A 449,268-nucleotide genomic window follows, 5' to 3' on the forward strand; every position below is an offset into this window, starting at 1 on the left:
GCCAACCTTCAAGAAATCCTAGAGCGAAAGACTTCGTCGCCTGCAGCGCCGCCGCCCTCGTTCAGTGACGCGGCTTATACGGCTATCACCCGATAACAGTCAACAGCACCCAACAAAGTTTTTTGACATTTTTGTAACAGATTGATTTGGCTCGGAGATTCTCGCGATCTGTTTGATTGCCGCCGATCTCATTCTGCCCGGCTTTGATGCTGGAGCTCCCCAGCCCCGTTATTGCTTCGAAAATACCCGGTTTCCCGCTCGCCTTATATAGGAACGGGGCACCCCAATGCCGGAACGGCTTGCGCAACCCCCGGCGATCGCTAATTTCGCGGCAGTTTTCTTACAGGGACGCTCATCCGATAGCGGTGAGTGGATCGATCGACCGCAGGGGTAACGGACATAGTGTCTCTTCCAACATTGCCAGTCTCCGACGTCCTGCCTGCAATCGGCAGCGCGCTCGGCGAGTATCGCCGTGCCGTGCTTTCGGCGCCGCCCGGCGCCGGCAAGACGACACTGGTTCCGCTCTTCCTGCTGCAGCAGTCCTGGCGCGGCGACGGCAAGATCATTCTGCTTGAGCCGCGGCGGCTGGCGGCGCGCGCCGCGGCAGGCCGCATGGCATCGCTGCTCGGCGAACAGGTGGGACAGACCGTCGGCTATCGCATGCGTCTCGATAACCGGATCTCGGCAGCCACGCGCATCGAGGTGGTCACCGAAGGCGTCTTTGCCCGGATGATCCTCGACGATCCGGAACTATCCGGCGTTTCGGCCGTGATCTTCGACGAATTCCATGAGCGTTCGCTGGATGCCGATTTCGGGCTGGCGCTGGCGATCGACGTCCAGGGCGCGCTGCGCGAAGATCTGCGCATCCTGGTGATGTCGGCGACGCTCGATGTCGAGCGGGTCGCAGCTTTGCTCGGCAACCCACCTGTCATCGAAAGCATGGGGCGCAGTTTTCCTGTCGAGATCCGCTATCAGGACCGGCCGGGCGGCGAACGCATCGAGGACGCCGTCACCAAGGCAATCCTCGACTGCCACCTGAAAGAGGGCGGTTCGATCCTCGCCTTCCTTCCCGGGCAGGCCGAGATCCTGCGCACTGCGGAGCGGCTGACCGGCCGGTTTGGCGACGACACGCTGATTGCCCCGCTCTATGGCAATCTCAGCCAGAAGGAACAGGATGCCGCGATCCGCCCGGCGCCGCCAGGCAAACGAAAGATCGTGCTCGCTACGTCGATTGCCGAGACCTCGATCACCATCGACGGCGTACGCGTGGTTGTCGACAGCGGATTGCAGCGTCTGCCTGTTTTCGAGGCCTCGACCGGAATCACGCGGCTCGAGACGGTGCGGGTCTCCCGCGCGTCCGCCGACCAGCGGGCAGGCCGTGCGGGACGCACCGAGCTCGGCATCGCCATCCGCCTCTGGCATCAGGGCCAGACGGCGGCCCTGCCCGCCTTTACGCCGCCGCAAATCCTGTCGAGCGATCTCTCCGGACTGCTGCTCGATCTGGCGCATTGGGGCGTACAGGACCCTGCTACCCTCGCCTTTGCCGATCAGCCGCCGGCAACCACGCTTGCCGAGGCGCGGACACTGCTTGCCGATCTCGGCGCGCTCGGCAGCGATGGAGGCCTGATGGCACGCGGCCGGACGATACGCGAGCTCGCGCTGCCGCCGCGGCTGGCGGCGATGGTGGTTTCGGCGGGGGAGAACGGCGATGCCAAGGAAGCGGCCTTGCTTGCCGTGCTGATGACCGAACAGGGACTCGGCGGAACGAGCCTCGATCTCGAGGACCGGCTGCGGCGGTTCAAGACGGAAAAAGGCGAGCGGGCCGAATCGGCACGCAGGTTGGCCCAGCGGCTGGCTGCCGGTCTCGACAAGACATCATCGCCGACGCCGCCGACGGCCGGACAGCTGCTGCTGCATGCCTTCCCGGATCGGGTGGCGCTGCAGCGCGGCGCTCGCGGGCGGTATGTGATGGCGAATGGCCGCGGCGCGGAGCTTGCCGAAACCGAACGGCTGGCCGGCAGCCAGATGCTGGTGATTGCCGACCTGACGGGACGGGCTGCGCAGGCACGTATCCTTGCCGCCGCCGAGATCTCGCGAAGCGATGTCGAAGCCGAGCTTCCCGGCGCCATCAAGAGCGGCGAGCAGACCTATTTCGATCTGGCGAGCAAGCAGGTGCGGGCCCGGCGGGCAACGCGGCTCGGCGCCATCGTCTTCGACGAGACGCCCTTGCCGAGGCCCAGCGGCGAAGCAGTCGGCAGAGCGCTGGCCGACGGCGTGCGCCAGCTCGGACTTGGGCCGCTGCCTTTTTCCAAGGAAGCCGCCCAGCTTCGCGACCGGATCGGCTTCCTGCACCGGACGATCGGCGATCCGTGGCCCGACATGAGCGATGGGGCGCTGCTGGCGCGGCTCGACGACTGGTTCGTGCCGTTCCAGGGGGAGGCCCGCGGCATTGCCGAGATCTCCGCAGGCTCGTTGTCGAACGGCTTGATGGCACTTGTGCCGCACGCCCTGCAGCGCGATCTGGCGCGGCTGGCGCCGACGCATTTCGAGGCCCCGACCGGGCAGCGCCATCCAATCCAGTATGACGGCGAGGAGCCGTTGCTGACGATCCGGGTGCAGGAGCTTTTCGGCCTCCGGGAGCATCCGGCGATCAGCGGCGGCCGCCTGCCGCTGCTTCTCGAATTGACATCGCCGGCGCACCGGCCGATCCAGACGACACGCGACCTGCCGGGATTCTGGGCCGGATCGTGGAAGGACGTGCGCGCCGAGATGCGCGGGCGCTATCCGCGGCATCCCTGGCCCGAGCGGCCGGAAGAGGCAGCGCCGACGACACGCGTGAGGCCGCGTGGTACATAAGGACATGACGATGGTGGATGACGCCGAGAGCAAGACGCAGGAAGACAGGCATAGCAGCCGCAGACTCCGGCTGCAGACGATCGTGCGATTGCGCTGGCTTGCAGTCGCCGGTCAGGCGGTGACGGTGTTCATCGTCGCCTTCTGGCTGAAATTTCCTTTGCCGCTAATCGCCAGCTGCTCGCTGATTGCCGCGCTCGCCTGGGTGAACTTCTATCTGACCATTCGTTACCCGGCGACACATCGCCTGGAACCGCCGGCCGCCTTTGCGCTGCTCGGGCTCGATCTGCTGCAGCTTTCGGCGCTGCTTTTCATCACCGGCGGGCTTGCCAATCCGTTCGCCGCTCTGGTCTGTGTCCCCGTCATCATCTCCTTTGCCTCGCAGCCGATCCGCTACAGCACGGCGCTGATCGTCTTTGCGATGGTCTGCATCACCATTCTTGCCTTTTCGCCCTTCCCGCTTCCCTGGTTCGACGGCGTCGAGATCAACGTCCACAACGTCATGCAGTTCGGCGTCTGGTGCTCGATTGCCTCGACGATGGCCTTTGCGGCCTTCTACGCCTACCGCGTGTCGATGGAGGCAAGCCAGCTTGCCGATGCCCTTGCGGCAACCGAACTGGTGCTGCAGCGGGAGAAGCATCTCTCGCAGCTCGACGGTCTTGCCGCCGCCGCCGCCCATGAACTCGGCACGCCGCTGGCGACGATCAGCGTCGTTGCCAAGGAGATGGAACGCGAGCTGAAGGACGATGACCGGTTTCGTGAGGATGTGCAGCTTCTGCGCAGCCAGAGCGAACGGTGCCGCGATATCCTGAAACGGTTGACGAGCCTGTCTGCGGAAGGCGATGCGCATATGCGCCGGCTGCCGCTGTCGTCGATGGTTGAGGAGATCGTCGAGCCCTATCGCGAATCCGGTATCACGCTTGAGCTGATCGAGAAGAGCCCGCGCAAGGGCGAGCCGGTAACCGAGCGCAATGCCGGCATCATGTACGGTCTCGGAAACCTGATCGAGAATGCCGTCGACTATGCTCGCGAGAAAGTGACCATAACCGTCGAACACGACCATCGCCGTGTCCTGATCATCATCGAGGATGACGGCAACGGTTATGCACCCGACATCCTGACCCGGATCGGCGAACCCTACATGACCAGGCGGCAGAAGGAAGACACCGCAGGCGGCCTGGGGCTCGGGCTTTTCATTGCCAAGACGCTGCTTGAACGCTCTGGCGCGGCGCTGGTCTTCGAGAACCGCGATCCCGAAAGCGAGGGCGCCCGGATCCGTGTCGAATGGCCGCGCATGCTGATAGATGCCCATTCGACAAAATGACTTTATCGGCATAAAGACATGAGCAGTTGACGTATATCAGGGCGCGCAACCGCCGGGATTGAAGACCATGAACGAACAGACCAGCGAAATCCTTGCAATCTCCGAGCACGATATCGGTCCCGATGCGAGCCTGTTGATCGTCGATGACGACGGCCCGTTTCTGCGGCGTCTGGCGCGGGCTATGGAAACGCGGGGCTTTGCGGTCGAGACGGCCGAGTCCGTTGCGGAAGGTGTTGCGAAGTCGAAGGCGCATCCGCCGAAATATGCGGTGGTCGATCTTCGTCTCGGCGATGGAAACGGGCTCGACGTCATCGAAGCGATCCGCCAGCGCCGCGATGATACCCGCATCATCGTTTTGACCGGCTACGGTAATATCGCCACGGCAGTGACTGCGGTGAAGCTCGGCGCGGTCGACTATCTTGCAAAACCTGCCGACGCCGACGACGTGTTTGCGGCACTGACGCAGCGCCCGGGCGAAAAGGCCGAACTGCCGGAGAACCCGATGTCGGCCGACCGGGTGCGCTGGGAACATATCCAGCGCGTCTACGAGATGTGTGAGCGCAATGTTTCGGAAACGGCGCGGCGGCTCAACATGCACAGGCGGACGCTGCAGCGTATTCTCGCCAAGCGCGCGCCGAAGTAGGCGCGCCTAAAAACCGTCCTCAGATATCGTCGATGGCGAGCGGCTTGCCGTTCGCCCATTCAGCCATCATCAACCGCTGGGCGGCGGCGCGCGAGAAATTCAGCATCACCGACTTGCGGGTCGCCGGTGCCAGACGGTGTTCAGGCGCCTCGCGGATCATGTGCGCGCCGTAGCCGTCGGATAGAAACAGGCCGCACTCCTCCGGGAAGATGTCGAGCGGAACATCCTTGTGAGTGGCGAAGAAAAGGCGGTCGCAATGGGCGCGGTATTCCGGCCATTTGCGATCGACCCTGAAGTCCTCGATCGACGTCTTGATCTCGATGATCCAGATTTCGCCCTTCTCGGAAATGGTGATCAGGTCGGCCCGCCTGCCGCTTGCCAGCGGCAGTTCGGGAAGCAGCGCGTGACGCATGTCGTGAAGTAAAATCTGAGTCCCGCGGCGCACAAGCATAGCTCTGTCCGATTGCCGGCCATCTATTAACGGATTGTTATTGTAAACGCTCAAAATCGTCATGGATAACCGCCGGAAGAGGGTGCTTGTTGTTGCAAAAAAGCAATGCGCTTTTAATTTGCCGCTGCGGGTAACTTTTGTCGCGATGCAGCATCTTGCAAAGCCGAAGTTAATCGAAAATAAACCATAATCAAAGATGGTTCGGCGACCCCTCCCTGATTGCCCAAAAACTTAAGAGATATCCATGCGCATCCGCAATGCATTCCCTGTATTCGGCCTGATGGCAACACTTGCCCTCGCCGGTTGCTCTACCAGCTCCGAGAGCGCTTCCGTCGAAGATAAGGCCGCTGGCCCGACTGTCCAGACGGCGCAGATTTTCGACGACGCCTATGGCGTCAAGACGGATGCCGGATACTCACTGCCCGCCATCCCGATCCAGCGCGTGAAGCCGGAATTCCGCCGCCAGATCGTCAGCTACCAGAGCGACGAGCGCCCGGGCACGATCATCGTCAACACCCGCGAGCGGCACCTCTACTATATCCTGCCCGGCGGCAAGGCGATGCGCTACGGCATCGGCGTCGGCAAGGCAGGCTTTGCATGGGCAGGCACCGCCTACGTTGCCTGGAAGCAGGAATGGCCGAACTGGCACCCGCCGAAGGAAATGGCGGTCCGCCGTCCTGAGATCGCCAAGTATGTTGAAAACGGCATGGATCCGGGCCTGACCAATCCGCTCGGCGCCCGCGCCATGTATCTTTTCAACGAGCAGGGCCAGGACACGCTGTTCCGCCTGCACGGCACGCCGGAATGGGCTTCGATCGGCACCGCCGCTTCGTCGGGCTGCATCCGCCTGATGAACCAGGACGTAATCGACCTCTACAGCCGCGTCCGTCCGGGCCGCGCGACCTCGAAGGTCATCGTTATTCAGTAAGCGCTTTGCCTGATACGCTACAAGAAAAGGCCGCCGGAATTGCTTCCGGCGGCCTTTCTCGTTTTATTCTTTCAAGTCTCAGGCCGGTTGCGCGGCTTTCAGCTCCAGCCGGCGGCGATGGAGAACCGGCTCGGTGTAGCCGTTCGGCTGTTCTCGACCCTTGAGCACGAGATCGACGGCAGCCTGGAAGGCAATCGAGCGATCGAAATTGCCGGCCATCGGCTGGTAGGCGGCATCGCCGGCATTCTGCTGATCGACGACGGCGGCCATTCGCTTCATCGTCTCGACGATCTGCGCTTTGGTGACGACCTTGTGATACAGCCAGTTCGCCATGTGCTGGGCGGAGATGCGAAGCGTCGCACGGTCCTCCATCAGGCCCACGTTGTTGATGTCAGGGACTTTCGAGCAGCCGACGCCCTGGTCGACCCAGCGGACGACATAGCCGAGAATGCCCTGGGCGTTGTTGTCGAGTTCGCGCTGGATTTCCTCGGGCGTCCAGTTCGGCCGCGGCGCGACGGGCACCGAGAGAATATCCGACAGCTTTGCCCGAGCCCGGTCTTTCAGGCCGCGTTGAACGCCGGCAACATTGATCTTGTGATAATGCGTGGCATGCAGGGTTGCGGCTGTCGGCGATGGTACCCAGGCCGTATTGGCACCCGCTTTCGGATGAGCGATCTTCTGTTCCAGCATCGCCGCCATCAGGTCGGGCATCGCCCACATGCCCTTGCCGATCTGGGCATGGCCGGACAGGCCGCATTCGAGACCGATATCGACGTTCCAGTTCTCGTAGGCCGAGATCCAGGCCGCCTGCTTCATGTCCCCCTTGCGGATCATCGGGCCCGCTTCCATCGAGGTATGGATTTCGTCGCCGGTGCGATCGAGGAAACCGGTGTTGATGAAGACGACGCGCTCCCGCGCGGCGCGGATGCATTCCTTGAGATTGACCGTTGTGCGGCGCTCTTCATCCATGATGCCCATCTTGATGATATTCGTGGGCATGCCGAGCAGCTCTTCGACGCGCCCGAAGATTTCGACGGCGAAGGCGACTTCCTCGGGGCCGTGCATCTTCGGCTTGACGACATACATCGAACCCTCGCGCGAGTTCTTGCGGCGGCCGTTCGGGCCGACGTCGTAAAGCGCGATCAGACCCGTCACGACCGCGTCCATGATGCCCTCAGGCACTTCGTTGCCATCCCGGTCGTGAATCGCCGGATTGGTCATCAGGTGGCCGACATTGCGCACCAGCATCAGCGAGCGGCGGTGCAGCTCGAAGGTGGAGCCATCAGGCGCCGTGATCTCGCTATCCGGATTGAGCTTGCGGATGAAGGACGAACCGCCCTTCGAGACTTCCTCCTGCAGATCGCCCTTCATCAGGCCGAGCCAGTTCCTGTAGACGACCACCTTGTCTTCGGCATCGACGGCAGCGATCGAATCTTCGCAGTCCATGATGGCCGTGATCGCCGATTCCAGCCAGACATCCGAGATGCCAGCCGGATCGGTCTTGCCGATGGCCGTCGACGAGTCGATGACGATCTCGATGTGAATGCCGTTATTCTTGAGCAGGATGTGGGTGGGCGCTTCGGCAGAGCCCCGGTAGCCGGCGAAATGTGCGGCGTCCTTCAGCGGCAACGCTTCTCCATCGACGTCGGTGATCGCAAGCGTTGAACCCTCAACCTTCAGGCTGCCGACATCTTTCCAGGAGCCGCCTTCGAGCGGCACGGCACTGTCCAGGAAGTCGCGAACCCAGGCGATGACCTTTTCACCGCGCTTCGGATTGTAGCCCCTGCCCTTCTCCGCGCCGTCGGTCTCGGGAATTGCATCCGTGCCGTAGAGCGCATCGTAGAGCGAGCCCCAGCGGGCATTGGCGGCATTCAGTGCGTACCGGGCGTTCATGACCGGAACGACGAGCTGCGGACCAGCGATCGAGGAAATCTCGGCATCGACATTGCTGGTCGAGACGGTGAAATCCGAGCCTTCGGGCAGGAGATAGCCGATCTGCCGCAGAAAGGCCTCGTAGACTTCCATATCAACGGGCGCGCCATTCTTGCGGTACCAGCCGTCGATCTCGGCCTGCAGACTGTCGCGCTTTGCGAGTAGCTCGCGGTTCTTCGGCGCGAGATCGTGAACGATCTTCGAGAAGCCGGCGAAAAATGCTTCCGCGTCGAGGCCAAGACCAGGCAGCGCTTCCTTGACGAGAAAATCATGAAGGACGGGCTCGATCGACAGACCGTGCTTTTCAATGGTGCTCATACAATATTCCTCCGGCAGACGGAAAAGGGTGATGGTGCCACTTTGCGCCGCTTTCATTCATAGTCAATTGTTCAATAGTTAGAAAGATTTATGCCTGACCGGAAAGAGTGCGGGGCGTAACCCGCATCGGTAGGCCATTCTGCGGCTGCGTCGTCAGTTTCTGCACCGGCCACGGGTTGGTTTTCTCGGTGACATCAAAGCGGAAGCGCTTCATCAGCACCGCAAGTGCAATCACCGCTTCCTGCAACGCGAAGGTTGCGCCGATGCAGACGCGCGGTCCGGCTCCGAAGGGCAGGAACTGGAAGCGGCCGATCTTCCCGCGGTTTTCCGGCAGGAAGCGTTCGGGCATATAGGCCCGCGGTTTTTCCCAGTAGAGTTCGTGGCGGTGCAGCGTCCACGGCATGATCAGCACCGTCATGCCGGCATGGATATCGACCCGCTCTCCCTTGGCATCGGTCCAGCTGTCATCAGCGATGGCCGCGCGGTTGATAGAGGGCGCCGGCGGATAAAGACGGAGCGCCTCTTCGAAGGCCGCCCGGGTCACCGGCATCAGATCCAGCCATTCGACCGGCTCTGCACCGCTTGCGAGAATGCGGTCGATCTCTTCCTCCATCGCTTCGCGGATATGCGGGCTATTGGCGATGCAATAGAGCGTCCAGGCGAGCGCACGGGCCGTGGTTTCATGACCGGCGCCGATGAAGGTCAGGATATTGTCCTCGATCTCCTCGTTCGTCAGGCCATCAGGCCCCGCCTGTTCGAGCAGCAGCGTCAGGAAATCCTCAGGCACGGCGGCGCGGTCGGCACGCATCTGCTCGAGGCGCAGATCCATCGTCCGGTGAACCATGTTGCGGAACTGATCGAGAATCTTCTGGCCGCCGATCCGCGTGATGCGCGGCACCCAGGACGGCGCCCTCATCAGATCCATCGGATCGACGCGGCCCATGCGATGCAGCAGCGCATTGACGTCACCGGCGAAATTATCCGAGACCGAGGCGATCTCGCCTGAAAACAGCGTATCGGCGAGGATCGCGAAGGTGAGCTCGGTCATATCGGCGGCGATATCGAAATTGCCGCCCGCCTCGTATTTCTCCGCATAGAGCTCGGACTGCTGCAGCATCTGCCCGGCGAAGCCCTTCGCGTGCCGTGGGGTGAAAACCGGGGCAACGGCCTTGCGGGAACGCTTCCAGACAGGACCTTCGGCGGTCAGCAGACCATCGCGCAGGATTGGCCGCAGTACCAGCTGGCGAATATCCGACATCCGGTAATTCGAAGCATTGTCGACCAGCACATGCTTGATGAGGCCGGGATCGTTGACGATGATCGTGCTGTCACGGAAGAAGCGGGTCTTAATCCAAGGCAGCGTGTAGGACGGTTCGCCCCAGAGCTCCAACGGATTGCGCAGGATGGTGCGGATGATCTCCAGCCGTGACGGCGGCACGCTGCGCGGCACCGGTGCGGGTGGGACGAAGGGATCCGGACGCATGTCCATGATATTTCAGCCTTTCGTGGAAGATTTGGGCCTTCCCGGCAAGGCAGAAGGTTAGTTCAGTGCCTTCAGCTCGTCCAGCTTGTCGTTGATCAGCCAGCCGTAATAGTTCTCTTCCGGCCAAACTGTCGCACCGCCGTGGTTTTTGGCTGCGATCGCCGAAGCACGCTGGCGGGAGTTGCCGACATTGTAGAGAGTCGCCGTCAGGCCCGGATTGTCCGAGATATCCATGCCGGCGATCCGCTTGTAGTCGTCGATCGAGGTGCGGACGGAGGCGGCAACGAAGGCCAGAGAAATATCCGGCTGCATGATCGCCTTGTAGACGCCACTGGCATCCTTCTCGCTGAGCTTCGGATAGCCCGAGACGCGGGTGACGAGATCGGACAGCATCAGGGCGGTCAGCGGATTGATTTGCCCAAGGCCGAAAGTCTGCCCGGCATAGAAGGGCTGGAAGAAGACGGCGCTGAAGCGGTTGTCCGGAAATTTCTTGCCGCCGACCGTCTTGCCGCGGAAGTCGGTTTCCCAGACGTCCTCGCGGCAGCTCCAGAGCTGATAGGAATCGCTTTTGCCGTTGCATCCGGCAAATTCCGGGCGGCCGATGAAGGTATCGACATCCTCGCCGTCATAGGCAAAACGGAAGCTTTCGCCTGCGTAAGACGCTGCCTTGACGTAATAGGACTGCAGCCGGTCATAGGCATCGACATTGTAGGTATGCTCACCGACCAGCGCGCCGATGATATGGATCGGTTCGATACCATAGGCGGCGGCGGTCTTGCGGATCTTGCCCATCAACTCGTGATCGGTCGACAGAAGCTCATAGATCTTCTCGTACTTGCGATCGAAGGTCGTCTTGGTACCCTTGGTGCGGCGGACCGAAGCGCCAGGGACCGGCGGCTGCTCGACGTTGCGATTGCCGGGCGGCACGGTCTGCATGGCATAGGCCGGCGCCGAGGCGAAGGCCGTTACGGCGATCAGAAGGCATGTCAAAAGGCGTCGCACGATCCGCTATCCCGTCGAGTTTGTCGTCCTGTCTGCGAAGCGCGGTGACTGAACCAGAATCTTGTCCTAATAAAGCCGCGCCCGCAAAAGAAACCGGGCCCTTCACTAAAAAGTAAAAGGCCCGCTGTCGAGGGTTCGATCGTCAAAATCGCCTACGCGAAACGCAAAGCATTTCGCGCATTGGGAAATTTAAAGGATGAACCGGGAGAGATCGGTATTGTTGGCGAGATCGCCGACATGTTCCCGGACGTAATCCGCATCGATGGTCACGGCGCTGCCGCCACGATCCGGCGCGTTGAACGAGATTTCGTCCAGCACCCGCTCCATGACCGTCTGCAGGCGGCGGGCGCCGATATTCTCGACCGTCGAGTTCAGGTGAACCGCAACATCGGCAAGCGCGTCGATCGCGTCGCTGGTGAAGTCGAGGCTCAGTTCTTCCGTCTGCATCAGCGCCCGGTACTGGCGGATGAGGCTGGCCTCCGTCTCCGTCAGGATGCGGCGGAAATCCTCCTTGCTGAGCGGCCGGAGCTCGACACGGATCGGCAGGCGGCCCTGCAGTTCCGGCAGAAGATCCGAAGGCTTCGAGACGTGGAAGGCGCCCGACGCGATGAACAGGATATGGTCGGTCTTGACCGGACCATACTTGGTCGAAACCGTCGTTCCCTCAACGAGCGGCAACAGGTCGCGCTGAACACCTTCGCGAGACACGCCGGCACCCATGCCGCCATCGCGGGCAGCGATCTTGTCGATCTCGTCGAGGAAGACGATGCCATCGTTCTCGACGGAGCGAACCGCTTCGCGCTGGATGACTTCGTTGTCGATCAGCTTGTCGGATTCGTCGCGGATCAGATCGGTATAGGATGCCTTGACCGTCGTGCGGACCTTCTTGGTACGGCCGCCCATCGCCTTGCCGAACATATCGGACAGGTTCAGAACGCCGATATTGGCGCCCGGCATGCCGGGGATGTCAAAGCCGCCCATGCCCGAACCGGAATCGGCGACTTCGATATCGATTTCCTTGTCGTCGAGCTCGCCGGTGCGAAGCTTCTTGCGGAAGCTATCGCGTGTTGAAGGCGAGGCCGTTGCGCCGACCAGAGCATCGAGCACGCGCTCTTCGGCGCTCATATGCGCCTTGGCTTCGACTTCGGCGCGCTTCTTGTCGCGAATGAGCCCGATGCCGATCTCGACGAGGTCACGGATGATCTGTTCGACGTCGCGGCCGACATAGCCGACTTCGGTGAACTTGGTGGCTTCCACCTTGATGAAAGGCGCGCCGGCGAGCTTGGCAAGACGGCGGGAGATTTCCGTCTTGCCGACGCCTGTCGGCCCGATCATCAGGATATTCTTCGGCATTACTTCATCGCGCAGGCTCTCGTCGAGCTGCTGGCGGCGCCAGCGGTTGCGCAGCGCAATCGCCACGGCGCGCTTGGCGTCGTGCTGGCCGATGATGTGACGATCGAGTTCGGATACGATCTCGCGGGGGGAAAAGGTGGTCATGGCAAATCCGTTTCTTCGGGTGCGTCCAGCGCCATGAAATGGGCAGGACCATAGATGGATGTTCTTGTATCGACGTAGCGAAAGCCGGCTTTCTCGTAGGCCCGGATCGCCGCCTCGTTTTCCGGATGAGGATCGATGACGATCCTTGTAGTGCCCGCGGAGAAAAGCTCGCCGGCGATCTGCCGGATGATGGCGCTGCCGTGGCCCTTGCCGATCAGCTGGGGAATGCCGATCGAGATATCGAGACCGAGCGTGCCTTTCGGCTGGTCTTGATAAGGATGGCCGTCTTCAAGATGCGGATCGTAATGCTGGAGATAGGCGATCGGCTGTCCTTCCAGCTCAACGATCATTGGCCGCGTTTCAATGCTTTCCACGGCTTCGACGACATGCTCAGCATTCTGCTGCGGATCCCCGTCCCACCATTTCGCTACATGCGGCTCTGCGAACCACCGGCTCAGCACAGGGATGTCCCCGGCCTCGACATCGCGGAAATGATAGCGGGGTCCGTCCTCAGCCATCGGTGTCCAGCGTTTCGACGATGATGTTGTGGTTGGTATAGACGCAGATATCGGCGGCGATACCGAGCGCCTTGCGGGCAACCTCTTCGGCCGACTTATCGCTGTCGAGCATCGCAAGCGATGCAGCGAGCGCAAAATTGCCACCGGAGCCGATCGCCATCGTGCCATGCTCCGGCTCAAGAACGTCGCCATTGCCGGTGACGGCAAGGGTGACAGTCTTGTCGGCCACCAGCATCATGGCTTCGAGGTTGCGCAGATATTTGTCGGTGCGCCAGTCCTTGGCAAGCTCGACGGCCGCGCGCATCAGCTGGCCCGGATACTGTTCCAGCTTCTTCTCGAGGCGCTCAAGCAGCGTGAAGGCATCGGCAGTGGCGCCGGCGAAACCGGCGATCACTTCGCCGCCCTTGCCGATACGGCGAACCTTGCGGGCATTGCCCTTCATGACGGTCTGGCCGAGGCTCACTTGGCCATCGCCAGCCATGACCACCTTGCCGCCTTTTCGAACTGTAATAATCGTTGTCATAAAACATCCTTGCCCGGATGCCGGGCGCTTCTGGTCAGGCCGCTCACCGGCCCTGTTGAGACCTATGTAAGTGGGCTTCGGCCGATTGCAAATGGCGCCGTTTTTCTGCCGCCCCGCTTCTGGATATTTTAGGGAACGCCTGATATGGAACCCGCGTCATTCCCGATGGAGCAGCCATATGGCCGAGACAGCAGCAAGCCGCACGGGCGCCGTTTCCCGCAAGACCAACGAAACCTCGGTTTCGGTTTCGGTCAATCTCGACGGCACCGGCAAGTCGAAGATTTCGACGGGCGTCGGCTTCTTCGACCATATGCTCGACCAGCTGTCGCGACATTCGCTCATCGACATGGAGATCGAGACACAGGGCGATCTGCATGTCGACGACCATCACGCTGTCGAAGACACCGGGATCGCGATCGGCCAGGCAATTTCGAAAGCGCTCGGCGACCGCCGCGGCATTACCCGCTACGCCTCGATCGACCTTGCCATGGACGAGACGATGACAAAGGCCGCAGTCGATCTTTCCGGCCGCCCGTTCCTCGTCTGGAACGTTGCGTTCAGCGCGCCGAAGATCGGCACGTTCGATACGGAGCTGGTCCGCGAATTCTTCCAGGCGCTCGCGCAGAACGCCGGCATCACCTTGCATGTGCTCAACCATTATGGTGCCAACAACCACCATATTGCAGAGACCTGCTTCAAGGCCGTTGCCCGCGCGCTGCGTACGGCGACAGAGATCGATCCGAGACAGGCGGGCCGTGTTCCCTCGACGAAGGGCACGCTCGTCTGAGCCCCTTAAGGGAGCTTGACGACATTGACTTCCAGCTATCTGTTTCTCACCGCGCCTGACGGAGCCGATACCGGCCACGAGAAGACGCGCGTCATCCGCGACGGCTTCACGTTTCTTGGTTTCTTCTTCCCATGGCTGTGGCTGCTGGCTCATCGCCTCTGGCTGCATGCCGCCGCCGCTTTTCTCGCACAGGCTATCGGTGGCATTCTGATGGAGCGGCAGGGTCTGTGGCCGGCCGGCTTTGCGATCACGCTCGCAGCCAGCCTGATCGTTGCGCTCGAGGGGCAGAACTTTCGTATCCGCAGCCTCGCCGCCAAGGGCTGGAACGAGGATGCCATCGTTACGGCCGACTCCGTCGATGCGGCCGAAGAGATCTATTTTTCCGGTATCGAGACCATCGAGCAGGACAGCAGCGTGCCGGCACCGGAATGGGAGCGACATCGACGCTCCACCGGCCGCCACGGCAACGCTACGTCTCTTGGTCTCTTTGGTTTTGATGGAGGACGCTGATGCGCGTCGCAATTATCGACTACGGCTCGGGCAATCTGCGCTCGGCAACGAAAGCCTTTGAACGCGCATCGCGCGAGGCCGGTATCGACGCCCATATCGATTTGACGGACAAGGCGGAAGACGTTGCCGCTGCGGACCGGATCGTGCTCCCCGGCGTCGGCGCCTATGCCGATTGCCGCCGCGGTCTCGATGCCGTGCCTGGCATGGCCGAGGTGCTGATCGAGGCGGTCGAGAAGAAGGCAAAGCCCTTCCTCGGCATCTGCGTCGGAATGCAGCTGATGTCGTCGCGCGGTCTGGAAAAGACGGTCACCCAAGGCTTCGGCTGGATTCCCGGCGACGTCAAGGAAATGACGCCTGACGATGCCTCGCTGAAGATCCCGCAGATCGGCTGGAACACGCTCGATATCAGGTCTCCGCATCCGCTCTTCGACGGTATCCCCACCGGATCGGACGGGCTGCATGCCTATTTCGTGCATTCCTATCATCTGGCGGCAGAAAACGCGTCTGATGTCATCGCGACCACCGGGTATGGCGGTCCAATGACCGCCTTTGTCGGCCGCGACAACATGGTGGGCGCCCAGTTCCATCCGGAAAAGAGCCAGAAGCTCGGCCTCGCCCTGATCACCAATTTCCTGCGCTGGAAGCCGTAAGGCTCGCGCGAAGCAAGGACAGACATCATGATCCTCTTTCCCGCCATCGACCTGAAGGACGGCCAGTGCGTCCGTCTGAAGCTCGGCGATATGGACCAGGCGACGGTCTACAATCCCGACCCTGCCGCACAGGCCAAAGCTTTCGAAGACCAGGGTTTCGAATGGCTGCATGTCGTCGATCTCAACGGCGCCTTTGCCGGCGAGAGCGTCAACGGCGCGGCCGTCGATGCGATACTGAAAGCGACGAAGAACCCGGTGCAGCTCGGCGGCGGTATCCGCACGCTCGATCATATCGAAAGCTGGCTGTCGCGCGGTCTGGCGCGCGTCATTCTCGGCACGGTCGCGGTTCGCGATCCGGCGCTTGTCATCGAAGCCTGCAAGGCCTTTCCGGGCCGCGTTGCCGTGGGCATCGATGCCAAAGGCGGCAAGGTCGCCGTCGAGGGCTGGGCCGAGGCCTCGGAGCTCGGCATTATCGAGCTGGCGAAGAAATTCGAAGGTGCCGGTGTCGCGGCGATCATCTATACCGATATCGACCGTGACGGCATCCTTGCCGGCATCAACTGGGCCTCAACGCTGGAACTAGCTTCTGCCGTCTCCATCCCCGTCATTGCCTCGGGCGGCCTCGCCTCTATCGCCGATATCGAGCGGATGCTGTGGCCGGATGCCCGCAAGCTCGAAGGCGCGATTTCCGGCCGCGCGCTCTATGATGGCCGTATCGATCCGGCGGAAGCGCTTTCGCTGATCAACGCGGCCCGCGCCAAGGAGATCGCACAATGACGCTGAAAGCCCGTGTCATCCCCTGCCTCGACGTCAAGGACGGCCGTGTCGTCAAGGGCGTCAACTTCACCAATCTGATCGATGCCGGTGACCCCGTCGAGGCCGCGAAAGCCTATGACGCTGCCGGTGCCGACGAACTCTGCTTTCTGGACATCACCGCGTCATCGGACAATCGCGAGACGATCTTCGACGTCGTTTCGCGCACCGCCGAACAGTGCTTCATGCCGCTGACGGTCGGCGGCGGTGTTCGCACCATTGCCGATATCCGCAAGCTGCTGCTCTGCGGCGCCGACAAGGTCTCGATCAATTCGGCCGCCGTCAACAACCCTGATTTCGTCGCCGACGCTGCCGACAAGTTCGGCGACCAGTGCATTGTCGTCTCGATCGACGCCAAGCGCCGCCGCACGCAAGCCGTCGGGCAGGACAACCTCAGCGCCTGGGAGATCTATACCCATGGTGGCCGCAACGCGACCGGCATCGATGCCGTCGAGTTCGCGCAGAAGATGGTCGCCCGCGGCGCCGGTGAGCTGCTCGTGACCTCGATGGATCGCGACGGTACCAAGATCGGCTACGATCTGGAGCTGACGCGAGCGATTGCCGACAGCGTTCGCGTCCCCGTCATCGCCTCCGGCGGCGTCGGCAGCCTCGACGATCTTGTGGCGGGTGTGAAGGAAGGCCATGCGACGGCGGTGCTGGCCGCTTCGATCTTCCATTTCGGCACCTATTCCGTCGGCGAAGCGAAGCGCTATATGTCTTCAAACGGCATTGCGATGCGGCTCGACTGAGTGAAAGCGATAGAATGAGCGGATTTTCCCTTTCCGATCTGGAAAAGATCGTCGACGAGCGGTCGAAAGCATCTCCGGACGAATCCTGGACGGCCAAGCTTGTCCTGGCCGGGCAGCCGAAAGCAGCCAAGAAGCTTGGTGAAGAGGCAATCGAAGCCGTGATGGCGGCGGTGACTGATGACCGGGTTAACCTGACCTATGAGTCGGCCGATGTCCTCTATCACCTTTTGGTCGTATTGAAGATTGCAGGCATTCCGTTGCAGGATGTCATGGCCGAACTTGAGCGGCGGACCGCTCAGTCCGGCCTCAAGGAAAAGGCCAGCCGGCAGAGTTCATGAGTATCGTGTCGCAAATCATCGGAGCGCCCGAGGCGCTCGATCACTTCCAGGCGAATTCCTATTCGCCCTATCACTTCTTTTCCTCTGAGGAATGGTCGAAGTTCCGCGCCGATACGCCGCTGACACTGACCAGCGAGGAAGTCACGCGGCTGCGCTCGATGGGCGATCCGATCGACCTCGACGAAGTCAGGCGCATCTACCTCTCGCTGTCGCGCCTGCTGTCCTCGCATGTCGAGTCGTCGCAGTTGCTCTTCGAACAGCGCAACCGCTTCCTCAATCTTGAGGGCGTGGCCAAGACACCCTTCGTGATCGGCATTGCCGGATCGGTTGCCGTCGGCAAATCGACGACCGCGCGCGTCCTGAAAGAGCTGCTGCGCCGCTGGCCGTCGAGCCCGAAGGTCGACCTGATCACCACCGACGGCTTCCTGCATCCGAATGCCGTGCTGGAACGCGAAAACCTGATGCAGCGCAAGGGCTTTCCGGAAAGCTACGACACTGGAGCGATCCTGCGTTTTCTTTCGGCGATCAAGGCGGGACAGGCGGACGTCAAGGCGCCCATCTACTCGCACCTCGTCTATGACGTCATCCCGAACGAATACAAGATCATCGACCGGCCTGACATCCTGATCTTCGAGGGCATCAACGTGCTGCAGTCTCGGGATCTGCCGGCTGACGGCAAGATCGTGCCGATGGTTTCCGATTTCTTCGACTTCTCGATCTATATCGATGCCGAGGAGAAGCAGATCCATAACTGGTACGTGCACCGCTTCATGCGCCTGCGCGAAACCGCCTTCCGCGACCCGAATTCCTACTTCCACCGCTACGCCTCGATCAGCGAAAAGGAAGCGCTCGGCATCGCCGAGGGGCTCTGGGCCAACATCAACCTGAAGAACCTGCGCCAGAACATCCTGCCGACCCGCCCCCGCGCCGATCTGATCCTGCGCAAGGGACCAAACCACCTGATCGAACAGGTGGCTCTCAGGAAGCTTTAGCCGGATTCACGGCGTCACACGCCTTAACGTCAGATTGATCCGGCCGCCGCTTTTCAGCAGCGTCGAGGTGGCGGGATAGATGCGATCGACACCGTGGAAGCAGAGGCGGCCTTCGCCGCCGAGGACGATGACGTCGCCGCTTGCGAGCTTCAGCGATTGGGTACTGTTGGTTCGCGTGGTTCCGCCGATGCGAAAGAGGCAGGTGTTGCCAAGCGAGACGGAAACGACCGGCGCGCGGAGATCCTGCTCGTCCTTGTCCTGGTGCAGGCCCATCTTGGCGTCGTCGGCGTAGAAATTGATGAGGCAGGCCTGCGGCGGCAGGTGATAGCCGGAAACGTCGTTCCAGATCTGCATGAGTGCGTTCGGGATGGGCGGCCAGACCTCTCCAGTCAGCGGATGGACCGGTTGATAGCGATAGCCGCGCTCCTTGTCCGTCACCCACCCAAGCTCGCCGCAATTGCTCATACGCACCGACATCGGTTTGCCGGTGCCGGGCATGACGGGCGTGAACAGAGGCGCGGCGGAGACGATCTCGCGGATCGTCTCGATCATCGTCTCCTGACGCGGGCGATCGAGATAACTTGGAAAATGCCTGATGCCGCTGGAGATTTCGAGCATGTCAGTCTCCGGCCGGCCGGCCGCGCATCTTCTTGACCTCGGATCGTCCCGACTTTTCCTTCAAACGGCGCTCAACAGAGCCTTTGGTCGGGCGGGTCTTCTTTCGCGGCGGCGGCGGTGGTTTGGCGGCTTCGAGAACCAGCTCCTTGAGGCGCTCGCGGGCATCCTCGCGATTACGGTCCTGGCTGCGGAAGCGGCTTGCCTCGATCATCAAGACGCCGTCCTTCGACATGCGTCTTCCGGCGAGCTTGATTGCATTCGCCTTGACGCGCTCCGGCAGGGATGGCGAGCTCTCCAGGCTGAAGAACAGCTGGACTGCGGTCGAGACCTTGTTGACGTTTTGCCCGCCAGGGCCACCTGCCAGAACGAACTGTTCCGTCAGCTCCCATCCGGCGATGGTGATCCGGTCGTTGATATAGAGCGCGTCGCTGGCCATTCTCGACCTATCTCACATCATCCGGACTTTTGGAACACGCAAAGAAAAACCCGGCGGTCGCCCGCCGGGTTTCACGTGAATCATCAGCCGTTTAGATTATTCGGCAGCGATCTTCAGGCCCGGGGCCGCGTCGCGGACGCCACCATCGACATGGTCCTCGAACTTGGCGAAGTTGGCGATGAACATGCCAACCAGCTTTTCGGCCTGGCGGTCGTAGGCTGCAGCATCGGCCCAGGTCGAGCGCGGATCGAGGATACCGTTGTCGACACCATCGACCGACACCGGAACGGCAAAGCCGAAGTTCGCATCGGCGCGGAAATCGGCCCTGGCGAGTTCGCCCGAGAGAGCCGCAGCCAGCAAAGCGCGCGTCGCCTTGATCGGCATGCGCTTGCCGGTGCCGTAAGCGCCACCGGTCCAGCCGGTGTTGACGAGCCAGCATTCGACGCCGTGACGGCCGATCAGCTCCTTCAGCAGATTGCCGTATTCAGCCGGATGACGCGGCATGAAGGGGGCGCCGAAGCAGGTCGAGAAGGTTGCTTCCGGTTCGGTCACCCCCTTTTCGGTACCCGCGACCTTTGCGGTGTAGCCGGACAGGAAGTGATACATGGCCTGTTCAGGCGTCAGTCGGGCAATCGGCGGCATGACCCCGAAAGCATCTGCCGTCAGCATGATGATCGTCTTCGGATGCGCGGCAAGACCGGTCTTCGAGGCATTCGGAATGAAGTCCAACGGATAGGCGCAGCGGGTATTTTCCGTCAACGAGCCATCATCGAAATCCGGCTCGCGCTGTTCGTTCAGCACGACGTTTTCGAGAACCGTGCCGAAGCGCTGCGTCGTCGCGTAAATCTCTGGTTCGGCTTCTGCCGAGAGACGGATGGTCTTGGCGTAGCAGCCGCCTTCGAAGTTGAAGATGCCGTTTTCGCCCCAGCCATGCTCGTCATCGCCGATCAGCGTGCGGGCCGGATCGGCCGACAGTGTCGTCTTGCCGGTTCCCGACAGGCCGAAGAAAACCGCACTATCGCCATCCGGCCCGGCATTGGCCGAGCAGTGCATCGGCATGACGCCCTTGGCCGGAAGCAGGTAGTTGAGGACGGTGAAGACCGACTTCTTCATTTCACCGGCGTAGGACGTGCCGCCGATCAGCACGAGACCCTTGGTCAGGTCGCAGGCAATGACCGTTTCGCTACGGCAGCCATGGCGGTCCGGATCAGCCTTGAAGCTCGGCAGATCGATGATCGTTAGCTTCGGCACGAAGGTCTTAAGCGCTTCGAGCTCCGGGCGGATCAGCAGATTGCGGATGAACAGCGAGTGCCAGGCAAACTCGGTGACGACACGCGACGGCAGAGCATGACCGGCATCGGCACCGCCAATCAGGTCCTGCACGAAAAGCTCCCTGCCCTTTGCGTGAGCCAGCATGTCGGCATGCAGCACGGCGAAGTGCTCCGGCGACATCGGCTTGTTGTTGTCCCACCAGATCTGCGCTTCGGTATCGGCATCGCGGACGACAAACTTGTCGCGCGGCGAACGGCCGGTGTGCTGGCCGGTCAATGCGCGCAGCGCGCCCTGGGCGGTGAGTTCGGCTTCTCCACGGCGAATCGACTCTTCATAGAGGGAGGCGGCGGTAAAGTTATAGCGGACGCTTGCAGCGCCCTCCAAACCGATCGTCGCCAGCGCTACCGCCGGGTTATGAACTCCGAACGTTTCCATCGCTCTTCCCTTTGCTCAGGCATACAGCCGTTAAAACTGACGCGAACCTAAGGTGGGAAATTTTAAAAAGCAAGAGAGTGTAATTCGAAAAGTGTAATGATATCATATATTTAATCGATTTAAATAAGAATCGTTATTTTTAAATCGTTTGAACTGGATGGTTTGGTTCAGTATGTCGCACCACCTTTGATTGCAGCCGGAATATTCGAACAATCCGCCCCTTTATCTTTGCCACAATTTGTTCCACCTTTATCCTCCATAAGCGCATCCGGCTGGAGAGGCCGCCTGGGGACATCAAAAATTCCGGGAGATGCGCATAAATGACGGAGACGAACACCATGCCGACAATCGCGCTCGTTGACGACGACCGCAACATCCTGACGTCAGTGTCGATCGCACTGGAAGCCGAGGGATATAAGGTCGAGACATATACGGACGGCGCTTCGGCGCTCGATGGTCTCATCGCCCGTCCGCCGCAGCTCGCCATCTTCGACATCAAGATGCCGCGTATGGACGGGATGGAGCTTCTGCGCCGCCTGCGTCAGAAGTCCGACATGCCGGTCATCTTCCTGACGTCCAAGGATGAGGAGATCGATGAGCTCTTCGGCCTCAAGATGGGCGCCGACGATTTCATCACCAAGCCGTTCTCGCAGCGCCTGCTGGTCGAGCGCGTTCGCGCCGTGCTGCGCCGCGCCTCGAGCCGGGAAGCAGCCGCGGCCGCAGGCACAAGCGGTACCGCGCCGAAGCCCGGTGCAGCACAGCCCGCCCGCTCGCTGGAACGCGGACAACTGGTCATGGACCAGGAGCGCCACACCTGCACCTGGAAAGCCGAACCGGTGACGCTGACCGTGACCGAATTCCTGATCCTGCATTCGCTTGCGCAGCGCCCGGGCGTCGTCAAGAGCCGCGATGCGCTGATGGACGCGGCCTATGACGAGCAGGTCTATGTCGACGACCGCACCATCGACAGCCACATCAAGCGGCTGCGCAAGAAATTCAAGATGGTCGACAACGATTTTGATATGATTGAAACGCTCTACGGAGTGGGTTACCGCTTCCGCGAAGCAGCCTGACGCGTTACCGCGGGGCACATGAGTATTGTTGAGGGCTCGCTGGCCGGATCTCCGGCCGCGCCCTCCGAAAGGGCCTGTCGTTGGCACAGTTGGTGCAGGAAAGGGATCTGGACGATGCGGATGGCGTAACCGGCCGCCGCGTCCGGGGAAGGCGCTGGTCGCATCCCTTCACCATCATCCGCCGGATCTTCGGCAATGCCGTCTTTTCGAGCCTGACGCGCCGCATCCTGTTCTTCAATCTGGCGGCGCTGCTCGTCCTTGTCGGCGGCATTCTCTACCTCAACCAGTTCCGCGAAGGGCTGATTGACGCGCGTGTCGAAAGCTTGCTGACGCAGGGCGAAATCATTGCCGGTGCGGTCTCCGCTTCGGCATCGGTCGATACAAATTCGATCACCATCGATCCGCAGAAGCTGCTGGAACTACAAGCCGGCCAAAGCATCACCCCGGTTCCGAACGACGAGGATCTGGAATTTCCGATCGATCCGGAAAAGGTGGCGCCGGTTCTGCGCCGCCTGATCTCGCCGACCCGCACCCGCGCCCGCATCTTCGACGCCGATGCTAATCTGCTGCTCGATTCCCGCCATCTCTATTCCCGCGGCCAGGTGCTCCGTTTCGATCTTCCGCCAGTCGAGGAAGAGAAACAGACATGGGGCGAATGGTTCACGACCCTGTTCAACAAGGCGCTGCAGCCCGGCAATCTGCCGGTGTACAAGGAAGCGCCGGGTGGCGACGGCTCGATCTATCCTGAAGTGATGAATGCGCTGACCGGCGTGCGCGGCGCAGTGGTGCGCACCACCGAGAAGGGCGAGCTGATCGTCTCGGTCGCCGTACCGGTGCAACGTTTCCGCGCCGTTCTAGGCGTACTGCTGCTATCGACCCAGGCCGGCGATATCGACAACATCGTTCATGCCGAACGTCTGGCGATCATGCGTGTCTTCGGTGTCGCGACGCTGGTCAACGTGCTGCTGTCGCTCGTTCTGTCGTCAACGATCGCCAATCCGCTCCGCCGCCTGTCGGCGGCCGCGATCCGCGTCCGGCGCGGCGCCAAGGAGCGCGAGGAGATCCCCGACTTCTCGGCCCGCCAGGACGAAATCGGCAATCTTTCGATCGCGCTGCGCGAAATGACGACCGCGCTCTACGACCGCATCGATGCGATCGAGAGCTTTGCTGCCGATGTCAGCCACGAGTTGAAAAACCCGCTGACCTCTCTTCGAAGCGCGGTCGAGACGCTGCCGCTGGCGAAATCCGACGATTCCAAGAAGCGGCTGATGGATGTCATCCAGCATGACGTTCGCCGCCTTGATCGCCTGATTAGCGATATTTCCGACGCCTCGCGTCTCGACGCAGAACTGGCGCGCGTCGATGCCCGCTCTGTCGATCTGGAAAAGTTCCTGACCGATCTCGTCGATGTCTCCAGGCAGATCCGCAGCAAGAACAAGGATGTGCATATCGAGCTGGTGATCGAGCGGAAGCCTGGGGTGAAGACCCGCTTCGTCGTCAACGGCCACGACCTGCGCATCGGCCAGATCGTCACCAACCTGATCGAGAATGCCCGCTCCTTCGTTCCCCAGGAAGGCGGCCGGATCATCGTGCGGCTGGTGCGGACCCGTTCCCGTTGCCTCGTCTATATCGAAGACAACGGTCCGGGCATCCAGGCCGAAAACATCGATCGCATTTTCGAGCGCTTCTATACCGACCGGCCTGAGTCGGAAGGCTTCGGGCAGAATTCCGGTCTCGGCCTGTCGATCAGCCGCCAGATTGCCGAAGCCCATGGCGGCTCGCTGCGTGCCGAGAACATTATCGATGCGGAAAGTGCCGAGATTCTTGGCGCCCGCTTCATCCTCGCCCTGCCCGCGGCTGCCAATAGCTGATGAGCGCGCCGGTCAACGTTCACGCGACGGCGATCAAGATCAACGGCACCGGACTGCTGTTTTCGGGGCCATCCGGCTGGGGCAAGTCGATGCTGGCCTTCACCTGTCTGAACGAGGCGAAGCGGATCGGCCTCGACGCCGTCCTCGTTGCCGACGATCAGGTATTTCTCGAGAACCGGGACGGGCAGATCATCGCCCAGCGGCCGGATTCGATCGCCGGGCTGATCGAACTTCGAGGCACCGGCATCGTGGCGCTGGACAGCATTGCCGAGGCCGCCATGCATTTCGCCATCCTGCCCGGCAGCGCCTCCGGCGAAAATCGCCTGCCGCCGGAAAATGAGCAAATAGAGGTCGCCAGTGGCTTTCTGCTGCCGGTCATCCGGCTGCTTGGCGATACCCGGCTGCCGCTCGCGGTTCTGATGGCGAAAGCCCCGGAAATCGGTCGATAATGCCTCATAATCCGGCAGAATTGCCTGCGATCTCCGCATTTTTGTCTTGCACTTCGGCTTTTGATCGCCAAGATGTGCCCCCACCGGTGGACGCGATTGTTGCATTGCGATATTGGGGCCGCCGTTGATATGCCATTGGGAGCAGTTAAATCATGATCGGACTTGTGCTTGTCACTCATGGCAAGCTGGCTGAAGAGTTTCGTCATGCTGTCGAGCATGTCGTCGGTCCTCAGAAATTCATCGAGACGGTCTGCATCGGCCCCGAAGACGATATGGATCAGCGGCGGCAGGATATTCTTCAAGCTGTCGCCGGCGCCGATGATGGTCATGGTGTGGTGATCCTCACCGATATGTTCGGCGGTACGCCTTCCAACCTTGCCATCTCGGTGATGAGCAGCGGCCATACCGAAGTGATTGCCGGTATGAACCTGCCGATGCTGATCAAGCTCGCTGGCGTCAGAGGCGAGAACAACATGGAAAAGGCCTTGGCCGAAGCTTCGGAAGCCGGCCGGAAATACATCAACGTCGCGAGCCGCGTTCTCAGCGGAAAATAACGGGCCTTCATGACCACGACGCAGCTCTCCCGGGAACTCCTCATCATCAACAAGCGCGGTCTTCATGCACGCGCCTCGGCGAAATTCGTTCAGATGGTCGACACGTTCGACGCTGCGATCACCGTTTCCAAGGACGGCATGACCGTCGGCGGCACGTCGATCATGGGCCTGATGATGCTTGCCGCGAGTCCCGGCTCGACCGTGCTGGTCACCGCCAGCGGCAACCAGGCGATCGAAGCCCTCGATGCCCTGGATCAGCTGATCCAGAACAAGTTCGGCGAAGAGATCTGATCCGCGCCGTCATATAACCATATAAAGACTTCTTTATATCTTTATTGCCATGGTCCCTGAAGCCTGATAAACGGCTGGCATGGCCGTGCATAAGGCACGTGTTGGCGCTGCGCGATATTTGCGGCGCAGGTTTGATTTTGAGATGCTTTTCAGCTGGAGACCTCAATGAGCACTGAAAAAGATTATGTCGTCGCCGATATCGGTCTTGCAGATTTCGGTCGTAAGGAAATTACGATCGCCGAAACCGAAATGCCGGGCCTGATGTCCAGCCGCGAGGAATTCGGCCAGTCGAAGCCGCTGAAGGGCGCGCGCATCACCGGCTCGCTGCACATGACGATCCAGACCGCCGTTCTCATCGAGACGCTGACGGCGCTCGGCGCCGAAGTTCGCTGGGCCTCGTGCAACATCTTCTCGACGCAGGATCACGCTGCTGCTGCGATCGCCGCTGCCGGCATCCCGGTCTTCGCGATCAAGGGTGAATCCCTCGAAGACTACTGGACCTATACCGACAAGATTTTCCAGTGGGCCGATGGCGGCTTCTCCAACATGATTCTCGACGATGGCGGCGACGCGACCATGTACATCCTGCTCGGCGCGCGCGCCGAAGCCGGTGAAGACGTGCTGTCGAACCCGCATTCCGAGGAAGAAGAAATCCTCTTCGCACAGATCAAGAAGCGCCTCGCCGCATCGCCGGGCTGGTTCACCAAGCAGCGCGACGCGATCAAGGGCGTCACCGAGGAGACCACCACTGGCGTCAACCGCCTCTATCAGCTGCATGCCAAGGGCCTGCTGCCGTTCCCGGCAATCAACGTCAACGATAGCGTCACCAAGTCGAAGTTCGACAACAAGTACGGCTGCAAGGAATCGCTGGTCGACGGTATCCGCCGCGGCACCGACGTCATGATGGCCGGCAAGGTTGCCGTCGTCTGCGGTTACGGCGACGTCGGCAAGGGTTCTGCCGCCTCGCTCTCCGGCGCCGGCGCTCGCGTCAAGGTCACCGAAGCCGACCCGATCTGCGCCCTGCAGGCCGCCATGGATGGCTATGAAGTCGTTTTGCTCGAAGACGTCGTATCTTCGGCTGACATCTTCATCACCACGACCGGCAACAAGGATGTCATCCGCATCGACCATATGCGGGCGATGAAGGACATGGCGATCGTCGGCAACATCGGCCATTTCGACAACGAAATCGAAGTTGCGGCGCTGCGTAACCTCAAGTGGACCAACGTCAAGCCGCAGGTCGACCTGATCGAGTTCCCGAAGGGCAACCGCATCATCCTGCTGTCCGAGGGACGTTTGCTGAACCTCGGCAACGCCACCGGCCATCCGTCCTTCGTGATGTCGGCATCCTTCACCAACCAGACGCTGGCGCAGATCGAGCTTTTCACCAAGCCCGACCAGTATTCCAACCAGGTCTACATCCTGCCGAAGCACCTCGACGAGAAGGTCGCCCGCCTGCATCTCGGCAAGCTCGGCGTGAAGCTGACCCAGCTTTCGGAAGAGCAGGCTGCCTATATCGGCGTAAAGCCGCAGGGCCCGTTCAAGGCTGACCACTACAGATACTAATCGTATCGCCAGTATCCACAACATCTTGATGGGCGCCGCATTGACATTTGCGGCGCCCTTATTTTTTGCCTCCTACCTTCCCGCTGAATCCCATCCGAAGTATTGTTTTAGAACTCGATTCGTGGCCCGGACTCGTCCGTTTGCCCGAAAATGGGATGTCTTGTCGTGATGCGGCACATTAAAGGACGGAGACAGACCGGGAATGCCGGACGTAGAGAAAAGCCTGCCAGCACAGGTGGATGACGGCGCTCGGCCCGATATCCGCCAGGTAGCGGCAGCACAACACAATACACCTGCGGCGGCCGGGCGGGCCGTGAAGCAGGGAAAAAGCTCGCTGACGCAGCTGGCGAAGATTTGTGCCGGTGGCACGGCGATCGCAGCGCTTGCGCGGCCGGTTCTGGCTCAGGTCGAATCCGAGGCTGCGGCATCGGCACACCTGTTCACGTCATCTCAGGTCGTCGGCGTTTCCGTTGTCATCGGGGTCATCTCCGCCGCTCTGCTTTCCACCCTCTGGCTGGTGCGCCAGCGCGGCAACCTGGAAACCGAGAGCCGCGATATCCGCACCGCGCTTTCGGATGCGCAGCAGCGCATCTCGCAATATCAGGCACTGATTGCCGACAAGAACCGCCGCATCGTCGTCTGGGACGGCAGCGAGCGCCCCGAACTGCTGGGACAGCTGCCGGCCGAAACGGGCGCGCCGCAGGACAACGAATTCCTGGCATTCGGCCTGTGGCTGAAGCCCCGTTCGGCGTCCGAGCTTGACCATGCAATCGATCGTCTGCGTGAAGCAGGCCAGAGCTTCGATATGGTGGTCGAAACCAATCGCGATGAAATTCTCGAGGCGCAGGGCCGTGTATCCGGCGGCCGCGCCTTTGTTCGCTTCGTCGCGCTCAACAATCTGCGCGCCGAACTCGCCGAACTGAAGATCGAGCGCGAACGGCTGATGTCGTCGATCTCGGCCTTCCAGAGCCTGCTCGATGCCATCGACCTGCCGGCCTGGCAGCGCGACGTCGAAGGCCGCCTGACCTGGGTCAACCAGGCTTACGGCGATGCCGTCGAGGCGAAGTCGCCGCAGCAGGCAATCAACGAGAGCCGTGAATTCCTGACGACGATCGCCCGCGAGCGCATCCGCGCCACGGCAACGCCCGAATCGCCTTTTCACGACAAGATTTCGACCGTCGTCAGCGGCAACCGGACATTCTTCGACGTCGTCGATGTCAAGGTTCCCACCGGCTCGGCGGGCATCGCCATCGACGTCTCGGATGCCGAGGCGGTTCGTGCCGAGCTTGAGCGGACGCTGAAAAGCCACGCCGAGACCCTCGATCATCTGGCAACACCGGTTGCGATCTTCGACGGCGAGCAGCGGCTGCAATTCTATAATCAGGCCTTCGTGACCCTCTGGGAGCTCGATATCGCCTTCCTTGAGCGCAAGCCTGACAATGCCGAGCTTCTCGAGCGCCTGCGGGCGGCCAAGAAACTGCCGGATCAGCTGAACTGGAAGAGCTGGAAGGAAACAGCGCTTTCCGTCTACCAGGCTCTCGATACGAAATCCGACCTCTGGCATCTGCCGAACGGCCAGACGCTGCGCGTCTTCGCCACAGCGCATCCACAAGGTGGCGCTACCTGGGTATTCGAGAACCTCACCGAGCAGGTCGATCTCGAAACGCGCTACAACACGCTGGTGAAGGTTCAGGGCGAGACGATCGACCACCTTTCGGAAGGTGTTGCGGTGTTCGGGCCTGACGGACGAATCCGCCTGTCGAACCCTGCCTTCCGCGTGCTCTGGGGAATCACCGAGGCCGAAGCCAAGCCGGGCACCCATATCCGCGCCGTCGGCGAAGCTTGTGCTCCGTCTTATGACAAGCCGGATGGCTGGAAGACCTTTGCCGAGCTCATCACCAGCTTCGACGACGAACGCCGTTCGAGCCAGGGCACGCTGGAACTGTTCTCCGGCCTCGTGCTCGACTATGCAGTGATACCGCTGCCGAATGCACAGACGATGCTGACCTTCGTTAACATGACGGATTCGGTGCGCGCCGAGCGCGCCCTGACCGAGAAGAACGAAGCGCTGCGCAAGGCCGACGAGCTGAAGAACGATTTCGTTCAGCACGTCTCCTACGAGCTCCGTTCGCCGCTGACCAACATCATCGGTTTCACCGATCTGCTGCGCACGCCGGGCGTCGGTCCGCTGAACGATCGGCAGGCCGAGTATATCGACCATATCGCCACTTCCTCGTCTGTCCTGCTGACGCTGGTCAACGACATTCTCGACCTGGCAACCGTCGATGCAGGCATTATGCGGCTGAACTATTCCGAGATCGATCTCAGCGACCTGCTGGACGACGTCTCGATGCAGATCGCCGACCGACTGCAGGAAAGCGGCGTAACGCTTGAGATCACCTCGCCGTCGCAGCTCGGCACCATCGTTGCCGATTCGCAGCGCCTGAAGCAGATCCTGCTGAAATTGCTATCGAATGCCGCCAACTTTTCGCCCGAGGGTGCGGCGATTGCGCTCGAATGCCATCGCGAAGGCACCGATTTCGTATTTTCCGTCGCCGATCGCGGGCCGGGCATCTCGCAGGAGATGATCGCTACTGTCTTCGATCGCTTCGCCACCGGTGCAAAGAGCGGTAAGCGCGGCGGTGCCGGTCTCGGTCTCTCGATCGTCGACAGCTTCGTCAGCCTGCATAACGGCAAGGTAACGATCGACAGCAAGCCTGGCCGCGGCACCACGGTCGTTTGCCGGATTCCATCCGTCAACCTGCCGCGTGCCGTCGCAGCCGCCGAATGACGGCCGACGCTGGCGCGATCTCCCTGTTTCTGGAAGACGAGGCGGCAACCGGCCGTCTCGGCGAGGATCTGGCGCTTGCCGTTAAGCCGGGCGACTGCCTGACGCTGTCGGGTGATCTCGGCGCGGGAAAATCGTCTCTGGCCCGGGCGGTGATCCGCGCCATCGCCGACGATCCGGCGTTGGAAGTGCCAAGCCCGACATTCACGCTGGTCCAAGCCTATGATCTTAGAATTCCAGTTGCGCATTTCGACCTCTACCGGCTCGCCGATGGCTCCGAGCTTGAAGAACTTGGTTTCGATGAAGCGCTGCAATCGGGTATCTGCCTCGTCGAGTGGCCCGAGATGGCCGCGGACGAGATGCCTGGTGATCGGATTGAACTGACCCTGACGCACGAGGGTGCCGGGCGCCACCTGACCATCAAGGCACCGCCGAAGAAAGCCGAGCGTATCCAGCGCGTCCTGGCTATCCGGACATTTCTCGCCGGTCTCGGCTATGCCGGCGCCGGACGCCGCTTCCTGACGGGTGATGCATCGTTGCGCGCCTATGAGGCGGTCTATCCCGCGACAGGCGAGCGGAAGATCCTGATGGATTGGCCGCCGCTGCCGGAAGGACCCGCAGTCCTTGACGGCAAGCCCTACCCGAAGGTCGCCCATCTTGCAGAGAACGCCTATCCCTTTGTTGCCATCGCAGATACTCTGCGGCAGCGCGGCTTCGCGACGCCTGAAATCTACGGCGTCGACTACGACCAAGGCATATTGCTGATCGAGAATCTCGGAACCGAAGGTGTTCTGGACCCCGGCGGACGACCGATTGCCGAGCGCTACCGCGAAAGCGTTGCCTGCCTGGCGCATCTGCATGGCATGCAGATCCCGCAGGATATCGCCGTTACAAAGGATCATATTCACCACATCCCGGATTTCGACCGGACGGCGATGAAGATGGAAGTCCGCCTGGTGCTCGACTGGCATCTGCCGTGGAAGCGCGGCGGCCAGACGGCCTCGAATGCGGAGCGGGACACGTATCTTGCAATCTGGGACGACCTCATCGACCAGCTGGCCGATGCCGAAAAGAACCTGCTGCTGCGCGATTTCCATTCGCCGAACATCATCTGGCGCGGTGACCGGCAGGGGATCCAGAAAATCGGCCTGATCGATTTCCAGGACGCGATGATCGGCCCGACGTCCTATGATCTGGCATCGATCGCCCAGGATGCGCGCGTTACCATCAAGCCTTCGCTCTTCCAGGAGCTCATGGAAGACTATCTGTCGATCCGCCGGGCCCAAGGCGGCTTCGATGAAACGTCCTTCCTGAAGAGCTGGGCGATCATGTCTGCGCAGCGCAATTGCAAACTTGCCGGGCTCTGGGTCCGGCTGTTGCAGCGCGACGGCAAACCCGGCTATCTCAAGCATATGCCGCGTACACTGGCCTATCTTCAGGTCGCTCTTGAGCATGAAGCGCTCGCCCCCTTGCGCGAATGGTGCGCAAGGGCTGGAATAGGCATGAGCGAATCATAAGTTCCGGACCACGATGACAATCAAACAAGCCATGGTATTGGCGGCGGGTCTTGGCACCCGCATGCGCCCGATCACCGATACGATGCCGAAGCCGTTGGTGAAGATCGGCGGCAAGCCGATGATTGACTATACGCTGGACTCGTTGAAGCAGGCCGGCGTCGAACGCGCTGCCGTCAACGTCCACCATTTCGCCGACCAGATGGAAGCGCATTTGAAGTCGTATCACGGGCTCGATATCCTGATTTCCGACGAGCGCGGCGGCCTGCTGAACAATGGCGGTGGCATCGTCAAAGGCCTAACGCTGCTCGACCGGGAGACGATCTTCGTGATGAACGCCGATCTCTTCTGGATCGGTGAACAGCCGGGTGCGCCCAGCAATCTCGATCGATTAGCCGGATTCTTCGATGCCGGCAGCATGGACATGGCGATGCTTTGCGTGCGCATCGAGAACACGACCGGCCATAACGGCATCAATGATTTCAGCATGGCAGCGGATGGCCGCCTGACACGCTACCGGGACGACCAGTCGAACCCCGTCGTCTATGCCGGTGCCTTTGCGATGCGGCCCGAATTTCTCGACGATGCTCCGCGCGAGCCGTTCAACATCAACACCTATTTCGACAAGGCGATCGGCCGCGGCAGGCTTTACGGAATGATGATGGACGGGCACTGGCTGACCGTCGGCACGCCCGAAGCCGTCGATGAAGCAGAGGAAACGATCCGGCAATTCCGGACGTTTGCTTAAGCGATGAGCGAGCGTCATCAGCCGCGCATCCTGACGATCCCGGCAGGAGCGCCGTTTCTGAAAGTGCTCGCGCAGACGCTTTGCGACGGCCGGCTGACGCCGCTCTTCCGGCACGATCCGGACGATCCGCTATCACTCTCCAAAGTCACGATCTACCTACCGACCAGGCGCGCCGCCCGCGTGCTCCGATCCGAATTCGTCGATCTGCTCGGCGGCCGCTCGGCCATTCTGCCGGTCATCCGGCCGCTCGGTGAGACGGATGACGACAGCGGCTATTTCGAGGAGGCGCTGCCTGCGACCCTCGACCTTGCGCAGCCACTTTCCAACACTGCCCGCCTGCTGGAGCTTGCGAGGCTCATCCTTGCCTGGCGGAACAGGCTGCCGGATATCGTCCGCCGCATCCACGCCGAGTCGCCTCTCGCAGCCCCGGCAAGCCCGGCCGATGCGATCTGGCTGGCGCGCAATCTGGCCGAGCTGATCGATTCGATCGAGACCGAGGACCGCGAATGGGCGGAGCTTGCCAATCTCGACGCCTCCGATCATGCACTCTGGTGGCAGCTGACCGCCGAATTTCTGCAGATTGCCAGCGCTTTCTGGCCGGAACGGCTGGCCGAACTCGGGCGCTCGTCCCCTGCCCGGCACCGCAACGCAATTTTGCGGGCGGAAGCGAACCGTCTTGCAACGTCCCGGCCGGCGGGACCGATCATCATCGCCGGCTCGACGGGCTCCGTGCCTGCTACCGCCGATCTGATTGCCGCCGTTGCCAATCTTCCCGAGGGCGTCATCGTGCTGCCAGGCCTCGATCTGTCGATGCCGGACGAGCATTGGCGAATGGTAGCACCGGATCCGCAACCAGGACGAACGGCCAATCCTGCGAGCCGCAGCCACTCCCAATATGGTCTGTCGCATCTGCTGAAACGCCTGAAACTGACACGCAATGATGTCGCCCCGCTGATCGACGCGGAGCCTGACCTGCAACGGCGCGCTGAGATACTATCGCGGGCGCTTGCACCAGCAGAGGCGACAAGCGGCTGGGGCGAGTGGAAGAACGAGCTTCCCGCGGACGCGTTGGCGGCGGGCTTTGCCGACGTGGCGCTGATCGAGGCAGCCAACGAGCGGGAGGAGGCAACGGCAATCGCCATCGCCTTGCGCCTTGCCCTGGAAGAGCCGGGCCGCAACGGCGAAAGCCAGGCAGCGGTGATTACGCCCGATCGCAATCTCGCGCGCCGCGTCATGTCCGAACTCGCCCGGTTCGGCATTATCGCCGACGATTCGGCCGGTACGCCGCTTTCCGCCATGCCGCAGGGGACCTTCCTTCAGCTGGTTCTGGAAGCGACGCTGCGGCCCGGCGATCCGGTAGCACTGGTGGCGCTCCTCAAGCATCCGCTCACGCATTTCAGCCTTGAGAAGACCATTTTGACAAGCGCCGTCGAAGCCCTCGAGCTTCTCGCGCTGCGAGGCGGTGTTGCCGAGGTCGATATCAACACGCTGCCGGCCCTGCTAGAGCGTCAGCTTGCCGAACAGCAGGCCGATCGCTACGCGCCGAACTGGCGGAAGTCGCTGCCATCGGATGCGATCGATCGGGCCCGGAATCTGGCACAGCGGATCGCAGCTGCGACCGAGCCGCTGGCATCGGCAATGGTCAAGCGTGGACCTGACGGGCGCAGCCTGACAGTGAACCTGCAGCTCTCCGAATGGGCCTCAAGGACCGGCCGCGTGCTCGAGGCCGTGGCTCGCGATCACCGCGGCGACCTTGCCGGTCTCTGGAGCGGAGAAGCCGGCGATGCGCTTGCAGTACTGCTCGGCGAAGTGATCGACACCAACGGGCAGATCGAGGCCGACGGTCCGCAGTGGATCGACATCATGACGGCATTGTCGGCCGGACAGGCCGCCAAGCCGCGCGCGCTCAGCCATCCCCGGGTTTTCATCTTCGGTACGCTGGAAGCCCGTCTTCAGGCTGTCGACACGCTGGTGCTCGGCGGTCTGAACGAAGGTTCCTGGCCGGGGCAGACGGCCAACAACCCCTTCATTTCGCGGATGATGAAAACGGAGATTGGCCTCGAGCCGCCGGAGCGGCGTATCGGGCAGCTGGCCCACGATTTCGAGATGGCGAGCGGCACCCGGAAGCTGATCTATACGCGCGCACTCCGCCAGGGCTCGACGCCGACGGTTGCCTCGCGCTGGCTGCAGCGTCTACTGGCTTTGGGCGGCACCGCTTTCGAAGCCGCGCTGAAGGACCGTGGCGAAAAATTCGTGCACTGGGTCAATCTTCTCGATGACGGCAAGACCCAGGCGCCGGCGCAGCGCCCCTCGCCGGTTCCACCCTCCGAACTGCAGCCGAAATCCTATTCCTTCAGCGAAGTCGGCCGCCTCCGGCGCGATCCCTATGCGATCTATGCGCGGCGCATTCTGCGGCTCGACCCTGTCGAACCGTTTAACCGCGATCCCGGTGCCGCAGAACGCGGCACGCTCTATCACGCGATCATCGACCGCTTCGTGCGCGAAGGGCACATCGCCGGAACGCCTGACGGCGAAAGGGCGATGGAGGCTATCCTGAACGATCTTTTCGACAGCGAAGAACTGCCCGCCCATATCGACGCGGTCTGGCGGCCGCGCTTTCGCGAGGTGGCCCGCAGCTTCCTGACGTGGGAAGCCGAGCGGCGGCCGGGCATCCGCAAGACAGTGACCGAAGTTCGCGGCAGCGTCGAGCTGGAGACTATCAACATCCGGCTAACGGGAATCGCCGACCGGATCGATATCACCGGGCCGAAATCTGCCGATATCATCGACTACAAGACCGGCTACAACCCATCGCCTGCGCAAGCGCGCGCCTTGCTCGACCCGCAGCTGGCTCTCGAAGCTGCCGCGCTGAGCGCCGGTGCCTTCCGCGATGCCGGCAGCCTCATTCCGCAGGATCTGCTTTACGTCCGGCTTCGGCCTGGCAGCCGCTTCCGGGCCGATACCGTCAACAACGAAAATTCGACACGCAGCGACAAGGCGAAGTCGGCGCTCGATCTTGCCGAGGAGTCGATCGATCAGCTCGTCAAATTCGTCTCCCTGCTGCAATCCGGCGAGCGGGGCTTCACGTCGCGGCTTATCCCGGCACAACAGTTCGAGTTCGGCGGCGACTACGATCATCTGGCACGGGTCTCGGAATGGTCGACGGCAGAAGACGAGGAGGCCAGCGGCGATGAATGACATTACCGCTCTCCCCGATAGCGACGATCCGGGCGTCTGGATCGGCTGGACGACCATTCAGCAGGCGATCGCCTCCGATCCGTTACGCTCGGCATGGGTGTCGGCCAATGCCGGATCCGGGAAGACGCACGTCCTGACGCAACGCGTGATCCGGCTGCTTTTGGCCGGTGCCAGGCCTTCGGCGATCCTCTGCCTGACCTATACCAAAGCCGCGGCCTCCGAAATGTCGAACCGCGTCTTCGCGCGGCTTGCCGAATGGGCGGTTCTGCCGGATCAGGAATTGAGCAAACGCATCGCGCTGATCGAGGGAGAAACACCCGATCGCGTCAAGCTCGCCGAAGCACGGCGGCTCTTTGCCAAGGCGCTGGAGACGCCCGGCGGATTGAAGATCCAGACGATCCACGCCTTCTGCGAGGCGCTGCTGCATCAGTTTCCGCTGGAGGCAAATGTCGCTGGACACTTCTCGGTTCTCGACGATCGTGCAGCGGCGACCCTTCTTGCGGATGCGCGCCGCTCGCTGCTGACGGCGACGGGACCGGAAGACGATCAGACGCTTGCCGAAGCGTTCTCATACGTTCTCAACCTCGGCGACGAAAGCGGGCTGGAAGCGCTGCTCGAAGAGATCGTCGCCAATCGCAACGCCATCCGCCGCTTCACGCAGGCCGCCGAAGCGCATGGCGGCATTGCCGCGGCACTGCGCAAGAACCTGAAGCTTTCCGATACGGAGAGCGAAGCCAGCATCGCCGAGCAATACTGGCCGCTACCGGAGCTTTCCGGGCTGACGCTCGATCTCTACATGACGCTGGCGGCACAGAAAGGCGGCGCCAAGGCGCAGGAGGTTGCCTACGGTATTCGCCAAACGTCGAACGAGCGAAGCGCGGCGAAGCGGGCCGAAATTCTGGAGAAGATCTTCCTGAAGGTGGACGGGCAGCCGAAAACGGATTCGCAATTCACCGTGAAGGCGATGCTTGCCGATGCGCCAGAACTGACGGCGGCGATCGCAGCTGCCCGCGATCACGTCGTCGCCTGCCGGGACCGGCTGAAAATCATGCGGATGTATACGGCAACGCATGCGGCACTCGTGCTCGCCGAGCGCCTGAACCGCGACTATGAGTCCCTGAAAAAGCAGCGCAGCCACCTCGATTTCGAGGACCTGATCACGCGCACGGCCGATCTGCTGACGAAGAGCGGCATCGGCCCATGGATCCACTACAAGCTTGACCAGGGCATCGACCACATTCTCGTCGATGAGGCCCAGGATACCAGCCCGATCCAATGGAGCGTCATCCAGTCGCTGGCGGAGGATTTCTTCTCGGGCGAGAGTGCCCGGCCGGTGATCCGGACGCTATTTGCCGTCGGCGATGAGAAGCAGTCCATCTATTCTTTCCAAGGCGCGCGGCCGGAGCGCTTTTCGGAAGAAAGCAAACGGACGCAGCGAAAGGTGCAGGCCAGCGGCCAGCAATTCACGCCGGTGCGCCTGCCGCTGTCATTCCGTTCGACGTCCGACGTTCTCGCCGCCGTCGACCATGTCTTCACACCACCTGAAAATGCGCGTGGGCTGAGCGCCGAGGGCGAGCCGGTCATCCACCGGTCAAGCCGGATCGGCCATCCAGGCGCAGTCGATCTCTGGGCAATGGTAGCGCCCGAAGTCGCCGTCAAGGAAGAGGACTGGACGGCACCTTTCGATGCCACGCCCGAGAGCGCACCGCCGGCGATCCTCGCGCGACGCATGGCGCATACGATCGAGGCGCTGGTCGGACACGAAACGATCGTCGAGAAGGGCAAGGAACGGCTGATCGAGGCCGGCGATATTCTGGTGCTGGTTCGAAAGCGTGACAGTTTCGTCAACGCGCTGACGCGGGCGCTGAAACGGCGGAACAACATTCCGGTCGCCGGTGCCGACCGTCTGAAGCTGACGAGCCACATTGCCGTGCAGGATCTGCTGGCGCTAGGGCGCTTCCTGCTTCTGCCGCAGGACGATCTTTCGCTTGCAGCGGTGCTGAAAAGCCCGCTCTTCGATCTCACGGAAGACGATATCTTTGCGCTGGCGGCGCTCCGAAGCGAACATCTGAGCGTTTGGAGCCATCTGCAGCGCTTCGCCGCCGACGGCCACGAGCGCTTCGTGGCGGCGGCGAAACGGCTTGAGCTTTTCCTGGAGCAATCACGAACCCTGTCCGTGCATGATTTCTACGCCCGTGTGCTTGGCGTTCACGGTGGCCGCAGTCAGTTTCTGGCGCGGCTCGGCACCGAAGTCAGCGATATTCTTGACGAATTCCTGACCTTCACGCTCGATCATGAAAGCTCTGGCCTGCCCGGCCTGCAATCCTTCATCTCGACACTCGAACTCGAGGCCCCGGAGGTGAAGCGCGAGCAGGACAAAGGGCGAAACGAGGTGCGCATCATGACGGTGCATGCCTCGAAGGGCCTTGAGGCGCCGATCGTCTTCCTGGTAGATAGTGGCGGCAAGGCGTTTACCCATACGCATATGCCGAAACTGAGGTTGCTCGAGACAGCCAACGAGGATCCGATGCCGGTCTGGATACCGGTCAGCGATCTCGCCAATTCCCGTACGCAGGCCGACGCAGCCCGCATCCAGACGCTGGCCGAAGAGGAATACCGCCGACTGCTCTATGTGGCGATGACGCGCGCGGCCGACCGGCTGATCGTTTGCGGCTATCGCGGCGTGCGCGCCAATACCGATACGTGGCATGCGATGATTTCCACCGCGATGAGCGAAAGCCATCCGCAGGTGAACGCTGTCGAATTCGAAGGGCCGGACGGCAGCTGGCCAGGCGTGACCTGGCGGGTTCCGCAGGTGGAGCGCAGCTTCGAGCGGGCAGAACAGCTGGCGGAAAAGCGCGAAAAAGACGTCCTGCCAGCTGGTATACTCAAGCCTCTGCCACCGCAGAGAGCGCTGCCGCGACCCCTCAGCCCATCGGGCGCGGGCACCGTCATCGATGAGGAAGCCGACGACCTTCTGGTGACCTCGCCTTTGTTTAGCACCCCGGAGCGGTCCGACAGGTCGCTGGAAAAAGGCCGGCTGATCCACCGTATGCTGCAGATGCTGCCTGACATCCCGCCTCAGGAGCGCCAGCTTGCCGCCGAGCGCTATGCTGGGCGCGCGGCGCGCTTCTGGCCGGACGCGGAGCGGCGCCGGCTTGTCGATTCGGTTCTGAAACTATTGGGCGAAGACAGCCTGCAGCCGGTCTTTGCAGCCCATGCGCAGCCTGAAGTCTCGATCATGGGCACGCTGGACCTCGACGGAAAGCACTATGCCGTATCGGGCCGGGTCGACCGTCTCGCGGTACTGACAGACCGGGTCGTTATCCTCGATTACAAGACCAATCGTGTTCCGCCGGAGACCGAGGAGAGCGTTCCCTTTGCACATAAGGCGCAGCTCGCGATCTACCGGGAAATCCTGAAACCGCTTTATCCCGGCACGGAAATCGAGTGCGTGCTCGTTTATACTGAAAACGCGACGGTTCACCGCCTCACCAAGCGGACCCTTGAATTGGCGCTTGCGGCACTCAAGACAAAGTGAAATACCGGACATTGAAATTATGACACCGCACCATCACATGTGGTTCAACGATAATTCCCGTGAAGGAGCAGCCTATGGCTACCGTGAAAGTCGATATCAATAACTTCCAGTCGGAAGTTCTGGAATCTGCAGAACCTGTTGTTGTGGATTTTTGGGCTGAATGGTGCGGCCCGTGCAAGATGATTGCCCCGAGCCTCGAAGAAATCGCAACCGAACTGGCCGGCAAGGTCAAGGTTGCCAAGCTCAACATCGATGAAAACCCGGAACTGGCTGCTCAGTTCGGCGTTCGCTCGATCCCGACGCTTGCGATCTTCAAGGCTGGCGAAGTTGCCGACATCAAGGTTGGCGCCGCTCCGAAGACGGCTCTTTCGAGCTGGATTTCCAGCGCCGCCTAAGACGCTTTCGCATTCAACGAAAAAGCCCGGCTTCGACCGGGCTTTTTTCATTTTGGTGGCGTGCCGTTATCCGAGAGAACGTCGCCGACCAGATAGAGCGAGCCGCCCATCAGGATGCGTGGCGGCGGCTTGGCCGGATCGAGGATTTCCTTGATCGCATCGAGCGCGTCTCCGACGGTCGACATCGGCTCGGCCACCAAACCGGCGTCGTAGGCAGCATTGGCCAGAATGACCGGGTCGATCATCGCATCGCTTCCGCGGATCGGAACGCAGAAGACTTTCTCCGCCAGTCCGGCAAACGCCTTGAAATAACCGACGGGATCCTTCGTGTTGATCATGCCGGTGATCAGATAGAGCGGTCTTGGCAGCTTTTCCTCGAAATTCGCCATCGCCTCGGCGATCACCTCGCCGGCGCCGGGATTGTGTCCGCCATCGACCCAGATCTCCGCACCGGCAGGTGCGTGCGACATCAGCCGCCCCTCGGTCAGCCGCTGCAGACGCCCGGGCCATTCCACACCCTGAAGCGCCTTCTCCATCATCGCTTCGGTGACGACGAAACCGGCGGCCTTGACGGCGCGGATGGCAGCGGCGGCGTTGGCATATTGATGGCGGCCGGGAAGCCGCGGGAGCGGCAGATCGGCAAGGCCGAACTCATCCTGATAGACGAGACGGCCATATTCCTCGTGGGCCATGAAATCCTGGCCGTAAACGGCGGTCGGGCAATGCAGCCGCTCGGCCGTCGACATCAGCACTTCGAGCGCTGCGTCATAAGGCTGCTGACCAATGACGACAGGATGCTTCGCCTTCATGATGCCCGCCTTTTCGGCGGCGATCAGCTCGACCCGGTCACCGAGATAGGGCTGATGATCCAGGGAAATCGGCATGATGACCGAAACGGCCGGATCGGAGATGACATTCGTCGCGTCGAAGCGGCCGCCAAGGCCGACTTCGATAACAGCTGCGTCGGCAGGCTGTTCGGAAAAGAGCAGGAAGGTGACCGCCGTCAGGATTTCGAAAACGGTGATCTTCTGGCCGCCATTGGCTTCGGCAACGCGGCGTACGGCATCGGCGAAAGCCGCGTCTTCGACCAGCTCTCCGCGTCCGCCCTTGACGCCGATGCGGTAGCGCTCGTGCCAATTCACCAGATGAGGCGAAGTGTGGACATGAACGCTGTAGCCACCAGCTTCGAGGAGCGCCCGGCAGAAGGCAGTAACAGAACCCTTGCCGTTGGTTCCGGCGACATGAATTACCGGCGGCAGCTTGTCCTGCGGATTTCCGAGAACTTCCAGCAGGCGGGTGATCCGCTCCAGCGACAGATCGAAGCCCTTGGGATGCAATCCCAAGAGCTTGTCTATTTCCTGTGCTGCCTCGCTCACGACGGTCTGACCCCTGGGTATCATTCGGCCCTCCGCTCAGGCAGGTTCTGGATCGATCAGGCGCTCGCTGCCAGCGCGACCGCACTGCCGTTGGTAACGACGGTATTTGCCGGCTTCTTCGTCAGGATCTTTAGGACCCGCGCCAGCGTATCGGGGATATCGTGACGCTTGATCACCATGTCGACCATGCCGTGTTCCAGCAGATACTCCGACGTCTGGAAGCCTTCCGGCAACTTTTCGCGGATCGTCTGCTCGATGACGCGCTTGCCGGCAAAGCAGATTTCCGCGCCCGGCTCGGCCAGGTGAAGATCGCCGAGCATGGCATAGGAAGCGGTCACGCCGCCCGTGGTCGGGTTCGTCAGAACGACGATATAGGGCTGGCCTGCTTCCTTGAGCATGTCGACCGCGACAGTGGTGCGCGGCAGCTGCATCAGCGACAGAATGCCTTCCTGCATGCGGGCGCCGCCGGAAGCCGGGAACATCACCAGCGGGCACTTTTCCGCGATCGCACGCTCGAATGCCTTGACGATTGCCTCGCCGGCAGCGATGCCGAGCGAGCCGCCCATGAAGTTGAATTCGTGCACGACGGCCACGAGCTTCAGGCCGCGAACCTTGCCGACGCCGGCGACGATCGTGTCTTCCTGCTCAGTCTTCAGACGGCTATCGCGCAAACGGTCGGTGTATTTCTTGGAATCGCGGAACTTCAACGGGTCCTGAGCCACCTTCGGCTGCACCAACGCTTCGTATTCGCCATTATCGAACAGATCGAGCAGACGGGCCTTGGCCGGCATCTTCATGTGATAGCCGGAGGCCGGGATGACCCACTTGTTGTCTTCCAGATCCTTGTGGAAGACCATCTCGCCCGTTTCCGGGCACTTGATCCAGAGATTTTCAGGAACTTCGCGGCGGCCCAGCATGGAATTGATCCGCGGGCGTACGTAGTTGGTGATCCAGTTCAAGTCGAAAACTCCTGATTGACGACAGCCAATGTGGGGACACTATTCGGCAGCAACAAGGCGCGCCGAACGCGTTCCCGATGAAAGACCGCGGACCAGCGTGGCGACGGCCTGAACCGTATCAGCTGTCGCTTTTCCGTCCTTGGTCAAGCTTGTGGCCACCTGATTGACGATGGCAGTACCGACGACAACGCCGTCAGCCGAAGCGCCGATGACCTTTGCATGGTCGGCGGTCTTAACGCCGAAGCCAACGCAAACAGGCAGATCGGTGTGCTCCTTGATGCGCTTGACGGCACCCGAGACCAGCGACGTATCCGGCAAAGCCGAACCGGTGATGCCGTTCATCGAAACATAATAGACAAAGCCGGAGGTGTTCTTCAGAACGGCTGGCAGGCGCTTTTCATCGGTGGTCGGCGTTGCCAGGCGGATGAAGTTGATGCCCTTGCGGATCGCCGGGATGCACAGTTCGTCATCCATCTCCGGCGGCAGATCGACGACGATCAGACCGTCGATGCCGGATGCCAGCGCATCGTCGAGAAACTTTTCGACGCCGTAGATGTAGATCGGGTTGTAGTAGCCCATCATGACGATCGGCGTCGCATCATCGGACTTGCGGAAGTCCGCAGCCAGCTGCAGCGTCTTCTTGAGCGTCTGGCCGCCCTTCAGGGCGCGCTGACCGGCCAGCTGGATTGCCGGACCGTCGGCCATCGGATCCGAAAACGGCATGCCGAGCTCGATAATATCGGAACCAGCTTCCGGCAGCGCCTTCATGATGCCGAGCGACGTGTCGTAATCCGGGTCGCCGCCCATGAAATAGGTGACCAGCGCCGGGCGGCCCTCGGCCTTCAGATCGGCAAAGCGTTTGTCCATACGTGCGGTCATGACTTAAGCATCCATTCCGAGAATCTTGGCGACGGTGAAGATGTCCTTATCGCCGCGGCCGGAGAGGTTCATCAGGATGATCTCGTCCTTGCCCATCTTCGGCGCGCGCTTGATGACTTCGGCCAACGCATGCGACGGTTCCAGCGCCGGAATGATGCCCTCAAGGCGCGTCAGCGTCTGGAAGGCATCGAGCGCTTCGTGGTCCATGATCGGCACATATTCGACACGGCCGATGTCGTTCAGGTAGGAATGCTCCGGGCCGATGCCGGGATAATCGAGGCCGGCCGAAATCGAATGGCCTTCCTTGATCTGGCCGTCGCCATCCTGCAGCAGGTAGGTGCGGTTGCCGTGAAGAACGCCCGGCGAACCGGCGGTGATCGAGGCGCAATGCTCGTCACCCTGCAAACCCTTGCCGCCCGCTTCGACGCCGACGATCTTGACGCCTTCATCATCGAGGAACGGATGGAAGATGCCGATGGCGTTCGAGCCGCCACCGACGGCGGCAACGACGAGATCCGGCAGACGTCCCTCGGCTTCCAGCATCTGCTGCTTGGCTTCAGTGCCGATCACCGCCTGGAAATCCCGAACCATCTCCGGATAGGGATGTGGGCCGGCGGCGGTGCCGATCAGGTAATAGGTGTCGTCGACATTGGTGACCCAGTCGCGCAGCGCCTCGTTCATGGCGTCCTTCAGCGTGCCGTGTCCAGCCGTGACCGGCTTCACTTCGGCACCCAGGAGCTTCATGCGGAAAACGTTCGGCGCCTGGCGCTCGACATCGGTGGCGCCCATATAGACGACGCAGGGAAGGCCGAAACGGGCGGCAACGGTTGCCGAAGCAACGCCATGCTGGCCGGCACCGGTTTCAGCGATGATGCGGGTCTTGCCCATGCGCTTGGCGAGCAGGATCTGGCCGATGCAATTGTTGATCTTGTGGGAACCTGTGTGGTTCAGCTCTTCGCGCTTGAAGTAGATCTTCGCGCCGCCGAGCTCGGCCGTCAGCCGTTCCGCAAAATACAGCGGGCTCGGGCGGCCGATATAGTGGGCGCCGAGGTTTTTCAGTTCCGCCTGGAATTCCGGATCGTCCTTCGCCTTGTCCCACTCGGCCTGCAGGTCGAGAATGAGGGGCATCAGGGTCTCGGCGACAAAACGGCCGCCATAGATGCCAAAACGGCCGTCTTCGTCAGGGCCGGAACGGAAGGAATTCGGTTTAGGCGTCTCGTTCACTCTTAACTCCCTGAAGCGGTTTCAGGCTGATACGCCTTCTCGACCGCATCGAAAAATTCATCGATCATCGCGACGCTTTTCGCACCCGGTGCACTCTCGACACCGGAGGAAACGTCGATGCCTGGCGCTTTGGTGATGATCAGCGCGTCGGCAATGTTGTCCTTGTTCAGTCCACCGGAAAGCATGTAATCGACGCTGCCGTCAAGCCAGTCGAGCAGGCTCCAATCGAACGAAACCCCGTTTCCGCCGGGCAATTCGGAGCCTTTCGGCGGCTTCGCATCGAAGAGGAAGCGATCAGCGATACCGATATAGGCCTCGACCCGCTTCAGATCGTCGGAGGTGCGCACCGAGAAAGCCTTCATGACAGGAAGACCGTAAACGGCCTTTATGGTCAAAACGCGTTCCGGGCTTTCATCGCCATGAAGCTGAATGATATCGGGGCGCAAAAGTGCAACGATTTCATCGAGATCGTCGTTTGTTGGGTTAACCGTGACGGCCACGATCTTGGCCTTGCCGCGCACCGCGTCCGCCAGCCTTCCAGCGACGTCAGGCTCGATATAGCGCGGGCTTTTTTCGAAGAAGATGAAGCCGATATGGGTCGCGCCGCGCTTCAGCGCGCGATCGATCGTCTCGGCCGTCTTCAGACCACAGATTTTGATGTCCGGTTTCATGGCAGCGAAGTGACACGAAAAGGCAAAAGAGTCGAGCCAATTTGCGATGGAGGCTTAATTTCACGCGGTTTCCGCTCAGTCGAAACTGATGGCGTGAAGCAGGCTTCCGTGGCGCTTCAGCCAGCCCTTGGCCTCGTCCATATCGGGGCAGAGCTTCTCGCACAACGCCCAGAAGCGCGGGCCGTGGTTCATCTCCTTGAGATGGGCCACTTCATGGGCGGCGAGGTAGTCGATCACCGAAGGCGGCGCCATGACGATGCGCCAGGAAAAGCTTAGATTTCCCTCGGAAGAGCAGGATCCCCAGCGGCTGCGGGTATCCTTCATCGAGATTGACTTGATGGGCGCCTTGATCGACCTGGCGTGGAAATGCGCCAGGCGTTCGAGATCGGCGCGGGCTTCCTTCTTCAGGAAGGTGGCGACCCGCCGGCCGAGATGCTCCGGCATTCCGCTGACCCTGAGGATATGATCGCCATCGACGATGACCGCTTCCGTAAGGCCGCGCAGGCTGCCGGTAAGTCTGATGCGGTGGCGGATGCCGCGAAGCAGGATCTCGCCACCATCCTGAAGCCCGGTATCCTGTGAAAACTTGGCGAGCTTGGTCAGCAGCCAGCCCTGATGGCGGTCGAGGAAGGCGTTGACCTCGCGCTGGGCGAGCCCGCGCGGCACCGTCATCTTCAGCGCCCGGCCACCGGGTTCGATCCGCAGCGTGATCCGCGTGGCGCGATCATGCTGCTTGATCGTCAGCGGCATCAATCGGCCGGCGACATCAAGCGTCCGCGTCTCCGGCGGAGCAGGCTTTCGGACGGACGGGCGCCGCGGCTTGGAAAGAAGCGGAAACATGGTGCTTTTCTATACGATTCGGGCAATTCCAGACAAAGAAAAACCGGCATCGATGATGCCGGTTCGCTCGTTCTTCACCAAAGCCTTCAAGGCGTTTGGTATTCAGCGACCGGGCCGTTGTCGTCGCGCTTGGCGTTCTTGCGATCGCGCATGAAGCGGTCGAATTCGTCCTGGTCCTTGGCGCGGCGGAGCTCGCGCATGTAGTTGTCGAACTCTTCGCGCATCTCGTCGAGCTTGCGGCGCTCTTCCTCGATGCGGTCGATCTCGGCTTTCCGCCAGTCATCGAAGGCGACGTTGCCTGTCGAGGAATGCGGGCGGTGGCGGCCATTCGTCGAACGGCGGCAGCTGGCAAAGAAGCCATCGGCAGCGTTGTTGGCATCGCGCTTGAAGCCGCGAAGGCGTTCGCCGAAGATGATATAGGCAAGCATGGCCAGGCCGAGAGGCCAGAAGACCACGAAGCCCAGCACCATCAGGGCAATGGTAGCCGGAGTCCAATCCGGGCGAAGCAATGCTGACTGGTTCATCGTGCGGTATCCTCGCTTTCTGCACCCGGCAGAATACCGAATGCTGGAAATCGATGTGGTTACCGCTCCCCGGCCCTTCAAGACGATTGCCCGCGAAATCGGACAATGCCTTGAATGACAAGGATTAAATCAGCAATCGCTAACTAGCCCGATTTGCCGCCCTTGATCACGCGTTTGACGGCGGGTTTCGACGAGCGCGCATGCTCGCGTACGAAATTGACGATCCGCGGGGCGATCTCCTTGCGGAAACGCGAGCCGTTGAACACGCCGTAATGGCCGACATCCGGCTGCAGATAATGCATGCGCATGCTGTCTGGAATGTTCGTACAGATCGTCTGCGCGGCATGCGTCTGCCCGACGCCCGATATGTCGTCGTTTTCGCCTTCGACGGTGAGCAATGCGACGTTGCGGATCGCCTTGGGATCGACAAGCTTGCCGCGATGCACCAGTTCACCCTTCGGCAGCGCGTGCTTGATGAACACCTGATCGACGGTCTGCAGGTAGAATTCCGCCGTCAAATCCATGACCGCCAGATATTCGTCATAGAAATCACGGTGCTTTTCAGGCTCGCCGTCGTTCTTCACCAGATGCATGAAGAACTCCTTGTGCGCCACAAGGTGCCGGTCAAGGTTCATCGACATGAAGCCGGAGAGCTGCAGGAAGCCCGGATAGACGGGACGCATGAAACCCGGCTGCGGCCACGGAACATTCATGATCACGTTGTCGGCAAACCATTCCAGCGGCTTGTCTTTCGCAAGCTTGTTGACGGCCGTTGGGTTGATGCGCGTATCGATCGGGCCGCCCATCAGCGTCATCGACGCCGGAGAGAGCGGATCATTTGCTTCCTCCATGACGGCAGCGGCGGCAAGCACCGGTACCGAGGGCTGACAGACGGCAACGACATGCGTGTCGGGACCGAGGAAATGCAGCATCTCGATGACGTAGTCGACATAGTCGTCGAAATCGAACGTGCCGTCGGTCATAGGCACCATGCGGGCATCGATCCAATCAGTGATGTAAACATCAGCGCTTGGCAGAAGAGCTTCGACTGTGCCGCGCAGCAGCGTCGCATAGTGGCCGGACATCGGCGCGACGATCAGGATTCGCGGATCGCGATGATCGGCGGGCAGATTGCGCGAGAAGTGCAGCAGATTGCAGAACGGCCTCGACCAGACGATCTCTTCGCGGACTTTGACCTTCTTGCCATCGACAACGGTTTCGGGGAGGCCGAATTCCGGCTTGCCATAGCGGCGCGTGGTGCGCTCGAACATTTCGAGACTGGCAGCGATCGTGCGGCCGAACGGGGTCTGGGACCAGGGATTGAGCGGATTGGCATAGGCCATCCGCATCACATCGGCGGCAGCGCGAAACGGCGCCATTGCAGCGTGATTCAGTTCGTAGAGCTGATAAAACATGAGATGCGCCACCTTTCTTTACCGGAAAAGACGGCGCCTTGGGGGCTGGCACACATTTCTTTCCATTATCTCTGCTGGCACTTCAACGCAGATTAGCAGGCTTTTGTTGCATAGCAACATAGGTGTGCGCACCGCAAAAGAAATGCCGGGGCATCACATCCCCGGCATCATCATGCTCTTCAATCGTTAAGAGACCCGGTTCGGTCAGATATCGGCGACGAAAGTCTGCTTCTGGGTGCCGAGACCTTCGATGCCGAGCTCCACCACATCGCCGGGCTTGAGATAACGCGGCGGCTTCTGGCCCATGCCGACGCCGGGCGGCGTGCCCGTCGAAATCACATCGCCGGGATGCAGCGACATGAACTGGCTGAGATAGGAAACGAGAAAGGCGACACCATAGACCATGGTCTTCGACGAGCCGTCCTGCATCTTCTCGCCATTGACGGTCAGCCACATGCCGAGATTCTGCGGATCGGGAATCTCATCCTTGGTGACCAGCCAGGGGCCGATCGGGCCGAAGGTGTCGCAGGACTTGCCCTTGGTCCACTGGCCGGAGCGCTCGGTCTGGAAGGCCCGTTCGGAGACGTCGTCGGAAACGCAATAACCGGCAACATAATCAAGCGCTTCGGCTTCCGAGACGTATTTCGCGGTCTTGCCGATGACGACGCCGAGTTCGACTTCCCAATCGGTCTTTTCCGAGCCGCGCGGAATGACGACATTGTCATCAGGACCGATGATGGCGGAGGTCGCCTTCATGAAGATGATCGGCTCGGGAGGCACAGTGGCGCCGGTTTCGGCGGCATGGTCCGAGAAATTCAGGCCGATGCAGATGAACTTGCCGGTGCCGGCGACACAGGCGCCGATACGGCCCGGCGCAATTTCCGGCAGACTTTTCGGGTCGAGCGCCGCGATCTTCTTCAGCCCTTCGGGAGAAATCGCAGCACCACCAATATCGGAAACATGGGCGGAAAGATCCCGGATCTTGCCGTCTGCATCAAGAATCGCCGGCTTCTCGCTACCCGCTTGGCCTACACGCATCAGTTTCATGGGATGTCCTCCTCATCGAAAAGAATTCGCAAAGAGCTATGGACCAGTTGTCCAACCATGTCATTACGGGTTTTCCCCGAAGCGGTACGCGGCTTTAAAAAATCTCCGACAAATCTGGGCCTGCCGGCATAATCCCGGTCGGGTTGAGTTTCTCGATCGAATAATAGCCACGCTTGATGTGATCGATGTTGACAGTGGCAGCGATGCCCGGCCAATCCAGCATACGGCGGCAGAATGCCTTGAGATTGGGATAGTCTGCGACACGGCGCAGGTTGCACTTGAAGAGGCCGTGGTAAGCGGGATCGAAACGCACCAGGGTCACGAAGAGACGGATGTCGGCCTCGGTCGGATGATCGGCAAAGAGGAAGGCCCGTCCCTGCAATTGCGGCTCGACCCAATCGAGGCAGGCAAAGACATCGGCAAAAGCTTCGTCATAGGCGATTTGCGTCGTTGCAAACCCGGCGCGATAGACACCGTTGTTCAGCCGCAAATAGATATGCTCATTGAAGCTATCGATCTCCGAACGCTTGTTATCCGGATAAAGGTCGATCGCACTGTTCGCGAGATCGCCGAATCCGCTGTTGAGCATACGCAGAATATCAGCCGATTCGTTGTTGACGATCGTCTGCTGCTGCTTGTCCCAAAGTACAGGGACGGTTGCCCGGCCGGTGAAATCCGGGTCAACTTTCGTATAGATCTCATGCATATAGGTCGCGCTGTTGACGGTATCTCTGGTCGCTCCCGGATAGTCACCAAAACGCCAGCCCTGCTTCGAGAGCGCCGGCTCGACGATGGAAACACTGATGACGTCGTCGAGGCCCTTCAAAGTCCGTCCGATCAATGTGCGGGATGCCCAGGGGCAGATATAGGCGACATAGAGATGGTAGCGGCCGGCCTCGGCCTTGAAACCCGCCTCGCCTGTCGGACCTGCCGATCCATCCGGTGTGACCCAATTGCGGAAGCTGGATGTCTGGCGCACAAAGCCGCCTTTGGCATCTGTCGCCTGTACCGGCTGCCAATCCTCGGTCCATTTTCCATTCACCAGCATCACCGGCTCCTTCGTCATCGCGCGAAGCGAATAGATACCGCGTGTTCGCATGGCTGGGAGGCCCTGTTTTTGGAAACAGACTGTCATGCGATCGCGAAACCGGCGCTTGCCAAGTGAGGGGGCCGGGAAATATGACCATAGGCAGAATGGACCGGAGCCCCCCCATGACCACAAGCAATAGCCGCGAATCCCAATTTCCCATCGAAGCCATGTTTCTCGACCGCTGGTCGCCGCGCGCTTTCACCGGCGAAACCATCAGCGAAGAGCAGCTCCTTACGATCCTCGACGCCGCGCATTGGGCGCCCTCCTCTGCCAACCAGCAGCCCTGGCGCTTCATCTATGCGCTGAAGGGTTCCGAGCATTTCGAAACCGCGCTTGGATTGCTTGCTGAAGCCAACCAGGAATGGGCCAAGAACGCCTCAGCCCTGCTTTTCGTGGTTTCGCGCGGCTTCAGCGGTGATTTTTCAGAGGGCAAGAAAAGCTACACGCATTCCTTCGACGCCGGTGCCGCATGGGGCCATTTTGCCATGCAGGCACGCTTCTCCGGCTTCTATGCCCACGGCATGGGCGGCATCAAGCACGACGAGATCATGACGACGTTTGCTATCCCCGAAGGCTACCGCGTCGAAGCCGGCATCGCGCTTGGCCGCCTTGCGGACAAAAGCGTGCTTTCGGAGCGTAACCAGGCACGCGAGTTTCCAAGCCAGCGCAAGCCGCTGGCAGAAGTTGCCTTCAACGGCAAATTTGTCGCCAACTAAACCAAAACAAAAAAGGCCGCGCAGCTCTCGCTGCGCGGCCTTTTTCTTTGATATCAATTAGATATCGAGGTTTGCGACGCTGAGCGCATTTTCCTGGATGAACTCGCGGCGCGGCTCGACTTCATCGCCCATCAGACGGGCAAACAATCCATCGGCATCGGTCGCATCGTTGACCTTGACCTGCAGCAGCGAGCGGACGTTCGGATCGAGCGTCGTTTCCCAGAGCTGCTCGGCATTCATTTCCCCGAGACCCTTGTAGCGCTGCATCGTCAGCCCCTTGCGGCCGCTGGCGAAGATCGTCTCGAGAAGGGCGCGAGGCCCGGCAAGTTCGACTTCGCCGTCGCGGCGCGAAAGCTTTGGCGGGACGTCGTAGATTTCCTTGAGGCGCGCCGACAGCTGGTCGATAAGGCGGGCATCCTGCGAGCCGATCAGCGCCATGTCGAGAACGACAACTTCCTTGACGCCGCGGACCATGCGCTCGAGACGGAGACCGCCTTCGCTCGTCAGTCCGCCTTCCCAGCCGCGTTCGGTTTCTTCGGCGATGATATCGAGACGCCTGGCGACTTCGGCAGCCAGCCCTTCGGCACGGCTACGATCGCTGACGGCTTCGGCATTCAACGCGCCGGCGATCGCTGCCTGTTCGACAACCGCGCGATTATAGCGCGAATGAAGATTGTCGAGCAGCGTGCGCAGGCGCAAAGCGTCCTGAATGACTTCGCGCACGTCCTGGCCGACGCGGACCTCACCGCTTGCAAGCTTCAGCGCAGCGTCTTCGAGACCCTGGCCGATCAGGTAGTCTTCCAGTGCACTCTCGTTCTTGACGTACTGGACCGACTTGCCGCGCGCGACCTTATAGAGCGGCGGCTGGGCGATATAGAGATGGCCGCGCTCGATCAGCTCAGGCATCTGTCGGAAGAAGAAGGTGAGCAGCAATGTACGGATATGGGCGCCGTCGACGTCAGCGTCCGTCATGATGATGATCTTGTGGTAGCGCAGCTTTTCGACGTTGAACTCATCCTTGCCGATGCCGGTGCCGAGTGCGGTGATCAGCGTACCGATTTCCGCCGAGGATAGCATCTTGTCGAAACGTGCGCGCTCGACGTTCAGGATCTTGCCGCGCAGCGGCAGGATTGCCTGATTCTCGCGCGAACGTCCCTGTTTTGCCGAACCGCCTGCCGAATCACCCTCGACGAGGAAGACTTCGGATTTCGACGGATCACGCTCGGAGCAGTCAGCGAGTTTGCCGGGCAGCGATGCGATATCGAGCGCGCCCTTGCGGCGCGTCAGTTCGCGGGCCTTGCGGGCCGCTTCGCGGGCGGCAGCGGCTTCCACCACTTTGCCGACCAGGATTTTGGCGTCCGCGGGATGCTCTTCGAGCCAGGTGCTGAGCGCTTCGCTGACAAGGTTTTCGACGACAGGGCGGACTTCCGAGGAAACCAGCTTGTCTTTCGTCTGCGATGAGAATTTCGGATCGGGAACCTTCACCGACAGAACCGCCGTCAGGCCTTCGCGGCAGTCATCACCGGTCAGCGAGACCTTTTCCTTCTTGGTGATGCCCGAGCTATCGGCATAAGAGGTTATCTGGCGGGTCAGGGCAGCGCGGAAGCCGGCCATGTGGGTGCCGCCATCACGCTGCGGAATGTTGTTGGTAAAGCACAGCACGTTCTCGTGATAGCTATCGTTCCACCACATGGCGACTTCGACGGTAATCCCGTCCTTCTCGCTGCGAATGGCAACGGGCTTGTCGACCAGCGGCTTCTTGGCACGATCGAGATACGCGACGAATGCTTCGAGGCCGCCATCGTAAAGAAGCTCTTCCTGGCGAATATCGGAATGGCGCTTGTCGGTGAGCAGGATGCGAACGCCGGAGTTCAGGAAGGCGAGCTCCCGGAGACGGTGTTCCAGCGTGCCATAATCGAATTCCGTCATGGTGAAGGTCTCACCACTCGGCATGAAGCTGACTTCGGTACCGGTTTCGCTGGCATCGCCGATCACCTTCAGCGGCGCATCGGCAACGCCATGGGTGAAGCTCATTTCATGCAGCTTGCCCTGACGGCGGATGCGCAGCTTGAGCCAGACGGAGAGCGCATTGACGACCGAAACGCCGACGCCATGTAGGCCGCCCGAGACCTTGTAGGAATTCTGGTCGAATTTACCGCCGGCATGCAGCTGGGTCATGATCACTTCGGCTGCAGAGATACCCTCGCCGGTGTGAATGTCCGTCGGGATGCCGCGTCCATTGTCGGTAACGGTGACGGAGCCATCGGCATTGAGCGTCACGGTGACGATGTCGGCATGCCCGGCCAGCGCCTCGTCGATCGCGTTGTCGACGACTTCGTAGACCATGTGGTGAAGGCCGGAACCATCGTCGGTGTCGCCGATATACATGCCCGGGCGCTTGCGCACCGCATCGAGGCCCTTCAGGACCTTGATGGAATCTGCGCCATACTCGGTGCTAACGCCGTTTTCCGTCGCGGGTGTATCGGTCATACTGTCTTTGAATTTCCCTGTTGTAACGGCCTGGATGACCTTGCGAATCACCGGCGTTTCTCATTCCGGAATATAGGGTTTTTGCGCGCCAATCCCAATGCCGGAGCCCTGAAATCCGGCATTAAACAGGGGATTATGACGGTTTTCCGTCCGCTTTTCCGCCTTTTTCCAACACCGCGTTGAGCTCCACCAAGACGGGCGCGTCAAGGCTGCGGATCTGACCCGCCAAACGGTTTGCAAAGGCCGTGTATTCGGGCGGCAAACCTGACGTATCGATGACAACACGCGGGTCGGAAGAGCGCGCCAGGAGGAAGAGTTCTTCCGCTTCATCCCAGATGATGTTGAAATAGCCGGCGATCCGCTGCAGCAGGTCGAAGGTCGGCAGGCCGCGTTTTCCGTGCTCCAGCGCCGATAGATAGGCAGGCGACACATTCAGCGCTGCCGCCATCTGCTTCTGCGAAACGCCCTTGCGGGATCGCAGCTTGCGGACAGCCTCGCCGAAGGGCGTCGTCATGAGCGATCTCCCGCCCGGCGGGCGAGACGGATGTAGAGAGCGCCCTCGCCGCCATGATGCTGCGCCGCAGATTCGTAGGACGAGATCAGATAGCGGAACTCAGGCTTCGAGAACCACAACGGCACGGCGCGCTTCAGTGCGCCTTCGCTGCCGAGCGAGCTTCCCTTGCCGGTGATGACCAGCACATGCCGCATGCCGCGCTCATGGGCACGGATCAGAAAATCGAGAAGGATGACATGGGCTTCGCTTTGCACCAGTCCATGCAGGTCTATGCGGGCTTCCAGCGCCAGGCGTCCCTTGGCGATCTTACGCTTAACCGGGCGCTCGAGTGGATGGTGCTGACCGGAGGACGGCTTGGCGGCGGGTTGCTGGACCGGAGGCGTTACAGGCGCCGTCGTCATGCGCTGCTTTTCGGTCGCTTCGATTTCCGCCTCGGCGGCAGCCAGGAAGGCATCGAGTTCGGTCAGTTCGCCGGTCTTGCCCGCCATCGGGCGGGTGCTGCGTGCCACCCTGCCCCAAAGAATGCGCTCGTCGGTGCTGAGCTTGCGATCCCTAGCCATCAGAGGAAACGCCCCGCGGCTTCATTGGGTATCAGGATGGCGAAATCCGCATCATTTCTGACCGTTCCGGCCTGTTCACCGGCATCGTCTCCGGAGCCGGTGAAAATATCGCCGCGTGCGGGTCCAACGATCGCCGAGCCGGTATCGAGCGCCAGCATCAATCGCGCGAAGCCGCGTCCGCCATCCAGATGGGTAAGGCTTTCCGAGTGGACGAAGAACGGGAAGCCGAATGTGTGGATCAGGCGATCGACTGCGAGCGAACGGCCGGCAAGGAGCGGAACCTTGGCGGCGGCAATCGGGCCGCTCGTTGCCGCGGCTGGCTCTGCCTCGCGGAAGAAGATGTAGGATCTGTTATGCCAGAGAACCTCGTCAACCTGGTCCGGATGAGCGGCAAGCCATGCGCGGATCGCTTGCATGGAGATCTGGTTGCGATCGATCTCGCCCCGGTCGATGAGAAGCTTGCCGATCGCCGAAAATGGGTGTCCGGCTTTGGCGGCATAGGTGATGCGGCCCATCGTACCATCGGCATACCGCAAGCGAGCCGCACCCTGGACGTGGACGAAGAAGACATCGACCTTCGATTTCGCCCAGGCGATCTCCAGACCGCGCCCGGAGAGAATGCCCTGATCGACTGCCCGCCGGTCCGGATGAGCGCTGATCGAGCCCTTCGACGACAGGCCGAACGCGTAATAGGGATCAAGCCCGGCTGGCCTGTTCGTATCGTCGAGATCGATCAAATCATCGGGGCGCCGATAGAATGGAAAACGATAGACGTCATCCGGCTTGGCCGAAACGGCGATTTCCGGCTCGTAGAACGCCGTCACGAAGCCCGGCATCCCGTCACTCTTCCTGATCAGAAACGGGCGGGAGTTCTGTTCGAAGAAGCGGCGCGCCTGCATCGCGTTTGAAACGCCGGCATCCCGCGCCTTCTCAAGAAGCGGCATAAGGTCCTCGGCGGTCAGGCCTAGCGAACCGGTTCGGTAAGGCTTTACGCCGGAGATCTGCCGGCGACATGCTTCCATGACTTCAAAAAGGCTGGAAGGATCATCATCCTTCCAGCCCTTCAATTCATCGAAGCTGATGGGGTGCAGCGTGAAATCTGCCAGACCGTCACTCATGTTCCGATTCGGTTGCCACGAGTTTCCAGTTGGGGTCGCGCGAACGGGTGTCGCGGGCGAAGGTCCAGATGTCGTTGACTTCGGCAACATCCTCTGCGTTGCCATCGATCAGCTTTTCATCCTTGTCATAGGTGGCCGAAATCAGCTGGCTGGAGATCCGCAATGTCATTTGCGCTTCGCTGCCCTTGACTTCGGCATTGGTGATCTCGGCCTTGTCGATGCCGACAAAGGTCGATTTGACCTTTTCGCCCTTCGCTTCGCGATCGGCGATCGCCGCATCGAAGCCATCGTAGACTTCAGGGGACAGCAGGTTCTTGAGGGTTTTGCGATCACCGTCGGCAAAAGCCATGACGATCATCTCGTAGGCCATCTTGGCGCCATTCAGGAATTCCTTCGGCGTGAACGACGGATCGGCCTTGTTCATGGCGCGCAGCGCTTCGTTGAGCGGCGTGCCTGCCGGAGCGAAGGCATCGATGGCGGCAAAGCGATCTTCTTCCTCGCCATTGCCGTCGCGGCGCGGAAGGGTCACGACCTTTCCGGCATCGGCTGGCTCCTGGCCGGCTGCATCACGGGGCGTGTAGAGATCACGCGGCGGCTTTTCATTTCCGGTGCGACGGCCAAGAACACTGCGGAGCTGGAAAAAAATCAGCACTGCCGCTACCAGGAAAAATAACGTGATGAAGTCGTTTGAACTCATATTGTCCCGCGATTGCAGTTAACATCCCAAATTTCTACTCCCATATAGTCCGCATAGACAGATGATTCAAATAGGAGCCCGCGAGCTTGCGGGTTGAAAGCGATGCGATTGACGATGCTTCCCGGTTTCATGCTGCTTTTGCCCCTGGCGGAAATCGCGAGCTTCGTGATTGTCGGCAAGGCGATCGGTGTTCTGGCAACGCTTGGACTGGTGGTTCTTGGCGTGGTCGTCGGCATGTCGATGCTGCGCCGCCACGGCCTCGGCATCCTGCAGCGCATGTCCGCCGAAGGCCGGAACGGCGTTGCTCCGGGCCGCGAACTTTTGAAGCCTGCGATGCTTGTCATTGCCGGACTGCTTTTCGTCATCCCGGGCTTCATCTCCGATATCATCGCTCTTCTGATCTGCATTCCGGCTGTGCGCGATCTGGCCTGGAAATATGTCAGCCGCCGTTTCGTCGTCGTCGGCAGAACCAGTAGCTTTACCGCGTCAGCAGGATCGGGTGGTGATTTTCGTCCCCGCGGCCCTGCCGGAGGCAAGGTTGTCGATCTCGACGAGGACGATTTCAAGCGGCAACCCGACCCGAATTCTCCCTGGTCGGGCAAGCGGCTTGGCGACTGAACGCTGAATTTGCTCAGGGTTGTAAGCCTTTCCGCGAAATGGTAGATGGCGGCACCATCAAAATGCCCCTTCGAGGAAAATCCAATGGCTGATGAAAACAACGGCGCCGGTGCAGTAAGCCCGAGCCTCACCATTCTCGCTCAGTACACGAAGGATCTCTCCTTCGAAAACCCGGGCGCACCGCGTTCGCTGCAGGCTCGCGACACCGCGCCGGCTATCAATATCAGCGTCAACGTCAACGCCAACCCGCTGTCCGACACTGATTTCGACGTCGTTCTGTCGCTGAACGCGGAAGCCAAGGATGGTGACAAGACGGTATTCCACACCGAACTGGTCTATGGCGGCGTCTTCCGCATCGCGGGCTTCCCGCAGGAACACATGCTGCCGGTTCTCTTCATTGAGTGCCCGCGCATGCTCTTCCCGTTTGCCCGCCAGATCATTGCCGACGTGACACGCAACGGCGGCTTCCCGCCGCTGATGATCGACCCGATCGATTTCGCGCAGATGTTCGCCCAGCGCGTTGCCGAAGAGCAGACCCGCGCCAAGGTTCAGACGAACTGATCTGATTTGTGCTGATGAAATTCGAAATGCCCGGTCAGAAGCCGGGCATTTTTAGTTTGGGCGATCGTATTTCGACCAGATGCCCTTGGTCCCGAGCTTGGCGATCAGCGCGTCGTGCGACGCGGCCTCGGTCTCGCTCAGTCGGCTCTCCAGCGGGCGCGGCCTTTCCAGCACTGCCAGGACGACGTCATCTGTTTCATCGTCGGTGTTTTCGGATCCAGTCGCTGCCGCAACGCCGAGCCCCAGTGCCGTCTGCCGGCCGCCGATCATCTCGATATAGACTTCGGCCAGCAGTTCAGAGTCGAGCAAGGCGCCGTGCTTGGTGCGATGCGAGTTGTCGATACCATAACGACGGCAAAGAGCGTCGAGCGAATTCGGGCCCATCGGATGCTTGCGCCGCGCAAGCGAGAGGGTATCGATCACCCGTTCCGGCAGGATTGGCGGCCTGCCGATGCGGGCGAGCTCGGCGTTCACGAAACCCATATCGAAGGTGGCATTGTGAGCGATCCACTTCGCATCGCCGAAAAATTCGATGATCTCCTCGACGACGTCGGCAAAGCCCTTCTTGTCCTTGAGGAATTCGTCGGTGATGCCGTGAACGGCGAGCGCGTCCGGATGGACCTTCTGGTCACCGGGATTCATGTAGATATGGATCGTCCGGCCCGTCGGGAAATGATTGAAGAGCTCGATACCGCCGATTTCGATGATCCGGTCCAGGCGATTGTCGAGGCCGGTGGTTTCCGTATCGAAGATGATCTCACGCATTCCGGAACTCTCCTTTGGCGATCCTGCTTTGAAGATCGGCAATGATCTCGCTGACCCGCTGCTGCGCCATTTCGATGCCGTGACCGGTGTCGATCACATAATCGGCGCGCCGGCGCTTTTCGGCATCGGGCATCTGCCGCGAGAGAATCATCTTGAATTTGTCTTCCGTCATGCCCGGGCGCGCAAGCACCCTCGCCTTCTGAATCTGTGGATCGCAGCTGACGACAGCAATCACATCGGCGCGATTTTCCGCGCCGGTTTCGAACAGCAGGGGAATATCCAGCAATACGATGCTCTGACCCGCAGCTTGCTGATTGGCCAGAAATGCGGCTTCGCGCTGGCGCACGAGCGGATGAACGATCGCTTCCAGTGCCTTGAAGCCATCAGGGCGCAGAGCGAGTTGCCGGGCCAGTTCGGCGCGATCGACGGCGCCTTCCTTCGATGTTCCAGGAAATTCGGCTTCGACCGCGGCTACTGCCTCTCCGGCATACAGGTCGTGCACGACGGCATCAGCATCGTTGACGGGAATACCGGCGGCGGCAAAGAGCTTTGCCGTCGTCGATTTTCCCATTCCAATGGAGCCCGTCAGGCCGATCCGCAACATCAATGCTTTTCCATGTCGGCGACGATGAGCGTACGAAGGTCGGCGTCGACATCGGGCGTTCTGCCGAACCACTTTGCGAAACCCGGTACGGCCTGATGCAAGAGCATGCCGAGCCCATCGACCGTTGCGAAGCCCTGCTGTTCTGCCTGGATGAGCATCGGTGTCCGCAGCGGCACATAGACGATATCGGTCACGACTGCGCCTGAAGCGAGCGGCGAGAAGTCCATTTGAGGTGCTGCCTCACCATCCATGCCGAGCGACGTGGTGTTGATGAAAAGTCCGGCGCCGGACATCACTTCGTTTAGCGCCTCCGGCGCATGGGCTCGAACCTGGGCACCGAAGCGATCGGCCAACTCCTGCGCCCGGCTGAGCGTGCGATTGACGACGTGAATGTTCTTCAACCCGCGATCGCGCACCGCCTGGATGACAGCGCGGCTTGCGCCCCCGGCACCGAAGATGACGGCCGTGCCGGTTTGGTCCCAGCCCGGATGGCGTTCATCGAGATTGGCGGTGAAGCCGCGACCGTCTGTGTTGGTGGCGTGCAACTTGCCACCTTCGATCCAGAGGGTGTTCGACGCTCCCAACTCTTCGGAAAGCGCATCCGGACAGTCGGCAAGTTGATAGGCCAGTTCCTTATGCGGGATCGTGACATTGCCGCCGGTGAAACCGGAGCTTCCATCTTTCAAGCTGGCAATGAAGCCGGGGAAATCCGCCGGTGCTACTTCATGGGCGCGGTAGCTGCCCGGCAGACCGAGCGTCTTCAGCCAGTAGCCATGGATGAGGGGCGAGCGCGAATGCTTGACGGGGAAGCCGGTGACGAAAGCCTTGGGACCAAATGTTTCACGTGAATCATCCATCGATCGCCCCCAGTTCCCTCAGTTTGGCGAGCAGCGGCACCATGGGCAGGCCGATGATCGTGAAATAATCGCCGTCGATTTTCTCGAACAGCTGGATGCCCTCGCCTTCCAGCTGATAGGCGCCGACGCTCGACAGGGCCTTGGTTCCGACGCGCTGAAGATGCCGTTCGATAAATAGCGGCGACAACTGACGGACGGTCAAAGACGCATGCGCGACATGATCCCAAAGTGCAGTGCCGCCGCTGTAGAGAGCAATTGCGCTGTTGAGGCGATGGGTCTTGCCGCTGAGCGCCGCAAGATGGGCCGCGGCTTGTTTCATATCCGCTGGCTTGTGAAACACCCGGTCGCCAAGCGACATGGTCTGGTCGGAGCCGATCACCAGGGCATCCGGAAATCGCCTGCTTACGTCCTCCGCCTTGGCCCGCGCAAGCACGAGGGCCACCTCATCCGGAGAGGCGCCATTCTTCTCAAGTGGCGCTTCGATCGCCCGCTCGTCAATGCTGGCGGCGTGGGCGTCAAATGCCAGACCGGCGTTCAGCATCAACGTTCGGCGAAAGGGGCTGGAAGAAGCAAGGATCAGCGGCGATGTCATTGGTTCTCGCGATCGGTTCACTGGTGATGATGCGCTTAGCGCAGCTTTGGCCGCAGGGCAACGATCGCCGCTGCCGTCTCCTCGATCGAGCGGCGTGTCACGTCGATGATCGGCCAATTGTGTTTGGCGCAGAGCGAGCGGGCATATTTCAGCTCCTCCGAAATCGCCGCTCGGTCAATATATTCGCCGCGGTCGAAACCAGCAGTCGCTCCGAGCACACGGTTTTCCCGCACCTGGGAAATGCGATCGGTCGTCGCGATCAGACAGACGATGAGCGGCTTGGTCGCCGAGAAGATCGCCTCGGGCAGCGGCACGCCGTAGACAATGGGGATATTGGCAGTCTTGATCCCGCGATTGGCGAGATAGATGCTGGTTGGCGTTTTCGATGTCCGGCTGATGCCGACGATGACGACGTCGGCGTCATTATAATCATCCGGCATCTGGCCGTCGTCATGGTCCATGGTGAAGTTCAAGGCTTCGATACGCGCGAAATAGCCGGCGTTCATGACATGTTGCGCGCCAACCCGGCGGCGCGAGGGAGCGCCGAGATAGATCTGGAATGCCGCCATGACCGGCTCCAGCACATTCACAGAGGCAACACCCATCTCCGCGCATCGTTCGTCGATCAGGGTCGCAAGTTCGCGGTCGACAATTGTGTAAAGGACGATCCCGGGCTCGCCGTCGATTGCGTCAAGAACGGGCAGCAGCTGCCGACGGTTTCTGATCAGCGGATAAACATGCTCGATCGCCTGCGAGGACTTGAACTGCGCCGATGCCGCCCGGCCCGCCGAGATCAGAGTCTCTCCCGTTGAGTCAGATATCAGATGCAGATGGAAGAAGTTCGTCCGGTTCTCCACGTTATTTTCCGCCACCTGTTGAAAAGACTGGATGACCAAGAGCTACGGGAGCCGGAGGGTCCGAGGCAAGGGAAAACATGCCCAGTTTTCCACAATACGGATTCTCAGGAGACGGCTCAGGCCGGCTTGTGGACTTTGTGGACAGCTCTTCTCTGCCCATCTGATGCTCACAGCTTATCCACAGATTGGGCCAATCAGCGGGTCCTTAGAAGCAATTGGAATCCCTTCGTGATTCAAAACTTTCAACAGAAACTGGCGAAGCCGGGCAAATTTGTCCTGCGCCAGCGAGCGACACGCGACAAATCGTATCTTCAGTGGATGGATTTTAATCCTTGATAGTCACCGACTCTAAGAAATAGAAACCTTTTAAAATATCTTTGTTTTTTTATAGGGAAGAAGCGCTTGAGCGAAACGCGCCGGAAAATTCTGAGAGTTCTCGACGGTGAAACTCTCACCCCTCCGCCAGTCTGGCTTATGAGACAGGCAGGACGGTACCTGCCGGAATACAGACAAACGCGCCAGACCGCCGGAAGTTTCCTCGACCTCTGTTATTCTCCCCGGCATGCCGTCGAAGTGACGTTGCAGCCGATCCGGCGCTACGCCTTCGATGCCGCAATCCTGTTCTCGGATATTCTCGTCATTCCCGATGCTATGAAGCGCAACGTTCGCTTTACCGAGGGGCATGGACCGGAGATGGATCCGATCGACGAAGCTGGTATCGCCAATCTCAGCGATGAGGACATCGTTTCCTATTTGCAGCCGGTCATGGAGACCGTCAGACGCCTGCGCGCCGAGCTTCCCACCGAAACGACACTGCTCGGCTTCTGTGGAGCTCCCTGGACGGTTGCGACCTATATGATTGCCGGCAAGGGCACACCAGATCAGGCCCCTGCCCGGCTGTTCGCCTACAAGCATCCGAAAGCCTTCGAGCGTCTACTGATGCTGTTGGCCGACGTCTCGGCGGATTATCTGGTGGCGCAGATCGATGCTGGTGCCGATGCCGTTCAGATCTTCGACTCCTGGGCTGGTGTTCTCGGAGAGAAGGAATTCGCGGCCTACGCGATCCGTCCGGTCGCGCGGATGATTGCCTCGATCCGATCCCAGCGGCCAAAAGCCAAGATCATCGCATTTGCGAAGGGCGCCGGTTATCAGCTTAAGGATTACCGGCAAAAGACCGGCGCTGATGCGATCGGGCTCGACTGGTCGGTGCCGCTTGCCTTTGCCCAGGAGCTGCAGAAGGATGGTCCCGTCCAGGGTAATCTCGATCCGATGCGCGTCGTTGCCGGCGGCAAAGCTCTGGAGGAAGGGATCGATGAAATTCTCGATAAGCTCGGGAACGGGCCGCTGATCTTCAATCTCGGTCATGGCATCACGCCGCAGGCTGACCCCGAGAACGTGCGGCTGCTTGTCGAGCGCGTGCGCGGATCGCGAGGCTGAGGATGGAGAAGCAGACCGACGCCCGGCCAGGCGCCTATGCGCGGCGCCGCGCTCATTTCGCGTTGATCTTCTTTGCGCTTCTGGCAGTTGGGCTTTTCGCCTGGAACCCGGAGAACCTTTATCTCTGGATCAAGGCTCTTCACATCATCGCTGTGATTTCCTGGATGGCGGGACTGTTCTATATGCCCCGGCTTTTCATCTATCACACGGACGCGGAGCCGGGCTCCGCTCAGTCCGAGACCTTCAAGGTGATGGAGCGCCGGCTGCTGAAGATCATCATGAACCCGGCAATGATGCTGACCTGGATTTTCGGGCTCTATCTCGCGTGGTCGGTCTATGGTTTTCAGGGCGGCTGGCTGCATGCGAAGATCGGCCTCGTCGTTCTCTTGACGGGCGTGCACATGTTCTTCAGCCGGGCTGTCCGGGACTTCGCAGCCGACCGGAACAGGCGTTCGGCGCGCTACTGGCGGTTCATGAACGAGGCGCCGACGGCGCTGATGATCCTGATCGTTATCCTGGTGGTGGTGAAGCCTTTTTAGGGGCTGTGGCGGTCTCAGGTTAAATTTGCTTCATTTTAAGCAGCCCCCTTGCGGCGCCTTATCTTAGTCGCTATTTTCCGCGCATCTCATCTTCGTGGCATGTGTTTTGAGTTCAGTCGTCTGCGAGCCTTTCGCGAGACCGAATACGTCCCGACATAGCCTTCCCCCTTTGAAATATAGAGTAATGGTCACTTCATGGCTGAAATGAAGCTTCAGGAACTTAAGAGTAAATCCCCGACCGATCTTCTGGCCTTTGCCGAATCGCTCGAGGTCGAAAATGCAAGTACAATGCGCAAACAGGAATTGATGTTTGCGATCCTGAAGGTTCTTGCCAGCCAGGACGTTGAAATCATCGGCGAAGGCGTCGTCGAAGTTCTGCAGGACGGTTTTGGTTTCTTGCGTTCTGCAAACGCCAACTATTTGCCTGGTCCTGACGATATCTACATTTCCCCCTCGCAGATCCGCCGCTTCTCGCTGAAGACCGGCGATACCGTCGAGGGCCCGATCCGTGGACCGAAGGAAGGCGAGCGTTACTTCGCGCTGCTCAAGGTCAACACGATCAATTTCGACGACCCGGAAAAGATCCGTCACAAGGTTCACTTCGACAACCTGACGCCGCTTTATCCGAACGAGCGCTTCCGTATGGAGCTCGACATCCCGACGTCGAAGGATCTCTCTTCGCGCGTCATCGATCTTGTGGCTCCGCTCGGCAAGGGCCAGCGTGGTCTGATCGTCGCTCCGCCGCGCACCGGTAAGACGGTTCTGCTGCAGAACATCGCGCATTCGATCACCGCAAACCATCCTGAATGCTATCTGATTGTTCTCCTCATCGATGAACGTCCGGAAGAAGTGACGGATATGCAGCGCTCGGTGAAGGGCGAAGTCGTTTCCTCGACTTTCGACGAGCCGGCGGTCCGCCACGTCCAGGTTGCCGAAATGGTCATCGAGAAGGCCAAGCGCCTTGTCGAGCATGGCCGTGACGTCGTCATCCTGCTCGATTCGATCACCCGCCTCGGCCGCGCCTACAACACCGTCGTTCCGTCTTCGGGCAAGGTTCTGACCGGTGGTGTCGACGCCAACGCCCTGCAGCGCCCTAAACGTTTCTTCGGTGCTGCGCGCAATATCGAAGAAGGCGGATCGCTGACGATCATCGCGACCGCGCTGATCGACACCGGCAGCCGTATGGACGAAGTCATCTTCGAAGAATTCAAGGGTACCGGCAACTCGGAAATCGTGCTTGACCGCAAGGTCGCTGACAAGCGCATCTTCCCGGCGATGGATATCCTCAAGTCCGGCACGCGCAAGGAAGACCTGCTGGTGCCGCGCCAGGATCTGCAGAAGATCTTCGTTCTGCGCCGTATCCTTGCACCGATGGGAACCACCGATGCGATCGAATTCCTGATCGACAAGTTGAAGCAGACGAAGAACAATCCGGATTTCTTCGACTCGATGAATACATAGTCTTTAGCCGGATTCATCTAGCAAGCCGGTCGCGAATAGCGGCCGGCTTTGTCATTTGTAGAGAAAGAGGCGATTTGGGAAATGCCAGGAGAGACGATCTACGCGCTGTCGAGTGGCGGATTGCCGTCCGGTGTTGCGGTCATCCGCATCAGCGGCCCTGCCACATCCGCCATCCTTGAGGATCTGATCGGCAGTATCCCCGCTCCGAGATTAGCAAGTCTTCGAACGATTCGTGACCGGAACGGTCTACCGATCGATTCGGGCCTGATACTATTCTTCGCCTCCCCGGCCTCTTTCACCGGCGAAGACTGCGCTGAGCTTCAGGTTCACGGCGGCCGGGCCGTTGTGCAGCGTCTCCTATCAAGACTTGGCGAATTCCCGGCGACGCGCATGGCGGTCGAGGGAGAGTTCTCGCGCCGGGCTTTTGAGAATGGAAAGCTGGATCTCGTCGAAGTCGAGGGACTAGCCGATCTTATCGCGGCGGAGACCGAGATGCAGCGCCGTCTGGCCGTTGAGCACAGCTCCGGTCACCTGTCCACTCTATACGATTCGTGGGCGGAACGATTGACGCGGTGCCGTGCACTGATCGAAGCGGAGTTGGATTTTGCTGATGAGGATGATGTACCAGGGTCGGTCTCCGACCAGGTCTGGGCAGAAGTTGCCGTTCTCAGAGCTGCGGTTGAAACACATCTCTCGGATGCAGCAGCCGGTGAAATCATCCGGGATGGTTTTAAGGTCGTCATCGCCGGCGCGCCGAACGCCGGAAAATCGTCTTTGATGAATGCGCTGGCACAGCGCGATCTGGCAATCGTCACGGATGTCGCGGGCACGACGCGGGACGTGCTGCAAATCGATCTCGATATCGGCGGCTATCTTGTGAAGCTCTATGATACGGCGGGATTGAGAGAGACAGACGAGCTCGTCGAGCGTGAGGGCATTCGCCGCGCCGAGAACATGGTTGCCGAGGCCGATCTGGTGCTGTATCTGCATGACCTATCTGTTGGTGCCGCGGTTTCGACACCTGCTGATCCGCGCGTCTTGACCGTGGGGACGAAGGCAGACCTGGCGCCGGCTAGGAACGAGCTTGATCTTTCAATCTCCGCTCAGACCGGTGCCGGGCTTCACGAGCTTCGGTCGATGATTGGCCGCCGGATTGAAAAGATGGTCCGGCCAGATAGTTTCTCGTTGCCGAGCAGGCTCCGCCATAAGGATTCGCTGGCGGAATGTTTGTCGGCGATTGAGCGATCTCTTCGTATGGATGGCGCTGTTGATCTCGATTTGAGGGCTGAAGAGTTGCGGATCGCGGCAAATGCCCTTGGCCGCATCACCGGCCGCGTGGATGTGGAAAACCTGCTTGACGTGATCTTCTCCGAATTTTGTATTGGGAAATGATTCACGTGAAACACCGGACGGATGTTACTTGCGTGAGTTTCACGTGAAACGTCTGAAACAAACTTGGTTTGGCTCATGAAATACGATGTCATTATCATAGGCGGCGGTCATGCCGGAACAGAGGCGGCAAGCGCCGCTGCGCGTCTGGGTGCTAAGACGGCGCTCGTCACCCATCGGCGTGATACGATCGGGGTGATGTCCTGCAACCCCGCGATCGGCGGCCTTGGTAAGGGACACCTTGTTCGCGAGGTTGACGCGCTTGACGGGCTGATGGGCCGGGTCGCCGATGCAGCGGGTATCCAGTTCCGCATGCTCAATCGCAAGAAGGGTCCAGCCGTCCGCGGCCCCCGTACACAGGCTGATCGCAAGCTTTACCGCGAAGCGATGCTGCGGGAAATCGAAGCGATCGACAATCTCGATATCATCGAAGGCGACGCGTTCGATCTGACGACCGCGGGCGGATCCGTTACCGGTGTCATCATGAAAGATAGCCGAATTCTTTCATGCAGTGCGGTTGTTCTGACGACCGGAACTTTTCTTCGGGGATTGATCCATATTGGCGATACGAAGATTCCCGCCGGCCGCGTCGGCGAGGATCCGTCTATGGGCCTGTCAGGCACGCTTCAGCGTCTTGGCATTTCGCTTGGGCGTTTGAAGACCGGAACGCCAGCGCGTCTGGATAGCCGCACCATCGATTGGGCGAGTGTCGGCCGCCAGGGAGCCGATGACGAGTTGACGCCGTTCTCGTTCATGACCGACAAAATTACCAATACACAAGTCGATTGCGGCGTAACCCGTACGACCGAGGCGACGCATCGGATCATCAGTGAGAACATTGGCAAGTCTGCGATGTATTCCGGGCAGATCGAGGGTGTCGGCCCGCGCTACTGCCCGTCAATTGAAGATAAGATCGTCAAGTTTGGTGAACGCGACGGGCATCAGATTTTTCTCGAGCCTGAAGGCCTCGATAATCATACGGTTTATCCGAATGGGATTTCGACTTCTCTGCCCGCCGATATACAGGATCAGTTTATCCGTACGATCCCAGGTCTAGAGGCCGTGACGATCCTGCAGCCGGGTTATGCCATCGAGTATGACCACGTCGATCCTCGCGAGTTGACACCGTCTCTGGAAGTCAAGAAACTATCGGGGCTTTTCCTGGCGGGACAGATCAACGGTACGACGGGTTACGAGGAGGCCGCTGCCCAAGGGTTGGTGGCGGGGCTGAATGCTGCGCGCCTGGCTGGCGGCAGCGATCCGATCTACCTCAGCCGGACCAATTCCTACATTGGCGTGATGATTGATGATCTGACATCGCGCGGTGTTGCAGAGCCTTATCGCATGTTTACATCGCGAGCGGAGTACCGGCTGTCGCTGAGAGCGGACAATGCCGACGTCCGGTTGACGCCTCTGGGACAGGAAATTGGCTGCGTAGCGACGGCGCGATCAGTTCGCTTTGAGGCGTATAAGAGCGAGCTCGACGAAGCCCGGAGGCTGCTTCAGTCGTTGGAGACAACACCGAACGAGGCTCGCAAAGCCGGGCTGATGCTGAATCAGGATGGACAGCGCCGTACGGCCTATGAGCTGCTGTCCTATCCGGATCATGACACTGAGAAGCTCGCTTCGATCTGGCCGGAACTTCGGTCATTGTCCGCCAAGGTGGCCGAGGCGATGGATATCGAGGCGTCATACGCGGTGTATATGAAGCGGCAAGCCGTTGATATTGCGGACATAAAGCGTGACGAAGACCGAACGATACCGGCAGACTTCGACTATTCGGTGCTCTCAGGCCTGTCCAACGAGCTAAAGCAGAAACTGAAGCGCGCGCAGCCGTTCAACATCGCTCAGGCGGCGAGAGTCGATGGTATGACGCCGGCGGCGATATCGCTCTTGCTTGTCCACCTCCGGCGAGCCGACATGGCGCGCGCGATCTGATACACGCGGAAAGAGTCATCGAATGAACCTGAACGGTCAAAGTGTTTCACGTGAAACACAGTCTCGCCTTGAGCATTTTCTTCAGCTGTTCCAGAAGTGGGCAAAGACGATCAATCTCGTCGCACCATCGACTTTGGCCGATGCCTGGGATCGGCATATCGTCGATAGCGCTCAGATATTTCAGTTGAGTTCCGATGCGAAAGTCTGGGTGGATCTCGGAAGTGGCGGCGGCTTCCCTGGTATCATCACGGCCATCCTCCTCGCGGAACAGAAGGACGGCTGGGTGCATCTCGTGGAGAGTAATAACAAGAAGGCGTCATTCTTGCGGCTTGCGTTGCGGGAAACAGGTGCACGAGGTTCTGTCCATGCCGTGCGGATCGAAGATGTATACAGCGAGGTCGGAGATTGCGATGCCATTTCTGGTCGTGCGCTTGCGGATCTCGACAAGTTGCTGGAGTTCTCGCTGCCCTGGATGCGGAAGAATGAGAAATGCCGGGCTTTCTTCCATAAAGGCCGGGATTACCAGAGCGAGATTACGAAAGCGCATGGCCGATGGCAATTCGATCTGGTAGAACATACCAGTGTCGTCGAGCGGGATTCCATTATTCTTGAAATCTCCGAACTCCGGCACTTGGTTTAACGATTTTGGATCATCAAACGATGGCTGGCGAACGCAACCGGATTATTACCATTGCAAACCAAAAGGGTGGCGTCGGCAAGACGACGACGGCGATCAATCTCGCTACCGCCCTCGCCGCGATCGGTGAACGCGTCCTGATCGTCGATCTCGATCCCCAGGGAAATGCCAGCACCGGGCTTGGTATTGATCGGAAGAGCCGATTGGTCTCGTCCTATGATCTCCTTGTGGGCGAAGCCGGTGTTCGCGAAACGGCGCAGCAGACGGCAGTTCCGAACTTGTTCATTGTGCCATCGACCATGGATCTTCTTGGTATCGAGATGGAGATTGCACAGCAGTCGGATCGGGTCTTTAAGCTGAAGAAGGCTCTCGCATCCGAGGAAGCTTTTGATTTTTCATATATAATTCTTGATTGCCCGCCGTCGTTCAACCTGTTGACTATGAATGCGATGGCTGCGGCACATTCGGTGCTTGTGCCGCTTCAATGCGAATTCTTTGCGCTTGAAGGTCTCAGCCAGCTATTGGAAACTGTCGATCAGGTTCGCCGCACGGTCAATCCGCGGCTCGACATTCAGGGTATCGTCCTGACAATGTTTGATGCCCGAAACAATCTTGCGCAGCAGGTTGTCAACGACGTCCGGACGCATCTGGGCGATAAGGTATACCACACGTTGATTCCGAGGAATGTTCGCGTTTCTGAGGCGCCATCTTACGGAAAGCCGGCGATCCTCTATGATCTGAAATGTGCCGGCAGTCAGGCTTATCTGCAGCTCGCGTCGGAGGTCATCCAGCGCGAACGCCAACGCCTCGCGGCGTGAATTGTAAAGCGAGTATCAGACGATGAACGACGATGTCTCAAAGCGCCGTCTGGGGCGCGGTCTTGCAGCCCTTATCGGCGAAATGGATCAGCCGTTGCCCGTCGAGGGTGAAAAGCCGAATGTCAGCGCTGACCGGTTGATTCCAATCGAATTTGTCAGCCGCAACCCGCGCAACCCGCGTCGGTTTTTCGATGATAGCGAGCTTCATGACCTTGCGAGCTCGATTCGCCAGCACGGTATCGTCCAACCGATCGTAGTTCGCACATCCACCGAAGGCCGGTTTGAGATTATAGCCGGCGAAAGACGCTGGCGCGCCGCGCAGCTTGCCGGGCTGGTGGAAATCCCGGTGTTGGTGCGCGATGTTGACGATAAGACCGCGCTGGAAATTGCGATCGTTGAAAACGTTCAACGTTCCGATCTCAATGCGCTTGAAGAAGCGCTCGGCTATGAGCAGCTGATTGCCGAATACGGATATACACAGAATGATCTTGGCGAGATCATCGGCAAGAGCCGCAGCCATGTGGCAAACTCGTTGCGGCTGTTGAAGCTGCCGGATCCCGTTCGTGACCTTCTTGCCGCAGGCAGCCTGTCCGCCGGTCACGCCCGTGCACTTGTCTCGACATCAGATCCGGCTCTGCTGGCGAAGACGATCGTTGCCAAGGGCATGTCGGTGCGCGATGCCGAACGCCTGGCGCAAAACGATATCAAGGCGCAGTCGGAGCCGAAGAACACCGGCCCGCGACTTGACCAGAAGGATTCGGATACGATCGCTCTGGAGCGAACCCTCTCCGACACGCTCGGGCTTGATGTGACGATCAATCACAAGGCGTCCGGCGGCCAGATCAAGATTGCCTACAAGTCCCTCGAGCAACTGGAAGAAATATGCAGGCTGCTGGAGCGCCGTTGATCAGGCCCTTCGGCCTGATTGCAGTGTTGTAGACAGCAAGGTTTGAAGGGCAATACTGTCTTCCAGGCTTTGCCGTTTGCGTGTCTGCAGAATGGCGGCCTGCAAGCGGCCCGTCTCGCGCGCAATGGCGTCTGCCGACCAGGTCCGCAATGCTTGCTCGATAATCGGTTTGCGGCGGAAATGCAGGTGACGTCCTAGCGTTTGCATCACCTGGCCGGGCGGAAGCCGTTTCTCATCCATTTCCGCACGCATGGTGTCGAGCAGCTGAAACTGCTTCAGACATGCATGAATGACGAGAAAGATCGCGGTCTTTGATGCTGTGATCTTCTGCATGGCATGCAGGAAGGTCGATGTGTTTCCACTCAGGATCGCATCGACCGCATCATCGACGGAGACGGCACTGGCGTCCCCGATGATCTCGTTGACGTGATGCTCTTCCACCGTCTCCATACCGCGGCAATAGAGCGCCAGCTTGCGGACTTCGTTGCGCGAAGCGATACGATCTCCGCCAATAAGCTCAACGAGTGCCTGCCGGGCCGCCGTGGTCACGCGCAGGCCTTCTGCTGCGAGCTCGTTGTCGATCAGGGCGTTAAGGGCGCGCGCGTCGTCAGCGTAACAGGGTATCGTCGCAACACTGCGCGCAGTTTCGGCGATTTTGCGAAGCAATGCACCTTTCTTCAGGTCGCCGGCTTCGATGATGACGGAGGTTCCCTCCAGCGGTTTTTCGGAAAGCTGTTGGAGCGAATCGACAAGATATTTCTCGTTCGCTGCGCCGCGGATCCAGATCAGTTTCTGACCGCCGAAAAGACCGATAGATCCGGCCTCGTCGATCAGGCGGCCCGGATCCTTCTGCAGGTCGCCAATATCCAGTTTGATGAGCGAAAAGGGATCGTCGAGAGCGACACCCGTTTTGGCGGCGATCTGCGACGCACGCTCCGACACCAGGCCGCGATCGGGGCCGTAGATGACGAAAAGCCGGTAGATCGTGGCGGAGCGTTGAAGGAAACCTTCAAACTCGTGGGACTTGATCTCCGCCACTGCTCTCTCCTCAGCGGCCGAGTGCGGCGGCGATATCGAGACTTACGAATTCTGCGGCCTCACGCGCCGCACGGTTTTCTGCGTCGCGGACAGCACGCTGTTTTGCGAATTCCTGTCCGGGATAGTCAAGCAGGGCCGTGGCGTAACGGTTGCCGGCCTTGATGACCTGCGTGTCCTTGTTTGAACGGAGCGTGTAGTCGACGCTGACTGTGACGCGTCCTGCCTGTGACGTATCCGAAGACTTCACGAGCAGGGTGTCGGTGACGCTCGAACGAACGTGGATTTCGACTTCATACTCCGGATTCTCCGACTCGCCGGCGCCGCGACCGGCGATGAAGATCAGCCGGTTGCGCACTTCCTGTTCTACCCGCGATGTCGCCTCGGAAAAGCCGACCGACGAGAGTTTGCCTGCCACGCCCGATGATTCCGAGTAGAGCGGACGGACCTGGCAGGAGCCGAGCAAAGCTGCCGATGCAATGATGAGGCCGAGTGCGGCACGGCGGCCGAGTTTCGAAGCGAAATCAGACGACAATGTTCACAATCCTTTGTGGAACCACGATAATTTTCTTCGGCGCCTGGCCATTCAAGGCACTGATAACCGCATCGAGAGCCAGAACGGCTTCGGTTACGGCATTCTGATCCGCGTCGCGAGAAATTGTCAATTCGGCGCGCTTCTTGCCGTTGATCTGCACCGGCAAAATCACGTCGTTCTCGGTCGTCAGCGCTTCGTCATAGGCCGGCCACGCTGCCTGCGCCAACAGGCCAGTATTGCCGAGTGCCGCCCAGCATTCTTCTGCAAGATGTGGGGTCATCGGCGCAACCAGCTGCACGACGATCTGTGCGGCTTCGCGCACGGCCGATCGATACGCGGCGTCGCCTTCACCGGCGGCAACCTTGGTCAGTGGCGAGGCAATGGCATTCACCAGCTCGTAAATGCGGGCGACTGCCTTGTTGAACCACAGCTTGTCATAGTCATTCTGGACGGCTTTTAGCGTCTTGTGAGCAGCTTGCGAGATCGCCAGTGCTTCACCTTCCTTAGCCGGAGTCGCCGGGACGGCAGCAAGAATTTCAGCTGCCTCCGAAATCAGCCGCCACAGGCGCTGCGTGAAGCGGTGTGCACCTTCGACACCGGCCTCCGACCAGATCACGTCGCGCTCCGGCGGCGAATCCGACAGCACGAAGAAGCGTGCAGTGTCAGCGCCGTAGGACGCGATGATATCATCAGGATCGACGACGTTCTTCTTCGACTTGGACATCTTCTCGATAGAGCCAATCGATACCTCGTCTCCGCCTTCCAGCAGGAAAGCGCGGCGGGTACCATCGACTTCCTCGATCCGGATATCCGCGGGTGCCACCCAATCGCCATGAGAGCCGGTTCCGCGGCGATAGGTTTCATGCACGACCATGCCCTGCGTGAAGAGGCCCTTGAAGGGCTCCTTCACATCAACGTGGCCCGTCTCGCGCATGGCGCGGGTGAAGAAGCGCGAATAGAGCAGATGCAGGATCGCGTGCTCGATGCCGCCGATATATTGATCGACCGGCAGCCAGCGATTGGCCGCTGCGGGATCGGTCGGCTGCTTTTCCCACGGTGCAGTGAAGCGTGTGAAATACCAGCTGGAATCGACGAAGGTGTCCATCGTGTCCGTCTCGCGCCGTGCATCCTTGCCGCAATGCGGGCAGGCCACGTGGCGCCAGGTCGGATGCCGGTCGAGCGGGTTGCCGGGCTGGTCGAAGGTCACATCGGACGGCAGCTGAACCGGCAGATCCTTCTTCGGCACCGGCACGACGCCGCAGTCTTCGCAATGGATGACCGGGATCGGGCAGCCCCAGTAACGCTGGCGGGAGATCCCCCAGTCGCGGAGGCGGAAATTGACCTTTCGCTCGCCTTGCGCTGCGCCGCCGATCTGCGTCGAAGACAGCTTCTCCGCCACGATATCGAAGGCTTCGGTCGTGGACTTGCCGTCGAGGAAGCGGGAGTTAATCATCACGCCGTCGCCGTCATATGCGACATCGCCGACCGTGAAGCTGGAAGCGTCACCGTCCCTGGGCATGACGACGGGCACGACCGAGAGGCCGTACTTGCGCGCAAAATCGAGGTCGCGCTGATCGCCGGATGGGCAGCCAAAGATGGCGCCGGTGCCGTAGTCCATCAGCACGAAGTTTGCGACATACACAGGCAATTCCCAGGACGCATCCAGCGGATGCCGGACGCGTATTCCGGTGTCGATGCCCTTCTTTTCGGCAGTCTCCAGTGCCGCGAGAGACGTGCCGGCGCGGCGGCATTCCTCGCAGAAAGCGTCAATATCGGCATTCTTTGCTGCCGCTTCCTTCGCCAGCGGATGGTCAGCGGCAATCGCCAGAAAGGATGCGCCGAAGAGGGTATCAGGGCGCGTAGTATAAACAGTGACCTCGGATTCACCGGCCGGTGCGGTCTCGGGTACGATTTCCCAACGGATCGTCAGGCCTTCCGACCGGCCGATCCAGTTTTTCTGCATCAGACGGACCTTCTCCGGCCACTGATCCAGCGTATCGAGCGCATCCAGCAGGTCCTGGCTGAAGTCGGTGATCTTGAAGAACCATTGTGTCAGTTCGCGCTGCTCGACGAGCGCACCAGAGCGCCAGCCGCGGCCGTCGATGACCTGTTCGTTTGCCAGAACGGTATTATCGACCGGATCCCAATTGACCTTGGACTGCTTGCGGTAAACCAGACCCTTTTCGAGGAAGTCCACGAAGAGATGCTGCTGATGCTGATAGTATTCGACGTCGCAGGTCGCGAATTCGCGGCTCCAATCCAGCGACAGGCCCATGGCCTTCAGCTGCGCCTTCATCGAACCGATGTTCTGATAGGTCCAGGATGCAGGATGAACGCCACGTTCCATGGCGGCATTTTCGGCAGGCATGCCGAATGCGTCCCAGCCCATCGGGTGCAGAACGTTGTATCCACGGGCGCGCTTGTAGCGGGCAACCACGTCGCCCATGGCATAATTGCGAACGTGGCCCATGTGGATGCGGCCCGATGGATAGGGAAACATTTCGAGGACGTAGTATTTCTCGCGCGGATCGGCATTATCGGTCTCGAAGACCTTTGCCTCGTTCCATTTTTGCTGCCAGCGAGGCTCGGCGTCGCGCGGATTATAACGTTCGGTAGCCATAGTATTCAAATTTCCGGAAAATCAGGGGAAGTTGGTGGTGACCTTCACCACGAAACCACCGTAGCGTCAAGTTTTGAGGGTACAGCAAGTGTCCGGCAAAGCGCCGGAAAAGGTGTTTTCGGCCGGGTGGGTCTTGGCAATCACGCATGCCGCAGTTAGTGCATTGCCAGTATTCTCGCAGCATCATGTCGGAGATCGGCGATGGAACTTCAAGAGCGCCTGAACGAGGTGCGTTCGCGCATTGCGGAAGCAGCGAAGCAGTCGAAGCGTCCTGATGGTGCGGTGCAGCTCGTAGCCGTCTCGAAAACCTTCGACGCGGAGGCGATCCGGCCCGCGATTGCGGCCGGTCAACGGGTCTTCGGTGAAAACCGCGTGCAGGAAAGCCAAGGCAAATGGCCGGAGCTGAAGAGCGAAACGGCGGGGATCGAGCTCCACCTGATCGGTCCGTTGCAATCCAACAAGGCTGACGATGCCGTGGCGCTGTTCGATGTCATCGAGACTGTCGATCGGGAAAAGATCGCCCGCGCACTTGCCGATGCGATGAAGCGGCAGGGCAAGACGGTTCGCCTCTATGTCCAGGTCAATACCGGGCTTGAGCCGCAGAAAGCCGGGATCGCGCCTGATGACACCGCGGCTTTTGTCGATCTCTGCCGTGGCGAACTTGGGCTCGCCATTGAGGGGTTGATGTGCATTCCGCCGGCGGAAGAAAATCCGGGCCCGCATTTTGCCCTCCTCGCCAAGCTTGCAAAGAACTGCGGCCTTGAGAAGTTGTCGATGGGCATGTCCGGCGACTACGAGACGGCTGTCGCTTTCGGGGCGACCTGCGTTCGGGTCGGTTCGGCGATCTTCGGTACGCGATAGAACCGCCTTTCGTCGGGCTTCCTGTTCGTCTCTCCCTCCCCTAGATTGGCGTCATCGCTTGCATATCCTGGGGAGGAGCAGATGCAGAGCCTGTATCACCACGTCTACAGCGGCTGGAAAGACAGTCCTGAACGCTTCTGGCGGGATGCTGCCCAGGCGATCGACTGGCTCGTTGAGCCGAAGCAGATTTTCGCTCCAGAAGACGGGGTCTATGGCCGCTGGTTTGTGGGCGGTGAGACCAATACCTGCTTCAATTGCCTCGACAGGCACGTAGAGGCAGGCCGGGGCAACGAGACGGCCGTCATTTTCGACAGCGCGATGAACGGCGCCAGGGCGCGCTACACATATGATCAGGTGCTGGAAGAGGTACAGGCGATTGCCGCGACGCTGCGCGATCTCGGCATCGCCAAGGGTGATCGGGCGATCCTCTACATGCCGATGGTGCCGGAGGCGATCTTCTCGATGCTTGCCTGCGCCCGTCTCGGCGCCGTGCATTCGGTGGTCTTTGGCGGTTTTGCTGCAAACGAACTCGCATCCCGAATCGATGATTGCGGTGCCAAGCTGGTGATTACCGCGAGCTGCGGCCTTGAGCCGGGCCGAGTCGTCGCCTATAAACCGCTCGTCGATCAGGCTCTCGCGCTATCCAGGATCAAACCGGAGCATTGCCTGGTGCTGCAGCGGCCGGAGCTCAGGGCAGACGTGCTCTCCGGGCGCGACCTTGATTTCGAGGTGGCGGTCGGTCAACGCCGAGGCATTGCGGTTGAATGCACACCGGTGCTGGCAACTGATCCGCTGTACATTCTATATACATCGGGAACGACAGGACAGCCGAAGGGTGTTGTTCGCGACAATGGCGGCCACTTGGTCGCCTTGCACTGGTCGATGGTGAACATCTACGGGCTGAAGCCTGGTGAGGTGTTCTGGACGGCATCGGATATCGGCTGGGTCGTCGGGCACTCCTATATCGTCTATGCACCGCTGCTCTCAGGTGTCACGACTGTGATCTACGAGGGTAAACCCGTTGGCACGCCGGATGCGGGCGCTTTCTGGCGGGTCGTCTCAGATTACGATGTTCGCGTTCTCTTCACTGCCCCGACCGCTTTCCGGGCGATCCGCCGGGAAGACCCCGATGGCGATCTTGCCGGCCGCTATCCGAGATCGAAGTTCCGGGCGCTTTTCCTTGCCGGGGAGCGGGCCGATCCGGAAACTCTGAAATGGGCAGAGCTAACACTCGGTGTGCCGGTCATTGATCACTGGTGGCAAACCGAGACCGGATGGCCGATTGCGGCCAATCCCCTGGGGCTCGGCAAACTACCGGTGAAGCACGGGTCACCATCTGTGCCGATGCCTGGATATGATGTCCGCGTGCTTGATGACGCAGGGCATCCGGTTGCGGCGGGCACACTCGGCAACATTGCCATCAAGCTGCCACTGCCGCCGGGTTGCCTTCAAACGCTATGGCAGGCGGACTCGAGGTTTCGAGCTGCCTATCTCGAGGAGTTTCCGGGTCACTACAAGACGGCCGACGCCGGCTATATCGATGAGGACGGCTATCTGTTCATCATGGCCCGGACCGATGACATCATCAATTGCGCCGGGCATCGTCTGTCGACCGGGGCGATGGAAGAAATCTGCGCCAAGCATCCGGATGTCGCGGAATGCGCCGTCGTCGGCATTGCTGATTCGCTGAAAGGTCAGGTGCCCTGCGGGTTTCTTGTGCTGAAGAAAGGTGTGTTGCGCGAATCACCGGAGATCGAATCGGAAATCGTTAAGATGATTCGCGACGAAATCGGCCCGGTTGCTGCCTTCAAGACAGCGATTACTGTCGAAAGATTACCGAAAACGCGCTCCGGAAAGATTCTACGCGGTACGATGCAGAAGATCGCGGACGGCATACCGTGGAAAATGCCTGCAACAATTGACGATCCGGCCATTCTGGACGAGGTCGCAGAAGCCCTGCGGCGCAAGGGGTTAGGTTCCCCGATTATATAGAAAATTTCCTATTCGGTAACAATCATTGACGAGTTATGACCGTCGTTGACGAGTTGTTAACCATGTTCTCATTAGCTTCCACTCAACGGACACCTGATTGCAGGTGAAGCATGAAGCACCGCCCCAGCCGGCCATTGCCGGAATGCTCCTTCATTTTCAAGAGAAGTGGAAAAAGCGATGTCAAGCATCCTGACAAACACGGCTGCAATGTCAGCCCTTCAGACGCTGCGTAACGTAAACCAGAGTCTCCAGACCACTCAGGCGCATGTCTCCTCCGGTCTGCGTGTCGCCAAGGCCGCTGACAACGCGGCATACTGGTCGATTGCCACGACCATGAAATCCGATAACAAGGCTCTCTCGGCCGTTTCCGACGCGCTGGGTCTTGGCGCGGCAAAGGTCGACACGGCCTATTCCGCCATGGACAGCGCGATCGACGTCGTCAGCGAAATCAAGGCGAAGATCGTCGCCGCGACTGAAAAGGGCGTCGACAAATCGAAGATCCAGGAAGAAATCACCCAGTTGCAGGCGCAGCTGAAGAGCATCTCCGAATCTGCTTCCTTCTCGGGCGAGAACTGGGTTGCCGGCGACGGCACAAAGAGCGTCGTCTCGACCTTCGTTCGCGACGGCTCGAATGGCATTTCGGTCAAGATGACCGATTACGTTCTCGATAGCGGTTCGATGGGCAACGTGCTGTTCGGCACTTCCACCGGCGGCATCATCGATACTTCGACGGGCATTCTCGGCACGTCCAACGGCTCGGTCGGTTCGGTATACGCGATGGACATCAGCAAACTGTCTTCCGACGATATTGCGCTCGCACTGAACAATGTCGAGAACGCACTCAAGGCGATGACCAGCGCCGGCTCGCAGTTGGGCTCGATTTCGACGCGTATTCAGCTGCAGGAGAATTTCGTCTCAACGCTCAGCGACTCGATCGAATCGGGTGTCGGGCGACTTGTCGATGCGAACATGGAAGAGGAATCGTCGAAACTGACGGCGCTGCAAACGCAGCAGCAGCTCGCCATCCAGTCGCTGTCGATCGCCAACTCCGCTTCGCAGAACATCCTTTCGCTCTTCCGCAGCTAAGCCCGGAAAAGCGGCCAACAAAAAACCCGCCGGAGCGATCCGGCGGGTTTTTACATTTACGAGAAGCGGCGATCAGAAACGATCGTCTTCGTCCTCATCGTTTGTCGTGGACTTCAGCGACTTCAGCTTGGCGAAGACGGCATCGGCGTCGATTTCAGGTTCTTCTTCGCGCTCGAAGCTCGGCGTCAGACGCTCAGTTTCCTGTGCGGACTGCAAGGTCGCGCCAAGTTCAGCGGCGGTCGGCAGCGGACGGCCCTTCGATGCCTTTTCGACTTCCATGTCGAGGTCGATCTGGCTGCAGAGGCCGAGCGTGACCGGGTCCATCGGCGTCAAGTTCGCTGCATTCCAGTGGGTGCGTTCGCGGATCTGCTCGATCGTCGACTTGGTGGTGCCGACGAGGCGCGAAATCTGCGCGTCCTTCAGTTCCGGATGATTGCGAACCAGCCAGAGAATGGCGTTCGGGCGATCCTGGCGCTTGGAGACCGGCGTATAGCGCGGACCGCGACGCTTGGATTCCGGCACGCGAACCTTCGGCTCCGAAAGCTTCAGCTTGTGGTTCGGGTTAGCTTCGGCGCGCGCTATTTCGTCGCGGGAAAGCTGGCCGGTCGAGATCGGATCCAGGCCCTTGATGCCTTGTGCGGCTTCACCGTCGGCAATTGCCTTCACTTCCAGCGGGTGAAGCTTGCAGAACTGTGCGATCTGGTCGAAAGACAGCGCCGTGTTGTCAACCAGCCAGATGGCGGTCGCTTTCGGCATAAGCAGTTGTTGAGCCATGGATATAGTCCTTCTGTCGTCCGCGCCGGTGTCGCGGTCCGTGGATTGTCACCACAATTTCCGGGAAATATGGGCGGTATATAACCGGAGTGACACAGAATTGCAATTGATGTGGATTGAAATGACCTTTGTCTAATTGCCGGGCCGTTTTGACCTGCTATGAATGCCCTGAATTGAGTCCCGGGCGCCGCTTGAAGCGGCGAAACCGGTGCCCGTGTGAGGAGGAGTTTCCATGTCGGAAAAGATCTATCCGGTTAGCAAACCGGTGAAGAGCCATGCCCTGATCGACAAGGCGAAATACGAAAAGTGGTACGAAGAGAGTGTCGAGAACCCTGACAAATTCTGGGGCAAGCATGGCAAGCGGATCGACTGGTTCAAGCCTTATACCAAGGTCAAGAACACCTCATTCACAGGCAAGGTTTCGATCAAGTGGTTCGAAGACGGACAGACCAACGTCTCCTATAACTGTATCGACCGCCACCTGAAGACACATGGCAACCAGACTGCCATCATCTTCGAAGGCGACAATCCCTATGTCGACAAGAAGATCACCTATAACGAGCTCTACGAGCATGTCTGCCGTCTGGCGAATGTGCTGAAGAAGCACGGCGTCAAGAAGGGCGATCGCGTCACCATCTACATGCCGATGATCCCGGAAGCGGCTTACGCGATGCTCGCCTGTTCGCGCATCGGTGCCGTGCATTCGGTCGTCTTCGGCGGCTTCTCGCCGGAAGCGCTGGCCGGCCGCATCGTCGACTGCGAATCGACTTTCGTCATCACCTGTGACGAGGGCGTGCGTGGTGGAAAGCCGGTGCCGCTCAAGGAAAACACCGATACGGCGATCCATATCGCAGCCAAGCAGCACGTCATCGTCGACAAGGTTCTCGTCGTTCGCCGCACCGGCGGCAAGACCGGCTGGGCGCCGGGCCGTGACCTCTGGTACCACCAGGAAGTCGCGACCGTGAAGGCGGAATGCCCGCCGGTAAAGATGAAGGCGGAAGACCCGCTGTTCATCCTCTATACGTCGGGTTCGACGGGCAAGCCGAAGGGCGTGCTGCACACGACTGGCGGCTATCTCGTCTATGCGTCGATGACGCATGAATATGTCTTCGACTATCACCCGGGCGATATCTATTGGTGCACGGCCGATGTCGGATGGGTTACCGGCCACTCCTATATCGTCTACGGCCCGCTTGCGAACTGCGCGACGACGCTGATGTTCGAGGGCGTACCGAATTTCCCGGATCAGGGCCGTTTCTGGGAAGTCATCGACAAGCACAAGGTCAACATCTTCTACACGGCGCCGACGGCGATCCGTTCGCTGATGGGTGCCGGCGACGAGTTCGTGACGCGCTCCTCGCGCTCCTCGCTGCGCCTGCTTGGAACTGTCGGCGAACCGATCAATCCCGAAGCCTGGGAATGGTATTACAATGTGGTCGGCGACAAGCGTTGCCCCGTCATCGATACCTGGTGGCAGACGGAAACCGGCGGCCACATGATCACGCCGCTGCCGGGTGCGATCGACCTGAAGCCAGGCTCGGCAACGGTGCCGTTCTTCGGCGTCAAGCCGCAGCTGGTCGACAATGAAGGCAAGGTTCTCGAAGGTGCGGCTGATGGTAATCTCTGCATCACCGACAGCTGGCCGGGCCAGATGCGCACGGTCTATGGTGACCACGAGCGCTTCATCCAGACCTACTTCTCCACCTACAAGGGCAAGTATTTCACCGGTGACGGCTGCCGCCGAGATGAAGACGGGTACTACTGGATCACCGGCCGCGTCGACGACGTGTTGAACGTCTCCGGCCATCGCCTCGGAACGGCGGAGGTGGAATCGGCTCTGGTTTCCCATAATCTCGTTTCGGAAGCGGCGGTTGTCGGCTATCCGCATCCGATCAAGGGTCAGGGCATCTATTGCTACGTCACGCTGATGGCCGGCAATGAGGGTACCGATGAGCTGCGTCAGCAGCTGGTCAAGCATGTGCGTGCCGAGATCGGCCCGATCGCTTCGCCCGACAAGATCCAGTTTGCACCCGGCCTGCCGAAGACCCGTTCCGGCAAGATCATGCGCCGCATTCTGCGCAAGATCGCCGAAGACGAATTCGGCGCATTGGGAGATACGTCGACGCTGGCCGATCCAGCCGTCGTCGACGATCTCATCGCCAACCGGCAGAACAAGGCGAGCGCCTGACCCTTCAAAGCCGCCCCGATCATACGGGGCGGCTTTTTTAATCGTTGCTGGCGCAGTCAATACGCGGCTTATGCCCGCCATCGTAGCCAGTGGCCAAACCGGCCTCCATCATTTCGTGAGCCGGATTCCGCCCGTCCTCGAACAGCATATCAGCGACGATCCGGCCGAAATATTTATCGCCGCTGATATTGGTGAGCAGCACATGCGGTGAAACGGCTGCCATCGCATCCAGCGCAAGACGTGCTTCTTCCGCACCGCGCCGAACGGCCGGGCATTTCGACTTTATTTCCGGTGTGTCGATCCCGCGGATGCGAACATAAACCTCGACCCGCTGTTGCGGCCATGGCGTCGCTTCCACCAGTATCGTATCGCCGTCGATGACCCTGATGATCTCGGCCGCGACAGGACCGGCAACCTTTTCGCCGCCCGCGACTGAAGCCGGGATCAGGCATAGGCCAAAAATAATCGGGATCAGCTTCCTCATGCAAGGAATAAATTCCGATTTCCTGACGCAGTCAATAGGAATATTTACTTAGAAATCGATGGCGCGGCCGTTGATCTCGTAGTCGCCGAAGCGTGCAGGCTCGGCGCCGCCGCGGCCGCCGATTTCCGGCGGCAATTCCAGCGGTGCGGCATTGCGCCGGCGTTCCTCGGCTTCGGCAAGCGCCCGCTTGGCGGCAGGTGACAATACCTTGCGTGGCGCGGTGCTGTCCGCGGCTTGGCTTTCGGTATTGTCGTTGTCGGCTGACTGCATGGCGCTCTCCTGCCGGAAAACATTGAAAATGGCGGGCGAATAACCAAATCATAGTGCGCCGGGGCGCCGATTGGAACCCTCAATACCGGTCATAGGAGACGGAGACCTCGATGAACCTCGTTCGCACTGCCATGTTGCTTGCCTTCATGACGGCCCTGTTCATGTTTGTCGGATTTCTGATCGGCGGCCGTGGCGGCATGATGATCGCCTTCCTGCTCGCTGCCGGAATGAACTTCTTCTCCTATTGGAATTCGGGAAACATGGTGCTGTCGGCCTATCGTGCCCAGGAGGTCGATGAGCGGAATGCACCCGAATTCTACGGCATTGTTCGTGATCTGTCGCAAAGGGCCGGTCTGCCGATGCCGAAAGTCTATCTCTACGACAACCCGCAGCCGAATGCCTTCGCGACCGGACGCAATCCGCAGAATGCAGCCGTCGCGGCCTCGACCGGACTTCTTCAGGTTTTGTCGCCGGAAGAGGTCGCCGGCGTCATGGCGCATGAGCTTGCCCACGTCCAGAACCGCGACACGCTGACGATGACGATCACTGCGACGCTCGCCGGTGCGATCTCGATGCTGGGAAACTTTGCCTTCTTCTTCGGCGGCAATCGCGAGAACAACAACAATCCGCTCGGCTTCATCGGTGTTCTCGCCGCCATGATCGTTGCGCCGCTGGCGGCGATGCTGGTGCAGATGGCGATCAGCCGGACGCGCGAATATTCAGCGGACCGGCGTGGTGCGGAGATCTGCGGCAATCCGCTTTGGCTTGCTTCCGCTCTCGGCAAGATTGCCCGCGGTGCGGCGGAGGTTCCGAACTACGATGCCGAGCGCAATCCGGCGACCGCGCATATGTTCATCATCAATCCGCTCTCCGGCGAACGTATGGACAATCTGTTCTCGACCCATCCGAACACCGAGAACCGCATTGCGGCACTGCGGGAAATGGCGGCTGGCGGCATGAATATCTCGACGCCACCCGTGCGGACTGCTAATCCGTCGCGGAAATCGCGTTCGGTTCCGGATACCGGTGTTGGCCGCGGTGGTTCGCAACCGCCAAAAGGTCCGTGGTCTTGACTTCAAACGGCAAGAAGCCCTTCAAAAACAGCAGCAGCCATTCGGAACGTGCCCCCGCCAAGCCCGGCCTGCAGGCGCGGTCGGCCGCGGTCAAGATTCTGGCGGCCGTCGTCGACAAGAAGCTGCCGCTCGATGGCGCGCTTGACCATGAAAACGGCAACCCTGCCTACAAGGCGCTCGGTGAAAACGATCGCGCGCTGGTTCGTGCCATTCTCAACAGCGCGCTGAGGCACATGCCGCGGATCGATGCGGCCATCGCTTCGCTTCTCGATACACCGCTTCCGGAAGGCGCCCGGGCGCTGCATCACGTCCTTGCCGTCGGCGCGGCGCAGATCCTCTATCTCGACGTGCCCGACCATTCGGCGGTCGATCTCGCCGTCGAGCAGGCGAACGGTGATCCCCGCAACCGCCGCTTTGCCAAGCTGGTCAATGCCATTCTCCGCCGTATCGGCCGCGAGAAGGAGGAAATCCTCGCTTCCGTCGCCGATGTCCCGGCAATGCCCGACTGGTTCCTGGCGCGGCTCAAGAAGGCCTATGGCAAGGATGCGGCGCTGGCGATCTCGGAATCGCAGCTGGAACCTGCGGCAATCGATCTGACCGTCAAATCGGATGCTGCGGGCTGGGCGGCGCGGCTGAACGGCGCGGTGCTGCCAACGGGCGGCGTTCGTCTCGCGGCCTTCGATGGCAGCATTCCGTCTCTGGAAGGCTTCGAGGATGGTGAATGGTGGGTGCAGGACGCCGCCGCCAGCATCCCGGCAAAGCTGTTCGGTGATCTGACAGGCAAGCGCGTTGCCGATCTCTGCGCTGCTCCCGGCGGCAAAACGGCCCAGCTTATTCTCGCGGGCGGCAATGTGACAGCCATCGACCAATCGGAGAGCCGGCTGAAGCGTCTGCGCTCCAATCTCGCGCGTCTAGGGCTGCAGGCTGACACCCTTGCGACCGACTTGACCAAATTCCAGCCGGATGAGGGTTTCGACGCGATCCTGCTTGATGCGCCCTGCTCCTCGACCGGTACGACGCGTCGTCACCCCGATGTGCTTTGGACAAAGGGGGCCGAAGAGATCAGCAAGCTTGCCGGTGTTCAGGAGCGGTTGCTGCGCCACGCGCTGACGCTGTTGAAGCCCAATGGCGTCATCGTGTTTTCGAATTGCTCGCTCGACCCTGCCGAAGGCGAAGATGTCGTGGCGCGCGTTCTTGCCGATGTGCCCGGCGTTGCAAGGGTGCCGATCGATCCGGCGGCGTGGCCGGGTCTCGAACAAGCGATCAGTCCGGTTGGCGATTTCAGAACCACGCCGGTGATGCTGCCGATGTCCGATGATATCGCGTCCGGCCTCGACGGCTTCTACGCCGCGATGTTGCGACGTGTTGCCTGATTGCAAGACGGTCTCTTATATTTCATCCTTGTCACAAATTAATGCAGCCTTACCGGTGAAAGCTGCTCTCGTTCACCTATTCTTAATAACGAGGGTCAATAGAAAATAAATATGCAATCCGGCGGGCGTTTTTCGACTTTGTATGTTCGGGAGGCTTGGCGGCGCTTGTCGCGCCGTGCCGCCTTGGTGCGCCTGCGCCTCTTCCGCCATACGATCCAGGCGCCCGAGCGCCTGATTGTCGCGCCAACAGACTTGCGGGCGATCGATTCCCACGTCGCCGACGAGATCATGAACGGGCGGTTTCCGCTCGCGAGCCGCCTTCTCGAGACCAACGGCAAGTCTCCCTTCACCTTCACGCTGCCTTCACGCGCCTTCGCCAACCGGCTGCATGGTTTCGGATGGCTGCGCCACATGCGGGCCTACAAGAGCGAGCGCGCGTCGCTGATTGCCCGCTCGATTGTCGATAGCTGGCTCTCGCTGCATTCCGGCCGGATCGAAGGCGTTGCCTGGGAAATCGACGTGACGGCGCAGCGCGTCATCGCCTGGCTCTCGCATTCGCCTGTCGTCCTGCAGAATGCCGACCGCGGTTTTTATCGCCGGTTCATGCGTTCTCTGGCTTTTCAGGTGCGTTTCCTGCGGCGGATGGCGCCTTATGCGCCGGCGGGCGAGGTTCTGTTCCGGCTGCGGATCGCCCTCGCCATGGCGTCGATCGCCATGCCGACGCGGGCAGGCGCGCTGCGGAAGGCCGCACAGGCGCTCGATAACGAGTTCGATCTGCAAATCCTTCCTGACGGTGGCCACATATCGCGCAATCCGCGTGCCGGTCTTGAGCTGCTGCTGGACCTGCTCCCGCTCCGTCAGACCTATGTCAATCTTGGTCACGATCTGCCGCAGAAGCTGATTTCAGGCATCGATCGGATGTATCCGGCGCTTCGCTTCTTCCGGCACCAGGACGGCGATCTCGCGCTCTTCAATGGCGCGACATCTACGCTTGCCAACGAACTGATGTCGGTGCTGCGCTACGACGAGACGGCGGGCCAGCCGTTCAAGGCAATGCCGCATTCCCGGTATCAGCGGCTTGCTGCGGGAAAGATGGTCGTCATCGCCGATACCGGACCTCCACCAACCGGCGAGCTGTCGCGCACGGCGCATGCCGGATGTCTGTCCTTCGAAATGTCGTCGGGACGATATCGTTTCATTGTCAATTCCGGGTCTCCGAAGTTCGCAGGCCGCCGTTACGTGCAGATGGCGCGTACCACCGCAACGCATTCGACGGTGACGCTCAACGATACCTCCTCCAGCCGCTTCTCGACGTCGGAGTTTCTTGGCCACCGGATGACGGAAACCGTAAAGAACGTAACCGTCGAACGGGCGGAAACCGAGGACGGACGTGACGGGCTGAAGATGAGCCACGACGGCTATCTTCGTGGCTTCGGGGTTCTGCATGAGCGCGAAATCTCGATGAACGCCACAGGCGCGATCGTTACCGGCCGCGACCGCCTTGTGCTGCCTGACGGGCGCGTCAGCGACGATCCGTTGAAGGCCGCAGTCAGGTTTCATGTCCATCCGGCAATCAATCTGAAACAGAATGATCGCGAGTCCGTTCTGATGACCGCGCCGGATGGCGAAAGCTGGCTCTTCTCGTCGCCGGGCAATGAAGTGCTGATTTCGGAAGATATCTTCTTTGCCGACGCCTCGGGCATCTGCGGCTCCGACCAGATCGAAATCGATTTCGATTTTGCCGAAAAGCCCGAAATTCGCTGGTTTCTTTCCCGTAAGAGCTAGTCGGCATTTACGCGGCGGCAGCGCTCGTGCTAACGCGGCGCCATAATCCTATACGTCCCTCGCCGGATGTCTCCCGGACCCCGAACGGAGAAGGTTCATGGCCGTCATTTCCAAGAAAATCCCCGCCCCCGACAAGGTCAAAGCAAAGACCGCGCTTCTGTCTGTCTCCGACAAGACAGGGATCGTCGAACTCGCCAAGGCGCTGTCGGACAAGGGCGTCCGCCTGCTCTCGACCGGTGGTACGCACAAGGCAATTGCTGCCGCCGGCCTTGCCGTCACCGACGTTTCCGAGGCGACCGGCTTCCCTGAGATCATGGACGGCCGCGTCAAGACGCTCCATCCGACGGTTCATGGCGGCCTGCTTGCCATTCGCGACGATGCCGAGCATCAGGACGCGATGAAAAAGCACGGCATCGAAGGCATCGATATCGCCGTTATCAACCTATATCCGTTCGAGGAAGTCCGCGCTGCCGGCGGCGACTATCCGACGACGGTCGAGAATATTGACATTGGTGGCCCGGCGATGATCCGCGCTTCGGCAAAGAACCATGCCTATGTGACCATCCTCACCGATCCATCCGACTATGCCGAGCTGCTGCAGCAGCTTGCCGAGGATGCCGGGCAGACGAGCTATGCTTTCCGCCAGCGCATGGCCGCAAAGGCCTATGCCCGCACGGCCGCCTATGACGCGATGATCTCGAACTGGTTCGCCGAAGCTCTCTCGATCGATACGCCGCGCCATCGCGTGATCGGCGGCGTGCTGAAGGAAGAGATGCGCTACGGTGAAAACCCGCATCAGAAGGCCGCCTTCTACGTTACCGGCGAACAGCGCCCGGGCGTTTCGACGGCGGCGCTGATCCAGGGCAAGCAGCTCTCCTACAACAACATCAACGATACGGATGCCGCCTATGAGCTCGTTTCCGAGTTCCTGCCGGAGAAGTCTCCCGCCTGCGCCATCATCAAGCATGCCAATCCCTGCGGCGTCGCCACGGGGTCAAGCCTCGTCGAGGCCTACAGCCGGGCGCTTGCCTGCGATTCTGTCTCGGCCTTCGGCGGCATCATCGCGCTGAACCAGACGCTGGATGCCGCGACGGCGGAAGAGATCATCAAGCTCTTCACCGAAGTCATCATCGCGCCTGATGTGACCGAGGAAGCCAAGGCGATCGTCGCCCGCAAGCCGAACCTGCGCCTGCTTTCGGCCGGCGGACTGCCCGATCCGCGTGTTGCCGGGCTCACGGCAAAGACCGTTTCCGGCGGTCTTCTCGTCCAGAGCCGCGACAATGGCATGGTCGAGGATCTCGAGCTCAAGGTGGTCACCAAGCGCGCGCCGACGGCTCAGGAGCTTGAGGATATGAAGTTTGCCTTCAAGGTCGGCAAGCATGTGAAATCGAATGCCGTCGTCTATGCCAAGAACGGCCAGACCGCGGGTATCGGTGCCGGCCAGATGAGCCGCGTCGATTCCGCTCGTATCGCGGCGCTGAAGGCTGAAGAGGCCGCCAAGGCGCTCGGTCTTCCTGTTCCGATGACGCATGGCTCTGCAGTTGCCTCGGAGGCTTTCCTTCCCTTTGCAGACGGCCTGCTATCGATGATTGCGGCAGGTGCAACCGCGGTGATTCAGCCCGGCGGTTCTATGCGTGACCAGGAGGTCATCGACGCCGCAAACGAGCACAATGTCGCGATGGTGTTTACCGGGATGCGGCACTTCCGCCACTGAGACGGATAACTGAATTGAAAACCCCGGCCTTGCGCCGGGGTTTTTTCGTTCAGGTTTTCTGCTTGTCGGCAGGATATGGCGTGGCAAACAGAAGGATCAGGCCGCCCAGCAGGAAAATTATCAGCGTTGCCATGCCGAGCCGGGCGGAACCGCTAGAATAGGTCACGATCGAGAACAGCAGTGTTGCCATGAAGCTCGTCGCGCGCCCTGAGAGCGCGTAGATCCCGAAATAGCGGCCGGCCTCTTCCAGGCTGACGCTGCGGGCGAGATAGGATCGCGAAGAGGCCTGAACCGGGCCGAAGGCAAGACCGATCAGAAGGCCGTAGAGAATATAGGCCTTCTCGGCGGCGGTGCCGAAAAATCCGCCTGAGTCGGCGACCGGAAGCTCGATCACGCCGAAGAGCGTATAGCCCGGCCCGGTGGAAATGATGCCGATCGTGGCAAGCAGCAGCATCGTCAGGCTGATGACGATCGTCACTTTCGAGCCGATCCGCTGATCGACGCGCCCGGCTATGATGCAGCCGAAGATCGCGACGACGTTAAGGATGATGCCGTAAAGGCCGATCTCGATGGTGGCCCAACCGAACATGCCGGCGGCGAAGGTGCCGCCGAGGATCAGCAGACCATTGACGCCGTCCTGGTAGATCATCCGTGCGATCAGGAACTTCAGGATGCCCTTCCGGTGCTTGAGCTCGGCGATCGTGTTGCGGAGCTCGGCAAAGCCTGTTTTCACCGCACGTCCGAGCGGAACGCCCTTGGGCGCATCGGGCGTGAAAAGAAACATCGGAATGATGAAGATCAGATACCAGACGGCCGAGATCGGCCCGGTGATGCGGGCGTCTTCGCCAGTGTGGGCATCGAGGCCAAACAGCGGATCCATCCCCAGCAGGGTCTTGCCGGTCTCCAGGCTACCAGCCAGTAGAGCGACGACTGCGATCAGCACGATCATCCCGCCGAGATAGCCAAGGCCCCAGGCGGTGTTGGACAAGCGGCCGACCTCATCCTTGCTCACCAGCCGCGGCATCATCGAATCGTTGAAGACGATCGAGAATTCGGCGGCGATCGAGGCCAGAATCATGAAGATGATCGGATAGATGACGGGCGAGCCGGGAGCCGCAAACCAGAGGCCGAAGAGCGCGGTGATCTTGATGACCGCGAAGAATGCGATCCAGGGTTTGCGGGCGCCGGATTGGTCGGCGATCGAGCCCAGGATTGGCGACAGGACCGCGATAATCACCGAGGAGATCGTTGCCGTGTTGCTCCACATGGCTTGCGCATGGACCGGATCAGAGGTCAGCCGGGAGACAAAGTAAGGACCGAAGATGAATGTGGTGACGACTGTGAAGAACGGCTGGGCCGCCCAATCGAAAAACATCCAGCCCCAGATGCCCCTCCCCGGCGCCTTATGCGGCGCCGGAGTTCCGTCTCCCGTCCAGTCAATTCTGCTCACGCATCCGCTCCCATTGTCGCGGCGGACTGTGTCACCTCGTCCGGTCGCGCGCAAGATCGGTCAGAAGGCCCGCGGCGACGGTGATGCGGGCGAGATTCGGCTCGCCGCTATCGCTGAGACTGGAGAGTTCCTCGGTGATGCGATTGATCCTGATGCGATCGACCGCATGCCATGCCTGAACCGGCAGCTTTTCCTTGCCGTGATCCGAGAGTGCGGAGATGACGATGTCGCGACGGGCGCTGGCGATCTGGTCGATGCTGCGCGCAAGTGCCAGATTTTCATAGTGGTCCGAGGTGACGATGCGCCCGCCCGCAGCAAGGAGCCTGCCGATCCGGAAGGTCTGCGAGACGGCAAAGTAGCTTTCCGCAGCACGTGCTAGAGGCTCGCCGGTGCGTTCGGCAATCTGCATGATTTCAGGCACGAGCGCAAAGCCCGGCAGACCAGTAATGTCGGCTGCCAGTTTCTCCGGAAGACCTGCTTCCTGATACTCCGTCTGGCGCGCTTCGAACTCGACAGGAGCCTGTGCCGGGAAAGACGGCTTCAGTTTCTTGAGGGCGGCCTGCAGCCGGCTAACGGTTTCGGCGATATCGCCCTTGGCCATGCCCGTTTTCAGCATCAACCGCGTCAGGACCGTGAAGCTCTGGCTGATTTCGTCGTAGACGCGGTTCTGCGTCTGGCCGGAAATCTTGCCATCAAGCGCGTCCGTTTCGCTCCAGAGGCGGTTGAGGTCGAAACCGTCGCGGGCGATGATCGCAGCGCGGACGACTTCGGCCGCAGAAGCGGCTGTCGCATCGACCATGCTGACGGCAAAGGCTGGGCCGCCGCGATTGATCGCCTCGTTGGCGAGCACTGTGGCGACGATTTCACGCTTCAGCCGGTGGCGGGTGATGTCAGAGCCGTTGGTCTTCTGCATCTTTGCCGGGAAGTAGTTCGACAGCGTCGAGGCAAAATAGGGATCATCGGGCAGATCGCTTATGATCAGGGCGTCGAAGAGAACGATCTTGGCGTAGGATAGCAGAACGCCGATTTCCGGGCGGGTTAGCGGCTTGTTGGCCGCATAACGCTCGGCAAGCGTCGCGTCGTCAGGCAGCGTCTCCACCTTGCGGTTCAGCTGCTTTGCGGATTCGAGCACGGTCATGAAGCGCGCGAGCTCGAGGCCGTTGCCGGTTCCCTTGCGTTCAGTCAACGAGATCGCCAGCGACTGGAGATAGTTGTTGCGCAGAACGAGGCTTGCGACTTCATCGGTCATCGATGACAGCAGCTGGTCGCGCTTCGGGCGCGTTAGGCGGCCGTCATGCATGGCATTTGCCAGCGCGATCTTGATGTTGACCTCGACGTCCGAGGTGTTGACGCCGGCGGAATTGTCGATGGCGTCGGAATTGCTGCGGCCGCCCTTCATGCCATAGGCGATGCGGCCCTTCTGGGTTACGCCGAGATTGGCGCCCTCCCCGATGACCTTGGCGCGGACATCGTCGGCAATGATGCGGATCGGGTCGTTGGCGCGGTCGCCGACTTCCGTATCGGTTTCAGCCGCGGCCTTCACATAGGTGCCAATGCCACCGAACCACAGCAGATCGACCGGGCTCTTCAGGATGGCCGTCATGATCTCGAACGGTGTCGCGACCGTTTTGTCGATGCCGATTGCGGCGGCGGCCTCTGCGGTCAGCGTCACGGACTTCGCGGCGCGCGAAATGATCATCGCACCCTTGGAGAGCACCGACTTGTCGAAGTCCTGCCAGCTGGAGCGCGCGAGATTGAAGAGCCGCTGGCGTTCGGCCAGCGTCTTGTCCATATCCGGATCGGGATCGATGAAGATATCGCGATGGTCGAAGGCGGCGAGCAGGCGAATTTTCGGCGAGAGCAGCATGCCGTTGCCGAAGACGTCGCCGGACATGTCGCCGACGCCGGCGACGGTGAAGGGCGTTGTCTGGATGTCGATATCCATCTCGCGGAAGTGGCGCTTGACGGTCTCCCAGGCGCCGCGGGCGGTAATGCCCATCTTCTTGTGGTCGTAGCCTGCCGAACCGCCCGACGCAAAGGCGTCGTCGAGCCAGAAGCCGGCCTCCTGCGCCAGCGCGTTGGCGGTGTCGGAAAAGGTGGCTGTGCCCTTGTCGGCGGCGACGACGAAATAGGGATCGTCGCCGTCGATGCGCACCGTCTTGGCCGGCGGCACGATGTCGGCGCCCGAGATGTTGTCGGTGATCGACAGCAGCGTGCGGATATAGGTCTTGTAGGCTTCGCGCCCCGCGTTGAAGATCTCGTCGCGTGTGCCGCCTGCAGGCAGTTTCTTTGGATAGAAGCCGCCCTTGGCGCCGACGGGGACGATGACGGCGTTCTTGACCTGCTGGGCTTTCACCAGGCCAAGCACTTCGGTGCGGTAGTCTTCGGCACGGTCCGACCAGCGGAGACCGCCACGGGCGACCTTGCCGAAGCGCAAGTGGACGCCTTCGACCTCGACGCCGTAGACGAAGACTTCACGGAAGGGCAGCGGCTGCGGCAAGCCGTCGACGAGATGCGGATCGAGCTTGAACGCGAGCATCGCTTTCGGCGAGCCATCCTCGTTGCGCTGGAAATAGTTGGTGCGCAGCGTTGCATCGACGACATTGATATAGCGGCGCAGGATGCGGTCGTCGTCGAGGCTTGGGACATCGGCCAGCGATGCTTCGATCGACTGATGCAGATCGCCCAGCCTCTTGAGACGCGGCTTCTCGGCCAGCGCCGGGTCCATCGCCTCATGGAAGAGGCGGAAGGTGGCGGCGGCGATGTCCGGATATTTGTCGAGGGTCGCGGCAATGTAATCCTGCGAATAGGCGATGCCAGCCTGGCGCAGGTAGCGCGAATAGGCGCGCAGCACATTGGTTTCGCGGGCCGAAAGCCCGGCGGAAAGGATCAGCCGATTGAAGCTGTCATTGTCGATGGTGCCGTTGAAGGCGGCAACGAAAGCTTCTTCCAGCGCCGCGCCAAAGCGCGGGAGGTCGATCGCGTTGCCGCTGCGGGCTTCGAGCTCCATGTCGTGCAGGACGACGATGTTGATCGCGCCGTCGGCAGCCGGTACTTCGATGTCGAAGGTGCGCTCGCTGAGGACGTTGAAGCCGAGATTTTCAAGAAGCGGCACACGGCGGGACAGCGGCAGCTGTTCGCCGCAATGGAAGATCTTCAGCGACAGGATGCTGCCGCGCTCGTCGTCGTTGCGGTAGTAGAATTCGATGCGGATCGGCTCGCCGCCGGCGCATGCGGTGATATCGGCGAGGTCACCAGCCGCTTCGTCAGGCGTGAAAGCCTCCTGGAAGGCATTGCTGACGCCGATCTTGGGCGCCTTCGGTCCTGCCAGCATTTCGAAGCGGTTATCCCAGCGGGCGGTGATCGCCCGGATCGCCTCTTCCAGCTTCGCCTGCGGAATGCGCGGCGTCTTGCCGCCGGAGCGGCCGATGATGAAGTGGACGCGGGCGACGCCGCCTTCGGGGAAGGCCGGGTAATAGGCGGAGACGCGGCCGTCATAAATGGTCTTCAGATAGGTACCGATCTTCTCGCGGACGATCGAGTCATATTCCTCGCGCGGGACGTAGACGATGACGGAGACGAAACGGTCAAAATGGTCGATGCGCGGCAGAACGCGGACACGCGGCCGGTCTGCGAGGTCGTTGATCTGCTCGGCAAAACTCGACAGCAGCGTCGTATCGATCTGGAAGAGATCATCGCGCGGGTAGGATTCCAGTGTGTTGTCGAGCATGCGGCCGGAATGGCTCATCGGATCGAAGCCGAAATGCTCTTTCACCTTGGCGATCTTCGATCGCAGAAGCGGGATTTCCGACGCCCAGGATGTGTAGGCTGTCGATGTGAACAGGCCGACGATACGCAGTTCGCCGGTGACGTTGCCATTCTTGTCGAAGCGCTTGACGCCGACGTAATCCATATAGGCGCGGCGGTGGACGACCGATTTGACGTTGGCCTTGGTGACGATCAGAAATTCCGGGCCATCAAGGAAGGCCAGGATCTCGGGCGTGGTCGTCACCGCGTCCTTGCCGGTGCGCAGAACCAGAACGTCGGGATTGGAAAGAATGCCAAGGCCGGTACCCTTGTCGCGCTCCACCTTGGCGCCGGCGCCCTTGCCCGAATAGACGTATTCGCGCATGCCGAGGAAGGTGAAGTTCTCGTCGCGCAGCCATGTCAGAAAGGCGAGCGCTTCGTCGCGATCGGCTTTCTTGCGGCTGGCGCTATATTCCCGGAGCTCATCGATGGCGGTGTCGAGTTTCGAGAGCATCGGTTTCCAGTCGGAAACTGCCTGCTGCACCTGTTCGAGAACGGTTTTGATGCGCTTCTGCAGATCGGAGGACTGCGCCGGTGTCAGCGGCGACAGGTGGATCTGGATGTGGCTGACGCGCGAGGCCGGATCGCTTGGCTCGTCGGCGGAATAAAGCCCCGGCTCCTTGCCGTCTTCCAGCACCAGAATTGGATGCACCGCCATGTAGAGGTCGCGATAGGTGCTGGTGACCTCACCCATGACCGATTCATAGAGAAATGGCATGTTGTGATCGGTGACCGTCAGAATGGAGACCGGAACGCCTGACGGCTCGACGTCGGCTACTGTCTCGATGCTGACGCGGGGCGTCTTGCCGTTCCACGCCTTCAACTCGCGCGCCGAGTGGATGGCGGAGAGAGCGAGCATTTCGGGAGTATAGAGATCGAGATCATCCCCGCTGGCGCGACCGAACAGAATTTCGGGCTGCAAATGCTTGTCGCCGGTGGCGGCAGCAATCTTTTTTGCGCTCTCGATCTGTTTCTCGCGTTTCGGATTGTGTCTGGCAGCCATTTCAGATGTTCCCCGATCTGTTCGATTTGGTGCAAAATATCAGAAGATTTGCCGAAAATCTCTAAAAGAGGCCGCTTGATGGCAGCTTTCGTTCGTTCTGGCCCCTGTTTTTGTCAGAATTCGGAAGAATCTCCGCCTATTCGATTCGACTAATATTGTTTGCGGCCGACTTTGGACTGCTGCTTCGCGACCTTTCCACGCAGAGATGAACAATGGTTGACAGGCGTGGCGTAAAAAGTGGATCAACTGCGCATCAGGTTCAGGGCTATCACCATGCCAGAAAATACCACCGCCGGAACGGTCATCGTCATTTCAAGCCATGTCGTGCGTGGTTCGGTCGGCAACCGTGCCGCCGTCTTTGCGCTGGAGACGCTAGGACACCAGGTCTGGGCCCTGCCGACGGTCGTGCTTCCATGGCATCCCGGTCACGGGCGCTCGACGCGGCTGACATTTGCCGAGGCCGATTTCGATGCGGCGATCGACGACCTGACCAGGGCGCCCTGGATCGGCGAAGTGAAGGCAGTGCTGACAGGCTATTTCGGCAATGCCGCACAGGCCAAATCCGTCGCCCGGCTGATCGGCGCACTGCGCCAGGATAATCCCGATCTACTCTATGTCTGCGATCCGGTGATGGGCGATCTCGGCGGTCTCTATGTTCCGCAGGCGACAGCCGAAGCTATCCGCGATCACCTGATCCCGCTTGCATCTCTGGCAACACCGAACCGCTACGAGCTTGCCTGGATGGCCGGCGCGCCGCTCGATGACAACACGGCGGTGATGGAGGCAGCGCTATCGCTCGGTCCGTCGCGAATGCTGGTCACGTCGGCGGTGCCTATGATGACGGGTGGGACCGGCAATCTCTATCTCTCGGGCCGGCATGCGCTGCTGGCCGAGCACAGGCTCATCGATAATCCACCGAACGGGCTCGGCGATCTTCTTGCGGCTCTTTTCCTGTCGCGGCTGCTTTCCGGCATGGACGATGAAAAGGCGCTGCAACTGACAACGGCCAGCGTCTATGAAGTTCTGGCGCGGGCGGTCAAGCGCGGCAGCGACGAGTTGACGCTGGCGAGCGACGCATCGAGCCTCGCAACGCCGATGGCAATGGTGCAGATGCGCCATTTGCTGCATCCGGCACAGCGGCGCAAGAAATAGCAACGACTCATTTTGCACTGCAGCAGTTGATCTTCTGCGCACCAAGCGTTAATCGAAATCCTATGCAGCGTTTTCCTGGAACACTTCTGGACGGTTATCGCAACTTCATGAGCGGGCGCTACGCAGATGCGCGCGACCGATACAAGACTCTTGCGGAAAACGGCCAGAACCCGACGACACTCGTCATTGCCTGTTGCGACTCCCGTGCAGCACCGGAGTTGATCTTCGATGCCGGTCCGGGCGAGCTCTTCGTCATCCGCAACGTCGCCAATCTCGTTCCGCCTTATGAACCCGACGGGCATTTTCACGCCACATCCGCGGCGCTGGAATTCGCCGTGCAGGCTCTGAAGGTGACCGATATCGTTGTGATGGGGCATGGCCGTTGCGGGGGCATTCGAGCTGCCCTCGATCCAAGCGCTGAGCCGCTGTCTCCGGGTGACTTCATCGGCCGCTGGATGTCGCTGGTGAAGGACGCTGCCGAACAGATCGGCAGCAACGATATCATGACCCAGACCGAGCGGCAGACGGCGCTGGAGCGTGTATCGATCCGCAACTCGATCAACAATCTGCGAACTTTCCCCGAGGTCAAAGCCCTCGAGAAGGAAGGCAAGATTGCCTTGCACGGCGCCTGGTTCGATATCTCGACCGGCGAACTGTGGGTCATGGATGCGGAAAGCCGGGATTTTATCCGTCCGGAAGTATAGGCCTTAGCCTATAGGTTTATGAGTTCTTTAAGGAATCCCGTTAAGATTTCATCGACAGGCACCCTCAACCACCGGCTTACGGCGGCCTTCGATGAAATTTGAGACAACCAGCAAGATCATTCTGGCGGCAATCCTGCTGCCGTTCATGTTCATGATCGCCGAAGGCGTTCTGGTTGTCCGTTCGTCATTTCATCAATATCTGTCGCTTGAGAAGGACTACCGCTTCGCCGACGTGCTGGCGCGCGGCGGCACGATTGCGGCGACAGAAATTTTGGGGGAGATCGTCGCGACGCGACAGTATCTCGCTCATCCGGGCAGCGAAACCGCTGCAGCGATGCAGCAGAGCCGCCAGCAGCTCGACGGTGAACGTCAGAAGTTCAAAGGTAGTCTGCCGCCGGTCGACCAGCTTGACGGAAATCTGGGGGCTGAGCTTTCCGATCTCGCGCTGGCTTATAGCCGCATCGTCTCCATTCGCGCGGCGGTCGATCGCGGGCTCTATGCCGGGAGCGATCCCGTCTATGTCTATTGGCAGGCGGCGATGAAACAGCTCGATGTCGTCGATGCGCTTTCGCCGCTCATCCAGGATCCGGTGCTGCTCGGAAAGTCGAACGAGCTGATGGGCGTGCTGCTTACCTATTATGCCGAGCGGTTGATCACCTCACTCGGCACGCGCTACCTCAACGAACACAATTACAGCCTTCGCTCCAGCGACCTCTTCATGCAGGGCAGAACCATGCAGGCGGCGGGCATGGACCATATGGTGTTTCACAGTTCGTCGCCGCTGGTTGCGGCGATCATGGAATACCTGAAGAGCCCCGCGCAGGTTCGTGCCGATGCCGTGACCGACGCGATATTGACGCGGGAGGCGCGTCCGCATGCTGCCGTTCGCGACGAGTGGTCGCGCGCGCAGGCCGAACGCATCGATTTTCTCAAGGGAAAGATCGGCGAAGCCGCTGCGGATATCCACCGCACCGGAGAGGCGCTCGCCAAGCGTTCGCATCTTCACATGACGCTGGTTCTCGTTCTCTGCGGCGGTCTGCTCGTTCTTGCTGGTGTCGTTGCCACGCTGGCGACCAAGGGGTTGAGGATGATCTCGCGCCTGTCACGCGAGCGCGAGGCGCTGGTTGGCGAACTCAGAAGCGCTGCGCAGACGGATCTCTTGACCGGTCTCTACAATCGCCGCGGATTCGAGGCGGCTGCCGCAGCGCTCTTTGCCCAGGCGGAAAGCGGTTCGCGCTGGATCTCCGTCGTGCTTTTTGATCTCGATCACTTCAAGAAGATCAACGATATTCATGGTCATGATGCGGGTGACATCGTGCTTCGCCATGTCGCGGCAACGGCCAAGCAGCATTTTCGCAGCTTCGACCTGCTGGTCCGGCATGGCGGCGAGGAATTTCTGGCCTTGCTGCCCGATGCGTCGCCGGATGAGGCAGCAGAGATTGCCGAGGGCGTTCGCACAGCCATCGAGGCTGCGATGATCGATCTTCCCGGCGGCGAATGTCTTTCGGTGACCGCGAGCTTCGGCTGCGCCGGCCGGACGCTTGGCGGTGGCACGCACAATTTCGAAGATCTCGTCAAGCGCGCCGATATGGCGCTTTATGCCGCCAAGGCGTCCGGACGTAACCGTGTCGTCTCGGGTCCGCTGGTGCCGCAGGCCACAACGGTCAAAGCCGAGGCCAAATGAAAAAGGCGCCGCAAGCGGCGCCTTCAATTCAATTGCAAATGGGTGGCTTACTGGCCGCCGTCGATCTGCTGGCCGATATAGGCGATCGCCTGCTGGTAGACGGTTGCCGCGTTCCAGCCCTGGATAGCGACGAAATTCGGTTCGCCCGGCTGATAGCCGGCACCTGCGCGCCAGCCGTGACCCTTCAGGAAGTTTGCTGTCGATGCCAGCGCGTCAGCACGCGAGCCGACCATGTCGACACGGCCATCGCCATCGCCATCGGCACCGAAGCGGACGACATTGCGCGGCAGGAACTGCGTCTGGCCGATCTCGCCATGTGCGGCGCCGCGCGCCTGCGGGCTCAGATAGCCTTCAGAGACGAGCTGCAGGGCAGCATAGAGCTGGTCGGTGAAATAGTCCGAGCGGCGGCAGTCATAGGCCAGCGTCGAAACGGCTGACAGCGTGTGCTGCGTGCCCATATAGCTGCCGAAGCCGGTTTCCATGCCCCAGATCGCGATCAGCGGGCCGGCCGGCACGCCGTAGCGGCGTTCGATCGACGTGAAGAGAGCCTGGTTGGAGCGCTTCATGCCCTTGCCGCGGGAAATGATCGCCGCACCGCCGCGCTTCTGCATGAAGGCGTCGAAGGACAGCTTGAAGCTCTTCTGGCCACGGTCGGCAGCAATCGTCGGACGATTGTAGGCGACGTTGGCGAATGCACGGCTCAGAACCGACTGGCTGACGCCCTGTGCTGCAGCTTCCTGCTTGAATTGCTGCACCCAGGCATCGAAGCCGGCGCCATTATTGCCGCATTGCGCGGCGTTGGCCGCTACCGGAACTGCATGGAAAGCGCCCACCGCCGCGATGGCCGCCACCAAGAATTTTGTCATGCGCATGAGAAACCCCGATCTCGATCTGCAGTCGCTGGAATGCCGGGCAGAATGCCAGCCAAGGGTGATTTTGTCACGATCACCTTTTGGCGAGATTGGCCGCCTGCCGCACGATTGCCGCCTGGCTGGTTCAAAGAAAGCCCCGCAAGTCTGACGACATGCGAGGCTGATAGCAAGCTATGGTTAATATTCGGTATCAGGCGGCCTGCTTGCGCGGCTTGATGAGGCCACGATTGACGAGAAGCTCGGCAATCTGAATGGCGTTCAGCGCGGCACCCTTGCGCAGGTTGTCGGAAACGACCCACATGTTGAGACCGTTTTCGACCGTCGCATCTTCGCGGATACGCGAGATGAAGGTGGCGTCTTCACCGGCAGATTCGTAAGGCGTGATGTAGCCGCCGTTCTCATGCTTGTCGATGACGAGGCAGCCCGGTGCATCACGCAGGATGTCGCGGGCCTGATCGGCGGTGATCTCGTTTTCGAATTCGATGTTGACCGATTCCGAATGGCCGATGAAGACAGGCACGCGAACTGCGGTGCAGGTGACCTTGATCTTCGGGTCGAGCATCTTCTTGGTTTCGGCCAGAACCTTCCACTCTTCCTTCGTATAGCCGTCTTCCATGAAGCTATCGATATGTGGAATGACGTTGAAGGCGATGCGCTTGGTGAACTTCTTGTTCTCGATCGGATCGGCAACGAAGACGGCGCGCGTCTGGTTGAAGAGCTCGTCCATGCCATCCTTGCCGGCGCCGGAAACGGACTGGTAGGTGGAGACGACGACGCGCTTGATCTTGGCGAAATCATGCAGCGGCTTCAGCGCGACGACGAGCTGGGCGGTCGAGCAATTCGGATTGGCAATGATGTTGCGCTTGGTGAACTGGGTGATGGCGTCCGGGTTCACTTCCGGCACGATCAGCGGCACGTCCTGATCATAGCGCCAGGCCGAGGAATTATCGATGACGACGCAGCCCTGCTGGCCGATCTTCGGCGACCACTTCTTGGAGACTTCGCCGCCGGCAGACATCAGGCAGATGTCGGTGTCGGAGAAATCGTAGTTTTCGAGATTGAAGACCTTCAGCGTCTTGTCGCCGTAGGACACTTCCGTGCCCTGCGAACGCGAGGAGGCAAGTGCTACGACTTCGTCAGCCGGAAAGCCACGCTCGGAGAGGATGTTGAGCATTTCCCGGCCGACATTTCCGGTTGCTCCCGCGACTGCTACTTTGAAACCCATTTTCAGCTCTCTTTCTCTTCTCTCCTCTTGTCCGGTGAGGGGGGAAAGCGCGAAATCATCGCGGCTTCCTGTCCCCAGCCGAGCCGGGGAGAGAGCGGCAGGCCAGAGACGTCAGACGGTTTTCGTCGTCGTTTTGGCCTTGGTTTTGGAAGAAACCGGAACGGCAATATCCACCCCGGCACTCAGTGCCCGGTCATTGCGTGCAGCAATGGCGTGTTCGAAGCGAACCATGGATAATTCCTTTTCCGCCGTTGCTCATAAAACGTTTTCCACAGGAGTCAAGGTTTTTGCGACTGCCGGCGGCGGCTGGTGCCGGTGCGGCAGATTGTCATACCGGTGTCATCGACATGTCATCCCCCAAGGCTATCTCCGGCCCGTTGTTCATTTACTGCAACGAAAACGGGGGTTTTCCATGCGTATGATTTTTGCCGCCCTGGCGGCCACGACGATTCTTGCCGGTGCCGCGCAGGCGACCACGGTTTATCCGCTTGATCGCGCAACGATTCTTGCCGGTTCGCCATTTGACTTCAAGGTTGAGCTCAGCAAGCAGGTAAAGCCCGAGGACGTGAAGATCACGGTCAACGGTCAGGACTACAAGACGGCTCTCGGGGGCGAGGCCAAGTTTGTAGAGCTTGAAAAGGGTAAGGACGACAAGGCACTCGGTTCCGCCGTCATCCTGCGTGGCCTGACGATCGCCGCACCCGGCGACTACAAGGTCGAAGTCTCCGCCGGCGACGAGAAGAAGTCGGTTACATGGAATGTCTACGGCACCGGCGACGCGCCGAAGGCCAAGAACGTCATCTTCCTGATCGGCGACGGTCTTTCCGTTGCGCACCGCACCGCTGCCCGCATCATGTCTAAGGGCATGACCGAGGGTAAGGCGAACGGCCGCCTCAACATGGACGATGTGCCGCCGGCAGCTTTCATCGGCACATCGGCAACCAACGCTGTTGCCACCGACTCCGCCAATACCATGTCGGCTTACATGACGGGCCACAAGACAGCCGTCAACGCGATCGGCGTCTATGCAGACCGCACGCCCGACTCGCTCGACGACCCGCGCGTCGAGACGATTGCGGAAGCGATCCGCCGCCAGACCAAGAAGTCGATCGGCATTGTCGCGACCGCCGAAATCGAGGACGCCACACCGGCTGCGGTTGTCTCCCACACGCGCAATCGCAACGACAAGGCCGATATCGTCGGGATGCTTCTCGGCGTGAAGCCGGAAGTCGTCCTCGGCGGCGGTTCTGCCTACTTCCTCGGCAAGGACGTTCCGGGCTCCAAGCGCAAGGATGACAAGGACTACATCAAGCTCTTCCAGGACGCCGGCTACAAGCTTGCCATCGACAAGAACGAGCTTGCAGCCAACGCATCGGCTGAAGGCAACCTTCTCGGTCTCTTCCATACCGGCAACATGGACGTCACGCTCGATCGCGAATTTCTAAAAAAGGGCACTGTCGAGAAATTCCCGAACCAGCCGGGTCTCGTCGAGATGGCAGCGGTCGCGCTCGATCGCCTGTCCAAGAACCCCGACGGTTTCTTCCTGATGGTCGAGGGTTCGTCGATCGACAAGATGTCCCATCCGCTCGATTGGGACCGCGCCGTCGTCGACACCATCGAATTCGACAAGGTCGTCGGCCTTGCCCGCGAATTCCAGAAGGCCCATCCCGATACGCTGATCGTCGTCACCGGCGACCACACCCATGGCGTTTCGATCATCGGTACTGTCGATGACGAAAAGCCGGGCACGGAGATGCGCGAAAAGGTAGGCACCTATGCCGAAGCGGGCTTCCCGAATTATACCGACGACAACGGCGACGGCTATCCCGACAAGATCGATGTCACGCGCCGCCTCTTCCTCAGTGCCAATAACGGCCCCGACCATTACGAGACGTTCCGCCCGAAGCTCGACGGTCCGTTCGTTCCTGCCGTGCAGAACGAAAAGAAGGAATATGTCGCCAACGAACAGTACAAGGATGTTCCCGGTGCCGTGTTCGTTCAGGGCAACATTCCGAAGAGCAGCGACAGCGGCGTTCATGCCGTCGATGACGTCGTCCTGCAGTCGGATGGTCCGGGCTCCGAAGGCTTCCGCGGTTACATGGAGCAGAGCGATGTCTACAAGGTACTCGCCGACGCTTTTGCACTCGGTGTCAAACAGACCAACTGACGGAGCGCGGTGAACCGCCTCTTCCGCGTAATCTTCCCGGCCGCCGATCTGCGGCCGGGAACTTGCAAGGAGTTTGATATGCATAGGATCACACGCCGGAGCCTTTTCGGTATGATGATGGCATTGCCGGTGCTGATGTCTGCAAGATGTGTCGAAGCTGCCGACGCAACGCTCAGCTTCGATGAACTCTATGGGAAATTCGGCGTTCTCGGCCTCGAATTTTCCGAGAAGGTGAAGGCGCTCGCCGGCAGGCAAATCAGCATGCGCGGCTTCATGGCGCCGCCGTTGAAAGCGGAAGCGCAGTTTTTCGTGCTAACGGAAATTCCGATGTCGCTCTGCCCATTCTGCTCGTCTGATGCCGACTGGCCCGACAATATCGCCGTCGTCTATCTCGACGAGAAGCAGACCTTCGTGCAGCCTAGCCAGACGATCGAAGTGCGCGGCATTCTGGAATACGGCTCGTGGACCGATCCCGAAACCGGCTTCGTCAGCCTGCTGCGCCTGCGCCAGGCCGAATATTCGGCGGTCTGATGCTGGCGCTCGAGATCAGCAATCTGTCGGTCACGTTCAGCGGACTCAACGCACCGGCGCTTGAGATCGGCGCGCTCGCGCTGTCTGCCGGCAGCCGGGTTGCGGTGACCGGGGCTTCCGGCTCAGGCAAGAGCACCTTCGTCAACATCATTACCGGGTTGGAACGTGCGGCGCTCGGATCCGTCCGCTGGAACGGCGACGATATCTGCGCTTTGTCCGAGAGCCACCGCGACCGCTTCAGAGCGGGTAACATCGGACTCGTGATGCAGGATTTTCATCTGTTTCCAGGGCTTTCGGCCATCGAGAACATTCTATTGCCCGCCCGTCTGTCGCGTGTTGCCGATGCTCAGATGGTGCTGCGTGCGCATGAACTGCTGATGCGGACCGGCCTTTCACGGCCCAATCAGAACATCGAGACGATGTCGCGCGGCGAGATGCAGCGGGTGGCGATCGCACGTTCGCTTTTGCGCAAACCGGGCGTCATCGTCGCAGACGAGCCGACCGCCAGCCTTGATGCCGAAACCGGCCGCATCATCGGCGACCTGCTGCTTGATCTGGCGATTGCGGAAGGCAGCACGCTAATCGTCGTGTCGCATGATCCGCATCTGTCAGGCCGCATGGACCGCCGCCTGTTGCTGTCCTCGGGACGCATCGTTGAAGACGCCTTCAGCAACGAGGTGGCGGCATGATCCGGTTCATCGCCGCCGATCTTCGTCGCCTCTGGGCGGGCTCCCTCGTCGTGGTCCTGCTGGTTGCCCTGGCAACGGCACTCGGCGTTGCTGTCGTCCTGCAGGAGCGGGCGTTGCGGCTCGGCAGTGCGCGGGCGGCCGACAGGTTCGATCTCGTGATCGGCGCTGGCGGCAGCGAGACTCAGCTTGTGCTGTCATCCGTCTTCCTGCAGCCCTCGCCCTTGCCGCTGATGCCGGGCCGAATACTTTCCAAGCTGACTGCCGATCCGCGGGTCGCCTGGGTTTCGCCGATTGGCTTCGGCGATTCCTTTTCCGGCTATCCGATCGCCGGCACCAGCCTGGCCCTGCCTGACAATCTCTCCGGCGGGTTCAGCGAGGGGCGTGGCTTTGCCGCGGAGAACGAAGCCGTTGTCGGCGCAGCGGTCAGCTTGCCGCTCGAATTCGAGATCAAGCCGATGCATGGCTCTGTTGAGACCGGCGGTCATACCCATACTGAAATCGCCTATCGCGTGACAGGCCGCATGAAGCCGACCGGGACCGCCTGGGACCGGGCGATCCTGGTGCCGATCCAGGCTGTCTGGCATATCCATGGCCTTGAATCCGGTGATTCCGCCGCTGAGGACCACGATCACGCGGATGACCGTGCGCTTGATGATCGCTGGTCCGGCGACTTGCCTGGCCTGCCCGCCGTTCTCGTCAAGCCGAAGTCGATCGCAGATGCCTACAAGCTGCGGCAGGACTATCGCAGCGGCAACACGGTCGCGGTCTTTCCGGGCGAAGTGCTGACCAACCTCTACGCAACGCTTGGCGATGCGAAGCGTATTCTGGTCGCGGTGGCAGCCGGCGCACAGGGGCTGGTCGCCGCATCGCTGATCCTGGTGACCGTCATCCATATCGGCCAGCGCCGCCGCCAGATCGGAGCGCTCAGGGCGTTCGGCGCGCCGCGCCTGGCCATCTTCGGTATTGTCTGGGGTGAGTTCTTTGCGCTGATCGCCCTTGGCATCGCGGGCGGTTTTGCGCTGGGCTATTGCGCAGCGTCTCTGCTTTCCGGTTTCTTCAGCGCCAGCAGCGGTATTGTCATGCCGGTGGGCTTTGTCCGGGCCGACCTGATGCTGGCCGGGGTGCTGATTGCATTTGGCGCCGTTCTTGCTGCACTGCCTGCGATTCTGGCCTACCGGCAATCTCCGGCGGAAGCCCTCAGGGCGTGATAATGCAGGCTGCTACGCGAAGCTTTGCAAACACGTTAGACTAAAGTCATAATCCCAAAGCCGCTCTCTTTATCCGAATTCTTTTCTGCCACACTCTTCGCAGGTGAGCCGCGTCCAGGGGCATACTTTGAGGAGAGTTTGGGACGCGCCTTGCTGCTCATCATTCTGTGGAGGACAGACAATGGCAAATATCGCAAGCGCCGAGAGCGCAAAAGCCCGTCCGATGACTGGCGAGGAAAGGAAGGTCATCTTCGCCTCGTCGCTCGGTACGGTCTTCGAATGGTATGATTTCTATCTCTATGGTGCGCTCGCAACCTATATCGGCGCCACCTACTTCACCCAGTATCCCGAAGCCACGCGCAACATCTTCACGCTTCTTGCCTTCGCGGCAGGCTTCCTGGTCCGTCCGTTCGGCGCCTTGGTCTTCGGTCGCCTCGGCGATCTCGTCGGACGCAAATACACCTTCCTCGTCACGATCCTGATCATGGGTTTCTCGACCTTCCTCGTCGGTATCCTTCCGGGTGCGGCGACCATCGGCATCGCGGCTCCGATCATCCTGATCGTGCTTCGCCTGCTGCAGGGTCTGGCACTCGGCGGTGAATATGGCGGTGCTGCGACCTATGTCGCGGAACACGCGCCGAATGGCCGCCGCGGCTACTTCACATCCTGGATTCAGACGACGGCAACGCTCGGCCTTTTCCTGTCGCTGATCGTCATTATCGGTGTGCAGCAGATACTCGGTACGACGGCGTTCGCGGCCTGGGGCTGGCGCATTCCGTTCCTGGTTTCCATTCTGCTGCTCGGCGTTTCGGTCTGGATTCGTCTGAAGATGAACGAATCTCCGGCCTTTCAGAAGATGAAGGCGGAGGGCAAGGGTTCGAAGGCGCCGCTGACGGAAGCCTTCGGCACCTGGAAGAATGCCAAGATCGCTATCATCGCGCTGCTCGGCGCAACGATGGGGCAGGCTGTCGTCTGGTACGGCGGCCAGTTTTATTCGCTGTTCTTCCTGCAGAACGTTCTGAAGGTGGATCTGCAGTCAGCCAATATCATGGTGGCGATCGCGCTGATCCTAGCGACACCGTTCTTCGTCGTCTTCGGCTCGCTTTCAGACAAGATCGGCCGCAAGCCGATCATCATGGCGGGTCTGCTTATCGCCGCCATCACCTACCAGCCGCTGTTCAAGGCGATGACCTATATGGCCAATCCGGCCCTCTATGAGGCACAGGCCTCGATCCGCGCAACGGTGACCGCCGATCCGGCAGATTGCAAGTTCCAGTTCAACCCGACCGGTACGTCGAAGTTCACCAGCTCCTGCGACGTGGCAACGGCGTTCCTGACCAAGAACTCCGTGCCTTACGATGTCGTACCCGGCCCTGCCGGACAGCCGGCAACGGTCAAGATCAGCGATGCCACCATCACCAGCTTCGACGTCATCGCCGCTGGCGACAAGGCCAAGGGCATGACCGCAGCCTTCGAGAAGAGCACCAACATTGCGCTTCACGATGCCGGCTATCCGCTGAACCGCGGTGCCGCCAAGGTTCCGGATTCCAAGCTCGATGCCTTTATCGCGGCTAACCCGGAGCTCAACCTGAACGCCGAGACGATCCGCGCCGGCGAGAAGGAAACCATGCCTGCCGACAAGCTGGTCGCTGGCAAGCTGCTGACGGCTGAGGAAGCGAACGGCGTCACCGAGATGGCGGTCTATACGGTCGCTGGTGGTGGCACCTTCGCCATGGTGGCTGATCCGGCACGCGTCAACTGGATCGGTACGATCGCCGTACTCTTCGTTCTCGTGCTCTACGTAACGATGGTCTACGGCCCGATCGCAGCGCTTCTGGTCGAACTCTTTCCGACCCGTATCCGCTACACCGGCATGTCGCTGCCTTACCATATCGGCAACGGCTGGTTCGGCGGTCTGCTTCCGGCAACAGCCTTCGCGATGAGCGCGGCCGCCGGCGATATCTACTACGGTCTCTGGTATCCGATCGTCTTCGCAGGCATCACGCTGGTCATCGGCCTGCTGTTCCTGCCGGAAACCAAGAACCGCGATATCCACGCCGACTAAGATCGGATGGATTGAGATGATGGACCCGGCGCTCAAAAGGCGCCGGGTTTTTTATGCGCGGAGCAGCCGTTTCGGAGCGGGCCAGCCGTCAGCGAGCTTGAAGAGCACGCCGTAGTGCGAAAAGACGATGGCGATCATCAACGAGAACCAGCCACCCAGCGCCAGTCCGGCAATTACGTCGCTAGGATAGTGAGCGCTGACCATAACGCGGGTCATGCCGAGCCATAGGGCACAGGCGAGGAAAACGACGCGGTATCGGGGAAAGAGAAGCGATAGCGCGGCGAAGAAGGCGCCGATCGTCGTCGCATGTCCCGAAGGGAAGCTTTCGAAGGCTGCATGTCCGGAGAAGGGCAAAAAGGAAAAGATTCCGTAGTCGTCGAAATGCTGCGGCCGGGCGCGGCCGATCACCCGCTTGAGGATGTTGGCGAGGATGCCGGAGAGCGCGATGGAGATCAGCAGATAGGCGCCGATCCAGCACATCTGCAGCGCTTGAATGCGGGTGCGCAGCGATCTGACGACGCGAAGGGCTGCAAGGCCTTCGAAGAAGAGAAAGGCGCTGGTGATGATGATCCAGCCCGATGTGCCGAAATCGGTGAGGATACGGCCGAGGCGGCGCATGGCGGGCGGCACGTGCCCGGCACCAACCGGACCATCCAGCAGCAGCATGGAGAGCAGAACGGCATTGAAGGTGATGAACAGGCAGGTCTGCCAGCGCAGTTGCGGCATCCGGCAGGTGCTGCGCCGCCAGCGCCTGTCGAGCGAAGAAAGTATCGCCTGCATCCAATTCGATCCGTTCAAAAATCAATATCGAGAACGGTGCGACGGTAGCATCGGGTGGCGACAGTTTTTTTACGAAGGCGGTCAGATCAGACGGCTGAGCCGCGGTATCGGCCAGCCTTCACGGCCGACTGAGAAGACGAGGCCGAAACGGGCGAAAGCAATCGACAGGGCGAAGGCAAGCCATGCGCCGAGCGCCAATCCGGCGGCGACGTCGCTTGGATAGTGGACACCGATGATGACGCGCGTCGCGCCGAGCCAGAGGCCGATGCCGATGAACACCAGCCGGAAGCGCGGAAAGAGCAGCGCCAGAGACATGAATAGCGCGCCAATATTGGCCGAATGCCCGGACGGAAAGCTCTGGTGCAGAAAATCCCAGCTGAAGGGCGTGAAGCTGAAGATGCCTTCCTGCTCGTAAAGCAGCGGCCGGGCGCGGCCGATCAGGAATTTCAGCGGGTTGGCGATTGCGCTGGCCAGAATGACGGAAAGGCCGAGATAGGCGGCCATCTGGCCGAAATAGGCCATGCGGAATCGCCTGCGCACCTTCCAGAGGCGGCGGCGGACTACGTAGCTGGTAACCAGGATCGTCAGCAGACCGGCAAGAATCCAGGCGAGCCTGCCGATATCGGTGACGTCGCCTGCAAACGAGACGAGCGGCGGCGAAAGGCTCTTTACCGCTTGGCCCAGCGGCCGGTCGAAGACGAAGAAGGCGATGGCGACGGCATTGATGGCGAAGAGCGCGAAGGCCTTCCAGGGAACCCGCCGGTGGATCGTGCGCCGCGCTTCGTAGCGCTTCTTCAGATAGGCCCTGCAGCCTGGCTTCGGTCCGGCGGTGTCGCTCATTCTGTCCCTTCGTCGTTGGCACGGGGGAGATAGGGAGACGAGGCGCCAGCTTCAATGAAAAAACCCTCCGCGCGGCTGCGCGAAGGGCCTTGAAAAGCGTTTCACGTGAAATATCAGGCCGAGAGCGCCTTGAATTCCGCAAGGATTGCCGCGCCCATCTCGATGGTGCCGACCTGCTTGCAGCCGTCGGCCATGATGTCGCCGGTGCGGATGCCCTTGTCGAGAACGTTGGCGATCGCTTTTTCGAGGTTGTCGGCTTCAGTGACCATGTTGAAGGAGTAACGCAGGCACATGGCAAAGGAGGCGATCATGGCGATCGGGTTGGCGATGCCCTTGCCGGCAATGTCAGGGGCCGAGCCATGAACCGGCTCGTAAAGCGCCTTGCGCTTGCCGGTCTTGCCATCAGGCGCGCCGAGCGAAGCCGACGGCAGCATGCCGAGCGAACCGGTCAGCATGGCGGCAACGTCGGAGAGCATGTCGCCGAACAGGTTGTCGGTGACGATGACGTCGAACTGCTTCGGCGCGCGGACGAGCTGCATGCCGCCGGCATCGGCCAGCATATGGTCGAGCTGGACGTCCGAATATTTTTCCTTGTGCGTTGCCGTCACCACCTGGTTCCAGAGGACGCCAGACTTCATGACGTTGCGCTTTTCCATCGAGCAGACGCGGTTCTGGCGAGTGCGGGCCATTTCGAAGGCCACGCCGGCAATGCGTTCGATTTCGTAGGTGTCGTAGACCTGCGTATCGATGCCGCGCTTCTGGCCGTTGCCGAGATCGATGATCTCCTTCGGCTCACCGAAATAGACGCCGCCGGTCAGTTCGCGAATGATGAGGATATCGAGGCCTTCGACCAGCTCCGGCTTCAGCGAGGAAGCGGAAGCGAGTGCCGGGTAGCAGATCGCCGGGCGAAGGTTTGCGAAGAGTTCCAGATCCTTGCGCAGGCGCAGCAGGCCAGCTTCCGGACGAACTTCGTAGGGAACGGCATCCCATTTCGGGCCGCCGACGGCGCCGAAGAGGACGGCATCGGCGGCGAGCGCCTTCTGCATGTCGGCTTCCGAGATTGCCTGGCCATGTGCGTCATAGGCCGAGCCGCCGACGAGGCCTTCGTCGGTCACGAAACCTGATTTCATCTCCTCGTTCATGTAGGCGATGATCTTGCGGACTTCGCCCATGGCTTCAGGACCAATGCCGTCGCCCGGCAGCAGGAAAAGATTGCGCGCTGTCATGAAACCCTCCGAAGGAAAAACAAGCTGCGGCTTCTTAGACCCCGGAAATCGGCATTTCAAGCAAGGGAGAGGCCGAATCGGTACGGTTTGCCGCGGTACCGGCCGGCAGCGAAGTGTTGACCCCTGCTTGTCTCCGGGCCAAGAAGACCGTCAGGTTTCAAGAAATGGAATTCAGAATGTCCCCGTCCCCATTGCATCTCAACACCCCTCTCCTGCGTAGCGCCGCCGATTACAGCGCCAGCGGCAAGCCGCTATGGCTGAAGCTCGATGCCTTGCAGCCATCCGGAAGCTTCAAGATGCGCGGCGTCAGCAGGCTCTGCCAGCATGAGGTGGAGAATGGTGCGAAGGAAATCTTCTGCGCATCGGGCGGCAATGCCGGGATCGCGGCGGCCTTTGCCGGGCGGGCGCTCGGCGTGCCCGTGACCATTGTCGTGCCGGAGACGACATCCGCCGAAGTTCGGCAGTTGATCGAGGCGGCCGGGGCTTCCGTTCTGGTTCACGGCTCCGTCTTCGATGAGGCGAACGCCTATGCGATCAAACTCTCCGAAGCCCGGAATGCCGCCTATGTTCATCCCTTCGACCATCCGCTGCTCTGGGAAGGGCATGGAACGCTGATTGATGAGGTTGTTTCCTCAGGAAACCGCTTCGACTGCGTCGTCGTCAGCGTCGGCGGCGGTGGCCTGCTTGCCGGTATCGTTGCCGGGTTGAAGCGCAATGGTCTTGATAATGTGCCTGTGATTGCCGTCGAAACCGAAGGGGCTGCTTCCTTCCATGAGGCGCTGAAGGCGAAAGAGCGCATCACCCTGTCCGCCATCACCTCGATTGCCAATTCGCTAGGTGCGCGGCAGGTGGCGCAGCATGTCTTCGATCTGCCCAGCCATCATCCGATCGAAAGCGTGACGGTGACCGATGCGGAAGCCGTTGCTGCCTGCCTGAAATTTGCGGATGCGCACCGTATTCTCGTCGAGCCCGCCTGCGGGGCCGCACTTGCGGTCGCCGATGTGCATGCCGGTCTGCTGTCGCGCTTCGAAAATCCGCTGATCGAAGTCTGCGGCGGTATCGGCGTTTCGCTCGACAAGCTCAAGGTCTGGAAAGAGCGGTTTCTCTAATCAAAATGAAAAAAGCCGGGCGAGAGCCCGGCTTTTTTGTCCGTCGTTTCCGATGCCTCAGGCGGCCCAGGGGCGCGAAGCGCTGTTCTGCTTTTCGAAGCTGTCGATTGCCTTGCTCTTTTCCATGGTCAGGCCGATATCGTCGAGGCCGTTCAGCAGGCAGTGGCGCTTGAACGCGTCGAGATCGAACTTGATCGAGCCGCCATCCGGGCCGGTGATCTCGAGATTTTCTAGGTCAACGGTCAGAATAGCGTTGGAGCCGCGCGACGCGTCGTCCATCAGCTTGTCGAGATCTTCCTGGCTGACCTTGATCGGCAGGATGCCGTTCTTGAAGCAGTTGTTGTAGAAAATGTCGGCGAAGCTAGTGGAAATGACGCAGCGGATGCCGAAATCGAGCAGCGCCCAAGGGGCGTGTTCGCGCGAAGAGCCGCAGCCGAAATTGTCGCCGGCAACCAGGATCTTGGCGTCGCGGTAAGCAGCCTTGTTGAGCACGAAATCGGTATTTTCCGTGCCGTCTTCGTTGTAGCGGGCTTCGGCGAAGAGACCCTTGCCAAGGCCGGTGCGCTTGATGGTCTTCAGATAGTCCTTCGGGATGATCATGTCCGTGTCGATGTTGACGACGGGCAGGGGCGCGGCAACGCCGGTGAGCTTCACGAATTTATCCATGACCTAGGCTCCAAATTCAGCGGATGTACTTTCGTTGATCAGCATCTAGTCCAGTTTTTTGCCAAAATGAAGGAGAATCTTTCCAAAGTGGCGGCTGCGCGGCGTTTCGCGCAGCCTGCCGCATCGCATGGGCGGCTATTTCGATGCCTCGTTCAGACCCCAGATGACGCCGAAGGGATCGCGCAACTGGCCGTAGCGGTCGCCCCAGAACATCAGCTCGATCGGCATGATGACTTCGGCGCCGGCAGTGACCGCGCGGTTCCACCAGGCATCGATATCGTCAATGACAAGCTGGATGGCGAAGCCTTCATGACCTTTGAAGGGATGGCCATATTCGGGATAGGCATCCGACAGCATCAGCGAGCTGCCATTGATATAGAGATGCACATGCATCGTCCGGCCCTTTTCGTCGGCCGGAACGACATAGGCCTCTTCGGCGCCGAATGCCTTCTTGTAAAATTCCGCAGCCTTGAGAGCGCCATCCACAGTCAGATAGGGCAGCAGGCCATTCTTGACCGGCGGCATCTTGGCGGGTGCGTTTTCCGTCGTGCTCATTCTTTCCTCCGTCTCCTGATTTTGAAGGTCCGGCATCGTAGCCGTCCGTCTCAAGGACGTAGAGATCACACGCGCGCCGACAGCGCCCCGAAGAATTTTTCGTGAAGGCTTAAGCTGGCTCTGAAATCAGAGATCGATGATCGTGCCGCGGCCATCGTTCCAGATGCGCATTTCGCGCTGCTGGGTTTGGGCCTTGGCGCGCACCGGAGCCGGTTTCATCTTCAGCGACATTGCGCGGCCAACCATCAGTACGGTCAGGATGCCGCCGACGGCGAGCGTGACCGAGAAGGTGAACAGCGCCAGCGCCACGAATACGGTGACGCCTGCCAGCATGAGGAAGATGGAACGGATATTCTGCATAATTCTAGACCTCTCTTCGAAAGGAATGTGGTCCTTGATTTCCCTCCTTGCAAGGCAAGCATGGCTTTTTGTTGTCTTGTCAGCCTTCACAAAGCTTGGCACACATTCGTGATGAGCCCAAATTCCCCTGCCCGTTCCTTTACTCTGCGCCGTTCTGTGCTGAGCGTTCCCGCGATCAATGCCCGCGCGCTGGAGAAGACCCATGTGCTGGATTGCGATGCCGTGATCTTCGATCTGGAAGATTCGGTTGCACTGGAAAAGAAGGATGAGGCGCGGCAAAACCTGAAGGCTTTCTTTGCTGGCCCAGCGCTCGAAGGCAAAGAGAGGATCATCCGCATCAATGCTCTCTCTTCCGGCTTCGGCCCTGCCGATATGGAGCTGGTGCGCACGCTTGAGCCGGATGCGGTGCTTCTGCCGAAGGTCAGCGAGCCGCAGGATGTCATGGCGATCAGTGACATGCTTGGCGATGCCGACGCGCCTGATACGCTCCGGATCTGGGCGATGATCGAGACGCCGCGGGGTATCCTGAACAGCGCGGCGATCGCCGAATTCGGGCGCACCGCCGGCTCGAGGCTCGATTGCTTCGTCGTCGGCCTCAACGACCTGCGCAAGGAAACCGGCGTGCTGCCGCAGCCGGGGCGGACCTATCTGGTGCCGTGGCTGATGCAGGTGATCCTCGCGGTGCGGGCTTACGGCCTTGATGCGATCGATAGCGTTTTCAACGATTTCAAGGATACAGATGCCTTCGAGGCCGAATGCGCGCAAGCACGGGCCATGGGCTTCGACGGCAAGATGCTGATCCATCCGGCGCAGATCGATGCCGCCAACCGGCATTTTGCACCCGGCGAGGCGGCGATCCGCGAAGCCCGGGAGATCATTGCTGCCTTTGCCGATCCTGCGACCGATGGCCTCAACGTCATCAATTCAAACGGCCGGATGATCGAGCGCCTGCATCTTGTCCAGGCGGAAAGTCTGGTTCATAAATCCCGCCTCATTGCTGAACGGAAATCATGACATGAAGCTTTACCGCCTTCTGACCGGCCAGGACGATGCCGCCTTCTGCCACCGCGTCACCGATGCCCTCAACAAGGGCTGGTCGCTGCAGGGCTCTCCCTCGGTCACCTTCAACGCCGAGACCAAGCAGATCATCGCCGCCCAGGCGATCGTCAAGGACGTCGAAGGCAAGGACTACCACCCGGATATGAAGCTCTCCGAGCAGTAATACCTATCGGTCGGCTGCTTCTTCGGCGCTTTCTTCGATCCGCTCCATGTCGTCATCGCTGAGGCCGAAGTGGTGGCCGATTTCGTGGATGAGGACGTGGGTGATGATATCGCCGAGCGTCTCGTCGTTCTCGGCCCAGTAATCGAGGATCGGACGGCGGTAGAGGCGGATGCGGTTCGGCAGTTCGCCGGTTTCCATCGTGAACCGTTCCGAAATGCCCCGGCCCTCGAAAAGGCCGAGCAGATCGAAGGGCGTTTCCAGCGCCATATCCTCGAAAACGTCGTCATCAGGAAAATCTTCGATCTCGATCGTCAGATTGGCGGTCAGAGAACGAAATTCGTCCGGCAGGTGGCTGTAGGCCTCCATCGCCAGCGATTCAAATGAGCTGAGCGTCGGTGCATGGCGATCACGCCAATCCTCGCTCTGGTCTATGCGGGCCATCAAAAACCCCTTTCTTTGCCGCCCATATAGAACCTTTGCGAAGGATTTTCGAGTGTGGAATCAACGGCAGGAATAAATTCACATCAAATGGCTGTTGACTCTTTCTGACAGCTCTGGAATCCATAAGAACATAACAGGAACAATTCTGACTTGGAGCGAACGTCATGGCACAGACGGCCGTGACGCGCGAGCGGCTTTTTGCGCTCCGCGAAACCATTGCGAAGCTTGAGGGCAAACCGGTTCCGGCGCTTGCGGCAGCGGAGCAGGAAGCTGTGGCTGCTGGAGATGTGCCACGAAAGAAGGGGAAGGCACCACAATTTTCCTTCGGCGTTCCGCAGCTGGACGTGGCCCTCGAAGGCGGCTTGCCGCTCGATGCCTTGATTGAAATCCGCACCCGGATGTTTCGTGATGCGGGCGTTAGCAGCGGCTTTGCTCTGGCGCTCGCGGCAGCGCTGCAGCACAAGGCCGAGGAAAAAAATCCCGTTCTCTGGATCGCCGACAAGGTCGGATCGATCGAGGCCGGTATGCCCTATGCGGTGGGGCTCAAGGATTTCGGATTGCGGCCGGAGCTCTTTCTGCATGCAAGTCCGCGCAAGCTGGAGGATGCGCTCTGGCTTGCGGAGGCGGCTCTGGAAAGTGGCGCTTTCATCACGACGATCCTGGAAATTCGCGGCAATCCGAAATCCTTCGGCCTTGCCGAGAGCCGGCGCTTTCATCTCAGGGCAAAATCGGCTGGCCGCTCTCTCCTGCTGCTGCGGCAATCAGGGGAGGAAGAGGCAAGCAGTGCCCATGTCCGCTTTCTTGCCGAACCTGCGCCCGCGCGGGAACGGCCTCTGCCGGATGGTTCGATGCTGGGCGGCAGCATCGGCAATCCGGTTTTTCATCTCACCCTGGAGAAGAGCCGCAATCCGGCCCCCCTCTCCCTCTTCCTGGAGTGGAACCCCCATGACCGCCAGTTTCTCCCCGTCGAACAATCAGCCGTCACTCGCTTTCCAGGCGAGCTCGCAGCGCATTCTGGCGCTGCATTTTCCGCATCTCTCCACGGACAGGATCGCCCGCAAGAGATGGGGTCTCTCGTGGCGTTCGAAAGGGCATCCTGACGCGGCGCCGATCGTCTGCTCGGGCCGGTCCGACAATACGATGCGGCTGACGGCGCTTGATGAAAAGGCGGAAAAACTTGGTCTCAGGAAAGGGCTTGGCGTTGCCGAAGCCCGCGCCATTCATCCGGTCATCGACGTCATCGAGGAGGATGCTGCTGCCGACCGGCGCTTGCTGGATGCGATCGCCGACTGGTGCGACCGCTACACGCCGCTGGTCGCCCTCGACGGCAAGGACGGGCTGTTTCTCGATATTACCGGCTGCTCTCATCTTTTCGGCGGTGAAAGGGCGATGCTGAAGGATATCCTCTTGCGGCTCCATCAGATGGGCCTGGATGTGGGTGGTGCGATTTCCTCGTCGCCCGGGCTGTCCTGGGCCGTCAGCCGCTTTGGCGAAGGCGGGGTGATTGCAGAGGATGAGGCGGGTGCTGTTCTCGAACCTCTGCCGGTCACCGCGCTCCGCCTCGATGCGCCTGTCGTTGCAGCCCTTCAGAAACTCGGCCTCCGCTATATCGGCGATCTCATGCAGGCGCCACGCGCGCCGCTCACCCGCCGCTTCGGCGCACTTGTTCTTTTGCGGCTTGATCAGGCGCTGGGCCTGGATGAGGAGCCCGTTTCTCCCCGCCTGCCTGTTGCCAGCCTTTCGGCGGAGCGGCGGCTTGCCGAGGCGATCACGGCCGAAGAGGACATTCTCCTTCTTGCAGGTCAGGTTGCGCATGCGTTGCAGCCTTCGCTTGAGACGCAAGGCATCGGCGGACGGGTCTTCGAGCTGGTGTTGTTCCGGGTGGATGGCTGTGTCTTTCGAATTTCTGCCGGTACCTCCCGGCCGTTGCGTGATCCGCAGCGCATTGCCAGCCTGTTCTGCGAGCGGCTGACAGCAATTCACGATGATCTCGATGCCGGCTATGGTTTCGAGATCCTGCGGATCAATGTTCTCAGGCATGAAAACTTCCAAAACGAACAGGATGATTTCGAGGGAGAACGGCAGACGTCGATCTCACTTGCCGGGTTCGTGGACAAGGTTTCGGCCCGTCTTGGCGAGGAATGCCTGACCCGTTTCGAACAGCGTGAAAGTCATGTTCCGGAACGTGCGGTCTTTGCCGTTTCGGCGATCGAGACCTTGAACAAATCGCCTCAAGAGCTGGCTGTTCCGATGGCAAGGGGCGAAAGACCCGTTCGGCTGCTTGCCATGCCCGAACCGATGGAGGCCTTTGCTGCCGAAGTTCCAGATGGCGCTCCGGCGCATTTTCGCTGGCGGCGTATCCGGCATCGTATCCTGAAAAGCGAAGGTCCGGAGCGGATTGCCATGGAATGGTGGATCGATGGCGTGGATGCCAAGGAGCGTGACTATTTCAGCGTCGAGGACGAGCAAGGCTATCGCTTCTGGATCTATCGCGAAGGTCGTTACGGGCCGGATATGCCGCAATGGTTCATGCATGGAGTTTTCGCATGACACCGGCCTTTTTCGAAATCGGCGCGAGAACGAACTTCTCCTTCCTGGAAGGGGCTTCCAGGCCCGAGGAGATCGTCACTCAGGCGGCCATTCTCGGCCTTTCTGGCATCGGGATCGCTGACCGGAATTCAGTCGCTGGTGTCGTGCGCGCCTATGCCCAGACGAAGGTTTTCCGCGGCAAGTATGAACGGAAGCTGGCGGGCGAGCTGGAAAAGGATGAAAAGGCGGAGGATATTCTGCAGCCCGTTCCTTTCCAGCCGGGCGCTCGCCTGGTCTTTTGTGATCAGACGCCCGACATCCTGGCCTATCCCAAGAACCGGCAGGGCTGGGCGCATCTCTGCCGGCTTCTGAGCGCCGGAAACCTGAAGGACGGATCTGTCAAAGGGACGTGTCTGCTGGAGGAGGCGGATATGATGGAATGGGGCGACTGCATGATGCTGGCTGCCGTTCCTTCCCCCACCATTCTCAATGCCTCTGCCCGCAGGGATCAGTTTTCGGATTGCCTTGGACGCCTCAAGGAACGGTTTGGTGCAAACCTGTTTCTGGCCCTGACCCCTTCCTATAACGGCCATGATGCGCTGACATTTGCGACTTTCGCGAATGTGGCGGCGGAAAACCGTGTTCCGTTGATCGCGACCAATCAGCCTCTCTATCACGACAGAACCCGCAGACCCCTGTCCGATGTCGTGACGGCCATTCGCGAGCACGTGGCGATCCCCAAGGCTGGCTTTCTTCTGGCTCCGAACGCCGAGCGTTATCTCAAAGACAACAGGGAGATGTCTCGGCTCTTCAGAAACTATCCCGAAGCGATCGAGAATACCGGCAGGTTCTTTGCCGGGCTTGAATTTTCCTTGGACGAGATCAGCCATAACTATCCGGCAGAAAATGCGCCGGGGGAAACGGCATATGAGACGCTGGACCGACTGACGCGGGCAGGTGCGATCAAGCGGTATCATCCAGAAGCGGTGCCGGAAAAAATCCAGGACCAGATCGACTACGAGCTCGATCTGGTCAGACAGAAAGACTATGCGGCCTACTTTCTGACGGTTCACAGGATCGTTCATTACGCACGCTACCAGAGGAATATCCTCTGCCAGGGACGAGGCTCGGCGGCCAATTCGGTCATCTGCTATTGTCTGGAGATCACGGAAGTCGATCCTAAAAAAAGCACCCTGCTCTTCGACCGGTTCATTTCCATGGATCGTGACGAGCCACCGGATATCGATGTCGACTTCGAGCATGACAGGCGCGAAGAGGTCATCCAGTTCATCTACGAGGCCTATGGACGAAACCATGCCGGGTTGACGGCGGGGGTGACCACCTACCGGACGCGCTCGGCAGGGCGCGAAGTGGCGAAGGCTTTCGGGCTTTCGGAAGACGTGCAGTCGGCAATTGGTAGCCTGGTCTGGGGATGGTCGGACGATAGCCTCTCCGAGCGCGAGGCGAAGGCTGCCGGTCTCGACATGTTCGATCCGATGACCCGGAATGTGCTGCAATATGCCTCCGAGCTTCTGTCCTTTCCGCGGCACCTGACCCAGCATGTCGGCGGCTTCGTTATCACGCGTGACCGGCTCGACGAAATCGTGCCGATCATGAAAACGGCGATGCCCGGCCGCTACATGATCGAGTGGGACAAGGATGATCTGGATAATGTCCGGATACTGAAAGTGGACGTCCTGGCGCTCGGCATGCTGACATGCCTGCGCAAGGCTTTCACGCTTCTTGAGGATCACTATGAGGTCAGGAAGACCCTTGCCGATCTCGGCAACAGGGAACATGGCGATGAGGGCAGGCCCGTCTATGAGATGATGTGCCGGGCCGATACGCTCGGTGTCTTCCAGATCGAGAGCCGGGCGCAGATGAGCATGCTGCCACGACTGAAGCCGGATCGGTTCTATGATCTGGTCATCGAAGTGGCGATCGTCCGGCCGGGGCCGATCCAGGGCAATATGGTGCATCCCTATCTCAAGCGGCGCGAGCAGTTCAAAAGCGGTGTCAAGATCGAGTATCCAAGCCAGGAGCTGAAACCGGTGCTGGAGAGGACGCTCGGCGTTCCCCTGTTTCAGGAACAGGCGATGCAGATCGCCATCACCGCGGCGGGCTTCAAACCGGCTGAAGCCGACAAGCTGCGACGAGCCATGGCGACGTTCAAGCGCACAGGAACGATCGGGAACTTCGAAAGCCGGTTCATCGAGGGAATGGTTGCCAAGACTTATCCCAAGGAATTTGCAGAGCAGTGCTTCAACCAGATCAAGGGTTTTGGGGAGTACGRCTTCCCCGAAAGCCATGCGGCCTCCTTTGCCCTACTCGTTTACGCCTCCTCGTGGATGAAGGCTTACTATCCTGACGTCTTTTGCGCAGCGATGCTGAACTCGCAGCCGATGGGTTTCTATGCACCGGCGCAGCTGGTGCGCGATGCGCGAGAGCATGGTGTCGAGATCCGCGAAGCCGATATCAATCGCTCGGATTGGGATTGTCTCTTGGAGGCGGCGGTTTTTGATCGGCGCCGGATCGATTTTCGTCATGCCGCGATGCGCAGCGTCATTCGATCCAAGCGGGCCGTCCGCCTCGGATTCCGGCAGATAAAAGGCCTTTCTGAAGATTCGATGCGGCGACTGGTGGCGCAGCGTGGCGCAGGCTATCGTTCGATCCACGATCTCTGGCGGCGATCAGGCCTGAAGAAAACCGATATCGAGCGGCTTGCCGATGCCGATGCCTTCGGATCCATAGGGCTTTCGCGGCGTGAGGCGCTGTGGGCTGTTCGGGCTCTGGATGCGCAGAGCGCGGCGGAGAGGTTGCCGCTGTTCGAGCGTGCAGCTGAAGATGATCTTCAGATCGAACCGGAGACAAACCTGCCTGAAATGCTGCCTGGAGAGCAGGTCATCGAGGATTACCGCTATCTGTCCCTGTCGCTGAAGGCGCATCCCGTCTCGTTCCTGCGTGAGGAATTCAGCAAGGCTAGCATCTGGCGCAATGTCGACCTGCTGCAGGTCGAGAATGGCAGGCGGGTGACGATTGCCGGCCTCGTCCTTGTCCGTCAGCGTCCGGGCTCTGCCAAGGGCGTCGTCTTCATGACGCTGGAGGATGAGACAGGGGTGGCCAATGCCATCGTCTGGCCAGCGGTTTTCGAGAAGTATCGTGCCATCATCATGGGTGCGCGGCTGGTAAAAATCCGCGGGAAGCTTCAGAGCCAGAGCGGTGTGATCCATACCGTGGTCGAGCATATCGAGGACATGACGCCGGCTCTTGGTATTCTGCAGCAGGAAGCGCGGCGTTTTGGCGCCAGCGACCGCTCGGATGAAGCGTTACGGCCCACTGTCGATCAGCGGCAGAAGAAGATCATGACAAATCTCGAACGGGCGGTCTTGGAAAAACGGATGCTCGACCGGACGCGGGAGCCAGCCACCGGAGAAACTGCCAAAGTGATGCCGCGGGGCCGCAATTTCCATTGAAGCCGGAAAATCCTGCAAGAACAAATCGATATGCCGGAGCGCCGCCTTTTGCTCACGCCGATGTGACATTTTGGGTCTTCGACGACGGTTTATGGGTGTCGATTTTTTCTTGACAGCCACCATCTTCTTTAGCAGAAAACACGATAGTGAATGTCATGTTTGGAATGATGACGTGCTCGTCTGCAGCTGCAATTACATAACCGACAAAGAAATCCGGGAGGTTATCAACAGCCTTCTCGATGAGGACTGTTGGCAGCTTATCGTGCCTGCGAAAGTCTATCACGCCATGGAGAAACGCGGTCGTTGTTGCGGCTGTTTTCCAAACGTCGTGGATATCATCATCCAGACCACCGAGGACTATCACGCCCGTCGCCACTCGACGGAAGACGAAATATTTGATTTCATGTCCCGCCTGAAGAATTTCCATGAAGAAAACAGGAGAGCGGACATTGAAAGGCGACAAAAAAGTCATCGAGCGGCTTAACGAGGCACTGTTCCTCGAACTCGGTGCAGTCAACCAATATTGGGTTCACTACCGCCTTCTCGAAGATTGGGGCTACACCAAGCTTGCCAAGAAGGAACGGGCCGAATCCATCGAAGAGATGCATCACGCCGACCGTCTCGTCGCACGTATCATCTTTCTCGAAGGCCATCCCAACCTCCAGACACTGGCGCCGCTTCGCATCGGCCAGAATGTCAAGGAAGTGCTGGAAGCCGATCTTGCCGGCGAATACGACGCCCGCACGGCCTACAAGAAATCCCGCGACATCTGTCATGACGCCGGCGACTACGTCTCCATGAAGCTATTCGAAGAGCTGCTGATGGACGAGGAAGGTCATATCGATTTCCTCGAAACCCAGCTCGAACTGCTCGGAAAGATCGGCGAAGCCAAGTACGGCCAGCTGAACGCCGATTCCGCCAACGACGCGGAAGGTCACTGAGCCCCGAAACAGCCGCGAAAGCGGTGTCAGATACTGACAAGCCTCGCCAGTTTCTGGCGGGGTTTGCTACTTTTGGGCTAGGATACTCATATTCATAGGCTTTGACGGAGCCGTAACGGCTTTCCGAGATGCTGGCGCCTTCACGCTTCCATGCCGTTTCGATACTGGCGATGCACGCGGCATGGTGCGCCGCTGCCGGCAAAAGCGAAGCTTCCTGAGAAGTATTGCGCCGCCTGTGCGCTTTATTCCGCGGGTTTCAATCCTGCCAGATGCGTGAATTCCGCAACGACCTGTTCATAGACCTTACGCTTGAAGGTTACGATCAGATCCGGCAGCTCGGCCATCGGCTTCCATTCCCAGGCATCGAATTCCGGCTCATGGCCGCCCGGCGGCGGGTTGATGGCGATTTCGCTGTCGTCGCCTTCGAAGCGGAAGGCAAACCAGCGCTGGGTCTGGCCGCGAAACTTGCCCTTCAGGCCGATGCCGATCAGGTGCGGCGGCAGGTCGTAATTGATCCAATCCTTCGCCTCGCCGAGCAGGGAGACGGTTTTCATACCGGTCTCTTCATAGAGCTCGCGATAGGCAGCCTCCAGCGGATCCTCGCCCTTGTCGATGCCGCCCTGTGGCATCTGCCAGAGCTGCGCCGAGCCGTCATACTCGGAATTTCCGATTGGAATGCGCCGTCCGGCCCAAACCAGTCCCTCACGGTTGAGGATCATCACGCCCACGCAGGGGCGGTAGGGCAGGCCATCTGCGGTGATCGGCGCCTTGCTCATCAGGTTTCCTCACGGCTTCCTAGGGTCGTTTGCCAGCGCGGCGACACCGACGATCTCGATGCCGCGCATGGCGGCTTCTTCGCTCCACTTGGAGATGGCGTCAATGCTTTCGTCGAAGGCAGAGGCAACGCCGATCGCCTGACCGTTGCGCTTGGCGATGCGTTCCAGCTCGTCAAGCTTTTGCATGATCGCGTTGACATCGAGCTGGCCGTCAAGCTGAAGATCGGCAAACGCATAGGGAAGCTCGGTTCCCTTGGCGACGGCTTCGGTCTTCGATTGTGCCGAGGAACCGTCATCCAGGAACAGCAGGCCACGCTTGCCAATATCGCGCATCACAGGCTCCATCGCATCGGGATTGGAGAGGAAGCGGCCGCCCTGATAGTTCATGATGCCGGTGTAGTTGGTGATCTCGCCCATGGCGCGGTGCAGGTTTTCGACGTTTTTGGCGGGCGGTTTCGATGTCAGCAGCGTTTCCGGCCCCGGATCGTTTGCCGGGTAATCAAATGGTTCAAGCGGAACCTGCATGAGGATTTCGTGCCCGCCTCGCCGCGCGTCCTGCATCCAGCGCTGCAGGCTGTTGCCGCTGGCTGCAAAGGCGAAGGTGATTTCCTCGGGGAGTTCCTTGATAGCGCGCTGCGTGCCCGTCTGGCTGAGACCAAGGCCGCTGACGACAATGGCAATTCGAGTGCCGCGTGCGCCGGACCAGGGCCGCGCATATTGATCCATCGGCCTGCGGCCATCCGGGCCGATGATTGGCAGACGGCCGAAGGGCGAGTCTTCCAGAAGGCTGTCATTCGGCATGGCGGCCATACGCGGATCCTGACCGACCTGGGTCGCGTCGATCAGAGCAGGGCCGTCGCCGTCACGCGGGCGTGGGCTGTATTTGGTGACGACAGAGCCGTCACCCGTCACCATCTTCTCGACATTGGCGCCGGAATGCGGATCGGAACGCGTCATGCCGTTGGCGGTCGATTGATCCGGTGTCGCTGGTGTCGGGACCGCATCTGTGGCGGGTGAAGCCGCTTGCGTTTCGGGCGCCGGTTTCGGCTGTTGCAGGCCGTCATCGCGCATTGCCGTATAGAGGGAAAAGCCGCCGATGCCGATCAGGCAAAGGCTGGCGATGATCCGGCCGATCCGCAGGATACCTGGCCGCTTCGGGCCAGGTTTACGGTTCTGGCCGAGTGGTGCATGCAAATCCGTTCCCAATTTCCTCGCCCGCCCCAAAACCGGGAAACAGTCAGAATCATCAGGCCGGATGTTACTCCGGCCTGATGTTTTCTCAATTACTTTGCGGAAACCGCCTTGTCCGGGTTCGGCGGGAAGGCCGGATCGGTCTTCTTGCCGCGCAGCAGATCAAGTGCGTAGTTCAGCTGGACGTCGTCCTTCGGATCCGGCGGCACATAGGCGACCGAGCCCGAGCCTTCATCCGTCTCGCTCTGGCCCTTGATGTGGCCGCGCAGGCTGGATTCGCCCTCGGTCACCATCTTGCCCTTCAGATCATCAGGGAGCGGCTCTTCGACCTTGATATCAGGCGTGATGCCGGTGCCCTGGATCGAGCGGCCCGACGGCGTATAGTAGAGTGCCGTCGTCAGACGCAGCGCGCCGTTTTCGCCCAGCGGGATGATCGTCTGGACGGAACCCTTGCCGAAGGAGCGGGTGCCGAGGATGGTCGCGCGGCGCAGATCCTGCAAGGCGCCGGCTACGATTTCCGAAGCCGAGGCCGAACCGCCGTTGATCAGCACGACGACCGGCTTGCCATCCGTCAGATCGCCCGGGCCGGCATTGAAGCGGCGGGTTTCATCCGGATTGCGGCCGCGGGTAGACACCACCTCGCCGCGCTGCAGCAGGGCGTCCGATACCTTGATCGCCTGATCGAGCAGACCGCCCGGGTTAAGACGCAGGTCGAGGACATAACCCTTCAGCTTGTCGGCAGGAACGGTTTCCTTGATCTTGGTGATCGCCTTCTCGAGATCCGGATAGGTCTTCTCGGTGAAGGAGATGATGCGCAGATAGCCAACATCATCCTCGACGCGGGACTTCACGGCCTGGACGGCAACGACATCGCGAACGATCGTCAGTTCGATCGGCTTGTCGGCGCCCTTGCGGATCAGTGTCAGCTTGATCGGGGTGTTGATGGCGCCGCGCATCTTCTCGACGGCGTCCTCGAGCTTGAGGCCGCGAACGGACTGGCCATCGATCTCCGAAATATAGTCACCGGCGAGAACGCCGGCCTTGGCGGCAGGCGTATCGTCGATCGGCGTGATGACCTTGACGAGTTCGTCTTCCATCGTCACTTCGATGCCGAGGCCGCCGAACTCACCCTTCGTCTGGGTGCTCATATCCTCGGCGTCCTTGGCATTCATGTAGCTGGAATGCGGGTCGAGCGAGGAGAGCATGCCGTTGATGGCATTCTCGATCAGCTTGTCTTCAGCCGGCGGCGTCACGTATTGGGCGCGGACACGTTCGAAGACATCGCCGAATACCGAGAGCTCCTTGTAGGTAGAAGCACCGGCCGCCTCGGCAGGCACGCCGGCCGAATAAATGACGCTCATCGCGGTCGCACCCATCAATGCGCCGACCAGAACAAGAGAAGCCCTACGAATCATTGCGTGCCTTTCCAGTGTCTTTGGCGGTCCACCACGGCCGGGAATCGACCGGTTTACCGTCCTTTCGAAATTCAATGTAAAGCGTTGGCCGGTTTGTTTCCAGCGCCAATGCTGTCGCGCTTGCCACTCTTTTCGCGCCCATTGCCGCAAGCGGCTCACCGGCAAAAACGAACTTGCCCTGGCGGGTGCTGATCGTGTCCATGCCGGATAGAACGAGGTGGTATCCGTCGCCTGTATCGAGAATGATCATCTGGCCGTAACTGCGGAAAGCGCCGGCAAAAACCACCAGTCCGTCGGCAGGTGCGGTGACCACCGAGTCCGGATTGGTCGCCAGCGTCATGCCCATCGCCTCGTGGCCGGTGCCGTCGGCATCGCCGAACTGACGCAGAATATCGCCCGCCACGGGCAGCTCCAATTTCGCCTTCAATTCTCCAAACGGATATGCGGGCGCAATGCGGTTTTTATCGGGCACTCCGCTGTCCGCCAGAGCCTTCGCCTGGGCTCGCTGTTCATCGGTCAGGAGCTTGCGATTTTCCTCTTCGCGCCGTGCAGCTTCGGCGGCTTCGCGCACGGAAGAGATTTCCGATTCCATCGAGGCGACGAGGCCTTCCAGCGTCGTCGCCTTTCCTGCCAACTCCTCCGAGCGCTTCTTTTCGGCGTCGAGTTCGGCAGCGCTGCTGCGGCTGTGCTTGTCGTTTTCGGCGAGCAGGAGATCCATACGGCGCTCCTCCTCGATGCTGTTGGTCATCGTCGCCGTCAGACCGGCGCGCTCCTTGGCGCTTCCGGTCTGCAGAGCTGCGAGATTGTTGAGATCGGCCGCCAACCTATCGGTTTCCTTGCGCATTCCCGGCACGACAGCACCGAGCAGGATGGCGCTGCGAACCGAAGCGAGGGCGTCGTCGGGAGTGACCAGCAGCGCCGGTGGCGGGTTGCGGCCCATGCGCTGAAGGGCCGCCAGTACTTCCGCAAGCAGTCCGCGGCGGTCGTGCAGTGAGCGGCGGATGCCATCTTCCTTGACGCCCAGATCGGCGAGCTTCTTCTCGCTCTCGAGGATCTGCTTTTCCAGCGTCTTGCGGCGGGCGGCGGAGTCGATCAGTGCCTGACGGATGCTCGAACTGCTCTTGTCGAGATCGGCGATGCTCTTCTCTAGCTCGTTCACTTTATCTGACGAAAGATTGATCGTCTTCGACAGTGCATCGAGCTCTGCGCGCGTCTGATCGCGCTTCCTCGCCAGCTCGGCGGCGGGGTCAGGCGGTGGCGTGACGGCCTGCGGAGACGGTGCTGCGGCAGCGGGGGCGGCGTCCTGCACATTCTGGGCGGGGGCGTCCTGCGCTTGCGCCTCCATCCTCAAAGCGGAAGGTGGATTTGTCGCAGCAATGCCGGCCGCAAGCAGAGGCAAAATCAGGCTCGTTCGCTTGCGGGCGCTTCTTGTCATGCGTGTTCGGGGCAACTCTCAAAATCGCGCGGAGACTAAGCTGATTTGGCGGCTTTGACCAGAAAGATCGGCACGCCTGATAACACGGCTGCGTGACCCTTAGACGCGGTGATAGGGATGCCCGGAAAGAATGGTAACGGCGCGGTAGAGCTGCTCGGCGATCAGGGTGCGGACGATCTGGTGAGGCCATGTCATCTTGCCGAGGCAGAGCGTCATGTCGGCCCTGTCGTAGAGCGCCGGATCCAGCCCGTCGGCGCCGCCGATGGCGATGGTCAGATCGCGTTTGCCATTGTCGCGATAGGTGCCGAGGGCGTTGGCGAAAGCCTCGCTGTCGAGCGCCTTGCCGCGCTCGTCGAGCAGAATGAGGACGCCGCCTTCGGGAAGGGTCTTCAAAAGCATCCCCGCCTCCTCGCGCTTGCGCGTTTCGGCATTCGAGGCGCGGCTTTCGGCCACTTCGGCAACGCGGGAGAATTCGAGGCCGACCGCCGGGCCCGCCTTGGAAAAACGGTCGAAATAACGGGCCGCAAGATCCTTCTCAGGGCCGGATTTGAGCCGCCCCACGGCAAAAAGACCAATACGCATGTCACCCGCTCCTGTTCAGCATTCCGAAGAACGCAAAACCGGCCTGCTGGCCGGTGTCCAATGTTTCCGGCCTTGCTTGCATGCCGCGTATCAGGCGCCGGTGAAGGCGTGGCGCCTGTTAGTGCAGCGTTTCCTCGTCCAGGTCCGGAGCAGCCCACATCTTTTCGATGTTGTAGAACTCACGGATTTCGGGGCGGAAAACGTGCACGATGATATCGCCGGTGTCGATCAGGATCCAATCGCCTGCATCCTGGCCTTCGACACGCGCGGCACCGAAGCCGTCGTCCTTGAGGTCGGAGAGGAGATGGTCTGCGATCGCCATGACATGACGGGTCGATCGCCCTGAGACAACGACCATATGGTCGCCCAGCGCAGATTTCCCAGCAATGTCGATGGTGACGATATCTTCAGCTTTCGAGTCCTCGAGGCTCACGAGGACGGCTTGCAGGGCGCGGGCAGCGGCATCGGCGCCACGTTCCGGGCTCTTCGGGATAACGGCGAGCGTTCTTCCCTTGGCGTGTACTGTTGTCAGTGCTTTCCCTTTCCTGGAATAACAGACATGCACATCAACTGATTTGGGCGTTCCAAATCATAGTTAAGATAGGCATCAAACAATTAATCTTTCAAGACACGGCCGTGGTTTCATGGCGCGAAGACTTGTCTGCGCGATCAACAATTATGACAGGCCGGTATTTCCGGCGGCTGTGTACAGCGGCCAACGCCACGCGTAAAGTGCAGCGGTTCATTCGGAAAATACTGACTTCATGCCTGATCCTGCGAGACCCAATCTCATTCCAGTGCTGCGCATCAGCTTTCCGCACGAGGACCGGCTCGGGCGCGGCAAGATGGAGCTTCTGGAGCATATCCGTGAGACCGGCTCTATTTCGGCCGCCGGCCGGGCGATGGATATGTCCTACCGGCGCGCCTGGCTGCTGGTCAGCGACATGAACCGCATGTTCAAGCAGCCGGTGGTCGAATCGCAGCGCGGTGGGCAGAAGGGTGGCGGTGCTGCACTGACGCCGTTCGGGGAAGAGCTGCTTGCCCGTTTCCGCCGCATGGAGGAAACGGTTCGCGTAACGCTGGCGAGCGACCTTGCCTGGCTTGAGGGAAACCGCAGCCCCACCGATGGCGCCACGAAATGATCAGGGCTGCAGCGCAACCGTCTTGATCACGGCAAAAACAGACTTTCCGGGCGCCAGCGCGAGCTTCTCCACCGACAGTGCCGTGATGCGCGACAGGATGACATCGCCGCCGCAATCGACCTGAACCTCGACCGTGCCATCGTCGGCAGGCGCCAGTTCGCGGATGGTTCCGACAATGATGTTGAGGGCGCTCAAGCCCTCGGGCTTCGCAGTCGCCAGCATGACGTCGCGGGCCGGGATCAGGATGCGCACCCGCTTGCCCGGCTCGGCCGCGGCACTCGGTACCTGCAGCTCGCCTGTCTTCAGTGTCACCGTCGCCAGCTGGTGTTTCGGGTCGACGCTTGCGACCGTCCCCTCCAGAAGCGCGCCGGCCTCCCGCCGCCCTTCGCTTCCCGATGGCCGGCTCAGAATGTCGGCGGCGCTGCCGATTGCTTCCACCCTGCCGTCGCGCATGACGACGACCTGGTTCGCCAGGCGGGCGACCTCGGCGATCGAGTGGCTGACATAGACGATCGGGATCTGCGTCTCGTCGCGCAAACGCTCGAGGTAAGGCAGGATTTCGGCCTTGCGTGCTTCATCGAGCGCTGCCAGCGGCTCGTCCATCAGAAGCAGGCGCGGGGAAGACAGCAGTGCCCGGCCGATTGCCACACGCTGCCTCTCGCCGCCGGAGAGTTTTGCCGGTGCGCGAGTCAGCAGCGGCTCGATCCCCAGCATGTCGATGATGCGATCGAAATTATCCGCGCGCCCGGCTTTCGGCGCGAACCAGCGGCCATAGGTGAGGTTGCTGCGGACGCTCAGATGCGGGAAAAGCCGCGCCTCCTGAAAGACATAGCCGAAGCGGCGGCGGTGACGCGGAACGAAGATGCCCTTGGCAGTATCGGTCAACGGTTCGCCATCGAGAAGCACCCTGCCCTCTTCCGGGCGTGTCAGGCCGGCGATGATACGGATCATCGAGGTCTTGCCGGATCCGGAACGGCCGAAGAGCGCAGTCACGCCGTTCTCTGAGATGAAGGCGCCGTCGAGTCGGAAGGCGCCGAGGCGGTGGCGGGCGTCAACGGTCAGTGTCATGCCGGATCCACTTTCCGGCCGGCGAGATAGGCCATGTATTCGGATGCCAGTAGCGCCGCCATGGAGATGGCGACGGCTACCAGCGTCAGCCTGAAGGCGCCGGCATCGCCGCCCGGCACCTGCGTGAAGGTGTAGATCGCGGCGGACAGCGTTTGGGTTTCGCCGGGGATGTTCGAGACGAAGGTGATCGTGGCGCCGAACTCGCCCATGGCCTTTGCAAAAGACAAGATCATTCCCGCGATGATGCCAGGCAATGTCAGCGGTAGGGTAACAGTCAGGAATACCCAGAGCGGACTTGCGCCGAGAGTGCCTGCCGCTTCTTCGAGCTTGCGGTCGACCGCTTCGATGGAGAGGCGAATGCTGCGCACCATCAGCGGGAAGCCCATCACCGCGCAGGCCAGCGCAGCGCCCGTCCAGCGGAAGGAGAGGACGATGCCGAGATATTGGTCGAGCAGGCTGCCAATCGGCCCACGTCGGCCGAACAGGACGAGAAGGATGAAGCCTGTGACGACAGGGGGCAGGATGAGCGGAAGATGGATGATGCCGTTCAGAATCGACTTGCCGTAGAAGCGGCCGCGGGCGAGCAGCAGCGCTGCGCCGATGCCGAAAGGCAGGCTGGCGATCATCGCCACGATGGAGACGCGAAGGCTGAGCATGATCGCCGTCCATTCTTCCGCGCTCAGGCCAAGGGCATCCAAGATCCGTCTTCTCCAAAAATAGAAGGCTCGCAGAAATGCGAGCCTTCACGCTAAGCTGCAGAAAGAAATTCTGCAATCATTTCAGTTCGATCACTTCAGGATCGTGAAACCCTGCGCGGTGAAGAACGGTGCGGCCTTGTCGGATTTCAGGAAGTCGAGATAAGCGGCGGCATCGGCATTCTTGCTTTCGGCGAGCAGCGCCACCGGATAGATGATCGGTGGGTGGGAATCGGCCGGGAAGGTGCCGACGATCGCAACGCCCTTATCGGCGGCTGCGTCGGTCTGGTAGACGATGCCGTAAGGCACTTCACCGCGCGAAACGAGTGCCAGTGCGGCGCGAACACTCTCGGCGAAGGCGGCCTTCGGCTCAACCGACTTCCAGATGCCCAGCTTGTCGAGGGCGGCCTGGCCGTATTTGCCGGCCGGAACGGATTTCGGCTCGCCCATTGCCAGCTTGCCGTCGCCGATCAGGCCCGCAAGGTCGAAGCCCTGCTTGATATCGACAGGCTTCGCCTTGTCCTTGGCGGCGACCAGCACCAGACGGTTGCCGAGAAGGTTGGAGCGGGTGTCGTCCTTGATCAGCTTCTTGCCGGCGACATAATCCATCCAGTTCAGATCGGCGGAAATGAAGACGTCTGCCGGTGCGGCGTTTTCAATCTGCTTGGCAAGCGCGCCGCTGGCAGCATAGGAGACCACGGCTTCCTTGCCGCTTTCCTTGGCCCAGGCGGCGTTTGCGGCATCGAGGGCGTCCTTCAGGCTCGCAGCGGCGAAGACGGTCACCTTTTCGGCGGCCGCAGCCGGCTGCGGCAGGGTGCCGAGGCCGATAAAGCCGGCGGAAATAGCGGCCATAGCCAGTTTCATCCAATGACGGCGGTTCTGCATAAAATTCACTCCCCGGTTCGAAATATCGAAGCGAATATATCGATCTGCCTCGCCTTGGCTAGGGATATATTTTCACAAACATATTGATGCGTGGCCACATTTTCTGCCTAAGTATTGCCACAAATGAATCGATAAACTTGGGATTTATCGCGTATAAATTGCAGATATTCTTGCCTATCGTGCTGAAATTCCAAGTAGAATCCGAAATTCGCTACGTTAAGCTTGATAATCCTGCCTGATCTGCTGTTTACTTCGTGCCTATAGATGCGAAAAACGCTATGAAATCACAGGCGAAGAGGATCTGCAGGTTTGATGAACTCGGCGACACGGAAATTCATCTTCCACGATTTACAGACGATCGAAGGATATATCGATCCGCCCGACGCACTTGTGTTCCTCTCTCTATTGCAAAGACAAAACAGCGACAACCTTGACGGTGGCATAGCCGAGATCGGCGTCTTCTACGGACGCTCCTATTATCTGTTCCGGAAGATCTGCGGGCCGGATCAGAAACTGCTGGCGATCGATCTGTTCGACATCGGCCAGACCGGCGACGGCGCTTCGCCGCAATACGGGCGTTTCCTGGATAACGGACGGCGGCTTGGGCTTGCCGTTGACGAGGCGTTGGTCGTCACCGGCGACAGTACCCGGCTCTCGGCAAGCGAGATAAAGGACAAGATCGGAGAAGTCCGTTTCTTCAGCATCGATGGCGGCCACATGTTGCCGCATATCGTCGCCGATAGCCGGTTGGCGAAGGATAGCCTCGCGCCACACGGCATCATCGCCTTCGACGACACGTTCAATCCGGCCTGGCCGGAGGTTACTGTCGGCGTTGCCGATTTCCTGCGGGAAAACGGTGCGGAGTTCTCTGCTTTCTGCATGACCAAATACAAGACCTACGTCTGCCGCCGGGATCACCATCAGTTCTACTATGACACCATCGCCAATGCGGCGGATCTGACCGCCTTCGACCACACGGAGACGGAGTTTCTCGGATCCAAAGTTGCAAGGCTCCATAATCCAATCAGCAGGCGAATGGTCTACGAACTGATGATCAGGTCTGGAATGAGCGCCTTTTCCGAGCGGGTCTACCGATAGCCCGTTTGGATTGCCCGAAAAACGAGCAGGATCATCCGGAATGCTTAGCCTAGCCTTGCATACTGCGCATTGCTGCATTGCGATATACGATGTTCATTTTTCAATCGATTATGATAGAACTTAAGCATCGAAACGGCCACTCCTCCTCCCAAGGCCGTTCGATATGGATCGGCAACACTCCTCCTCCCAGTTGTCGATCAAGTTTATGAAGCCCGACGGATCCTCCCCCGTCGGGCTTTTCATTTCTGCTCTTCTCACAACTCGGATTATTCGGCGGCCTTGCGGATCGCGGTCGAACTCAGCGCCGAACGTGGCCCATGAATGAAGGTCCAGGCAGGCGCCGGTTTTTTCCAGAGCGCTCTTGCATCGTCTTCATCGACACGCGCGTAGTCGAAGGTCTTCGCCATCTTCGACGACAGGAAGGACAGCGTCGATCCCGGGCGGTCGATGACGGCGATCGGGAAGGTCTTTGCGATATCCTGCCATTTCTGCCACTTGTGGAATGTCTGCAGGCTGTCGGCACCCATGATCCAGACGAAGTGAACATGCGGATTGCGGGCTTTCACCTTCGCCAGCGTGTTGGCCGTATAGCTGATCCCCAGCGCCTGTTCGAAAGCCGTGACCTTGATATGCGGATCCGGCGCGATCGCTTCGCTGAGGGCGATGCGTTCGGCCAGCGGTGCCAGGTGATTGCGGCTCTTCAATGGATTGCCGGGCGTAACCATCCACCATAGCTGATCAAGCCCGAGACGGCGGATGGCGATCTCGGCCACCAGCGCATGGCCCTGGTGCGGCGGATCGAAGGACCCTCCGAAAAGACCGACGACCATGCCGCGCTCGGTGTGCGGCATGCGAAGATAGTGCCGGTCTAGTCCTTCTGGAATCACGTCAGGGCCGCGTCTGTCCGGTGCCGCGAACGCGGTATTTGAAGGAGGTCAGCTGTTCGACGCCGACAGGGCCGCGGGCATGCATCTTGCCGGTGGCGATGCCGATCTCCGCGCCCATGCCGAACTCGCCGCCATCGGCAAACTGGGTCGAGGCATTGTGCAGCAGGATGGCGGAATCGATCTCGGTGAAGAAGCGCTCGACGACATCAGAGTCTTCGGCAAGCACTGCCTCGGTGTGGTTCGAGGAGTATGTCTGGATGTGGTCGATCGCGCCCGATATGCCGTCGACGATGGCAACCGAGATCACCGCGTCGAGATATTCCGTCGACCAGTCCTCTTCCGTTGCCGGTTTGGTGCCGGGGATAGCATCGACCACTGCCGCGGAGCCGCGAATCTCGCATCCGGCGGCAGCCAGCGCTTCTAGCAACGGCTTCAGGTGGGTACCTGCCACCGCTTTATCGATCAGCAGGGTTTCCGCAGCGCCGCAGACGCCGGTACGGCGCATCTTGGCGTTGACGATGATGTCTTTTGCCATGGCGAGATGGGCGGATTTATCGACGTAGACGTGGCAAAGCCCTTCGAGATGGGCGAAAACCGGCACGCGGGCCTCGTTCTGGACGCGAGCGACAAGGCTCTTGCCGCCGCGCGGGACGATGACATCGATCGCGCCTTCCAGGCCGCGCAGCATGGCGCCGACGGCCGCCCGGTCGGTGACCGGTACGAGCTGGATGGCGTGTTCGGGCAGCCCGGCTTCCTTCAATCCCTCCACCAGGCAGGCATGGATTGCCTGCGAGGAACGGCGCGAATCTGAACCGCAACGCAAGATGACGGCGTTTCCGGCCTTCAGGCATAGCGCGCCGGCATCGGCGGTCACGTTCGGGCGGCTTTCGAAGATCACGCCGATGACGCCGAGCGGCGTGCGGGTGCGCTCGATCTTCAGGCCGTTCGGCCGGTCCCAGGCGGCGATGATTTCGCCGACAGGATCCTTGAGTGCGGCAATGGTGCGGATGCCTTCAGCCATCTCGGTGACGCGCTTGTCATTGAGCGTCAGCCGATCGACGAAGGAAGCCAGCAGGCTGCCGCCTTCGACATCCTTCAGGTCCTTGGCGTTCTCCGCCAGGATATGCGCCTTGTTCCGAAGGATCGCATCGGCCATGGCATTCAAGGCCTTGTTCTTGCTTTCGGTGGAGGCAAAGCCCAACGGTCGCGCTGCAGCCTTTGCCTTGCGGCCGATGTCGTTCATCAGCACGTCAATGTCAGGGCTCTGCGCAACCGTATCAAGCATAGCTTGCGTCCTTCTTCTGCCTTTCGGATTTCGAACTTATCTGCGCCGTCATCACCATGTCGTCGCGGTGGATCATGGCGGCGCGGCCGGGATAGCCGAGGATCTTCTCGATCTCGGCCGATTTGCGCCCGGCGATCTGGCGGGCCTCGTCGGCATCGTAGCTGACAAGGCCGCGGGCAATCTCGCGTCCGGAGGGGCCGATGATCGCCACGGTATCGCCGCGGCTGAAAATGCCGTTGATCTTGCGGACACCGGCAGGCAGCAGGCTCTTGCCGGCGCCAAGCGCGGTCATAGCGCCTTCATCGATATGCAATTCACCAGCCGGCTGCAGCTGCCCGGCGATCCAAGTTTTGCGGGCTGTGACGGGTGTCCCTGAAGGCGCGAACCACGAGGAGCGCGCGCCGCTTTCAATGGCGGATAGCGGGCTATCGGTCTTGCCCGATGCGATGATCATCGCGCAGCCCGAGGTCGTCGCGATCTTGCCGGCGTCGATCTTGGTGCGCATGCCGCCGCGCGACAGCTCGGAAGCCGCTCCGCCCGCCATGGCTTCGATCTCCGGGGTGATTTCGGCGATCGTCTCCAGGAATTTCGCCTCCGGATCGAGATGCGGTGGCGCCGTATAGAGACCATCGATGTCGGAGAGCAGGATCAGCAGGTCGGCCCCGGTCATGGTCGCGACGCGCGCGGCGAGCCGGTCGTTGTCGCCGTAGCGGATTTCGCTTGTGGCGACCGTGTCGTTTTCGTTGATGATCGGTACGGCGCCGATCTTCAGCAGCTGGTTGATCGTGGCGCGGGCATTCAGATAACGGCGGCGCTCTTCGGTATCGCCAAGCGTCAGCAGGATCTGCCCGGCGACGATCTCATCATGGGAGAGGCTTTCGGACCAGGCGCGAGCCAGCGCAATCTGGCCGACGGCTGCGGCTGCCTGGCTCTCTTCGAGCTTCAGGGCGCCGGAGGGAAGATCGAGAACCGAACGGCCAAGTGCGATAGCGCCCGATGAGACGACGAGAACGTCAGCGCCCTTTTTCTTCAGCGCCGCGATATCGGCGCACATGGCGTCCAGCCAAGCCTTCTTCAAACCCGTCTTGCGATCGACGAGCAGTGCCGAGCCGATCTTGATGACGATGCGGCGATGGCGATCCAGAGACTTACGCGTTGTCATCCGTTTCGCTTTCCTCATCGGAGGCCATATCGCGGTGACGAAGCTTCGGTGCCTTTGCGATCTTTTCAGCCGATCCGGCATTGGCCTCGGTAATGATTTCGCGCAGGGCGCGCAGCACCTCGGTCATGCCCTTGCCGGTCGCCGCCGAAATCTGGAACGGCGTGCGGCCGCAGGCCTTGGCGAGTTCCTTGGTCTTCTTCTTCAGCGTCTCGTCATCGAGCACGTCGATCTGCGACAGCGCGACGATCTCGACCTTCTCGCCAAGCTCCTGGCCATAGGCTTCGAGCTCATGGCGCACGGTCTTGTAAGCCTTGCCGACCTTCTCTTCCTGCGCGGAGACAAGATGCAAGAGAACGCGGGTGCGCTCGACATGGCCGAGGAAGCGGTCGCCGATGCCGACGCCCTCATGGGCGCCTTCGATCAGGCCCGGGATGTCGGCGAGGATGAATTCCTGTCCGTCGACCGTCGCGACGCCGAGGTTCGGGTGCAGCGTTGTGAAGGGATAATTGGCGATCTTCGGGCGTGCGCGGGTGACGGACGCCAGGAAGGTGGACTTGCCGGCGTTCGGCATTCCGACCAGACCGGCATCAGCAATCAGCTTCAGCCGCATCCAGATGGTCTTTTCCTCGCCTTCGAGGCCAGGATTGGCCCAATCGGGCGCCTGGTTGGTCGAAGACTTGAAATGCGCGTTGCCGAAGCCGCCATTGCCACCTGCCGCGATGCGGAAGCGCTGCCCCTCTTCGGTGAGGTCGCAGATCAGTGTCTCGCGGTCTTCCTCGAAGATCTGCGTTCCGACGGGTACCTTGAGCGTGACGTCGCTGCCGTTGGCGCCGGTGCGGTTGCGGCCCATGCCGTGGGTCCCGATCTGCGCCTTGAAATGCTGCTGGAAGCGGAAATCGATCAGCGTGTTCAATCCGTTGACCGCTTCGGCCCAGACATCGCCGCCGCGTCCGCCGTCGCCGCCATCCGGTCCACCGAATTCGATGAATTTCTCGCGACGGAACGACACGCTGCCGCCACCGCCGTCTCCGGACTTGATATAGACCTTTGCTTCGTCGAGAAATTTCATTTTACTTCCAGTACCGGTGGCTATTAACGCGCCTTATTCGCCGCTTTCGATATAGGCGGTTCATGCGGAGGTCAAAGAATATCGTGAAGTTTGCGAGCTATAACATACAGTACGGCTTCGGTCTTGATGGGATTTACGACCTTGGCCGCATTGCGGATAGTCTCGAAGGGGCTGACGTCATCGCGCTGCAGGAAGTGACCAGAGGCTCGGAATCGAACGATTTTGCCGACATGGTCGCCGATCTCGCGGCGCTGTTTCCCGACTATTTCTGGGTCTATGGCGCGCCCTTTGATCTGCATGTCGCGGCTGGTGAAAGCGGCTTTCCGCCCCGCGGCACGCGCTTCCAGTTCGGCAACATGATCCTGTCGCGCTTTCCAATCCTGTCCTCGCGCACGCATCTCCTGCCGCGCAGCCGCACGGTGTCGAAGCTCAATCTGCAGCGGGGGGCGACGGAGGCGCTGATCGACATTCCCAACCGGCCGCTGCGCGTCTATTCGGTGCATCTCGACCATGTTTCGGTCGATGAGCGCATTGCCCAGATCCGCCATCTCAACGACCGGATCAATGGTTTCCGCCTCGAAGGCGGTGCCGTCAGCGGTGCAGGCGAGCTCGATTTCGAGGAGCTGCCGCTGCCGGAGGATTACGTCGTCATGGGCGATTTCAACATGGTGCCGGAATCGCCTGAATATTGCGCGCTTGCCGGCGCAAAGGACGGATATTACGGGCGCGTTCCGCGTATAGGCACGCCTGTCGATGCGCTGGCGGCGCTCGATGGCTATCACCCCAAAGGCTACAGCTGGATGGATCCCAAGGATCACGGAAAGCGGATGCATCTCGATTACTGTTTCGTCAGCGGCGGGTTGGCAGGCAGCCTCAAGGCCGCCCATGTCGATACGGATTCGGTTGGTTCGGATCACTTCCCGGTCTGGGTCGAGATCGAGGTATAGAAAACGCCGCGGCATTCCTGCCGCGGGGTTTCAGTCTCAGTCAGGCGGCCTTGACGCTTTGAAGCGCGCCAGGCTGGAGGACGGTTTCGACATGCGACACCATGGTGTTGCGAGCGAAACTGTAGATCTCCGAGCACCCGCTCATGCGGAAGCCGAGCTTTTCCTGCAGCCGCAGCGAGGCGGGGTTATCGGCAAAGACGCCGGAGTGAACGGGCATCTCCGGCATCCGGCGCGAAAACCGCTCCAGCACGCCGGCGACCGCTTCGCTCATATAGCCGCGCCGCCAGTAGTAGCGGTTCAGCCAGTATCCAAGGTGCCAGCGCCCGTGGCGAAGCTCAACGGAGACCATGCCGATATGGGTATCGTCTCCGCTGGTGATCGCCAGATGCCAATCCTGCAGCCGCCCAGAGGTGACTGGAACCAGCCAATCCAGGGCGTCCTGCCGGTGGTAGGGTGCCGGCACGCGCGCCAGCATTCTTGTCACCGCGAAATCGCTCAGCGATCCGGCAATGGCATCGGCATCGCTCAGCCGGTGCGGGCGAAGCGAAAGCCTGGCGGTGCCGATGACGGGAACAGCGCCCGGTGTCATCGGCTGGACCTTTTGGCGGTCGAGAAGGGCTGCGCTCATGACAGTGCCCCCCAGCTTCTCAGCGACATCCAGGTCTTGCGGTCGAGCCTGTACCATTCGACCGGGACGTTGGATCCGAGCGCTAGCGACGCGGCAAGACCCGAGCCCTGGAACTGGAAGCCGCACTTCTGGATGACGCGGCGCGACGCGACGTTGGTCACCCGGCAACGGGCGTCGATCTGGTCGACGCTTTCGCGGGTACGGAACACCATATCGACTAGCGCGTGGCAGGCCTCCGTGGTGTAGCCCTGCCCCCAGAAGGGTTCGCCGAGCCAGTAACCGATCTCGACGGTGCGTCCATCGGCATGCGGTTCCACGCCGCAGCAGCCCATAAACGCGCCGTTTTCGGCTTTGGTAATCGCATAGACGCACTTGCCGATCTCGCCATTCGCCGTTCGACGTACAAAGTCGGCGGCATCATTGGCGGTATACGGGTGCGGCATGCGCGATACCATTGTGGCGACTTTGGCGTTGTTGGCGAGATGGGAAAGGGCGTCAATGTCTTCCACGTGAGGCGCGCGCATGACGAGCCTTTCCGATAACAAGACAGGGCAATCGGTCCTTAACCGCTCCGGCCTCAGCCGCTCCTTGGGAGACCTCTGGTCTTCCCGGGGTGACCTTGATTGGTCGACCCTGATCAGTTCGCCTTGCATGTTCAGTCCTCCTTATGGACAAAGAAAAAGGGGAGATGGCGCCCCATCTCCCCTGTTTTCTGGACTGAACCTGATACGCTCAGCCGGGTCGATGAGACGCCGGCTGTTTTAGAGCGCTACCGGCTTATTCCGCTGCTTCCGCTTTCGGCATTACAGATACGTACACGCGACCATTGGCCTTCGTTCGGTAGTCTACATTGCCGTTCGTAAGCGCAAAAATGGTGTGGTCCTTGCCGAGGCCGACATTGGCGCCCGGATGCCACTGCGTACCGCGCTGACGCACGATAATGTTGCCTGCGATGACGGCTTCGCCGCCGAACTTCTTCACGCCAAGGCGCTTGGACTGAGAGTCACGACCGTTGCGCGACGAACCGCCAGCTTTTTTGTGTGCCATTGGATTTCTCCTTTAAACCTTAGTTGCCCGAAACCGATTACTTGGCTGCCAGGATGTCCGTGATGCGGACAACCGTGTGATGCTGGCGATGACCGCGCGAGCGCTTCGAGTTCTGACGGCGGCGCTTCTTGAAGGCGATGACCTTCTTGCCACGGTTCTGCTCGACCACTTCGGCCTTGACGGATGCGCCCTTGACGAAGGGTGCGCCGATCGCTGCATCGGCGCCTTCGCCGATGACGAGTACTTCGGTGAATTCAATGGAGTCGCCAGCGGATGCTTCAAGCTTCTCGATGGTCAGCACGTCGTTTGCTGCCACACGGTACTGCTTACCGCCGGTCTTGATGACTGCGAACATTTTTTAATCCTTTCATGTTCGATCCAGCTCTCCCTGCAAACCGCAGGTGGCTGTCTTCTTATCAGTCTGTGTTAAGCAGGGATTTCGGGGCTGAACCCCAAATTCTGTCTGCCGGTGAAACCTCACGCGAGCGCGAGGCGGGCAAGGCACGGACTTTTCCACGCCTATTGCGGAGGCGGGATAGACGAGTGTCAAAAATCTGTCAAGGCAGAAGGATGAAAAAGCGTCGCAATTTCGTCTTGCCAGCCCGTGATTCTATCGCTAAGAGACAGCCCGCGCTTAACGGCGTCAACCAGACCGCGGAGAGGTGGCAGAGTGGTTGAATGTACCGCACTCGAAATGCGGCGTGCCTGCAAGGGCACCGTGGGTTCAAATCCCACCCTCTCCGCCATCATTTTTCTACATTCAGTTTTGGCCTTGCGGTCACACGCGTGAACTTACTGTTCGCTGCGACGAGGGCATTTTGCCTTGCAAGGCAGCATTCCAATTGCCTCTCCGGACGAACCCATCCCATCTCGTAATCTTCGAAATCCTGACGATCACTCGCTCAAGAATTGCAGACGGTTGCAAAAAATCGAGGGTGGAACTCGGGAGAATGGCTTCAGTATTTCCTAAGCAATAACCGGCATAGTGCTGCAAAAGAGGCCGGAACGCAGTGGAAACGAAACTAACCTGGACGAACAACGAACTGGAAGATCTGGTTCGGCAGCTCAATATTGCGCTCGAAGCCTCCGGCATCGGTATCTGGCAGCATAACCTGTTGAAAAACCAGACACGCTGGGACGAGCAGCTGCAGAGTATCTACGGCATCAACAAGGGTTTGCTCGACGTCGTCTGGCTCGAAAGCGTTCATCCCGACGATTGTAGCCGCGCCAGTGCATTGTTCGAGGAGGCGATCAGGAATAGGAGCGACTATGCTTCCGAATTTCGCATCATCCGCCCGAATGGTGCTGTGCGGCATATACGGTCGCGCGCAAAGTATTTCGTCGATGGCCAGGGAGAGCCGTGTTTCATAGGGGCGGAATGGGACGTCACTGAAGATGTTCTGCGCAACGAGCAGCTTGCGCGCGAGCGCGAGGCCGCCGACAGCAGCCGCGCCGATGCGCGCTACGCCGCCGATCACGACTATCTGACCGGGCTTTTGAACCGGCGGGCATTCGACGAGGCTTTTGCAGCTCTTGGGCGTGAGGCGGGCCGGATCGTATCCGTCTGTCATATCGATATCGATCGCTTCAAGGATATCAACGACCGTTTCGGCCATGCCGGCGGGGACCAGGTTCTTCGCCATGTCGGTTCGCTGCTGACGGCCTGTGTGGGAGACGGCGAGATCGCCGCCCGGCTTGGTGGCGACGAGTTCGTCATCGTCTCGCATCATCTTTCGCCAGGCAGGGATACCGGGATCGTCCGCGATCTGCGCCAGGCTCTGCGACGCCCGCTCGACATAGACGGCGAGCCCTTTGTCATCGAATGTTCGATCGGCCTGGCCAGCGCGCCCTCTGATCAGCTGGCATCGCTGCTCGCCTCCTCGGACCTCGCGCTCTATGAGGCCAAGCGGGGCGGCCGCAATCGCGATGAGCTTTTCTCGCCGTCGCTTGCCAACAAGATAAACGCTGAAAAGCAGCTGCTGCAGGAGTTGAAGACGGGTCTCCGGGCCGGCGAGGTTGTTCCTTACTATCAGGTCCAGGTCGATGCGCGCAGCTATGAGATCTGCGGCCTGGAAGCGCTCGCCCGCTGGGAAAGCGCCAAGGGTGTCAGAAGCCCGGCGGAGTTTCTGCCACTGGCGGCCGCTCACGGCCTGATGGAGGCAATCGACGATGCGATCCTGCAGCGCGCCCTGTTCGACATTAACCGCTGGTCGCTGGCGGACCTCGATGTGCCGCGGGTTTCCGTCAATCTGTCGGCAGAGCGTCTCGCCGATCCAAACCTGCCGGCCAAGGTCAAGCAGCTGCAGATCCCGCCGGGACGCATCAGTTTCGAGCTGATCGAAACGATCTTCTTCGATAGCCTGAGCGGCCAGGTGAAGCGCAATATCGATAAGATCCGGGAGTGCGGCATCGACATCGAGATCGACGATCTGGGCTCCGGCCACGCCTCGCTGCTCGGTCTGGTCGAACTGCGTCCCAACCGGGTGAAGATCGATCGCCAGCTGGTGCTTCCGGTTCTGGAAAACGAGACCCAGCGGCGGCTGATCGGCTCGCTGATCGATATCGCCCGGTCGCTCGATGTCGAGATCGTTGCCGAGGGTGTCGAGACGATCGCCCATGCAGAAGTGCTGGCGAAACTCGGTGCCGACATTCTGCAAGGCTATGCCTTCGGCAGGCCGCAGCCGGTTTCTGCCATCACATCGCTGCTGCAAAACGCTGCAATAACTCCGCGCCGGAAAGCGCTATAATCTCGGCTGTATTCGGATTGCCTTTCAACGCCGTGCGCGCCACCAATTTTCGCTCTGGAATCGCTCAGAGCGAGCTCGCTCCTCCGCTAAAATCCCAAAACGTTACCGCACGACGCGCCTGCGCAGAGCTTTGTTATGCGTGTTTTGCTGCCCTGCAGCATCGGTTTTGCAATTCCCCTTTTTCTCGCCGTTTATCTCCTCTAGGGTTCCCTCATCCGAGACGGCGATAGAGGTGGTGAATGGCAGGTGAAACTGTTCTGGTGGTCGGCGGCGCCGGCTATATCGGCTCGCATACGTGCCTGGATCTGGCCAATAAGGGCTACAAGCCCGTTGTCTTCGACAATTTCTCGAACGGGCATCGGGAGTTCGTCAAATGGGGGCCGGCCGAGGAGGGGGATATTCGCGACCGGGCCCGGCTGGATGAGGTGCTCGCCAAGCACAAACCTTCGGCGATCCTGCATTTTGCGGCACTGATCGAGGTGGGTGAATCGGTCAAAGATCCAGTCGCCTTCTATGAGAATAATGTAATCGGTACGCTGACGCTGCTGTCGGCCGCGCAGGCGGCAGGCATCAATGCCTTCGTGTTTTCCTCGACCTGCGCGACCTATGGCCTGCCACAGAGCGTGCCGCTGGATGAGACGCACCGGCAAGTGCCAATCAATCCCTACGGGCGCACCAAATATATTGTCGAGCAGGCCCTGGCGGATTATGACCAGTATAAGAGCCTGCGCTCCGTCATTCTGCGCTATTTCAATGCTGCGGGTGCCGATTTCGACGGTCGGATCGGAGAATGGCACGATCCGGAAACCCATGCGATCCCGTTGGCGATCGATGCGGCGCTCGGCCGCCGCCAGGGGTTCAAGGTGTTCGGCAGTGACTACGAGACCCGCGACGGCACCTGTGTACGCGATTACATCCATGTACTCGACCTTGCCGATGCCCATGTGCGGGCGGTCGAATATCTGCTGCGTGGCGGCGATTCCGTGGCGCTCAATCTCGGAACCGGGACCGGCACGACGGTGAAGGAGCTGCTCGGGGCGATCGAGGATGTCTCGAAACGGCCTTTCCCGGTCGAGTATATCGGCCGCCGCGAGGGCGATTCGCACACGCTGGTCGCCAATAACGACAAGGCGCGGGATGTGCTCGGATGGGTGCCGCAATATGATCTGTCCGAGATCATTCAGTCAGCCTGGCGCTGGCATTCCCGAACCAATCAGCACTGAGGCGTGCCTTGCCGAAACGTCAGAATATTCTGCTGATCACAGCTGACCAATGGCGCGGCGATTGCCTTTCGGCGGCCGGTCATTCTGTGGTCAGGACGCCGCACGTCGATGCGCTCGCCGCTCAGGGCGTTTTGTTTCGCAATCACTTTGCGGGAGCCGCGCCATGCTCGCCGGCGCGGGCGACACTCTATACCGGTCTCTACCAGATGAACCACCGGGTGTGCCGTAACGGCTCGCCGCTCGACCGGCGGTTCGACAATCTGGCGCTGGCGGCGCGGCGCGCGGGCTACGACCCGACGCTGTTCGGCTATACCGATACGGCTCCTGACCCGCGAGCGCTCGAGGCCGGCGATCCGCATCTGACCAGCTACGAAGGGCTGCTGCCGGGATTTACCGCGCGCCAGCTGCTGCCGGAGCATGAGAAGCAGTGGTTGTCCTGGCTGCGGTCGCGCGGCCATGCCGATGCCGTCAGCCGCGACATTCATATTCCAGTCGGCGCGGGGGCAGGGGATATTTCGGCCGCGGGCACGTCCTATTCGAAGGATGAGACCCAGACAGCGTTTTTAGCTGGCGAATTCATCCGCTGGCTGGGCGAGCAGGATAGTCCGTGGTTTGCGCATGTTTCCTTCCTCAGGCCGCATCCGCCCTTTTCGGTGCCGGAACCTTATGGCGCGATGTACAAGCCCGGGGAAGGGCCGGTCTTTTCGCGCGGACCGTCGGCGCAGGATGAGATGCAGGCGCATCCCTACCTCGACTACGCAATGCCGCGGGCCTCGAAAGGCAGTTTCATTTCCGGTGCCGAAGGTGCGGTGAATGACTGGGGTGCTCAGGATTTCGATGCCATCCGGGCGATCTATTACGGAATGATTTCAGAGGTCGATGCGCAGCTTGGACGTATCTTTCAATCTCTGAAAGACGCCGGAACGTGGGAGGATACCGTCATTGTCTTCACCTCCGATCATGCCGAGATGATGGGCGATCACTGGACGCTGGGGAAGGGTGGCTTCTTCGACGGCGGCTATCATATCCCGCTCGTCATCCGCGATCCGCGGGCGGCTGCAAAAGGCGTGTCGGTCGATCATTTCACCAGTGCGGCCGATATTTTCCCAACGTTGTGCGAGACACTCGGCGCGTCAGCGAAAAACGGCCTCGACGGCAGATCGCTTCGCCGATTTCTTGATGCGAAACCGGTCTCAGACTGGCGCGATGCGGCTTTCTGGGAGTTCGATTTCCGGGAGATCGCCAGCGGCGATGCGCAGGCGCATTTTGGCTTGTCGCCCAACCGGTGCAATCTTGCCGTGATCCGCGACGATCATTTCAAGTATGTGCATTTTGCCGCCCTGCCGCCACTGCTTTTCGATCTGAGGGCCGATCCGATGGAGCTTCGCAACCTTGCCGGCGATCCGGCTTACACGCAGGTGCAACTCGCCTATGCCGAGCGCCTGCTGTCGCTGCGGGCGAGCCATCTCGACCAGACGCTCGCCTATACCGAGCTCACGGAAAAAGGGCCGGTGTCCTACCGGCCCTGAGTGCCTCAGCCGAAGCTGCCGAGATAATCCATCTTGCCGACCGGGGCGCCCTGGTTGCGCAGGATGGCGTGCGCCATGGCAATGTGGAAATAGAAGTTCGGCAGTACGAAGGCAGCAAGATATTCTTGGCCGCTCAGCGTTATCGTCTTGCCGCCGAGGGAGCGCGTCACTTCGCTCTTCTCTGTGCCTTCCAGCATCTCGGGCGTGACTGTGGCGAGGTAGGCTTCCGCCTTTGCCAGGCGTTCGCGAAGGTCGGCAATCGTCGTTTCGTTGTCTTCGAATTTCGGCGCGTCCGTTGATGTCAGACGAGTGATGCCGAATTTGGCGCTATCCGTGGCGCGCTGAAACTGGCCTGAGAGCGGCATCATGTCCGGCGCCAGCCGCGCATTCACCAAGATACTGGAATCAATCCCTTTTTCCTTCGCGTAGGCTTCAGCCTTGTCGAGATAGGTGCTCAGCGTCTTCAGGCCGCGCTGAAAGATCGGAACGGTGAGCGTGTACATGGAAACGGACATGGAAATCTCCTGGAGCAAAGGGATCAGCTTGGTGCTGAGGCCGCATATCTAGGCGCGGCTGATGACGATTGCATCAGCACGTCTCATGCTGTCGCAGATTTTTCCGGCCAGCAGTTGCGTTCGGCATTGCTTTAAAAAGAGTTGACGTCGCCGCAGGAAAATGGAATGAATATTCCGTCAGGCAAATTTTACGGTTTGTTTGTTCCGTTTTGACGGAGCCGCCTCACGGGAGTGGCGGTCAACTGGAATTAAGGCTTTTGGGCTGGGCCCGAAGTTCCGGCGTGAGGAGGGTGCTGCCGGACACCGCTTTGTGGAGGAAATAAAATGAAAAAGTTTATCCTGGGCACTGCGATGGCGCTTGTCATGTCGACGGCCGCGCATGCGGAAACGGTCGGCGTTTCCATGGCCAAGTTCGACGACAACTTCCTGACCGTTCTGCGCAACGGCATGATCGATTACTCGAAGACGCTGAGCGGCGTGACGCTGCAGGTCGAAGACGCGCAGAACGACGTGTCGAAGCAGCAGAGCCAGATCCAGAATTTCATCGCCTCCAAGGTCGATGCGATCATCGTCAACCCCGTCGACACTGACGCAACGGCTGCGATGTCGAAGCTCGCCGCCGATGCCGGCATTCCGCTGGTTTACGTCAACCGCCAGCCCGTCAACGTCGACACGCTGCCTGACAATCAGGCATTCGTCGCGTCCAACGAACTGGAATCCGGCACGCTGGAAACCAAGGAAGTCTGCCGTCTCCTCGGTGGCAAGGGCAAGGCCGTGGTCATCATGGGCGAACTGTCGAACCAGGCTGCCCGCATGCGCACCCAGGACGTTCATGACGTCATCAAGACCGACGAATGCAAGGGCATTGAGATCGTGGAAGAGCAGACGGCAAACTGGGATCGTACCCAGGGCTCCGACCTGGTGACCAACTGGCTCTCCAGCGGCCTCGAGTTCAATGCCATCATCTCGAACAACGACGAAATGGCGATCGGCGCGATCCAGGCCCTCAAGGCTGCCGGCAAGGACATGAAGGACTATGTCGTTGGCGGTGTTGACGCCACGCAGGACGCGCTTGCCGCCATGCAGGCCGGCGATCTCGACGTGACCGTGTTCCAGGACGCGGCAGGTCAGGGCAAGGGCTCGCTCGATGCGGCTCTCAAGCTCGCCAAGGGCGAAAAGATCGACAAAAAGGTCTACATTCCCTTCCAGCTCGTCACCCCTGAAAACGTCAAGGACTTCGTCGCCAAGAACTAAGGCGCCGTGTCACGGATGCGGGCGTCATGCCCGCATCCAGTTCCTGCCGTATCCGGAGAGAAGAAGATGGCTATCAGCCCGTCCACCATGGCTGCCGTGCGCGCCAGCGGGGCCGTTCCGAATGCGGAATTCCTGCTGAGTGCCGAGGGCGTTCGCAAGGAATTTCCAGGTGTCGTCGCACTCGACGACGTTCAGTTCCGCTTGAAGCGCGGCTCGGTGCATGCGCTGATGGGCGAGAATGGCGCCGGAAAATCGACGCTTATGAAGATTCTTGCCGGCATCTATACGCCTGACAAGGGCGAGGTGCGTCTGAAGGGCGTTCACATCCAGCTGAAGTCGCCGCTCGATGCGCTGGAAAACGGCATCGCCATGATTCATCAGGAACTGAACCTGATGCCGTTCATGACGGTTGCTGAAAATATCTGGATTCGCCGCGAGCCGAAGAGCCGTTTCGGCTTCGTTGATCATGGCGAGATGTATCGCATGACCGAGGAGCTGTTTCAGCGGCTCAACATCGATATCGATCCGGATATCGAAGTGCGTCATCTCTCGGTTGCCAGCCGCCAGATGGTCGAGATCGCCAAGGCGGTTTCCTACAATTCAGACGTTCTGATCATGGACGAGCCCACCTCGGCACTGACCGAGCGTGAAGTCGCTCATCTGTTCGATATCATTCGCGCCTTGAGAGCCCAGGGCATCGGCATCGTCTACATCACCCACAAGATGAACGAGCTGTTTGCGATCGCCGACGAGTTTTCGGTGTTCCGGGACGGCAAGTATATCGGCACGCATGCGTCTACCGATGTGACGCGCGACGACATCATCAAGATGATGGTCGGCCGCGAGATTACCCAGATGTTTCCGAAGGAAGAGGTTCCGATCGGCGACGTCGTGCTGTCGGTCAAGGATCTGACGCTCAGCAACGTCTTTCGCGATGTCTCCTTCGATGTGCGCGCAGGCGAAATTCTAGGTGTGGCCGGTCTGGTCGGCTCCGGGCGTTCGAATGTCGCTGAAACGCTGTTCGGTGTGACGCCGGCCAGCGCCGGCACGATCGAGCTGTTCGGCAAGAAGGTTGACATCAACTCGCCCACCGTTGCCATCCAGAACCACATGGCTTTCCTCACTGAAGACCGGAAGGACACGGGCTGTCTTCTGATCCTCAACGTGCTCGAAAACATGCAGATCGCCGTGCTGCAGGACAAGTTCGTCAAGGGCGGCTTCGTGCAGGAGCGGGCACTGGAGAAGACCTGCGAAGACATGGCGCGCAGGCTCAGGGTCAAGACGCCCAATCTCGACGAGCGCGTCGAAAATCTCTCGGGCGGCAACCAGCAGAAAGTGCTGATTGGTCGCTGGCTGCTCACCAATCCGAAGATCCTGATCCTCGATGAACCCACGCGTGGCATCGACGTCGGCGCCAAGGCCGAGATCCACAGGCTGGTGACCGAGATGGCCAGAAACGGCGTCGCGGTGATCATGATTTCGTCGGAAATGCCGGAAGTGCTCGGCATGAGTGACCGCATCATGGTCATGCATGAAGGGCGGGTGACCGGTTTCCTCGATCGCGCCGAAGCAACACAGGTGAAGGTGATGGAGCTCGCCGCGCAGTAAACGCGCCACTCGATTGCCAAAGGGAGGTTTGAACATGAACACAGATGCAGCAGAAGGCCATGCGCCGCTCGCAGCCCGGGTCCGCCGCCGCCGGATACCGCCGGAACTCAGCATCTTCCTGGTGCTGATCGGCATCGCCCTCGTCTACGAGATTCTCGGCTGGATCTTCATCGGCCAGAGCTTCCTGATGAACCCGCAGCGCCTGACGATCATGATCCTGCAGGTCTCGGTGATCGGCATCATTTCGGTCGGGGTGACGCAGGTCATCATCACCGGCGGCATCGATCTATCCTCGGGTTCGGTCGTCGGCATGACGGCGATGATCGCGGCGAGCTTTGCCCAGGCCTCCACCTGGCCGCGTGCGCTCTATCCATCGCTGACCGACATGCCGTTCTTCGTGCCGATCGGTGTCGGCCTGCTGATCGGCCTTCTGGCCGGCTATATCAATGGCCAGCTGATCGCCAAGACCAAGATACCGCCCTTCATCGCCACGCTCGGCATGATGGTGTCGGCACGCGGCATCTCGAAGTGGTACACGAAGGGCCAGCCGGTCTCCGGCCTGACTGATCAGTTCAATTTCATCGGCACTGGTATCTGGCCTGTTATCGTCTTCCTCGTCGTCGCGCTGATCTTCCACATCGCGCTGCGCTATACCCGCTACGGCAAGTTCACCTATGCGATCGGCGCCAACATGCAGGCGGCACGCGTTTCGGGTATCAATATCGAAGCGCATCTGATCAAGGTCTATGCTATCGCGGGTCTGCTCGCCGGTCTCGCCGGCGTCGTGACCGCGGCCCGTGCGCAGACGGCGCAGGCTGGCATGGGCGTGATGTACGAACTCGATGCGATCGCTGCAGCTGTCATCGGCGGCACGTCGCTGACGGGCGGTGTCGGGCGCATCACCGGTACCGTGATCGGCACGGTCATTCTCGGCGTCATGACCTCAGGCTTCACCTTCCTCAGGGTGGATGCCTACTACCAGGAAATCGTCAAGGGCGTGATCATCGTTGCCGCCGTCGTCGTGGACGTCTACCGGCAGAAGAAACGCGCAAAGCACTGAAACATGAAAAAATGACGGGGCCGGATGGCCCCGTTTTCACGTTTGGCGTCTATTTCAGCGGCGCCGCAAATTTCTAAAAAAGGGGCTGGCCTATTTTTCCAGCCTTTCTATTGTTGTCACTTGATATTTGCCCGGAAGGGTAGAGCAGGAAGACAGATGCAGCTCGTATTCGATGGCCATAACGACGTTCTCCTCAGGCTTTGGACACATGAAAGAGACGGTAACGATCCGGTCGCCGAATTTCTGAACGGAACGACCCAGGGCCATATCGATGCGCCCCGCGCCCGCAAGGGCGGTCTGGCCGGCGGCCTCTGCGCCATCTACATCCCGTCCGGCGATCTCGTCTTTGCGGATCCCGATGAAAACGGTCACTACGAAACCCCGCTTTCCGCACCGCTCGACCGTCTCCCTTCGCTGGGGATCGCGACCGAGATGGCGGCGATTGCGCTGCGTCTCGACACCGCCGATGCCTGGCGCCTTTGCCGCAGCGTCAAGGATATCCGCGCGGCGATGGCGAGCGGGATCTTTGCCGCCGTCATGCACATTGAGGGCTGCGAGGCGATCGGGCCGGATCTTGCTGCGCTCGAAGTCTTTTATGCCGCCGGATTGCGCTCGCTCGGCCCCGTCTGGAGCCGCCACAATGTCTTCGGGCATGGCGTGCCTTTTGCTTTTCCGAAAAACCCGGATACGGCACCCGGTCTGACGGATGCCGGTTTCGAGTTGGTGCGCGAGTGCAACCGCCTCGGCATCATGATCGATCTGTCGCATATCACCGAGAAGGGCTTCTGGGATGTTGCCAAGACCAGCGATCAGCCGCTGGTGGCCACCCATTCCAATGCCCATGCATTGACGCCCGTTGCCCGCAACCTGACCGACAAGCAACTCGACGCCATCAGGGAGTGCAAGGGGCTCGTCGGTCTGAATTATGCGACGGCCATGCTGCGCTCGGATGGACGCTCCGATGGCGAGACGCCGCTTTCCGACATGATCCGGCATATCGACCATCTCGTCGAGCGCGTCGGCATCGATTGCGTTGCGCTCGGATCGGACTTCGACGGGGCGACGATTCCCGACGAAATCGGTGATGCTGCAGGCAACCAGAAGCTGATTGCCGCCCTTCGGGACAGTGGATATGGTGAGGACGATCTCAAGAAACTTGCCAGCGAGAACTGGCTGAGAATCCTGGCTTCGGCGTGGAGGGAGAAGGACGTCTGAGCCTGAGAACTGCTTTGTAATCAATCAAAAACAGGGGAACAGAACCAATGATGATTACCAAACTGAACCGCAGCTTCCGTGCCCTTTCTGCCGGTGCTGCTCTTTCGCTTCTCATGATGGCAGCGCCTGCCGCCTTTGCTGAAACGCCGAAGGATACGCTGGTCGAAGGCTTCGCCATCGACGACATCATCACCATGGATCCGGGCGAAGCGTTCGAGCTTTCCACCGCTGAAGTGACCAGCAACAGCTACAGCCTGCTGGTGCGCCTCGATATGGCCGACACCTCGAAGGTCAAGGGTGACCTTGCCGAAAGCTGGACCGTTTCCGATGATGGCCTGACCTATACGTTCAAGCTGAAGCCGGGCCTCAAGTTCGCCTCCGGCAACCCGATCACCGCAGAAGACGTCGCATGGTCTTTCGAGCGCGCCGTCAAGCTCGACAAGAGCCCGGCCTTCATTCTCACCCAGTTCGGCCTCACCGGCGACAACGTCACGGAAAAGGCGAAGGCCGCCGATCCGAATACCTTCGTCTTCACCGTCGACAAGGCCTATGCGCCGAGCTTCGTGCTGAACTGCCTGACGGCAACGGTTGCTTCCGTCGTCGACAAGAAGCTGGTGCTCGATCACGTCAAGCCCGTCACCGTCGATGCCGACCACAAGTATGACAACGACTTCGGCAACGATTGGCTGAAGACCGGCTATGCCGGTTCCGGCGCTTTCAAACTGCGCGAATGGCGCGCCAATGAAGTCGTCGTTCTCGAGCGCAACGACAATTATTACGGCGACAAGCCAAAGCTGAACCGCGTCATCTACCGCTACATGAAGGAAAGCTCGGCACAGCGCCTGGCGCTTGAGGCTGGTGACATCGATATCGCGCGTAACCTTGAGCCAGGCGATCTCGATGCCGTCGCGAAGAATGCCGATCTGGCGACGACAGACGCGCCGAAGAGCACGATCTATTACGTCAGCCTCAACCTGAAGAACGAGAACCTGAAAAAGCCTGAAGTGCAGCAGGCCTTCAAATATCTGGTCGATTACGATGCGATCAGCTCGACGCTCATCAAGGGCATCGGCGAAGTTCACCAAACCTTCCTGCCGAAGGGCCAGCTTGGCGCGCTTGACGAAAATCCGTTCAAGCTCGACGTCGCCAAGGCCAAGGAGCTGCTGGCAAAGGCAGGCCTGCCGGATGGCTTCTCCGTCACCATGGACGTGCGCAACACGCAGCCGGTCACCGGCATTGCCGAATCCATGCAGCAGACGCTTGGACAGGCCGGTATCAAGCTCGAAATCGTCCCGGGTGACGGCAAGCAGACGCTGACGAAATATCGCGCCCGCACGCACGATATCTATATCGGCCAGTGGGGCTCGGACTATTTCGATCCGAATTCGAATGCGGACACGTTCACCTCGAACCCTGACAATTCGGATGCCGGCACCAACAAGACGCTCGCCTGGCGCAACACGTTCGAGGCACCGGATCTCGACAAGGAAGCCAAGGCTGCGCTGCTTGAGCGTGACGGTGCCAAGCGTGCCGCCATGTACCAGGACATCCAGAAGAAGTACCTGGAAAACAGCCCCTTCGTCTTCATCTTCCAGCAGATCGAAGTGGCCGGCTACCGCAAGAGCCTGAAAGACTTCAAGCTCGGCCCAAGCTTCGACACCAACTATGTCGGTCCGATCGCCAAGGAATAATCCGGTAGGATTGGTTCATTGAGCATCGTTGAAACAAAGGTGGAGGCGCGGCCCGCGAAGGGCCGCGCACTTCCGCTCGCCAAAGCACTCGGGCGTTTTCTGATTGCCGCGGTCACGACCTATCTCGGCCTCTTGGCCGTCACCTTCTTCATCGGCCGCGTGGTGCCGATCGATCCGGTCCTTGCCATCCTCGGCGACCGGGCGCCGACCCATGTGGTCGAGCGTGTGCGCCGGGAAATGGGCTTCGACCTGCCGCTCTACGAGCAGTTCTATATCTATCTGAAGGGCATTCTCTCCGGGGATTTCGGCAATTCGGTTCTGACGACCAACCCTGTTATGACCGATATTCGCCGTGCATTTCCCGCGACCATCGAACTGGCAACCTGTGGCACGATCATCGGCGCGGTGATCGGCATTCCGCTCGGTGTGCTGGCTGCGGTGCGCCGCGGCAGTCTGGCCGACCAGGTGGTGCGCGTCATCGGGCTTATCGGCTATTCGGTCCCGATCTTCTGGCTGGCCTTGATCTCACTTGTCGTTTTCTATGCGAAGCTGCGCTGGGTGGCGTTCCCCGGCCGTATCGATATCGTCTACGAATATACCTTCACGCCGATAACCGGCTTCTATCTGCTCGACAGCGCCTGGCAGGGCCAATGGGACGTCTTCTACGACGTCTTCCGCCACATCATCCTGCCTGCCTCGCTGCTTGGCTATTTCTCGCTCGCCTATATCAGCCGCATGACCCGCAGCTTCATGCTAAACGAGCTCAGCCAAGAATATATCGTTGCGGCGCGCGCCAAGGGTCTCTCCGAAACGCGGGTGATCTGGGGCCATGCGCTCCGCAACGCCGGCGTTCCGCTGATCACCGTCATCGCGCTTTCCTATGCCGGGCTGCTTGAAGGTTCGGTGCTGACGGAGACGGTGTTCTCCTGGCCAGGCATCGGCCTCTACATCACCAACTCGCTGCAGAGCGCCGACATGAACGCCGTGCTCGGCGGCACGATCGTCATCGGCACCGTCTTCATCGGCATCAACCTCCTGTCCGATCTTCTCTACCGGACCCTCGATCCAAGGACGCGAAGCCGATGACGGTTCCGGTCAGCCAGACACCTCCGATGAGCCGCCGCGAATGGCTGCTTTCCGACCGGCCGCAATCACGCACGCAGGCGCGTCTCGGGCGCGCCTATGTCACTTGGCGGCAGTTCACCGCCAACAAGCTCGCCGTCGTCGGTCTGGTGATCATCATCGGGCTGCTGTTCGTCGCGGCCTTTGCCGATCTCCTGGCAACGCATTCGCCTGTCATCGGTGATCTCAAGAACGCGCGGCTGATGCCGCCGGGCACTGCCGGCTATCTTCTCGGCACCGACGATCAGGGCCGCGATATCTATTCGCGTCTGATCTATGGCTCGCGGCTCACGCTCTTCGTCGTCGTTCTCGTCGCCATCATCTCCGCGCCGATCGGGCTGATCGTCGGCACCGTCTCCGGCTATGCCGGCGGCTGGGTCGATGCGACCCTGATGCGGATCACCGATATCTTTCTGGCCTTTCCAAAGCTGGTGCTGGCACTTGCCTTCGTCGCGGCCTTGGGGCCGGGGATCCAGAACGCGGTCATCGCCATCGCCATCACCTCCTGGCCGCCCTACGCCCGTATCGCCCGCGCCGAGACGCTGACGGTGCGGCGGTCGGACTATATTTCTGCGGTGAAGCTGATGGGCGCCTCACCGATCAGGATCATCATCCGCCATGTCATGCCGCTCTGCATCTCGTCGCTGATCGTCCGGGTGACGCTCGATATGGCGGGCATCATCCTGACGGCGGCAGGTCTCGGCTTTCTCGGCCTCGGCGCCCAGCCGCCGCTGCCGGAATGGGGTGCGATGATCGCCTCGGGCCGCCGCTTCATTCTCGATCAATGGTGGGTGGCGGCCATGCCCGGCATTGCCATCCTGATCGTCAGCCTCGGCTTCAACCTGCTTGGCGACGGACTGCGCGATGCGCTCGATCCGAAGGAGAGCGGCCAATGACCGAGCTTCTCGACGTCAAGAACCTGCGCGTCAGCTATCCGACGCGCACAGGCGTGATCGAGGCGGTGCGTGGCGTGTCGTTCACGCTCGGCAAGGAACGCCTCGGTATCGTCGGTGAATCCGGCTCCGGCAAGTCTCAGACCGGCCGCGCCATCATGGGCCTCACCCCGAAGCACGCCGTCGTCAGCGCCGACAAACTCGACTTCAACGGCATCGATCTCCTGTCCGCCTCCGCCAAGCAGCGGCGTCTTCTGCGCGGCAAGCGGATCGCCATGGTGCTGCAAGATCCGAAATATTCGCTGGATCCGGTCATGTCGATCGGCCGGCAGATCTGCGAGACGCTGAAGACCCATGAAAAGGTCGGTCGGGCGGAGGCCAAGGAACGGGCGCTTGCCATGCTAGAGGCGGTGCAGATCCGCGATCCCAAGCGGGTCTTCGATCTCTATCCGCACGAAGTTTCCGGCGGCATGGGGCAGCGGGCGATGATCGCCATGATGCTGATCGCCGGGCCGGAGCTGTTGATTGCCGACGAGCCGACATCGGCGCTCGACGTGACCGTTCAGCTCGATGTGCTGAAGATCATGGACAAGCTCGTTTCCGAACGCGGCATGGGCCTGATCTTCGTATCGCACGATCTGCGCCTCGTCTCGTCCTTCTGTGACCGTGTCATCGTCATGTATGCGGGCAGGATTGTCGAGGAATTGAAGGCATCCGACCTGAAGAATGCCCAGCATCCCTATACACAGGGCCTGCTGAACTGCATGCCGGAGATTGGCCAGAGCCGTCATCCGCTGCCGGTTCTTGACCGCAAGCCGGAGTGGGCCGCATGAGCGCAGCACTCTCTGTCGAAAAACTCGGCGTCATCTACGACGATTTCCACGCCTTGAAGGATGTGAGCATCGAAGTCGGAACGGGCGAGTCCTTCGGGCTCGTTGGCGAGTCCGGGTCGGGGAAGTCGACGCTGCTGCGAGCCGTCGCGGGGCTTGCGCCCGTCAGCTCCGGCACGATCCGCATTCATGGCGAGGCGCTGCAGGGCGCCAAGCGCAGCAAGGCCTTCTATCGCAGCGTCCAGATGGTGTTTCAGGACCCCTATGGCTCGCTTCATCCCCGCCAGACGATTGACCGTCTGCTGCTCGAACCTCTGGCGATCCACGGCATCGGCGATGGTGAAACGCGTATTGCCCGCGCGCTTGACGAAGTCGGTCTCGGAAATGGTTTCCGTTTCCGCTATCCGCATCAGCTTTCCGGCGGCCAGCGCCAGCGCGTGGCGATTGCCCGCGCGCTGATCGTCGAGCCGTCGGTGCTGTTGCTCGATGAGCCGACCTCGGCACTCGATGCCTCCGTTCAGGCCGAAGTGCTGAACCTGCTGGAGCAAATCCGGCGCGATCGAAAGCTGACTTTCGTGATGGTCAGCCACGATCTCGGCGTCGTCACCCATATGTGCGAGCAGCTCGCGGTGATGCGCAATGGCGCGGTCGTCGAGCGCTTGAGCTCGGCTGAGCTTGCCCGCGCCGATGTCCAGGAAGAATACACCCGCAATCTGATGATCGCGAGCAAAGGCTTCGTCAAAAGTTGAAATGCAGGTTTTTCAAGTGCTTGAAAAGGCTGCTCCATGCGCGCGGTTAAGGTTAACGTAGCGTTAAAGACGACCATTCGACTAGACTATTGACAGGCCCGTTTCATCTGTCATGATCCCGTTAACGATTGTTAGTTTTCGTGATCATGGAGGTAAGGATGTTCTTTCTCGGTGGCATGACCATGGGATATCTCGAGCCGCCGGTGAAGGCCGAGCGGAGCGAGCAGCCAGTCGTTTCTATTCCTGCCGAAAAGGACCGCCGCTTCATCGATGTCTCCGCTGCCGCGCAGCGGGAGGAAAATGCGATCGAACGGTCGTTGATCTGGGCCTGGCGTACTCTCTGCTGAGCTTTCTTCCAGTGCCGGTTGGATTTTCTACCCGGTTGCCTCTGGAAGGAATTTTATCTCTACCTACCTGATAGAGAATATAAGAATAAAGGTGCAGGCACAAAGCCGCACCAAAGAGAACAGACGGAGGCAACACATGGCAGACCTGGGTATATCGCATACTCACGCGAACCATTATGGTTCCGTGCCGGCAAAGAAGCCGCTCTCCGTGCGCGGCAAGCTGCAGCTTGGCGTTCACGCCGTGCTGCTGACCGCAGCTTTCGCATTCGTCGCTGCGTTCGTATTCGGCCTGATCGGCTGATCTTCGCACCGGCGCTCTGCCGGTGCCATTCCTTCGGAACAATGTGCCATCCGCGGCATTCTCTGCTTACGCATTCAGCGTGCCGGGAATGGACGTAAAAGGCATAGTGTACCGGAACCCGGTCATTATCCTTCTCCTGCCGTTCCACGCTGTCTGGCGTTCCCAGTCAGGAGTTGAGGACGATGGCAAATACAGCCGTACTGAAACCGAAATCGCGTGACGTCTCGGTGAAAACCGGACTGACCGACAAATATTGCGCCGACATGGCAAAGAGCCTGTCGGCGATCTTGGCGAACACCTATCATCTGGTGATCAAGAGCCACATCTATCACTGGAATGTCGTCGGCCCGCTGTTCAAGCCGCTGCACGAGCTGACCGAAGAGCACTACAACACGCTTTTCAAGGCGACCGATATCATCGCCGAGCGTATTCGAGCCCTTGGTCACCTGGCGCCGGCCCGCGTCGGAGACGCTGCGAAATTCGCGCCTGATAATGGCGACTTCAGCCAGCTGACGGCCGAAGACATGGTGCGCGACCTGATCGCAGATCATGAGGCGGCCTGCAGGGCGATGCGCGAAGCCGGCACCGCTGCCGACGACAACAAGGATCTTGTCACCACCGACATGCTGACCGACCGCCTGACGTTTCACGAGAAGGCGCTCTGGATGCTGAAAGCCATCATTGCAAAGTAGGCGTGGGCGCTTTGCGCCTTACCGCCGCCGCGAGGGCGCATGCTATGTCCATGCGCCCTTTCTTTATAATTCATTGATATCGAAAGATTTTCTCAATCTCGCGGAACCATGGTCACAGATCTTCGTTTATATGTCAGCAAACAAGGAGATGGGCATGCTTTATTACGCTCTGGTATTTCTCGTCGTCGCCCTGATCGCCGGCCTTCTCGGTTTCGGTGGTATTGCCGGCGCGTCGGCCTCGATCGCTCAGGTTCTGTTCTTCCTGTTCCTGGTACTGTTCGTCGTCTCGCTTTTCATGCGTCTGATGCGGCGCTGACGGCGCTGAAAGCATCGTTGCGATGATGAAAATCCGGTGCCGGAGCGGCGCCGGATTTTTCATGTCTCCAGTGCCAATTCTTCGCTCTTGACTTGAATTATCCGCTTAGTGTCCAACTTTGAGGAAATGGCTTTGCGGGAGGGACAAGAAGCACTGCCATCATGGTCATAGCTGTGCGATAAAGCAGGGCTTAAACCGTTTCGCATCTAAAAATCGGCTGCCATAGTATCTTTGAGCAACAGTGCTCTGCCGTTCATGCGGCAGTCATATTTGCCGGTGCAAAAGGCTAGCCAAAATTACCATAACTTTGTTTGGATCCAGAACCGAACCCATGTCAATTTCCAATCCGTCTCCGACCCCGTCGCGCGATTCCGAAACGAAGCAGATCGATCATAACGACTCGATCCGTTCGACATACCTCTCCATCGAAGACATCAAGGCGATGGGCGAAATGGTCGCCCGCAGCGGGGCGGAATCGCTTCCCGCCTTTGCGCCTTTCGATTTCTTCGCGCGGCACAAGGAGAACGAAAAGGAGATCCTGCGCGTCTATCGCACGACCGCCGCAGATGTGGAATCGGGCGAGACAATTACGCCTGCCGCGGAGTGGCTGCTCGACAATCACTACATCGTCGAAGAGGCGATCCAGGAAGTCCGCCGCGACTTTCCGCGCCGCTTCTATCGCGAATTGCCAACCGTCAATGTTGGCGGCACGCAGATCCCGCGGACGCTGGTTCTCGCCTGGCTCTACGTGGCGCATACGCACAGCACCGTTTCGCAGGAAAGCCTGACGGCGCTCGTCGATGGCTTCCAGCAGACCGAGACGCTGAAGATTGGTGAGCTCTGGGCTGTTCCGTCGCTGGTCCGCTATGTGCTCGTTGAAAACCTGCGCCGCATTTCGAGCCGTGTCGAACGCAGCCGCCGGATGCGCCGCCGCGCCAACGAGGCCGCCGACGAGCTGGTGCGTCTGGCCGATCCGGCGAAGGCTGCCGAATATCTGAAGACGCTGGAAACGCTTGCCGAGGACAACACGTTCTCGACGCAGTTCCTCTACCGCATGCGCGATGGCTCGCAATCGTCGAGCCTGGCGATTGCCTGGCTCGACGACCGTCTCGCCTCGCTCGGGCGCGATACCGAAGAAGCGACGATGGCGGAACATAGCCGCCTGTCATCCGGCAACGTGACGATGGGCAACATCATCCGCAGTCTGCGCGAGATCGACGACACCGAATGGTCGGTCTGGGTCGAGCAGGTGAGCCATGTCGACCAGCTGCTCTGGGACAAGTCGGACTACGGCATTCTCGATTCCGGCTCGCGCAACAAATATCGCAAGCAGATCGAAAAGCTCGCCAAGCGTTCGCCGCTCAGCGAAATGGAAGTGGCGCAGCTGGCGCTGGATATGACCGAGGAAGCCAAGGCCTCCGATGAGCCGCAGCCGCACGAGCCGAATGTCGGCGGCTTCCTCGCGGGCATGCATCGCCCGAAGTTCGAGGCGCGCGCGAACTATCGCCCGACGCTCGTGCAGCATTTCGTTCGCACCGTCCGCAAGTTCAATTGGCTGTCGATCGCCGTACCCGTCGCTCTGTTGACGATCCTGGCGATGGTGATTGTCGGCAAGTTCATGGCGAATGCCGGCATGAGCCCTGCAGAGATCATCGTTCTCCTGATCATGTTCTCGCTGCCGGCTTCGGAAGGCGCGACGGGGCTCTTCAACACCGTGCTGTCATTCTTCGTGACGCCATCGCGTCTCGTTGGCTACGAGTTCAAGGAAGGCATTCCGGAGGACGCGCGCACGCTCGTTGTCGTGCCCTGCCTGATTTCCAACCGCGATAGCGTCGATGAGCTCGTTCGCAATCTCGAGGTTCACTATCTCGCGAACCCGCGCGGTGAGATCTACTATTCGCTGCTCAGCGACTGGCCGGACAGCCAGGTCGAGGAAACCGCCAACGATCTCGAAGTGCTGGATTATGCGCGCCGCGAGGTCGCAAACCTCTCGGCGCGCTACGCGTCCGATGGCAAGACCCGCTTCTATCTGCTTCACCGCCGCCGCCTCTATAATCCTTCTGAAGGCGCGTGGATGGGCTGGGAGCGCAAGCGCGGCAAGCTGCATGAGTTGAACATGCTGCTGCGCGGCGATGCCGACACCACGTATCTGCCGGGCGCCAACATCGTGCCGGAGAATGTCCAGTATGTGATGACGCTCGATGCCGACACGCGCCTGATGCGCGATGCGGTGACGAAGCTCGTCGGCAAGCTCTATCATCCGATCAACCGCCCGGTGCTCAACCCGAAGACCGGCCGCGTCGAAAGCGGCTATGGCGTTCTGCAGCCGCGCGTCACCCCGTCGCTGACGACCGGCAAGGATGCCTCGGTCTTCCAGCGCGTGTTCTCGATCAACCGCGGTCTCGACCCTTATGTCTTCACCGTCTCCGACGTCTATCAGGATCTGGCCGGCGAAGGCACGTTTACCGGCAAGGGCCTCTATCATGTCGATGCCTTCGAGGCGTCGCTGAAGGGTCGCATCGACGAGAACTCGGTTCTCAGCCATGACCTTCTCGAAGGCTCCATGGCGCGCTGTGCGCTCGTCACCGATCTGGAGCTCGTCGAAGACTTCCCGATCCGCTACGAAGTCGAAACCTCGCGCCAGCATCGCTGGGCGCGTGGCGACTGGCAGCTCCTGCCTTACATGTTCAATCCGAAATACGGCGTCACCGCGCTCGGCCGCTGGAAGATGTTCGACAACCTGCGCCGCTCGCTGACCCCGATCGCCTGGTTCTTCGCGTCCGTGCTCGGCTGGTATTTCATGGGTCCGCTCGGTGCGCTCGTCTGGCAGATCCTGCTGATCTTCTGCCTGTTCGTCGCCCCGACGCTGTCGCTGATCAACGGCATCATTCCGCGCACCAGCGATATCGTCGCCCGCGCCCATCTCTATACGGTCTGGTCGGATATCCGCGCGGCGAACGCCCAGGTGGCACTGCGGATCGTCTTCATCGCCGATACCGCCTGCATGATGGCCGATGCCATCGGCCGCTCGCTGTACCGTCTGTTCTTCAGCCACAAGCTGATGCTGCAATGGCGCACCGCCGCCAGCGTTCAGGCTGGCAAACAGGGAACGATTGCCTCCTATTACAAGGCCATGTGGCATGCGCCGGTGCTGGCGCTGCTTGCCCTCGCCTTCGCGGCGCTCTCGGGCGACAAGGCCTTCCTCGTCGGCATTCCCTTCGCCGTTCTTTGGATCCTTTCGCCACTCGTTGCCTATTATGTGAGCCAGTCGGCGGAAACCGAAGACCGGCTCGAAGTGGCGGAGTCCGACTCCACCGAACTGCGTAAGATCGCACGCCGCACCTGGCGTTATTTCGACACGTTCACGACGGCCGAGCAGAACCATCTGCCGCCTGACAACGTGCAGGAAACGCCGCACGTGATCGTGGCAACCCGGACGTCGCCGACCAATATCGGCGTCTATCTTCTCTCGGTCGTTTCCGGCCGTCAGTTCGGCTGGTTCTCCTTCGAGGAGACGATCGACCGGCTGGAAAAGACGATCGCCACCATCGACAAGATGGAGAAGTATCGTGGCCACCTGTTCAACTGGTATCATACCGATACGCTGCAGACGCTTGGCCCGCGCTATGTCTCGGCCGTCGATAGCGGCAACCTGGCTGGTCACCTGATCGCCGTTTCGTCGGCGTGCCGGAACTGGGCGGAAGCGCCGTCGGCGCATATGCAGGGCAATCTCGATGGCGTCGGCGATACTGCCGGCATTCTCGGCGAAGTGCTGGCCGACCTGCCTGACGATCGCAAGACCGTCCGCCCGCTACGCCGCCGCCTGGAAGAACGCATCATCGGCTTCCAGAACGCGCTGGCTGCCGTGAAGCGCGAGCATGAGTTCGCCTCGATCCGCGTTATCAACCTGGCGGTTCTCGCTCGCGACATCCAGAAGCTGGCTGCCAATCTCGACCATGAGGTCAAGTCGTCGCTCAGCGGCGAGCTGACCCGCTGGGCCGAGCAGCTGGTGAAGGTCTGCGAAGCGCATATTTCCGACAGCACCTACGATCTGTCGAATATCGATCCGCTGCGTCCGCGCCTGATTGCATTGCGCGACAAGGCGCGAGATCTCGCCTTCTCGATGGACTTCTCGTTCCTGTTCCGTCCGGAGCGCCGCCTGCTGTCGATCGGTTACCGAGTCGAAAGCGGCGAACTCGATCAGGCGTGCTACGACCTCCTGGCATCGGAATGCCGCCTGACCTCGCTGTTCGGTATCGCCAAGGGCGATCTGCCGACGGAGCACTGGTACCGCTTGGGACGTCAGGTCGTTCCGGTCGGCTCGCGGGGCGCGCTGGTCTCGTGGTCCGGCTCTATGTTCGAATATCTGATGCCGCCGCTCGTCATGCAGGAGCGCGGTGGCGGTATTCTCAACCAGACCAACAATCTCGTCATCGTCGAGCAGATGAACTACGGCCGGAAGCTCGGCATTCCGTGGGGCATCTCGGAAGCGGCCTTCAATGCCCGCGACCATAACATGAACTACCAGTACACCAACTTCGGTGTGCCGACGCTTGGCCTGAAGCGTGGCCTCGGCCACAACGCCGTCATTGCGCCTTATGCATCGATCCTGGCCAGCCAATACGATCCGAAGGCTGCGCTCGAAAACCTCGATCGCCTGCGTGCGCTCGGCGCACTTGGCAAATATGGCTATCATGACGCCGTCGACTTCACGCCGACCCGCGTGCCTGAGGGCAAGAAGTGTGCGGTGGTCTACAACTACTATGCCCACCACCATGGCATGTCGATCGCGGCAGTCGCCAACGTCGCCTTTAACGGTCACCTCCGCGAACTCTTCCACTCCGATCCGGTGATCGAAGCGGCCGAGCTGCTGCTGCAGGAAAAGGCGCCACGCGATATCCCCGTGATGAGCGGCAAGCACGAGTCCGACACGCCTGCCAGCATCCAGGACGATCTTCTGCGTCCGGAACTGCGCAAGATTGCCGATCCGCTGTCTCGCGACCGCGAACTCGTCTTCCTGTCGAACGGCCACTATTCGATGATGTTGACGGCAACCGGCGCCGGTTACGCCCGCTGGAACGGGCAGTCCGTCACCCGCTGGAAGCCCGACCCGACCGAAGACCGCTGGGGCAGCTTCATCTTCCTGCGCGATACTGTCACCAACGAATGGTGGTCGGCGACCGCGGAGCCGAAGAGTGTCGAAGGCGAAAAGGTCAACGTGCTCTTCGCCGATGAAAAGGCAGAGTTCACCAAGGTCGTCGGCGATCTGACCAGCGAAGTCGAATGCATCGTCGCAACCGAGCATGATGCCGACGGCCGCCGCCTGACGCTGCTCAACATGGGCTCGGAAGATCGCTTCATCGAAGTGACCTCCTATATGGAGCCCGTGCTCACCAGCGACGACACGGACAATGCCCATCCGGCCTTTGCCCGCATGTTCGTCAAGACCGACTTCGGCAAGCGTGGCGACGTGATCCGCGCCGAGCGCAACAAGCGCGATCCGAATGAAGCGAATATGAGCATCGCCCATCTGATCGTCGACAGCGCCGGTCCGCAGCGTCAGACCGAGTTCGAAACCGATCGCCGCAAGTTCCTCGGCCGCGGCCGCAGCCTTTCTGACGCTGCTGCCTTCGATCCGGGCGCGACGCTGTCGGGTACCGACGGCTTCACGCTCGATCCGATCCTGTCGCTGCGCCGCACGGTTCGAGTGCCTGCCGGCAAGAAGGTCAGCGTGATCTTCTGGACCATCGCCGCGCCAAGCCGCGACGAAGTGGACAAGGCCGTCGAGCGCTACCGCCACGCCGATGCTTTCCAGCACGAGCTGGTTCAGGCCTGGACGCGCACGCAGGTGCAGATGCGCCATGTCGGCGTGACCTCGCAGCAGGCCGCTGCCTTCCAGCATCTCGGCCGCTATCTGGTCTATCCCGACATGGATCTGCGCGCCGATGCCGCTGCTGTTCAGGCGGGCATGGCCTCGCAGTCGTCGCTCTGGCCGCTGGCGATCTCGGGCGACTTCCCGATCTTCATGCTTCGCATCAACGATGATCTGGATCTCGATATCGTGCGTGAAGCGCTGCTGACGCAGGAATATCTGCGCTCGCGCGGCGTCACTGCCGATCTGGTGATCATGAACGAGCGCGCCTCTTCCTATGCGCAGGACATGCAGCACGCTGTCGACCAGATGTGCGAAAACGTCCGCCGGATGGGCCAGGCCGATGGTCTACGCCAGCATATCTTTGCCGTCCGCAAGGATCTGATGGAGGAGACGACCTATCACGCGCTGCTGGCCGCTGCCCGCGTCACCTTCCACGCGAAGAATGGCAAGGTGATCGATCAGATCAATCGCGCCATTGCTCTGACCTCGCCTTCGAAGGAAGAGCAGGAAGAGATGCAGAAGGCGGCCGAACGCGCCAAGGCGGCAGCGCCGAAGCGCATCGCGCCTGTCATCAAGCCGCGTCCGGTTGCTGCTGACATCGAGGAGCAGGGCGATCTCGACTTCTGGAACGGCTTTGGTGGCTTTGCCCGCGACGGCCGCGAATATGTCGTCCGCCTTGCCGGCGGCACCGCAACGCCGCAGCCGTGGATCAACGTGATCTCGAACGACAAGTTCGGCTTCCATGTTTCCGCTGAAGGTGCCGGTTTCACCTGGTCGGTGAACTCGCGTGACTATCAGCTGACCAGCTGGTCGAACGATGCCGTGGTCAATCGCTCAGGCGAGGCGATCTATGTCGCCGACCTCGACAACAACGCCATCCTGACGCCCTATGCCGGTTTGTCGCAGCGCGCCGACGCGCGTTTCGAAACCCGCCATGGTCTCGGCTACTCGGTCTTCTCCAGCGAGCAGAACGATATCGCCATGGAGGTCACCCAGACCGTTCATCGCGAAAAGCCGGTGAAGATGCAGCGCGTGCGCCTGCGCAACAACGGCTCCGGCGCCCGCAAGCTCAGGCTTTATGGCTATGTCGAGTGGGTGCTTGGCAATAATCCGCAGCGTACCACACCCTTCATCCTGTCATCGGCAGATGAGGAGACGGGCGCTCTCTTCGCCGCCAACCAGTACAGCATCGATTTTTCGAAGCGCGTATCGTTCTTCGCGGCGAGCGAGAAACCATCGAGCTTCGCGACCAGCCGCCGCGAATTCATCGGCAAGGCGGGTACGATCCAGTCGCCGCAGGCGTTGAAGCCCTCCGTTCCGCTTTCGGGCGCGAAGGAACTCGACGGCGATCCGGCCGCGGTGCTCGCGATCGATATCACGCTTTCGCCCGGCGAAAGCCGCGACGTGACGTTCTTCCTCGGGGATACCGGCTCGAAGGACGAGGCGGCTGCTCTGGTCAAGGATATCCGTTCTGCAAGCATCGACGATGCCGTTCAGGCAAACCGCGATTTCTGGCAGGGCTTTACCGGCAAGGTGCAGATTTCCACGCCTGATCAGGGCATGAACAACCTGATCAACGCATGGCTGCCCTATCAGAGCCTCGGCTGCCGCATCATGGCGCGCTCGGCCTTCTATCAGGCGAGCGGTGCCTTCGGCTTCCGCGACCAGCTGCAGGATACTCTGGCCTTCGTGCTGCAGGATCCGTCGCTGGCGCGCAACCAGATCGTCAACGCCGCTTCGCGTCAGTTCCGCGAAGGCGACGTTCAGCATTGGTGGCTGCCGGGAACGGGTGCGGGCGTCCGTACGCTGATCTCCGACGACGTTGTCTGGCTTGCCTATGGCATCCATCACTATTGCAGCGTCACCGGCGACAAGTCCGTGCTCGACGAAGAGCTGCCGTTCCTCGAAGGGCCGGCGCTTCTCGAAGGACAGCACGACTCGTTCTACAAGCCGGAGATTTCAGAGGACAAGGCGAGCATCTACGAACATGCCGCTCTCGCCCTCGATCTGGCGATCAAGCGGACCGGCTCGAACGGCATGCCGCTGATCCTCGGTGGCGACTGGAACGATGGCATGAACCGCGTCGGCATCCATGGCCAGGGCACCAGTGTCTGGCTCGGCTGGTTCCTTGCCGGTGCACTTCGCTCGTTCACACCTTATGCGCAGGAGCGTGGCGACACGACTCGCGTCGAGCGCTGGACCAAGCACCTTGGCGAGCTGAAGGCGGCACTGGAGAGTGCAGGCTGGGACGGCGGCTACTATCGCCGCGGCACGTTCGACGACGGCAGCCTGCTGGGATCAAAGGAAAGCCTGGAATGCCAGATCGATTCGATCGCGCAGTCCTGGAGCGTGCTTTCGGGCGAAGGCGATCCCGAGCATGCGAAGACGGCGATGGATGCGGTGCTGAACCGCCTCGTCGATCGCGATACCCGGATCATCCGCCTGTTCACGCCGCCCTTCGCCACCTCGGCGAAGGACCCGGGCTATATCAAGGCCTATCCTCCGGGCGTTCGCGAGAACGGTGGCCAGTATACGCATGCGGCGACTTGGGTGGTCATGGCGCTTGCCGAGATGAACCGGGGCGACGATGCGTTCGCCTGCTTCGAACTGCTGAACCCGATCACCCATTCGCGGGACAAGGGATCGGCCGAGCATTATCGCGTCGAGCCCTACACGATTGCCGCCGACGTCTATGGCGAAGGCGCTCTCAAGGGCCGCGGCGGCTGGACCTGGTACACGGGATCGGCCGGCTGGCTCTATCGCGCCGCCGTCGAAGGCATCCTCGGAATCCGGCTGAAGGACGGGCGTCTATTTGTCCGTCCGGCGCTGCCGAGCACCTGGGATGGCTTCTCGGCGGAGGTCGAACATTCCGGTGTGAAATACCGTATTTCGGTCTCAAAATCGTCCCAACCCGGCGGCTACAGTGTTGTTATCAATGGCAACGACATCGCCAATCCCTCTGAGGGATATCCGGTCGGATAGCAGCATTTCCTAAGCTCACACTCCGGCGATTCGTTGCGGCCAAAAGGGAAACCTTTTGGCCGCAACCGCGTTTGCAAATCGGAACCAGGAGAGAATAATGGCGACTCCGCCGGAAAAAGCCATCGGCGCTGAGCGCGTTTCCCGATCTGCGGCCCGGCCGCAACGTGACACAAGACTAGACGTGTTGCGCGGGCTGGCGCTGATCACGATCTTCATCAACCACGTCCCCGGGCAGATTTTCGAATATGTGACGACGAAGAATTTCGGCTTCTCCGATGCAGCCGAGGCTTTCGTCCTGATCTCAGGTATCGCTGTCGGCCTGGCCTATGGATCGGGCTTCAAGTTCGGCCGCAGGCTGGAAATGGCGAAGAAGGCCGTGAAGCGTGCCTTCACGCTTTATCTTGCCCATATGATCACCACCTTCATGACGCTGGCGCTGTTCATTTGCGGCGCCTGGCTCTTCCACCGGCCTGGATTGCTGGTGGAAATCAATATTCTTGCCGTGCTGACAAATCTGAAAGAGGGCATTCCGGCGCTGCTGCTGCTCGGCCACCAGATTGGCTACAACAATATCCTGCCGATGTATGGCGCGCTGATGCTGATGGTGCCGATCATCCTGCTGCTGAATTCCTGGCACCCACTGCTGGCGCTCAGCCTATCGGGCGCTGTGTGGCTGATCGCCGGCATCTATCAGATCGCCCCGCACAACATGATCATTGCCGACTACTGGTTTCTGAACCCGCTGTCCTGGCAGTTCATCTTCACCATCGGCATCGTCGGGATGATGCACGTCAAGCGCGGCGGCTCGCTGCCGCAGCACCCGATCCTGTTCGTGCTGGCATCCGGCTATGTGGCCCTGTCCTTCGCCTGGGTTGTCGGTCACCTCTGGGATCTCGGCAATGCGCTGGCGGCACTGGGTCTCCCAAGCGTTCTGACCGGGTTCGACAAGACCTTCCTGTCGCTGCCGCGTCTGTTGCATGTGCTGGCCCTGACCTATCTCGTCATCAACATCCCGGCGCTGTCGCGCATGCTGCGCCGCCCGGCGGATCATCCGTTGACGATCCTTGGCCGGCATTCGCTGAACATCTTCGTTGCCGGTACGATCCTGGCGATGGCGGGTCAGGTCCTGCTCTATGTCACCAACCGCGATCAGTTTATCGGCCCGATGTTCGTGGTTGCCGGTATCGCCGCGCAGTTCGCCTATGCCTACCATCTGGAGCGCAAGCGTCTGGATGAGAAGGCTAAGCCGGCGATCGGACGCGGCGCCATGCCGGTTCCCGTGCGGATCAATGACGGGCGAAAGTAGCGGCGCCCTACAGGTTCGAAGGTATCAAGCCGGCGGCTCACGAGCCCGCCGGCTTATTTTATGTGCTGCAGGATGTTGACGAGCTTGCCCGCGGGATCGCGGACATAGAAGCGCCGGACGCCCCATGGCTCGTCGGCGGGGCCGTAGACGATCTCGAACTCTGCTTGCCGCATCGCCGAGAGAACGGCATCGACATCATCGACTTCCATGGAGATATCCGGAACAGGCGTGCCTGAGCCGCCCCCGCTGGCAATGCTGAGCTGAACCTGCATCGCGGTGGCGTTGCCATAGGTAATGATCCAGCCATGGTCCATCAGCACATCCAACCCAAGCACTTCACCATAGAAGCGCTGCGTCCGTGCCGGATCGGCTGCCGGCAGATTGGCAATGATGCGGCGTACGGCCATGATGGATCCTCCCTGGTTCTGAAGGGGCGATGCTAGAGCCTTCCAGTGGGAGATTAAAGCTCTCATCCTTGGCTGGTGATGTCCCACGATCCGCTGCTGCCGTCTGGCTCCGCCCCAATCAATCTGCCTCTAAGCTGCAGACACAGGCGTCGTTTAAGCGATGGGCCGCAGAAGTCCGGTGTTGAGAGTGCGAGCAGGTTCATGCTCGACTGGCCACATAAGAAAAAGGCCGGAGGGGCGAACCCTCCGGCCTGATATCCAAGTTCTGTGCGGCCGCTAGTTTATGCGGCTTCGGTCGCATGCGCCTTGCGGACTTCTTCGTCCGTCAGGATGCCGCTGGCGCGGAGCAGGGCGGCAAAGCGGCCGTTGCTCTGGCTCAGTTCATCGAAGCTGCCCTGCTCGACGATCCGGCCGTTGTCGAGGAAAAGCACCTTGTCGGCCTCGCGGACCGTCGACAGACGGTGGGCGATGATGAAGGTGGTGCGGTTCTGGCGCAGGTTGTCGATAGCAGCCTTCACGCGGTTTTCCGTTTCGACGTCGAGCGCGCTGGTCGCTTCGTCGAGCACTAGGATGGGCGCATCCTTCAGGATGGCGCGGGCGATCGCGATGCGCTGACGCTCACCACCGGAGAGACGGTTGCCGCGCTCGCCGACATGGGTGTCATACTGGTCTTCGCGCGTCTCGATGAAGTCGGCGGCGGCGGCGGCTTCTGCTGCCTGACGCATCTCTTCTTCGCTGGCGCCTTCGCGGCCAAGGCGGATGTTGTCGCTGATCGAGCGGTTCAGTAGACCGGCATCCTGGAAGACGGTCGCGATATAGCGGCGCAGCGACTTGCGGGTGACCTTGGTGATGTCCTGGCCGTCAACCAGGATCTCGCCGCTGTCAGGGTCATAGACGCGCTGCAGCAGGTTGACGAGCGTTGTCTTGCCGGCGCCGGTCGGGCCGACGATGGCGATCGTCTGGCCGGCCTTGGCCTTGAAGTTGACGCTGTGCAGGCCCTGCGAGGAATTGCCGAAGCCGAAGGAGACGTCGCGGAATTCGACTTCGCCCTTGACGTCCTTGATATCCACATTGCCGGCAGGCTCTTCGCGGTCACGGACGGAGTCTTCGAGGACATAGAAGTCTTCGAGCTTCGAGCGGGCCTCAAAGATCTGCGTTGCGAACTGGCGCATCTGGTCGAGGCGCGAGATCAGCAGGTTGGCAAAGCCGATAAAGGCAATGACGTCACCGATCTTCAGTTCGCCAGCCTGAACCAGCAGCGTACCGATGACCAGAATGATCATCATGGCGATGGTGGAAGCCATGCGGTTCAGCGCGCCGGCGATCGCCCACCAGTCGAGAACCGGATACTGCGCCTGCAGCAGACGGTCGGTGAAGCCCTTCAGGGCGCGGGTTTCAGCGTCGATACGGTTGTAGCTATGCAGGACCGAGACGTTGCTGATCGAGTCGCTGACATGCGAAAAAACGGTGTGGTAGTGGTTTTCGACCGAGGCCTGACCATCCTTGGTACGGCTCATGACGAGGCGGCCGATCAGCCAGTAGGCAACGCCGAGCACGACGAGCACCGCAGACAGGCGTAGGTCCATCATCATGGCGGTCGGAACCAAGAGCATGATGGCGACGGCAGTTGCCAGGTGATTGCGCATGAATTCGAGCCAGAGGCCGAACAGCGTCTCGCAGGCGCGCAGCAGCGTATGCAGCGCATTCGACGTGCCACGCTGGTGATGCCAGGAGAGCGGCATGGAGATGATCCGGCCGAAGGCTTCGGTCAGAAGCGTGGCGCGGCGGCCATGCGCCAGCCTGTCGGCCTCGCGGGCGACAAGCACGAAGGCGATGGTGTTGAAGACGGCAAAGCCTGCCCACATGAAGAGGATCGGCTTCACGTCACCCTTGCCGGAGATGGCATCGATGATACGGCCGAAGAGGATCGGTTCCGCGATGGTGATGGCAGCCAGAACAATGTTGGCAACGACCACCAGGGATACGCGGAGCTTGTATGCGCCAAGGTAGCGCAAGGCTCTTGCATAGACCTTGAATAGCGACACGGCAGTACCTCTTTTGTGCATCTGCAAAACGGGATGTTGCGACGCTACTAAAATCTACCTGAACCGGCGATTAACACCGTGTTCACCCGGGACTTTTCAGAAGGCGTCAAAAGCAGGGTGCGACGAGATGACATGGGCCGAAAGTTGTTCACCCGAGAACGGTTGTGACAATTTTCGCTTGCATTTGGAAGGCGGTACGTCGCACCTTAAACTCATACGGGTTAAATCATTGAACCGAAGACCGTTGGGATGCCGGCTGCGTTAGTGCCGGTCGACGGCCCTCAACCGCACGCCCTTTTCGGGCAGGGGGCATTTGTGAATATTCATTCGTTGATTCAATTGCTTGTCGTTCTAGAGGAATGCAAGAAGGTCGAGCGTGTCGTCGAGGAGCTGGAGAATGTCCTTCATTCCTACGGCTTCCAATATTATGTGCTTCTGCGCCATCCGAAACGCAGCGTCGATCCCTGGGGCACAGTGCTGGCCGGCGATTGGCCGGAGACCTGGACACAGGTCTATGCAACCAAGAAATATTTCCTCATCGACCCGACCATGCGTTATCTCGGCCAGACGCACCGGCCGTTCCGCTGGCGCGAAGGACTTGCTGCCTACCGGCGCGATCCGCATCAGCGCCGCATGGAGCAGATGATGGCCGACGCGGCACAGCATGGCCTGGGCGACGGCTACGTCTTCCCGGTTCACGGCCGTAGTGGTCTGCTGGGGAGCCTCAGCATCGGCGGCGTCCCGGTCGATCTGTCGCCGGTGGAGATGTCGCTGTTCTGCGGCGTGACCCACAAGGCGTTCTGGCGGCTGCTCGAATTGCGTGGCGACGCCGATGCACTCGATAGCCCGACTCTGATGGAGACACCGCTGACGCGCCGCGAGCTGGAGATCCTGCATTATCTCGCCGACGGCATGACCTCGATCGAAATCAGCAAGCTGCTCAGCATCTCCAACCACACCGTCGACTGGTACATGAACGGTATTCAGGACAAGCTGAAGGCGAAAAACCGCCAGCAGGCCGTCGCTCTGGCTTTTAGGTACGGCTTAATTACCTAATCACGGAGAAATTCTATTTCGTGGCGGCAAGGGAAATTGAACTTTCTGTAACAGCACGTTAAGAATTCTCTTCGCGGGTGCAGCATTGCCCGCGTGATCCGTGCTTTGAGGAGAGTGCATTGCCCATTTCCAAGATTCTTGTCGCCAACCGTTCCGAAATTGCCATTCGCGTGTTCCGCGCGGCCAATGAGCTCGGGATAAAAACGGTCGCGATATGGGCAGAGGAAGACAAACTCGCGCTGCACCGCTTCAAGGCCGACGAAAGCTATCAGGTCGGCCGCGGCCCGCACCTTGCCCGTGATCTCGGGCCGATCGAGAGCTATCTGTCGATCGACGAAGTGATCCGTGTTGCCAAGCTGTCCGGCGCCGATGCGATCCATCCAGGTTACGGCCTGCTGTCCGAGAGCCCCGAATTCGTCGATGCCTGTAACGCCGCCGGCATCATCTTCATCGGTCCGAAGCCGGATACGATGCGCCAGCTCGGCAACAAGGTGGCAGCCCGCAATCTCGCAATCTCCGTCGGTGTTCCCGTCGTTCCGGCAACCGAGCCGCTGCCAGACGACATGAAGGTTGTCGCCAAGATGGCCGAGGAAATCGGCTATCCCGTGATGCTCAAGGCTTCCTGGGGCGGTGGTGGTCGCGGCATGCGCGCCATTCGCGATCCGAGGGATCTTGCCCGCGAAGTGACGGAAGCCAAGCGCGAGGCAATGGCCGCCTTCGGCAAGGACGAGGTCTATCTCGAAAAGCTCGTCGAGCGCGCCCGCCATGTCGAAAGCCAGATTCTCGGCGATACCCATGGCAATGTCGTGCATCTCTTCGAACGCGACTGCTCCATCCAGCGCCGTAACCAGAAGGTCGTCGAGCGTGCGCCGGCGCCGTATCTCTCCGAAGCGCAACGCCAGGAACTGGCTGCCTATTCGCTGAAGATTGCCAAGGCCACCAACTATATCGGTGCCGGCACCGTCGAATATCTGATGGATGCCGATACCGGCAAATTCTACTTCATCGAGGTGAACCCGCGTATCCAGGTCGAGCACACGGTCACCGAAGTCGTCACCGGCATCGATATCGTCAAGGCGCAGATCCATATCCTCGATGGCTTCGCGATCGGCACGCCGGAGTCTGGTGTTCCGAAGCAGGAAGACATCAAGCTCAACGGCCACGCGCTGCAGTGCCGCATCACCACCGAGGATCCGGAGCATAACTTTATCCCGGATTACGGTCGCATCACCGCTTACCGCTCGGCATCGGGCTTCGGTATCCGCCTCGATGGCGGCACGTCCTATTCGGGTGCCATCATCACCCGCTTTTACGATCCGCTGCTGGTGAAAGTGACGGCCTGGGCGCCGAACCCTTCGGAAGCGATTTCCCGCATGGACCGTGCGCTGCGTGAATTCCGTATCCGCGGCGTCGCCACCAACCTGACCTTCCTCGAAGCGATCATCACGCATCCGAGCTTCAAGGATAATAGCTACACGACGCGCTTCATCGACTCGACCCCGGAGCTATTCCAGCAGGTCAAGCGTCAGGACCGCGCCACCAAGCTGCTCACCTATCTGGCCGATGTCACCGTCAACGGCCATCCGGAAGCCAAGGACCGGCCGAAGCCATCCGCAGACATTGCCGAGCCCGTCGTGCCCTACACGAATGGCGGCGCTATCCCTGATGGTACCAAGCAGCTGCTCGACAAGCTCGGGCCGAAGAAATTCGGCGAATGGATGCGCAACGAAAAGCGCGTGCTGATGACCGATACGACGATGCGCGACGGCCATCAGTCGCTGCTGGCGACCCGCATGCGCACCTACGACATCGCCCGTATCGCCGGCACCTATGCGCATGCGTTGCCGAACCTACTGTCGTTGGAATGCTGGGGTGGCGCGACCTTCGACGTCTCCATGCGCTTCCTGACTGAAGATCCCTGGGAGCGGCTTTCGCAGGTCCGCGAGGCAGCGCCGAACCTTTTGCTGCAGATGCTGCTGCGCGGCGCCAACGGCGTTGGCTACACCAACTACCCTGACAATGTCGTCAAATACTTCGTCCGCCAGGCGGCGAAGGGCGGCATCGATCTGTTCCGCGTGTTCGACTGCCTGAACTGGGTCGAGAACATGCGTGTCTCGATGGATGCCATTGCCGAAGAGAACAAGCTCTGCGAAGCGGCGATCTGCTATACGGGCGACATCCTCAATTCGGCGCGCCCGAAATATGATTTGAAGTACTACACCGATCTGGCCGTCGAGCTCGAAAAGGCCGGCGCGCATATCATCGCGCTGAAGGACATGGCTGGCCTCTTGAAGCCTGCCGCAGCCAAGGTGCTGTTCAAGGCGCTGCGCGAGGCGACCAGCCTGCCGATCCATTTCCACACGCATGATACGTCGGGCATTGCAGCCGCAACGGTTCTTGCGGCCGTCGATGCCGGTGTCGATGCTGTCGATGCGGCGATGGACGCGCTCTCGGGCAATACATCGCAGCCCTGCCTCGGTTCGATCGTCGAAGCGCTGCGTGGCTCCGAGCGCGATCCGGGCCTCGATCCCGAATGGATCCGCCGTATCTCCTTCTACTGGGAAGCGGTGCGTCACCAGTACGCGGCCTTCGAGAGCGATCTCAAGGGGCCGGCTTCGGAAGTCTATCTCCACGAGATGCCGGGTGGCCAGTTCACCAATCTCAAGGAACAGGCCCGCTCGCTCGGGCTTGAGACCCGCTGGCATCGCGTGGCGCAGGCCTATGCCGACGCCAACCAGATGTTCGGCGATATCGTCAAGGTGACGCCGTCCTCGAAGGTCGTCGGCGACATGGCACTGATGATGGTCTCGCAGGATTTGACGGTTGCTGATGTCGTCAGCCCGGACAAGGAAGTCTCCTTCCCGGAATCGGTTGTCTCGATGCTGAAGGGCGATCTCGGCCAGCCGCCGTCTGGTTGGCCTGAAGCGCTGCAGAAGAAGGCGCTGAAGGGCGACAAGCCGTATACGGTCCGCCCGGGCTCGCTGCTTGCAGAGGCCGATCTCGATGCCGAGCGCAAGACGATCGAGACCAAGCTCGAGCGCGAGGTCACCGATTTCGAGTTTGCCTCCTACCTGATGTATCCGAAGGTCTTCACCGATTTTGCGCTGGCGTCGGACACTTACGGCCCGGTTTCGGTTCTGCCGACACCTGCCTATTTCTACGGCCTTGGCGATGGCGAGGAGCTGTTTGCCGATATCGAGAAGGGCAAGACGCTCGTCGTCGTCAATCAGGCGATGAGCGGCACCGACAGCCAGGGCATGGTCACCGTGTTCTTCGAGCTCAACGGCCAGCCGCGCCGCATCAAGGTGCCGGATCGCGCCCATGGCGCATCGGGTGCTGCTGCCCGCCGCAAGGCGGAGCCGGGCAATGCCGCCCATGTCGGCGCGCCGATGCCGGGTGTCATCTCGCGCGTCTTCGTGTCGCCAGGTCAGGCGATCAATGCCGGCGATGTGCTGGTGTCGATCGAAGCGATGAAGATGGAAACGGCGATCCACGCCGAGAAGGACGGCACGATCGCCGAAGTTCTCGTCAAGGCCGGCGACCAGATCGATGCCAAGGACCTGCTGGTATCCTACTCTGCCTAAGTCTTACGGGAGGCGGGCCTGTCGCCCGCCTCCCGAGCTCGTCTTGTTGCAATAAACTATCGTGGCGACGCCGTCTTTGACGCCTTTGGGCTTGCCGGGTTTCAACCTTGGCCTAGTATCCAGACCTTTCCAATCATTTGCGGATCAGGAAAGGGTCACAATGAGCAAGCTCAAAATCGCCGTTATCGTTGGAAGCACGCGTATCGGGCGTTTTGCCGATCATCCTGCGAAGTGGATCTCCGCGATCGCCGCCGAGCGTCCGGAGCTGGATGTCGAGGTGCTCGATCTTCTCGATTATCCGATGGCATTCTTCGGTGAAGCATCTGCAAGCGAGGCCGAAAGCGAGACGGCCGAGCGCTGGAAAAAGAAGCTGCGTGAATTCGACGGCTACATCTTCACGGTCGCCGAGTACAATCATGCCCCGACGGCAGTGCTGAAAAACGCCATCGATCTTGGCGATTTCATCCAGAAACCGGTTGCCTTCGTCGGCTATGGCGGCGTCGGCGGTGCCCGTGCGGTCGAGCATCTGCGGCTGGTCTTCGTCGAAATGAGCGCCGCGTCGGTCAGGACCGGCGTCCACATCAGCTTCCCGGAATATCTTTCCGTCGCCAAGGATGGGAAGAGCCTGAACGACTATCCGCATCTTGCCGAGGCCGCCAAGAACCAGCTCGAGCAGCTGATCTGGTGGGGCAAGGCGCTGAAGGCTGCGCGCGCTGGCTAAGACCGGACCTTGCGCCGCCCGTGCCTAGATATCGTAGGTATGGGCGGCGTTGATTGTCGAGATGAAGCGCTTGGTGCGCTCGCGCTCGGGTGCGGTGAAGATTGCCTTGGCGCTGCCGGTTTCGACGACGCTACCCGCCTCCAGGAAGACGACATTGTTGGCGATCTTCGAGGCGAGACGCAGGTCATGCGTCGCCATCACCATCGTGGTTCCCTCGTTTGCAAGCTTACCGAGAACATCGACCACCTCGGCCGAGAGTTCCGGGTCGAGTGCCGAGGTCGGCTCGTCGCAGAGCAGCACGCGTGGCGACGGGGCGAGAGCGCGGGCAATTGCCACGCGCTGCTGCTGGCCGCCTGACAGCGTCGAGGGCCAGGCATCCGCCTTGTGGGCCATGCCGACCTTGGTCATCAGCTCCATGGCACGCTCGCGGGCCTTTTCTTTCGGCCATCTGAGAACGGTGACCAGTCCTTCCATGACGTTTTCGATCGCGGTCTGATGCGGGAAAAGCTGGAAATTCTGGAAAACCATACCGGTCTGGCGGCGGATCTTCTGGATCGATTGCCAGCCGGTGCGCTTGCCGGGCGCGAAATCCAGCGTCTCCTCGCCGATGCGGACGGAACCGGCCGTTGGAATTTCCAGCAGGTTGATGCAGCGCAGCAGCGTGCTCTTGCCACCACCCGAGGGGCCGACGAGCGCGGTGACGCTGCCTTCGGGAATGCGGATGCTGATATCCTTCAGGATGACGGCGTCGCCGAAGCGTTTTTCGATATTGGAGAGCTCGATCATGCGTTTGCCTCCAGCATGCCGCCATAGCGGGCAAAACGGCGCTCCAGCCGCACCTGCAGCGTCGAAAGGACGGAGCTGAGGACGAGGTAGATGAGAGCGGCTTCGATATAGAGGATCAGCGGCTCATAGGTCGTCGCCACGATGCGCTGCGCGGCCTGGAAGAGTTCCGGCACGGTGATGGCGGCGGCAAGCGAGGTGTCCTTGACCAGCGAAATGAACGTATTCGAGAGCGGCGGCACCGCGACACGGGCTGCCTGTGGGAGGACAGTGCGGGTCATCGCCTGGCGCCAGTTCATGCCGATGGAATATGCGGCTTCCCACTGACCCTTTGGCACCGATGAGATGACGGCACGGATGATCTCGGAGCTGTAGGCGCCGATATTGAGCGTGAAGCCGATCAGGGCAGCCGGGAAGGCGTCGAGCAGGATGCCGATGCTGGGCAGGCCGTAGAAGATGACGAAAAGCTGGACGAGCAGCGGCGTGCCTCTGATGATCCAGACATAGAAGCGGGCAATTGCCGCAAAGGGTGCCGGGCCGAACAGCCGGGCGACGGCCGTTGCCAATCCGAGGATCAGTCCGAAGGAGAATGAGAGCAGCGTAAGCGGGATGGTGAACTTGATGCCGCCCCACAAAAGGGTAGGCAGCGATTCCGCCATCAGTTGAAGCCAATGAGGCACGGGACGACCCTCTGAAAAAGATACGTCCGGCGAAATCGCCGGACGCTCTACACTCTATAGATTAAGTCGATGCGCGGGAAAACCGGCGCAACGGAGTTACTTGGAAACGTCCTGACCGAAATACTTGTCGGCGATCTTCTTGTAGGTCCCGTCGGCCTTGATGTCGACGAGAGCCTTGTTGATCGCTTCAAGCAGTTCCGGCTCGCCCTTGCGGATGATGATACCGGAATAATCGGCATTCTCCTGCTGGGCGACGATCTTCACCGGCGCATCAGGCTTGTGCTTCTTGAAGTCGAGGAAGGAGAGGCTGTCGTTGACGGTTGCGTCTGCACGCTTCGTCAGCACGAGCTGGATCGACTGGTCGAAACCATCGGTGCCGACGAGCTCGGCGCCCGACTGCTCGGCAAGCTTGCCGAAGTTGCTGGTCAGGGACTGAGCGGCCTTCTTGCCCTTCAGATCGGCGAAGGACTTGATGCTGTCGTCGTCGGTGCGGGCGATCAGAACGGCCTTCGAGGCAATGTAGGGCTCGGAGAAGTCGTACTTCTGCTTGCGCGCATCGGTGATGCCGACCTGGTTGATGACGGTGTCGTAACGCTTCGCGTCGATACCGGCGATCAGGCCGTCCCACTTGCCTTCGACGAACTCGGCCTTGACGCCGAGCTTGGCGGCGACGGCTTCGCCGATCTCGACGTCGAAGCCAACGAGCTTGTTGCTGTCATCGTGATAGGTGAAGGGCGCGTAGGTGCCTTCCGTGCCGATCTTGAGAACGCCCGCGGACTTGATGGCGGCGAGGTTTTCGCCAGCATGAGCAGCAAAGGCTGCGGCGGAGATCAGGGCTGCGGTGGCGATGGTCTTCAGGATTTTCATTTTTCTGTTCCGTAAAGGAGGAAATTCAATGCCGCATTGATCGCAGAAAACAAGGCGGTGCGAAGCGTAGAAAACTGCAAAGAAAATCGGCAACTGCGAATATTTTTCTCATTTGCCGCACTTTTAGCGCGGCTTGTTTCAGGGCGTCAATAAACGTGTGCCGATGACCCCATTGCATGCATGCGATTATATGTTTATGCACGTTTGTGTTTGTTTGTGCCTGTTCGTGTCGGGATCGAGGATGAATGTGAACGAAATGTTGCTGCGGGAGCGGCAAGGCATCATCTCGCTGAAGCTGCAGACGCATGGCCGCGTGCTGGCAGCGGAGCTTGCCGCCGAATTTGGCGTATCCGAAGATACTGTTCGCCGCGATCTTCGCGAGATGGCGGCGGCTGGACTTTGCGAGCGCGTCTATGGCGGCGCTTTGCCGATTTCGCCGGCGGGCGGCAGTCTGAAGCAGCGGATGAGCGTCGCCTTCGAGCGCAAGCAGTCGCTGGCACAAGCGGCAGTCTCGCAGATCAAGGCGGGATCGACCGTTTTCTTTGACGCTGGCAGCACCAATCTCGCGATCGCCAACGCCCTTCCTCAGGAGATGCTGCTGACGGCAGCCACCAATGCGCCGGCCATTGCCGCAGCGCTGCTCGACAAGACGGGTATCAACGTCATCCTTATCGGCGGGCTGATCGACCGGCAGGTCGGCGGCGCGCTCGGTGCCAAGGCGCTGCGCGACATGGAGCAATTGTCTCCGGATCTGTGCGTGCTCGGTGCTTGCGGCGTCGATCTGGAAGCCGGAGTCACGACCTTCGGCTTCGAGGACGCCGAGTTCAAGCGGTTCGCAGCCTCCAAGAGCCGCCAGGTTCTGGTTGCCGCGACATCGGAGAAATTCGGCACGGCAGCACCCCATAGCGTGCTGCCGGTGGCGCATTGCGAATGCCTCGTGGTCGAGCATGACGCCGATGAAACATTGCTCGCGGCCTATCGCGAGCGGGGGTGCCGCACGGTGCAGGCCGCGGCGGCGAATTGAATTGAAATGACCTGCCAAAGAGGCAGGCGGTGATGAATGAGACGGGACAATGGATAATCAACTACATGCGATGCCGGGCGTGCAGCGCGGATTCATGCCGAAGAGCCGGGTCGCGGTTTCGCTGCTGTTTCTGATGAACGGCTTTCTGGTCGGCTGCTGGGCACCGAAAATTCCGGAATTTGCCGAAAGGCTCGGCATCAGCAAATTCGAGCTCGGTCTGATGATCCTGGTCTTCGGCGTTGGCTCCCTGACGATGATGCCGATTGCCGGTGCGAAGATCGCAAAGCATGGCTCGCGCGTCGTCTCGCTGGCGACGGCCATCTGCCTGCTGCCGATCCTTCTGGCGCTGACCGTTGCGCCGAATGTCATCACCGGCAGCATTGCGCTCTTCCTCTTCGGCGGCTTCGTCGGCGCCATGGACGTTGCCATGAATGCCAATGCGGTAGTTGTCGAGAAGTCGATGCGCCGGGCGATCATGTCGTCCTGCCACGCTTTCTGGAGTCTTGGCGGGTTGATCGGTTCCGGGCTCGGCGGATTGCTGATTTCCAAGATCGGCGTGCTCGGTCACGCCGGGCTTGCGACGGTGCTTGCCGCCGCCTTTCTTGCCGTTGCATGGCCGATGATGCTTTCGGACCCGCCGCATCCGGACGAGAAGAAGGAAAAGACCCGCCTGCCGATGGTGCCGCTGCCATGGCTTCTCGGCTTGATGGCGCTGTTCTCCATGGTGCCGGAAGGCGCGGTGCTGGATTGGGGCGCACTGTATCTGCGCCAGGAAATGGGAGCATCCGTCGCTCTGTCGGGCTTCGGTTTCGCTGCCTTCTCGCTGACCATGGCGATCATGCGCTTTGCCGGCGATATGGTGCGCGACAGGTTCGGCGGCGTGATGACGCTGCGTGTCTGCACGCTGTTTGCGATCGTCGGCATGCTAATTGCCGCCCTTGCCCCGACTGCGGAGCTTGCGATCGTCGGCTTCGCCTTCTGCGGTATCGGCATTTCCAACATGGTGCCGATCGCCTTTTCGGCGGCCGGCAACGTGCCAGGCCTGAGACCCGGAATCGGCATCTCGGTGGTGACGACCATGGGCTATTCAGGGATGCTGGTTGCGCCTTCGGCAATCGGTTTCGTCGCCGAGCATATCGGCTTCTCGACGGTGTTCATGGCGCTGCCGGCCCTTCTGGTTGTCGTTCTGATCTTCTCGAGATTGGCGCGCTATGCCGACGGCGCCTCGGGTGGCGGCCATTAGGCCGCCAACAAAAGTGAAGCGCAGGGCGGTTGACAAGCAGGCAGGCATGATCCACCTGAAAGGCACGATTTTCAAAGGGTCCAAGAGCTCTATTCATGTCTTCAGCCACGGATTTTGATCCGAAACCGCGCCGCTCTTCCGTTGCCGTCGATGTCGGCGGAGTGATTGTCGGAGGCGGCGCGCCTGTTGTCGTGCAGTCGATGACCAATACCGATACGGCCGATATCGACGCGACGGTGGCGCAGGTCGCCGCGCTGTTCAAGGCCGGTTCGGAGATGGTCCGCATCACTGTCGACCGCGACGAAAGTGCCGCTGCCGTGCCGAAGATCCGCGAGCGCCTGCTGCGTCTTGGTATGGACGTGCCGCTGATCGGCGACTTTCATTATATCGGCCACAAGCTGCTTGCCGATCATCCCGCCTGTGCCGAGGCTCTCGCGAAATACCGCATCAACCCCGGCAATGTCGGCTTCAAGGACAAGAAGGACAAGCAGTTCGCCGAGATCATCGAGATGGCGATCCGCTACGACAAGCCGGTGCGCATCGGCGTCAACTGGGGTTCGCTCGATCAGGATCTGCTGACGGCGCTGATGGACCAGAATGCCGAGGCGGGCTCACCGCTTTCAGCACGCCAGGTGACCCGCGAGGCCATCGTCCAGTCGGCGCTGATCTCGGCCAATCTCGCCGAAGAGATCGGCCTGCCGCGCAACCGCATCATCCTGTCCGCCAAGGTCAGCCAGGTGCAGGATCTGATTGCCGTTTATTCGATGCTGTCGGAGCGCTCCGACCATGCCCTGCATCTAGGCCTCACGGAAGCCGGCATGGGCTCGAAGGGTATCGTCGCCTCCTCGGCGGCCATGGGCTATGTGCTGCAGCACGGTATCGGCGATACGATCCGTGTATCACTGACGCCGGAGCCGAACGGCGACCGGACGCGCGAAGTGCAGGTGGCGCAGGAACTCTTGCAGGTCATGGGCTTCCGGCAGTTCATTCCCGTGGTTGCCGCCTGCCCCGGCTGTGGCCGCACGACATCGACGGTTTTCCAGGAACTGGCGCAGAACATTCAGAACGACATCCGCAAGAACATGCCGGTCTGGCGTGAGAAATATCCGGGTGTCGAGGCGCTGAACGTTGCTGTCATGGGCTGTATCGTCAACGGCCCCGGCGAGAGCAAGCACGCCGATATCGGCATTTCTCTTCCGGGCACCGGCGAGACGCCTGCCGCACCCGTCTTCATTGACGGTGAGAAAGCGCTGACATTGCGCGGCCCGAATATCGCGGGCGATTTCGAGGCGCTGGTTGCCGACTATATCGAGAAGCGTTTCGGCCAGAAGACCGCGGCCGAGTAAGAAGCCAGCCGCTAGATGCGGCTGGTGAGGAGCTTCAGCCCGGCGAAGCAATAGAAGGCGGACATTGCGCCTTCAATCCAGCGGCGCAGGCTCTGGTAGACCTTCAGCGCATGCGGGGTCGAAAACAGCACCGCATATCCCATGAAGATTGCAAAGCCTGTCGTCAGGCAGATGGCGACGATGAGGACCGCGACCGAACCCGGTGCGCCCTGCGGCATGCCGAGCGCGATGATGGCGAGCCAGGCAAAGATCGCCTTCGGATTGGTGACGTGGATACCGTAACCCTTGAACAGAAGCGCCCGCGCCGATAGCGGCTTCACTTCCTGCGCTTGCTGAAGGTCATTTCCAGCACGCATCGCCTTGAAGGCCCTGTAGGCGAGGTAGAGCAGATAAAGCCCGCCGAAGACCTTCAAAATCTCCAGCGCGATCGCGTAAGTATGCAGCAGCGTCGCCAGCCCGAGGGCTGCCGCGCAGGCCCAGGTGAACGAGCCGCCGAAAATCCCCACGCCGATCGTCATCCCCGCCTTGCGCCCCTGCGTCATCGAGGTCGCGACGATCGCCAGGATGGCGGGGCCGGGGCTGATGACCGCTATCACGTAAGCGATATAGGCGGGCATGATGGACGGGAGATAGGATAGCGTGTCGTGCATGGGGCTGCTCTTCGGCGGGAAAGCGTGAACCTGTCAGAGTTTTCGTCTGCTGTCACGCCGTCTTGAGATCACTTTCATTCAGAGCCGCTTTCAGGATGGCCTTCGCCGTCCAGCGCAGGGTTTTCTCGGCCTCATCCTGCTCGAGCTCGCAGATATCCCGCATCACCACGACGGATTCGATGCCGGTGACCAGCGACAGGGCATGGATGAGCTTGTCGAACTGCTTCGAGGAAATGCGTGCCTGAAGCGGCGATAGTGCCTCCTTCAGCCACGGGATGCGCCGTCCGCCGCGGCGGACCTGCGATTGGCCGGTGACGGAATTGCCGAGCAGGGCCCGGAAGACACTCTCATTTCCGAGGATCATCCGGAAGATATCGGAGACCAGCTTGTCCGTTCGCGCTTCGGCTTCATTTACGCCAGCGCCTTGGGTGGCCGGTTCGATGCTGATGACATCAGCGACACCATCAAGCACCGCTTCGCGGATGATCTCGTCGGGCGTCGAGAAGTAGCGATAGGCGGTGGCGCGAGAAATTCCCGCCAGATCAGCAACATCGGCAACGGACGGGTGTCCCCCTCGCTCGACGATCTGCCGTGCGGCGCGCAGCAGTTCGCTGCGCGTACGGCGCTTCTGGTTCACACGCTCGAATCTTTTTTCTTGACTGTCCATTTTTACCTCATTATGAGACTAGTATCTCATTAAGAGTTGAGTGTATCACAAACGCCTGGGGGCACAAGTCAATGAATTCCATTCCGACAAAACCAGACCAATCGGCGGATACGCCGATGACCGTTCACTTCATCGGCAATATCCTGACCTTTCGCGCACGGTATGCCGATACGAAAGGCAGCTTCACCGTGATCGAAGTTCTTACCGCGCCGAATGCCGGCCCGCCGCCACACACGCAGACCGATCAGGAAGCGTTTCTCATTCTCGAGGGCAGCTATGAGATCATGGTCGGCAATGAGACGAAGATCTGCGGACCGGGTGAGTTCGTGCATGTCTCGCCGGGAACCATGCATGCCTTCCGCAACATTGACGACAAGCCGTCGAAGCTGCTGCTGATCAACTTTCCCGGTGATCTGCACGAAGAATTCTTCGTGGCTGTCGGCGAGCCGTTGCCGCCGGGAACGACGCAGTTTCCGCAAATGCTGCCGCCCAACATTCCGAAGATTGTCGAGACGGCCGCCCGCTTCGGCATCGATATCCCGCTCGCACCGGCAGCCTGAGGAAGGAGCGGATATGTTGATCGACAAGCTCCTGTCGTCGCCTGTCCTCGGCATACTCGCCCGTGTGCTGGTGACATTCGTCTTCTGGTCCAGCGGCCTTGCGAAGCTCTTCGACTTTGCCGGTGCCGTCGCCGAGATGGAAAAATATGGCGTGCTGCCGGCAGCGCCGATGGCTGCCCTGGTCATCATGGTTCAGCTCGGCGGTTCGGCGCTGGTGATTTCGGGCTGGAATGTCTGGCTGGGAGCCGGGGCGCTCGGCGTCTTCACGGCACTGACGATCCCGGTCGCGCATGCCTTCTGGACGATGACCGGTGAGGCCGCCTTCTTCGAGATGCTCTTTGCTATCGAGCATATCAGCGTCATCGGCGGGTTGATGGTTGTTGCCATCCTGCGGCGGCCGGTATCGGCTGAGGTAGGGCGCCTGGCAAACGCGTAGATATCGGCGCCGGACTGCCCGGCGCTCTCAATCAGCTCTTGCGGTTGGCAACGAAGCGCGCGGTGGCGGCAAGCGTCGCTGCTGTGTCGCCGTAGGGCTCGAGCAGCGCCGTCGCGTCCTGGACGTGGCGGCGCAATTCCGTTTCTGCCCATTCGATACCGTTGAGGGCAACGAGTGTGCCCTTGCCGCGGCCGGCATCCTTGCCAGTTGCCTTGCCCATGGTCTCGGCGTCCGAGGTGATGTCCAGCAGATCGTCGGCGAGCTGGAAGGCGAGGCCGATCTTTTCACCAAAAGCCCGGAGGCGCTTGCGCTCGTTGTCTGCGGCGCCAGCGACGATCGCGCCGGCCTCGCAGGCGAAGCGGATCAGGGCGCCGGTTTTCATAGCCTGCAATGTAATGATGCCATCGGCGGAGGGCGCCTGCTTTTCCGCTGCCAGATCAAGTGCCTGGCCGCCGGCCATGCCGCCGAGGCCAGAGCCGCGGGCGAGCGCCAGGATCAGTGCGGTCTTGCAGGCGTCGGAAAGCGCGGTCTCGGGCGCTGCGATGATGTCGAAAGCGTAGGTCAGGAGGCTGTCGCCGGCCAGAATGGCGGTCGCTTCGTCGAAGGCGATGTGCACCGTCGGCTTGCCCCGGCGCAGATCGTCGTCGTCCATGGCCGGGAGATCGTCGTGAACAAGCGAATAGCAATGAACGCATTCAAGTGCTGCGCCGACCCGCAGCGCAGTCTGTCTGTCGCCACCGAGCAGGAGAGCGCTTTCGATAACCAGGAACGGACGCAGCCGCTTGCCGCCGTTCAGCACGGCGTAATGCATGGCGGCGCGCAGGCTCTCCGGCCGGGCGATCTCGTCGGACAAGACGTCTTTCGAAAGCAGCGCTTCCAGCAGCGTTTCGATCTCTCTGGCGTTGCTTTTCAACCGTTCGGAAAATGGGTCTGGACTGGCGTTCATGGCCGCTGTTTGGCATGAGCAAAGCCCGCGGCGCAACGGAATTGTAGATGGAGAGATCAAGATTTCCGTTGTGCTCTGGCCTTGGCCTTTCTCAGACGGTATGGAGGACGCAGGGAACAGGTCTGGGCTAGACGTTGGATATAACGCCGGAGAGAGAGGAAAGCATCGCCATGCCGGCTCATCGGCGGATGTATGCATGGCTGCGCGGCCGCTCGCTGCCTGCCCGCATCGTGCTTGGCATCCTGGCTCTATGCGTCCTGCCTTATGCGCTGATCATCCTCTATCTCATTCCCTTCATTCATCCGGTCTCGACGCTGATGCTGCGCGATCTTGTGCTTTTGCGCGGCTACGATCGCCAATGGGTATCGCTGGACGATATCTCACCGGCGCTGGTGCAGTCGGTGATGATGTCCGAGGACGGGCAGTATTGCTTCCACGGCGGTGTCGATTGGGGTGAGATGCGAATGCTGATCGAGGATACGCTGGATGGCGCCTCGACGCGCGGCGGCAGCACGATCCCGATGCAGACGGCAAAGAACCTGTTTCTCTGGAACAGCCGCTCCTTTGTGCGCAAAGGTCTTGAGCTGCCCCTGGCCGTCGCCTCCGATTTTGTCTGGACCAAGCGGCGGTTGATGGAAATCTATCTGAATATCGCCGAATGGGGGCCGGGTATCTACGGCATCGAGGCGGCGGCGCGCTATCATTTCAAAGTTCCGGCGTCCAAGCTGTCACGCCGCCAGGCGGCGCTGCTGGCCGTCTCGCTGCCCAACCCGATCGACCGCAATGCCGGCAAGCCCGGCCGCGGCCTGAGGCGGCTTGCGGCGGTGATCGAGCGCCGCGCCCAGGGTGCCGGCGATTACATCAGATGCATTTATGATTGAGCTGCGAATAATTCATTGGTGAGCAGGGGCGGCGGCCGGTAGATAGAGCTGAAACAGCGCATGGATCGGCTCATGGACAAGCTCACGCTCTATATCGGCAACAAGAACTATTCCTCCTGGTCCTTCCGGCCGTGGATCGCCATGGAGGCAGCGGGCATTCCCTTCGAGGAAGTTCTCACTCCCTTCGACTTCGAGGCAGGCAACCCGCGCTTCAAGGAATTTTCGCCAACTGGTCGTGTTCCGGCGCTGCATCATGGTGACGTCCGCGTCTGGAATCGCTTTCGATCATCGAGTATGTTGCCGAACTCTATCCCGAAGCCGGGCTATGGCCGAAGGATCGTGCGAAGCGGGCCGCCGCCCGCTCCGTTTCGATGGAGATGCTCTCCGGGTTCCGGGCCATTCGGAATGCCTGCCCGATGAACATTCGCCGTCCGAAAGGCAAGATTGCGCTTGTCGATGGCGTGATGGCCGACGTCCTGCGTATCGAGACGATCTTTCGGGAGTTGCGGGAGCAGTCCGGTGGACCGTTCCTGTTCGGCAGCTTTTCGGCTGCCGATGCGATGTTTGCACCTGTCGTCAATCGCTTCGATGTCTATGACCTCGTGACATCCGGCGATACGCTGAGCTATATGGCGGCCGTCAAGGCGCATCCCGCCTGGCGGAAGTGGGAAGAGGCTGCGCGCGCCGAACCGTGGATCGTGCCGCACGATGAGGTTTGAACGGGAATCAAAGGATTCTCAAAAAATCTGTTTAGGGACTGGTCAAGGCCGTTTATCGCATGTATAAGCGCGCAAAATTTCCGAAATCGCGACATGTCGTTTCGGCCGCCAGTCTGGCCGGAAATGTGTTGCCCGTGAAGTGGAGTACGAGAAATGGCTGTACCGAAGAGAAAAACGAGCCCGTCCAAGCGCGGTATGCGCCGTTCTGCAGACGCACTGAAGGCTTCGACCTATGTTGAAGACAAGAACTCCGGCGAGCTGCGCCGTCCGCACCATATCGATCTGAAGACCGGTATGTATCGCGGTCGTCAGGTTCTGACGCCGAAGGAAAGCGCATAAGCTTTCCTGTTCCTGTTTCTGGTTTTCCAGATTGAAAGGCCGGCTTTTCAGCCGGTCTTTTTGCGTTTGCGCACCACGATATTCGCAATTGTCTTGAAGTGAGACGGCGATCTACGGCAGTATTCCCTGAATAGAGGGAGAACAGACCGAGATGCTTGGTGCAATGCCGCTGATGATCATTCCATTTATTCTTTACAACATGGCAATGCTCGGCCTGATGGGGAGCGGCGGTATTCCGGCGCTTCAGCACGACATCATCGTTTTGTCGATGATCTCAGGCGCGATCTGGAGCATGTCGCTCGGCGATCTCTTCATCGTCATCGCGCTTGTGGTGCTATTCTTCGAGATATTGAAGGCGACGCGTAACGGCTCCGGCAGCCTGATCAATCACATGCTGTCGATGCTCGTCTTCATCGCTTTCCTGGTCGAGTTTCTGCTCGTCCAGGATGCGGCGACCCAGGTGTTCTTCATCTTGATGACGATTGCGCTGATCGATGTGATCGGTGGTTTTGCCGTCTCGATCCGGACGGCGGGGCGAGACGTCTCGATCGGGCTTTAGAGCGTTTCCTCGAAACGCCCGGAGATCAGAGATTGTCCAGCTTGTTCTGAAGCGCCCTCAGCTGTTCCTTCAGCTCGTCGATGTCCTTGGCTTCAGCCTTCTTGGTCTCCTTGGCAGGAGGGGTCATGAAGGGCGAAAACATCTGCATCGCCTGCTGGAACATCTCGGTGTTGCGGCGCACCTGCTCCTCGACCATCTGCATCGGAAGTTGCAGGTTCTTGCCGATCGGCGTTTCGCCGAAGGCGCGGGTCACCTGCTCGCGCATCTGCGATTGCTGCTCGGTGAAGGCCTTCATGGAGTGTTCGAGAAAGCTCGGAACGACCATCTGCATCTGATCGCCATAATAGGTGATCAGCTGGCGAAGGAAGGAAATCGGCAGCAGCGTGTTGCCGGTCTTCGATTCCTGCTCGAAAATAATCTGGGTCAATACCGAGTGGGTGATGTCATCGCCGGACTTGGCATCCTGGACCGTAAAGTCCTCGCCCTTCTTCACCATCTCCGCCAGGTCTTCCAGCGTCACGTAGGTGCTGGTGCCTGTGTTATAGAGTCGGCGATTGGCGTATTTCTTGATGACTATCTGACCCTCATTCTTCGCCATATCAGTCTCCTGAACCCCGTCTGATGATGTGGAAATTCCTCCAATATCGAATGTAGACGCAAAAGAACGCCGGTGACAATCTCTTTGTGCGATGCGGCAACCCCTTTTATTCCCGTCATATTTCGCGTCTTCGTAAGTACGGGCTAAAATTGCCATATGACGGTCTTGGCGTTTGACTCGGGCTAAAAGCTTTGCCAGTTTCGACCTATATAAAGTGCTGAAACGCGAGGAGGCTTTCCATGAGCAACACGTCCATCGTCATCGCCAGCGCAGCCCGCACAGCGGTCGGCTCTTTCAATGGCGCCTTTGCCACAGTCCCTGCACACGAACTCGGAGCAACGGCCATCAAGGGTGCGCTGGAGCGCGCCGGCGTCGATGCCGCAGAGGTGGACGAGGTCATTCTCGGCCAGGTCCTGCAGGCTGGTGAGGGTCAGAACCCGGCGCGTCAGGCAGCGATGAAGGCGGGTGTTCCCAAGGAAGCAACGGCCTGGAGTGTCAATCAGCTGTGCGGTTCCGGATTGCGCGCTGTTGCGCTCGGCATGCAGCAGATCGCAACCGGGGATGCAAAGATCATTGTCGCCGGCGGCCAGGAATCGATGTCGATGGCGCCGCACGCTGCGCATCTTCGCGGTGGCACCAAGATGGGCGACATGAAGATGATCGATACGATGATCAAGGACGGCCTTACAGACGCCTTCTACGGTTATCACATGGGGATCACGGCGGAAAACATCGCCCGCCAGTGGCAGCTTTCGCGCGACGAGCAGGACCAGTTCGCTGTTTCCTCGCAGAACAAGGCGGAGGCCGCGCAGAAGGCCGGCCGCTTCAAGGATGAGATTGTTCCTTTCGTCATCCAGGGCCGCAAGGGTGACGTGACCGTTGATGCCGACGAGTATATCCGCCACGGCGCAACGATCGAAGCGATGACCAAGCTTCGCCCGGCTTTCGACAAGGACGGGACGGTAACTGCCGCCAATGCATCTGGTCTCAACGACGGCGCTGCTGCAGCGGTTCTGATGACTGAAGCTGAAGCTTCGCGCCGCGGTATCCAACCGCTCGTGCGCATCGTTTCCTGGGCAACCGCGGGTGTCGACCCGCAGGTCATGGGCACAGGCCCGATCCCGGCATCGCGCAAGGCGCTCGAGAAAGCAGGCTGGTCGGTCGGCGATCTCGATCTGGTGGAGGCCAACGAGGCCTTCGCGGCACAGGCCTGTGCCGTCAACCGTGATCTCGGCTGGGATCCGGCGATCGTCAACGTCAATGGTGGCGCAATTGCCATCGGCCATCCGATCGGTGCGTCCGGTGCCCGCGTTCTGAACACGCTGGTTTTCGAAATGAAGCGCCGCGGCGCGAAGAAGGGATTGGCAACACTCTGCATCGGCGGCGGCATGGGCGTCGCGATGTGCCTGGAAGCACTTTAAATAGCATGCGATCCATGCCTTAATGGCATTGATCGAAAGTGATAATAGGGGAGCGAAACATGAGCAGAGTGGCTTTGGTCACCGGTGGCACACGTGGCATCGGTGCAGCAATTTCGGTGGCGCTCAAGAACGCCGGTTACAAGGTGGCGGCGAACTACGCCGGCAACGACGAGAAGGCCAAGGCCTTTCATGACCTCACCGGTGTCCCGGTCTTCAAGTGGGATGTTTCCGACTATGCTGCTTGCGGCGAGGGCATCGCCAAGGTGGAGGCCGAGCTCGGCCCCATCGACGTGCTGATCAATAACGCCGGTATCACCCGCGACGCGATGTTTCACAAGATGACCCCGCAGCAGTGGCATGAGGTCGTCAACACCAACCTCACCGGCCTCTTTAACATGACCCATCAGGTCTGGGGCGGCATGCGTGACCGCAGCTTCGGCCGTATCGTCAATATCTCGTCGATCAATGGCCAGAAAGGCCAGATGGGGCAGGTCAACTATTCCGCCGCCAAGGCCGGCGATCTCGGCTTCACCAAGGCGCTGGCGCAGGAGGGTGCTGCGAAGAACATCACGGTCAACGCCGTCTGCCCCGGTTATATCGGCACGGAGATGGTTCTGGCGGTTCCTGAAAAGGTGCTGAACGAGCGGATCATTCCGCAGATCCCGGTTGGCCGTCTTGGCGAACCTGAAGAGATCGCGCGCTGTGTGGTGTTCCTGGCCTCGGATGACGCTGGGTTCATCACCGGCTCGACGCTCACGGCGAATGGCGGACAGTTTTTCGTCTAGAAGCGCCGAGGTTCCGGGAGTTCACTCACCGGGATCTAGCGCAAACGGTTGAAACAAAAACGGGCGCCAAGGCGCCCGTTTTCAAAAGATCAGTCTATTGTTAGCAGCGAACGCGGCGCGTTGAGCCGTTCGAGTAGGCAACGTAGCAACCGTAGCGGTCACGATAGACGCGCTGGCCCGAATAGCGGCCATTGCGCTGATCGACCGAGTTACCGACTGCAGCGCCAACCAGGCCGCCTGCAACGGCGCCGACGGCTGCGCCGCCCCAGCTGTTGGAAACCGCACCGCCAATAAGGGCGCCAGAGCCAGCGCCGATTGCGGTGCCCTGCTCAGTTGCCGTGCACGATGCAAGCGCACCCACGAGTGCTGCAACGAGAACAACCTTCTTCATCATGACTTACAACTCCCCAGTTACATGGCCTTTAGATGCGGCCCATCAGGACAAGGATAATGATAATGACGAGAACTAGCCCCAAACCGCCAGAAGGTCCATAGCCCCAAGCGCGGCTGTAACCCCAATTCGGCAGAGCGCCGATCAAAAGCAGAATAAGGATAATAAGAAGTATCGTACTGAGCATGTTTTCTGTCCTTCAACTCACCGCGAGTTACGAATGGACAATAAACACGGTAGCCGGGTTTTTGTTCCCGGCTAAACTTATGTGCGTGCAATTTCAGGATGGAGTTTTCTTGATGGTGCCGGAACTTATATTCTGCGGGACGGCATAAACGCGTCAGGCTCAAAAAGGTTCCGTTGTTCCGCAGAAAATTTTAACGAAACATCAAACTCAGGGCGGAAAGTGTTAATGGCGCCCGATTTTCAATGCTGATCCTGCAATCAAGGAGGCTGCATATAGCGCCCGTTCGCGCAGTTCATCAATATGCAGTGGCGAACAAAAGCGGAATTTGCGGCTGTCGGCGATTCGTCTGTGATTCGTTCCGGCTTTGACCCGAAGGTTAATTCTGTGGTTTTCGGGGTTTTCCGTCTTTGCGGTTGACGCTGGATGAAAAGAGGCCGTCCAAGACCGCCTGCTGCAAATTGCCGGATTCCGGTGATTCAGCATCTAGTGGGAAAAGCTGATTCAAAACCAATACTTAGCCGTGAACAAAAGCTGAATCACCGCGAGTCTGCGATTCGTCGCTGATTCGTTCTCAAGCTGTTCCGAATCTCAAAACAGAGGCTTAGCGCCGCTTGTTGAATCAAATTAGCAGCGCATTCGCATCATCCGGCTCTTGCGTTTGCCGGTTGCCCTGTCCATGTGTTGTCTGCTGACTTGACCCTGGGGCTCCCCGCCTCACTTGCATGGACCATGACACTGAATTCGCAGCCGATGATACTGAGTGGGCGCGGTGTGACCGCGGTGCTCGGGCCGACCAATACCGGCAAGACGCATTACGCCATCGAGCGCATGGTCGCGCATGGCACCGGCGTGATCGGTCTGCCGCTGCGCCTTCTGGCGCGCGAGGTCTATAGCCGGGTCGTCGAGAGGGTCGGTGTGCAGAACGTGGCATTGGTCACCGGCGAGGAAAAGATATCGCCGCCGCATGCGCGCTTCTCGGTCTGCACTGTCGAGGCGATGCCGCGCGAAACCAAGGCGGCCTTCGTCGCGATCGACGAAGTGCAGCTCGCTGGAGATCTTGAGCGCGGGCACATCTTCACCGATCGCATCCTGCATCTGCGCGGCCGCGACGAGACGCTGCTGCTCGGCGCCGGCACGATGCGCCCCATTCTCCAGCAGCTACTGCCCGGAATTACCGTCATCGAGAGGCCGAGACTGTCGCAGCTGCTCTATGCCGGGCAGAAGAAGATTACCCGGCTGCCGCAGCGCTCGGCGATCGTCGCCTTCTCGGCTGACGAAGTTTACGCGATCGCCGAACTGATCCGGCGCCAACGCGGTGGTGCGGCCGTTGTCCTTGGTGCGCTCAGCCCGCGGACGCGCAATGCCCAGGTGGCGCTCTATCAGGCGGGCGATGTCGAATATCTGGTCGCCACCGATGCGATCGGCATGGGGCTCAATCTCGACGTCGATCATGTCGCCTTCGCGCAAGACCGGAAATTCGACGGCTACCAGTTCCGCAATCTCAATCCCGCAGAACTTGGCCAGATCGCCGGGCGTGCCGGCCGCCATGTTCGCGATGGCACCTTCGGCGTCACCGGGCAGGTCGCGCCTTTTGGTGATGAACTGGTGCAGCGGATCGAGGCGCACGAGTTCGACAACGTCAAGGTTCTGCAGTGGCGGACCAAGGAATTCGACTTCGCCTCGATACAATCGCTGCGCGCAAGCCTGGAAAAGCCACCGAGCGTCCAGGGGCTGACGCGATCCCTGCCTTCGGTCGATCAGCAGGCGCTGGAACATCTTTCGCGCTATCCGGAAATTATTGATCTTGCGACCAAGCCGGAAAGGGTTGAAAAGCTATGGGAAGCTTGTGCGCTGCCCGATTACCGGCGCATCGCACCGGCCCAGCATGCCGATCTGATCTCGACCCTCTTTTCTGATCTCGTCCGCCGTGGCACGGTGAACGAAGATTTCCTCGCGGAGCAGGTGCATCGTGCGGACCGGACGGACGGTGAAATCGACACGCTTTCGGCGCGAATCGCGCAGATAAGAACCTGGACCTATGTGTCGAACCGGCCCGGTTGGCTTGCCGATCCGACACACTGGCAGGAAAAGACGCGGGAAATCGAAGATCGATTGTCCGATGCGTTACATGAAAGGTTGACGAAACGCTTTGTTGATCGCAGGACATCTGTGCTCATGAAGCGCCTGAGAGAGAATGCGATGCTGGAAGCTGAAATCAGTGTGAATGGTGATGTCTTCGTGGAGGGACATCATGTGGGTCAGTTGAGCGGTTTCCGCTTCACGCCCATCGGTGGAACGGATGGACCGGACGCCAAGGCCGTACAGGCTGCTTCACAAAAGGCGCTTGCTCTGGAATTCGAAGCGCGCGCTGCGCGCATGCATGCTGCCGGCAATGGCGATCTGGCGATCAGTGCCGATGGCCTTGTGCGCTGGCTCGGCGATCCCGTGGCGCGGCTTTCGGGCAGCGACCACATCATGCGGCCGCGGGTGATCCTGCTTGCTGACGAGCAGTTGACCGGAAATGCGCGCGATCATGTCGCCGCCCGCGTCGAGCGCTTCGTCAATCATCATATCAGCACGGTGCTTAAGCCGCTTGACGATCTGTCGCGCGCCGAAGACCTGCAGGGCCTGGCAAAGGGTCTGGCGTTCCAGCTCGTCGAGAATCTCGGCGTACTGTTCCGCCGCGACGTCGCCGACGACGTCAAGTCGCTGGATCAGGATGGCCGTGCCTCAATGCGCCGCTACGGCGTGCGGTTTGGCGCTTACCACATCTTCGTTCCGGCACTTCTGAAGCCGGCGCCCGCTGAATTGATCACGCTCCTCTGGGCGCTGAAGAACGACGGTCTCGACAAGCCTGGCTATGGTGACCTCATTCCGGTTCTGGCGGCTGGACGTACGTCTGTCGTCACCGATCCGAGCTTCGAGCGCACCTTCTACAAGCTTGCCGGTTTCCGTTTCCTTGGAAAACGGGCTGTTCGTATCGACATCCTCGAGCGGCTTGCCGATATCATCCGTCCGCTGCTGCAGTGGAAGCCGGGTCAGGCAAACCGTCCCGAGGGTGCCTATGACGGCCGCCGCTTTACGACGACGACCGCAATGCTCTCCATCCTCGGCGCGACGCTCGAGGACATGGAAGAGATCCTCAAGGGTCTCGGTTACCGTGCGGATGCCGTGAAGGCCGAAGAGGCTGCCGCCCATCTTGCCACGCAAGATGCGTCGGCTGCACCGGCCGCGAGCGAGGCACCAGCCGAAGAAGCATCCGACAAGGCCGATCACGACGATGCGGATGGTGCTGAGGAAGCACCTGCAGAAGCACCCGCTGCCGAGGCTGCGCCTGTTGCTGCCGAAGCGCCTGCTGAAGCTGCCGAAGTGACAGCCGAAAGCGGCGAACCGCAGGAGCCGAAGCCGGTTCTGCTGTGGCGCCTCGGCGGCCGCAACGACAACCAGCGCCCGGTGCGCAACCACGGCGAACGCCGCGGCGGCGAGCGCCAGCAGGGCAACCGTCGTCAGGGCGGCGCGACCGAAGGCGCTGAAGGCAACAACCGCGGCGAAGGCAATCGCGAAGGCCGCGATGGCAACCGCCAGCAGCGCGGCCGCGATGGCGGCAAGCCGCATCAGGGCCGTGGCGATCGCAACGAACAGCGTGGCGACCGTCAGGATCGTGGTGACCGGAAGGATCGCAACGACCGCAACAACAACCGTGGCGGCGCCCAGCCGCTGCGCTTCGAGGCCAAGCCGCCGCGCAAGGAGAAGCCGATCGATCCGGATTCGCCCTTCGCCAAGCTCGCTGCCTTGAAGGAGCAGATGAAGAAGTAATCGATGGGCGGGGAGACACAGCCAGCAAGCGGTTCGCGCCAGCGCATCGACAAGTGGCTGTTCTTCACGCGCATGGTGAAATCCCGCTCCCTGGCGCAAAGCCATGTGCAATCAGGGCACGTTCGCATCAATGGCGAACGTGCCATCCAGCCCAGCCAGACAGTCAAGGTGGGCGATCGCGTCGAGCTGCAACTCGATCGCCGGGACGTCGTCCTCCTTGTCAAACTGCCGGGCGAGCGGCGGGGGCCTTTCGAAGAGGCGCAGCGCCTTTACGAGAACATCACGCCGCCTGAAGATGAGACGAAACGTCTCACCGCCTACGAGCAGGCGATCCGCGGCGCGGGGGCAGGACGGCCGACAAAGAAAGAGCGGCGGGCAATCGACAGGCTCCAGTCGGGCGAGGATTAGAAAACTCTGTCTGCGCCGCCGGTTTTTGAAGATGGATAATCCTTGAAATCAGGCTGTAAAGCCGATACGTCACAATCAACTCGCCGGACTGCGTTCTTGCCTCCCAAGCCAGTCAACGCTGCTCCTCCGGCACAGGGAAAGACGCGACGTTCCAGGTTCGTCTCCCCGCTCGCGTGAAATCCTGGAGTTTTTCATGACCTATGTCGTGACCGACAATTGCATTCGCTGCAAATATACCGACTGCGTGGAAGTCTGCCCGGTCGACTGCTTTTATGAAGGCGAGAATTTCCTCGTCATCCATCCCGACGAATGCATAGACTGCGGCGTTTGCGAACCCGAATGTCCTGCCGAGGCGATCAAGCCGGATACCGAGCCGGGTCTCGACAAATGGCTCAAGATCAACGCTGAATATGCCAGCGTCTGGCCCAATATTACCGTCAAAAAGGACTCGATGCCCGAGGCCAAGGAAATGGACGGCGAGACCGGCAAATTCGAGAAGTACTTCTCCGAAAAGCCCGGTTCAGGCGACTGAAGCCAAGCCGCTGAAATCCGCCTGAAATCGGGTTCAGAAGGCGCTTAAACGTTTCAAGTGATGCTTCACTAATATGTGAGCCATGTGTTGCCCGCATGACTCACACGCACCAAATTATTGATTTCCTCATATTTTTGTGATAGGTTCTAGAGACTGACCCATTTGAGGCACGAGGCGTGCCCAAAACCATCACGAAAGCAAATTAAATCCGTACGCGGTTTCCGTGACATATCAACGAGTTGAGCTGTCCGATCGTTAATCGCGTGCACGAATTTCTTTGCTTATGTCTGGTGGGACCAGAGTGAAGTCACCCGACGGGAATTCTACCGTCTCATCCGGGCCTGACTGACCCGGCTCCGGCCGCCGCCGGAAGCGTAACAGGGAGTTTTTGATTAGTATGACGACCCAGCAGAAAAAACCTTCAGCAGCTCGCCACGGCTTCAAGACCGGTGAATCGATCGTGTACCCCGCTCATGGCGTCGGTACCATCACCGCTATCGAAGAGCAAGAAGTTGCCGGCATGAAGCTCGAACTTTTCGTTATCGATTTCGAAAAGGACAAGATGCGTCTGAAGGTTCCGGTCGCAAAGGCGATGAGCATCGGCATGCGCAAGCTGTCGGAAACCGACTTCGTTGAGCGCGCGCTCAAGGTTGTGCAGGGCAAGGCTCGTGTCAAGCGTACCATGTGGTCCCGCCGTGCGCAGGAATATGATGCCAAGATCAATTCCGGCGACCTGATTTCCATCGCAGAAGTCGTGCGCGATCTCTATCGTGCCGAAAACCAGCCGGAGCAGTCCTATTCCGAGCGTCAGCTTTATGAAGCTGCCCTCGACCGTATGGCTCGCGAAATCGCTGCCGTGAACAAGATGTCGGAAACGGAAGCCGTCCGTCTCGTCGAGACCAACCTCAACAAGGGTCCGAAGCGCGGCAAGGCAATCGAAGAAGACGACTCCCAGGACGAAGCCGCATAATAGCACTTTGTTTTTCCTTGCAAAAAACCCGGCCTTCGAGCCGGGTTTTTTATTGGAACTTTTTCCGCGCTGACGCGTTTAAATCTCGTAAGTGCGGACAAAAAACCGGTGGAGCCCACCGTTCGTCCGCTGGTTTGAACGCTGGACGAGGAGTGGGTCATGGCTTCCACATTTTGCCGGAACGGCAACTTGAAGAATCAGATCCTGCCTGACCGTCTGACCGGTACTTGTTGAAGAGATAGGGCCTCCTCCTGAAAAGTCCAGGAGAGAGGCCTTTTGCATTCGAGAGCTGAATTTGATCCGGGCGGCGACGTTCTGGAAACCAACCTTCGTTGTTTTTTGTTTGGGCGCGAGGCCTGATTTTAGGAGACCGATATGAGGAACATGTCTGCAGACCGGCGCATGATCAAAATTGCGATGGCGGCTCCCTATCTTGCCCGCGAGGAAGAGCATCAGCTGGCGATCCGCTGGAAGGACAATGACGACCGCGGCGCGCGCAACCAGATCGCCATGGCGCATATGCGTCTTGTCATCTCAATGGCCGGCAAGTTCCGCAATTTCGGCCTGCCGATGAGCGATCTCGTCCAGGAAGGGTATGTCGGTCTGCTTGAAGCTGCAGCGCGGTTCGAGCCCGAACGCGAAGTGCGGTTTTCGACCTATGCCAGCTGGTGGATCCGTGCCTCCATCCAGGATTATATCCTGCGAAACTGGTCGATCGTTCGCGGCGGCACAAGCTCGGCGCAGAAGGCGCTGTTCTTCAACCTTCGCCGGTTGCGCGCCAAGCTGGCGCGTGGCGACACCCAGCTGACCGTGCAGTCGATTCATCAGGAAATCGCTGCTGCGCTCGGCGTCAGCCTTGCGGACGTGCAGACGATGGATGCGCGGCTCTCGAGCAACGATGCGTCGTTGCAGGCGCCTTCGGTCTCCGGGGACGCCGACAGTGCCGAGAAGATGGATTTCCTCGTCAGCAACGAGCCGCTGCCGGACGAGCAGGTGACGAACATGATCGACGGCGAGCGCCGCCGCGTCTGGCTGGCCTCGGCGCTGACGCATCTCAACGAGCGCGAGATGAAGATCATCAGTGCACGGCGCCTGGCCGAAGACGGGGCGACTCTCGAAGAGCTCGGCGCCGATCTCGGAATTTCGAAGGAGCGGGTACGCCAGATCGAGAGCCGGGCGATGGAAAAGTTGCGCAGCGCGCTTGTCAGCGCCGATCCGCATATGGCCGCCTACGCCTGAAAGTAGTCTTTACTCCCAGAAGCACAGACTGGCCCGGTTCGCACCGGGCCTTTTTTATTCGGCGATGATTTTCACGCGGTCGCCGGGTGCAACGGACGCGCCCATCGGCAGGGCGTTGATCAGCTTGAAAAGGTCGAGCTTGCGATCGGTGCCCATCATCCGGGCCGCGAGCGTGGTAATGTTGTCGCCGGCACGTACCGTGACGACGCGGATGCGCAGCGGCTTCAGCGACGACATCTCGTCCGGCGTCATGCGGCGGAAGCTTGCTCTCAGCACGTCCGCCGTCTGCTGCAGCGCTGTGCTGCCCTTCGGTACGGCCGTCAGGAAACGGAAGATCTGCTGGTTGTTGCGGATGACGGTTACGTCGAAATCCCAGCGATCGGCGCTGGCGCGGGCGGTTGCGGCTTCCATGCCGTTGATTGTCGTCGGCTGGATCGTCGACGGGTCGAGGCCGGTCACCCAGCCGCTTGAGATGTAGTTCGTCAGGCTCTGGTTGTTGCTGTCGGCCACGCCGTCGAAGCGGATCGCGACATCGCCCGGGCCGGTCGCCATGACGGCTTCGACCTTGTTGTCGATGGTGAAATCGGGCGGTACGTCGAAGCGGATGCCGAGGCCGCCATGCAGGAAGGTCTGGCCGCGCACATAGCCCTCTTCCGGGCTGTCGCCGTAGAGCAGGCCGTCGATGCCATCGAGATAATAGTCACGGCCCTTATCGCCGACCTTGCCTTCCTGGCCGAAGGCGCGGGCGTGGTCACGCGCAAGCTCGATGCGCTGGGCCGAATTCGGGTGGCTCGACAGGAAGTCGAGGCTCTGGTCGGCGTCGGGATCGGCCGACATGAAGCGGCTGTAAGCGGCCATGCTGTCAAGGAAGCGTGCCGCCGAGTAGGGATCGTAGCCTGCCTCGCCCAGCATGCGCACGCCGATCACGTCGGCCTGCAGTTCCTGCTGGCGGGAGAAGGCGGCGAGACGCAGCTTGCCGCGGGCGAGCGCCTGCTTGCCGGCGATATCGCTCGACAGGACTTCGGCAACCACGCGACTGGCAATGACTTCCGCCTCTTCGCGCTTCTGGCGCTCGATGCCGTGGTTCGCGGTCACGTGGCCCATCTCATGCGATAGGACGGCAGCGACTTCGGAAGCGTCGTTGGCGAGCGCCAGCAGGCCGCGGGTCACATAGAGGTAGCCGCCCGGAAGCGCGAAGGCATTGATCGCCGGCGAATTCAGGATGGTGATGCGGTAGGACTGGCTCGGATTTTCGGAAACCGCCGTCAGGGCGCCGGCAATGCGGGCGACAAGCCGCTCGGTCTTGGCATCCTTGTATTCGCCGCCATAGCTGGCGACGATGCGCGGATGCTCCCGGGCACCCATCGCGGCGCGCGGGTCGTTCTTCTGGACCTCATCGACGATCTGCGGATTTGACGAGGGGGAAACCGTCGGCTGGTAGGACTGTTCGATGATTGACTGACAGCCGTTGAGAGCCATGGCAGCTGCCGTCAAAAGCAGCGCATGCCGTCCCCGTTGACGCAAAGCGGATAGCACGTTCCTGGAAGGCGCGGGTCTCGTCCACGTCGTCATGCTGTCCAGTCTGGCTCTCCGAATCATCTTGCTTTTCGGCCGGCTCGCCAAATGTTCGATCCGGCCACTTCCAACGGGGTTCAACAGGCGTCCATCCCGCTTCTCGCATTGCACAACGGGGGAACAGACGTCATTGCTGTAGCTGATTTCCGCATCGGTTGCATAGCGAGACTCTGCGTAATTATGGCGCCGTTGTAATTTAGCAAGCTTAGCGTGGTTAAGGAGTTCTTTCGCTCCGATGAAATTGTGGCGAAAGTGCCATCGCGGCGTGGATATTCGTCAGCCCTGCAGAAATTGCCGCAATGCGGGCGTGCTCTGATCAGCCAGATATTCGCTCAACGGCGCGGCGAGCGCAATCGCGCCATGGTCGATGAAAACGCCATATTGTGCAATGCGGCGAACCTCATCGGGGTCATGTGAAACGATGATGACGGTCGCTCCGGTCTCGCGCTGCATTGCCGTCAGAAGCTCCGCCATTCCGTTGCGCAGGCTGGGGTCGAGGGCGGCAAAGGGTTCGTCGAGAAGCAGGATCGGCCGCTTGCGGACGAGGGCGCGGGCAAAGGCGGCGCGCTGCCGTTCGCCGCCGGAAAGCGTTGCCGGAAGCCTTTTTTCGAAGCCAGTCAGGCCGACCTGAGCCAGCGCGGCCGAGATGCGGCTGCGGTCCGCCGGTGTGAGCTTCAGGGCCGGATTGATGCCCAGCCCGACATTGGTGAAGATATCGAGATGAGCGAAGAGATTGTTGTCCTGAAAGATAAGCGAGACGGGCCGCTCGGCCGGGTGACTGCCGGTAACATCATGTCCGGCGAGCAGAACGCGGCCGCTCTCCGGCGTCTCGAAACCCGCCAGCAGATTGAGGAAGGTCGATTTGCCGGCGCCCGATGGGCCTGTCACGGCAATGATCTGGCCGCGGGGCAGCGTGCAATCGAAATGGAAGGCGTGGCTGCCGAGCGTCAGGCGAACGTTCTGCATGGTGATATCAGCGGCCGTCATCGGCACCATGTCCTCGCACCTGGCCGGATGTTCCGGCGATCGTCAGCAATAGGCAAATGACGCCGAGGATCAGCGCAAGGCCATCGGCATCGTTGGTTCTGTAGCTTCCCATGCGGCTGTAGACCAGCCATGGAAGCGTGACAAAGCTATCGGATCCGAACATGGCGACAGCGCCGAGATCGCCGAGCGACAGCGCCATGGCGAAAGACAGGGCGGTCAGCAACGGCTTGCGCAGCCCCGGCCAGTCGATGAGCCGCAGCCGCGCCTGGCCGGTTATGCCGAGGCTTGCCGATAGGCGCGCGGTGCGCCGCTGATGGACGAGATAAGCCGGTTCGAGCACGCGCATGACGAAGGGCAGGGCCATCAGCATATTGATCAGGACCACAAGGACAGGCGCAAAAACAGAGGCGTCGCCGAATGGCCTGAGCGCCATGAACCAGCCGGTCGCAAGAACTACGGGAGGCGCCAGCAGCACCATTGACGAGGCTCCGCCTATCGCGGCGTAGAGGGCGCGGCTGCCGCGCTTGGAGCGCTTGTCTGCGCTGATGGTCTGGCGGGCGCGGATCAGGGCTGCTGACACGACAAGGGCCAATGTGGCGGCGGAAAGGGATATGCCGCAGCTCATCGCTGCGGCCTGCCAGAAGACCGGCTCGCCGACCAGCTTCGGGAGGTCGGCTCTCAGGCCGGCTACCAACACGGAGAGCAATGGCGAGATTAGAAAAGCCGTGGCGAGAGCGAGGAGCAGGCCATCTGACAGTTTTGCCATTGGCATTCTGCCATCGAAACGCATGGAGTGGCGTCCGGCGGTCAGCCCTTCATCACGGCTGGCGGGGAGAAACGACATGGCGCCGAGGATGAGGCCGGTCAGGGCAATCTGCAGCAAGGACAGAGCTACCGCTCGGCCCGGGTCGAAATCGAAACGCAGCGACTGGTAGATCGCCACCTCGATCGTCGTTGCCGCTGGTCCGCCGCCAAGCGTCAGTACCAGCGTGAAACTGGTGGCGCAGAGCATGAAGATCAGCCCAGAAATGCCGGGGATCAGGCCGCGGATCGCCGGCCATTCGATGAAGCGGAAAACGGCGCGCGGGCGCATGTCGAGATTGCTTGCCATCAGCCAGTATTCGGAGGGCAGTCTCTCCAGACCGGCGAGCATCAGTCGGCATGCCAAAGGCAGATTGAAGAAGACGTGGGCGAGCAAGATGCCGGTCAGTCCGTAGATGGTGACGGGTTCGGACAGGCCGAGCTTGAGCAATGCGGTATTGAGCACGCCCTGCCGTCCCCAAATGCCGATCAACCCAAGCGCGCCGATCAGAACGGGCAGTCCCATCGGCACGGCCATCAACCGGATGATCCAAATACGGCCAGGAAAGTTAGGTTGCCGGGCAAGTGCCCGCGCGACGGGCAGAGCCAGGATAACGGAGAGCAAGGTCGAAAGGACGGCTTGCAGCAGCGTGAAGCGAAGGACGCGGAGAATGTAGGAATCCGAGATGATGCCGGCGAACGCATTGCTGCCGCCGGAGGCAGCAAGCGAGATGGCGGCGATGCCGATGAAAAGCAGGATGGCGGCGATGCCGATTGCCCCTCCCACCAGCGCATTTCGCCGCTCCGCCGCCGTCTGCAGCATCAGTTCATGCTCATGGCTGCCAGCCACTCGTCGATCCACGCCTTGCGTTTTTTGGCGACTTCATCCGGGCTCATCAGGAAGGTCTTGGACGGATTGACCAGCTTGCCGAAGGCATCCGGCAGCGGCGTGGAGGTGGCCGCAACAGGCATCATCCAGTTGTTGGTCGGGATCGTGTCCTGGAAACCCGGTGTGACCATGAATTTCAGGAAGTCACGAGCAAGATCCTTGTCAGGAGCGTTCTTAAGCAGGCCGGCGACCTCGATCTGGATATAGTGACCTTCGGAGAAAGCGGCGGCCTGATAGCGATCGGTATTCTCGGCGACCATGTGATAGGCTGGTGAGGTCGTGTAGGACAGTACCATCGGCGCCTCGCCCTTGGTGAACAGGCCATAGGCTTCAGACCAGCCGGGCGTCACCGTCAGGATGCGGCTCTTGAGCTTCGTCCATGCTTCGGGCGCCTTGTCGCCATAGACGGACTTCACCCAGAGCAGCAGGCCAAGGCCGGGCGTCGAGGTGCGCGGATCCTCGATGACGATCTTTTGCGATGGGTCGCCATCGACCAGTTCCTGCATGCTTTTCGGCGGGTTCTTGATGGTCTGCGTGTCGTAGATGATGGCGAAGTGGCCGTAGTCATAGGGAACGAAGACATCGTCCTTGAAGTCGCCGGGCACCTTGAGAGCGCTGGTATCGACGCCGCTTACGTCGAACAGGCCGGTATCCTTGGCTTCGGTGATCAGGTTGGTATCGATGCCGAGCACGACGTCGGCCTTGGTCGAGGCGCCTTCGAGCTTGAGGCGGGAGAGAAGCGCCACGCCATCGGCGACGCTGACGAAATTGACCGTGCAGGCGCAGGTCTTCTCGAAGGCTTCCTTGACCTTGGGGCCGGGGCCCCATTCCGAGGTGAAGCTCTCGTAGGTGTAGACCGTCAGCGTCTTGTCCGCGGCCTGCGCCTGCGACAGAGTGACGGTTGCGGCAAGGAAAGCCGTGGCGAATGATGCGATCAATGGTTTGCGGCCGGGCATGGCGCGCCTCCTCCTAAAAAGTTGTGTCATGGGGAAAAGGGCGGTGCCTGGTGTCACGCGTCTAATCCCTCCGCCGGTGTTAGCCGGATCAGGTTCCGCGGGTTGGCTTGAAAGCCTCTCAGCCAGATATCCTTGCGGATACAGGGCACCCCGTTAGAGCGTTGGCAGATGTATAGCGATGAAGGCTTTATGACAAGGGCGCAGCGCGCCCTTGCTTTTACTCGGCGGCTTCGGCCGCCGCGGCCGCGTTCTTGGTCTCGCCGTGGCGCGGCAACTGGACCGGTTTCAGCGAAAGCGCTGCAATCAATCCAATCAAAGCAAAGGCGCAGGAGGTCATGAATAGCGGCGTGAAGGCGCTGGCATAGGCATCGGCGACAGCCTGGCGGCTGGCTTCCGGGAGGGCTGCCATCATCTTTGGCGTCAGCTGCTCGATATCGGCAACGCCCGGAATGGAGACGCCGACTTTTGCAAGCTGCGAGCCGATGATGGCGCCATAAATCGAGATGGCGATCGATGCGCCACCCATGCGTGACAACGTGACGGAGCCGGTGGCGGCGCCGACGTCACGCGCCGGAGCGGCGTTCTGGACGCCGATCACAGGCACCTGCTGCGACAGACCGATGCCGATGCCGTGCAGCATCATCAGCAAGCCTATAATCGGCAGCGGCGTACCGGCATGGACCTGCGTCAGGAGTGCAAAGGCCACAGCGCTGCAGGAGAGGCTGGCGATGGCGAAGGGCTTGTAGCGTCCGGTGCGCGAGATCATGCGCCCGGCAAAGAGCGAGCCGCAGACGAGGCCGCCGGTCAACATGACGAAGAGCAGGCCGGCATGCGAGGGCGACAGGCCCGTGGTCGTCTGCAGGAACAGCGCGAAGTAATTGGCCATGCCGATAGCGATGCCACCGCCGGTAATCGACATGATCAGGAAAAGCGGGAAGGTCGGGTTGCGGAACAGCGACAGCGGCACGATCGGTTCGGCGGCGCGGCGCTCGACGAAGACCCAGGCGATGGCGCAAAGCGCGCCGATACCGATGATCCCCAGGCTCTGCGGCGCCAGGATCGAGCCGAACAGTTCGCTGCCATCGGCCATCAGCACGATGCTCGTCGTCGTCATCGCCAGCAGAAGGGCGCCGGCATAGTCGATCTTCGGACGGCGGTGCGGTTTGCGGTAGGGTAGCATCAGCGCGAGGCCGATCAAGACAAGGAAACCGATCGGGACGTTGACGARGAAGATCGAGCGCCAGCCGAAGAGATCGCTCATCATGCCGCCGAGAACGGGGCCGATGGCGCTCGAGGCCATCAGCACCAGGCTGGAATAGCTCTGGTAGCGGGCTCGTTCGCGCGGCTCGAAGAGATCGGCATTGACGGCGAAGATCGATACCATGATGCCGCCGCCGCCCAGGCCCTGGAGCACGCGGGCGGCGATCAGCGTGTTCATCGAGACGGCGAGACCACAAACGGCGGAGCCGACGGTGAAGATCGCGATTGCGGTCATCATCACGTATTTGCGGCCGAAGAGGTCACCGAGCTTGCCATAGACGGGCATGACGGCGCTCAGCGACAGCAGATAGGCGGAGCCGATCCAGCCGAAGCGTTCGAGGTGGCCGAATTCGCCGACGATGGTCGGCAGCGCCGTCGAGACGATCTGATTGTCCAGCGTTGCCATGAACATCGCGGTCATCAGAAACAGGAAGAGAATAAGCCTGCGGCGGGGATCCGTCACGAGCGGCTGGGAGGCAAGCTGCATATCCATGAAGACAGTTCCAATCTTGATCGCCAATTTATGTGACAAAAGCATATAAATGTCAATGACACCAGAATGACGCAGGCATATTTCCTTCGCGCAAGCCTTCTGTTATGCTCGGCGCATGAACGAGAAACCCGCCCGCATTCACGAGCTTGATCCGCTGTCACTGGAGAACGAAAGCGTTTCCAGCATCGGCCAGAGCATGACACGCATGAAGCTGATGACCGGGCGCCGGCTGATCGGGCGTCTGGCAATCCAGAGCGTGGCGCCGGATCTCGAACTCTCGCACCTCGATGTTCTTGACGCCGTGCGCCGTGCGCAGCCGGCCGATGAAGTGACGGTCGGGATGATTGCAGAAATGCTGCGGATCGATCCGTCTCGCGCCAGCCGCGTGGTCGCCGACATGGTCAGCCGTAACATTCTTCGCCGTGAAGCATCGCAGGCCGATGCGCGGCGCATCGTCGTGGTGATGACACCGATCGGCCAGCGGTTGCTGTCGGAAATCCGGGCGCAGAAGCTGTCGTTGATCACCGAAATCCTCGACGGCTGGAGCGACACGGACGTCGATGCCTTCGCAGCACTCTATGAGCGCTTCATCGACGGTTATGAAAAAGCCTTCGAACGGCGCGATAAGGGCACTCCCGGTTAAGCCCCGCCCCTTTCCCTCGACCCCTGCTTTGCGCTATGGGCATTGCCCATGACCCAGACGACCTTCACGATCCTGCTCGGCGGCGAGCTGACGCCGACAGAGCGGCTGCGCAGTGCGATTGCCGGCAGCCGGTTCATCGCGGCCGATGGCGGCATGCGCCATGCGGCAGAGCTCGGCGTCGTGCCGGAGCTCTGGGTGGGCGATTTCGATTCCACCGCACCGGATCTCGAAGGTGCGTTTCCGGGTGTGCCGAAGCAGCCCTATCCCGCGGCCAAAGCCTCGACGGATGGTGAGATCGCCGTTTCGGAAGCGATAGCCCGCGGTGCGAAACGGCTGATCCTTGCCGGTGCGCTGGCGGGGGAACGGTCCGATCATGCGCTTCAGCATCTCCTTTATGCCGTCAGCCTCGCCGAACAGGGCATCGACCTGTTGCTCACTTCGGGGCTGGAGGAAGCGGTTCCGCTTCTTTCAGGTTCCATCGAGCTCGACCTGCCGAAGAACAGCCTGTTCTCGGTTCCCGGTTTCAGCGAATTGCGCGGTCTCTTCATCGAAAACGCGCGCTATCCGCTCTCGGATTTCCATTTGCCGTTCGGCTCGTCGCGTACCATTTCCAATGTGGCAGAAGGCAAGGTTCGGTTCACGCTCGGCAGTGGCCGCGCGATCGTCCTTGCCCGCCCCTATGACCTTTCCGGAGTCTGATCCTTGGCGCCTCCCATTCTCAAACTGGACGACATCTTTCTGAGCTTCGGCGGCGCGCCGTTGCTGGCGGGCGCAAGCCTGCAGGTGGAGCCCGGCGACAAGATCTGCCTCGTCGGCCGCAACGGTTCCGGCAAGTCGACGCTGCTGAAGATCGCTGCCGGCATCGCCGAAGCGCAATCCGGCGAGGTGTTCCGTCATCCCTCCTCGACGGTCCGGTATCTTGAGCAAGCGCCTGATTTCGGAAGTTTTGCAACGGTGCAGGCCTATGCCGAGGCCGGGCTTGGGCCGGGCGACGATCCCTATCGTGTCACCTATCTTCTGTCGCATCTCGGCCTCACCGGCGAGGAAGACCCGAAGAACCTTTCTGGCGGCGAAGCCCGCCGCGCAGCACTTGCCCGCGTCATGGCGCCGGAGCCGGATATCCTGCTGCTCGACGAGCCGACCAACCATCTCGACCTGCCGACCATCGAATGGCTGGAAGGCGAGCTGCAGAAGACGCGCAGCGCCCTCGTGCTGATTTCGCATGACCGACGCTTCCTCGAAAAGGTCTCGACGGCCACCGTTTGGCTCGATCGCGGCACGTCGCGGCGTCTGGATCGTGGCTTCGGGCATTTCGAAGTCTGGCGCGATCAGGTGCTGGAGGCCGAGGAGCTGGAACAGCACAAGCTCGGCAAGGCGATCGAGCGTGAAGAGCATTGGCTGCGCTATGGCGTTACCGCGCGCCGCAAGCGCAACATGCGCCGTCTCGGTGAGCTGCACACCATGCGCTCGCAATATCGCGGCCACAAGGGTCCGCAGGGCAGCGTCCAGGCGAGCGTTTCGGATGCGCAGGAATCCGGCAAGCTGGTGATCGAGGCAGACAAGATCACCAAGACATATGGCGAGCGGCCGATCGTCACGCCGTTTTCTATTCGCGTGCATCGCGGTGATTGCATCGGCCTCGTCGGCCCGAACGGCGCCGGCAAGACGACGCTGCTGAAGATACTGACTGGCCAGTTGGCGCCCGACAGCGGCACCGTGAAGCTCGGCACCAATCTAGAAATCGCAACGCTCGATCAGAAGCGCGAGGAACTCAACCTCGACGACACGCTGGCAAATTACCTGACCGATGGCCGCGGCGAAAACCTGCTCGTCAATGGCGAGCAGCGCCATGTGACCGGCTACATGAAGGAATTCCTGTTCCAGCCGGAGCAGGCGCGCACACCGATCAAGAACCTCTCCGGCGGCGAACGTGCCCGTCTCATGCTGGCCCGAATCCTGTCGCGGCCGACAAACCTGTTGATCCTCGACGAGCCAACCAACGACCTCGATATTGAAACGCTCGACCTGCTGCAGGAAATCGTCGCCGGCTTTCCCGGCACGGTCATTCTCGTCAGCCACGACCGTGACTTCCTCGACCGCACCGTGACCTCGACGATTGCGCCTGCCGTTCCGGATGCACCTGATGGCCGGTGGATCGAATATGCCGGCGGCTATTCCGACATGATGGCCCAGCGGAAAGGCGCTCTGGATGAGCGTCGCAGGGCGGAGAAGGCCGCCGAAAAGGTGAAGGCGGAGGCTTCGCCCTCTGCCGAGGCGCCGAAGGGTAAGGGCAAGCTTTCGTTCAAGCAGAAGTTCGCACTCGAGAACCTGCCGAAAGAAATGGCCAAGGCTGAGGCTGAGATCGCCAAGCGCGAAGCGAAGATGGCCGATCCGAACCTGTTCACCAAGGACCCGGCGACCTTCAACAGGCTTGCCGCGGAGATGGAAAAGCTGCGCGACAGCGTGACGAAGATGGAAGAGGAATGGCTTGAGCTGGAAATGCTGAGGGAGGAGATCGAAGGCTGAGTCTCACGTTTCCTTGATTCGCCGGTGTCCCGGTGCGGCTCTAGAGTCCGCTCCGGCAGCCGGGGGATATGCCTGCTATCGTGGCGACAAGGAATAGTCATATGTCTCGCAAGCTTTCTTCCGCATTTCTGACGGCGCTCGCCGCCGCAGCCATCAGCTTTTCAGCCGTTCAGTCCAGCCAGGCCGACGATACGCAGCGTGTCCGCATTCGCGGCATCGTCGAGAGCCTCAACGGCGATGTGCTGACCATCAAGACCCGCGACGGAACCGACCAGTCGATCGCCATGCAATCGGGCTTCCGGGTTGGTGGCATCCAGCGGGCGGCCGTCGATGACATCAAGCCGGGCGATTTCGTTGGCGTCGGCTCGATGCCGAAGGGCAGCGGGCCGAATGACGCGCTGCAAGTGATGATCTTCCCGGCATCGATGAAGGGTACCGGCGAGGGCAACCGCCCCTGGGACGCCAAGCCGAATACCGAGATGACCAATGCGACCGTCAGCACCGCCGTCAAGGCGGTCAACGGCAAGACGATCACGCTGACCTATCAGGGCAAGGAAAAGACCATCGCCATCCCTGATGGCACACAGGTCGTCACCATCGCTTCGGCGACCAAGGACGATCTGAAGCCAGGCGCCGCGGTGATCGTCAATGCCGAAAAGGCTGCCGATGGCAGCGTCTCCTCGAAACAGGTCTCGGTCGGTCTCAGCGGCGTTCAGCCGATGTAATTCGCTAGATAACCGGTGCCGCCGCGGGGCGGCCGGTGCCGGTTTTCGGCGGTGGCGGCGGTTCTTCGGTCTTGGAGGCTATCGCTTCCAGATGGAGGACCTTCGGCTTCAGAATCTCCATGTAGATTTCCGAACGGCCGATATAGATCATCGATGTTTCCGGCAGCGCCGTCAGAAGATTGGTCAGCGTCGACTGCCATTCCGGCTCCAAGCCTTCGAGCACTTCGTCGAACACCACCCAGCGCGGGCGAACCAGCAGAAGGCGGGCAAAGCCGATGGCCTTCTGTTCGTCGGCATCCAGAACCTTGTCCCAGCGCGCCCGCGTGTCGAGGCGGCTTATCAGTTGACGCAGCCCGGCTTTCTCCAGAGCTGCCTCGATATCCTCGTTCTTGTAGGAGCCGGCCGGTTCGGGGAAGGAGAGCGCCTCGCGCAGCGTGCCGCCGGGGATATAGGCGACCTGGGGGACGAACAGGATGTCGTCTGAGGGCGGCAGGCCCATCGTGCCGCTGCCGCAGGGCCAGAGGCCGGCCATCGCCTGGAAGAGAAGCTTCCGATTGACGTTGTGATCGCCGTTTATCATCACCTTCTCGCCGGCCTTCAACGTCACATCGGGCTCGTGCAGGCGGAAGCCGCCGCATTGATCGACCTCTTCGCCCAACTTGGCGGCGATGGTGACGTTCTTCATCACAAGCCTGTCCGCGGCGGTGTCTTCGTAGGCGATGACGTTCTTCGGATTGAGCGGTTCATCCATGTGCTCAAGCGCATGGCGGAAATCGGTGACGCGGTTCAGCGTCGCGCGCCATTCGGCGATCGGGCCGAAATTGGCGACATACCAGCGCAGCGCCGTATTGACCTGGTTGAAGGCGCCGACCGACATCATCAGCTCACCGAAGGTCAGGCCGCCGGAGAAATAGGCGGGCGCGGCGACGATGATCGGTATGACGATGACCAGCCAGCCGTAACCGGCCGAAACCCAGGTCAGGTTGGTATTGGCCATGGTCAGCCGCTTGAGCACGGCGAGAACCGTGCTGATATCGGTGTTGATGCGCTGGCGCTCGTTTTCCTCGCCTCTGGCGACGGTAATCGCCGGCATGTTCTCGTTGGCGTGCATCAGCGAGAAGCGGAGTTCGGCTTCCTTGGAGAAGCGCTCGGCGTTGATCGGCACCAGCTTTCTGCCGACGATCTGGCTGAGGATCGACGCCGACGCGGCATAGAAGACGGCGGCCCAGACCATGTAGCCGGGGATGGCGAAGGAATAGGTGCGGAAGTGGAAGACGAAGCCGCTCGACAGCTCCCAGAGCACGCCGATGAAGCTGACGAGCAGGATCGTCGACTGGATGAGGCCGAGAACGAGGCCGGTGGTGCTTTCGGCAAGGTTGCGGGCGTCCTCATGCAGGCGCTGGTCCGGATTGACGCCGATCAGCCCGCTCGAGGCCAGCCGCAGGGCCCGCTTGTGCTTCAGCCATTGATCGACGAGATCGCGGGTCAAGCCCTCGCGCATATAGAGCGCCGTCATCTGGTTCAGCCAGGCCTGGCCGACATTGAGAAGCAGCAGGGACCCGGCGATCAGGCCGAAAATCTGAAGCTGATGGAAGAACTCGCCGACATCGCGCCGTTGCAGCGAATCATAGAACGGCGCGTTCCAGCGGTTGAGAACGACCTGACCGTAGGCCGTCGCCAAGATGACGAACATAAGGATGGCGGCGAGAGACAGGATCTTGCCGCGCACTTTCGAAGCCCAGAAGGCTAAAAACATCAATTTGAGGCGATAGCCGAGGCTGAGATCGTATCCGACCCTATCTTGCCGCTGGCCGACAGCCCCGCCTTTGGCGTCGTCCGTCATCATGCATTCCTGTACAGCATCATCCCTGATTAACATGGTAGCGCGTGCTGTCCATCAACAGATTCTACCAGTCATTAATGCGTGAGTTACCTAGCTCAAAGTGCAGGTTGCGAATCACGATTGATTCGCGGCGCTGTCAGCGCTATCTAGAGGATCGTGGTGATTTGGCCGGCCGGCTTGCAGCCACGTTAAATAAGTCGCTAAAGGGCCGCGTGCGGACCGGTAGCGATTCTTTTTTCGCCACCGGTTTTTTTATTTGCCGGTTGTCCTGTTCGATCGAGTGAATGCAATGCCCATCAAGATTCCTGACACGCTGCCCGCTTTCGAAACCCTCGTTCAGGAGGGTGTGCGGGTGATGACTGAGACAGTGGCTATCCGCCAGGATATCCGCCCGCTTCAGATCGGGCTTCTCAATCTCATGCCGAACAAGATCAAGACCGAAGTGCAGATGGCGCGCCTTGTCGGCGCCTCGCCGCTGCAGGTCGAGTTGTCGCTGGTCAGGGTCGGCAACCACAAGGCCAAGAATACCTCGGAAGACCATCTGCTGGCCTTCTACCAGACCTGGGAAGAGGTGAAGCATCGCAAGTTCGACGGCTTCATCATCACCGGCGCGCCGATCGAGCTGATGCCCTTCGAAGACGTCAACTATTGGAGCGAGATGCAGGACATCTTCGAATGGACGAAGACCAACGTGCATTCGACGATGAATGTCTGCTGGGGTGCGATGGCGGCGATCTATCACTTCCACGGCGTTCCCAAGCATGAGCTGAAGGAGAAGGCATTCGGCGTTTACCGCCACAAGAACCTGAAGCCGTCCTCGGTCTATCTCAACGGTTTCTCGGATAATTTCGAGATTCCGGTGTCGCGCTGGACGGAAGTGCGTCGCGGCGACATCGAGAAGGCGCAGGGTCTCGAGATCCTGATGGAATCAAACGAGATGGGCGTCTGTCTGGTTCAGGAAGAGGCGAGCAAACGCCTCTACATCTTCAACCATGTCGAATACGATTCGACGTCGCTGTCGGACGAATATTTCCGCGACGTGAATGCTGGCGTGCCGATCAAGATGCCGCACAACTACTTCCCGCATAATGATCCGGCGCTGCCGCCGCAAAATCGCTGGCGCAGTCATGCACATCTGCTGTTCGGCAACTGGATCAATGAAATCTATCAGACGACGTCCTACGACCTCAACGAGATCGGCACGAAAATCTGACGGCTTATCAATCTGTTGATGCTATGCCGCTGCCTTTGCCGCAGCGGCATTTCTTTTTTGGCATTGGCAGTTGCGGTTCGCGGCAAATGGGGGCAGTTTCGCTGCCGGATGCGAACAGATTTCAGGACGATGGTATAATGGCGGAAGAGCTCAAGCGGGAAGTTTTCGGAACGACGAAAGACGGAGAAACCGTCTATCGCGTCGAGATCAAAGGCGGCGGTCTGACGGCGAAGATCATGAGCTGGGGCGCTGTCATCCAGGATCTCAGGCTCGACGGTCACGACGCCCCGCTGCTTCTCGGCTTCGACAATTTTGCCGATTATCCGTCCTACTCCTCTTATTTCGGTGCGACGCCCGGGCGCTGCGCCAATCGCATCGGCGGCGGCAAGTTCACGCTCGACGGCAAGGCCTATCAGCTGGAGCTCAACGAAAAGGGAGTCTCACATCTGCATGGTGGCAGCGATAACATTGCCAAGCGCAACTGGACGATCGTCGAGCATGCCGTGGATCGCGTTGTCCTGAAGATCGTCGATCCCGACGGCCGCGCCGGCTATCCGGGCAATTGCACGATCCAGGCCACCTATCGGGTTCACGGTAACGGCGAGTTCTCGATCGTCTATGAATCGACGTCCGACCAGCCGACACTTGCCAATGTCTGCCAGCACGCCTATTTCAATTTGGACGGCCGCGATGACGCGCTTGGCCACGATATCATGATCGCGGCCGATCACTATCTGCCGACCGACGAGCGGCAGATCCCGACCGGGGAACTGCGCCCAGTCGATGGCACGGCTTTCGATTTCCGCGAAATGGCGCCGATGAAGCGTTTTGAAGGTTCGGAACAGGCGCTCTACGATCATAATTTCTGCCTGTCGAAGGAGCGTGTCGCCAAGCGCTCCGTCGTGCTGGCCCGCAGCCTCAATTCCGGCGTGTCGATGGAAGTGCGCACGACCGAACCGGGCGTGCAGTTCTATGCCGGCTTCAAGCTGAATGTCGCCGTGCCAGGTCTCGATGGCCGCAAGTACGGACCGTTCGCCGGCTTCTGCCTGGAGACCCAGGTCTGGCCGGATGCGATCAATCACGAGGGCTTCCCGAATGCCGTTCTGCGGCCGGGCGAGGTTCTGCGGCAGGAAACGGATTACATCTTCACCAAGAACTGACGCGTTCGATTTGATCGCTGGTTTTGCGAACCCTCGTGATCCGTCACGAGGGTTTCTTTTTTGCGGCGTAGATTCAGCTTGAAGACTGGTTCTAAATAGGTTCTAATGTGCGCCTATGGATAGAACCAGTCTGATAGCAGAGCTGAATGCGCGCGGACTGCGCGACGAGGCCTCGACCGGACCGCTCTACAAGCGGCTGGCCCTGGCATTGACCGGTCTCGTCCAGGAAGGGTTGCTGAAGCCCGGCGCTGCGCTTCCCGGTGAGCGCGATCTTGCCGAGGCCCTGAAGCTTGGGCGTGTCACGGTGCGCACCGCCTATCGCGAGCTGATGTCTTCAGGCGCGCTTGAATCACGACACGGCAGCGGTACCTTCGTTTCGGCGCGTGTCGAGCGCATGGAGCAATCGCTCTGGCGGCTCTCGTCTTTCTCGGCCGACATGCGTTCGCGCGGCCGCTCTCCGGCGGCGAAAATCCTCTCCCGGCAAATCAATCAGCCATCGCCGGAAGAAAGCTTCCTGCTGGGGCTCAGCCAGGACGAGCCGGTGTTGCGGCTCGATCGTCTTCGTCTTGCCGATGGTTTGCCGCTGGCGATCGAGCGGGCCGTGGTTCCGGTCAAGTTCGTCGGCGAACAGGCGGGCGGCGAGGGTTCGCTCTATGACGCCCTGGCTGCCAACGGCCACAAGCCGGTGCGGGCGCTGCAGCGGCTGACGGCCGTGACGCTCGACCCATCCTCGGCCGCGATGCTGAACGTCAAGGCCGGTGCGCCGGCCCTGCTGATCGAGCGGATATCCCGCCTCGAAGACCAGCGCGTCGTTGAATATACCCGCTCGCACTATCGTGGCGATGCTTATGATTTCGTTGCAGAATTGAGAATTGGAGATGAAATATGAGTGAGAACCAGTCGCTGATGCTGCAGGAAGCCGGCCAGTCGCCGGAGGTCGTGGCGACCCTGCTCGAAAAGGAAAAGCCGGCCTTTGCCGAAATTGCCAAGCTTTTCTCCTCGGCTCGGCCGAGCGTAGTGACGACGGCGGCGCGCGGGTCTTCCGACCATGCCGCAACCTTCTTCAAGTATCTTTTCGAAATCACCTGCGGCGTTCCGGTGGCTTCCGTCGGTCCGTCGATCGCGTCAGTCTATGGCGCGCCGCTACATCTGAAGGGCGGCATTCACTTCACGGTTTCGCAGTCGGGCGCCAGCCCTGACATCGTTGCCCTGCAGGAAGCCGCGAAGAAGGGCGGGGCGACGACGATCGCCGTCGTCAACGTCACCGACAGCCCGCTCGGCAATCAGGCCGACATCGTGCTTGGCCTCAATGCCGGACCGGAAAAGAGCGTTGCCGCAACGAAATCCTTCATCGCTTCGGTTGCAGCGCTTGCCGGCGTAACGGCTGCGATCGGCGGCAAGACTGATCTACAGGCGGCGCTCCAGAAGCTTCCGGGCGCCCTGTCGGCCACATCGGGCATCGATACGGCCGCGGCAGAGGATGTGCTTTTCAACGCCAGCTCGCTTTATACGGCCGGCCGCGGCCCGGCCTTCGCGATTGCGCTCGAAGCCGCGCTCAAGGCAAAGGAAACGTCGGGCTTGCATGCCGAAGCCTTCTCACTGGCTGAATTGATGCATGGTCCGATGCGTCTGGTTCAGCCGGGTTTCCCGATTGTTGCCTTCGCGCCTGACGATGCGGCATACGCCAACAACGTTCAGGCGCTCGAACGCCTGCAGAAGCTTGGCGCGACGACGGTTCCCTTCTCGACGCAGCCGCTTTCCGGGGTCAACCTGCGTGTTCCCTCGACCGGCAACGGCCTTCTCGATCCGCTGGTTTCGCTGCTCGTCTACTACCGCCTCATCGAGTCGGTCACGCGCCGCAAGGGCTTCGATCCCGACAAGCCGGCAAACCTGCTCAAGGTTACGGAGACCGTCTGATGTCCCGCAAGATCTTCACCGGCGCCCGGATCTTCGACGGCGAGCGCTTTCACGACGAAAGGGCGCTGGTCGTTTCGAACGGACGCGTCGAGACCATCGCGGCACTCAACGATCTCCCCGAAGGCGAGACCGTGGTGCTTGACGGTGGCGTTCTCTCGGCCGGTTTCATCGACGCGCAGGTGAACGGCGGCGGCGGCCGGATGCTGAACGACGAGCCATCGCCGGACTCGATGTACATCATTGCCGACGGCCATCGCCGCTATGGCACGACAGCGCTGCTGCCGACCTTGATCACCGACACGGCTGACGCCACCAAGGCGGCGATCGAGGCCGCCAAGGAAGCGGTCAAGACCAATCGCGGCGTTGCCGGTCTGCATCTCGAAGGTCCGCATCTGGCACCAGCCCGCAAGGGCGCACATCTTGCATCGCTAATGCGTCCGGTCGAAGACGCAGACGTCAAGGCGTTCATTACAGCGCGCGAAGCGATCGGCACGCTGCTCATTACCATGGCGGCTGAACAGGTGAGCGTGAAGCAGGTGCGCGCGCTTGCCGAAGCCGGCGTGATCGTCAGCATCGGACATTCCGATTGCAGCAGCGAGCAGGCGGAAGAGCGTTTCGATGCCGGCGCCCGTGGCGTCACGCATCTCTTTAACGCGATGAGCCAGATGGGGCATCGCGCTCCGGGTCTCGTTGGCGCGGCGATCGATCACCCCTCGACCTGGTGCGGCGTGATTGCCGATGGCCACCATGTCGATCCGAAGGCACTGCGCACGGCGCTGCGTGCGAAGCGCGGCGAAGGAAAGCTGTTCCTCGTCAGCGATGCGATGTCGCTGGTCGGCTCCGACAAGAACAGCTTCACGCTGAATGGCCGCACCGTTCATCGCGAAAGCGGCAGTTTCTGCTCCAAGGTGGTTCTGGACGACGGCACGCTGGCGGGGTCCGATGTCGATATGGCTTCCAGCATCCGCTATTGCGTGACCTATCTCGACCTGACGCTGGCCGAGGCGTTGAGGATGGCGACGCTCTATCCGGCGCGCTTCCTTCGACTCGAGGGCTATGGCCGCTTGTCTCCCGGATATCGCGCCGACTTCGTGCACCTGACCGACAAGATCGAGGTCACCGCGGCCTGGATCGGCGGGGAGAGGAAGTAGCGATGACTGCGATCACCGATGCTTATTTCTCGAACCTGATCGAGCGGCTCGGCCAGCTGAAATCGGCTCTCGATGTTCCGATGCAGCAGGCCGCCGCGGCGATCCTCGAAGCGGCCCGCAGCGACAAGCGCGTCTATGTCTTCGGCACCGGCCATTCTCACATGCTGGCCGAAGAAGTGCATTACCGGGCGGGCGGCCTCGCCTTCACCGTTCCCGTACTTGTCGGTTCTGCGATGCTGCACGAGGGTGCGGTGATCAGTTCGGTCTATGAACGGACGGAAGGTCTCGTTCGTCCGGTGCTCGAGCGCTATGGCATGCAGCCGGGCGACGTCATCATCATCGCGTCCAATTCCGGCGTGAACGCCGCGCCGCTTGAAGCCGCCGATTATGGCCATGAGATCGGCGCCAAGGTAATCGCCATCACCTCGATCGAATATTCCAAGGCGATCGCCAACGGCCGCCGCAGGCTAGCCGAGGTTGCCGATATCGTCCTCGACAACGGACTTCCGCCGGGCGATGCCGTCATCGAGATCGAAGGGAGCGGGCTGAAGGTCGGGCCGGTCTCGACGGCAGTCGGGGCGACCGTGCTCAATGCGATCTTTGCCGAGGTGGCCTCGGAGCTCGCCAAGTCCGGCGATGCGCCCGTTTATCTCAGTGCCAACATGCCGGGTGCTGCAGCGGTGAACCAGCAGCTGGTCAAGCGATACCGGCCGCGCAATCCGCATCTCTGAAACGAAAAAGGCCGGCGGAGACGCCGGCCTTTTGCTTTGCCCCTGCGGACAATCAGTTCTTTGCGCGCTCGACGTAGGAGTTATCTTCCGTCGCGATGACAACGCGGATGCCGGCATCGATATGCGGCGGAACCAGTGTGCGGATGCCGTTCGAAAGGATTGCCGGCTTGTACGAGGACGATGCCGTCTGGCCCTTGACGACCGGTTCGGTCTCGGTGATTTCAAGCGTCACGTGGCGCGGCAGCTGGAGAGCCAGCGCAATGCCTTCGTGCATCGACAGGATGCAGGTCATCCCTTCCTGAAGATAGGCCTTCTGATCGCCCATCGTTTCGTTGTCGACGACGACCTGGTCGTAGCTTTCCGGGTTCATGAAGTGGAAGCCTTCGCCGTCCTCGTAAAGGAACTGGAAGTTGACGTCTTCGACGAATGCGCGCTCGACCTGCTCGGTCGTGCGCCAGCGCTCGGACACCTTCACGCCATCGACGATGCGGCGCATATCGACCTGGGTCACCGGCGTGCCCTTGCCAGGATGGAAGTTGTTGGCCGTAAGAACGACATACAGCTTGCCATCCACTTCGAGAACGTTGCCCTTGCGGACGGAGGAGGCGATGATCTTGACCATAAGACTTCCTTGTAACTCAGCCTTCGGCGTCGTAGAGGACTGTCGCAATAGCCCTGGAGACGCGATTAATTTTCCTTTGGGGCGGCAACTAACTTAAAATCCGGCGAAAAGCCAGCCCAGCGTTGGCCGTCACGGTGAAGAAAGCAGAGAATGAGCCTGACGAGCGCCAAAGCCTCGCCCTGGTGGACGCCCGACGTCCACGCGGATCGCCGCCCGTTCCTGATCGGGCGCAACGCGATCCAGGCCGCACTGCGTCTTTATTTCGCCGGCGAAGATTTTGTCGAGGTCGATACGGCCGCACTGCAGGTGTCACCGGGCAACGAGGCGCATCTGCATGCCTTCGCAACAGAAGCGCTGACGACGGATGGCCAGCCGGCGCTGTTCTATCTGCACACCTCGCCGGAGTTTGCCTGCAAGAAGCTCCTTTCGGCGGGTGAGCAGCGGATCGCCTGCTTCGCGCATGTCTATCGCAACCGTGAGCGCGGGCCGCTGCACCATCCCGAATTCACCATGCTGGAATGGTACCGGACGGGAGAAAGCTACGAGACGCTGATGATGGATTGCGTGCGGATCGCAGCACTCGCTGCCGAGACCGCCAAGGCATCCAAACTGACGTATCGCGGTGCCGAGGCCGATCCTTTTGCTGGGCCGGAGCGGATTTCCGTTGCGGAAGCCTTCGATCGTTATGCCGGGATCGATCTGCTCGGATCAGTCGCTGCCGATGGCTCGACCGATCGCGAGCATCTGGCGGCTGAACTGCGCCGCAACGGCCTGCGTGTCGCCGAAGACGATGGCTGGGCCGATCTCTTCAGCCGAGCGCTGGTCGAGAAGATCGAGCCGCATCTCGGTTTCGGCCGCATTACCATTCTCGACGAATATCCTGTTTCGGAAGCTGCTCTGGCGCGGCCGTCAGGCCGGGATCCACGGGTTGCCGAGCGCTTCGAGGTCTATGCCTGCGGCGTCGAGCTCGCCAATGGCTTCGGCGAGCTGACGAATGCTGCCGAACAGCGGCGCCGTTTCGAGATCGAGATGGCCGAGAAGGCACGCATATATGGCGAGCGCTATCCGCTGGACGAGGATTTTCTCGAGGCGTTGCAGATCATGCCGGAGGCGAGCGGCATCGCGCTCGGCTTTGACCGGCTGGTGATGCTGGCGACCGGTGCCTCGCGCATCGATCAGGTGTTGTGGGCGCCTGTGGCGGAGTATGGCCGATGAATATCGTCAGGCCGATCAAGAGCGTCGATGACTTGTCGAGCGCCGGTCTGATTGCCGAGGGCGACCGGCTGGCCCTCGAAGAGGTCGCGGCCCGCTATGCGATCGCGCTGACGCCCTCGGTTGCGGCGTTGATCGATCGTGCCGATCCTGATGATCCTATCGCGCGGCAGTTCGTGCCGACGGGCGACGAATTGCAGATTACCCCGGAAGAACGCGCCGATCCGATCGGCGATCTCCCGCATAGTCCGGTCGAAGGTATCGTGCATCGCTATCCGGATCGCCTGCTGTTGAAGGCCGTGCATGTCTGCCCGGTCTATTGCCGCTTCTGTTTCCGCCGCGAAATGGTCGGTCCTCAGGGCTTAGGCACGCTGGAGCCGGAGGCGATGAAGGCAGCCTTCGACTATATCCGCCAGCATGACGAAATATGGGAAGTCATTCTCACCGGCGGTGATCCGCTGATCCTGTCGCCGCGGCGGCTGGAAGACATCATGCGGGAGCTCTCGGCGATTGATCACGTCAAGATCGTCAGGTTTCATACCCGCGTGCCCGTGGTCGATCCGCGGAAGATCGATGTGGCGCTCATCGACGCCCTGAAGGCGAGCGGCAAGACCGTCTACATCGCGCTGCACGCCAATCATCCACGCGAGTTTACGGCCGAAGCGCGGGCGGCCTGCGCACGGATCGTCGACGCCGGTATCGTCATGATTAGCCAATCGGTGCTGCTGAAGGGCGTTAACAATGATGCGGACGTGCTTGCGTCGCTGATGAAGACGTTCGTCGAGAACCGCATCAAGCCCTATTACCTGCATCATCCGGACCTTGCGCCCGGCACCAGCCATTTCCGGCTATCGATCGAAGAAGGGCAGGCAATCGTCGCAGCCTTGCGGGGCCGCATATCCGGCCTCTGCCAGCCAGCCTATATTCTGGATATTCCGGGCGGCTACGGAAAGACCGTGATCGCCGAAAGCGGCGTTCGCAAAACCGCCGACGGTTGCTTCTCGGTCTCCGATTACAGGGGCGGCGAGCACGGCTATCCACCGGCCGGATAGAAGATTTCCGTTCCATTTCTGCACTGACAAGTCGTTCTAGCGGCTCCTTTATTACGCCAAGCCGCCGAGGCAAGTATTTGAGCAGAAACGGCGAAATTCAATCAGGGCGCGATACTCGATAAAACTTTAAGTGTGAATCTTGCTCATCTTTAACCAGACAAATTAGCGGAATATTGGGTTTTCCGGCCTAAAAGAGCGCTCATGATGAAGGCGATGAACGCCTGCTCTGGATCATGACAATCTTGGAGATGTTCGGATGAACAAGACAATCCGCGATATTATAGCCAAATTCGGCAAGCTTCCCGCGTCGATCGACCAGGTCGCCGACGACGCCGATCTCTACGCGGCGGGTCTGACATCCTTTGCATCGGTGCAGCTGATGCTGGCGATCGAAGAAGCGTTCGATATCGAATTCCCCGACAATCTTCTCAACCGCAAGTCCTTCGCCAGCATCTCGGCGATCGAAAAGACCGTCGATATGATCAAGGACAGCCGGAAGGTCGCCTGATGAACTTCCCGGTCAAGATCACGGAAGAGAGCTTTGCGGCACGGGCCGCGCGCGTCGCCGAGATTGCGGCTAAGCACGCCGACACCGTCGATGCCGAAGGCCGTTTCCCGCGGGAAGCTGCCGATGCAATGAAGGCCGAACGTCTGCTCGGCATTCAGATCCCCCGCCACCTCGGCGGCGAGGGCGCGACGACGACCGAAATCGCCGAACTCTGTTCCGTTCTTGGCCAGGCCTGCGCCGCAAGCGCCATGGTTTTCGCCATGCACCACATCAAGCTTTCGAGCCTTGTCGAGCATGGCGCTGACAGCGAGTGGCATGCGGGCTTTATGCGGCGTATCGCGGCCGAACAGCTGCTGATCGCTTCGGCGACGACCGAAGGCGGCATTGGTGGCAATCTGCGCAACAGCATCTGCGCCATCGAGATCACCGGCGATACTTGCCGTCTCGAAAAGGACGCGACTGTCATCTCCTACGGCTCACATGCCGATGCTATCCTGATCACGTCGCGCAGCGGGCCGGAGGCCGCGTCTTCGGATCAGGTGCTGACGGCTTTCCTCAAGGACCAGTACACGCTTGAGCGAACCCATGTATGGAATACGCTCGGCATGCGCGGCACCTGCTCCGACGGCTTCCTTTTCAAGGGCGAGGCGCCGGCGGCGCAGATCCTGCCGAAGCCCTTTGCCGAAATCGCAGCGCAGTCGATGCTTGCCTCCTCGCATCTCCTCTGGAGCGGCGTCTGGTATGGCATCGCGGTCGATGCCGTCTGCCGTGCGCAGGCGTTCGTTCGCGCTGCCGCACGCAAATCGCCCGGCGCTCCGCCGCCCGGTGCGCTACGCCTTGCCGAGGTTTCGAACCTTCTGCAGATGGTCAAGTCGAATGTCGTCGCGGGCCTGAAGGCCTATGAAGACGCAAAGGCCGATCCCGACAAGCTGTCGTCGATGGGCTTTGCCGTTGCCATGAACAACGTGAAGATCGCCTCGTCGGAAACGATCCTCGAGATCGTCAACCACGTCATGCTGATCTGCGGCATCATGGGCTACAAGAACGGCACGCCTTTCAGCGTCGGCCGGCACCTTCGCGATGCGCATTCCGCGCAGCTGATGATTTCCAATGACCGCATCCTCGGCAACACGTCGAGCATGCTTCTCGTCCACAAGCAGGACACTAGCCTACTGGGGTGACTCACATGGATATGCAGACCTCCTTTCTGGACCGGCTTTTCGAATCCGGCCTGCTGATCGATACCGGCGTGGACGGCCTCTACGGCCGCAGCGGCCAGTTCGAAGACGTAATCTCCGCTTTCGAGCGGCTGATCGACAGGTTCGGCGGCGCCGACGGTGCCGAAGCCATGCGCTTTCCGCCAGGCATGAACCGGGCGATCTTCGAGAAAAGCGGCTATATGAAGAGCTTCCCGCAGCTTGCGGGTACGGTGCACAGCTTCTGCGGCGCCGAGCTTGATCACATGAACCTGCTGCAATGCATGGAAGTCGGCGACGACTGGACCAAGGGCCAGGAAGCGACCGAGATTGTACTGACGCCGGCGGCCTGCTATCCGCTCTACCCGACGGTCGCCAAGCGCGGCAACCTGCCGGCAAAGGGCGGTCTTTACGATCTGCAGTCCTACTGCTTCCGCCATGAGCCTTCCAAGGATCCGGCACGCCAGCAGCTGTTTCGCATGCGCGAATATGTCTGCATGGGTACCGAGAGCCACGTGACGGATTTCCGCCAGCGCTGGATGGATCGCGGCGTCGAGATGATGAAGCTGGTTGGCCTCGATGTGGTCATCGACGTGGCGAACGATCCGTTTTTCGGCCGCGCCGGCAAGATGATGGTCAACAACCAGCGCGACCAGAACCTCAAGTTCGAGCTGTTGATCCCGATCACCTCGACCGCCAATCCGACCGCCTGCATGAGCTTCAACTACCATCAGGACTCGTTTGGCCTGAAGTGGGGTCTGAATCTCGAGGATGGCAGCGTGGCGCATACCGCCTGCGTCGGCTTCGGTCTGGAACGCATCGCGCTTGCGCTGTTCCACCATCACGGTCTTGACGTGAAGGAATGGCCTGAAAACGTTCGCAAGGCGCTCTGGGGCTGAGACGTCCGATGAAGGCTGTTTTCCCGGCTATCGCTCCGGATGGCTACGTCAGGCATGCGCTCCATTCCAGCGAGCGCATGTGGCCGGAAACCAATTGCTATATCGATCTCTGGATCGAGGTGCTGAACACGCTCGGCTTGCCGCCGGAAGCGATGCTCGGCTTTACCATGACGCAGGACTTCGAGGGCGACCAGTTCACCTTCTTCAAGGTGCCGCTGGAAGATCTGGAAACACTCTACGGCATTCGCGTCAGCGAACTGGCGATCTTCGATCGCGTCGAGCGTCATATCGAAACGCAGATCGGCCGCGGGCGGCTCTGCCTGATCGAGATGGATTCCTATTACATGCCCGACACCCAGGGCACTGCCTACCGCACCGAGCACGGCAAGACGACCGTGGCGATCAACCGGCTGGATTTCGATGCGAAGCGCGTCGAGTATTTCCACAATGCCGGGTTCTTCGCGCTGGATGGCGAGGATTTTGACGGTCTGTTTCAGCTGAATTCAGGCGCGGACGGGGCGTTGTTTCTGCCCTACACCGAATTCGCCAAGTTTCCGGCGATGCTTCCCGGCGATGCGGAGATGCGGGCGGCCTCCCAAGCGATCTTCAGAAAGCATTTCGCCCGCCGCCCGGCCCGCAATCCGATCCGCGCCTTTGCCTCGGTCTTCCCGCAGCAGGTCGAGGAAATTGCCGAGCGGCCCTTCGGCTTCTTCCACAAATATGCCTTCAACACGCTTCGCCAGTTCGGCGCCAATTTCGAGCTGGCGGCGGATCATCTCGCTTGGCTGTCGCCGGGCAAGTTTGCCAGCGCCGAGGCGGATGCGCGGCAGATTTCCGAGACGGCCAAATCCGTGCAGTTCCAATTGGCGCGGGCCGTGACCCGCAAGAAATTCGAGCCGCTGCAGACCGCGCTTGATCCGGCCGCCGATGCATGGGATTCCATCATGGCTTCGATTTCCGAGCGGCTGTGACACCGGAGGCTTGATCATGCGGGGCAGGTTGGCGAGCGTCGGCGCAGAAGAGGTCCTGCTTTCGGAAGGCTGGAACCTCGTTCTCACGGAACCCGATGCCTATGCCGTGCCGCATGATATCCCGCCGACGTCGCAGTTCATCGCCGCACCGGTGCCCGGCACCGCTGCCGAAGCGCTCGAGAGAGCCGGCCTGTTCGACAGGGAAAATCCGGAGCCTCTGAACACCCGGGATGCCTGGTATGTCTGCCGCCTGTTCGACACGGAACCGGGAGACTGGATTCTGCGGCTGGAGGGACTGGCAACGCTTTGCCACGTGTTCGTCAACGGCCAAGAGCTGCTGTTTTCGGAAAGCATGTTCACCGCTCACGAAATTCCGGTGACGCTTGCCGGCGGCGACGAGCTTGCGCTGTGTTTCCGGGCACTTGCGCCGAAGCTTACCGAGCCCGGGCCCCGCGCTCGCTGGCGCCCGCAGATGATCACGCCGCCGGGCCTCAAGAATGTCCGCACCACAGTGCTCGGCCATATGCCGGGCTGGTGCCCGGAGATCCATGCCATCGGACCGTGGCGGGCGATATCGCTGGTGCGCAGCGGCCCTGTTTCGATCGACAATGTCTCGATCCGCAGCGTTCTGGATGACGATGGCAGCGGGCGGGTCAGCGTTTCGCTTTATTCCGCTGCGGAGGATCCGATCCTTCAGCTGCGCTGCGGCGGGGAAGAGACGGCCTTTGAGAAGATCGGCGAGAACCACTACTCGGCCATCCTCAAGCTCGCCGATGTGAAGCCGTGGTGGCCGCACACGCACGGAACGCCTGAACTCTACGATCTGGCGCTGGTTTCCGACGATGTCGAGTACCCGCTCGGCAAGACCGGTTTCCGCACGATCACCCTCGATCGCGGGGCCGATGGCGATGGCTTCGGGCTTTGCGTCAACGGCGAGCGCGTCTTTTGCCGGGGTGCTGTCTGGACCACCGCCGATATCGTGCGGCTTCCCGGCGCGCGGGCCGATTACGAGCCGTTCCTGCGGCTGGCTGCTGAAGCCGGCATGAACATGATCCGCGTCGGCGGCACGATGGCTTATGAGACGCCCGATTTCTTTGCGATCTGCGATGAACTCGGCCTGCTCGTCTGGCAGGACTTCATGTTCGCCAATTTCGACTATCCGCGCAACGACAAGACATTCATCGGCCACGTCCATGCCGAAGTCGAAGGGTTCCTGCATGGGGTTCAGGCCGCGCCTTCGCTTGCGGTGCTCTGTGGTGGCAGCGAGGTTCATCAGCAGGCGGCAATGCTTGGGCTGCCGCGGGAGTTCTGGGGCGGTCCGGTGACCGACGAAGTAATCCCGGCGATCGCGTCGCGGCTGCGGCCGGATGTGCCCTACGTTCCGAATTCGCCCTATGGCGGGGCCATGCCGTTTTCGCCGAATGCAGGGGTCACGCACTACTACGGCGTTGGCGCCTATATGCGCCCGCTTGACGATGCGCGCCGGGCCGATGTGCGTTTCGCCGCCGAAAGCCTTGCCTTCGCGCATGTCCCGCAGCAGAGAACGTTGCAGCGGCATCTCGATGTGCCCTCCGTTCACAGCCCTCTCTGGAAGGCCCGGGTGCCGCGCGACCGCGGCGCGTCCTGGGATTTCGAGGATATCAGGGATCACTATCTCGGGCTGCTCTACGATATCGATCCGGCCAGGCTTCGCCGCGAAAATCCGGAACGCTATCTCGATCTTTCCCGTGCCGTCACGGGCGAAGTGCTGACCGAGACCTTTGCCGAATGGCGCCGCAGCGGATCACGTTGCAACGGCGCGTTGGTCTGGACGCTGCAGGATCTGCTGCCCGGACCGGGCTGGGGGGTGATCGATTCCACCGGCGAACCCAAGCCCGTCTGGCATGCAATGCGCCGGGCCTTCCGGCCGTTGCAGGTGGTGCTAACGGACGAAGGGACCAATGGTCTCGATGTGCATGTGGTCAACGAGACATCTACTGACCTTGCCGTGGAACTCGAGCTTATCTGCTTCCGCAACGGCAGGCAGCAGGCGGCGAGCGGCAGCCAGAGCCTGTCGATCGCAGCGCGGAGCAAGCAGAAGATCGCGGCGACCGAACTTTTCGGGGCCTTCTTCGATACCACCTACGCCTTCCGTTTCGGCCCGCCGTCGCATGACGTTACGGTGGCGCGGCTGCGCTCGGTGGAAGGTGACCTGCTGGCCGAGGCATTCCACTTTCCGCTTGGTCGGGCAAAGGCGTTTCACGATGCCGATATTGCCGTGACATTGGTGGATGACGGCGGCGCATGGGCACTCGATGTCTCCGCCAATTGCCTTGCCCAGTCGCTTCACATCGATGCTGCTGGGTACCGCCCAGCTGACGACTGGTTTCATTTGGCGCCGGGTATCCAGCGCCGTATCCGGCTGACGCCTGTTGGCACTGGAGCGGGAGAGCCTCAGGGCGAGGTGCTCTGCGTTGGCGGTATGCGCCGCTTTGCTTTCGGCGTGGGTGGTTGAAAAACAGATGCCTATCCGATCTCTCTACCGTGCCTTCCGCTCTCATGTCCTGCAGCGGCTGATCCCGAAATCCCGGGTGGCTTTCGATCCGGCACGGTCGATCGAAGTTGCCGGCTATCTGTCGATGATGGCCGGTGTAGGCGAGTCCGCGCGGCTTTGCGCCGACGCGCTGGCGGCGGGCGGCCGCCGGATTTCGTTGCGTGATGTCAGCACGCATGCCGATGAAGGCGCGTCCGTCGAATGGAAGGCTGCGGCAGTCAATGCCGCTCAACCGGGAACGCGCATCTGGCACCTCAATCCGCCAATGCTGCCGCGGGCGGTGCTCAGCACCGGACTGCGGGAATTCGCCCGCGCCTACAACATCGGTTATTGGGCCTGGGAGTTGGAGGCCGTGCCGCCGGAGTGGCGGAACGGCGCGCGCTATGTCAACGCGGTTTTTGTCCCCTCTGAGTTTACCCGCAAGGCGATTGCGCCGCTGACCAGCGCGCCTGTCGTCGTTGTGCCGCATCCGGTGACGGAGAAGCCGGCTGCCGACGGGATGAGGGCGAAGTTCGGCGTCGAGGACGATGCGTTTCTCGTCAGTTTCATCTTTAGCGCCGGATCGTCGATCAACCGCAAAAATCCGCAGGCTGTCATTGACGCCTTCAAGATCCTTCAGCAGCGGTGCCCCAAGGCTTTCCTGCTGATGAAGGGAAGCGGTGATCCAGCGAAGGATCCCGGCCTTGCCGCCCTTTACCGTTCGGCCGAGGGCAATAGCCGGATTCGCATCGTCACCGACAAGCTGGCAAGCAGCGAGATCAACGGGCTGATCCGTGATTCCGATGCCTATATCTCGCTCCACCGTTCGGAGGGTTTCGGCCTGACCGTTGCCGAAGCGATCATTCACAATACCCCTGTCGTGACCACGGGATGGTCCGGCACCGTCGATTTCTGCGACCCGGAAAATACCTGGAACGTCGCGCCATCGCTGATCCCAGTTGTCGATACGCATCCGGAATTTGCGGCGCTGAAGGGTGCAGTCTGGGCCGATCCGTCGCCTGAAGTGGCGGCGGGCTACCTCGATCAGATTTATTCCGACCCGGAGGCGGCGAAGGAAAAGGCCGGGCGCGCCAAACGCTTCCTGGTCGCCTATCTGGAGGCCAATACCTACGAGAAAGCGCTGCAGGCGCTTGCCGGTGCGGGCCGTTAACCGAACTCCTCGGTCCTTATTTAACGGTTTCACATTAGACATGGCTGAGAAGCCAATGGAAAGAGACGGATGTCGAACGGGATCATAGCGAATTCGGTGATGAACGCGGCTGCGGGTATGCTGCTGCTGGCGACCGGTTTTGCATCGTCGATCATCACCGCCCGCCTGCTTGGCCCGGAGGCAAACGGCATCGTTGCCTTTTCGCTCTGGCTTGTGGTCACCGGCGCGTCAATTGCCGAACTGGGCTCCAGCATAACGCTTCTGAAGACGCTGCCGCAATTGAATGTGCAAGGCTACGACAGCAAGCGCCGCATGGGCTTTGCCTCGATCCTCGTCACCTTCATGCTGTTTTCGACGGTGGTGCTGCTCGGGCTCTACGGCATCTTCTTCCTGTCGTCGGAAGAGATGCATTGGGCCGAAACGGCGCCGTCGGTGGCGATGGTGACAGGCGCGCTGTTCTTCATTCAGGCGATCGGCTCTTTCGTCAAATTCTACCTGATCGGCGAAAAGCGCCTCGGCGATTTCTTCAAGCTGACCGTTGGCGTTTCGATTCTTCAGCTCGGTGGCGTCGCGATCGGCGCGGTGCTTTACGGCGTCGAGGGCGTGCTGATCGGCTATGCGCTCGGCCAATTGGTGTTTTTCGTCGCGACCATGCCGATCCTGCTCACTAAGCGGGACAGATGCGATATTTCACTTAGCGTTCTCGCCTCGTCGTCGGTGATCATATCGACGCAGTTCCTGATCGATTCCGTCTTCATCAATCGCCTCGAACTGCTGTTCCTGCAGCAATTCTGGTCGGTCGAGATGGTCGGCTACTACGCGATCGGTCTGTCGGTCGCCAATATCGCCCTGCAGCTGCCGATCCAGATGACCGGCAGCCTGCTGCCCTATTATTCGGAGCAGCGGCACAACAGCAAGGATTCGACGCTGCCCGTCGAGGTCTTCGCCGCGGTCACCCGCAGCATGGCCTATATCATCATGCCGATGAGCTTTGGACTGGCGGCGATCTCGGGTGTTCTCGTTGTCAGCGTGTTCGGCGAAGCCTTCCGCCCGAGCGGTCCCGTCGTCATGCTTCTGGCGTTGGCCGCCCCTGCCTACACCTTCATGCAGATCCTCAGCCTCTACCTGCTGTCCATGGACCGGGTGCGCGATCGCCTGAAGACCAGTGTGATTGGTGGCCTTGTCATGGTAGGCGGTTGTTTACTCCTGGTGCCTACTTTTGCGGCGGAAGGCGCTGCGGTCGTTCGCATCGCTGTTTTTGTCGTGATGTGCGTGATCATGATCAAACAGACCGGCTTTGGAAGTCAGCTTTCGACCCTCTATGTCAGCCTCGCGAAGGTGACGGTGGCGGCCGTGCTTTGTGCATTGGCGGCTCTCGCGGTCCTTGAGCTCGTCCACAATCCTGTTGGCCTGGTGCTGGCGATCATCGCAGGCGGTGTCGCCTATCTGTTCGCACTCAAACTTCTCAAGGTCATTCCGAGACAAGACGCAATTGTCATTCGCTCGATCCTCAGCAAGGTGCCGTCTGCGTTGCGCGGCCCGGCGTTGAAGGCCGCGCAATTCATCGCGCCGCTGCAGTCGGAGAATGATCAGAAAAAGCCAACCGAGGCCGTTCACGAGCCGGCTGAAGGTGCCGGCCGCAGCGCCGCCTTCCCGGTTGCCTTCGATGGCACGATCGGGCTGTTCATGCCGGAAAATCCTGCCGTCACCAAGCGGTCCTCCGCCGTCCTCTTCGTCAGCCCCTGGGGCTTCGAGGAGATGTGCAGCCGCAAGTTCTATCGCGTCGCTGCCGAGCATTTTTCGGATATCGGCGTTCCCAGCCTTCGCTTCGATTATCTGGGCACCGGCGACGCACTTGATTTCGGCAAGCAGCCGGCAACGCTCTCCAGCTGGGAAGCATCGGTTCGTGCTGCGGCTGAAGAGCTGAAATCGCTAAGCGGTTGCGACCAGATCATCCTGATCGCCCAGGGGATCGGCGCCGCGCTGGTGCAGCGTATCGGCGCGACGATCCCAGGCGTCAGTGGCGTCGCGATGCTGGCGCCGGTTCTCAGCGGGCGTGGCTATCTGCGCGAATTGAACATGTGGGCGAAAATTATTCACGCCGATCTAGGCCTCAGCAAGGAACACGCTCCGGCCGATCAGGTAACGATCGCCGGTCTGTTCATGCCTGAAGCGATTGCCGCGGAAATCCGCAAGCTCAATCTGACGGCGCCGGAGAGCCTGGCTGCATCGCATTATGTGATCTTCGAGCACCCGTCGCGCGTCGGCGATTCCAGCTTTGCCACTGCCCTCAGATCACTCGGCGCGACCGTCGACGAGACTGTGTTCGAGGGGTATGACGAGCTGGCGACCAATCCGCTGTTTGCGAAGACGCCGATGCGTGTCGTTGCTGAACTGACGCGCTGGATCGAGACGAACACGGTGCCGGATGCCACGGCGGCAAATTCGGTGGTTCCCGCCGAAAACCAGATCCTGCACGGCGATGGCTTTGAAGAAGTGCCGGTGCGTTTCGGTGCGCATCACCATCTCGTCGGCGTCATCAGCCGGCCAGTTGGGGCATCCAAGGGCAATTCGGTGATGTTCCTCACCACTGCCTATGACCGCCACGCCGGCTGGGGCCGGGCGATTGTCGACATGTCGCGCGAGCTTGCACGCCAAGGCGTGACGTCTCTGCGCTTCGATTCCGCAAATGTTGGCGACAGCGTTCCGCGTCCTGATGCACCGGATCAGATTCTTTATTCGCAGACGCAGATCGACGACGCTGTCTCGGCGCTCGATCTCCTGGAGACCCATGTTCCTGGCCCCGTGATGGTTGCCGGGCGCTGCAGCGGGGGCTATGTGGCCTTCCGTGCCGGTATTGCCGATGAGCGTCTGAAGGCGGTCGTCTCGATCAATCCTTTCGTCTATTATTGGGACCCCGCCGTTCAGGTCGCCAAGGAGCATGTCGTCTCGGTGCCGCGCAGCGTCGACGATTACAGCCAGCGGCTGATGAACATCGAGACCGTGAAGCGGCTTTTCCGTGGTCAGGTCGATGTGAAGGCGGCCTTCCAGAACATCTTCATCGCCCTCGGTCGCCGGGTTTCGCATCGCTTCGCGCCGCTGATCGAGCTGCTGCCGCACAAGGGGCATGTGGCGCGCGAGGTGAAACAGGCCTTCGCATCGTTCGGCAAGCGTAACGTGCCGCTGACGCTGATCTACAGCGAAGCGGATGTCGGCCTCGACCACATGTATTTCCACTTCGGTCCGGGCGGCCGCAAGCTGTCGCGCTATCCGAACGTGCGTCTCGTCATGCTTGAGGATGCCGACCACAATCTGACGCCGCTGGAATCGCGCCGGATCGTGCTGGATGAGATCGCCAAGCTGGCGAAAGCTTAAGCGGCAATCCGCTGGAAAGCCGGGATACCGAGCGATCTGTAGAGATCGATATAGAGCCCGGCGACGTGATCCCATGAATAGGGTCTGGCGGCAGCGATCAGCGCATCGCGCATTGCCGCCGGTTCGGCTGCAATCGTCGCGAAGGCCTGTTCGATTGCGGCCGCTGCATTTTCCTGATCGCTGAAGTCGGCAATCGACAGCGGCATCTTGCGTTCGGCTAGTGCCACATAGGCAGCATTGCGGTTCAGAACCGGATAGAGGCCGGCACTCATCGCTTCCAGCGCAACGAGGCCGAAGCCTTCGTATTCGGATGCTGAGGCGAAGAGCGATGCCGCCGAGATCAGAGACCGTATCTCCGGATTGGCGATGCCGACATGAAGGCCGACCGCACGATCGAGGCCGCGGGCCGCGATCTCGCGCGTGAGATCGGCGCCTTTCAGATCCGATTCCGAGCCGACGATATCCAGATGCCATTCCGGATCACGGGCGGCCAGAACCTGCATGACATCGAGAAGATGGTCGAGCCGCTTGTTGACCGAGAAGCGGCCGATGGTGACGATCCGGCGGTGCGGCTGGCGTGATGCGCTGTCTGCGAACTTGCCGATATCGACGCCGTTCTCAATCAGCACGGTATTGCCGGCGATCTGCGAGAACTGAGCGATATCGGAGGCGCTGCAGCCGATGACACGCTTGTAGTTCATCGCCGAAAACCGTGTCAGCGTCTGGAACCATATCTTCTTGAGGGCCGCATGCTTCTGCGTGTGAAAGAAGCCGCCATGCGTCGTCGCGATCATCGGCTTCCGGTGCAGGACGCGGCTGAGTGCCAGCGCGTCGAAAAAGAAATCGATCGCGTGGACATGGACGAGATCGGCGTCGGCGAGATGGCGCAAGACCTGCGGTGCGATCGGATAGCGGGTGCTGCCGGACCAGGGAATACGCACGACGTGGATACCGTCGATGATCTCATGCGGGGGAAGCTTGCGGTCGCGCGCCGTGAACAGCGTGTCGAGCGTCACGACCCGGACGCGGTAGCCCCGCTTGACGGTCTCGCGGGCCAGGTTAGCAACGACATCTTCGAGCCCGCCGCGGTTCGGCAGAAACTGGCGCACGACATGGACGATCAGCGGTGCTGAATCTGCCTGCTTTGCCGTTGCGTCCAATATCATGCTCCCTGATCCCGGAACGAGCCGTGCCATAGTGCCGGACGAGATACCGGATCGCCTTAAGGCCCGGTTTACGGAGCGCCCGGCAGCGGGAAATCTTCCGGAAGAGAGTTAATCCTGGAGGTCAGAATGCCTTGAAGGTCAGCGTCGTCAGAGAGCGGACGATACCTGGGATATTGGCGATGTTGTCGTTGATGAACTTGCCGATGTCTTGGCCTTCTTCGATATAGACCTTCATCAACAGGTCGTAGTCGCCGCTGGTCGAATAGAGCTCAGAAACACGTTCCGTCTGGTAGATGGCGTCGGCAACCTCGTAGGTCTTGCCGGGGGCGCATTGGAGCTGGACGAAAATGGGCTTCATGGGGATTTCCTGCGGAGTGAATGTTTGCGCACATAATGCGCGAAACCGCTCCCATGATGCAAGCTCAAGACTTCGCTTCGGTCTCGATCCATGAACGAAAGGCCGCAAGCGGCGGATAATCGGCGCGTTCGGAAGGGTGGGCGAGATAGTAGCGCTCGCGGCTTTCGATTTCTCCATCGATGGCAGCGACGAGATCGCCGCGCTTGAGCTCGTCCTGGATGAGGAAGGTCGGCAGCAGCGCAACGCCAAGCCCGGCGACGGCCGCCTGGGCCGCGGTGGCGAACTGGTCGAAGAGCATGCCGTGAAGGCTCTGGAAGGCAACGCCGTTTTCGGCAAACCATGCCTCCCAGGCATCCGGCCGGGTTGTCAGATGCAGCAGCGGCACGTCCAGCAAATCATGGGCCTTGCCGATGCCGTGATCCCTCAGAAATTGCGGACTGCAGGCCGGAACCGTCTTCTCCGACATCAGCAGCGTCAGTTCGGCACCGGGCCAATGGGGATGGCCGAAATGGATGGCGGCGTCGATCGAATCGAGGCGGAAATCGAAGGGCGAGAGCCGGGTAACGAGATTGATGGTGACGCCGGGGTTCTGGCTGAGAAAGCGGCCGAGCCTTGGCGCCAGCCAACGGGTACCGAAGGTCGGTAGAATGGCGAGGTTCAGCGTTCCGCCATAGGGGTTGGCGCGCAGGTTCAGCGAGGCACTCGAGATGCGGCGCAACGCTTCGCGTATCTCCCTCGCATAGCCGTCGCCTGCCAGCGTCAGCCGGACGGTCTGGCGTTCGCGCAGGAAGAGCTCGACGCCCAGCTGCTCTTCCAGAGCCTTGATCTGCCGGCTGACGGCGCTCTGCGTCAGATCGAGTTCGCGGGCGGCGGCAGTGACGCTGCCGGTTCTGGCAGTGGCCTCGAAGGCCGCGAGCAGCGATATCGAGGGCAGGAAGCGGCGGGATGCGAGCATGGTTCAGTCCATTTCAGAATGACCTGTTTCCGAAACGTCGATATTCACGGTAAAAACCGGTTTGTAAAGAAATCTGTCGCGCATATTCGGAATGAACTCGTGGCCTGATGGAAACCATCCATTCGCGGTGAGATGCCTGCTATGAAGGCATCGGAGAGTGCTTTCGCGGTTGCCGTCGCGGCGCTAGATTAACGGCGGTTTCGCCTTTGGATGGATTGACCGATGCTGAATGATCCGCGCTCGCATGGACTTTGGGAAAAGACTGCTCCCCAGCCGCCCGCAACCGCGCCGCTGACCGCATCCGTGCAGGCCGATGTGGTGGTCGTCGGCGGCGGCTATACCGGGATTTCTTCGGCGCTGCATCTGGCGGAGGCCGGCAGCAAGGTCGTTCTTCTCGAAGCCAAGGAAATCGGCTTTGGCGGCGCCGGGCGCAATGTCGGTCTGATCAATGCCGGCATGTGGGTGATGCCGGATGATCTTCCCGGTGTGCTCGGGCCGGTTCATGGCGAGCGGCTGCTCGACATGCTGGGCAATGCGCCGCGTCTGGTGATGGAGCTGATCGCCAAGCATGACATTTCCTGCGAGCTCGAAACGAACGGAACTCTGCATTGCGCGGTCGGCTCCGAGGGACTGAAGGAGATCGAGAACCGGGCGGCGCAGTGGGGCAAGCGGGGTGCGCCTGTGACCGTGCTGGATGCAGCGGAGACGGCGCGCCGGATCGGTAGCGATGCCTATGCCGGAGCGCTTCTGGACATGCGAGCCGGAACGCTGCAGCCGCTCGCCTATGCCCGTGGGCTGGCGCGAGCTGCAGTGCAAGCCGGTGTTTCCCTGCACACGGCAAGCCCAGTGATTGCGACGGAGCGTCAGGGTGGGAAATGGGTCGTCCGCACCGAACAGGGGACCGTCACCGCTGACTGGATCATCGTTGCGACGGATGCCTATAGCACCGGCCCCTGGGAACAGGTGCGCACCGAACAGGTTCATCTTCCCTATTTCAATCTCGCGACCACGCCGCTTGGCGACAATCTGCGCAAGTCGATCCTGCCCGGCCGCGAAGGCGTGTGGGATACCAAGGAAATCCTCTCCTCCTTCCGCATGGATCAGGCAGGCCGTCTCGTCTTCGGCAGCGTCGGGGCGCTGCGCAATACTGGTACCGCCGTCCACAAGGGCTGGGCGCAGCGTTCTCTGCGCAAGCTCTTCCCGCAGATCGGCGAGGTCGAGTTCGAATGCGAGTGGTATGGCAAGATCGGCATGACCGACAATGCCTTGCCCAGGTTTCACAAGTTTGCCGATAACGTCGTCGGGTTCTCGGGCTATAATGGCCGCGGCATTGCCCCTGGCACGGTTTTCGGCCGGACGCTCGCCGAGCATATTCTTGGCCGCATCAGCGAGGCCGAGCTGCCCTTGCCGCTGACGGATCCGCGCGAGCCGGGGTTCCGGGCGCTGAAGGAAATGTGGTACGAAGCCGGCGCCCAGGTTGCCCACTTCGCCGATGCGCGTTTTTAAGAACAAGAAGGTTGGAAACACATGACCATCGCTAGCCTCGACCTCGCAGCCGAAACCAAGAAGCTGCTTTCCGAACTCGGCGTCGATGCCGCCCGCTATACCGGCGGAACGCTGCGCGTCACCTCGCCGGTCACAGGCAAGGAAATCGGTGCCCTGAAAGAAGATAGTGTTGCCGGCGCCAAGCAGGCGATCGACGCCGCTCACAAGGCTTTCGCCGAATGGCGAGCGGTCCCGGCGCCGAAGCGCGGCGAGCTCGTCCGTCTGCTCGGCGAGGAGCTGCGCGCCGCCAAGGGCGCGCTCGGCCGCCTCGTTTCGATCGAAGTCGGCAAGATCACCTCCGAAGGTCTTGGCGAAGTCCAGGAAATGATCGACATCTGCGATTTCGCCGTCGGTCTGTCCCGTCAACTTTACGGCCTGACGATCGCCACCGAGCGCTCCGAGCACCGGATGATGGAAAGCTGGCACCCGCTTGGTGTCGTGGGCATCATCTCGGCCTTCAACTTCCCGGTTGCTGTCTGGTCGTGGAATGCAGCGCTGGCACTTGTCTGCGGCAATTCGGTCGTCTGGAAGCCGTCGGAAAAGACGCCGCTGACGGCGCTGGCCACGCAGGCGCTGTTCGAGAAGGCGCTGAAGCGTTTCGTCGCCGAAGGTGGCTCGGCGCCGGCCAATCTGGCAACGCTCTTGATCGGCGGCCGGGATGTCGGCGAAGCCCTTGTCGATCACCCCAAGGTTCCGCTCGTTTCGGCAACCGGCTCGACGGCCATGGGCCGCGCTGTCGGTCCGCGTCTGTCGCAGCGCTTTGCCCGCGCCATCCTCGAGCTTGGCGGCAACAATGCCGCGATCATCTGCCCGACTGCCGATCTCGACCTGACGCTGCGCGGTGTCGCCTTCTCGGCGATGGGCACGGCCGGTCAGCGTTGCACGACGCTCCGCCGCCTCTTCGTCCACGACAGCGTCTATGACAAGCTCGTTCCGCGCCTGCAGAAGGCCTATGGCTCGGTGACCATCGGCAACCCGCTGGAGAACGGCACGCTGGTTGGACCGCTGATCGACAGGGCTGCCTACGAAAAAATGCAGTCGGCTCTCTCTGCTGCCAATGCAGCGGGTGGCAAGATCACCGGTGGCGAACGTGTCGAAAACGGCGCTGGCGAAGCCTTCTACGTTCGCCCTGCTCTGGTCGAGATGCCGTCGCAGACGGGTCCTGTTGTCGATGAAACCTTCGCGCCGATCCTCTACGTCATGAAATACAGCGACTTTGATGAGGTTCTCGAACTGCATAATGCCGTGCCGCAGGGCCTCTCCTCGTCGATCTTCACCAATGATATGCGCGAGGCGGAAACCTTCGTTTCGGCGCGCGGTTCGGATTGCGGTATCGCCAACGTCAATCTCGGCCCGTCGGGCGCCGAAATCGGCGGTGCGTTCGGCGGTGAAAAGGAAACAGGTGGCGGCCGCGAATCCGGTTCGGACGCTTGGCGGGCCTATATGCGCCGCGCCACCAACACCATCAATTACGGCAAGACGCTGCCGCTGGCGCAGGGCGTGAAGTTCGACGTCGAATAAGGCGGCCGCATTGCAGCATCGGGGGCGATGACGTAACACCGTCGTCGCCCTTTTGTTTTCCGCCAAGGTTCTTCCCATGCATCTGACGCTCGCCGCTGCCGAAACGCTGGTTATCGAGGCGTTGAAACGAAGCAGGGTCGAAGAAGGCAATGCGCGATCTGTGGCGCGTGCGCTGGTTGCCGCCGAGGCAGCCGGGCAGAGCGGGCACGGGCTCCGGCGTGTTGCCGCCTATGCTGCCCAGGCTAAGTCCGGCAAGGTCGATGGCATCGCCAGGCCGATCCTCTATCAGCCCTATCCTTCGGTCATCCAGGTCGATGCCTGCCATGGCTATGCCTATCCGGCATTTGATCTTGCCGTGCCGGTTCTCACGGACATGGCGAAGGCGCAGGGGATTGCCATGGCGGCCATCCGGCGCTCTCATCACGCCGGCGTTCTGGCGCTGACGGTCGAGCGTTTCGCAGAAGCCGGTCTTGTCGCCATCATGGTTGCCAATGCGACCGCAGCGATGGCCGCATGGGGTGGGCGCAAGCCGCTGTTTGGCACCAATCCGATTGCCTTCGCGGCGCCGGTGACCGGGCAGGACCCTGTTGTCATCGATCTGGCGCTTTCGCGCGTTGCCCGCGGCAAGATCATGGCCGCGCGTCAGAAGGGTGTGCCGATCCCTGCCGACTGGGCTTTCGACCGCGATGGCCAGCCGACCACGGATGCCGTGGCAGCCCTGGATGGCACGATGGTGCCGTCGGGCGAAGCCAAGGGGGCTGCGCTGGCAATGATGGTCGAGATCCTGGCCGCGCCGCTGACCGGTGCCAACTTCTCCTATGAATCGACATCGCTTTTCGACGACAAGGGTGCGGCTCCGGGTCTCGGCCAGATGATCATCGTCATCAATCCGGAAGCCGGCGGCGGCGCATTCGCGGCAGCGCGGCTGACGGAGCTTGTCAATGAAATCTCGTCCGATCCAGGCGTCCGTCTGCCGGGACGGCGTGGGCAAAATGCACGCCGGGCGGCGATCGAAAACGGTATCGATGTCGATGATGACGTGATCGCGGACATCGCTGCGGTGTAGAATCGTTCTAAACTTGATCAATAATTTCAAGTATTTGTGATCGCGGTCTCGTGAAGCAAACTTGAAAATTGAAGTCAGGAAAAATATAGGGTGCCGCGCAGCACCCCACACCCCCAGCAGGGTGCCAATGCCATGGAGGGCATCATGACCAATTCCATCACGCGCCGTTCTGCGCTGGCGCTTGCCGCGTCGCTTCTGGCCGCAACCTCGCTCGCTTCCGGTGCTTACGCTCAGGACGAGGGTATCGTCGTCTATAACGCGCAGCACGAAAGCCTCGGTCGCGAGTGGATCGATGCCTTCACCAAGGAGACCGGCATCAAGGTCACCATGCGCCAGGGTAGCGACATGCAGTTCGCCAACCAGATCATCCAGGAAGGCGACGCCTCGCCGGCTGACGTGTTCCTCACCGAAAACTCGCCTGCGATGACGCTGGTCGATGGCGCCGGCCTCTTCGCACCCGTCGACAAGGAGACGCTGGATCAGGTTCCGCCCGAATACCGCCCTGCTGACGGCATGTGGACGGGTATTGCTGCCCGCTCGACGGTATTTGCCTATGACAAGCGCAAGCTGACCGAAGACAAGCTGCCGAAGTCGATGCTCGACCTCGCCGACCCGGCCTGGAAGGGCCGCTGGGGTGCTGCTCCTGCCGGCGCCGATTTCCAGGCAATCGTCAGCGCGCTGCTGCAACTGAAGGGCGAGGAAGCGACCGCTGCCTGGCTGAAAGGCCTCAAGGACAACGCGACGCCCTACAAGGGCAACAGCGTTGCGCTGAAGGCAGTCAATGCCGGTGAAGTCGAAGGCGCGATCATCTATCACTATTACTGGTTCGGCGATCAGGCGAAGACCGCTGAAAACAGCGCCAATGTCGGCCTGCATTATTTCAAGAACCAGGATCCGGGCGCATTCGTCTCGATTTCCGGCGGCGGTATCCTCAAGTCGACGCAGCACATGAAGGAAGCCCAGGCGTTCCTGAAGTTCATCGCCGGCAAGGCAGGCCAGGCCATCCTCAAGGACGGCACCTCCTATGAATATTCCGTCAGCGGCGAATCCAACGCCAAGCTCGTTCCGCTCAAGGAGCTGAACGCGCCGAAGGTCGAAGCCTCCGAGCTGAACAGCAAGAAGGTCGTCGAGATGATGACGGCCGCCGGCCTCATCTAAGCCCATCTGCCGCAGGACTCGGGAGTCAAAACTATTGCTTTTGGCTCAAGAAAACCCTAGGGCATGATCAATCATGGCAACCGCTTCCTGACGAGGCGGTTGCCTTCCTTTTTCAGCGTCACAAAGGCGTCGGCCTTGCTGCAAGACAACAGATCGCTCGTGACCGGCCTTGCCGGCAATGAAGCGCCGGTCAGCACAATCGCTTCCCTTCGCGGGCGCATGCCGCACGCTTCCGTCGTCGTCTTCGCAACGGTCGTCGCTGCCTTCAGCCTCGTGCCACTCGGCTTCATCGCGTGGATCACCTATGACGTCGGCTGGGACACGGTGAAGGCGCTGGTCTTCCGCCCGCGTGTCGGCGAGCTGATGGTCAATACGGTGCTTCTCGAAGCGCTGACGATCCCGCTATCGATTGCGCTTGCGGTGACGCTCGCCTGGTTGACCGAACGGACGGATATTCCGTTTTCGCGCCTGTGGTCGTGGCTCGCGGTCGCGCCGCTTGCAGTTCCCGCCTTCGTGCACAGCTATGCCTGGATCAGCCTGGTGCCCGGCATGCGCGGGCTGGAAAGCGGCGTCTTCGTTTCGGTTCTCGCTTACTATCCGTTTCTCTATCTGCCCGTGGCAGCCGCGCTCCGGCGGCTTGATCCGGCGATCGAGGATGCGGCGGCTTCTCTTGGGCTTAACCCTTGGCGGGTGTTTTTCCGGACTGTGCTGCCGCAGTTGCGGCTGGCAATCTGCGGCGGCTCGCTGCTGATCGCGCTCCATCTGCTGTCGGAATACGGGCTCTATGTGATGATCCGTTTCGACACGTTCGCGACGGCGATCGTCGATCAGTTCCAGTCGGCCTATAACAGCCCGGCCGCCAACATGCTGGGCGGCGTGCTGGTTGGTTGCTGCCTGTTCCTGCTCGGTCTCGAAATTCTGGTTCGCGGCAACGAGCGTTACGCGCGGGTCGGTTCCGGTTCGGCGCGCCCGGCCGACCGTCGCCGGCTCGGATGGTTCGTCGTCCCGGCCATTCTGCTCCCCGTCGTCGTTGCTGTCCTGACGCTTGGTGTTCCCCTGGTGACGCTCGGGCGCTGGCTCTATCTCGGCGGTGCGGAGATCTGGCGTATCGATACTGTAGGCAATGCTTTTCTGCAGACGATCGTGCTTGCGGTCGCCGGCGGCATTCTGACGACGATCGCTGCCGTACCGATGGCATGGCTCTCCGTGCGGGCTCCCGGACGCTTCCAGCGCTTCCTCGAAGCCTGCCACTATTATGTCGGCTCGCTGCCCGGCGTCGTCGTGGCGCTGGCACTGGTGACGATTACCGTCCGCCTCGTGCTGCCGCTCTACCAGACGTTCGCGACGCTGACCGTCGCCTATGTTCTGTTGTTCCTGCCGCGCGCCATGGTTGGCCTGCGCGCCAGCATCGCGCAGGCGCCAGTGGAGCTGGAGCGGGCGGCGATGGGCCTTGGCCGCACACCGGCCCAGGCCGTTCGCCAGATCACCATGCGGCTCGCCGCACCCGGCTTTGCCGCCAGCATCGCGCTTGTCGCCCTCGGCATCACCAACGAGCTGACGGCAACGCTGATGCTGTCGCCCAACGGCGTTGAAACGCTGTCGACGAAATTCTGGTCGCTGACCAGCGAGATCGATTATGTCTCCGCAGCGCCCTATGCTGTGATGATGATCATCCTGTCGCTGCCGCTGACGCTGCTTCTCTACGTTCAATCGAAACGGACTGCCGGACAATGACGCTGCTCTCGATCCAATCCGCCAGCAAGCGCTACGGCCCGGTAACGGCGCTCGACAATGTGTCGCTGGATGTGCCGGCCGGCAGCCGCACCGCGGTCGTCGGACCGTCCGGTTCCGGCAAGACCACGCTTCTGCGGCTGATTGCCGGTTTCGAACGTCCGGATCAGGGCAAGGTTTGCCTTGATGGCGAAGTCCTTGCCAATGGCCCGTCGGCCGTGCCCGCCCACAAGCGCGGCATCGGCATCGTCTCGCAGGACGGGGCGCTGTTTCCGCATCTGAGCGTCTCCGACAATATCGGCTTCGGCTTCGAACGGGGTGCTGCCGATCGCGACAAGCGGATTCTCGAGCTACTCGATATGGTCGAGCTTGACCGCAACATGCTGACGCGCCGCCCGCATCAGCTGTCAGGCGGCCAGCAGCAGCGCGTCGCCCTTGCGCGTGCGCTTGGCCGCAAGCCGCGGCTGATGCTGCTCGACGAACCGTTCTCGGCGCTGGATACCGGTCTTCGCGAAAACATGCGCAAGGCCGTTGCCCGCGTGTTGCAGGCGGCCGGGATCACCACCATTCTCGTCACGCACGATCAGGGCGAGGCGCTGTCCTTTGCCGATCAAGTGGCGGTGCTGCGCGATGGCAAGCTGGTACAGGCGGGTTCGCCGCAGAAGCTTTATCTGCAGCCGAGAGATCGCGAGACAGCGCTGTTTCTGGGCGATGCCGTCATGCTGCCTGCCATCGTCCGCAACGGCTTTGCCGATTGCGCGCTGGGCAAGGTTGCTGTCGATGGCGATCATCAGGGCAAGGCCGAGATCATGCTGCGGCCCGAGCAGATCCGCGTCGTTCCCGATGACAGCCAGCCTGCCTATCACGGGCGGGTGGTCGAAGTGGAGTTCGGTGGCGCGACCTGCACGGTCGCCGTCTCGCTGGAAGGCGTGGCGCTGCCGCCCATTCTCATCAAGACGTCGAGCGTTGCTCTGCCGGAGACCGGCGATCGCGTCCGTCTCGATATCGCCGGCAAGGCCCACGTTCTCAGCGTCCGCTAAGCTGTCTTTCGGCTCACATCGCTTTCATCGCTCTGTTCCAGCCAGCCGCCGGTAAAGCCGGCGCGCTCGAGGCCGAGGCGAATGACCGGCGATTGCCGCATCAGGCTCCAGATGAAATCCGAGCGGTCGTTTTCGATCGTCATCACCAGCAAGCCCTGGTCGATGCCGACGCAGCGGTCGTCCACCCAGCCTTCGGGCCGCTTGGTCTTCACGGTCGGATTGAAGCCGCCCGGAAAGCGGCCTTCGTAGATGAGATCGGGATAGGTATCGAGCAGGGCCTTGGTGCCGTCTATCGCCGCCTGACGGTCATAGGGAAGCGATGCGAGTGCTGCCCAGGGCGCAATCGTGCCGTCGTCAGGCCCGAGCGGCGCGCCGCGCGCCGCATATCCCAGCACCTTCGGATGGCGTCCGCCACGCATATGGCGGCTCGGCGGCGGGCCATCGGACGCCGACAATCCCCAAACGTCCTTGTTGTATCCGACGAAATGCCCGGGATTGCGCACGGCGTAATCGCGCTGCACAGCGATCGAAACCTGCGTGTTGCGGAAATAGTCCCAATCGCGCGCCGCCATCGGGCGGTCCTGGATGCCGCGGAAATCGATCCAGGCGTGCGAGAAAAAATGGATGAACAGCGGACCGGCATAAAGATAGGCCTGATCCTTGTGGAGCATCCAGGAATAGCTTGAGGTAAAGGCGTCGTAACTTGACTGCGGGATCGGGTGGGTGGGCGAGGCGAGCGCCAGCGTATAGAGCAGCACCGCCTCGTCATATCCCTGCCAGCGCCAGCGGAGGAAGCCGCTGGCGGGCTTCCAACCCATCGAGATGGTCTGGCCCTTGTTCAGCGCCCAGGTCCAGTCGATGCGCTCGTAGATGGTTTTCACCAGATCGCGGATTTCCCGCTCGCTGTCATCGGCGCCATCGAAATAGGCGGCTGCCGTCAGCATGCCGGCGACGAGCAACGTCGTGTCGATGGTCGACAGCTCGCTGTTCCAGGCGCGGTGGCCGGTATCCATGTGCAGGAAGTGGTAATAGAAGCCGCGATAACCGGTCGCGTGGCGTTCCCGGCCCTGATGGCTTCCGGCAAAGAACCGCACGGTCGCCAGTGTCCGCTCAACCGCTGCCGCCCGGGTGAGCCAGCCGCGTTCGGCGGCGACCGTATAGGACGATAGCGCGAAGCCGACGGCAGCGATGCTGCACGGCACACCATCGACCGACGTGTCGGCGACAAGCCCGTTGTCAGGGTTCGTGTGTTTCAGGAAGTAGTTGAAGGCGGATTGTTGCAGCCTGTCGATCAGCGCAGCATCCGTATCGTCGAGTCGTTGCAGCATACTCAAACCATTCATTTTCGCCCTGCTTCAACATGGCAACGCGTTGCGCGCAAATCAAACCTTTTTGAAAGGCGGTGTGCGGCTTGAATGGATCGTCGGCTGGGAACAGGGCGAAGACCGGCTGCGCGCTGTAGCGCTTTGTCTTCAATTTTGTGTCCTGGAGGAAGTTTGGAGCGGGCGAAGGGGTTCGAACCCTCGACCCCAACCTTGGCAAGGTTGTGCTCTACCACTGAGCTACACCCGCTCATAATCCCATGGCCTGTGGTAGTTGTGAGGACCGTGGGCGCCACCTTGCGGCGACGGGCGCTATATCGCCCAAACGATTTTCAAATGCAACAGGGAAATGACGGAGAGGCGAAGAAAAATTGTAAGCCTTTGGAAAAACTTCTGAAAATGCCGCAAATCCGGGCGAAAGGGTCGATCGCGCGCATTGCAAAAGCTGAGGCCCGGACTTAATCAAAGCGCCTGCCCGCAATTTTTGTGAAATGGATGGCGCAATGACCGATACGAAGCCGAAGACCCGCGACGAGCTTTTTGCCTTTCTCGACGAGATCGGCATCCAGCATGCCACGAAGGATCATGCGCCGGTTTTCACCGTTGCCGAATCGGTGTCGTTGCGCGACGAGATTCCAGGCGGCCATACGAAAAACCTCTTCGTGAAGGACAAGAAGGACCAGTTCTTTCTGCTGACCGTCGAGGAGCATGCGAGCGTCGATCTGAAGACGGTGCACACGCTGATCGGTGCTGCCAGCAAGGTTTCGTTCGGGAAGCCGGAAAAGCTGATGGAATATCTGGGCGTGATTCCGGGATCGGTCACTGCGTTCGGGGCGATCAACGATACCGGCAGCAACGTCACCTTCGTTCTCGATGCCGATCTGATGAAGGAAGAGATCGTCAACTGCCATCCGCTTTCCAACGATGCGACGACCTCCATTGCTAGCGCCGACCTCATCCGCTTCATGGAAGCGACGGGTCACAAGCCGCTTGTCTTGAAAGTCACGGCCTGACATACGATTTTAGCGCTAGAAATAAGCCGGGCGCGACCGGCATTGGCGGGAGATACCTATGAGCGGCAACGACAACCCCTACAGCACGTCCTACGGCACGATGTCGGCAACGGCGACCTATGGCGGCGGTGCGCCGCAGGCTGCTTCCGCGCCGGCGGCAGCGGGCAGCTATATCAAGGACACGACGACGGCGAATTTCACGAAAGACGTCATCGAGGATTCTCGCAACCAGCCGGTTCTCGTCGATTTCTGGGCGCCGTGGTGCGGCCCGTGCAAGCAGCTGACGCCGGTTCTGGAAAAGGTCGTCAACGAGGCCCAGGGCCGGGTGAAGCTGGTGAAGATGAATATCGACGATCATCCGTCGATCGCCGGCCAGCTCGGCATCCAGTCGATTCCCGCAGTCATCGCCTTCGTCGGCGGCCGTCCGGCTGACGGCTTCATGGGCGCTGTGCCGGAGAGCCAGGTGCGCCAGTTCATCGATCGCCTGGCCGGTCCTGCCGGTGCCGATCAGGCCGCCGAGATCGAAGCTGTGCTCGAAGAGGCAGCCGGTCTTCTGGCTTCGGGCGATGTCAACGGCGCGGCGCAGCTCTATGGCGCGGTCATGCAGGCCGATCCGGAAAATGCCAAGGCGCTTGCCGGCATGGCGGAATGCATGATTGCCGCCAACCAGCATGAGCGCGCCCGCGAGGCGCTGACCGATCTGCCCGGGGAACTTTCCAAGGATGCTGGTATCCAGGCCGTTCTCAAGAAGCTCGACCAGATCGAGGAAGCCCGCAAGCTCGGCGACCCCTTTGCGCTGGAGCAGGTGCTTGCCGGTAATCCCGATGACCACGAAGCACGGGTGAAGCTCGCCAAGATCCGCAACGTCGAGGGGCGCCGTGACGAGGCGGCCGAGCATCTGCTGACGGTCATGCGCAAGGATCGCACTTTCGACGACGACGGCGCGCGGCGCCAGCTGCTGCAGTTCTTCGATGTCTGGGGCTTCAAGGACCCGGCAACCATCGCCGCGCGGCGCAAGCTTTCGGCGATGCTGTTCTCCTAACTTGATGCGGGTGCCCTTGCGTTTTTGAGCAGGGGCACCACATTCAAAAGGGATGGCAAGGGCTCCGATTTTTCCTGCCTGAAGAATGCGGGACGAAATTTCATGCAAGTCGGGAATGCGAGATATTTGAAACCCGGTGATCTGCCGGAAACCGTCGCTGTTTTCCCCCTGACCGGCGCTCTCCTCCTGCCGACCGGGCAACTCCCCTTAAACATTTTCGAGCCGCGTTATCTCGCCATGTTCGATGCGGCGATGGCCGGAAACCGGCTGATCGGCATGGTGCAGCCGGCTCTCGTCGAGACCGATGACAAGAGCGGCGAGTGCAATCTCGCACCCGTCGGCTGTGTCGGCCGGATCACCTCTTTCGCAGAGACCGGCGATGGCCGCTATATCGTCTCGCTGACCGGCATCTGCCGCTTCCGGCTGATTGGCGAGAAGGTGACGCACGAGCCGTTTCGCACCTTCCGGATCGCACCGTTCATTTCCGATCTTTCGGCGCGTGACGAGGAGGATGCCGTCGATCGCTCGGCGCTTCTTTCGGCCTTCAGGGCCTATCTCGATGCCAACAAGCTGGAAGCGGATTGGGACAGCGTCGAGCGCGCGAGCAATCTGACGCTCGTCAATTCGCTGGCCATGATGTCGCCCTTCGGCCCGGCCGAAAAGCAGGCGCTGCTGGAGGCGCCCGACCTGAAAACGCGGGCGGAAACACTGATCGCCATTACCGAGATCGTGCTGGCGCGGGTCTTCGGTGACTCCGACACGGTTTTGCAGTAAGCAACCGGAATGGACGAAAAACTCAGCCGCGTCGATCCGAAGCTTCTGGAGCTGCTTGTATGCCCGTTGACGAAGGGCAGGCTGAGCTATGACCGGGAGCTCAATGAGCTGGTCTCGGAAAAGGCGAGGCTTGCCTATCCGATCCGCGACGGGATCCCGATCATGCTGGTTTCCGAGGCCCGAAGGCTGGACGACTAGATCGCTTCACCGGCCAGAAGGCGCGGATTGGTTTTGGTGGTCGTTCCTGCCGCCTGGCCGATGAAGAACGACTTCAGACCGGGCAGCCGATCGACGATGCCAAGGCCGACATCGCGGGCGATGCGGATGGGCGTCACATCGTTCGAGAACAGCCGATTCAGAACATCCGTCGTTACCCCCATCCGGAACGTGTCGAAGCGGCGCCAGGTCTGGTAGCGCTCCAGAATGTTGATCGAACCGATATCGAGGCCGAGGCGGTCGGCTTCGACGATGGTTTCGGCAAGCGCTGCGACATCCTTGAAGCCGAGATTGAGGCCCTGGCCCGATATCGGGTGAATGCCGTGGGCGGCATCGCCGGCAAGCGCGAAGCGCGGTGCCACAAAAGACCGCGCAAGCGTCAGCCCGAGCGGGAAGGCGCGCTTGACGCCGATCACCTTCAGCGCGCCGAGCTTGTGGCCGAAGCGGCGCTCCAGCTCTTCCTCGAAAATCAGATCGTCGCCGGCGACGAGGCGGTTCGCATCGCTGGTGCGTTCGGTCCAGACGAGGGACGAGCGATTGTTGGTCAGCGGCAGGATGGCGAAGGGTCCGGAGGGCAGGAAATGCTCCTCGGCGCAGCCATTGTGCGGCCGCTCGTGCTCGACGGTGGCGACGATGCCGGATTGCCCGTAATCCCAGCTGACGGTCTTGATGCCGGCGAGGTCGCGCAGTTTGGAACGCACTCCGTCACAGGCGACCACGAGGCGCGCCTCGATGCTGCTGCCATCCGACAGCTCCACCGTCGCGTTATTTTCGCCGGTCTTCAGCCCGGTGGCGCTCAGCCCATGGCGGATCTCGATGCCGAGCCGCTCGCAGACGCCGCGCAGCTCGCGGACCATCACCGCATTGGGGATCATATGCGCAAAGGGGCGGCCATCTTCGATCTCGCCGTCGAAGGTCAGGAACACCGGACGAACGGGATCCGACGTCTTGGAATCGGTAACGATCATCTTGGTGATCGGCTGGGCCTCGCCGCGGATATTCTCCCAGATGCCGAAAACCTCCAGCATCTTTGCGGCGGCGGCGATGATGGCGGATGCCCGCATATCCTTCTGCCAGACATGCTCGGGTGCAGCCTCGACGACGGCGACATCAAGATGCGGCGCCGCCTGCTTGACAGCCACCGCCGCGGACAGGCCCACATAGCCACCGCCAACAACCAGCATATCAAGCATCGCCCACTCCTCAGCCTTGTGAATACAATCGCGATCTATATAGATCATCGCTCCCTTACTTCCTACTGCCGGGGGCAAGCAAATGACCGCAGCTGCGGCAAAACCGACCGCCATGGAAACCCTTCTCGCGACGCTCGATCTTGAGCCGATCGAAATCGACATCTTTCGCGGTCGCAGTCCGCAGGTCGGCTGGCAGCGCGTTTTCGGCGGGCAGGTGATCGGCCAGGCGCTGATGGCGGCGCAGCGGACGATCGAGCCCGGGCGGATCGTGCATTCGCTGCACGCCTATTTTATGCGTCCAGGCGATCCTTCGGTGCCGATCATCTATCAGGTCGAGCGCATTCGCGACGGATCGAGCTTCAACACGCGGCGCGTTGTCGCCATCCAGCACGGCAAGGCGATCTTCGCGCTTTCCTGCTCGTTTCAGATCGAGGAGCCAGGCTTCGACCACCAGGCCGGAATGCCGGATGTGCCGCCGCCGGAAAAGCTTCTCGGCGAACAGCAGATCAAGGACCAGTACCTTGCGCATGCGCCGGCTGCGATCCGCAAATACTGGGAGCGCGAGCGGCCGATCGAGATCCGGCCGGTCTCGCTGACGCATTATTTCTCGAGCGAGAAGCTGGAGCCACGCCAGGACGTCTGGGTTAGGGCGACAGGACCGGTGCCAGATGACCGGCTCTATCAGGCAGCGGTGCTCGCCTACCTCTCCGACATGACGCTGCTCGACACATCGCTTTATGCGCATGGGATGTCGATTTTCGATCAGACGCTGCAGGTCGCAAGCCTCGACCATTCCATGTGGTTTCACCGGCCGGACAAATTTGACGACTGGCTACTCTACACCCAGGATAGCCCCTCTGCCTCGGGTGCGCGCGGGCTGACCCGCGGTAGCCTGTTTACGCGGTCGGGTGTTCTGATTGCGTCGGTCGCCCAGGAGGGGTTGATTCGGAAAAAGGCAGATGAATAAATAATGTGCATATTCGCAGTTTTGCGCATTATTTAAGCTTTTATTGCGCCGTCAAATGCCTCAAAATTGGCATCCCTCGATATCGCCTTTACTTTTCAATAACTTATAACGCGCCTCGAATCTGGCACGCCCCTTGAATGTATATCCCCGGTCGCTGCTCGCAAACGTCAGCGGCAAGGAGAGTCGGCTCCGTGCCGAGGATAACGAAGGATGGGAAACCAGATGAAAATTGTGATGGCCATTATCAAGCCGTTCAAGCTCGATGAGGTCCGCGAAGCCCTCACCGCGATCGGCATCCAAGGCCTGACCGTGACCGAAGTTAAGGGCTACGGGCGCCAAAAGGGACATACTGAAATTTATCGCGGCACCGAATATGCGGTCAGCTTCCTGCCGAAGCTCAAGATCGAAATCGCAGTCGCCACCGAGATCGTCGACAAGGCGGTCGAAGCCATCGCATCGTCGGCCAAGACCGGCCAGATCGGCGACGGCAAGATCTTCGTCTACTCCATCGACCACGCCGTCCGCATCCGCACGGGCGAAACCGATACCGAAGCGCTCTAAGAACCGCTGAGCAAGGAGCTTTTTACCAATGTCAATTTCGAAGTTTTCTTCCACATTTGCGCGGTTCGGCGCTGCATCGGCTGCGCTTCTGGCGCCGGTCGCTGCTTTTGCTCAGGACGCCGCGACGACGGCCGCTCCGGCTGCTGCCGCTGCTGCTGCTCCGGTCGCCGACAAGGGCGACACCGCCTTCATGTTCATCTCCACGCTGCTGGTTCTCTTCATGATCCTGCCTGGCCTAGCACTGTTCTACGGTGGTCTCGTTCGCGCCAAGAACATGCTTTCGGTTCTGATGCAGTGCACGATGGTCGCTGCGGTGCTGATGCTGATCTGGGTCATCTATGGCTACTCCTTCGCCTTCGGCGGCTCGGAAAGCCCGTATTGGGGCGGCACGGCCAAGATGTTCTTTGCCGGCGTCACCAAGGACACGACGGCTGCGACCTTCTCGCAGGGCGTCGTCATTCCTGAGTTCATCTTCGCGATGTTCCAGATGACCTTCGCCGCCATCACGCCTGCCCTGATCGTCGGCGCCTTTGCCGAACGCATCAAGTTCTCGGCAGTCGTTTTGTTCTGCGCGCTCTGGGCAACCTTCGTCTACTTCCCGATCGCTCACATGGTCTGGGACGCCAACGGCCTGCTCTTCAAGATGGGCGCGCTGGACTTCGCAGGCGGCACGGTCGTTCACATCAACGCCGGCGTTGCCGGTCTGATCGGCGCGATCATGGTCGGCAAGCGTACCGGCTACGGCAAAGACATGATGGCTCCGCATTCGATGACGCTGACCATGGTCGGTGCCTCGATGCTCTGGTTCGGCTGGTTCGGCTTCAACGCCGGCTCCAACCTCGAAGCTTCGGGCGGCGCCATGCTCGCAACGGTCAACACCTTCGTTGCCACCGCTGCTGCCGTGATCTCCTGGGCGATTGTCGAAACGCTTACGCGCGGCAAGGCATCGATGCTCGGTGGCGCTTCCGGCATGGTCGCTGGTCTCGTTGCCATCACGCCTGCTGCCGGCATCGTCGGCCCGATGGGCGCGATCGTCATGGGTCTGATCGTTTCGCCGCTTTGCTACTTCTTCGTCTCGGTCGTGAAGAACAAGTTCGGCTATGACGACACGGCTGACGTCTTCGGCGTTCACGGCGTCGGCGGCATGTTCGGTGCTATCGCCACCGGCATCTTCGCCAGCGCGTCGCTCGGCGGCGTCGGTTATGCCGAAGGTGTAACGATGGGCGGCCAGGTCGTCACCCAGCTGACGGCTATCGCCACCACCATCGTATGGTGCGGCGTCGGTTCGGCGATCCTCTACAAGGTCGTCGACCTCATCGTCGGCCTGCGTGTTGCCGTCGAAGCCGAGCGCGAAGGTCTCGACCTCGCGACCCACGGCGAAGCTGCCTACCACTCGTAATCAAGGGATTGCGGCGCCCGGCAAAAAAGGGCGCCGCTGAACAGCCCGTCGCGGCCTATCGAAAATATAGACCGCATTTTGGCCCGGACCTTCCAAGGTTCGGGCCCTTTTATTTTCAACATACTAATACCCTGATGTCATGGTTAACACCGCTTTAACCGTCCTCTGGTTAGGTGGAAGAGACGCATTCTGCGTGAATTGCGCGAGCGATTCGCGCCGCAGCACATGGACGGTAGGACATATGGCAAGAAGCACGTCGCCGGCGATCGATAGCCGGCCGGACCGTTTCTCCCTTTCAGGGTTCCTGTTCAGGCAGGCGCAGGCTCTACTAGGCTTTGCGATCTTCCTCATGCTGGCGCTTGCCGTTGCGGCGCTGGCCACATGGAACGTCGCCGACCCGAGCTATTCCTACGCAACCGGCAATGCGCCGAGCAACATCCTCGGCTATAGCGGCGCTGCCTTTGCCGATCTGGCGATGCAGTTCTTCGGACTTGCTAGCGTCATTGCTCTTCTGCCAGTCGTTGCCTGGGCTTTGGCGATGATCTCCGGCCGTCATATCAGCCGCATCCCGGCGCGCGGCGGTGCGTGGGCGCTCGGCTCGGTGCTTTCCTCTGCCGTCATCGGCTGCTTTCCGCCACCACTGACCTGGCCGATCCCGAACGGTATCGGCGGCGTCATCGGCGACATGATTCTGCGCTTCCCGGCGCTGTTCGTCGGCGCCTATCCGACCGGAACATTCGCAACCGCCGTCGGCTGCGTCTTCGCGGTGCCGACCGTCTGGATGATGCTGTTTGCGGCCGGTCTGGTTGGTCGCACCGAAGAAGATGACGATATTGCCGAGGACTTTACCGAAACGCGTTCCAAGGCCCGTTCGGTTGGCGAAGCCGATGAGGATGATGGCGATGATGAAGGCGGCTGGCTTGCCTTCGGCGCCCTGACACATGCCTGGTACATGAGCCAGGCGCGTATGCGCCGGCTCTTCGGCATGGGTCCGCGCAAGCGCCGCCAGAGCGACTTCGAATCGCCCTACGATTTCAACGATGACGAATTTGGCAAGCTCAACGAGCCGGTGCGCGCCAAGGCGCCTAGCGGTCGCGGGGAGCGCATGGACCCGTCGATGGATGTGGGTGCGGCCTCGCAGCGCCGTATCGTCTCCGCGCCGTCGATCTCGCTCGATGACGATGACGACGATGATGCGTTTGACACCGACATGCCGCCTCGCCCCGCCGATATCCTTCCCGATGACGACGAGGATGGCTGGATGATGCGCGCCCCGGCGCGTTCCGGCGGCAAGCAGGAGCCGCGGGTGACGCCTGCAGCATCCCGCCCGAAGCCAGGTGCGCGTCTTGACCGCGAATCGCAGGGCAGCTTCATCCGTCCGGAAGGCTTCCAGCTGCCGCCGATGCATCTTCTGGCCGAGCCGAAGAATGTCGTCCGCGACAGCACGCTGTCCGCCGATGCCCTTGAACAGAATGCGCGGATGCTCGAAGGCGTTCTCGAAGATTTCGGCGTCAAGGGCGAGATCATCCATGTCCGTCCTGGCCCCGTCGTCACGCTCTACGAACTGGAGCCTGCTCCGGGTATCAAGTCGTCCCGTGTCATCGGCCTTGCCGACGATATTGCCCGCTCGATGAGCGCGATCGCTGCCCGCGTCGCCGTCGTGCCGGGCCGCAACGCCATCGGCATCGAACTGCCGAATTCGACCCGCGAGACCGTCTATCTGCGCGAGCTGATCGCCTCGCGTGATTTCGAGGGATCCAAGGCGAAGCTCGCCATGGCGCTCGGCAAGACGATCGGCGGCGAAGCCGTGATCGCCGACCTCGCCAAGATGCCGCATCTGCTGGTCGCCGGTACCACCGGTTCCGGTAAATCCGTCGCCATCAACACGATGATCCTGTCGCTGCTCTACCGGATGACGCCGGAACAGTGCCGCCTGATCATGATCGATCCGAAGATGCTGGAACTCTCCGTCTATGACGGAATCCCGCATCTGCTGTCGCCCGTCGTTACCGATCCGAAGAAGGCCGTCGTTGCGCTCAAATGGACCGTCCGCGAGATGGAAGAGCGCTACAAGAAGATGTCGAAGATCGGCGTCCGCAATATCGACGGCTTCAATGCCCGCGTCGAGCAGGCGCTTGCCAAGGGCGAGCAGATTTCGCGTACCGTCCAGACCGGTTTCGATCGTCATACCGGCGAAGCAATGTACGAGACGGAAGAATTCGATCTGCAGCCGATGCCCTATATCGTCGTCATCATCGACGAAATGGCCGACCTGATGATGGTCGCCGGCAAGGATATCGAAGGCGCGGTGCAGCGTCTGGCGCAGATGGCGCGTGCCGCTGGTATCCATGTCATCATGGCGACGCAGCGTCCGTCCGTCGACGTCATCACCGGTACGATCAAGGCGAACTTCCCGACCCGCATCTCCTTCCAGGTGACGTCGAAGATCGACAGCCGCACCATCCTTGGCGAACAGGGCGCAGAACAGCTGCTCGGCATGGGCGACATGCTCTACATGGCCGGCGGCGGCCGCATCCAGCGTGTCCACGGCCCGTTCGTGGCCGATATGGAAGTCGAGGAGATCGTTTCGTTCCTGAAGACGCAGGGCGCGCCTCAGTATCTCGATGCGATCACGGCCGACGACGACGAAGACGGTGACTACGGTGGCGGCCCGGCCGGCACCTCCAATCTTGCCGATTCCGACGATCCCTACGACCAGGCGGTGGCCATCGTGCTGCGCGATGGCAAGGCATCCACGTCCTATGTTCAGCGCCGTCTCGGCATCGGTTATAACCGTGCTGCATCGCTGATCGAGCGTATGGAGCAGGAAGGAATCATCGGTCCCGCCAACCATGCTGGTAAACGCGAGATCCTCGTTCCGACGGAAAGTGATATACTCGATCGCTGACGCGCGAAAAAATCTTTCGAGGCAACGGCTTCACGGAAACCTGATCGCCTCGAAAACGTTACCTCTCGCAGCTATGCGTCTGCGCCATGAAGACGCCGCCTTTCGGCAGCAAGCAGGTCGCATAAAGGAGACCTAGATGAACAACTCCGATTCATTCCTGAACGGCTTTTCGCTGACGCGCCGCCATATGCTGGGCGCGATGGCGCTCGGCGCCTTGTCGGCCGCATTACCGTTCAATGCTTTTGCTCAGGCGGCAGCCGCGGGCTCTTCGACGGCACAGGCGATCGCCGACCATTTTTCGAGCGTCGGTACCATGCAGGGCGAGTTCGTGCAGTTTGGTCCGCGCGGCGAGCAGACGGGTGGCAAGTTCTTCATCGAACGGCCCGGCAAGCTGCGCTTCAACTACGACGACCCGTCGCCGATCCGGGTGATCGCCGACGGCAAGAATGTCGCGATCGGCAATCTGAAGCTCAAGACCTGGAACCTCTATCCGCTGTCGAAGACGCCGCTCAGCCTGCTGCTGGCACAGAAGATCAATCTCAGCGATGGTTCGGTGAAGAGCGTCAAGGAAGAGTCGGACCTGACGACGATCGCGCTTGGCAACAATACCGTTTTCGGCAATTCGACGATCACCATGATGTTCGATCCGAAGACCTACGACCTCCGCCAGTGGACGATCACCGACAACCAGGGCAAGGACACCTCCGTGATGGTGTTCAACGTCAAGACCGGCGTGCAGTTCGACGACAAGGTGTTCCGGGTGCCTTACGAAAGCATTCCTGGGACGGCCGCCTCGCGCGATTGACCCCGCCGATCTCATCCCATTGAAGCGACGCCCGGCTTTGTCCGGGCGTTTTCTTTTGCCGCCCGTTTCCTCCGGCACTGCTTTGCTCTAAAGCCTTTTCACCCCTCGATGAAAGGCATTGGCATGAGCTTCTCGATCACGACCTGGAACATCAATTCCGTCCGTCTCCGGATGCCGATCGTCGAGAAATTCCTGCTCAAACATCAGCCCGATATTCTCTGCCTGCAGGAAACCAAGGTTCCGAACGAACTGTTTCCTTTGGCACCGCTCAAGGCTATGGGCTACGAGCACATCCTGTTTCACGGCCAGAAGGGCTATCATGGCGTGGCGATCGCATCGCGGCTGCCGATCGTCGAAGATCACCGCTTCGACTACGGCGATGTCGGCCATGCGCGGCATATCTCGGGTATTTTCGAGCGTGGCGGGCGCCGGATCCGGCTGCATAACTTCTATGTGCCGGCGGGCGGCGACGAGCCTGACATCGCGATCAATCCGAAATTCGCCCACAAGCTCAATTTCGTCGATGAGATGAAGCTGCTGAAGGCCAATGCCGAGCCCAACACGTCCTCGATCCTGGTCGGCGATCTCAATATCGCGCCGCTGGAGCACGACGTCTGGTCGCACAAGCAGCTCCTGAAGATCGTCAGCCATACGCCTGTTGAGACCGACGGGCTGCTCGAGGTCATCAAGCGCGGCGCCTGGCTCGATCTGATGCGCCAGCATGTGCCTGCCAATGAGAAGCTCTATACGTGGTGGAGCTACCGCGCCAAGGATTGGGAAGCGGCCGACAAGGGCCGCCGCCTCGACCACATCTGGTCTTCATCCGATCTCGGGCCGCTGCTGCAGCGTGTCGAGATACTCAAGGAAGCGCGCGGATGGGAAAAGCCATCCGACCACGTTCCCGTGACGGCGTACTTCAATCTCTGATCAGGAAAAGCGGTGGAGCTGCGCCGTGGCGCGCGCAGCGAGCTCCGCGATATTGTCGCGGATGCGGTTTTCGATGAGTTTGGCGGCTTCCGGATATTCCTCGATGAGGCGATGGAAGAGCGAGCGGGTGATGCGGATGATGCCGGTATCCTCGCGGGCGACCGCGGTATATTTGCGCTCCACCAGCGTCACCAGCGCAAGTTCGGAAAGCAGTGTTCCGGGTCCCGCGACACGCTGCACCCGATGATGCCCATCCTTGTCTATCACGGTGAGCTCCAAAGCGCCGCTGGTGACCACATAGGCGCTCTCCGCTGGAGAGCCCTCGCGGAACAGCATCTGGCCAGTGGAGATGACGCGGCGATCGGCGCCGAAGGCGACCAGGCGCAGCTGGTCGTCCGACATGCCGTTGAAGAGCGGCAGCTGCGAGAGCGTGTGGATGTCGTCTGTCAGCGCCATCTGCGCATCTGCCTCACGGTATGATCTTGTATCCGCCGTTCTCGGTGACGAGGATTTCGGCATTGGACGGGTCGCGCTCGATCTTCTGGCGCAGGCGATAGACGTGGGTTTCGAGCGTGTGCGTGGTGACGCCGGAATTGTAGCCCCAGACCTCTTCGAGCAGCACGTCGCGGGTCACGACCTTCTGTTCGGCGCGGTAGAGATAGCGGATGATCGCCGCTTCCTTTTCCGTCAGCCGGATCTTCTGGCCGTTTTCGGCGGTCAGCAGTTTCTGGCTGGGCTTGAAGAGATAGGGACCGACCGTAAAGGTCGCGTCTTCGCTCTGCTCGTGCTGGCGCAGCTGCACGCGGATGCGGGCGAGCAGGACGGCGAAGCGGAAGGGCTTCGTCACGTAGTCGTTGGCGCCGGCCTCGAGGCCGAGAATGGTGTCGGAATCGGTGTCGTGCCCGGTCAGCATGATGATCGGCGCCTTGAAGCCGCCCTTGCGCAGCAGCTTGACGGCTTCGCGGCCGTCCATGTCAGGCAGGCCGACGTCCATGATCAGAAGGTCGATCGGTGCTCCACGGGCAGCCTGCACGCCTTTGCCGGCGGTCGATTCCTGGAGAACCGTGAATTCCTCATAGAGCGCGAGCTGCTCCGTCAGGGTTTCGCGGAGGTCGTCATCGTCATCCACCAGTAGAATGGTGCGTGCGGTCATGCGGCTTTGTTCCTCAGGTTCCGTCTTACAAGTCCTACGCCAAATTCGATGATTGGCAAAGAGCGCAAGACGCGCGGTTGCAGCGCCCGGATCGATATGATTTCATCGAACATCCAAGCAAAACAAAAACATGTGACAATAATGGAAAAAACAAGGCAGAGAGCGGCAAAGCGTATCTCCACCATCCTTGTCAGGCCTCAACCGGGAAAAAAGAGCCGGGCGCTGGTGCAGTGCGGGCCTATCGTCGTGCCTGCAGCGATCGGCCGGACGGGCCGCAGTGTCTTGAAGCGCGAGGGGGATGGGGCAACGCCGGTGGCCTCGATGAAGCTGCTGTACGGCTTCCGGCGCGGCGAGCGTCCACAGCGGATCACGACACCGCTTGCGCTTTCGCGCATCCGTGCCGGCATGCTCTGGTGCGATCAGGCTGAAAACGCCAACTATAACCGTCTGGTCAAGGCGCCCTTCAAGCAGAGCCATGAGGAACTGAAGCGCAAGGACGGGCTTTACGACGTCTGCCTCGTCATGGATTGGAACGTGTCTTCGCGGGCGCGCTATCGCGGCTCGGCGATCTTCTTCCATCTGATCCGTCCCGGCTACCAGCCGACGGACGGGTGTGTCGCGGTCAAGCCGCAGGACATGCGCCGCATGCTGCCCCACATGCGCAAGGGGACAGTCATCAGGGTTCTCTGAATCTCAAGGGGTGATAATTCTTCGCCGCCGTCCTATATGGCTTCTCGACGTCGCGCTGCCTCGGGCGCGCCGGCTTTCAAATTGACGGAGACATATTGTGGCCAATCAACCCATCATTACTTTCCATGACGGACATTCCATTCCGCAGGTAGGCCTGGGCGTCTGGCAGACGCCGCAGGATATCGCCGCGCCGACGGTGCTGAAGGCGCTGCAGGCCGGTTACCGCCATATCGACACGGCGTCCGGTTATGACAACGAACAGGGCGTCGGCGAAGGCTTCCGCTCCTCCGGTCTCGACCGCAAGGACGTTTTCATCACCACCAAGCTGCGCAACCCTGATCAGGGTTATGACAATACGCTTCGCGCCTTTGACGGCAGCCTGAAGAAGCTCGGCATGGACTATGTCGATCTCTACCTCGTCCACTGGCCGTCGCCGCATCGCGGCCTCTACCGCGAAACGTGGAAGGCCTTCGTGAAGATCAAGGAAGAAGGCCGGGCGCGCTCGATCGGCGTGTCGAACTTCTATCCGGATCATCTGGAGCATATCATCGGCGATACCGGCGTCGTGCCCGTGATCAACCAGATCGAGCTGCATCCTGATTTCCAGCAGAAGGCGGCGCAGGAGGCGCACAAGAAGCTCAATATCGTGACGGAATCCTGGAGCCCGCTCGGGCAGGGCAAGTTCATCGCCAATGCCGTCATCGGTGAGATCGCCGAGAAGCACGGCAAGACGCCGGCGCAGGTGATCATCCGCTGGCATATCGATACCGGTCTGGTGGTGATCCCGAAGTCGGTCACGCCCTCGCGCATCGAAGAGAATTTCAACGTCTTCGATTTCAAGCTGGATGCAGACGATATGGCTGCGATCGCCAAGCTTGATGACAAGGGCGCCCGGATGGGGCCGGATCCCTACACGGCGACGTTCTGATATTATTCAGAAACAAAAAAGGGCGGCTCGAGGCCGCCCTTTTCACGTCCTGAACCTAAAGGCTCAGTTCCATTCGCGGATATCGACGAAGTGGCCGGCAATCGCCGCCGCAGCAGCCATGGCTGGCGAGACGAGATGGGTGCGGCCCTTGAAGCCCTGGCGGCCTTCGAAGTTGCGGTTCGAGGTCGACGCGCAACGCTCGCCCGGCTTCAGGCGGTCGTCGTTCATCGCGAGGCACATCGAGCAGCCCGGCTCGCGCCAGTCGAAACCGGCCGCCTTGAAGATCTTGTCGAGGCCTTCCTTCTCCGCCTGTTCCTTCACCAGGCCGGAGCCCGGGACGATCATGGCGCTGACGGTGGAGGCAACGGTCTTGCCTTCGACGACCTTGGCAACTTCGCGCAGGTCTTCGATGCGGCCGTTGGTGCAGGAGCCGATGAAGACACGGTCGATGTTGATGTCGGTGATCGGCGTACCGGGCTTCAGGCCCATATAGTCGAGCGCGCGCCACTTGGAGGTGCGCTTGGTTTCGTCCTTGATATCGTCGGGGTTCGGAACGATGCCCTGAACCGAGATGACGTCTTCAGGCGAGGAGCCCCAGGAAACGATCGGTGGCAGTTCGGCGGCGTTGAGCTTGACGATTCGGTCGAAATGAGCGCCTTCGTCGGTCTTCAGCGTCTTCCAGTAGGCGATCGCCTGTTCGCGCTCGGCGCCCTTCGGCGCACGCGGCTTGTCTTTCAGGTATTCGAAAGTGATCTCGTCAGGCGCGATCAGGCCGGCGCGGGCGCCGCCTTCGATCGACATGTTGCAGATCGTCATGCGGCCTTCCATCGACAGCGCGCGGATGGCTTCGCCGGCATATTCGATGACGTAGCCGGTACCGCCGGCCGTGCCGATTTCGCCGATGATGGCGAGAACGATGTCCTTGGCGGTGACGCCCGGCGGCAGCTGGCCGTCGACCTGCACCAGCATGTTCTTGGCCTTCTTCTGGATCAGCGTCTGGGTGGCGAGAACGTGCTCGACTTCAGAGGTGCCGATACCGTGGGCAAGCGAGCCGAAGGCGCCGTGCGTCGATGTGTGGCTGTCGCCGCAGACGATCGTCATGCCCGGCAGGGTGAAGCCCTGTTCCGGTCCGATGATGTGGACGATGCCCTGGCGCTTGTCGTTCTCCGAGTAATACTCGACGTTGAACTCGGCGGCATTGATCGCCAGCTGCTCGACCTGGATGCGGCTTTCCTCGTTCTTGATGCCGAGGTGGCGATCGGGAGAGGTCGGAACGTTGTGATCGACCACCGCCAGCGTCTTCTCCGGCGCACGAACCTTGCGGTTCGTCATGCGCAGGCCTTCGAAAGCCTGCGGGGAGGTGACTTCATGGACCAGATGGCGGTCGATGTAGAGAAGACAGGTGCCATCGGCCTGTTCGTCGACCAGGTGATCGTCCCAGATCTTGTCGTAAAGGGTACGCGGTGCGCTCATAGCGGTATGTCCGTTTTTGGATGCAATGGAAAAAGGAAATGGCGGAAAAGCCCGCCGGCCGTCATTCGATCAACGAAGTCGGCTGTTGAGAGCGCCCGAAACGCACGCGAAGAACCGCGCCGGCAGGCGATAATGGTCCTGCAGCACGAAAATATGCGCGCCTGTGCACTTGAACTTGCTTTCCATGAGGCTGGATATAGCGATTTTTCTCATAAACGGCAATTCGAATCGTCAGGACTATCGCCCGTGCCTGCGGCGCATCCGCTGCTCCACTTGCCTGAGGCCCAGCGACAGGCCGATGGTCAGGATCAGGTAGATGTAGGTGACGATCGAATAGGTCTCGAAGAAGCGAAAGGAGCCCGAGGCATAGACCTTGCCCATCTGCGTGATGTCGGAGACGCCGAGCACGGAGACCAGCGAACTATCCTTCACCATCGAAACGAAATCGTTGGAGAGCGGCGGGAAGATGACGCGGATCGCCTGCGGGAAGATGACGAGCCGGAAGCGGTGATAGCGCGACAGGCCGAGGGCCTTGGCGGCTTCGATCTGGCCGTGATCGACGGACTGGATGCCGGCGCGGAAGACTTCGGCGATGAAGGAGGAGTAGCCGATCATCAGCGCGATGATCGCCCGCCACATCAGCGACAGGTCGCGAACGAGAATGGGTTCGGCGATGCCCGATTTTACCAGCGGTGTGATCAGGAAATTATAGGCAGCGACAATGCCGGGCGCGCCGACGAAGGCGACGTAGAACAGCAGCACCAGCATGGGGATGCCGCGGATGATCTCGATATAGAAACGCGAGATCTGCCGCAGCACCTTGCTGTCGGACAGCCCGAGGAGTGCGATTCCAAGGCCGAGGATCGTTGCCAGCACAAAGGCGACGATGGTGACGAAAACAGTGATCCAGACGCCGTTGAAGACGGTCTGGAAGACCTGCGCATAAATGCCGTTGGTGACAATGACGATGGCGAGGATGATGCCGATAATGGCAAGGGCGACCAGCCACCAAGGATAGTCGCCCTTCTCGGATCGCGGGGATGGGTGTGGCGCCATCTGCGATGATCCAGAATTACTGGCCCATCTTGTAGTCGAGGAACCACTTCTTGTTCAGCGCGTCGAGCGTGCCGTCGGCCTTGAGGCTGGCAATGGCGGCGTTCACAGGGGCAACGAGGTCGGAGCCCTTCGGGAAGATGAAGCCGAAGTCCTCGGTGCCGAGCGGGCCGCCGATGACCTTGAGCGTGCCGTTCGACGCGTCGACATAGCCCTTGGCGGCGACACCGTCGGTCAGCACCGTATCGACGTCACCGGTCTTCAGGGCCTGAACGGTGGCGCCGAAGGTTTCGAAGAGCTTGATGCGCGGGTTCTGCTCGTTGCCGTCGAGGATTTCGTAGACGGCGGTATAGAAGGGCGAGGTGCCCGGCTGGGCGCCGACCAGGCCATCCTTGAAGGCGCCGAAGGTCTTGCCGTCGGTGAAGCGGTTTTCATCGGCGCGAACAAGCATGAACTGCTGCGAGCGCATGTAGGGGTCGGAGAAATCGACCTTCGCCTTGCGGTCGTCCTTGATGGTGATGCCGGTCATGCCGATGTTGTACTGGTTGTCGGAGACCGCCTGGATCATCGCGTCCCAGCTGGTGTTCTGGTACTCGACCTTGAAATTCAGCCGCTTGGCGATCTCGTTCATCGCGTCATATTCCCAGCCGATCTGCTTGCCGGACTTCGGGTCGACGAACTGCAGCGGCGGATAGGCGTTTTCGGTGACGACCACGACCGACTTGCCGCCGAGATCAGGCAGGCTTTCGGCAACGGCGGCGAGCGGCGAAAGAGAAAGGGCCGCGAGGCCCGCGAGAATGGTGCGGCGGAAAAGCATGCTGAAAATCCCCGGTAAAATGTGGCTGGCGGAAACTGTCATAGAAGAGAAGGCGATGGCAAGAGCGGCCAGTGCGCGGCTGCGGCTCTAAAACAGAAAAGGCGGCCCGAAGACCGCCTTTTCATGCAAGAATTTTGCTGTGCAGAACTTATTCTGCTGCAGGCTCAGCAGCGGCTGCTGCTTCTGCAGCTGCCTTTGCTTCAGCGGCTTCGGCTGCTGCCTTTTCGGCGGCGAGAGCCTGTGCTGCTGCAACCTTTTCAGCTTCCAGACGTGCCTTTTCTTCGGCAACAGCGGCGCGCTCGGCGTCGTTGAGCTTGCGGGCGCGAACGCCGGTGTCTTCAACGATACGGGCAGACTTACCGCGACGGTCGCGCAGGTAGTAGAGCTTGGCGCGACGGACCTTACCGCGGCGAACGATTTCGACGCTTTCGATCATCGGCGAATAAACCGGGAATACGCGCTCGACGCCTTCGCCGTAGGAGATCTTGCGGACCGTGAAGTTTTCCTGCAGGCCGCCGCCGGAGCGGGCGATGCAAACGCCTTCGTAGGCCTGGACGCGGGTACGCGTGCCTTCCGTGACCTTCACGTTGACGCGGACGGTGTCGCCCGGGGAGAATTCAGGCAGGGTGCGCTTGGCTTCGATCTTGGCGACCTGTTCGGCCTCAAGCTGCTGGATGATGTTCATGACTCAACCTCTTTGTTGGTTCAACAGCCAGAGCGCTCTACGATCTATCTTTGGCGAAGCCTCGGATATATGCCGGTGAAGGCAGGAGCGAATTCGTCTGCTTTTCTTTACGTGGTTGATGGGATTTTCTCCCATTCCGGGCGTGCGCATACCCTATCGCGCAGGCTTTGTCACCCCTCCCGCCCTGAAAAACCGCAATGATTATCGGTCACGTATGCCTGCCGCCGGATGCTGCACGCAATCAAGGCAGCAAGTTCCCTGATTAAATATTTGTCGAATGCCTAATTTAGGAGCAGATTCTGATTCGGGCCAAATCATGGCCCGTGGGAATTTGGAGGGGAATGAATGTCGATAAGCAATCCATCGCCTTCGTTGTATAACGAGGACTTGGCGCCTGCAGAAGAGAGGAAATGGGGCGCCTTCAGTATCTTCAACGTCTGGACTTCAGACGTCCATAGTCTTTGGGGTTATTACCTCGCCGCAAGTCTTTTCCTGCTGTGCGGCAGCTTCATCAATTTCGTGATTGCGATCGGCATCGGCTCGCTGGTCATCTTTTGCCTGATGAGCCTGGTCGGCAATGCCGGCGTGAAGACGGGCGTACCCTTCCCGGTTCTCGCTCGTGCTTCTTTCGGCACGTTCGGCGCCAACCTCCCGGCGCTGGTGCGCGCCGTCGTGGCCTGCTTCTGGTATGGCGCGCAGACTGCGGCGGCTTCGGGTGCGATCGTTGCGCTCCTTATCCGCAACGACAGCATTCTCGCCTTCCATCAGAACAGCCACATGCTCGGGCATTCGACGCTGGAGCTTATCTGCTATGTGATCATCTGGGCGCTGCAGCTGCTGATCATCCAGCGCGGCATGGAAACCGTCCGCAAGTTTCAGGATTGGGCCGGGCCTGCTGTCTGGATCATGATGCTGGTGCTTGCCGTCTATCTCGTCGTCAAGGCGGGGACCTTCTCCTTCGGCAGCGAGATCCCGCGCGATGTACTGCTTGAGAAGACCAAGGATGCCGGCGTTCCCGGCGAACCCGGCTCGTTCCCGGCGCTAGCGGCCGTTGCCGCGACATGGATCACCTATTTCGCAGCGCTCTATCTGAATTTCTGCGATTTCTCGCGCTACGCCAAGGACACCAAGACCCTGCGCAAGGGCAACCTCTGGGGCCTGCCGATCAATCTTCTCGCCTTCTGCCTGGTGGCGGGCGTGACGACGACGGCGGCTTTCACGGTCTATGGCGAGGTGCTGCTGCATCCGGAAGCGATCTCGGCGAAGTTCGACAGCTGGTTCCTGGCGCTGCTGGCGGCTTTGACCTTTGCGGTCGCGACGCTCGGCATCAACGTCGTCGCCAACTTCGTGTCGCCGGCCTTCGACTTCTCCAACGTCTTCCCGCGGCAGATCAGCTTCAAGCGGGGCGGCTATATCGCGGCTCTGATCGCACTAGTGCTTTATCCGTTCGCGCCTTGGGAGACGGGTGCGGCGCATTTCGTCAACTTCATCGGCTCGACGATGGGGCCGATCTTCGGGGTGATGATGGTGGACTACTATCTGATCCGGAAGGGCGAGCTGAATGTCGCGGCACTCTACCGCGAAGACGGTGAGTTCCGCTTCCAGAACGGCTGGCATGCGAATGCCTTCATCGCATTCATCGTCGGCGTGGTGTTCTCGTCGATCCTGCCGACCTTTACATCGATCCTGCCGGATTGGTGGGGTACCTATGGCTGGTTCTTCGGCGTCGGCATCGGCGGTCTGGTCTATTACGTGCTGAGGATGAGCACGCGCGGCTCTGCCGTCGGCGCCGCCACCTGACAAACAAGGCGCCTGGTCTCCGGGCGCCTATTCTTCCAAGAGGTCGGGCCGTCGCTTCCTGGTCAGGGCGACGGCCTGTTCATGCCGCCACTTCTCGATGGCGCCGTGATTGCCCGAGGTCAGGATCGCCGGAATCTCGCGGCCTTCCCATTCCTGGGGACGGGTATAGTGCGGATGCTCCAGCAGACCGCCTTCGAAGCTTTCATGCAGGCCGGAGAGATCGTTGCCCATGACGCCGGGCAGGATGCGGATGATGGCGTCAAGAAGCGTCAGCGCCGCCGGTTCGCCGCCTGAGAGCACATAGTCGCCGATCGAGACTTCCTCGAGCTGGCGCGCCTCGATCACCCGCTGGTCCACACCCTCGAAACGGCCGCAGACGATGATCACGCCTTCGCCAGCGGCGAGTTCGCGGACGCGCTGCTGCGTCAGGGGCTTGCCGCGCGGGCTCATCAGCAGGCGCGGGCGATTGTCGTTTTCGGAAACAGTATCGATGGCGCGGGCGAGCACATCCGGCTTCAGCACCATTCCGGCGCCGCCGCCAGCCGGTGTGTCATCGACAGTCCGGTGCTTGTCGGTGGAGAAATCGCGGATCTGGACGGCTTCCAGCGACCATTGCCCGCGCTCCACCGCCTTGCCTGACAGCGAGAAGCCGAGATGGCCGGGAAACATCTCCGGATAGAGGGTGAGCACGCTTGCCCGGAAGGCCATGGCTTACTTCTTTTTCTTCGGCTTGCCGGTGGCGAGCTTGGAGATATCTTCCGGATCATCGATCAGGCCGGCTGCCATCGGATCGATACGGATCGTGCCGCCTTCAAGGTCGATCTCGAGCACCGATGCTTCCGAGAAGGGGATCAGCACCGGGCGTTTGCCCGGGCCTTTGAGTTCCAGCAGATCGCCCGCTCCGAAGTCGAAAACGCCCGTGATCGTTCCGTAGCTGACGCCCTTGTCGTCGAGCGCTTCGAGGCCTTCTAGATCGGCATAGTAGAACTCGTCCTCCTCCAGCTCGTCGTCGGGAAGATTGTCGCGTTCCATATAGAGTTCGAGGCCGTTCAGCGCCTCGGCGGCGTTGCGGTCGTTGATGCCGCGGAAGCGGACGACGACCATGTTCTTCATCTCGCGCAGCTCGAGAATCTCGAAGACGCGGCCATCGAGGCTGTGCAGGTGGCCGTAATCGCCGAGTGCCGTCGGGTCGGCCGTATAAGGCTTGACACGAACTTCCCCGCGGATGCCCTGCGCGCCGCCTATGGTGCCCATCAGCACGGGGTTCTCAAGCTTTGTCATAGTGTCCTTCATCCGAAGTCTGCATCGATCCGAGTTCGAGCCTCTCATAAACGAAGTGCGCCGGAATGAAAACGAAAACGGGCGGCATGTCGCCATGCCGCCCGTTCGAAGCAAAATCCGTGCGGATTATTCTGCGGAAGCTGCAGCTTCGGCGGCGTCAGCAATCTTCTGAGCCTTCTCAGCAGCGCGCTCCTGAGCCTTCTTGCCCGGCTTTGCCTTTTCCGGGTTGTTCTTGGTGTCGCGCTTGGCGAGACCAGCTTCGTTGAGGAAGCGCAGAACGCGGTCGGTCGGCTGTGCGCCCTGATCGAGCCAATGCTTGATACGGTCGTTATCGAGCTTGATGCGCGCGTCGTTGTCCTTGGCGAGCATCGGGTTCCAGGAACCGAGGTTCTCCAGGAAGCGGCCGTCGCGCGGCGAACGGGCGTCAGCGAGAACGATGTGGTAGTACGGGCGCTTCTTGGAACCACCGCGTGCGAGACGAATTTTCAGTGCCATGTCATTTACTCCTTAGGCTTTTCTTGACCGCTTCGTAGGGCGGCAGGTTCATTTTGCTGCGGCGTGGTCCGCAGCGATCTGCTCATGATGCCGGATGACTTCCTTGATGATGAAGTTCAGGAACTTCTCGGCGAAATCCGGATCCAGATTGGCATCCTTGGCCAGGCGGCGAAGGCGTTCGATCTGGTATTCTTCGCGCGCCGGATCGGCCGGCGGCAGCTGGTACTTGGCCTTGAGAACGCCAACCTCTTTGGTGCAGCGGAAGCGTTCGGCCAGAATGTGGACGAGTGCCGCGTCGATATTGTCGATCGACTGGCGGTAGCTCGAAAGCTGGGCTTTGATTTCAGGATCAATCATCGTTCAGGCGACCCTTTCACTTCTTCTTGGGCAAACCGGGAAGCCCCGGGAAACCGCCACCGAGACCCGGCAGCTTGGCGCCGCCCAGGCCCGGAAGTCCGCCGAGGCCCGGCATGCCGCCGCCCGGCTTTCCAAGACCCGCCGCCTCAGCCTGCTTCTGGAGCGCTTCCAGCTGCTTCGGGTCGATGTTCGAAAGGTCGGGCATGCCGCCCATTCCGCCACCCATGCCGCCAAGACCCATCTTGCCGGCGAGGCCGCCCATCATCTGCTTCATCAGGCCGCCTTTGCCCTTGCCGCCCATCATCTTCATCATGTCCGCCATCTGGCGGTGCATCTTCAGAAGCTTGTTGATGTCGGAGGCATCGGTGCCGGAGCCGGCGGCAATGCGCTTCTTGCGCGAATGCTTCAGCATATCGGGATTGGTGCGCTCGGCCTTGGTCATCGACGAGATGATGGCGAGCTGGCGGCCGAACAGGCTGTCGTTCAGACCGGCCGAAGCCATCTTGTCCTTCATGCCCGACATGCCGGGCATCATCGACATGATGCCGCCCATACCGCCCATCTTCTGCATCTGGCGCAGCTGGTCGGCGAGGTCGTTCAGGTCGAACTTGCCCTTGGCCATCTTGGCAGCCATGGCGGCTGCCTTTTCGGCGTCGATGTTTTCGGCGGCGCGCTCGACCAGCGAGATGATGTCGCCCATGCCGAGGATGCGGTCGGCGATACGGCGCGGATGGAATTCCTCCAGCTCGCCCATGCGCTCGCCGACACCGATGAGCTTGATCGGCTTGCCGGTGACAGCGCGCATCGAAAGGGCTGCGCCGCCACGGCCATCGCCGTCCATGCGGGTCAGGACGAGGCCGGTAATGCCGACGCGCTCGTCGAAATTGCGGGCGAGGTTGACGGCATCCTGACCGGTCAGCGAATCCGCGACCAGCAGGATTTCATGCGGGTTCGACTTCTTCTTGATGTCGGCCATTTCGACCATCAAGGGCTCGTCGATATGCGTGCGGCCGGCGGTGTCGAGAATGACGACGTCGTGGCCGCCAAGCTTCGCGGCCTGAACGGCACGGGCTGCAATATCGGTCGGTGACTGGCCAGCGATCACAGGCAGCGTATCGACGCCGGTCTGGACGCCGAGCTGGCGCAGCTGTTCCTGGGCGGCGGGACGGCGCGTATCAAGCGACGCCATCAGCACCTTTTTCTTGTCGCGGTCGGTGAGCCGCTTGGCAATCTTGGCCGAGGTGGTGGTCTTGCCCGAGCCCTGCAGACCAACCATCATGATGACGACGGGGGCAACGGCATGAAGATCGACGCCAACGCCTTCGCCGCCAAGCATCTCGATCAGCTCGTCATGGACGATCTTGACGACCATCTGGCCGGGCTTGATCGACTTCAGGATTTCGGCGCCGACAGCCTTTTCGCGAACACGGTCGGTGAAGCCACGGACGACTTCGAGCGAAACGTCGGCTTCCAGAAGGGCACGGCGAACCTCGCGCAGCGCAGCGGAAACATCGGTTTCCGAAAGCGCGCCACGGCCTGTCAGTCCATTGAGAATGGATCCAAGACGGTCCTGGAGGTTTTCAAACATAGGCTCTTCCTTGTGTTTCCGGATATGCCGGAAACCTCGTGCTTTTCCTTGACGAAAACAAGACGCAAAGCCAAAAAGCACCCGAGGGCGCATCGCGCTGTCGGGTGTGGACCTCCGGGATCAAGTCCCGGTCGGCGGCTCGGAGTCATGTCGCTCGTCGCAGAATTGAGGCGCGGTAAACAGGAAAGCGGCCGGAAAGTCAAGCCAGAGCAGGCAAATTCGCGCTTCGGGTCCTTCTCAAACTGCCTGTGCCTTCCCAAATGCATCCTCCCGAACACGAGAGTCCATCCGTTCATGCCCGATGCCAAGATGCGCAATTCCTATTACCAGGGGCCGGTCTCGGACCATTTCGACGGCGTCCATTTCTTCAACCCTGGTGGGGTCGAGCCGCTCGGTTTTCGCGAGTTGATGCGCTGGCAGTTCGGCGGCGGGCGTTTTCGCTGGCCGAAGGCGGTGCAAAGCCCGTTTCCGCCCGCCAAGCCCGCAGCACGCTTCAGCGGCGAGGATTTGCGGGTGACCATGGTTGGCCATGCGACGATGCTGATCCAGGTTGCCGGGCTGAATATATTGACCGATCCTGTCTGGTCGGATCGCGCCAGCCCCTTCTCCTTTGCCGGCCCGCGACGGGTCTCACCGCCGGGCATCCGCTTCGAGGATCTGCCGCCGATCGATATCGTGCTCGTCTCGCACAATCACTATGATCATCTCGATGTCAGGACGTTGAAGAGGCTCTTCGAGGTGCACGGCCCGCATTTCGTGACGCCGCTCGGAAACGATACGATCATTCGCCGTGCCATTCCCGAGGCGAAGATTTCCGATATGGATTGGGGCGACCGGCTTTCTTATCGGGATGGCGTTACCATCGATGCCGAGCCCTGCCATCACTGGTCGGCGCGCGGCACGCGCGACCGGCGCATGGCGCTCTGGGCAGCCTTCGTCATCTCGACGCCGGCAGGGAAGATCTACCATGTCGGCGATACCGGCTTTCACGATGGCATCAACTACCGCGCCGTCCGCGAGAAACATGGTGGCTTCCGGCTCGCCATCCTGCCGTTCGGCGCTTACGAGCCGCGCTGGTTCATGAAGGGGCAGCATCAAAACCCGGAAGAGGCGGTGGAGGGCATGGAGCTCGCCAATGCCGCCTATGTGGCAGGGCACCACTTCGCGACCTTTCAGCTGACGAACGATGCAATCGATGCGCCAGTCAAGGCGTTGGAGACTGCGCTTGCGGCGCGCGACATCGCGCCTTGCCGTTTCCGGCCGCTGAGGGCAGGGGAAGTGTTCGACGTTCCCAAGGCTTGAGCTATCGGCGGCCTACTGGTAATTCCCGCGCATTTCCGCCATATACAGGCCGAAAGCAATGGAAGCAGCAGCAATGAGCACAACGGTCGAATTCGCGAAGATGAACGGGCTTGGCAACAAGATTCTGGTTGTCGATATGCGCGGTCGTCCGGATGCCGTGACGCCCGCTGCGGCGATTGCGCTGAACGCCGATCCTGCGACGCAGTTCGATCAGATCATGGCGATCCATGATCCGAAGGCCCAGGGTACGGATGCCTGGATCGATATCCTGAATTCCGACGGCTCGAAGGCACAGGCCTGCGGCAACGGCACGCGCTGCGTCGTGCAGGCTTTGGCCGCCGAGACCGGCAAGAAGGCCTTCACCTTCCAGACCGTCGCCGGGATCCTCAATGCCGTCGAGCAGGCGGATGGGACGATTTCGGTCGATATGGGCAAGCCCGTTTTCGAGTGGGACAAGATCCCGCTTGCAGAAGAATTCTACGATACGAGCCGGATCGAACTGCAAATCGGGCCGATCGACAACCCGGTGCTGCATTCGCCGTCGGTTGCCTCGATGGGTAATCCGCATGCGATCTTCTGGGTCGACAGGGACGTGATGTCCTTCGATCTCGGCCGTTTCGGGCCGCTGCTCGAAAACCACCCGATGTTCCCCGAAAAGGCGAATATCACCCTGGCTGAGGTTACCTCGCCGTCTTCGATCACCACGCGGACGTGGGAACGCGGCGCCGGCCTGACGCTTGCCTGCGGTTCGGCGGCCTGCGCCACTGCCGTCTCCGCCGCCCGCACCGGCCGCACCGGCCGCGATGTCACGATCAAGGTTGCGAGCAGCCCGAATGCGGGTTCGCTCTCGATCGAGTGGCGCGAGCGCGACGATCACGTCATCATGACCGGCCCGGCCGAATGGGAATGGTCGGGCATGGTCGATCCCAAGACAGGCAGCTGGGCGCGCGACGCGGAGCAGGGAGCCGAGGCGCGGTGAGCGGCGTCGAGGTCATCACCTTCGGCTGCCGTCTCAATACCTACGAATCCGAAGTGATGCGGGCGGAGGCCGAGAAGGCCGGACTCAACAATGCCATCCTCGTCAATACCTGCGCCGTCACCGGTGAGGCCGTGCGTCAGGCCCGCCAGGCGATCCGCCGTGCGCGGCGCGATAATCCGCATGCTCGCATCATCGTGACCGGCTGCGCGGCGCAGACCGAAAAGCAGGTCTTTGCCGAAATGGCCGAGGTCGATGCTGTCCTTGGCAATGAAGATAAGCTGAAGAGCGCCTCCTACCGCGCGCTGCCGGATTTCGGCGTCTCGGCGGAAGAGAAGCTGCGCGTCAACGACATCATGAGCGTCAAGGCGACGGCGCCGCAGATGGTCAAGCATATCGACGGGCATGTGCGCGCCTTCATCCAGGTGCAGAATGGCTGCGATCACCGCTGTACCTTCTGCATCATTCCTTACGGGCGCGGCAATTCGCGTTCTGTGCCGATGGGGGCTGTCGTCGATCAGGCTCGCAATCTGGTCGAGGGCGGGTACAGCGAAATCGTTCTGACGGGTGTCGATGCCACCAGCTATGGCGCCGATCTGCCGGGCCAGCCGACGCTTGGAATGCTGGCCAAGACGCTGTTGAAGCAGATCCCCGAAATCCGCCGTCTCAGGCTGTCGTCGATCGACAGCATCGAGGCTGACAATCACCTCTTCGACCTTATCGCCGATGAACCGCGCTTCATGCCGCATCTGCATCTGTCGCTGCAGCATGGTGACGACATGATCCTGAAGCGCATGAAGCGGCGGCATGGCCGCGCCGATGCGCTCGATTTTGTCGCTCAGGTGCGGCGCCTGCGCCCGGACATGGCTTTCGGTGCGGATATGATTGCCGGTTTCCCGACTGAAACCGAGGAGATGTTCGCCAATGCCACCAGCCTCGCGGAAGAGGCTGATATCGCGCATCTACACGTTTTCCCTTACAGCCCGCGTCCCGGAACGCCCGCCGCCCGCATGCCGCAGCTTGATCGTTCGCTGATCAAGGACCGCGCCGCGCGGCTGCGCACCACTGGACAGGCGCTGCATCGCTCCCATCTGGACAGGATGGTCGGAACGCGGCAGTGGCTGCTGGTGGAAAACAACGGTCTGGCACATACGGAAAATTTCACGCTTGCCGCCGCTCCCGGCCTTCGCCCGCGCTCCCTACTGCAGGCCGAGATCACCGGCCACAACGGCAAGCACCTCGACATGCAATTGACGGCGGCGGAAGCCGCCTGAGTTTACGGAATTCAAATGGCGTTCAGTTTCATCAAAAAGGTCTTCACCTTCGGCAAGCCGCTCGAGGAGGCAAAGCCAGAGGAGGCTGTGCCCGCGATCGAGCCGGTGAAGGACGAGCTGCCGGTTGCTGCCGATCCGGTTCTGCCAGAAGAGGTGGATACCGCCGGTGGGCCGGTTGCCGGTGTTGCCGAGGCCGAACCGGTCGCGCCAGCGGAGGAAGAGCCGGCGATCCTGCCGGATGCCGAGCAGCTGGGTGACATCGGTGTCGTGCCGTTGTCGCTGCTACAGGCGGAAGCTGAGGCCGGAACTGAAGACCAAAGCGCAATACCTGCGGATACACCCCCCTCTGTCCCTCCGGGACATCTCCCCCTCAAGGGGGGAGATCAGGTCGAGCTTGAGGCGGCTGCTGATTCAGTAATGGCGGACGAAGAGCCTGTTGAAGTCCAGGCAGAAACTGCAGCGGCTTCCGCTGAGGACGAAATAGCTCCAGAAGCGAGCGAGCGCCCCCAGCCGATCTCCCCCCTTGAGGGGGAGATGCCCGGCAGGGCAGAGGGGGGTATCGCTCCCGCCAACCTCGAAGAATCGTCACCTACGACAACCGAGGCATCCGAGCCGCTCATCCTTCCCAAGGGCTTCGCCACCGGCGCTGTCGCCTCCGAATCCGAACCACTCGTCCCGCAACCGAAGCTCACCTGGTTCCAGCGCCTGCGAGCCGGTCTCGCCCGCACCTCCTCGCAGCTCACCGGCCAGATCGCCGCGCTCTTCACCAAGCGCAAGCTCGATGACGAGACCCTGCAGGACCTCGAAGACCTGCTGATCCAGGCCGATCTCGGCGTCGAGACGGCGATGCGCGTCACCGATACGCTGGCGTCCGAGCGCTACGGCAAGGATGTAACAGGCGAAGACGTCAGCCGCATCATGGCGAGCGAGATTGCCAAGGTGCTGAAGCCGGTCGCCAAGCCGCTGCAGCTCGATCTCAGCCACAAGCCGCATGTCATCCTCGTCGTCGGTGTCAATGGCACCGGCAAGACGACGACCATCGGCAAGCTGGCCGCCAAGCTCTCAGGCGCTGGGCTGAAGGTGATGGTTGCCGCCGGCGATACGTTCCGCGCTGCGGCGATCGAGCAGCTGAAGATCTGGGCCGATCGCACGAAATCCGAATTTATCGGCACCAAGCTTGGCGCCGATGCCGCTGGGCTTGCCTATGATGCCTTCGAGCAGGCCAAGGCAAAGAAATGCGACGTGCTGATCATCGATACCGCAGGACGCCTTCAGAACAAGGCGGAACTCATGGCCGAACTGGAAAAGATCGTGCGTGTGCTCGGCAAGCTCGATCCCGATGCGCCGCACACCGTTCTGCAGACGCTGGACGCGACGACCGGGCAGAACGCGCTCAACCAGGTGGAAATCTTCCGCAATGTGGCGGGCGTTAACGGGTTGATCATGACCAAGCTCGACGGCACGGCGCGCGGCGGTATCCTCGTGGCGATCTCCGCCAAGCACAAGCTGCCGGTCTATTTCATCGGCGTCGGCGAGGGTGTGGACGATCTGGAGCCGTTCGAGGCCGAGGATTTTGCCCATGCCATTGCCGGTCTCGGGCAATGATGCCACAGATATGACGAGAAGGGCGCGCATGCCGCGCCTGACAAACGAATAGGTTCGACGCACGCATGACCACCGAAAGCGATATCACGCCCTCTTCCGCCGACCGGCATCACCCGATGCTGAAGCTGGCGCTCGAGCTCGGGCCGCTGCTGATCTTCTTCTTCGCCAATCTCCGCGGCCAGTGGCTGGTCGACCGGTTTCCGGCTCTGAGCGAGCTTGGCGGTCCACTGTTCGTCGCCACCGGCCTGTTCATGGCCGCGACCGTCATTTCGCTGGTTGCCTCGAAGATCATCCTGGGCCATCTGCCGATCATGCCCTTCGTCTCGGGTATCGTCGTGCTGATCTTCGGCTCGCTGTCGATCTATCTGCAGAACGAAACCTTCATCAAGATGAAGCCGACGATCGTCAATGCGCTGTTTGGTGTGGCGCTCTTGGGCGGCCTTGCCTTCGGCAAGTCCTTGCTCGGCTATGTCTTCAACGCCGCCTTTCAGCTCGATGCTGAGGGATGGCGCAAGCTGACGCTGCGGTGGGGCATCTTCTTCCTGTTTCTGGCCGTGCTCAATGAAGTCGTATGGCGGAATTTCTCCGATGACTTCTGGATCGCCTTCAAGGTCTGGGGCACGATGCCTGTTACCATCATCTTCACCATGGCGCAGATGCCGCTGATCCTGAGACACACGGTGCAGCCTGCCGGAGAAACCGACAAGTGAGCTTCGACGGCACGGCTGAGCGGACGAAACATCAAAACTTCTGGTTCATCGCTTGCATTGGCGTGCTTCTGGCGCAGATTGTGGCCGAATATTTCATGGGCCGCACGCCGATCTGCACCTGCGGCTACGTCAAGCTCTGGGAAGGCACCGTCAATTCTAGTGGCAATTCCCAGCATCTGTCCGACTGGTACACGCCGTCGCATATCATCCACGGCTTCCTGTTCTACGGGCTGGCGCATCTCGTGCTGCGCAACAAGCCCATCGGCGCGAAACTGCTGCTGGCGCTGGTGATCGAATCCAGCTGGGAACTGCTCGAGAATTCGCCGATCATCATCGACCGCTATCGGGCCGCGACGATCTCGCTCGATTATTACGGCGACAGCATTCTGAATTCGGCGATGGACGCGGTCTTCATGGTCGTCGGTTTCTTCTTCGCCGCGCGTGCGCCGGTTGCCCTGACGGTGGCGATCGCCATCTTCTTCGAGATTTTTACCGGCTACATGATCCGGGACAACCTGACGCTCAATGTCTTGATGCTGGTCTGGCCGATCGAGGCCGTGAAGGCCTGGCAGAGTGCGGCTTAGGACGCCGGTTTTCCCAGCACCTTCTCCATCGCCGGAAACAGTCCTTCCTTCATGCTGATCTCATCGAAGGGGCCGACGCGCTTATAGAGGATCGTGCCGTCGGGGCCGACGAGATAGCTTTCCGGGACGCCATAGACACCCCAGTCGATCGCTGCCTTGCCGTTCGGATCGACGCCGATGGCGTTGAAGGGGTTGCCGAGTTCGCCCAGGAACTGGAGCGCGTTCGCGCTCTTGTCCTTGTAGTTGATGGCGACAATGTTCAGCCTGCCGTCGGCGGCCAGCTGCTTCAGGATCGGATGCTCCTGGCGGCAGGGGATGCACCAGGAGGCGAAGACGTTGACGAGCGTCAGCTTGCCCTTCACGGCCGCATCGGTGAGCGCCGGAAGGTTCGAGCCTTCAAGCGGGGCGAGGTTCAGCGATGGTGCCTTGGTGCCGAGCAGCGCCGAGGGGATTTCGGAAATGTCCTTGCCGTGGAAATCCTGGTCGTAGAGCATTTTTCCGGCGGTGGCGGCGATGCCGCCGAAGACCACAAGTGGGATCAATGCCACGGCATAGCGGCTGAGGCCGCGGCGGGCTGCTGGCTGGGTTTCGGGCGCGCTCATTCGCTGCCCTTCGGCCGTGCCGAGCGGCGGCGGATGCCGGATGCCTCCAGAGCGGCGAGTTCCTTCTGGCGTGCGCGGCCATCGGCCCAGATCCAGAGCGTGACGGCTATGGTGATCACGGCAGCAAACCCATAGGCGCTATAGACATAGAAAGCGTGAGACATCGATCAGTCCTCGCGGCTTGCCAGACGGGCCGCAAGGCGGCGCTGGGCGGTGACACGGCGGCGCCAGATCTCGTTGCGCATCGCCATGATGTGCAGCGTGAAGAACAGCAGCGTGAATCCAATGGCCATGACGAAGAGCGGGCGCAGGAATTCCGGATCGATCGCCGGGCCGTCGAGTCGCATGACGCTTGCCGGCTGGTGCAGCGTGTTCCACCATTCGACCGAGAACTTGATGATCGGGATGTTGACGAAGCCGACGAGGATCAGCACCGCGACGACACGGGCGGCCTTCGAGGGATCGTCGATCGCGCGGTTCAACGCGATCAGGCCGAGATACATGAGGAAGAGCACGAAGACAGAGGTCAGGCGTGCGTCCCATACCCACCAGGTTCCCCACATCGGCTTTCCCCAGAGCGAGCCGGTGACGAGCGCGAGCAGGGTGAAGGCGGCGCCGAGTGGTGCTGCGGATTTCGCAGCGACGTCGGCCAGCGGGTGGCGCCAGACGAGCGTGCCGATCGCCGAGATGCTCATGACCGTGTAGCACATCATCGCCAGCCAGGCCGAGGGCACATGGATATACATGATGCGGACGGTTTCGCCCTGCTGGTAGTCGCCCTCGGTCGCGAAGCTGAGATACAGCCCCACGGCCAGACAGAGAGCCGTGATGCCAGCCATCCAGGGAATGACGCGTTGTGCCAGCGCCAGGAACCGCGTCGGGTTCGCGAGGTCGCTGAATTTGCTGATGGCAAGGCTTGTTTCGCTCATGAGCGGTTCTTTACCTTGAACGGGTTCTTCCCGCAATTGATGCCGGTCAACGCCATGATCAATCCGACGTGTTTCTGAGTGCCAGCGCTGCCGCTGCCGGGCCGATGACCGCAAAGAACAGCGTCAATGCGATGAGAATAAGGAAGGGCGGCAGGAAGGGTGCCGGATCCTCGACGGCCGCATAGCTGGCGCTGACGCCGAAGATCAGCACTGGAATGGCGAGCGGCAACACGAGGATCGAGACCAGCAGACCGCCGCGTGGCAGGGCAACCGCGACGGCTGCGCCGACAGCACCGATGAAGGTGATGGCGGGCGAGCCGACCAGCAGCGTCAGCATCGTGGCGCCGATCGCTGTCTCGTTCATGTTCATGAAGAGGCCGAGCAGCGGCGAGGCGATGACCAGCGGCAGGCTGGTGGCGGTCCAGTGGGCGAGGCATTTGACGAGAACGGTGAGCACTAACGGCGTTTCCTGCATCAGCAGAAGATCCAGCGATCCGTCGTCGCGCTCGGCCTGGAACAGGCGGTCGAGGCCGAGAAGGGCCGATAGCAGTGCGCCGATCCAGACAATGGCCGGGCCGATGCGCGAAAGCAGGTTGAGATCGGGGCCAACGCCGAAGGGGATGACGGCGACGACGGTCAGGAAGAACAAGACGCCGATGAGCGCACCGCCGCCGGCGCGGATCGAGAGCTTCAGGTCGCGGAGGAAGAGGGCGGTCATTTGAGGTGGTTCTCGTTGCCGGTTGAGCGTGGAGTACCCCCCTCTGTCCTGGCGGACATCTCCCCCTCAAGGGGGGAGATTGGCTGGGCGCGACCGCTCGCTCTCTTGTCACTATTTTGTTGGGCCGCCGCAACAGGTCGATCTCCACCCTTGAGGGGGAGATGCCCGGCAGGGCAGAGGGGGGTAATGCTGGCGCCGGGGCTGACTGTATTCCTCATCCCCACACCCCCTGCTCCACACCCGCAAACCCCGTCATCTGCAATTCCCTAGCATTCTCCAGCCCAAGCGGCTGATGCGTCGCGGCCAGCACGATTCCGCCCTTCTCCTGATGCGCTGCAATCAGCGCCGCAAACATCCTGTCCGCACTCGCATCGAGTGCTGCAGTCGGTTCGTCCAGGATCCACACCGGGCGGTAGGCGACCAGCAGTTTGGCGAAGGCGAAGCGGCGTTGCTGGCCGGCGGAGAGATAGCCGAAGGGGAGATGGGTAATGCCGGGAAGGCCGACGGCTTCCGCGGCCTCCATGATCGGCAGTCCTTCGCCACCGGAAGCGTTACCGAGAAAGTCCTGCCAGAAGGTCAAATTTTCGGCGACCGTGAGCTCGCTTTTCATCGCGTTGCGGTGGCCGAGATAGTGGCTGATTTCGCTGGCGCGATGTTCTGAAGAGCCCTGCGAATCAGTGAAGCGGACGGTGCCGTTTTCGGGCCGCAGAAGTCCTGCCGCGACACGCAGTAAAGTGGACTTTCCCGATCCATTTTTCCCTGTCAAAACCAGTGCTTCGCCGGCTTCGATGCGGAACGAGATATCCTTGAAAATCAGGTCTTCGCCGCGGCGTGCTGAGAGATTTTCGGCAGTCAGATGCATGGCGTTTCCGTTGATTAAGATTTTAGTCATCGCGACGCAAAAAATGTCCGAAATGGGCCACGCAGTATCTGGCACCCTTCTTAGAAATTATCTATAAGACCCGCAACCACGCCAGCGGTCGGCGTGAACTTCATCCTTGCGCCGAACATGGAATATTCTTTCCACGTGCGGACAGCGGAAATGGCCGTACCCGCATCCTGATGTGCATTAAGTGCATAGGCGTTCGCACGACTGTGTTGGCTATCAGAAACGGGGTATCTCGTGTCTAAGTCTCTTGACAGCTTCAATTGTCGCTCCACCCTCACTGTCGATGGTAAGGACTACGTCTATTACAGCCTTCCCAAGGCTGAGGCGAATGGTCTTCCGGGCGTTTCGAAGCTTCCCTATTCGATGAAGGTTCTGCTGGAGAACCTGCTGCGCTTCGAAGATGGCCAGTCGGTCACCAAGGAGCACATCCTCGGCGTTGCCGAGTGGCTGAACAACAAGGGCACCGTCGAAAACGAAATCGCCTATCGCCCGGCGCGCGTGCTGATGCAGGACTTCACCGGCGTTCCCGCCGTCGTCGACCTCGCGGCAATGCGCGACGCGATGGTGTCGCTCGGTGGCGACCCCGAGAAGATCAACCCGCTGGTTCCCGTCGATCTCGTCATCGACCACTCCGTCATCGTTGACGAATTCGGCACGCCGCAGGCTTTTGCCAAGAACGTCGAGCTGGAATACCAGCGCAACGGCGAGCGCTACCGCTTCCTGAAGTGGGGCCAGCAGGCATTCAAGAATTTCCGCGTCGTTCCTCCGGGCACCGGCATCTGTCACCAGGTCAATCTCGAATATCTCGGCCAGACCGTCTGGACGAAGGAAGAGGATGGCGAAACAATCGCTTATCCGGATACCTGCGTCGGCACCGACAGCCACACGACGATGATCAACGGTCTCGGCGTTCTCGGCTGGGGCGTTGGCGGTATCGAAGCCGAAGCGGCCATGCTCGGCCAGCCGGTCTCGATGCTCCTGCCTGAAGTCATCGGCTTCAAACTCACCGGCAAGCTCAAGGAAGGCGTTACCGCGACCGACCTCGTGCTGATGGTCGTGCAGATGCTGCGCAAGAAGGGCGTCGTTTCCAAGTTCGTCGAATTCTTCGGCCCGGGCATGGACAACATGCCGCTCGCCGACCGCGCGACGATCGGCAACATGGGTCCGGAATATGGCGCGACCTGCGGCTTCTTCCCGGTTGACGGCGAAACCATCAACTATCTCAACGTTTCCGGCCGCACCAAGGAGCGTATCGCGCTCGTCGAAGCCTATTCCAAGGCTCAGGGCATGTGGCGCGATGGCGATGGTTCCGACCTCGTCTTCACCGATACGCTCGAACTCGACCTCGGCGACGTCGTGCCTGCCATGGCCGGCCCGAAGCGTCCGGAAGGCCGCATCCCGCTCGAAAACATCGCTGCCGGTTTCGCCGGTTCGATGGACGCCGACTACAAGAAGCCGGGCCAGCTCTCGAACCGCTACCCGGTCGAAGGCACCGATTTCGATCTTGGTCATGGCGACGTCGCCATTGCGGCGATCACCTCCTGCACCAACACCTCCAACCCGTCGGTTCTGATCGCTGCCGGCCTTCTCGCCCGCAACGCCGTTGCCAAGGGGCTGAAGACCAAGCCGTGGGTCAAGACCTCGCTCGCACCTGGATCGCAGGTCGTTGGCGAATACCTGGCGAAGTCGGGCCTGCAGGCTGATCTCGACAAGCTCGGCTTCAACCTCGTCGGCTTCGGCTGCACGACCTGCATCGGCAACTCCGGCCCGCTGCCGGCACCGGTCTCGAAGACGATCAACGACAAGGGTCTGATCGTTTCGGGCGTGCTGTCGGGCAACCGCAACTTCGAAGGCCGTATTTCTCCTGACGTTCAGGCGAACTACCTCGCTTCGCCGCCGCTCGTCGTCGCCTATGCGCTTGCCGGCACGGTCCAGAAGGACCTGACCAAGGAGCCGATCGGTGAAGACCAGAACGGCAACCCGGTCTATCTGAAGGATATCTGGCCGACCTCGCACGAGATCCAGGAATTCATTCAGAAATACGTCACCCGCGAACTTTACGAGACAAAGTACGCCGACGTGTTCAAGGGCGACGTCAACTGGCAGGCCGTTCAGGTTCCTCCGGGCCAGACCTATGCCTGGGACGACAACTCGACCTACGTTCAGAACCCGCCGTATTTCGTCGGTATGGGCAAGACCGGCACGGGCATTTCCGACATCAAGGGTGCGCGCGTTCTCGGTCTCTTCGGCGACAAGATCACCACCGACCACATTTCCCCGGCCGGTTCGATCAAGGCGGCGTCTCCTGCCGGTGCCTACCTCATCGAGCACAATGTCAGCGTTGCTGACTTCAACCAGTACGGCACGCGCCGCGGCAACCATGAAGTCATGATGCGCGGCACCTTCGCCAACATCCGCATCCGCAACCACATGCTCGGCCCGAACGGCAAGGAAGGTGGCTACACCATCCACTACCCGTCGAAGGAAGAGGAATCGATCTACGACGCGGCCATGCAGTACAAGGCCGATGGCGTTCCGCTCGTCATCTTCGCGGGTGTCGAATACGGCAACGGCTCGTCGCGTGACTGGGCTGCGAAGGGCACCAACCTGCTCGGCGTCAAGGCCGTCATCGCCCAGTCCTTCGAGCGTATCCACCGCTCAAACCTGGTCGGCATGGGCATCATCCCGTTCGTCTTCGAAGAAGGCACGACCTGGGCAAGCCTCGGCCTCAAGGGCGATGAAATCGTCACGATCGAAGGTCTCGAGAACATCAAGCCGCGCGAAAAGAAGATCGCCAAGATCACCTATGGCGATGGTTCGGTGAAGGACGTCCCGCTGCTGTCGCGCGTCGATACGCTCGATGAGGTGATCTACCTCAACAACGGCGGCATCCTGCAGACGGTTCTGCGCGACCTCGCTGCTTAATTCTTAAGACAAGCACACGATAATTGCCGCCGGGGAGCAATCTCCGGCGGTTTTTCTTTGCGGGGACGGGCTCACGGCGATGTGTTCCGGCTGCGATGGCGGGTGGGGATGTCTCACCCCTTCGTTACTTCCCGTTTGGAACCGGAAGGATTATCTCTACGGTCGTCAATCAGGCCGCGCGGCCTTCGTTCGCCCGATGTCCTGGATAAAGAGGTTGCAATGTCGCCGCGTTTTTTGATTTCGCTGATTGCCGGTCTGGTGCTCGCAGCGCCACTTCAAGCCGAAGACGGCAAGCCGAAGGGCGTCGTTGAACTGTTTACCTCGCAGGGTTGCTCATCCTGCCCGCCAGCCGATGCCGCATTTCGCAAGATCGTTGGCCAGGGCAATGTGATCGCGCTCGCCTATCATGTCGATTACTGGAACTATCTCGGCTGGACCGACACGCTGAGTTCCAAGCAGAACACCGAGCGTCAGTACGGCTATGCCCGCATGCTCGGCCGCAGCAACGTTTACACGCCGCAGGTCGTCGTCAACGGCCGTGATCATATGACTGGTTCCGATCTCTCGGCGATCAACGGAAAGATCGACGGCTTCTCGACCGACGGCAAGGGGCTGAATGTCCCTATCGATGCGCAGATGCGAGGCGATGAGCTTGAGATCAAGATTGGCGCCGGCCAGGGGAAAGCCAATGTGGTGATGGTCTATTTCGACAAGGAAAAGACCATCGACGTTGAGAAGGGCGAAAACAGCGGCCAGAAGATTTCCTACATCAACAGCGTCAGCGACATTGAAACTGTCGGAATGTGGGACGGAAAGGCAACAAGCCTGACTTTACCTGCAACGGTTCTGCAAAAGGCCGACCTCGAAGGCTGTGCAATCCTGTTACAGGCTGCTACGGCTGACGGTGATCCGGCCGCGATCCTGGGCGCAACCGTCGTCATGGCCGGGAAAAATATCTGAAAGTTTCATCCGTTCAGGATGGAAAACGGGGCGGCCCGGCTAATCGTATTCGGGGCTGGGGTTAAGGTCGATACGCTCAGCCGGGCCCTTTGGCGCGCTGGCGCCAAATCGGTGAGCGGAATTTCCCCTGCAAATGAGGCGCTGTTTTGACTGAATTGCGGCGCTCCGGAGATTGCATAGCATATGCTTAATGTGATGACTGGCCGCACTTGCAATTTGCGGCGGGTCGGGCAAACTGTCACTCTCCTGTCATAAGCGAGAGGCCTTGAGAGACTGATGACAGATCAGCCGGATTTGCGGCATGGCGATCACCGTTCCGCCGACAGTAGTTCCTCAGTCGTCGTCGATCTTAAAGAATACAAGCAGAACAAGGATCCGTTGCCGGTGACCTTTCACCGGCGAGAGCTGGATGCGATCCTGTGGATCTACGGCCGCATGGTCGGCGAGGGCGAGTGGAAAGACTACGCCATCGACCACATGAAGGACAAGGCGGTGTTCTCCGTCTTCAAGCGCTCCGGCGAAATGCCGCTCTTCACCATCGAGAAAGACCCCAAGCTTGCCAACAAGCAGGGCGCCTATTCCGTCGTCAACACCAACGGCATGATCCTGAAGCGCGGCCACGAGCTGCAGCAGGTGCTGAAGGTGTTCGACAAGGTGCTGAAGCTCGTCGACAAATAGCGATCAGCCCTTGTAGAGGCTGCCTGGATAGGCCGACGGGTCCGGATCGGTATCCTTTCCCTCGCCCAGCTGCCGCTGCATGAGCATGGTGTCCAGCCAGCGGCCGTGCTTGTAGCCGGTACCCTTGAGCAGGCCGGTTTCCTCGAAACCCAATGAACGATGCAGCGCGATCGATGCCGGATGGGCGCCACCGATGACGGCGACCATCTGCCGGAAGCCGAGGGCGATGCAGCGGGCGATCAGTTCCGCGAGCAGCGCCTTGCCGACGCCCTTTCCCCGGGCCTCCGGCGCCAGATAAATCGAATCCTCGACCATCCACCTGTAAGCCGGACGTGTGCGGAACGCCGATGCATAGGCATAGCCCAGCAGCACACCGTCTTTGTCGATGGCGGCGAGATAGGGGTAGCCCTGGCCCGTTATGGCAGCCAGCCGCGTGGCCATCTCCTGGCGCGCCGGCGGGGCAATCTCGTAGCTGGCGACGCCTGACAGCACCGCCTCACGGTAAATCGCGGTGATGGCATCGAGGTCGGAGGTTGCGATATCTCGGAGATGAACGGTCATTGGGCGGCCGATGTCTGGAATGTGGTTCAGGCTGAAAACCATCCGGCGCGCGATTTGGCAACAGGAAAAGCGAATAAGGATATCGGGACCATGCAGGGCACTTGCCTGCCGTCGTCGTGATTGTTCCGCTGCCTTCTGTTCCGGCAAGCCGGAGATGACAGCCGTGTGGCGGCCAAGGCCGGCGAGTTGACCGAACCCGCCAGAGCTTCTAGAGAACAGCTTCGCGGAACAGGCCTTTGCGTCAGGCGGCAGATCGGCCGCGTGCGTCAGCCATGGAGAAACGCCATTATCAAGATTCTGGTTTTGCTGCACGCCGCCGTCGGCATTGATTGGCAGTCTCCCCCTGAGGGCACCAGCCTGAAGACCTTGAACGAAGCCGAGGAGAAGGGCTTTATCGAGATTCGCGGCGAGTTCCAGAAGCGGCAATTCCGCCTGACGAAGCGCGGCTCCGACCATGTTGCGCTCGACCGTCGGCGCCTGGCGGCACGCAAGCTTTAAGACGCGCAAGGCTGGCCGTTATTTGCCAGCTGCATGACCACAGCGCTCAATCCACACTCCGAAAAACAAAACCGCCCGCAACATCTCTGTCGCAGGCGGCTCGGTTGTCTCGCGTTCGACCAGACGGTCTGGCCGTCAACAGTTCCGTCTTACTTGCGGTTACCCATGAACTGCAGAAGGAACATGAACAGGTTGATGAAGTCGAGGTAAAGCGTCAGCGCGCCCATGATCGCCTTGCGGCCCATGACTTCGGCACCATCGGCTTCGTAGTACATTTCCTTGATCCGCTGCGTATCGTAGGCCGTCAGGCCGGCGAAGATCAGGACGCCGATCACGGAGATCGCGAACTGAAGGGCAGACGAGCCCAGGAAGATGTTAACGACCGACGCGATGATCAGGCCGAACAGACCCATCACCAGGAACGAGCCCATGGCCGAGAGATCACGCTTGGTCGAATAACCGTAGAGCGACAGTGCGCCGAACGAAGCGGCGGTGATGAAGAATGTCTGCACCACGCTCTGGCCGGTGTAGATCAGCAGCAGAGACGAGAGCGACAGACCCACCAGCGCGGCGTAGATCCAGAAGGTGGTCTGCGCGGCCGAAACGCTCATGCGGTTGATCCGGAAGCTCAGGAAGAACACCATGGCCAGAGGAGCCAGGATGACGACCCACTTCAGCGGGCTCAGATAGATGGCCTGGCCAAAGGCGGTCAGCTGACCGTCGGCAAAGGCGAATTGGAATGACAGAAATGCGGCTACACCCGTGATCGCCAGACCCAGCGCCATCAGGTTGTAGACCTTGAGCATATAGGAGCGCAGCCCCTGGTCGATCATCTCGCCAGTCTGCGTCCGGCTTTGGTAGTTACGAAGGTCAGCCATAGTTTCCTCTTACAAGCTCCGATGTGAATACGGTGTCGGGCTTCGCGACCCGGGCGCCGCTGCGGAGCTCCAGCATGCCTGCGGTCAATATGAGGCTTTCGCCCTTTGCAAACAAGGCCCTTGCAACCGGCGGCGGGGTTAAATCGCCGTAAGGTGAAGCTATTTTATCGGGCGCTGCTTTACCAGTGCCAGCCCTAGAGCTCGCGCAGAACGGGTGCCGCCTTCTGGCCGAGGATGCGCCAGGTTCCGATCAGGCCGATCCCGACGGTCAGCACCAGAGCGGTGGCGATCGTCAGACCCGCGACATCCGGGAGGAAGGCGGAGGGTAGCCGCATGATACGGCTGACGATGAACCATGCTGCCACGCCGCCTGCCAGAAGCGCGAAGATGGCCGTGGCCGCGCCGAGGATCAGATACTCGTAACTGAAAGCGCGGATGAGCATGGCGCGCGTAGCACCCAGCGTTTTCAACACCACCGCATCGTGCGTCCGGGCCCGGTTTCCGGCGGCGAGCGCGCCTGCCAGCACCAGGATAGAGGCAATGAGTGCGACCGAAGCCGCCGCGCGGATCGCGGTCGCAAGCTGTCCGACCAGCTGGTTGACGATATCGATCGCATCCTTGACGCGGACGCTTGTCACCGTCGGATAGGTGTTGGTGACAGTCTTCAGGATCGCTGTCTCTTCGGTCGCACTTGCCGAGGGATCGGTCAGCGTTGCCAGCCAGGCATGCGGGGCGCCACGGAACGTATTCGGCGAAAAGACCATCACGAAGTTCAGCGACAGTGATTCCCACTGGACCTTGCGCAGGTTGGTGATCCGAGCGGTGATGTTCCTGCCTAGCACGTTGACAGTGACGGTATCGCCAATCTTGAGGCCGAGTTCGCCTGCCTCTTCGGCGGAAAAGGAAACCTGCGGCTCGCCGCTGTAATCCTTTGGCCACCAGCTGCCCTCTGTGAGTGCAGCATTCTCGGGGATGTTTTCGGAATAGGTGATGCCGCGGTCGCCGCGCAGGACCCATTGCCCTGCCGGCGGCACCTTGCGCTTGGTGACGTCTTCGCCGTTGAAGGCCAGGATGCGGCCCCGCAGCATCGGCACTTCCACCAGCTTGCCATCAGGCGCCTGCTGCTTGATCAGGTTGCGGAAGCTCTCCACCTGGGCACTCTGGATGTCGACGAAGAAGAAATTCGGCGCGCCGCCTGCCATGCGGCCAGTCAGCTGCTGGCGCAGATTGCCGTCGATCAGCGTCAGCGTTACCAGGAGCGCCAGCCCAAGGCCCAGCGAGAGCACGACAGAGGGCGTCAAGGCGCCGGGGCGGTGGATATTGCCGATTGCCAGACGCAGCGCCGGCGAACTGACGCGCGGGCTGCGTTTTGCCAGCCAGGCGATCAGGGCGGCCACGGCGCGCAGAATCACGAAGGCGAAGACGATGGCGCCGACAAAGACGACGGCGATGAAGCGGTCGTAGGCGGTGACGATCGCCAGCCCCGCAAGTGCTGCCATGAAGACGCCGGCCAGCAGGATATAGGGCCAGGAGGGAAGGGCACGGGCTTCGAAGCCCTGTTCGCGGAACAGAGCCGTTGCGGGAACTTCGCGGGCATGCCCCAGCGGCAGGATGGCAAAGGCCAGCGTCGTCAGGATGCCGAAGACAGCGGCCAGCAGCAGCGCGCCCGGATAGAGCGCCGGTGCCGTCGAGACCGGCAGGAACTGCGCCAGGAATTGGGCGGCGATCACAGGCGAGATGGCGCCGAGCACCAGACCGATCAGGATGCCTGCGAAGGCGATGATGGCGATCTGGAACAGATACACGAGTACCACGACCGAAGCGGGCGCGCCCAGGCATTTGAAGGTGGCGATCGTCGTCCGCTTGGAGTCGAGAAAGGCCCGGACCGCGTTGGCAACGCCGACGCCGCCGACGATCAGCGCGGTGAGGCCGACCAGCGTCAGGAACTGCGAGAAACGGGTGATATTCTCCGTCAGCGATGGCGCAGCGCGGTCGCTGGTGCGAATCGACCAGCCGGCAGAGGGAAATTCCTTGGCAGCGCGGTCGCGCACCGCGCCAATTTCGCCGGGATCATCCAGCTTGATCTTGTAGGCGTGCTCGACGAGGCTGCCGGTCTGGATCAGTCCCGAGGCCTGCAGCGCGGCACGGCTGACGATCAGCCGTGGCGCGAAGCCGAAGCCCTCGGAGAGCGCGTCCGGCTCCGTCTTGACGGTTCCGGTGATGCTGAGCGTTGCGTTGCCGAGCAGGATTTCGTCGCCGACGGCAAGGCCAAGGCGCTGAAGCAGAAGTGGAGCCGCGACCGCGCCATAGGTGCCGCTCTGGTCGGAGAGCAGGGCCGCTAGCGGATAATCGGGCTCCGACTGGAACGTGCCATAGAGCGGGTAGGCGTCATCGACGGCCTTGACCTCGACCAGCGCCTGGTCGGAACCGTCAGGTTTTCTCGCCATCGAACGCAGCCCCGTCGAGATCGAGACCTTGCCGAAGCCGCGCAGGAAATTCATCTCATCTGGCGATGCCTCGCGATTGTTGAGCTCGAAGCGGACGTCGCCGGCAAGAAGTTCCTGCCCTTGCGACGCGATCGTGTCGGTAATCGAGGTCGAGACGGAATTGACGGCGGCGATCGCGCCGGTGCCAAGCGCGATACAGGCGAGGAAGATGTAGAAGCCCCTGAGGCCGCCGCGCAGCTCGCGAAGGGCGAGGCGGAAGGCGAGTGACGCGCGCGGCGTGATCAGGGTCATGCGAGGACTGCCGCAGACTGGCGCGCTGGGCTGTCGCTTTCGATCTTGCCGGAGCGCACCCGGATCTGCCGCGAGCAGCGGCTGGCGAGCGCATTGTCATGGGTCACGAGCAGCAGGGTCATGCCGCGCTCGGCCTGCTTGGCGAACAGCAGATCAGCGATCTGGCGGCCGGTCTCGGTATCGAGGTTGCCGGTCGGTTCGTCGGCGATCAGGAGGGCTGGAGACGGCGCCAGCGCCCGGGCGATCGCCACGCGCTGCTGTTCGCCGCCGGAGAGCTGGCCCGGATAGTGGTTCAGCCGCTCGCCGAGACCAACGGAGCGCAATTCGCGCTGGGCGATCTCGAACGGGTTGCGCACGTTGGCAAGCTCGAGGGGCACTGCGACATTCTCGAGCGCCGTCATGTTGGCGATCAGGTGGAAGGACTGGAAAACGATGCCGATGTTCCGGCCGCGGAAATCGGCAAGCTGATCCTCGCTCATCGCATGGAGCGGCGTGTCCTGAATGTGGATTTCGCCGCTATCGAGCCTTTCCAGACCGGCAAGCACCATCAGCAGCGTCGACTTGCCGGATCCGGATGGCCCGACGATGCCGACGGATTCGCCGGCCTCGATCGTCAGGTCGATGCCTTTCAGCACGTGGACCGACGCCGCGGCATTGCCCAATGTCAAATCCGCGTGCTTCAGCTCGATGATGGTTTTTGCCAAAGAAAATAGCCCTATATAAATCCCAAAGACTTCGACAATTTAGGGAACGCGGAATGAGATTTAAAGTTGGCCTGCTTCACATCGCTGTCATTGCGGGCTCTCTGCTTGCCGCTACACTGGCAAATGCCGCGACAATCAACCTCGTCGGCTTCGGTGATAGCCTCATGGCCGGGTTCCAGCTGCCGCCGGGAGACGGCTTTCCCGAGAAGCTGCAGGCCGCACTCAAAGCGAAAGGCGTCGATGTCGCGATCACCAATGCCGGCGTTTCCGGCGACACCTCGACCGGAGGGCTTGCGCGGGTCGACTGGTCGGTTCCCGACGGAACGAGCGGCGTCATCCTCGAGCTCGGCGCCAATGATGCGCTTCGGGGGATCGCGCCCGAGGAAACCGAGCGAAACCTTGATGAAATCATTGCCCGGCTAAAGAACAGAGGTATTCCGGTCCTGCTTGCCGGCATGATCGCGCCGCCGAACATGGGGGCGGACTATGCTGCTCGGTTCAATCCCATCTTCGAGAAACTGGCGCAAAAACATCAGGTTCCGCTCTACGCCTTTTTCCTCGATGGTGTTGTACTGGACCCCAGCCTTAAGCTGGAGGACGGTATGCACCCTAATTCCAAGGGAGTGGATGTCATGGTTCAGAAGATGGAGCCGGCTGTCACAAATTTCATCGGGACGATTTCTACTGTGAAGAAATAGGGGCTTGCGCGGCTCACCATTGCGTGATTCCGTGTTAGCACCTGCAAAAGATTCGGGGAGTGCTCGTTATGCCGAGACTTTTTACCGCCCTCGAAATTCCGCGCAATGCGGCGATGAGCCTTTCATTGCTGCGCGGTGGTCTTCCCGGTGCCCGATGGATCGATGTGGAGAATTACCACGTCACTTTGCGCTTTATCGGCGATGTCGATGGCCGCACCGCTGACGAGATCGTCGAGCGGCTGGACAGGATCGACCGCCCGGAATTCCAGATCAGGCTCGATGGTATCGGCGCTTTCGGTTCCAAGAAGCCGCACTCGGTTTGGGCGGGTGTATCGCCTTCGCCCGAGATGTATGCTCTTCAGGGCGAGATCGAGCGCATCTGCCAGAGGATCGGCCTTCCGCCCGATCCCCGCAAGTTTACGCCGCATGTGACGCTTGCCCGCCTGAAGTCGTCACGCGTCGATGACGTGGTTCACTACCTGTCGGGCCGCGGCAATTTCCAGACTTCGACCTTCACCGTGCCGCGCTTCGTCCTGCTCTCTTCGCGGGATTCGGTCGGCGGCGGGCCTTATCTGACGGAAGAGGTCTTCGCGCTCCATGAAGCGCTGTCGGCGCCGAGTTCGCCGAGCAACTTCATGCAGCCGGCCAAGAGCCTGGCATAGACATTCTCGAAGCCTTCCGGACCACCGTAATAGGGGTCCGGAATATCCTCGCCGGTGCCGAGGGCGATGTCGCCGAAAAGGTGGATGTTGCGGGCGTTCGGTGATGCGCGTCGAAGCTCGGCCACGTTGTTCCGGTCCATCGCGATAACCAGATCGAATGCCGCGACGTCTTCGCTGCGGATGCGGCGTGCCCTCTGTGCGGATATGTCGATCCCGTGCTGTCTGGCTGTTGCGGCCGATCGCCGGTCTGGCGGGTCGCCTTCGTGCCAGCCGCCCGTTCCGGCCGAATCGATGGCAAACGCGTCCGAGAGACCGGCCTCCGCCGCGGCATGGCGGAAGATTCCTTCCGCCAGGGGCGACCGGCAGATATTGCCCATGCAAACAAACAGGATGCTGACGCGTTTCATGAAGAGACCTATGAAGGGTGATCGGAGGACAATGACATGAAGATGGAAAAACTGGAACGCCGCGCAATCGACGAGCATCTGGCAGCAGTCGCAGGATGGGCGCTTGCCGAGGACGGCAAGTCGATCTCCAAAACCTTCAAGTTCGGCAGCTTCGTCGAAGCATTCGGCTTCATGGCGCAGTCGTCGCTTTCGGCCGAGAAGCTCAATCACCATCCGGAATGGTTCAATGTCTATTCGCGGGTCGACGTGACGCTTAACACGCATGATGCCGGCGGGCTGACCGAGCTTGATTTCAAACTGGCCAAGGCAATGGACAAGGCGGCCGGTCTGAACACAAACAATTGAATCGCGTCCGGCAGTCACCATATCAGGCCATGCATTTTGAGGAGATCGGAATGGACGACGTCAAATACGGTGAGATCCTGCTGCCCGGCGATGAAGAGACCCAGAGCCGCCGGGAAAAGGCCGTGCGCAAGAAATTCTGGCCGACCTTCAAGCGCGCCGTCCGGCAGATCCCGTTCTCGCGCGATGTCGTTGCTGCTTTCTATTGCGCCACCGACCCGGCGACGCCTGCGCGCGTCCGCGGCATCCTGTTGGCAGCACTCGCCTATTTCGTTCTGCCGTTCGACATGATCCCGGATATTTTCGCGGTTGTCGGCTTCTCCGACGACATTGCCGTGCTGTCGGCCGCCTTTGCGCTTGTCAGCGGCCATATGAAGCCCAAGCACTATGAGGCTGCCGATCGCGCCCTTGCCGATCAGCCCGAGGGCATGAAGACCGTCTAGGCGGTTTCCGCGTCCAGAACCTTCTTGAGCTTGCCGAAGGCGAGCCTGATCCTCGATTTCACCGTTCCGAGCGGCACTCCCGTGGCTTCGGCAATTTCCGAATGCGATTGCCCAAGGAAGAAGGCGGCGCGCAGCATCTCACGCTGCTCTTCCGGCAGCTGGCTGACCGCGGCGCGCACGTGGGCATCGCGGTCATCATTGGCGACCGCCTCGTCGGCACCGATTTCGGCAGCCGGTTGCAGTGTCGGGTCGTCTTCATCAAGGACGCGAGCCCTGGCGCGCCGCTGCAGGTCGATGCGGCGGTTGCGGGCGATGCGGAACAGCCAGGTGGATAGCGAAGAGCGCGCCGGATCGTAGAGACCGGCCTTGTGCCAGAGCACGATCATCACTTCCTGGACCAACTCTTCTGCCTCGGTTGCGGGCATGCGTTGGCGAAGCAGCCAGGATTTCAGCCTCGGCGCGAAATAATCGAACAGGACGGAGAAAGCCTGCTGGTCCCGCTGATCGGCGACAGCTTTTGCGAGGGCAGCGAAACGCTGTTTTTCCTCAGCATCCATGTCCGGTCACGTTCCCCCTGGCTCAGGCAATTCTTGGACGAATTTCCAATACCTTAATGAGGTACAACGGATTTTCGAAAGGTCAAACTCTTGCCTGAATCTTTATGTCTTAAATTGCTCTCGAAGGGATGACGCGATGTCATCGAGGCATAACATCACCGCAGGCAGCCGCACCAAGCCGAACGTTGACACACAGGCCTAAATGACACAGGTGGAGACAAATCACGGTCTCCGTTGACGCTTTGGTAACCTGAATTAAGTCAAAATAAAGCAGATCGTGACGAAAGCGCTGCCCGCTCTGATCGGGCGCTGAATCGCAAGAACCGGCAGGAAATCAATGTTTGTAAAAAGTATCGCACCCGCTCTCGCTCTCGTTCTCATCACGGCCGGAGTCGCAGGAGCGCAGCAGGGCGGAGCCTCGGCGCCGACCCGCATCCAGCAGTTCCAGGCTTGGGGCGCCTATTCCTACAAGCAGGGCAACAGCACCGTCTGCTACGTACTGTCCGTTCCGACGACGAAGCAGCCGGCAAGCGTCGATCACGGTGACAACTTCTTCATCGTATCGCAGCGCCCGGGCCAGAACATTTCCTACGAGCCGCAGGCGATGATGGGCTACACGGTCAAGGAAAACTCCAAGATCAACGTCGTCATCGACAACAAGACCTTCGTCATGTTCACCAAGGACAAGGCAGGCTGGGTCGAGAATGCCGCTCAGGAGCCCGCTCTCGTGGCGGCGATGAAGGGCGGTCATTCGATGACGGTCACAGCCGTCTCGCGCAAGGGCACCGGTACGTCCTACGCCTATTCCCTGTCCGGCATTTCGGCGGCGCTGAAGCAGATCGAAAGCTGCAAGTAAGCTCTTGCGCTCGATCGAAGAATTCGAAGGCCGGCCTTGCGCCGGCCTTTGCCGTTTCCATCTATAGTGACGTGCGGGGAAAATGATGATAAAGCCCCGCGCAACAGCGGAACGATTGCGGCTTTGACCGTAGCTCCGCATTCAATTTTCTGCGAACTGCCGATGTCACCCGCCAAGTCTTCCGGCTTACCGGGATGCGTCCAGTTTTGATTTCGGGATCGAGAAACTATGTCCGTCATGGATGCTATGGCCGTTACCAAGCCGCAGGCGCCGCGCCCCCAGATTAGCGACGAGAAGCCCTCGCTGATCGGTTTGTCGCGCGAGCAGATGGCCGATGCGCTGCGCGAAAAGGGCGTGCCGGAAAAGCAGATCAAGATGCGCGTCAGCCAGCTCTGGAACTGGATCTATGTGCGCGGCGTCTCCGATTTCGATCATATGGCGAATATCTCCAAGGACATGCGCGAGACGCTGAAGCAGCATTTCACCATCGCCCGTCCTGAAATCGTCGAGGAACAGGTTTCCAACGACGGCACCCGCAAGTGGCTGCTGCGCTTTCCGCCGCGCGGCGCCGGGCGTCCCGTCGAGATCGAGGCCGTCTATATTCCCGAGGAAGGCCGCGGCACGCTCTGCATTTCCAGCCAGGTCGGCTGCACGCTTACCTGTTCCTTCTGTCACACCGGCACGCAGCGCCTGGTGCGCAACCTGACGGCCGAGGAAATCCTGTCGCAGCTGCTGCTTGCCCGCGACCGGCTGGGCGACTTCCCGGATCGCGAAGCGCCGCAGGGCACGATCATGCCGGCCGAGGGCCGCAAGGTCAGCAATATCGTGATGATGGGCATGGGCGAGCCGCTCTACAATTTCGATGCCGTCAAGCAGGCGCTGCTGATCGCGACGGATGGCGATGGGCTGTCGCTCTCGAAGCGCCGCGTCACGCTGTCCACATCCGGCGTCGTGCCTGAGATCTTCCGCACCGGCGACGAGATCGGCGTCATGCTGGCGATCTCGCTGCACGCCGTTCGCGACGACCTGCGCGACATCCTGGTGCCGATCAACAAGAAGTATCCGCTGAAGGAACTGATCGACGCCTGCCGGAAGTATCCGGGTCTTTCCAACGCCCGCCGCATCACCTTCGAATATGTGATGCTGAAGGACGTCAATGACAGTCTGGAAGACGCGAAGGGGCTGATCCAGCTACTGAAGGGTGTTCCGGCGAAGATCAACCTGATCCCGTTCAACCCGTGGCCGGGCACCAACTATCAGTGTTCGGATTGGGCGCAGATCGAGAAGTTTGCCGATTTCATCAATTCGGCCGGCTACGCCTCGCCGATCCGCACGCCGCGCGGCCGTGATATTCTTGCAGCCTGCGGGCAGCTGAAGTCGGAGTCCGAGCGCATGCGCAAGACCGAGCGTCTCGCATTCGAAGCGATGATGATTGCCAATCACGGCGCGGACGACTGATCAGCAAGTTTGATCCTTCTAACAGTTCTTTGCGATTGATCGGGCCTTCGTCTTTTTCTAGAAGCGCCTGATAATCTATGGAGGACTCTATGCGTTCGATCTTGCTCGCCGTTGCGGCGACCCTTGCCCTTACCCTGCCTGCAAAGGCTGAAGACGTCACGGTTGCCGTGACGGCGATCGTCGAGCATCCGGCACTCGATGCCGTTCGCAAGGGCGTGCAGGACACGCTGGCGGCTGCCGGCTACAAGGAAGGCGAGAACCTCAAGTTCCTGTTCGAATCAGCACAGGGCAACCCGGCAACGGCAGCGCAGATCGCCCGCCAGTTCGCCGGCGAAGATCCGAACGTCATCGTACCGATCTCCACGCCGTCGGCGCAGGCCGTCGTTTCCTCGACGCGCGATATTCCTGTCGTCTTCACCGCGGTTTCCGATCCGCTCGGCGCACAGCTGGTGAAGGACATGGACAAGCCGGGCGGCAACGTTACCGGTCTGTCCGACATGTCGCCGGTTGCCGAGCATATCGCGCTGATCAAGGAAATCCTGCCGAACGTGAAGTCGATCGGCTATCTCTACAATTCGGGCGAAGCCAACTCCGTATCGCTGCTGGCCGTGCTGAAGACGGAAGCCGAGAAGGCCGGCCTCAAGGTGGTTGAATCCGCCGCCACCAAGTCGGCTGAAGTTCAGGGCGCCGCCCGCGCGCTTGTCGGCCGTGCTGACGTCATCTACGTGCCGACCGACAACACGATCATCTCGGCTCTCGAAGGCGCGGTTGCCGTTGCCGAGGAAGCGAAGCTGCCGCTCTTCACCGCCGACACCGATTCCGTCTCGCGCGGCTCGATCGCCGCCCTCGGCTTCAACTACTATGACGTCGGCAAGCAGACCGGTGACATCGTCGTGCGCATCCTCAAGGGTGAAAACCCGGGCGACATCGCGGTCAAGGTTGCCGCCGGCAGCGACCTCGTCGTCAACAAGAAGGCTGCCGAAAAGATGGGAGTGACGCTGCCGGAAAGCGTGCTGAAGCGCGCCAACCGCGTCGTCGAGTAAACCGAAACCGTCGCTTTCGATATTGCGTTTAGCCGCCCCTGTTTCTAAACGGGGGCGGTTTGGTATTTTAAGACCCGCGAAAGCACGGGCACAGCAGAACAGAAAGGCGGCAGGCCTTGAGCCAGATTGCATTTTGGGGAGCCGTGGAACTGGGGCTGGTCTATGCCTTCGTTGCGCTCGGCGTCTATCTCGCCTTCCGCGTTCTCGATTTTCCGGATCTGACGGTCGACGGGTCGTTTCCGCTCGGAGCTGCCGTCACCGCGGTTCTGATCATTGCGGGCGTCAATCCATGGCTTGCCGCGCTGGTGGCGATGATTGCGGGTTCGGCTGCCGGCATCGTCACGGCGATGCTGAACGTGCGGTTCAAGATCCTCAATCTGCTGGCCTCGATCCTGACGATGATCGCGCTGTTCTCTGTGAACCTGCGCGTCATGGGCAAGCCGAACGTGGCGCTGATCAATGCCGATACGATGATCAGCCCGTTCTTCGGCCATGGCCTGCGCGATTTCTATGTCCGCCCGCTTTTCGTCGGCGTTCTCGTCGTCATCGCGGTCATCGTCGTCTGGCGTTTCCTTGAGAGCGATGCGGGACTTGCGATGCGCGCGACCGGCGCCAACGCCCGCATGGCCCGCGCCCAGGGCGTCGATACCAACCGGCAGATCTATCTCGGTATGGCGATCTCGAATGCGCTGGTGGCGCTCGGTGGCTCGCTGTTTGCGCAGACCAATGGCTTTGCCGATGTCACATCGGGCGTGGGCACGATCGTCGTCGGTCTCGCGGCCGTCATCGTCGGTGAGACGCTGCTTGGGCGCCGCGGCCTGCTGATCGCGTTGATCGGCTGTGTGCTCGGCTCGATCATCTATCGCATCGCCATCCAGCTTGCGCTGTCGACCGATTTCATCGGCCTGCAGGCTTCGGACCTCAATTTCGTCACGGCGGTCCTCGTCACGATCGCGCTGATCCTTCCCCGTCTTCGCCGCGGAGGAGCTGCATCGTGATCAGCGTTCAGGATATCAAGGTTGTCTTCGGCAAGGGCACGCCACTTGAAAAGAAGGCGTTGAACGGCATCAGCCTGACGATCGAGCAGGGCTCCTTCGTCACCGTCATCGGCTCGAATGGTGCCGGTAAATCGACCCTGCTCGGCGTGCTCGCCGGCGATGTGCTGGCAAGCGAAGGCAAGGTAACGATCGGCACGACCGACGTCACGCGCAAGCAGACAGCGGCGCGGGCCGGTCTTGTGGCCCGCGTGTTCCAGGATCCGTTGACCGGAAGCTGCGGTGCCCTGTCGATCGAAGAGAATCTGGCGCTGGCCGCCCGCCGCGGCGAGCGGCGCGGCCTGGTGTCGGCGCTTGGGCCAAAGCGCCGCGAGCATTTTCGCGAGCGCATCGGCGAGCTCAATCTTGGTCTCGAAAACCGCATGGCCGACCGTATGGATCTGCTCTCCGGCGGTCAGCGGCAGGCGGTCTCGCTGGTTATGGCAACGCTTGCTGGTTCTGAAGTGCTGCTGCTTGACGAGCATACCGCGGCGCTCGACCCCGGGATGGCCGAGTTCGTCATGGGGCTGACGGACAAGATCGTTTCGGAGCGCAAGCTGACGACGCTGATGGTCACCCATTCGATGCGCCAGGCGCTCGATTACGGCCATCGGACGATCATGCTGCATGGCGGCGAGATCGTGCTGGATGTCAGTGGCGACAACCGCAAGGATCTGCAGGTCGAGGACCTGATCGCGATGTTCCGCAAGATGCGCGGCCAGACGCTTGATGACGACGCGCTGCTGATCGGCTGATCGAAATATTTTCGAGGCGATGTCGATCCGCTTGCATCGCATTCGTTATCCGTCACCATCGCATGGAGCGGTGGTGAGCTAAGGAGACGGATGATGAAATATATAGCGCTGATCTACATGGACCCGAGCTCGCGCACGCCCCCGGATTCCCCTGAATTCGGAAAGATGATGAGCGGCTATGCCACCGCGACCGAGACCTACAAGAAGGATGGGATTTGGGTTGCCGGCGATGCGCTGCAGCCGGTGACCACCGCGACCACTGTCAGGGTGCGCAACGGCCGGACCGAGACCATGGATGGTCCCTTCGCCGATACCAAGGAGCAGCTTGGCGGCTTCTACATCCTCGATTGCGACAATCTCGATGACGCCATCAAATACGCAGCGATGATCCCTCATGCGGCTATGGGCTGCGTCGAGGTGCGGCCGATCATGGTCTTCGACCGCTGATGAGCGAGGTTCCGGCCGCCGGTCCGTTTGCCGACGAGATCGACAGGATCGCCCGGCAGGACGGTGGCCGTCTCCTTTCCAGCCTGGTGGGCGCGCTGCGGGATTTCCAGCTCGCCGAGGACAGCCTGCAGGACGCACTGGAATCGGCGCTGGTCCATTGGGGCCGCAATGGCTTGCCGGCTTCTCCACACGCCTGGTTGATGCAGGTCGCCCGCCGCAAGGCGATAGACCGGCTGCGGCGCTCGGCCAATTTCCAGGCGAAGTCTGCGGAGATCACCCATCTTGCCGACCTGGAGCGCGCATCACCAATCGCGGACGAGCCTGATCCGATCGGCGACGAGCGGCTGAAGCTGATCTTTGCCTGTTGTCATCCGGCGATCGACCGGAAGACCTGCGTGGCGCTGACCTTGCGCTCTGTCTGCGGGCTGAGAACCGAAGAGATCGCCGACGCCTTTCTCGACCGGCACGATGCGATGGCGCAGCGGCTTGTGCGCGCCCGCGACAAGATTGCCAAGGCAGGCATCACCTATGAGGTGCCGGGGCCGGAGGGGTGGACGGCACGGCTCGAAAGCGTGCTTGCCGTCGTCTATCTGATCTTCAATGAAGGATATGCTTCCGGCAGCGGCAGCCATATCCGCGTCGATCTCTGTGAGGAGGCGATCCGGCTCGGGCGGCTGCTGATGGCGTTGCGCCCTGATGAGCCGGAGATCGAGGGGCTGCTATCGCTGATGCTTCTGCATCATGCCCGCAGGGCCGCGCGGATCGGCGAGGGCGGCGCGATCCTCACTCTCGAAATGCAAGACCGCAGCCTCTGGGATCGCACGGTGATAGCCGAGGGCGTGGCGCTGATTGAACGCGCGCTGAAGCGTGGCTGCCCAGGTGCGTATCAGCTGCAGGCGGCGATCATTGCCGTGCATGCGGAGGCGCGAGATTTTGCCGAGACGGATTGGCAACAGATTGCGCTGCTCTACGGCGAGCTTGCCCGCACTGCCGACAACCCGGTCTATGAACTGAACCGGATCGTCGCGCTGTCCTATGTCGAGGGTGCGGCCGCAGCGCTTGCCCGGCTCAAGCCGATCGCCATGGCGCTTACGCAGTATCAGCCGTTTTACGCGGTTCAGGCCGATCTTCTGGTGCGCGACGGTCAGGTTGATCAGGCAAAGCTCGCCTATGGCAGAGCGATCGAGCTCTCGATGTCCGAGGCTGAGAAGCTGTTTCTGGCGCAGCGGCTCGAGGCGCTGCGGGACAGCTAAGCTTAACGGGCCTGCGTGAAGAAAATCTTCGCCGCGAAGATCGAGAAGACGCCTGCGAAAGTGTAATCCATGCCGCGCAGCACCTTTCTGTTTTTCTGCAGCCAACCGGCGAGCCAGTCTGAGGCGAAGACCACGGCTGCATTCACCGGCATGCCGATCAGAATGAAGAAGAAGCCGAGGAAGAGCAGCTTGTGCGTGACGGCGGGATCACCGGCAGTGACGAACTGCGGCAGGAAGGTCATGAAGAAGATGATGACCTTCGGGTTCAGAAGATTGACCCAGAAGCCACTGGAGATGTTGGAGAGCGGCGTGCCCTTGACCTCATCGACCTTTTCGACCGAGAGCTTCGAGCCGAAACGGATCGCCTGTACTGCGAGCCACAGCAGATAGGCGGCGCCGCCGGTCTTGAGGATCAGGAATGCGGTCGGCGAGGCTGTGATCAGCGCCGAGATGCCGAAGGCCACAAGCATGGTGTGGACGACGATGCCGAGACTTGTGCCGAGCACGACATAGAGCGCCGGCTTCTTGCCCTGCGATAGGGCGCGGCTGATCGAGAGCGTCATGTCCGGCCCCGGCGTTGCTGCGAGCAGCAGGCTTGCAGCGGCAAAGGCGAGGAGCGTTGGCAGGGTCGGAAGAAAGTCCATGGTGCACTCTGAAAGCCGGAAGGAGATGTTATTTCTCATATCCGGCTTTCGGAAAATTACCAATCAAACCTTCTGATGTGGCCGATCGTTTCCGGTCGTTACTTCGCTTCCAGAAACGCCTTGAACTTGTCGGCGTAGTCCTTGTGCCAGCGCGATAGCGGCGGGCGGTTTTCGATGATGTCGCCGGCGGCCCAGGCCATGCGGCGTTCATCGACAGGACGCGCGACGTCGTTGTCGGGGCAGAGGATGTAGAAGTCGCCCTTGGCAAGGCTCTCGATCATGAAATCGACCGTCTGCTCCGGCGTCCAGGCCGCAGCCGGCTTTTCGGCGCGGTCGCCTTTGGTCAGTCCGGTGAAGACGAAGCCGGGGATCAGCAGATGAGCGGAAATCTTCGAGCCTTCGGTGTTGCGCAGCTCGTGTTCTAGCGCCTCCGTGAAGACCTTCACGCCGGCTTTCGAAACGTTGTAGGCGGGGTTGCCCGGCGGGGTGGTGATACCCTGCTTGGAACCGGTGTTGATGATCAGTCCGGGCTCGCCATGCTTGACCATCGCGGCGCCGAAAGCGCGGGTACCGTTGATGACGCCCAGTAGATTGACGCCGAGAATGTTGTCCCAATCGGCCTGCGGGCTGAAGATCGAGGTTTCCGGCCCGATGCCGGCATTGTTCATCAGCACGTGAACACGGCCGAAGCGCTGGATGACCGTCCGCTCCAATGCCTCGAGCGCCGCCTTGTCGGAGACATCGGTTTCGGCTGCAAGAACGTGTTCTGCGCCAACGATCGCCTCGAGCTCGGCACGCGCCTTGGCGAGCTTCTCCTGGCCGAGATCGGCGATGACGACGCTCATGCCCGCCTTGGCAAAATGTTTTGCCGCCGCAAGGCCGATACCGGAGGCTCCGCCGGTAATGACGGCAACGTTGGATGGTTTGAAAATCTCTTGAATATTCGTCACGGGACCGGCTCTCCTCGAAGCGTTGTGCGGACGAAGCCAGATATGGGTTGGCATTTGACGCTGTCAAACACTATCCGCGACCGAAAAGCGGCGCTTCCTGGCCTTGCGTCGTGTGACAATCTCGCTAAAAGTGCCCGCGACACCGGGCTTTGCGGTTTGCCGCTGCCCCTTTGCAACGGACCTCATCATCATGGCACCTAAAAAAGACGTGAAGAAAGTCGTGCTTGCCTATTCGGGCGGCCTCGACACCTCGATCATCCTGAAGTGGCTGCAGACCGAGCTCGGCGCCGAAGTCGTGACCTTCACGGCCGACCTTGGCCAGGGCGAAGAGCTCGAGCCGGCGCGCAAGAAGGCGGAGATGCTCGGCATCAAGGAAATCTATATCGAGGATGTGCGCGAAGAATTCGTGCGCGACTTCGTCTTCCCGATGTTCCGTGCCAATGCAGTCTATGAAGGCGTCTATCTGCTCGGCACCTCGATTGCCCGCCCGCTGATCTCCAAGCATCTGATCGATATCGCCCGCAAGACCGGCGCCGATGCGATCGCGCATGGCGCGACCGGCAAGGGCAACGACCAGGTTCGCTTCGAGCTTTCCGCCTATGCGCTGAACCCGGATATCAAGATCATCGCGCCGTGGCGCGACTGGGACTTCAAGAGCCGTACCGATCTGCTGGCCTTTGCCGAACAGCATCAGATCCCGGTTGCCAAGGACAAGAAGGGCGAGGCGCCGTTCTCCGTCGATGCCAATCTTCTGCACTCCTCGTCCGAGGGCAAGGTTCTGGAAGATCCGGCTCAGGAAGCCCCTGAATATGTGCATATGCGCACGATCTCGCCGGAAGCTGCTCCCGACAAGGCCACCGTCATCAAGGTCGGCTTCGAAAAGGGCGATGCCGTCTCGATCAACGGCGTCCGCATGAGCCCGGCAACGCTGCTCGCAGCGCTCAACAATTACGGCCGTGACAACGGCATCGGCCGTCTCGACCTCGTCGAGAACCGCTATGTCGGTATGAAGTCGCGCGGCGTCTACGAAACGCCCGGCGGCACGATCCTGCTCGCGGCGCACCGCGCCATCGAGTCGATCACGCTCGACCGCGGTGCAGCTCACCTGAAGGATGAGCTGATGCCGAAATATGCCGAGCTCATCTATTACGGCTTCTGGTTCTCGCCGGAGCGCGAGATGCTGCAGGCGCTCATCGACAAGAGCCAGGAGCATGTCGAAGGCGAAGTGACGCTGAAGCTCTACAAGGGCAATGTCATGGTCACCGGCCGCGAGAGCCCCAAGTCGCTCTACTCGGACAAGCTGGTCACCTTCGAGGACGACCAGGGCGCCTACGACCAGAAGGATGCGGCCGGCTTCATCAAGCTCAACGCGCTGCGCCTGCGCACGCTCGGCAAGCGCAATCTGAAGGGCTGATCATCGCTCGATTGCTTTTCGAAAGGCCCGCCCCGCGCGGGCCTTTTTCGTTTGCGCTCCAGCACCTTGACGGCATTGTGCTTTGGCATAGTCTGCGCAGATCACTCGCGGAGCATTTCATGACGCAGTCTCTACTTCTGGGCGCCTTTCTGGCAGCCCTTTTTTATGTGCTCATCCCCGGTCCCGCTTTCCTGCAGCTGCTTGGCATCGGCGCCGGGCAGGGCCGCAAGGCGGGAGCGTTTTTCCTGATGGGGCACCTGGTCGGCGACATCATCTGGTCCGCGCTGGCCTTGATCGCGATCGTTGGTGCGAAGATCATCGGCACCTTCGTGTTCGACCTGCTCGGCCTGCTTTGCGGCTTCTACCTTGCCTGGATCGGCTGGAACGCCGTGAGCGCCAAACCGAAGGCCGATGGTCAGGCGCTCGTCGTCGTCGAACGCCCTTTCCGCCGCGGCCTGATCTTCGGCGTTACCAATCCCAAGGGATATCCGGTGGCGCTTGCAACATTCACGGCGCTTGTCGCCGGTTCGGCAAATGCGCTGGATTTCGCAGCTTTGCCCCTGATGCTCAGCGTCTCTTTCGTCGGCTTTGTGACTGCCGATATCATACTCGTCACCATCGTCGGTGCGGGCGCCGTGCGCCGCTTCTATCGCGCCAACGAGCGGCTGATCGTGCGCTGCTCCGGCGTGCTGTTCATGGGCTTTGCCGTTCAGGCCCTATGGCATGCGACGCCCGGGCTGCTCGGCTGGCGCAAGGCCTAATCGTCAGGTGCTGATGAAATCGACGATCGATTTCAGTGTCTTCTCGCCATCGGTGTCGCCGAGGGACTTGGCGATCTGCAGCTGGTTTTCGTAGTAATCACGGAAATTGAACGCTGTGCCGTCGGTAACGCCGCGCAGGTCCAGCAGATTGCCCTGCGCATCGATCGCATGCATCGGCAACGGCTCTGAGATCGCCGCAAACGTGTCCTGGTCGAGCTCTCCGGAATCGAAGCTCTGCCGGGCATAGCTTCGCAATTCGCCCGGACTGACTGCGGTGAAATCCGGGCCGCCGGAGGCTGTTACGTCGTCTACTCTGAAGCCGGGTTGGACTGCCGGTCCAGTATCAATTTCAATATCGGAGGTCTTCGAAGATTTTGCGTTATTGTGACTGTTTTTAAAAAGCAAACTTTGAGAAGACCGCACAGAGAAAATTTCCATGGCGCATGTCCCCTTACGAAAAGAGTAAGCGAAAACTAGCGTCCAGGACCGCCGGGCGTCAATCGTTAACAAATAGTTAATTTTCGTCTATCAGTTTTCATGGATCAAATCTTCCATGTACCTGTAAAAGGCGAATTTGATCAGCAACATACCATTGCCGCGAAGCGTCACCTATATTGCCGTTTCACTTGCTTGCGTAAAAGGATGTCAGCATGCCTTCCACACCAGAATTTAATCCGGCGCTCGTCAACTGGAACGGGCATCACGGCCTGCCGCGCTTCGAAGCGCTCCATGATGGCGACTTCGCAGCCGCCTTCGATGCGGCGCTCGCGTCTCACGAAACGGAGATCGATGCGATTGCCGCCAATGCCGAAGCGCCGACCTTCGAAAACACCATCGTCGCGCTGGAAATCGCCGGCGATGAGCTGTCGCGCGTCTCGGCGCTGTTCTGGAACCGGGCAGGTGCGCATACCAACGATGTCATCCAAGCGCTCGAGCGCGAGATCTCGCCGAATATGTCGCGGCATTATTCGAAGATCGGCACGAATGCCGGTCTCTTTGCGCGCATCGACACGTTGTGGGAAAAGCGCGCGGAACTGGGGCTGACCCTGGAGCAGACGCGGGTGCTGGAACGGCACTGGAAGGGCTTCGTGAAATCCGGCGCCAAGCTGCCGAAGCCGGAGCAGGAAAAGCTCGCCGGCATCAACGAGAAGCTGGCCGGTCTCGGGACCAATTTCGGACAGAATGTTCTCGCCGACGAAAAGAGCTGGTCGCTGCTGCTGTCCGAAGGACCGGAGCTCGAAGGACTTCCGGATTTCCTCAAGGACGCAATGGCGGCGGCGGCTCGCGAACGCGGAGAAGACGGCAAGTTTGCGGTCACCCTGTCGCGCTCGATCATCGAGCCGTTCCTGACATTTTCCGAACGCCGCGATCTACGCGAACAGGCCTTCAAGGCCTGGACTGCCCGTGGCGCGAATGCGGGCGCAACCGATAACCGCGGCATCATCAAGGAAACGCTGGCGCTGCGCAAGGAAATGGCCGGCCTTCTCGGTTACGGCAATTTCGCCAAGCTGAAGCTCGACAACACGATGGCGAAGAAGCCTGTTGCTGTCGACGAGCTGCTGCGGGCAGTCTGGGCGAAAGCCGTTTCCCGCGCCCGCGAGGAAGAAGCCGATATCGCCCGGCTGATTGCTGAGGACGGCAAGAACCACGAGGTCATGCCCTGGGATTGGCGCTTCTATGCGGAGAAGATCCGGGCACAGAAGTTCAACTTCTCCGAAACGGAGCTGAAGCCCTATCTGCAGCTCGAAAAGATCATCGAAGCCTGCTTCGACGTGGCCAACCGCCTGTTCGGCATCCGGGCTGTCGAAAAGAAGGGCATTACCGCCTACCATCCCGATGTGCGCGTCTTCGAAATCCGCGACGCCAGCGACAAGCTCGTGGCGCTGTTCCTCGGCGACTATTTTGCCCGCAGCTCGAAGCGCTCGGGTGCCTGGATGAGCTCCTTCCAGTCGCAGCACAAGCTGAAGCTGAGGAACGGCAACACCGGCGAGCTGCCGATCATCTATAACGTCTGTAATTTCGCCAAGCCTGCGGAAGGCAAGCCTGCGCTGCTGTCGCTCGACGATGCCCGAACGCTGTTCCACGAATTCGGTCACGCGCTGCATGGGATGCTGTCGAACGTCACCTATCCGTCGGTTTCCGGCACCGGTGTCTCGCGCGATTTCGTCGAATTGCCGTCGCAGCTTTACGAGCACTGGCTGACCGTGCCCGCGATCCTCAAGCAATATGCGGTGCATTTCGAAACAGGCGAGCCGATGCCGCAGGCGCTGCTCGACAAGGTTCTCGCGGCCCGCACCTTCAATGCCGGCTTCAACACGGTAGAGTTCACCTCCTCGGCGATCGTCGACATGGAATTCCATACCCGCGACGCCGTCGATGATCCGATGGTGGTTCAGGCCGAGGTGCTGGCCGCGCTCGGCATGCCGAAGTCGCTGGTCATGCGTCATGCTTCGCCGCACTTCCAGCATATCTTCTCCGGCGGCTATTCGGCCGGCTATTATTCCTACATGTGGTCGGAAGTGCTCGACGCCGATGCGTTTGCGGCCTTCGAGGAAACCGGTGATGCCTTCAACCGCGAAATGGCAGCGAAGTTGAAGGACAACATCTATTCGACCGGCGGATCGCTCGACCCCGAAGATGCATATAGGGGTTTCCGCGGCAAGCTGCCGAGCCCGGACGCGATGCTAGTCAAGAAGGGACTGGCAACCTTCAAGGAGCTCTCGGGCAGCGATGCCTGAGCGCATGCCGTAACAAAACTGTCGCCGAAGTTTCGGCAAACCGTCATGCGGTCTTCAAGAGACTGACATGACGGTTGCCCAAGGCTGGGGCGGGACGCTTCGTTCCCGCTCCTGAAGCAGCCGGGGCTTTGGCATGATCTTGAAAGAAACGACGCGCCGCCGATTTTTATCCTCGGTCGGCGCGGTCGGTGGGTTTGCGGCGGCGGGCCTTGCGATGCCGTTCTATGCGCGGGGCTCGTCAGGCCGGCCGGTCTTTACCTCGGGCGTGCAATCCGGCGATGTCGATGTGGATTCCGGTGTGATCTGGGCGCGGGTCGACCGGCCCTCGCGATTGTTCGTCGAATATTCCACGACCGATAAATTTGCGAACGCCGTTCGGCTTGCATCTTTCGATGTCACGCCCGAGACCGATCTTGCCGGCAAAGTGCTGCTCGATGGATTGCCGCCGGATCAGGAAATCTTCTACCGTTTCGTGGCCGCAGACCTGCAGGATATCAACAGCCGCTCTGAGCCCATTCGCGGTCAGTTCCGCACGGCGCCGTCGCTAAAACGGGATATCCGTTTCGTCTGGTCCGGCGATACGGCAGGGCAGGGATGGGGGATCGATGACGAGGGCATGCGGACCTATCGGACGATCGCCTACCATCGGCCTGATTTCATGATCCATTCCGGCGACACGATTTATGCCGACAATCCGATCCCCGACGAGATCCGTCTGCGAGACGGCGGGATCTGGAAAAACCGCGTGGTCACCGACGAGAAACGGACGATCGCACAGACGCTGTCCGAGTTTCGCGGCCAATGGAAATACAATCTGCTCGACGAGCATGTGACGGATTTCAACGCCGTCTGTCCGGTTTTCTACCAATGGGACGATCACGAGGTGCTGAACAACTGGTCTCCCTCAACCGATCTTCGTGCCGACGACCGTTACAAGGAAAAGTCCGTCTTGGCGCTCGCTGCACGCGCCAGCCGGGCTTTTCACGAAATGACGCCGATCCGCTATGTGGCGGAGGAACCGGGGCGGATCTATCGCAAGGTTTCCTACGGCCCGCTGCTCGATATCTTCTTTGTCGACCTACGCTCCTACCGCGGACCCAACACGCACGGTCTCGACGGCGATCTCACGCCGCAATCGCGGCTTTTCGGTGAGGCGCAGGTGGCGTGGCTGAAGCGCGAACTTGTCCGTTCCACGGCAACCTGGAAGGTGATCGCCTGCGATCTGCCGGTCGGGCTGGTGATCTGGGACGATTATGGAAAGCGCAGCGGCAGTGAATCCGTCTCCAACGGCGACAATGGAGCGCCGCTCGGCCGGGAACTCGAATTTGCCGATCTACTGCGCTTCATCCGCGACGCGGCCATTGGCAATATCGTCTGGCTGACAGCCGACGTGCACTATACGGCGGCTCACTATTACGACCCCGGCAAGGCTAGGTTTCAGGATTTCCTGCCCTTCTGGGAGTTCGTTTCCGGGCCGCTCCATTCGGGCACCTATGGGCGGCAGGAGCTGGACAGGACATTTGGTCCTGAGGTGCGTTTCATCAAGGCGGCACCCGGCGGGATCGAATCCAATCTGCCGCCAAGTGCCGGAATGCAGTTCTTCGGCCTGGTCGATATCGATGGCACAACGGAGCAGATGACCGTGCGCCTGATGGATCGCGATGACAACGAGTTGTGGCGAACGGTCATCGACCCGCAACGTACGAGTTAACCCTGTCTATGGCCGCTCTCGCCTCTCCCCCCTTTCGCAATCGCAAAAAACACTGTATGAGCGCGCCAAACGTAATAGGCGCCTCCTCCCGACGTAGCGCCCCAGCCTCAGAGATTTGATATAATGGCACTTCGCAACATCGCGATCATCGCGCACGTTGACCATGGCAAAACGACCCTGGTGGACGAGCTCCTGAAACAGTCCGGCTCGTTCCGCGAGAACCAGCGCGTTGCAGAACGCGTCATGGATAGCAACGATCTGGAAAAAGAGCGCGGCATCACGATTCTTGCCAAGGCGACCTCGGTCGAGTGGAAGGGCGTTCGCATCAACATCGTCGACACCCCCGGCCACGCCGACTTCGGTGGCGAAGTCGAGCGTATTCTGTCGATGGTGGACGGCGCGATCGTTCTGGTTGACTCGTCGGAAGGCCCGATGCCGCAGACGAAGTTCGTAGTCTCCAAGGCGCTGAAGGTCGGCCTTCGCCCGATCGTCGCGATCAACAAGATCGACCGTCCGGATGGCCGCCACGAAGAAGTCATCAACGAAGTCTTCGATCTTTTTGCCAACCTCGACGCTACCGACGAGCAGCTCGACTTCCCGATCCTCTACGGTTCGGGCCGCGATGGCTGGATGAACGTCAATCCTGAAGGCCCGAAGGACCAGGGTCTTGCACCGTTGCTCGACCTCGTGCTCAAGCATGTTCCGGAGCCGACGGTCCACGAAGGCCCGTTCACGATGATCGGCACGATCCTCGAAGCCAACCCCTTTCTCGGCCGTATCATTACCGGCCGCATCAATTCCGGTTCGATCAAGCCGAACCAGGCCGTCAAGGTTCTGAGCCAGGACGGCAAACTGATCGAAAATGGCCGTATCTCGAAGATCCTCGCGTTCCGCGGTATCGAACGCACGTCGATCGAAGAGGCTCACGCAGGCGACATCGTCGCGATCGCCGGTCTCTCCAAGGGTACGGTCGCCGACACATTCTGCGATCCAGCCGTCACCGAGGCACTGACCGCGCAGCCGATCGATCCGCCGACAGTCACCATGTCCTTCATCGTCAACGACAGCCCGCTGGCCGGCACCGAAGGCGACAAGGTCACCTCGCGCGTCATTCGCGACCGTCTCTACAAGGAAGCCGAAGGCAACGTCGCGCTGAAGATCGAAGAAGCCGAAGGCAAGGATTCGTTCTTCGTCTCCGGCCGTGGCGAATTGCAGCTTGCCGTTCTGATCGAAACCATGCGCCGCGAAGGCTTCGAGCTGGCCGTGTCGCGTCCGCGCGTCGTCATGCACCGCGACGAGAACGATCAGCTGATGGAGCCGATCGAAGAAGTCGTCATCGACGTGGATGAAGAGCATTCCGGCGTCGTCGTTCAGAAGATGTCCGAGCGCAAGGCCGAAATGACCGAGCTGCGTCCTTCGGGCGGCAATCGCGTTCGCTTGGTGTTCAATGCGCCGACCCGCGGCCTGATTGGCTACCAGTCGGAACTCTTGACCGACACGCGCGGCACGGCTGTGATGAACCGCCTGTTCAAGGACTATCAGCCTTACAAGGGTGAAATCGGCGGCCGTACCAACGGCGTTCTGCTAGCCAACGCAGCCGGCGAAGCCGTCGCCTACGCCATGTTCAACCTGGAAGACCGCGGCCCGATGATGATCGAGCCGGGCGAAAAGGTCTATATGGGCATGATCATCGGCATTCACAGCCGCGATAACGATCTTGAAGTCAACGTTCTCAAGGGCAAGCAGCTGACCAACATCCGCGCTGCCGGCAAGGACGAAGCCGTCAAGCTGACGCCGCCGATCCGTATGACGCTCGACCGCGCTCTGTCCTGGATCCAGGACGACGAGCTGATGGAAGTGACGCCGAAGTCGATCCGTCTGCGCAAGATGTATCTCGACGCGAACGACCGCAAGCGTTTCGCCAAGGCGAAGTCGGCCTGATAGCGGCTGCCATTCCTTGATAGTTGAAACCCCGGCCTTCCAGCCGGGGTTTTTATTTGTGCGCCGTGTCGAATCCTTCTTGTCGCAATAGTTAAAAAAGCGTTAAATTTTGCCCATCGTCCACATGTTAAGTCTGTGGGCAATTGGCGACGGCGCATGATCGCGCATGGTTAATTGTCCGCTGAAGGACCAGAGTAGCGTTATGAAGACGTTGTCGATCGATGTTCGGCGGGCCGAGCCGCAAGATGCCCGCGCCATATCGGAGGCGCATCGCCTTGCGTGGCAACACACCTATGCCGGCATCATCCCCCATCGCGCACTGACGCAGATGATCGAACGGCGCGGCGAAGGCTGGTGGCGTAAGGCCACCCGGGGTCCGGCAACGCTTCTGGTTCTCGATGTCGCTGGTACTGTTGCGGGCTACGCAACGCTCGGTCTTAACCGCGCCCGCGCTCTGCCGCAGGAAGGCGAAATCTACGAACTCTATCTTCGCCCGGAATATCAGGGTATCGGCCTCGGCCGTATGCTCTTCGGCGAAGCCCGCCGGCTGCTGAAGTCGCTTGGCTGCAATGGTCTCGTCGTCTGGTGCCTCGAGGACAACGACAATGCCAGCCGCTTCTATCGCGGCCACGGCGGTGTCGATTTCTGCGAAGGCATGGAAAATTTCGACCACAAACAGCTGAAGAAGATCGGCTTCATCTGGAACTGACGGCTGCCGTTTATGGCAGCCTTGCGGCTTGGCCGCGGATCGTCCCATCCACATCGATCAATTGCCAGACCGTGACATCCGCAATCGGAAAGCGCTTTCCCGATTTGCTGATCCTTATGCCCTCGTAGTCGTTGACATAACCGCGCTCGGCGACCTGCCGCAGGAAATTCTCGCGCGCCTGGCGTTCCGGCGCTTCGGCAGACAGCCTCGAAGGCAGTGCCGTGAGCTCCTCCCAGCTATATTCGAAGCGCCGCTGAGCGCTCTTGTTTCCATAGATGAAGACGGGATCTGTGGCCGTGTCGTGTGCCAGGAGGCCAAACGGTGCGTCCTCGTAAAGCCAGCGAACGGCTTCTCTCTGCGTCAGCACCCGGGGCACGAGATCCTTGCCGACAATTCGGCGATAGCTGCCACACAGGAGTTCGAAAAAGTCTTTCTGTTCGTAAAGATGCATGACCGTCTATCGCAATGGGGAATCTGAAAAGCACAGCCAACTTGGATATTGCGACCTGTTTGTGGCGCCGTTTCCCGTTATTGCGCCGATCCCCGAACTTTTGCTTCAAGGCCAAACTCTATTAGCCAAATCGACCGAAGATCGGGCCTCGCATGTTGCGTTGCGAAGAGATTCTGATTATCTGGCAGCCGGAAACCATGCTATATTAGGGGATACTGATGCGCATCGACGCCATTTCCATCGGCAACAATCCACCGGAAGATATCAACGTCATCGTTGAGGTGCCGGTCGGCGGCCATCCCATCAAGTACGAAATGGACAAGGAAGCCGGCACGCTGGTCGTTGACCGTTTCCTCTACACGCCGATGACCTATCCGGGTAATTACGGCTTCGTGCCGCATACGCTTTCGGAAGACGGCGACCCGATCGACGTGCTGATCGCTAGCACCCGTCCGCTGGTTCCGGGCTGCGTCATCAATGTGCGCCCGATCGGCGTGCTGATGATGGAAGACAATTCCGGCAAGGACGAGAAGATCATCGCCGTTCCGTCGCCGAAGCTGACGCTGCGCTACGAGAAGGTCAAGGAATATACCGACCTTCCCGATATCACCGTCAGGCAGATCGAGCACTTCTTCGAGCATTACAAGGATCTGGAGCCCGGCAAGTGGGTGAAGATCTTTGGCTGGAAGGGCTCCAAGGAAGCCGGTGAATTGATCCTCGAAGCCGTCGAGCGCGCCAAGAAGGCGAAGTAAGCTCAGGCCCGAACGAAAGCTTTCAGCCTTTCGACCAGATCCTCCGTATCGCCCTCGATGCGGAGGATTTTTTTGCGCGACGTTTCGCCGGAGACGAGAGCTATCGCAGACTTCGGAACGCGAAGCGATTTTGCGAGAAGGGCGACGAGCGCCTTGTTCGCCTTGCCGTTTTCCGGCACGGCGCTGACGCGGGCCCTCAGGTGCGCGTCGCCTTCGGCATCTGTTTCCAGGCCGTCAATGGCGTCACGTCCGCCGTTCGGCGTCAAACGCACCGTCAGACGGAGATAGCCGTCGAAGATCGTCCAGGCATAATTCACGCCACCAGCGGGAAGATCGTGTTCCACATGAAGGAGCGCAGGAAGAAGATGATCAGCAGCAGGATGATCGGAGAGATGTCGATACCGCCCAGATTCGGCAGCACGCGGCGGATCGGCCGCAGCACCGGTTCGGTGACGTTATAGAGGAACATCCCCACCGAATTGACGAACTGGTTGCTGGAATTGATGACGTTGAAGGCATAGAGCCACGAGAAAATGGCACTCCCAATCAGCACCCAGGTGTAAAGATTCAAAGCCAAATCAATGGTTTGAAAGAGGGCAATCATCGTCGTCTCCAGTTCGTTGTTGACAGACATGTAGCTATTGGCGACTAAACGGGCAAGTGCCGTGTCTTAACGCGCGGTGAATCATGTTTAATGGGCGCGTTTGAACTGTCCCGCGCGGCCCGGTTTCATTGGTTGCCCCCATGTCTTTCTCGTCCACCGGAGACCGTTTTGCGGCGTTCCGGCATTCTTCCTACACCCGGTTCTTCTTCGCGAAGTTCCTGCTGTCCTTCTCGCAGCAGATTCTCAGCGTTGCTGTGGGTTGGCAGATGTACGACCAGACGCGGAGCGCAATCTATCTAGGCCTGATCGGCCTTGTTCAGTTCCTACCGTCGCTGGTTCTGATGCTGGTGACCGGCTCGGTCGCCGACCGCTACAACCGCCGCGCCGTCGCCTCGATCTGCTCGCTCGTCAGCGCGCTCTGCACGCTGGCGCTACTGATCATGACGGTGACCGGCACGTTCTCGCCGATCCCTGTCTTCATCGTGCTGCTGATCTTCGGTATCGAGCGCGCCTTCGCCGCGCCTGCCATCCAGTCGCTGGCGCCGAACCTCGTGCCGGAGAAGGATCTTTCGAACGCGATCGCCTGGAATTCGTCGTCCTGGCAGCTGGCGGCGATTACCGGTCCCGTACTCGGCGGTCTGCTCTATGGCGTCAGTGCGACGACGGCCTACACAGTCTCGGTGGTGTTCGCGATACTCGGCGCCATCCTGCTCTTCATGATCCCGAAGCCTGCGCAGCGCAGTTCCGGTGAGGCAAAGAGCTGGGACATGATCCTCGGCGGCTTCCGTTTCATCAAGGCGGACAAGGTGGTGCTCGGGGCGATCTCGCTCGATCTCTTCGCGGTGCTGCTTGGTGGCGCCACGGCGCTGATGCCGATCTATGCCCGCGATATCCTGACGCTCGGCCCCTGGGGGCTTGGTCTGCTGCGTTCGGCGCCGGGCGTCGGCGCGATCGTGATGGCGCTGTTCCTTGCCGCCCGCCCGATGAAGCATCGCGCCGGCTTCTATATGTTCATGGGCGTCGGTCTGTTCGGCATCGCCACTATCGTCTTCGGCGTCTCGACGCATACCTGGACCTCGATTGCCGCGCTGGCGATCATGGGTGCCGCCGACATGATTTCGGTCTATGTGCGCGAAAGCCTGATCGCGCTCTGGACGCCGGATGAGCTGCGCGGCCGTGTGAACGCCGTCAACATGGTTTTTGTCGGCGCGTCGAATGAACTCGGCGAATTCCGGGCGGGTACGATGGCGCATACGTTCGGCGCCGTGCCTGCGGTCGTGATCGGCGGTCTTGGGACGCTCGCGGTGTCGGTGATCTGGGCGATGAGCTTCCGCCAGCTGCGGCAGATCGATACGCTGGATGCGCCTATGCGCTCAGCGACGCCGGCATAGAGACAGGCGCGCTCTTTGCCGCCTTTCCCTCGAAGACGATATCGAGGAATTCGTTCAGCCAGGCTTTTAGCGGCGCGTCAAAGAGCATGCGCCCTTCCAGATGCTCGCGGCCCTGCTGCGCATTAGGCAGAATAAAGCGATGGGCGCCATGGACGACCCAGCGGTGCATCATCACCCGCGTCAGCTCGGCATGGAACTGCAGCGCCCAGGCATTCTTGTTGTAGCGGAAGGCCTGGTTCGGATAGGCGTCACCCTCAGCCAGAAGCTCGGCGCCGCGGGGAAGGTCGAAGCCCTCGCGATGGAAATGGTAGACCATCTTCGGCCAGTGCATCAACAGCCGGCCCTTTTCGGTCGGATGCAGCGGGTACCAGCCGATTTCCGTCGAGCCATCGGCATTCGCCTGCACCTTGCCGCCGAGATGGCGGACCAGCATCTGCGCGCCGAGGCAGATGCCGAGGAATGGCCGGTTCTCTTTGAGTGGGATGTCCAGCCAGTTGATTTCGGATTTCACGAAATCGTCGGGATCGTTGGCGCTCATGGGGCCGCCGAAGACGACAACGCCGGCGTGGTCGTCGAGTGTTCCAGGCAGTGTGTCGCCGAGAACCGGGCGGCGCATGTCGAGCCTGTAGCCCTTCTCGACGAGAAGCTGGCCGACCCGGCCGGGGCTCGACTGCTCCTGATGCAGAACGATCAGGATCGGGCGCTTGTCGCGATTGACCGGCCGCTCAATCTGCATCGTCTTGCACCACGACCGCATCCGTCACGCGCGCGGCCGCTTCCTGGCGCTTCTGGATACGCTCGCGCGAGGAGACGCCGAGCAGATCGGCGATGCGCCAGATGACGTGGTCTTCCATCTCGCTGCGCTCGCCATCGGCATAGACGATGTCCCAGAGAATGCCGATCAGCTCCAGCCGCTGCTCGGTATTCAGGTGGCGCTTGAGATCCGACGTGAAGCGGTAGTAGTCGACGGCGCTGCTTTCGGCTTCGAGACCGGCGGCGATGACCGCATCCAGCTGTTTGCCGTCGAGGCCATACTGCTCCTTGAGAAGCTTGCGCAGCCGCTTCTTCTCGCTGTCCTTGATCTGGCCGTCGGCCTCCATGACCTGCATGCAGAGAGCGGCCACGGCGATGCGCGGGTCATCGGGGCTGAAACCCTTCCTGCCATCGTCTGCGGTGAGATTGTGGAAGAATGCCTGAAAGCGTTCGAACATGCGGTTGTCGTTCCATCTCAGAAAAGGCGGAGCCGCGTCTTGGGTTCCGGGGCCGCCTTGTTGTCGCGAACGCCTGGGTCGTCAGGCATTCCATAATATGGTTTGGGTTCAAGCTGTCTGACAGGGGCAATCGTTTCCGCCGGCTTTGGAGCCGAGGCGGGCGTTGGTGCAGAAACCGGAGCCGGGCGCACGGCTTCGGCGATGGTTGCGGCGCGTTCCAGTTCGATGATGCGGTGGTCGTTGGCAGGTGCTTCGGCACGCTGTTGGCGCACCGGCGGCAATGTCTTCAGGGCGGCATCGATCGACGGCACAGTGCCTTCCTCGACCGGGCCTTCGAGCTGACCGAAAGGCGCCTTCCATTCGAAAGCATCGAGACGGCCGGTGACGGGCGACACAGGCAGCCATTTGTCGGAGACGAAGCCGTCTGCGACCCAGGCCGGATCGCGCGGCGCCTTCAGCGCCTGGGCCAGCCAGTGACGGACACGGCCCTGATCGCCAGTCTCGGATTCTTCGATATCGGCAAGCAGCAAGAATGCTGCCTCACGCGACTGCATGCGGGCGGCGGCCTCCGCCTTGGCTCTCGCCTTGGCAAAATCCTGAGCGGCAAGGGCGGCCTGGGCGACGACGAGAAGCGACTCGACGTTGTTGGGGCGAAGAGCCTCCAGCTTTTCGGCGCGCTTCAATCTGTCGGTGACGGAATCGCCGCTGCGTGCTTGCACATAAATGCGGCCGACATCCGGATGTGGTCTGGCCTTCCACGCCTGTTCGAGAATGGCGGCAGCCTTGCGCAGCTTGTCTTCGCGAAACAGCGCCTTTGCTGCGACGGTGGCGGCAGGCTCGAAATCGGGGATCAGCTTCAGCGCCTGGAGGGCGTCGTCGCGGGCACCTGCCGGGTCTTTCTCCAGCTTGTCGTCGGCGCGCGCCGTCAGCAGCACGCCACGCAGACGCTCGCCGTCCTGCTTGTCGACGACGCGGGCTGCCTTCTGCTGATCGAGCAGGCGGATGGCATCGTCCCAGCGTCCAGCCTGGCTGCGATATTCCAAGGTCGCCTGTGCGGCCCAGGGAAGATAGGGCGCATTATCGGCAGCCTTCTCGGCATATTGGCGGGCTGCCTCGTTGGCGCCGAGGCGCTTGGCTTCGAGATACAGCCCCCGCAGACCGAGTTCGCGGGTCTCCGGATCGTTGGCCATGGCCTCGAACTTGGCGCGTGCCTCATCGTGCCGGCCTTCGATCAGCGCGGCCTGCGCTTCCAGAAGGTTGATCAGCGGTTCCTGGTCGGCGCGGATCAGGCCGCGCGACCGGGCAGCCATCTTACGGGCGAGAAGCGCATTACCGGCGCCGGCGGCGATCAGGCCGGTCGAGAGCGCCTGATAACCGCGATCGCGCTTGCGGGCGCGGAAATAGCGGGTGACGGAATGCGGCGAGGTCCAGATCATCCGGACCAGCCACCAGGCGATCATGACGAGGGCGATCAAGGCGATCAGGCCGCTGGCGGCGACGATCAGCTTGGTCTGATAGAGCTGGCCTTCCCAAATGAGCGACAGGTCACCGGGCCGGTCGGCGAGCCAGGAGAAACCGTAGCCGAGAACGAGAACCACGAGCGCAAAAATGACGAGCTTGACCATCGGTTCAGCCCTCCTTGCCGGTGCCGGAGACGGCTTTGGACAGGGCTCCGCTGACAAGATCCTCAACCCGGATACGGGCCTCAAGAGATTGCTTGAAGGCTGCCGACGCCTGCTTGGCTGCCGGGGGCAGATCGTTCCATTCGTTGGCGGCGCCCGGAAGGTCGCCGTTTCGAACCTTGTTTTCCATGCGGGCAGCGATCGCCTCGACGCTTTCACCCTCGATATTGCCAACCGGGCGGACGCTGACCAGCGACTTGGCGCTGTTCATCAACCGGTCCGACCAGCTCTGATCAGGGCTCGGCTGGTTCGCGGATTCGACGGCGGCGCTTGCCACATCGGAAACCTGATTGATCAGTTCGGCACGCGAGGGCACGCCGGTTTGGGCAAAGCTTCTGAGATCCTTGGCCGCCGGATCGTCAGGTGAAACGCCTGCGAATGTATCGAGTTCGGCCGTAAACGGGCCACCGCGGTCGATCGCTGCCTTCAGCGCAGCGGCGGCGATCGCCTTGGCGACGGCAACGTCCTGGCGCGGCTCGTTGAGCTTTTTCTCGGCTTCGTCGAGACGCTTGGTCAGATCGGCGCCGCTGGAGGCCTGCTGCTCGGATGTCTGCGTCATCGACGAGCGGATCTGTTCCAGCTGTGCGCTGAGATCGGTGACCTTCTGGTTTAGGGCTTCGACTGCTGCCGGGTCGCCCGCTACGGTTTGCGACGGCGCCTTTGCCGCTGTTTCCAGGGCGGCAATCCGCTTGTCGAGGGCGTCGTCATCCGGGTTCGGCGCGGCCGCCAGATTGGCGATCGACTGCTTCAGGCCATCAAGTTCGGCAGAAAATTCTGCGCTCTGATCGGACTGGGCCTGCTGCGGCGCAGAGCCGGGGAGATATCCGGCATATTGGATGGCACCGGCACCCACCAGTGCCACAAGACCACCAAAAATGCCTGCGGCGATGAGACCCGAAGTCGAGCCGCCGCGCTGCGGCGGCGGTGCGGCAATGACCGGTTCCTCGGCGCGGCAGGGCGCTTCATCGGGCTGTGTTTCCGCGGCCGCGGGCTCTTCCGTGGCGGGGATTTCCGCCTTTGCATTCAGGTCTTCGGAGGCTTGCTCCTTTGCCGCCTGGAGCGAGGCGTTCAGATCGCTGGTTGCCTGGTCGTCAGGGCTCTCAGCCGCCTGCGCAGGCTTCTCTGCTGCATCCTCCTGCTTGGCAAATTCCTGCGCCTCCAGATCGATCGTGACCGGCTGTTCGGTTCTCTTCGAATGGCGTGGCGGGTTTCCCGAAACCATGAGGTCCTCTTTTTTCCTGCATTGCAACGAAACTAGTCAGTGATGCCAGTTAAGGAAAGAGGTTAGATCAAATTTGGGCGGAGCATGCCTTCAAAGGAGCGACAAAAGGCTTTGCTCATCCGGCATCGCGGCTGTCCGGATATTTTTCCTGAGGCCGCCGGGGATGGCAGTTGCTACGGCTTCGCTGAGGCAAAGCAGCTTGGCATCTGTGAGCCAGACAGGTGTGGCTTCGGCTGTGAAGAGCTCAAAGAATGCCAGCGCCGCCTCGCGGGAATAGAAGAGGACGGCGTCTGCTGGTGTCCTGGCCAGCTGTTCGATCTGAGCTAGATCGATGGTGACCGGCTGCATGCGATAGCAGACGGCAACATCGATCTGTAGTTCGAGTTCGGCCGCCCGCTTTTCGAATTTTTCGGCGCGCGGGACGCCAGCCAGATAGGTGATGACGCCGTTTGCCTGACCAGCAATCAGCTCCGCCAGATCACTGCCATCGACGGTGCTTGCGGAGACTGAGGTGAAGCCTGCCGCGTCTGCCGCCTCGGCGCTCGCCGCGCCAACGCAGAATACCGGCCGGGTGAGGTGGCGCGCGAGTTCGCCGGATCTTGCGGTCAGGGACCGAACGGCCTCTGCGCTGGTGATCGCGATCGGGCCGTCATGCGCATCCAATGCCTTGATCGCAGCGTCCGTGTCGTGACGCGGTTCTGACAGAGGCAGAAGCAAGGGCTCATGACCCATGCCCCGCAATCGCTGTGCCGTTCGCTCCCCCTGACGCTGCGGGCGGGTTACGAGCACGCGCATGGAGGCTAGTTCCAGTCGTCGAAGAACGTGGTTCCCGCACGGTCGCGGACATCCTGCCCGGCCCGGGTTCCGAGCGCCGCGGCATCGCGGCGGTTGCCGTCGATGGTGATCGAATGCTGGTGGCGTCCGTCCGGAGTGATGATCAGGCCCGAGAACTTGATCTGGTCGCCTTCGCAGATCGCGTAGCCGCCGATCGGCGTGCGACAGGAGCCGTCGAGAGCACCAAGAAAGGCGCGCTCGCAAGAAACCGCATCGAAGGTCGCCGGATCGTTGATGGCGGCGAGGAGGTTGTCCATCCGCTCGTCACCGATGCGGCTTTCGATGGCGATCGCGCCCTGTGCCGGAGCGGGCGGGAACGTATCGGGGTCGAGAATATCCGTCAGCACATCGACCTTGCCGAGGCGCTTCAGACCGGCGAGAGCCAGCAGCGTCGCGTCGGCCTGACCTTCGGCCAGCTTGCGCAGACGGGTATCGACGAGGCCACGGAAGGTGATGACGTTGATATCCGGGCGCATGCGGCGGATCAGTGCCTGACGGCGGAGCGACGAGGAACCGACGGTTGCGCCGTGCGGCAGGTCGATCAGCTTTGCAGCCGTGCGGCCGATCACCGCGTCGCGGATGTCCTCGCGCGGCATGAAGGCGGAGAGATAGAGCCCTTCCGGCAGCGTGGTCGCCATGTCCTTCGCCGAATGCACGGCGAAATCGAGCTCGCCGATCGCCAGCTTTTCTTCGAGTTCCTGGGTGAAAAGGCCCTTGCCACCGATCTCGGAAAGAGAACGGTCGGTGATGCGGTCGCCGGTCGTGGTCAGCACCACGATCTCGAACATTTCCTCCGGCAGGCCATGCGCGGCCATCAGCCTGTCCCGGGCTTCGTGTGCCTGGGCGAGCGCCAGCGGGCTGCCCCGCGTACCGATCCGGAAAGGTTTTGTTTGCATCCGCTTTGATCCGTTGTTACCGGAAGTCTCGTATCCGGGTTTCCGCCCCATCGCAATCAACGATCAGGTTTCATGGCTCCCTTTCTACGTATCCTCGGCATCGAAACAAGCTGCGACGAGACCGCGGCTGCGGTCGTCGAACGCGATGCGGAAGGCCGCTCGAATGTGCTTTCCGACGTTGTGCTCAGTCAGCTTGACGAGCATAGCGCCTATGGCGGCGTTGTGCCGGAGATTGCGGCGCGCGCGCATATCGAAGCGCTCGACACGCTGATCGAAGAAGCGCTGCAGCGCGCCAATGTGTCGCTGGCGGATGTCGATGCCATTGCTGCGACATCCGGTCCGGGGCTGATCGGTGGGCTGCTGGTCGGGCTGATGACCGGCAAGGCAATCGCACGAGCCGCAGGCAAGCCGCTCTATGCCGTCAACCATCTCGAGGGACATGCGCTAACGGCGCGGCTGACCGATGGGCTTTCCTTCCCCTATCTGATGCTACTCGTTTCCGGCGGCCACACGCAGCTCATCCTGGTGCGCGGCATCGGCCAATACAAGCGCTGGGGTACAACGATCGACGACGCGCTCGGCGAAGCATTCGACAAGACGGCGAAGCTGCTGGGGCTGCCCTATCCCGGCGGTCCCGAAGTGGAGAAGGCGGCGAAATCGGGCAATCCGGATCGCTTTTCTTTCCCACGGCCACTGGTCGGCGAGGCCCGCCTCGACTTTTCCTTTTCCGGTCTGAAGACGGCCGTTCGTCAGGCGGCAACCGAGATTGCGCCCGTATCGGCGCAGGATATTGCCGATATCTGTGCTTCCTTCCAGAAAGCGATTTCGCGCACGCTAAAGGACAGAATCGGGCGTGGGCTGCAGCGTTTCAAAACCGAGTTTCCTGATATCGAGGGTCAGCCGGCGCTGGTGGTTGCGGGCGGTGTCGCGGCCAATCAGGAAGTTCGCGGCACGCTGCAAGCGCTCTGCGGAACGCATGGTTTCCGCTTCATCGCGCCGCCGCTCCGGCTTTGCACCGATAATGCCGTGATGATCGCCTGGGCCGGACTGGAGCGCATGGCGATCGGCGTGGCGCCCGATGATCTCGACGTCCAGCCGCGGTCACGCTGGCCGCTCGATTCCAACGCCGAGGCATTGGTCAATTACGGAAAACGCGGAGCCAAGGCATGAGCGAGCGGATTGCTGTCATCGGTGCCGGTGCGTTCGGAACTGCGCTTGCCGCGGTCATCGCGCTCACCGGCCGCAGCGCCGTGACGCTTGTCGGCCGGGATCCGGCGCTGATGGCCGATCTGGCGGCCGAGCGGCTGCACGATGCGGCACTGCCGGGAATTGCGCTGCCGGAAGCACTGGAATTTTCCGCAGAAGCGGATGCCATCCGCGATGCGTCGATCGTCCTCTTTGCCATGCCCTCGCAAGCGCAGGCGGATGCTGCGCGCCAGTATGGTCCTTATCTGGCTAAGGATGCTGTCGTCGTCACCTGTGCCAAGGGCATCGAACGCGCGACCGGTGCGTTGCTGACCGACATGCTGGAACGGGAGCTTCCGGCTCATTGTGTCGCCGTGCTCTCTGGTCCCGGTTTTGCGGCCGATATCGCCAAGGGCCTGCCGACGGCGATGGCGATCGCGGCTGCTGATATGGACGTTGCCGAGCGGCTAGCGCAGGCGATTTCAGGCCGCACCTTCCGGCTCTATGCGTCGGACGACCGCATCGGCGTCCAGCTCGGGGGCGCGCTGAAGAATGTTCTGGCCATTGCCTGCGGCATCGTCGAGGGCCGCGGCATCGGCGATTCCGCCCGCGCGGCGCTGATTGCCCGCGGTCTTGCGGAAATGTCGCGGCTGGTTGCGGCCAAGGGCGGACAGGCGGGCACGGTTCGCGGGCTCTCGGGGCTCGGCGATCTGGTTTTGACGGCCACCAGCCATCAATCGCGCAATCTGCGCTTCGGCATCGTGCTCGGGCGCGGCGAACAGGCCGATCCAGCGCATGGACAGCTGGTCGAGGGCGCTTTCGCGGCTGCCGTTGCCGCGCGGCTGGCCGGCGAGCTTGGCGTTGACATGCCGATTACCGACGCCGTCTCGGCGATCATCGAGGGCAAGCTCGGGATTGCCGAGGCCATCGAACAATTGATGACACGTCCGATCACCACCGAATAGGAGACTGACATGCTTTTCGCCCTTATTTGCAAGGACAAGCCAGGCCATCTGAACGTGCGCATGGAAACGCGTCCTGTTCATGTCGAATACCTCAACAAGCTGAATGCTGAAGGCAAGCTGGCGATTGCCGGTCCGTTCCTCGATGCCGATGGCAAGCCGAATGGCAGCCTGGTGATCGTCAAGGCCGACAGCCTGGAAGCCGCCAAGGCGCTTGGCGAAGCAGACCCTTATGCCAAGGCTGGCCTTTTCGAGAGCGTCGAGGTGAAGCCCTATAACTGGGTCTTCAACAATCCGGAGGCTTGAGATGGCGCACTGGCTTTACAAGTCCGAGCCGGCCGCCTGGTCCTGGGAGCAGCAAAAGGCTGCCGGGGAGAAGGGGACGGAATGGACGGGTGTCCGCAACTACCTCGCCCGCAACAACATGCGCGCCATGCAGATCGGCGACAAGGGCTTCTTCTACCATTCCAATGATGGGCTGGAGATCGTCGGGATCGTCGAAGTCTGCGCCCTCTCGCATCCCGATTCCTCGGCCAAGGGCGATCCCAAATGGGATTGCGTCGATATCCGCGCCGTCATGGACGTTCCGAAGCCGGTGACGCTGAAGGATGTGAAGGCAAGCGAGAAGCTGTCGAAGATGTCGCTGGTGACCTCCATGCGCCTTTCTGTGCAGCCGGTCACCGACGAAGAGTGGCTCGAAGTCTGCCGCATGGGCGGTCTCGACAACCCGCCGCGTTGACCGCTCTTGAAGACCGATCCGGAACTCTTCATCCGCGCCAATACCAGCCTCATGGCGCCGCCGCATGTGCCGGAGATCCGGCTGCATCTGGCGAGCGAGGCTCATGAGCTATGGTTGAAGACGGAAGAGGAGCTTGCGGAGATCGGTCTGCCGCCGCCGTTCTGGGCGTTCGCCTGGGCCGGCGGGCAGGGGCTGGCGCGCTATATTCTCGACCATCCTGATACGCTCAGTGGCGCGCAGGTGCTTGATTTCGCAACCGGCTCTGGCCTCGTCGCGATCGCCGCGAAGATGGTGGGAGCAGCTGGCGTCACCGCCGCCGATATCGATCCCTGGGCTCGGACTGCCGTGCGACTTAATGCGGCGGCAAACCAGGTCGCGATCGGCTTCGAAGGCTCGGACCTTGTTGGCTCTGACGTTGCTGCGGATATCGTGCTCGCAGGCGACGTGTTTTACGACCGCGAATTTGCCGATGCGCTGCTGCCGTGGTTCGGGCGGCTAGCGAAAGAGGGCAAGACGGTGCTGGTCGGCGATCCCGGCCGCGCCTACCTGCCGAAAGACCGGCTGGAATTCTGCGCTGTCTACGAGGTGCCGGTCACCCGAGCGCTTGAGGATAGCGAGGTCAAGAAGACGACCGTCTGGCGCTTCAGGGCCTGATCACGCAGACATTTGCCTCGTATTCGCAAGGGTCATCTTGGATCGCGACATCGATCACTTTGGCTTTCGGCGCCAGGGTGGCGGTTCTGGGTGCAGCATAGATCGTATAGCCGCTGGCGCCGATATAGGTGCCGCCATCGACGTCATAGGCATAAGAACCAGCATAGGTGCCGTTATAGGCCGGACCGTTGTTCACCGGTGCGGCGGCGTTGCTGCCCTGAATGGTGTAGCCGTTATAGACAGGCGAGAACTGTCGCAATCTGACAAAGCGGTTGTGGCCGTGACGGCGGTCGCGATCGCCGAACCATTGCTGTCCGCCCGCAAAATGGACCATGCCGCGACCGTGGTGCGGATAGCGTTCGCCAGCGGCGGCAGGCAGCGCCATCAGGGCGCCGAGCATGAGCGGAATGACCTTCGAAAAACGCGTGACCATCGGCTGTCTTCCTCGCAAAATGCGATCGTTAACAAATCGTTAACGGCAGCTTGCTTCAAAACTTCCCGTATGTCCACTTGAGCGATGAAAAATCAGGATAAAATCTGAGTACCGGAAGCCAGTTTTGCTTTGCAGCAACTTCCCGGTAACGCGAATCGATTAAATTAAAAGCGGACGGCGATTGTGCTTGTCGTCCGGGGCTTCGGTGATTAAACGTCGCCATTGATGCAACGCACACAGACAATTTTGTCATTCCTGTGATTGCCTCGATATGCTCCGTATTCCGGAAGCGCAGAGAAGACGCCGCGAGGTTCTGATGGCGAATGTGACAAATAACCGGCCCCTGTCGCCGCATTTGCAAATTTACAAACCAATCCCCACCATGATCATGTCGATCGTCCACCGCATTACCGGTGGCGCTCTCTATGTCGGCACGCTGCTGATCGCCTGGTGGCTGATCGCGGCTGGGACGGGACAGTCGAACTACGACTGGGCCAACTGGGTGCTCGGCAGCATCATCGGCAAGCTTGTGCTGCTCGGCTACACCTGGGCGCTGATCCATCACATGCTCGGCGGCTTCCGCCACTTCATGTGGGATCTCGGCCATGGTTTCGGGAAGGAATTCTCCACCAAGCTCGCCATCGCCAATCTGATCGGATCGCTCTGTCTGACCGTGCTGGTCTGGGTGATCGGCTTCGTCATTCGTTAAAGGTCGCTCTCATGGATATGCGTACCCCGCTCGGTAAGGTCCGCGGCCTCGGCTCCGCCAAGGAAGGCACCGATCATTTTTGGCGCCAGCGCGTCACCGCGGTCGCCAACGTGCCGCTGTTTCTGTTCTTCATCATCTTCATGCTGGTTCATGCCGGCCAGCCCTATGCGGAAGTGGTTCACGCGCTGTCGAACCCGTTCGTCGCCGTCATCATGGGTCTGATGATCATCTCGGGCGTCATTCACATGAAGCTCGGCATGCAGGTCATCATCGAGGATTATGTTCACACCGAATGGCTGAAGATCGTCAGCCTGATGCTGAACACCTTCTTCTCGATCCTGATCGCCGGCCTCTGTCTTTTCGCCATTCTGAAAATTGCATTCGTAGGATAACCGTATCATGGCACCCTCTTCACCCGCTCAGAATGGGAAGGCCTACAAGTACGTCGACCACTCTTATGATGTGATCGTCGTCGGCGCCGGCGGCGCTGGTCTTCGCGCCACGCTCGGCATGGCCGAACAAGGTTTCCGCACCGCCTGCATCACCAAAGTATTCCCGACCCGCTCGCACACGGTCGCAGCGCAGGGCGGCATTGCCGCCTCGCTGCAGAACATGACGCCGGATAGCTGGCAGTGGCACCTCTACGACACCGTCAAGGGCTCCGACTGGCTCGGCGACGTCGATGCCATGCAGTATCTGACTATGGAAGCGCCGAAGGCGGTCTATGAGCTTGAGCATTACGGCGTGCCGTTCTCGCGTAACGAGGAAGGCAAGATCTACCAGCGCCCGTTCGGCGGCCACATGCAGAATTTCGGTGAGGGGCCGCCGGTACAGCGCACCTGCGCCGTTGCCGACCGTACCGGCCACGCCATCCTGCACACGCTCTATGGCCAGTCGCTGCGCAACAACGCCGAATTCTTCATCGAGTATTTCGCGCTCGACCTGATCATGTCCGAGGATGGCAGCCGCTGCACCGGCGTCGTTGCCTGGAACCTCGACGACGGCACGATCCATCGCTTCGCTGCCAAGATGGTGGTGCTGGCGACCGGCGGCTACGGCCGCGCCTATTTCTCGGCAACGTCTGCCCATACCTGCACCGGCGACGGTGGCGGGATGGTGGCGCGTGCAGGCCTGCCGCTGCAGGACATGGAATTCGTCCAGTTCCACCCGACCGGCATCTACGGCTCCGGCTGTCTGATCACCGAAGGCGCTCGCGGCGAAGGCGGTTACCTCGTGAATTCCGAGGGCGAACGCTTCATGGAACGCTACGCCCCTTCGGCGAAGGACCTTGCCTCGCGCGACGTCGTCTCGCGCTGCATGACGCTGGAAATTCGCGAAGGCCGCGGCGTCGGCAAGGCCAAGGACCATATCTTCCTGCATCTCGACCATCTCGATCCGGCGGTTCTGCACGAGCGTCTGCCGGGGATTTCCGAGAGCGCCAAGATCTTCGCCGGTGTCGATGTGACCCGCGAGCCGATCCCGGTTTTGCCGACCGTCCACTACAATATGGGCGGCATTCCCACCAACTATTGGGGCGAAGTGCTTAATGCCGACTCCAGCAATCCGGAACGCGTCATCCCCGGCCTGATGGCCGTTGGTGAAGCCGGCTGCGCCTCTGTGCACGGCGCCAACCGTCTTGGTTCCAACTCGCTGATCGACCTCGTGGTCTTCGGCCGTGCCGCGGCGATCCGCGCCGGCGAGGTCATCGACCGCGCATCGCCGGTTCCGCATCTGAACGTTGCTGCCTGCGACAAGATCATGGATCGCTTCGACGCTCTGCGGAACGCCAGCGGCGGCACGCCGACGGCCGTTCTGCGCGAGAAGATGCAGCGCGCCATGCAGGAAGACGCGGCCGTGTTCCGCACGCAGGAATCGCTGGAATCCGGCTGCCGCCGTATTTCGGCAATCTGGGGCGAGATGAAGGACATCAAGGTCACCGACCGCTCGATGATCTGGAACTCCGACCTCGTCGAAACGCTGGAGCTGCAGAACCTGATGGCCAACGCCATCACGACGATCTACGGCGCCGAAGCCCGCAAGGAGAGCCGCGGCTCGCATGCGCGCGAAGATTATACGGAAGGCGCATTCGCCGGCCGCGACGACGTCAACTGGCGCAAGCACACGCTTGCCTGGGTCAATGACGCAGGCGACGTCAAGCTCGACTACCGCCCGGTTCACACCGAGCTGATCGCAGAGGGCATCGATCCCAAGAAGATCGCGCCCAAGGCTCGTGTGTACTAAGAGGAACCGGACATGGTAGAACTCGCTCTCCCCAAGAACTCCCAGATGCGCGAAGGCAAGGTTTGGCCGAAGCCTGCCGGTGCCAAGAATATCCGCGAATTCCGCGTCTATCGCTGGAGCCCGGATGACGGCCAAACGCCGTCGATCGATACGTTCTATATCGATATCGACGATTGCGGCCCGATGGTTCTCGACGGTCTGCTCTATATCAAGAACAAGATCGACCCGACGCTGACGCTGCGCCGCTCCTGCCGCGAAGGCATCTGCGGTTCCTGCGCCATGAATATCGACGGCACGAATACGCTGGCCTGCACCAAGGGTCTCGACGATATCAAGGGCACGGTGAAGATCTATCCGCTGCCGCATATGCCTGTCGTCAAGGATCTGGTTCCCGATCTCTCCAACTTCTATGCCCAGCACCGCTCGATCGAGCCTTGGCTGAAGACGGTATCGCCGACGCCAGCCAAGGAATGGAAGCAGAGCCACGAGGACCGCCAGAAGCTCGATGGCCTCTACGAGTGCATTCTCTGTGCCTGCTGCTCGACCTCCTGTCCGAGCTACTGGTGGAACGGCGACCGTTACCTCGGTCCGGCTGTTCTGCTGCAGGCCTATCGCTGGCTGATCGACTCCAGAGATGAAGCGACGGGCGAGCGTCTCGACAACCTCGAGGATCCCTTCCGCCTCTACCGCTGCCACACGATCATGAACTGCGCGCAGACGTGCCCGAAGGGTCTGAACCCCGCCAAGGCAATCGCCGAGATCAAGAAGATGATGGTCGAGCGCCGGGTCTGATCGGCATCGCTTTTCGAACGGCGCCTTCGGGCGCCGTTTCACTCTCCAGGCAAGGCCGGAAAGTGCTTGAGAATTTGCGCTGATCACCGTGCTGACAAATTCTCCCTTCAGAAGTGCGGCCGCACGGCTTGAATTGCCTTCGTTCCGGCACAGATTCTGTCACGGGCAATTTACGGGTGTGCTCACTTGATTAACCAAAGTGAAATACGTTAATTCGAAAATTAGTCTGATGACTACTTTTGATGCGGCAAGGCGGATATTCGGGAGCCTCAAGATGCAGTTGCGATATGCGATGACAGGTGTGGCGGTTGTTCTGTCACTCGCTGGCTGCCAGCGTACGGCCTATGACAATGCGAGCTACAGCAGCCAACCGGCGCCGCTGACCGCGCAGCCTGTACCGTCGGTGCAGGGTGGGCAGCTGCCTCCTCCGGGCGGCGCTTCGCAGTTTCCGGCAGCGCCGAGCGCGGCCCCGGCAGCACCGGCAGCACCGGGCGCCATGGCTGCAAACGCTCTCGATGTTACCAAGGAATCGATGGTCGGCAGCTGGCGTGTCAACGGCGGCTGCGACATGTTCCTGACGCTGACCAATCTCGGCAGCGGTTCGCGTGGCGGCACGCGCGGTTGCACGGGCGAGCTGACGGCGATGGGCTCCTGGGAAGTTTCCGGCAAGCAGGTTCTGCTCAAGGACCGCAGCGGCAACCAGATCGGCAGTGTCTACAAGACGGCTGACAACAGCTTCTCCGGCCAGACCAATGGCGGCCAGCCGATCACTCTCAGCCGGTAATCGCACCGGCGGCGCGTCCGCCGGTCTCGCATAGGCGGACCAGCCCTCATGCAGCCAATGCCAGACTACGCCCTGAGCGTCAGCGAACAATTGAAGTCGCTGACGGCCTCGGGTTCTCTGCAGATCGATACGGCACAGATGGATGTTGCCAAGAGCCTCGACCGGGTTCTGTCGCAGCTGAAGCAACGCCGTCCTGCCGCCAAATCGAGCGCTCTCGGCTGGCTGTTCGCTTCCAAGAAGAAATCCGAGCCCGGGATCAAGGGCCTCTACATCCATGGCAGCGTCGGCCGCGGCAAGACGATGCTGATGGACATGTTCTTCGGCATGGCGCCCTGCAAGAAGAAGCGGCGGGCGCATTTTCACGAATTCATGGCCGATGTGCACAATCGCATCGCCGCTCATCGCCAGAAGCTCAAGGACGGCGAGACCAAGCAGGCCGATCCAATGCCGCCGGTCGCTGCCTCGCTCTATGAGGAAGCCGAACTCCTCTGCTTCGACGAGTTCACCGTCACCGACATCGCCGATGCGATGATCCTGTCGCGGTTGTTTTCGGAGCTGTTCGCAAAGGGCTGCGTGCTGATTGCCACCTCGAATGTCGAACCCGACAATCTCTATCGGGACGGCCTCAATCGTGGGCTTTTCCTGCCCTTCGTCGAGCTTCTGAAGAAGAATGTCGATGTCGTCACGCTGGATTCGCCGACCGATTACCGGATGGAAAAGCTGAACAGCCAGCCGGTCTACCTGACGCCGATCGATGCGCGCACCGATATGGCCATGGATGCGTCGTGGACGCAGATGCTGCATGGGCGCAAGGCGCAGCCGGTGGAGATCCCGATGAAGGGGCGCTCGATCCATGTGCCGCTCGCCGTCGACCGGATGGCGCGCTTTAGTTTTGCCGATCTCTGCGAGAAGCCGTTCGGCGCTGCCGATTTCCTGGCGATCGCAGGCCGTTTCGATACTGTTTTCATCGATCGCATTCCGCTTCTGACGGCTGACAAGCGAAATCAGGCCAAACGCTTCATCATTCTCGTCGATACCCTATATGACCATGGCGTGCGTCTGCATGCCTCCGCGGCGGCCATGCCGGAACAGTTGCTCGCCGAGCGGCGCGGCACCGAGGGCTTCGAGTTTGATCGTACCGCGTCGCGTCTCTTCGAGATGCGCAGCGCTGAGTATCTTGCGCTGCATCATCAAAAGACCGCCGCCGAGTAACAATTTGGTGACAAATTGATTTACGTTTACGTAAGAATTTTGTCATCTAAACGATTGAAAACGCTACACCAAAAATAACACATTGCCATTTTTGGGCTTTAGGTCTATGCGATTGCGGCATTGGACGACGCCGCGGCGCGCCGCCCGACCGATTATATTCGCAAAGGAAAAGCGAAATGGCGCGTAATAAGATCGCACTCATTGGTTCTGGCATGATTGGTGGCACGCTGGCGCATCTCGCCGGTCTCAAGGAACTCGGCGATATCGTTCTGTTCGACATTGCCGACGGTATCCCGCAGGGCAAGGGCCTCGATATTTCCCAGTCGTCCCCGGTCGAAGGCTTCGACGTCAACCTGACGGGTGCCAGCGATTACTCCGCGATCGAAGGTGCTGATGTCTGCATCGTCACCGCAGGCGTTGCCCGCAAGCCGGGTATGAGCCGCGACGATCTTCTCGGCATCAACCTCAAGGTCATGGAGCAGGTCGGCGCCGGCATCAAGAAGTATGCTCCGAACGCTTTCGTCATCTGCATCACCAACCCGCTCGACGCGATGGTCTGGGCCCTGCAGAAGTTCTCCGGCCTCCCGGCCAACAAGGTCGTCGGCATGGCCGGCGTTCTGGACAGCTCGCGCTTCCGTCTGTTCCTTTCGAAGGAATTCAACGTATCCGTTCAGGACGTCACCGCCTTCGTTCTCGGCGGCCATGGCGACACGATGGTGCCGCTCGCCCGCTACTCGACCGTCGGCGGCATTCCGCTCACCGACCTCGTCACCATGGGTTGGGTCACCAAGGAACGCCTCGAAGAAATCATCCAGCGCACCCGTGATGGCGGCGCAGAAATCGTCGGCCTGCTCAAGACCGGTTCGGCCTACTATGCTCCGGCTGCTTCGGCGATCGAAATGGCTGAATCCTACCTCAAGGACAAGAAGCGCGTTCTGCCTTGCGCAGCGCAGCTGACCGGCCAGTACGGCGTCAAGGACATGTATGTCGGCGTTCCCACGGTCATCGGTGCCGGTGGCGTCGAGCGCGTCATCGAGATCGACCTCAACAAGGCCGAAAAGGAAGCCTTCGACAAGTCGGTTGCCGCTGTCGCCGGTCTTTGCGAAGCCTGCATCAACATTGCGCCTGCGCTGAAGTAATTCCCGCGCGCCCCCACGCAATTCAAACAGGAATAGATCCATGAATATTCATGAATACCAGGCCAAGGCTCTCTTGAAGGGATATGGCGCGCCGGTCGCAAGCGGCGTGCCGATCCTCAAGGTCGAGGAAGCCGAGGCGGCTGCAAAGTCGCTTCCGGGCCCGCTCTACGTCGTCAAGAGCCAGATCCATGCTGGCGGCCGCGGCAAGGGCAAGTTCAAGGAACTCGGCCCCGACGCAAAGGGCGGCGTTCGCCTCGCCAAGTCGATCGAAGAGGTCGTCGCTCACGCCAAGGAAATGCTCGGCAACACGCTGGTAACGGCGCAGACGGGCGAAGCCGGCAAGCAGGTCAACCGTCTCTACATCGAAGACGGCGCAGACATTGCCCGCGAACTCTACTGCTCGCTGCTGGTTGACCGCTCGGTCGGTCAGGTTGCCTTCGTCGTCTCGACCGAAGGCGGCATGGACATCGAAGCCGTTGCCCACGACACGCCTGAGAAGATCCACACGATCGCCATCAACCCGGAAGCCGGTGTGACCGCTGCCGATGTTGCTGCCATTGCCAAGGCTCTGGAGCTCGACGGCGCTGCCGCCGAAGATGCCAAGTCGCTGTTCCCGGCGCTCTACAAGGCGTTCAACGAAAAGGACATGGCGCTCCTCGAGGTCAACCCGCTGATCGTCATGAAGGACGGTCATCTGCGCGTTCTCGACGCCAAGATGTCCTTCGACGGCAACGCGCTGTTCCGCCATGACGACGTCAAGGCGCTGCGCGACGAGACCGAAGAAGACGCCAAGGAAATCGAAGCCTCCAAGTGGGACCTCGCCTACGTTGCCCTCGACGGCAATATCGGCTGCATGGTCAACGGCGCAGGCCTCGCCATGGCGACGATGGACATCATCAAGCTTTACGGCAAAGAGCCGGCAAACTTCTGCGACGTCGGCGGTGGCGCCGGCAAGGAGAAGGTCGCGGCTGCGTTCAAGATCATCACTGCCGACCCCAAGGTCGAAGGCATCCTCGTCAACATCTTCGGCGGCATCATGAAGTGCGATGTCATCGCTGAAGGCGTCGTCGCTGCCGTGCAGGAAGTCGGTCTGAAGGTTCCGCTCGTCGTTCGCCTCGAAGGCACCAATGTCGAACTCGGCAAGAAGATCCTCAACGAATCCGGTCTCGCGATCACGGCTGCTGACGATCTTGACGATGCGGCCAAGAAGATCGTCGCGGCGATCAACGCCTAATTTGAGGACCTATACATGTCTATTCTCGTCAACAAGAATACCAAGGTTCTCGTTCAGGGCCTGACCGGCAAGACCGGCACCTTCCACACCGAACAGGCGCTTGCCTACTACGGCACGCAGATGGTCGGCGGCATTCACCCGAAGAAGGGTGGTGAAACCTGGACCGGCTCGAAGGGCGAAAGCCTGCCGATCTTCGCATCGGTTGCCGAAGCCAAGGAACGCACCGGCGCTGACGCATCGGTCATCTACGTTCCGCCGGCAGGCGCAGCAGACGCGATCATTGAGGCGATCGACGCCGAGATCCCGTTCATCACCTGCATCACCGAAGGCATCCCGGTCATGGACATGGTCCGTGTCAAGGCTCGCCTCGACAAGTCCAAGTCGCGCCTGCTCGGCCCGAATTGCCCGGGTATCCTGACGCCGGAAGAATGCAAGATCGGCATCATGCCGGGCTCGATCTTCCGCAAGGGTTCGGTCGGTATCGTTTCGCGCTCCGGCACGCTGACCTACGAAGCCGTCTTCCAGACGTCGAACGAAGGCCTCGGCCAGACGACGGCTGTCGGCATCGGCGGCGACCCGGTCAAGGGCACCGAGTTCATCGACGTGCTCGAGATGTTCTTGGCCGATCCGGCCACGACCTCAATCATCATGATCGGCGAAATCGGCGGCGCTGCTGAAGAAGATGCAGCGCAGTTCCTGATCGACGAAGCCAAGAAGGGCCGCAAGAAGCCGATGGCAGGCTTCATCGCCGGCCGTACCGCTCCGAAGGGCCGCACCATGGGCCACGCCGGTGCGGTCGTTTCCGGCGGCAAGGGCGATGCGGAATCGAAGATCGCTGCCATGGAAGCAGCTGGCATCAAGGTGTCGCCTTCCCCGGCTCGCCTCGGCAAGACGCTGGTTGAAGTCCTCAAGGGCTGAACCGACATATAGACCCGGGCGGCGGATCGCATCTGCCGCCGCCGCCCGGCTGACTTTCGAATGCAGATGTGCCGCGGACAGGCGGTAAATTGGAATGCGGCAGCCGGCGAGATGGCCGGCAAATTCATCTTAGTCAGGAGGCGGGCAGAAGCGCCCGCGTAACACCATGGCACGGCAAGAAGCCAACGAGCAGTTTCAGATCACTTCGTTTCTGGATGGCGCCAACGCTGCCTATATCGAGCAGCTCTACGCCCGTTATGAAGAAGATCCGTCGTCGGTCGACGAACAGTGGCAGGCCTTTTTCAAGGCGCTGGACGATGATCCAAGCGACGTGAAGAAGGCAGCCAAGGGTGCATCCTGGCGCAAGAAGCACTGGCCGATCCCGGCCGGCGGCGATCTCGTTTCGGCGCTGGACGGCGACTGGGGCATCGTCGAGAAGGTCATCGAGACCAAGGTCAAGGCGAAGGCCGAAGCATCGGGCAAGCCGAGCGATGGTGCCGACATCATCCAGGCGACGCGCGACTCCGTCCGCGCCATCATGATGATCCGTGCCTACCGCATGCGCGGCCATCTGCACGCCAAGCTCGATCCGCTCGGCATCGCCGCGCCGGTCGAGGATTATCACGAGCTTTCGCCAGAGAACTACGGCTTCACCGCCGCCGATTACGATCGCAAGATCTTCATCGACAACGTTCTCGGCCTCGAATACGCGACTTTGCGCGAGATGATCGAGATCCTCGAGCGCACCTATTGCTCGACGCTCGGCGTCGAGTTCATGCATATCTCGAACCCGGAAGAAAAGTCCTGGATCCAGGAACGCATTGAAGGTCCGGACAAGGGTGTGGCTTTCACGCCCGAGGGCAAGAAGGCGATCCTGCAGAAGGTCATCGAAGCCGAAGGCTACGAGCAGTTCCTCGACGTCAAGTTCAAGGGCACCAAGCGTTTCGGTCTCGACGGCGGTGAATCGCTGATCCCGGCGCTTGAGCAGATCCTGAAGCGCGGCGGCAATCTCGGCCTCAAGGAAGCCGTGTTCGGCATGGCCCATCGCGGCCGCCTGAACGTGCTGTCGCAGGTCATGGGAAAGCCGCACCGCGCCATTTTCCACGAGTTCAAGGGCGGTTCTTACGCACCTGACGAAGTCGAAGGTTCGGGCGACGTGAAGTACCATCTCGGTGCCTCCTCCGACCGCGAATTCGACGGCAACAAGGTCCACGTTTCGCTGACGGCAAACCCGTCGCATCTCGAAATCGTCGACCCTGTCGTCATGGGCAAGGCCCGCGCCAAGCAGGATATGGGTGCCACCGTCTGGGACGGCGACACCATTCCGTTGACCGAGCGCGCCAAGGTTCTGCCGCTGCTGATCCATGGTGACGCGGCCTTCGCCGGTCAGGGCGTCATTGCCGAAATCCTCGGCCTGTCCGGTCTGCGCGGTCACCGCGTTGCCGGTACGATGCACGTCATCATCAACAACCAGATCGGCTTCACCACGAACCCGGCCTTCTCGCGTTCGTCGCCCTATCCGTCCGACGTCGCCAAGATGATCGAAGCGCCGATCCTGCACGTCAACGGCGACGATCCGGAAGCGGTTGTCTACGCCGCCAAGATCGCCATGGAATTTCGTATGAAGTTCCACAAGCCTGTCGTCCTCGACATGTTCTGCTACCGCCGCTACGGCCACAACGAAGGCGACGAGCCGTCCTTCACGCAGCCAAAGATGTACAAGGTCATCCGCGGCCACAAGACCGTGCTGCAGATCTATGCCGAGCGTCTCGTTGGCGAAGGCCTTCTGACCGAAGGCGAAGTCGAGAAGATGAAGGCCGACTGGCGCGCCCATCTCGAGCAGGAGTTCGAGGCCGGCCAGAGCTACAAGCCGAACAAGGCCGATTGGCTGGACGGCGAGTGGTCGGGCCTGCGCACGGCTGACAATGCCGATGAGCAGCGCCGCGGCAAGACCGCCGTTCCGATGAAGCAGCTGAAGGAAATCGGCCGCAAGCTGGCTGAGATTCCCGAGGGCTTCCATGCGCACCGGACGATCCAGCGCTTCATGGAAAACCGCGCCAACATGGTTCAGTCGGGTGAAAACATCGACTGGGCGATGGCTGAAGCGTTGGCTTTCGGTTCGCTGGTGACGGAAGGTCACAAGATCCGCCTGTCGGGTCAGGATTGCGAACGCGGCACCTTCTCGCAGCGTCACTCGGTTCTCTACGATCAGGAAACGGAAGAGCGCTACATTCCGCTTGCCAACCTGTCGCCGACCCAGGCCCGTTACGAAGTCATCAACTCGATGCTTTCGGAAGAGGCGGTCCTCGGCTTCGAATATGGTTATTCGCTGGCCCGTCCGAACGCGCTGACCCTGTGGGAAGCCCAGTTCGGCGACTTCGCCAACGGTGCGCAGGTCGTCTTCGACCAGTTCATCTCGTCTGGCGAACGCAAGTGGCTGCGCATGTCCGGTCTCGTCTGCCTTCTGCCGCACGGCTATGAAGGCCAGGGTCCGGAGCACTCCTCGGCTCGCTTGGAGCGCTTCCTCCAGCTCTGCGCCGAAGACAACATGCAGGTCGCCAACGTCACGACGCCGTCGAACTACTTCCACATCCTTCGCCGTCAGCTGAAGCGCGACTTCCGCAAGCCGCTCGTGCTGATGACGCCGAAGTCGCTGCTGCGCCACAAGCGTGCGGTCTCGACGCTGGCCGAAATGGCGGGTGAATCCTCCTTCCACCGTCTGCTCTGGGACGATGCCGAAGTCATCAAGGACGGCCCGATCAAGCTGCAGAAGGATGCCAAGATCCGCCGCGTCGTGCTCTGCACCGGCAAGGTCTATTACGACCTGCTCGAAGAGCGCGAAAAGCGCGGCATCGACGATGTCTACCTGCTGCGTGTCGAACAGCTCTATCCGTTCCCGGCCAAGGCGCTCATCAACGAGCTCAGCCGCTTCCGGAACGCCGAGATGGTCTGGTGCCAGGAAGAGCCGAAGAACATGGGTGCATGGTCGTTCATCGACCCGTATCTGGAATGGGTTCTCGCCCATATCGATGCGAAATATCAGCGCGTCCGCTACACGGGCCGCCCGGCCGCCGCTTCGCCGGCAACGGGCCTGATGTCCAAGCACCTGTCGCAGGTCGCCGCATTCCTTGAGGATGCGTTGGGCGGCTGATCCAACGAAACGAACAACGATCGAAACAAACTGATCAACGGAAACCAAAATCATGGCCACAGAAATCCGCGTTCCAACTCTCGGTGAATCCGTCAGCGAGGCGACAGTCGGCACCTGGTTCAAGAAGGTCGGCGACGCCATCAAGGCGGACGAGCCGATCCTCGAGCTTGAAACCGACAAGGTGACCATCGAAGTCCCGGCGCCGGCCTCCGGCACGCTGTCCGAAATCGTTGCCCAGGCCGGCGAGACCGTCGGCCTCGGCGCGCTGCTCGGCCAGATCGCCGCAGGTGCTGCTGCAGCAGCCCCGGCTGCTGCTCCGGCCGCAGCTGCACCGGCCAAGGTTGCCGAGCCGGTTGCTGCCGCAGCCCCGGCTGCCGCTGCTGCACCGTCCTCGATGCCGCCGGCACCGGCTGCTGCCAAGATGCTCGCTGAAAACAACATCGCTGCCGAGCAGGTCGATGGTTCCGGCAAGCGCGGTCAGGTTCTGAAAGGCGATGTGATCGCTGCCGTCGCCAAGGGCATTTCCGCTCCGGCTGCGGCTGCACCGGCCGCCGCTCCGGTGGCTGCACGTGCGCCGTCGACCGTTCAGGATGCCGGCCGCGAAGAGCGCGTGAAGATGACGCGTTTGCGCCAGACGATTGCCAAACGCCTCAAGGACGCCCAGAACACGGCTGCCATGCTGACCACCTATAACGAGGTGGATATGAAGGCGGTCATGGATCTGCGCGCCAAGTACAAGGACGTCTTCGAAAAAAAGCATGGCGTGAAGCTCGGGTTCATGGGCTTCTTCACCAAGGCCGTGACCCACGCGCTGAAGGAACTCCCGGCCGTCAACGCCGAGATCGACGGCACCGACATCATCTACAAGAACTTCTGCCACGTCGGCATGGCTGTCGGCACGGACAAGGGTCTTGTCGTTCCCGTCATCCGTGACGCGGACCAGATGTCGATCGCCGAGATCGAAAAGGAACTCGGCCGTCTTGCCAAGGCTGCCCGCGATGGTTCGCTGTCGATGGCTGACATGCAGGGTGGCACGTTCACGATCACCAACGGTGGCGTCTACGGTTCGCTGATGTCTTCGCCGATCCTGAACGCTCCGCAGTCGGGTATCCTCGGCATGCACAAGATCCAGGACCGTCCCGTGGTCGTCGGCGGCCAGATCGTCATCCGTCCGATGATGTATCTCGCGCTGTCCTACGATCACCGTATCGTTGACGGCAAGGAAGCAGTCACCTTCCTCGTTCGCGTCAAGGAAAGCCTGGAAGATCCGGAACGTCTGGTTCTCGATCTCTAAGCGGAGCAAATCCGATGCGGAACCGGATCAGGCAGGCGGCATTCGCGCTCTTGGGCGCAGCCGCAGTGCATCTTCCGGTTCCGGCTTTCGCTGCCGCCTGGGATATCAGCAAGGCGAGCAGCAATTTCGACCTGGTTTTGCTGGATGACGCCGCACTTGCCGAACGCAAGATAACCATCGTCAAGATGGGCGACGTGCAGCTGACCTCCGGACATATCATCGCCGCCGATCCGCTGGCGCAGCCTGATCGGCCGGCGTTCATCCGGACCGTCCCTCCGGGCAATTATCCTGTGACCCTCTACCAGGCTTTCGGCCGTGTCGCCGCCGCCAGCATGCGCTTCGGCGAAGGCAAGCCGGCGCGCTGGGAGATGGCGGCGATCCCCGGTCAGGACCCGGCGGCGCTGAAGGACGACGAGATCCTCGGCTATCCTGTCGATGCCGGTCTCGGTTCCTACATGGATGCCGATACGCTGAAGCTTCTTGAGGAGCGGGCGGAAACGGAACAAGCGGCAAAGCCGGACGAGGATGTGAATTATTACGACGTCATCGCGCCTGAGCTGAATGCCAATGGCGGCCGCTTTGCGCTTCATTCGCCTGTCGCAGGCAAGCCCGGCAATGTAGCGATCTTCTGGAGCGGTTGGGGCGATGGCTTTTACCCGGTTTTCTGGGGCCTCGCAGACGACGGTCATCCGCTGGTGATGTTGACGGACTTCTATGTGATCGAAAATTCCGATGGGCGGAAGGAGCCGGTGGCGCAATGAGCAAGAGATCGAGCCTTGCAGCACTCGTTGCAGCGTCTGTCCTGATCCTGCCCGGTTTTGCCGCAGCGGCAGACTGCCCGCTCTCGAACGCCGTCTATGTGGATCGTGACGGCACCTATCAGCTGAAATTCTCGCCGCTGAATTCCGATGCGGCGGCTGCCAGCAATCAGTTCAAGATGACGGTGAAGGACAGCAAGGCCGTGCTTGACGGTTACGTCATGCCCTCGGAAGACCCGACGCGTACAATCGGGATGGTGATGTTCAATTGCCCTGAAGGCGATGCCACTGGCGCCGATCTCGATGCCTGCACGATCTGGCAAGGTCCGGTCTATGGCGTCGACGACAAGGGCGCGATCGACAACCTTCCCGGCGAAAAATCGAATGCCGTTGCCAGCATCGTGTTGCCTGCGATCGGTCCGGCGCTGCGCGATTCATCGATCCTCGGCGAGGGCACGCAGGCCGTTGCACCCTGGGATGTTTTCTCCTTCAAGGAGTGCGTGAAGTGAGCGATGCACCCGTCCTCCTCGTCACCGGCGGAAGCCGCGGCATCGGCGCTGCCGTCTGCAGGCTTGCGGCGAGCCAGGGATGGCGCGTTGCCGTCAATTATGCTGCCAACGCTGCAGCTGCCGAAAGCGTTGTCAGCGAGATCAAAAGCAAGGGCGGCGATGCCATCGCCATTCAGGGCGACGTTGGAAATGCTGCTGATATCGCCGCCATGTTTCAGGCCGTCGACCGGCATTTCGGCCGTCTCGATGGCATGGTCAACAATGCTGGCATCGTCGATCAGCCGCAGCGTGTCGATGAGATGAGCGTCGAGCGCATCGAGCGTATGATGCGTATCAACATCACCGGTTCCATCCTGTGCGCTGCGGAAGCGGTGCGTCGGATGTCGACCCGGCATGGCGGCAAGGGTGGGGCGATCGTCAATATCTCGTCGATGGCGGTGATCATCGGCTCGCCGTCGCAATATGTCGATTATGCCGCCTCGAAAGCCGCGATCGATACGTTCACGATTGGTCTGGCGCGCGAAGTCGCGACCGAGGGCGTCCGGGTCAATGCGATCAGGCCCGGTATCATCGATACAGATATCCATGCATCCGGCGGTCTGCCCGACCGCGCCCGGGACATGGCCTCTTCCATCCCGATGCAGCGTCCGGGAACGGCCGCGGAAGTCGCGGATGCTGTGCTTTATCTCCTGTCTTCGAATTCATCCTATGTGACCGGCGCCATCATGAATGTGAGCGGCGGGCGATAGGCTTCCATTTCCTGACCAACGAACGAATAAAAGGAAAAGAACAATGGCTTACGATGTGATCGTTATCGGAACCGGCCCTGGCGGTTATGTCGCGGCAATCAAGGCGGCTCAGCTCGGCCTGAAGGTTGCGGTCGTCGAAAAGCGCGCGACCTATGGCGGCACCTGCCTGAACGTTGGCTGCATTCCCTCCAAGGCGCTGCTGCATGCTTCCGAGATGTTCCACCAGGCTGCCCACGGCATGGATGCGCTAGGTATCGAGGTTGCGGYGCCGAAGCTCAATCTCGAAAAGATGCTGGCGCACAAGGATGCGACGGTGAAGTCGAATGTCGATGGCGTCGCCTTCCTGTTCAAGAAGAACAAGATCGATGCCTTCCAGGGCACGGGCAAGATCGTCTCGGCAGGCAAGGTTTCCGTCACCGCCGAAGACGGCAAGGTGCAGGAACTTGAAGGCAAGAACATCGTGATTGCTACCGGCTCCGACGTTGCCGGCATTCCGGGCGTCAAGGTCGATATCGATGAGAAGATCATCGTGTCCTCGACGGGTGCGATTGCTCTCGACAAGGTGCCGGAGACGATGATCGTCGTTGGCGGCGGCGTCATCGGCCTCGAGCTCGGCTCGGTCTGGTCGCGCCTTGGCGCCAAGGTCACGGTTATCGAATATCTCGACAAGATTCTCGGTGCGATGGACGGCGATGTTTCCAAGCAATTCCAGCGCATGCTCGGCAAACAGGGCATCGAGATCAATCTTAGCGCCAAGGTTACCGGCGTCGAGAAGGGTGGCAAGGGCGCGAAGGTTACGTTCGAGCCGGTCAAGGGCGGCGACGCGCAGACCGTTGAAGCCGACGTTGTGCTGATCTCGACCGGCCGCATTCCCTACACGGCTGGCCTCGGCCTCGAAGAAGCCGGCGTAAAGCTCGACAACCGCGGCCGCGTCGAAATCGATGGGCACTTCAAGACCAATGTCGAAGGCATCTATGCGATCGGCGATGTGGTGAAGGGTCCGATGCTGGCGCACAAGGCTGAAGACGAAGGCGTTGCACTCGCCGAAATCCTCGCCGGCCAGCACGGCCATGTGAATTACGACGTCATCCCGAGTGTCGTTTACACCCAGCCGGAAGTCGCTTCCGTCGGCAAGACCGAGGAAGAGCTGAAGGCCGCAGGCATCGCCTACAAGACCGGCAAGTTCCCGTTCACCGCCAACGGCCGCGCCCGCGCGATGCTGGCGACCGACGGCTTCGTGAAGATCCTGTCCGACAAGGAAACCGACCGCGTCCTCGGCGGCCACATCGTCGGCTTCGGCGCTGGCGAAATGATCCACGAGATCGCCGTGCTGATGGAATTCGGCGGCTCAGCCGAAGACCTCGGCCGCACCTGCCACGCGCATCCGACGATGTCGGAAGCCGTGAAGGAAGCGGCGCTGGCGGCCTTCTTCAAGCCTATCCATATGTAAGATTGGTCAGCTACTGCCAGAGAAGCCGCGGTCCGACAGGGCCGCGGCTTTTTTGCGCCCGGCATTCCTGAAAGCTTGAGCCCGGAGCCCCCTCACCCTGCCCTCTCCCCGAGGGGAGAGGGGGTGTTAGCGCGCAAGAGGCATCCTCGACTTTCCCTTCTCCCCAGCGGGGAGAAGGTGGCCCGAAGGGCCGGATGAGGGGGTTCCGCGTCAGACGCATCGCGACCTTTTGCAGACATGGAGTCTTCTCGCCGCGCAGACGCGCGGCGGCTGGATTCATGTGGTGGGCACGGGAATGAGGGACGATGTGGGGTGCGCCGGGAAAGTTTCCGGCTCAATTCACCGCAGTAACCGTAAAGCCCTGCTTACGCAGCAGCTGGATCACGCCCTGATCGCCCGGCAGGTGCAGGGCGCCGACGGCCATGAAGACGTTGCCGTTGGCGAGGATGGGTGCGGCGCGGTCGGCCATCACCTTGTTGCGGTCGAGGATGATGCGCTGTTCGAAGGCGGCGTAGTCGCCGTCGCCACCCTCTTCGGGAGATACGGTCTTCAGCATCGGGATGGTCATGCCGACATCGCCCGAGAGATAGAGGTCGGTCATGGTTTCGACGACGTCGTTCATCTTCGGGCCGAGTTCCAGCGTTTCGATCAGTGATTTCAGGTGGAATTCCATCGGCAGCTCGGCCATCGCCTGCAGCTGTTCGGCAAGGGTTTCGAGGCCCTTGACCTGCTTGCCCTGCTTGATCGCGTCGGCGGCGATCTTCTGGTCGAGGAACTGCACGCCCTTGGCCTTCCGGGCGATTTCGCAGGCGGGGAGCGCCACGGCGCTGGCGATCATCCATGGGCGCATGCGCGATACGGCTGAAAGCGGAATGCCGCGCTGCTTCAGTCCAGCGTCGAGACGGGCATAGTCTTCGGGTGACAGCAGCTTGTCGATGGTGGTGCCGTCGGTGAACATGGTGAGATCAGGGCGGGCGAGGAGGGCGGCGGCGGCCTTCTTCTCGTCAAGAATTTCGTCGGATTCGATGACGATCGTATCGGCGCTGTCATGCGCTGCCTGGGCGTAATCAGGAAGGTTCAGGACGCGGGGATCGGTGACATGCATGCTGCCGAGCAGCCAGGAGGGTTTCAGGCCCGGCTTTTCGATCTTCCAGAAGATGCCCTTGCCGTTCGGAACAGCGTCGGCTTCCTTGACGACTTCGGCGTAGCGGGCCGGGTCGCTCTGCTTCAGCTCGGCCATCAGATCCTTGCCGGAGCAGCTGTCATCGGCAGCGGCAGCGGGCGAAACGGAGAAGAGAACGGCGAGCAAGGCTGCGGCCAGCAGCATATGGAAGGCCGCGATCAGCCAGAGCAGGATGTTGCCCGGCTGCGCGATCTGCAGTCTGCGATGGCCGATGGAAATCGTCATGATTGGTGGTTCCGCTCGCGGTGCTTGATCAGTCTCATGCTCTACGCCGCCTTCGCGCATATTCCTTTAAGGGAATGCGTTAACGTATGATTACGCCCTTGGGTGGGCACGATCATAGACTTCGAGCAACCGGGCCGAATCGACGCCCGTATAGACCTGGGTGGTGGAAAGGCTGGCGTGGCCGAGAAGCTCCTGGATGGTGCGCAGATCTCCGCCGCCGGCGAGCAGATGGGTGGCGAAGGAGTGGCGCAGCGCATGCGGCGTTGCGGTTTCCGGCAGGCCAAAGGCGCTGCGCATCGTCTGCATCGTGCGCTGGATGATCGCCGGCTGCAGCTTGCCGCCGCGGGCGCCGCGGAAGAGCGGCTCGGTTGCCTCGAGATGGAACGGGCAAAGCGCGCTGTATTTACCGATCGCCTCACCGACGATGGCAAGTAGGGGGACCAAGCGTGTCTTGTTGCCTTTACCGGTGATACGCAGTGACGTTGCGCCGGCGTGGAAATCTCCAGGTGTCAGATCGAGTGCTTCGGAGATGCGCAGGCCGCAGCCGTAAAGCAGTGTCATGACCGCGGCGTCGCGGGCGGCGATCCAGGGCTCGTCATGCATCTGCGCCTCGCCGCTGACGACGGTTACGGCCTGACGGTCGGAAAGCGGCTTCGGCAGCGATTTCGGCTGTTTGGGTGAGCGCACCGCGCTGGCACCGGCAGCGTTCACCAGGCCCTTCTTTTCGAGATAGCGAAGCAGCGAGCGCAGGCCGGCGAGATTGCGGCCGAGCGAGCGGGCGCCTGATCCTACCTTGCGGCGGGCGGCCAGGAAGGCGCGGAAATCGGCAGGGCGCAACGCCTCGATATCCTTCAGCGTCGTGGGGCCACCGAGATGGCCGGTGAGGAAGGTCAGAAACTGGCGGCTGTCGCGTTCGTATGCGTCGAGCGTATGAGCTGAAAGGCGGCGTTCGCCCGCGAGGCTCATAAGCCAGGCGCTGCGTTCGGCCATCAGCCGCGGATCGGCAATAATCAGAAGTTCGTTCACGGCGGCGGCCTTGATTTTGGTGTTCGCTGCCGATCTTGACCGAGGGACATTATGGAATTGCTAAGATCGGCCAAGCCAGGCTGGAGCCGCGTCCCACCCATTCTTTTTGGTGCTGCTTTGCGCTAAAGCGGTGTCATGCGCCTTCGCTCGATGTTTGCCCAGAATTACCGTTCGCTGCGTTCGATCCGTATGGATCTGGCGGATACGACGCTGTTCCTTGGCGAAAACGGTGCGGGCAAATCCAATCTCTACCGTGCGCTGCAGCTGGTACAGGCGGCGGTGCGGGGACGATTGGCGCACGAGCTTGCAGCGGAAGGCGGGATGCTCTCGGCGCTCTGGTCGGGGACGCGGCGCAAATCCGAGGGACCGGCGCGTATCAGGCTCGAAGTCGAGATCGTCGACGAGGAGCGGGCGATCACGTTTCGCTATCACGTCGAAGCCGGGCTCCGGCCGCCGAAGGCAGCGGCAGGCTTTGCGCTCGAACCACAGGTGAAGGCCGAGGAGCTTTCGGTGGAGACCGGGCGCCGGGCAGTGACGATGATGAAACGTGCCGGGCCTGCCATCTCGGTGCGCGGCGGCGACGGCCGGATGGAGAACTATCCGGATGAAGCACTGACCTCGGAAACGGCGATCGCGCTGCTCGGTGACGCCGGGCATTTTCCCGAGGTTGCGGCCTTCCGGCGGATCGTTAGCAATTGGCGCTTTTTCCATGGCTTTCGCACCGACCGGGCGTCGCCTCTGCGCCACCCCTGCCTCGCCGTCACCGGTCCGATGCTCGATGAGGACGGCGCCAATCTGGCCGCTGTGTTCGCGACGCTTGTCCATACCAGGCAGGATACGGTGGAACTCGACCGTATTCTGGCATCGGCGCTCGGCGGGGCGAAGCTCGTTGTTCCTGATCCGGGAGAGACGGCAGAGTTCGGGCTTATTCTGCCCGATTTTCCGCATCGGGTGTTTCAGCCCCGCGAGCTTTCGGATGGACAGATTCGTTTTCTCGGTCTTGCGGCTGCACTTCTTTCCTATCGGCTGCCGCCATTGATCGCGCTTAACGAACCCGAGGCGAGCCTGCATCCCGATATGCTATTGCCGCTTGCCGACATGATTGCTGAGGCTTCGAAGAGCAGTCAGGTCTGGATCGTGACGCATTCCGAAAAGCTGGCGGAAGCGGTGCGTGAGCGATGCGGCGTTCGTCCGCGCAAGGTGATCCGTGAGAACGGCGCCACCTGGATCGAAGGCATGCGGCTGACGGGCACGATTGCTGGTGACGATGACGAAGACGACTAGCCGTTTTCAGCGGGTTTCCTTTCTGTTGCGTTGCGGGCATGGTCTGCCGCGATGAGCACAGATTCGTCCGATCTCTTTGGCGCATTGTTCGAGACACCACCGGCAACCCGCACGGTTCCGGTGCTCGTTCCGCTGCCTGCACCGCGGCCCTATTCCTACGCCGTGCCTGATGGCATGGCGGTCGAGCCCGGTTCTGTCGTCCAGGTGCCGCTTGGGCCGCGTCAGGTCATCGGCGTCGTCTGGGATGGCGGCGAAGATGGCGTCGATCCGAAGAAGCTGCGGCCGATCACCCATGTCTTCGATTGCCCGCCGCTGACCAAGGAGATGCGCGATTTCATCGATTGGGTCGCCGCCTATACGCTCTCGCCGCCCGGTCTCGTGGCGCGCATGGCTCTTCGGGCTCCGAATGCTTTCGAACCGGAGCCGATGGTGGAAGGCCTGCGCTTCGTCGGCGGCGGACCGGAGAGGATGACACCGGCGCGCGCCCGCGTGCTCGATACGGCTTCCGACGGCGTTTCTTGGACGCGGACAGGGCTCGCCCATGCCGCGGGTGTTTCTACCAGTGTCGTGGATGGCCTGATCAGCCAGGGGATTTTCGAAACCATCTTTCTGCCGCCACCGCCTGTCGTCGCGAAGCCCGATCCGGACTTTGCGCCGTCGCGGCTCGCCGGTCCGCAGAAGGAAGCCGCCGACGAGATTCTGGCCGAGGTGCGCAACGGCGCGTTCGCGGTGTCGCTGATCGACGGCGTGACGGGCTCCGGCAAGACCGAAGTCTATTTCGAGGCGATCGCCGAGACGCTGCGGCGTGGAAAGCAGGTGCTGATCCTGCTGCCGGAGATCGCGCTGACGGCGAGCTTCCTCGAACGTTTTCAGGATCGCTTCGGGGCCAAGCCCGCCGAATGGCATTCGGATCTCGCGCCGCGCATGCGAGAAAAGGTCTGGCGCCAAGCGGTGACCGGCGAGGTGCGCGTCGTTGCCGGTGCGCGCTCGGCGCTGTTCCTGCCGTTCGAGGATCTCGGTCTCATCATCGTCGATGAGGAGCATGACCCGGCCTACAAGCAGGAAGACAGGGTCTATTACAATGCACGCGACATGGCCGTGGTGCGCGGCCGTATCGGTGATTTTCCCGTCGTGCTGGTTTCGGCCACGCCATCGGTGGAGAGCCAGGTCAATGGCCAGAGCGGCCGCTACACGACGATCCATCTGCCGACGCGCTTCGGCGATGCGGCGATGCCTGATCTTCACCTTGTCGATATGCGGCGTCACGCGCCGGAGCGCGGCGGCTTCCTGTCGCCGGTGCTGATCCGGGCGATCGGCAAGACGGTGGAGAAGAAGGAGCAGGCGCTGCTCTTTCTCAACCGCCGTGGCTATGCTCCGCTGACGCTTTGCCGTGTCTGCGGTCACCGCTTCCAATGCCCACAATGTTCAAGCTGGCTCGTGGAGCACCGCTTCCGAAGCCAGCTGCAATGCCATCAATGCGGCCATACCGAGCGCACGCCTGAGGCATGCCCGGAATGCGGCACGCTCGATCATCTCGTCGCCTGTGGCCCCGGGGTGGAGCGGATCGCCGAGGAAGTCGAGCGGCATTTTCCCGACGCGCGCACCATCGTGCTCTCTTCCGATATCACCGGCGGTGTGAAGCGGCTGCGGCTGGAGCTTGATGCGATCGCCAAGGGTGAGGCCGATATCGTCATCGGAACGCAGCTCGTCGCCAAGGGGCATAACTTCCCGCTGATCACGCTGGTTGGTATCGTCGATGCCGATCTCGGCCTCGCCAACGGCGATCCGCGCGCGGCGGAGCGAACCTTCCAGCTGCTGTCGCAGGTTACCGGCCGCGCCGGACGAACGGGTTTGAAGAGCCACGGTCTGTTGCAGACCTATCAGCCGCAGCATCCCGTCATGCAGGCGATCGTCTCGGGCGATGCGGGTGCCTTCTACGAGCGCGAGATCACCGAGCGCGAGCGCGCGATTCTGCCGCCGTTCGGCCGTCTCGCCTCGATCATCGTTTCGGCGGAGACCCGCCAGGATGCGGAGGCTCATGCGCGCGGCATCCGCGGTTCCGCGCCGCAGGTCTCGGGCATTTCCGTGCTGGGACCGGCCGAAGCGCCGCTTGCAATCGTCCGCGGTCGCCATCGTTTCCGGTTGCTCGTCCACGGGCGCCGTAATTCCGATATGCAGGCGTTTCTGAAGACCATGCTGTCGCAGGCGCCGAAAGGGCGTGGCTCCATTCAGGTCCAGCTCGACATCGATCCGCAGAGCTTCCTTTAAAAACAGCGTCTGCTGGCCGTTTTCCACCGCCTGCAATCATGCCATAAGGACTGCCAAACGCGGCATGATTTGGGGTCGATTCATGGAGTTCTATTTTCCGGAAACCTTTGGCGAGCAGCTGGCATTCTGCTGCGCGGCATTCACGGCGGCTGCCGGTTTCGTCATGATGTTCGCGCCCGGTTATGCGATGAAGCTTTTTGGGCTTGCGCCGCGCGGCGAGCGGCGGGACGGCTACGCGGAACAGCGGTCGGTCGGCGGATTCTATCTCGGATTCGGCCTTGCGGCGATCATGCTGGCGCAGGACTTCATCTATATGGCGCTCGGCGCCGCCTTCGCGATGGCGTTTTTCGCACGCATCATTTCGCTCCTTTCAGATAAGGGGAGCGCAATTATCAACTATTTACTTCTGGTTGTGCAGGCGATCCTCGCGGCTGTTCCGCTGGCCTATTCTTTCGGCTTCCTCACAACCTGAATTACCGGGCAGCGGACCGCCTGCTCGCCTGCCTCCACGCCATTTCACGATTTTGCCGATAGAAAATCATTCGAAAGGCATATTCGGGCGTTACGCGTGTTGCGAGTCCCTGCGTCCTATGTTAGACGGACCCCGAATTTCGGAAGAAGCAAGAGGCTTCTCTTGCGATTTCTGGGGGAAATCAAAACGAATTCAAGAGCATAGGTCAGGCGCCCGCCGACGGCCGGATTCTTGAATTGAAATCAGGGAAATTTGTGCCCGTGGCAGACACGTCCCAGCTTACTTCTGGTGTTGCAGAGCGATATGCGTCCTCGCTGTTCGATCTGGCGCTTGAAGAAGGTGCCGTCGAGAGCGTCACCGCTGATCTCGACCGTTTCCAGGCGATGCTGGATGAGAGCGACGACCTGAAGCGTTTCGTCGCCAGCCCGGTATTCTCGGCTGACGATCAGCTGAAGGCTATCGTCGCCATCAGCGAGAAGGCCGGTATTTCCGGTTTCGTCGGTAACTTCCTGAAGGTCGTGGCGCGTAACCGCCGCCTGTTCGCCCTCCCGGGCATGATCAAGGCCTTCCGCATCATCGCTGCCCGTCAGCGTGGCGAAATTTCTGCCGAGGTTGCCTCGGCCCATGCGCTGACCGCAGCGCAGGAAACTGAATTGAAGGCGGCGCTGAAGAGCGCCACCGGCAAAGACGTGGCGATTGCCGTCACGGTTGATCCGTCAATTCTTGGTGGTCTGATCGTGAAGGTCGGGTCCCGTCAGATTGATACGTCGCTTCGTACCAAACTTTCTACTCTCAAGCTTGCATTGAAAGAGGTTGGCTGATGGATATCCGCGCCGCGGAAATTTCCGCAATTCTCAAAGATCAAATCAAAAACTTCGGCAAAGAAGCTGAAGTCTCGGAAGTCGGCCAGGTTCTCTCTGTCGGCGACGGTATTGCTCGCGTTTACGGTCTGGACAACGTTCAGGCCGGTGAAATGGTCGAGTTCCCCGGCGGCATCCGCGGTATGGCCCTGAACCTCGAATCCGACAACGTCGGCGTGGTTATCTTCGGCTCGGACCGTGACATCAAGGAAGGCGACACCGTCAAGCGTACGGGTGCCATCGTTGACGTTCCGGTTGGTCCGGAACTTCTCGGCCGTGTTGTCGACGCTCTCGGCAACCCGATCGACGGCAAGGGCCCGATCAACGCAACGCGCCGTTCGCGCGTTGACGTCAAGGCTCCGGGCATCATTCCGCGTAAGTCGGTTCATGAGCCGATGTCGACCGGCCTCAAGGCTATCGACGCGCTCATCCCGGTCGGCCGTGGCCAGCGCGAGCTCGTCATCGGTGACCGCCAGACCGGCAAGACCGCCATCATTCTCGACGCGATCCTGAACCAGAAGGCTATTCACGAGTCTGGTCCGGAAGGCGAAAAGCTGTTCTGCGTGTACGTCGCTGTCGGCCAGAAGCGCTCGACGGTTGCCCAGTTCGTCAAGGTTCTCGAAGAACGCGGCGCTCTGAAGTACTCGATCATCGTTGCTGCGACGGCTTCCGATCCGGCTCCGATGCAGTTCCTGGCACCGTTTGCCGGTTGCGCCATGGGCGAATACTTCCGTGACAACGGCCAGCACGCTCTCATCGGCTACGACGACCTTTCCAAGCAGGCCGTTTCCTACCGTCAGATGTCGCTCCTGCTGCGCCGCCCGCCGGGCCGCGAAGCTTACCCGGGCGACGTTTTCTACCTTCACTCGCGTCTCCTCGAGCGCGCTGCAAAGATGAGCGACGAAAAGGGCGCCGGTTCGCTGACCGCTCTGCCGGTCATCGAAACGCAGGGTAACGACGTTTCGGCGTTCATCCCGACCAACGTGATCTCGATCACCGACGGCCAGATCTTCCTCGAAACCGACCTGTTCTATCAGGGTATCCGCCCGGCTGTTAACGTCGGTCTGTCGGTTTCGCGCGTCGGTTCTGCCGCGCAGATCAAGGCGATGAAGCAGGTTGCCGGCTCGATCAAGGGCGAACTCGCCCAGTACCGCGAAATGGCCGCCTTCGCTCAGTTCGGTTCGGACCTCGATGCCTCGACGCAGCGCCTGCTGAACCGCGGCGCACGTCTGACCGAACTTCTGAAGCAGCCGCAGTTCTCGCCGCTGAAGACCGAAGAGCAGGTTGCTGTGATCTTCGCTGGCGTGAATGGCTATCTCGACAAGATTGCCGTCAACCAGATCGGCAAGTTCGAACAGGGTCTGCTTTCCTACCTCCGCTCGGAAGGTAAGGCGATCCTCGATACGATCCGCACGGAAAAGGCCATCAGCGACGATACGAAGGGCAAGCTCGTTGCTGCTCTCGACTCGTTCTCGAAGTCTTTCGCCTGATCGGGCTCAGTTAGGACGGATAACGGATGCCTTCACTTAAGGATCTGAAAAACCGGATCGCCTCCGTCAAGGCGACGCAGAAGATTACCAAGGCGATGAAAATGGTCGCCGCGGCTAAGCTTCGGCGTGCGCAGGAGGCGGCCGAGGCCGCCCGGCCTTATTCGGAGCGCATGGCGGCTGTTCTCGCGAACATCGCCCATGCAGTTACCGACGCCGACGGTGCGCCGTTGCTCATGACCGGTACAGGCAAGGATCAGGTTCACCTGCTCGTCGTCTGCACCGCAGAGCGCGGTCTTTGCGGCGGTTTCAACTCGCAGATTTCGCGTTTTGCACGTGATCATGCCCGCAAGCTCATTGCTCAGGGCAAGACCGTCAAGATCTTCACCGTTGGCAAGAAGGGCTACGACAGCCTGCGCCGCGAATTCTCTTCGCTCATCACCGAGCGCAAGGAACTGCGCGACGTCAAGCGTGTCGGCTTCGAGAATGCGGACCAGATCGGCAAGCGCATCATCGAGATGTTCGAAGCTGGTGAGTTCGACGTCTGCACGTTGTTCTATTCCGAGTTCAAGTCGGTCATCAGCCAGATCCCGACGGCACAGCAGATCATTCCCGCGAAGGTGCCGGAAGGCGTCACCGAGGATGCTGCCCATGCCGGCGCTGTCTATGAATACGAGCCGGATCCGGCATCGATCCTTGAGGATCTGATTCCGCGCAACATTTCTGTCCAGATCTTCCGCGCACTGCTTGAAAACGCAGCTGGCGAGATGGGCGCGAAGATGAGCGCCATGGACAACGCGACACGTAACGCAGGTGAGATGATCAACAAGCTGACGCTCAACTACAATCGTCAGCGTCAGGCGCAGATCACCAAGGAACTCATTGAAATCATTTCGGGCGCGGAAGCGCTCTGAGGTTAGAGAAAGAGGGTATTAGAATGGCTAGGGCAGCTACCCCGAAGGCGGCAGCGAAGACCGCCGCTAAGAAGACCGCCACAGGCTCTGTCGGCAAGGTCACACAGGTTATCGGCGCCGTCGTCGACGTGGCTTTCGAAGGCGAACTGCCGGCGATTTTGAACGCGCTCGAAACCACGAACATGGGCAACCGCCTGGTTCTTGAAGTCGCGCAGCACCTCGGTGAAAACGTCGTGCGTACGATCGCCATGGACTCGTCCGAAGGTCTCGTCCGTGGCCAGGAAGTTTTCGACACCGGCGCGCCGATCTCGGTTCCGGTCGGTCCGGAAACGCTCGGCCGTATCATGAACGTCATCGGCGAGCCGGTTGACGAAGCCGGTCCGCTGGTCACCGCTTCCAAGCGCGCCATCCACCAGGATGCACCGTCTTACGTCGAACAGTCGACGGAAGCACAGATCCTGGTTACCGGCATCAAGGTCGTCGACCTTCTCGCGCCTTACGCAAAGGGCGGCAAGATCGGCCTCTTCGGCGGCGCAGGCGTCGGCAAGACCGTTCTCATCATGGAACTGATCAACAACGTCGCCAAGGCGCACGGTGGTTACTCGGTGTTCGCAGGCGTGGGTGAACGTACCCGCGAAGGCAACGACCTCTACCACGAAATGATCGAGTCCGGCGTCAACAAGCACGGCGGCGGCGAAGGCTCGAAGGCAGCCCTCGTTTACGGCCAGATGAACGAACCGCCGGGCGCCCGCGCTCGCGTCGCTCTGACGGGTCTGACGGTTGCTGAAAACTTCCGCGACCAGGGCCAGGACGTTCTGTTCTTCGTCGACAACATCTTCCGCTTCACGCAGGCAGGTTCCGAAGTTTCGGCTCTGCTCGGCCGTATTCCTTCGGCCGTTGGCTATCAGCCGACGCTCGCAACGGACATGGGCCAGATGCAGGAACGCATCACCACGACGACGACCGGTTCGATCACCTCGGTTCAGGCCATTTACGTTCCGGCCGACGACTTGACCGACCCGGCTCCGGCAACTTCGTTCGCCCACTTGGACGCAACGACCGTTCTGTCGCGTTCGATCGCTGAAAAGGGCATCTATCCGGCCGTTGACCCGCTCGACTCCACGTCGCGCATGCTCGACCCGATGGTTGTCGGCGAAGAGCACTACGAAGTCGCTCGTAAGGTTCAGTCGACGCTGCAGCGCTACAAGTCCCTGCAGGACATCATCGCCATCCTGGGTATGGACGAACTGTCTGAAGAAGACCGTCTGGCCGTTGCCCGCGCCCGCAAGATCGAGCGCTTCCTGTCGCAGCCGTTCTTCGTCGCCGAAGTCTTCACCGGTTCGCCGGGCAAGCTCGTCGCGCTCGAGGACACGATCAAGGGCTTCAAGGGCTTGGTCAACGGCGACTACGACGACATGCCGGAAGCAGCCTTCTACATGGTCGGCTCGATGGAAGAAGCCATCGAAAAGGCCAAGAAGCTCTCCGCAGCCGCTTGATGAGCGACGCGCAAGACGAGATTTTCTGCTGCGACTCCCTTCGGGTGGTCGTGGCAGATCTTCCGGAACCCGCAGCGCCCACCGTCTACAGGGCGGATAACGGTGCGCTGATGATGGTTGTCGGATTGGTTCAGGCCGAAGAAGGCCTCGGCTATCTCGATCAGGCGATACAGCACTGCCCGTTCTGCGGGACCAAACTGCAAGATGCAAAGGCCGAGAAGGTAAGTCACTGATGGCTGACAATTTCAATTTTGAACTCGTATCTCCGGAGCGTCTGCTCCTGTCGGAGATGGTGACGGAAGTTGTCATTCCGGCAACCGAGGGCGAGATGACGGTCATGGCCCACCATGCGCCGACGATGACGACCATCAAGCCCGGCATCGTCAGCGTTCGCTCGGCCTCCGGCAGCAAGCAGGACTACGTCGTGTTCGGCGGCTTCGCCGACATCCTGCCGACGGGCTGCACGCTGCTCGCCGAATCGGCCGTTCCGGTCGAGGAAATCAACAAGGACGAACTGACCCGCCGTATCGAAGCGGCGCAGAAGGATCTCGATGATGCCGAGCATCACGAGCACAAGTCCAAGCTCGAGCAGTTCATCCTCGAACTCACGCATCTGCGTGGCGTTGTCGAACAGGACTGATCGGGAATAGTCCCAAATGATCGAAAGCGGCCTTCAGGGCCGCTTTTTTCGTTTTGGGCACATGAGTGCCGATCCACTAGCAATGAACATGAGATCTTGAGTATCTGGCGGTCGCGGGCGGCCCACTATCGGCTCTAGATTTTGGCTTCCACGCCTAATAGGGTCCCTCAACTATTCGCAATTGCTGCAGGGAGTTCCCATGAAAAATATTCAGCTTTCGACCTCGGGCGTGTCGGTATCGAGTGTCGTGCTCGGCCTGATGCGGATCAACACGCTGGATGACAGCGGAATTAAAGCCCTCTACTCGGCGGCCCGGGAGATCGGCGTCAATATTTTCGATCACGCGGACATCTATGGCGGCGCGCCCCATCGCTGCGAAGCACGGTTTGGTGACGCTCTTCGCCTCACAGCCGACGAACGGGACCAGATCGTCATTCAAAGCAAATGCGGGATCCGGCCGGGATATTTCGATTTCTCCAAGGAACATATCCTCGCAAGCGTCGACCGGTCCCTCAAGGCCCTGCGGAGCGACTATCTGGACGTGCTTCTATTGCATCGGCCCGATGCGCTGGTGGAGCCGGAAGAGGTCGCAGAGGCATTCGACAAGCTCCATGCATCGGGCAAGGTTCGCCATTTCGGTGTTTCGAACCATACGCCAGGCCAGATCGATTTGCTGAAGACAGCTGTTACCCAGCCGATCATAGCAAATCAAATCCAGCTGAGCGTTGCCCACGCGCCGTCTATCGCATTCGGGGTTGCCGCCAATATGGGTGGATCTGAGCAGTCGATCGACCGGGATGGCGAGCTCGTCAACTACAGCCGGATCAATAACATCACATTGCAGGCGTGGTCGCCGTTCCAGCATGGTTTCTTTGAAGGCATTTTCCTGGGCGACCGCGAGAATTATCCGGAGCTCAACAAGGTTCTGGACCAACTTGCGGAAACTTACGGTGCGACGCCTGCTGCCATTGCTGTCGCGTGGATCGCGCGTCATCCCGCCAAAATTCAGACGGTGCTGGGAACGACGAACCCCCAACGCCTGCGTGACAGCGCGATCGGAGCTGACATCGAGCTGAGCCGCGAGGAGTGGTACCGGATGTTCAAGGCGGCCGGCTATCAACTGCCGTAAAACGTGGAAGCCAACGGGAAGCGTTGCGCCGGCTCAGTAAGGACCGGCGCTGCCCCCCTGCAGACACTTAGGCGGCGAGCCGCTCGGCCTGCAGGAAGCTCTCCAGCGCTGCCGCCTCTTCCTTGCTGAGATAGAGCCCCTTCTTGCTGCGCCGCCAGAGGACATCCTCGGCGGTGAAGGCCCATTCGTTCTGCATGAGATAGCGCACCTCCGCCTCGTAGAGATCCGATCCGAAATGCCTGCCGAGATCAGCTGATGACGCGGCCTTGCCGAGCAGCACATTGGCCCTGGTGCCATAGCGGCGCGTCAGCCGGCGGGCATGGCTGTCGGCGAGGAACGGATACACAGCCTTCAACTTGCCAACCTCCGCCTCATAACCCTGCACCGGAAAATCCCCGCCCGGCAGATGGCTCTTCGCCGTCCACGGACTGCCCTTGACGCCGATCGCCTCGCCGATCTTTTCCAGCGCATGTTCCGACAGCCGCCGGTAGGTCGTCAGCTTGCCGCCGAAGACATTGAGCAGCGGTGTATTGTTGACTTCGCTGCCGTCTTTCCCCTCGAGCTTCAGCACATAGTCGCGCGTCGCTTCCTGCGCCTTCGAGGCGCCATCGTCGAACAGCGGGCGAACCGCCGAATAGGTCCAGACGATATCCTCGGGCTTTACCGGCTCCTTGAAATACTCGCTTGCCGCATTGCAGAGATAGGTGGTCTCTTCGCCGGAGATCCTGACATCCCTGGGATCGCCGGTGTAATCGCGGTCGGTGGTGCCGATCAGCGTGAAGTCGGTCTCATAAGGAATGGCGAAGATGATGCGGTTGTCGGGGTTCTGGAAGAAATAGGCCTTGGGACCCTCGAACTTCTTCCTAACGATGATGTGGCTGCCCTGGACGAGGCGGACGTGGCGTGCCTCGTTCTCGCCGAAGGCGGCACGGATCACATGATCGACCCAGGGACCGGCGGCATTGACCAGCATGCGGGCCTGATGCGTCGAATTGCGCCCAGACAGCGTATCGACCGTCTCGATGATCCAGAGGCCGTTCTCGCGCCTGGCCGACACCACTTTCGTGCGCGGCATGATCAGCGCGCCGCGATCGCTGGCATCCCTGGCGTTGAGCACCACCATGCGGGCATCGTCGACCCAGCCGTCGGAATATTCGAAGGCTTTGGCAAACAGCGCCTTCAGCGGCTTGCCGGCCGGATCGGTTCGCATGTCGAGCGTTGCCGTCGGCGGCAGAAGCTTGCGGCCACCCAAGTGATCATAGAGGAACAGCCCGAGACGGATCAGCCAGGCCGGGCGGATGCCGCCCTTGTGGTAGGGCAGCACGAAGCGCATCGGCCAGATGATGTGCGGCGCCATCGCCCAGAGCACTTCGCGCTCCATCAGCGATTCCCTGACCAGCCGGAATTCGTAATGCTCGAGATAGCGCAGACCGCCATGGATGAGCTTGGTGGCACCCGACGACGTGCCCGAGGCGAAGTCGTTCATCTCGGCCAGCGCTACAGAATAGCCGCGGCCAGCCGCATCCCGGGCGATCCCGCAGCCGTTGATCCCGCCGCCGATCACGAATAGGTCGAAAATCTGCCCGCTCACGCACGCTCTCCAATGATTTAGTGCTTAAAAATGAAATCCGTTAAGCGCTAAAACGAAAGAAAGTGAATGTCAAACGAACCTTTTGCGACGATGCAGATTTAATCTTTCCCGCCGTCCGTCCTGTTGGTCTCAACCAGGCTGATACCGCCCTCGGAACAGATCCGCCGCAGCGAATCCAGGGCGCATTCATCGGTGACGAAGGTGTGGACCTGCGAGAGATGGCCGATACGGACAGGCGCGGTGCGCTCGAACTTGGTGGAATCGGCGACCAGGACCACGTGCCGGGCGTTGGCCATGATTGCCTGGGCAACCTTGACTTCGCGGTAGTCGAAATCGAGCAGCGCGCCATCCGGATCGATCGCTGAGGCGCCGATCACGGCGTAGTCGACCTTGAACTGGCGGATGAAATCGACGGCCGCCTCGCCGACGATGCCGCCATCGGAATGGCGCACGACACCGCCAGCGATCACCACCTCGATCGAGGGGAAGAGCCGCAAGCGGCTGGCGACGTTGATGTTATTGGTGATGACCATCAGCTCATGATGCTCGATCAGTGCTTCGCCAACGGCTTCGGTCGTCGTGCCGATATTGATGAACAGAGAGGCATTGTTGGGGATGAGGGCTGCGGTTGCCCGGCCGATCGCCGTCTTCTCGTTGGCGGCGATCGAGCGTCGTGCCTCGTATTTGACGTTCTCCGTACCACCCGGAAAGATCGCGCCGCCATGGATGCGGGTCAGCACACGACTGTCGCAGAGATCGTTGAGATCCTTGCGGATGGTCTGCGGGGTCACCGAGAAACGCGCCGCCAGATCTTCTACCAGCACGCGGCCCTCGGACTTGGCGATATCGAGGATCTCGGTCTGCCGTCCGGACAGAAACATGCTGCGCCTCCCTTTCTTTCGTTTTTTGCGATCATATGTTAAAGCGAAAATTGCGCAATCGGCGACTGAAAGCCGACGCCGGGAGGGCCATCGCGTGTTTGATCCAAAGCTTTTCGAAAACCGCAATGTTGTTGTCACCGGCGCGGGCCGCGGCATCGGCCTCGAAGTCGTCCGGCAATTTCTTGATTGCGGTGCGCGTGTTGCCGTTCATACCGGCCGGAGCACCGAACGGCAGCTGCCAGACTTCCTGACGGCTGCGGAAGCGGACGGCCGTGCGGTGCTGATCGCTGGCGATTTTACCGCTTCCGGCGGTACCGCAAAATTTGCGGATCAGGTTCTTCAGGCGTTCGGCAGCGTCCACGTGCTGGTCAACAATGCGGGCACGATGGTCGGCCGGTTTCCGGCAGGCGAGCTTACCGACAGCGAATATGAAGCGATCACTCGGCTCAATCAGACATCCGTCGTCGAGGTGACGCGTGCGCTTCTCCCCGCGTTGCGGGCCGCCAACGGCGCGGCGATCGTCAATACCGTGTCGATTTCGGCGCTGACCGGCGGCAGTCCGGGATCGGCGATCTATTCGGCTTCGAAAGCCTTCGTTTCCACCTATTCCAAGGCGTTGGCGCGCGAGCTTGCGCCCGATGCGATCCGTGTCAATTGCGTGTCGCCAGGGACGATCGAGACGGATTTCCACGAGCGTTATTCGTCGCGCGAAAAGCTGGAGCAGACCCGCAAAACCATTCCGCTGCAGCGGCTCGGAACCGCTGCGGACTGCGCCCCTGCCTATCTTTTCCTGGCGGCGCCCGCACTCTCCGGCTACATCACCGGCCAAGTCTTGGAAATTAATGGCGGCCAGCTTATCTGCTGATTTACTTGGACTATTTTTGGTATTTTAGTAAAATTGCGCAGTATAACGGTGCGAATATGCTATCGCTTGGGCCCGTCCTAACGCGTCCATCAGAGAATCCGAATGCCATTGCCTACAACTGCGCCGGGAACAGCTGGTCAGGAATTGAAGAAGCTTGCTGAGAAAGCTCATGAAGCAAGCAGCCTCCTCAAGGCAATGGCGCACCAGACGCGGCTCCTCATTCTCTGCATTCTTGCCGAAGAGGAAAAGACCGTCAGCGAGATCGAAGAGCTGCTCGGCGTGCAACAGGCGATGGTCTCGCAGCAGCTGGCGCGGCTGCGGATGGAAGGTCTGGTCAATACCCGCCGTGAGGGACGTCTCGTCTACTACAGCCTCGGAAACGAGAGTGTCGCCTCCTTCCTGGATTCGCTTTTCGCGCTGTTTCCTGGAGCCGCAGCGGCCCGATAGCCGCTCTTGCTAAGCGTGTGTTCTCCGGCCAAAGATGCCTGAACAGGAAGTTCGGCGGGAGACCGGATGATCGATAAGCTGGAATTCTTCATAGCCCTTGCCAATGAAAAGCATTTCGGTCGCGCGGCCGAGGAATGCGGCGTTTCACAGCCGACGCTCTCGGCGGCGATCCGCCAGCTGGAGGACCAGCTGGGCGTCATGCTGGTGCAGCGCGGGTCGCGCTTCCAGGGGCTGACACCAGAGGGGCAGCGTGTGCTTGAGTGGGCGCGCCGGATCGTCGGCGATACCCGCACGATGCGCGAGGAGATGCGCACCGCCCGCAAGGGGCTTTCCGGTCACCTCCGGATCGCTTCCATTCCAACCGCGCTGGCGATGCTGCCGCGGATCACCACGCCGTTTCAGGAGCGGCACCCCGACGTTACCTTTTCGATCGTCTCGCGCAACTCGCTGCAGGTTCTGAGCATGCTCGAAAATCTCGAGATCGATGCCGGCATCACCTATCTGGAGAATGAACCGCTTGGGCGGGTGACGACGGTTCCGCTCTATGCCGAGCGCTACAACCTGATCACAGCTGCCGGCAGTCCGCTTTCCGATCGCGAAACTGTGACCTGGCGCGAGGTGGGTCATCTTCGGCTTTGTCTATTGACTGCAGACATGCAGAACCGCCGGATCATCAACCGGCATCTGGCCGAGGCCGGTGCGACGGCGCATCCGACTTTGGAATCAGGGTCGATGATCGTACTGTTTTCTCACGTGCGCACCGGCCGCTGGGCAAGCATCATGCCGCGGAATGTGGCCGAATCTTTCGGTTTTCCGGCTGAAATCCGCATGATCCCGATTGTCGAGCCGGAGGCCGATCATCTTGTCGGTCTGGTCGCGACACATCGCGAGCCGTTCACGCCACTCGTCTCTGCGCTGTTGCATGAGGCAAGGATACTCGCGGAGAGCGAAGATCTTCGATAGGAAAAACCTATCAATCGACGGAACAGCTTTATTGATCGCCTGCATGTTCCCTGAGACACTTCCTGTCACAATGTCATACCAAGCTGGGGGAGGCTGGTGTGGCGGCTGAAACGGGAAGCCCTGGGAGGCCTGCCAAAATGAATGCCCATGTCGCCACCGGCGATATTGCCGCGCGTACGCGCGCGATCGTCTCGAGCCTTCGGTCTCTCGAAGGTCCGCTTCTTCCTATCTTGCATGAAGTCCAGGATGAGTTCGGTTATGTGCCGCAGGAAGCGCTTCCTGTGATCGCTGACGAATTGAACCTGTCGCGCGCCGAAGTGCATGGCGTGATGACCTTCTATCATGACTACCGGGATCATCCGGCCGGGCGCCATGTTCTGAAACTCTGTCGGGCCGAGGCCTGTCAGTCGATGGGCGGAGATGCCATGGCTGAGCGGGTCAAGTCGCTTTTGGGTATCGATTTCCATCAGACGACGCTCGATGGCAACGTCACGCTGGAGCCGGTCTACTGTCTCGGGCTCTGCGCCTGCGCGCCGGCGGCGATGCTGGACGGCGAGCTTTACGGCCGCGTCGATGACGAGACGGTTGCCGAATTCATTGCGGAGGCGCGGCGATGACCGTCAAGATTTTTGTTCCCCGCGATGCGGCGGCGCTTTCGCTCGGCGCCGGCAAGGTTGCCAAGGAAGTGGCCGCGCAGATTGCTGCTCGCGGTCTCGACGTGAAGCTGGTGCGCAACGGTTCGCGCGGCATGCTGTGGCTGGAGCCGCTCGTCGAAGTCGAGATCGAAGGCAAGCGTATCGGCTATGGTCCTGTGAAGGCCAAGGATATCGAGGGCTTGTTCGAGGCCGGGCTGCTGTCCGGCGGCGATCACGCGCTCTGTCTTGGGGAGGTCGAAAGCCTCCCATTCCTCAAGGAACAGACCCGCCTGACCTTCGCCCGCTGCGGCATCACCGATCCGCTGTCGCTTGAGGATTATCAGGCGCATGGTGGCCTGGCGGGCTTGAAGCGTGCCGCTCAGATGGCGCCTGCGGAAATCGTCAAGGAAGTCACCGATTCCGGGCTGCGCGGGCGAGGGGGCGCCGGCTTCCCGACCGGCATCAAATGGAAAACGGTTCTCGACGCTTCGGGGCCGCGCAAATACATCGTCTGCAATGCTGACGAAGGCGATAGCGGTACCTTTGCCGACCGGATGATCATGGAAGGCGATCCCTTCGTGCTGATCGAGGGGATGGCGATTGCCGGGCTTGCGACAGGCGCCACCAAGGGCTTTGTCTATACCCGCTCGGAATATCCGCATGCGATCGCGGCGATGACAGAGGCGGTCGAGATCGCCCGCAAGGCCGGTGTTCTCGGTCCTTCGGTCATGGGATCAGGCAAGGCTTTCGACATCGAAGTGCGCATGGGCGCCGGTGCCTATGTGTGCGGAGAGGAAACGGCGCTGCTGAACAGCCTGGAAGGCAAGCGCGGTGTCGTGCGCGCCAAGCCGCCTCTGCCTGCTCACAACGGGCTGTTTGCGTCACCGACCGTCATTAACAACGTCATTTCGCTGGCATCGGTGCCTGTCATTCTCGACAAGGGTGCAGCTTTCTACCGTGATTTCGGCATGGGTCGTTCGCGTGGCACGATACCGCTGCAGATCGCCGGAAACGTCAAGCATGGCGGTCTTTACGAGACGGCCTTCGGCCTGTCGCTCGGCGATATCGTCGACAAGATCGGTGGCGGCACTGCGAGCGGACGTCCGGTCAAGGCGGTTCAGGTCGGCGGTCCCCTTGGGGCTTATTTCCCGCGGGCGCTGTTCGATACGCCGTTCGACTACGAAGCTTTCGCCGCCAAGGATGGTCTGATCGGCCATGCGGGTATCGTCGTCTTTGACGACAGCGCCGACATGCTGAAGCAGGCGCGGTTCGCGATGGAGTTCTGCGCGGTCGAAAGCTGCGGCAAGTGCACGCCCTGCCGCATCGGCTCGACACGTGGCGTCGAGACGGCCGACAAGATCGCCCGGGGGATCGAACCGGAGAAGAACCGGGCGCTCCTCACCGATCTATGCAACACCATGAAATTCGGTTCGCTCTGTGCCCTGGGCGGCTTCACCCCATATCCGGTCATGAGTGCGATGACGCACTTCCCGGACGATTTCGCTCCAACACCCCTTATCGAAGCGGCGGAGTAAAGACCCATGTCTCTCGTTCATGAAATCGACTACGGAACGCCGGCTTCGAAATCCGAAGCCATGGTCACGCTGACCATCGACGGCCGCGAAATCACTGTGCCTGAGGGCACCTCGATCATGCGCGCGTCGATGGAGGCCGGGATCCAGGTTCCGAAGCTCTGCGCTACCGATATGGTCGATGCCTTCGGTTCCTGCCGTCTCTGTCTCATCGAGATCGAGGGACGCAACGGCACGCCGGCCTCCTGCACGACGCCGGTTGCGTCGGGTCTCGTGGTTCATACGCAGACGGGGCGGCTCAAGGATATCCGCCGTGGGGTGATGGAACTCTACATCTCCGACCACCCGCTCGACTGTCTCACCTGCGCTGCCAATGGCGATTGCGAATTGCAGGACATGGCGGGTGCCGTCGGCCTGCGCGACGTTCGTTATGGCTATGAAGGCGACAATCACGTCAAGGCGCGCAGCAATGGCGAGATCAACCTGAAATGGATTCCGAAAGACGAGTCGAACCCGTATTTCACCTATGACCCGTCGAAATGCATCGTCTGCTCGCGCTGTGTCCGGGCCTGCGAAGAGGTGCAGGGCACCTTCGCGCTGACGATCGAAGGCCGCGGTTTCGGCTCTCGCGTCTCGCCCGGCATGCATGAACATTTCCTTGATTCCGAATGCGTGTCCTGCGGCGCCTGCGTGCAGGCCTGCCCGACGGCGACGCTGACCGAGAAGTCGGTGATCGAGATTGGCCAGCCGGAGCATTCGGCGGTCACCACCTGCGCCTATTGCGGCGTCGGCTGCTCGTTCAAGGCGGAAATGCGCGGCGAGGAGCTGGTGCGCATGGCGCCGTGGAAGGACGGTCAGGCAAACCGCGGGCATTCCTGCGTCAAGGGCCGCTTCGCCTATGGCTATTCGACTCACAGGGATCGCATCCTTAATCCCATGATCCGCGAGAAGGTCTCGGATCCTTGGCGGGAAGTCACCTGGGACGAGGCCTATGCGCATGTCGCTTCCGAGTTCAAGCGCATCCAGTATCAGTATGGCCGCGAAGCGGTCGGCGGCATCACGTCGTCGCGTTGCACCAACGAAGAGACCTTCCTTGTCCAGAAACTGATCCGTGCCGGCTTCGGCAATAACAATGTCGATACCTGCGCCCGCGTCTGCCATTCGCCGACCGGCTATGGTCTCGGCCAGGCTTTCGGCACCTCGGCCGGTACGCAGAATTTCGACAGCGTCGAGCATTCCGACGTCGTGGTCGTCATTGGTGCGAACCCGACCGATGGTCATCCGGTCTTCGGCTCGCGGCTCAAGAAGCGGCTGCGTCAGGGTGCCAAGCTGATCGTCATCGATCCGCGCCGCATCGATCTGGTGCGCACGCCGCATGTCGAGGCGGCCTATCATCTGCCGCTGAGACCGGGCACCAACGTTGCCGTCATGACGGCGCTGGCGCATGTCATCGTCACCGAAGGTCTGTTCAACGAGCGATTCATCCGCGAGCGCTGCGACTGGTCGGAATTCGAGGATTGGGCGGCCTTCGTTTCGGAGCCGCAGCACAGCCCCGAGGAGACCGAGAAGTTCACCGGCGTTCCGGCTGCCGATCTGCGCGGCGCAGCCCGGCTCTATGCGCTCGGCGGCAATGGCGCGATCTATTACGGCCTCGGCGTTACCGAACACAGCCAGGGTTCGACGACCGTCATGGCGATCGCCAACCTGGCAATGGTAACAGGCAATATCGGCCGCGAAGGCGTTGGCGTGAACCCGCTGCGCGGCCAGAACAACGTGCAGGGCTCGTGCGACATGGGATCCTTCCCGCACGAGCTGCCGGGCTATCGCCATATCTCCGACGACGCGACGCGCGATGTCTTCGAAAAGCTGTGGGGCGTAAAGCTCAACAACGAGCCGGGCCTGCGCATTCCGAACATGCTGGATGCGGCTGTGGATGGCACCTTCAAGGGGCTCTACATCCAGGGTGAGGACATCCTGCAATCGGACCCCGATACCAAGCATGTCGCGGCCGGTCTGGCGGCGATGGAATGCGTCGTCGTCCAGGATCTCTTCCTCAACGAGACCGCCAACTACGCGCATGTCTTCCTGCCGGGCTCGACCTTCCTGGAGAAGGACGGAACCTTCACCAACGCAGAGCGACGCATCAACCGCGTACGCAAGGTGATGACCCCGAAGAACGGCTATGCCGACTGGGAAGTGACGCAGAAGCTCGCCCAAGCGATGGGGCTCAACTGGAACTACAAGCATCCGTCCGAGATCATGGACGAGATCGCGGCGAGTACGCCGAGCTTCGCGCTGGTGTCCTACGACTATCTGGAAAAGATGGGTTCTGTTCAGTGGCCGTGCAACGAGAAGCATCCTGAGGGATCGCCGATCATGCATGTCGATGGCTTCGTCCGCGGCAAGGGCAAGTTCATCCGCACCGAGTATGTCGCAACTGACGAACGCACCGGTCCGCGATTCCCGCTGCTGCTCACCACCGGCCGTATTCTCAGCCAGTATAATGTGGGAGCGCAGACGCGCCGCACCGAGAACGTTGCCTGGCACGCAGAAGACCGGCTGGAAATCCATCCGCATGATGCCGAACAGCGCGGCATCCGCGATGGCGACTGGATCAAGCTGCAGAGCCGCTCCGGCGACACGACTTTGCGGTCGCTGATCACCGAGCGCGTTGCGCCCGGCGTTGTCTACACGACCTTCCATCATCCGACGACGCAGGCCAACGTCATCACCACCGACTTCTCCGATTGGGCGACCAACTGCCCGGAATACAAGGTGACGGCGGTGCAGGTTTCGCCCTCCAATGGGCCGACCGAGTGGCAGCTCGAATATGACGAGCAGGCCCGCCAGAGCCGCCGTATCTCCGGCAAGATGGAGGCCGCGGAGTAATGTCCGAACGGCACACACGCATCTCGGTCAGCCGCACCGCCCGCAAGGGCGGTGTGGTGATGCCGGGAGAACGCATCGTGCCGGAAGAGGTGCCGATTGCCTTCTCCTATGGCGGCAGTTCGCATGCCGTGATGATGGCGACGCCGGATGATCTCGAGGATTTTGCCGTCGGCTTCAGCCTGACCGAAGGCATTATCGGCAGCACCGGCGAAATTTCGTCTATCGAGATCGTCGATGGTGATCTCGGTATCGACGTGCAGGTGACGCTTGCTGACGATGTCGAGGATGCGCTGCGCGCGCGCCGCCGGAGCATGGCCGGTCCCGTCGGGTGCGGCCTTTGTGGCATCGAATCGATCGAGCAGGCTGTGCGCAAGGTGCCGGACGTTTCCGGTTCGCCCTTGGCGCTGACGCACGGCGATATTGTGCGCGCTGCAAACCTGCTCAACGAGGCGCAGCCTCTGCATCGCGAAACCCGTGCCGTCCATGGCGCAGGCTTCTATATTCCTGGGCAGAGGCTCTCGGCCGTTCGTGAGGATGTCGGGCGGCACAATGCGCTGGATAAGCTTTGCGGTGCGGTCATCCGTTCAGGCAATACCGGCATCGGCGGTGCTGTCGTCGTCACCAGCCGTATATCCGTCGAGATGGTGCAGAAGACGGCAATTCTTGGCGCATCGATCCTGATTGCGATTTCGGCGCCGACGGCACTCGCCATTCGCACGGCCGAGGACGCCGGGATGACGCTGGTCGCCCTGGTTCGCGGCGATGATTTCGAGATTTTCACCCATCCTCACCGCATTTCGCCGGAAAGCATCGCCGATGTCGCATGATACGCGTTCCAAGCTGGTCTACATGGCCAATCAGATTGCCACGTTTTTCAAGACCCAACCGGCCAGTGAGGCGGCGCAGGGGGTTGCCACGCATATCAACAAATTCTGGGAACCGCGCATGCGGCGCCAATTTTTCGAAATTCTGGAGCAGGAGAATAACGGCTTCGACCCTTTGGTGATCGAGGCCTCTTCCCTGATCCGCAAGCCCGAGCCGGCGGAGCCTATCCGGCACTAAACATTGTTTCGCGCGAGGGGGACGCAGGTTGTTTTTGCCTGTCGAGCGCGATTCATGTCAGCAAGGTCAGATCCAGGAGGAACTCATTCATGACCGCAGCGGATACATCAGGAGCAGGGGTACTGGCGGGCGCTGGCCTGCTTGATCGTGAGCGAATTATTGCGCAACCGGGGTTCAACCGCTGGCTTGTGCCGCCGGCCGCACTCGCCATTCATCTGTGCATCGGCATGGCATACGGCTTCAGCGTGTTCTGGCTGCCGCTGTCTAAATCTCTCGGGATCAGCACCTCGACGGCCTGCCCGGATCTGACGCTGGCTTCGGCCCTTTTCACCACGACCTGCGACTGGCGCGTTGCCGATCTCGGCTGGATCTATACGCTGTTCTTCGTGCTCCTCGGCTGCTCTGCGGCAATCTGGGGCGGCTGGCTTGAGAGGGTCGGTCCGCGCAAGGCCGGTTTCGTTTCCGCCTGCTGCTGGTGCGGCGGTATTCTCGTCGCTGCCGTCGGTGTCATGACCCATCAGCTGTGGCTAATGTGGCTCGGTGCCGGTGTGATCGGCGGTATCGGCCTCGGCCTCGGCTATATCTCGCCGGTCTCGACGCTGATCAAGTGGTTCCCGGACCGTCGCGGTATGGCGACCGGCATGGCGATCATGGGCTTCGGCGGCGGCGCGATGATCGGCGCTCCGCTCGCAAATCTGCTGATGAACTACTTCAAGACCGACACGTCGGTCGGTGTCTGGCAGACCTTCGTGGTCATGGCCGTCATCTACTTCGTCTTCATGATGGGCGGTGCCTTCGGCTACCGCATTCCGCCGGCCGGCTGGCGTCCTGAGGGCTGGACGGCCCCTGCTGCCAAGAGCAGCATGATCACCACCAAGCACGTGCACCTGCGCGATGCGCACAAGACCAAGCAGTTCTGGCTGATCTGGGCGGTTCTCTGCCTCAACGTCTCTGCTGGTATCGGCGTTATCGGCATGGCATCGCCGATGCTGCAGGAAATCTTTGCCGGTTCGCTGATCGGTCTGCCTGACGTCGGCTTCGCGCAACTCGATGCGGGCCAGAAAGCATCGATCGCAACGATCGCGGCGGGCTTTGCCGGTCTGCTTTCGCTTTTCAATATCGGCGGACGCTTCTTCTGGGCTTCTTTGTCGGACAGGATCGGCCGCAAGAACACTTACTTCACGTTCTTCATCCTCGGTATCGTTCTCTATGCCGCAGCTCCGACATTTGCGGATATGGGTAACAAGGCGCTGTTCGTTCTCGCCTTCGGCATCATTCTGTCGATGTATGGCGGCGGCTTCGCGACAATCCCGGCCTATCTCGCTGACATCTTCGGCACGCAGTTCGTAGGCGCCATCCATGGCCGTCTGCTGACGGCATGGGCGACTGCCGGTATCGTCGGCCCTGTGGTCGTCAACTACATCCGCGAGGCGCAGATCTCGGCGGGCGTGGCGCCTGGACCGGCGCTCTATACCGGCACGATGTATATCCTCGCCGGAATGCTGGCACTCGGCCTGATCGGCAACCTCTTCGTCCGGCCGCTTGCTGACAAGTGGTTCATGTCCGACGCGGAAGTGGCATCGCTGCAGGCCAAGTCGGCCGCTGCAAGTGCAGGGCCGAGCGGTTCCTTCGGCATCGGCCGCGGCGGTTTCGACGCCAAGGCAGCACTTGCCTGGGCCGTGGTCGGCATTCCTCTCCTGTGGGGCGTATGGGTCACGCTGAAGGCGACGTTTGCCTTGTTCGGCTGATCGGAACCTTGGTGAATCTAAGGGAAGGCACGCGTCTCAGCGCGTGCCTTTCTCATGAAAAAGGCGCCTCCGGGGAGAGGCGCGAATTCCGGAGTTGGGCGCTTTCACCACCAGGCCGCATCCGGCCTCTCGCGCCGGACACGGTCCCGGGGGAGGAGGTCAGCGCATCGCGATTACCATGCGGCAGAGCTTGACGAGGCTTGCCTCGTAGCCGCCCGAGCCGAGAATGTCCCGGCAGCGAAGCTTTACCTTGGCGCGCTCGGCTGCCGACATGTCATTGTAGGAGTAGGCCGGCCCATTCAGACCACGAGGGCCATTCGAGCCATTGGGATCTCTCGGCCCGTTCGGGCCATTGGGACCGTTGGGGCCATTAGGACCATTAGGGCCGGTCGGATCATCCGGATCGATGCCCGGCACGCCGAGGGCGATATCGACCAGCGTGTTGCCGCCCAATCCAGCTTTCGCCCTGGCGCTGACGAGGCCACTACCGCCGACATTGGCTTTGACGTCAGCATTCAAACCTTTGCTGCCGCCGACGCTTGCTGTCGTGCCGACTCCGAGCCCTTTTGTTCCGCCGCCGATGCTCGTCTTGCTATTGATGCCGCCGGATCCGCCAACGGACGCGTTGACGCCAAGTCCACCCTTCGATGTGCCGCCGACGCTGGCATTGACGCCGCTGGAACCACCGATGGACGCGCTGAGGCCGCGCCCGCCATTGTTGCCGATGCTGATGCCGTTGCTACCGCCTATGCTGAGGCCACCGCCACTGCTCTTGCTGCCGCTGCTTGTACTCCCGCTGCTCGTACTGCTCTTGGAGCCGCCGCTGAGGGCGTTTCCGAGGCCGCCGAGAAGGCCTTCGGCGCTAGCCTGGGACGGCATGATCAACGCTGCACAGCTGATGGCGAGTACAGTGATAGCCGATTTGTGATACTGCATTTCCAACCTCCAAAAGCGATTCCGCCAGGACCCCATGCCCAGGCTTGGAAATCAAAATCGGAAGCGCGCGCTTTCCGTATCGGATAGCAGCAACCAAAAGTGGTTGTCAGGTCTCCGATCGATACAGTATCAGAATATACGTAGATTCTAATATTGTGTAGGAGTTTCGCGCTAAGGTTGGTTTTGACTACTTGTACAGCTAAGAAGCTGTAAACGAAATCGGCAAGACTGCGTCTATAATATTTTCTATTGCGTAATTTCTGGAAAGTGCCGAATTATATAGTGATTGTTTTCATTGTGGTTTCAGGGAGTTTCCTTGCCTGAAAGCATATGTGGCTATTCTCGTAGAATAGGTGCGAAGGACGAGACGTCAAATCGATACTTGTCTATGATGATATTCTAATTCAATCAAAAATTAGGGGCGACGGCTGGTTTTGACAGCACGCCTTGCTTGCAGAGATGCAAAGAAAAACCGGCCCTGCAAACAGGGCCGGAGAGCAGGTGTGCTTGAGTGGAGATCAGAATTCTTCCCAGTTGTCGGCGGCCGGTGCGGCTGAACCGTGCGCTCTGGCAACACGGGCGACAAGCTGCAGAGCCGGAGAGGTATGTCTCGCAGCTGGACGATGCTGCATCTCGTTGCCGAGGCGGAACTGACTGAGCAGGGCTCTCAGCACCTCTGCCTCGGAGGTCAGCTTGTGGCTTGCTGCGGTGCTTTCCTCGACCATGGCGGCATTCTGTTGCGTCGCCTGGTCCATCGAATTGACGGCTTGATTGATTTCTTTGATGCCTGTCGCCTGTTCGCGTGATCCTTCGACAATGGCCGCGACATTGGTATTGATGTCGGCGACTTGGCTGACGATCTCTTCGAGCGCCCGGCCAGTCTGGCCGACGAGATCGACGCCATTCTTGACGAACTCGCTGGACTGGTTGATCAGCGCCTTGATTTCCTTGGCAGCACTTGCCGAGCGCTGGGCGAGTTCGCGCACTTCCTGGGCGACGACGGCAAAGCCCTTGCCCGCCTCACCGGCGCGTGCGGCCTCGACACCGGCATTCAGCGCCAGCAGATTGGTCTGGAAGGCGATATCGTCGATGACGCCGATGATGTTGGTGATCTCGCGGGACGACTGCTCGATCTGCCCCATTGCCGAGACTGCATTGCGCACGACGATACCGGATTGCTCGGCGCCATGCTTCGTCTTGGCCACGAGCTGACCGGCCTCGCCGGCGCGGTGGCTGGAGTCGTTGACGGTGGTGGTGATCTGCTCCAGTGCAGCGGCCGTCTCTTCAATGGACGCCGCCTGCTGCTCCGTGCGTTTCGAGAAGGAATCGGCTGCCGCACCGATCTCGTGAGACCCGGCGGCGATCGCGGCCGTGTTCTCGCCGATCGTCACCATCGTATCCCGCAGCTTTTCCAGCGCAGTGTTGAAATCGTGGCGCAATTGCTCCATCGATGGGACGAAGGCGGTATTGACCGTCTGCGTCAGGTCGCCCTCCGCGAGATGTTTCAAAGCGCTGCCAAGCTGGCTGATCGCGCTCATTCGCTCGGTCACGTCGGTGGCGAACTTGACGACCTTGTAGACGCGGCCATCGGCGCCGATGATCGGGTTGTAGGCGGCCTGGATCCAGATCTCCTTGCCGCCCTTGCCATAACGAACGAACTCGTTGGCGATGAACTCGCCGCCTGCCAGCCGCCGCCAGAAATTGGCATAGTCTTCGGTGCGGGCATAGGCCGGATCGCAGAACATGCTGTGATGCTTTCCAGCGATTTCGGAGAGGCTGTAGCCTAAGCCTCTACAGAAATTCTCGTTGGCCGTCAGGATCTCGCCGTTCGGCTTGAATTCGATGACGGCCTGAGACCGGGAGATCGCATCGAGCTTGCCGGCGTCGTCGATCGCCTGACGCTTGGCCGCGGTGATGTCGGTGGCAAACTTGACGACCTTGAAGGGCTTTCCGCCCTTGAGCACGGGATTATAGGTCGCTTGGATCCAGATCTCACGGCCGCCCTTTGCCAGCCGCTTGTAAGCGCCAGCATCATGTTCGCCGCGGCCAAGCCGGGTCCAGAAATCGCGGTATTCCGCGGTTGCGACCAAGGCCGGATCGCAGAACATGCTGTGATGTTTGCCGGTGATCTCATCGAGACTGTAGCCGAGCGCCCGGCAGAAGTTCTCGTTGGCCTTCAGGACATTGCCTTTCAGATCAAATTCGATAACGGCTTGAGATTTCGAAATGGCATCAAGAATGTATTTTGCATCGGAAGATAAACCCAGCATCCCCGTTCCCCAATCATGTGCCGACGCTCTCGCCAGGCAAAGTTGATGAACTTACAGCTTTTGGATTTGAGGTCGGATTAATCGCGCTATACGCGAAAATCGCAACTATCAGAAATCGTAATACTGTCAGTTCGCAACCCATGATGATGGTGTGAAGGTTAATTTAGGGTATAAAAGAGATTGCTAATAAGATTTGTTTTTACGCCAAGTTCTTATGGGTGATTTCTACTGGGCACAAAAAAAGCCGCCTCGACGGCGGCTTTGATTTCGTGTGGCGCTGCCTTCCGTTAAGCGGCAACGAGTTCTTCGGCTTCGCTTTCCTTGAACATCTTCGCGAGGTTCAGGAAGCAGATCATGCCGTTTTCGGAGGCGATGATACCTTCGCAATAGGCGCGATCGAAGGAGGCGGTGACCTCAGGAACGGGCTGAACTTGGCCGGAAGAGATCGTCAGGATGTCCGAGACGCGGTCGACGAGCATGCCGATGACCATGCTGTGCACTTCCGCAACAACGATGGCGCTGCGTTCATTGGCGACCGTGCTCTTCATGCCGAGCTTGTAGGCGAGGTCGATGATCGGGATTACAGAGCCGCGCAGGTTCATCACGCCGATGACATCCGACGGTGCATGCGGGATCGGGGTGGAGGGCGCCCAGCCGCGGATTTCGCGGATGGTCGTCGTCTTCACGCAGAATTCCTGATCGTGCAGCCGGAAGGCAATGATCTCGAGCGTGTCGCCACTGAAACTATTGGAATTAATGGTGCTCATTAGAAATCTTCCCAATTCTCGTAAGCCAGAGCGGCTGCGCCGCCATTGGCGCGAACATTCGTTACGCGTTGACCACGTGGCGTTGCGCGTGCGGCAGGCGCTTCTGTGGCTTTGGTGTTGAGCTTAGCGAAAGAGTGTTGCGCAAATCTAAATTGCGACAGCAGCACCCGGAGGTTTTCGGCTTCCTTCGAGAGTTTGCCGCTGGCAGCCGTGGTCTCCTCGACCATGGAGGCATTGTCCTGCGTGACCTGGTCCATTGCGTTGACGGCCTTGTTGATCTCCGTCAGCCCGGTGGACTGCTCGCGGGCAGCTGTGACAATGGCCACGACATTGCCGTCGATCTCGGTGACCTGCGAGACGATCTCTTCCAGAGCGCTGCCGGTTTCACCGACCAGCGTTACGCCACTCTTGACGTGTTCGGACGAGGCGGTGATCAGCGTCTTGATTTCCTTTGCCGCGTTCGCCGAGCGTTGGGCGAGTTCGCGTACTTCCTGCGCGACGACGGCAAACCCCTTGCCAGCTTCGCCGGCCCGGGCAGCCTCGACACCGGCATTCAGGGCCAAAAGATTGGTCTGAAACGCTATTTCATCGATGACGCTGATGATGTTGCTGATCTCGCGCGACGAATTGGCGATCTGATCCATGGCGCCGATCGCCTTGCGGACGATGCTGCCGGAATGTCCGGCGCCAAGCTTCGTCTTGGCCACCAGGTCGCCAGCCTCACCGGCGCGCTTGGCGCTGTCGGCCACTGTCTGGGTGATCTGCTCGAGGGCGGCGGCTGTCTCCTCAACGGTTGCTGCCTGCCGCTCCGTCCGCCTGGACAATTCGCCGGCAGCGGTCGTCATTTCGCGGGAGCCGTGCGCGATGGCATCGGTGTTTTCAGCAACGGTGCGCATGGCGCCGCTGAGACGTTCGACGGCGCTGTTGAAATCGACGCGGACCTTGTCGAGAGCTGGAAGGAATGGTGTCTCAATGGCGCCGGTCAGGTCGCCGGCGGCAAGGCGCGTCAGTCCTTCACCGAGTTCATCGACGGCCTGGACGCGGCTGGTGATATCGGTCGCAAACTTGACGACCTTGAAGACGCGACCGTTCATGTCGAAGATCGGGTTGTAGGACGCCTGGATCCAGACGACTTTACCGCCCTTGCCGACTCGCTTGAACTCTTCGGCAACGAACTGGCCGGCGGCAAGCTTGGTCCAGAATTCGCGGTAGGCAGGCGAGGCCGTATAGGCCGTTTCGCAGAACATGCTGTGATGCTTTCCGCGGATTTCCTCCAGACTGTAGCCGAGGACGGAAAGGAAGTTGCCGTTTGCGGTCAAGATCTCGCCGGACGGGGTAAACTCGATGACGGCCTGTGCCCGGGAGATCGCTTCGATCTTGCCGATGGCATTTGCCGAATCGAGCTTGGCCGCGGTCACGTCAGTTGCGAACTTGACGATCTTGTAAGGCTTGCCGTTGGAGAGCAGGGGGTTGTAGGTCGCCTGAATCCAGACGTCCCGGCCGCCCTTGCCGATGCGGCGGTATTCGCCGGAATCGAACTGGCCCTTGCCGAGCTTGGCCCAGAAATCCTTGTAGGCCGCAGACGCGACATAGTCAGGATCGCAGAATATCCGGTGGTGTTTGCCGGCGATCTCCGAAAGCTCGTAGCCGAGCGTCCGGCAAAAGTTTTCGTTGGCCGTCAGAATATTGCCCTGCAGGTCGAATTCGATCACGGCCTGCGATTTGTTGAGCGCCGAGAACATGGCCTTGGCGTCGGAACCTGAAATAACTGAAAATAGCGGCATCGTCGTCCCTCTAAGGACTGCAGCACTCCAAAGCGGTGCGGGGCGAGGGCGATTGCCAAAAACAGGCACACAGATCGCCGCGCCTGCGGCGCATTCGATGCGGCAGGTCAGATCTCAAATAAAGCTGAAAACCCGGACGCTGCCCCCACAATACGCCCGGGTGTTTCTGCTGAAATAATATGATTAGTTAGATTAAAAATGAGTAACTGACTGAATATACTGATGTATATTAGCGTTTAATGCGTGAGTTCACGCAAACATACTTCGTGTTGGTTGCGGCCTCCGAAGAGGCCGCTCACCTCAGGTAATTGTCTTCTCGATTTCGGAGACGGCCCATTCGACCTGGTCCTTGGTGATGACCAGCGGCGGAGCGAGGCGGATCGTGTGCTCGTGTGTATCCTTGGCGAGCAGACCGCGCTCCTTGAGACCGTAGCAATACTGGCGCGCGCCACCTGCTTCGGGCTCGAGCTCGATCGCCAGCATCAGGCCGCGGCCACGTACGTCCTTGACGATGTTCGAGCGGATGGAGCGCAGACCTTCGAGGAAATAGTTACCCATCTTCTCGGCATTCTCGATCATGCCTTCCTCAGTGAGCACCTTGAGCGCGGTGCGGGCAACGGCGCAGGCGAGCGGATTGCCGCCGAAGGTGGAGCCGTGCTGACCGGGCTTGAGGACGCCAAGGACCTCGGTGTTCGAAAGAACGGCTGACACCGGATAGAAACCGCCGGAGAGCGCCTTGCCGATCAGCGTGACGTCGGCTTCGATGCCTTCGTGCTCTTCCGCAAGCAGCTTTCCGGTGCGGCCGAGACCGGTCTGGATCTCGTCGAGGATCAGCGTGACATTGTGTGTGGTGCAAAGCTCGCGGACGCGCTTGAAATAACCGGCCGGAGGAATGATGACGCCGGCCTCGCCCTGGATCGGCTCGATCAGCGCGCCGACGGTGTTTTCGTTGATCGCCGCAGCAAAGGCATCGGCATCGCCGAAGGGGATGGTGCGGAAGCCCGGCGTATAGGGTCCGAAGCCGGTGCGTGCATCCGGGTCGGTCGAGAAGCTGATGATGCTGAGCGTCCGGCCGTGGAAATTGTCGGAGCACACGATGATCTCTGCCTTGCCCTCCGGCACGCCCTTCACCTCGTAGCCCCATTTGCGCACGGCCTTGATCGCCGTCTCGACGGCTTCGGCACCGGAATTCATCGGCAGGATCTTGTGCGATCCGGTCAGTGCCGCGAGCTCTTCATAGAGATGGGCCAGCTGGTCGTTGCGGAAGGCGCGGGAGGTGAGTGTCAGCTTGCCGGCCTGTTCGACCATCGCGGCAAGGATCTTCGGATGGCAATGACCCTGGTTCACGGCGGAGTAGGCCGAGAGGCAATCGAGATAGCGGTTGCCGTCGGTATCCCAGACGTAGACGCCTTCGCCGCGGGTCAGCACGACGTCGAGCGGCTTGTAGTTGTGGGCGCCAAGCCGCTGTTCGGTGGCGATCAGGTTTTCAGATGCGTTCATGGCTGGGTTCCCTCGGATTAGGCGGCGCGGGTCGGACGATCGAAGATACGGCGGCCGAAAAGGCTGGCGGTCAGTTCGACAAGAACGCGGGCGCTCTTGCCGCGATCGTCCAGAAACGGATTGAGTTCGACGAGATCGAGCGACGATACGAGGCCGCTGTCGCAGAGCATCTCCATGACGAGGTGCGCTTCGCGGAATGTCGCTCCGCCCGGCACGGTCGTTCCGACGCCCGGGGCAATATCGGGATCGAGGAAATCGACATCAAGGCTGACATGCAGGAGGCCGTTGGCTTCTTCCACCGCAGCAAGGATCTGCCGCATGATCGGCGCGATGCCCTGTTCGTCGATCGAGCGCATATCGAAGACGTTGACGCCGTGCTTCTTGATCAGCTCGCGTTCCGGCGCATCGACCGAGCGGATGCCGACCTGAAAGACGTTGCGCGGATCGACCAGCGGCCGGGTCTTCGGAAGAACTTCGGCGAGGTCAGCCTGACCGGTGAAAAACGCGACCGGCATGCCGTGAATATTGCCGGAGGGCGAGGTTTCCGGCGAGTTGAAATCCGAGTGGGCGTCAAGCCAGATGACAAACAGCGGGCGGCCCTGTTCGGCGGCATAGCGTGCCATGCCGGAGACGCTACCCATCGACAGGGCGTGATCGCCGCCAAGGATCAGCGGAAGACGTCCGGCTGCTGCTGCTTCATAGGTGCTCGCTTCCAGCGCCCGGGTGAACGCGCCGATGATCCGCAGATTGTGGGCTTTCGGATGATTGGGCAGGTCGCGGGCCGGCACGATCTGCAGGTCGCCGTCGTCCTTGACGTCATGACCGAGCTCGATGAGCGTCTGGTCGATCCCTGCGATGCGAAGTGCTGCCGGGCCCATTGCGGCGCCCCTGCGGCCGGAGCCTTCTTCCAACGGAACGCCAATGAGGGTGACTGCGCGCGATTGAACGTCCATTCCAAGCTCCGGATTTCGAGTTTCGAGCTGCATATTCGGCTATTGCCGCGGCGACAAAAAGATGGAAAATTGCCAAAATAAAATCCACATTGTACAAATTGCTCACACCATTCGAGCAAAGTGAAAATCATGGATGATCTCGATCAGGAACTGCTCAGCGCTCTCAGACACAATGCAAGAACGCCGGTATCATCTCTGGCAGCGATGACGGGCGCTTCACGGGCGACAGTTGCCGCGCGGATCGACCGGCTTGTTGCCAATGGCACGATCGCGGCCTTCACAATCCGGACCGGGCACGAGGTGCGCTCGGCGGGCGTCCGGGCCATCATTCTCATCGAGGTTCTCGGCAAACTGGCCGACAAGGTTGCCGACCAGCTGCGCGGGTTGCCTCAGGTGCGCGCCTTGCACAGCACCAATGGCAAATGGGATTTCATCGCCGAACTTGAAGACCGGGATCTCGTGTCCTTCGACGAGACGCTGCGGCGCATCCGTCTGGTAGACGGAATCAACGTGACGGAAACCAACATCCTGCTGAAAACCAGCAAGACCATCTTCTAGGGCGCGAGCGTCAATACTCGTGCTCGTAAACGACGCCCGCTTCACCCGAGCCATTTCCGCCCGCAGCACCGCGAAGCTTCACACCGCGGCCGACATCGAGATTGATGATCGCCTTGGCACCGGCCGCACCGCCTTGCTGCAGTTCGAAATAGGTGCGCTCGTTGAGATAGCGGCCGACGCTGACGCTGGTCTGGCCTTTTTCGTCGGTGCTGATGTCGAGATCATCGACGCCAAGCTGGTTGCGCAGGCCCTCGAAGAGCGAGGTTGACCGGCCACCGGCGAGCTGGCTGACTGCATCGGCAAGCTGAGCGATCTGCACCGGCGAAAGCTTTGACATCGACTGTCCGAAGATCAACTGCGCCAGGACTTCATCCTGCGGCAGGGCCGGTGACGACGAGAAGGTGATGGCCGGGTCGGTCGCCAGACCACCGACATCGACCGTCAGCGTCGTCGTGCCCGAGGTCGAGCTTGCCTCCATATCCAAAGCAGGGGTCAGGTTGCCTGCGAAAGTGATGCGGCTCTTGTCGGTGAAGTTCATGCGGCGGTTCAGGATCGTCAGGCGCCCACGCCGCATGGTGAAGCCGCCGGAGACGATCGGGGCTGCTGCCGTCCCCTTGATGGTCAGACTGCCGCCAAGCTCGGAATCGATACCGCGGCCACGAACGAAGATCTGCGACGGCGCATTGAGCTGAAGATCGAGCGTGATCGTCGAAGACTTTTCGCCGGGCTTCGGCGGGCTTTCGTCGCGCAGTTGCTTGAGCACCGCGGCGGGCGCGTGGATGTGCCTGATGTCGATTTCGCGCAGCGAGGTCGGCAGCTTTTCCGGCACCGTGACGGAGGCCTTCTCCAGATCGAGGCGTCCGCTCAAGGTCGGGTTGGACAGCAGCGGACCACGCAGACCGACGGTGCCATCGACTGTCGCGACGACGAGTGTGCCGTCGACATAGACGGCCTTGTCCAGCTTGACGTCGATATTGACGGGATAACCGCCATTCGGCTGAATACCGATCGTTCCGGTGGCCGAGATTGCTCCGCCGCTTGCAAGATTGGCGCTGAAGCGCGAGATCGTCGCCTGCTGGCCGTTCATGGTGATGCTGGCCGTCAGGTTATTGAGAGCCAGGTTGCGGCGAACGTCGATCAGCTTGGCGCCGCTGGTGTTGACGCTGCCGTTGATAACGGGACCGCCGGCATTTCCGGTAATGCGAAGATCGATATCCGCCGCGCCTTCTGCAACGAACCCCTGTTGGGCGAGCTGCGCGCCGAGAATGGCAAAGGGCAGGTTTCCGCGGAACTGCAGGTTTAGCGCTTTCTGCCCGGTGATGCCGACGCTGCCACCGCCGTTCATCGACAGGCCGCCGTCGCCGGAAAGGCCGGTATCGATGGTCAGCGTGTTGCTGGCGAGCTTTCCGTTGGCGGTGATGCCGAGTGGCGTAAGGCCAGCGCTCTTTGTCTGACTGGTCTGCGCATTTTTCCAGTTGAGCTTGAAATCGACATCGGGGATCGGAAGCTTGCCCGCGGCATTGGCGCTGCCCGAAATTGCCCCTTCGGCATCAAGATTGGGAACGAAGGCGTTGGCGATGCCGGCCGGCAGATTATTGATGTCAGCGTCGGCGCGCAGCGAATTCGCCTGAGGGCCGGCAACCTCGAAGCTGCCCTTCGCCTTGACCGACAGCGAACCGCTGCCGTTGGCGTTGACGTTGAAATTCAGCGTATTACCAGAAAGTCGGCCATCGGCCGTGACGCCGAGACCGGTAACATTGGCGGCCTTGGTGTGACTGGTTGCGGCGTTCTTCCAGGCAAATTTGAAATCGGCCGCCGGATTGGGGAGCTTTCCGTAAGCTCTGGCGGTTCCGGAAATCAGTCCTTCGGCGCCAAGGCCCGGCACGAAGGGGTTTGCAAGGCCGGCTGGCACGTTGGTGATGTCGGCATCGACCGAAAGCGCGTTGGCATCGGGGCCGGAAACGGCGAAGTTGCCAGTTGCCTTCAGCGACAGGCTGTTCTTGCCGCTTGCCGCCGCGTCGAAATTGATGCGGTCGTCAGCGAACTTGCCCTTGGCAGTGACGTCGAAGCTGGCGAGCTTGGCCTTCTTCGTCTGATCCGTCGCGGCATCCGTCCATGTAAGGTCGAAGTCGGCATTCGGTCTCGGCAACTTGCCGGAGGCCTTGGCCGTCCCCGATATCAGACCCTCGGCGCCAAGGCCGGGAACGAAGGGATTTGCCAGCCCGGCCGGTACATTGCCGATCGTGGCATCGACGGAGAGGCTGTTTGCATCGGGACCGGCAATCGTGAAGCTGCCCGCTGCTTTCAGCGATAGACTGTTCTTGCCGCTCGCCGCGGTGTCAAAATCGAGCTTGCTATCGGCAAACTTGCCCTTGGCGGAAACGTTGAAACTCGCGAGCCCCGCCTTTTTGGTTTGGCCGGTCGCCGCATCGGTCCAGGTCAGGTCGAATTCGGCGCTAGGGCGTGGCAACCTGCCGGAAGCCTTGCCTGTCCCTGAAATCAGTCCTTCGGCGCCGAGGCCCGGAACGAAGGCATTTGCCAGCGAGGCCGGGGCGTTGCTGATATCGGCATCGACTGTCAACGTATTCGCTTCGAGCCCTGCAACGACGAAGTTGCCCTTGGCTTTCAACGCCAGGTTCTTTGCGCCGGTGGCGTCGACGTCGAAGGCGAGCTTGTTGTCGGCGAAGGTGCCGATCGCGCCGATGGCCAGTTTGGCAAGGCCGGCCTTCACAGTCTGGCTGGTTGCGGCGTCTTTCCATGACAGATCGAATTGCGCAGTGGGGTTGGGGAGCGTGCCGGAGGCTTTGGCGGTGCCGGATATGACGCCGGCGGCGCCGAGATCGGGAACGAAGGCGTTGGCGAGCCCCGCTGGCACGTTGGCGATTTCGGCATCGACCGACAGGGCCTGGGCATTGGCGCCGGCGACCATGTAGTTGCCCGAGGCCTTCAGGGATAGTCCCTTGCCGCCATCTGCGGTGGTTTCGAAATCCAGTCTGTTGTCAGCGAGCTTGCCGCTTGCGGCGATCGCGAAACCGGAGAGGCCGGCGGCCTTTGTCTGGCTTGTCGAAGCGTCCTTCCAGTCGAGCTTGAAGTTCGCGATCGGGGCCGCCGGGGTGCCGGTTACCGTGACCGTGCCGGAAATGCTGCCTGCCGCCTCGAGCTTCGGGACGAAGGTGTTGGCGAGGCTGGCGGGAAGGTCTTTGATCGTCGCATCGATATCGAGTGTTTCTCCGGCCGAGCCCGAAACGCTGACCGAACCCTCACCGGTGCGGATCGTCAGGCCATCCAGCTTTGCGGCACCACCGGCGATCGTTACGGCGGTCGGCGCAGAAAGCTCGACGGCAATGTTGCGGGGCTTTGCCGACAGCCGGTCGAGCTCGATCTTCATGCTGCCGTCCTTGGTTTCGACGGCGCCGGCGGCGACCAGCGGATTGGCGTCGTAGACGGATGTCAGATCGAAATTGGTGCGGTTCTGCTGCTGCGTGAAATTGACCGCCAGACCGCTGATGGTGTTGGCGCCCGAAGAAATCTCGTCGGCCTTGATGATGCCGTTCGCTGCAAAAGCTTTCAGATCGCTGACGGTGATATCGATATCCGGCTTCACCAGCGACAGGCCGTCGCGCCTGATGCCGCTGCCGCTGGCCTTTGCCTTGATGGAGATCTTGCCAGCGTCATTGGCGATGTCGAAGGCCCCCTTCAGATCGCCCTCGGCACGTTGTCCTGCCAAGGCTGCCAGCAGGCCGACATCCGGAAAATCGAAATTCAGCTTGCCGCTCGGCAGGAAGGATGGCGTCAGCTCGATATTGCCGTTCAGCTTGTTGCTGCCGGCATCGATGGAGATCGACGGAATGCTGGTCGTCCCGTCTTTCGACTGGACATTGGCATTGATCGCCAGCGGCTGGCCGTCGATCGCACCTTTGGCGCTGACCGTCGCCTGCGGCGCATCGGGATCGGCGGTTCCGGAGAGAGCGACGTCTAGACCCGAGAGCGTACGGCCAGCGGTCTGAAGCGCCGCAGATTTCAAGTTCGCCTTGATGGCGAGCGCGGTCAGTGGGCCACTGATATTGGCCGTGTAGGCCAGTTCGCCGCCGGTATCCTGAACGAGCTTGCCGATATCGGGAAGCCGCCCGCTGAGATCGGCCGCCAGCGTGTCGCCGTCGAGGGTGACGTTGCCGTTGGTTTCCAGGCTGCCCGATTTCACCACGAGGTTCGACAGATTGATCTTCGAAGGGATCGTGCCTGCAACTTGTGTCTCGATCGAAATCGGTGTGTCGAAACGCGGCGCGATCGCCACCGGGAGGGCCGCCGGTTCGATCGTCAGCTTGGCATTGCCTGTGAGCGCCTGGCTGTCGAGTCTGTAGGTGCCGTTAACGCTGCCGCTGGCATTGGCGCTTTCGAATGTCGTGCCGTTGAAGCCAATGCTATCGGGCGCGATCTGAAGCGGGGCTGCCAGCGTGACCGGTCCCTGAACCGCCCGGTTGATGTCGGGATTGATGAAGGCCGTATCGCCGGCCACAAGACGGATCTGCACGCCGCCGCTTTTCTTGGCGATGTTGAAGGCATCGCTCTTGGCCGTCAGCTTGACGTTGCTTGCCGTGGCCTGAGGAATGGTGATCGCGTCCAGGGATGCGCTGGCATTCAGCCGGGCAGCCTTGGCGTCGCCGGTCAGGGCGACGTTGAGGCCGCTGACGAGCAGGCGCGCTTCACCCTTTTCAAGCGGCCAGCGGAAGTCGACCGGGCCGGATGTGCCAAGAACATTGGCATTCAGGCTGTTGTTACCCGCCGGATCGAGCGTGCCGGAGGCCGCGATGACGACGCTTCCGGTGGCGATGTTGCCGGTCTGGATGTCGATCTTGCCTTTGTTGTCGAAAGTGGCGGCCAGATCGATATTCGTCTGCCCTGCAAAGAGCGGGCGGAAGGGTGGGGGCAGGAGCGAGCTGAGATCGCCGCCGCCTTTCAGGTTGATCTGGTGAAGACCCTCCGGCGTCAGCACATGCTGGCCTTCGATCGAAGCGCGGGGCTGTCCATCGAGGGCCGCCAGCAGCTTGGCCTTCCAGTTCGAAATCGGACCGTCGCCATCGATCGACAGATTGACGGATGGATCGCCCGGCAGCGACAGCAACGTCGCCATCACGCCGCCCTTCGGTTCGGCAAGCTGAGCCTTGAGGCGAAGGTGGTTTTCCTCGGGCATGAAGGCAACGTCTGCGTTCAGCTTGGCGTCCGGCACCGACTGGCGATTGACGTTGAGAACCGCGTGGCCACCGCTCTGATCGGCCTGCAGATTGCCGCCCGCGACCAGCGTGAAGGCGCGGCCCACAAGCTGCTCACTGAGATTGATCTGCGGCAGCGCGATGTTGTCGATGTCGATCTTGATGGGCAGCTTGAAGCCGGCTTCTTCGCCGGTATCCGGCGGCGACGGCAATGTGCGCACCGGCTTGCGGACGACGGTGATCGACTGGATGCCGATCTGCTTGGCGTGGAACGTGCCGGTCAGCAGCGCCAAGGGATTCCAGTTGATAGAGATTCCTCTCGCTTCGGCGAAAACACCACGGGTGTCCGATATCGTGATCTGTGCAGCATCGAGGCCGCCTGTCAGCAGGCTGCCAGGCTCGCGGATCGAGACGTTCATGTCCCGGTTGGAGATGATCTCCGCGACCTTTTCGGTAACGATGCGTGAGCCGAAGGAAGTGAAGCCGAAAATGACGATCGCAATCGCGGCAACGACAAGCACGAGGCCAAGGCCATAGCCCAGCAGCCTTACAATCCAGTTCATCAGTTTCGTCAGTGCTTGCATGAAGGCGGACACTATCCCGTTCGCATGGCGGTGCAACGGGTTCATCCGCTGCGTTTTCCGCCGTTAGAATGATTGGCCTATGCCGGCGTAGATTCCATAGGCCGTGCCATTTTCGTACTTGTTCAGCGGTACGGCAAAATCAAGCCGCAGTGGACCGAAAGGCGTGGCGTAGCGAATACCGACGCCAGCGCCGGCGCGGAAATCGCCGAAATCGGGGAAGGTGTCTGCCGAGACCGTGCCGACGTCGATGAAAGGCACGATGCCGATCGTGTCGGTGATCCTGACGCGTGCCTCCAGCGATGCGGTCACATAGGACTTGCCGCCGGTCGCCTCGTTGTCGGCGTCGTAGGGCGAGATCTCCTGATAGCCGTAGCCGCGCACCGAGCCACCACCGCCGGCAAAGAAGCGGCGGGTGGCGGGAATGTCCTGCAGCTCGCCGCCGACCAGGAAACCTGCAGCCACCTTGCCGGCGAACACCACATTGTCCTCCTGGCCGATCGCCTGATAGCCCGAAATCGAGCCCTCGAAGGAGGAGAAGATGGTGCCGTTGAAGGCTTCATAGCTCGGCGTTGCCGCGAGTGTCGCGCGGTAGCCTTCCGTCGGATTGAACTTGTTGTCGCGGGCGTCGCGCTCGTATGTCAGTGGCAGAGCGAAGGTCAGATACTCGTTGTTGCCGAAGGCGTCGTCGTCTTTTTCGTAACTGATCTCGGCTGCGGCCGAGACGGTATCCTGATCGCTGAGCTCGTAGGAGTAACCGAGCGAGCCGGTGATCAGAGAGGCGTTGTAGGCATCAGGATTTTCCGTCTTCGCAAGGATCGATGCCTTGAGCGTTCCTGCCGGGAAGAAGGCGCCAGGCTTGGTGAAGGAAATGCCGGTCGAATAGTCGAGATTGCTGATGTCGTTCTCGCCGAGCCGGCCGACTGTTCCTTCGATACGTAGCGATTCCGCCTCACCGAAAAGATTGCGATGGCCCCAGTAGCCTTGCAGGCCGAAGCCGTCGATCGTCGAGTAGTTGGCGCCGAAGCCGAAGTAGCGCTGCTTGCCTTCCGACACCTCGATGGTCATCGGTAACGTACCATCGGCAGCCAGCTCATTGGCTTCGTGAATGGTGACGCTCGAGAAGACGCCAAGTGCACGCAGACGGTCTCCCGCCTTCTTCAAAGCCTCTGGCGAATAGGCCTCGCCGCGGTTGAGCCGCGAATAGCGCTGGATGAAATCGGGTTTGACGGTCTTTTCACCGGTGACGCCAACGGTGCCGACAGGGGCAACGGGGCCGCCTTCGGTGGTGATGACGATATCGACGGTGCTTGTGCGATGATCGGCAACGACCTCGCGCTTCGTCAGCTTGGCAAGCGGCCGTCCCTCGCTCTTCAACTGCTCGACGATCTTGTCGCCGGCCTTGATGATGACGAGGGAGCCCGCTTCTTCGCCGGGCGCCAGATCGTAGTCTGCGGGATCGCGCATCGCTGCATCGCCACCGAACTGGACGTCTCGTACGTGGAAAACCGGCCCCGGATCGACATTGACGTTGACGGCGACCGGCTTCGATCGGTCGAAGACCGGATTGGGCGGCAGGCTGTCGATGTTCTTGCCATCGACGGTGATGGTCACCACGCCGCCATAACGGGCCTTTTCATATAGAGTGGCGATCAGTCGCTCGCGGTCGTCGCGCGCCTTGACGACCACGCCGAGATCGCCGGAGACGGGCTTGTCCTTGTCGCCGACCAGGCGCGAGCTGTTTTGCAGCGCCTCAGTGAGATCAGGATCGGCCGTGCCCGACGTCAGATCGACGTCGTATCGCACCGGATCAGGAACCTGTTCCGCTTCGCTGTCGTCCTTGCCGAATATCGTTATGCCAAACAGCTTAAAGGCGTATGCCTCATCGACCAATGCAGGCGAAAACGCGGCCGTTGCCGCGATCACCATCATGGTGCCTGTCCGCCGATACGCGAAACCCGCTTTCGGTGTCGTCCCTCTGATCTGCATCCGCCGCTTTTAGTTACATGGAAAATGAAGCTTCGCGTTGCCCAGCCGCGGGCACCTTAGCGGCAAAAATGCGAAACGTGTACCAATTTAAGTTGTTGGCGGGCTAATTTAGTACAGAAAATGAAAAATCCCGGCGCTGGCCGGGATTTTTTAGTCGGTGAATTTAACGCTTAGTAGCCGCCGCGCGGGCAGTCGTCGATGTAGCGATTGCCGTTTCGATCACGATAATAGCACTGCCCGGGCTGCTCGGCGACACGGCCGATCAGTGCGCCGGCAACGCCGCCGATCGCTGCGCCAACTGCGGCACCGCGGACATTGCCTGTAGCAACACCACCGATCACAGCTCCGGAAGCGGCGCCGATGCCGGCACCCTGCTGTGTCGGCGTGCAACTCGCGATCGAGAGGCCGACGAGTACGAATGCGATAATCTTCTTCATTTCCATCTCCAAAAGGTTCGCTGCCCCCTGGCAGCAGCCGTCCCTCACGTGTTTTTGTTTTTGTCACGTAGGCTGCAAACTATGTCGTAAACAAAGCGTGTCCAGCAATCTCCGCAAAGTTTGCGGTCACGCTTCGTTTCATAACGTTTCAGGAGAGCCCTGTTCTATCGGACTTCGGCAGTGAAGCAAAATTGATACAACTCCCCAAAGTAGCGGTTGATCCTAAAGGGAAAAGGTCAAATGATGCCGCTTGTGCCTGGAGGAGGCACGAGGAGGACATCATGGCGAAAGTCAAACTGACGGTGAATGGCCGCGCGGTGAGCGGCGACTGTGAAGAAAGAACGCTTCTCGTCCATTTCATTCGCGAAAAGCTGGGGCTGACGGGCACCCATGTCGGCTGCGATACAACGCAATGCGGTGCATGTGTCGTCCATCTGGACGGCAAGTCGGTCAAGAGCTGCACGATCCTGGCTGTCCAGGCCTCCGGCTCTTCGGTGATGACCATCGAGGGGCTTGCCGCAAATGGCGAGCTGCATCCCGTTCAGGCGGCTTTCAAAGAACATCACGGCCTGCAATGCGGCTTCTGTACGCCCGGCATGGTGATGGCCTCGGTCGATATGATCAACCGCCACGGCGGCCATCTCGACGAGGAAACCGTCCGCCACGAGCTCGAAGGCAATATCTGTCGTTGCACCGGCTATCACAACATCGTCAAGGCCGTGCTCTCCGCCAATGCCGAAATGCATGGCGGCGCCAAGCAGGCTGCCGAATAGCATCCCCCTGAATTCGTCTGGCAGCTGCCGAACACAATTCTCTTTGGCGGAATGCCAGGCCCGAAACCCCATTGGAGGACATCATGGGTGTTGAAGGAATTGGTGCACGCGTCGCACGCAAGGAAGACAAGCGGTTTCTGACAGGTAAGGGCCGCTATACCGACGACATGGTCGTTCCGGGCATGAAATATGGCTATTTCATCCGCAGCCCGCATGCTCATGCAAAGATCACCAATATCGACGTCTCGGCCGCCAAGGCGATGCCCGGCGTTATCGACGTGCTCGATGGTAAGCAGCTGCTTGCCGATGGCATCGGCAATCTGATCTGCGGCTGGATGATCCATTCGCGCGACGGCTCGCCGATGAAGATGGGGGCGTGGCGGCCGCTGGCGGTCGATACGGTCCGCTATGTCGGCGATGCCGTGGCGATCGTCGTTGCGGATTCGCTCGGCGAAGCGCGGGATGCAGCCGAAGCGGTCAGCATCGACTACGAGGAGCTTCCTGTCGTTACGGAGGCGGTCGAAGCCCTTAAGCCCGGCGCCCCGCAGATACATCCCGAATCCTCGGACAACCTGATCTTCGATTGGGTGATCGGCGATGAAGGCGCAACGGATCAGGCGATTGCTGCTGCGGCGCACGTCACCGAGATCGAGCTCACCAACAACCGCCTGTCGCCCAATCCGATGGAGCCGCGGGCTGCGCTCGGCATCTACGACTCCGCCGAGGATCATTACACCTGCTACACGACGAGCCAGAATCCGCATGTCGCCCGTCTGGTGATGAGCGCCTTCTACAATGTCGCGCCGGAGAACAAGCTGAGGGTGATTGCGCCTGATGTCGGCGGCGGCTTCGGCTCGAAGATCTATATCTATCCGGAAGAAATCGTCTGTCTCTGGGCTTCTAAGAAGACCGGCGTTCCGGTGAAATGGAATTCGGATCGCACCGAAGCCTTCCTGACGGACGCGCATGGACGCGACCACGTTTCCAAGGTGAAGATGGCCTTCGATGCCGATCATCGCATCATCGGCCTCAAGGTCGATACGATCGCCAATCTTGGCGCCTACATGTCGCTCTTCTCGTCGGCAGTGCCGACCTATCTCTACGCGACGCTGCTGTCAGGGCAGTATGCGATCCCGGCGATCCACGCCAATGTCCGCACCGTCTATACCAATACGGCGCCCGTCGATGCCTATCGCGGGGCCGGGCGGCCGGAGGCGACCTATCTGCTGGAGCGGACGATGGAAACCGCGGCACGCGAACTCGGTATTTCTCCGGCCGAGCTCCGGCGGAAGAATTTCATCCGCTCGTTCCCGCATCAGACGCCCGTGATCATGATGTATGATGCGGGCGACTACGATGCCTCCCTTGACGCGGCGATACAGGCTGCCGACTGGAATGGCTTCGAAGCCCGTCGTGCGGAGGCCGCGAACCGCGGCATGAAGCGCGGGATCGGCATGAGTTGCTATATCGAAGCCTGCGGGATTGCGCCGTCTCAGGCGGTCGGCTCTCTCGGCGCCGGTGTCGGCCTGTGGGAATCGGCGGAAGTGCGCGTCAACGCGGTCGGCACGATCGAGGTGCTGACCGGCTCGCACAGCCATGGCCAGGGACATGAGACGACCTTTGCCCAGCTGGTGGCGGATCGTCTCGGTGTTCCCATCGACAGCGTTTCCATTGTCCACGGTGATACCGACAAGGTGCAGATGGGCATGGGCACCTACGGCTCGCGCTCCGGCGCCGTCGGCATGTCGGCTGTCGTCAAGGCACTCGACAAGGTCGAGGCCAAGGCGAAGAAAATTGCCGCGCATCTGATGGAGGCCGACGAGAGCGATATCGTCATCGAAAACGGCGAGCTGAAGGTGGCCGGTACCGACAAGGTGCTGCCGTGGTTCCAGGTGGCGCTTGCTTCCTACACCGCCCACAATCTGCCGGCGGGCATGGAGCCGGGGCTGAAGGAGACGGCTTTCTACGATCCGTCGAACTTCACCTTCCCGGCCGGATGCTACATCTGCGAAGTCGAGGTCGATCCGGAAACGGGTCATACCAAGATTATCCAGTTCGTCGCCGCCGATGACTTCGGCAATATCATCAACCCGATGATCGTCGAGGGACAGGTGCATGGTGGCATTGCGCAGGGTATCGGCCAGGCGCTGCTCGAAGGCGTCCACTATGACGAGAACGGGCAGCTGCTGACGGCGAGCTACATGGATTATGCCATGCCGCGCGCCGATGACCTCCCCTCTTTCAAGCTGTCGCATCAGAACACGCCCTGCCCGAGCAACCCGCTCGGCATCAAGGGTTGCGGCGAGGCGGGGGCGATCGGGTCTCCACCGGCGCTGATGAATGCGATCACCGATGCCATCGGCAACAACATGCTGACCATGCCCGCCACGCCACAGAAGGTGTGGATGGCGGCACGTGCGACCAATTGAGGAGGAACGGCCATGTACGAGTTGAACTATCACCGCGCCTCTTCGGTCGATGAGGCGGTCAAGCTGATCGCGGGCAAGCCGGAGGGCAAGTTCGTTTCCGGCGGTATGACGCTGATTGCCACCATGAAGCAGCGGCTCGCCGCGCCGAGCGACCTTGTCGATCTCCGGCATATCGACGCCATGAAGGGTATCAAGGTCGATGGCCGAAAGATCAGCATCGGCGGCGCGACCACGCATGCGGAAGTCGCTTCATCTGCGGCAATTCGCAGTGTGCTTCCGGCCTTCTGCGAACTGGCGGGCCTGATCGGCGATCCGCATGTCCGGCATATGGGGACGATCGGCGGTTCGATCGCCAATAACGACCCGGCTGCCGACTATCCGGCGGCAATGCTGGCGCTCAACGCGACGATCGTGACAAGCAGGCGCCAGCTACCAGCGGATCAGTTCTTTACCGGGCTGTTCGAGACGGCGCTTGAGGACGGTGAGATCGTGACCGGTGTCAGCTTCGATGCGCCGGAGAAGGCCGGTTATGCCAAGTTCCGCAATCCGGCCTCGCGTTATGCGATCACGAGCGTGCTGGTGACCAGGTCAGGCGGCACAGTCAGGGTCGGCATCGCCGGGGCGGGCAGCAACGGTGCCTTTCGGCATGGTGGGCTTGAAGCGGCTCTCAGCGCCAACTGGTCGCCCGATGCCGCGATGGGCGTTCAGGTCGATGCCAACGGCCTGCTTTCCGATCTGCATGCCAGCGCGGAATATCGCGCCAATTTGATAAAAGTCATGACGAAGCGGGCCGTTGCTGCTGTAGGTTAGTCGCAACGAGCGGCATTCCGGATATGTCAACCCAGCCGCTTTATCGGCTGGGTTGAAGCTTTTTCGTCTGGAATGATTCAAAAATATGCGCCTTTTGCCGCAGTTGATGGTAAAGGAGGCGCCATGGGTTGACGCGCGGCGGTGTGCTTAGCAAAACGGTCGCGTGATACTGGAGCATATGCATGGATTTCGAAGCGTTTTTCAAAAGCGAGCTTGATGGTCTTCATTCTGAAGGCCGCTATCGCGTTTTTGCCGACCTTGAGCGCCACAGCGGACAGTTTCCGCGTGCGACGCGCCACACGGCCGACGGCCCGAAAGACGTAACGGTCTGGTGCTCCAACGACTATCTCGGTATGGGCCAGAATCCCAAGGTGATCGAGGCGATGAAAGCCGCCATCGACCACTGTGGCGCGGGTGCGGGAGGCACCCGGAATATCTCTGGCACCAACCACCACCACGTTCTGCTCGAGCGCGAACTTGCCGATCTGCATGGCAAGGAAGCAGCGCTGACCTTCACCTCGGGTTATGTCTCGAACTGGGCGGCGCTCGGCACGCTCGGCGGCAAGATCCCCGGCATGATCATTTTCTCCGATGCGCTGAATCACGCCTCGATGATCGAAGGCATTCGCTACGCCAAGTGCGAGAAGGTGATCTGGAAGCACAACGACATCCATGACCTCGAAGCCAAGCTGGCGGCCGCCGATCCAAAGGCGCCGAAGCTGATCGCTTTCGAAAGCGTCTATTCGATGGATGGCGACATCGCTCCGATCAAGGAAATCTGCGACCTCGCCGACAAGTACGGCGCAATGACCTATCTCGACGAAGTCCATGCCGTCGGCATGTACGGCCCGCGCGGCGGCGGCATTGCCGAGCGCGAAGGCCTGATGGACCGGATCACCGTGATCGAGGGAACGCTTGCCAAGGCCTTCGGCGTCATGGGCGGCTATATTGCGGCGTCGACGGCGCTTTGCGACTTCATCCGCTCCTTCGCCTCGGGCTTCATCTTCACGACCTCGCTGCCGCCGGCGCTCGCCGCCGGTGCGGTCGCTTCGATCCAGCATCTGAAGGCCAGCCCCTTCGAGCGTGCCCGCCATCAGGACCGCGTGCGCAAGCTGCGCCAGCTGCTCGACCAGCAGGGCATTCCGCATATGCCGAACCCGAGCCATATCGTGCCGGTGATGGTCGGGGATGCCGCGAAGTGCAAGTGGATCTCGGATCTGCTGCTCGACAATTTCGGCGTTTATGTTCAGCCGATCAATTATCCGACGGTGCCGAAGAAGACCGAGCGCCTGCGCATCACGCCGACGCCGCAGCATTCCGATGCCGATATCGAGCATCTGGTCGGCGCGCTGCATTCGCTCTGGTCGCGCTGTGCGCTTGCAAGGCACGTCGCCTAAGGAAAACAGAAATAACGTAATAAAAATGGCCGCTTAAGCGGCCATTTCCTTTTGAGCGATGATTTCGCCGGCGCGGTGCCGTGCCTCGTTATCGGCGGCGAAGACGTCTTCCATCGTCGTGGCGGCCTCGTGGCCGGTCATCATATCCATCACGCGCTCGGCAATATCGGCCATCTCAAGGAAGCCGATCCGGCCATCGCAGAAGGCGTGGAAGGCGATCTCTTCCGCAGCATTCATGACGGCGCCCTGCAGGCCGCCGCGTTCCAGTGCTGTGCGGGCCAGCCGCAGCGCCGGGAAGCGCACTTCATCCGGCGCCTCGAAATCCAGACGCGCCAGCTTGGCAAAGTCCAGCCGCTCGACATCGAGCTTCGAGCGGTTCGGATAGGTCAGCGCATAGCCGATCGCGGTGCGCATATCCGGGCAGCCGAGCTGCGCCAGCACCGATCCATCGACGTAACCGACCATCGAATGGATGACCGACTGCGGATGGACGATGACCTCAACCTGATCAGGACGAACGTTGAAGAGGTGCTTGGCCTCGATCATCTCCAGCGCCTTGTTGAACATCGAAGCGCTGCCGATCGAAATCTTCAGACCCATCGACCAGTTCGGATGGGCGCGGGCGATATCGGCGGTGACGCCTGCCATCTGCTCGCGCGTCCAGGTGCGGAACGGACCGCCCGAAGCGGTCAGAACGATGCGCTCGACGGCATGATGTTGATCATCCTCCAGCGACTGGAAGATGGCGCTGTGTTCGCTATCGACGGGGATCAGTCTTCCGCCGCCTTCGGCCACAGCCTTGACGAAAAGCTCGCCTGCGGAGACCAGGCATTCCTTGTTGGCAAGGGCGATGTCGGCGCCGCGCCTTGCTGCCGCCAGCGTGGGCTCCAGTCCTGCCGTTCCGACGATTGCCGCCATGACGACATCGGTGTCACGGCTACCCGCCTCGATTAGCGCTTCGCGGCCGGCTGCGACCTCGATACCGGTGCCTGACAAAGCAGCCTTCAGAGCCCCATAGCTCATCTCATCGGCGGTGACGGCGACCTTGGCGCCAGAGGCCTTTGCCTGTTCCGCCAGCAGCGCGACATTGGTGTTGCCTGATATGGCCACGACCTCGAAAGTGTCGCGGCCGCCAAGCTGATTGACCACATCGAGCGTGTTGACGCCGATCGAGCCGGTTGAGCCGAAAATGCTGATGCGCCGCGGCGCGGTGAGGCCGGTCTTCATGCGCGTGTCTTATCCAGAGCCGTCATTGGCCTTCGGCTCTACCGCGCTTTCCGGGGTGCGGCAAGTGTGCAACGCAGCAGTTTTCTCTCGCAACGGGGTTTACAGAGCGGCGTTCGGATGTGACTCTTGTAACATCCATGGAGGATGACGGGATGCGTGGCCTGGACGGCCAGAGCCGCATTCCAGCGCTTGGGCGCACCCGGCAAACGGCACTGCGGTGCCCTGCCACTTCAAAAATTGGGAGGAATGAACGGACGCGTTTCGCGATGCTTCCGCATGGTTCCTGCGTCTCGGCGCTCCAAAAGGCAGACTTTGATGACGTTGCTGAAGCTGACAATTCTATGCGCCGCCTGGCTTGCCCAGACGTTGCCGGCGCGGGCCGACAATCTGTTGATCTGGAACCCGGTGCAGGTGTCCGATCAGGCCTACAAGGCAACGATGGGGTTTCGTCTGCCGTTCGAGTGGGAAACCAGCGCCGGTGTCGATCTCGGGCTATCGGCAACCGATGGCGATGCGATCCTCAAGGGATCCGGGCAGGCGACACTCTGGGGCAAGATCAGCAACGTGAGGGCAACCCCGGGCGGACCGGCGCAGCAATCTGCCGGTGTTCGCGTCGATACGCTGCGCGGCAGCGGCGCGCTGATGCTCAGCCGCTCGAAAAGCTTCATTCTCTCCGACTCGCTTGATCTCCAGACCAGCCGCTTCGTCAATGTCGGCTTCGATCCGGTGGCCGCGCGCCAGACTTCGGTCACCGCCAGCCAGGCGATGAAGCTGATTTATCCCTGGACGGGGACAGCGCTGACCGCCAATGGCAGCGTTACGGGCCTCGGTCAGGATTTTTCGAGCTCCGTCGGCGTCAGCCAGAATATCCTGCCGAATCTCAATTTGAACGCTGCCGTCAACGATCCACTGTCCTCAAGCCGCTCGGCAAATGTCAATATCAACTACCGGGTCACCTGGTAGGATCTGAACCAACCGCTGCCTCCGGCGTTTCTCTGCCATTGCAAAAGGAGGAAGAGTCATGGTTTTCAAGGAAGCCACTTTTCACGGCAAACAGCCGGAGATCGAAGCCGAGTTTGTCAATCACGCGACACTGGAGATTGCGGCAGCCGAGGCGTTGGCCGTGGCCGGGAGCATCGATGCGTCCGATGTTCAGGTAACGGCCGAGAATGAAGAGATCGTATTGACGGGCACTGTCGGCACAGTCGAAGAGATCGAGCGGGCGACCGCGGTGGTCAGCTCGGTCAAAGGTGTCCACGGTGTCCGCAACCAGATCCTGCTCGGTTGACGCCCTGCGTTAACCATTAACAAAAGATTAACGTTCTGTAATTGGACGCTCCACGGGCAGCGGCATAGGTTAAAGCCAAATTTCCTGGTTTTACCGGAGGTGCCTATGCATCGCATGGAAGAGATCAACCGCAGAACATGGAGCAACCCGCTCGCCCGGCGTGATTACCGGTCGAGCACGGGCTTCATCAATGAGGGTGAACGTGTGGTTTTCGAGATCGCCCGCAATCGCGGCGCGGGCGCGCGCATCCTCGACATCGGTATAGGCGGCGGCCGCACCACTGGATTGTTTCAGCCCGTGGCCGCTGATTATGTCGGTATCGACTATACGCCCGAGATGGTGGCGCTAGCGCAGCGCAACTACCCTTCCGCCCAGCTGGAGCATATGGACGCCCGCGATCTCTCACGCTTTGCGAAGAGCAGCTTCGACATCGTGGTCTTCAGCTATAATGGCATCGATTCCGTGGATGCGGATGGGCGCAAGGCAATTCTTGGCGAAGTCTCCCGGGTGCTGAAGGCTGGCGGCACCTTCGTGTTCTCGACCTTCAACCGCAATTGGCATGGGTTCGGTGAAAAGCGGGCGCGCTCCTCGATCGTCTGGTCGAACGATCCACTCAAGCTCGGCTTTCGCCTTGTGAAGCATGCCGTCGGGCTGGTGCGCGAGCGCCGGTTTGCGCCGCTGGAACAGCGCGATGGCGAACATGCCATTCTGCTGCACCGCGCCCACGATTTCGGTATCATGGTCTATGCAACGACGCCGGAGCAGCTTCGCTCGCAACTCGGCGAGAGCGGCTTTGACAGCGATCCGATGCTGTTTTCAGTCGATGGGCAGCTGCTGCGCGGCGAGACTTTGCCGGACGAGGAATATTTCCACGTCGTTGCCTACAAGCCGGCGCTCAGCTGATCAGCCGGCGAAGCGCTCCGCCAGGAAATGCGAACTGCTGGTCGCTCCGGCCAGGCGGTCGGTCTTCTGGGTGGTCGTGGTGCCGTGCGGCTGGTAGGCCAAGGCAACGATGACGGCACTGATGGCGATATAGCCGATCGCAAGTAGCGTGAGTTTTTGACGCATGGCGGGAACTCCTGTTCTGCCAGCTTAACGCCGCCCCAGCGGCAAAGTTCCAGCCCGGCAAAGCGCAAAGAAAAACCGGCCTCTGACGGCCGGTTCTCCAATCTTGAGAAATAAGTCTTAGCGGCAGACGCGGGTCTTTTTGACGACCCAGTGGCCGTGTTCGTGGAAGCGGGCCGTCTTCACGTAGCAATGYGTCGCCACGTGGTGCATCGGTTTGTGCCAGCGGTGTGCCGGCGCGCGCTCGGTGGTGGTAACGGTTACGTTTGCTGCCTGTGACGGCGCAGTGGTCGAAACAATGGCGGCTGCTGCAAGCATGGATGCAAGAATAAGAGATTTCATGGTTTTGGCCTTTCGATTAACCGGACGATCAACTCGCCAATCGCACGCCTGGTTCCAACCTTACGAAATATTTAGGTTTTTCGCCCTGGAGCGGCTATTGTCCGGCCTTACTCAATTTCTGCGTGGGGTGTGCGGAAAAGCAATTCCGGCATCGAGTGCGGCCAATAAGCAACGGTCCTGCCTTCGAATTGTCCCCTTTGCGATCAGAACGTTAAGAACGTTCTTCATTGCGTATGGAAACAATGAAGGCCTCTTGGATCGTTCTGCGATCCCATACGTTATTTGTGGCTGGGTTTGCTTGCCGGTGCGGTTTCGATCAGAAGCTGCCGGTGCCATTTGAGAAGGAGACCATGATGAAAAAGACCATTGCGATGGTAATTGCAGCAGCTTCGCTTACGCAGGCTTGTGTCACAGCGGCGAGCGCTGCCGATATGGTCCGGACCTACGAGGAACCGGATACGCGCGGCGGCGTCAAGATCGGCATGCTGACCTGCGATATCGGCGGCGGCCTCGGCTATGTTCTCGGCTCCGCGAAGGAAGCCGATTGCGTATTCAGCTCGACGATCGGCAATGAAGTGACCGATCACTATACCGGCGATATCCGCAAGCTCGGCATCGACCTCGGCTTCACCACCCGCAGCCGCCTCGTCTGGGCCGTCTTCGCCCCGACAGCCGGCTATCACCGCGGCTCGCTTGGCGGCCTCTATGTCGGCGCCTCTGCCGAAGCCACCGTCGGCGCCGGCGTCGGCGCCAACGTGCTGATCGGCGGTACGTCTGGTTCGATCCACCTGCAGGCGCTCAGCGTCACCGGCCAGCTCGGCCTGAACGTTGCGGCCGGCAGTGCTTCGATGACGCTGACCCCGGGCTGATTTTAGTGCTGTTTGCGCCCCTTCCGCTTTGGCGGGAGGGGTTTACCCACGTTAGAGACTAGCCTGTGAGTTTCTTAGGCGGTTTCTGCGATTATGGGTTGTCGCAGCGTTTGATTTTAGTTGCTGGTGTGATTTTGTTTGTCCGGCGTTCCGGGGGATGAACATGCTGGCCAACCTTCAAAACATGGCAACACTCATTGCAACCGCCGTCGGTATATACGTCGCTGTCGGCGGACTTTGGTCTTGGCGGCGCGAGACCACGGGCAAGCGCGATATCGAGCTTTGCCAAATGGTCATTGAGAAATTCTACGAGGCCGAGCATAAGATCTCGGTACTTCGTTCACCGATGTCCTACGTCGATGAAGGTGAAAGCCGAAAACCTGAACCGAATGAGAGCGAGGCTGAAGCAGATCGGCGCAACTTTCTTTTCGTGCCGCTCGCGCGCTTCAATCAACAGTTCGAATTTTGGTCGGAGTTTTTGGCATACAAGTTCCGTATGAGAGCGCTGTTCGGAGATGAGGCTGCTGAAGCGTTTAACATGGTAGATCAATCGCTTCGGTCATTTCGTGCTGCTGCTATAACCCGCTATCAAGCCCTATATAGAAACCCAAACGGTCTCAATGCTGAAAGTAGTCGGCACTTTGAGGAGACAATATGGGAGGGTTTGGCTGAGAACGATCCTCTTAGCCTAAATATAAAGAACGCAATTATTCGAATGGAAGCGATATGCATCCCAATAGTTCGTTCAAGTAACAAGCCGAGTTTATCGAGGCGACTGGGGCGCCGAATTTCGTTTGTCTGGTTTAACGGATTGGCCGGGATATAGCTGCTGTATGCTGCCTGTTGTCTCACGCGGAATTGGGCGGGGGAATGGTGATTCCGACGCGATTCGAACGCGTGACCCTCAGATTAGGAATCTGATGCTCTATCCTGCTGAGCTACGGAACCACTTGGGGCTCATGCATACAAAAGGCTTGGCGCGAAGCCAAGCCTTTTTCAGTCCGGTTTTCAGTATAGATCAGGCGCCGAGGCGCTGTTCGGCGAGGCGCACCCAGTAGGAGATGCCGTGGGTGATGACTTCGTCGTTGAAATCGTAGGCCGGGTTGTGGAGGCCTGCGGTGTCGCCGTTGCCGATGAAGATGAAGGCGCCCGGGCGGGCGTTCAGCATGTAGGAGAAATCCTCGCCTCCCATCATCGGGTCGATTTCCGGGTTGACGTTGGCCTCACCGGCAATATCGGTTGCCGTCGCGATGGCGTGGCCGGTCTCGGCCGCGTGGTTGACGGTGACGGGATAATTGCGCTGGAAGGAGATGTCGGCTTCGGCGCCGTGGGCTGCGGCGAGGCCGTTGATGACCTGCTTGAAGCGGCTTTCGGCGATGTCGCGCACTTCAGGGTCGAGCGTGCGGATCGTGCCGGCGATCTGGGCATCGTTCGGAATGACGTTATGGGCAAAGCCGGCATTGAACTTGGTGACGGAGACGACGACCGAGCGCAGCGGATCAACGGTGCGCGCGGCAATCATCTGCAGGTTGGCGACGATCTGGGCGCCGATGGCGATCGGGTCGATCGTGCGGTTCGGCTGGGCCGCATGGCCGCCGCGGCCCTTGATGGTGACGGTGAACTCGTCGGTCGCCGCCATGATCGGCCCCTTGCGGATGGCGAACTGGCCGACGGGCAAGCCCGGCAGATTGTGCATGCCATAGACTTCCTCGATGGAGAACCGCTCCATCATGCCATCCTTGACCATCAGGTTGCCGCCGCCGCCGCCTTCTTCGGCCGGCTGGAAGATGACGGCGACGTTGCCGTTAAAATTGCGCGTCTCGGCCAGATATTTTGCGGCGCCGAGCAGCATGGCCGTGTGGCCGTCATGACCGCAGGCGTGCATCTTGCCCGGCGTGGTCGAGGCCCAGGGCTTGCCCGAGATTTCGGTCAGCGGCAGGGCGTCCATATCGGCGCGCAGGCCGATGGTGCGGCTGCCTCCGCCATTTCCCTTGATCAGGCCGACGACGCCGGTGCGGCCGATGCCGGTGACGATTTCGTCGACGCCGAACTCCTTCAGCTTTTCGGCGACAAAGGCTGCCGTGTTCTCCACCGCGAAAAGAAGCTCCGGACGGGCGTGGATGTGACGGCGCCATTCGGTCACTTCGTCCTGCAATTCAGCGGCTCTGTTCAAAATCGGCATGCTCAAATTCCTGTACCGGTAACGGGCTATTCCGCGGCAGAGATAGCGGCTGCCGCGAAAAGAACTTATTCAATGGCCTTTGCCATGTCATGGCCATATACGTTAAATAGTGAAGGTTTCGAGATTTTCCGGACATCTTAAGGACTAGACGTGTCGACGCGCCAGAATCGTTTGTTTGCCGCCCTGCGGCCGGTCTCTTTCGCCGTCAGTGCCACTGCCGCACTGCTTTCTTCGGTTCCGCTTGCGCAAGCCAATCCGCATATTCTCGTCGATGTTCAGAGCGGCCGCGTGCTCGAGCACGAAGAGGCCTTCCGCAAATGGTATCCGGCCTCGCTGACCAAGCTGATGACCGTCTATACGACATTCGATGCGATCCGCTCCGGCCAGATCAGCCTCGATACGCCGATCGTGATGAGCAAGCAGGCCGCAGCGCAGCCTGCCGCCAAGATGTATTACAAGCCAGGCCAGAAGCTGACGCTCGACAGCGCGTTGAAGATCCTGATGGTCAAGTCGGCCAATGATATCGCCGTTGCCGTCGCCGAAGCGGTGGCCGGAACGCAGGATGCCTTCGTGCTGCGCATGAATGCGGAAGCCCTGAAGCTCGGGATGACGGATTCGCATTTCGTCAATCCGAACGGACTGCCGGGCAAGGGCCAGTACACGACGGCGCGCGATCTTGCGGTCTTGACCGTCGCGCTGCGCCGCGATTTTCCGCAATATTCGGGCTATTTCGCGCTTGAAGGCTTTACCAACGGCAAGACCAATACGCCGAGCATCAATCTGCTGATCGGCCGTTTTGCCGGTGCGGATGGTATGAAGACCGGGTTCATCTGCGCTTCGGGTTTCAACCAGATCGGCTCTGCCACCCGCAACGGACGCACCGTGGTTTCGGTCGTGCTCGGCACGGACAGCCTTGCGGCGCGCGCAGATGCGACGGCCAATCTGCTGGAGAAGGGTTTTGCAACGCCCGCCGGATCAAGCGCAACACTTGCCTCGCTGAAGCCTTACGGGCCGGGGCAGGACGCCGTCAGCGATATCAGCGCCGAAATCTGCAGCGCCAAGGGCGCCAAGGTGCGCAGCGAAACGCGCGACGAGGTCGGCCGTATGAAGGTGCAGTCGCCTTACATTCACGAAATGGACCACGAGCCGAATTTCGTCTTCGCCGGGCTGATCCCCGGGCAGGATACCCAGCCTGACAAGGGTACCAAGGCAGATGCGATGGGTGATGCCGCCAATATCCCGGTGCCGCTGCCGCGTCCGACGTCGTTCTAAAGGCAAAATCCCATGAGCCTGCATGCAGACCGGATCCCGGTCACCATCCTGACCGGTTTTCTCGGCGCGGGAAAATCGACGCTTCTGAACCGGATCCTCAAGGATCCGGCGATGAAGGATGCGGCCGTCATCATCAACGAATTCGGTGATGTCGGCATCGACCATCTGCTTGTCGAGAGCTCCGGCGATGCGATCATCGAGCTTTCGGACGGCTGCCTGTGCTGCACGGTGCGCGGCGAGCTGGTCGATACGCTAGCCAATCTGATGGATGCGATCCAGACCGGCAAGGTGAAGGCAGTGAGGCGCATCGTCATCGAGACGACAGGGCTCGCCGATCCGGCGCCGGTGATGCAGGCGATCATGGGCAACCCCGTCATCGCCACGAATTTTCAGCTCGATGGCGTCGTGACCGTCGTCGATGCCGTCAACGGATTGCAGACGCTCGACAATCACGAGGAAGCCCGCAAGCAGGTGGCTGTGGCCGACCGGCTGATCGTCTCGAAGCGGCCGATGGCTGGTGGCGAAGGTCTTGGCGCGCTTGAAGCGCGGCTGCGCGATCTCAATCCGCGGGCGGCTCTGATGGATGCCGATGACGAAGAGACCGGCACCGCCGGCGTGCTCGTCAATGGCCTCTACGATCCGGAGACGAAGATTGCCGATGTCGGCCGGTGGCTGCGCGATGAAAACGCGCATGATCACCATCACCACGATCATCATCACCATCATGGTCACGGGCACCACCACCATCATGACCATCACCACGATGGCCAGGATCCGCATGATGTGAACCGTCACGATGCCTCGATCCGGTCTTTCTCGATCATCGAAGACAAGCCAATCGATCCGATGGCGCTCGAAATGTTTATCGATCTCCTGCGCTCGGCGCATGGCGAGAAGCTGCTCAGGATGAAGGCGATCGTTGCGGTTTCTGACCGGCCGGATAAGCCGCTGGTGCTGCATGGCGTCCAGAATATCTTCCATCCGCCGGTGCGCCTGCCTGCCTGGCCCGATGCCAACGACCGGCGCACCCGCATGGTGCTGATCACCAAGGATCTGCCCGAGGACTTCGTGAAGACGCTGTTCGATGCCTTCCTCGGCAAGCCGCGCATCGACACGCCCGACCGTGCAGCGTTGGAATCCAACCCGCTTGCCGTTCCCGGCATGAAGATCTGAGACCTATTTCCGGCGGATCAGGAAGCGGTGGCCGCTCTCGGTCTTCACCGTTTCCAGCAGCTCATGGCCGTCTTCATTGCAGAAATGCGGGATATCGATGCCGGCCAGCGGGTCCGTCGTTTCGACCCGGATGAGAGCGCCGCTCGCCATGGAGGACATCTTGCGGCGCGTTTTCAGCACGGGCAGGGGACACTTCAGACCGCGAAGGTCATAGGCGACGGCGTCGGAACCGCTCAATTCTTGGACCAGAATTTCCAGAACGGCTTCTTGGAAGCGTCGGCGGTTTCCTGCGGCGGCTCGGGCGCGAAGGCCAGCGGGTTCTGCTGTGGAACCGGAACGTTTGCCGGAGAAGCCTCCGCAACTGCCGTGGCTGCGGGCTGAGCGGGTGCCGCAATCGCCGGTGCGGCTGCAGCAGCAGGCGCCGGGGTGGCTGCCGCAATCGCAGTTGCCGGAACCGTGGCGGGCACTGCCGGCTTCGACATCATGCCTTCGAGCTCGGCAACCTTGACCATGCGGCCGGCTTCGAGCGAGGTTCCGGTCGGCGCGTAAGCGAGATCGCGGCCCTTGCGGGTCTTGGCGACGACGGCCTTGCGCTCGGCTTCGGTCGGGTCATACCAGGCGAGGCCGTCGAACTTCTTCTCGGCCTTGGCATAATCCATGGCATAGGTCTTGTCGTAGGACGCCAGAGCCGATGCGAGCGCCGGAGGCGTCGACATGGCCGGGCACTTGCCTGCCGGATTGAAGCCGCCGCCGTCAGCCGTCTGCTGGTTGAAGACGTATTTCTTCTCGCAGACATTGACTTCCGGCGGGCGCTTGGTGACTTCGAAATTGTCGTAGCCGACCTTCAGCATCTTCCAGAAGTCGTAGCTCGGGTCGAGCCGGTGCTTGTACATGTTTTCCGCGGTCATGCGGAACGGGAAGGCCTGCAGCTGAACCGAGGTCTGGCCGCCCTTGAAGGCGTCGCGCGCAAAGGCGTAGATTTCGAGAACCTGTTCGTCGGTCATTGAGTAGCAGCCCGAGGACGAGCAGGCGCCGTGGATCATCAGGTCCGAACCGGTGCGGCCATTAACGGCGTCATACTTGTTCGGAAAGCCGGTATTGATCGCGAGATAATATTTCGAGTTCGGGTTCAGATTAGCACGGGTGAGGTTGTAGAAACCTTCCGGAGCCTGCCGGTCGCCGGTCTTCACCTTCGGGCCGAGACGGCCGGACCAGGCGCAGATCTTGTAGTCAGCGATCTTGTCGAAACGGTTGTCGGTCTTCGCCTTCCAAATCTCGAGCGCGCCTTCTTCCTTGAAGATGCGAATCAGGATCGGCGAATTGCGATCCATGCTCTTGGCGCTCATCTGCGCCAAGATGCGCGGCGGCAGCGGCTGCTCCACCTTGTTCTTGACGGTGGAGAGGTCGATCTTGCTTGCCGATTCCAGTGTGTCGTTGCAGCCCGCCAAGGCGAGTGCCATCAAGGAAACGTAGGCGAAATGACGAATGCGCATTCAGTTAGCCCAACTACCAGATTCAGCCCGCTCCACACCGTAGAATCCGGGCAATACCGAGAATCATAGGCGGCTTATACTTTACAAATCCTTACGAGGATATGACCGGCCCGCGGCGCCCCCGCAAGCGCGAAAACTGGTAGATAACATTATTGTGGCCAAGATTTGGCCCTAATCGGGCCAATTTTTCTGTGGCTGCCTTAGAGGTTACGGCCCATCGACAGGAACTTCTGACGCCGGTCGTTGCGCAGCTGCTCGCCGGAACGCGGCGAAAGCTCGGCAAGCGAATTGGCTATCACGTCGCCTGCGGCGGCAATGACATGCTCCGGATCGCGGTGGGCGCCGCCCAGCGGCTCCGGAATAATGCCGTCGATGATGCCGAGCGACTTCAGGTCTTCGGCGGTGATCTTCATGTTGGTCGCCGCTTCCTTGGCGCGGGTGGAATCGCGCCAGAGGATCGAGGCCGCACCTTCCGGCGAGATCACGCTGTAGATCGAATGCTCGAGCATGAAGACCTTGTTGCCGGTGGCAATGGCGATCGCGCCGCCCGAACCGCCTTCGCCGATAACGACGGAAACGATCGGGACCTTGACGCCAAGGCACATTTCCGTCGAACGGGCGATGGCTTCCGCCTGGCCGCGCTCTTCGGCGCCGACGCCCGGATAGGCGCCTGCCGTATCGACCAGCGTGATTACAGGCAGGCCGAAACGGTCGGCCATTTCGAGCACGCGGATCGCTTTGCGGTAACCTTCAGGGCGGGCGCTGCCGAAATTGTGCTTCAGGCGGCTCTTGGTGTCGTTGCCCTTTTCCTGGCCGATGACGGCGACAGGCTGGCCGCGGAAGCGGGCGAGGCCTGCCTGGATGGCGGCGTCCTCGGAAAACTTGCGGTCGCCGGCGAGCGGCGTGAATTCCTGGAACAGGACCTTGGCGTAATCGACGAAATGCGGACGCTGCGGATGGCGCGCGACCTGCGTCTTCTGCCAGGCATTGAGCTTGGAATAGATATCGACCATCGCTTCGCGAACGCGAACTTCGAGCCTTCCGACTTCATCCGACGTGTCGATGCTCTCGTCCTCGGACGCGAGCTTCTTCAGTTCGATGATCTTAGCTTCGAGGTCGGAGATCGGCTTTTCGAAGTCGAGATAATTGTGCATGAGGTGCGTTTCCGTTCCTTGTGCCCGGGGCAATTGCTGGCGTTGCCCCTTGTCGCCGGTCCTATTCGTGCTTTTTCGCCTGTTTTGCAAGAGGGTGATGCGTTTGCACCAGTTGTTGCAGGCGTTCTTCCAGGACGTGGGTGTAGATCTGCGTCGTCGAAATGTCCGAATGTCCGAGAAGTTCCTGGACAACACGCAGGTCCGCGCCGTTGGCCAGCAGGTGGCTGGCGAAGGCGTGGCGCATGACATGCGGCGAAACCATAGATGGGGTCAGCCCGGCGCGGATCGCAAGGTTCTTGAGGTCACGGGCGAAGACCTGTCGTGGCAGATGGCCTTCTTTCGACGCTGCCGGGAATAGCCAGGGGCTCTCGGTGGGCTTCTTGGCGCTGGCGTTTTCCACAGCCATCGCGCCACCATAAGCCTTCAGCGCCGCGATCGCCGATTGCGAAAGCGGGACGAGACGTTCCTTGTTTCCCTTGCCGCGGATAATCAGGAAGCGTCCCTCCTGATCCAGGACCCGGGCCGGCAGCGATACAAGCTCGCTCACGCGCATGCCGGTGGCATATAACAATTCAAGAAGCGCCAGCATGCGCCGGCGGTTCAATTGACCGGCGGCGGGATCGCCGGCCTCGTGCTCGGCCTGCGTCAACAGCCGTGTCACTTCTTCGACGCCCATGGTTTTCGGCAGCGGCCGGCCCTTCTTCGGCGAGTCGAGCACACCCGTCGGGTCATCCGTCCTCAGGCCCTCGGCATAGAGAAACTTGTAGAATTGCCGCATCGAGGCCAGTCTTCGGGCCTGCGACGAGGGCTTGAAGCCCTGGCCCGCAAGCGACGAGAGATAGGCGGTCAGGTCGGCGGAGGCCGCTTCCGTCAGGCGGACGCTGCGTCCGTTCAGAAAGGAGTGGAGGTCGTCGAGATCGCGCTCGTAGGATTGCAGCGTGTTTTCGGCTGCGCCGCGTTCGGCGCTCATCATCTCCAGAAAGGATTCCACGTGAACGCTGCCGAGATCCCGCATCGGCCTACTTCTTTGCCGGGGCGATGGTGCCGGTCGCCGGCGGATTGATGCGCTCCGATGGAATGCGGATCGTCACGTCGCGGGGCTGCGGCTCGACGAAGGTCACCAGGGCCACCATGCCTCCGTAGATCGCCCCGGCGATAACCGCCAAGACAGCGAGGAAACGGAAGAGGGTCGGCATTTCTTGAACTCCATGAGCTTGGCCTCTTTTTAGGAAGAAGCGCGATTGCGTGCAAGAAGCCGCATTTGGAACATGTTTCCCTTGCCCGCGACTTGACGCTACACCTTCATTTGTCGATACCGTTTGCAAACAAAGTGTGAATGGACCGATGAGTGACCCAGTTCTGACAGTTGCAGACAGTCTGAAAGACAGAGCTCGCGCCGCGCTCGGGTCCCGCAATCTTATCCTCGTCGGCCTCATGGGTGCAGGAAAATCCTCCGTCGGGCGGCTTGTCGCCCAGCAGCTTGGAATTCCGTTCATCGATAGCGACGTCGAGATCGAGCGCGTTTCGCGCATGACGATCACCGAACTCTTCGCATCATACGGCGAAGAAGAGTTCAGGGCGCTCGAAACGCGGGTGATGAAGCGGCTTTTGAAGAACGGGCCTCGCGTAGTCTCGACCGGTGGCGGCGCTTTCATCAACGACCGCACCCGCAAGCATATCAAGAAGGGCGGCCTGTCGCTGTGGCTTAAGGCTGATCTGGATGTGCTCTGGGAACGCGTCAACAAGCGCGATACGCGGCCGCTTCTGAAGACCGAAAACCCGATGCAGACGCTCGAAAACCTGATGAACGCGCGATACCCGATCTATGCGCAGGCCGACGTCACCGTTTTGTCGCGCGATGTGCGCAAGGAACTGATGGCCGACGAAGTACTGAAGGCCGTGGTGGAACACCAAAGTGAAAGTGCAGTGCCATGAATGCGATCGCTTCCGTTGCCGCCGAAAAGAAGGTGCATGTGCCGCTTGGCGATCGCGCCTACGATATTCTGATCGGGCCGGGGCTGATTGCGCGCGCCGGTGCCGAAATCACCGCCCGCCTCAAGGGCCGCAAGGCGGCTATTGTCACCGACGCGAATGTGGCGCCCATCTATCTCGATGCACTGGTCGCGAGCCTGGAAGCATCCGGCATTGCGTGTTCGACGCTGGTGTTGCCGGCCGGCGAGAAGACCAAGAGCTTCGAGCATCTGATGACGGTCTGCGACAAGGTGCTGGAAGCGCGTGTCGAGCGGAACGATTATGTCGTGGCGCTCGGCGGCGGTGTGATCGGTGACCTCGCAGGCTTTGCCGCCGGTATCGTGCGCCGTGGCGTACGCTTCGTGCAGGTGCCGACCTCTCTGCTGTCGCAGGTCGATTCATCCGTCGGCGGCAAAACCGGCATCAACAGCCGCCATGGCAAGAACCTTATCGGCGTCTTCCATCAGCCAGATCTGGTGCTTGCCGATACCGATGTGCTGAACACGCTGACGGAGCGCGAATTCCGGGCGGGCTATGCCGAGGTGGCCAAATACGGCCTGATCGACAAGCCTGACTTCTTTGTCTGGCTGGAGACGAACTGGCAGGCCGTGTTTGCCGGAGGCGATGCCCGCATCCAGGCGATCGCCACCAGTTGCCAGGCGAAATCCGACGTGGTGGTGGCCGACGAGCGGGAAAATGGCCCGCGCGCCTTGCTCAACCTCGGCCACACTTTCGGTCACGCGCTGGAAGCGGCCACGGCCTATGACAGCGCCCGCCTGGTGCACGGCGAAGGCGTTTCGATCGGCATGGTGCTAGCGCATGAGTTTTCGGCGCGCATGAACCTTGCGAGCCCCGATGATGCCAAACGCGTCGAGACGCATCTGAAGGCGGTTGGCCTGCCGACGCGGATGTCGGATATCCCGGGCGAGTTGCCGCCGGCCGAACGGCTGATGGAGGCGATGGCGCAGGACAAGAAGGTCAAGAACGGCAAGTTCACCTTCATCCTGACGCGCGGCATCGGGCAGTCCTTCATCGCCGACGACGTGCCGCAATCCGAAGTGTTGAGCTTCCTCAAGGAAAAGCACCCGCAATGAGCATCGAAGGCACGCTGGCATTTCTTTCTGTCTACTGGCCAGAAATTGTCTCCATCGTGGCCCTCGTTCTCATGTCCGCTTTCTTCTCCGGATCGGAAACGGCGCTGACCGCCGTCTCGCGCAGCCGCATCCACACGCTCGAGGCCAATGGCGACGAACGCGCCGGCGTGGTGCGGGAGCTGATCGAGCGGCGCGACCGGCTGATCGGCGCGCTGCTGATCGGCAACAATCTCGCCAACATCCTGTCGTCGGCGCTGGCGACCAGCCTGTTTCTCGGATTGTTCGGTAATTCCGGTGTGGCGCTTGCAACGCTGGCGATGACCGTCATCCTGGTCATCTTCGCGGAAGTTCTGCCGAAGAGCTGGGCGATCTCGACGCCTGACCGTTTCGCTCTCACGGTTGCCTTTGCCGTCAAGCTTTTCGTCGCCATTGTCGGCCCGGTCTCGTCCTTCATCAATGCGATCGTGCGCAAGATCCTCGGTGTCTTCGGCATAACGCTGTCGCGCGAAACATCGATGCTGACGGCGCATGAAGAGCTGCGCGGTGCGGTCGATCTGCTTCACCGGGAAGGCTCCGTCGTCAAGGCGGACCGTGACCGTCTTGGCGGCGTGCTCGATCTCAGCCAGCTCGAATTGTCTGACATCATGGTGCATCGCATGGCGATGCGGGCCATCAATGCCGACGACGCCCCGGAAGCTGTGGTCCGGACCATTCTCGAAAGCCCCTACACGCGCATGCCGCTGTGGCGTGGAACGACCGACAATATCATCGGCGTTGTGCATGCAAAGGACCTGCTGCGGGCGCTGGCCGAGCCGAATGTCGAGCCTGAGAATCTTGATGTCGTCAAGATCGCGCAGAAGCCGTGGTTCGTGCCTGACAGCACCAATCTCGAAGATCAGCTGAACGCCTTCCTGCGCCGCAAGCAACATTTCGCCGTCGTCGTCGATGAATATGGCGAGGTGCAGGGCATCGTCACCCTCGAGGATATTCTGGAAGAGATCGTCGGCGATATTTCCGACGAGCACGACATCGAGATGCAAGGTGTCCGTCAGGAGGCCGACGGTTCCGTTGTCGTCGATGGCGGCGTTCCGATCCGTGACCTAAACCGGGCGCTCGACTGGCAGCTTCCCGACGAGGAGGCCACGACGATTGCCGGCCTCGTCATTCACGAGTCGATGACAATCCCGGAAGAGCGGCAGGCCTTCACCTTCTACGGCAAGCGCTTCATTGTGATGAAGCGCGAAAAGAACCGCATCACCAAGCTGCGCATTCGCCCCGCCGAAGAAGACGCGCCCAAGGCGGTCTAACTGGCTTTTGCTGTTGGATCGCGCGCCGCAAAGACTTATATGAGGCCGGTATCCACTACCAGCGGGTCGCTTCTCCTGGTGCCGAGGGTTCGACGGCGAGGGCATGAAGCCCGGCATCGAGCTCTGGTTTCAAGAGTTCGGTAATGGCCCGGTGTCGGGCTAGCCTCGTCATTCCTGAAAATTTTTCAGAGACGATACGAACACGCATATGCGTTTCGCCTGTCCCTGTTATGTCAGGCTGGTGGCCAGCGTGGAGGTGGCTTTCGTTGATGACGCTCAAACGTTCGGGCACGAAAGCCTCGGTCAGTTTTTCTTCTATGCGGGCCTGAAGGGTCACGTTTTCGTCCAGTTGCTGGTGAAAAAAGGGGTTCCCACCAAGCCAGCAACATTCCCATTTGTCAATTCTTGTTGTCGCGCCGCGGCAGCTTCATAATTAGCGCCGTCATGAGACTTGATTCCAAATATTTCGATCGCATCCGCACCCGCCGCAAACGCGAGCAGGAACCCGAACAGGCTCCCCCGACCTGTCAGTGGGACGGCTGTGACAAGAAAGGTGCGCATCGCGCTCCCGTCGGACGCAATGCCGAGGGGCAGTTCTTTCTATTCTGCTTCGAGCACGTCAAGGAATACAACAAGGGCTATAACTACTTCTCCGGCCTGTCCGATGGCGAGATCGCCCGCTACCAGAAGGAAGCGATCACCGGTCATCGCCCCACCTGGACGGTCGGCGTCAACAAGGCCGCCAAGAACAGCCCGCTGCAATCAGACGTCCGCTCGGGCTCCTATAACCGGGTGCGCGATCCGTTCGGCTTCGTCAGCGGCAGCAAGGGCAGCGGCCCGCGCTTTCCAGAACAGCGCAAGTTGAAAAGCCTCGAAGCCAAGGCGTTCGATACGATGGGCCTTGCCGCCGATGCGACGTCGGCCGAGATCAAGACGCGCTACAAGGAGCTGGTGAAAAAGCACCACCCTGACGCCAATGGCGGCGACCGCGGATCCGAGGAGCGGTTCCGTGCCGTGATCCAGGCCTATCAATTGTTGAAGCAGAACGGTTTTTGTTAATTCCCGTCCTTGCTCTCCGTCTTCAATCGGGTATGGTCCAAATCGGCTAGGGCCGCAGGCAATCGCGGCATGCATTATTGCGTTTTGCTTCTGGCGCCTTTGCCTTCCTTCCGGACGCGGCGTTTCTTGTCCGGGACTTTGTTCTAGAATGCTCGGGGTCATCATCCCGCCGAGGTTTCATTTCAGTCCCGGAGAAGCATCGCCGACGTTCTCACCCTGGACGGCGTGGTAGAAAACTGCGGCGTCGCGGTTGCGAAATGGCCTGAGAGATATGGCCGGGCGCTATGCCCGCCTTGGAGACGTGATGAGCAAGATTGAGTTAGATATTCCCGCTCTGCCGGACACGACCTTTTCGGTCAGAGACGTTTTCGGCATCGATTCCGATATTCGCGTTCCCGCCTACAGTAAGGGCGACGCCTATGTTCCGGACCTCGATCCAGACTATCTTTTCGACCGCGAGACGACGCTCGCCATTCTTGCAGGCTTTGCGCATAACCGCCGCGTGATGATCTCCGGCTACCACGGTACCGGCAAGTCCTCGCATATCGAGCAGGTCGCCGCGCGCCTCAACTGGCCGTGCGTGCGTATCAACCTCGACAGCCATGTCAGCCGTATCGACCTGATCGGCAAGGACGCGATCGTCGTCAAGGACGGGCTGCAGGTCACCGAATTCAAGGACGGCATTCTTCCCTGGGCCTATCAGCACAACGTCGCGCTCGTCTTCGACGAATACGATGCGGGCCGCCCGGACGTGATGTTCGTCATCCAGCGCGTGCTGGAATCCGCCGGCCGCCTGACGCTGCTCGATCAAAGCCGCGTCATCCGTCCGCACCCGGCTTTCCGCCTGTTTGCGACCGCCAACACGGTCGGTCTCGGCGATACGACCGGCCTCTATCACGGCACGCAGCAGATCAACCAGGCGCAGATGGACCGCTGGTCGATCGTCACGACGCTGAACTATCTGCCGCATGAGCATGAAGTGAACATTATCGCTGCCAAGGTGAAGAGCTTCGGCAAGGACAAGGATGGCCGCGACACCGTCTCCAAGATGGTCCGCGTTGCCGATCTGACGCGCGCGTCCTTCATGAACGGCGACCTGTCGACCGTCATGAGCCCGCGTACGGTCATCACCTGGGCCGAAAATGCCGAGATCTTCGGTGATCTCGCCTTCGCCTTCCGCGTCACCTTCCTCAACAAGTGCGACGAGCTTGAACGTGCGCTCGTTGCCGAACATTACCAGCGTGCCTTCGGCGTCGAGCTGAAGGAAAGCGCCGCCAACATCGTTCTGGAGGCCTAAGGCCGGTCGATCATGGCATCTCGTGGTGACAATTCGAAAGCCAAGCCCAACGGCCCTATCGATATCGAGCCGTTGCGGCGCGCGATAACCGGCTGCGTCCGCGCAATCGCCGGTAACGACGAGGTCGAAGTGACCTTCGCCAACGAACGTCCGGGAATGACGGCCGAGCGTATCCGGCTGCCCGAGCTTTCCAAACGGCCGACGGCGCATGAGCTGGCGGTGACGCGCGGTCTGGGCGATTCCATGGCGCTCCGTCTTGCCTGCCACGACGAGAAGGTCCACACGACGATGGCGCCGCAGGGTTCCGATGCCCGTGCCGTCTTCGATGCCGTCGAGCAGGCACGAGTCGAATCGATCGGCGCGCTGCGGATGGAAGGCATGGCTGCGAACCTGCGCTCCATGACCGACGAGAAATATGCCAAGGCGAATTTCAACGGTATCGAGCGTCAGGAAGACGCGCCGATCGGTGAAGCCGTGGCGATGATGGTGCGCGAAAAGCTCACCGGTCAGAAGCCTCCGGCCTCGGCAGGCAAGGTGCTGGATCTCTGGCGTCCTTTCATCGAGGACAAGGCCGGCACCGAGCTCGATAATCTCTCCAACGTCATCAACGACCAGCAGGCCTTCTCCAAGGTCATCCGCAACATGCTGTCGGCCATGGAAATGGCCGAGGAGTATGGCGACGACGACAGCGAGCCGGAAACCGACGAGGACTCTGATCAGGACGACCAGCTGAGCGGCGACGAGCAGGACCAGGACGAGGTTGACGAAGACGCCGGTTCTGATGCTGCACCGGTCGAAGACAGCGAAGTCGCCGACGAGCAGATGGAGGACGGCGAGACTGAAGGCGCCGAAATCTCCGACGACGACATGATGGAAGAGGGTGAGGACGATTCCGAGACGCCGGGCGAGACCCGCCGTCCGAATACGCCTTTCGCCGATTTCAACGAGAAGGTCGATTACCGGGTCTTTACCGAGGAATTCGACGAGATCATCACGGCCGAAGAACTGTGCGACGCCACGGAGCTCGAGCGCCTGCGCGCGTTTCTCGACAAGCAGCTGGCGCATCTGCAGGGGGCCGTCGGCCGTCTGGCGAACCGCTTGCAGCGCCGCCTGATGGCGCAGCAGAACCGGTCCTGGGATTTCGACCTGGAAGAGGGCTATCTCGATCCGGCGCGTCTGACGCGCATGATCATCGATCCGATGCAGGCGCTGTCCTTCAAGATGGAGCGGGACACGCAGTTCCGCGATACCGTCGTGACGCTGCTGATCGACAATTCCGGCTCAATGCGCGGACGTCCGATCACGGTTGCTGCCACCTGCGCCGATATTCTGGCGCGCACGCTGGAGCGTTGCGGCGTCAAGGTCGAGATCCTCGGTTTCACCACCAAGGCCTGGAAGGGCGGGCAGGCGCGCGAGAGCTGGCTGGCCGGTGGCAAGCCGCAGACGCCGGGCCGTCTCAACGATCTCCGCCATATCATCTACAAGTCCGCCGACGCTCCGTGGCGCCGCGCCCGCAGCAATCTCGGGCTGATGATGCGCGAGGGTCTGCTCAAGGAAAATATCGACGGCGAAGCGCTGATGTGGGCGCATAACCGCCTGATCGCGCGGCGCGAGCAGCGCAAGATCCTGATGATGATCTCGGATGGGGCGCCGGTCGACGACTCGACGCTGTCGGTCAATCCGGGCAATTATCTGGAGCGCCACCTGCGCGCCGTCATCGAGCAGATCGAGACGCGTTCGCCGGTCGAGCTGCTCGCCATCGGTATCGGTCACGACGTCACGCGCTACTATCGCCGCGCCGTCACCATCGTCGATGCCGACGAGCTTGCAGGCGCGATGACCGAACAGCTGGCCTCTTTGTTCGAGGATCAGGCCGCACAGCCGCGTGGCGGCCACGCGCGCCGCGCCAGCTGACCATATGATCGCTTTTTCCCGCGTGGCCATGCTTGCTGTCTGCCTTGCGGGACTGCCATCTGCGGTGATTGCCGAGAGTGCCCCGATCGAGAGCCGCGTCATCACCACCTTCAAGATCGGTTCTGACGAAACCAGGTTCGGCCCGCTGGAATTCATCGGTGGTCTGGAAATGGTGTCGAGCAACCGGATATTCGGCTCGTGGTCATCGATCAAGGTCGATCCGGATCGGAGGCATGTAGCGGGGGTGCTCGATACCGGCCATTGGCTGACCGGCACGCTGGTGCGCGATGCGCAGGGCCGTCTTTCCGGTCTTGCCGATGTCGATATCAATCCGATGAAGGACGCGACCGGGCGCAGTTTCGAAGGCAAAGGCCGCATGGATGCGGAAGGGCTCGCGCTCGACAAGGACCGCGCGCTTGTCTCCTTCGAGGGCAATCATCGCGTCGATATCTATCCGCGTCAGGGCTTCGCGAATTCACCCGCTTTGGGCACGCTGCCCATCCTGATCCCGCGCGATGACCTGCGCGGCAACCGCAGCCTTGAGACGGTGGCGATTGCGCCCGCAGACAGCGCTCTGAAGGGTTCTGCAGTCATTGTCGCGGAGGAGAGCCTCGATGATGATGGAAACGTCTATGCGGCGATCCTGGAGGGGCCGCTGAAGGGCCGGTTTGCTGTCAGCCGCTCCGGCGATTTTGATCCGACCGACGGGGCGTTTCTGCCCGATGGCGATCTGCTGCTTCTGGAGCGGCGCTTCAACATGGCAGATGGTATCGGCATGCGCATCCGCCGGATCGCTGCCGCCGAAATCCAGCCTGGCGCTGTCGCAACCGGCACGGTGCTGATGACCGCCGATTTCGGCTATCAGATCGACAATATGGAAGGGCTCGATGCCTTCCGGGCCGACGATGGCTCGACCCATATCATCCTCGTTTCGGACGATAACCATTCGATCCTGCAGCGGAACATGATGCTGGAGTTCCGGCTCGCCGAGTGAGCGCGCCGCCGAACAACTGTCAAAACTCTCCGCTATCTGCTCTCTCCCTTCACCGATATCGAGAGAGCCATGCTGAATATTCATGTCATGGGAGCGTCAGGCTCCGGCACCACGACGCTCGGTCAAGCGCTTGCCGCGAAGCTCGGGATCCGGCACCTCGATACCGATCATTTCTTCTGGATGCCGACCGATCCGCCATTCACCACACAGCGGCCGGTCGAGGCGCGGGTGGCGATGCTGCACGAGGCAATCCAAGCCTCCAACGGCTGGGTTCTCTCTGGCTCAGCGCTGAAATGGGCGGCCGAGTTCGAGCCGCTCTACGATCTCATCGTCTTCCTCAGGATCGACCCCGTATTGCGCATGGCACGCATCCGGGAGCGAGAGGAGACCCGCTATGGCGACCGGATCAAGCCTGGTGGCGACATGGCAGAGAAGAGCCAGGAATTCCTGGAGTGGGCCGAAAGCTACGATACGGCAGGGCCGGAGCGGCGAAGCGCCGCTTCGCATGAGGAATGGCTGAAGGGCAGGGCAACGCCGTTGCTCAGGCTCGATTCCTCAGAGCCGGTCGATAGCCTCGCCGCGGAAGTATTGCGCCATCCTGCCCTCAGAACGAAAGGGCCGCCGGCATAGCGCCAACGGCCTCATTTGCTTTTAGCGAGCGGCTGTTGCCTGCATCGGGCGCAGGGTGTTCATCAGGGCGCCGTAGGGCAGCAGCATGACGAGTCCAACCAGCATCTTCACGGTGAAGTCGCCGAGCGCCCAGGAGATCCAGCGCGGAGCCTCCATCGAGAGCACGCCGAGGATCGGCGCCGATTCCAGCGCGAAGGGTTCGTTCGCGCCGAAGAAGACGAAGAAGGCGGCAAAGGCGAAGGAGAAGAAGATGATCGTATCCAGCGCCGAGCCGATCAACGAGCCGACCAGCGGCGCGCGCCACCAGGCCTGACGGCGAAGGCGGTTGAAGACGGCGATGTCGAGCAGCTGTCCGGCAAGATAGGCCGAGCCAGAGGCGATCGCGATGCGCGGAACGGCCGTGTAGAAGGACAGGCCGACGCCGACAACGAAGCCTGCAAAGACGACCTTGCGGGCGGTCTGCGGACCGAACTGGCGGTTCGTCAGATCGGTGATCAGGAAGGCGATCGGATAGGTGAAGGCGCCCCAGGTCAGGATGTCGGCAAGGTTGATGCCGGCGACCATGGCGTTCAGCGGAAACTGAACGAGGAAGTTTGAGGCGACGACGACGAGCGTCATCAGGGCCACATAGATAAGCAGATAGCGTGTCTTCAGCATTTTTTTATCCTGGGTGATGCCACCAGTTGGAGTGAACAAATTTTGGCCGGTACCATACCGGCAAAGCAAAAGGCTTGTCCGGTTTCAACCGTGCAAGCCTTTTGAAACTTTCGAGAAGAAAGCGCGCCGATGCTTAGGCGGCAGCAGCAGCTTCTGCAGTCTTCTTGACGATCTGGCGGCGCAGCAGACGAGCGCGCATCGACAGTTCGTTTTCGCTTGCCTTGATCAGGAACGCGTCGAGACCACCGCGATGTTCAACCGAGCGCAGGGCGTGAGCCGAAACGCGCAGGCGGTAACGCTGGCCGAGAGCGTCGGAGATCAGGGTAACCTGGCACAGGTTCGGCAGGAACCGACGCTTGGTCTTGTTGTTGGCATGGCTGACATTGTTGCCAACGAGGACGGCCTTGCCGGTCAATTCGCACACGCGAGACATTTGACACCTATTCTTGTTTTTCTCAGCCGCCGAATTACGACGCACCGGCAAAACCGGGCTTGCAATCCAAGGCCATGATTGGAAAGTTGCGGTTCTATAGTCAGAGCGGCTCGCCGCGTCAAGCCAAACCTTGGCCTTTCCCGCAATTCTGTCAAAAAGCTCGTGTTTGCTTCGACAAGCGGCCAGAGTATAGACCGCGTAACAGGGCGGCGTTCGCCCGTCAAACAAGGCTCGCTTCATGGCTCTTCTGGGCAGACGGATTTTGATCCCTGCAATCGTGGCATCGATGGCGATTCCGGCCGGCGCGGAGGAGATCCGCCACCGCACGGAATATCGCGTCGCCCTCGGTGTCCTGCCGATCGCGCGGGCGGCCTTCGTCACGCAGATCGAGGATGACAAGAGCTATACGGTATCCGGTGACATCAGCTCGGCTGGTCTTGCCGACCTGGTGACGACGATTTCGGCTAAGACCAGCGTCGATGGCGTCATCCGCGATGACCGGCTGCAGGCGCAGCGCTATTCGCTCTATTACAAGAGCGGCAAGCGGGCGCGGACCTACGAGGTTCGCTACAGCAACGGCAATATCGTTTCGACCACGGTGAAGCCGGAGCGCAAGCCGCCGAGCAACTGGATCAATGTATCGCCGGGCGATATGCGATCGGTTCTCGATCCGATTTCCGGCCTGATCTTTCCTGCTGACGTGAAGCTCTGCTCGCAGAAGCTGCCGATCTATGACGGCGAGATGCGCATGGATCTGGTGCTATCGCCGAAGGGCTCCGAAGATTTTGCGACGGATGGGTTCACCGGCAAGGCGACCGTCTGCAGCGTCCGCTTCGTGCCGCGGTCGGGCTACAAGAAGGGCCGCAAGGATATCGATTATCTGAGCAAGAGCGGCCGGATGGAAATCTGGTTTGCCAAGGCGGATGCGGCAAATGTATATGCTCCAGTCTACGTCAGCATTCCGACGCAATATGGAACGGTGACGATCAAGGCGGTGAAATACAGCGCCAGCTGACGGAGCCTGTCTCCGCAATCGGGGGACATGATGAAGCTTCGGGCAACTTTGATCGGTTTCACGGCCATTCTGATGTGGTCGTTTCTCGCGCTCTTCACTGCTGCATCCGGCAAGATGCCGCCATTCCAGCTGTCGGCGATCTGCTTTGCCATCGGCAGTATCCCCGGCATCGCCGTCCTCGTTCTCAACCCGTCGCGGCTGGCGCTCTTGAAGCAGCCGGCGAAGGTCTGGATCGTCGGCATCGCCGGTCTGTTCGGCTATCATTTTCTCTATTTCACGGCGCTCCGGAACGCTCCGGCAGTCGAGGCCGGACTGATCGCCTATCTCTGGCCGCTGCTGATCGTCGTCGGCTCGGCGCTGCTGCCGGGCGAGAAGCTGCGCTGGTATCATATTGCCGGTGCCCTTGGCGGTCTCTGCGGCACGTTTCTGATCGTCGGACGCAACGGCATCAATTTCGATGGCGCCTATGCCGTCGGTTATGGCGCGGCGTTTCTCTGCGCATTCACCTGGTCCGGCTATTCACTGCTGACGCGGCGTTTCGATGCGGTGTCGACCGATGTCGTGACCGGCTTCTGCATCGCCACGTCGATCCTGTCGCTCGTCTGCCATCTCGGATTGGAAACCACCGTATGGCCTGAAACGGCATTCGAGTGGCTGGCCGTCGTCGGGCTCGGGCTCTTTCCGGTGGGGGCCGCCTTCTATGCCTGGGATCATGGCGTCAAGAATGGCGATATACAGATTTTGGGCGCTGCAAGCTATGCCGCTCCGCTGCTCTCGACGCTGATCCTGACTCTGTTCGGCTTTGCGGAGCCGAGCTGGCGGATTGCTCTTGCCTGCCTGCTGGTCACCGGTGGTGCCATTCTGGCGGCGCAGGAAATGTTCCGGCGCAAGACGGCGCCGAAACAGCCTGCGGCAGCCGAGTAGGTCAGCCGGCCGGTGCCCAGTCCGGCGGTGCCATCTCGAATTTCGAGAATTCGAAGCCGGGTGAGACGGTGCAGCCGACAAGGGTGAAATCGCCGAGCGTTTCGGCCGATTGCCACCAGTTGGCGGGAATGATTGCCTGGGGGCGTTCGCCGCCCGCCAGGTCGGTGCCGAGCTTCAGCGTTTCGCTGCGCGTTCCGTCTTCCGAGCGATGCAGGGCGAGCGGTGCTCCGGCGTAATAGTGCCAGATCTCGGCGGCGTCGTGGACGCGGTGCCAATGCGATCGCTCTCCTGATTTCAGCAGATAGTAGATCGCCGTCGAATGACCGCGCTCGCCGCCATTGGTGTCGCGGAAGGTCTGGATATAGAAGCCGCCTTCCGGATGCAGCTGCATCGAAAGCGCCTCGATGATCTCGTCGGGCGACATCAGAAATTGTCCTTGCGCTTGCGGATTTCCGCAAAGACCTCTTCGTTCGTCTTCGTTTCCATCAGAAGATTGCGGCGGATTGCTGGATCGGCAGCGCGCAGGAAGGGGTTGGTTTCCTTCTCAAGCGCCAGCGTCGTCGGGATCGTGAAGCGTCCGTCGGCGCGCAGTGCCTCGATTTCGGCGGCGCGGGCCTTCAGCCGCTCATTTGTGGGGTCGATGGTGACGGCGAAGCGGGCATTGGACAGCGTATATTCATGGCCGAAATAGATGGCCGTCTCATCCGGCAAGACCGCAAGCTTCTGCAGCGAATGCCACATGTCGGCGGCGGGGCGCTCGAACAGGCGGCCGCAACCGAGCGCAAACAGCGTATCGGCGGCGAAGAGCAGCTTGTCGTCGACGAAGTGATAGCAAATGTGGCCGGCGGTGTGGCCGGGGGTCTCGATCACGTTGACCGTATGGTCGCCGAAGGTGAAGYTGTCTCCATCGGCCATCGTCTTGTCGAGGCCAGGGATGGCCACGGCCTCGTTCACCGGGCCGATGATCTCGCAGCCGAACTGCTCCTTCAGCGCCAGATTGCCTTCGACATGGTCGGTGTGGTGATGGGTGGTGAAGATGTGGGAGATGGTCCAGCCGCGGCGCTTGGCTGCCGCTTCGACCGCAGCCGCATCCGGCGCGTCGATCGTTGCCGTCAGGCCGGTTTCCGGATCATGCACGAGAACGCCAAAATTATCGGAGCGGCAGAGAAAAACTTCTAATTCCAAAGGTTTCATAGTCTGAACGGCCTCTTTCCTACGGACATGCCCGGAATGTAGAGGCTCCGGCCTTGAAGTCCAACCGCCCACTGATAACATTTACCGCAATGCACGCGGATATTGTCGATCTACGCCAGTTTTATCATTCCGAGCTTGGCCGCCTGGCCGAGCAGTCGATCGCCATGGCGCTGTCGTCGCTCTGGGTGCGGCTGCCGCAGGAGAGATTGGTCGGTCTCGGCTATGCCGTGCCGTTTCTCGATCGTTTCGGAGCCGATACCGAGCGCACCTTCGCCTTCATGCCGGCCGGCCAGGGCGCGGTGAACTGGCCGATGGGGTCGCTCTCCTCGACGGCGCTGATTTTCGATGAAGAATTGCCGCTGCCGGATTCATCTGTTGACCGGGTGCTGATGGTTCATTCGCTGGAATTTGCCGAAAGCCCGCGGGAGACGCTGAAGGAGCTCTGGCGGGTGCTTGCGCCGGGCGGGCGTCTGGTGATCGTCGTGCCAAACCGGCGTGGCGTCTGGGCGCGGATGGAGCACACGCCCTTCGGCTCCGGCCGCCCTTATTCGCGTGGCCAGCTGACGCATTTGCTGCGCGAGACCAACTTTACCCCCGGAGCTTCCGCCGAGGCGCTGTTCTTCCCGCCGTCCAAGCTGCGCACTGTACTGAGCCTGCGGCGTGGCTTCGAGCGCATCGGACGGACGCTGTGGCCCGCCTTCTCCGGTGTCATCATCGTCGAGGCGCAGAAGCGTCTCTATCAGGGTCTGCCGGTAGCTGCACGCGCCTCGCGCCGCGTCTTCGTGCCGGTTCTTGCGCCGCATGGCGTTCCGACCACGCGCAACCGCTAAGTCACTCGACAAAAGCCGCTTTCCGTTTTATTGCCAAAGGGCAATTTAAGCCGGAATTCCCGGCATTTTTCCAAGGTTGATCCCATGAGCGTTGAGAAGAGCAAGCCCGTTCCACGTCCCGGTATTCTTGATATCGCAGCATATGTGCCGGGCAAGGAACATGCGCCGGGCGTTGCCCGCGTCTACAAGCTCTCCTCCAATGAGACGCCGCTCGGCGCCAGCCAGAAGGCGGTCGAAGCCTTCAAGAACGCTGCCGGCAATCTCGAGCGCTATCCGGATGGGCAGGCACACGAGCTGCGCGAGGCGATCGCTGCGGTTCATGGTCTGAATCCGGCTAACATCATGTGCGGCAACGGTTCCGACGAGCTGCTCGGCCTTCTCTGCCACGTCTATCTCGGCGCTGGCGACGAGGCCATCATCACCGAGCACGGCTTTCTCGTTTACAAGATCCAGATCATGGGCGCGGGCGCCACGCCTGTGACCGTTAAGGAGAAGGATCACGCGGTCGATGTCGATGCGATTCTCGCAGCCGTGACGCCGAAGACGAAGATGGTGTTCATCGCCAATCCGGGCAACCCGACAGGCACCTATGTGCCGGTCAGCGAAATCCGCCGTCTTCAGGCCGGGCTGCCGAAGGATGCGGTGCTGGTGCTCGACGCCGCCTATGCCGAGTATGTTCGCCGCAACGACTATGAATCCGGTATCGAGATCGTCTCGTCCAACGCCAATGTTGTCATGACCCGCACCTTCTCGAAGGTCTATGGCCTGGCCGCGCTCCGCGTCGGCTGGATGTACGCGCCGGCGGAGATCATCGATGCGCTTAATCGCATCCGCGGGCCGTTCAACATGAATGCGCCGGCAATTTCCGCAGGTGCTGCGGCTGTTCGCGATCAGGCACATGTGCAGGAGGCTGTTTCCTTCAATCTGATGTGGATCGAGAAGCTCAAGGGTGCCCTGGAGACGATTGGCCTGACGGTGACGCCGTCGGTCACCAATTTTATTCTCATCCATTTCCCCGATGCCGATGGCAAGCGCGCTGCCGATGCAGACGAGTTCCTGACCAGCCGCGGCTACGTCCTGCGTGCGGTCAAGGGCTATGGCTTCCCGAACTCGCTGCGCATGAGCGTTGGCCCGGAAGAGGCGAACCGCGGTGTTATCGAGTCGCTCGGCGAGTTTATGGGACGCAAGGCATGACCATCCAGTTCGACCGCATCGCGCTTATCGGTATCGGCCTCATCGGCTCGTCGATCGCTCACGACGTCAAGCGGCTGGGGATCGCCAAGGAAGTGGTGATTTCGACCCGCAGCGCCGACACGCTGAAGCGGGCGGAAGAACTCGGTCTTGGGGACCGCTATCTCCAGTCCGCGGCCGAAGCCGTGAAGGATGCGGATCTGGTCATCGTCTCGGTGCCGGTCGGTGCGTCGGGAAGTGTCGCCAAGGAAATCGCCGCAACGCTGATGCCGGGCGCGATTGTCACGGACGTGGGCTCGACCAAGGCCTCTGTTATCGCGCAGATGCAGCCGCATATTCCCGAAGGCGTTCACTTCATTCCGGGCCACCCGCTGGCTGGTACCGAAAAGTCTGGACCGGATGCTGGTTTCGCCGGATTGTTCGAACAGCGCTGGTGCATTTTCACGCCGGTGACCGGTACGGATCCGGCAGCGCTTGCCAAGCTTCGCCATTTTTGGGAGGCGCTCGGCGCTCGGGTCGACGAGATGGATCCGCAGCACCACGACAAGGTGCTGGCCATCGTTTCGCATCTGCCCCACATCATCGCCTACAATATCGTCGGCACTGCCGACGATCTGGAGGCGGTGACGGAATCCGAGGTCATCAAGTATTCGGCTTCGGGTTTCCGCGACTTTACCCGTCTCGCGGCATCCGACCCGACCATGTGGCGCGACGTCTGCCTGCACAACAAGGATGCTATCCTTGAGATGCTGTCGCGTTTCTCGGAAGACCTAGCCTACCTGCAGCGGGCTATCCGCTGGGGCGAGGGCGACAAGCTTTTCGAGCTCTTCACCCGCACCCGCGCCATCCGCCGCTCGATCATTCAGGCTGGTCAGGACGTTGACGCGCCGGACTTCGGCCGCCATCACGGCCAGGAACCGAAGAAGAGCTGATCTCCAGCGTTTCTCAGAAAACGCTTTAGATAGGCGGGATGGAGCCGAGCGGGATGAAGCCGCTGACGGTTGCCTCGCCGCGATTGACCACCAGATCCACCGACACGCGATCGCTGCCGGCTGCCAGTGCTTTCAGAAGCTTGGCGGCGGTATCGACCGTCTTGGCGATCTGCGGGAAAGTCTGCTTGATGCTGTCCCGCCACGGGCCGAGCTGCTCGATCTCAAGCTTGAACTTACCCGAAAGAAAGCCCTGCTCATCGAAGGAGAAGGGGCCGGTCAGCGTCATGACCTTGCCGTCGCCGATATCGGCCACGACCTTGCGCAGCTCGCCACTGGCGCCGTAGAGCCCCTGCTTGTCGCTGCCATCGATCATTCCCGCCTTACCGGCCAGCGTCACGTCGGCGCTCGCCGAGAATTTTGGGAAGACCTGCGGCCAATCCTTGATGACGGTGCTGGCATCCTGCAGCGAGATCGCGCCATCAAGATCGCCTTCATTCTGGCGGAGATGAATTTCCGTACGGGCGGCATCGACGTCGATCGTCTGACCGCTATAGGAGGAAACCGCGGTCGCCTTCAGTCCTTCGATAACGGTCGATGTCCGGTCGATGCCCTTGAACTTGGTGATCAGGCTGGATTGCAGGTTTGCCCATTGGGCCGAGAGGGTCAGGCCGTTTGCGGTGCGGATTTCGGCAGGCGAATCCAGTTCCCAGACGATATGGCCGGGCGCATAGACCTTTGCGGCGGAGCGCAGCTGGCCGAAGCTCGCCGACACGCCGTTCTTGTTGTCGTCGACATCGACCTTCGAGCAGAACAGGCCGATGCGGAAGGGATAGCCGCGGAAATCGATATCGGCGCACTCGCCGCTGACACCGGCAGTGTTATGCGGTGCGATGACCTTCAGCACCGTGTCCTTCAGCTGTGAAGCGGCGTAGAACCAGCCGCCGGTATAGATTGCGACCACCAGTACGATGCCCAAGCCGAGCCACCAGAATTTTCTGCTGCTGCCGGATTGGCTTGACGCTGCCATGATGTTCTCCAATGGTGAATCGCGAATAGGAATCTCGGTCTGGCTTGCGATATGGACGAATTTTGGGTGTTTGGCTACGGATCCCTCATGTGGAACCCGGGCTTCGAGTTTGCTGAACGGTCGCAGGCTCTGATTTATGGCTATCGGCGTTCGCTCTGCGTCCGCTCCTGGGTTCATCGCGGAACGCAGGAAAATCCCGGTCTCGTGCTCGGTCTTGATCGCGGTGGCTCATGCCGCGGTATGGCCTTCTCCGTCGCGCCGGAAAAGTGGAAAGAGGTCATCGATTATCTACGGGCTCGCGAACTGGTGACCAATGTCTATCTGGAAAAGCGCGTCTCGCTGCTGCTGGCCGATGGCCGCGCGGTGAAGGCGGTCGCCTATGTCGTGGACCGCAGCCACGTGCAATATGCGGGCGCCCTTGATACCGGCGAGGCCGCGCGCGTCGTCAACGAGGCCGAGGGGCAATCGGGTCCGAACGACGCTTATGTCTTCAACACACTGTCCCATCTGAAGCAGATGGGAATCCGCGATCACTGGCTGGAGCAGGTGGTAGGCGAAGTCGAGCGGCTGCGCGCCGCCTGAACTCAGGCCGACGCGGTCTTCGGTTCGTTCAGAACGGCAAGCCGGTCGATGGCCGTCTGCGGCAGCGGGAGATGCGGATTGCGGGCGACGGTGTCGAGAAGCAGTTCGTCGCTGGCTCGCTCCGTGACTTCGACGAGATGCTCGAAAAAGGCATCGGGGTCCATGCCCGGCATGATCGCGGGCAGGATGCGGACCTTGAAATGGCCGGGATAGCGCATGGTGCTGCGGCGTGGCCAGAACAGGCCGGGATGCATGGCGATCGGCACGACGGGGATGTTGAGATCCCGGTACATGCGGGCAATGCCGTATTTGTAGACCGGCTCGGCGCCCGGCGGGCGGCGGGTGCCCTCAGGATAGATGATCAGCTGGCGGCCGGTCGACAGCTCTTCCTTGGTGCGCTTCAGCACTTCGACCATCACCTTGCCGCGGGCGCCGCGATCGACCGGGATCATCCGCTGCTTCTTGGCATACCAGCCGAACAGCGGGATCCACATCAGTTCGCGCTTGAGGATATAGACGGGGTCCTTCAGCCAGGGAAGCAGCGCGTAGGTATCCCAGAAGGACTGATGCTTCGGCGCCAGGATATAGCCACCATCGGGCAGGTTCTCCATGCCCTCGATCTCGAAGGTCGTGCCGACGATCTTCTCCATCAGCCAGTGGTTCGAGAGCGCCCAGTTCTTCGGAATGCGGTAGGCGGTCAGCCGGGGCACGACGAAATAATAGGGCGAAAGCACGATCATCCGCAGGATGAGGTTGGCGTAGAAGATCGTGTTGAAGAGAACGGAACGCAGGGCGAGCATAAGGTTTCCCGAAAAGCCTATATCCGCGAGCAGGGCGGTTGCGACCTGCCTACACGATTATCACCGCCAGAAAAAGACGCTTCGCTTCAGTCCTTGCCGTCGGCGGCAGCCGAACGCAGGCCGGGGTGGCGGCCGAAGCCGGTGATGTTGCGCGCACCGGCAAACAGCACCTTGCCATATTCGGCGAGCATGACACGCAGCGCATTCGGATCCATGAACCAGGCGCGCGTCTTCAGGTCGGAATTCACGACCGGATAGGGAATGAACTGGGTGTCGTCGTCGACATAGGCAAGTTCGGCGAGACTGCGGGGCATGTGATAGTTGTTGGTGACGACGAGCACGCTTCGGTAGCCCTTGGCATGGATCCAGTTCGATGCTTCCTCGGCATTGCCGATCGTGTCGATCGCGTCATAGCCGATATCGACGCAGCAATCGAAGAGATCGGCCGACCCTGTCGTGGTCTTGCGGATCTGTGCGGGTGTGGTCGAGGGGTGGACGCCTGAAATCAGCAGCCGCTTGCCGGCGCCCTTCTGCAGGAGTTCGACCGCCTGGTCGATGCGCTGGTAGCCGCCTGTCAGCACGACGATCGCGTCGGCCTTCGGTTCGGCTGGCGGCCTCATTGTGGTGACGGAATCGGCAAAGCGCAGGAAGCCGCCGAAGATGAGCGCCATGGCGAGAACGACAGCAAAGCCGCACCAGCGCAGCATGCGGCGCAGAGGCCCGCGACGCGGCGTCTCGACCCGGTAGCTAGCCAGCGCCGGGTCGGGGCGAATCGGATTGCGTCTCGTGTAGCCCATGGTCATGAGTCGTGCATATATCGGGATTGCGGCAGCGAACGGGCAAAGGCGGCGCTATGTGTGATAGCTATCATCAGCTCGCTATCCCGTCTGTTCGTGTCGGATCGGAGCGAAGTGTATCGATCTCGTATATCGTGCGGACGACCGTGACGCGCGCCGTCAGCGTCGTCAGCAGGGCGATGATGATCATCGTGGCGAAGATGCCGAAATAGCCGAGCACGCCGACCGAAAAGGTCCCGAAAAGCGCAGTTGCCTGATCGGTCTGCGGTGTGGCGATCGTGCGGCTCTGCAGGAAGCCCGCGGCGGCAAAAAACAGCGCTGCCAGACCGCTGCCGATCGCCGAGCCCTTGAGGCTGATCTTCAGGAAGTGCTTCTGGAATTCGGTTGCAACGAAGGAGCTTTCGGCGCCGACGAAATGCAGCACCTCAACGATATGGCGGTTGCCCGATAGTGCACCGCGCGTTGCGAAGACGACGGTAAGTACCATGGCGGTGAAGACCAGCAGCAGAATGCCGGTGCCGATCATGACGGTCGTATGCGCCATCGATACCAGCCGGTCGACCCACGTTCTGTGGTCGTCCAGCGTCGCCTGCGGGATACTGTCCTTGAGCAGCGAGCGCATTGCCTCGAAATCCGGCGGATTGTTTTCGTCGATCGTAACGATAACGAGCCGGGGAACCGGGAGTTCCTTGAGATCGAGGCCGCTGCCGAGCCAGGGCTCGAGCAGGCGCGCCGTTGCGGCTTCATCGACAATCTGGCCGCTCTTGGTGCCGACGAAGGTCATGGCGATATCGCGCGCCTGGTTCAGCGCTTTGTCCATGTCGAGGCCGTCGTCCGGCTTGATCTGAATGGTGATTTCGCGGGAAATCTGGCTTTCCCAGCTGGCGGCGGTCGAGCGCACCATGCTGACGCCGCCGAGCGTCAGACAGGCGAGGAAGGCCATGATGGCGATCACCACCATCAGCGCGTTGCCCTGGATGTTGGAAGGCGGCAGGATCGGCGCTGTCGGGCGAACGCGCATTTCCGGGCGCCGCTGCTGCTGGGTGGCCGCTTCCGCTACCTTCTTGCTGGGGGATCGCTCAGTCATAGACGTCGAGATGCCCCTCGGACAGAATCATCCGCCGCGCTTCGACCTGGTCCATCAGGGCCAGATCGTGGGTGGCGATGACGACGGCGGTGCCGAGCCGGTTGAGCTCGAGGAAGAGATTGAGAAGGCGGCGCGCCATCGGCGGATCGACATTGCCGGTCGGTTCGTCGGCGAGCAGGACTTCCGGGCGGTCGATGAGGGCGCGGGCGATCGCGGCACGCTGCTTCTCACCGCCGGAGAGGACCGGCGGCAGCACGTTGATGCGCTCGCCGAGCCCGACCCATTTCAGCAGTTCCAGGACGTCGGTCTTGTAGGTGCTCTCGTCCTTGCCGCGCACGCGCAGCGGCAGCGCGACGTTCTCATAGGTCGTCAGGTGGTCGAGAAGGCGGAAGTCCTGGAAGACGATGCCGACGCGGCGGCGCAGCAGCGGCAGTTCCGGGCGCGGAATATCCGAAATATCGCGGCCGAACATGCGGATCAGACCGCGGGTCGGCTGCAGCGACATGAAGAGCAGGCGCAGCAGCGTGGTCTTGCCGGCGCCGGAGGGACCCGTCAGAAACTGGAAGGACTTTTTCGGAATGTCAAAGGTCAGGTCCCGGAGGATCTCCGGCCCCATGCCATAGCGCAAACCGACATTCTCGAAGTGGATCAACGGGCAACTCAGATTGTTCGAGGTTTCACACCATCGACTTGTTAACCAAGTGGATTAACAACCGGTAAATTTCGGCGGAAAGATGCCCTATCGGCACCGGATTTAGCGAAGCATTAACCATTAAAATTTACGACTGAGCTGGATTCGTTTCAATGCCCGGTATCGTCCGTGCACCGAAACCATGTGAAGAGCTGAAAGGCCGTCATCATGGAAGCATCTTCGTTCAGCCGCCGCGCGCCGGGGCACGCCTATGATTTCCTGCCGCCGGACAAGGCGGCACGCCAGCCGCGGGCCGGAACGCGCCCGGCCGACATTTCCGATGCCGAGTTCGTCGTCATCAGCGGGCGAAGCCCATCGCCAGGCTTCAATGCGAAAAGTTTCAACGATAATCGCAAGCGGGCTGCAGCAGTACCGAAGGTGGAGACACCTAAAGCGGTGACCGGAGCTGTGGTCGCCTTGCGCGCCCTGGAAGAACATCTGCAGCAGGCATCGTTCAAGAGTTTTGCGGCGCTTGTCCTTCTGCTTTTTCTTCTGGTCTTCGGGTTGTCCGGCGGTTTCTCCAGTCTTCAGGCGGACGACCAGTCTGCGATCGGATCGCCCCTGCATTTCACCCATGTGACGCTGACGCCGCGCGATGCCAATGGCATGCGTATCCTGATGGTCAACGGCATTCTCGAAAAYGAGAGCGGCACCACGCAGACGGTTCGGCCGATCCGCGCCGACCTAGTGAGCGATGGGCGGCTGATGGCGAGCATCGTCATTAACCCGCCAGTCGACGTGATCTATGGCGGCGAGAGCCGCGGATTTTCGGCGCGTGTTCAGCACTCTGGTGGAAAAATGCCGGAAGTCCGGCTGTCATTCATGCCCTAAGGGTGTTTCTCCGCGTCTAATGTGCTAACGGCTTACCCTTCATTTTCACGGAGCAAGCCGTATGCCTGTCGTGCGCGGAAAAAATATCGATCCTCTTTTCACTGCCGAGCAGATTGCCGAGCGCAACGATGCAATGGCAAAGCAGATTGCCGAAGGTCCGACCAAGGACCTTCTGGTGATCGCTGTCTTGAAGGGGTCGTTCATTTTCGCGGCCGACCTGATCCGCGCCCTGCACAACAACGGCCTGGCGCCTGAGGTCGAGTTCATCACGCTGTCGAGCTACGGCACCGGCACGGTTTCGCAGGGCGTTCGCATCGTCAAGGATATCGACAGCGATGTGAAGGACCGCGATGTCCTGCTGATCGACGACATTCTGGAATCCGGCCGTACGCTGCTGTTTGCCAAGGAACTGCTCTTCGAACGCGGCGCCCGCAACGTGACGATCGCGGTGTTGCTCGACAAGAGCGTCAAGCGCAAGGAAAAGCTCGAGGCCGATTATGTCGGCTTCGAATGCCCCGACTATTTCGTCGTCGGCTACGGCATGGATGTCGCCTACGCTTTCCGCGAACTTCCCTTCGTGGGCGTCGTCACCGGCGACGCCTGAGCGCCTGCGATACAGACGGGTTGTTAACCATCCCGTCCATCGCCCGCCGCCGTTTACTGATCGCAAAGGAACGGCATGCGATTTCCGTCTTGGGGCATGAAGACGGAGCGATGCATCGATGGCAAAAATTCTGATCACGGAAGACGAAGATTCCCTCCGTTCTTTCGTAGCCCGGGCCTTGCGCCTTGACGGTCATGAGACCGATGAAGCGGCCGACGGTGCCGAGGGACTCGAGAAGCTGAAGGACGGGGTCTACGACCTGCTGCTGTCCGATATCCGCATGCCCGTCATGGATGGCATCGAGCTGGCACACCAGGCAAAGTCAGCCTTTCCGGCGCTGAAAATCCTGCTGATGACAGGCTATGCCGAACAGCGCGAACGCGCTGACGATCTAGCTGAAAAGATCGTCGATGTGGTCTCGAAGCCGTTTGCACTTCCCGATATCCGCAAGGCGGTCGCCCGCGCACTGGCTGCCTGACCAGGCAGCCTCAACTCTCGTCCGGAACGAACTTGCCTTCGTAGCGCACCCGGAAATTCCGCCTGTGAAAATCCTGCTCGAAGCAGACGAATACCAGCTCGATATCGTTGTCGCTGTCACGCTTCCCGAGCAGGCTTAGCGTGATGACCACGACGCCGCTATAGCCGCGGGTGATGCGGAAGGCGGCGTTGCGGATTTCCGTGGCTTCGGGATCGCGGCGATCGTCGCGGCGCTCGTAGATGATCCAGAAGCGGGCGGCGTCCCAGGTCTTTCTCAGGATCTCGCTGACCTCGGCCTTGAACTCCTCGGCATGCATCGCCGGTCCCCAGGACAATGCCGTTTCTCCGGCATCGCTGACGACGTTGAGATAGCCGTCATACTGGTAGGCGCCCGAAAGCGCCTTTTCGATCATCTCGAATGCTGAGTTTTCGCTGATTGCAGTCTTGAAGAGAATTGCCATCGAATCGCTGTCGTTCGTCAACCGTCAAGATTGGACATTACGAAGCTGATCGAAAAACGCGAGCCCTCCGGCCGCCCGATCACTGAATATCGAGCAGCCGCTCCAGATAACGCCGTTCCATTTCCTGTGGCGGGTTGTTGCCGAGCTTTTCGCGGATGGCATCGAGGATTTCTCTGGCGCGCTGGACGTCGATCTCATCGGGCACTTTCACGGTATCACCAAAGTCAGGCCCATCGGCGCGCCGCGGGCGGCCAAGCGGGTCGCGGCCGTTCTGATCGCCCTGGCCGACCTGGCCGTTCGGGCCTTGCTGACCCTGCTGGCCCTGTTGCGCCTGCATCATCTGGTTCATCATTTCACGGGCGCCCTGGCGCAGCGCTTCCAGCGCGCGGCCCTGACCCTGGACTGCGGTATCGCCACGGCCCTGGCCGAGTTCTCGACCGGCGCCTTCCATCTCGCGCTGTGCCTGGCCGAAGCCCGGGCCGGGCTTCATGCCCATGTCGCCGAGACCCTTCTGCAGTTCGCCGAGTTGCTTGCCGAGCGCATCCTGCTGTTCGCGAAGCTTCTTCAGTGCGTCACGCAGCTGCTGCTCGGTCATCTCGTTCGACTGCTGATCACCCTGCTGGCCGTTCTGACCTTGCTGTTGCTGCTGCTGGCCCTGATCCTGCTGTTCGCCGTCCTGGCCGGGCATCATATTGTCAAGCAGCGGGTCGTTCATGCCCATGTCGGGGTCGCCGCGCTGCATGCGGTCACGAAGCTGTTGATCGAGCTTGAAGGTCTGCTCCATCAGCTTTTGCTGGTCGCGCAAAATCTGGCCGAGCTTGTCCATCTGCTGGCGCATCTGGCTATTGTCGCCCTGCTGCTGCTGGCCCTGCTGCGGACGTCCCGCCTGCAGGTTGTTCATCATCCGCTGCAGTTCCGACAGCATCTGCTGTGCAGCATCGCGGTTGCCGGAGCGGGCGAGGTTTTCGATCTGGTCCATCATCCGCTCCAGATCCTGCTGCCGCAGCATCTGGGCATTCTGATTGGGCTGCATCGGCGCATTCTGCATGCGCTGGGCGAGCTCCTTCATGTATTCGTTCATCGCCTTGCGAAGCTCGTCCATCAGCTTCTTGACTTCGGCATCCGGCGCGTTGCGCTGGAGCGCGTCGGCAAGGTTCTGCTGGGCGTTACGCAGATTGCGCTCGGCCTGCGAGAGATCGCCGTCCTCGATGCCAAGCGCGATGTCCCAGAGATAATCGGCGGTGTCCTTCAGCTGCTCGTCGGTCTTGGCAAGCTTCATACGCGCCAGCGCCGATTCGATCAGCAGGTAGTTGGTGAGTTTCGGGATCGTCTCTTCCGGGCGGATCGTCAGCGCTTCGTTGAGCGCGATCGCATCGGGCATCTTGCGGGTGTCGAGCGCAAAGACCTGGCGTTCCTCGGCAACGGCTGCGGCCAGCGGCTCGTTGAATGGCCGCGCGGGGAGAACCATTTCGTGCGGCGGGCTGCGGCCGATCTGGCCTGCCGCGTCCTTGGCAACGAGCGTCACGCGGACGCGCTTGCCGGCCAGCGGGTGCTCGGTCAGGTTCTTGCTGCTAACGCCCTTGGCATCGCGGGCATTGCGGCGCGGGATATCGAGGCGGAAATCGGGAAGCGGGTAGAGAGGCTTGGCAGAAGGATCGGATTCGACGGGTAGAATTTCCGCGTGGGCTTCCTGGACGCCGTAATCGTCCTTGGCCGTGAACTTGATCTCGAGAGCACCATTTACGCTCGCCTTCGGCAGCCCATCGAAAGCGATCTCCGGCGCCTTGTCGGGAATGACATTGAAGCTCCAGCTGCGGCCGTTGACCTGCAGCGCACCGTTTTCCTCAAGCTTCATCAGGTGCGTCTGTGCCGTGGGAACCGGCGTTTCACCGGCCGCAGTCTGCTGTGGCTGCTGAGTTGGTGCGGAAGCGCCTGCCGTCTGCTGACCTGCCTGCTTTTCGGCGGCAATCTCCCTGGCCTCGCCGTTCTCCTTCTTGAAGACGACCTTTTCGTCCGCTTGGCCGCCACTGACGCGCACGGTCAGGCTGGAGAACTGCGGAACGTTGATCGGCGCCTGCTCCGTGCCCGTGGCCGTCAGATAGACGGGCGCGCGGCCGGTATAGGAGGGAGGCGTGACCCAGGCATCGATGCGAACGGCGGGATTTGTCTCGCCCTGCTCGACGGGAGGCTGGAAGGCGTCGGCGATCGAACCGCCATTGGTGGACAGCGAATAGCCAAAGCCCATGACGACGAGCAGCGCCGGAATGGCGCGCAGGGCGAAGCGGTCGTGCCGGGCGATGTCCGGGCGCGGATAACCGGCGTCGAGCGCGGCGATCTTCTCGGCCATGCGCGTCTGGTGTTCGCGCCAGAGCGCGCGGGCAAACGGCGTATCGAAGGCCGGTTCGTCTTCCTGTACGGTGACGGGCTGATGCGGCAGGCCGTTGCGTTCTTCGAGAAGCCGGTCGGCCTCGGCGTTGGTTGGCCATCGCAGTCGGCGGAACGGGATGAGTGATGCAACGAAGGCGGCCGCAAACGCGACCAGCAGCAGGATGCGCAGGACATCGGGAACGCTGCGGAAGAGGCCAAACCAGGAGGTAGCAAGATAAAGTGCGATGATCGAGAGAACGGGCACCAGCGGCGGCAATGCTTGCTCGGAGAGAAGGACGACACGCGCGAAAAGACGCTTTACCGCAACCAGCCTCGCAAGAGATGGCCTGATGGCAAATGCACCATATCCCTGCCTGCTCGGGCTCTTCTTCAATCCGGTCTCCGCCATGGCGTGTTAGAGTAACAGTGGGCGCTTCCGGCGATTGCTCAGCAATTCGCTCGCATCGGGAAAGGATAACACTCTTTGTGGCGAAGGCGAGGGCGACCGGCGGTTAATGCCGGTTTTTCACGGCCGGTCGCCAAAAAGTGATGGTTCGTCAGTCGAGCCAGGCCGGGACGGAATCAAGGCCGATCAGTTCCTCGTAGGTCCGGCGCGGCCGGATGACGTGGAAATCGGAGCCTTTGACCAGCACTTCCGGAACCAGCAGGCGGCTGTTGTAGGTGCCCGCCTGCACCGCGCCGTAGGCGCCACCCGACATGACGGCGAAGAGATCGCCCGGCTTCGGCATTGCCATCTCGCGGTCGAGCGCCAGATAGTCGCCGGTCTCGCAGACCGGGCCGACGATATCGGCCTTGATGCGCGGAGCATTGGCGGCGGAGATCACCACCGGCTTGATCTCGTGATAGGCCTCGTAAAGCGTCGGGCGGATCAGATCGTTCATCGCGCCATCGACGATGACGAAGGTCTTCTCGCCACCGTCTTTCACGTAGATCACTTCGGTCACCAGGATACCGGCGTTGCCAACGATCAGACGGCCGGGCTCTGTGACGATCTTGCAGTTCAGGCTGCGCAGCTGATTCTTGACGATGGCCGCATACGCGTCGGGCAGCGGCGGCGGGTTGTTGTCGTCCTTGTAGGGAATGCCGAGACCGCCGCCGATATCGACATGGTGGATGTCGTGGCCGTCGGCGCGCAGCGTGGCGACCAGATCGTGCAGCAGCTTGAAGGCGTCGTCGAAGGGCTGCAACTCGGTGATCTGGCTGCCGATATGCATGTCGATGCCGGTCACTTCGATACCAGGAAGCGTGGCGGCGCGCGCATAGACGGCGCGGGCACGCTCCCAGGAGATGCCGAACTTGTTTTCCTTCTTGCCGGTCGAGATCTTCGAATGCGTCTTTGCATCGACATCGGGGTTGATGCGGAAGGAAACCGGCGCCTTCTTGCCGGCCTTGACGGCGCGGCTGTTGAGAATCTCGAGTTCGGGTTCGGACTCGACGTTGAAGCAGTAGATGCCGGCTTCAAGCGCGAAATCCATCTCGTGTGGCGTCTTGCCGACACCGGAGAACATGATGCGGCCTGCCGGGATTCCGGCAGCCAGCGCGCGGCGCAGCTCGCCCTCGGAAACGACGTCGATGCCGGCGCCCAGCTTGCCGAGGGTTTTCAGCACGGCCTGGTTCGAATTCGCCTTCATGGCGTAGCAGACCATCGAGTCCACATCGCTGAAGGCTTCGGCGAAGACGCGGTAGTGGCGCTCCAGCGTTGCCGTGGAATAGCAGTAGAAGGGGGTGCCAACGGCCTTGGCAATTTCGGGAACAGGAACGTTCTCGGCGTAAAGAATGCCGTCGCGATACTCGAAGTGGTTCACGGCTTCAGCCTATCAGAGCAGGGGATCGAGAAGGAAAGGCTTGTCGGCAACGCCCGGCTGTTTCGTCGGCTTGGAGGAATCGCCGCCCTTCGTTGCCTGCGCACTCGGCGGATCGAGATCGCCTTTGCGTCCACATCCGGCAACGGCAAGGCCGACGACGGCAAGAACGACCGTCAGGCGGATGAGGTGCGGCAAGCTGGTCTGCATGGGTATCCTCTTGGAGCGGCACTGGTGGACATCTTCATAGCGAAGTTTATCCAGCTTGTGCACCCTGATTGTTGCGCTGTTGCTGGCGGTCCGAACTCAGTTGCGGCCGCGCCAGTAGGCGATCTGCTTGCGCACTTCCGACGGGGCGGTCCCGCCGAAGCTCTTGCGGCTGGCAACGGAAGCTTCGACCGTCAGAACACCATAGACAGCGTCGGTGATCGCAGAATTGATCGCCTGCAGATCGGCCAGCGGCAGCTCGGCGAGATCGCAGCCCTTGCTTTCCGCCAGCGCCACGGCACGGCCGGTCACATGATGGGCATCACGGAAAGGAAGGCCCGCTTCGCGCACCAGCCAGTCGGCTAGATCGGTCGCGGTCGAGTAACCGGAACCGGCCGCCGCCTTCATGCGCACGGTGTTGATGGTCATGTCGCGGACCATGCCGGTCATGGCGGCGATCGCCAGTTCCAGGCTTTCGGCGGCGTCGAAGACCTGTTCCTTGTCTTCCTGCATGTCCTTGGAATAAGCGAGCGGCAGGCCCTTCATGATGGTCAGCAGGGCAACCAGCGAGCCGTTGATGCGGCCGGTCTTGGCGCGTACCAGCTCGGCAGCATCCGGGTTCTTCTTCTGCGGCATGATCGAGGAGCCGGTGGAGAAGGCGTCGGAGAGGCGCACGAAGCCGAATTGCGGCGTCGACCAGATGACGATTTCTTCTGCAAGGCGTGACAGATGCATGCCGGCGATCGCGGCGATCGACAGGAATTCGATGGCGAAGTCGCGGTCGGAGACGGTGTCGATCGAATTGCGGGTCGGCTCACGGAAGCCGAGCGCCTTGGCCGTCATGTGACGGTCGATCGGGTAGCCGGTGCCTGCCAGTGCCGCAGCGCCGATCGGGCTCTCGTCGAGATGCTCGATGGCGTGGCGCACGCGCGAGCGGTCGCGGCCGAACATTTCGACATAGGCCATGCAGTGGTGACCGAAGGTGACCGGCTGGGCTGTCTGCAGATGGGTAAAGCCCGGCATGACGCTGTCGGCATGCTCTTCGGCGCGGTCGAGGAAGGCTGCGATCAGGCTGGTCAGCATCGCCTCGGTCTTCTGCAGCTCTTCCTTGACCCAGAGGCGGAAGTCGAGCGCCACCTGGTCGTTGCGCGAGCGGGCAGTGTGCAGGCGTCCGGCGGCGGGGCCGATCAGCGTTGCAAGACGGGCTTCGACATTCATGTGAATGTCTTCGAGCTGCCGCGAAAATTCGAAATTGCCGCTTTCGATTTCTGACAGGATCGTGTTTAGCCCGTGAACGATCTTGTCCTTATCGTCGGCTGATATGATGCCCTGATGGGCAAGCATCGTCGCGTGGGCGATCGACCCGCGGATATCCTGAGCGAATAGCTTCTTGTCGAAACCGATCGAGGCATTTATCTCCTCCATGATCGCATCGGGGCCTGAAGCGAAGCGTCCGCCCCACATCTGGTTGGAGGATTTGGTGTCCGTGTTGCCGTCGGCCATCGAAGCTGCCTGCCTTGAAAGATGCATGTCCTGGAGAATGAAATGACGACAAGAAAGCCGCTTGGGCTGCCATCCCTGAAATTGATCTCGATAGCTGCCGTCGCGGGCATAATTGCCGGTGCGGCAGCGGTTTACATTAAGGAGACGGGGTCTGGCAATGGCGGCGGCGAAACGGCGTCCGGCCAATGCGCCGCGGCAAAGGATCTGGCGCAGAAGATCACGCCGCTTGCCAAGGGACAGGTTGCGGCAATGGTCGCTGCCAACGAGCCGCGCAAACTGACATCGGTCGCCTTCAACGATGCTGACAACAAGCCTGTCACGCTCGACAATTTTGCCGGAAAGACCGTGCTTCTCAATCTTTGGGCAACGTGGTGCGTGCCCTGCCGCGAGGAGATGCCGGCGCTGAATGCGCTTGAGAAAGAGATGGGCAGCGACAAGTTCCAGGTGGTCGCCGTCAACATCGATACCGGCGATGACGAGAAGCCGAAGGCCTTCCTCAGCGAGACCGGCGTCGATTCCCTGAAACTCTACCGCGACAATACGATCGGCGTGTTCAACAGCCTGAAAAAGGAAGGCCTTGCCTTCGGCCTGCCGGTTACGCTGCTGCTCGATGACAAGGGATGCCTGGTCTCGGCGATGAACGGCCCGGCTGCCTGGGACAGCGAGGACGCCAAGGCGCTGATCAGGGGTGCGATCGGCCTCTGATGCCGCTTAGCGGGTCGGGACCGGCACTTCGCCGCGGTAATCGTAGAAGCCGCGGCCGGATTTGCGGCCGAGCCAGCCTGCTTCGACATATTTCACCAGAAGCGGGCAGGGGCGGTACTTCGAGTCGGCCAGGCCGTCATGCAGCACCTGCATGATCGACAGGCAGGTGTCGAGGCCGATGAAATCGGCAAGCTGCAGCGGGCCCATCGGGTGGTTGGCACCGAGCTTCATGGCGGTGTCGATGGCATCGACGGTGCCGACGCCTTCATAGAGCGTGTAGATCGCCTCGTTGATCATCGGCAGCAGGATGCGGTTGACGATGAAGGCCGGGAAATCCTCGGCGACCGTGACGGTTTTTTCCAGCGAGGCAACGAATGCCTTGGCAGTCGAGAAGGTCTTCTCGTCGGTGGCGATACCGCGCACCAGCTCGACCAGCTTCATCACCGGCACCGGGTTCATGAAGTGAATGCCCATGAAATGTTCGGGGCGGTCGGTAGCCGATGCAAGGCGGGTGATGGAAAGCGATGAGGTGTTTGTCGCCAGGAGTGCTTCCGGTTTCAGGACCGGACAGACCTGGGCGTAGATCTTGCGCTTGACGGCTTCTTCTTCGGTCGCGGCCTCGATGACGAGATCGGATGGGGCCAGATCGTTGAGATTGGCGGAGCCGGTGATGAGCGACAGGGCTGTCTTGCGCTCTTCCTCGGTCATCTTGCCGTTGGTCACCTGCTTTGCGAGGTTGCCGTTGATGGTTGCCAGACCGGACTCGATGCGGTCCTGGCTCAGGTCATAGATATGGACCTTGTAGCCTGCAGCGGCCGAAACGTGCGCGATGCCGCAACCCATCTGGCCCGCACCGACAATACCGATCGTCTTCAACGCGCTCATATCCAAACCCCCGCGGCAGTCGCCCCCGCGAGCGCAGCCGTATTTTTTAATGAAATTGCCGGGCAAAATGATCGCCCGGCAGCAGTAGTAGTCCCATAAGAGATAATTTTCCAGTCATTCGCAAGTGCGAAAAGCTGGCATGTGCCCGCTCAAAGAGCTTTCTGCAATTCGGGCAGGGCTTCGAAGAGATCGGCGACGAGGCCGTAGTCGGCGACCTGGAAGATCGGCGCCTCCTCGTCCTTGTTGATGGCGACGATCACCTTGCTGTCCTTCATGCCGGCCAGATGCTGGATGGCACCGGAGATGCCGCAGGCGATGTAGAGCTGCGGGGCGACAACCTTGCCTGTCTGCCCGACCTGCCAGTCGTTCGGAGCGTATCCGGCATCGACGGCAGCGCGCGAGGCGCCGACGGCCGCACCGAGCTTGTCGGCAACCGGCAGGATGACTTCCTGGAACTTCTCGGCAGAGCCAAGCGCACGGCCGCCGGAGATGATGATCTTGGCGGAGGTGAGTTCCGGACGATCGGAGGAGGAAAGTGCATCCTTGACGAAGGTCGAGAGACCGGAGCCGGAAGCTGCCGAGACCGTCTCGACGGATGCCGAACCGCCGTCAGCGGCCGAGGCGAAGGATGCGGTGCGCACCGTGATCACCTTCTTGGCGTCCGTCGACTGTACCGTCTGGATGGCGTTGCCGGCATAGATCGGCCGCTTGAAGGTGTCGGCGGAGACGACTTCGATGATTTCCGAAATCTGCGCGACATCGAGCAGAGCTGCGACGCGCGGCAGGACGTTCTTGCCGGTCGAGGTCGCTGCCGCGATGATCGTGTCGTAGCTGCCTGCGAGCGAGACGATGAGATCGGCCAGCGGCTCGGCCAGATTGTGGGCGAGTTCGTCGCTTTCGGCGAGCAGAACCTTGGAAACGCCTGACAGTTTGGCAGCCGCATCGGCAGCCGCCTTGGCGCCCTTGCCGGCGACCAGCACATGCACGTCGCCGCCAATCTTGGAAGCGGCCGTCAGTGCCTTGCCGGTCTGGTCGGAAAGGGTCGCATTGTCGTGGTCAGCCAGAAGAAGAATGGCCATGGATATATTCCTTTCTCGAACCTTAGAGGACGCCGGCTTCGGTCTTGAGCTTCTCGACGAGCTCGGCGACCGACTTGACCTTGACGCCTGCCTTGCGGCCGGAGGGCTCTTCGGTCTTTAGCACCTTGAGGCGCGGCTCGGTGGAGACGCCGAAATCAGCCGGGCTCTTCTTGTCGAGCGGCTTCTTCTTTGCCTTCATGATGTTCGGAAGCGACGCATAGCGCGGCTCGTTGAGGCGAAGGTCGGTGGTAACGACAGCCGGAAGCTTGACGTCGATCGTCTGCAGGCCGCCGTCGACTTCGCGGGTCACGGTCGCCTTGCCATCACCGATCTCGATCTTCGAGGCGAAGGTCGCCTGGGCCGTGCCGAGCAGGGCTGCCAGCATCTGGCCGGTCTGGTTGCTATCGTCATCGATTGCCTGCTTGCCGACAATCACGAGACCCGGCTGTTCGGCATCGGCGACGCCCTTGAGGATCTTGGCGACGGTGAGCGGCTCGACGGCATCATCGGTCTCGACGAGGATGGCGCGGTCGGCACCCATGGCGAGCGCGGTGCGCAGCGTCTCTTCGGCCTTGGCGGGACCGATCGACACGACGACCACTTCCTCGGCCTTGCCCGCTTCCTTCAGCCGCAGCGCCTCTTCCACCGAGATCTCGTCGAACGGGTTCATCGACATCTTGACGTTGGCGAGTTCAACACCCGTGCCGTCAGGCTTGACGCGGATCTTCACGTTGTAATCAACCACCCGCTTCACAGGAACGAGAATCTTCATGGGGTCCTTCCTTCAAACTCTTTCGCCAGGAAAATGCGCGTTTCGGCGCTGCTCCGATTGTCGAATGGCGACATGGATACGCGTTTTTCCTCCAAATACAACGCTGGCCAGTCGCAGACAGACAAATTGGAGACCGGAAATATATTACGTTTACGTTCACGTCAATATTGTGCGTGCGCTGTCAGGAGTGACTGTCTTCGGCTGCGATGGCGCGGCGGATGGCAGGCGTGCTGCGCACCGCGCGCGGCGTGACGATCTCCCGGTCGAAGAGGGGCACATCGCGGCGCTTCAGGAGCAGGACGAGGATGGCGCCTGCGAGGATACCGCCGACATGCGCGCCCCAGGAGACGTCGCTATCCGTACTGATGACCAGCATGAAGAACTGCTGGCCGACCCAGAGCAGCAAAGGAATGAAAGCGGGAAGCGGCAAGGGCACACGGAAGAACACCAGCACCCAGACTTTGACGCGCGGATGCAGCACGAGATAGGCCGCCACGATGCCCGATATGGYGCCTGACGCACCGATCAGCGGCGCCTGGGATTCAGTCGCCAGCAGGCCGTGGCAGAGCGCGCCGAATGCGGCACAGGCCAGATAGAAGATGAGAAAGCGCAGATGCCCCATGGCATCTTCGACATTGTCGCCGAAGACCCAGAGGAAGATCATGTTTCCCGCCATATGCCAGAAGCTGCCATGGAGGAAGGCGTAGCTGATATAGGTCAGCGGCTCGGGGATCAGTTCCAGCTCAGGCGGCAGGATGGCGTGATCGAAGGCGACGGCCGGGATATATCCGAGGCCGACGGTTGCTGCCTTCGCGATATCAGGGGCGGCAAAGCCGGTGAACAGCCAGATCGCGACATTCGCGGCGATCAGGGCCAGCGTTACCCACTGCACCTTGATATGTTTCAGCGTATTGGCGTCGTGCAGTGGAATGAACATGAAAGCCTGCCCCCGGGCGATCTTCGTTGCCGGGAACCTATCTGTTTTTTCCGGGAACCCAAAGCACATCCGCGCGGCCCTGGTCATTCGCATGACGGGCGGCAACGAAGAGAAAATCGGAGAGGCGGTTGACGTATTTCAGCGCCTCCTGGCCAACGGTCTCGCCTTCGGTTCGCGACAGCGCCACCATCAGCCGCTCGGCGCGCCGCGAGATGGTGCGGGCCAGATGCAGGTGCGCAGCGGCCGGCGAGCCGGCCGGCAGCACGAAGGATTTCAAGCGTTCGAGATCGGCGTTCAGCCTGTCGATATCAGTTTCCAGCCGGGTTACCTGAGGGGCGACAATGCGCAGTGGCTCATAGTCGAGGGGCTTGCCGGTATCGGGGGTCGCAAGATCGGCGCCGAGATCGAAGAGGTCGTTCTGGATGAGCATCAGCATCCGGTCGAGCTCTGGGTGATCGGCGGTGTGGAGCCTGACGACGCCGATCGCCGAATTCGTTTCGTCGATCGTGCCATAGGCTTCGATGCGCAGATCATGCTTCTGCCGCCGGGGACCGGAGACCAGCGCGGTCGTGCCGTCGTCGCCGGTCTTGGTGTAGATCTTGTTGAGCTTGACCACTCGTTCCCCCAGTTCTCAATGCGTCAGGTCGGGCGGCCGCCGCCGGTCAGCCACAGCGTCAGCATGATCAGGATGACGGCGATCGCCTGCAGCAGCACGCGCAGCTGCATCAGCTTGTTCGACAGGTTGGAATCGCCGCCCTTCATCATGTTGAAGAGGCCGCGGATCAGCACCAGCGCGACGAGGCCCATGACGATGATGGCGAGAATGTAAGTGGCCGTGGACATGGCATTCGGCTTTCTTGGTCAGTCGGTCCAGCGCATCAGGCGATAGAAGAGATCTGCAGGCAGCAGTCTCTTCAGCATCATGCCCTGCTTTGCCGGAACCGTTACAGGATAATGTGGCTTCGGATTTTTCGAGTTCAATGCGTCTTTTAGAACCGCATAGACCGCATCCGGTTGAAGTTTATGTCGGCTGACCGGGCCGGTGCCGTCAAGCCGCGCCAGCTGTCGGCGATAATCTGCCGCATGCACGGAGCCGCGGATATCGATGTGCTCGTTGATCTTGGAGAGCGCATTGGCCGTGAAGCGCGAGGCGATAGGGCCGGGCTCGATCAGGCTGACATGGATGCCGCTGCCTTGCAGCTCCATTCGCAGCGTGACGCTCAGGCCTTCGAGAGCGAATTTCGATGCGGTGTAGGCGCCGCGGTAGCGGTAGGGCACGACGCCGAGGATCGAGGAGCACTGGACGATGCGGCCGCTGCCTCGCTTGCGCATCAGGGGCAGTACGCGGCGCGTCAGTTCATGCCAGCCGAAAAAGTTGGCCTCGAACTGTTCCCGCAGCACATCCGTCGTCAAATCCTCGACGGCGCCCGGCTGGCCATAAGCGCCATTGTTGAAGAGAGCGTCGATGCGGCCGCCGGAGACGACTTCGATCTCGCGCATGAAGTCAGCAATGGAATCGGTATGGGCATAATCCATGCGGAAGGCTTCTATGCCGTCCGCCTGAAGCGATCCGAGATCTTCCTGCTTGCGTACAGTGGCGAAGACACGCCAGCCGTCAGCCTTGAGAGCGCGTGCGCAATAGGCACCGATCCCGGATGAACATCCGGTAACGATGATGGTGCGCGGCTCTGCCATTCATTGATTCCTGTACAAACTGGGACTCGTTTCCCATATTCGCACCGAGGTTACAATCGCCAGCGCCGGAGATGGAATGCCGAAGATACTGCGTATGCTCTATGAGGTGGTCTATGACGCGATCTGCCATCTCATCGAGGACGACGGCTTCGCCATGGCCAGCCATGTGGCGCTATCGACCCTGCTTGCGGTCTTTCCGTTCCTGATCTTCGGCACGGCGCTTGCGAACTTCCTCGGCGCCGATCAGTTTTCGATGACGGCGATCCACATCATCTTCGATACCTGGCCGGAAGCGATCGCCAAGCCGCTGGCCGATCAGGTTGTGCAGGTCCTAACTGTGCCGCGCGGCGGGCTGCTCACCATCTCGGTTCTCGCTGCCGCCTATTTCGCCTCGAATGGCGTGGAGGCGCTGCGCATCTCGCTGAACCGCGCCTATCGCGTGCAGGAGACGCGGCCGTGGTATTTCACGCGCCTTGCCAGTCTCGGATATGTCCTCGTCGCCGTCATCATCTTTGCGGCCATCAGCATCCTGCTTGTGGCGGTTCCCGTTGGTCTCGACTATGCCCGCGAATGGCTGCTCCACAACGATGCTTTCGAGTGGATACCGCCGACCGTTCGCCAGTGGCTGCCACTTATCGTCGATACGCTGGAGGTGGTCTTCAGCTGGCGTATCTACGGCACGCTGGTGATGCTGACGCTCGGCTTGCTGGTCGTGCATCTCTGGCTTCCGTCAGGGCGCCGCAAGGTGTTCGACGTCATACCGGGCGTGTTGCTGACGCTGCTCCTCTGGCTCGCGGGCGCGCTGATCTTCGCCTATTATCTGGCAACCTTCGCCAATTACACCGCGACCTATGCCGGTCTCGCCTCGGTGATGGTGGTGCTGATCTTCCTTTATATGGTCGGGGTGATCTTCATTATCGGCGCTGAACTAAACGCGGCGCTGCTGAAATTTCGGGTTCGGGCGATCTTCAAGCGCAATTTTCTCAGTGGCAATGGCCACAAGCGCTCAGAGGCCGACAAGCTGCCGGATGTCGGCGGCTGAAAGACCCTTGGCCCGTAGTTCGGCAATCCCGGTATCGCCCTCGCTTTTCGAGAGCTTGCGTCCGGATGCATCGGTCACGAGCCGGTGGTGATGATAGGCGGGCTCCGGTAGGCCGAGCAGAACCTGCAGCAGCCGGTGAACCGATGTTGCGTGGAAAAGATCGAGCCCGCGCACAACATGGGTGACGCCCTGGAGCGCGTCGTCGAGAACGACGGATATATGATAGCTCGATGGCGCGTCGGAGCGGGAGAGGATGACATCGCCCCAGGCGGCCGGGTCGGCTTCAACGATGCCGCGTTCGCCGTCTCCGGTGTCGGTCCAGCTCAGGTTTGAACCGGCGGCCTCCAGCGCGCGGCGCATGTCTAGCCGCCATGCATGCTTGAGGCCTGCGCTCAGCCTGTCCGCTCGCTCTACCGCGCTCAATTCGCGGTCGTCAGCGGGATAGAGCGGTGAACCGTCCGGATCGCGCGGCCATGCCGCTCCTCTCGCCTCCTGGAATGCGACTTTTGTCTTTACCTCGCCGCGGGTCATGAAAGACGGGTAGACGAGGCCGCGGCCGATCAGCTGCTGGAGCGCTGCCTGATACTCGCCGAAATGCTCCGATTGGCGGCGCGCCGGCCTCTCCCATGAAATGCCCAGCCATTCCATGTCGCGGTAGATGCCGGTTTCGAAATCGGGTGTGCAGCGGGTCAGATCGATGTCTTCGATGCGCAACAGCAACCGGCCACTGGCGGCATCTGCCATGTCCTGATTGATGAGGGCGGACAGCGCATGGCCGAGATGCAGCGGCCCGTTGGGGCTGGGGGCAAAACGGAAGACAGGCTTTTGACGCTGAGTCGTGGTCATGCTTTCTTCTGCCACGGATTCGAAACCACCGCGAGGCGACGTGCAGATCATTCGAAACGAGGGCGATGTGGAGCAGGGGTTGGCCGAATTGCTGCGCCTCGATCCGCGTCTTTCAACCGTCGCCGCCGATGCCGGGCCGCTGCCCTTACGGCTGCGCGAGCCGGGTTTTGCCGGACTTGCCCATATCATCGTCTCGCAGATGGTCTCACGCGCAAGTGCCGAAGCGATCTGGCGGCGAATGCTGCCTGCCGATGGCAAGCTGACGGCCGAGAGCTACGTGATGCTGCATGAGGAGGCGTGGCGGGAGTTCGGGCTCTCCCGTGCCAAGGCCTCGACGCTGTCGGGGATCGCGACCGCGGTTGCAGCCGGACATCTGGATCTGACCGCGCTTTCGGTGCTGCCGCCAGACGAGGCGCGGCATGCGTTGACGGCGCTGAAGGGCGTCGGTCCCTGGACGGCAGAGGTCTATCTGATGTTCTGCTGCGGCCATGCCGATATTTTTCCATCCGGCGACGTTGCGCTGCAAAATGCCGTTGCCGCGGCATTCGGTCTCGCCGAACGGCCGCAAGCCAAGGCGCTGGCGGCAATGGCGTCTGTCTGGGCACCGTGGAGATCCGTGGCCGCAAGGCTTTTCTGGGCGTATTATGCGCAGAAACTCGGCCGCGGGCTCGTGCCGATGGCTTGATCGGCAACACTCATCGAATTGCCGTTATTGACTGAATTTATTGGACTTCACAAGGCTGTCACAACCGGCCTAATATAAGGATGCAGATGCCGAATCGATCAGGAGAGTCCCTTGACGATTGCAGTCTCCCCCCAGGCCCTGCCGGCGCTCGTTCTGAACGCTGACTACAGGCCTTTGAGTTATTATCCCTTGTCGCTCTGGTCCTGGCAGGACGCGATCAAGGCGGTCTTCCTTGACCGTGTGAATATCATCGCAGAGTACGAACACTCGGTTTCTTCGCCGAGCTTTTCGATGCGGCTACCCAGCGTCGTTTGCCTCAAGACCTATGTTCAGCCATCGCGCAATCCCGCCTTCACGCGCTTCAACGTGTTCCTCCGGGACAAGTTCGAGTGCCAGTATTGCGGCGATCACAACGACCTGACCTTCGACCATGTCATCCCGCGCGCCCATGGCGGCGAGACGACCTGGGAGAATGTCGTGGCGGCCTGCTCCCCCTGCAATCTCAGGAAGGGCAGCAAGCTACCGAAGCAGGCGGGCATGGTCCCGCATCAGAAGCCGTACCAGCCGACGGTGCAGGATCTGCACAATAACGGCCGCCTTTTCCCGCCGAACTATCTGCACGACAGCTGGCTCGATTATCTCTACTGGGATACCGAACTGCAGCCGTAACGGCAAACGCCTTTGTCAGGCCGACTTGCGGACGCCGATAAAGGCGAAGGCCGCGAGCACGAGGCTTGCAATCACGTTCCAGCCCGCAAAGGACAGGCCGAGCACGCGCAAAGCCGCGTCGGTGCAGGATGGTCCCTTGATGGTGTTGAGTTCAGTCAGCAGATCGCCGGCATTCTGCGTCATGCTGCCTGCCGTCGTCGAGCAGGTCGTGGGGCCGGCCCAGAAGTGCCATTCGACGCCCGAGTGATAGACGCCCATGCCGGCGCCGACGACCATCAGGGCGCCGGCTGCAAGGAGGAGCGCACGCGACATCCAATTCGGGAGGCCGAAGAGCGAACCGACCGCGCCAAGGAGCGCGATCGGAATGGCGTAATAATAGGGCTGGCGCTGCATCAGGCAGAGCGCGCAGGGGATGTAGCCGCCGATATACTGGAAGCCGAGCGCAGTGCCGACCACGACCGCCATGGCGACGGCGAGGACCAGCGAATAGATGAAGACCGGACGGCTGACGGATGGGGCAATGGCAGTCATGGCGGGGCTCCGCGGAGTTTCAGTGGGCAATGAGCTTGTAGGCAACGCCGAGGGCGATCAGCACGACTGCCGCGATAGCGGCGATCTGGCCGAGACGCTTCTCGATGAAATGGCGGATCGGCTCGCCGTAGCGGCGTAGCAGCCAGGCGAGGAAGAAGAAGCGGGAGCCGCGGGCGACGATCGCCGAGATGACGAAGAAGCCGAGGTTCATGTGGATGACGCCGGCGAGAATGGTGACAATCTTGATCGGCGGCAGGTGCGCCAGACCCGACGTCACCAGAAGCAGCAGCAGGATTTCCCACTCGTCATGGATATAGACCCTGAGCTGCTCGAAGGCTTCGAGCTTGCCGTAGAATTCGAGAACGGGACGGGCGAGCGCATCATAGGCGTAATAGCCGAGCGCCCAGCCGGCGATGCCGCCGAGGACTGAGGCGACCGTTGCCACCAACGCGTAGCGATAGGCGCGTTCCGGCTTGGCAAGCGCCATCGGAAGATAAAGGACATCGGCCGGAACGAGAAAGACGGAGCTTTCGACGAAGGCGATAACGGCGAGCCAGACTTCGGCCGACTTGCGGGCGGCGAGAGACATGGTCCAGTCGTAAAGTCTGCGGAGCATTCCATTCCTTTCGTGCTGCGGTGCAAGAGCATTAGGCGGCGGGTCAGGCGCTGTAAATGCTCACTGTGGCAATGATAGTGGCGCCGGCGGTGAAATTTTTCGTGATCCGGCGGCAGATGACCGTGTTCAAGTTTCGGCCGAAGGCTCGCGCGGTTCCGGATGGGCGGCGCGTTTGGCGCGCATCACGTTCATTTCCGTGCGTTCGCGCGCCATATCGCTGACCGCTGCCCTCAAAGCCGGGTGGCGTGCCGTGAACATGTTGAAATCGCGGCGCTCCAGAACCAGGAACTGGCAGAAGTCGATGGCGATGACATCGGCCGTGCGGCGCCCGCCCGAGAGCAGCGCCATCTCGCCGAAGAACGAGCCCGGCTCGAGCCGGACCGGCCCGCCATTGACGCGCACTTCGACAGCGCCCGAAGAGATAAAGTACATGCCGTCGCCGCGATCGCCCTTGCGGACCACGCGTTCGCCGGGGAGCGCGGATTTCGGCCGGAAGAGGAGCAGCAATTCTTCCTGCGAATGCTCGTCGACCTCCGCAAACATCGGGAAGGTCTCGACCAGCTTCTGCATTTCCAGCTGGTGTTCGCGTTCGCGTTCCTCGCCGAGCAGCCGGTTCTTCTCGAGCTCGCGCCCCAGCACGTCGAGGCGCTTGCGGCCATAGCCGTCGTAGAGATGCGGCCACTTCTTGTGGACGCGCTTGTGCGCGACCTCGGCTGCGAGGCAGACCAGCGGATTGAGCGTGATCGACAGAATGGCGGCTGCGAGGATGAGATCTTGTCCCTCTTTCGGCATGAGGCCGAGCGAGACGCCGAGGCTTGCAAGAATGAAGGAGAATTCGCCGATCTGCGCCAGACCGCCCGCCACCGTCAGGCCCATGCCGACAGGGAAGCGCAGCAGCATGACGATACCGAAGGAAATGATCCCCTTGCCGATGATGATCAGCGCCAGCGCGCCGAAGACTGCCATCGGCTCCTGCAACAGGATCGAGGGATTGAAAAGCATGCCGACCGAAACGAAGAACAGCACCGAGAAGGCATTCTGGAGTGGCAGGGAATCTGCGGCGGCGCGATGGCTGAGGTTGGACTCGCTCATGACGACGCCGGCGAAGAAGGCGCCGAGCGCGAAGGAAACGCCGAAGATCGCCGCCGAGCCGAAGGCGATGCCGAGAGCGATCGCCAGAACTGTCAGGGTGAAGAGTTCGCGCGAGCCGGTGCGGGCCACGAGGGTCAGAAGCCAGGGCACGACCTTGGGGCCGAGCACGACGGCCATGATGGCGAAGGCGGCGACTTTCACCAACGTCAGTGCGATCGTCAGCGGCAGGGGCAGACCCGCGCCATGAGCGACCGCATCGCTCGCGTGGCCGCCCAGCAGCTCGGCGAGCGCCGGAAGCAGCACGAGCGCCAGCACCATCGCCAGATCCTCGACGATCAGCCAGCCGATCGCGACGCGGCCGCTGGCCGTGTTGATGAGATTTCGCTCTTCCAGGGCTTTCAGAAGCACGACCGTACTGGCGACCGAGAGACTAAGGCCGAAAACGATCCCGGCTCCCAGGCTCCAGCCCCAATAGGAGCAGAGCGCCACGCCAAGCAGTGTCGCAAGCAGGATCTGGATGATGGCGCCCGGAACCGCCACGCCGCGCACGGCCAGGAGGTCGCTCGCCGAAAAATGCAGGCCGACGCCGAACATCAGCAGGATGACGCCCATTTCCGCAAGCTGGCTTGCCAGTCCTGTGTCGGCGACGAAGCCGGGTGTGAACGGCCCCATCAGGATCCCGGCCATCAGATATCCGACCAGCGGCGGCAGCCGCAACCGGTCGGCGACGTAGCCGAGCACCGCCGCAAAGACGAAGCTTACGGCGACTGTTGCGATAAGGCCTGCTTCCTGATGCACGTCGTCCCCTTGCCGTTCGTTGCGGCGCCACTTTGAACGAAGGGCAAGCAAAATTAAACACTTGATTTGGACAGCATGGCCGCGGTGCGCAGGAATTTTGGCAGGAAATGTGCCTGCGCGGTATCTGGAATGAGACCTCGCGCAAGCATTCCCTCAAGGTTGCAACAGCCTGAAGCCAGTTTCGGCGCTCAATATGAGCTCGCACTAAAACAGTCGATGCCATCTCATTGGAGAATTCCATGCGAGAATTAGGAACTGTTGCGGCGGCCGCCAGCCACTACTGCGATGATACTGTCGAATTCGGCTATGTCAGGGAGGTCTTTCTCGAGGATGAGGCCTGCTGGGGCGTCTTCGACGCCGACGGCGACGTCATCTTCGTTGGCGATGATCTCGATGAATGCCGCTCCTTCGCTGCGAAGGAAGAGATACGGATACAGCTGATCCACTAGGAACGGCATTCGGCAGGGTCCTTGCCGCTGGCCTGTTATGAGGCGGTGGTAACCGAATTGCCGCGTAATTTTGCAAAAAATACGAATCCGGCCGCTTTTTTGAGGGTGTTCGCCAAATATGTGCTAAGGCCCCCTCAGAAACTTAAAACAGGCCTTTTACAATTATGATCGAACTTACCCCCGCCCTCATCTCTGCGCTGAAGCTTGCCAAGGATGGCGACCTTCATCCCCAGGCCACGAACAAGTGGACTCATGAGAACGCCACCGTGACCTACGCAAAGAACGACCGGTGGAAAGAGCGTCCGCAGAAGATCAAGTCCGTGACGCCCAAGTCGATCGAAGAACTGAGCGGATCCGGCCTCATCGAGCGCCGCAACCTCGACACCGACGCCGCCAAGGATGTCTACGGCATCACCATGGCCGGCAAGATGTGGCTGCTGAAGAACAAGTAGACGCAGACGGTTCGGCAGGCTTTTCCGGCGCGCTACGGGACGCAGCTCTAAGGGCTGCTTTTCCGGGAGGTGGTGCCCCATGCCGGAGTCGAACCAGCACTTCTTTCGAAACTCGATTTTGAGTCGAGCGCGTCTACCAATTCCGCCAATGGGGCAACGGATACCGACGGGCGGGTGTCTAACATGCGATTGCCCGCGCATGCAAGACGGCGGGCGGGCTTATCCGGCTGATTTGATATGGCTTCCGGCGCAAATGCGCCGGAAGCCATTTTCGTTAGTGCGCGACGGCCGGCCCGGCGCTGCCAAGGCCCGGCTTCTTCAGGGTGATAGCCAGGATCGAGGCGAGCAGGCAGAAGGCGCCGGCGATGAAGAAGGCGGGAAGGTAGCTTTGGAGCTCGGTGCGGGACAGGCCGGCGCCGTAGGCCGCCGTTGCCGCGCCCAGCTGGTGGCCGGCGAAAACCCAGCCGAACACCAAGCCGACTTTCTCCTTGCCGAAGCGGTCGGCGGCGATCTTGACGGTCGGCGGAACGGTGGCGATCCAGTCGAGGCCGTAGAAGACAGCGAAGATCGACAGGCCATAGAAGGTGAAGTTGCTGAAGGGCAGGAAGAGCAGCGAGAGGCCGCGCAGGCCATAATACCAGAACAGCAGCCAACGATTATCGAAACGGTCGGAGAGCCAGCCGGAGCCGATCGTGCCGAAGAAATCGAAGATACCCATGACAGCCAGAACACTGGCGGCTGCCACCGGCAGGATGCCGAAATCGCCGCAGAGCGTGACGAAATGCGTCTGGATCAGGCCGTTGGTGCTGAGGCCGCAGATGAAGAAGGTGGCAAACAGGATCCAGAAGGTCGAGGTTCCCGAAATCTCCTTGAGAACGACAAGCGGCATCTTTAGAGCGTCGATCAGCGTGCCGCGGGCGGGCGCCGCCGTCACGTGTGCCTCGCCGACCGACGGCAGGTTCAGGTCGGATGGGCGGTCGCGCATGAACAGCAGGACGACGAGGGCGGCGACCATGATCATGGCGCAGACGAAGAAAACCGTCGAGCGCCAGCCGAAGCGCTCGGTGAGTTCCGCCATCAGCGGCAGGAAGACGAGCTGGCCGGTGGCCGAGCTGGCCGAGAGCATGCCGACGACGAGGCCGCGATGCTTGGTAAACCAGCGGGCCGAGACGGTCGCGGCAAGGACCATGGCGGTGAGGCCGGTGCCGAAACCGACGACGATGCCCCAGAGCACCAGCAGCTGCCAGAGCGAGGTCATGAACAGCGAGCCGATGAAACCGGCGCCGATCAGGCCAAGGGCAAAGACGATAACCTTGCGGACGCCGAAGTAGTTCATGAAGGCAGCGGCGAAGGGGCCCATCAGCCCGAAGAGGATAAGGCGGATCGCCAGGGCAGAGGAAATCTGCGAGGTCTCCCAGCCGAATTCGTCCTGTAGCGGCTTGATGAGAACGCCGGGTGCGCCCATGGCGCCTGCTGTCACCAGCATGGTCAAGAAGGTGGCGGCGACGATGATCCATCCATAGTGAATGTTTCGCCGGGCGAGGGTTGAGGCTAGCGCTGTGGATACCATGGGGCGTGTTCCATTCAGAGGGCTGATCAATACATCACCGATTTAGATGATGGTCATCATATTTGTTGCGTATTGATGATCGGCATCATATAAATTGTCAAGCGACCAATTTCAGGAATTGTTTTGATGCGTGTCAGCCGCGAAAAATTTGCCGAAAACCGTGAGAAGATCATCCAGGCGGCGGGTGTGATGTTTCGCGAGAACGGCTTCGATGGCGTCGGTGTTGCCGACATCATGAAGGCCTGCGGGCTGACGCATGGCGGTTTCTACGGCCACTTTCAGTCGAAGGACGAATTGCAAATCGAGGTCAGCCGCGCGCTGGTGGCGCGGGTTGAAGTGCGCTGGAAGGAGCTGATCGCGCAGTCTCCTGATCGGCCGCTGGAGGCGCTGGTCGAGCACTATGTCTCCTGGCGGGCCGTCGATGATCCCGGCAACAGCTGCGTCTTCGTCTCGCTGATGGACGAGGTCGGGCGAAGCACTGGCGCGGTACGCGAAATTTTCAACGATGGCTTCGAGAAGCTTGCGGCAATCCTGGCTGAAGTCGTCCCCGGCGATACGCCAGAAGAACGGCGCAAGAATGGTTTTACCACGCTGTCGTCGATGATGGGGGCGGTCAGCCTGGCGCGGGCCGTCCAGAGCCGCGAACTGGCGGCGCAATTCCTCTCGTCGATGCGTGAAAAGTTGGCGCCGAAATCGGCGCCGCTCAAGGTTTGAGACGGCGCCGGCCGTTTGCTTATTTGAAGCCTTCGACGCGGTGGGGAATGTAGGGTTCTTCGAGCGTTGCGATCTCTTCCGGCGTGAGCTTGACCGCCAACGCGGCGACGGCGTCGCTCAGGTGACCGGGCCGCGATGCGCCGATGATCGGTGCCGTGATCGCGCTCTTCTGCAGGATCCAGGCCGTGGCGATCTGCGCGCGTGGCACGCCATGCTCCTTTGCGAGACGGCCGACGGCGTCGATGATCTTGCGGTCGGATTCTTCGGCCTGACGGTAGAGCGTCTTGCCGAATTCGTCGCTTTCCGTGCGGGCCGTCTGCTCGTCCCAATCGCGCGTTAGGCGGCCGCGGGCAAGCGGGCTCCAGGGAATGACGGCGATCTTCTGGTCGTGGCAGAATGGCAGCATCTCGCGCTCTTCCTCACGGTAGAGCAGATTGACGTGATCCTGCATGCTGACGAATTCGGTCCAGCCGTTGAGGCGCGAGGTATAGACCATCTTGGCAAATTGCCACGCATGCATCGAGGAGGCGCCGATATAGCGGGCCTTGCCTGCCTTGACGACGTCATGCAGTGCCTCGAGCGTCTCTTCAATCGGCGTCGAATAGTCGAAGCGATGGATCTGGTAGAGGTCGACATAATCGGTGCCGAGGCGGCGCAGGCTGTTGTCGATCTCGTCGAAGATCGCCTTGCGCGACAGGCCGGCGCCGTTCGGGCCGGGGCGCATGCGGTTGAAGACCTTTGTGGCGAGCACGATGTCTTCACGCTTGGAAAAGCTCTTGATCGCCCGGCCGACGATTTCTTCGGATGAGCCGTCGGAATAGGTGTTGGCGGTGTCGAGGAAGTTGATGCCGAGATCGATCGCCTGCTTGAGGATGGTGCGGCTTTCCTCTTCGCCGAGCGTCCAGGCATGGTTGCCGCGGCCGGGATCGCCGAAGGTCATGCATCCGAGGCAGATTTTCGACACTTCGAGGCCAGTCTTGCCGAGTTTTACATAATCCATTGAAATGACTCCGTGATTGAATAAACGCCGCCGCCTGCCGAGTAATCTAGGGCTAATACGGGCGAAGTGTCAGCAGGCTGCGGGCAGAAATTTGCAGCGCTCGGCCACCCGCTTGCGCTTCGGCGCTACAGGGTGTTAGCTGGTGCAGCATCGACTGGACCTGACCTATGAAATTGCCCGACTTCGATCGGTACGACGATCTCTACCGTGAATTTGCGTGGGACATTCCAGGTGATTTCAATATCGGCCGGGCGGTCAGCGACGATTGGGCTGCAAGAGAGTCTGGCAGGATCTGTCTCGAACATTTCAACCCTGACGGCCGCCATCAAGCGATGAGCTATGGCGAGCTTTCTCAGAGGTCGGCGTCACTCGCCAACGCGCTGGTTTCGCTCGGTATCCGGCGCGGCGATCGTGTGGCATTGCTGCTGCCGCAATCCTTCGAGACTGTCATTTCGCATGTCGCGATCTACAAGATGGGCGCCATCGCGCTGCCACTGGCGCTGCTTTTTGGTGTCGAGGCGCTGGAATACCGGCTGAAGACGGCAGGCGCATCCGCTGTCATCACCAATGCCTTCGGGATGACGCGGATCGCGGAAATCAGCGACCGGCTTCCCGAACTGAAGACGGTGGTTTCGATCGACGGCGGAGAAGCGCTTCATTTCGCGGATCTGGTCGCAGCGCATTCGCCTGTCTTCGAGGTTGCCGAGACCGGACCCGACGATCCGGCGCTGATGATCTTCACCTCGGGCACGACGGGCCCGCCGAAGGGCGCCTTGCATGGCCATCGCGTGCTTGCGGGCCATATTCCAGGCATGCAGTTTGCTCACGAGGGGTTCCCGCAGGCGGGAGACAAGGTGTGGACGCCATCCGACTGGGCCTGGGCGGGCGGATTGCTGAATGCGCTGCTGCCAAGCCTGCTGCTCGGCGTGCCCGTGGTTTCATCACCAGCCCAGAAATTCGATGCGGACATGGCCTACCGGATCATGGCCGAGATGCATGTGCGCAACGCCTTCATTCCGCCAACGGCGCTCAGGCTATTGAAGGCTGGCGGCGATCTGCACCGGAAATACCATCTTGATCTGCGGACGATCGGTTCGGCGGGCGAGTCTCTCGGTCGCGAGACCTATAACTGGGTGCGTGATGCGCTGGGAATGACCGTCAACGAATTCTACGGTCAGACTGAGTGCAATTTCGTCATCTCCTCGAGCGCCGCCGCCGGCGTTTCGAAGGCGGGGGCGATCGGGCGGCCAGCACCGGGGCATCGTGTTGCCGTCGTCGATGACAAGGGCAACGAGCTGCCGGTGGGGCAGACCGGGCAGATCGGTGTCAGGGCGCCGGATCCGGTGATGTTTCTCGGCTACTGGAACGATGATGACGCGACGGAGCGCAAGTTCGCCAACGGCTGGCTGCTGACAGGAGATCTGGCGCATCAGGATGAAGAAGGCTTCATCGCCTTCGAGGGCCGCGACGACGATGTCATCACCTCATCCGGATACCGGATCGGGCCGGCTGAGATCGAGGATTGTCTGTCCGGCCACCCCGCGGTGCAGCTGGCGGCGGCGGTCGGCAAGCCGGACCCGGTCCGCACCGAGATCGTCAAGGCCTATGTCGTGCTGTCACAGGGCTTTGCGCCGAGCGCGGAACTTGCCGCCGAAATCCGCGACTGGGTGAAGATGCGCCTCTCGATGCATGAATATCCGCGTGAGGTCGAATTCGTCGATGCGCTGCCGTTGACGACGACTGGCAAGGTGATCCGGCGGACGCTGCGGGAGCGCGCCGCCGCAGAGACCGCCTAGCCGCGTCCGGCCAGCGACATGATCTTGGCGCGCAGCATTTTCGCCATGTTGCGGGTGTTGCTGTACATGTGCAACTGGGTTGCTGCCTGGCGCACATCCCGGTCGCCGTTCTGCGACAGGCCGATGACCAACGTTCCCATCTCCTCGCGTTCCTTCCAGAAGCGGCTCATGATCGGGTGGCCGGGAATGGCGCAGGAATCGGACCTGATGATGTTGGCGTCGTCGAGATGCCATTCTGTCAACTCGCCCATCAGCAGCTTGCCGGGCGAGTAGCGGGCAAACTCCTCGTCATAGGCGGTTTTCCAAGTATAGGCCTCGCCACCCATCATCAGCACGACGATGGCGGCAATCGCTTTGCCGTTAAAGTCGATGGTGTGAATACGGACCGCGTCGATGGCTGCCAGATTGGAGACGGCTTCGCGGGCGAAGGCGGTGTGGTAGCGGTCGGTGGCGAGCGCGCTGCGCTTTTTGCCCTTCCATCCGCCGGCTTCCATGGCGAGAAACTGTTCGAAGCGCATATGCACGTCGCGCGGCTGGCGGGCGACGCTGTAGGTCACCGTGCCCTTGTCTTCGAGAAGCCGCCATTGCCGGCGCATCTCGCGCATGTGCGACGAGGATACGGAGCTTGTGAGATAGACGGCGGCGTCTTCCTCGCTCTGCAGCATCGGACGCTCGAAGGGGTTGGTCATGGTGATCGGCAGGTTGCGGCTCAGCGCGACGGCTTTGACGAGCCGGGCGAAAATGCCGTTCAGCCGCAGATCCGGCAGGACCAGAATGGGGGGCAGCCTGAGATCGCGGATCGTCAGGCCCTCGAAGAGATTGTCGAGCGTCTCGGCAGCATCCTCGGCATCGACAAGCGGCGTTCCAAGTGGCGCGAAGCTGTTCGACCACGCACGGATGATCGATGGGCCGACGGCAAAGCCCGGCTTCTCGACGGAGAACGGCATCAGGAAGCGCATACGGCTGCGGTTGCCGCCGGTATCACGCATCAGCGCGAAGCTGACCTGCCGGTCGTCGAGGCGCGGCATGGCGGGCGCCAGGAAGCGGCCGGTGAAGAAGACGTTCGGTTCGATCGCCCGGTTCGACAGGAAGTCGAGTTCATCCTGCAGCTCGTAGCCGAGCTTGCCGGGATAGACGCAAAGCTCGCGACCCGGGCGGCCGATCTCGACGCGGGCCTCGGCCTGCGGTCCCTCGAAATTCAGCGAGGCGAGCTCGTGAACCATTCGGTTGGTGGTAGCGTCGGTGGACTCGGTATTCGGAGGGGTGCGCACCATCAAGGGGCCTTCCTGTCTGCCTGCGCAGTCGCCGGGCGGCTGAATGCAAAAAGTACGATGCCAAGCGTGCGCCGCACAGCGATATGAAGAAGTGTTGCCTCGACGGCCATCGCCGATGCCGTGGCGATCGCGGTGCCGATGGTTCCGAGGTGGGGGATAAGGGTCAGGTTCAGCGTGATATTGGCCGTCAGCGCGCCGGCATAGAGGGCAGCGCAGAGGTTCTGCTTGCCTGCCATCATCAGCAGCATTTCGGCCGGACCAACCAGCGCCTTGGCAAGAATGCCGGCAAGCAGGATCGCCATCAGCACATAGCCGGCGGTGAAGGCTCCACCGAACAGCGATAGAAGCAGGTGACCAGCGGCAAGGACCGCGAGGCCGACGCCAAGTGCCGGCCAGAAGGTCCATCGCGCCGCGTCGGCGGCGGCAGAGGCGAGCTCGCCCCTCGTGCCGTCGGCGATTATGTTGGAGAAACGCGGGCCGGAGGCAGCCTTTACAGAAAACATGATGAACTGCACCAGCGCCATGGTTTTGGCTGCAGCGAAGTATATTGCGACATCATGCGGCTCTAGGAAGATTCCGACGATGACGACATCGGAGTTGGTCAGCAGGAAGCTGGCACCCTCGATCAGAAAGATCGGGAAGGCGACGCTCAGCCAAACGATGAAATCAACCTTGCGGCTTCCGGTGTCGTAGTGGTGGCGCAGGCGCAGCAGCGTCGCGGCATATTGGCCAAGCGCCGTAACGTAGGTAGCAGCGAGAGCAGCCTGCATCGCCGTGACGGCGGTATGATCGGCACCCATCGCGTTCGCGATGAGCATAAAGACGATGATCAGTACCGGCCGGATGATATAGATCGGGCTCAGAGCCATGACCGGCCAGTGATTGGCGCGCGAAGTGCCCTCCAGAACGTCGCCGAGCGCGATCATCGGCAGAGCGAGAAGGCCCAGGAAGCCGGGGATCAGATAGTAGGTCGCAATCCTGTCGCCAAAGAAATGCAGGCCTGCCATGCCAAACACCATCAGCAGCGAACCGGAAAGGATTGCGAAAATGCGGGCGGTGCCAGTCAGACCGCGGATTTCCTCGAAAGCGCCCGATGCCTTGTATTGCGGCAGGAAGCGAACGATCGCGGTGTGGAAACCGAGGCAGGAGAGATCACCGAAAAGAACGATCAGTACCCAGATGAAGACGTAGATGCCGTATTCCCACTCGCCCATCAGCCGCGCAAGAATGATCTGAGAAACGAAAGCAAGGGCGGCGCTGAGGATGCGGATTGCGAAGGCCGTCAGCGCCATGCGCTGGGCGGTCGCCTTGCCATCCCGCTGGGTCAGCACGGCGGCAAGCATATGCAGAACCCGGCTGCCGGCGGGACGCAGGCTCGCGGGCAGCATTTTTCCCGCCGTCTCAATGACTGCCATAATGAACACGCACAACCCAGAACTCAGGCAAATCGTATCGTCAGTCTTGCCAGATCAGGGTTAAGAAACGGTTGTGGCGCGTCCGCGGCGCTTAATATCGCGGTTGTCTGTGCCGCAAATGAAAATGCCGCCCGGAGGCGGCATCTTCATTGTCTATCTAGGCTCTCACGCCTCGGCAAATGCGCCGTGGCAGTGCTTGAACTTCTTGCCCGAGCCGCAAGGGCAGGCTTCGTTGCGGCCGACCTTGCCCCAGGTGGAGGGGTCGTTCGGGTCGCGGTTCTCGGGAGCGACGATGACTTCCGAGGCCTGGTAAGCCGTCGCAAATTCGTTCTCGCCGGTCGCCGGGTCTAGGTGCTGTGCGTGCATGACCGGAAGTTCCGGTTCGGCAGGCGCCTGCTGGACCAGTTCGACGCGCATCAGCTGAGCCGTCACCGCCTGGCGAAGGTTGTTCAGCAGCGACTGGAAGAGCTCGAAGGCTTCCGACTTGTATTCCTGCAGTGGATCGCGCTGGGCATAGCCGCGGAAGCCGATGACCGAGCGCAGGTGATCGAGATTGACGATGTGTTCGCGCCAGAGATGGTCGAGCGTCTGCATGACGATCGAGCGCTCGACATAGCGCATGATGTCATCACCGAAGCGTTCGGCCTTTTCCGTGAAGGCGGCGTTGGAGGCTTCGGTCAGGCGCTCGCGGATATCGTCTTCGCCGATACCTTCTTCCTTGACCCAGTCTTCGATGGGCAGATCAAGGTTCAGCAGGCTGACGACCTGTTCCTTCAGGCCGGCAGCATCCCACTGTTCGGCATAGGCGCGTTCCGGAATATGCTTTTCTACGAGGTCTTCGATGACTTCGCGGCGCATGTCCGAAACGGTCTCGGCGATATTGGCCGATTCCATCAGCTCCAGGCGCTGGTCGAAAATGACCTTGCGCTGGTCGTTCAGAACGTCGTCATACTTGAGCAGGTTTTTGCGGATGTCGAAGTTGCGGGCTTCGACCTTCTTTTGGGCGCGCTCGAGGGCCTTGTTGATCCAGGGATGGACGATCGCTTCGCCTTCCTTGAGGCCGAGCTTCGTCAGCATCGAATCCATGCGGTCGGAGCCGAAGATGCGCATCAGGTCGTCCTGAAGCGACAGGTAGAACTTCGAACGGCCAGGGTCGCCCTGGCGGCCGGAACGGCCACGCAGCTGGTTGTCGATACGGCGGCTTTCGTGACGCTCTGTCGCGATGACGTAGAGACCGCCGGCGGCGATCGCCTTTTCCTTGAGCTGCTTGATCTCTTCGCGGATCGCCTCGACCTTCGCGTCGTATTCGGGACCGGGCTCGACGCCATCGAGCTCGCGCTCGACACGCATGTCGAGATTGCCGCCGAGCTGAATGTCGGTACCGCGGCCGGCCATGTTGGTGGCGATCGTTACGGCGCCGGGAACACCGGCCTGTGCGACGATATAGGCTTCCTGCTCATGATAGCGGGCGTTGAGGACCTGAAAGTCCTTGAAGCCCTGCTTGCGCATCATGTCGGCCAGCAGTTCGGACTTCTCGATCGAGGTGGTACCGACCAGAACGGGCTGGTTGCGCTTTTGCGCCTCGGCGATCTCGGCGATGATCGCCTTGAACTTCTCTTCGAAGGTCCGGTAGACCTCGTCGTCTTCGTCGATACGCTGGATCGGCAGGTTGGTCGGTACTTCGACGACTTCAAGGCCGTAGATGTTGCCGAATTCTTCCGCTTCCGTCTGCGCCGTGCCGGTCATGCCGGCGAGCTTGCCGTACATGCGGAAATAATTCTGGAACGTGATCTGCGCCAGTGTCTGGTTCTCAGGCTGGATCTTGACCTTTTCCTTGGCTTCGAGCGCCTGGTGCTGGCCTTCCGAATAACGGCGTCCCGGCATCATGCGGCCGGTGAATTCGTCGATGATAACGATCTCGTCGTTGCGGACGATATAGTCCTTGTCGCGCTGGAACAGCTTGTGGGCCTTCAGCGCGTTGTTGACGTGGTGGACGATCGCGACGTTTTCGATGTCGTAGAGTGCGTTGCCCTTTAGCAGGCCAGCCTGCTTCAGCAGGTTCTCAAGCTTTTCGGTGCCTTCTTCGGAAAAATTGGCAGAACGCTGCTTTTCGTCGATCTCATAGTCGCCGTCCGAGAGGAGCGGGATATAGGCATCGATCGTGTTGTAGAGATCGGAGCGGTCGTCCAGCGGACCGGAGATGATCAGCGGCGTGCGCGCTTCATCGACGAGGATCGAGTCCACTTCGTCGACGATCGCGAAGTTATGGCCGCGCTGAACCATCTGGTTCTTCTCGTACTTCATGTTATCGCGCAGATAATCGAAGCCGAGCTCGTTGTTGGTCGCGTAGGTGATGTCGCAGCCATAGGCGGCGGCGCGTTCCTCGTCGGAAAGGCCGTGGACGATGACGCCCGTGGTCAGCCCGAGGAAGCCGTAGACCTTGCCCATGGTCGCCGCGTCGCGCTGCGCCAGATAGTCGTTGACGGTGACGACGTGCACGCCCTTGCCGGAAAGCGCGTTCAGATAAACCGGCAGGGTTGCGACCAGTGTCTTACCTTCACCGGTCTTCATCTCTGCGATATCGCCGGAGTGAAGGATCATGCCGCCGACGAGCTGTACGTCAAAAGGTCGCATGCCGAGTACACGGCGCGAGGCCTCGCGGACGACCGCGAAGGCGGGCACCAGGATGTCGTCGAGCGTCTTGCCTTCGGCGAGGAGCTTGCGGAACTCGACCGTCTGAGCGGCGAGCTGTTCGTCGCTCAATGCCCGCGTCTTTTCTTCAATCGCATTGATGTCTGCGACTTTCGGCTGGAAAGACCGCACGCGGCGGTCATTGGCAGAGCCAAATATCTTGCGGGCAAGGCCGCCAAAGCTGACCATATGACTGGTCCTTTCTCAATATTCTTCCCCAGCTTTTCTTATACGAATGCCCAGCCGAAAATCAGGCACGCGTCTCGAAACGCCAGGAAACTTTTCTGGACGCGAGGTTGCGTGACAGATAAGAGGGGGGTCGAATGATGTCAACGGATTTGGCTGATATAGAAAGGCCACATTCCAGTGTTGAACGCTGTTTTGGGCTGGATTCACACATGATGCTGAAGCCGGCGGTGTAACTCTGAAAGGTTATTTGATGTTGAGCTACAACAAACTTGCCGTGATGGCGGTCGCGACCTTCGTTGCGTTCCATGCGCCGGTCTATGCTGAAGACAAGCCGGATGCCGTCATTGCCAAGGTTGGCACTCTGGAAATTCATCAGTCGGAACTGGATCTGGCGATCGCCAATCTCGATCCGCAGCTGGCCCAGCTGCCTGACGATCAGAAGAAGGTCGCAGCGCTGTCCGCCGCCATCGACGTAAAGCTGCTCGCCGGCGATGCCGCCACGGAAAAGCTCGATCAGACCGACGAGTTCAAGAAGCGCCTTCAGTATCTGACGGACCGCGAACTGCACAACGCCTACTTCAAGAAGCACGTCGTTGACACCGTCACCGACGACGAAGTGAAGGCGCGCTACGACAAGGAAGTCGCCGCTCTTCCGAAGCAGGAAGAAGTGCATGCCCGCCACATCCTGGTGAAGACCGAAGACGAAGCCAAGGACGTCATCAAGCAGCTCGACGCCGGCAAGGATTTCGCAGAGCTCGCCAAGGAAAAGTCCACCGACCCGAACAAGGCTGACGGCGGCGATCTCGGCTATTTCACCAAGGGCCGCATGGTCAAGGAATTCGAAGACGCA

The 449,268-nt window shown here is 60.8% G+C and carries 417 protein-coding genes, 4 tRNA genes, 2 pseudogenes and 2 riboswitches (1 of these 425 only partly in view); of the genes and pseudogenes, 243 read left to right on the forward strand and 180 right to left on the reverse strand.

Features of this window, described 5'->3' with window-relative positions; genetic code table 11:
- Positions 1–399 precede the first annotated feature (399 nt).
- From hrpB to AC1DIJ_RS07530, 3 genes are all read left to right on the forward strand, one after another.
- Positions 400–2,856 carry an ATP-dependent helicase HrpB gene (gene hrpB / locus AC1DIJ_RS07520; RefSeq protein WP_477831383.1) on the forward strand — a complete coding sequence of 819 codons (2,457 nt, stop codon included), beginning with the start codon at positions 400–402 and terminating at the stop codon, positions 2,854–2,856.
- Between the two features lie 10 nt (positions 2,857–2,866).
- A complete protein-coding gene (locus AC1DIJ_RS07525) occupies positions 2,867–4,177 on the forward strand; it encodes an ActS/PrrB/RegB family redox-sensitive histidine kinase (protein WP_112386075.1) in 1,311 nt (436 codons plus the stop codon).
- A 67-nt stretch (positions 4,178–4,244) separates the two neighbouring features.
- Positions 4,245–4,820, forward strand: coding sequence for an ActR/PrrA/RegA family redox response regulator transcription factor (locus AC1DIJ_RS07530; RefSeq protein WP_112386052.1), 576 nt, complete (start codon positions 4,245–4,247; stop codon positions 4,818–4,820).
- 19 nt (positions 4,821–4,839) lie between these two features.
- On the opposite strand, the gene AC1DIJ_RS07535 is transcribed toward AC1DIJ_RS07530, so the two are convergent.
- The gene (locus tag AC1DIJ_RS07535) at positions 4,840–5,334 is read right to left on the reverse strand and encodes an MmcB family DNA repair protein (protein ID WP_112386051.1); all 495 of its coding nucleotides are present in this window, start codon (positions 5,332–5,334) and stop codon (positions 4,840–4,842) included.
- Between the two features lie 181 nt (positions 5,335–5,515).
- Between AC1DIJ_RS07535 and AC1DIJ_RS07540 the strand changes: the two genes are divergently transcribed.
- Complete coding sequence (locus AC1DIJ_RS07540) at positions 5,516–6,199, forward strand: L,D-transpeptidase (RefSeq protein WP_112386050.1); 684 nt, start codon at positions 5,516–5,518, stop codon at positions 6,197–6,199.
- Between the two features lie 78 nt (positions 6,200–6,277).
- Here the strand turns inward: AC1DIJ_RS07540 and AC1DIJ_RS07545 are convergent, their stop codons facing one another.
- The 6 genes from AC1DIJ_RS07545 to hslV form a co-directional block, all read right to left on the reverse strand.
- Positions 6,278–8,449 carry a malate synthase G gene (locus tag AC1DIJ_RS07545; RefSeq protein ID WP_112386049.1) on the reverse strand — a complete coding sequence of 724 codons (2,172 nt, stop codon included), beginning with the start codon at positions 8,447–8,449 and terminating at the stop codon, positions 6,278–6,280.
- An 88-nt stretch (positions 8,450–8,537) separates the two neighbouring features.
- Positions 8,538–9,938, reverse strand: a complete 1,401-nt coding sequence (locus AC1DIJ_RS07550; protein WP_112386048.1) for a cytochrome P450 — start codon at positions 9,936–9,938, stop codon at positions 8,538–8,540.
- Between the two features lie 51 nt (positions 9,939–9,989).
- Positions 9,990–10,934: a DUF1402 family protein gene (locus tag AC1DIJ_RS07555; RefSeq protein ID WP_112386047.1), complete on the reverse strand. Its 945-nt coding sequence runs from the start codon at positions 10,932–10,934 to the stop codon at positions 9,990–9,992.
- A 189-nt stretch (positions 10,935–11,123) separates the two neighbouring features.
- A complete protein-coding gene (gene hslU / locus AC1DIJ_RS07560) occupies positions 11,124–12,431 on the reverse strand; it encodes an ATP-dependent protease ATPase subunit HslU (protein WP_112386046.1) in 1,308 nt (435 codons plus the stop codon).
- Positions 12,428–12,949, reverse strand: coding sequence for a GNAT family N-acetyltransferase (locus AC1DIJ_RS07565; protein ID WP_112386045.1), 522 nt, complete (start codon positions 12,947–12,949; stop codon positions 12,428–12,430). The genes hslU and AC1DIJ_RS07565 overlap by 4 nt, the downstream gene beginning before the upstream one ends.
- Positions 12,942–13,472 (reverse strand): ATP-dependent protease subunit HslV, encoded by a 531-nt coding sequence (gene hslV, locus AC1DIJ_RS07570; RefSeq protein ID WP_112386044.1) that lies wholly within the window; start codon positions 13,470–13,472, stop codon positions 12,942–12,944. The genes AC1DIJ_RS07565 and hslV overlap by 8 nt, the downstream gene beginning before the upstream one ends.
- A gap of 178 nt (positions 13,473–13,650) precedes the next feature.
- Here hslV and hisB point away from each other — a divergent pair, with 178 nt between their 5' ends.
- The 7 genes from hisB to coaA are packed head-to-tail and all read left to right on the forward strand — an operon-like array spanning position 13,651 to position 18,311.
- The gene (gene hisB, locus AC1DIJ_RS07575; RefSeq protein WP_112386043.1) at positions 13,651–14,259 is read left to right on the forward strand and encodes an imidazoleglycerol-phosphate dehydratase HisB; all 609 of its coding nucleotides are present in this window, start codon (positions 13,651–13,653) and stop codon (positions 14,257–14,259) included.
- A gap of 24 nt (positions 14,260–14,283) precedes the next feature.
- The gene (locus AC1DIJ_RS07580) at positions 14,284–14,769 is read left to right on the forward strand and encodes a DUF2628 domain-containing protein (RefSeq protein ID WP_112386042.1); all 486 of its coding nucleotides are present in this window, start codon (positions 14,284–14,286) and stop codon (positions 14,767–14,769) included.
- On the forward strand, positions 14,769–15,419 hold the full coding sequence (gene hisH, locus AC1DIJ_RS07585) for an imidazole glycerol phosphate synthase subunit HisH (protein ID WP_112386041.1): 651 nt from the start codon (positions 14,769–14,771) through the stop codon (positions 15,417–15,419). Before AC1DIJ_RS07580 ends, hisH begins: the two co-directional genes overlap by 1 nt.
- 27 nt (positions 15,420–15,446) lie before the next feature.
- On the forward strand, positions 15,447–16,196 hold the full coding sequence (gene hisA, locus AC1DIJ_RS07590) for a 1-(5-phosphoribosyl)-5-[(5-phosphoribosylamino)methylideneamino]imidazole-4-carboxamide isomerase (protein WP_477831366.1): 750 nt from the start codon (positions 15,447–15,449) through the stop codon (positions 16,194–16,196).
- Positions 16,193–16,981, forward strand: a complete 789-nt coding sequence (gene hisF, locus AC1DIJ_RS07595) for an imidazole glycerol phosphate synthase subunit HisF (RefSeq protein WP_112386039.1) — start codon at positions 16,193–16,195, stop codon at positions 16,979–16,981. Before hisA ends, hisF begins: the two co-directional genes overlap by 4 nt.
- Positions 16,982–16,995: 14 nt before the next feature.
- On the forward strand, positions 16,996–17,319 hold the full coding sequence (locus tag AC1DIJ_RS07600) for a phosphoribosyl-ATP diphosphatase (RefSeq protein WP_112386038.1): 324 nt from the start codon (positions 16,996–16,998) through the stop codon (positions 17,317–17,319).
- Positions 17,316–18,311 carry a type I pantothenate kinase gene (gene coaA, locus AC1DIJ_RS07605; RefSeq protein WP_112386037.1) on the forward strand — a complete coding sequence of 332 codons (996 nt, stop codon included), beginning with the start codon at positions 17,316–17,318 and terminating at the stop codon, positions 18,309–18,311. Before AC1DIJ_RS07600 ends, coaA begins: the two co-directional genes overlap by 4 nt.
- A 6-nt stretch (positions 18,312–18,317) precedes the next feature.
- On the opposite strand, the gene AC1DIJ_RS07610 is transcribed toward coaA, so the two are convergent.
- From AC1DIJ_RS07610 to AC1DIJ_RS07620, 3 genes are all read right to left on the reverse strand, one after another.
- A complete protein-coding gene (locus AC1DIJ_RS07610) occupies positions 18,318–18,929 on the reverse strand; it encodes an alpha-ketoglutarate-dependent dioxygenase AlkB (protein WP_112386036.1) in 612 nt (203 codons plus the stop codon).
- Position 18,930: 1 nt separating this feature from the next.
- Positions 18,931–19,365 (reverse strand): alternative ribosome rescue aminoacyl-tRNA hydrolase ArfB, encoded by a 435-nt coding sequence (gene arfB, locus AC1DIJ_RS07615; protein ID WP_112386035.1) that lies wholly within the window; start codon positions 19,363–19,365, stop codon positions 18,931–18,933.
- Positions 19,366–19,461: 96 nt separating this feature from the next.
- Positions 19,462–21,072, reverse strand: a complete 1,611-nt coding sequence (locus AC1DIJ_RS07620) for a phosphoenolpyruvate carboxykinase (RefSeq protein WP_112386034.1) — start codon at positions 21,070–21,072, stop codon at positions 19,462–19,464.
- A 338-nt stretch (positions 21,073–21,410) separates the two neighbouring features.
- Here AC1DIJ_RS07620 and AC1DIJ_RS07625 point away from each other — a divergent pair, with 338 nt between their 5' ends.
- The 12 genes from AC1DIJ_RS07625 to trxA (AC1DIJ_RS07680) all read left to right on the forward strand — a co-directional run bounded on the left by AC1DIJ_RS07625 (position 21,411) and on the right by trxA (AC1DIJ_RS07680) (position 39,060).
- Entirely contained in the window at positions 21,411–22,145 is a 735-nt protein-coding gene (locus tag AC1DIJ_RS07625) for a response regulator transcription factor (RefSeq protein ID WP_310296724.1), read from the forward strand.
- A 107-nt stretch (positions 22,146–22,252) separates the two neighbouring features.
- Positions 22,253–24,016, forward strand: coding sequence for a sensor histidine kinase (locus AC1DIJ_RS07630; RefSeq protein ID WP_310296721.1), 1,764 nt, complete (start codon positions 22,253–22,255; stop codon positions 24,014–24,016).
- Positions 24,016–24,465, forward strand: coding sequence for a serine/threonine protein kinase (locus AC1DIJ_RS07635; protein ID WP_112386031.1), 450 nt, complete (start codon positions 24,016–24,018; stop codon positions 24,463–24,465). The genes AC1DIJ_RS07630 and AC1DIJ_RS07635 overlap by 1 nt, the downstream gene beginning before the upstream one ends.
- Before the next feature lie 152 nt (positions 24,466–24,617).
- Positions 24,618–25,019, forward strand: coding sequence for a PTS sugar transporter subunit IIA (locus tag AC1DIJ_RS07640; protein WP_025584219.1), 402 nt, complete (start codon positions 24,618–24,620; stop codon positions 25,017–25,019).
- Positions 25,020–25,028: 9 nt separating this feature from the next.
- The gene (locus AC1DIJ_RS07645; RefSeq protein ID WP_112386030.1) at positions 25,029–25,310 is read left to right on the forward strand and encodes an HPr family phosphocarrier protein; all 282 of its coding nucleotides are present in this window, start codon (positions 25,029–25,031) and stop codon (positions 25,308–25,310) included.
- Positions 25,311–25,475: 165 nt separating this feature from the next.
- Positions 25,476–26,876, forward strand: a complete 1,401-nt coding sequence (ahcY, locus tag AC1DIJ_RS07650) for an adenosylhomocysteinase (RefSeq protein WP_112386029.1) — start codon at positions 25,476–25,478, stop codon at positions 26,874–26,876.
- Positions 26,877–27,078: 202 nt separating this feature from the next.
- The gene (locus AC1DIJ_RS07655) at positions 27,079–29,667 is read left to right on the forward strand and encodes a sensor histidine kinase (RefSeq protein ID WP_112386028.1); all 2,589 of its coding nucleotides are present in this window, start codon (positions 27,079–27,081) and stop codon (positions 29,665–29,667) included.
- A complete protein-coding gene (gene tsaE / locus AC1DIJ_RS07660; RefSeq protein WP_112386027.1) occupies positions 29,664–31,181 on the forward strand; it encodes a tRNA (adenosine(37)-N6)-threonylcarbamoyltransferase complex ATPase subunit type 1 TsaE in 1,518 nt (505 codons plus the stop codon). Before AC1DIJ_RS07655 ends, tsaE begins: the two co-directional genes overlap by 4 nt.
- Before the next feature lie 13 nt (positions 31,182–31,194).
- Positions 31,195–31,926 carry a nucleotidyltransferase family protein gene (locus AC1DIJ_RS07665; protein WP_112386026.1) on the forward strand — a complete coding sequence of 244 codons (732 nt, stop codon included), beginning with the start codon at positions 31,195–31,197 and terminating at the stop codon, positions 31,924–31,926.
- Positions 31,927–31,929: 3 nt separating this feature from the next.
- The gene (gene addB, locus AC1DIJ_RS07670) at positions 31,930–35,124 is read left to right on the forward strand and encodes a double-strand break repair protein AddB (RefSeq protein ID WP_112386025.1); all 3,195 of its coding nucleotides are present in this window, start codon (positions 31,930–31,932) and stop codon (positions 35,122–35,124) included.
- On the forward strand, positions 35,117–38,665 hold the full coding sequence (addA, locus tag AC1DIJ_RS07675; RefSeq protein ID WP_112386024.1) for a double-strand break repair helicase AddA: 3,549 nt from the start codon (positions 35,117–35,119) through the stop codon (positions 38,663–38,665). Before addB ends, addA begins: the two co-directional genes overlap by 8 nt.
- Positions 38,666–38,739: 74 nt before the next feature.
- A complete protein-coding gene (trxA, locus tag AC1DIJ_RS07680) occupies positions 38,740–39,060 on the forward strand; it encodes a thioredoxin (protein ID WP_112386023.1) in 321 nt (106 codons plus the stop codon).
- 47 nt (positions 39,061–39,107) lie between these two features.
- Here the strand turns inward: trxA (AC1DIJ_RS07680) and AC1DIJ_RS07685 are convergent, their stop codons facing one another.
- From AC1DIJ_RS07685 to AC1DIJ_RS07730, 10 genes are all read right to left on the reverse strand, one after another.
- On the reverse strand, positions 39,108–40,460 hold the full coding sequence (locus AC1DIJ_RS07685; protein WP_112444178.1) for a bifunctional folylpolyglutamate synthase/dihydrofolate synthase: 1,353 nt from the start codon (positions 40,458–40,460) through the stop codon (positions 39,108–39,110).
- A 32-nt stretch (positions 40,461–40,492) separates the two neighbouring features.
- Complete coding sequence (gene accD, locus AC1DIJ_RS07690; RefSeq protein ID WP_112386021.1) at positions 40,493–41,395, reverse strand: acetyl-CoA carboxylase, carboxyltransferase subunit beta; 903 nt, start codon at positions 41,393–41,395, stop codon at positions 40,493–40,495.
- Positions 41,396–41,434: 39 nt separating this feature from the next.
- Complete coding sequence (gene trpA, locus AC1DIJ_RS07695; protein ID WP_112386020.1) at positions 41,435–42,274, reverse strand: tryptophan synthase subunit alpha; 840 nt, start codon at positions 42,272–42,274, stop codon at positions 41,435–41,437.
- Positions 42,275–42,277: 3 nt separating this feature from the next.
- Entirely contained in the window at positions 42,278–43,498 is a 1,221-nt protein-coding gene (gene trpB, locus AC1DIJ_RS07700; RefSeq protein WP_112386019.1) for a tryptophan synthase subunit beta, read from the reverse strand.
- A 2-nt stretch (positions 43,499–43,500) separates the two neighbouring features.
- On the reverse strand, positions 43,501–44,169 hold the full coding sequence (locus AC1DIJ_RS07705; RefSeq protein ID WP_112386018.1) for a phosphoribosylanthranilate isomerase: 669 nt from the start codon (positions 44,167–44,169) through the stop codon (positions 43,501–43,503).
- A 75-nt stretch (positions 44,170–44,244) separates the two neighbouring features.
- A complete protein-coding gene (locus AC1DIJ_RS07710; RefSeq protein ID WP_112386017.1) occupies positions 44,245–45,009 on the reverse strand; it encodes a M48 family metallopeptidase in 765 nt (254 codons plus the stop codon).
- Between the two features lie 86 nt (positions 45,010–45,095).
- Entirely contained in the window at positions 45,096–45,533 is a 438-nt protein-coding gene (locus AC1DIJ_RS07715) for a DUF2852 domain-containing protein (RefSeq protein WP_112386016.1), read from the reverse strand.
- A gap of 143 nt (positions 45,534–45,676) precedes the next feature.
- Positions 45,677–46,948 carry a polyhydroxyalkanoate depolymerase gene (locus AC1DIJ_RS07720; RefSeq protein WP_112386015.1) on the reverse strand — a complete coding sequence of 424 codons (1,272 nt, stop codon included), beginning with the start codon at positions 46,946–46,948 and terminating at the stop codon, positions 45,677–45,679.
- A 204-nt stretch (positions 46,949–47,152) separates the two neighbouring features.
- A complete protein-coding gene (locus tag AC1DIJ_RS07725; protein ID WP_112386014.1) occupies positions 47,153–47,995 on the reverse strand; it encodes a fumarylacetoacetate hydrolase family protein in 843 nt (280 codons plus the stop codon).
- 94 nt (positions 47,996–48,089) lie between these two features.
- Positions 48,090–49,043: a glutathione S-transferase family protein gene (locus AC1DIJ_RS07730; RefSeq protein ID WP_112386074.1), complete on the reverse strand. Its 954-nt coding sequence runs from the start codon at positions 49,041–49,043 to the stop codon at positions 48,090–48,092.
- 164 nt (positions 49,044–49,207) lie between these two features.
- On the opposite strand from AC1DIJ_RS07730, the gene AC1DIJ_RS07735 reads away from it, so the two are divergent.
- Positions 49,208–49,801, forward strand: a complete 594-nt coding sequence (locus AC1DIJ_RS07735; RefSeq protein WP_112386013.1) for a nitroreductase family protein — start codon at positions 49,208–49,210, stop codon at positions 49,799–49,801.
- Between the two features lie 57 nt (positions 49,802–49,858).
- Here AC1DIJ_RS07735 and gyrB read toward each other — a convergent pair whose 3' ends face one another.
- The 5 genes from gyrB to AC1DIJ_RS07760 form a co-directional block, all read right to left on the reverse strand.
- The gene (gene gyrB, locus AC1DIJ_RS07740; RefSeq protein ID WP_112386073.1) at positions 49,859–52,291 is read right to left on the reverse strand and encodes a DNA topoisomerase (ATP-hydrolyzing) subunit B; all 2,433 of its coding nucleotides are present in this window, start codon (positions 52,289–52,291) and stop codon (positions 49,859–49,861) included.
- Positions 52,292–52,424: 133 nt separating this feature from the next.
- Positions 52,425–52,805: a helix-turn-helix domain-containing protein gene (locus AC1DIJ_RS07745; RefSeq protein WP_112386012.1), complete on the reverse strand. Its 381-nt coding sequence runs from the start codon at positions 52,803–52,805 to the stop codon at positions 52,425–52,427.
- Complete coding sequence (locus tag AC1DIJ_RS07750) at positions 52,802–53,365, reverse strand: Smr/MutS family protein (RefSeq protein WP_112386011.1); 564 nt, start codon at positions 53,363–53,365, stop codon at positions 52,802–52,804. The genes AC1DIJ_RS07745 and AC1DIJ_RS07750 overlap by 4 nt, the downstream gene beginning before the upstream one ends.
- Positions 53,365–54,483 (reverse strand): murein transglycosylase A, encoded by a 1,119-nt coding sequence (gene mltA / locus AC1DIJ_RS07755; protein WP_112386010.1) that lies wholly within the window; start codon positions 54,481–54,483, stop codon positions 53,365–53,367. The genes AC1DIJ_RS07750 and mltA overlap by 1 nt, the downstream gene beginning before the upstream one ends.
- Positions 54,476–55,180 (reverse strand): Tim44/TimA family putative adaptor protein, encoded by a 705-nt coding sequence (locus AC1DIJ_RS07760; protein WP_112386009.1) that lies wholly within the window; start codon positions 55,178–55,180, stop codon positions 54,476–54,478. The genes mltA and AC1DIJ_RS07760 overlap by 8 nt, the downstream gene beginning before the upstream one ends.
- Positions 55,181–55,282: 102 nt before the next feature.
- Between AC1DIJ_RS07760 and AC1DIJ_RS07765 the strand changes: the two genes are divergently transcribed.
- Together AC1DIJ_RS07765 and secB are read left to right on the forward strand one after the other, a co-directional pair.
- Positions 55,283–55,798 (forward strand): FxsA family protein, encoded by a 516-nt coding sequence (locus tag AC1DIJ_RS07765; RefSeq protein WP_112386008.1) that lies wholly within the window; start codon positions 55,283–55,285, stop codon positions 55,796–55,798.
- A gap of 84 nt (positions 55,799–55,882) precedes the next feature.
- On the forward strand, positions 55,883–56,359 hold the full coding sequence (secB, locus tag AC1DIJ_RS07770) for a protein-export chaperone SecB (protein ID WP_112386007.1): 477 nt from the start codon (positions 55,883–55,885) through the stop codon (positions 56,357–56,359).
- Between the two features lie 51 nt (positions 56,360–56,410).
- Here the strand turns inward: secB and dnaQ are convergent, their stop codons facing one another.
- Genes dnaQ through AC1DIJ_RS07795 form a run of 5 tightly spaced genes read right to left on the reverse strand, consistent with a single transcriptional unit; the run spans position 56,411 to position 60,034 of the window.
- Complete coding sequence (dnaQ, locus tag AC1DIJ_RS07775) at positions 56,411–57,124, reverse strand: DNA polymerase III subunit epsilon (protein WP_112386006.1); 714 nt, start codon at positions 57,122–57,124, stop codon at positions 56,411–56,413.
- The gene (coaE, locus tag AC1DIJ_RS07780) at positions 57,117–57,728 is read right to left on the reverse strand and encodes a dephospho-CoA kinase (protein ID WP_112386005.1); all 612 of its coding nucleotides are present in this window, start codon (positions 57,726–57,728) and stop codon (positions 57,117–57,119) included. The genes dnaQ and coaE overlap by 8 nt, the downstream gene beginning before the upstream one ends.
- Positions 57,728–58,585 (reverse strand): shikimate dehydrogenase, encoded by an 858-nt coding sequence (locus AC1DIJ_RS07785; protein WP_112386004.1) that lies wholly within the window; start codon positions 58,583–58,585, stop codon positions 57,728–57,730. The genes coaE and AC1DIJ_RS07785 overlap by 1 nt, the downstream gene beginning before the upstream one ends.
- Positions 58,578–59,177: a Maf-like protein gene (locus tag AC1DIJ_RS07790; RefSeq protein WP_112386003.1), complete on the reverse strand. Its 600-nt coding sequence runs from the start codon at positions 59,175–59,177 to the stop codon at positions 58,578–58,580. The genes AC1DIJ_RS07785 and AC1DIJ_RS07790 overlap by 8 nt, the downstream gene beginning before the upstream one ends.
- Positions 59,178–59,212: 35 nt before the next feature.
- On the reverse strand, positions 59,213–60,034 hold the full coding sequence (locus AC1DIJ_RS07795) for a pyruvate, water dikinase regulatory protein (protein WP_112386002.1): 822 nt from the start codon (positions 60,032–60,034) through the stop codon (positions 59,213–59,215).
- 402 nt (positions 60,035–60,436) lie between these two features.
- Here AC1DIJ_RS07795 and hemE point away from each other — a divergent pair, with 402 nt between their 5' ends.
- From hemE to AC1DIJ_RS07835, 8 genes are all read left to right on the forward strand, one after another.
- Positions 60,437–61,471 carry a uroporphyrinogen decarboxylase gene (hemE, locus tag AC1DIJ_RS07800; protein WP_112386001.1) on the forward strand — a complete coding sequence of 345 codons (1,035 nt, stop codon included), beginning with the start codon at positions 60,437–60,439 and terminating at the stop codon, positions 61,469–61,471.
- A gap of 2 nt (positions 61,472–61,473) precedes the next feature.
- Positions 61,474–62,010 (forward strand): protoporphyrinogen oxidase HemJ, encoded by a 537-nt coding sequence (hemJ, locus tag AC1DIJ_RS07805; RefSeq protein WP_112386000.1) that lies wholly within the window; start codon positions 61,474–61,476, stop codon positions 62,008–62,010.
- Between the two features lie 195 nt (positions 62,011–62,205).
- Entirely contained in the window at positions 62,206–63,471 is a 1,266-nt protein-coding gene (gene rho, locus AC1DIJ_RS07810; protein WP_112385999.1) for a transcription termination factor Rho, read from the forward strand.
- Between the two features lie 81 nt (positions 63,472–63,552).
- Positions 63,553–64,863 (forward strand): tRNA uridine-5-carboxymethylaminomethyl(34) synthesis GTPase MnmE, encoded by a 1,311-nt coding sequence (mnmE, locus tag AC1DIJ_RS07815; protein WP_112385998.1) that lies wholly within the window; start codon positions 63,553–63,555, stop codon positions 64,861–64,863.
- 75 nt (positions 64,864–64,938) lie between these two features.
- On the forward strand, positions 64,939–66,798 hold the full coding sequence (mnmG, locus tag AC1DIJ_RS07820) for a tRNA uridine-5-carboxymethylaminomethyl(34) synthesis enzyme MnmG (protein ID WP_112385997.1): 1,860 nt from the start codon (positions 64,939–64,941) through the stop codon (positions 66,796–66,798).
- Between the two features lie 22 nt (positions 66,799–66,820).
- Positions 66,821–67,438 carry a 16S rRNA (guanine(527)-N(7))-methyltransferase RsmG gene (rsmG, locus tag AC1DIJ_RS07825; RefSeq protein WP_112385996.1) on the forward strand — a complete coding sequence of 206 codons (618 nt, stop codon included), beginning with the start codon at positions 66,821–66,823 and terminating at the stop codon, positions 67,436–67,438.
- A gap of 20 nt (positions 67,439–67,458) precedes the next feature.
- Positions 67,459–68,253: a ParA family protein gene (locus tag AC1DIJ_RS07830; RefSeq protein ID WP_112385995.1), complete on the forward strand. Its 795-nt coding sequence runs from the start codon at positions 67,459–67,461 to the stop codon at positions 68,251–68,253.
- A 22-nt stretch (positions 68,254–68,275) separates the two neighbouring features.
- Positions 68,276–69,160: a ParB/RepB/Spo0J family partition protein gene (locus AC1DIJ_RS07835; RefSeq protein ID WP_112385994.1), complete on the forward strand. Its 885-nt coding sequence runs from the start codon at positions 68,276–68,278 to the stop codon at positions 69,158–69,160.
- On the opposite strand, the gene holA is transcribed toward AC1DIJ_RS07835, so the two are convergent.
- From holA to leuS, 3 genes are read right to left on the reverse strand one after another with little or no spacing between them, the layout of a single operon-like run.
- Complete coding sequence (gene holA / locus AC1DIJ_RS07840) at positions 69,161–70,198, reverse strand: DNA polymerase III subunit delta (protein ID WP_112385993.1); 1,038 nt, start codon at positions 70,196–70,198, stop codon at positions 69,161–69,163.
- A gap of 10 nt (positions 70,199–70,208) precedes the next feature.
- Positions 70,209–70,730 (reverse strand): LPS assembly lipoprotein LptE, encoded by a 522-nt coding sequence (gene lptE, locus AC1DIJ_RS07845; protein WP_112385992.1) that lies wholly within the window; start codon positions 70,728–70,730, stop codon positions 70,209–70,211.
- On the reverse strand, positions 70,720–73,350 hold the full coding sequence (gene leuS, locus AC1DIJ_RS07850; RefSeq protein WP_112385991.1) for a leucine--tRNA ligase: 2,631 nt from the start codon (positions 73,348–73,350) through the stop codon (positions 70,720–70,722). The genes lptE and leuS overlap by 11 nt, the downstream gene beginning before the upstream one ends.
- Before the next feature lie 201 nt (positions 73,351–73,551).
- Between leuS and AC1DIJ_RS07855 the strand changes: the two genes are divergently transcribed.
- From AC1DIJ_RS07855 to AC1DIJ_RS07865, 3 genes are all read left to right on the forward strand, one after another.
- Entirely contained in the window at positions 73,552–74,211 is a 660-nt protein-coding gene (locus AC1DIJ_RS07855; RefSeq protein WP_112385990.1) for a YggS family pyridoxal phosphate-dependent enzyme, read from the forward strand.
- 81 nt (positions 74,212–74,292) lie between these two features.
- Complete coding sequence (locus AC1DIJ_RS07860; protein WP_112385989.1) at positions 74,293–76,203, forward strand: propionyl-CoA synthetase; 1,911 nt, start codon at positions 74,293–74,295, stop codon at positions 76,201–76,203.
- Between the two features lie 177 nt (positions 76,204–76,380).
- Entirely contained in the window at positions 76,381–77,289 is a 909-nt protein-coding gene (locus tag AC1DIJ_RS07865; RefSeq protein WP_112385988.1) for a flagellin N-terminal helical domain-containing protein, read from the forward strand.
- Between the two features lie 72 nt (positions 77,290–77,361).
- Here the strand turns inward: AC1DIJ_RS07865 and AC1DIJ_RS07870 are convergent, their stop codons facing one another.
- Positions 77,362–78,063: a DUF1013 domain-containing protein gene (locus AC1DIJ_RS07870; protein WP_112385987.1), complete on the reverse strand. Its 702-nt coding sequence runs from the start codon at positions 78,061–78,063 to the stop codon at positions 77,362–77,364.
- A 232-nt stretch (positions 78,064–78,295) separates the two neighbouring features.
- On the opposite strand from AC1DIJ_RS07870, the gene acs reads away from it, so the two are divergent.
- A complete protein-coding gene (gene acs / locus AC1DIJ_RS07875) occupies positions 78,296–80,251 on the forward strand; it encodes an acetate--CoA ligase (protein WP_112385986.1) in 1,956 nt (651 codons plus the stop codon).
- Positions 80,252–80,288: 37 nt separating this feature from the next.
- On the opposite strand, the gene AC1DIJ_RS07880 is transcribed toward acs, so the two are convergent.
- On the reverse strand, positions 80,289–80,735 hold the full coding sequence (locus AC1DIJ_RS07880) for a thermonuclease family protein (protein ID WP_112385985.1): 447 nt from the start codon (positions 80,733–80,735) through the stop codon (positions 80,289–80,291).
- Between the two features lie 48 nt (positions 80,736–80,783).
- The gene (locus tag AC1DIJ_RS07885; protein ID WP_112385984.1) at positions 80,784–81,005 is read right to left on the reverse strand and encodes a DUF1674 domain-containing protein; all 222 of its coding nucleotides are present in this window, start codon (positions 81,003–81,005) and stop codon (positions 80,784–80,786) included.
- Between the two features lie 110 nt (positions 81,006–81,115).
- On the opposite strand from AC1DIJ_RS07885, the gene htpX reads away from it, so the two are divergent.
- From htpX to purH, 4 genes are all read left to right on the forward strand, one after another.
- Positions 81,116–82,078: a zinc metalloprotease HtpX gene (gene htpX / locus AC1DIJ_RS07890; protein ID WP_112385983.1), complete on the forward strand. Its 963-nt coding sequence runs from the start codon at positions 81,116–81,118 to the stop codon at positions 82,076–82,078.
- Positions 82,069–83,451, forward strand: coding sequence for an RsmB/NOP family class I SAM-dependent RNA methyltransferase (locus tag AC1DIJ_RS07895; protein WP_112385982.1), 1,383 nt, complete (start codon positions 82,069–82,071; stop codon positions 83,449–83,451). The genes htpX and AC1DIJ_RS07895 overlap by 10 nt, the downstream gene beginning before the upstream one ends.
- Before the next feature lie 111 nt (positions 83,452–83,562).
- Positions 83,563–85,236: a heparinase II/III domain-containing protein gene (locus AC1DIJ_RS07900; protein ID WP_112385981.1), complete on the forward strand. Its 1,674-nt coding sequence runs from the start codon at positions 83,563–83,565 to the stop codon at positions 85,234–85,236.
- Between the two features lie 97 nt (positions 85,237–85,333).
- Positions 85,334–86,950, forward strand: a complete 1,617-nt coding sequence (purH, locus tag AC1DIJ_RS07905; protein ID WP_112385980.1) for a bifunctional phosphoribosylaminoimidazolecarboxamide formyltransferase/IMP cyclohydrolase — start codon at positions 85,334–85,336, stop codon at positions 86,948–86,950.
- Between the two features lie 49 nt (positions 86,951–86,999).
- Here purH and AC1DIJ_RS07910 read toward each other — a convergent pair whose 3' ends face one another.
- Entirely contained in the window at positions 87,000–88,400 is a 1,401-nt protein-coding gene (locus AC1DIJ_RS07910; protein ID WP_112385979.1) for an MFS transporter, read from the reverse strand.
- Between the two features lie 31 nt (positions 88,401–88,431).
- Entirely contained in the window at positions 88,432–93,210 is a 4,779-nt protein-coding gene (locus AC1DIJ_RS07915) for an NAD-glutamate dehydrogenase (RefSeq protein ID WP_112385978.1), read from the reverse strand.
- Between the two features lie 273 nt (positions 93,211–93,483).
- On the opposite strand from AC1DIJ_RS07915, the gene pdxY reads away from it, so the two are divergent.
- From pdxY to AC1DIJ_RS07930, 3 genes are all read left to right on the forward strand, one after another.
- Positions 93,484–94,362: a pyridoxal kinase PdxY gene (gene pdxY / locus AC1DIJ_RS07920; protein ID WP_112385977.1), complete on the forward strand. Its 879-nt coding sequence runs from the start codon at positions 93,484–93,486 to the stop codon at positions 94,360–94,362.
- Positions 94,363–94,424: 62 nt separating this feature from the next.
- Positions 94,425–95,066 carry a carbonic anhydrase gene (locus AC1DIJ_RS07925; RefSeq protein ID WP_112385976.1) on the forward strand — a complete coding sequence of 214 codons (642 nt, stop codon included), beginning with the start codon at positions 94,425–94,427 and terminating at the stop codon, positions 95,064–95,066.
- 91 nt (positions 95,067–95,157) lie between these two features.
- Positions 95,158–96,750, forward strand: a complete 1,593-nt coding sequence (locus AC1DIJ_RS07930; protein WP_112385975.1) for a diguanylate cyclase — start codon at positions 95,158–95,160, stop codon at positions 96,748–96,750.
- 47 nt (positions 96,751–96,797) lie between these two features.
- Here the strand turns inward: AC1DIJ_RS07930 and AC1DIJ_RS07935 are convergent, their stop codons facing one another.
- The 3 genes and pseudogenes from AC1DIJ_RS07935 to AC1DIJ_RS07945 all read right to left on the reverse strand — a co-directional run.
- Positions 96,798–97,622, reverse strand: coding sequence for a lytic murein transglycosylase (locus AC1DIJ_RS07935; protein ID WP_112385974.1), 825 nt, complete (start codon positions 97,620–97,622; stop codon positions 96,798–96,800).
- 190 nt (positions 97,623–97,812) lie between these two features.
- Entirely contained in the window at positions 97,813–98,847 is a 1,035-nt protein-coding gene (locus AC1DIJ_RS07940) for an aspartate-semialdehyde dehydrogenase (RefSeq protein ID WP_112385973.1), read from the reverse strand.
- A 111-nt stretch (positions 98,848–98,958) separates the two neighbouring features.
- Positions 98,959–99,145: pseudogene (locus AC1DIJ_RS07945) on the reverse strand (hypothetical protein); the annotation flags it as partial.
- Positions 99,146–99,259: 114 nt separating this feature from the next.
- Here AC1DIJ_RS07945 and AC1DIJ_RS07950 point away from each other — a divergent pair.
- The 5 genes from AC1DIJ_RS07950 to AC1DIJ_RS07970 all read left to right on the forward strand — a co-directional run bounded on the left by AC1DIJ_RS07950 (position 99,260) and on the right by AC1DIJ_RS07970 (position 105,507).
- Entirely contained in the window at positions 99,260–101,014 is a 1,755-nt protein-coding gene (locus AC1DIJ_RS07950) for an alkaline phosphatase (RefSeq protein ID WP_112385972.1), read from the forward strand.
- Positions 101,015–101,092: 78 nt separating this feature from the next.
- Positions 101,093–101,545, forward strand: a complete 453-nt coding sequence (locus tag AC1DIJ_RS07955) for a hypothetical protein (protein WP_112386072.1) — start codon at positions 101,093–101,095, stop codon at positions 101,543–101,545.
- Positions 101,545–102,234, forward strand: coding sequence for an ATP-binding cassette domain-containing protein (locus AC1DIJ_RS07960; protein ID WP_112385971.1), 690 nt, complete (start codon positions 101,545–101,547; stop codon positions 102,232–102,234). The genes AC1DIJ_RS07955 and AC1DIJ_RS07960 overlap by 1 nt, the downstream gene beginning before the upstream one ends.
- The gene (locus tag AC1DIJ_RS07965; RefSeq protein ID WP_112385970.1) at positions 102,231–103,442 is read left to right on the forward strand and encodes an ABC transporter permease; all 1,212 of its coding nucleotides are present in this window, start codon (positions 102,231–102,233) and stop codon (positions 103,440–103,442) included. Before AC1DIJ_RS07960 ends, AC1DIJ_RS07965 begins: the two co-directional genes overlap by 4 nt.
- Before the next feature lie 181 nt (positions 103,443–103,623).
- Positions 103,624–105,507 (forward strand): MFS transporter, encoded by a 1,884-nt coding sequence (locus AC1DIJ_RS07970; protein WP_112385969.1) that lies wholly within the window; start codon positions 103,624–103,626, stop codon positions 105,505–105,507.
- Between the two features lie 51 nt (positions 105,508–105,558).
- Here AC1DIJ_RS07970 and lpxE read toward each other — a convergent pair whose 3' ends face one another.
- From lpxE to leuB, 3 genes are all read right to left on the reverse strand, one after another.
- Positions 105,559–106,287: a lipid A 1-phosphatase LpxE gene (gene lpxE / locus AC1DIJ_RS07975; protein ID WP_112385968.1), complete on the reverse strand. Its 729-nt coding sequence runs from the start codon at positions 106,285–106,287 to the stop codon at positions 105,559–105,561.
- A gap of 81 nt (positions 106,288–106,368) precedes the next feature.
- Positions 106,369–107,127 carry a phosphatase PAP2 family protein gene (locus AC1DIJ_RS07980; RefSeq protein WP_112385967.1) on the reverse strand — a complete coding sequence of 253 codons (759 nt, stop codon included), beginning with the start codon at positions 107,125–107,127 and terminating at the stop codon, positions 106,369–106,371.
- Between the two features lie 113 nt (positions 107,128–107,240).
- Entirely contained in the window at positions 107,241–108,353 is a 1,113-nt protein-coding gene (gene leuB, locus AC1DIJ_RS07985; RefSeq protein ID WP_112385966.1) for a 3-isopropylmalate dehydrogenase, read from the reverse strand.
- Positions 108,354–108,529: 176 nt separating this feature from the next.
- On the opposite strand from leuB, the gene AC1DIJ_RS07990 reads away from it, so the two are divergent.
- Positions 108,530–109,462, forward strand: a complete 933-nt coding sequence (locus AC1DIJ_RS07990; RefSeq protein WP_112385965.1) for a pyridoxal-phosphate dependent enzyme — start codon at positions 108,530–108,532, stop codon at positions 109,460–109,462.
- 57 nt (positions 109,463–109,519) lie between these two features.
- On the opposite strand, the gene leuD is transcribed toward AC1DIJ_RS07990, so the two are convergent.
- The 3 genes from leuD to AC1DIJ_RS08005 all read right to left on the reverse strand — a co-directional run bounded on the left by leuD (position 109,520) and on the right by AC1DIJ_RS08005 (position 111,043).
- Complete coding sequence (leuD, locus tag AC1DIJ_RS07995) at positions 109,520–110,128, reverse strand: 3-isopropylmalate dehydratase small subunit (protein ID WP_112385964.1); 609 nt, start codon at positions 110,126–110,128, stop codon at positions 109,520–109,522.
- Between the two features lie 135 nt (positions 110,129–110,263).
- Positions 110,264–110,683 (reverse strand): VOC family protein, encoded by a 420-nt coding sequence (locus AC1DIJ_RS08000; RefSeq protein WP_112385963.1) that lies wholly within the window; start codon positions 110,681–110,683, stop codon positions 110,264–110,266.
- Between the two features lie 126 nt (positions 110,684–110,809).
- Positions 110,810–111,043 carry a hypothetical protein gene (locus tag AC1DIJ_RS08005; RefSeq protein WP_112385962.1) on the reverse strand — a complete coding sequence of 78 codons (234 nt, stop codon included), beginning with the start codon at positions 111,041–111,043 and terminating at the stop codon, positions 110,810–110,812.
- Positions 111,044–111,154: 111 nt separating this feature from the next.
- On the opposite strand from AC1DIJ_RS08005, the gene AC1DIJ_RS08010 reads away from it, so the two are divergent.
- The gene (locus tag AC1DIJ_RS08010; protein WP_112385961.1) at positions 111,155–112,057 is read left to right on the forward strand and encodes an HpcH/HpaI aldolase/citrate lyase family protein; all 903 of its coding nucleotides are present in this window, start codon (positions 111,155–111,157) and stop codon (positions 112,055–112,057) included.
- 1 nt (position 112,058) lies between these two features.
- Positions 112,059–112,265 carry a DUF1737 domain-containing protein gene (locus AC1DIJ_RS08015; RefSeq protein WP_112385960.1) on the forward strand — a complete coding sequence of 69 codons (207 nt, stop codon included), beginning with the start codon at positions 112,059–112,061 and terminating at the stop codon, positions 112,263–112,265.
- A gap of 3 nt (positions 112,266–112,268) precedes the next feature.
- Here AC1DIJ_RS08015 and AC1DIJ_RS08020 read toward each other — a convergent pair whose 3' ends face one another.
- A complete protein-coding gene (locus AC1DIJ_RS08020; protein ID WP_112385959.1) occupies positions 112,269–112,706 on the reverse strand; it encodes a metallopeptidase family protein in 438 nt (145 codons plus the stop codon).
- A 164-nt stretch (positions 112,707–112,870) separates the two neighbouring features.
- Here AC1DIJ_RS08020 and AC1DIJ_RS08025 point away from each other — a divergent pair, with 164 nt between their 5' ends.
- The 5 genes from AC1DIJ_RS08025 to bfr all read left to right on the forward strand — a co-directional run bounded on the left by AC1DIJ_RS08025 (position 112,871) and on the right by bfr (position 119,649).
- Positions 112,871–113,806 (forward strand): ImuA family protein, encoded by a 936-nt coding sequence (locus tag AC1DIJ_RS08025; RefSeq protein ID WP_477831367.1) that lies wholly within the window; start codon positions 112,871–112,873, stop codon positions 113,804–113,806.
- Between the two features lie 10 nt (positions 113,807–113,816).
- Positions 113,817–115,256 carry a Y-family DNA polymerase gene (locus tag AC1DIJ_RS08030; protein ID WP_477831384.1) on the forward strand — a complete coding sequence of 480 codons (1,440 nt, stop codon included), beginning with the start codon at positions 113,817–113,819 and terminating at the stop codon, positions 115,254–115,256.
- Complete coding sequence (locus AC1DIJ_RS08035; RefSeq protein WP_477831368.1) at positions 115,253–118,708, forward strand: error-prone DNA polymerase; 3,456 nt, start codon at positions 115,253–115,255, stop codon at positions 118,706–118,708. Before AC1DIJ_RS08030 ends, AC1DIJ_RS08035 begins: the two co-directional genes overlap by 4 nt.
- A 91-nt stretch (positions 118,709–118,799) precedes the next feature.
- Complete coding sequence (locus AC1DIJ_RS08040) at positions 118,800–119,192, forward strand: (2Fe-2S)-binding protein (RefSeq protein ID WP_112385956.1); 393 nt, start codon at positions 118,800–118,802, stop codon at positions 119,190–119,192.
- Entirely contained in the window at positions 119,158–119,649 is a 492-nt protein-coding gene (gene bfr, locus AC1DIJ_RS08045) for a bacterioferritin (protein ID WP_148194370.1), read from the forward strand. Before AC1DIJ_RS08040 ends, bfr begins: the two co-directional genes overlap by 35 nt.
- 242 nt (positions 119,650–119,891) lie before the next feature.
- Here bfr and AC1DIJ_RS08050 read toward each other — a convergent pair whose 3' ends face one another.
- The 6 genes from AC1DIJ_RS08050 to rsfS form a co-directional block, all read right to left on the reverse strand.
- A complete protein-coding gene (locus AC1DIJ_RS08050) occupies positions 119,892–120,425 on the reverse strand; it encodes an RNA pyrophosphohydrolase (protein ID WP_112385954.1) in 534 nt (177 codons plus the stop codon).
- Between the two features lie 9 nt (positions 120,426–120,434).
- The gene (locus AC1DIJ_RS08055; RefSeq protein WP_112385953.1) at positions 120,435–121,631 is read right to left on the reverse strand and encodes a divergent polysaccharide deacetylase family protein; all 1,197 of its coding nucleotides are present in this window, start codon (positions 121,629–121,631) and stop codon (positions 120,435–120,437) included.
- Between the two features lie 77 nt (positions 121,632–121,708).
- A complete protein-coding gene (locus AC1DIJ_RS08060; RefSeq protein ID WP_112385952.1) occupies positions 121,709–123,031 on the reverse strand; it encodes a S41 family peptidase in 1,323 nt (440 codons plus the stop codon).
- Positions 123,021–124,436 carry a murein hydrolase activator EnvC family protein gene (locus AC1DIJ_RS08065; RefSeq protein ID WP_477831385.1) on the reverse strand — a complete coding sequence of 472 codons (1,416 nt, stop codon included), beginning with the start codon at positions 124,434–124,436 and terminating at the stop codon, positions 123,021–123,023. The genes AC1DIJ_RS08060 and AC1DIJ_RS08065 overlap by 11 nt, the downstream gene beginning before the upstream one ends.
- Before the next feature lie 129 nt (positions 124,437–124,565).
- On the reverse strand, positions 124,566–125,048 hold the full coding sequence (gene rlmH / locus AC1DIJ_RS08070) for a 23S rRNA (pseudouridine(1915)-N(3))-methyltransferase RlmH (protein WP_112385951.1): 483 nt from the start codon (positions 125,046–125,048) through the stop codon (positions 124,566–124,568).
- 118 nt (positions 125,049–125,166) lie between these two features.
- Positions 125,167–125,613 carry a ribosome silencing factor gene (rsfS, locus tag AC1DIJ_RS08075; RefSeq protein WP_112385950.1) on the reverse strand — a complete coding sequence of 149 codons (447 nt, stop codon included), beginning with the start codon at positions 125,611–125,613 and terminating at the stop codon, positions 125,167–125,169.
- A 199-nt stretch (positions 125,614–125,812) separates the two neighbouring features.
- On the opposite strand from rsfS, the gene AC1DIJ_RS08080 reads away from it, so the two are divergent.
- Positions 125,813–126,190 carry a winged helix-turn-helix domain-containing protein gene (locus AC1DIJ_RS08080; protein WP_112385949.1) on the forward strand — a complete coding sequence of 126 codons (378 nt, stop codon included), beginning with the start codon at positions 125,813–125,815 and terminating at the stop codon, positions 126,188–126,190.
- On the opposite strand, the gene modC is transcribed toward AC1DIJ_RS08080, so the two are convergent.
- The 3 genes from modC to modA all read right to left on the reverse strand — a co-directional run bounded on the left by modC (position 126,191) and on the right by modA (position 128,838).
- Positions 126,191–127,258 carry a molybdenum ABC transporter ATP-binding protein gene (modC, locus tag AC1DIJ_RS08085; RefSeq protein WP_112385948.1) on the reverse strand — a complete coding sequence of 356 codons (1,068 nt, stop codon included), beginning with the start codon at positions 127,256–127,258 and terminating at the stop codon, positions 126,191–126,193.
- The gene (modB, locus tag AC1DIJ_RS08090) at positions 127,255–127,956 is read right to left on the reverse strand and encodes a molybdate ABC transporter permease subunit (protein ID WP_112385947.1); all 702 of its coding nucleotides are present in this window, start codon (positions 127,954–127,956) and stop codon (positions 127,255–127,257) included. The genes modC and modB overlap by 4 nt, the downstream gene beginning before the upstream one ends.
- A gap of 90 nt (positions 127,957–128,046) precedes the next feature.
- Complete coding sequence (gene modA / locus AC1DIJ_RS08095) at positions 128,047–128,838, reverse strand: molybdate ABC transporter substrate-binding protein (RefSeq protein WP_112385946.1); 792 nt, start codon at positions 128,836–128,838, stop codon at positions 128,047–128,049.
- Positions 128,839–129,150: 312 nt separating this feature from the next.
- Here modA and AC1DIJ_RS08100 point away from each other — a divergent pair, with 312 nt between their 5' ends.
- A complete protein-coding gene (locus AC1DIJ_RS08100) occupies positions 129,151–129,936 on the forward strand; it encodes a class I SAM-dependent methyltransferase (protein WP_112385945.1) in 786 nt (261 codons plus the stop codon).
- A 266-nt stretch (positions 129,937–130,202) separates the two neighbouring features.
- Here the strand turns inward: AC1DIJ_RS08100 and AC1DIJ_RS08105 are convergent, their stop codons facing one another.
- From AC1DIJ_RS08105 to obgE, 4 genes are read right to left on the reverse strand one after another with little or no spacing between them, the layout of a single operon-like run.
- A complete protein-coding gene (locus AC1DIJ_RS08105) occupies positions 130,203–130,787 on the reverse strand; it encodes a nicotinate-nucleotide adenylyltransferase (protein ID WP_477831369.1) in 585 nt (194 codons plus the stop codon).
- 37 nt (positions 130,788–130,824) lie between these two features.
- Complete coding sequence (locus tag AC1DIJ_RS08110) at positions 130,825–132,108, reverse strand: glutamate-5-semialdehyde dehydrogenase (protein ID WP_112385943.1); 1,284 nt, start codon at positions 132,106–132,108, stop codon at positions 130,825–130,827.
- Positions 132,101–133,270: a glutamate 5-kinase gene (gene proB, locus AC1DIJ_RS08115; RefSeq protein ID WP_112385942.1), complete on the reverse strand. Its 1,170-nt coding sequence runs from the start codon at positions 133,268–133,270 to the stop codon at positions 132,101–132,103. Before proB ends, AC1DIJ_RS08110 begins: the two co-directional genes overlap by 8 nt.
- Positions 133,257–134,339 carry a GTPase ObgE gene (obgE, locus tag AC1DIJ_RS08120; protein ID WP_112385941.1) on the reverse strand — a complete coding sequence of 361 codons (1,083 nt, stop codon included), beginning with the start codon at positions 134,337–134,339 and terminating at the stop codon, positions 133,257–133,259. Before obgE ends, proB begins: the two co-directional genes overlap by 14 nt.
- An 83-nt stretch (positions 134,340–134,422) precedes the next feature.
- Here obgE and AC1DIJ_RS08125 point away from each other — a divergent pair, with 83 nt between their 5' ends.
- Positions 134,423–135,286 (forward strand): endonuclease/exonuclease/phosphatase family protein, encoded by an 864-nt coding sequence (locus AC1DIJ_RS08125; RefSeq protein WP_112385940.1) that lies wholly within the window; start codon positions 134,423–134,425, stop codon positions 135,284–135,286.
- A 40-nt stretch (positions 135,287–135,326) separates the two neighbouring features.
- Here AC1DIJ_RS08125 and AC1DIJ_RS08130 read toward each other — a convergent pair whose 3' ends face one another.
- The 4 genes from AC1DIJ_RS08130 to rplU all read right to left on the reverse strand — a co-directional run bounded on the left by AC1DIJ_RS08130 (position 135,327) and on the right by rplU (position 137,316).
- Positions 135,327–135,875 carry a GNAT family N-acetyltransferase gene (locus AC1DIJ_RS08130; RefSeq protein WP_112386070.1) on the reverse strand — a complete coding sequence of 183 codons (549 nt, stop codon included), beginning with the start codon at positions 135,873–135,875 and terminating at the stop codon, positions 135,327–135,329.
- A gap of 35 nt (positions 135,876–135,910) precedes the next feature.
- Positions 135,911–136,567 (reverse strand): GNAT family N-acetyltransferase, encoded by a 657-nt coding sequence (locus tag AC1DIJ_RS08135; RefSeq protein ID WP_112385939.1) that lies wholly within the window; start codon positions 136,565–136,567, stop codon positions 135,911–135,913.
- 124 nt (positions 136,568–136,691) lie between these two features.
- Positions 136,692–136,961 carry a 50S ribosomal protein L27 gene (rpmA, locus tag AC1DIJ_RS08140; RefSeq protein ID WP_112385938.1) on the reverse strand — a complete coding sequence of 90 codons (270 nt, stop codon included), beginning with the start codon at positions 136,959–136,961 and terminating at the stop codon, positions 136,692–136,694.
- Between the two features lie 37 nt (positions 136,962–136,998).
- The gene (gene rplU / locus AC1DIJ_RS08145; RefSeq protein WP_112385937.1) at positions 136,999–137,316 is read right to left on the reverse strand and encodes a 50S ribosomal protein L21; all 318 of its coding nucleotides are present in this window, start codon (positions 137,314–137,316) and stop codon (positions 136,999–137,001) included.
- Positions 137,317–137,617: 301 nt separating this feature from the next.
- Here rplU and AC1DIJ_RS08150 point away from each other — a divergent pair.
- From AC1DIJ_RS08150 to AC1DIJ_RS08165, 4 genes are all read left to right on the forward strand, one after another.
- Positions 137,618–137,707: transfer RNA gene (locus AC1DIJ_RS08150), tRNA-Ser, on the forward strand.
- A 264-nt stretch (positions 137,708–137,971) separates the two neighbouring features.
- Entirely contained in the window at positions 137,972–139,708 is a 1,737-nt protein-coding gene (locus AC1DIJ_RS08155) for an EAL domain-containing protein (RefSeq protein WP_112385936.1), read from the forward strand.
- A gap of 239 nt (positions 139,709–139,947) precedes the next feature.
- Positions 139,948–140,931: a UDP-glucose 4-epimerase GalE gene (gene galE / locus AC1DIJ_RS08160; protein ID WP_112385935.1), complete on the forward strand. Its 984-nt coding sequence runs from the start codon at positions 139,948–139,950 to the stop codon at positions 140,929–140,931.
- Positions 140,932–140,939: 8 nt separating this feature from the next.
- Positions 140,940–142,460: an alkaline phosphatase family protein gene (locus tag AC1DIJ_RS08165; RefSeq protein ID WP_477831370.1), complete on the forward strand. Its 1,521-nt coding sequence runs from the start codon at positions 140,940–140,942 to the stop codon at positions 142,458–142,460.
- Between the two features lie 5 nt (positions 142,461–142,465).
- Here AC1DIJ_RS08165 and AC1DIJ_RS08170 read toward each other — a convergent pair whose 3' ends face one another.
- On the reverse strand, positions 142,466–142,975 hold the full coding sequence (locus tag AC1DIJ_RS08170) for a DUF1993 domain-containing protein (protein WP_112385933.1): 510 nt from the start codon (positions 142,973–142,975) through the stop codon (positions 142,466–142,468).
- 324 nt (positions 142,976–143,299) lie between these two features.
- Between AC1DIJ_RS08170 and AC1DIJ_RS08175 the strand changes: the two genes are divergently transcribed.
- From AC1DIJ_RS08175 to AC1DIJ_RS08245, 15 genes are all read left to right on the forward strand, one after another.
- On the forward strand, positions 143,300–144,229 hold the full coding sequence (locus AC1DIJ_RS08175) for a sugar ABC transporter substrate-binding protein (RefSeq protein WP_112385932.1): 930 nt from the start codon (positions 143,300–143,302) through the stop codon (positions 144,227–144,229).
- Positions 144,230–144,295: 66 nt separating this feature from the next.
- Positions 144,296–145,837 (forward strand): sugar ABC transporter ATP-binding protein, encoded by a 1,542-nt coding sequence (locus tag AC1DIJ_RS08180; protein WP_112385931.1) that lies wholly within the window; start codon positions 144,296–144,298, stop codon positions 145,835–145,837.
- Positions 145,838–145,871: 34 nt separating this feature from the next.
- Positions 145,872–146,897 (forward strand): ABC transporter permease, encoded by a 1,026-nt coding sequence (locus tag AC1DIJ_RS08185; protein ID WP_112385930.1) that lies wholly within the window; start codon positions 145,872–145,874, stop codon positions 146,895–146,897.
- Positions 146,898–147,053: 156 nt separating this feature from the next.
- Positions 147,054–148,112 (forward strand): dipeptidase, encoded by a 1,059-nt coding sequence (locus AC1DIJ_RS08190; RefSeq protein WP_112385929.1) that lies wholly within the window; start codon positions 147,054–147,056, stop codon positions 148,110–148,112.
- Positions 148,113–148,159: 47 nt separating this feature from the next.
- Positions 148,160–149,803: an ABC transporter substrate-binding protein gene (locus AC1DIJ_RS08195; RefSeq protein WP_112385928.1), complete on the forward strand. Its 1,644-nt coding sequence runs from the start codon at positions 148,160–148,162 to the stop codon at positions 149,801–149,803.
- Positions 149,804–149,821: 18 nt separating this feature from the next.
- Positions 149,822–150,889 carry an ABC transporter permease gene (locus AC1DIJ_RS08200; RefSeq protein ID WP_112385927.1) on the forward strand — a complete coding sequence of 356 codons (1,068 nt, stop codon included), beginning with the start codon at positions 149,822–149,824 and terminating at the stop codon, positions 150,887–150,889.
- Positions 150,886–151,821, forward strand: a complete 936-nt coding sequence (locus AC1DIJ_RS08205) for an ABC transporter permease (RefSeq protein ID WP_112385926.1) — start codon at positions 150,886–150,888, stop codon at positions 151,819–151,821. Before AC1DIJ_RS08200 ends, AC1DIJ_RS08205 begins: the two co-directional genes overlap by 4 nt.
- Positions 151,818–152,651 (forward strand): ABC transporter ATP-binding protein, encoded by an 834-nt coding sequence (locus tag AC1DIJ_RS08210; RefSeq protein WP_112385925.1) that lies wholly within the window; start codon positions 151,818–151,820, stop codon positions 152,649–152,651. Before AC1DIJ_RS08205 ends, AC1DIJ_RS08210 begins: the two co-directional genes overlap by 4 nt.
- A complete protein-coding gene (locus tag AC1DIJ_RS08215) occupies positions 152,648–153,397 on the forward strand; it encodes an ABC transporter ATP-binding protein (protein ID WP_112385924.1) in 750 nt (249 codons plus the stop codon). The genes AC1DIJ_RS08210 and AC1DIJ_RS08215 overlap by 4 nt, the downstream gene beginning before the upstream one ends.
- Before the next feature lie 158 nt (positions 153,398–153,555).
- Positions 153,556–153,744: a hypothetical protein gene (locus AC1DIJ_RS08220; protein ID WP_112385923.1), complete on the forward strand. Its 189-nt coding sequence runs from the start codon at positions 153,556–153,558 to the stop codon at positions 153,742–153,744.
- Positions 153,745–153,880: 136 nt separating this feature from the next.
- Entirely contained in the window at positions 153,881–154,045 is a 165-nt protein-coding gene (locus AC1DIJ_RS08225) for a hypothetical protein (protein WP_310296505.1), read from the forward strand.
- Positions 154,046–154,227: 182 nt separating this feature from the next.
- Complete coding sequence (locus AC1DIJ_RS08230) at positions 154,228–154,737, forward strand: Dps family protein (protein WP_112385922.1); 510 nt, start codon at positions 154,228–154,230, stop codon at positions 154,735–154,737.
- Between the two features lie 154 nt (positions 154,738–154,891).
- Entirely contained in the window at positions 154,892–155,053 is a 162-nt protein-coding gene (locus tag AC1DIJ_RS08235) for a DUF1328 domain-containing protein (RefSeq protein ID WP_112386069.1), read from the forward strand.
- Positions 155,054–155,384: 331 nt separating this feature from the next.
- Positions 155,385–163,910 carry a GH36-type glycosyl hydrolase domain-containing protein gene (locus AC1DIJ_RS08240; RefSeq protein WP_112385921.1) on the forward strand — a complete coding sequence of 2,842 codons (8,526 nt, stop codon included), beginning with the start codon at positions 155,385–155,387 and terminating at the stop codon, positions 163,908–163,910.
- Positions 163,911–164,007: 97 nt separating this feature from the next.
- Complete coding sequence (locus tag AC1DIJ_RS08245; protein WP_112385920.1) at positions 164,008–165,216, forward strand: OpgC domain-containing protein; 1,209 nt, start codon at positions 164,008–164,010, stop codon at positions 165,214–165,216.
- Positions 165,217–165,269: 53 nt separating this feature from the next.
- On the opposite strand, the gene AC1DIJ_RS08250 is transcribed toward AC1DIJ_RS08245, so the two are convergent.
- Positions 165,270–165,623, reverse strand: coding sequence for a VOC family protein (locus AC1DIJ_RS08250; RefSeq protein WP_112385919.1), 354 nt, complete (start codon positions 165,621–165,623; stop codon positions 165,270–165,272).
- Positions 165,624–165,904: 281 nt separating this feature from the next.
- Complete coding sequence (locus tag AC1DIJ_RS08255) at positions 165,905–167,668, reverse strand: glucan ABC transporter ATP-binding protein/ permease (protein WP_112385918.1); 1,764 nt, start codon at positions 167,666–167,668, stop codon at positions 165,905–165,907.
- Between the two features lie 315 nt (positions 167,669–167,983).
- Between AC1DIJ_RS08255 and AC1DIJ_RS08260 the strand changes: the two genes are divergently transcribed.
- The 3 genes from AC1DIJ_RS08260 (at position 167,984) to AC1DIJ_RS08270 (ending at position 173,029) form a co-directional block, all read left to right on the forward strand.
- Positions 167,984–168,724 carry a LuxR family transcriptional regulator gene (locus AC1DIJ_RS08260; protein ID WP_112385917.1) on the forward strand — a complete coding sequence of 247 codons (741 nt, stop codon included), beginning with the start codon at positions 167,984–167,986 and terminating at the stop codon, positions 168,722–168,724.
- 119 nt (positions 168,725–168,843) lie between these two features.
- Entirely contained in the window at positions 168,844–172,308 is a 3,465-nt protein-coding gene (gene pyc, locus AC1DIJ_RS08265) for a pyruvate carboxylase (RefSeq protein WP_112385916.1), read from the forward strand.
- A gap of 160 nt (positions 172,309–172,468) precedes the next feature.
- Positions 172,469–173,029 (forward strand): NADPH-dependent FMN reductase, encoded by a 561-nt coding sequence (locus tag AC1DIJ_RS08270; RefSeq protein ID WP_112385915.1) that lies wholly within the window; start codon positions 172,469–172,471, stop codon positions 173,027–173,029.
- 24 nt (positions 173,030–173,053) lie between these two features.
- Here AC1DIJ_RS08270 and AC1DIJ_RS08275 read toward each other — a convergent pair whose 3' ends face one another.
- The 3 genes from AC1DIJ_RS08275 to AC1DIJ_RS08285 all read right to left on the reverse strand — a co-directional run bounded on the left by AC1DIJ_RS08275 (position 173,054) and on the right by AC1DIJ_RS08285 (position 175,359).
- The gene (locus AC1DIJ_RS08275; RefSeq protein ID WP_112385914.1) at positions 173,054–173,815 is read right to left on the reverse strand and encodes an amino acid ABC transporter ATP-binding protein; all 762 of its coding nucleotides are present in this window, start codon (positions 173,813–173,815) and stop codon (positions 173,054–173,056) included.
- Positions 173,812–174,492: an amino acid ABC transporter permease gene (locus tag AC1DIJ_RS08280; RefSeq protein ID WP_112385913.1), complete on the reverse strand. Its 681-nt coding sequence runs from the start codon at positions 174,490–174,492 to the stop codon at positions 173,812–173,814. The genes AC1DIJ_RS08275 and AC1DIJ_RS08280 overlap by 4 nt, the downstream gene beginning before the upstream one ends.
- 96 nt (positions 174,493–174,588) lie before the next feature.
- Positions 174,589–175,359, reverse strand: coding sequence for an amino acid ABC transporter substrate-binding protein (locus tag AC1DIJ_RS08285; RefSeq protein WP_112385912.1), 771 nt, complete (start codon positions 175,357–175,359; stop codon positions 174,589–174,591).
- Between the two features lie 241 nt (positions 175,360–175,600).
- On the opposite strand from AC1DIJ_RS08285, the gene AC1DIJ_RS08290 reads away from it, so the two are divergent.
- The 3 genes from AC1DIJ_RS08290 to ispG all read left to right on the forward strand — a co-directional run bounded on the left by AC1DIJ_RS08290 (position 175,601) and on the right by ispG (position 178,972).
- A complete protein-coding gene (locus AC1DIJ_RS08290) occupies positions 175,601–176,383 on the forward strand; it encodes a DeoR/GlpR family DNA-binding transcription regulator (protein WP_477831371.1) in 783 nt (260 codons plus the stop codon).
- A 49-nt stretch (positions 176,384–176,432) separates the two neighbouring features.
- Complete coding sequence (locus tag AC1DIJ_RS08295) at positions 176,433–177,626, forward strand: MFS transporter (RefSeq protein ID WP_112385911.1); 1,194 nt, start codon at positions 176,433–176,435, stop codon at positions 177,624–177,626.
- 95 nt (positions 177,627–177,721) lie between these two features.
- On the forward strand, positions 177,722–178,972 hold the full coding sequence (gene ispG / locus AC1DIJ_RS08300) for a flavodoxin-dependent (E)-4-hydroxy-3-methylbut-2-enyl-diphosphate synthase (RefSeq protein WP_112385910.1): 1,251 nt from the start codon (positions 177,722–177,724) through the stop codon (positions 178,970–178,972).
- Positions 178,973–178,983: 11 nt separating this feature from the next.
- Here ispG and AC1DIJ_RS08305 read toward each other — a convergent pair whose 3' ends face one another.
- Both AC1DIJ_RS08305 and AC1DIJ_RS08310 read right to left on the reverse strand, forming a co-directional pair.
- Positions 178,984–179,622, reverse strand: coding sequence for a LysE family translocator (locus tag AC1DIJ_RS08305; RefSeq protein ID WP_112385909.1), 639 nt, complete (start codon positions 179,620–179,622; stop codon positions 178,984–178,986).
- Positions 179,623–179,674: 52 nt separating this feature from the next.
- The gene (locus AC1DIJ_RS08310) at positions 179,675–180,289 is read right to left on the reverse strand and encodes a TetR/AcrR family transcriptional regulator (protein ID WP_112385908.1); all 615 of its coding nucleotides are present in this window, start codon (positions 180,287–180,289) and stop codon (positions 179,675–179,677) included.
- Positions 180,290–180,405: 116 nt separating this feature from the next.
- Here AC1DIJ_RS08310 and AC1DIJ_RS08315 point away from each other — a divergent pair, with 116 nt between their 5' ends.
- Positions 180,406–180,849, forward strand: coding sequence for a cupin domain-containing protein (locus AC1DIJ_RS08315; protein ID WP_477831372.1), 444 nt, complete (start codon positions 180,406–180,408; stop codon positions 180,847–180,849).
- A 13-nt stretch (positions 180,850–180,862) separates the two neighbouring features.
- A complete protein-coding gene (locus tag AC1DIJ_RS08320) occupies positions 180,863–181,285 on the forward strand; it encodes a DoxX family protein (protein WP_112385906.1) in 423 nt (140 codons plus the stop codon).
- 31 nt (positions 181,286–181,316) lie between these two features.
- Here the strand turns inward: AC1DIJ_RS08320 and AC1DIJ_RS08325 are convergent, their stop codons facing one another.
- Entirely contained in the window at positions 181,317–182,231 is a 915-nt protein-coding gene (locus tag AC1DIJ_RS08325) for a polyprenyl synthetase family protein (protein WP_112385905.1), read from the reverse strand.
- A gap of 134 nt (positions 182,232–182,365) precedes the next feature.
- Between AC1DIJ_RS08325 and mtgA the strand changes: the two genes are divergently transcribed.
- The 4 genes and pseudogenes from mtgA (at position 182,366) to AC1DIJ_RS08345 (ending at position 184,729) form a co-directional block, all read left to right on the forward strand.
- The gene (mtgA, locus tag AC1DIJ_RS08330; protein ID WP_310296477.1) at positions 182,366–183,112 is read left to right on the forward strand and encodes a monofunctional biosynthetic peptidoglycan transglycosylase; all 747 of its coding nucleotides are present in this window, start codon (positions 182,366–182,368) and stop codon (positions 183,110–183,112) included.
- A gap of 72 nt (positions 183,113–183,184) precedes the next feature.
- Positions 183,185–183,831, forward strand: a pseudogene (locus AC1DIJ_RS08335) (glutathione S-transferase family protein).
- Between the two features lie 153 nt (positions 183,832–183,984).
- On the forward strand, positions 183,985–184,170 hold the full coding sequence (rpmF, locus tag AC1DIJ_RS08340) for a 50S ribosomal protein L32 (protein WP_006724402.1): 186 nt from the start codon (positions 183,985–183,987) through the stop codon (positions 184,168–184,170).
- A gap of 151 nt (positions 184,171–184,321) precedes the next feature.
- Positions 184,322–184,729 (forward strand): hypothetical protein, encoded by a 408-nt coding sequence (locus tag AC1DIJ_RS08345; RefSeq protein WP_112385903.1) that lies wholly within the window; start codon positions 184,322–184,324, stop codon positions 184,727–184,729.
- Positions 184,730–184,754: 25 nt separating this feature from the next.
- Here AC1DIJ_RS08345 and phaR read toward each other — a convergent pair whose 3' ends face one another.
- A complete protein-coding gene (gene phaR, locus AC1DIJ_RS08350; protein ID WP_112385902.1) occupies positions 184,755–185,327 on the reverse strand; it encodes a polyhydroxyalkanoate synthesis repressor PhaR in 573 nt (190 codons plus the stop codon).
- Between the two features lie 239 nt (positions 185,328–185,566).
- Here phaR and AC1DIJ_RS08355 point away from each other — a divergent pair, with 239 nt between their 5' ends.
- Positions 185,567–186,748, forward strand: a complete 1,182-nt coding sequence (locus AC1DIJ_RS08355) for an acetyl-CoA C-acetyltransferase (RefSeq protein WP_112444158.1) — start codon at positions 185,567–185,569, stop codon at positions 186,746–186,748.
- Between the two features lie 59 nt (positions 186,749–186,807).
- Positions 186,808–187,533 carry a beta-ketoacyl-ACP reductase gene (gene phbB, locus AC1DIJ_RS08360; RefSeq protein WP_112385900.1) on the forward strand — a complete coding sequence of 242 codons (726 nt, stop codon included), beginning with the start codon at positions 186,808–186,810 and terminating at the stop codon, positions 187,531–187,533.
- Positions 187,534–187,633: 100 nt separating this feature from the next.
- On the opposite strand, the gene AC1DIJ_RS08365 is transcribed toward phbB, so the two are convergent.
- On the reverse strand, positions 187,634–187,927 hold the full coding sequence (locus tag AC1DIJ_RS08365) for a YMGG-like glycine zipper-containing protein (RefSeq protein WP_112385899.1): 294 nt from the start codon (positions 187,925–187,927) through the stop codon (positions 187,634–187,636).
- Positions 187,928–187,955: 28 nt separating this feature from the next.
- Complete coding sequence (locus tag AC1DIJ_RS08370) at positions 187,956–188,111, reverse strand: DUF3309 family protein (protein WP_112385898.1); 156 nt, start codon at positions 188,109–188,111, stop codon at positions 187,956–187,958.
- 729 nt (positions 188,112–188,840) lie between these two features.
- Here AC1DIJ_RS08370 and AC1DIJ_RS08375 point away from each other — a divergent pair.
- From AC1DIJ_RS08375 to AC1DIJ_RS08395, 5 genes are all read left to right on the forward strand, one after another.
- Positions 188,841–191,927: a helicase-related protein gene (locus AC1DIJ_RS08375; RefSeq protein WP_112385897.1), complete on the forward strand. Its 3,087-nt coding sequence runs from the start codon at positions 188,841–188,843 to the stop codon at positions 191,925–191,927.
- A 3-nt stretch (positions 191,928–191,930) separates the two neighbouring features.
- Positions 191,931–192,335, forward strand: coding sequence for an RNA-binding S4 domain-containing protein (locus AC1DIJ_RS08380; RefSeq protein ID WP_112385896.1), 405 nt, complete (start codon positions 191,931–191,933; stop codon positions 192,333–192,335).
- A gap of 193 nt (positions 192,336–192,528) precedes the next feature.
- Entirely contained in the window at positions 192,529–192,867 is a 339-nt protein-coding gene (fdxA, locus tag AC1DIJ_RS08385; protein ID WP_112385895.1) for a ferredoxin FdxA, read from the forward strand.
- Positions 192,868–193,264: 397 nt separating this feature from the next.
- The gene (locus AC1DIJ_RS08390; RefSeq protein ID WP_112385894.1) at positions 193,265–193,837 is read left to right on the forward strand and encodes a CarD family transcriptional regulator; all 573 of its coding nucleotides are present in this window, start codon (positions 193,265–193,267) and stop codon (positions 193,835–193,837) included.
- Between the two features lie 375 nt (positions 193,838–194,212).
- A complete protein-coding gene (locus AC1DIJ_RS08395; RefSeq protein ID WP_112385893.1) occupies positions 194,213–195,076 on the forward strand; it encodes an RNA polymerase factor sigma-32 in 864 nt (287 codons plus the stop codon).
- Positions 195,077–195,130: 54 nt separating this feature from the next.
- Here AC1DIJ_RS08395 and AC1DIJ_RS08400 read toward each other — a convergent pair whose 3' ends face one another.
- From AC1DIJ_RS08400 to AC1DIJ_RS08420, 5 genes are all read right to left on the reverse strand, one after another.
- Positions 195,131–196,675, reverse strand: a complete 1,545-nt coding sequence (locus tag AC1DIJ_RS08400; RefSeq protein WP_112386067.1) for a M48 family metalloprotease — start codon at positions 196,673–196,675, stop codon at positions 195,131–195,133.
- A 252-nt stretch (positions 196,676–196,927) separates the two neighbouring features.
- Positions 196,928–197,638 (reverse strand): thiamine ABC transporter ATP-binding protein, encoded by a 711-nt coding sequence (locus AC1DIJ_RS08405; protein WP_112385892.1) that lies wholly within the window; start codon positions 197,636–197,638, stop codon positions 196,928–196,930.
- On the reverse strand, positions 197,625–199,262 hold the full coding sequence (thiP, locus tag AC1DIJ_RS08410; protein ID WP_112385891.1) for a thiamine/thiamine pyrophosphate ABC transporter permease ThiP: 1,638 nt from the start codon (positions 199,260–199,262) through the stop codon (positions 197,625–197,627). The genes AC1DIJ_RS08405 and thiP overlap by 14 nt, the downstream gene beginning before the upstream one ends.
- Positions 199,262–200,284 carry a thiamine ABC transporter substrate binding subunit gene (thiB, locus tag AC1DIJ_RS08415; RefSeq protein WP_112385890.1) on the reverse strand — a complete coding sequence of 341 codons (1,023 nt, stop codon included), beginning with the start codon at positions 200,282–200,284 and terminating at the stop codon, positions 199,262–199,264. Before thiB ends, thiP begins: the two co-directional genes overlap by 1 nt.
- Positions 200,285–200,332: 48 nt before the next feature.
- Positions 200,333–200,447, reverse strand: a riboswitch (TPP riboswitch).
- A 54-nt stretch (positions 200,448–200,501) separates the two neighbouring features.
- A complete protein-coding gene (locus tag AC1DIJ_RS08420) occupies positions 200,502–202,037 on the reverse strand; it encodes an MDR family MFS transporter (RefSeq protein ID WP_477831373.1) in 1,536 nt (511 codons plus the stop codon).
- Positions 202,038–202,152: 115 nt separating this feature from the next.
- Between AC1DIJ_RS08420 and AC1DIJ_RS08425 the strand changes: the two genes are divergently transcribed.
- From AC1DIJ_RS08425 to AC1DIJ_RS08440, 4 genes are all read left to right on the forward strand, one after another.
- Positions 202,153–202,680, forward strand: coding sequence for a MarR family winged helix-turn-helix transcriptional regulator (locus tag AC1DIJ_RS08425; protein WP_112385889.1), 528 nt, complete (start codon positions 202,153–202,155; stop codon positions 202,678–202,680).
- A gap of 48 nt (positions 202,681–202,728) precedes the next feature.
- Positions 202,729–203,379 (forward strand): thiamine diphosphokinase, encoded by a 651-nt coding sequence (locus tag AC1DIJ_RS08430; RefSeq protein ID WP_112385888.1) that lies wholly within the window; start codon positions 202,729–202,731, stop codon positions 203,377–203,379.
- A 3-nt stretch (positions 203,380–203,382) separates the two neighbouring features.
- Positions 203,383–205,206, forward strand: a complete 1,824-nt coding sequence (locus AC1DIJ_RS08435; protein ID WP_112385887.1) for an ABC-F family ATP-binding cassette domain-containing protein — start codon at positions 203,383–203,385, stop codon at positions 205,204–205,206.
- Between the two features lie 101 nt (positions 205,207–205,307).
- The gene (locus AC1DIJ_RS08440) at positions 205,308–205,931 is read left to right on the forward strand and encodes a hypothetical protein (RefSeq protein WP_112385886.1); all 624 of its coding nucleotides are present in this window, start codon (positions 205,308–205,310) and stop codon (positions 205,929–205,931) included.
- A gap of 4 nt (positions 205,932–205,935) precedes the next feature.
- Here AC1DIJ_RS08440 and AC1DIJ_RS08445 read toward each other — a convergent pair whose 3' ends face one another.
- The gene (locus AC1DIJ_RS08445) at positions 205,936–207,774 is read right to left on the reverse strand and encodes an ABC transporter ATP-binding protein/permease (protein ID WP_112385885.1); all 1,839 of its coding nucleotides are present in this window, start codon (positions 207,772–207,774) and stop codon (positions 205,936–205,938) included.
- Between the two features lie 146 nt (positions 207,775–207,920).
- Positions 207,921–207,998: riboswitch (SAM riboswitch) on the forward strand.
- Between the two features lie 65 nt (positions 207,999–208,063).
- Between AC1DIJ_RS08445 and metA the strand changes: the two genes are divergently transcribed.
- From metA to AC1DIJ_RS08475, 6 genes are all read left to right on the forward strand, one after another.
- Positions 208,064–208,987 (forward strand): homoserine O-acetyltransferase MetA, encoded by a 924-nt coding sequence (gene metA / locus AC1DIJ_RS08450; protein WP_112385884.1) that lies wholly within the window; start codon positions 208,064–208,066, stop codon positions 208,985–208,987.
- Between the two features lie 137 nt (positions 208,988–209,124).
- Positions 209,125–210,147, forward strand: a complete 1,023-nt coding sequence (locus tag AC1DIJ_RS08455; RefSeq protein ID WP_112386065.1) for an aldose epimerase family protein — start codon at positions 209,125–209,127, stop codon at positions 210,145–210,147.
- Positions 210,148–210,262: 115 nt separating this feature from the next.
- Positions 210,263–211,036: a GntR family transcriptional regulator gene (locus tag AC1DIJ_RS08460; protein WP_112385883.1), complete on the forward strand. Its 774-nt coding sequence runs from the start codon at positions 210,263–210,265 to the stop codon at positions 211,034–211,036.
- Positions 211,033–212,064, forward strand: coding sequence for an SIS domain-containing protein (locus tag AC1DIJ_RS08465; protein WP_112385882.1), 1,032 nt, complete (start codon positions 211,033–211,035; stop codon positions 212,062–212,064). The genes AC1DIJ_RS08460 and AC1DIJ_RS08465 overlap by 4 nt, the downstream gene beginning before the upstream one ends.
- On the forward strand, positions 212,064–213,215 hold the full coding sequence (gene nagA / locus AC1DIJ_RS08470) for an N-acetylglucosamine-6-phosphate deacetylase (RefSeq protein WP_112385881.1): 1,152 nt from the start codon (positions 212,064–212,066) through the stop codon (positions 213,213–213,215). Before AC1DIJ_RS08465 ends, nagA begins: the two co-directional genes overlap by 1 nt.
- 2 nt (positions 213,216–213,217) lie before the next feature.
- Positions 213,218–213,946 carry an SIS domain-containing protein gene (locus AC1DIJ_RS08475; protein ID WP_112385880.1) on the forward strand — a complete coding sequence of 243 codons (729 nt, stop codon included), beginning with the start codon at positions 213,218–213,220 and terminating at the stop codon, positions 213,944–213,946.
- Positions 213,947–213,998: 52 nt separating this feature from the next.
- On the opposite strand, the gene efp is transcribed toward AC1DIJ_RS08475, so the two are convergent.
- Entirely contained in the window at positions 213,999–214,568 is a 570-nt protein-coding gene (gene efp, locus AC1DIJ_RS08480; RefSeq protein WP_112385879.1) for an elongation factor P, read from the reverse strand.
- A 150-nt stretch (positions 214,569–214,718) separates the two neighbouring features.
- Between efp and epmA the strand changes: the two genes are divergently transcribed.
- From epmA to AC1DIJ_RS08525, 9 genes are all read left to right on the forward strand, one after another.
- Positions 214,719–215,783 (forward strand): EF-P lysine aminoacylase EpmA, encoded by a 1,065-nt coding sequence (gene epmA / locus AC1DIJ_RS08485; protein WP_112385878.1) that lies wholly within the window; start codon positions 214,719–214,721, stop codon positions 215,781–215,783.
- A complete protein-coding gene (locus tag AC1DIJ_RS08490; protein ID WP_112385877.1) occupies positions 215,780–216,832 on the forward strand; it encodes a lysine-2,3-aminomutase-like protein in 1,053 nt (350 codons plus the stop codon). The genes epmA and AC1DIJ_RS08490 overlap by 4 nt, the downstream gene beginning before the upstream one ends.
- 256 nt (positions 216,833–217,088) lie before the next feature.
- Positions 217,089–217,340, forward strand: a complete 252-nt coding sequence (locus AC1DIJ_RS08495; protein ID WP_112385876.1) for an acyl carrier protein — start codon at positions 217,089–217,091, stop codon at positions 217,338–217,340.
- Complete coding sequence (locus AC1DIJ_RS08500) at positions 217,340–218,521, forward strand: acyl-CoA dehydrogenase family protein (RefSeq protein WP_112385875.1); 1,182 nt, start codon at positions 217,340–217,342, stop codon at positions 218,519–218,521. Before AC1DIJ_RS08495 ends, AC1DIJ_RS08500 begins: the two co-directional genes overlap by 1 nt.
- A 5-nt stretch (positions 218,522–218,526) precedes the next feature.
- Complete coding sequence (locus tag AC1DIJ_RS08505) at positions 218,527–219,435, forward strand: amino acid--[acyl-carrier-protein] ligase (protein ID WP_112385874.1); 909 nt, start codon at positions 218,527–218,529, stop codon at positions 219,433–219,435.
- Between the two features lie 8 nt (positions 219,436–219,443).
- Positions 219,444–220,406: a DUF1839 family protein gene (locus tag AC1DIJ_RS08510; RefSeq protein ID WP_477831374.1), complete on the forward strand. Its 963-nt coding sequence runs from the start codon at positions 219,444–219,446 to the stop codon at positions 220,404–220,406.
- Positions 220,407–220,422: 16 nt separating this feature from the next.
- On the forward strand, positions 220,423–222,900 hold the full coding sequence (locus AC1DIJ_RS08515; RefSeq protein WP_112385872.1) for a glycoside hydrolase family 2 protein: 2,478 nt from the start codon (positions 220,423–220,425) through the stop codon (positions 222,898–222,900).
- Between the two features lie 13 nt (positions 222,901–222,913).
- Complete coding sequence (locus AC1DIJ_RS08520) at positions 222,914–224,089, forward strand: glycosyltransferase family 4 protein (protein ID WP_112386064.1); 1,176 nt, start codon at positions 222,914–222,916, stop codon at positions 224,087–224,089.
- Positions 224,090–224,158: 69 nt separating this feature from the next.
- Positions 224,159–227,464 carry an alpha/beta fold hydrolase gene (locus AC1DIJ_RS08525; protein ID WP_112385871.1) on the forward strand — a complete coding sequence of 1,102 codons (3,306 nt, stop codon included), beginning with the start codon at positions 224,159–224,161 and terminating at the stop codon, positions 227,462–227,464.
- On the opposite strand, the gene AC1DIJ_RS08530 is transcribed toward AC1DIJ_RS08525, so the two are convergent.
- From AC1DIJ_RS08530 to AC1DIJ_RS08540, 3 genes are all read right to left on the reverse strand, one after another.
- The gene (locus AC1DIJ_RS08530) at positions 227,461–228,630 is read right to left on the reverse strand and encodes a glycosyltransferase family 4 protein (protein ID WP_477831375.1); all 1,170 of its coding nucleotides are present in this window, start codon (positions 228,628–228,630) and stop codon (positions 227,461–227,463) included. The genes AC1DIJ_RS08525 and AC1DIJ_RS08530 overlap by 4 nt on opposite strands.
- A gap of 121 nt (positions 228,631–228,751) precedes the next feature.
- Entirely contained in the window at positions 228,752–228,988 is a 237-nt protein-coding gene (locus AC1DIJ_RS08535; RefSeq protein ID WP_112385869.1) for an Lrp/AsnC ligand binding domain-containing protein, read from the reverse strand.
- A 64-nt stretch (positions 228,989–229,052) separates the two neighbouring features.
- The gene (locus AC1DIJ_RS08540) at positions 229,053–229,943 is read right to left on the reverse strand and encodes a LysR family transcriptional regulator (protein WP_112385868.1); all 891 of its coding nucleotides are present in this window, start codon (positions 229,941–229,943) and stop codon (positions 229,053–229,055) included.
- Between the two features lie 222 nt (positions 229,944–230,165).
- Between AC1DIJ_RS08540 and AC1DIJ_RS08545 the strand changes: the two genes are divergently transcribed.
- From AC1DIJ_RS08545 to AC1DIJ_RS08570, 6 genes are all read left to right on the forward strand, one after another.
- Entirely contained in the window at positions 230,166–231,449 is a 1,284-nt protein-coding gene (locus AC1DIJ_RS08545) for an NAD(P)/FAD-dependent oxidoreductase (protein WP_112385867.1), read from the forward strand.
- A gap of 21 nt (positions 231,450–231,470) precedes the next feature.
- Positions 231,471–233,009 carry an L-piperidine-6-carboxylate dehydrogenase gene (gene amaB / locus AC1DIJ_RS08550; RefSeq protein ID WP_112444152.1) on the forward strand — a complete coding sequence of 513 codons (1,539 nt, stop codon included), beginning with the start codon at positions 231,471–231,473 and terminating at the stop codon, positions 233,007–233,009.
- A gap of 76 nt (positions 233,010–233,085) precedes the next feature.
- Positions 233,086–234,075 (forward strand): Ldh family oxidoreductase, encoded by a 990-nt coding sequence (locus tag AC1DIJ_RS08555; protein ID WP_112386063.1) that lies wholly within the window; start codon positions 233,086–233,088, stop codon positions 234,073–234,075.
- Positions 234,076–234,219: 144 nt separating this feature from the next.
- Entirely contained in the window at positions 234,220–235,233 is a 1,014-nt protein-coding gene (locus tag AC1DIJ_RS08560) for an iron ABC transporter substrate-binding protein (RefSeq protein WP_112386062.1), read from the forward strand.
- Positions 235,234–235,296: 63 nt separating this feature from the next.
- A complete protein-coding gene (locus tag AC1DIJ_RS08565; RefSeq protein WP_112385865.1) occupies positions 235,297–236,967 on the forward strand; it encodes an ABC transporter permease in 1,671 nt (556 codons plus the stop codon).
- On the forward strand, positions 236,964–238,004 hold the full coding sequence (locus AC1DIJ_RS08570; protein ID WP_112385864.1) for an ABC transporter ATP-binding protein: 1,041 nt from the start codon (positions 236,964–236,966) through the stop codon (positions 238,002–238,004). The genes AC1DIJ_RS08565 and AC1DIJ_RS08570 overlap by 4 nt, the downstream gene beginning before the upstream one ends.
- On the opposite strand, the gene AC1DIJ_RS08575 is transcribed toward AC1DIJ_RS08570, so the two are convergent.
- Positions 238,001–239,332, reverse strand: coding sequence for a glucoamylase family protein (locus AC1DIJ_RS08575; RefSeq protein ID WP_112385863.1), 1,332 nt, complete (start codon positions 239,330–239,332; stop codon positions 238,001–238,003). The two genes, AC1DIJ_RS08570 and AC1DIJ_RS08575, sit on opposite strands and share 4 nt — an antisense overlap.
- Before the next feature lie 169 nt (positions 239,333–239,501).
- Positions 239,502–239,576, reverse strand: a tRNA-Gly gene (locus AC1DIJ_RS08580).
- Positions 239,577–239,829: 253 nt separating this feature from the next.
- Between AC1DIJ_RS08580 and AC1DIJ_RS08585 the strand changes: the two genes are divergently transcribed.
- The 4 genes from AC1DIJ_RS08585 to AC1DIJ_RS08600 all read left to right on the forward strand — a co-directional run bounded on the left by AC1DIJ_RS08585 (position 239,830) and on the right by AC1DIJ_RS08600 (position 242,353).
- Positions 239,830–240,339: a prolyl-tRNA synthetase associated domain-containing protein gene (locus AC1DIJ_RS08585; RefSeq protein WP_112385862.1), complete on the forward strand. Its 510-nt coding sequence runs from the start codon at positions 239,830–239,832 to the stop codon at positions 240,337–240,339.
- Between the two features lie 58 nt (positions 240,340–240,397).
- A complete protein-coding gene (gene trxA / locus AC1DIJ_RS08590) occupies positions 240,398–241,381 on the forward strand; it encodes a thioredoxin (RefSeq protein WP_112385861.1) in 984 nt (327 codons plus the stop codon).
- Positions 241,382–241,483: 102 nt separating this feature from the next.
- Positions 241,484–242,155 carry an LON peptidase substrate-binding domain-containing protein gene (locus AC1DIJ_RS08595; protein ID WP_112385860.1) on the forward strand — a complete coding sequence of 224 codons (672 nt, stop codon included), beginning with the start codon at positions 241,484–241,486 and terminating at the stop codon, positions 242,153–242,155.
- A gap of 9 nt (positions 242,156–242,164) precedes the next feature.
- Positions 242,165–242,353 carry a Trm112 family protein gene (locus AC1DIJ_RS08600; protein ID WP_112385859.1) on the forward strand — a complete coding sequence of 63 codons (189 nt, stop codon included), beginning with the start codon at positions 242,165–242,167 and terminating at the stop codon, positions 242,351–242,353.
- On the opposite strand, the gene AC1DIJ_RS08605 is transcribed toward AC1DIJ_RS08600, so the two are convergent.
- Complete coding sequence (locus tag AC1DIJ_RS08605; RefSeq protein ID WP_112385858.1) at positions 242,350–243,612, reverse strand: ubiquinone biosynthesis hydroxylase; 1,263 nt, start codon at positions 243,610–243,612, stop codon at positions 242,350–242,352. The genes AC1DIJ_RS08600 and AC1DIJ_RS08605 overlap by 4 nt on opposite strands.
- A gap of 34 nt (positions 243,613–243,646) precedes the next feature.
- Between AC1DIJ_RS08605 and tesB the strand changes: the two genes are divergently transcribed.
- The 6 genes from tesB to AC1DIJ_RS08635 all read left to right on the forward strand — a co-directional run bounded on the left by tesB (position 243,647) and on the right by AC1DIJ_RS08635 (position 251,131).
- On the forward strand, positions 243,647–244,531 hold the full coding sequence (gene tesB, locus AC1DIJ_RS08610) for an acyl-CoA thioesterase II (protein ID WP_112385857.1): 885 nt from the start codon (positions 243,647–243,649) through the stop codon (positions 244,529–244,531).
- Between the two features lie 210 nt (positions 244,532–244,741).
- Positions 244,742–245,092: a P-II family nitrogen regulator gene (locus AC1DIJ_RS08615; RefSeq protein WP_162698828.1), complete on the forward strand. Its 351-nt coding sequence runs from the start codon at positions 244,742–244,744 to the stop codon at positions 245,090–245,092.
- 28 nt (positions 245,093–245,120) lie between these two features.
- A complete protein-coding gene (locus AC1DIJ_RS08620) occupies positions 245,121–246,491 on the forward strand; it encodes an ammonium transporter (RefSeq protein WP_112385856.1) in 1,371 nt (456 codons plus the stop codon).
- 241 nt (positions 246,492–246,732) lie between these two features.
- Positions 246,733–249,399, forward strand: coding sequence for a DNA translocase FtsK (locus AC1DIJ_RS08625; protein ID WP_112385855.1), 2,667 nt, complete (start codon positions 246,733–246,735; stop codon positions 249,397–249,399).
- Between the two features lie 136 nt (positions 249,400–249,535).
- Positions 249,536–250,204 carry an outer membrane lipoprotein carrier protein LolA gene (locus AC1DIJ_RS08630; RefSeq protein WP_112385854.1) on the forward strand — a complete coding sequence of 223 codons (669 nt, stop codon included), beginning with the start codon at positions 249,536–249,538 and terminating at the stop codon, positions 250,202–250,204.
- Positions 250,205–250,327: 123 nt separating this feature from the next.
- Complete coding sequence (locus AC1DIJ_RS08635) at positions 250,328–251,131, forward strand: exodeoxyribonuclease III (protein WP_112385853.1); 804 nt, start codon at positions 250,328–250,330, stop codon at positions 251,129–251,131.
- On the opposite strand, the gene AC1DIJ_RS08640 is transcribed toward AC1DIJ_RS08635, so the two are convergent.
- Entirely contained in the window at positions 251,132–251,587 is a 456-nt protein-coding gene (locus AC1DIJ_RS08640) for a cyclic nucleotide-binding domain-containing protein (RefSeq protein ID WP_112385852.1), read from the reverse strand. It lies immediately after the preceding gene.
- Between the two features lie 13 nt (positions 251,588–251,600).
- Positions 251,601–252,284, reverse strand: a complete 684-nt coding sequence (locus tag AC1DIJ_RS08645; protein WP_112385851.1) for a response regulator transcription factor — start codon at positions 252,282–252,284, stop codon at positions 251,601–251,603.
- Positions 252,285–252,425: 141 nt separating this feature from the next.
- Here AC1DIJ_RS08645 and AC1DIJ_RS08650 point away from each other — a divergent pair, with 141 nt between their 5' ends.
- Both AC1DIJ_RS08650 and AC1DIJ_RS08655 read left to right on the forward strand, forming a co-directional pair.
- On the forward strand, positions 252,426–252,974 hold the full coding sequence (locus AC1DIJ_RS08650) for a L,D-transpeptidase family protein (protein WP_112386060.1): 549 nt from the start codon (positions 252,426–252,428) through the stop codon (positions 252,972–252,974).
- 97 nt (positions 252,975–253,071) lie between these two features.
- A complete protein-coding gene (locus tag AC1DIJ_RS08655; RefSeq protein ID WP_112385850.1) occupies positions 253,072–253,902 on the forward strand; it encodes an aldo/keto reductase in 831 nt (276 codons plus the stop codon).
- Between the two features lie 63 nt (positions 253,903–253,965).
- On the opposite strand, the gene leuC is transcribed toward AC1DIJ_RS08655, so the two are convergent.
- From leuC to rplS, 4 genes are all read right to left on the reverse strand, one after another.
- On the reverse strand, positions 253,966–255,375 hold the full coding sequence (gene leuC, locus AC1DIJ_RS08660; RefSeq protein WP_112385849.1) for a 3-isopropylmalate dehydratase large subunit: 1,410 nt from the start codon (positions 255,373–255,375) through the stop codon (positions 253,966–253,968).
- A gap of 237 nt (positions 255,376–255,612) precedes the next feature.
- The gene (locus AC1DIJ_RS08665) at positions 255,613–256,431 is read right to left on the reverse strand and encodes an amino acid ABC transporter permease (RefSeq protein WP_112385847.1); all 819 of its coding nucleotides are present in this window, start codon (positions 256,429–256,431) and stop codon (positions 255,613–255,615) included.
- 16 nt (positions 256,432–256,447) lie between these two features.
- Positions 256,448–257,245: a transporter substrate-binding domain-containing protein gene (locus AC1DIJ_RS08670; protein ID WP_112385846.1), complete on the reverse strand. Its 798-nt coding sequence runs from the start codon at positions 257,243–257,245 to the stop codon at positions 256,448–256,450.
- A gap of 148 nt (positions 257,246–257,393) precedes the next feature.
- The gene (gene rplS / locus AC1DIJ_RS08675) at positions 257,394–257,930 is read right to left on the reverse strand and encodes a 50S ribosomal protein L19 (RefSeq protein WP_112385845.1); all 537 of its coding nucleotides are present in this window, start codon (positions 257,928–257,930) and stop codon (positions 257,394–257,396) included.
- A 345-nt stretch (positions 257,931–258,275) separates the two neighbouring features.
- Between rplS and AC1DIJ_RS08680 the strand changes: the two genes are divergently transcribed.
- The gene (locus AC1DIJ_RS08680; RefSeq protein ID WP_112385844.1) at positions 258,276–259,730 is read left to right on the forward strand and encodes an NCS1 family nucleobase:cation symporter-1; all 1,455 of its coding nucleotides are present in this window, start codon (positions 258,276–258,278) and stop codon (positions 259,728–259,730) included.
- A 27-nt stretch (positions 259,731–259,757) separates the two neighbouring features.
- On the opposite strand, the gene trmD is transcribed toward AC1DIJ_RS08680, so the two are convergent.
- The 5 genes from trmD to ffh all read right to left on the reverse strand — a co-directional run bounded on the left by trmD (position 259,758) and on the right by ffh (position 263,451).
- Entirely contained in the window at positions 259,758–260,438 is a 681-nt protein-coding gene (gene trmD / locus AC1DIJ_RS08685) for a tRNA (guanosine(37)-N1)-methyltransferase TrmD (protein WP_112385843.1), read from the reverse strand.
- A gap of 3 nt (positions 260,439–260,441) precedes the next feature.
- On the reverse strand, positions 260,442–261,011 hold the full coding sequence (gene rimM / locus AC1DIJ_RS08690; protein WP_112386059.1) for a ribosome maturation factor RimM: 570 nt from the start codon (positions 261,009–261,011) through the stop codon (positions 260,442–260,444).
- A gap of 126 nt (positions 261,012–261,137) precedes the next feature.
- Complete coding sequence (gene rpsP / locus AC1DIJ_RS08695) at positions 261,138–261,506, reverse strand: 30S ribosomal protein S16 (protein ID WP_112385842.1); 369 nt, start codon at positions 261,504–261,506, stop codon at positions 261,138–261,140.
- 48 nt (positions 261,507–261,554) lie between these two features.
- Positions 261,555–261,863 (reverse strand): chorismate mutase, encoded by a 309-nt coding sequence (locus AC1DIJ_RS08700; RefSeq protein WP_112385841.1) that lies wholly within the window; start codon positions 261,861–261,863, stop codon positions 261,555–261,557.
- Positions 261,864–261,879: 16 nt separating this feature from the next.
- On the reverse strand, positions 261,880–263,451 hold the full coding sequence (gene ffh, locus AC1DIJ_RS08705) for a signal recognition particle protein (RefSeq protein ID WP_112385840.1): 1,572 nt from the start codon (positions 263,449–263,451) through the stop codon (positions 261,880–261,882).
- Between the two features lie 294 nt (positions 263,452–263,745).
- On the opposite strand from ffh, the gene AC1DIJ_RS08710 reads away from it, so the two are divergent.
- From AC1DIJ_RS08710 to AC1DIJ_RS08735, 6 genes are all read left to right on the forward strand, one after another.
- On the forward strand, positions 263,746–264,753 hold the full coding sequence (locus AC1DIJ_RS08710) for an MBL fold metallo-hydrolase (protein ID WP_112386058.1): 1,008 nt from the start codon (positions 263,746–263,748) through the stop codon (positions 264,751–264,753).
- A 73-nt stretch (positions 264,754–264,826) separates the two neighbouring features.
- A complete protein-coding gene (gene dapF / locus AC1DIJ_RS08715; RefSeq protein WP_112385839.1) occupies positions 264,827–265,732 on the forward strand; it encodes a diaminopimelate epimerase in 906 nt (301 codons plus the stop codon).
- The gene (mtaB, locus tag AC1DIJ_RS08720; RefSeq protein WP_112385838.1) at positions 265,729–267,003 is read left to right on the forward strand and encodes a tRNA (N(6)-L-threonylcarbamoyladenosine(37)-C(2))-methylthiotransferase MtaB; all 1,275 of its coding nucleotides are present in this window, start codon (positions 265,729–265,731) and stop codon (positions 267,001–267,003) included. Before dapF ends, mtaB begins: the two co-directional genes overlap by 4 nt.
- 15 nt (positions 267,004–267,018) lie before the next feature.
- Entirely contained in the window at positions 267,019–268,608 is a 1,590-nt protein-coding gene (gene ftsY, locus AC1DIJ_RS08725; RefSeq protein ID WP_112385837.1) for a signal recognition particle-docking protein FtsY, read from the forward strand.
- A 65-nt stretch (positions 268,609–268,673) separates the two neighbouring features.
- The gene (locus AC1DIJ_RS08730) at positions 268,674–269,318 is read left to right on the forward strand and encodes a septation protein A (RefSeq protein WP_112385836.1); all 645 of its coding nucleotides are present in this window, start codon (positions 268,674–268,676) and stop codon (positions 269,316–269,318) included.
- Positions 269,315–269,902 (forward strand): DUF2585 domain-containing protein, encoded by a 588-nt coding sequence (locus tag AC1DIJ_RS08735; RefSeq protein WP_112385835.1) that lies wholly within the window; start codon positions 269,315–269,317, stop codon positions 269,900–269,902. Before AC1DIJ_RS08730 ends, AC1DIJ_RS08735 begins: the two co-directional genes overlap by 4 nt.
- Here the strand turns inward: AC1DIJ_RS08735 and AC1DIJ_RS08740 are convergent.
- The 5 genes from AC1DIJ_RS08740 to ccmA form a co-directional block, all read right to left on the reverse strand.
- Entirely contained in the window at positions 269,899–270,504 is a 606-nt protein-coding gene (locus AC1DIJ_RS08740) for a DsbE family thiol:disulfide interchange protein (RefSeq protein ID WP_112385834.1), read from the reverse strand. The two genes, AC1DIJ_RS08735 and AC1DIJ_RS08740, sit on opposite strands and share 4 nt — an antisense overlap.
- Complete coding sequence (gene ccmD, locus AC1DIJ_RS08745) at positions 270,501–270,668, reverse strand: heme exporter protein CcmD (protein WP_112385833.1); 168 nt, start codon at positions 270,666–270,668, stop codon at positions 270,501–270,503. Before ccmD ends, AC1DIJ_RS08740 begins: the two co-directional genes overlap by 4 nt.
- A 3-nt stretch (positions 270,669–270,671) precedes the next feature.
- Positions 270,672–271,433, reverse strand: a complete 762-nt coding sequence (locus AC1DIJ_RS08750) for a heme ABC transporter permease (protein WP_112385832.1) — start codon at positions 271,431–271,433, stop codon at positions 270,672–270,674.
- A 58-nt stretch (positions 271,434–271,491) separates the two neighbouring features.
- Positions 271,492–272,151: a heme exporter protein CcmB gene (ccmB, locus tag AC1DIJ_RS08755; RefSeq protein WP_112385831.1), complete on the reverse strand. Its 660-nt coding sequence runs from the start codon at positions 272,149–272,151 to the stop codon at positions 271,492–271,494.
- Positions 272,152–272,365: 214 nt separating this feature from the next.
- Positions 272,366–273,013, reverse strand: coding sequence for a heme ABC exporter ATP-binding protein CcmA (gene ccmA / locus AC1DIJ_RS08760; protein ID WP_112385829.1), 648 nt, complete (start codon positions 273,011–273,013; stop codon positions 272,366–272,368).
- Between the two features lie 261 nt (positions 273,014–273,274).
- Here ccmA and acnA point away from each other — a divergent pair, with 261 nt between their 5' ends.
- The 3 genes from acnA (at position 273,275) to AC1DIJ_RS08775 (ending at position 277,603) form a co-directional block, all read left to right on the forward strand.
- Entirely contained in the window at positions 273,275–275,965 is a 2,691-nt protein-coding gene (gene acnA, locus AC1DIJ_RS08765; RefSeq protein WP_112385828.1) for an aconitate hydratase AcnA, read from the forward strand.
- Positions 275,966–276,184: 219 nt separating this feature from the next.
- Positions 276,185–276,925, forward strand: coding sequence for a DUF1223 domain-containing protein (locus tag AC1DIJ_RS08770; protein WP_112385827.1), 741 nt, complete (start codon positions 276,185–276,187; stop codon positions 276,923–276,925).
- A 276-nt stretch (positions 276,926–277,201) separates the two neighbouring features.
- Positions 277,202–277,603 (forward strand): DUF2794 domain-containing protein, encoded by a 402-nt coding sequence (locus AC1DIJ_RS08775; RefSeq protein ID WP_112385826.1) that lies wholly within the window; start codon positions 277,202–277,204, stop codon positions 277,601–277,603.
- A gap of 3 nt (positions 277,604–277,606) precedes the next feature.
- On the opposite strand, the gene AC1DIJ_RS08780 is transcribed toward AC1DIJ_RS08775, so the two are convergent.
- Positions 277,607–278,164, reverse strand: a complete 558-nt coding sequence (locus AC1DIJ_RS08780; protein ID WP_112386057.1) for a GNAT family N-acetyltransferase — start codon at positions 278,162–278,164, stop codon at positions 277,607–277,609.
- Between the two features lie 297 nt (positions 278,165–278,461).
- Between AC1DIJ_RS08780 and AC1DIJ_RS08785 the strand changes: the two genes are divergently transcribed.
- Positions 278,462–278,662 carry a hypothetical protein gene (locus tag AC1DIJ_RS08785; RefSeq protein WP_112444593.1) on the forward strand — a complete coding sequence of 67 codons (201 nt, stop codon included), beginning with the start codon at positions 278,462–278,464 and terminating at the stop codon, positions 278,660–278,662.
- Between the two features lie 149 nt (positions 278,663–278,811).
- On the opposite strand, the gene AC1DIJ_RS08790 is transcribed toward AC1DIJ_RS08785, so the two are convergent.
- The 3 genes from AC1DIJ_RS08790 to AC1DIJ_RS08800 all read right to left on the reverse strand — a co-directional run bounded on the left by AC1DIJ_RS08790 (position 278,812) and on the right by AC1DIJ_RS08800 (position 282,982).
- Entirely contained in the window at positions 278,812–279,540 is a 729-nt protein-coding gene (locus AC1DIJ_RS08790) for a Bax inhibitor-1/YccA family protein (protein WP_112385825.1), read from the reverse strand.
- 194 nt (positions 279,541–279,734) lie between these two features.
- Positions 279,735–282,278 carry an ABC transporter permease gene (locus AC1DIJ_RS08795; protein WP_112385824.1) on the reverse strand — a complete coding sequence of 848 codons (2,544 nt, stop codon included), beginning with the start codon at positions 282,276–282,278 and terminating at the stop codon, positions 279,735–279,737.
- The gene (locus tag AC1DIJ_RS08800) at positions 282,275–282,982 is read right to left on the reverse strand and encodes an ABC transporter ATP-binding protein (RefSeq protein WP_112385823.1); all 708 of its coding nucleotides are present in this window, start codon (positions 282,980–282,982) and stop codon (positions 282,275–282,277) included. Before AC1DIJ_RS08800 ends, AC1DIJ_RS08795 begins: the two co-directional genes overlap by 4 nt.
- A gap of 53 nt (positions 282,983–283,035) precedes the next feature.
- On the opposite strand from AC1DIJ_RS08800, the gene AC1DIJ_RS08805 reads away from it, so the two are divergent.
- Together AC1DIJ_RS08805 and thpR are read left to right on the forward strand one after the other, a co-directional pair.
- Positions 283,036–283,680: an arylesterase gene (locus AC1DIJ_RS08805; RefSeq protein ID WP_112385822.1), complete on the forward strand. Its 645-nt coding sequence runs from the start codon at positions 283,036–283,038 to the stop codon at positions 283,678–283,680.
- Positions 283,681–283,748: 68 nt separating this feature from the next.
- The gene (gene thpR / locus AC1DIJ_RS08810) at positions 283,749–284,342 is read left to right on the forward strand and encodes an RNA 2',3'-cyclic phosphodiesterase (protein ID WP_112385821.1); all 594 of its coding nucleotides are present in this window, start codon (positions 283,749–283,751) and stop codon (positions 284,340–284,342) included.
- Here the strand turns inward: thpR and AC1DIJ_RS08815 are convergent.
- On the reverse strand, positions 284,249–284,749 hold the full coding sequence (locus tag AC1DIJ_RS08815) for a low molecular weight protein-tyrosine-phosphatase (protein WP_112385820.1): 501 nt from the start codon (positions 284,747–284,749) through the stop codon (positions 284,249–284,251). The two genes, thpR and AC1DIJ_RS08815, sit on opposite strands and share 94 nt — an antisense overlap.
- Before the next feature lie 36 nt (positions 284,750–284,785).
- On the opposite strand from AC1DIJ_RS08815, the gene AC1DIJ_RS08820 reads away from it, so the two are divergent.
- On the forward strand, positions 284,786–285,094 hold the full coding sequence (locus AC1DIJ_RS08820; protein WP_112385819.1) for a 4a-hydroxytetrahydrobiopterin dehydratase: 309 nt from the start codon (positions 284,786–284,788) through the stop codon (positions 285,092–285,094).
- Between the two features lie 50 nt (positions 285,095–285,144).
- Complete coding sequence (locus AC1DIJ_RS08825; protein WP_112385818.1) at positions 285,145–285,534, forward strand: YkvA family protein; 390 nt, start codon at positions 285,145–285,147, stop codon at positions 285,532–285,534.
- Here AC1DIJ_RS08825 and AC1DIJ_RS08830 read toward each other — a convergent pair.
- Positions 285,531–286,091: a sigma-70 family RNA polymerase sigma factor gene (locus AC1DIJ_RS08830; protein ID WP_112385817.1), complete on the reverse strand. Its 561-nt coding sequence runs from the start codon at positions 286,089–286,091 to the stop codon at positions 285,531–285,533. The two genes, AC1DIJ_RS08825 and AC1DIJ_RS08830, sit on opposite strands and share 4 nt — an antisense overlap.
- 337 nt (positions 286,092–286,428) lie before the next feature.
- On the opposite strand from AC1DIJ_RS08830, the gene AC1DIJ_RS08835 reads away from it, so the two are divergent.
- The 7 genes from AC1DIJ_RS08835 to AC1DIJ_RS08865 all read left to right on the forward strand — a co-directional run bounded on the left by AC1DIJ_RS08835 (position 286,429) and on the right by AC1DIJ_RS08865 (position 292,937).
- Complete coding sequence (locus AC1DIJ_RS08835; RefSeq protein WP_112385816.1) at positions 286,429–286,947, forward strand: invasion associated locus B family protein; 519 nt, start codon at positions 286,429–286,431, stop codon at positions 286,945–286,947.
- Positions 286,948–287,175: 228 nt separating this feature from the next.
- Positions 287,176–288,405, forward strand: coding sequence for a dual-specificity RNA methyltransferase RlmN (rlmN, locus tag AC1DIJ_RS08840; RefSeq protein WP_112385815.1), 1,230 nt, complete (start codon positions 287,176–287,178; stop codon positions 288,403–288,405).
- Between the two features lie 89 nt (positions 288,406–288,494).
- Entirely contained in the window at positions 288,495–289,448 is a 954-nt protein-coding gene (locus AC1DIJ_RS08845; protein WP_112385814.1) for an ABC transporter substrate-binding protein, read from the forward strand.
- Between the two features lie 116 nt (positions 289,449–289,564).
- A complete protein-coding gene (locus tag AC1DIJ_RS08850) occupies positions 289,565–290,446 on the forward strand; it encodes an ABC transporter permease (protein WP_112385813.1) in 882 nt (293 codons plus the stop codon).
- Positions 290,443–291,237: an ABC transporter ATP-binding protein gene (locus AC1DIJ_RS08855; protein WP_112385812.1), complete on the forward strand. Its 795-nt coding sequence runs from the start codon at positions 290,443–290,445 to the stop codon at positions 291,235–291,237. Before AC1DIJ_RS08850 ends, AC1DIJ_RS08855 begins: the two co-directional genes overlap by 4 nt.
- Positions 291,238–291,330: 93 nt before the next feature.
- On the forward strand, positions 291,331–291,684 hold the full coding sequence (locus AC1DIJ_RS08860; protein WP_112385811.1) for a YciI family protein: 354 nt from the start codon (positions 291,331–291,333) through the stop codon (positions 291,682–291,684).
- Positions 291,684–292,937, forward strand: coding sequence for a DUF6596 domain-containing protein (locus AC1DIJ_RS08865; RefSeq protein ID WP_112385810.1), 1,254 nt, complete (start codon positions 291,684–291,686; stop codon positions 292,935–292,937). The genes AC1DIJ_RS08860 and AC1DIJ_RS08865 overlap by 1 nt, the downstream gene beginning before the upstream one ends.
- 2 nt (positions 292,938–292,939) lie before the next feature.
- Here the strand turns inward: AC1DIJ_RS08865 and AC1DIJ_RS08870 are convergent, their stop codons facing one another.
- Positions 292,940–293,581, reverse strand: a complete 642-nt coding sequence (locus AC1DIJ_RS08870) for a LysE family translocator (protein ID WP_112385809.1) — start codon at positions 293,579–293,581, stop codon at positions 292,940–292,942.
- A 98-nt stretch (positions 293,582–293,679) separates the two neighbouring features.
- The gene (locus AC1DIJ_RS08875) at positions 293,680–294,531 is read right to left on the reverse strand and encodes an SDR family NAD(P)-dependent oxidoreductase (RefSeq protein WP_112385808.1); all 852 of its coding nucleotides are present in this window, start codon (positions 294,529–294,531) and stop codon (positions 293,680–293,682) included.
- 190 nt (positions 294,532–294,721) lie between these two features.
- Between AC1DIJ_RS08875 and AC1DIJ_RS08880 the strand changes: the two genes are divergently transcribed.
- Both AC1DIJ_RS08880 and AC1DIJ_RS08885 read left to right on the forward strand, forming a co-directional pair.
- Positions 294,722–295,945: an argininosuccinate synthase gene (locus tag AC1DIJ_RS08880; RefSeq protein WP_112385807.1), complete on the forward strand. Its 1,224-nt coding sequence runs from the start codon at positions 294,722–294,724 to the stop codon at positions 295,943–295,945.
- A gap of 119 nt (positions 295,946–296,064) precedes the next feature.
- Positions 296,065–296,706, forward strand: coding sequence for a LysE family translocator (locus tag AC1DIJ_RS08885; RefSeq protein WP_112385806.1), 642 nt, complete (start codon positions 296,065–296,067; stop codon positions 296,704–296,706).
- 3 nt (positions 296,707–296,709) lie between these two features.
- On the opposite strand, the gene AC1DIJ_RS08890 is transcribed toward AC1DIJ_RS08885, so the two are convergent.
- On the reverse strand, positions 296,710–297,144 hold the full coding sequence (locus tag AC1DIJ_RS08890; RefSeq protein ID WP_112385805.1) for a hypothetical protein: 435 nt from the start codon (positions 297,142–297,144) through the stop codon (positions 296,710–296,712).
- Between the two features lie 212 nt (positions 297,145–297,356).
- Between AC1DIJ_RS08890 and AC1DIJ_RS08895 the strand changes: the two genes are divergently transcribed.
- From AC1DIJ_RS08895 to AC1DIJ_RS08910, 4 genes are all read left to right on the forward strand, one after another.
- On the forward strand, positions 297,357–299,444 hold the full coding sequence (locus AC1DIJ_RS08895) for a M3 family metallopeptidase (protein ID WP_112385804.1): 2,088 nt from the start codon (positions 297,357–297,359) through the stop codon (positions 299,442–299,444).
- 133 nt (positions 299,445–299,577) lie between these two features.
- Positions 299,578–301,155: an alkaline phosphatase D family protein gene (locus AC1DIJ_RS08900; RefSeq protein ID WP_112385803.1), complete on the forward strand. Its 1,578-nt coding sequence runs from the start codon at positions 299,578–299,580 to the stop codon at positions 301,153–301,155.
- 123 nt (positions 301,156–301,278) lie between these two features.
- Positions 301,279–303,096 carry a translational GTPase TypA gene (gene typA / locus AC1DIJ_RS08905; protein ID WP_112385802.1) on the forward strand — a complete coding sequence of 606 codons (1,818 nt, stop codon included), beginning with the start codon at positions 301,279–301,281 and terminating at the stop codon, positions 303,094–303,096.
- Positions 303,097–303,298: 202 nt separating this feature from the next.
- Entirely contained in the window at positions 303,299–303,805 is a 507-nt protein-coding gene (locus AC1DIJ_RS08910; RefSeq protein ID WP_112385801.1) for a GNAT family N-acetyltransferase, read from the forward strand.
- 10 nt (positions 303,806–303,815) lie between these two features.
- Here the strand turns inward: AC1DIJ_RS08910 and AC1DIJ_RS08915 are convergent, their stop codons facing one another.
- The gene (locus tag AC1DIJ_RS08915; RefSeq protein WP_112385800.1) at positions 303,816–304,256 is read right to left on the reverse strand and encodes an MEKHLA domain-containing protein; all 441 of its coding nucleotides are present in this window, start codon (positions 304,254–304,256) and stop codon (positions 303,816–303,818) included.
- Between the two features lie 218 nt (positions 304,257–304,474).
- Here AC1DIJ_RS08915 and ppa point away from each other — a divergent pair, with 218 nt between their 5' ends.
- A complete protein-coding gene (ppa, locus tag AC1DIJ_RS08920) occupies positions 304,475–305,008 on the forward strand; it encodes an inorganic diphosphatase (RefSeq protein WP_112385799.1) in 534 nt (177 codons plus the stop codon).
- A 2-nt stretch (positions 305,009–305,010) separates the two neighbouring features.
- Here ppa and AC1DIJ_RS08925 read toward each other — a convergent pair whose 3' ends face one another.
- Together AC1DIJ_RS08925 and AC1DIJ_RS08930 are read right to left on the reverse strand one after the other, a co-directional pair.
- A complete protein-coding gene (locus tag AC1DIJ_RS08925; protein WP_112385798.1) occupies positions 305,011–305,325 on the reverse strand; it encodes a DUF167 domain-containing protein in 315 nt (104 codons plus the stop codon).
- Entirely contained in the window at positions 305,322–305,612 is a 291-nt protein-coding gene (locus AC1DIJ_RS08930; RefSeq protein ID WP_112386055.1) for a YggT family protein, read from the reverse strand. The genes AC1DIJ_RS08925 and AC1DIJ_RS08930 overlap by 4 nt, the downstream gene beginning before the upstream one ends.
- A 140-nt stretch (positions 305,613–305,752) precedes the next feature.
- On the opposite strand from AC1DIJ_RS08930, the gene AC1DIJ_RS08935 reads away from it, so the two are divergent.
- Complete coding sequence (locus tag AC1DIJ_RS08935; protein ID WP_112385797.1) at positions 305,753–307,003, forward strand: MFS transporter; 1,251 nt, start codon at positions 305,753–305,755, stop codon at positions 307,001–307,003.
- Here AC1DIJ_RS08935 and AC1DIJ_RS08940 read toward each other — a convergent pair.
- The 6 genes from AC1DIJ_RS08940 to hemC form a co-directional block, all read right to left on the reverse strand.
- On the reverse strand, positions 306,978–307,739 hold the full coding sequence (locus AC1DIJ_RS08940) for a glutamine amidotransferase (RefSeq protein ID WP_112385796.1): 762 nt from the start codon (positions 307,737–307,739) through the stop codon (positions 306,978–306,980). The genes AC1DIJ_RS08935 and AC1DIJ_RS08940 overlap by 26 nt on opposite strands.
- Positions 307,729–308,214: a tellurite resistance TerB family protein gene (locus AC1DIJ_RS08945; protein ID WP_112385795.1), complete on the reverse strand. Its 486-nt coding sequence runs from the start codon at positions 308,212–308,214 to the stop codon at positions 307,729–307,731. The genes AC1DIJ_RS08940 and AC1DIJ_RS08945 overlap by 11 nt, the downstream gene beginning before the upstream one ends.
- A 17-nt stretch (positions 308,215–308,231) precedes the next feature.
- Entirely contained in the window at positions 308,232–309,839 is a 1,608-nt protein-coding gene (locus AC1DIJ_RS08950; RefSeq protein WP_112385794.1) for a heme biosynthesis protein HemY, read from the reverse strand.
- A gap of 4 nt (positions 309,840–309,843) precedes the next feature.
- The gene (locus AC1DIJ_RS08955; RefSeq protein WP_112385793.1) at positions 309,844–311,118 is read right to left on the reverse strand and encodes a COG4223 family protein; all 1,275 of its coding nucleotides are present in this window, start codon (positions 311,116–311,118) and stop codon (positions 309,844–309,846) included.
- 90 nt (positions 311,119–311,208) lie between these two features.
- Positions 311,209–311,913 (reverse strand): uroporphyrinogen-III synthase, encoded by a 705-nt coding sequence (locus AC1DIJ_RS08960; RefSeq protein WP_112385792.1) that lies wholly within the window; start codon positions 311,911–311,913, stop codon positions 311,209–311,211.
- 5 nt (positions 311,914–311,918) lie between these two features.
- Positions 311,919–312,848 (reverse strand): hydroxymethylbilane synthase, encoded by a 930-nt coding sequence (hemC, locus tag AC1DIJ_RS08965; protein ID WP_112385791.1) that lies wholly within the window; start codon positions 312,846–312,848, stop codon positions 311,919–311,921.
- A 72-nt stretch (positions 312,849–312,920) separates the two neighbouring features.
- Here hemC and tsaD point away from each other — a divergent pair, with 72 nt between their 5' ends.
- Genes tsaD through AC1DIJ_RS08990 form a run of 5 tightly spaced genes read left to right on the forward strand, consistent with a single transcriptional unit; the run spans position 312,921 to position 316,388 of the window.
- Positions 312,921–314,018 carry a tRNA (adenosine(37)-N6)-threonylcarbamoyltransferase complex transferase subunit TsaD gene (gene tsaD / locus AC1DIJ_RS08970; RefSeq protein WP_112385790.1) on the forward strand — a complete coding sequence of 366 codons (1,098 nt, stop codon included), beginning with the start codon at positions 312,921–312,923 and terminating at the stop codon, positions 314,016–314,018.
- The gene (locus tag AC1DIJ_RS08975; protein WP_112385789.1) at positions 314,015–314,998 is read left to right on the forward strand and encodes an NAD(P)H-dependent glycerol-3-phosphate dehydrogenase; all 984 of its coding nucleotides are present in this window, start codon (positions 314,015–314,017) and stop codon (positions 314,996–314,998) included. Before tsaD ends, AC1DIJ_RS08975 begins: the two co-directional genes overlap by 4 nt.
- Before the next feature lie 9 nt (positions 314,999–315,007).
- Positions 315,008–315,301 carry a YciI-like protein gene (locus tag AC1DIJ_RS08980; protein WP_112385788.1) on the forward strand — a complete coding sequence of 98 codons (294 nt, stop codon included), beginning with the start codon at positions 315,008–315,010 and terminating at the stop codon, positions 315,299–315,301.
- A 1-nt stretch (position 315,302) separates the two neighbouring features.
- On the forward strand, positions 315,303–315,734 hold the full coding sequence (locus AC1DIJ_RS08985) for an EVE domain-containing protein (RefSeq protein ID WP_112385787.1): 432 nt from the start codon (positions 315,303–315,305) through the stop codon (positions 315,732–315,734).
- A gap of 6 nt (positions 315,735–315,740) precedes the next feature.
- Positions 315,741–316,388, forward strand: a complete 648-nt coding sequence (locus AC1DIJ_RS08990; protein WP_112385786.1) for a class I SAM-dependent methyltransferase — start codon at positions 315,741–315,743, stop codon at positions 316,386–316,388.
- Here the strand turns inward: AC1DIJ_RS08990 and AC1DIJ_RS08995 are convergent.
- Positions 316,378–316,821 (reverse strand): hypothetical protein, encoded by a 444-nt coding sequence (locus AC1DIJ_RS08995; RefSeq protein WP_112385785.1) that lies wholly within the window; start codon positions 316,819–316,821, stop codon positions 316,378–316,380. The genes AC1DIJ_RS08990 and AC1DIJ_RS08995 overlap by 11 nt on opposite strands.
- Positions 316,822–317,137: 316 nt before the next feature.
- Between AC1DIJ_RS08995 and sdhC the strand changes: the two genes are divergently transcribed.
- The 15 genes from sdhC (at position 317,138) to lpdA (ending at position 333,761) form a co-directional block, all read left to right on the forward strand.
- Positions 317,138–317,530, forward strand: coding sequence for a succinate dehydrogenase, cytochrome b556 subunit (sdhC, locus tag AC1DIJ_RS09000; RefSeq protein WP_112385784.1), 393 nt, complete (start codon positions 317,138–317,140; stop codon positions 317,528–317,530).
- Positions 317,531–317,541: 11 nt separating this feature from the next.
- On the forward strand, positions 317,542–317,922 hold the full coding sequence (gene sdhD, locus AC1DIJ_RS09005) for a succinate dehydrogenase, hydrophobic membrane anchor protein (protein ID WP_112385783.1): 381 nt from the start codon (positions 317,542–317,544) through the stop codon (positions 317,920–317,922).
- 7 nt (positions 317,923–317,929) lie between these two features.
- Entirely contained in the window at positions 317,930–319,771 is a 1,842-nt protein-coding gene (gene sdhA, locus AC1DIJ_RS09010) for a succinate dehydrogenase flavoprotein subunit (protein WP_112385782.1), read from the forward strand.
- A 12-nt stretch (positions 319,772–319,783) separates the two neighbouring features.
- Positions 319,784–320,563 carry a succinate dehydrogenase iron-sulfur subunit gene (locus AC1DIJ_RS09015; RefSeq protein WP_112385781.1) on the forward strand — a complete coding sequence of 260 codons (780 nt, stop codon included), beginning with the start codon at positions 319,784–319,786 and terminating at the stop codon, positions 320,561–320,563.
- A 274-nt stretch (positions 320,564–320,837) separates the two neighbouring features.
- A complete protein-coding gene (locus AC1DIJ_RS09020) occupies positions 320,838–321,347 on the forward strand; it encodes a protease inhibitor Inh/omp19 family protein (protein ID WP_112385780.1) in 510 nt (169 codons plus the stop codon).
- 48 nt (positions 321,348–321,395) lie between these two features.
- Complete coding sequence (gene zapE, locus AC1DIJ_RS09025) at positions 321,396–322,559, forward strand: cell division protein ZapE (protein WP_112385779.1); 1,164 nt, start codon at positions 321,396–321,398, stop codon at positions 322,557–322,559.
- Positions 322,560–322,735: 176 nt separating this feature from the next.
- Entirely contained in the window at positions 322,736–323,698 is a 963-nt protein-coding gene (gene mdh / locus AC1DIJ_RS09030) for a malate dehydrogenase (protein WP_112385778.1), read from the forward strand.
- A gap of 40 nt (positions 323,699–323,738) precedes the next feature.
- Positions 323,739–324,932 (forward strand): ADP-forming succinate--CoA ligase subunit beta, encoded by a 1,194-nt coding sequence (gene sucC / locus AC1DIJ_RS09035; protein ID WP_112385777.1) that lies wholly within the window; start codon positions 323,739–323,741, stop codon positions 324,930–324,932.
- Positions 324,933–324,947: 15 nt separating this feature from the next.
- Positions 324,948–325,850 carry a succinate--CoA ligase subunit alpha gene (gene sucD / locus AC1DIJ_RS09040; protein ID WP_112385776.1) on the forward strand — a complete coding sequence of 301 codons (903 nt, stop codon included), beginning with the start codon at positions 324,948–324,950 and terminating at the stop codon, positions 325,848–325,850.
- Positions 325,851–326,016: 166 nt separating this feature from the next.
- The gene (locus AC1DIJ_RS09045) at positions 326,017–329,001 is read left to right on the forward strand and encodes a 2-oxoglutarate dehydrogenase E1 component (RefSeq protein ID WP_112385775.1); all 2,985 of its coding nucleotides are present in this window, start codon (positions 326,017–326,019) and stop codon (positions 328,999–329,001) included.
- Between the two features lie 52 nt (positions 329,002–329,053).
- Entirely contained in the window at positions 329,054–330,295 is a 1,242-nt protein-coding gene (gene odhB / locus AC1DIJ_RS09050; protein ID WP_112385774.1) for a 2-oxoglutarate dehydrogenase complex dihydrolipoyllysine-residue succinyltransferase, read from the forward strand.
- Between the two features lie 14 nt (positions 330,296–330,309).
- Entirely contained in the window at positions 330,310–331,056 is a 747-nt protein-coding gene (locus AC1DIJ_RS09055; protein WP_112385773.1) for a DUF4241 domain-containing protein, read from the forward strand.
- On the forward strand, positions 331,053–331,562 hold the full coding sequence (locus AC1DIJ_RS09060; protein ID WP_112385772.1) for a hypothetical protein: 510 nt from the start codon (positions 331,053–331,055) through the stop codon (positions 331,560–331,562). The genes AC1DIJ_RS09055 and AC1DIJ_RS09060 overlap by 4 nt, the downstream gene beginning before the upstream one ends.
- Positions 331,559–332,311, forward strand: a complete 753-nt coding sequence (locus tag AC1DIJ_RS09065) for an SDR family oxidoreductase (RefSeq protein WP_112385771.1) — start codon at positions 331,559–331,561, stop codon at positions 332,309–332,311. The genes AC1DIJ_RS09060 and AC1DIJ_RS09065 overlap by 4 nt, the downstream gene beginning before the upstream one ends.
- 43 nt (positions 332,312–332,354) lie before the next feature.
- Positions 332,355–333,761 (forward strand): dihydrolipoyl dehydrogenase, encoded by a 1,407-nt coding sequence (gene lpdA / locus AC1DIJ_RS09070; RefSeq protein WP_477831376.1) that lies wholly within the window; start codon positions 332,355–332,357, stop codon positions 333,759–333,761.
- A gap of 334 nt (positions 333,762–334,095) precedes the next feature.
- Here the strand turns inward: lpdA and AC1DIJ_RS09075 are convergent, their stop codons facing one another.
- Positions 334,096–335,169, reverse strand: coding sequence for a TraB/GumN family protein (locus AC1DIJ_RS09075; RefSeq protein ID WP_112385769.1), 1,074 nt, complete (start codon positions 335,167–335,169; stop codon positions 334,096–334,098).
- A 90-nt stretch (positions 335,170–335,259) separates the two neighbouring features.
- Positions 335,260–336,195 (reverse strand): tyrosine recombinase XerC, encoded by a 936-nt coding sequence (locus tag AC1DIJ_RS09080; RefSeq protein WP_112385768.1) that lies wholly within the window; start codon positions 336,193–336,195, stop codon positions 335,260–335,262.
- A gap of 135 nt (positions 336,196–336,330) precedes the next feature.
- On the opposite strand from AC1DIJ_RS09080, the gene AC1DIJ_RS09085 reads away from it, so the two are divergent.
- The 10 genes from AC1DIJ_RS09085 to AC1DIJ_RS09130 all read left to right on the forward strand — a co-directional run bounded on the left by AC1DIJ_RS09085 (position 336,331) and on the right by AC1DIJ_RS09130 (position 346,745).
- The gene (locus tag AC1DIJ_RS09085; RefSeq protein WP_112385767.1) at positions 336,331–337,479 is read left to right on the forward strand and encodes an AAA family ATPase; all 1,149 of its coding nucleotides are present in this window, start codon (positions 336,331–336,333) and stop codon (positions 337,477–337,479) included.
- 51 nt (positions 337,480–337,530) lie between these two features.
- A complete protein-coding gene (locus AC1DIJ_RS09090) occupies positions 337,531–339,747 on the forward strand; it encodes a primosomal protein N' (protein ID WP_112385766.1) in 2,217 nt (738 codons plus the stop codon).
- A gap of 82 nt (positions 339,748–339,829) precedes the next feature.
- Positions 339,830–340,219 (forward strand): AGROH133_08824 family phage infection protein, encoded by a 390-nt coding sequence (locus AC1DIJ_RS09095; protein WP_477831386.1) that lies wholly within the window; start codon positions 339,830–339,832, stop codon positions 340,217–340,219.
- A gap of 254 nt (positions 340,220–340,473) precedes the next feature.
- Complete coding sequence (locus AC1DIJ_RS09100; RefSeq protein ID WP_112385764.1) at positions 340,474–341,040, forward strand: F0F1 ATP synthase subunit delta; 567 nt, start codon at positions 340,474–340,476, stop codon at positions 341,038–341,040.
- On the forward strand, positions 341,040–342,569 hold the full coding sequence (gene atpA, locus AC1DIJ_RS09105) for a F0F1 ATP synthase subunit alpha (RefSeq protein WP_112385763.1): 1,530 nt from the start codon (positions 341,040–341,042) through the stop codon (positions 342,567–342,569). The genes AC1DIJ_RS09100 and atpA overlap by 1 nt, the downstream gene beginning before the upstream one ends.
- A gap of 26 nt (positions 342,570–342,595) precedes the next feature.
- A complete protein-coding gene (locus AC1DIJ_RS09110; protein ID WP_112385762.1) occupies positions 342,596–343,480 on the forward strand; it encodes a F0F1 ATP synthase subunit gamma in 885 nt (294 codons plus the stop codon).
- A gap of 23 nt (positions 343,481–343,503) precedes the next feature.
- Complete coding sequence (atpD, locus tag AC1DIJ_RS09115; protein ID WP_112385761.1) at positions 343,504–344,976, forward strand: F0F1 ATP synthase subunit beta; 1,473 nt, start codon at positions 343,504–343,506, stop codon at positions 344,974–344,976.
- Complete coding sequence (locus AC1DIJ_RS09120; RefSeq protein ID WP_112385760.1) at positions 344,976–345,209, forward strand: hypothetical protein; 234 nt, start codon at positions 344,976–344,978, stop codon at positions 345,207–345,209. The genes atpD and AC1DIJ_RS09120 overlap by 1 nt, the downstream gene beginning before the upstream one ends.
- Positions 345,209–345,616, forward strand: coding sequence for a F0F1 ATP synthase subunit epsilon (locus AC1DIJ_RS09125; RefSeq protein ID WP_112385759.1), 408 nt, complete (start codon positions 345,209–345,211; stop codon positions 345,614–345,616). The genes AC1DIJ_RS09120 and AC1DIJ_RS09125 overlap by 1 nt, the downstream gene beginning before the upstream one ends.
- Positions 345,617–345,815: 199 nt before the next feature.
- Positions 345,816–346,745, forward strand: coding sequence for an aldo/keto reductase (locus tag AC1DIJ_RS09130; RefSeq protein WP_112385758.1), 930 nt, complete (start codon positions 345,816–345,818; stop codon positions 346,743–346,745).
- Positions 346,746–346,812: 67 nt separating this feature from the next.
- On the opposite strand, the gene glpD is transcribed toward AC1DIJ_RS09130, so the two are convergent.
- Together glpD and AC1DIJ_RS09140 are read right to left on the reverse strand one after the other, a co-directional pair.
- A complete protein-coding gene (gene glpD, locus AC1DIJ_RS09135; protein ID WP_112385757.1) occupies positions 346,813–348,336 on the reverse strand; it encodes a glycerol-3-phosphate dehydrogenase in 1,524 nt (507 codons plus the stop codon).
- Between the two features lie 98 nt (positions 348,337–348,434).
- Complete coding sequence (locus AC1DIJ_RS09140; protein WP_112385756.1) at positions 348,435–349,217, reverse strand: DeoR/GlpR family DNA-binding transcription regulator; 783 nt, start codon at positions 349,215–349,217, stop codon at positions 348,435–348,437.
- Between the two features lie 94 nt (positions 349,218–349,311).
- On the opposite strand from AC1DIJ_RS09140, the gene AC1DIJ_RS09145 reads away from it, so the two are divergent.
- The 9 genes from AC1DIJ_RS09145 to AC1DIJ_RS09185 all read left to right on the forward strand — a co-directional run bounded on the left by AC1DIJ_RS09145 (position 349,312) and on the right by AC1DIJ_RS09185 (position 359,358).
- Positions 349,312–350,082, forward strand: a complete 771-nt coding sequence (locus tag AC1DIJ_RS09145) for an SDR family oxidoreductase (RefSeq protein ID WP_112385755.1) — start codon at positions 349,312–349,314, stop codon at positions 350,080–350,082.
- Positions 350,083–350,184: 102 nt separating this feature from the next.
- Positions 350,185–350,529 (forward strand): ArsR/SmtB family transcription factor, encoded by a 345-nt coding sequence (locus AC1DIJ_RS09150; RefSeq protein WP_112385754.1) that lies wholly within the window; start codon positions 350,185–350,187, stop codon positions 350,527–350,529.
- A gap of 66 nt (positions 350,530–350,595) precedes the next feature.
- Complete coding sequence (locus AC1DIJ_RS09155) at positions 350,596–351,492, forward strand: LysR family transcriptional regulator (RefSeq protein WP_112385753.1); 897 nt, start codon at positions 350,596–350,598, stop codon at positions 351,490–351,492.
- A gap of 137 nt (positions 351,493–351,629) precedes the next feature.
- Entirely contained in the window at positions 351,630–352,109 is a 480-nt protein-coding gene (locus AC1DIJ_RS09160; protein ID WP_112385752.1) for a formate dehydrogenase subunit gamma, read from the forward strand.
- On the forward strand, positions 352,106–353,662 hold the full coding sequence (locus AC1DIJ_RS09165) for a formate dehydrogenase beta subunit (protein WP_112385751.1): 1,557 nt from the start codon (positions 352,106–352,108) through the stop codon (positions 353,660–353,662). Before AC1DIJ_RS09160 ends, AC1DIJ_RS09165 begins: the two co-directional genes overlap by 4 nt.
- Before the next feature lie 6 nt (positions 353,663–353,668).
- Positions 353,669–356,548 (forward strand): formate dehydrogenase subunit alpha, encoded by a 2,880-nt coding sequence (gene fdhF / locus AC1DIJ_RS09170; RefSeq protein WP_112385750.1) that lies wholly within the window; start codon positions 353,669–353,671, stop codon positions 356,546–356,548.
- Entirely contained in the window at positions 356,548–357,375 is an 828-nt protein-coding gene (gene fdhD, locus AC1DIJ_RS09175; RefSeq protein ID WP_112385749.1) for a formate dehydrogenase accessory sulfurtransferase FdhD, read from the forward strand. Before fdhF ends, fdhD begins: the two co-directional genes overlap by 1 nt.
- Positions 357,365–357,610 carry a formate dehydrogenase subunit delta gene (locus AC1DIJ_RS09180; RefSeq protein WP_112385748.1) on the forward strand — a complete coding sequence of 82 codons (246 nt, stop codon included), beginning with the start codon at positions 357,365–357,367 and terminating at the stop codon, positions 357,608–357,610. The genes fdhD and AC1DIJ_RS09180 overlap by 11 nt, the downstream gene beginning before the upstream one ends.
- Positions 357,611–357,699: 89 nt before the next feature.
- On the forward strand, positions 357,700–359,358 hold the full coding sequence (locus AC1DIJ_RS09185) for an OFA family MFS transporter (RefSeq protein ID WP_112385747.1): 1,659 nt from the start codon (positions 357,700–357,702) through the stop codon (positions 359,356–359,358).
- Positions 359,359–359,517: 159 nt separating this feature from the next.
- Here AC1DIJ_RS09185 and AC1DIJ_RS09190 read toward each other — a convergent pair whose 3' ends face one another.
- From AC1DIJ_RS09190 to rocF, 6 genes are all read right to left on the reverse strand, one after another.
- Positions 359,518–360,294: a hypothetical protein gene (locus AC1DIJ_RS09190; RefSeq protein ID WP_112385746.1), complete on the reverse strand. Its 777-nt coding sequence runs from the start codon at positions 360,292–360,294 to the stop codon at positions 359,518–359,520.
- A gap of 518 nt (positions 360,295–360,812) precedes the next feature.
- Positions 360,813–362,564, reverse strand: coding sequence for a methyl-accepting chemotaxis protein (locus AC1DIJ_RS09195; RefSeq protein ID WP_112385745.1), 1,752 nt, complete (start codon positions 362,562–362,564; stop codon positions 360,813–360,815).
- Between the two features lie 287 nt (positions 362,565–362,851).
- Entirely contained in the window at positions 362,852–363,331 is a 480-nt protein-coding gene (locus tag AC1DIJ_RS09200; RefSeq protein WP_112385744.1) for a chemotaxis protein CheW, read from the reverse strand.
- Complete coding sequence (locus AC1DIJ_RS09205; protein WP_112385743.1) at positions 363,331–365,115, reverse strand: methyl-accepting chemotaxis protein; 1,785 nt, start codon at positions 365,113–365,115, stop codon at positions 363,331–363,333. Before AC1DIJ_RS09205 ends, AC1DIJ_RS09200 begins: the two co-directional genes overlap by 1 nt.
- A 300-nt stretch (positions 365,116–365,415) precedes the next feature.
- Positions 365,416–366,615 (reverse strand): ornithine--oxo-acid transaminase, encoded by a 1,200-nt coding sequence (gene rocD, locus AC1DIJ_RS09210; RefSeq protein WP_112385742.1) that lies wholly within the window; start codon positions 366,613–366,615, stop codon positions 365,416–365,418.
- A 17-nt stretch (positions 366,616–366,632) separates the two neighbouring features.
- Positions 366,633–367,568: an arginase gene (gene rocF / locus AC1DIJ_RS09215; RefSeq protein ID WP_112385741.1), complete on the reverse strand. Its 936-nt coding sequence runs from the start codon at positions 367,566–367,568 to the stop codon at positions 366,633–366,635.
- 129 nt (positions 367,569–367,697) lie between these two features.
- Between rocF and AC1DIJ_RS09220 the strand changes: the two genes are divergently transcribed.
- Entirely contained in the window at positions 367,698–368,126 is a 429-nt protein-coding gene (locus AC1DIJ_RS09220) for an Lrp/AsnC family transcriptional regulator (protein ID WP_112385740.1), read from the forward strand.
- Between the two features lie 10 nt (positions 368,127–368,136).
- Here the strand turns inward: AC1DIJ_RS09220 and AC1DIJ_RS09225 are convergent, their stop codons facing one another.
- The 3 genes from AC1DIJ_RS09225 to AC1DIJ_RS09235 all read right to left on the reverse strand — a co-directional run bounded on the left by AC1DIJ_RS09225 (position 368,137) and on the right by AC1DIJ_RS09235 (position 376,343).
- Complete coding sequence (locus AC1DIJ_RS09225) at positions 368,137–373,920, reverse strand: translocation/assembly module TamB domain-containing protein (RefSeq protein WP_112386054.1); 5,784 nt, start codon at positions 373,918–373,920, stop codon at positions 368,137–368,139.
- A gap of 63 nt (positions 373,921–373,983) precedes the next feature.
- Complete coding sequence (locus tag AC1DIJ_RS09230) at positions 373,984–375,906, reverse strand: autotransporter assembly complex protein TamA (protein WP_477831377.1); 1,923 nt, start codon at positions 375,904–375,906, stop codon at positions 373,984–373,986.
- Between the two features lie 170 nt (positions 375,907–376,076).
- Positions 376,077–376,343, reverse strand: coding sequence for a YMGG-like glycine zipper-containing protein (locus AC1DIJ_RS09235; protein WP_112385738.1), 267 nt, complete (start codon positions 376,341–376,343; stop codon positions 376,077–376,079).
- A gap of 281 nt (positions 376,344–376,624) precedes the next feature.
- Between AC1DIJ_RS09235 and AC1DIJ_RS09240 the strand changes: the two genes are divergently transcribed.
- From AC1DIJ_RS09240 to hemA, 4 genes are all read left to right on the forward strand, one after another.
- The gene (locus AC1DIJ_RS09240; protein WP_112385737.1) at positions 376,625–377,116 is read left to right on the forward strand and encodes a (2Fe-2S)-binding protein; all 492 of its coding nucleotides are present in this window, start codon (positions 376,625–376,627) and stop codon (positions 377,114–377,116) included.
- A gap of 83 nt (positions 377,117–377,199) precedes the next feature.
- Positions 377,200–379,545: a xanthine dehydrogenase family protein molybdopterin-binding subunit gene (locus tag AC1DIJ_RS09245; RefSeq protein ID WP_112385736.1), complete on the forward strand. Its 2,346-nt coding sequence runs from the start codon at positions 377,200–377,202 to the stop codon at positions 379,543–379,545.
- 12 nt (positions 379,546–379,557) lie between these two features.
- Positions 379,558–380,355, forward strand: coding sequence for an FAD binding domain-containing protein (locus tag AC1DIJ_RS09250; protein WP_112385735.1), 798 nt, complete (start codon positions 379,558–379,560; stop codon positions 380,353–380,355).
- Positions 380,356–380,537: 182 nt separating this feature from the next.
- Entirely contained in the window at positions 380,538–381,752 is a 1,215-nt protein-coding gene (hemA, locus tag AC1DIJ_RS09255) for a 5-aminolevulinate synthase (protein ID WP_112444569.1), read from the forward strand.
- Positions 381,753–381,785: 33 nt separating this feature from the next.
- Here hemA and dxr read toward each other — a convergent pair whose 3' ends face one another.
- Entirely contained in the window at positions 381,786–382,979 is a 1,194-nt protein-coding gene (gene dxr / locus AC1DIJ_RS09260) for a 1-deoxy-D-xylulose-5-phosphate reductoisomerase (RefSeq protein WP_112386163.1), read from the reverse strand.
- A gap of 315 nt (positions 382,980–383,294) precedes the next feature.
- Between dxr and AC1DIJ_RS09265 the strand changes: the two genes are divergently transcribed.
- The 3 genes from AC1DIJ_RS09265 to AC1DIJ_RS09275 all read left to right on the forward strand — a co-directional run bounded on the left by AC1DIJ_RS09265 (position 383,295) and on the right by AC1DIJ_RS09275 (position 385,170).
- Positions 383,295–383,942: a hypothetical protein gene (locus tag AC1DIJ_RS09265; protein WP_112386162.1), complete on the forward strand. Its 648-nt coding sequence runs from the start codon at positions 383,295–383,297 to the stop codon at positions 383,940–383,942.
- 58 nt (positions 383,943–384,000) lie between these two features.
- Positions 384,001–384,267, forward strand: a complete 267-nt coding sequence (locus AC1DIJ_RS09270) for a BON domain-containing protein (protein ID WP_112386161.1) — start codon at positions 384,001–384,003, stop codon at positions 384,265–384,267.
- Positions 384,268–384,372: 105 nt separating this feature from the next.
- Positions 384,373–385,170 carry a class I SAM-dependent methyltransferase gene (locus tag AC1DIJ_RS09275; protein ID WP_112386160.1) on the forward strand — a complete coding sequence of 266 codons (798 nt, stop codon included), beginning with the start codon at positions 384,373–384,375 and terminating at the stop codon, positions 385,168–385,170.
- On the opposite strand, the gene AC1DIJ_RS09280 is transcribed toward AC1DIJ_RS09275, so the two are convergent.
- Positions 385,171–385,335, reverse strand: a complete 165-nt coding sequence (locus AC1DIJ_RS09280; RefSeq protein WP_310296205.1) for a hypothetical protein — start codon at positions 385,333–385,335, stop codon at positions 385,171–385,173.
- 117 nt (positions 385,336–385,452) lie between these two features.
- A complete protein-coding gene (locus AC1DIJ_RS09285) occupies positions 385,453–385,674 on the reverse strand; it encodes a hypothetical protein (protein WP_112386159.1) in 222 nt (73 codons plus the stop codon).
- A 353-nt stretch (positions 385,675–386,027) separates the two neighbouring features.
- Here AC1DIJ_RS09285 and AC1DIJ_RS09290 point away from each other — a divergent pair, with 353 nt between their 5' ends.
- Together AC1DIJ_RS09290 and AC1DIJ_RS09295 are read left to right on the forward strand one after the other, a co-directional pair.
- Entirely contained in the window at positions 386,028–386,543 is a 516-nt protein-coding gene (locus AC1DIJ_RS09290) for a DUF992 domain-containing protein (RefSeq protein WP_112386170.1), read from the forward strand.
- Between the two features lie 163 nt (positions 386,544–386,706).
- Positions 386,707–387,369, forward strand: coding sequence for a hypothetical protein (locus AC1DIJ_RS09295; protein WP_162705923.1), 663 nt, complete (start codon positions 386,707–386,709; stop codon positions 387,367–387,369).
- 45 nt (positions 387,370–387,414) lie between these two features.
- On the opposite strand, the gene AC1DIJ_RS09300 is transcribed toward AC1DIJ_RS09295, so the two are convergent.
- Positions 387,415–387,491: transfer RNA gene (locus tag AC1DIJ_RS09300), tRNA-Arg, on the reverse strand.
- A gap of 70 nt (positions 387,492–387,561) precedes the next feature.
- Positions 387,562–388,725: a M20 aminoacylase family protein gene (locus AC1DIJ_RS09305; protein WP_112386158.1), complete on the reverse strand. Its 1,164-nt coding sequence runs from the start codon at positions 388,723–388,725 to the stop codon at positions 387,562–387,564.
- Positions 388,726–388,875: 150 nt separating this feature from the next.
- Between AC1DIJ_RS09305 and AC1DIJ_RS09310 the strand changes: the two genes are divergently transcribed.
- A complete protein-coding gene (locus AC1DIJ_RS09310) occupies positions 388,876–389,997 on the forward strand; it encodes a D-alanyl-D-alanine carboxypeptidase family protein (RefSeq protein ID WP_112386157.1) in 1,122 nt (373 codons plus the stop codon).
- Between the two features lie 12 nt (positions 389,998–390,009).
- The gene (locus AC1DIJ_RS09315) at positions 390,010–391,170 is read left to right on the forward strand and encodes a CobW family GTP-binding protein (RefSeq protein WP_112386156.1); all 1,161 of its coding nucleotides are present in this window, start codon (positions 390,010–390,012) and stop codon (positions 391,168–391,170) included.
- 3 nt (positions 391,171–391,173) lie between these two features.
- Here AC1DIJ_RS09315 and AC1DIJ_RS09320 read toward each other — a convergent pair whose 3' ends face one another.
- From AC1DIJ_RS09320 to AC1DIJ_RS09340, 5 genes are all read right to left on the reverse strand, one after another.
- Complete coding sequence (locus AC1DIJ_RS09320) at positions 391,174–391,407, reverse strand: sulfurtransferase TusA family protein (RefSeq protein WP_112386155.1); 234 nt, start codon at positions 391,405–391,407, stop codon at positions 391,174–391,176.
- Entirely contained in the window at positions 391,404–392,663 is a 1,260-nt protein-coding gene (locus AC1DIJ_RS09325) for a L,D-transpeptidase family protein (protein ID WP_112386154.1), read from the reverse strand. The genes AC1DIJ_RS09320 and AC1DIJ_RS09325 overlap by 4 nt, the downstream gene beginning before the upstream one ends.
- A gap of 200 nt (positions 392,664–392,863) precedes the next feature.
- Entirely contained in the window at positions 392,864–393,817 is a 954-nt protein-coding gene (locus tag AC1DIJ_RS09330) for an acetyl-CoA carboxylase carboxyltransferase subunit alpha (RefSeq protein ID WP_112386153.1), read from the reverse strand.
- 61 nt (positions 393,818–393,878) lie between these two features.
- The gene (gene xerD, locus AC1DIJ_RS09335) at positions 393,879–394,832 is read right to left on the reverse strand and encodes a site-specific tyrosine recombinase XerD (RefSeq protein WP_112386152.1); all 954 of its coding nucleotides are present in this window, start codon (positions 394,830–394,832) and stop codon (positions 393,879–393,881) included.
- Positions 394,833–394,836: 4 nt separating this feature from the next.
- Positions 394,837–395,013, reverse strand: a complete 177-nt coding sequence (locus tag AC1DIJ_RS09340) for a hypothetical protein (RefSeq protein WP_310296189.1) — start codon at positions 395,011–395,013, stop codon at positions 394,837–394,839.
- 148 nt (positions 395,014–395,161) lie between these two features.
- On the opposite strand from AC1DIJ_RS09340, the gene AC1DIJ_RS09345 reads away from it, so the two are divergent.
- Genes AC1DIJ_RS09345 through AC1DIJ_RS09355 form a run of 3 tightly spaced genes read left to right on the forward strand, consistent with a single transcriptional unit; the run spans position 395,162 to position 398,189 of the window.
- Positions 395,162–395,752, forward strand: a complete 591-nt coding sequence (locus tag AC1DIJ_RS09345) for a shikimate kinase (RefSeq protein WP_112386151.1) — start codon at positions 395,162–395,164, stop codon at positions 395,750–395,752.
- Positions 395,749–396,882, forward strand: coding sequence for a 3-dehydroquinate synthase (gene aroB / locus AC1DIJ_RS09350; RefSeq protein WP_112386150.1), 1,134 nt, complete (start codon positions 395,749–395,751; stop codon positions 396,880–396,882). The genes AC1DIJ_RS09345 and aroB overlap by 4 nt, the downstream gene beginning before the upstream one ends.
- Positions 396,879–398,189 (forward strand): HlyC/CorC family transporter, encoded by a 1,311-nt coding sequence (locus AC1DIJ_RS09355; RefSeq protein WP_112386149.1) that lies wholly within the window; start codon positions 396,879–396,881, stop codon positions 398,187–398,189. The genes aroB and AC1DIJ_RS09355 overlap by 4 nt, the downstream gene beginning before the upstream one ends.
- 55 nt (positions 398,190–398,244) lie before the next feature.
- Here AC1DIJ_RS09355 and AC1DIJ_RS09360 read toward each other — a convergent pair whose 3' ends face one another.
- Positions 398,245–398,526 (reverse strand): BolA family protein, encoded by a 282-nt coding sequence (locus AC1DIJ_RS09360; RefSeq protein ID WP_112386148.1) that lies wholly within the window; start codon positions 398,524–398,526, stop codon positions 398,245–398,247.
- A gap of 107 nt (positions 398,527–398,633) precedes the next feature.
- Between AC1DIJ_RS09360 and AC1DIJ_RS09365 the strand changes: the two genes are divergently transcribed.
- The 5 genes from AC1DIJ_RS09365 to AC1DIJ_RS09385 all read left to right on the forward strand — a co-directional run bounded on the left by AC1DIJ_RS09365 (position 398,634) and on the right by AC1DIJ_RS09385 (position 404,083).
- On the forward strand, positions 398,634–399,248 hold the full coding sequence (locus tag AC1DIJ_RS09365; RefSeq protein WP_112386147.1) for a J domain-containing protein: 615 nt from the start codon (positions 398,634–398,636) through the stop codon (positions 399,246–399,248).
- 304 nt (positions 399,249–399,552) lie between these two features.
- On the forward strand, positions 399,553–400,545 hold the full coding sequence (gene cobS, locus AC1DIJ_RS09370; RefSeq protein ID WP_112386169.1) for a cobaltochelatase subunit CobS: 993 nt from the start codon (positions 399,553–399,555) through the stop codon (positions 400,543–400,545).
- Positions 400,546–400,557: 12 nt separating this feature from the next.
- Positions 400,558–402,459 carry a cobaltochelatase subunit CobT gene (gene cobT / locus AC1DIJ_RS09375; RefSeq protein WP_112386146.1) on the forward strand — a complete coding sequence of 634 codons (1,902 nt, stop codon included), beginning with the start codon at positions 400,558–400,560 and terminating at the stop codon, positions 402,457–402,459.
- A 4-nt stretch (positions 402,460–402,463) separates the two neighbouring features.
- Positions 402,464–403,453 (forward strand): esterase-like activity of phytase family protein, encoded by a 990-nt coding sequence (locus AC1DIJ_RS09380; RefSeq protein ID WP_112386168.1) that lies wholly within the window; start codon positions 402,464–402,466, stop codon positions 403,451–403,453.
- Between the two features lie 69 nt (positions 403,454–403,522).
- Positions 403,523–404,083 (forward strand): ATP-binding protein, encoded by a 561-nt coding sequence (locus tag AC1DIJ_RS09385; RefSeq protein WP_112386145.1) that lies wholly within the window; start codon positions 403,523–403,525, stop codon positions 404,081–404,083.
- Positions 404,084–404,104: 21 nt separating this feature from the next.
- On the opposite strand, the gene AC1DIJ_RS09390 is transcribed toward AC1DIJ_RS09385, so the two are convergent.
- A complete protein-coding gene (locus AC1DIJ_RS09390; RefSeq protein WP_112386144.1) occupies positions 404,105–404,740 on the reverse strand; it encodes a VUT family protein in 636 nt (211 codons plus the stop codon).
- A gap of 133 nt (positions 404,741–404,873) precedes the next feature.
- Entirely contained in the window at positions 404,874–405,173 is a 300-nt protein-coding gene (gene rpmB, locus AC1DIJ_RS09395) for a 50S ribosomal protein L28 (RefSeq protein ID WP_112386143.1), read from the reverse strand.
- Between the two features lie 238 nt (positions 405,174–405,411).
- On the opposite strand from rpmB, the gene AC1DIJ_RS09400 reads away from it, so the two are divergent.
- Both AC1DIJ_RS09400 and yddG read left to right on the forward strand, forming a co-directional pair.
- Positions 405,412–406,188: a DUF3108 domain-containing protein gene (locus AC1DIJ_RS09400; protein WP_112386142.1), complete on the forward strand. Its 777-nt coding sequence runs from the start codon at positions 405,412–405,414 to the stop codon at positions 406,186–406,188.
- A gap of 30 nt (positions 406,189–406,218) precedes the next feature.
- Positions 406,219–407,112, forward strand: a complete 894-nt coding sequence (gene yddG, locus AC1DIJ_RS09405) for an aromatic amino acid exporter YddG (protein WP_112386167.1) — start codon at positions 406,219–406,221, stop codon at positions 407,110–407,112.
- A gap of 1 nt (position 407,113) precedes the next feature.
- Here yddG and AC1DIJ_RS09410 read toward each other — a convergent pair whose 3' ends face one another.
- Positions 407,114–407,536, reverse strand: coding sequence for a cupin domain-containing protein (locus AC1DIJ_RS09410; protein ID WP_112386141.1), 423 nt, complete (start codon positions 407,534–407,536; stop codon positions 407,114–407,116).
- Positions 407,536–408,306: a hydroxyacylglutathione hydrolase gene (gene gloB / locus AC1DIJ_RS09415; RefSeq protein ID WP_477831378.1), complete on the reverse strand. Its 771-nt coding sequence runs from the start codon at positions 408,304–408,306 to the stop codon at positions 407,536–407,538. The genes AC1DIJ_RS09410 and gloB overlap by 1 nt, the downstream gene beginning before the upstream one ends.
- A 53-nt stretch (positions 408,307–408,359) precedes the next feature.
- Here gloB and AC1DIJ_RS09420 point away from each other — a divergent pair, with 53 nt between their 5' ends.
- The 3 genes from AC1DIJ_RS09420 to AC1DIJ_RS09430 all read left to right on the forward strand — a co-directional run bounded on the left by AC1DIJ_RS09420 (position 408,360) and on the right by AC1DIJ_RS09430 (position 411,259).
- Complete coding sequence (locus AC1DIJ_RS09420; protein ID WP_112386139.1) at positions 408,360–409,136, forward strand: class I SAM-dependent methyltransferase; 777 nt, start codon at positions 408,360–408,362, stop codon at positions 409,134–409,136.
- 84 nt (positions 409,137–409,220) lie between these two features.
- Complete coding sequence (gene hisC, locus AC1DIJ_RS09425) at positions 409,221–410,330, forward strand: histidinol-phosphate transaminase (protein WP_112386138.1); 1,110 nt, start codon at positions 409,221–409,223, stop codon at positions 410,328–410,330.
- Positions 410,327–411,259: a prephenate/arogenate dehydrogenase family protein gene (locus AC1DIJ_RS09430; protein WP_112386137.1), complete on the forward strand. Its 933-nt coding sequence runs from the start codon at positions 410,327–410,329 to the stop codon at positions 411,257–411,259. The genes hisC and AC1DIJ_RS09430 overlap by 4 nt, the downstream gene beginning before the upstream one ends.
- A 25-nt stretch (positions 411,260–411,284) precedes the next feature.
- Here the strand turns inward: AC1DIJ_RS09430 and AC1DIJ_RS09435 are convergent, their stop codons facing one another.
- On the reverse strand, positions 411,285–412,286 hold the full coding sequence (locus AC1DIJ_RS09435; RefSeq protein WP_112386136.1) for a DUF2125 domain-containing protein: 1,002 nt from the start codon (positions 412,284–412,286) through the stop codon (positions 411,285–411,287).
- Between the two features lie 51 nt (positions 412,287–412,337).
- Here AC1DIJ_RS09435 and AC1DIJ_RS09440 point away from each other — a divergent pair, with 51 nt between their 5' ends.
- The gene (locus AC1DIJ_RS09440; RefSeq protein ID WP_112386135.1) at positions 412,338–412,868 is read left to right on the forward strand and encodes a gamma-glutamylcyclotransferase; all 531 of its coding nucleotides are present in this window, start codon (positions 412,338–412,340) and stop codon (positions 412,866–412,868) included.
- Positions 412,869–412,870: 2 nt separating this feature from the next.
- Here AC1DIJ_RS09440 and AC1DIJ_RS09445 read toward each other — a convergent pair whose 3' ends face one another.
- From AC1DIJ_RS09445 to ftsE, 4 genes are all read right to left on the reverse strand, one after another.
- The gene (locus tag AC1DIJ_RS09445) at positions 412,871–413,668 is read right to left on the reverse strand and encodes a lysophospholipid acyltransferase family protein (RefSeq protein ID WP_112386134.1); all 798 of its coding nucleotides are present in this window, start codon (positions 413,666–413,668) and stop codon (positions 412,871–412,873) included.
- Between the two features lie 86 nt (positions 413,669–413,754).
- On the reverse strand, positions 413,755–414,471 hold the full coding sequence (locus tag AC1DIJ_RS09450; protein WP_477831379.1) for a YdcF family protein: 717 nt from the start codon (positions 414,469–414,471) through the stop codon (positions 413,755–413,757).
- Positions 414,472–414,538: 67 nt separating this feature from the next.
- Positions 414,539–415,486 carry a cell division protein FtsX gene (locus AC1DIJ_RS09455; protein WP_477831387.1) on the reverse strand — a complete coding sequence of 316 codons (948 nt, stop codon included), beginning with the start codon at positions 415,484–415,486 and terminating at the stop codon, positions 414,539–414,541.
- A gap of 58 nt (positions 415,487–415,544) precedes the next feature.
- A complete protein-coding gene (ftsE, locus tag AC1DIJ_RS09460) occupies positions 415,545–416,204 on the reverse strand; it encodes a cell division ATP-binding protein FtsE (protein WP_112386132.1) in 660 nt (219 codons plus the stop codon).
- A gap of 207 nt (positions 416,205–416,411) precedes the next feature.
- Between ftsE and AC1DIJ_RS09465 the strand changes: the two genes are divergently transcribed.
- The 3 genes from AC1DIJ_RS09465 to AC1DIJ_RS09475 all read left to right on the forward strand — a co-directional run bounded on the left by AC1DIJ_RS09465 (position 416,412) and on the right by AC1DIJ_RS09475 (position 418,156).
- A complete protein-coding gene (locus AC1DIJ_RS09465) occupies positions 416,412–417,074 on the forward strand; it encodes a hypothetical protein (protein ID WP_112386131.1) in 663 nt (220 codons plus the stop codon).
- A 61-nt stretch (positions 417,075–417,135) separates the two neighbouring features.
- Positions 417,136–417,678 (forward strand): hypoxanthine phosphoribosyltransferase, encoded by a 543-nt coding sequence (gene hpt / locus AC1DIJ_RS09470; protein ID WP_112386130.1) that lies wholly within the window; start codon positions 417,136–417,138, stop codon positions 417,676–417,678.
- A 118-nt stretch (positions 417,679–417,796) separates the two neighbouring features.
- On the forward strand, positions 417,797–418,156 hold the full coding sequence (locus AC1DIJ_RS09475) for a response regulator (protein ID WP_027512336.1): 360 nt from the start codon (positions 417,797–417,799) through the stop codon (positions 418,154–418,156).
- Positions 418,157–418,166: 10 nt separating this feature from the next.
- Here AC1DIJ_RS09475 and AC1DIJ_RS09480 read toward each other — a convergent pair whose 3' ends face one another.
- From AC1DIJ_RS09480 to argH, 5 genes are all read right to left on the reverse strand, one after another.
- Positions 418,167–418,616, reverse strand: a complete 450-nt coding sequence (locus tag AC1DIJ_RS09480; protein ID WP_112386165.1) for a hypothetical protein — start codon at positions 418,614–418,616, stop codon at positions 418,167–418,169.
- 79 nt (positions 418,617–418,695) lie between these two features.
- Positions 418,696–421,377 (reverse strand): TIGR02302 family protein, encoded by a 2,682-nt coding sequence (locus AC1DIJ_RS09485; RefSeq protein ID WP_477831380.1) that lies wholly within the window; start codon positions 421,375–421,377, stop codon positions 418,696–418,698.
- A 163-nt stretch (positions 421,378–421,540) separates the two neighbouring features.
- Entirely contained in the window at positions 421,541–422,809 is a 1,269-nt protein-coding gene (gene lysA / locus AC1DIJ_RS09490; protein ID WP_112386128.1) for a diaminopimelate decarboxylase, read from the reverse strand.
- Between the two features lie 12 nt (positions 422,810–422,821).
- Positions 422,822–423,016: an LPS translocon maturation chaperone LptM gene (gene lptM, locus AC1DIJ_RS09495; RefSeq protein WP_112386127.1), complete on the reverse strand. Its 195-nt coding sequence runs from the start codon at positions 423,014–423,016 to the stop codon at positions 422,822–422,824.
- A gap of 96 nt (positions 423,017–423,112) precedes the next feature.
- Entirely contained in the window at positions 423,113–424,516 is a 1,404-nt protein-coding gene (argH, locus tag AC1DIJ_RS09500) for an argininosuccinate lyase (RefSeq protein WP_112386126.1), read from the reverse strand.
- 42 nt (positions 424,517–424,558) lie between these two features.
- Here argH and tlpA point away from each other — a divergent pair, with 42 nt between their 5' ends.
- A complete protein-coding gene (gene tlpA, locus AC1DIJ_RS09505; protein WP_112386125.1) occupies positions 424,559–425,221 on the forward strand; it encodes a thiol:disulfide interchange protein TlpA in 663 nt (220 codons plus the stop codon).
- Between the two features lie 6 nt (positions 425,222–425,227).
- Here the strand turns inward: tlpA and AC1DIJ_RS09510 are convergent, their stop codons facing one another.
- From AC1DIJ_RS09510 to AC1DIJ_RS09540, 7 genes are all read right to left on the reverse strand, one after another.
- The gene (locus AC1DIJ_RS09510) at positions 425,228–426,106 is read right to left on the reverse strand and encodes a 3-hydroxybutyryl-CoA dehydrogenase (protein ID WP_112386124.1); all 879 of its coding nucleotides are present in this window, start codon (positions 426,104–426,106) and stop codon (positions 425,228–425,230) included.
- Positions 426,107–426,255: 149 nt separating this feature from the next.
- A complete protein-coding gene (locus tag AC1DIJ_RS09515; RefSeq protein ID WP_112386123.1) occupies positions 426,256–427,185 on the reverse strand; it encodes an electron transfer flavoprotein subunit alpha/FixB family protein in 930 nt (309 codons plus the stop codon).
- Between the two features lie 22 nt (positions 427,186–427,207).
- The gene (locus AC1DIJ_RS09520) at positions 427,208–427,957 is read right to left on the reverse strand and encodes an electron transfer flavoprotein subunit beta/FixA family protein (protein WP_112386122.1); all 750 of its coding nucleotides are present in this window, start codon (positions 427,955–427,957) and stop codon (positions 427,208–427,210) included.
- 181 nt (positions 427,958–428,138) lie between these two features.
- Positions 428,139–428,894: a rhomboid family intramembrane serine protease gene (locus AC1DIJ_RS09525; protein ID WP_477831381.1), complete on the reverse strand. Its 756-nt coding sequence runs from the start codon at positions 428,892–428,894 to the stop codon at positions 428,139–428,141.
- A 37-nt stretch (positions 428,895–428,931) separates the two neighbouring features.
- Positions 428,932–429,510, reverse strand: coding sequence for a cob(I)yrinic acid a,c-diamide adenosyltransferase (locus AC1DIJ_RS09530; protein WP_112386120.1), 579 nt, complete (start codon positions 429,508–429,510; stop codon positions 428,932–428,934).
- Positions 429,511–429,533: 23 nt separating this feature from the next.
- Complete coding sequence (locus AC1DIJ_RS09535; protein WP_112386119.1) at positions 429,534–429,737, reverse strand: twin transmembrane helix small protein; 204 nt, start codon at positions 429,735–429,737, stop codon at positions 429,534–429,536.
- An 18-nt stretch (positions 429,738–429,755) separates the two neighbouring features.
- Positions 429,756–430,589 carry an SDR family oxidoreductase gene (locus AC1DIJ_RS09540; RefSeq protein ID WP_112386118.1) on the reverse strand — a complete coding sequence of 278 codons (834 nt, stop codon included), beginning with the start codon at positions 430,587–430,589 and terminating at the stop codon, positions 429,756–429,758.
- Positions 430,590–430,665: 76 nt separating this feature from the next.
- Between AC1DIJ_RS09540 and AC1DIJ_RS09545 the strand changes: the two genes are divergently transcribed.
- Positions 430,666–431,631 (forward strand): YihY/virulence factor BrkB family protein, encoded by a 966-nt coding sequence (locus tag AC1DIJ_RS09545; RefSeq protein WP_112386117.1) that lies wholly within the window; start codon positions 430,666–430,668, stop codon positions 431,629–431,631.
- Here AC1DIJ_RS09545 and gluQRS read toward each other — a convergent pair.
- Positions 431,596–432,477, reverse strand: coding sequence for a tRNA glutamyl-Q(34) synthetase GluQRS (gene gluQRS / locus AC1DIJ_RS09550; RefSeq protein WP_112386116.1), 882 nt, complete (start codon positions 432,475–432,477; stop codon positions 431,596–431,598). The genes AC1DIJ_RS09545 and gluQRS overlap by 36 nt on opposite strands.
- Here gluQRS and AC1DIJ_RS09555 point away from each other — a divergent pair.
- Both AC1DIJ_RS09555 and AC1DIJ_RS09560 read left to right on the forward strand, forming a co-directional pair.
- A complete protein-coding gene (locus AC1DIJ_RS09555; RefSeq protein ID WP_112386115.1) occupies positions 432,476–433,162 on the forward strand; it encodes a DNA-3-methyladenine glycosylase family protein in 687 nt (228 codons plus the stop codon). The two genes, gluQRS and AC1DIJ_RS09555, sit on opposite strands and share 2 nt — an antisense overlap.
- A 111-nt stretch (positions 433,163–433,273) precedes the next feature.
- The gene (locus tag AC1DIJ_RS09560) at positions 433,274–433,831 is read left to right on the forward strand and encodes an HNH endonuclease (protein WP_112386114.1); all 558 of its coding nucleotides are present in this window, start codon (positions 433,274–433,276) and stop codon (positions 433,829–433,831) included.
- Positions 433,832–433,846: 15 nt separating this feature from the next.
- Here AC1DIJ_RS09560 and AC1DIJ_RS09565 read toward each other — a convergent pair whose 3' ends face one another.
- The 3 genes from AC1DIJ_RS09565 to AC1DIJ_RS09575 all read right to left on the reverse strand — a co-directional run bounded on the left by AC1DIJ_RS09565 (position 433,847) and on the right by AC1DIJ_RS09575 (position 436,868).
- Positions 433,847–434,362, reverse strand: a complete 516-nt coding sequence (locus AC1DIJ_RS09565) for a disulfide bond formation protein B (protein WP_112386113.1) — start codon at positions 434,360–434,362, stop codon at positions 433,847–433,849.
- A 19-nt stretch (positions 434,363–434,381) separates the two neighbouring features.
- Positions 434,382–434,978: a YqaA family protein gene (locus AC1DIJ_RS09570; RefSeq protein ID WP_112386112.1), complete on the reverse strand. Its 597-nt coding sequence runs from the start codon at positions 434,976–434,978 to the stop codon at positions 434,382–434,384.
- A gap of 126 nt (positions 434,979–435,104) precedes the next feature.
- On the reverse strand, positions 435,105–436,868 hold the full coding sequence (locus AC1DIJ_RS09575) for a cation:proton antiporter domain-containing protein (protein ID WP_112386111.1): 1,764 nt from the start codon (positions 436,866–436,868) through the stop codon (positions 435,105–435,107).
- 239 nt (positions 436,869–437,107) lie between these two features.
- Between AC1DIJ_RS09575 and AC1DIJ_RS09580 the strand changes: the two genes are divergently transcribed.
- Together AC1DIJ_RS09580 and AC1DIJ_RS09585 are read left to right on the forward strand one after the other, a co-directional pair.
- Positions 437,108–437,317 carry a hypothetical protein gene (locus AC1DIJ_RS09580; protein WP_112386110.1) on the forward strand — a complete coding sequence of 70 codons (210 nt, stop codon included), beginning with the start codon at positions 437,108–437,110 and terminating at the stop codon, positions 437,315–437,317.
- Between the two features lie 164 nt (positions 437,318–437,481).
- Complete coding sequence (locus AC1DIJ_RS09585; RefSeq protein WP_112386109.1) at positions 437,482–437,769, forward strand: hypothetical protein; 288 nt, start codon at positions 437,482–437,484, stop codon at positions 437,767–437,769.
- A 70-nt stretch (positions 437,770–437,839) separates the two neighbouring features.
- On the opposite strand, the gene AC1DIJ_RS09590 is transcribed toward AC1DIJ_RS09585, so the two are convergent.
- Positions 437,840–437,924, reverse strand: a tRNA-Leu gene (locus tag AC1DIJ_RS09590).
- Positions 437,925–438,043: 119 nt separating this feature from the next.
- Positions 438,044–439,339 (reverse strand): MFS transporter, encoded by a 1,296-nt coding sequence (locus tag AC1DIJ_RS09595; protein WP_112386108.1) that lies wholly within the window; start codon positions 439,337–439,339, stop codon positions 438,044–438,046.
- Positions 439,340–439,465: 126 nt separating this feature from the next.
- Between AC1DIJ_RS09595 and AC1DIJ_RS09600 the strand changes: the two genes are divergently transcribed.
- Positions 439,466–440,053: a TetR/AcrR family transcriptional regulator gene (locus tag AC1DIJ_RS09600; protein ID WP_112386107.1), complete on the forward strand. Its 588-nt coding sequence runs from the start codon at positions 439,466–439,468 to the stop codon at positions 440,051–440,053.
- Between the two features lie 19 nt (positions 440,054–440,072).
- On the opposite strand, the gene AC1DIJ_RS09605 is transcribed toward AC1DIJ_RS09600, so the two are convergent.
- The gene (locus AC1DIJ_RS09605; RefSeq protein ID WP_112386106.1) at positions 440,073–441,053 is read right to left on the reverse strand and encodes an aldo/keto reductase; all 981 of its coding nucleotides are present in this window, start codon (positions 441,051–441,053) and stop codon (positions 440,073–440,075) included.
- A 167-nt stretch (positions 441,054–441,220) separates the two neighbouring features.
- Here AC1DIJ_RS09605 and AC1DIJ_RS09610 point away from each other — a divergent pair, with 167 nt between their 5' ends.
- Positions 441,221–442,849 (forward strand): AMP-binding protein, encoded by a 1,629-nt coding sequence (locus tag AC1DIJ_RS09610; RefSeq protein WP_112386105.1) that lies wholly within the window; start codon positions 441,221–441,223, stop codon positions 442,847–442,849.
- Here the strand turns inward: AC1DIJ_RS09610 and AC1DIJ_RS09615 are convergent.
- The 3 genes from AC1DIJ_RS09615 to secA all read right to left on the reverse strand — a co-directional run bounded on the left by AC1DIJ_RS09615 (position 442,846) and on the right by secA (position 448,418).
- Positions 442,846–444,123 carry a GNAT family N-acetyltransferase gene (locus AC1DIJ_RS09615; RefSeq protein WP_112386104.1) on the reverse strand — a complete coding sequence of 426 codons (1,278 nt, stop codon included), beginning with the start codon at positions 444,121–444,123 and terminating at the stop codon, positions 442,846–442,848. The two genes, AC1DIJ_RS09610 and AC1DIJ_RS09615, sit on opposite strands and share 4 nt — an antisense overlap.
- Positions 444,123–445,538: a lipopolysaccharide biosynthesis protein gene (locus tag AC1DIJ_RS09620; RefSeq protein ID WP_112386103.1), complete on the reverse strand. Its 1,416-nt coding sequence runs from the start codon at positions 445,536–445,538 to the stop codon at positions 444,123–444,125. Before AC1DIJ_RS09620 ends, AC1DIJ_RS09615 begins: the two co-directional genes overlap by 1 nt.
- Positions 445,539–445,703: 165 nt before the next feature.
- On the reverse strand, positions 445,704–448,418 hold the full coding sequence (gene secA / locus AC1DIJ_RS09625) for a preprotein translocase subunit SecA (RefSeq protein ID WP_112386102.1): 2,715 nt from the start codon (positions 448,416–448,418) through the stop codon (positions 445,704–445,706).
- Between the two features lie 250 nt (positions 448,419–448,668).
- Here secA and AC1DIJ_RS09630 point away from each other — a divergent pair, with 250 nt between their 5' ends.
- On the forward strand, positions 448,669–449,268 hold the 5' portion of the coding sequence (locus tag AC1DIJ_RS09630; RefSeq protein ID WP_112386101.1) for a peptidylprolyl isomerase. 288 nt of this gene lie beyond the right edge of the window; 600 of the gene's 888 nt are visible here — the first part of the coding sequence; its start codon is at positions 448,669–448,671; its stop codon lies off the right edge, out of view.

It is taken from the genome of Rhizobium sp. 10N427 (genome assembly GCF_056394605.1).

Excerpts from the sequence above, each read along its gene's own strand:
- AC1DIJ_RS07525 (WP_112386075.1), top strand. The coding sequence starts at position 2,867 with ATGGTGGATGACGCCGAGAGCAAGACGCAGGAAGACAGGCATAGCAGC.
- AC1DIJ_RS07530 (WP_112386052.1), top strand. The coding sequence starts at position 4,245 with ATGAACGAACAGACCAGCGAAATCCTTGCAATCTCCGAGCACGATATC.
- AC1DIJ_RS07535 (WP_112386051.1), bottom strand. The coding sequence starts at position 5,334 with ATGACGATTTTGAGCGTTTACAATAACAATCCGTTAATAGATGGCCGG.
- AC1DIJ_RS07540 (WP_112386050.1), top strand. The coding sequence starts at position 5,516 with ATGCGCATCCGCAATGCATTCCCTGTATTCGGCCTGATGGCAACACTT.
- AC1DIJ_RS07545 (WP_112386049.1), bottom strand. The coding sequence starts at position 8,449 with ATGAGCACCATTGAAAAGCACGGTCTGTCGATCGAGCCCGTCCTTCAT.
- AC1DIJ_RS07550 (WP_112386048.1), bottom strand. The coding sequence starts at position 9,938 with ATGGACATGCGTCCGGATCCCTTCGTCCCACCCGCACCGGTGCCGCGC.
- hslU (WP_112386046.1), bottom strand. The coding sequence starts at position 12,431 with ATGACCACCTTTTCCCCCCGCGAGATCGTATCCGAACTCGATCGTCAC.
- AC1DIJ_RS07565 (WP_112386045.1), bottom strand. The coding sequence starts at position 12,949 with ATGGCTGAGGACGGACCCCGCTATCATTTCCGCGATGTCGAGGCCGGG.
- hslV (WP_112386044.1), bottom strand. The coding sequence starts at position 13,472 with ATGACAACGATTATTACAGTTCGAAAAGGCGGCAAGGTGGTCATGGCT.
- hisB (WP_112386043.1), top strand. The coding sequence starts at position 13,651 with ATGGCCGAGACAGCAGCAAGCCGCACGGGCGCCGTTTCCCGCAAGACC.
- hisH (WP_112386041.1), top strand. The coding sequence starts at position 14,769 with ATGCGCGTCGCAATTATCGACTACGGCTCGGGCAATCTGCGCTCGGCA.
- hisA (WP_477831366.1), top strand. The coding sequence starts at position 15,447 with ATGATCCTCTTTCCCGCCATCGACCTGAAGGACGGCCAGTGCGTCCGT.
- hisF (WP_112386039.1), top strand. The coding sequence starts at position 16,193 with ATGACGCTGAAAGCCCGTGTCATCCCCTGCCTCGACGTCAAGGACGGC.
- AC1DIJ_RS07600 (WP_112386038.1), top strand. The coding sequence starts at position 16,996 with ATGAGCGGATTTTCCCTTTCCGATCTGGAAAAGATCGTCGACGAGCGG.
- coaA (WP_112386037.1), top strand. The coding sequence starts at position 17,316 with ATGAGTATCGTGTCGCAAATCATCGGAGCGCCCGAGGCGCTCGATCAC.
- AC1DIJ_RS07610 (WP_112386036.1), bottom strand. The coding sequence starts at position 18,929 with ATGCTCGAAATCTCCAGCGGCATCAGGCATTTTCCAAGTTATCTCGAT.
- arfB (WP_112386035.1), bottom strand. The coding sequence starts at position 19,365 with ATGGCCAGCGACGCGCTCTATATCAACGACCGGATCACCATCGCCGGA.
- AC1DIJ_RS07620 (WP_112386034.1), bottom strand. The coding sequence starts at position 21,072 with ATGGAAACGTTCGGAGTTCATAACCCGGCGGTAGCGCTGGCGACGATC.
- AC1DIJ_RS07625 (WP_310296724.1), top strand. The coding sequence starts at position 21,411 with ATGCCGACAATCGCGCTCGTTGACGACGACCGCAACATCCTGACGTCA.
- AC1DIJ_RS07635 (WP_112386031.1), top strand. The coding sequence starts at position 24,016 with ATGAGCGCGCCGGTCAACGTTCACGCGACGGCGATCAAGATCAACGGC.
- AC1DIJ_RS07640 (WP_025584219.1), top strand. The coding sequence starts at position 24,618 with ATGATCGGACTTGTGCTTGTCACTCATGGCAAGCTGGCTGAAGAGTTT.
- AC1DIJ_RS07645 (WP_112386030.1), top strand. The coding sequence starts at position 25,029 with ATGACCACGACGCAGCTCTCCCGGGAACTCCTCATCATCAACAAGCGC.
- ahcY (WP_112386029.1), top strand. The coding sequence starts at position 25,476 with ATGAGCACTGAAAAAGATTATGTCGTCGCCGATATCGGTCTTGCAGAT.
- AC1DIJ_RS07655 (WP_112386028.1), top strand. The coding sequence starts at position 27,079 with ATGCCGGACGTAGAGAAAAGCCTGCCAGCACAGGTGGATGACGGCGCT.
- tsaE (WP_112386027.1), top strand. The coding sequence starts at position 29,664 with ATGACGGCCGACGCTGGCGCGATCTCCCTGTTTCTGGAAGACGAGGCG.
- AC1DIJ_RS07665 (WP_112386026.1), top strand. The coding sequence starts at position 31,195 with ATGACAATCAAACAAGCCATGGTATTGGCGGCGGGTCTTGGCACCCGC.
- addB (WP_112386025.1), top strand. The coding sequence starts at position 31,930 with ATGAGCGAGCGTCATCAGCCGCGCATCCTGACGATCCCGGCAGGAGCG.
- addA (WP_112386024.1), top strand. The coding sequence starts at position 35,117 with ATGAATGACATTACCGCTCTCCCCGATAGCGACGATCCGGGCGTCTGG.
- trxA (WP_112386023.1), top strand. The coding sequence starts at position 38,740 with ATGGCTACCGTGAAAGTCGATATCAATAACTTCCAGTCGGAAGTTCTG.
- AC1DIJ_RS07685 (WP_112444178.1), bottom strand. The coding sequence starts at position 40,460 with ATGATACCCAGGGGTCAGACCGTCGTGAGCGAGGCAGCACAGGAAATA.
- trpA (WP_112386020.1), bottom strand. The coding sequence starts at position 42,274 with ATGACCGCACGTATGGACAAACGCTTTGCCGATCTGAAGGCCGAGGGC.
- AC1DIJ_RS07705 (WP_112386018.1), bottom strand. The coding sequence starts at position 44,169 with ATGAAACCGGACATCAAAATCTGTGGTCTGAAGACGGCCGAGACGATC.
- AC1DIJ_RS07710 (WP_112386017.1), bottom strand. The coding sequence starts at position 45,009 with ATGTTTCCGCTTCTTTCCAAGCCGCGGCGCCCGTCCGTCCGAAAGCCT.
- AC1DIJ_RS07715 (WP_112386016.1), bottom strand. The coding sequence starts at position 45,533 with ATGAACCAGTCAGCATTGCTTCGCCCGGATTGGACTCCGGCTACCATT.
- AC1DIJ_RS07720 (WP_112386015.1), bottom strand. The coding sequence starts at position 46,948 with ATGTTTTATCAGCTCTACGAACTGAATCACGCTGCAATGGCGCCGTTT.
- AC1DIJ_RS07725 (WP_112386014.1), bottom strand. The coding sequence starts at position 47,995 with ATGAAACTGATGCGTGTAGGCCAAGCGGGTAGCGAGAAGCCGGCGATT.
- AC1DIJ_RS07730 (WP_112386074.1), bottom strand. The coding sequence starts at position 49,043 with ATGCTGGTGAATGGAAAATGGACCGAGGATTGGCAGCCGGTACAGGCG.
- AC1DIJ_RS07735 (WP_112386013.1), top strand. The coding sequence starts at position 49,208 with ATGACCACAAGCAATAGCCGCGAATCCCAATTTCCCATCGAAGCCATG.
- gyrB (WP_112386073.1), bottom strand. The coding sequence starts at position 52,291 with ATGACCGATACACCCGCGACGGAAAACGGCGTTAGCACCGAGTATGGC.
- AC1DIJ_RS07745 (WP_112386012.1), bottom strand. The coding sequence starts at position 52,805 with ATGACGACGCCCTTCGGCGAGGCTGTCCGCAAGCTGCGATCCCGCAAG.
- AC1DIJ_RS07750 (WP_112386011.1), bottom strand. The coding sequence starts at position 53,365 with ATGGCTAGGGATCGCAAGCTCAGCACCGACGAGCGCATTCTTTGGGGC.
- mltA (WP_112386010.1), bottom strand. The coding sequence starts at position 54,483 with ATGAGTGACGGTCTGGCAGATTTCACGCTGCACCCCATCAGCTTCGAT.
- AC1DIJ_RS07760 (WP_112386009.1), bottom strand. The coding sequence starts at position 55,180 with ATGAGTTCAAACGACTTCATCACGTTATTTTTCCTGGTAGCGGCAGTG.
- AC1DIJ_RS07765 (WP_112386008.1), top strand. The coding sequence starts at position 55,283 with ATGCGATTGACGATGCTTCCCGGTTTCATGCTGCTTTTGCCCCTGGCG.
- secB (WP_112386007.1), top strand. The coding sequence starts at position 55,883 with ATGGCTGATGAAAACAACGGCGCCGGTGCAGTAAGCCCGAGCCTCACC.
- dnaQ (WP_112386006.1), bottom strand. The coding sequence starts at position 57,124 with ATGCGTGAGATCATCTTCGATACGGAAACCACCGGCCTCGACAATCGC.
- coaE (WP_112386005.1), bottom strand. The coding sequence starts at position 57,728 with ATGTTGCGGATCGGCCTGACGGGCTCCATTGGAATGGGAAAATCGACG.
- AC1DIJ_RS07785 (WP_112386004.1), bottom strand. The coding sequence starts at position 58,585 with ATGGATGATTCACGTGAAACATTTGGTCCCAAGGCTTTCGTCACCGGC.
- AC1DIJ_RS07790 (WP_112386003.1), bottom strand. The coding sequence starts at position 59,177 with ATGACATCGCCGCTGATCCTTGCTTCTTCCAGCCCCTTTCGCCGAACG.
- hemJ (WP_112386000.1), top strand. The coding sequence starts at position 61,474 with ATGGAGAAGCAGACCGACGCCCGGCCAGGCGCCTATGCGCGGCGCCGC.
- rho (WP_112385999.1), top strand. The coding sequence starts at position 62,206 with ATGGCTGAAATGAAGCTTCAGGAACTTAAGAGTAAATCCCCGACCGAT.
- mnmE (WP_112385998.1), top strand. The coding sequence starts at position 63,553 with ATGCCAGGAGAGACGATCTACGCGCTGTCGAGTGGCGGATTGCCGTCC.
- mnmG (WP_112385997.1), top strand. The coding sequence starts at position 64,939 with ATGAAATACGATGTCATTATCATAGGCGGCGGTCATGCCGGAACAGAG.
- rsmG (WP_112385996.1), top strand. The coding sequence starts at position 66,821 with ATGAACCTGAACGGTCAAAGTGTTTCACGTGAAACACAGTCTCGCCTT.
- AC1DIJ_RS07830 (WP_112385995.1), top strand. The coding sequence starts at position 67,459 with ATGGCTGGCGAACGCAACCGGATTATTACCATTGCAAACCAAAAGGGT.
- AC1DIJ_RS07835 (WP_112385994.1), top strand. The coding sequence starts at position 68,276 with ATGAACGACGATGTCTCAAAGCGCCGTCTGGGGCGCGGTCTTGCAGCC.
- leuS (WP_112385991.1), bottom strand. The coding sequence starts at position 73,350 with ATGGCTACCGAACGTTATAATCCGCGCGACGCCGAGCCTCGCTGGCAG.
- AC1DIJ_RS07855 (WP_112385990.1), top strand. The coding sequence starts at position 73,552 with ATGGAACTTCAAGAGCGCCTGAACGAGGTGCGTTCGCGCATTGCGGAA.
- AC1DIJ_RS07860 (WP_112385989.1), top strand. The coding sequence starts at position 74,293 with ATGCAGAGCCTGTATCACCACGTCTACAGCGGCTGGAAAGACAGTCCT.
- AC1DIJ_RS07865 (WP_112385988.1), top strand. The coding sequence starts at position 76,381 with ATGTCAAGCATCCTGACAAACACGGCTGCAATGTCAGCCCTTCAGACG.
- AC1DIJ_RS07870 (WP_112385987.1), bottom strand. The coding sequence starts at position 78,063 with ATGGCTCAACAACTGCTTATGCCGAAAGCGACCGCCATCTGGCTGGTT.
- acs (WP_112385986.1), top strand. The coding sequence starts at position 78,296 with ATGTCGGAAAAGATCTATCCGGTTAGCAAACCGGTGAAGAGCCATGCC.
- AC1DIJ_RS07880 (WP_112385985.1), bottom strand. The coding sequence starts at position 80,735 with ATGAGGAAGCTGATCCCGATTATTTTTGGCCTATGCCTGATCCCGGCT.
- AC1DIJ_RS07885 (WP_112385984.1), bottom strand. The coding sequence starts at position 81,005 with ATGCAGTCAGCCGACAACGACAATACCGAAAGCCAAGCCGCGGACAGC.
- htpX (WP_112385983.1), top strand. The coding sequence starts at position 81,116 with ATGAACCTCGTTCGCACTGCCATGTTGCTTGCCTTCATGACGGCCCTG.
- AC1DIJ_RS07900 (WP_112385981.1), top strand. The coding sequence starts at position 83,563 with ATGCAATCCGGCGGGCGTTTTTCGACTTTGTATGTTCGGGAGGCTTGG.
- purH (WP_112385980.1), top strand. The coding sequence starts at position 85,334 with ATGGCCGTCATTTCCAAGAAAATCCCCGCCCCCGACAAGGTCAAAGCA.
- AC1DIJ_RS07915 (WP_112385978.1), bottom strand. The coding sequence starts at position 93,210 with ATGGCTGCCAGACACAATCCGAAACGCGAGAAACAGATCGAGAGCGCA.
- pdxY (WP_112385977.1), top strand. The coding sequence starts at position 93,484 with ATGCCAGAAAATACCACCGCCGGAACGGTCATCGTCATTTCAAGCCAT.
- AC1DIJ_RS07925 (WP_112385976.1), top strand. The coding sequence starts at position 94,425 with ATGCAGCGTTTTCCTGGAACACTTCTGGACGGTTATCGCAACTTCATG.
- AC1DIJ_RS07930 (WP_112385975.1), top strand. The coding sequence starts at position 95,158 with ATGAAATTTGAGACAACCAGCAAGATCATTCTGGCGGCAATCCTGCTG.
- AC1DIJ_RS07935 (WP_112385974.1), bottom strand. The coding sequence starts at position 97,622 with ATGCGCATGACAAAATTCTTGGTGGCGGCCATCGCGGCGGTGGGCGCT.
- AC1DIJ_RS07940 (WP_112385973.1), bottom strand. The coding sequence starts at position 98,847 with ATGGGTTTCAAAGTAGCAGTCGCGGGAGCAACCGGAAATGTCGGCCGG.
- AC1DIJ_RS07950 (WP_112385972.1), top strand. The coding sequence starts at position 99,260 with ATGCGTATGATTTTTGCCGCCCTGGCGGCCACGACGATTCTTGCCGGT.
- AC1DIJ_RS07955 (WP_112386072.1), top strand. The coding sequence starts at position 101,093 with ATGCATAGGATCACACGCCGGAGCCTTTTCGGTATGATGATGGCATTG.
- AC1DIJ_RS07960 (WP_112385971.1), top strand. The coding sequence starts at position 101,545 with ATGCTGGCGCTCGAGATCAGCAATCTGTCGGTCACGTTCAGCGGACTC.
- AC1DIJ_RS07965 (WP_112385970.1), top strand. The coding sequence starts at position 102,231 with ATGATCCGGTTCATCGCCGCCGATCTTCGTCGCCTCTGGGCGGGCTCC.
- AC1DIJ_RS07970 (WP_112385969.1), top strand. The coding sequence starts at position 103,624 with ATGGCAAATATCGCAAGCGCCGAGAGCGCAAAAGCCCGTCCGATGACT.
- lpxE (WP_112385968.1), bottom strand. The coding sequence starts at position 106,287 with ATGCAGGCGATACTTTCTTCGCTCGACAGGCGCTGGCGGCGCAGCACC.
- AC1DIJ_RS07980 (WP_112385967.1), bottom strand. The coding sequence starts at position 107,127 with ATGAGCGACACCGCCGGACCGAAGCCAGGCTGCAGGGCCTATCTGAAG.
- leuB (WP_112385966.1), bottom strand. The coding sequence starts at position 108,353 with ATGACAGCGCGCAATCTTTTCCTGCTGCCGGGCGACGGCATTGGTCCT.
- AC1DIJ_RS07990 (WP_112385965.1), top strand. The coding sequence starts at position 108,530 with ATGTCCCCGTCCCCATTGCATCTCAACACCCCTCTCCTGCGTAGCGCC.
- leuD (WP_112385964.1), bottom strand. The coding sequence starts at position 110,128 with ATGGATAAATTCGTGAAGCTCACCGGCGTTGCCGCGCCCCTGCCCGTC.
- AC1DIJ_RS08000 (WP_112385963.1), bottom strand. The coding sequence starts at position 110,683 with ATGAGCACGACGGAAAACGCACCCGCCAAGATGCCGCCGGTCAAGAAT.
- AC1DIJ_RS08005 (WP_112385962.1), bottom strand. The coding sequence starts at position 111,043 with ATGCAGAATATCCGTTCCATCTTCCTCATGCTGGCAGGCGTCACCGTA.
- AC1DIJ_RS08010 (WP_112385961.1), top strand. The coding sequence starts at position 111,155 with ATGAGCCCAAATTCCCCTGCCCGTTCCTTTACTCTGCGCCGTTCTGTG.
- AC1DIJ_RS08015 (WP_112385960.1), top strand. The coding sequence starts at position 112,059 with ATGAAGCTTTACCGCCTTCTGACCGGCCAGGACGATGCCGCCTTCTGC.
- AC1DIJ_RS08020 (WP_112385959.1), bottom strand. The coding sequence starts at position 112,706 with ATGGCCCGCATAGACCAGAGCGAGGATTGGCGTGATCGCCATGCACCG.
- AC1DIJ_RS08025 (WP_477831367.1), top strand. The coding sequence starts at position 112,871 with ATGGCACAGACGGCCGTGACGCGCGAGCGGCTTTTTGCGCTCCGCGAA.
- AC1DIJ_RS08040 (WP_112385956.1), top strand. The coding sequence starts at position 118,800 with ATGGGTGTCGATTTTTTCTTGACAGCCACCATCTTCTTTAGCAGAAAA.
- AC1DIJ_RS08050 (WP_112385954.1), bottom strand. The coding sequence starts at position 120,425 with ATGAGCAAGGCGCCGATCACCGCAGATGGCCTGCCCTACCGCCCCTGC.
- AC1DIJ_RS08060 (WP_112385952.1), bottom strand. The coding sequence starts at position 123,031 with ATGATTCGTAGGGCTTCTCTTGTTCTGGTCGGCGCATTGATGGGTGCG.
- rlmH (WP_112385951.1), bottom strand. The coding sequence starts at position 125,048 with ATGCGTATTGGTCTTTTTGCCGTGGGGCGGCTCAAATCCGGCCCTGAG.
- AC1DIJ_RS08080 (WP_112385949.1), top strand. The coding sequence starts at position 125,813 with ATGCCTGATCCTGCGAGACCCAATCTCATTCCAGTGCTGCGCATCAGC.
- modC (WP_112385948.1), bottom strand. The coding sequence starts at position 127,258 with ATGACACTGACCGTTGACGCCCGCCACCGCCTCGGCGCCTTCCGACTC.
- modA (WP_112385946.1), bottom strand. The coding sequence starts at position 128,838 with ATGCAGAACCGCCGTCATTGGATGAAACTGGCTATGGCCGCTATTTCC.
- AC1DIJ_RS08100 (WP_112385945.1), top strand. The coding sequence starts at position 129,151 with ATGAACTCGGCGACACGGAAATTCATCTTCCACGATTTACAGACGATC.
- AC1DIJ_RS08105 (WP_477831369.1), bottom strand. The coding sequence starts at position 130,787 with ATGCCGCACACCGAGCGCGGCATGGTCGTCGGTCTTTTCGGAGGGTCC.
- AC1DIJ_RS08110 (WP_112385943.1), bottom strand. The coding sequence starts at position 132,108 with ATGCTTGATACGGTTGCGCAGAGCCCTGACATTGACGTGCTGATGAAC.
- proB (WP_112385942.1), bottom strand. The coding sequence starts at position 133,270 with ATGACAACGCGTAAGTCTCTGGATCGCCATCGCCGCATCGTCATCAAG.
- obgE (WP_112385941.1), bottom strand. The coding sequence starts at position 134,339 with ATGAAATTTCTCGACGAAGCAAAGGTCTATATCAAGTCCGGAGACGGC.
- AC1DIJ_RS08130 (WP_112386070.1), bottom strand. The coding sequence starts at position 135,875 with ATGACACCGGGCGCTGTTCCCGTCATCGGCACCGCCAGGCTTTCGCTT.
- AC1DIJ_RS08135 (WP_112385939.1), bottom strand. The coding sequence starts at position 136,567 with ATGCAAGGCGAACTGATCAGGGTCGACCAATCAAGGTCACCCCGGGAA.
- rpmA (WP_112385938.1), bottom strand. The coding sequence starts at position 136,961 with ATGGCACACAAAAAAGCTGGCGGTTCGTCGCGCAACGGTCGTGACTCT.
- rplU (WP_112385937.1), bottom strand. The coding sequence starts at position 137,316 with ATGTTCGCAGTCATCAAGACCGGCGGTAAGCAGTACCGTGTGGCAGCA.
- galE (WP_112385935.1), top strand. The coding sequence starts at position 139,948 with ATGGCAGGTGAAACTGTTCTGGTGGTCGGCGGCGCCGGCTATATCGGC.
- AC1DIJ_RS08170 (WP_112385933.1), bottom strand. The coding sequence starts at position 142,975 with ATGTCCGTTTCCATGTACACGCTCACCGTTCCGATCTTTCAGCGCGGC.
- AC1DIJ_RS08175 (WP_112385932.1), top strand. The coding sequence starts at position 143,300 with ATGAAAAAGTTTATCCTGGGCACTGCGATGGCGCTTGTCATGTCGACG.
- AC1DIJ_RS08180 (WP_112385931.1), top strand. The coding sequence starts at position 144,296 with ATGGCTATCAGCCCGTCCACCATGGCTGCCGTGCGCGCCAGCGGGGCC.
- AC1DIJ_RS08185 (WP_112385930.1), top strand. The coding sequence starts at position 145,872 with ATGAACACAGATGCAGCAGAAGGCCATGCGCCGCTCGCAGCCCGGGTC.
- AC1DIJ_RS08190 (WP_112385929.1), top strand. The coding sequence starts at position 147,054 with ATGCAGCTCGTATTCGATGGCCATAACGACGTTCTCCTCAGGCTTTGG.
- AC1DIJ_RS08195 (WP_112385928.1), top strand. The coding sequence starts at position 148,160 with ATGATGATTACCAAACTGAACCGCAGCTTCCGTGCCCTTTCTGCCGGT.
- AC1DIJ_RS08205 (WP_112385926.1), top strand. The coding sequence starts at position 150,886 with ATGACGGTTCCGGTCAGCCAGACACCTCCGATGAGCCGCCGCGAATGG.
- AC1DIJ_RS08210 (WP_112385925.1), top strand. The coding sequence starts at position 151,818 with ATGACCGAGCTTCTCGACGTCAAGAACCTGCGCGTCAGCTATCCGACG.
- AC1DIJ_RS08215 (WP_112385924.1), top strand. The coding sequence starts at position 152,648 with ATGAGCGCAGCACTCTCTGTCGAAAAACTCGGCGTCATCTACGACGAT.
- AC1DIJ_RS08220 (WP_112385923.1), top strand. The coding sequence starts at position 153,556 with ATGTTCTTTCTCGGTGGCATGACCATGGGATATCTCGAGCCGCCGGTG.
- AC1DIJ_RS08225 (WP_310296505.1), top strand. The coding sequence starts at position 153,881 with ATGGCAGACCTGGGTATATCGCATACTCACGCGAACCATTATGGTTCC.
- AC1DIJ_RS08230 (WP_112385922.1), top strand. The coding sequence starts at position 154,228 with ATGGCAAATACAGCCGTACTGAAACCGAAATCGCGTGACGTCTCGGTG.
- AC1DIJ_RS08235 (WP_112386069.1), top strand. The coding sequence starts at position 154,892 with ATGCTTTATTACGCTCTGGTATTTCTCGTCGTCGCCCTGATCGCCGGC.
- AC1DIJ_RS08240 (WP_112385921.1), top strand. The coding sequence starts at position 155,385 with ATGTCAATTTCCAATCCGTCTCCGACCCCGTCGCGCGATTCCGAAACG.
- AC1DIJ_RS08245 (WP_112385920.1), top strand. The coding sequence starts at position 164,008 with ATGGCGACTCCGCCGGAAAAAGCCATCGGCGCTGAGCGCGTTTCCCGA.
- AC1DIJ_RS08250 (WP_112385919.1), bottom strand. The coding sequence starts at position 165,623 with ATGGCCGTACGCCGCATCATTGCCAATCTGCCGGCAGCCGATCCGGCA.
- AC1DIJ_RS08270 (WP_112385915.1), top strand. The coding sequence starts at position 172,469 with ATGAGCAAGCTCAAAATCGCCGTTATCGTTGGAAGCACGCGTATCGGG.
- AC1DIJ_RS08275 (WP_112385914.1), bottom strand. The coding sequence starts at position 173,815 with ATGATCGAGCTCTCCAATATCGAAAAACGCTTCGGCGACGCCGTCATC.
- AC1DIJ_RS08285 (WP_112385912.1), bottom strand. The coding sequence starts at position 175,359 with ATGAAAATCCTGAAGACCATCGCCACCGCAGCCCTGATCTCCGCCGCA.
- AC1DIJ_RS08290 (WP_477831371.1), top strand. The coding sequence starts at position 175,601 with ATGAATGTGAACGAAATGTTGCTGCGGGAGCGGCAAGGCATCATCTCG.
- AC1DIJ_RS08295 (WP_112385911.1), top strand. The coding sequence starts at position 176,433 with ATGGATAATCAACTACATGCGATGCCGGGCGTGCAGCGCGGATTCATG.
- ispG (WP_112385910.1), top strand. The coding sequence starts at position 177,722 with ATGTCTTCAGCCACGGATTTTGATCCGAAACCGCGCCGCTCTTCCGTT.
- AC1DIJ_RS08305 (WP_112385909.1), bottom strand. The coding sequence starts at position 179,622 with ATGCACGACACGCTATCCTATCTCCCGTCCATCATGCCCGCCTATATC.
- AC1DIJ_RS08310 (WP_112385908.1), bottom strand. The coding sequence starts at position 180,289 with ATGGACAGTCAAGAAAAAAGATTCGAGCGTGTGAACCAGAAGCGCCGT.
- AC1DIJ_RS08315 (WP_477831372.1), top strand. The coding sequence starts at position 180,406 with ATGACCGTTCACTTCATCGGCAATATCCTGACCTTTCGCGCACGGTAT.
- AC1DIJ_RS08320 (WP_112385906.1), top strand. The coding sequence starts at position 180,863 with ATGTTGATCGACAAGCTCCTGTCGTCGCCTGTCCTCGGCATACTCGCC.
- AC1DIJ_RS08325 (WP_112385905.1), bottom strand. The coding sequence starts at position 182,231 with ATGAACGCCAGTCCAGACCCATTTTCCGAACGGTTGAAAAGCAACGCC.
- rpmF (WP_006724402.1), top strand. The coding sequence starts at position 183,985 with ATGGCTGTACCGAAGAGAAAAACGAGCCCGTCCAAGCGCGGTATGCGC.
- AC1DIJ_RS08345 (WP_112385903.1), top strand. The coding sequence starts at position 184,322 with ATGCTTGGTGCAATGCCGCTGATGATCATTCCATTTATTCTTTACAAC.
- phaR (WP_112385902.1), bottom strand. The coding sequence starts at position 185,327 with ATGGCGAAGAATGAGGGTCAGATAGTCATCAAGAAATACGCCAATCGC.
- AC1DIJ_RS08355 (WP_112444158.1), top strand. The coding sequence starts at position 185,567 with ATGAGCAACACGTCCATCGTCATCGCCAGCGCAGCCCGCACAGCGGTC.
- phbB (WP_112385900.1), top strand. The coding sequence starts at position 186,808 with ATGAGCAGAGTGGCTTTGGTCACCGGTGGCACACGTGGCATCGGTGCA.
- AC1DIJ_RS08365 (WP_112385899.1), bottom strand. The coding sequence starts at position 187,927 with ATGATGAAGAAGGTTGTTCTCGTTGCAGCACTCGTGGGTGCGCTTGCA.
- AC1DIJ_RS08370 (WP_112385898.1), bottom strand. The coding sequence starts at position 188,111 with ATGCTCAGTACGATACTTCTTATTATCCTTATTCTGCTTTTGATCGGC.
- AC1DIJ_RS08375 (WP_112385897.1), top strand. The coding sequence starts at position 188,841 with ATGACACTGAATTCGCAGCCGATGATACTGAGTGGGCGCGGTGTGACC.
- AC1DIJ_RS08380 (WP_112385896.1), top strand. The coding sequence starts at position 191,931 with ATGGGCGGGGAGACACAGCCAGCAAGCGGTTCGCGCCAGCGCATCGAC.
- fdxA (WP_112385895.1), top strand. The coding sequence starts at position 192,529 with ATGACCTATGTCGTGACCGACAATTGCATTCGCTGCAAATATACCGAC.
- AC1DIJ_RS08390 (WP_112385894.1), top strand. The coding sequence starts at position 193,265 with ATGACGACCCAGCAGAAAAAACCTTCAGCAGCTCGCCACGGCTTCAAG.
- AC1DIJ_RS08395 (WP_112385893.1), top strand. The coding sequence starts at position 194,213 with ATGAGGAACATGTCTGCAGACCGGCGCATGATCAAAATTGCGATGGCG.
- AC1DIJ_RS08400 (WP_112386067.1), bottom strand. The coding sequence starts at position 196,675 with ATGATTCGGAGAGCCAGACTGGACAGCATGACGACGTGGACGAGACCC.
- AC1DIJ_RS08405 (WP_112385892.1), bottom strand. The coding sequence starts at position 197,638 with ATGACGGCCGCTGATATCACCATGCAGAACGTTCGCCTGACGCTCGGC.
- thiP (WP_112385891.1), bottom strand. The coding sequence starts at position 199,262 with ATGCTGCAGACGGCGGCGGAGCGGCGAAATGCGCTGGTGGGAGGGGCA.
- thiB (WP_112385890.1), bottom strand. The coding sequence starts at position 200,284 with ATGCCCGGCCGCAAACCATTGATCGCATCATTCGCCACGGCTTTCCTT.
- AC1DIJ_RS08425 (WP_112385889.1), top strand. The coding sequence starts at position 202,153 with ATGAACGAGAAACCCGCCCGCATTCACGAGCTTGATCCGCTGTCACTG.
- AC1DIJ_RS08430 (WP_112385888.1), top strand. The coding sequence starts at position 202,729 with ATGACCCAGACGACCTTCACGATCCTGCTCGGCGGCGAGCTGACGCCG.
- AC1DIJ_RS08440 (WP_112385886.1), top strand. The coding sequence starts at position 205,308 with ATGTCTCGCAAGCTTTCTTCCGCATTTCTGACGGCGCTCGCCGCCGCA.
- AC1DIJ_RS08445 (WP_112385885.1), bottom strand. The coding sequence starts at position 207,774 with ATGACGGACGACGCCAAAGGCGGGGCTGTCGGCCAGCGGCAAGATAGG.
- metA (WP_112385884.1), top strand. The coding sequence starts at position 208,064 with ATGCCCATCAAGATTCCTGACACGCTGCCCGCTTTCGAAACCCTCGTT.
- AC1DIJ_RS08455 (WP_112386065.1), top strand. The coding sequence starts at position 209,125 with ATGGCGGAAGAGCTCAAGCGGGAAGTTTTCGGAACGACGAAAGACGGA.
- AC1DIJ_RS08460 (WP_112385883.1), top strand. The coding sequence starts at position 210,263 with ATGGATAGAACCAGTCTGATAGCAGAGCTGAATGCGCGCGGACTGCGC.
- AC1DIJ_RS08465 (WP_112385882.1), top strand. The coding sequence starts at position 211,033 with ATGAGTGAGAACCAGTCGCTGATGCTGCAGGAAGCCGGCCAGTCGCCG.
- nagA (WP_112385881.1), top strand. The coding sequence starts at position 212,064 with ATGTCCCGCAAGATCTTCACCGGCGCCCGGATCTTCGACGGCGAGCGC.
- AC1DIJ_RS08475 (WP_112385880.1), top strand. The coding sequence starts at position 213,218 with ATGACTGCGATCACCGATGCTTATTTCTCGAACCTGATCGAGCGGCTC.
- efp (WP_112385879.1), bottom strand. The coding sequence starts at position 214,568 with ATGGTCAAGATCATCGCCTCCTCCGTCCGCAAGGGCAACGTTCTCGAA.
- epmA (WP_112385878.1), top strand. The coding sequence starts at position 214,719 with ATGAGCCTGACGAGCGCCAAAGCCTCGCCCTGGTGGACGCCCGACGTC.
- AC1DIJ_RS08490 (WP_112385877.1), top strand. The coding sequence starts at position 215,780 with ATGAATATCGTCAGGCCGATCAAGAGCGTCGATGACTTGTCGAGCGCC.
- AC1DIJ_RS08495 (WP_112385876.1), top strand. The coding sequence starts at position 217,089 with ATGAACAAGACAATCCGCGATATTATAGCCAAATTCGGCAAGCTTCCC.
- AC1DIJ_RS08500 (WP_112385875.1), top strand. The coding sequence starts at position 217,340 with ATGAACTTCCCGGTCAAGATCACGGAAGAGAGCTTTGCGGCACGGGCC.
- AC1DIJ_RS08505 (WP_112385874.1), top strand. The coding sequence starts at position 218,527 with ATGGATATGCAGACCTCCTTTCTGGACCGGCTTTTCGAATCCGGCCTG.
- AC1DIJ_RS08510 (WP_477831374.1), top strand. The coding sequence starts at position 219,444 with ATGAAGGCTGTTTTCCCGGCTATCGCTCCGGATGGCTACGTCAGGCAT.
- AC1DIJ_RS08515 (WP_112385872.1), top strand. The coding sequence starts at position 220,423 with ATGCGGGGCAGGTTGGCGAGCGTCGGCGCAGAAGAGGTCCTGCTTTCG.
- AC1DIJ_RS08525 (WP_112385871.1), top strand. The coding sequence starts at position 224,159 with ATGTCGAACGGGATCATAGCGAATTCGGTGATGAACGCGGCTGCGGGT.
- AC1DIJ_RS08530 (WP_477831375.1), bottom strand. The coding sequence starts at position 228,630 with ATGATATTGGACGCAACGGCAAAGCAGGCAGATTCAGCACCGCTGATC.
- AC1DIJ_RS08535 (WP_112385869.1), bottom strand. The coding sequence starts at position 228,988 with ATGAAGCCCATTTTCGTCCAGCTCCAATGCGCCCCCGGCAAGACCTAC.
- AC1DIJ_RS08540 (WP_112385868.1), bottom strand. The coding sequence starts at position 229,943 with ATGCTCGCATCCCGCCGCTTCCTGCCCTCGATATCGCTGCTCGCGGCC.
- AC1DIJ_RS08545 (WP_112385867.1), top strand. The coding sequence starts at position 230,166 with ATGCTGAATGATCCGCGCTCGCATGGACTTTGGGAAAAGACTGCTCCC.
- amaB (WP_112444152.1), top strand. The coding sequence starts at position 231,471 with ATGACCATCGCTAGCCTCGACCTCGCAGCCGAAACCAAGAAGCTGCTT.
- AC1DIJ_RS08555 (WP_112386063.1), top strand. The coding sequence starts at position 233,086 with ATGCATCTGACGCTCGCCGCTGCCGAAACGCTGGTTATCGAGGCGTTG.
- AC1DIJ_RS08560 (WP_112386062.1), top strand. The coding sequence starts at position 234,220 with ATGACCAATTCCATCACGCGCCGTTCTGCGCTGGCGCTTGCCGCGTCG.
- AC1DIJ_RS08565 (WP_112385865.1), top strand. The coding sequence starts at position 235,297 with ATGATCAATCATGGCAACCGCTTCCTGACGAGGCGGTTGCCTTCCTTT.
- AC1DIJ_RS08570 (WP_112385864.1), top strand. The coding sequence starts at position 236,964 with ATGACGCTGCTCTCGATCCAATCCGCCAGCAAGCGCTACGGCCCGGTA.
- AC1DIJ_RS08575 (WP_112385863.1), bottom strand. The coding sequence starts at position 239,332 with ATGCTGCAACGACTCGACGATACGGATGCTGCGCTGATCGACAGGCTG.
- AC1DIJ_RS08585 (WP_112385862.1), top strand. The coding sequence starts at position 239,830 with ATGACCGATACGAAGCCGAAGACCCGCGACGAGCTTTTTGCCTTTCTC.
- trxA (WP_112385861.1), top strand. The coding sequence starts at position 240,398 with ATGAGCGGCAACGACAACCCCTACAGCACGTCCTACGGCACGATGTCG.
- AC1DIJ_RS08595 (WP_112385860.1), top strand. The coding sequence starts at position 241,484 with ATGCAAGTCGGGAATGCGAGATATTTGAAACCCGGTGATCTGCCGGAA.
- AC1DIJ_RS08600 (WP_112385859.1), top strand. The coding sequence starts at position 242,165 with ATGGACGAAAAACTCAGCCGCGTCGATCCGAAGCTTCTGGAGCTGCTT.
- AC1DIJ_RS08605 (WP_112385858.1), bottom strand. The coding sequence starts at position 243,612 with ATGATCTATATAGATCGCGATTGTATTCACAAGGCTGAGGAGTGGGCG.
- tesB (WP_112385857.1), top strand. The coding sequence starts at position 243,647 with ATGACCGCAGCTGCGGCAAAACCGACCGCCATGGAAACCCTTCTCGCG.
- AC1DIJ_RS08615 (WP_162698828.1), top strand. The coding sequence starts at position 244,742 with ATGGGAAACCAGATGAAAATTGTGATGGCCATTATCAAGCCGTTCAAG.
- AC1DIJ_RS08620 (WP_112385856.1), top strand. The coding sequence starts at position 245,121 with ATGTCAATTTCGAAGTTTTCTTCCACATTTGCGCGGTTCGGCGCTGCA.
- AC1DIJ_RS08625 (WP_112385855.1), top strand. The coding sequence starts at position 246,733 with ATGGCAAGAAGCACGTCGCCGGCGATCGATAGCCGGCCGGACCGTTTC.
- AC1DIJ_RS08630 (WP_112385854.1), top strand. The coding sequence starts at position 249,536 with ATGAACAACTCCGATTCATTCCTGAACGGCTTTTCGCTGACGCGCCGC.
- AC1DIJ_RS08635 (WP_112385853.1), top strand. The coding sequence starts at position 250,328 with ATGAGCTTCTCGATCACGACCTGGAACATCAATTCCGTCCGTCTCCGG.
- AC1DIJ_RS08640 (WP_112385852.1), bottom strand. The coding sequence starts at position 251,587 with ATGGCGCTGACAGACGACATCCACACGCTCTCGCAGCTGCCGCTCTTC.
- AC1DIJ_RS08645 (WP_112385851.1), bottom strand. The coding sequence starts at position 252,284 with ATGACCGCACGCACCATTCTACTGGTGGATGACGATGACGACCTCCGC.
- AC1DIJ_RS08650 (WP_112386060.1), top strand. The coding sequence starts at position 252,426 with ATGGAAAAAACAAGGCAGAGAGCGGCAAAGCGTATCTCCACCATCCTT.
- leuC (WP_112385849.1), bottom strand. The coding sequence starts at position 255,375 with ATGAGCGCACCGCGTACCCTTTACGACAAGATCTGGGACGATCACCTG.
- AC1DIJ_RS08665 (WP_112385847.1), bottom strand. The coding sequence starts at position 256,431 with ATGGCGCCACACCCATCCCCGCGATCCGAGAAGGGCGACTATCCTTGG.
- AC1DIJ_RS08670 (WP_112385846.1), bottom strand. The coding sequence starts at position 257,245 with ATGCTTTTCCGCCGCACCATTCTCGCGGGCCTCGCGGCCCTTTCTCTT.
- rplS (WP_112385845.1), bottom strand. The coding sequence starts at position 257,930 with ATGAACATCATCCAGCAGCTTGAGGCCGAACAGGTCGCCAAGATCGAA.
- AC1DIJ_RS08680 (WP_112385844.1), top strand. The coding sequence starts at position 258,276 with ATGTCGATAAGCAATCCATCGCCTTCGTTGTATAACGAGGACTTGGCG.
- trmD (WP_112385843.1), bottom strand. The coding sequence starts at position 260,438 with ATGGCCTTCCGGGCAAGCGTGCTCACCCTCTATCCGGAGATGTTTCCC.
- rimM (WP_112386059.1), bottom strand. The coding sequence starts at position 261,011 with ATGACAAAGCTTGAGAACCCCGTGCTGATGGGCACCATAGGCGGCGCG.
- rpsP (WP_112385842.1), bottom strand. The coding sequence starts at position 261,506 with ATGGCACTGAAAATTCGTCTCGCACGCGGTGGTTCCAAGAAGCGCCCG.
- AC1DIJ_RS08700 (WP_112385841.1), bottom strand. The coding sequence starts at position 261,863 with ATGATTGATCCTGAAATCAAAGCCCAGCTTTCGAGCTACCGCCAGTCG.
- ffh (WP_112385840.1), bottom strand. The coding sequence starts at position 263,451 with ATGTTTGAAAACCTCCAGGACCGTCTTGGATCCATTCTCAATGGACTG.
- AC1DIJ_RS08710 (WP_112386058.1), top strand. The coding sequence starts at position 263,746 with ATGCCCGATGCCAAGATGCGCAATTCCTATTACCAGGGGCCGGTCTCG.
- dapF (WP_112385839.1), top strand. The coding sequence starts at position 264,827 with ATGAGCACAACGGTCGAATTCGCGAAGATGAACGGGCTTGGCAACAAG.
- ftsY (WP_112385837.1), top strand. The coding sequence starts at position 267,019 with ATGGCGTTCAGTTTCATCAAAAAGGTCTTCACCTTCGGCAAGCCGCTC.
- AC1DIJ_RS08730 (WP_112385836.1), top strand. The coding sequence starts at position 268,674 with ATGACCACCGAAAGCGATATCACGCCCTCTTCCGCCGACCGGCATCAC.
- AC1DIJ_RS08740 (WP_112385834.1), bottom strand. The coding sequence starts at position 270,504 with ATGAGCGCGCCCGAAACCCAGCCAGCAGCCCGCCGCGGCCTCAGCCGC.
- ccmD (WP_112385833.1), bottom strand. The coding sequence starts at position 270,668 with ATGTCTCACGCTTTCTATGTCTATAGCGCCTATGGGTTTGCTGCCGTG.
- AC1DIJ_RS08750 (WP_112385832.1), bottom strand. The coding sequence starts at position 271,433 with ATGAGCGAAACAAGCCTTGCCATCAGCAAATTCAGCGACCTCGCGAAC.
- ccmB (WP_112385831.1), bottom strand. The coding sequence starts at position 272,151 with ATGACCGCCCTCTTCCTCCGCGACCTGAAGCTCTCGATCCGCGCCGGC.
- ccmA (WP_112385829.1), bottom strand. The coding sequence starts at position 273,013 with ATGCATCTGACTGCCGAAAATCTCTCAGCACGCCGCGGCGAAGACCTG.
- AC1DIJ_RS08770 (WP_112385827.1), top strand. The coding sequence starts at position 276,185 with ATGTCGCCGCGTTTTTTGATTTCGCTGATTGCCGGTCTGGTGCTCGCA.
- AC1DIJ_RS08775 (WP_112385826.1), top strand. The coding sequence starts at position 277,202 with ATGACAGATCAGCCGGATTTGCGGCATGGCGATCACCGTTCCGCCGAC.
- AC1DIJ_RS08780 (WP_112386057.1), bottom strand. The coding sequence starts at position 278,164 with ATGACCGTTCATCTCCGAGATATCGCAACCTCCGACCTCGATGCCATC.
- AC1DIJ_RS08790 (WP_112385825.1), bottom strand. The coding sequence starts at position 279,540 with ATGGCTGACCTTCGTAACTACCAAAGCCGGACGCAGACTGGCGAGATG.
- AC1DIJ_RS08795 (WP_112385824.1), bottom strand. The coding sequence starts at position 282,278 with ATGACCCTGATCACGCCGCGCGCGTCACTCGCCTTCCGCCTCGCCCTT.
- AC1DIJ_RS08805 (WP_112385822.1), top strand. The coding sequence starts at position 283,036 with ATGAGATTTAAAGTTGGCCTGCTTCACATCGCTGTCATTGCGGGCTCT.
- thpR (WP_112385821.1), top strand. The coding sequence starts at position 283,749 with ATGCCGAGACTTTTTACCGCCCTCGAAATTCCGCGCAATGCGGCGATG.
- AC1DIJ_RS08815 (WP_112385820.1), bottom strand. The coding sequence starts at position 284,749 with ATGAAACGCGTCAGCATCCTGTTTGTTTGCATGGGCAATATCTGCCGG.
- AC1DIJ_RS08820 (WP_112385819.1), top strand. The coding sequence starts at position 284,786 with ATGAAGATGGAAAAACTGGAACGCCGCGCAATCGACGAGCATCTGGCA.
- AC1DIJ_RS08825 (WP_112385818.1), top strand. The coding sequence starts at position 285,145 with ATGGACGACGTCAAATACGGTGAGATCCTGCTGCCCGGCGATGAAGAG.
- AC1DIJ_RS08830 (WP_112385817.1), bottom strand. The coding sequence starts at position 286,091 with ATGGATGCTGAGGAAAAACAGCGTTTCGCTGCCCTCGCAAAAGCTGTC.
- AC1DIJ_RS08835 (WP_112385816.1), top strand. The coding sequence starts at position 286,429 with ATGTTTGTAAAAAGTATCGCACCCGCTCTCGCTCTCGTTCTCATCACG.
- rlmN (WP_112385815.1), top strand. The coding sequence starts at position 287,176 with ATGTCCGTCATGGATGCTATGGCCGTTACCAAGCCGCAGGCGCCGCGC.
- AC1DIJ_RS08845 (WP_112385814.1), top strand. The coding sequence starts at position 288,495 with ATGCGTTCGATCTTGCTCGCCGTTGCGGCGACCCTTGCCCTTACCCTG.
- AC1DIJ_RS08860 (WP_112385811.1), top strand. The coding sequence starts at position 291,331 with ATGAAATATATAGCGCTGATCTACATGGACCCGAGCTCGCGCACGCCC.
- AC1DIJ_RS08865 (WP_112385810.1), top strand. The coding sequence starts at position 291,684 with ATGAGCGAGGTTCCGGCCGCCGGTCCGTTTGCCGACGAGATCGACAGG.
- AC1DIJ_RS08870 (WP_112385809.1), bottom strand. The coding sequence starts at position 293,581 with ATGGACTTTCTTCCGACCCTGCCAACGCTCCTCGCCTTTGCCGCTGCA.
- AC1DIJ_RS08880 (WP_112385807.1), top strand. The coding sequence starts at position 294,722 with ATGGCACCTAAAAAAGACGTGAAGAAAGTCGTGCTTGCCTATTCGGGC.
- AC1DIJ_RS08885 (WP_112385806.1), top strand. The coding sequence starts at position 296,065 with ATGACGCAGTCTCTACTTCTGGGCGCCTTTCTGGCAGCCCTTTTTTAT.
- AC1DIJ_RS08890 (WP_112385805.1), bottom strand. The coding sequence starts at position 297,144 with ATGGAAATTTTCTCTGTGCGGTCTTCTCAAAGTTTGCTTTTTAAAAAC.
- AC1DIJ_RS08895 (WP_112385804.1), top strand. The coding sequence starts at position 297,357 with ATGCCTTCCACACCAGAATTTAATCCGGCGCTCGTCAACTGGAACGGG.
- AC1DIJ_RS08900 (WP_112385803.1), top strand. The coding sequence starts at position 299,578 with ATGATCTTGAAAGAAACGACGCGCCGCCGATTTTTATCCTCGGTCGGC.
- typA (WP_112385802.1), top strand. The coding sequence starts at position 301,279 with ATGGCACTTCGCAACATCGCGATCATCGCGCACGTTGACCATGGCAAA.
- AC1DIJ_RS08910 (WP_112385801.1), top strand. The coding sequence starts at position 303,299 with ATGAAGACGTTGTCGATCGATGTTCGGCGGGCCGAGCCGCAAGATGCC.
- AC1DIJ_RS08915 (WP_112385800.1), bottom strand. The coding sequence starts at position 304,256 with ATGCATCTTTACGAACAGAAAGACTTTTTCGAACTCCTGTGTGGCAGC.
- ppa (WP_112385799.1), top strand. The coding sequence starts at position 304,475 with ATGCGCATCGACGCCATTTCCATCGGCAACAATCCACCGGAAGATATC.
- AC1DIJ_RS08930 (WP_112386055.1), bottom strand. The coding sequence starts at position 305,612 with ATGATTGCCCTCTTTCAAACCATTGATTTGGCTTTGAATCTTTACACC.
- AC1DIJ_RS08935 (WP_112385797.1), top strand. The coding sequence starts at position 305,753 with ATGTCTTTCTCGTCCACCGGAGACCGTTTTGCGGCGTTCCGGCATTCT.
- AC1DIJ_RS08940 (WP_112385796.1), bottom strand. The coding sequence starts at position 307,739 with ATGCAGATTGAGCGGCCGGTCAATCGCGACAAGCGCCCGATCCTGATC.
- AC1DIJ_RS08945 (WP_112385795.1), bottom strand. The coding sequence starts at position 308,214 with ATGTTCGAACGCTTTCAGGCATTCTTCCACAATCTCACCGCAGACGAT.
- AC1DIJ_RS08950 (WP_112385794.1), bottom strand. The coding sequence starts at position 309,839 with ATGGTCAAGCTCGTCATTTTTGCGCTCGTGGTTCTCGTTCTCGGCTAC.
- AC1DIJ_RS08955 (WP_112385793.1), bottom strand. The coding sequence starts at position 311,118 with ATGGTTTCGGGAAACCCGCCACGCCATTCGAAGAGAACCGAACAGCCG.
- AC1DIJ_RS08960 (WP_112385792.1), bottom strand. The coding sequence starts at position 311,913 with ATGCGCGTGCTCGTAACCCGCCCGCAGCGTCAGGGGGAGCGAACGGCA.
- hemC (WP_112385791.1), bottom strand. The coding sequence starts at position 312,848 with ATGCAAACAAAACCTTTCCGGATCGGTACGCGGGGCAGCCCGCTGGCG.
- tsaD (WP_112385790.1), top strand. The coding sequence starts at position 312,921 with ATGGCTCCCTTTCTACGTATCCTCGGCATCGAAACAAGCTGCGACGAG.
- AC1DIJ_RS08975 (WP_112385789.1), top strand. The coding sequence starts at position 314,015 with ATGAGCGAGCGGATTGCTGTCATCGGTGCCGGTGCGTTCGGAACTGCG.
- AC1DIJ_RS08980 (WP_112385788.1), top strand. The coding sequence starts at position 315,008 with ATGCTTTTCGCCCTTATTTGCAAGGACAAGCCAGGCCATCTGAACGTG.
- AC1DIJ_RS08985 (WP_112385787.1), top strand. The coding sequence starts at position 315,303 with ATGGCGCACTGGCTTTACAAGTCCGAGCCGGCCGCCTGGTCCTGGGAG.
- AC1DIJ_RS08995 (WP_112385785.1), bottom strand. The coding sequence starts at position 316,821 with ATGGTCACGCGTTTTTCGAAGGTCATTCCGCTCATGCTCGGCGCCCTG.
- sdhC (WP_112385784.1), top strand. The coding sequence starts at position 317,138 with ATGGCGAATGTGACAAATAACCGGCCCCTGTCGCCGCATTTGCAAATT.
- sdhD (WP_112385783.1), top strand. The coding sequence starts at position 317,542 with ATGGATATGCGTACCCCGCTCGGTAAGGTCCGCGGCCTCGGCTCCGCC.
- sdhA (WP_112385782.1), top strand. The coding sequence starts at position 317,930 with ATGGCACCCTCTTCACCCGCTCAGAATGGGAAGGCCTACAAGTACGTC.
- AC1DIJ_RS09015 (WP_112385781.1), top strand. The coding sequence starts at position 319,784 with ATGGTAGAACTCGCTCTCCCCAAGAACTCCCAGATGCGCGAAGGCAAG.
- AC1DIJ_RS09020 (WP_112385780.1), top strand. The coding sequence starts at position 320,838 with ATGCAGTTGCGATATGCGATGACAGGTGTGGCGGTTGTTCTGTCACTC.
- zapE (WP_112385779.1), top strand. The coding sequence starts at position 321,396 with ATGCAGCCAATGCCAGACTACGCCCTGAGCGTCAGCGAACAATTGAAG.
- mdh (WP_112385778.1), top strand. The coding sequence starts at position 322,736 with ATGGCGCGTAATAAGATCGCACTCATTGGTTCTGGCATGATTGGTGGC.
- sucC (WP_112385777.1), top strand. The coding sequence starts at position 323,739 with ATGAATATTCATGAATACCAGGCCAAGGCTCTCTTGAAGGGATATGGC.
- sucD (WP_112385776.1), top strand. The coding sequence starts at position 324,948 with ATGTCTATTCTCGTCAACAAGAATACCAAGGTTCTCGTTCAGGGCCTG.
- AC1DIJ_RS09045 (WP_112385775.1), top strand. The coding sequence starts at position 326,017 with ATGGCACGGCAAGAAGCCAACGAGCAGTTTCAGATCACTTCGTTTCTG.
- odhB (WP_112385774.1), top strand. The coding sequence starts at position 329,054 with ATGGCCACAGAAATCCGCGTTCCAACTCTCGGTGAATCCGTCAGCGAG.
- AC1DIJ_RS09055 (WP_112385773.1), top strand. The coding sequence starts at position 330,310 with ATGCGGAACCGGATCAGGCAGGCGGCATTCGCGCTCTTGGGCGCAGCC.
- AC1DIJ_RS09060 (WP_112385772.1), top strand. The coding sequence starts at position 331,053 with ATGAGCAAGAGATCGAGCCTTGCAGCACTCGTTGCAGCGTCTGTCCTG.
- AC1DIJ_RS09075 (WP_112385769.1), bottom strand. The coding sequence starts at position 335,169 with ATGACGATTTCCATCGGCCATCGCAGACTGCAGATCGCGCAGCCGGGC.
- AC1DIJ_RS09085 (WP_112385767.1), top strand. The coding sequence starts at position 336,331 with ATGCGCCTTCGCTCGATGTTTGCCCAGAATTACCGTTCGCTGCGTTCG.
- AC1DIJ_RS09090 (WP_112385766.1), top strand. The coding sequence starts at position 337,531 with ATGAGCACAGATTCGTCCGATCTCTTTGGCGCATTGTTCGAGACACCA.
- AC1DIJ_RS09095 (WP_477831386.1), top strand. The coding sequence starts at position 339,830 with ATGGAGTTCTATTTTCCGGAAACCTTTGGCGAGCAGCTGGCATTCTGC.
- atpA (WP_112385763.1), top strand. The coding sequence starts at position 341,040 with ATGGATATCCGCGCCGCGGAAATTTCCGCAATTCTCAAAGATCAAATC.
- AC1DIJ_RS09110 (WP_112385762.1), top strand. The coding sequence starts at position 342,596 with ATGCCTTCACTTAAGGATCTGAAAAACCGGATCGCCTCCGTCAAGGCG.
- atpD (WP_112385761.1), top strand. The coding sequence starts at position 343,504 with ATGGCTAGGGCAGCTACCCCGAAGGCGGCAGCGAAGACCGCCGCTAAG.
- AC1DIJ_RS09120 (WP_112385760.1), top strand. The coding sequence starts at position 344,976 with ATGAGCGACGCGCAAGACGAGATTTTCTGCTGCGACTCCCTTCGGGTG.
- AC1DIJ_RS09125 (WP_112385759.1), top strand. The coding sequence starts at position 345,209 with ATGGCTGACAATTTCAATTTTGAACTCGTATCTCCGGAGCGTCTGCTC.
- AC1DIJ_RS09130 (WP_112385758.1), top strand. The coding sequence starts at position 345,816 with ATGAAAAATATTCAGCTTTCGACCTCGGGCGTGTCGGTATCGAGTGTC.
- AC1DIJ_RS09140 (WP_112385756.1), bottom strand. The coding sequence starts at position 349,217 with ATGTTTCTGTCCGGACGGCAGACCGAGATCCTCGATATCGCCAAGTCC.
- AC1DIJ_RS09150 (WP_112385754.1), top strand. The coding sequence starts at position 350,185 with ATGCCATTGCCTACAACTGCGCCGGGAACAGCTGGTCAGGAATTGAAG.
- AC1DIJ_RS09155 (WP_112385753.1), top strand. The coding sequence starts at position 350,596 with ATGATCGATAAGCTGGAATTCTTCATAGCCCTTGCCAATGAAAAGCAT.
- AC1DIJ_RS09160 (WP_112385752.1), top strand. The coding sequence starts at position 351,630 with ATGAATGCCCATGTCGCCACCGGCGATATTGCCGCGCGTACGCGCGCG.
- AC1DIJ_RS09165 (WP_112385751.1), top strand. The coding sequence starts at position 352,106 with ATGACCGTCAAGATTTTTGTTCCCCGCGATGCGGCGGCGCTTTCGCTC.
- fdhF (WP_112385750.1), top strand. The coding sequence starts at position 353,669 with ATGTCTCTCGTTCATGAAATCGACTACGGAACGCCGGCTTCGAAATCC.
- fdhD (WP_112385749.1), top strand. The coding sequence starts at position 356,548 with ATGTCCGAACGGCACACACGCATCTCGGTCAGCCGCACCGCCCGCAAG.
- AC1DIJ_RS09180 (WP_112385748.1), top strand. The coding sequence starts at position 357,365 with ATGTCGCATGATACGCGTTCCAAGCTGGTCTACATGGCCAATCAGATT.
- AC1DIJ_RS09185 (WP_112385747.1), top strand. The coding sequence starts at position 357,700 with ATGACCGCAGCGGATACATCAGGAGCAGGGGTACTGGCGGGCGCTGGC.
- AC1DIJ_RS09190 (WP_112385746.1), bottom strand. The coding sequence starts at position 360,294 with ATGCAGTATCACAAATCGGCTATCACTGTACTCGCCATCAGCTGTGCA.
- AC1DIJ_RS09195 (WP_112385745.1), bottom strand. The coding sequence starts at position 362,564 with ATGCTGGGTTTATCTTCCGATGCAAAATACATTCTTGATGCCATTTCG.
- AC1DIJ_RS09200 (WP_112385744.1), bottom strand. The coding sequence starts at position 363,331 with ATGAGCACCATTAATTCCAATAGTTTCAGTGGCGACACGCTCGAGATC.
- AC1DIJ_RS09205 (WP_112385743.1), bottom strand. The coding sequence starts at position 365,115 with ATGCCGCTATTTTCAGTTATTTCAGGTTCCGACGCCAAGGCCATGTTC.
- rocD (WP_112385742.1), bottom strand. The coding sequence starts at position 366,615 with ATGAACGCATCTGAAAACCTGATCGCCACCGAACAGCGGCTTGGCGCC.
- rocF (WP_112385741.1), bottom strand. The coding sequence starts at position 367,568 with ATGGACGTTCAATCGCGCGCAGTCACCCTCATTGGCGTTCCGTTGGAA.
- AC1DIJ_RS09220 (WP_112385740.1), top strand. The coding sequence starts at position 367,698 with ATGGATGATCTCGATCAGGAACTGCTCAGCGCTCTCAGACACAATGCA.
- AC1DIJ_RS09225 (WP_112386054.1), bottom strand. The coding sequence starts at position 373,920 with ATGCAAGCACTGACGAAACTGATGAACTGGATTGTAAGGCTGCTGGGC.
- AC1DIJ_RS09230 (WP_477831377.1), bottom strand. The coding sequence starts at position 375,906 with ATGCAGATCAGAGGGACGACACCGAAAGCGGGTTTCGCGTATCGGCGG.
- AC1DIJ_RS09235 (WP_112385738.1), bottom strand. The coding sequence starts at position 376,343 with ATGAAGAAGATTATCGCATTCGTACTCGTCGGCCTCTCGATCGCGAGT.
- AC1DIJ_RS09240 (WP_112385737.1), top strand. The coding sequence starts at position 376,625 with ATGGCGAAAGTCAAACTGACGGTGAATGGCCGCGCGGTGAGCGGCGAC.
- AC1DIJ_RS09245 (WP_112385736.1), top strand. The coding sequence starts at position 377,200 with ATGGGTGTTGAAGGAATTGGTGCACGCGTCGCACGCAAGGAAGACAAG.
- AC1DIJ_RS09250 (WP_112385735.1), top strand. The coding sequence starts at position 379,558 with ATGTACGAGTTGAACTATCACCGCGCCTCTTCGGTCGATGAGGCGGTC.
- hemA (WP_112444569.1), top strand. The coding sequence starts at position 380,538 with ATGGATTTCGAAGCGTTTTTCAAAAGCGAGCTTGATGGTCTTCATTCT.
- dxr (WP_112386163.1), bottom strand. The coding sequence starts at position 382,979 with ATGAAGACCGGCCTCACCGCGCCGCGGCGCATCAGCATTTTCGGCTCA.
- AC1DIJ_RS09265 (WP_112386162.1), top strand. The coding sequence starts at position 383,295 with ATGACGTTGCTGAAGCTGACAATTCTATGCGCCGCCTGGCTTGCCCAG.
- AC1DIJ_RS09270 (WP_112386161.1), top strand. The coding sequence starts at position 384,001 with ATGGTTTTCAAGGAAGCCACTTTTCACGGCAAACAGCCGGAGATCGAA.
- AC1DIJ_RS09275 (WP_112386160.1), top strand. The coding sequence starts at position 384,373 with ATGCATCGCATGGAAGAGATCAACCGCAGAACATGGAGCAACCCGCTC.
- AC1DIJ_RS09280 (WP_310296205.1), bottom strand. The coding sequence starts at position 385,335 with ATGCGTCAAAAACTCACGCTACTTGCGATCGGCTATATCGCCATCAGT.
- AC1DIJ_RS09290 (WP_112386170.1), top strand. The coding sequence starts at position 386,028 with ATGAAAAAGACCATTGCGATGGTAATTGCAGCAGCTTCGCTTACGCAG.
- AC1DIJ_RS09295 (WP_162705923.1), top strand. The coding sequence starts at position 386,707 with ATGCTGGCCAACCTTCAAAACATGGCAACACTCATTGCAACCGCCGTC.
- AC1DIJ_RS09305 (WP_112386158.1), bottom strand. The coding sequence starts at position 388,725 with ATGCCGATTTTGAACAGAGCCGCTGAATTGCAGGACGAAGTGACCGAA.
- AC1DIJ_RS09315 (WP_112386156.1), top strand. The coding sequence starts at position 390,010 with ATGAGCCTGCATGCAGACCGGATCCCGGTCACCATCCTGACCGGTTTT.
- AC1DIJ_RS09325 (WP_112386154.1), bottom strand. The coding sequence starts at position 392,663 with ATGCGCATTCGTCATTTCGCCTACGTTTCCTTGATGGCACTCGCCTTG.
- AC1DIJ_RS09330 (WP_112386153.1), bottom strand. The coding sequence starts at position 393,817 with ATGCACAATTATCTCGACTTCGAAAAGCCGATCTCCGACCTCGAAGCT.
- xerD (WP_112386152.1), bottom strand. The coding sequence starts at position 394,832 with ATGCGGGATCTCGGCAGCGTTCACGTGGAATCCTTTCTGGAGATGATG.
- AC1DIJ_RS09340 (WP_310296189.1), bottom strand. The coding sequence starts at position 395,013 with ATGCCGACCCTCTTCCGTTTCCTCGCTGTCTTGGCGGTTATCGCCGGG.
- AC1DIJ_RS09345 (WP_112386151.1), top strand. The coding sequence starts at position 395,162 with ATGAGTGACCCAGTTCTGACAGTTGCAGACAGTCTGAAAGACAGAGCT.
- aroB (WP_112386150.1), top strand. The coding sequence starts at position 395,749 with ATGAATGCGATCGCTTCCGTTGCCGCCGAAAAGAAGGTGCATGTGCCG.
- AC1DIJ_RS09355 (WP_112386149.1), top strand. The coding sequence starts at position 396,879 with ATGAGCATCGAAGGCACGCTGGCATTTCTTTCTGTCTACTGGCCAGAA.
- AC1DIJ_RS09365 (WP_112386147.1), top strand. The coding sequence starts at position 398,634 with ATGAGACTTGATTCCAAATATTTCGATCGCATCCGCACCCGCCGCAAA.
- cobS (WP_112386169.1), top strand. The coding sequence starts at position 399,553 with ATGAGCAAGATTGAGTTAGATATTCCCGCTCTGCCGGACACGACCTTT.
- cobT (WP_112386146.1), top strand. The coding sequence starts at position 400,558 with ATGGCATCTCGTGGTGACAATTCGAAAGCCAAGCCCAACGGCCCTATC.
- AC1DIJ_RS09380 (WP_112386168.1), top strand. The coding sequence starts at position 402,464 with ATGATCGCTTTTTCCCGCGTGGCCATGCTTGCTGTCTGCCTTGCGGGA.
- AC1DIJ_RS09385 (WP_112386145.1), top strand. The coding sequence starts at position 403,523 with ATGCTGAATATTCATGTCATGGGAGCGTCAGGCTCCGGCACCACGACG.
- AC1DIJ_RS09390 (WP_112386144.1), bottom strand. The coding sequence starts at position 404,740 with ATGCTGAAGACACGCTATCTGCTTATCTATGTGGCCCTGATGACGCTC.
- rpmB (WP_112386143.1), bottom strand. The coding sequence starts at position 405,173 with ATGTCTCGCGTGTGCGAATTGACCGGCAAGGCCGTCCTCGTTGGCAAC.
- AC1DIJ_RS09400 (WP_112386142.1), top strand. The coding sequence starts at position 405,412 with ATGGCTCTTCTGGGCAGACGGATTTTGATCCCTGCAATCGTGGCATCG.
- yddG (WP_112386167.1), top strand. The coding sequence starts at position 406,219 with ATGAAGCTTCGGGCAACTTTGATCGGTTTCACGGCCATTCTGATGTGG.
- AC1DIJ_RS09410 (WP_112386141.1), bottom strand. The coding sequence starts at position 407,536 with ATGTCGCCCGACGAGATCATCGAGGCGCTTTCGATGCAGCTGCATCCG.
- hisC (WP_112386138.1), top strand. The coding sequence starts at position 409,221 with ATGAGCGTTGAGAAGAGCAAGCCCGTTCCACGTCCCGGTATTCTTGAT.
- AC1DIJ_RS09430 (WP_112386137.1), top strand. The coding sequence starts at position 410,327 with ATGACCATCCAGTTCGACCGCATCGCGCTTATCGGTATCGGCCTCATC.
- AC1DIJ_RS09435 (WP_112386136.1), bottom strand. The coding sequence starts at position 412,286 with ATGGCAGCGTCAAGCCAATCCGGCAGCAGCAGAAAATTCTGGTGGCTC.
- AC1DIJ_RS09440 (WP_112386135.1), top strand. The coding sequence starts at position 412,338 with ATGGACGAATTTTGGGTGTTTGGCTACGGATCCCTCATGTGGAACCCG.
- AC1DIJ_RS09445 (WP_112386134.1), bottom strand. The coding sequence starts at position 413,668 with ATGCTCGCCCTGCGTTCCGTTCTCTTCAACACGATCTTCTACGCCAAC.
- AC1DIJ_RS09450 (WP_477831379.1), bottom strand. The coding sequence starts at position 414,471 with ATGACCATGGGCTACACGAGACGCAATCCGATTCGCCCCGACCCGGCG.
- AC1DIJ_RS09455 (WP_477831387.1), bottom strand. The coding sequence starts at position 415,486 with ATGCGCGTTCGCCCGACAGCGCCGATCCTGCCGCCTTCCAACATCCAG.
- hpt (WP_112386130.1), top strand. The coding sequence starts at position 417,136 with ATGCCTGTCGTGCGCGGAAAAAATATCGATCCTCTTTTCACTGCCGAG.
- AC1DIJ_RS09475 (WP_027512336.1), top strand. The coding sequence starts at position 417,797 with ATGGCAAAAATTCTGATCACGGAAGACGAAGATTCCCTCCGTTCTTTC.
- AC1DIJ_RS09480 (WP_112386165.1), bottom strand. The coding sequence starts at position 418,616 with ATGGCAATTCTCTTCAAGACTGCAATCAGCGAAAACTCAGCATTCGAG.
- lptM (WP_112386127.1), bottom strand. The coding sequence starts at position 423,016 with ATGCAGACCAGCTTGCCGCACCTCATCCGCCTGACGGTCGTTCTTGCC.
- argH (WP_112386126.1), bottom strand. The coding sequence starts at position 424,516 with ATGGCCGACGGCAACACGGACACCAAATCCTCCAACCAGATGTGGGGC.
- tlpA (WP_112386125.1), top strand. The coding sequence starts at position 424,559 with ATGACGACAAGAAAGCCGCTTGGGCTGCCATCCCTGAAATTGATCTCG.
- AC1DIJ_RS09510 (WP_112386124.1), bottom strand. The coding sequence starts at position 426,106 with ATGAGCGCGTTGAAGACGATCGGTATTGTCGGTGCGGGCCAGATGGGT.
- AC1DIJ_RS09515 (WP_112386123.1), bottom strand. The coding sequence starts at position 427,185 with ATGGCCATTCTTCTTCTGGCTGACCACGACAATGCGACCCTTTCCGAC.
- AC1DIJ_RS09520 (WP_112386122.1), bottom strand. The coding sequence starts at position 427,957 with ATGAAGATTCTCGTTCCTGTGAAGCGGGTGGTTGATTACAACGTGAAG.
- AC1DIJ_RS09535 (WP_112386119.1), bottom strand. The coding sequence starts at position 429,737 with ATGTCCACGGCCACTTACATTCTCGCCATCATCGTCATGGGCCTCGTC.
- AC1DIJ_RS09540 (WP_112386118.1), bottom strand. The coding sequence starts at position 430,589 with ATGGCAGAGCCGCGCACCATCATCGTTACCGGATGTTCATCCGGGATC.
- AC1DIJ_RS09545 (WP_112386117.1), top strand. The coding sequence starts at position 430,666 with ATGCCGAAGATACTGCGTATGCTCTATGAGGTGGTCTATGACGCGATC.
- AC1DIJ_RS09555 (WP_112386115.1), top strand. The coding sequence starts at position 432,476 with ATGCTTTCTTCTGCCACGGATTCGAAACCACCGCGAGGCGACGTGCAG.
- gluQRS (WP_112386116.1), bottom strand. The coding sequence starts at position 432,477 with ATGACCACGACTCAGCGTCAAAAGCCTGTCTTCCGTTTTGCCCCCAGC.
- AC1DIJ_RS09565 (WP_112386113.1), bottom strand. The coding sequence starts at position 434,362 with ATGACTGCCATTGCCCCATCCGTCAGCCGTCCGGTCTTCATCTATTCG.
- AC1DIJ_RS09570 (WP_112386112.1), bottom strand. The coding sequence starts at position 434,978 with ATGCTCCGCAGACTTTACGACTGGACCATGTCTCTCGCCGCCCGCAAG.
- AC1DIJ_RS09580 (WP_112386110.1), top strand. The coding sequence starts at position 437,108 with ATGCGAGAATTAGGAACTGTTGCGGCGGCCGCCAGCCACTACTGCGAT.
- AC1DIJ_RS09585 (WP_112386109.1), top strand. The coding sequence starts at position 437,482 with ATGATCGAACTTACCCCCGCCCTCATCTCTGCGCTGAAGCTTGCCAAG.
- AC1DIJ_RS09595 (WP_112386108.1), bottom strand. The coding sequence starts at position 439,339 with ATGGTATCCACAGCGCTAGCCTCAACCCTCGCCCGGCGAAACATTCAC.
- AC1DIJ_RS09600 (WP_112386107.1), top strand. The coding sequence starts at position 439,466 with ATGCGTGTCAGCCGCGAAAAATTTGCCGAAAACCGTGAGAAGATCATC.
- AC1DIJ_RS09605 (WP_112386106.1), bottom strand. The coding sequence starts at position 441,053 with ATGGATTATGTAAAACTCGGCAAGACTGGCCTCGAAGTGTCGAAAATC.
- AC1DIJ_RS09610 (WP_112386105.1), top strand. The coding sequence starts at position 441,221 with ATGAAATTGCCCGACTTCGATCGGTACGACGATCTCTACCGTGAATTT.
- AC1DIJ_RS09615 (WP_112386104.1), bottom strand. The coding sequence starts at position 444,123 with ATGGTGCGCACCCCTCCGAATACCGAGTCCACCGACGCTACCACCAAC.
- AC1DIJ_RS09620 (WP_112386103.1), bottom strand. The coding sequence starts at position 445,538 with ATGGCAGTCATTGAGACGGCGGGAAAAATGCTGCCCGCGAGCCTGCGT.
- secA (WP_112386102.1), bottom strand. The coding sequence starts at position 448,418 with ATGGTCAGCTTTGGCGGCCTTGCCCGCAAGATATTTGGCTCTGCCAAT.